Raw genomic sequence first — 389,562 nt, 5'->3', positions numbered from 1 at the left:
CTTTTGTCAGATCGTTCTTTAAAAATTCGGATATGTGATAGAAATAGACTGAACACTACTTTCACTGGTAGTGGATCAGGCTAAGGTAAAATTTGTGATGTGCTCTTAACTGAGCAGCATGCGAATTTTCGGCGAATGTCGTCTTCACAGTATAACCAGATTGCTTGGGGTTATATGGTCAAGTGAAGAAGCGCATACGGTGGATGCCTTGGCAGTCAGAGGCGATGAAAGACGTGGTAGCCTGCGATAAGCTTTGGGGAGTCGGCAAACAGACTGTGATCCAGAGATCTCTGAATGGGGGAACCCACTCAGCATAAGCTGAGTATCTTGTACTGAATACATAGGTGCAAGAGGCGAACCAGGGGAACTGAAACATCTAAGTACCCTGAGGAAAAGAAATCAACCGAGATTCCCTTAGTAGTGGCGAGCGAACGGGGACCAGCCCTTAAGTTGGTTTGAGATTAGTGGAACGCTCTGGAAAGTGCGGCCATAGTGGGTGATAGCCCCGTACACGAAAATCTCTTATCAATGAAATCGAGTAGGACGGAGCACGAGAAACTTTGTCTGAATATGGGGGGACCATCCTCCAAGGCTAAATACTACTGACTGACCGATAGTGAACTAGTACCGTGAGGGAAAGGCGAAAAGAACCCCGGAGAGGGGAGTGAAATAGATCCTGAAACCGTATGCGTACAAGCAGTGGGAGCCTACTTTGTTAGGTGACTGCGTACCTTTTGTATAATGGGTCAGCGACTTATATTCAGTGGCGAGCTTAACCGAATAGGGGAGGCGTAGCGAAAGCGAGTCTTAATAGGGCGTTTAGTCGCTGGGTATAGACCCGAAACCGGGCGATCTATCCATGGGCAGGTTGAAGGTTAGGTAACACTGACTGGAGGACCGAACCGACTACCGTTGAAAAGTTAGCGGATGACCTGTGGATCGGAGTGAAAGGCTAATCAAGCTCGGAGATAGCTGGTTCTCCTCGAAAGCTATTTAGGTAGCGCCTCATGTATCACTGTAGGGGGTAGAGCACTGTTTCGGCTAGGGGGTCATCCCGACTTACCAAACCGATGCAAACTCCGAATACCTACAAGTGCCGAGCATGGGAGACACACGGCGGGTGCTAACGTCCGTCGTGAAAAGGGAAACAACCCAGACCGTCAGCTAAGGTCCCAAAGTCATGGTTAAGTGGGAAACGATGTGGGAAGGCTTAGACAGCTAGGAGGTTGGCTTAGAAGCAGCCACCCTTTAAAGAAAGCGTAATAGCTCACTAGTCGAGTCGGCCTGCGCGGAAGATGTAACGGGGCTCAAACCATGCACCGAAGCTACGGGTATCACCTTTTGGTGATGCGGTAGAGGAGCGTTCTGTAAGCCTGTGAAGGTGAGTTGAGAAGCTTGCTGGAGGTATCAGAAGTGCGAATGCTGACATGAGTAACGACAATGGGAGTGAAAAACTCCCACGCCGAAAGACCAAGGTTTCCTGCGCAACGTTAATCGACGCAGGGTTAGTCGGTCCCTAAGGCGAGGCTGAAAAGCGTAGTCGATGGAAAACAGGTTAATATTCCTGTACTTGCAGTTATTGCGATGGAGGGACGGAGAAGGCTAGGCCAGCTTGGCGTTGGTTGTCCAAGTTTAAGGTGGTAGGCTGAAATCTTAGGCAAATCCGGGATTTCAAGGCCGAGAGCTGATGACGAGTTGCCTTTAGGCGACGAAGTGGTTGATGCCATGCTTCCAAGAAAAGCTCCTAAGCTTCAGATAACTGGGAACCGTACCCCAAACCGACACAGGTGGTTAGGTAGAGAATACCAAGGCGCTTGAGAGAACTCGGGTGAAGGAACTAGGCAAAATGGCACCGTAACTTCGGGAGAAGGTGCGCCGGCGAGGGTTAAGGACTTGCTCCGTAAGCCCATGCCGGTCGAAGATACCAGGCCGCTGCGACTGTTTATTAAAAACACAGCACTCTGCAAACACGAAAGTGGACGTATAGGGTGTGACGCCTGCCCGGTGCCGGAAGGTTAATTGATGGGGTTAGCGCAAGCGAAGCTCTTGATCGAAGCCCCGGTAAACGGCGGCCGTAACTATAACGGTCCTAAGGTAGCGAAATTCCTTGTCGGGTAAGTTCCGACCTGCACGAATGGCGTAACGATGGCGGCGCTGTCTCCACCCGAGACTCAGTGAAATTGAAATCGCTGTGAAGATGCAGTGTATCCGCGGCTAGACGGAAAGACCCCGTGAACCTTTACTATAGCTTTGCACTGGACTTTGAATTTGCTTGTGTAGGATAGGTGGGAGGCTTTGAAGTGGGGACGCCAGTTCTCATGGAGCCATCCTTGAAATACCACCCTGGCAACTTTGAGGTTCTAACTCAGGTCCGTTATCCGGATCGAGGACAGTGTATGGTGGGTAGTTTGACTGGGGCGGTCTCCTCCCAAAGAGTAACGGAGGAGTACGAAGGTGCGCTCAGACCGGTCGGAAATCGGTCGTAGAGTATAAAGGCAAAAGCGCGCTTGACTGCGAGACAAACACGTCGAGCAGGTACGAAAGTAGGTCTTAGTGATCCGGTGGTTCTGTATGGAAGGGCCATCGCTCAACGGATAAAAGGTACTCCGGGGATAACAGGCTGATACCGCCCAAGAGTTCATATCGACGGCGGTGTTTGGCACCTCGATGTCGGCTCATCACATCCTGGGGCTGAAGCCGGTCCCAAGGGNATGGCTGTTCGCCATTTAAAGTGGTACGCGAGCTGGGTTTAGAACGTCGTGAGACAGTTCGGTCCCTATCTGCCGTGGACGTTTGAGATTTGAGAGGGGCTGCTCCTAGTACGAGAGGACCGGAGTGGACGAACCTCTGGTGTTCCGGTTGTCACGCCAGTGGCATTGCCGGGTAGCTATGTTCGGAAGAGATAACCGCTGAAAGCATCTAAGCGGGAAACTTGCCTCAAGATGAGATCTCACTGGGATCTAGAATCCCCTAAAGGGCCGTCGAAGACTACGACGTTGATAGGTTGGGTGTGTAAGCGCTGTGAGGCGTTGAGCTAACCAATACTAATTGCCCGTGAGGCTTGACCATATAACACCCAAGCAATTTGCTCCTGCAGATTGCGGTGGTGAAGACGCACGAACCGAAAGTTCGAATGTACATCACAACATCACATATCCGAATTCGCTAGGCTGTCCATCTGGACGTTCTGGCAACAGAATTTCTTGACGACCATAGAGCATTGGAACCACCTGATCCCATCCCGAACTCAGTAGTGAAACGATGCATCGCCGATGGTAGTGTGGGGTCTCCCCATGTGAGAGTAGGTCATCGTCAAGATTCATTTCGCAAAACCCCTATCTGCGCGAGCAGGTAGGGGTTTTGTCTTTGCGGCTGGAAAAGAATTGTCGCCATGCTCGCCATAAGCCCGGCCATGCCCCGTGATATGGTTCCGCATCAGAACCCACTGCCTTCCAGGGAATGCTCAATGGTCAACACCACCACCCTTCAGCCCGGCTTCATGATCGTGCATGGCAACCGCCTAGACGACTTGCGCAGCTTGGTGGTGAGCTGGATGCGTCGGTACCCGTTAGCGCCGTTGGAAAACGAAATTGCCCTGGTGCAAAGCAACGGCATTGCCCAGTGGCTGAAACTGGCGCTGGCTGAAGACCCTGAAGAGGGTGACCTGGGCGGCTGTGGCATCGCGGCCGCGATCGATGTGCAACTGCCCGGCAGTTTCATGTGGCAGCTTTACCGTCGAGTGCTGGGCCGCGATGAAATCCCTGAGGTGTCCTTGCTCGATAAGGCGCCGCTGACCTGGCGCCTGATGCGCTTGCTGCCGTCGTTGATCGAGCGCGAGCACTTCGAGCCCTTGCGGCGTTTTCTTACCGACGATAGCGACCTGCGCAAGCGTTATCAGCTTGCCGAGCGCCTCGCCGACTTGTTCGACCAATACCAGGTCTACCGAGCCGACTGGCTCAAGGACTGGGCGGGCGGTGATCACGTCCTCAATACCGCTCGGGGCGAGCGTAAAGCGCTGCCCCCTGGCAATCGCTGGCAGGCCGAGCTGTGGCGCGCCCTGCTGGAAGATGTCGGCGAACAAGGCATGGCGCAGAGTCGCGCGGGCGTGCATCAGCGTTTCATCGAGCGCATCAACAGCCTGGAACAAGCCCCTGCGGGCCTGCCATCGCGGGTGATCGTGTTCGGTATCTCTTCCCTGCCGGCTCAGGCACTGGAGGCGTTGGCTGGGCTGGCCCGGTTCAGCCAAGTACTGCTTTGCGTTCACAACCCTTGCCGCCATCACTGGGCCGATATCGTCGCCGACAAAGACCTGCTGCGCCATCAGTACAAGCGCCAACAGCGCAAGCAGGGCATGCCGCTGCTGCTGGATGACCAATCCCTGCACCAGCACGCGCATCCGCTGCTGGCCGCCTGGGGCAAGCAGGGCCGTGACTACATCAACCTGCTCGACAGCTATGACGACCCGGGCAGCTACCGCGGTGTGTTCAGCGAGGGGCGCATCGACCTGTTCAGCGAGGGTTCGCCGACCACGCTGCTCAACCAGCTGCAAGATGACATCCTTGAACTGCGCCCGCTCGCCGAAACCCGTGAGCGCTGGCCGCAAGTTGACCTCGGGCAGGACCGTTCGATGCGCTTTCACGTCGCGCACAGCCCGCAGCGCGAGGTGGAGATTCTCCACGACCAGCTCCTGGCACGCTTCAGCGCCGACCCTACCCTGCGCCCGCGCGACGTGATCGTGATGCTGCCGGCAATCGACACCTACGCGCCCCATATCCGCGCCGTATTCGGGCAGCTGCAGCGTCATGACCCACGCTACATTCCGTTCACCCTCACCGATCAAGGCCAACGCGGTCGGGAGCCATTGCTGATTGCCCTGGAGCACCTGCTCAAGTTGCCGGATAGCCGTTTCGCCGTCAGCGAAGTGCTCGACCTGCTCGACGTGCCGGCGGTACGCGCTCGTTTCGCCATCCGTGAGAGTGACTTGCCCACCCTGCATCGCTGGATCGAAGGCGCCGGTATCCGTTGGGGCCTGGATGCCGAGCAGCGCGCCAGCCTGGGCTTGCCGGAAGGCTTGGAGCAGAACAGCTGGCGGTTCGGCCTGCGGCGTATGCTGCTGGGTTATGCCGTTGGCGTAGGTGAGGGCTGTGATGGCATTGAACCCTATGACGAAATCGGCGGCCTGGATGCTGCACTGATCGGCCCGCTGGTGGCCCTGCTGGATGCCCTGGATGTGGCGTGCCAGGCACTGGCCCAGCCCGCGACCGTCACCCAGTGGGGCGAACGCCTGAATGCCTTGTTGCAGGTGTTCTTCCTGGCTGAAGGTGAGCACGACGAGTTTCTGTTGATGCAGCTGCAGGACTTGCGCGATGCCTGGCTGCAAGTGTGCGAAACCGTCGGCCTGCAGGACTCGCTACCGCTGACCGTGGTCCGCGAAGCATGGTTGTCTGGCCTGGATCAGGGCAAGCTGTCCCAGCGCTTCCTCGCCGGCTCGGTAAACTTCTGCACCCTCATGCCCATGCGCGCCATCCCCTTCCGGGTGGTCTGCCTGCTGGGCATGAACGATGGTGACTACCCCCGCGCCCAGCAGCCGCTGGACTTCGACCTGATGGCCAGCGACTACCGCCCCGGTGATCGCTCGCGCCGTGAGGATGACCGTTACTTGCTGCTCGAAGCCCTGCTGTCGGCACGCGATCAGCTGTATGTCAGCTGGGTCGGGCGCAGTATCCGCGACAACAGTGAGCGCCCGGCCTCAGTGCTTATCGGCCAGTTACGCGACAATGTGGCTGCAGGTTGGCGTTTGGCCGGCACCGACGCGGGCCCAGGGTTTGGGCCGGACGAGCGGTTGCTGCATGCCTTGACGCAGGAGCACCCGCTACAGCCGTTCAGCCCGCGTTACTTCCAGAAGGGCAGCCCTTTGTTCAGCTTCGCCCATGAGTGGCAGGTGCTGCATCTGCCCGGGCAGGCGGTCGCGCAGCCCGATCCCGATCTGCCGCCCTACGTCGATGATGAAGCGCTGAGCCTGACGCAACTGCACGACTTTCTTCGCCACCCGGTGCGGCACTTCTTCAGCCAGCGTTTGAAGGTGTTCTTCGAGGCCCTGGAGGCGCCGACCCCGGATGAAGAGCCGTTCGTGCTCGATACCTTGCAACGCTATGGTGCCGCCGAAAGCCTGTTGAATGCCGCATTGGCTGACCCGGACCATGCCGAGCCTGCCTTGCAGGCGCAGGCCCGCCGCCTGCAAGCCTGTGGCCTGTTACCCCTTGCCGGTTTCGGGCAGCTCTTGCAGGCCGAGCTGATCCAGCCGCTGCCCGATCTGCTGCAACGCCATCGCCAGTTGTTGCAACGCTGGCCTCACCTGGTCGAAGGCGCATTGCCTGTTCATTTCGAACAGGGCAGGCATCGCCTCGAAGGCTGGCTGGGCCGGGTTTACCAGGCAGAAGATCAAAGCCTGCTCAGTATCACCACGGTACCGAACACCATCAGCGCCGGGCGCAACAACTACAAGTGGCACCGGCTGATCGCGCCCTGGGTCATGCACCTGGCCGCCTGTGCTGCGGGTTACCCGCTTAACAGTGCGCTGGTGGCCAGTGACCTGACCCTGCTGCTCGCGCCCTTGCCGCAAGGTGAGGCGGCGCAGCTGCTCGGCGACCTGCTGGTAGCGCGCCAGGCGGCAATGAACGCGCCACTGTCGGTGGCAGCTAAGACCGCCTTTGCCTGGCTGGGCCAGGACGATGCCGGCAAGGCGCTGGCCGCAGCGGCCCGTGCCTATGAAGGTGACGAGCGCAACAGCTTCGGCGAGCGCAGCGAAAGTATTGCCCTGGCCCGGCAGTTCCGTGATTTCGCCGCGCTTAGCGCCGACGAAACCTTTGAAGGCTGGTGCGAAACCTTGTACCGCCCATTGTTCAACGCACCCTGGCAGGCCCTGGGCAACCCGGAGAGTGGCGCATGACGCTGGACCGTCCCCTGGCACTGAGTTTTCCCCTGCATGGCAGCCAGCTGATCGAAGCGAGCGCCGGTACCGGCAAGACATTCACCATCTCGGCGCTGTACCTGCGGCTGATCCTCGGCCACGGCGGCGAACAGGCTTTCGGCCGTGAGCTGTTGCCCCCGCAGATCCTCGTGGTGACCTTTACCGACGCCGCCACCAAAGAGCTGCGCGAACGCATACGGGCCCGCCTGGCCGAAGCGGCGCGGTTCTTCCGTGGCGAGCTTGAAGCGGCCGACCCACTGCTGCATCAGTTGCGCAGCGATTACCCGCAAGAAGCTTGGCCGCGTTGCGCCAGCCGCCTGGAAATCGCCGTGCAATGGATGGACGAAGCGGCGGTGTCGACCATCCACGGTTGGTGCCAACGCATGCTTCGCGAGCACGCGTTCGACAGCGGCAGCCTGTTCACCCAGACGCTGGAGACCGATCACACCGACCTGCTTGGCCAGGTCATGCGCGATTACTGGCGGCGGTTCTGCTATGGCATGCAGGGTGAGGCGCTGGCCTGGGTGCGTGGCCACTGGGGCAGCCCCGACGCGCTGTTGCCGCGCATTCGCCCGCTGTTCGGTCGGGTACGGGCCCAGCAGCACGAGCAAGAACCCGAGGCGTTGATTGAAGACGCGCTTGCGCAACGTACCGAGCAGTTGGCCCAGCTCAAGGCGCCCTGGGCACAGTGGGCTGATGAGCTGCGGCAGATCTGCCGCGATGCCGTGGCCGCCAAGCTGGCCGACGGCCGCAAGATGCAGGCACGCTACTTCGAACCTTGGTTCGACAAGCTGAGCGCATGGGCCGCCGACGAACACATCGTCGAACTCGACCTGGGTACCGGCTTCACCCGCCTGACCCCGGCCGGCATGGCCGAGGCCTGGAAGTCAGGCGAGCCACCCGATCACCCGGGGCTGCGTGCCATGCAGACGCTGCAGCAGCAATTGCAGGCGCTGGCCAGCCCGGATGCGCGGCTGCTCGAACATGCTGCCAGCTGGGTCTCGGCGCGTTTTGAAGTGGAGAAGCGTCGGCGCGCCGAAATGGGCTTCGACGACATGCTGTTGCGCCTGCAACATGCCCTGGCCAGCGAGGCCGGCGAGCGCCTGGCCGGGTTGATTCGTGAGCAGTTCCCGGTGGCACTGATCGACGAATTCCAAGACACCGACCCGGTCCAGTACGGCATCTTCGAGCGGATCTACCAGATCACCGAAAACCGCACCGAAACCGGGCTGTTCATGATCGGCGACCCCAAGCAGGCGATCTATGCCTTCCGCGGCGCCGACATCTATACCTACCTTGCCGCCCGGCGTGCCACCACCGGGCGCCTGCACAGCCTGGACACCAACTACCGCTCGAGCCAGGCGATGGTCGCGGCGGTCAACCAGGTGTTCCTCCAGGCCGAGACGCGAAGCCAGGGGCGAGGGGCGTTCCTGTTCCGTGAAGCCGAAGACAACCCGTTGCCGTTCATCGAGGTGCGTGCCAAAGGCCGTGGCGAACAGCTGCTGGTGGATGGCGAGGTGTGTGCAGCCTTGCAATGCTGGCAACTGCAGAGCGAAGAACCGGTCTCGGGCACCCTGTACCGTCAGCAGTTGGCGGCCAGCTGCGCCAGCCATATCGTCGCCCTGCTCAACGGTGGCCAGCAGGGCACGGCGGGTTTCCGTAACGGCGAAGGCGAACTGCGCCCTTGCCTGCCATCGGATATCGCCATCCTCGTGCGCGACGGCCACGAAGCCCAGATGATCCGTGGCGAGCTGGCTGCTCGGGATGTGCGCAGCGTGTACCTGTCCGACAAGGACTCGGTGTTCGCCGCCCAGGAGGCCCATGACCTGCTGGCGTGGCTGAAGGCCTGCGCCGAACCGGACTCGGAGCGCCTGCTCAAGGCCGCCCTGGCCAGCCTCACCCTCGACCTGTCATTGGCCGCGCTGGACAAGCTGAACCAGGACGAGCGCGTGTGGGAAGACTGGGTCATGCGTTTTCGTCGCTACCGCGAGACCTGGCAGCGCCAGGGTGTGCTGCCGATGCTGCGGCACCTGCTGCATGACTTCCAGCTGCCGCGCACGCTCATCGCCCGCAGTGACGGCGAGCGCGTGCTGACCAACCTGCTGCACCTGGCCGAATTGCTGCAACAAGCGGCAGGTGAGCTGGATGGCGAGCAGGCGTTGATCCGTCACCTGGCCGAGCACCTGTCCAGCTCCGGCCAGGCCGGCGAAGAGCAGATCCTGCGGCTGGAGAGCGATGAGCAACTGGTCAAGGTGGTGACTATCCACAAGTCCAAGGGCCTGGAATACCCCTTGGTCTACCTGCCGTTCATCTGCACCAGCAAGCCGGTAGACGGTACGCGCCTGCCGTTGGCCTGGCATGACAGCCAAGGCAACGCCCACCTGACCCTTACGCCTGATCAAGAGCAGATCGCCCGGGCCGATTACGAGCGCCTGGCCGAAGACCTGCGCCTGCTCTATGTGGCTCTGACCCGCGCCCAGCATGCCTGCTGGCTTGGCGTCGCCGACCTGAAACGCGGCAACCAGAAGCACTCGCAACTGCACCGTTCGGCGCTCGGTTACCTGCTGGGCGGTGGCCTTGCCCTGCCGAGTTCCGAGCAACTGGCGGGCTGGCTGCAGGCGTTGGCATCGGCCTGCCCGTACATTGCCTGCCCGCCGCTGCCGCTGGCCGACGATCAGGGGTATCGCATGCCGCATGCCGAACGTGAGCTGCTGCCTGCGCGCAAACCCCGGCGGGCGGCCGCAGAGAACTGGTGGATCGCGTCCTACAGTGCCCTGCGCGTCGGCGAGCAGACTCTCGGCGCCGACAGCTCGCAGGCCCAGCAACTGTTGGATGACGAAGTGGTCGACGCCCAGGTACTGCGCGAGTTGCCGGCAGAAGGCGGCGATATCCACCGCTTCCCGCGGGGGCCGAACCCCGGCACCTTCCTGCACGGCCTGCTGGAGTGGGCCGGCCGTGAAGGTTTCGCCGAGGTCAGCGGCAACCTTGAACTGATCGAACGCACCGTCGGGCAGCGCTGCAATCGGCGTGACTGGACCGGCTGGATCGCGACGCTGACGCCCTGGCTGCACCAGTTGCTGAACGAACCAATGCCTGTCCTGGGCCAGGAAGTAAGCCTGACCCTTGCGCAGTTGCGTCATTACCAGATCGAAATGGAGTTCTGGTTCGCCAGCCATCAGGTCGACGCCGAACAGCTCGATCGGCTGGTGGCGCGCCACACCCACCCAGGCCATGCGCGCCCGGCGGCGCAACCGACGTTGCTCAACGGCATGTTCAAGGGGTTTATCGACCTGGCCTTCGAACTGGACGGGCGCTATTACGTGGCCGATTACAAATCCAACTGGCTGGGCCCGGACGTCCAGGCTTACGACAGCTTGGCCATGGAAAAAGCCATCCTCGAGCATCGCTACGACTTGCAGTACGTCCTGTATCTGCTGGCCCTGCACCGTCAGTTGCGCGCCCGGCTGCCTGATTACGATTACGACCGCCATGTCGGCGGCGCCCTGTTCATCTTCCTGCGTGGTGCCAGCAGCAGCGGCCATGGCGTGTACTTCGCCAAGCCGCCGCGTGTGCTGATCGAAGCACTCGATGCACTGTTCCGGGGTGAGTCTGCGCCCGAGCAGCAGGACCTGTTTGCCGGAGCCGCGCCATGAGCCGAAGCCTCACCGACCTGTTGCCCACCCCCTTGCATGCCGAGCACCTGCTGGCCCTCGCGCCGCAGCGCGACAGCGGCGACCTGCTGCTACTGCTGGACCGTTGGGTCGAGCGTGGCTGGCTGCGTGCCCTCGACCGTGCCTTCGTGTCGTTTCTCGAAGAACGTGCGCCCGGCAGCGATCCGTTGCTGTTGCTGGCGGCAGCCTTGGCAAGCCATCAGCTGGGCCATGGGCATGTCTGCCTGGACCTGCAGCAGACCCTGGCCGAGCCAGACTTCGCGCTGTCGCTGCCGCCGGAAGGTGACGCCCTGATCGGCCCCTTGCTGTTGCCTTCGCAACTGCTTGCCGGTCTGGACCTTCAGGCCTGGCGTCAGCGCATCGCGGCCAGCCCACTGGTGGCCAGTGGTGACACACCCGGCCAGCAGGCGCGGCCGCTGGTGATCAGTGGCGAGCGTCTGTACCTGCGCCGCTACTGGAGCTACGAGCGGCGCATCGACCACAACCTGCGCCAGCGCCTGAGCCAGCACGAGGCAGCGCCCAGCGACTTGCCGGCTCGCCTGGGCCAGTTGTTCGACGAAGGCGCCCTGGCTGGCCAGGTCGATTGGCAAAAGCTTGCCTGCGCCCTGGCGACCCGGGCCGGCTTCAGCATCATCACTGGCGGCCCCGGCACCGGCAAGACCACCACGGTGGTGCGGTTGCTGGCCTTGCTGCAGGCGCCGGCGGTGGAGCAGGGCAGGCCTTTGCGCATTCGCCTGGCCGCGCCGACCGGCAAGGCGGCGGCGCGCCTGACCGAGTCCATCGGCCAGCAGGTCGAGCGGCTGCAGGTCAGTACTGCCGTGCGCGGGCAGATCCCCACCGAGGTCAGCACCGTGCACCGGCTGCTGGGCAGCCGCCCAGGGTCGCGGCACTTCCGCCACCATGCGGGTAATCCGTTGCCACTGGACGTGCTGGTGGTGGACGAGGCCTCGATGATCGACCTGGAGATGATGGCCAACCTGCTCGATGCGCTGCCACCTCGCGCGCGGCTGATCTTGCTGGGTGATAAAGACCAGTTGGCCTCGGTCGAGGCGGGTGCGGTACTGGGTGACCTGTGCCGGGATGCCGAGGACGGTTGCTACTCGGCCGCGACCCAGGCGTGGCTGGAGCAGATCGGCGGCCAGTCGCTGCAGGGCAGTGGCCTGGTGGCCGGTGATGCGCAGCGCAATCCGCTGGCGCAGCAAGTGGTGATGCTGCGTTTTTCCCGGCGCTTCGGCGAGGGCAGCGGTATTGGCCAATTGGCTCGGCTGGTCAACCGTCAGGAATCGCATGCGGCGCGCAATCTGCTCGCCCTGCCACCGCCCGATGTGAATGGCCTGTCGCTTAAGAACGAACAGGACCGGGCCTTCGACCGTTTGCTGCTCGACGGCCTCAACCGCGGCGCCGAGGGCCCGCAAGGCTATCGCAGTTACCTGCGGACCCTGGGGCGTTATCGGCCGGCACCTGGCACCGCTTATGACGACCCACTGTGGGAGCAATGGGCAAGCAAGGTACTGCACGGTTTCGAGGACTTCCAGCTGCTCTGTGCGGTACGCCGGGGCGCTTGGGGGGTGGAGGGCCTCAATGAGCGGGTGGCTCGGGTGCTGCACAATGCCGGGCTGATCGACGCCCAGCAGCCCTGGTACGAGGGCCGGCCCGTGCTGGTGACGCGCAACGATTATGGCCTGGGCCTGATGAACGGTGACATCGGCATCGCCTTGCGCCTGCCGGATGAGCGGGGCGAGCCGCTGCTGCGGGTGGCCTTCCCGCGTAACGATGGCAACGGCGGAGTACGTTTTGTCTTGCCAAGCCGGCTCAACGAGGTGGAAACCGTGTTTGCCATGACCGTGCACAAGTCCCAGGGCTCGGAGTTCAGCCATACCGCGCTGGTGCTGCCGGATGCCCTCAACCCGGTGTTGACCAAGGAGCTGGTGTACACCGGCATCACCCGGGCCAAGCATTGCTTCAGCCTGATCGAGCCACGCCAGGGCATATTCGAAGAGGCGGTGTCACGCAAGGTACGGCGGATTTCCGGCTTGATGCTCGAACAGGTCTGAATCGCCCACTGCTGCCATCATTGCGGCGCGGCCTTTGTAGGAGCGGCCTTGCGTCGCGAAAGGGCTGCGCAGCAGCCCCAGGTTCTGTGTTGCAACAAGGTTCTGTGGTTGCAACAAGATCGCCGGGGCCGCTGCGCAGCCCTTTCGCGACGCAAGGCCGCTCCTACAAAAGCCACGCAAGTCAGGGTTGGCGGCCATGTGCTATCGTTGCGCCAATATCTGAAAGGACTTCGAGAGATTTCCCACATGACCGTGGCCGGGAGGCGATTGACGAGCTGTATGCTTTCGCTGTTGCTGGCCGCCCTGTCGCTACCGGCAGGCCCTGCCTGGGCGGAATCCTCAGCCACCGCTGTGCAAGCACAGCAACGCGCCAAGGCCGTCACCCAGGTGGTGTTGGGAATCTTCAGCTACGCACGCTGGCCAGCCGAACCTGCGCCGTTGCGCCTGTGCCTGGTCGGCCCTACCGAGTACGCCGACGACCTGATCAAAGGGCATGTGCAGGAATCCGGGCGGCCTTTGCAGGTGCGTCGCCTGCTGGCTGACGATGCACAAGTCGCCCAGGCCTGCGATGCCATTTACATCGGCAAGCTCGATCAAGGCCAACGCGATCGGTTGTTCCAGCGCGTCAGCGGTCACCCGGTATTGAGCATCAGCGAGGCCGACGACCCCTGTACCGTCGGCAGCTTGTTCTGCCTGCGGGTCAGCGATCAGCAGGTCGCCTTTGAAGTGAACCTCGACTCCGTGGCCCGTTCGGGCGTACGCATCCACCCCAGCGTGCTGCAATTGTCCCGGCGCCGAGGTGCGCAGCCATGAAAGCTGCCAACAAGCGCATGCGCCCGACCCTGCGTTCGGTGCTCGGCCGTGGGCACCTCAATGTTGCCCTGCTCGCCGTAGGCCTGGTCGGTGTTTCGCTGACCGTGCTGGGCGTGCTTGCCCTGCAGGTCTATGCCAACCACAACCTGCACCTGATCGCCCGCTCGATCACCTACACCGTGGAAGCCGCCGTGGTGTTCGACGACCGCGTCGCAGCCAATGAGGCGCTGGCGCTGATCGCCAGTACCGAAGAGGTGGCCGACGCCAAGGTGTTCAACAATGACGGTGAGCAACTGGCCCACTGGCAACGCAACGACAGCGGCATGCTCGCCCACCTGGAAACCCTTGTCGCTACCACGCTGCTGGACGAACCGGTCAACCTGCCGATCCATCACCAGCAGCAAAAGGTCGGGCACATCGAGCTGATTGGCCAAGGCCGCAGCCTGTTGCTGTTCCTGCTCGGCGGGTTGGGCGGGATCCTGTTGTGCATGGTGCTCAGCGCAGTCATCGCCCTGTACTTGTCGCGGCGCCTGCTCGGCGACATCGTCCGGCCATTGCGCGGCTTGGCCAGCGTTGCTCATGCCGCGCGGCGCGAACGGCGCTTCGACCGTCGCGTGCCGGAGGCGCCGATCGCCGAACTCAACGAGCTGGGTAACGACTTCAACGCCTTGCTCGATGAACTGGAGGTGTGGCACAGCCACCTGCAGAGCGAAAACCAGACCCTGGCCCACCAGGCCAGCCATGACAGCCTGACCGGCCTGCCCAACCGCGCCTTCTTCGAAGGGCGCCTCAGCCGTTGCCTGCGCAATGCTGCGCGCCAGCAGGATCACCTGGCGGTGCTGTTCCTCGACAGTGACCACTTCAAGCAGATCAATGACAGCTTGGGCCATGCCGTAGGCGACGAGGTGCTGATCAGCGTTGCCGACCGCATCCGCGCCCAACTGCGTGAGCACGACCTGGTGGCGCGCCTGGGCGGTGACGAGTTTGCGGTGTTGCTGACGCCGCTGCATTCGCGTGAAGACGCCGAGCTCATCGCCGAGAAGATCGTCGCCAGCATGAAGCTGCCGGTGCAGTTGGACAGTGGCAGCAGCATTGCCACCTCGCTGAGTGTCGGCATCGCCTATTACCCGGTCGATGGCACTGACCCTGCCAGCCTGCTCGACGCCGCCGATGCGGCAATGTACCAGGCCAAGCGAAAACGCCGTGGCCAGTGGCAAGTGGCGCAGACGGAACGGTCCGCCGCCGAAATCAAAAACAGGAGTTGAACCCGTGATTCATCGTTTGCGTTTCCCCCTTTGGGCTTTGCTGCTCACCTTGCTCGCGCTGACCGGCTGCCAGAGCACACCGCCCAAGGGCCTGACTGCCGAGCAGATCGCCGTGCTCAAGCGCGAAGGCTTTGCCCCGACGGATGAAGGCTGGGCCTTCGATCTGTCGGGCAAGGTACTGTTCGGCAGTGACCTGGACGGCCTGAATGGCCAGAGCCAGGCGATTGTCGAACGTATTGGCAAAGCACTGCTGGGGGTTGGTATCCAGGGTGTGCGGGTGGATGGGCACGCGGATGCGTCGGGCAGGGCGGCCTACAACCAGCAATTGTCCGAGCGCCGGGCGCAGAGTGTGGCCAGAACGCTGATCGGTATCGGCATGCCTGCGCAGAACATCCAGACCCGCGGCCTGGGCAGTACCCAACCCGTGGCGGACAACCGCAGCAGTGCCGGGCGCACCGAGAATCGACGGGTGTCGATTGTTGTCGCGTCGTACTGAGCGATCTCTTGCAGACCGACTCGGTCCCTGCAGGCGCAGCCCTCGCCTTGGCCCTCGAAAACCGTGCACGACTGCCACCCAAATCTTTGAGACGAAGAGGAAGGCAACAAACTGGGGCCGCGTTGCGGCCCATCGCAGGCCAAGCCAGCTCCTACCTGTACGGCGCCGTTGCTGAGGGCTGCATCATTCCTGAGCAAACCGCATCTCACGGGTTTCCCCCATCAACAACGGCGCATTCGCCTCGGTCACCCCACGGATGTAATCCCACAACAGGGTAATGCGCTTCAACTTGCGCAAATCCTCCCGGCAATACATCCAGAATTGCCGCGTCACCTCGATCTGCTCTGGTAGCACCGTGACCAATCGAGGGTCTTGCGCCGCCAGAAAACACGGCAGAATCGCCAGCCCACGCCCCTGCAATGCTGCGGTGTACTGCGCAATCACGCTGGTACTGCGCAAATGCGCGTTGGCATTGGGGATCAGGTTGGCCAGGTACAGCAGCTCGGAGCTGAACGCCAGGTCATCCACGTAGCTGATGAAGGGGTGCTTGGCCAAATCCCCCACCTGGCGGATCGGCGCGTGGTTATCCAGGTACGCCTGGGTCGCATACAGCCGCAACCGGTAGTCGCACAGCTTGCAGCACACATAAGGGCCGTGCTCGGGCCGTTCCAGGGCAATGACGATGTCCGCCTCGCGCTTGGACAGGCTGATGAAGTGCGGCAGCGGCAGGATATCCACCGAAATGGCCGGATACGCATCGACGAAGTGGCTCAGTTGCGGCGTGACGAAGAAGCTGCCGAAACCTTCGGTGCAGCCCATGCGCACATGCCCCGACAACGCCACCCCCGAGCCTGACACCTGCTCGCATGCCATGTGCAGCGTGCTCTCGATCGACTCGGCATAGCCCAGCAAACGCTGGCCTTCGGCGGTAAGCACGAAGCCGTTGGTCCGGGACTTCTCGAACAACAGCGTGCCCAGCGCCCCCTCCAGCGACGTGATGCGCCGTGACACCGTGGTGTAGTCGACGCTCAGGCGCTTGGCGGCGCTGCTGGCTTTGCGGGTGCGTGCCACTTCGAGGAAAAACTTCAGGTCGTCCCAGTTGAGCGAGCTGAGGGATGTGAGGTCTTTTTGCATGATGATCCGGTTTTTTTGTGCGTTCTTGTTGGATGTTTGCACATCTATACTCGAAACAAGCCCCAGGACGCCACCTCGCGTTTGCACGGCGCTGGCGATCTCGACCCGACAATAATTCCAAGGAGAACCCAGATGAACGCACCTCAATCCCCCGACCAGACCAAGGTCGAGCAGGTCAAGCTGCTGATCGATGGCCAGTGGGTCGAATCCAAGACCGACGAGTGGCGCGATATCGTCAACCCGGCCACCCAGCAAGTGCTGGCGCGGGTGCCGTTCGCCACCGTCGAAGAAGTCGACGCTGCCGTGGCGGCTGCCCATCGCGCCTTCAAGACCTGGCGTGACACCCCGATCGGCGCGCGCATGCGCATCATGCTCAAGCTGCAGGCGCTGATCCGCGAACATTCCAAACGCATCGCCCAGACCCTCAGCGCCGAGCAGGGCAAGACCATTGCCGATGCCGAAGGCGATATCTTCCGCGGCCTGGAAGTGGTCGAGCATGCGGCGTCCATCGGCACCTTGCAGATGGGCGAATTCGCCGAGAACGTAGCCGGCGGCGTCGACACCTACACCCTGCGCCAGCCCATCGGCGTGTGCGCGGGCATCACCCCGTTCAACTTCCCGGCCATGATCCCGCTGTGGATGTTCCCCATGGCCATCGTCTGCGGCAACACCTTCGTGCTCAAGCCTTCCGAACAGGACCCGCTGTCGACCATGATGCTGGTCGAGCTGGCGCTCGAAGCCGGCGTGCCGGCCGGTGTGCTCAACGTGGTGCACGGTGGCAAGCAGGTGGTGGATGCGATTTGCACCCATCAGGACATCAAGGCGATCTCGTTCGTCGGTTCCACCGAAGTCGGCACCCACGTCTACAACCTGGGCAGCCAGCACGGCAAGCGCGTGCAGTCGATGATGGGCGCGAAGAACCACGCCGTGGTACTGCCTGACGCCAACCGCACCCAGACCGTCAACGCCCTGGTCGGCGCGGCCTTTGGTGCTGCCGGCCAGCGTTGCATGGCCACCTCGGTGGCGGTGCTGGTGGGCAAGGCCCGCGAGTGGCTGCCGGACATCAAGGAGGCCGCGAGCAAGCTCAAGGTCAATGCAGGGTCCGAGCCGGGTACCGACGTCGGGCCGGTGGTCTCCAAGCGTGCGAAGGAGCGGGTGCTGGGCTTGATCGAAAGCGGCATCAAGGAAGGCGCCAAGCTCGAACTCGATGGCCGCGACGTCAAAGTGCCAGGCTATGAGCAAGGTAACTTCGTCGGCCCAACCCTGTTCTCCGGGGTTAAAACCGACATGCAGGTCTACACCCAGGAAATCTTCGGCCCGGTGCTGGTAACCCTGGAGGTCGATACCCTCGATGAGGCCATCGCCCTGGTCAACAGCAACCCGTTCGGCAACGGCACTGGCCTGTTCACCCAGAGCGGCGCGGCGGCGCGCAAGTTCCAGAGCGAGATCGACATCGGCCAGGTCGGCATCAACATCCCGATCCCGGTGCCGGTGCCGTACTTCAGCTTCACCGGCTCGCGCGGCTCCAAGCTCGGCGACCTCGGCCCGTACGGCAAGCAAGTGGTGCAGTTCTACACTCAGACCAAGACCGTCACCGCCCGCTGGTTCGATGACGACAGCGTCAATGACGGTGTGAACACCACCATCAGCCTGCGCTAAGGAGTTCGCCATGCGTATCGCATTCATCGGCCTGGGCAACATGGGCGCGCCCATGGCCCGCAACCTGATCAAGGCCGGGCATCAGCTGAACCTGTTCGACCTGAACAAGACCGTGTTGGCCGAGCTCGCCGAACTGGGCGGGCAGGTCAGCCCTTCACCCAAGGAAGCAGCGGCCAACAGCGAACTGGTGATCACCATGCTGCCGGCCGCAGCCCATGTGCGCAGCGTCTACCTGAACGATGACGGCGTGCTGGCCGGCGTACGCCCCGGCACACCGACTGTGGACTGCAGCACCATCGACCCGCAGACCGCCCGTGAGGTGTCCAAGGCCGCAGCGGCCAAGGGCGTCGACATGGGCGATGCACCGGTCTCCGGTGGCACCGGCGGCGCGGCGGCCGGCACCCTGACCTTCATGGTTGGTGCCAGCGCCGAGCTGTTCGCCACGCTCAAACCGGTGCTGGAGCAGATGGGCCGCAACATCGTGCATTGCGGTGAGGTGGGTACCGGGCAAATTGCCAAGATCTGCAACAACCTGCTGCTGGGCATTTCGATGATCGGCGTGTCCGAGGCCATGGCCTTGGGTAATGCACTGGGCATCGACACCCAGGTGCTGGCCGGCATCATCAACAGCTCGACCGGCCGTTGCTGGAGCTCAGACACGTACAACCCATGGCCCGGCGTGATCGAGACCGCGCCTGCTTCACGCGGGTACACCGGCGGCTTTGGCGCCGAGTTGATGCTCAAGGACCTGGGGCTGGCTACCGAGGCTGCCCGTCAGGCGCACCAGCCGGTGATTCTCGGGGCCGTGGCCCAGCAGTTGTATCAGGCGATGAGCCTGCGCGGGGAGGGTGGCAAGGACTTCTCGGCCATCGTCGAGGGGTACCGCAAAAAGGATTGACGAGCGAGGTGGACTTCATCGCGGGCCAGGCGGCCTTCCCTCTGTAACTGCGCACCAGAGGGAAGGGCACCTGCTCCGCGATTTTTTTTGCCCAGGATTTACGGATGCTGAAGGTGCCCTGCGTAAGCAGGGCTTGGCTATCAGGCGAAAACGAAGTACTTGCGCACGGTCTCGACCACTTCCCAGGTGCCTTTCATCCCGGGTTCGATCACGAACACATCACCTGCCTTCAGGTGCTTCGGCTCTTCGCCTTCCGGGGTGATGATGCAGTAGCCATCGAGGAAGTGGCAGAACTCCCACTTGTCGTAGTTGACCTCGAACTTGCCCGGGGTGCAGATCCAGGTGCCCATGATCTTGCTGCCGTCGGCCGACAGGTAGGCATTGAGGTTGACGGTGTGCGGATCGCCGCCGATGCGCTTCCACTTGGTGGCGTCCACGACCGGCGTCGGGCAGGTCTCGCGCAGGACGGTGATGAAATCGGACATGGCACAACTCCTGGTGACTGGATGAATGACCCGTCACCATAGGGCTATCGGCCGGGCCGCAGTTGCCTGGGCTCGACGTCCAGGTGCCTGACCGCGCTATATCTGGTCTTCCGAGGGTATACGCGGCACCTGTAGGCGCTGGCTTGCCTGCGATGGGCCGCATAGCGGCCCCGGCGTGTCAGAGCCGCTCATTACTCAAGCCCACCAGTACCGCACGAAGTGAAAGAACACCGGCGCCGCAAAGCACACCGAGTCCATCCGGTCGAGCATGCCGCCGTGGCCTTCGATCATGTGCCCCCAGTCCTTCACCCCACGGTCACGCTTGATCGCCGACATCACCAACCCGCCAAAGAAGCCCATGGCGTTGACGGTCAGGGCCATCAGGGCCGCCTGCCAGAAGTTGAACGGGGTGATCCAGCACAGCAGGGCGCCGATCAAAGTGGCCAGTGCCACGCCACCGACCAGGCCTTCGAGGGTTTTCGAGGGGGACAGGTTGGGCGCCACCTTGCGTTTGCCGAACAGCTTGCCGCACACGTACTGCAACACGTCGCTGATTTGCACCACCAGGATTAGCCAGGCGATCAGCAGCAGGTTGCGGCCCTCGAAACCCGGGATATCAAGCGTCATCAGCGCGGGCACGGAGGAAACGCAGTACACCGCGATCATCAGCCCCCACTGCACCTTCGATGCGCGCTCCAGGAAGCGTGTGGTATCGCCACCGAAGCTGGCCAGGATCGGCAGCAGCAGGAACAGGTACACCGGAATGAAGATGCTGAACAGGCCGTACCAGTCCATGGCAATCAGCAGGTACTGCACCGGCAGCGCCACATAGAACGCGGCGACCAGCGCCGGGTAGTCGCTGCGCCGGGTCGGGGTCAGCGTCATGAACTCGCGCAGGGCGTAGAACGACACGCCATAGAACAGCACGATCACGCCGTACTTGCCAAATACGAAGGCGATGCCGATCACCAGCACCATCACCCACCAGGCGTTGATGCGGGCATTGAGGTTGTCGATCACCGCATGCGGCGCCGGGCCGGCACGCCACTTGAGCAGGCGGCCGATCACGCTGGCGAGTAGCAGCAGGGCGCCGATGCCGGCGAACAGGGAAAGTGTGTTGTCATCCATGTCAGGCATCCTTCGGCGCCAGGTTCAGCAGGGCCTGGCTGGCCCGCTGCAGAAAGGCCTGCTTGCTTTCATCAGCGTGCAGGTTCAGGGGTTCGCCGAAGCTCAATGTGCACAGCAGCGGCAATGGCAGGGCGCGGCCCTTTGGCATGACCCGGTTGAGGTTGGCGATCCACACAGGCACCAGCTCGACCTCGGGGTTGGCTGCGGCCAGGTGGAACAGCCCGCTTCTGAACGGCATGAGCGGTTCGTCGCCAAGGTTGCGGGTGCCCTCCGGGAAGAAGATCAACGAGTCGCCTTGGGCCACCGCTTCGAGTATTGGCTGCAGGGGGCTGCCTTGGCCTTCTGTGCGCTGTCGCTCGATCAATATGCCGTTGAAGACTTTGCGGATGAGAAAATCGCGGATGCCGGGCTTTGCCCAGTAGTCGGCTCCGGCCACTGGGCGGGTGCGCTTGCGCAGGGGTTCTGGCAGCGACGCCCACAGCAGCACGAAGTCGCCGTGGCTGCTGTGGTTGGCGAAGTACAGGCGTTGCACCGGCAACGGCGTGCAGCCGAGCCACAAGGCACGGGCACCGGTGATCAGCCGGGCGGCGGAGGTGATGACGAAGGCGGTCAGGGTCGCAAGCATGGGGCGGTAGTCATCCGGTAAAAGGCAGTGTCAGCAGGGTAGCCAAGGTCAGCGACAGTTGCAGGCCCAGGCACGCGGCCTGACGGCGCAGCAGGGCCAGCGCGGCGTGGCTGCGGGCGGGCCAGTCGCGGCTGTCGGTGGCATGCGGTTTGAGGTTGAGGTCGAACAGGGCGCGGTCCAGGGCCTGGGTGTCGGCTGGCAGGTCAGGGCTGCTGGCGAGGCGGGCGAACAGCTCGGCGTCCAGCGCGACGCGGATGGCCCAGTACTTGTGCAGCACACCCAGCACCAGCAACACGGCGCACAACAGGCTGGCCAGGGCAGGCAGTTGTGCGCCCAGCAAGGGGGCCAGGCCATAGCCCAGGGCCAACAGGGTGATGCCGTCCGACAGGTGCTCCAGCTGACGGCCACGGGCCAGCAGGCTGGCGATCAGGTGCAGGCTCATCGCTGCGCGCCTAGCTGTTGCAGCACCTGCCGATGGGCGGGGTGCAAGACCACGCCAGGGCGGGCCTGGCGAACCCGCTGCTCGGCTTGCTCTGCGTCGGGGCAGCGGCCAGTGAGCAGTAGCCACGCCGCCACGGCGCTGGCGCTGCGCGAGTAACCCAAGGCGCAGCAGACCAGCAAGGGGCCTTGAGGGCGCAGTTGCTCGATGGCGGCGGCGGCGTCGTGCAGCAGGGTGCTGTCGGGGGCGATCAGGTCCAGGGTGGCGAGCGCTCGATAGCCCTGCTGCGCGAAGGGGCCAGTGCCGGCCGAACGGCGCGGCAGCTCTGCGCAAAGGTCGACGATGGCAGCGAACTGCCCACCTTCGCCACGCCCAGGTAGCCGCCCCAGGAATACACCGTCACATACCGCGTCTGGCTGCGGACGGCGCCAGGTCCATAGCCGTGAGTTGATCCACGCCCCGATCAGGTAGGGCGCCATCAGCCAGGAGGCAGCAGCCGACAAGCGCCCCTGCGTGTCTTTCTGAAAACCGCCGGCACCGAACACGCTGTAGTTCAGCGCCACCAGCAGCAGCGCGACGCCAGGCCATGCCAACCACAGCCATGCGCCACCTGCCGTGAACACCGCCAGCGCGCACAGCAACGCCCCCAAACCGTAGTAGAGCGCAAGCCGCCAACATTTACGATCGCGCGCCAGCCGCGCCTGCTGCCACGGCAACAGCCCTTGGCGCGGCCATAGCCACAGGCAGGCAAACCCCGCCAACGCGCCGGTGGGCACGTCGATGAAATGATGCTGCCAGGTGGTCAGCACCGACACGCCGATCAGCGCCATCCAGCTGTGCATGGCCCAGCGCCAGGGCTGGCGGTGCACGTGCCGGGCGAACATCGCCCAGATGATCACCAGCAAGGCGATATGCAGCGATGGCGCCTGGTTGTAAGGCTTGTCGAAGCCCATCAGCACATCGAACAACCCGCCATACAGCCCACCTATCTCGGGCCGTTCGAAGGTGAAGCGCAGCGGCCAGAGCAAGAAGCAGCTCACGCTGATCACCTGTGCCGTGAGCAACGCCAGGGCATGCCGGTCCATCTCCCGGCGGGTGCGCGGCAGCAGGAACGACAAGCCATACAGCAGGTCGATCGACCAGTACGGGATGATCGTCCACGGCCACAGCGGCATGTGCTGTTCCCAGCCGAACACCAGGCTGCCGACATCACTGCGCCCGGCGGTGTGGGTGTTCACCAGCCCATAGCTGAGGAAGAAGAACGGCCCCAGCAGCAGGAGCCAGAGCACGCCACGGCGGATCAGCCCGGGCTCACGCGGTGGGTTCATTCACGCACCCGTTGCGCCAGGCTGACGCTGAAGATGCCCCATTCGTCGATGCGCTGGGCCAGCTTGCGAAAGCCCGCCGCCTCGACCAGTTGGTCCATCTCTGCCTGGCTGCGCCGGCGCATTACCCACGCTTCGCCGCCGCGGTGGCTGGTCAGGGCGCGGGCGATCATTTCCAGTTGCGGGTGCCAGGGCTGGCCGGTGTAGACCAGGTAACCGCCCTCTTCGACGGCATCGGCCAGGCCAGCGAGAGAGTTGCCTACCTGGGTGTTGCTGGGGAACAGTTCGTACAGGCCGGATACCACCGCCAGCGTAGGGCCTGGCTGCAGCGCCGCGAGGCTGGCGCGGTCGAAGGCATCGCCCTGGACGAAGCGGGCAACCTCGGCCAGGCCTTTTTCGGCGATCAATGCGCTGCCTTGTTGCACGTTCAGCTCGCTGTAGTCGCGCAGCAGGATCGAGTCTGGCAGTTGTTCGAGGTCCTGCAGGGCTTCGAGGATGTAGCGACCATGGCCGGCGGCGATGTCGACGATATGCACCGGCCGTTGCTGCGCGCGCAGGCGGGTGATGGCCTCGCGCAGCAGCGCTTCGACGTGCACTTTGCGCTGGCGTATGCCGCGCCAGCCAATGGCGTCGAGGTAGTTGCGGTCGATCATGCGGCCCAGCGTGCCTTTGCCTGTTGCCTGGTTGCGGTAGACGTAGTCGAGGGTGCTGCCGGAGTCGAAGCCGGTGTCGAACCCCAGCTTCACGCCTTCGGCCAGCCCTTGGCCCAGGCGCAGGCCGGCGCGGGTGGCACGCCAGTAGAGGTCGCGGGGCGAGTTGTGCGGCAAGGGCGCGGCCAGGCTCTCGGCCTCTGCGCAGCTGGCGCCGACCTTGTCGGCATCGAGCAGCGAAGGGGCCTGCACAGGGCTGTCGAAGCAATGCCCGACGAAACGCTCGATACGCCTGAGTGCATGGGCGCGGTCGCGCTCACCGAGGGTGTCGTGGAAGAAGCCTGGGAGGGTGTGCATTTCCTTGCGCGCGCTGCCCAGGCGCTCGAAGAAGCGCACCTGCGGTTTGCGCTCGACCACCAGGTCGGCACCCGAGACCAGCAGCTGGGTCGGCACCTGGATCGCCTGGGCGTCCGCCACTACGCGGTCGGCCGCGTCGTACAGGCCCAACAGCATGGTCACCGAAATCGGCCGGCTGATCAGCGGGTCGGCCACATACGACATGACCCGCTCGGGGTCGTGGGTGAGCAGGCGCGGCTTGACGTAGCTGTTGACGAAGAAGTTGCCGCGCACGGCCTTGAGCAGTTTCAGGCCAGGGCGTGCGAAGGGCATGTACAGCTTGACCTTGAACGCCGGCGAGGCCAGCACCAGGCAGCGCACCTTGGGCGCGTAGTCGTGCGCCCAGGTGGCGATCAGTACGGCACCGACGCTTTGCGCCAGCACCACCATGTCCTGCTCGGCGATGCCATGCACGCTCTGCAGATGCTCGATGAAGGTCTGCACGTCGCGCACGCTGGTGGCGAACCCCGGGCTGTCGCCGCGGGCACCCGGCGACTGGCCGTGGCCGCGGGCGTCCCAGGCGAAAAAGTCGTAGCCCGGCATGTCCAGTTCGTCGGCCAGGTGGGCCATGCGCCCACCGTGTTCGTGGCCACGGTGGAACATCACCACGGCACGGCGTGGCTGGTGTTCGTTGCGGGTAGCGGGCCAATGACGGTAGTGCAGCTCGACACCGTCATGGGTGGAGAAATGCAGCGATTGCGCTTGGCGCATGGCGAGAATCCTTGTCCGGGGCGATGGGCTCAGCGGGCTTCGGCCAACCCTCGGCGAACCCGGTTGTAGAGGGTATAGAGCGAGAGCGCGAAGATGACCAGCAAGAGGCCGTTCAGCCAGTTGGCGTCGAGCAGGCCGAAGGCTACGGCGGTGCCCAGCACGCCGAAGGCAAATGCCCGGTCGCTCTTGCCCATCGGCCCGTCGTAGCGCCTGGATGCGCCTGCCAGCGGGCCCATTACCCCGGCGTATTCGCTCACCGTGGCGCTCAGTACCACCAGCACCACCAGGCTCGGCCAGACGCCGGCCAACAGGGCGAAGGGCAGGTACAGCGCGGCGTCGGCGATCACGTCGCACAGTTCGTTGAGGTAGGCGCCGAGCCTGGATTGCTGGCCGAATTCGCGCGCAAGCATGCCGTCGACGGCATTGAGGGCCATGCGCAGCAGCATCCACACCGGGATCAGGATGAACAGCCAAGTGATGTGGCTGAGGCCTGCCAGCAGCAGGCCCAGCATGACCGACACCAGGCCGGCGGCGACGGTGACCTGATTGGCGGTGACGCCGCGCTCGTGGAGGCGCTTCACGCCGGGGCGGAGCAGGGCCTGGAAGCGGGGCTTGAGCTGGTAGATCGATGGCACTGGAAACTCCTTTTCTTGGTGCAGCCTGATTGTGGGCAAAGAGCCCGCCTGGCGGCAAGCGCGGTCGCCAAATTTGCGCGCCTACAAAACCGCGCTTGGCCGGCTGGTCAAGCGCCTGACCAAACCCGCGGCATACCCCGGCAATGCGGCGAAGTCCCGTGCACACACCAGCAGCCGGCGATTGGCCCAGCCCTCGTGCAGCGCCACCCAGTGCAGCGGCAACAGCCCTTGCCAGCGCTTCACCGAAGCCAGTGGCACCACCCCCACCCCCGCGCCGCCCGCGACCATGCGCAGCACCCCATCGAAGCCATCGGCCCGCACCCGTACGCGCATACGCCTGCCCGCACGCAGTGCCTGTTCCTCCAGGTACAACGCCAAGGCGCTGTCCGCCCCCAGCCCGACATGGCCATGGGCGAGGCTGTCGATGAAGCTCGGGGCAGGGTGCGCCGCCAAGGGGTGCTCAAGGGGTGTCACCAGCACCAGTGGGTCATCGCGAAACGGCAGGGTCTGCAGATGCTCACTGGGCGCTGCGCTCGAGATGATCCCCAGGTCCGCCATGCCCTGAGTGATCGATTGCACGATGTGCAAGCTCGGCAGCTCCTGGACATCGACACTGACGGCGGGGTGGTCGGCGAGGTAGCAGGCCAGCAACTCGGGCAAGTATTCGGTCAGCGCCGCCGTGTTGCACAGCAGCCGTACCTGGCCTTGCAGGCCCTGGGCATAGTGAGCCAGGTCGAACTGCAGGCGCTCGACCTGCTGCCCGATCAGCCGGGCATGTTGCAGCAACGCTTGGCCGGCTGGGGTCGGCTGTACGCCACGGCGATTACGCGCGAGCAGCGGTGTACCCAGGGAGGCTTCCATGGCGCGAATACGGGCGCTGGCAGCGGGCAGCGACAGGTGGCTGCGGCGCGCGCCGGCAGTGATGTTGCCGCACTCCAGGGTGTGCCGGAAAAGCGCGAGGTCAATCAGGTCGAAGTGCATGTGCCTCTGTCCTGGCGATAGTCTGGCTGAGTATATGGCAGATTTTCAGCCAGCCAGCCGCACGCCATCATGGCGGCATGAATACCTTGATCGCGTTCTATCAGACCCTCGGCCCGGCATTGACGCTGCTGGTGGTGATTACCTTCCTGCTGGCAGGCACCGTCAAAGGTGTCATCGGCCTCGGGCTGCCGACCATCGCCATGGGGCTGCTGGGGCTGGCTATGCCGCCCGCGCAGGCTGCCGCCTTGTTGATCGTACCTTCGACCCTCACCAACCTCTGGCAACTGGCGGCCGGGGGCCATCTGCTGGCACTGCTGCGGCGGCTGGGGCCAATGCTGGCGATGATCTTCGTCGGCACCCTGGCCGGCAGCGCCTGGCTGGGCATCAACAGCGGCCCCTGGGCGGTGCATGCGCTTGGCGCAGCGCTGGTGGCCTATGCCGTGTATGGGCTGATTGGCCCTGGGCTGAGCGTGGCGCACAGGCGGGAGTGGTGGCTAGGGCCGATCTGCGGGCTGGTGACGGGCGTGGTAACGGCCGCTACCGGGGTGTTCGTGATGCCGGCAGTGCCGTACCTGCAAAGCCTGGGTTTGAACCGTGACGAGATGATCCAGGCGCTGGGCCTGGCGTTCACGGTCTCGACCGTGGCATTGGCCCTGGGCCTGGCCGGGCAAGATGCTTTGGGCGGCCAGGCGCTGGGTGCGTCATTGCTGATGCTGGCGCCAGCGCTGGTGGGCATGCTGGCGGGCCAGTGGTTGCGCCAGCGCATCAGCGCGGCGCTGTTCAAACGCTGCTTCTTCATCGGCCTGGCCGTGCTCGGCGGCCATTTGCTGATCAACGGTTAGCAGAGGCGGCGCTGAGCATGTCGATCAACTGGACATCGAATTCGCGCTCCAGGTAGTCCATGCGCTTTTCGAAGAACGCGGCCATGTGCGGCAGGGCCGAGTGCACATCCAGTGCCGCCTTGTCTGCCCACACCTCGTAGAACACGAACAGGCTGGGGTCGGCCTTGTCGCGCAGCATGTGGTACTCGATACAGCCCGGCTCCTGGCGGCTTGGTTCGACATAGGCGCGGAATAGGGTTTCGAAGGCTTCGGCCATTTCCGGGCGGGTCTTGGCTTTGAGGATAAAAGCGTACTGCTCGCTCATGGATCGCTACTCGCTGGTGAATGATGAAACGATTCTAAGGCAATAATGGCTTGGTCATTCGTGATTTCAAGTCAATTGTATTTTGCCTCATGCCTGCTTTTTCCCAGGCCAGCGACTCCCTAATCTGCCGGTCATCCCATTTGACTCGATCAAGGCAATCAGGCCTCGGATCGACATCGACACATCGAGGCCAGCATGAAAAAGATCCTTTTGCTCAACGGCGGTAAACAGTTCGCTCACTCCGATGGCCGCCTCAACGCGACCCTGCACGAAGCGGCGCTCGCTCATCTGGACCGTGCCGGTTTCGACGTGCGCCAGACCTTCATCGATGGTGGCTACGACGTGCAGGAGGAGGTCGAGAAGTTCCTCTGGGCGGATGTGGTGATCTACCAGATGCCCGGTTGGTGGATGGGCGCACCGTGGACGGTGAAGAAGTACATCGATGATGTCTTCACCGAAGGGCACGGCAGCCTGTACGCCAGCGACGGCCGGACCCGCTCGGATGCTTCGCAGAAGTACGGCAGCGGTGGCCTGATCCAGGGCAAGCAGTACATGCTGTCGCTGACCTGGAATGCCCCGCAGCAAGCGTTCGACAACCCTGGCGATTTCTTCGAGGGCAAGGGTGTGGACGCCGTGTACTTCCCGTTCCACAAGGCCAACCAGTTCCTCGGCATGACCGGGTTGCCGACCTTCCTGGCGGTGGATGTAATGAAGCGCCCGGATGTACCAGCGGCGTTGGCCGCTTATGAAGCGCACCTGGGCAAGGTGTTTGGCAAGGCTGCGTAAGCGCCTGTGACAGGGGCTGCACAGCAGCCACCTTGCACAGACCCGACTGACCCGCTATCTATCACCGCACACTCCAGCCAAGGCCAAGCGCGTGAAAACCCGATCCGAAGAACTCCAGGTATTCGTCGCCGTGATCGACTGCGGTTCGATCTCCGCCGCTGCCGAGCAGATGGGCCAGACCCCGTCCGCCGTCAGCCGCACCCTGTCGCGCCTGGAGGCCAAACTCGGCACCACCTTGGTCAACCGCACCACCCGGCGCATGGACCTGACCGAAGAAGGCCGTTTCTTCCTGGCGCGCTCGCGGGTGATTCTGGAACAGATGGACGAGATGGAAGAGCGCCTGTCGATGAACCGCCAGACCGCCACCGGGCGCCTGCGCATCAACGCCGCTGCGCCGTTCATGCTGCATGCCATCCTGCCCTGGATCGGCGAATTCCGCCGCCAGTACCCCGGCATCGAGCTGGAACTCAACACCGACGACCTGATCATCGACCTGCTGGAGCAAAGCACCGATGTGGCGATCCGCATCGGTGAGCTGGCCGATTCCAGCCTGCACGCCCGCAATCTGGGCTGCAGCCCGGTGCAGGTGCTGGCCAGCCCTACCTACCTGGAACGCCATGGCACGCCGCAGCACGTCGAAGACCTGGCCAACCACTGCCTGCTGGGGTTCAGCCAGCCTGAGTCGCTCAACCACTGGCCGTTGCGCCATGCCCAGGGCGACCGCTGGGCGATCCGCCCCGCGCTGATCGCCTCCAGCGGCGAGACCCTGCGCCAGTTGGCCCTGGCCGGGGAGGGCATCGTCAGCCTGTCGCACTTCATGACCCACGAAGACATCCGCAGCGGCCGCCTGCAGGTGCTGCTGGGCGATGCCAACAACGGGTACCGTCAGCCGATCCATGCGGTGTATTACCGCAACACCCAGCTGGCGCTGCGCATCCAGTGCTTCCTCGACTTCATCCAGCGCAAGCTGGCGATGTACGCCTGCTGAGTTGCCTGAACGCGACAAATCCTGCCCAAAGGCGGCGAAACTTCCTACGTTGGATTGCGCAGTCGACGCGCTTCGGCCTTACTGACTGATCAACAAAAACAACACCAAGGAAGTGTCATGCGTATTGTCCTGTTCCAGTCCATGGCCCTCGGAGCCGCTATCCTGAGCTGTTCCTCGGCCTTTGCGGCCACCCTTGAGGGTGGCGCAGTGGCCGCGCCTGATCAATATGGTGCACAGGTGGCCGCCGATATTCTGAAAAAAGGCGGCAACGCCGTGGACGCCGCCGTGGCAACGGCGTTCACCCTGGCGGTGACCTACCCTGAAGCCGGTAACATCGGCGGCGGTGGCTTCATGACCCTGTTCGTCGACGGCAAACCCTACTTCCTCGACTACCGCGAAGTGGCGCCCAAGGCCGCCAGCCGCAATATGTACCTGGACGACAAGGGCGAAGTGATCGAGAACCTGAGCCTGGTTGGCGTGCGCGCCGCCGGCGTGCCCGGCACGGTGATGGGGTTGTGGGAGGCGCACCAGAAGTTCGGCAAGCTGCCCTGGAGCGAGTTGCTGACCCCGGCCATCGGTTATGCGAAAAACGGCTTCAAGATCGCCGAAAAGCAATACCAGTACCGCAACGATGCCCAAGGCCTGTTCAAGACCGCGACCAATTTCAACGACTATTTCGGCACCATGAAGGTGGGCGAGCTGTTCAAGCAGCCCGAGATGGCCCAGACCCTCGAACGCATTGCCGACAAGGGCGTGAGCGAGTTCTACCAGGGCAAGACCGCCGACCTGCTGGTGGCGCAGATGCAGGCGGACAAAGGCCTGATCACCAAGCAAGACCTCAAGGACTACAAGGCCGTCTGGCGTGAGCCGATGGCCCTGAGCTGGCGTGGCAACGTGGTCTACACCGCGCCGCCGCCAAGCTCTGGCGGTGTGGCCCTGGCCCAGCTGCTGGGTATCAAGGAAGACCGTGCGGCGGACTTCAAAGGCGTCGCGCACAATTCTGCGCAGTACATCCACTTGCTGGCCGAGATCGAGAAGCGCGTGTTCGCCGACCGCGCCGACTACCTGGGTGACCCGGCGTTCACCAAGGTGCCGGTGGATCAATTGATTGCCAAGGATTACCTGGCCAAGCGCGCCGCGCAGGTCAACCCCAAGGCCATTTCGGCAACCGACGACGTCAAGCCGGGCCTGGAGCCGCACCAGACTACGCACTTCTCGATCGTCGACAAGCAGGGCAATGCGGTCAGCAACACCTACACCCTCAACCTCGACTACGGCAGTGGTGTAGTGGTCAAGGGCGCCGGCTTCCTGCTCAATGACGAGATGGACGACTTCAGCGCCAAGCCGGGGGCGGCCAATGCCTTTGGCGTGGTCGGCGGTGATGCCAACGCCATCGAGCCGGGCAAGCGCATGCTGTCGTCCATGAGCCCGAGCCTGATGACCCGCGATGGCAAGGTCGAGCTGGTGATCGGCACGCCGGGCGGTTCGCGGATCTTCACGTCGATCTTCCAGGTGATGAACAACCTGTACGACTACGGCATGCCGCTTGAGAAAGCGGTGGCCGCACAGCGCGTGCACCATCAGTTGCTGCCCAAGGACACCCTTTATTTCGACAGCTATGCGCCGCTGACCGGGCCGGTAGCGGACGACCTTAAGAAAATGGGTTATGTGCTGGAGGACCAGGGCTGGGAGATGGGCGATATCCAGGCGATCCGGGTGAACGGAGACAAGCTTGAGACGGCTTCTGACCCGCGTGGGCGTGGGGTGGGGATGATCGTCAAGTAATTCTGTAGACTCAGTGCTGGCCTCTTCGCGGGACAAGCCCGCTCCCACAGGATTACCGCTGCCTTCCGAGAGCGTAAACCTGTGGGAGCGGGCTTGCCCCGCGAATGCTATCTAAAGGTCAAACGCGGAACTGGCTCACCAGCATCTGCAATTGCCCACCCAACCGCGCCAGCTCAACACTGGACGCCGCCGTCTCGTCACTGGCCGCCGCGGTCTGCTCAGACACATCCCGCACATTCAGAATGCTCCGGCTGATTTCTTCCGCCACCGCGCTCTGCTCTTCCGCCGCCGCCGCAATCTGCTGGTTCATCGACTGAATGTTCGACACCGTGCCGGTGATGCTTTCCAGCGAGGCACCGGCCTTGCGTGCCAGTTCGACGCTGCTGTCGGTCAGGGTCCGGCTACCCTGCATGGCCGTGGCCACTTGCTGGGTGCCGTGCTGCAAGCTGGCGATCAGCTCTTCGATCTCTTCGGTGGACTTCTGCGTACGCTGCGCCAGGCCGCGCACTTCGTCGGCGACCACGGCAAAGCCGCGGCCCGCCTCGCCGGCACGGGCGGCTTCGATCGCGGCGTTCAGCGCCAGCAGGTTGGTCTGTTCGGCCACCGACTTGATCACGTCCATGACGCTGCCGATCTTCTGGCTTTCCTGCTGCAGCAGGCTCATGGCTTCAGTGGAGCGGTGCACTTCTGCGGCCAGGCGTTCGATCTGGCTGATTGCCTCACCGACCACACGGTCGCCGGCGCGGGCTTCGTCGTCGGCACCGGTGGCGGCATGCGAGGCCTGCTCGGCGTTGCGGGCGACTTCCTGAACGGTTGCCGCCATTTCATGCATCGCGGTGGCCACCTGGTCGGTTTCGACCTTCTGGCTGTTGGCACCTGCGCTGGTCTGTTCGGTAACGGCCGACAGCTCTTCGGCGGCGCTGGCGATCTGGGTGACGCCGTCGCGGATGCCGCTGATCAGTTCGCGCAGGGTGGTGCCCATGCGGGCGATGCCCTGTTGCAGCACGCCCAGTTCATCACGGCGGGTGACACGCAGGTCGTGAGTCAGGTCGCCGCCCGCGATGCGTTCCACCGCTTGCAAGGTTTCCTGCAGCGGGCGGGTGATCTGCCGGGTGATGAGCACCGCTGCCAGTACGCCTACCAGCAACGCCAGCAGGGTCGCGATGGCCTGCAGGCTGCGGGCCTGTGCACTCTCGATGTCGCGGCGCTCCAGCTGGATCTTGTACAGCGCGTCGCTGGTCTTGACGATGTCGGCGCCCTGGACGGTCATTTCTGCGCGTGCGCTGGTGATATCGGCGAGGGCATCGCGGAACTGACGCACGGCGTCACGGTAGGCTAGCACCGACTGTTCGAACTGTTGCAGGCGGGCATCAGCAGTGGGCAGCTGGCGCTTGAGGTTGTCGACCTCGGCCAGCGCCGCTTCGAGCTGGCGCAGCGCAGCCTGCTCGTTGGCCGCGCTGTTATCGGCAATGTAGCCGCGCACGTCGATGCGCACCTGCAGCAGTTGCTGGCGGGCCTTGCTGATCAGCTGGTACTGGGCCAGGCGCACGCTGTCACTTTCGAGGCGTGCCATGACGTCCTGGCTGAGGGCATCCATGGCCTGGTCGGCCTTGGCTGCAGAAACATTCATGGCATCGCGGGCGGCGCGGGTGGCGTTGTAGCCTGCGCGCATGGTGCCCAGCGACACCTTGTACTGGCTGATGGTCTGCCCAAGGTCGTGCAGCAGTTTGACGTTCTCCGGGCTCTTGAACGAGCCGACCAGGCGTTGCTGCTGGTTGCTGAAGGTATCCAGCTTGGCCAGGGTGTTGGCAGCCGCCGCATCGTCGCCGTTGGCAATCATGTACTGCAGGCGGGCAATGCGCAGGTCAGTCAGGTCCTTGTTGAGCTGGCTGATATCGCTCATCCAGTTGCTGCGGTCGATCAGGCTGCCGAGGCTGGTCCAGCCGGTCAGGGCCAGCAGGCCGGTGAGGATCAGCACCAGGCCGAAGCCCAGGCCGAGTTTGAGGTTGACGCTGATGTTGGCAAACCAGCTGTTCATGCACGCACTCCAGAAGTTGTTTTCGCTCTCTTGATCGTCGATCGCAAGGCGTTGTTGTTCTGGGTGCCCGCTGATTCGTGCAGGGGTTATCGGCAATGAATCTGGAAGCTGAAACGCTTTTTCAGCAGATTTGTAACCGGTCGTCCGGTTGAAGCGGGGGCTGCCAGGCAGCCCCGCAGGGTGTCACAGGTTACGTGCACTGAAGGTATCGCAGCTGTTCACTTCGCCCTCGGCAAAGCCAGCCTTGAACCAGCGCACGCGCTGCGCCGAGGTGCCGTGGGTGAAAGAGTCGGGCACCACGCGCCCCTGGCCTTTCTGCTGCAGGCGGTCGTCACCAATGGCGTTGGCCGCATTCAGTGCTTCCTCGACGTCACCTGGCTCCAGCCAGTTCAGGCGCTTTTGTGCCTGATACGCCCACACCCCGGCCAGGCAATCGGCCTGCAGTTCCTGGCGTACCAGCAAGCCGTTGTCGCCCTCCATGCGCTGCCCATTGCGACGGGCCGCATCAACCTTGGCCGACACGCCGAGCAGGGTCTGCACGTGGTGGCCGATTTCGTGGGCGATGACATAGGCCTGGGCGAAGTCGCCCGCTGCGGCGAAGCGGTTTTCCATCTCGCGGAAGAACGACATGTCCAGGTACACCCGCTGGTCGGCCGGGCAGTAGAACGGGCCCACCGCCGCCGAAGCGAAGCCGCAGGCAGAGTTGACCTGGCCGTTGAATAGCACCAGCTTGGGGTCGCGGTACTGCTTGCCGGCCTGGGAGAACAGCGCCTTCCAGGTGTCCTCGGTGTCACCCAGCACCGAGGCGACGAATTCGGCCTGCTGGTCATTGGCCGGCGGCGCCTTGGTGCCCACGCTACTGGGGGCCTGCTGTTGCTGTTGCATTTGCCCGGTGAGCTGGCCAAGGATCTGCAGCGGGTCTTGCCCGGTGAGCCAGCCAATGCCCACGATCAGCAGGATCGCCCCCAGCCCCAGGCCCTTGCCGCCGCCAAAGCGCATGCCGCCACCACCGCCACCTTCGCCTCGGGCATCGACCACGTTGTCGCTGCGTCGGCCTTTTCGCCATTCCATGAATGCTCTCCGGAGCGTGAAACAAGAAGACAAAGATTAGTTCACCTCAGCGAAAGGTGTCAGCCAAAGGTGTTAAGCCATAACCATATGGTTATGTATTGAGGGGCTGATTTCAGTATTCATCCCACGCGAGTTATCCGAAACTGCAAGTCCGCCTGCCACGTACAGGCGTTTTGATAATACCAAGAGAGGAAAACGGCATGCCCGCCCAGGACACCAGCCGCTTCGTGATCCGTGATCGCAACTGGCACCCCAAAGCCCTGACCCCCGACTACAAGACGTCCATTGCCCGCTCCCCGCGCCAGGCACTGGTCAGCATCCCGCAGTCGATCAGCGAAACCACCGGCCCGGATTTCACCCACCTGGGTTTCGGTGCCCACGACCATGACCTGCTGCTGAACTTCAACAACGGTGGCCTGCCAGTCGGTGAGCGCATCATCGTTGCCGGCCGGGTTGTCGACCAGTACGGCAAACCGGTGCCCAACACCTTGGTAGAAATGTGGCAGGCCAATGCCGGCGGCCGCTACCGGCACAAGAACGACCGCTACCTGGCCCCGCTGGACCCGAACTTCGGTGGCGTTGGCCGTTGCCTGACCGACCGCGACGGCTACTACAGCTTCCGCACCATCAAGCCCGGCCCGTACCCATGGCGCAACGGCCCGAATGACTGGCGCCCTGCGCACATTCACTTCGGCATCAGCGGCCCGTCGATCGCCACCAAGCTGATCACCCAGCTGTACTTCGAGGGCGACCCGCTGATCCCGAAGTGCCCGATCGTCAAGTCGATCGCCAACCCCGAGGCCGTACAGCAGTTGATCGCCAAGCTCGACATGAGCAACGCCAACCCGATGGACTGCCTGGCGTACCGCTTCGACATCGTGCTGCGCGGCCAGCGCAAGACCCACTTCGAAAACTGCTGAGGACCCCGCCATGCCAATCGAACTGCTGCCGGAAACCCCTTCGCAGACTGCCGGCCCCTACGTGCACATCGGCCTGGCCCTGGAAGCGGCCGGCAACCCGACCCGCGACCAGGAAATCTGGAACCGCCTGGCCAAGCCAGAAGCACCGGGTGAACACATCCTGTTGATCGGCCAGGTCTATGACGGTAACGGGCACCTGGTGCGCGATTCGTTCCTGGAGCTGTGGCAGGCCGATGCCGCCGGCCAGTACCAGGATCAATACAACCTGGAAAACGCCTTCAACAGCTTTGGCCGCACCGCCACCACCTTTGATGCCGGTGAATGGACCGTGCAAACGGTGAAGCCGGGTGTGGTGAACAATGCTGCTGGCGTGCCGATGGCGCCGCACATCAACATCAGCCTGTTTGCCCGTGGCATCAACATCCACCTGCACACGCGCCTGTATTTCGACGATGAAGCCGAAGCCAACGCCAAGTGCCCGGTGCTCAACCTGATCGAGCAGCCGCAGCGCCGTGAGACGTTGGTTGCCAAGCGTTGCGAAGTGGATGGGAAGACGGCCTATCGTTTCGATATCCGTATTCAGGGGGAAGGGGAGACGGTGTTCTTCGACTTCTGAGTGAAGCTTGGGGCCGCAAGGCGGCCCCGGCCTCTCAACCTTTGACCGGTTTCAGGTCAAAGGCATCGGCCTGATACTGGAACAACAGGCAATCGGCAGCCGCCGTGCAGCCACTTTCATGCACCAGGTCGGCGGGCAGTTTGTAGTAGGCCCCGGCCGGGTACTCGGTGCGCTTGCCATCGATCACTGCGTAGAACGTCCCGCTCAATACCACTGTCGGCAAGGTCTGGCTGTGCTGGTGCAGGCCGTTGTCGGTGCCTTTTCTGAATTTCACATAAGCCGAATACGGCCCCTTGCCGAAGATATCGCCTTCGACGTTGGCGTAGCTGACGGCGCCGCGGGTGTTGGGCACGTCCTGCCACTTCAAGCCCGCGTTGTCAGGGACCGAAACGGTTTGTTCTGCTGCATGGGCGACGATTGCCACAGCGCTGAGCGCGATGCCGGTGATGACTGCCTGCAATGATTTCATGATGAGTCCTTCGCTGAAGTAACGTGCAGCGAAGGTTAATGAATCATCAAGAGCACAAATACGGCCTAAACTCCGCAAGACTTGTGCAGATAAAGCACAAATCAGCCCTGCCACCTGGGCGTTGCGTAGTAGTGCTGCACGTAATCCAGCAGCGCACGCACCTTGGGCGCCAGGTAACGGCTCTGTGGATAAACCGCGAACAGGCTGCGCGCCGGCTGCCGCCAATGGCTCAGCACCTGCACCAGGCGCCCGTCGCGCAGCGCATCATCGACGATGAAACGGTCGAAACTGGCGATGCCCAGGGCGCCGATGGCGGCGGCGCGCACGGCCATGGGGGAGTTGGCGCTCAAGCGCCGGGGCATCAGGATTTCACGCTGCTCGCCCGCGTCGTTGGCCACCTGCAAGCGTTGCGGGTGCAGCAACTGGCTGTAGCCGAGCAACGGGTGGCCGGCCAGGTCGTCGGGTGAGGCGGGCGTACCGTGGCGTTGCAGGTAGCGCGGTGCGGCCACCAGCAGGACTTCACTGGTGGCCAGACGGCGTGCCACCAGGCTGGAGTCAGGCAGGTGGTCGGTGACCCGCAGGCACACGTCGATCTCCTCCTCCAGCAGGTCAACGAAGCGATCGCTGCAGTGCAGCTCGATCTGTAGCTGTGGATGGCGCTCGACAAAATCTGGCAACCAACGCCCCAGTTCCAGCTCGCCAAAGGCCGTGGCAACGCCCAGGCGCAAGGTGCCGGCAGGTTGTTGCTGATGCTCGGACAGTTCCAGGGTCATGGCCTGCATCTGTTCGAGGATCTGCACGCAATGGCGATAGAACAGCGCACCGGCTTCGGTCAGGTGCAGGCGGCGGGTGGTACGGGTGAGCAACTGCGTGCCGAGGTGGCGTTCGAGGTGCTTCACCTGGCGTGACAGCACGGTATGCGAGACGCCGGCCTGGTTGGCGGCGGCGCTGAAGCTGCCGAGGTCTACGACCCGGCGGAAGGTGTGCATGGCACTGAACTGGTCCATCGGCGCAACTCTCCTGGCAGTGTGCGTTGGGGCCGGCCAGGCCCCAACGCGACACGGATCAGCGCCGAACCAGCAGCACCCCGCTTTCCATGTGATGGGTATACGGGAACTGGTCGAACAGCGCGCAGCGTTCGATACGGTGGGTATCTTGCAGCTGGGCGATGTTCGCCGCCAGCGTTTCCGGGTTGCACGAGATGTACAGAATGCGCTCGAAACGCCGGGTCAGCTCGCAGGTGTCCGGGTCCATGCCAGCACGCGGCGGGTCGACGAACACGGTGCCGAACGTATAGCTTTTCAGGTCGATGCCTTCCAGCCGGCGGAACGGCCGCACCTCGTTCAGTGCCTGGGTCAGCTCTTCAGCCGACAGCCGCACCAGCCGCACGTTATCCACACCGTTCTCATCGAGGTTGCTCAGCGCTGCATTGACCGACGTCTTGCTGATCTCGGTGGCCAGCACCTGGCGCACGCGGGTGGCCAGCGGCAAGGTGAAGTTGCCATTGCCGCAGTACAGCTCCAGCAGGTCATCGTCGCGCTCGCCAATGGCGTCGTAGGCCCAGCTCAGCATCTTCTGGTTCACCGCGCCGTTGGGCTGGGTGAACGCGCCTTCTGGCTGGCGGTAGCTGAATACGCGGCCCGCCACGTCCAGTTGCTCCACCGCATAATCACGGCCGATCACCAGGCGCTTGCCCTTGGAGCGGCCGATCAGGCTCACCCCCAGGTCTTCGGCCAGTTGCCGTGCGGCCACTTCCCAGGCCTCGTCCAGCGGGCGGTGGTAGCACATCGTGACCATCGCATCGCCCGCCAGGGTGGTAAGGAACTCCACCTGGAACAGCCGGTTGCTCAGCGCCTCGCTGGCCTGCCAGGCCGCCTTGAGGCGCGGCATCAGCAGGTTGATGCGCTCGCTGGCGATGGGGAAGTCGTCGATCAGGATCGCCTTGTGCTTCTCGCCTGGGGCGAACATCGCGTAGTGGCGCTGACCGTCCTCGCGCCACAGGCGGAACTCGGCGCGCAGGCGGTAGTGCTCGCGCGGCGAATCGAAAACAGCCGGTTCCGGCGCGCCAAACGGCGCCAGCAGCTCGCGCAGCCGGGCAACCTTGGCGTCCAGCTGGGTGGCGTAGGAGGAGGGGTCGAAAGCAGCACTCATGCGTTGAACCAGCCCAGCTTGATGACGAACAGGATGGAAAGGATCACCAGGGCCGGGTTCAGGTCGCGGTGGCGGCCGGAAATCAGCTTGATGGCAGTCCAGGAAATGAAGCCGAAGGCGATGCCGTTGGCGATCGAGTAGGTCAGTGGCATGGCCAGGGCCGTCACCACCACGGGCGCGGCTTCGGTGACGTCGTCCCAGTTTATTTCCGCCAGGCCCGAAGCCATCAGTACGGCGACGAACAGCAGCGCCGGTGCCGTGGCGAAGGCCGGTACGCTACCGGCCAGCGGTGCGAAGAACAGCGCCAGCAGGAACAGCACGGCCACCACGATGGCGGTCAGGCCGGTACGCCCGCCCGCGCTCACGCCGGCAGCCGATTCGATGTAGCTGGTGGTGGTCGAGGTGCCCAGCAGCGAACCGGCCATGGCCGCGGTGCTGTCGGCGATCAGGGCGCGGCCCATCTTCGGCATGTGGCCGTCCTTGCCCATCAGGCCGGCGCGCTTGGCCACGGCGATCAGGGTGCCGGAGTTGTCGAACAGGTCGACGAACAGGAAGGCGAAGATCACGCTGATCAGGCCCACATCGAGGGCACCGGCGATGTCCAGTTGCAGGAAGGTCGGTGCCAGCGAAGGGGGCATCGACACGATGCCGCCGAACGGCGTGACGCCCATCGCTATCGACGCGACAGTGACGGCCAGGATGCCGATCAGCACCGCGCCGCGCACCTTCAGCGACTCAAGGCCGACGATCAGGAAGAAGCCCAGCGTGGCGAGGATCACCGAGGGCTGCTTGAGGTCGCCCATGCCCACCAGGGTGGCTGGGTTATCGACGACGATGCCCGCGTTATGCAGGGCAATCAGTGCCAGGAACAAACCGATGCCTGCGGCAATGGCCGAGCGCAGCGGCAGCGGGATGCTGTTCACGATCCATTCGCGGATGCGGAAGATCGACAACAGGAAGAACATCACCGCCGACAGGAACACCGCACCCAGCGCAACCTGCCAGGTATGGCCCATGTGCAGAACCACGGTATAGGTGAAGAAGGCGTTCAGGCCCATGCCCGGCGCCAGCGCGATCGGGTAGTTGGCGATCAGGCCCATGGTCGCCGAACCGATGGCCGCGGCCAGGCAGGTGGCGACGAAGATCGCACCTTTGTCCATGCCGGTCTCGCCCAGGATGCTGGGGTTGACGAACAGGATGTAGGCCATGGCCAGGAAGGTGGTGACGCCCGCAAGAATCTCGGTGCGCACATTGGTGTCGTGTGCTTTTAGTTGAAACAGCCTTTCCAGCATGCCCGCTCCCCAAGGCGCCCCCGGCGCCGTGATATATATCGACCCCATCAGCAAAGCACAGACCGTACCGGTTGCCGTGGTTTTATCTGGGGCGGAAAAAAGCCGCGCATCATACCAGCATGCTCGGCAGGGGCCTATGGCCTTCGGGGAATGGCTTTTCCATCGCCCGTGGCAGTGGGTTTAGCTGTGAAGAGGCCAGTACCGCCGAGCCATCAACCGCTGTGCAAGCGGTCGCGCTTGGCCAGGGTCGGGAACAATTTTATCCACACCCCGGTCACCACCAGCGTGCCCACGCCCCCCAGCACTACCGCCGGCACTGTGCCAAACCAGTGCGCGGTGACCCCCGATTCGAATTCACCGAGCTGGTTCGAGGCACCGATGAACAACCCGTTCACAGCGCTCACCCGCCCGCGCATCTCATCCGGCGTCTCCAGTTGCACGAACGAACTGCGAATGACCATGCTGATCATGTCCGCCGCACCGAGTACCACCAGCACCGCCAGCGAGAACCAGAACGACGTCGACAGGCCAAATGCGATGGTCGCCACGCCAAACACGCCCACGGCGGTGAACATGGTGCGGCCTACCTTGCGCTCGAACGGGAAGCGCGCCAGCCACAGCGACATCAGCAACGCCCCCACCGCCGGTGCCGAGCGCAGCAGGCCCAGGCCCCAGGGGCCGGTCAGCAGGATGTCCTTGGCGAACACCGGCAACAACGCGGTGGCACCGCCCAGCAGCACGGCGAACAGGTCCAGCGAGATGGCGCCGAGGATGTCTGGCCGGCTGCGGATGAAGCGGATGCCGGCCAGCAGCGACTCCAGGCTGGCACGGCCACGCTGGGCCACTTGCTGGCGTGCGTCCAGGCTCAATGTCAGTGCACAGGCAATGGCGTACAGCGCCACGGTCGGGCCGTACACCCAGATACTGCCGAAGGCATACAGCAACCCGCCCACCGCCGGGGCGACGATGGTGGCTGCCTGGGTCGCCGAGGCCGAGGCCGCCACCGCCCGTGGGAACAACCCCGGCGGCACCACATTGGGCAGCAGGGCCTGGGTGGCCGGCATCTCGAACGAGCGCGTGGCGCCCAGCAGGAAGGCCAGGGCGAAGATCAGCTCGCGGCTGACGTTGTCGGTGGCGCTGCCCACTACCAGCGCCAGGGCAATCAGCCCCTGCAGGCTTTGGCACAGGGCCGCGACCTTGCGCCGGTCATAGCGGTCGGCGACATGCCCGGTGTGCAGCATGAACAGCACCCGTGGGGCGAATTCGACCAGGCCGACCAGGCCCAGGTCGAGCACATTGCCGGTGAGCTGGTAGAGGTGCCAGCCAATGGCCACGGTGAGCATCTGGAAGCCGCTGGCGGTGAACACACGGGCCAGCCAGAAGGCGAGGAAGGGGCGATGATGGCGCAACAGCTGCGGTGCGGAATCGGGCATCGGAAACCTGTGGCCTCGGCGCAGTAGAGGGGCCGGCAGATTATCATCTGTTTGTAACAAGCAGTTACTGTTTGCCGTGATCGGCACTTTTTCACAGGTTCTGAAAGAGGGTGGGGCAACAGGTCACGCGGCAATCAACCACACGGCCCGGCTGGCTATTCAGGACTATGCTTGCAGTCAGTCGTTGATCTGGATCAATCGTTGTATTTGCAACGAACCGGCAACGATGTGGCCCTTGGGCCGGAATCCCTGCGATTGCACAGAACAATTCAAACTCGCCGCACTCGATACCGTGGGGGCAGTAGGCGCAAAGGCCACGAGCCCGAACGCCGGATTATCTGAAGAGGAAGCACTATGTTCGGTTTAGAGGCCCTAGATCTCGCCCGAATCCAGTTTGCGTTTACCGTGTCCTTTCACATCCTGTTCCCGGCCATCACCATTGGTCTGGCGAGCTATCTGGCGGTCCTTGAAGGCCTTTGGCTGCGGACCCACCACCAGGTCTACCGTGACCTTTACCACTTCTGGTCGAAGATCTTCGCCGTCAACTTCGGCATGGGCGTGGTCTCTGGCCTGGTCATGGCCTATCAGTTCGGCACCAACTGGAGCCGCTTCTCCGATTTTGCCGGCGCCGTCACCGGCCCCTTGCTGACCTATGAGGTGCTGACGGCGTTCTTCCTCGAGGCAGGCTTCCTGGGTGTCATGCTGTTTGGCTGGAACCGTGTGGGCCGTGGCCTGCACTTCTTCGCCACGGTCATGGTGGCGCTTGGCACGCTGGTCTCGACCTTCTGGATTCTGGCGTCCAACAGCTGGATGCAGACCCCGCAAGGCCACGAAATCATCGATGGCCGGGTCGTGCCGGTGGACTGGCTGGCAGTGATCTTCAACCCCTCGTTCCCCTACCGGTTGATGCACATGGCCACCGCCGCGTTCGTCGCCACCGCCTTCTTCGTCGGTGCATCGGCGGCCTGGCACCTGCTGCGCGGGCGTGACAACCCGGCCGTGCGCAAGATGCTGTCGATGGCCATGTGGATGGCGCTGATCGTCGCGCCGGTCCAGGCGGTGATCGGTGACTTCCACGGCCTCAACACGCTCAAGCACCAGCCCGTGAAGATCGCGGCCATCGAAGGCCATTGGGAGAACGTGCCGGGCGAGCCGACCCCGCTGATCCTGTTCGGCATCCCCGACATGAAAGCCGAGACCACGCGCTTCAAGGTCGAGATCCCAGCGCTTGGCAGCCTGATCCTGACTCACAGCCTGGACAAGCAAGTGCCGGCGATGAAGGAATTCCCGGCGGCGGACCGGCCTAACTCGACCATCGTGTTCTGGTCGTTCCGGGTCATGGTCGGGCTGGGCTTGCTGATGATCTTCGTTGGCCTGTGGAGCCTGTGGCTGCGCAAGCGCGGCACGCTCTACAGCTCCAGGCCGTTCCTGTACCTGACCTTGTGGATGGGCCCCTCTGGCCTTGTCGCCATCCTTGCGGGTTGGTTCACCACCGAAATCGGCCGCCAGCCGTGGGTGGTGTATGGCCTGATGCGCACCTCCGAAGGGGTGTCCAACCACAGTTATGCGCAGCTCGGCTTTACCCTGGTGGCGTTCGTGGTGGTGTACTTCGCGCTGTTCGGCACCGGCCTTGGCTACATGATGCGCCTGGTGCGCAAAGGGCCGCAGACGGGCGAGGGTGATGAACCCAACCCGGGTGGCCCAGGCCAGAAACGCACGCCGGCGCGGCCGTTGTCCGCCGCCGATGATGGCCATGAGGCCGACACTGCCAGCCTGAGCAAGGGGAACTGAGCCATGGGTATCGACCTTCCGCTGATCTGGGCCGTGATCATCATCTTCGGCGTCATGATGTACGTGGTGATGGATGGTTTCGACTTGGGCATCGGCATGCTCTTCCCCTTCGTCAAGGGCGAGCGTGACCGTGATGTGATGATGAACACCGTCGCCCCGGTATGGGACGGCAACGAGACCTGGCTGGTGCTGGGCGGCGCCGGGCTGTTCGGGGCCTTCCCGATGGCCTATTCGGTGGTGCTCGAAGCCTTGTACCTGCCGCTAATACTCATGCTGATCGGGCTGATCTTCCGTGGCGTGGCCTTCGAGTTCCGCTTCAAGGCCAAGGACGACAAGCGCCACATCTGGGACAAGGCGTTCATCTGGGGTTCGCTGATCGCCACCTTCTTCCAGGGGGTTGCCCTGGGCGCGTTCATCGAGGGCTTCAAGGTGGTCGACCGCCACTATGCCGGTGGCACGCTCGACTGGCTGACCCCGTTCAGCCTGTTCAGCGGCCTGGGCCTGATCGTCGCCTACACCCTGCTGGGCTGCACCTGGCTGATCATGAAGACCGAGGGGCCGCTGCAGCTGCAGATGCATGACCTGGCAAGGCCGCTGGCGCTGGTGCTGCTGGTGGTGATCGGCATCGTCAGCCTGTGGACGCCGCTCGCCTACCCGCAGATTGCCGATCGCTGGTTCAGCATGCCCAACCTGATCTGGTTCATGCCGGTGCCGATCCTGGTGCTGGTGACCTTCTACGGGTTGCTCAAGGCAGTCGCGCGCAATGCCAACTACACGCCGTTCCTGCTGACCCTGGTGCTGGTGTTCCTCGGCTATAGCGGCCTGGGTATCAGTGTGTGGCCGAACATCATCCCGCCGTCGATCTCGATCTGGGACGCAGCGGCGCCGCCGCAGAGCCAAGGGTTCATGCTGGTGGGGACGTTGTTCATCCTGCCGTTCATCCTTGGCTATACCTTCTGGAGCTACTACGTGTTCCGCGGCAAGGTGACTCACGAAGACGGCTATCACTAGGAGGGCCGCATGATGACCGGCAAGCATGGTGTAGAAGAGAAAAAGCCCTTGTGGCAGCGGCTGGGTTGGCTGGTGCTGATCTGGGCGATGAGCGTGGCGGCCCTGGGGGTGGCGGCCTGGGTAATGCGGCTGTTCATGGGGGCAGCCGGCCTGACTACCCATTAAAGGGGCTGGGGCCGCCAAGCGGCCCCAGCCACTTACTTGCGGGCCTTGAGAATCACGAACTTCGGCGTCGCCGCCACCTGTTCCACCCCTCGGAACAGCCGCGCCAGCTTGCTGTGGTAACCCAGGTGACGGTTACCGACGATATACAACGCACCGCCCACCATCAGTGCCTCCCGGGCCTGCTGGAACATGCGCCAGGCGAGGAAGTCGCCCACCACCTGTTGCTGGTGGAACGGCGGATTGCACAGCACCACGTCCAGCGACTGCTTTTCCACCCCCGCCAAACCATCGGCCGCCAGCATCAATGCCGGGCGCTCGCCCAGTGCCGCCTGCCAGTTTTCCCGCGCCGATTGCACCGCCATGTACGACTCGTCGACCAGCGTGTAATGCGCCTCGGGGTTGGCCAGTGCGCTGGCGATCGCCAGGACGCCGTTGCCGCAGCCAAGGTCGGCAACACGGGCCTGGCCCAGGTTGCGCGGCAGGTGCGGGAGAAAGGCACGGGTGCCGATATCCAGGCCATCGCGGCAGAACACGTTGGCGTGGTTGAGCAGCTCAAGGGCCGGCGTTTCGAGCTGATAGCGGCTAGGGTAGGGCGAGCGCGCGGCCGGGCGGTCGGCAACGGTGGCCGTCAGCAGTCGGGCCTTCTTTTGCGCCAGCGAGGCCTGAACCGGGCCGATGTACTTTTCCATCAGCTCACCGGCGGCACGGGGCAGGTGCTTGATCATCGCCCCGGCAATCACCTGCGCGCCGGGCGCCAGGTGGCCCTGCAGACGAATGAGTTGCTCCTCGAGCAAGGCCAGGGTCTTGGGCACGCGTACCAGCACCCGGTCGAACGGACCCTGCCACGGTTCGCTGGCCGGTACGAACGGCACGCTGTCGAACGGCTTGCCGTTGCGCGCGAGGTTTTTTTCCAAGGCCAGGTGCGCCAGGTGCGAATCGCCACTGCTGGTCACTGCAAGCTGCCCGGCCAGGCTGGCGGCCAGGGCACCGAAGCTGTCATTGAGCACCAATACCCGGCAGCTGGCGTCAGGCGCCTGCTCATGCAAGTGCGCGAGCAGGTACTCGTCAGCGGCGTCGAATGCCTGCAGAGGTTCGTTGGCCTGGTCCGGCTGGCGGATCAGGTCGAGTTCGGCGTAGGGGGTGGTCAACAAGGGCATGGCGTCTGGCTCGGGTACGAATCTGCCCGTTGCGGATCGCCACGGGCTTTGCCGCGCCATTCTACAGGGCTTTGCCGGTAGTCGCAGGGGTGGCTATCAGATCCACCCACGCAGGGCGGCTATGGCGATGGCGCCTGCCTTGTTGGAGGCGTTGGTTTTGGTGATCACGCTGCGGATATGGAAGTTGACCGTACTTTGTGACAGCGACAGGATGGAGGCAACGTCGGCGGCGGTCTTGCCTGCAGCTGACCACCTCAGCACTTCCAGCTCCCGCTCGCTCATTTTCGGCTGAGGCGGGCAGAGCGCGTCCAGGTGGTGCTCGCACAGTACCGAGTGCAGGGTGTGGCACAGCCACTGCACGCTGGCGGCTTTTTCGTAGAGTTCGTTGATTGCAATCTGGCCTGCTGGCCTGGCGACGCTGACTTGGCTTTCATTGTGCTGCAGGTCGTGCAGCGACTGTGTCCAACCATGACGCAGCCCGTGCTGGCAGGCAGCCTCGCGAAATTGCGGGGCCTCGCAATACAGTTCGTCGGTCCACAATACAGGTGTGGTCTGGCCATGGCTCAAGCGTGCGGCCGGGTCTTGCTTGTAGAAATCATCGCGCTGATAGCGCTCGATCCATTCGCTTGGGTAATTGCTGTAGAGGTAAAGCCGGGGTGTCTGCGTGGCAATCTGGATGCGAATGTTCAGCCCCAAGTGTTCCATACCCAAGTCTTGCACCAGATGCACAGCGATGTTGAACAACTTGCGCGGGCACCGCTCGCTGACAAATTGATGGAGATGCTCGGGTTTCCAGTGAGGCATCCGTAACGCTCCTATGGATGGGGCAACAGGATCCAATCCGTTTGCATACCCGCATCATTGTAGGAAAAACCTACCAAAGCGTTGGGAATTTTTTGTTATAGCGATCATGTTTGTCTGCGACATCGGCAGCATCGAGGTGGTGAGGCCTTACAAACGGGTGGTTTTTATCCAGGCCGCTTTGCGCGACACTGTGCGCACGTCAACCTTGGAGCCCGATATGACTGCCAGCGCCGAAAAGTTCACCCGCCAGACCCTGCTCGATGTTCAGCCACTGACGCCGAACCTCTTCAGCCTGCGGGTAACACGCGATTCGGGCTTTCGCTTCCGGGCCGGCCAGTTTGCTCGTCTCGGGGTGACCAAGGCCGATGGCAGTGTGGTGTGGCGCGCCTATTCCATGGTCAGCGCGCCCCATGACGAGTACCTCGACTTCTTCTCGATCGTGGTGCCCGGCGGGGAGTTCACCAGCGAGCTGAGCCGGCTGGGCGAGGGTGACAGCCTGCTGATCGATCGGCAGGCCTTTGGCTTTTTGACACTTGATCGCTTCATTGGCGGCCGCGACCTGTGGTTGCTGGCCACCGGCACCGGCATTGCACCGTTCATGTCCATCCTCCAGGACTTCGAGGCCTGGGAGCGTTTCGACAGCATCAAGCTGGTGTACTCGGTGCGCGAAGCGAAGGAGCTGGCCTACGTGAAGGAAATCGCCGAGTTGGAGCAGCGCGACTACCTGGCAGAGCACGCCGGCAAATTGCAGTTCATCCCGATAGTGACCCGTGAGCAGCATCCGGGCGCGTTGAATGCACGCATTACCACGTTGATCGAGAACGGTGAGCTGGAGAAGGCGGCGGGGCTTGCGCTGTCGCCCGAGCATTCACGCGTGATGCTCTGCGGCAACCCGGAGATGATCGATGAAACGCGCAAGGTGCTCAAGGCGCGTGATCTGCAGTTGAGCCTGAGCAAGCGGCCAGGGCAGGTGGCGGTAGAAAACTACTGGTGACACGGGGGCCGCAACGCGGCCCCGGCACCTTCAAGGCAGGCGGTTCTGGTTCTGCGTCTTGAGCAGGTCGCGGATTTCGGTCAGCAACGTCTCTTCGGCACTTGGCACGGGTGGCGCGCTCGGTGCCACGGCCTCTTCGCGCTTCAGGCGGTTGATCGCCTTCACGCCCATGAAGATGGCGAACGCAACGATCAAGAAGTCGATCACGGTCTGGATGAACTTGCCGTAGGCCAGCATTACTGCCGGAACGTCGCCTTCTGCAGCCTTCAAGGTAATGGCCAGGTCGCTGAAGTCCACGCCACCGATCAACAGGCCCAGTGGTGGCATGACTACGTCACCCACGAAGGACGAGACGATCTTGCCGAAGGCCGCGCCGATGATGATACCGACCGCCATGTCGACGACGTTGCCTTTGACCGCGAAGGCCTTGAACTCACTGATCATGCCCATGTTCGATTCCTTTGTAACAAATGGTGAGGTTAACGCAGTGTAAGCCACTAAAACGCTTCATGCGTTGTGTTCAGGGGTAGTGACTGCGGTTAGAACGAATAGTTTTGTCGCACGCCGAAGCGTTCGAGACACGTCTCGCTCGGCTATCATGGCGGTTTTTTCCAGGAGAAACCGCCCATGGCCAAGGCCAAGCGCTTGTATGGCTGCACCGAATGCGGCGCGACCTTCCCCAAATGGGCCGGCCAGTGCGGCGAATGCGGGGCCTGGAACACCCTGGTCGAAACCATGATCGAGAGCGGCGGGGCGGCGGCACCCAGCAGTGGCCGTGCCGGCTGGACCGGGCAACAGGCGCAGATCAAGACCCTGGCCGAAGTCAGCGTGGAAGAGATCCCGCGCTTCACCACCAGCAGCAGCGAACTGGACCGCGTGCTGGGTGGCGGTTTGGTCGATGGCTCGGTGGTGCTGATCGGCGGTGACCCGGGTATCGGCAAGTCGACCATTCTGTTGCAGACCCTGTGCAACATTGCCGTGCACATGCCTGCGCTGTATGTCACCGGCGAAGAGTCGCAACAGCAGGTGGCGATGCGCTCGCGCCGCCTGGGCCTGCCCCAGGACCAGCTCAAGGTGATGACCGAAACCTGTATCGAGACCATCATCGCCACGGCTCGCCAGGAAAAGCCCCGAGTCATGGTCATCGACTCGATCCAGACCATTTTCACCGAACAGCTGCAATCAGCGCCCGGTGGCGTGGCCCAGGTGCGCGAGAGCACGGCGTTGCTGGTGCGTTACGCCAAGCAGAGCGGCACGGCCATCTTCCTGGTGGGCCACGTCACCAAGGAAGGCTCGCTGGCCGGGCCGCGGGTGCTGGAGCACATGGTCGACACCGTGCTGTATTTCGAGGGCGAGTCCGATGGCCGCCTGCGCCTGCTGCGGGCGGTGAAAAACCGCTTTGGTGCGGTCAACGAACTGGGCGTGTTCGGCATGACCGACCGCGGCCTCAAGGAGGTTTCGAACCCTTCGGCGATCTTCCTCAATCGCACCCAGGAAGAGGTGCCGGGCAGTGTGGTGATGGCCACCTGGGAGGGCACTCGGCCGATGCTGGTCGAGGTGCAGGCGCTGGTCGATGACAGCCACCTGGCCAACCCGCGCCGGGTGACCCTGGGCCTGGACCAGAACCGCCTGGCCATGTTGCTGGCAGTACTGCACCGCCATGGCGGCATTCCTACCCACGACCAGGATGTGTTCCTCAACGTGGTGGGCGGTGTGAAAGTGCTGGAGACGGCTTCTGACCTGGCTTTGTTGGCGGCGGTGATGTCCAGCCTGCGCAACCGGCCGTTGGCCCATGGGTTGCTGGTGTTTGGCGAGATTGGCTTGTCGGGCGAGGTGCGGCCGGTGCCCAGTGGCCAAGAGCGGCTGAAAGAGGCGGCCAAGCATGGCTTCAAGCGGGCCATCGTGCCCAAGGGCAATGCGCCCAAGGAGCCGCCGGCAGGGTTGCAGGTGATCGCCGTGACCCGGCTGGAACAGGCTTTGGATGCCCTGTTCGAGTGATGTATTGCCTGTAAAGGCAAACAAAAAGGGGAGCCGACGATGCGCATCGGCTCCCCTTGCTTAACCGCTCAATCAGCGGTCAATGCTCGGCAACCGGGCTGCGCCTGGGCGCCTCGTTGCCATGCTCGTCCAGCTCCAGCATCGGCACTTCAATACCCTCGGCATCGAACAGCTTGCCATCCTTGAAGTAATCGCCATCGCGCAGTGCAGAAATGTCCGAATACTGGATGGTGCGTTCGTAGGCTGCGGCAAATACCGACTGCTGGTCCGAGTTGCCAGTGGTGAAGTGGTTGAAGATCAGGTTCAGCAGAATCGCCATGATCGCCGCCGAGCTGATGCCCGAGTGGAAGATGGTCTCGAACCAGTTCGGGAAGTGGTGGTAGAAGGTCGGTGCGGCAATCGGGATCATGCCGAAGCCCAGCGAAGCGGCGACGATGATCAGGTTGACGTTGTTCTTGTAGCTGACCTTGGACAGGGTACGGATACCGCTGGCTGCCACGGTGCCGAACAGCACGATCCCCGCGCCGCCCAATACCGGGGTTGGCACGGCGGCAATTACCCGGCCCATGACCGGCAGCAAGCCGAGCACCACCAGAATGACGCCACCGGTGGCCACCACGTAGCGGCTCTTGACTCCGGTCACGGCCACCAGGCCGACGTTCTGGGCGAAGGCGCTCTGGGTGAACGAGCCGAAGATCGGTGCCAGGATGCTCGACGCCATGTCGGCACGCAGGCCATTGCCCAGGCGCTTGGAGTCGACCTTGGTTTCAATGATGTCGCCCACCGCGAGAATGTCGGCCGAGGTTTCCACCAGGGTCACCATGATCACGATGCACATCGACAGGATCGCGGCGATGTGGAATTCCGGCATGCCGAAATGGAACGGCGTGGGGAAGGCGAACATCGGGCCTTGGGTGACCTTGCTGAAGTCGGTCATGCCCAGCGCCCAGGCGATCAGGGTGCCAAACACCATGGCCAGGAGAATCGACAGGCGCGAGATGGTCGCGCTGCCCAGTTTGCTCAGCAGCAGCACGATGGCGAAGGTCAGTGCCGCCAGGCCGATGTTGGCCACGCTGCCGAACTCCGGCGAAGCACTGTTGCCGCCCATCACCCAGCGTGCGGCCACCGGCATTAGGGTCAAACCGATGGTGGTGATGACGATGCCGGTTACCAGCGGTGGGAAATACTTGGTGATCCGCGAGAACACCGGCGTGATCAGGAAGCCGATGAACGAAGCCGCCATGACCGCACCCAGCACACCCGGCAGGCCACCACCGCCTTCGCTGCTGAGAATGGCGCCCATGGTTGCCACGCCGGCGAACGATACGCCCTGCACCAGCGGCAACTGGCAACCGAAGAATGGCAGGCCAAGCGTCTGCAGCAAGGTGGCCAGGCCACCGGCAAACAATGACGCGGCGATCAGCATGCCGATTTCGGCACCATTCAGGCCCGCGGCCTGCCCCAGGATCAGGGGTACCGCAACGATCCCTCCATACATGGTCAACACATGCTGCAGACCATAGGCCAGGTTGGCCCCAAGGCCGAGGTTTTCATCCTCGGGGCGCTTGGCGGGAGACGTGCTAGGGGACGTAGTCATGGAGCAGGCTCTCTGCGTTTATTGTTGTGCCGCTACTGTAGACACTTCCTACAATTGATTGCTACAAGAATTGTATACAATATTTTGATCGGAGCGCGAACAAGCCCGGCTTCAGGGTGGCCTGAATCCCAATGCAGAACGCGTACCAAGTCATGAAAGGCTGTATTAGAGGGGTGTGTACAAAGAGCTGCTACCCAGGCTTAAAGCTGTCTGGGTAGACAGGAAACGCTAGGTGGGAAGGATGTTAGCTAGCTAAGAGATCCCATTATTCGATGAGTTCTCGCAGCTCACGCATCATTTCGGTGCTGTCGGCCACGTTCAGTTCTACAAGACGGTGCAAATGGCTCATCGAATCGAGGTCGATGTAGAGGCAGACGAAGCCCAGGCGCTGTGCTTCTTCATGACGAAGCTCCACCTGCATCCGCACGTGGGTATGCGGGTCAAGATGGATGACCGCATCGAAGTCCTGTGAGAGGTCGGCATTCCACGGCTGGGGGCGCTCGACCAGCAGGCCCTTGAGCGACAGGTCAAGCAGTTTGACCGGCCAGCGGCGGTCACCCTGGCGCAGTTCGGTGGGGGCGTCGAAGTCTATGCGCTGGAAGCGTCGGCGATTGTTGGAAGAAGTGGTCATGGCGGGCCCCTCGTCAGATGTTCTGACTATAGACCAGCCATGGCCTTTTCTGCCTGAGGGCGAGCGACAAGGTACCGTCTGCGGGCGTCGCCCGGTGCCACCCTTAGTTGGAGACGAAATTCAGGTCAACCACCTGATAGAAGGCTTTATCTGTCTCGGCAATTTCCCATACCCCAAGCAGCACTTGATAACCGTCGCGCTCAGGCAACTTCAGCGTCTCTTTCCTCAGCGAAGGTCGCTCGGGACTTGGGCTTTGAGATCGAGCCATGGGTGGGTTCGATTGAGCCTGAGTCACGCGTGGATTTACTCTTATCCTGAGTCATCATCTGTCCCTGCTTGCTGGTTATCAACTGATCGACGCACGGTTCGAGCGTTTGCGCACCGTGAGTCATATCGTGGCGACTGGTTTGCCTGATCATTTAATGCGCAGTTGCCACCCTGGACAACTGGCAGAAATGACAGGTCAGCCGAAGTAACGTTGTCGCCACGGACTGCGGGTAGTTCGGGTAGCAGCGTGCTAGAGCGCGTGCTGGTCAGTGGCTGAGCGCCAAATCGGGATGGTAAAGCCGTCAAGCAGGCCCTAGACTCAAGGGGCTGTCTATTCCAACCACTTAGCTGGAAGCATGCCATGAACAACAATAACAGCCTGCTACGCCACATCCCGTGGCTGGCGTTGGCGGTCATAGGAGCCTGCGCGCTGGGTGTTGTCGCCCTGCGTCGCGGCGAGGCGATCAACGCCTTGTGGATCGTGGTCGCGGCAGTGGCCATCTACCTGGTCGCCTACCGCTACTACAGCCTGTTCATCGCCACCAAGGTGATGCAACTCGACCCGCGCCGAGCCACCCCGGCGGTGCTCAACAACGATGGCCTGGACTACGTCCCGACCAACAAGCACATCCTGTTCGGCCACCACTTCGCCGCTATTGCCGGCGCCGGCCCACTGGTGGGCCCGGTACTTGCCGCGCAAATGGGCTACCTGCCCGGCACGCTCTGGCTGATCGCCGGCGTTGTGCTGGCCGGTGCGGTGCAGGACTTCATGGTCCTGTTCATGTCTACCCGCCGCAACGGTCGCTCGCTGGGCGACATGGTGCGCGAGGAAATGGGCCGGATCCCGGGCACCATCGCCCTGTTCGGTTGCTTCCTGATCATGATCATCATCCTCGCGGTGCTGGCGCTGATCGTGGTCAAGGCCCTGGCCGAGAGCCCATGGGGCATGTTCACGGTGATGGCGACCATTCCGATCGCGATGTTCATGGGCATTTACATGCGCTATATCCGCCCGGGCCGCATCGGCGAGATTTCGGTGGTCGGCGTGGTGCTGCTGCTGGCGTCGATCTGGCTGGGCGGCGTGATCGCTGCGGACCCGGTCTGGGGCCCGGCGTTCACCTTCACCGGCGTGCAGATCACCTGGATGCTGGTGGGTTATGGCTTCGTCGCTGCCGTACTGCCGGTATGGCTGGTGCTGGCACCGCGTGACTACCTGTCGACCTTCCTCAAGATCGGCACCATTGTTGGCCTGGCCATCGGTATCCTGATCATCGCGCCAGAGCTGAAAATGCCGGCCCTGACCCAGTTCACCGACGGTACTGGGCCGGTCTGGAAGGGCACATTGTTCCCGTTCCTGTTCATCACCATCGCCTGCGGTGCGGTATCGGGCTTCCACGCGCTGATCTCCTCGGGCACCACGCCCAAGCTGCTGGATAACGAAACCAACGCCCGTTACATCGGCTACGGCGGCATGCTGATGGAGTCGTTCGTCGCCATCATGGCCATGGTCGCCGCCTCGGTGATCGAGCCTGGCGTGTACTTCGCCATGAACAGCCCGGCTGCGGTGGTTGGCGCCGACGTTGCTACGGTGGCGCAGACGGTCAGCAGTTGGGGCTTCCTGATCACCCCTGAGCAGCTCGAAGCGGTCGCCCGCGACATTGGCGAGCACACCGTGCTGGCCCGTGCCGGTGGTGCGCCAACGTTGGCGGTGGGTATCGCGCAGATCCTTCACCAGGTGCTGCCGGGTGAGAACACCATGGCCTTCTGGTACCACTTCGCGATCCTGTTCGAAGCCCTGTTCATCCTCACCGCCGTGGACGCCGGTACCCGTGCCGGGCGCTTCATGCTGCAGGACCTGCTGGGCAGCTTCGTGCCGGCGCTCAAACGCACCGAATCGTGGGGTGCCAACCTGCTCGCCACCGCTGGCTGCGTGGCAATGTGGGGTTATCTGCTGTACCAGGGCGTGATCGACCCGCTGGGTGGCATCAACACCTTGTGGCCGCTGTTTGGCATCTCCAACCAGATGCTGGCCGGTATCGCCTTGATGCTCGGTACTGTGGTGCTGATCAAGATGAAGCGTCAGCGCTACATCTGGGTCACCCTGGTGCCGGCCGTGTGGCTGCTGATCTGTACCACTGCCGCAGGCCTGATCAAGCTGTTCGACCCGAACCCGGCCGTTGGCTTCCTGGCCCTGGCCAAGAAGTACAGCACTGCGCTGGACGCCGGCCAGGTACTGGCCCCGGCCAAGGACATCGGGCAGATGCAGCACGTGATCTACAACGCCTACACCAACGCGGGCCTGACGATTCTGTTCCTGCTGGTGGTGTTCAGCATCCTGTTCTTCGCCATCAAGGTCGGCTACGCCGCCTGGGGCCGCAAGGAACGCACCGACAAGGAAACCCCGTTCCAGGCGCTGCCTGACGCGTAAACGAGAGGACTGCAGCTATGTTCAACGACCTGGGTCGACTGGGTAAGTACCTGGGGCAGGCAGCCCGCCTGATGGTCGGCATGCCCGACTACGACAACTATGTCGAACACATGCAGAACAAGCACCCGGACAAACCGGTGATGAGCTACGAGGCGTTCTTCCGTGAACGCCAGGAAGCGCGTTACGGTGGCAAGTCCGGGCCCAAGTGCTGTTGAGCCTGCAACACCTGTGAACCTGTGGGAGCCCGGGCAGCCGGGCTCCCACATTCATTTTCAGCTTCAGGAGCTTTTTGCGTGCAATCGCCTATTCCCGTCACCGTACTGACCGGCTTTCTGGGTGCCGGCAAGACCACCTTGCTCAAGCACATGCTCAAGGCCGAGCACGGCCTGAAGATCGCCGTGATCGAGAACGAGTTCAGCGAGGCCGGTATCGACAGCCAGCTGCTGGGCGACGAGCCGGTGCAGGTCATGACCCTGGCCAACGGCTGCGTGTGCTGCAGCATCCATGGCGACCTCACCCGCGCCCTGTACCTGCTGCTGGAGCGCCTGGACGCCGGCGAGATCGCCTTCGACCGCCTGGTGATCGAATGCACCGGGCTTGCCGACCCTGCACCGGTTGCGCAGACCTTTTTCATCGACGAGGACCTGCGTGATCGCTACATCCTCGACGGCATCATCACCCTGGTCGACGCCGCCCATGCCGAGCTGCACCTGACCCAGGCCATTGCCCAGGCCCAGGTCGGGTTTGCCGACCGCCTGCTGCTGAGCAAGACCGACCTGGTCGAACCTGCGGCGGTGGATGCCCTGCGCGAGCGCCTGTCGCGCATCAACGGCCGTGCCGCCATTCGTGTGGTCGAACAGGGGCGCATCGACCTGGCCGAACTACTCGATGTGCGCGGTTTCAACCTCAATAGCGACCTGGGCGCCAGCCTCAAGCCGGCCCTGCGCCCGGTGCTCAAGCCGGCCACCCCGGACCGTATCTCGACCTTGGTGTTGCGCACCGACACCCCGCTGGACATCGACCGCCTCAGCGACTTCATGAACGCGCTGCTGGAAACCCACGGCAAGCAATTGCTGCGTTACAAGGGCGTGCTGAACATTGCCGGGGACGATCGTCGCCTGGTGTTTCAGGGCGTGCTCAAGCTCTACGGCTTTGACTGGGATGCCGAATGGGCAGCAGGCGAGGCCCGCGAAAGCGTGCTGGTGTTCATTGCCGATGACCTGCCCGAGGCTACGATTCGGGCTGGGTTCGAGGCTTTGAGCAGGGCTTGAGCCGGTGAGGTGCCTGGGCCGCGAACCAGGCCGGCCATGAACTGCGGTGGCGGGTTTGCACTTCGATGCACGGGATCAGCCGCTCGGTGAGCACAGCCGTCTGCCGCACGGCCTTGGCGGTGCGGTACTTGACGCTGTGGATGCATTCGCGGTCGCCGAATTCGCAGCGGTTCAGCGAGGTACCGCCGCAGGGGCCGTTGGCCAGGCCCTTGGGGCAGGTTTCCGGGCAGATGTAGAGGGTGTCTTCGAGGCGGCAGCGGCCGCAGGTGTCGCAGCCCACCAGCGGTCGCTTCAGCGCACGCTCCACCCCGTGCAGCACGCGCGCACCGCGGGCTGTTGCCCACAACGGTTGGCGAACGGCCCAGCCGAATGCCTGGCTCAGCCAGTTGCTGCGGCTGAACAGCAAGGCATGGGACGCGTGCAGCAGGTGGTACCGCGCCTTCTCTTTGTTCGACGCGCTGACCTTCGACTCGCCCTGGCGCCAGCTCGCTGACGGCGGATGAAAGACCACGGCAGGCAGGCCGGGCACCTGCCAACTGGCCGCCCAGGCTGGCGCCCACTGTTCCAGTGAGTGGATCTGCGCTTGCCAGTGTTCGATGCGTTGTTCCAGGGCCAACAGCTGCTTGAGTTCGTGAATGCCCGACACGTGCACCCCGGCGTAGCCCATCAGTTTTACACCAATCACCTGCAGCGCCAGCCGGTCGACGCTGCGCGCCTGGGCGTGGGCCTTGGACACGGCTGCTTCCGCTTCGAGCATGTCGCGCATGGACGGCGTGACCGTCACGCCAGCCACGTGATCGAGCATTGCGGCGCGGCCATGGGTAAGGCTCATCAGGCAGGCCAGCAAGGGTTTCGGGTGCGGCTGGCGGTTCATCCAGGTTTGGGCTTCCTGGTGCTTGCTGGCATCGAAGCCCAGTTGCAGGGTCAGAAAGTCGGCGCCCGCAGCCAGTTTTTTCTCGGCCTTGAAGTACTGCGCGCCGCCTTCTTCCTCGCAGTACTTGAATGGGTTGAGCGCGGCACCGAGCAACCAGTGTGGGCAAGCCTGGCGCGCGAGCTGCAGGGCGGCCACCGATTCCAGGTAGCGCACCGGGCGCTCTGCGGGTTGATGCCCAGGCAGGCGGTCGCCAGTGAGCAGCAGCAGTTGGTCAAGCCCGTCGGCATCCATGCGTTGCAGTTGCGCCAGCAAGTGGTGCCGTTCGCGGTCCTTGCCAGAAAAGTGCGGCAGGGCAGGCACGGGTGAGCTGAAGCTGGCGAGGGCGTCCAGGGGCGACAGGTCCAGTGGGCTGCCGACGCGATCACCGATGGCCAGGGTCATCGGCCAGCCACACAGGTGCGCACGGGCCATGATCGCTTCCATGGCGGCGAAACGTTCCGCCGAGGGCTTGGGGACGAACTCCATGACGCAGACGAAGGTTTTTTCGTGCAGCGCCGTTTTTAGCAGGCTCATGGATCGGGCACCGGGTTGGGGCAGGGTGGCATTGTGCGGCAAAGGGCCGATGGGGTCATGTCCGGATGCGTAGGGTGCTGCTCTGAACGAGACATGCAGGTGGACACATCAACATGAGTAAATCTTGATTTCATATCAAATTAAATGAGTTTGTCTCAGCGCTCGTTGGTCCCGAAAATGCCCATATTCATTTAGACATTCTGAGGCACGAGACATGGCACTGGCACATTCCCTGGGCTTTCAACGCATCGGCCATGATCGCGATCTGAAAAAAGCCCAGGAAGCCTTCTTGCAAGGTGAACTCGACGAAGCCGGCCTGCGCGCTGTGGGCCGCGCGCTGCGTGCCAGCCATTGGCAGGTGCAAAAGGACGCCGGCATCGAGCTGCTGCCGGTGGGCGATTTCGCCTGGCACGACCAGGTGCTGACCCATTCGCTGACCTTCGGTGTCGTCCCGCAGCGCTTTCGCAGCCACGATGGTGCCAAGCCTACTTTGCAAACCTTGGTCGCCATGGCGCGAGGCACGACCGAGCGCAGCGACAGCGGCGGTGCCCACGCCCAGGAAATGGCCCGCTGGTTCGACAGCAACTATCACTACCGGGTACCGGAATTCACCGCCGACCAACAGTTTGCCCTGAGCTGGGAGCAGCTGTTCGAAGAGGTCGAAGAAGCCAAGGCCCTGGGCCATGCGGTCAAACCTGTGCTGATCGGCCCGCTGACCTATCTGTGGCTGGGCAAGGCCCAAGGCGCCGACGTCGACAAGTTGGAGCTGGTCGACCGGTTGTTGCCGCTGTACGACGAAATCTTCAACCGCCTGGCCGCACAGGGCGTTGAATGGGTGCAGATCGACGAGCCGATCCTGGTGCTGGATTTGCCGCAAGACTGGAAAAACGCCTACGAGCGCGTTTACAACATCCTGCAACGTGCGCCGCTGAAGAAACTGATCGCCACCTACTTTGGGGGCCTCGAAGAAAACCTGGGCCTGGCGGCGAACCTGCCCGTCGATGGCCTGCACATCGACCTGGTGCGTGCGCCAGACCAGTACCCGACCCTGCTCGACCGCCTGCCGGCTTACAAGATCCTGTCGTTGGGCCTGGTCGACGGCTCTAGTGTCTCGGCCTGCGACCTGGAAAAAGCCCTGGCTGTGTTGCAGCACGCGGCCGAACGCCTGGGTGACCGCCTGTGGGTCGCGCCGTCCTGCTCGCTGTTGCACAACCCATTGGGGCTGGCCTGTGAAGACCAGCTCGACGCCGAGCGCAAAGGCGGGTTGGCCTTCGCCGTGCAGAAGTGCCAGGAAGTGGCCGCGTTGAGCAAAGCGCTCGACGCGCCAGAGGCTGCCCGCGCGTTGCGCGCCACGGCTTGATCATCGGGCCGCTACGGGTGCTTATAATGCCGGCTCGAAATGTAATCGACAGGGAATGATGCGATGAGAGTTCTGGTAGTCGGCGCCAGCAAGGGGCTGGGCAAGGCCTTCATGGAAGGGCTGGGCAAACCGGGTGATACGCTGATCGGCGTGGCCCGCTCGCGCCCCGAGCGGGTGGTGGCCAGCAAGGATGTCGAGGTGCAGTGGATCGCGGCCGACCTCGCTCAGCCGGCCGCCGCCGTCGAGGCCATTGCCCAGGCGCTGGCGGGCGGTGGCGTGGATACCCTCATCTACAACCTCGGGCTGTGGGAAGCCGAGGCGTTTGCCGAGCACTACAGCTTTCTTGCCGACCGCGATGCCGAACTGCAAGGCATGGTCGACTGCAACATCACGGCCACCATCCTGCTGATCAAGCGCTTGCTGCCGATGCTGCTCGAAAGCGAAAAGCCACGGATCCTGCTTACCGGTTCCACCTCGGGTCTGCCGCAAAGCGGGCGCCCTGAAGTGACCTTTGCCGCGTCCAAGTTCGCCCTGCGCGGTATTGCCGAAGCCTTGCGTGAAGGGTATCGCGAGCAGGGGCTTGGTGTGACGTGCCTGAACCTGGGCTACCTGAACACCGAGGATGGCTTGGATGTGCCAGTGGCAGAAGCCGCGGCGCGCGGGGAAGGGGGGCTGATTCCGCTGCACGATGTGGTGCTGATGGTGCGCACGATGCTGGAACTGTCGGCGGCCAGTTATGTGCGTGAGCTGACACTGCCAGCGATTGCCGATGAGCGCTTCTGAGTAACCAGCCCGGCCTCTTCGCGGGTTTGTTCGCGAAGGGGCCGAGCCTGCAGGCATCAATGACGGATCAACGCTCGATCGCCAGCGCTACCCCCTGGCCACCACCAATGCACAACGTGGCGAGCCCTTTCTTGGCATCTCGCTTGATCATCTCGTGCAACAGGGTCACCAGCACCCGGCACCCCGACGCACCAATCGGGTGGCCCAGGGCAATCGCCCCGCCATTCACATTGACCCGCGCCGCATCCCATTCCAGGGCCTTGCCCACCGCCAACGCCTGTGCGGCAAAGGCCTCGTTGGCTTCGATCAGGTCCAGGTCCGCCAGCTGCCAGCCCGCCTTGTCCAGGCAGCGTTGGGTAGCCGAAACCGGGCCAATACCCATGATCGCCGGGTCCACGCCCGCACTTGCATAGGCCGCGATCTTCGCCAGCACCGGCAAGCCCAGGGCCTTGGCCTTGGCGGCACTCATCAGCAATACGGCAGCGGCGCCATCATTGAGGCTGGAAGCATTGCCGGCCGTCACGCTGCCCTCTTTCTTGAAGGCTGCGCGCAACTTGCCCAGAGACTCGGCAGTGGTACCTGGGCGGGGTTGTTCGTCGCGCTCGAAGACCGTGGGCTCGCCCTTTTTCTGCGGCATCACGATCGGCGTGATCTCGTCCCTGAATCGGCCGGCCTCGATCGCGGCCACGGCCTTGCGCTGGGACTCGGCGGCGAAGGCGTCCTGTTGTTCACGGCTGAGGCCGTACTTGTCCACCAGGTTCTCGGCGGTAATGCCCATGTGGTAGTCGTTGAAGGCGTCCCACAGGCCGTCGGTGATCATGCTGTCGACCAGTTGACCGTGGCCCATGCGCTGGCCGGTGCGGGCCGAAGGCATGACGTAGGGGGCCAGGCTCATGTTTTCCTGGCCGCCGGCAATCACCACCTCGGCGTCACCGCAACGAATAGCCTGGGCGGCCAGGTGCAGGGCCTTGAGGCCCGAGCCGCAGACCTTGTTGAGCGTCAGCGCGGGCACGCTGTAGGGCAGGCCGGCCTTGATCGCGGCCTGGCGGGCTGGGTTCTGGCCGGCGCCGGCGGTGAGTACCTGGCCGAGGATCACTTCGTCGACCAGGGCAGGGTCCAGTTGGGTCTGTTCCAGCAGGCGCTTGATCACGGCTGCGCCGAGGTCGACGGCGGGCACTGTGGCCAAGGCGCCCTGGAAGCTGCCGATGGCGGTACGGGTGGCGGCGACGATGACCACGTCGTTCATGTTGTTGTTCTCCGTGCAAGGGTGGGCGCCGCGAGGGCAGGATGTTGTCAGCATCGGCGGGTTTGGTTCATTTGTTAAGTTTGTTTTTCTTTGTGATTGTTCTGGAAAGCAAATGAATGATGCCGGCCCAGCAGGCAAGGCGCTGACCCTGGGTCTAAGCTGGATGTCGTGCTGTTTCACTCAACGCAACGGAGCTCATGGCCATGCGCATCTTGATCGCTCTTACCCTCCTGATCGGCAGCAGCACAGCATTCGCCGCCACCCAGTGCACCACTGCAGACAAAAGCACCTGGCAAGACCCGGGCAAGTTCCAGGTCCAGCTCAAGGATCAGGGCTACAAGATCAGCAAGTTCAAGGTCACTAAAGGCAACTGCTACGAAATCTATGGTTTCGACAAGGATGGCCGCAAGATCGAGATCTACCATGACCCGGTCAGCGGCAAGGCGGTCAAGACCGAGTACCACGATTGAAGGCCCGCCGCACGGTACAGCTGTGGGACCCGCTCCTGCGGCTGTGCCACCTGTCGTTGGCCACGGTGTTCTTCGCGGATTATTTTTTCAATGAAGAGGGCGACGACTGGCACCAGTGGCTGGGCTATTACGGGTTGGCGTGCGTGATGTTGCGCCTGGTCTGGGGCTTCGTCGGGCCGCAAAGCGCGCGCTGGGCCGACTTCTGGCCGACCCCGGCACGCCTGGCCGCCCACGCCCGCGCGCTGATAAGCGGGCAGCCCTACCATCGCCTGGGGCATTCGCCGATCGGCGCCCTGGTGATGCTGCTGATGCTCACCGGCATCGCGGGCCTGGGCCTGACCGGTTGGGCGTCGCAAGAGGTCGACGCCCTGTGGGGCGCCGACTGGCCGATGAGCCTGCACAGCTTTCTGGCCGACGCGGTGCTGGCGTTGGTCTGCGTGCATGTATTGGCAGCCATCGTCGAAAGCCTGCGCCTGGGCGAGAACCTGCCCTTGTCGATGATCACCGGCCGGAGACGATTACCGGAAGATCAGTGAGCGTTTTACGCTCGCGGCCACCTACACCGCCGGGCACTGATGGGTCGCGCAATAGATGCCGTCACCCCCTGCCGCAATGGCGCTCGATGCCCCGACGCTCTTCAAAATCCCACACAGTAGAGCCTGTAGGCTGGGCGGTGAAACTTACGAATTGCTTTGTGCAAGAAACAACCTAATCCGTAACAGAGGGACATATAAAATGGCAAACGAACGCACTACCTCCGTGTGGGACGCGTTGGTTGACTCGCCAGAAGACGCCGAGAACCTTCGGGTACGCGCAAAGCTAATGCGTATCCTTACCAAGACAGTTAAGTCTTGGGACCTCCCACAGAAAGATGCAGCACGTCAGCTGCACGTAACACAGCCGCGTTTGAGCGAGCTGCTGAATGGGAAAATCGACAAATTTTCCCTGGATGCTCTGGTGAACATGCTGGCCAGCGCAAATCTGGAAATTGATATCACTGTGAAGCACAAGGCGGCCTGACCAGGCGGTTGAAAGCAATAGGGCTGGCCATTTGGCTGGCCCTTTTTAGTTGTGCGCCAGGCATGGCGCGTTGCGTGTTAGTGCAACAGGACGATCCACTGGCGCAGCCGTTTCTGCAGTGGCTGAAAGCGGTACTCGGCGGCAACCTGGGTTTTGTATACCCCCAATCACCCCGTAATATGTGTCGGATAACCGGCGGGGGTAGTCTCACCCTCTGATCAATCGGAATCGCCCGTGGCGGCGCTTCCCTGGCATAAACCTGACGAGGTACAGACATTGGCCATCATTCATCCTAAGGTCCGCGGTTTCATCTGCACCACGACCCATCCGAAGGGCTGCGAGCTCAACGTCCGTGACCAGATCGAAGCCACCCGCAAGCTGGGCGTGCGCGAGGATGGCCCGAAGAAGGTCCTGGTGATTGGTGCTTCCAGCGGCTACGGCCTGGCGGCCCGCATCACCGCAGCGTTCGGCTTCAAGGCCGACACCCTGGGCGTGTTCTTCGAAAAAGCAGGTACCGAGACCAAGGCCGGTACTGCGGGCTGGTACAACTCCGCCGCCTTCGACAAGTTTGCCAAGGCCGAAGGCCTGTACAGCAAGTCGATCAACGGTGATGCGTTCTCCGATGAGGCCCGTGCCAAGGTCATCGAGCTGATCAAGAACGAAATGGGTGGCAAGGTCGACCTGGTCATCTACTCCCTGGCCTCCCCCGTGCGCAAGCTGCCGCAAACCGGTGAAGTGATTCGCTCGGCGCTCAAGCCTATCGGCCAGCCTTACAAGTCGACCGCCATCGACACCAACAAGGACACCATCATCGAGGCCAGCATCGAGCCGGCTTCCGAGCAGGAAATCGCTGACACCGTCACCGTCATGGGTGGCCAGGACTGGCAGCTGTGGATCGATGCCCTGGCCGGTGCCGACGTGCTGTCCGAAGGCGCCCGCACCGTGGCCTTCAGCTACATCGGTACCGAGATCACCTGGCCGATCTACTGGCACGGTGCCCTGGGCAAGGCCAAGCAGGACCTGGACGAAACCGCGCTGCGCCTTGACCAGAAACTGGCCGGCGAAATCAAGGGCGGCGCCAATGTGGCCGTGCTGAAGTCGGTGGTCACCCAGGCCAGCTCGGCCATTCCGGTGATGCCGTTGTACCTGTCGATGGTCTTCAAGATCATGCAGGAGAAGGGTGTTCACGAGGGTACCCAGGACCAGTTGGACCGCATGTTCCGTGATCGCCTGTACCGTGCAGACGGTGCCCCGGCCGCAGTCGACGAGAAGAGCCGCCTGCGCCTGGACGACTGGGAGCTGCGTGATGACGTGCAGGACGCCTGCAAGGCCATGTGGCCGCAAGTCACCACCGAGAACCTGTTCGAGCTGACCGACTATGCCGGTTACAAGAAGCAGTTCCTCAACCTGTTCGGCTTCGAGCGCGCTGACGTCGACTACGACGAAGACGTGGCCACCGATGTGAAGTTCGACTGCATCGAGCTGTAAGCACGGCTGAAACATGAGGGGGCTGTACCGCCCTCTTCGCCGGGCAAGCCCGCTCCCACCGGTGCTCCACAAGGCTTTGGCTCAATGGGGATCCTGTGGGAGCGGGCTTGCCCCGCGAAGAGGCCGGTACAGCCCCCGATTTTTTTGCTAGCGTTGGCGCACTACAACAGGACGCGCGCCATGAGCAGCCTCACCCAACCGGCCACCGCCTTTCGCCACACCGCAGCCGACGGCTACAGCCTCGGCGGCTTCTGCTGGCGCCACGCCCAGCCCAACCCCCTGCGCCCGCTGGTGATCATCAACGCCGCCACCTCTGTGCGTTGCCGCTATTACGCCCGCTTTGCCGACTACCTGTTCGCCCATGGCTGCGATGTGCTGACCTACGATTACCGAGGCATCGGCGAATCACGGCCGCCGTCACTGCGTGGCTTCCAGGCGTCCTGGAGCGACTGGGGCCGGCTGGACTTCGAAGCCATGCTGGCCCACGCCGCGCAGGCGTTTCCCGGGCAACCGGTGGACGTGGTGGGGCATAGCTTCGGCGGTTGCGCGGTGGGGTTGGCACCGTCTGCCGGGCAGGTCAGGCGGGTGGTGATGGTGGGTGCGCAATTCGCCTACTGGCGCGATTACGCCGCTGATCAGCGTTGGCGGCTGTTCGGTAAATGGCATCTGGTGATGCCTTTGCTGACCCGTGCGTTCGGCTACTTCCCCGGCAAGCGCCTGGGCTGGATGGAAGACACGCCGGCCGGGGTGGTGCACGACTGGACGACCCGTACGCCACGCTATGAGCACCGGCCAAGCGGGCGCCGGTTGCAGGGGGTGCCGTTTGCACAGGTGCGGGGGGCGACGCTGGCAATCAGCCTGACCGATGACCCGTTTGGCACCGTGGCGGCTACAGAGCGATTGCTAGGGTACCTGCAGGGGGCTGAGCGTCAGCACCTGCGTATTGCACCTGTGGATATCTCGGTCGAGAAAATTGGCCATTTTGCGTTTTTCCATGACCGCTTTCGGGGCAGCCTGTGGCCGATTGCCTTGGCGTGGTTGCAGCAGGGCGGCTTGCCCGAAGAGGTGCCGGGGACGGTCATCAAATAACAGGGATCGGGTAACGTTTGTAGGCGCGGCCTCGCGTCGCGAAGAGGGCCGCAAAGCGGCCCCAGCACGCTCAAGCCTTACGCGAAAGTGGCTGCCCGGTGAACTTCACCCCAGCCAGGCCATGCGCGATCAGCGCACGGATATTGCCATGGTCGCTGCCCTCAGGCGTGGCCACCACATCGCGATAATGCTCACCAAAGGCCAACAGGGCCTCTTCATCGCTCAAGCCCTCCAGCAGCGCCAGCCCCAGGGTCTTGCACGAGCCTTCGTTCTGCCCGGCGGCATTTTCCACGCCGCCGTTGTTGAAGGCCTGTGGCTGATAGCTGTAGTGGGCGGCGATGAACGCCAAGGTATCGGCAAAGACGTGTTCGCCGCTTTTCAGGCTGGCGCGCAGGGTGTTCAGATCAGTCACGAGGTTTTCCTTTTTCGAACGCCGCGTGTTGTTCGGCGCTGGCTTCTTTCTGGTATTGGGCTTTCCACTCGGCGTAGGGCATGCCGTACACCGCTTCGCGGGCGTCATCCAGGCTGACATCGACCTGGCGCTCGTCGGCAGCGGCCTTGTACCACTTGGACAGGCAGTTGCGGCAGAAGCCGGACAGGTTCATCAGGTCGATGTTCTGCACATCGGTGCGTTTTTGCAGGTGGTCGACCAGGCGCCGGAACGCGGCGGCTTCGAGTTCGAGCTGTTGTTGCGGGGTCATGGGCTTCTCTCAGGTCATGCGATTCTTCAGGTGGCGGCCACCGTTGATGACCACCTGGCTACCGGTACTGTACTGGCTTTCGAGCAGGTATTTGACCGTCTCGATCAGCGGGCCGGCGCCGGGCTCGAATTCCAGCAGGGCCTTTTTCAGGGTCTGCTGGCGGTAGGCTTCGTCACCCCCTTCCTTGAGGATCAGCAGCCCGGGCAGGATACCGTTGACGTGCACCTTGGGCGCGTACTTTTCGGCGAACGACAGCACCATGTTCTGCAGCGCGGCCTTGGTGGCGGCGTAGCCAATGTGGCTCTTGCTGCCCCGCGAAGAGGTTTCGTCGCAAATGTGGATGATGTCGGCCTTGCCCACGCTGCCTGCCTTGCCCAGCATCTCGCCGAGGGCCAGATTGAGGTGGTACGGCGCTTCGACGTGCAGGCGGAACATGGTGTCGAGGTTGGCCAGGCCATCGTCAAGCCACAGGGACGCGTTGTGGATGATCGCGCGCAAGCCGTCGTAGTGGCCTTGCAGGTAGTCGATCAGCGCCTGGCGGTCGGCAGCCTGGCACAGGTCGGCCTGGAACTGCACGATGTTGGGGTGTGCGGATTGCGGCTGCAGGCTGCGGCTGGCACTGACCACCGTATGGCCGGCTTGCGCCAGTTCGAGGGCCAGGGCCAACCCGACGCGCTGGCTGGCTCCGGTAACGAGAATTGGGCTGTTCATGTTCGGGGCGGTCAACTTGTCTGTCCTTTCGTTGCCGCCCAGCATACCCGAACTGTTTCCTTCTTGTAGACCAGCCCTCAGCGGCTGCGCAGGGCTGCAGCAGTAGCTGGGGCGGCATGCAGCCAGCCCGCCAGCAGGCGTGTGGAGAGGGGGATGAACAGGTACACCATCACAGGCGTCAGGGCCAGGGTACTGAGCATCACACGCGGCACCAGGTCCATGCCTGCCAGCCAATGCCCGAACAACAGGTTGAACAGCAACGAGACTGGGAAAAAGGCTAGCCAGATAGCGACTGCCTGCTTCCAGCGTGGCGGTTTTTGCACTCTATTGGTGCCAAACCAGTCATCGAGACCGCTTACGCGCGCTTCTTTGGGGCGTTCAAACAGCCCGTTGCCACGTTGCAGCCAGGCCCGGCGCGAGGCGGAATGTTCCCAGGCGTGCAGTGTAGGTTCGTCACTGAAGCGAAAGATGATCTGGAATTCATCGCTATCGCGAGGCGGCGCGAAGATGCCCGAACCGAGGTAGCCGGGGAAGTCGGTGGCCAGTTGCTCGCCTTCGTGGAGCCAAGCCAGCAGGGCCTGGTAACGGCCGTGGGCGGCGCGGCGCGACACCAGCAGGGTGACGGGTGGGGTAGACATCGTGTATCTCCTGGCGACGGGGCTGGCGGGTAGCTGGCCCCTTGGCGGCGTCGCCCGGGGTGGTGGGCGACACAGGCATGCATGCAAGAATCGGGCGCGAATTATCGCGATATGGCGTCATACCGCAAGAGCAAGGGGCGAACAGTTGTTAACATGCGCACTAGGCTGTTCGTAGTAACATGCGCGTTCAACTTCCGCACACGGGTACTCAGTGCAGATGAGCAAACAGGGACGTACCTCGCCGATCGACGAGGGACTGCAACACCAGGAGCTGTTCCCGATTCGTGAAGTCTCCCGCCTGACGGGCGTAAACCCAGTGACCCTGCGCGCCTGGGAGCGCCGTTATGGGCTCATTCTGCCCACCCGTACCGACAGTGGCCATCGCCTGTACTCCCAAGCCGATATCGATGATATCCGCAACATCCTCGGCTGGCTGGAGCGCGGCGTTGCAGTGAGCAAGGTGGCTAGCATCCTTGTCCGTAGCCAGGCGCTGGTGGAGGATAACGGCGATGAGCAAAGTGCCCGGCTGAGATGGCGGCAGCAGATACACGAGGCGGTTCTGCGCGTTGATGGCACGCGCCTGCACCGTCTGTTCGACAAGGCGTTCGCGAGCCATTCGCTGGATCAGGTATTCGGCGAAATCTTCATGCCGGTGTGGCACGATTTGGCGGCAGGCCAGAGCGGCTACGGCCAGCGGGCCTTCGGCCAGGCCAGTGAATGGCTGTTCTTCGATCAGTTCATGCGCAGCCGCGTATTCGTGCGCTTGCAGCTATCGCGCATGCCGCGCAGCCGCAGCGTCTTGCTGGCGCCATTGGCGGGGCCTTGTCACGAGTTGGAATTGCTGGTGACGGCCTTGTTGCTGGGGTGCGATGAGGTGGAGGTAAGTGTGTTGGCGCCAGGGCAGCCTTTGCAAGAGCTGACGCTGATTTGCGAGCGGCTCAGGCCTGATGCCTTGGTGCTGTTTTCCAATCAGGCGCCGACCGCCGAGTTGAGCAAGCGCCTTGGGCGGCTGGTGGTGGGCCTTGAGTGCCCGTTGCTGCTGGCCGGTAAAGTGGCCGAGCTCGCCCAGGACAGCCTGGCAGGCAGCCCGGTAGCGTGCCTGGGGGCACAAGGCAGCGTGATGCGCCAACGGCTGCGGCAGTTTCTGGGTGGTCAGCTCGATACCTGACTGTGCAGCTCCGGGTGAGCCTGGCGATGGGCTTGCAGGATGTATTCGCGCAGGCGCTCGATCTCTTCGGCGGGGCTGCAGCTCAAATCGTAGGCCGCAAGGTCGGGGCCAATGCGCCGACGCAGCACGCCGTGCAGCTCGATAGGCGCAATGCCGGCAGGTGCAAAGCACAATTCGAAGCGCGCAGGGGCTTGTGCCAGGTCGCGGATCTCCAGCAAAGCGCCCTTGAACGAGATTTCGCGAACCCACAGGCCGCTTTGCTGATCATGTGCATCGAGCAGTGCGCTTGGCTGGTCCATGGACAAGCGCCATGGGCGCCGCATCGGGCCGTCTTCGTAGATTTCCGGGGAGCCCAGCTGCAGGTGCAGGGCATGGAACTCGTCTTCCACCAGTTGCAGCGGAAAGCTGATCTGCTGGTTGTTGAACTGCGCCTGCAAGGTCACCTGCTCGTTGGCCACCAGGCGGGTGAGCAAGGTCTGAATCCGGCGGTCGCCATTGACCAGCAGGCTGGACATCGTGTCAGCCAGGTTGAACTGGGGCGAGTGCTGCATGTTCTGTATGAAATCCAGCTCGTCCTGGGTCAGGAGCGCATCTGCTTGCATGATCGAACTCGGCGGTGGCGATTTCTTCAACGGGATTGACCGTGCGAGGCGCGCTTGGTTCAGGAGCGTAGGTCAGATTTCTGACGAGCGTACATTTCTGCCAGTTCGCGCTCCAGTTCGACCTGGCGGCTGACCTTCCTTTTCGGCGACCACGATGCCGTCGTTGGACGCATCGACCATCGATTGCAGCAGTTGCGCGTTGATCATGTCCGGGCCATTGGGCGAGAAAAGGGGGCTGGTAGTTGGGTCGAGGCGGCCTTTTGCCAGCGTTGAATGCTAGTATCCTACGTTTTCACTCAGTTTCGGAATCCTCTTCCCGATGAAAGTCGCCATTATTTCCGGGTCGGTGTACGGCACCGCCGAAGAAGTCGCCCGCCATGCCGAATCGTTGCTCAAGGCTGCGGGCCATGAGGCTTGGCATGCCGCGCGTGCCACCCTGCAGGACGTAGAAGGTTTTGCCCCCGAGGCATTGCTGGCGGTGACTTCGACCACCGGCATGGGCGAGCTGCCGGACAACCTCATGCCGCTGTACAGCATGATTCGCGACACTTTGCCCGCCGCCTGGCGTGGTCTGCCGGGTGCGGTGATCGCATTGGGCGACTCCAGTTATGGTGATACGTACTGCGGCGGTGGCGAGCAGATGCGTGAGCTGTTCGCTGAGCTGGGGGTGCATGAAGTGCAGCCCATGCTGCGCCTGGATGCCAGTGAGACGGTGACCCCTGAAACCGATGCCGAACCGTGGTTGGCCTCGTTTGCGCAGGCCCTCAACGGCTGACCCGCTCCAACCTGCGATTCAACTGGCGCGCTCACGCAGCAACGCCAACCACGCCTGCGCTGCCCGTGACAAGTACGCCCCCCGCCGCCAGATGAACGCGATGTCCCAGCGCAGGTCCAGCGGCGCCTGCAGCGGCAAGCGCACCACCCCGGGGCGTTCCAGGGCCTTGGCCACCACCCGGGGCAGCAACACCACGCCCTGGCCCGCTGCCACCAACGCCACCAGAAAATCCGCCTGGCCACTGCGCCCGCCTTCTTTCGGGGTGAAGCCCTGTTGCTGGCAGGCCTTTAGCAACCGGTCATTGAGCACGAAGCTGCGCTGATACAGCAGAAACGGCGTATCGGCCAGTTGCCGCAGATGCACGCCATCCGCGCCCGCCAGCGCATGCCCGGCGGGCAGCAGGGCATCGAGTGGTTCGTTGCAGAAAGGCTGGTGCTCGAAGGCGCTGTCACTGGGCGTGAGGCTACCACCGAGTTCCAGCTCGCCGCTGCGTACCGCTTGCTCGACGCTACGGCTGCCGCCTTCAAGCAACTGGATGGTGATGTTCGGGTAGCGTTGCCGGTATTCGGCGAACAGGCCGGCGAACAGGGCATCGCTGCCCAGCATCGGCAAGCCCAGGCGCAGTTCGCCGCGAGCCATCTGGCCGAGGTCATCGAGTTCGCTGAGCAATGCCTGGCGCTGGCGCAGCAGTGCTTCGCCGCGCTCCAGCACGATGCGCCCGGCCGCAGTCAGGTGCAGTTGCGAGGCTTGCCGTTCAAGCAGCGGCTGGCCCACGTCCTGCTCCAGCTGAGCCACTTGCTTGCTCACCGCCGACTGGCTGATGTGCAGGGTCTGCGCCGCCTGGGTAAAGCCCCCGCGGTGGACCACTTCGATGAAGCTGCGCAGTTGTTTGAATTCCATGTTTCCAATTCCATTCTGGAATGCAGGCCAGTCTAACAATTCGCTTCTGGCCTAGGCAGGTAAATCTTAAAATGAGGGCCTGTCGAGGAAGCCCCATGAAACCTGCGTTAGTGAAAAAAGCCCTGCGCCTGCTTGTCGAGTTGGCGACCCTCTATGCCTTGTTCCTGTTCGGCGGCCAGCTGGCTGCCTGGCTGGGCTGGCCGATCCCCGCCGGGGTCATGGGGCTGGCATTGCTTCTGCTGCTGTTCGCCAGCGGCGTGGTCAAGCCGGCCACGCTGCAACTGGGCGCCGGCTGGCTGATGGCCGAGATGTTGTTGTTCTTCATTCCGGCGCTGATGAGCCTGCTCGATTACGGCACCCTGGTGCGCGAAGAAGGTTGGCGCATTCTGTTGGTGATTGCCGTGAGCACGTTGATGGTCATGGTAGTGACCGCACTCACCGTCGAACTGGTGTGCCGCTGGAGCTTGCGCCATGAGCCTTGAACCCATGCCGTTGTTCTGGCTGGCGCTGACCTTGCTGGCGTACCTGGGCAGCCGCTGGCTGTACCGGCGCAGCGGGCGCTATGTGCTGTCTCCGCTGATCCTGGTGCCCGCATTGCTGCTGGCGGTGGCCGTACCGCTGCATACCGCCTATGCCGAATACGCCCGCAACACCCATTGGCTGATGGCCGTGCTCGGCCCGGTGACCGTGGCGTTCGCCGTGCCCATATGGCAACAGCGGGCGCTGCTGGCGCGTCACTGGCCGGCGCTGATGATGGGCATGCTGGCTGGCAGCACGGCCTCGATCGCCAGCTCGTGGGGGTTGGCCCACCTGCTGGCGCTGGACAATGCAACCAGCCTGTCGCTGGTGCCGCGCTCGATCACCACGCCGTTTGCCATGCCGCTGGCCCACGATTTGGGCGGCGTGCCGGAACTGACTGCGGTGTTCGTGATGTTCACTGGGGTACTGGGCGCCCTGTTCGGCGGTGTGCTGCTGCGCTGGTTGCCGTTGCGTACCGCGCTGGCGCGGGGCGCGTTGTTCGGGGTGGGCGCGCATGGTGCCGGAGTCAGCAGGGCGCAGGAAATGGGCCGCGAAGAAGGTTCCGTGGCCGGCCTGGTCATGGTCCTGACCGGGTTGCTGAACCTGTTCGCCGCACCGCTGCTGGCCATGCTGCTCTGACCGTTCGTGCCACTGACTCGCAAGGTCATCAAGCTGGCTGGCAACGCAAGTTTCAGCCCATGGGCTGCTGGCTAGACTCAGCCTCGACATAGAGAGCACATGTAAGTGCCGAGGTAACATGCAATGACCGCAGCCTTGCCCTATTCCGTCAACACAACTCCACCGGGACCGATCTGATGCCTTTGGCCGAAATTCCATTGTGCGTCTGGCGTACCCGGGGACAGAGTTTCATCTTCCGGGGCCAGAGCATCCGCTACTGGACCGCAGGGCAAGGAGAGCCCCTGCTTCTGTTACATGGCTTCCCCACCGCCAGCTGGGACTGGCACTACCTATGGACGCCTTTGGCGCAGCGTTTTCGGCTGATTGCCTGCGACATGCTCGGCTTTGGCGATTCGGCCAAGCCGGTCAACCATGCCTACAGCCTGATGGAACAGGCAGACCTGCAACAAGCGTTGCTTGCCCATCTCAAGGTCAACCAGCCTGTGCACCTGCTGGCCCATGACTATGGCGGCAGCGTGGCCCAGGAGCTGCTGGCGCGGCACCACGAGCAGCGAGCGAACATCGCCAGTTGCGTGTTTCTCAACAGCGGGCTGTTCCCCGAGAGCTACCGGATGCTGCTGATCCAGAAGCTGTTGCTCAGCCGCCTGGGCTGGCTGGTGGGGCGCTCGTTCGGGCGGGACGACCTGGTGCGCAACGTGTCGCAGGTCTATGGCCCCTGCACCCACCCGAGTGAAAGCGCGCTGGATGATTGCTGGAGCCTGATCGCCGCCAACCGGGGCACGCGTATCTTGCACAAGCTGGTCGGCTACTTGCCGGAGCGCACCGTGCATCGCGAGCGTTGGGTGGGTGCGTTGCAACGCGAGGGGGTGCCACTGCGTTTCATCAACGGTGTGGTCGACCCGGTGTCTGGCGGGCGCATGGTCGAGCGCTACCGGCAACTGGTGCCGAAGCCGGATACCGTGCTGCTGCAGGGCATCGGGCATTACCCGCATACCGAAGCGCCGGTGCAGGTGCTGCGCCATTACCTGGCCTTTCGTGAGCAACCGCTGAGTTTCTTGCAGCAGAAGGTGGCGTGGTCTTGAGGGGGGGCTTGCCCCTCCCAGCCCTCAGGCGATCACCCAAAAAAAAAAGCCGCTGCAATCGCAGCGGCCAATCGAGACGTTAGATCAAGGAGCTTCAAAATCTACGTCGGTGAACCTCGCAGGCCTGAAAGGCGGGGGGGTAGTGCCCTTCATGCCGGCCAGTGAGTCAAGAATAAGCGCTTGATCCCGTGGGAAAAATAGCCGCCTATGACATTCACCTTTACGTTTCGGGCAATAGTGCCCCCTTCGCTCAACCCGCAGGCGCATACCCCATCCGCCAACTGGTATCCCGCGCAGCCGCCAACAATCGCTGCGCCGCAGGGCCATGTTCGTCAGCATGGAATATCGACGTCGGCCCCACCACGGTCATCACCGCAGCGATCTGCCCCATGGCATTGAACACCGGTGCCGACAGCGCATCCACACCCGGCATCAGCAGGCCATGCACATGGTGCAGGCCACGCGCGCGAATGCCTTCCAACAAGGCTGCGTAGTCACAGGCTTGATGCTGCAGCGCAGTCAGCTCCCGGTCGCGCAAGTCGATGGTTTCGCGTTCTGGCAGATAGGCGGCGAACACCAGCCCGGTGGACGAGCTGAGCAGCGGCAGCACAGAGCCTATCTGGGTCACCACCGTGATCGCGCGCACCGCCGGTTCAATGCTGACCACCGTCGCGCCCTGGTTGCCCCATACGGCAATAAAGCAGCTTTCGTTGAGCTCATCGCGCAACTGCGACAGCGGCAGCGCCGCGATCTTCAGCACATCGATGCTGGCCAACGCCGCCAACCCCACGCGCAACGCTTCACGCCCCAGGCCATAGTGGTTGGTGGCCGCATCCTGTTCGGCGAAACCGCTGGCGATGAGCGCCTGCAGGTAGCGATGCACCTTGCTCGCCGGCATCTGCACATGCTCTGCCAGGCGTGACAGCGACGTGGAGGGGGCGAGTTCGGCGAGTGCCTTGAGAATATCGGTGCCGACTTCCGCCGAGCGGACCTTCTGCTTGCCGTTATCAGTGGGTGAGCTGGCTTTGGCCATGGGCATGGGCTTCCGGATTCGTCGAGTGGCGCCTTTATAGCTTGACGCCTTGTCCGTAGCAAATTACGTTATTCGTAATCTGATTACGATAAAAACAATGCAGACGTGCTGCCACCCCAGTGCCTGACCCCGGAAACCGCCGGGCCAGGTCAGCAGCCAGCTGCCAGCAACGGCTCTGCCAGAGCCCGGAGGCATCGATGAACCGCGACACGTCCCCCGACCTTCACTACCTGAGCGGCTTCGGCAACGAGTTTGCCAGCGAAGCACTGCCTGGCGCCTTGCCGGTCGGGCAGAACTCGCCGCAAAAAGCCCCCTATGGGTTGTATGCCGAACTGCTTTCGGGCACGGCCTTCACCATGAGCCGCAGTGAGTTGCGTCGCACCTGGCTGTATCGCATCCGCCCGTCTGCATTGCACCCCCGTTTCGAACGCCTGGCGCGCCAGCCACTGGCTGGGCCGCTGGGTGCGGTCACGCCCAACCGCCTGCGCTGGAACCCGCAACCGATCCCGGCCGAACCCACCGACTTCATCGAAGGCTGGGTGCCGATGGTGGCCAATGCGCCAGCGGACAAGCCGGCGGGTGTGAGCATTTACATCTACAGCGCCAACCGCTCCATGGAGCGCGTGTTCTTCAATGCCGACGGCGAACTGCTGCTGGTGCCGGAACAGGGCCGCCTGCGGATCGCCACCGAGCTTGGGATCATGGACGTCGAGCCTTTGGAAATCGCGGTGATCCCGCGGGGTATGAAGTTTCGCATCGAACTGCTCGATGGCCAGGCTCGTGGCTACCTTGCCGAAAACCATGGCGCGCCGCTGCGTATACCGGACCTCGGGCCGATCGGCAGCAATGGCCTGGCCAACCCGCGTGACTTCCTCACCCCGGTGGCGCACTACGAAGAGGCCGAAGGCCCCGTGCAACTGGTGCAGAAGTTTCTTGGCGAACACTGGGCCTGCGAGCTGCAGCATTCGCCGCTGGACGTGGTCGCCTGGCACGGCAGCAACGTGCCCTACAAATACGACCTGCGCCGCTTCAACACCATTGGCACGGTCAGCTTCGACCACCCCGACCCGTCCATCTTCACGGTGCTGACCTCGCCCACCAGCGTGCATGGCCTTGCCAACATGGACTTCGTGATCTTCCCGCCGCGCTGGATGGTGGCCGAGAACACCTTCCGTCCACCCTGGTTCCACCGCAACCTGATGAACGAGTTCATGGGCCTGATCCAGGGTGCCTACGATGCCAAGGCCGAGGGCTTCCTGCCTGGCGGCGCCTCGCTGCACGGGGTCATGAGCGCCCACGGCCCGGACGCCGATACCTGCGACAAGGCCATCGCCGCCGACCTTGCGCCGCACAAGATCGACAACACCATGGCCTTCATGTTCGAGACCAGCCAAGTGCTGCGTCCGAGCCGCCATGCACTCGAATGCCCGCAATTGCAGGCCGACTACGATAGTTGCTGGGCCACCTTGCCGAGCACCTTCAACCCGAACCGGAGATAACCCATGAACCAGACCGCCATTACCCGTAGCTGGGTCGAGCATGCCAACGGGCACAGCGATTTCCCGCTGCAGAACCTGCCGTTGGGCATCTTCAGTCGGCCGGGTGAAGCGCTGCGCTGCGGCGTGGCCATCGGCGATGCCATTCTTGACCTCGAGGCAGTACTTGCCGCGGGGCTGTTCGAAGGTGAAGCCAAGGCGGCGGCAGAAGCCACCCGCGGCGGTGCGCTGAACGCCTTCTTTGCCCTCGGCCGTGGCGCCCGTGTGGCCCTGCGCGAGCGCTTGCTGGTACTGCTCGGCGAACACAGCGAACACCAGTCGGCGCTCAACGCCGCGCTGTACCCGGCCGCTGATTGCCAACTGCATGTACCGGCCCGCATCGGCGACTACACCGATTTCTATGTCGGCATCGAACACGCCAAAAACGTGGGCAAGCTGTTCCGCCCGGACAACCCGCTGCTGCCCAACTACAAGCACGTGCCAATCGGTTATCACGGCCGTGCGTCGACCATCCGTCCGTCCGGTACCGATGTGCGCCGCCCCAAAGGCCAGACCTTGCCGGCCGGGCACAGCGAGCCGAGCTTCGGCCCCTGCGCACGCCTGGACTACGAGCTGGAGCTGGGTATCTGGATCGGCCAGGGCAACGACATGGGCCAGTCGATCCCGGTGGGTGATGCCGCCGAGCATGTGGCCGGCTTCTGCCTGCTCAACGACTGGTCGGCGCGTGATATCCAGGCCTGGGAATACCAGCCACTGGGGCCGTTCCTGTCCAAGAGTTTCATTACCAGCGTTTCGCCCTGGGTGGTGACCGCCGAAGCCCTCGAGCCGTTCCGCACGGCACAACCGGCGCGCCCGCAAGGCGATCCGCAGCCGTTGTCCTACCTGATGGACGCGCGTGACCAGGCTAATGGCGCATTTGATATCGAGCTTGAAGTGCTGCTGCTCACCGAGCGCATGCGCGAGCAAGGCCTTGCCGCTCACCGCCTGACCCTGAGCAACACCCGCAGCATGTACTGGACCGTGGCGCAGATGGTGGCCCACCACAGCGTCAACGGTTGCCAGCTGCAACCGGGCGACCTGTTCGGGTCGGGCACGCTGTCGGGCGCAACGCCGGGCTCCTTTGGCAGCCTGCTGGAGATCACCGAGGGCGGCAAGCTGCCGGTGGAACTGGCCAGCGGCGAGGTGCGCAAGTTCCTCGAAGACGGCGACGAGATCATCCTGCGCGCCCGGTGCACGCGTGATGGCGTGGCCAGCATTGGTTTCGGCGAATGCCGCGGCACTGTCATCGCGGCCAACTGAGGGGGCAGGGGTATGGAGCTGTACACCTACTACCGTTCCACCTCGTCCTATCGGGTACGCATCGCGCTGGCGCTCAAGGGGCTGGATTACCAGTCACTGCCGGTCAACCTGCTCAAGGGCGAGCAGCGCGATGCGGGCTATGTCGCGGTGAACCCGCAGGGCCGAGTGCCGGCCCTGCGCACCGACAGCGGTGCGCTGTTGGTGCAGTCACCGGCGATCATCGAATACCTGGAAGAGGTTTATCCACAGCCTGCGCTGCTGCCGGACACGGCCGAAGCGCGGGCCAAGGTGCGCGGCGTGGCGGCGATCATCGGTTGCGACATTCACCCGCTGCACAACGTCAGCGTGCTCAACCTGCTGCGCCAGGCCGGCCAGGACGAGGCTCAGGTCAACCAGTGGATCGCGCACTGGATCAGCCAAGGGCTGTCGGCGGTCGAGCAACTGATCGGCGAGCACGGCTTCTGCTTTGGCGCTGAGCCGGGGTTGGCGGATGTCTACCTCCTGCCGCAGCTGTACGCTGCCGAGCGCTTCAACATTGACCTCAGCGGCTACCCGCGGCTGCGTTGCGTTGCGGCACTGGCTGCCCAGCACCCGGCGTTCGCCAAGGCGCACCCCTCGCAGCAGTCCGATACCCCGGTTCAGTGAATGGAATGGGTCGGCGCCGGGAGTTTGCCGATACGTTCGGACAGCTTCAGGCGTTGCACCGGGTCGTCCGTCAGTAGCAGGGCATGCTCCAGGTCGAAGCGCTCGGCCTGCGGGCAATCCAGGGACTGGTACAGCGAAGCGCGGGTGGTGTAGTCGCTGACTTGCACCGGGCCTAGTTGCATGACCCGCTCGGCATCGATCAGCGCGGCCAGGTGGTTGTCGTTGCTGATGTGCAACTGGCGCAGGTTGCGTGACAGGCGTTGCAGCATCTGCCGTGGGCTGGCCGTGCGCATGTGCTCTGCGTTCAGCGGCACGTGCGGGCCGAACTGGCGGGCAAGCAGGTCACGGCAATCGCTTGGGTACAGGCGCCTGCCACCGCAGGGGTCAAGCAGGTGGTCGGCGCCGGGCACGCGCAGCAGGAAGTGGCCGGGGAAGCCCACGCCTTCCAGCGGGATGGACAGGCGCCCCGCCAGCTCCAGCGCCAGAATGGCCAGGGTCAACGGTTGGCCACGGCGGCGTTGCAAGACGTTGTTCAGCAACGCCGCTTGGGGCCGCAATGGGTGATATTCGTCTTGCTGAAAACCCAATGCATTGAGTTGGCGCAGCAGCGGCTGGGCCAGTTCGCACAGGGGCAGCATCGGCAGGTTGGCGTTGATCTCGCGGTGCAGGTCGTGCAGCAGGGCGAGGCTGTGCGCGGGCTCGACAGCAGCGTCGTGCTCGGCGGCAATCCACAATGCGGCTTCCAGCAGGGCGACAGGCTCGCGTTCCAGGCAGGCCAGGCAGGCTTGACGTGGCTTCATGGGGGGATCTCCACACACGTTTAACTATTAGCCGTGGCGCGCTGTTTCGTCCAGTGGTCTGACCAAGGCTCTACCCTCGCGGGCGTGCCTATACTGCTAGGAGCACCTCGTTGGGGAGCCCGCCGATGTTCGCACTCATGCAAAGTACCCGTACCCAATCGTTGCACTTGTTCATCGACCCGCCCACGGGGCTCAAGGCCGTGGTGGTTATCCACAGCGAGCAACTGGGCCCCGCCATGGGCGGGTGTCGCTACCTGCCTTACGCCGATGACGAGAGCGCCATGACCGACGCGATCCGCCTGGCCCAGGGCATGAGCTACAAGGCCGCGCTGGCGGGGTTGCCGCTGGGGGGGGGCAAGGCGGTGATCATGCGCAACCCCCATGTCGAAAACCGCGCAGCGCTGTTCGAGGCGTTCGGCCGTTTCGTCGACACCCTGCAGGGGCGTTTCATTACCGCCGTAGACAGCGGTACCTCAACCGTGGACATGGACTGCATCGCCCAGAGTACGCCGCATGTGACCAGCACCACAGCCTCGGGTGACCCTTCACCGCATGCCGCCATGGGGGTGTTCGCGGGTATTCGCGCCACGTCCTATGCCCGCCTGGGCAGCTACAACCTGGAAGGCTTGCGCGTTGCGGTGCAAGGCTTGGGCAACGTTGGCTATGCCTTGGCCGAGCAGTTGCACGCGGCGGGTGCGGAGCTGCTGGTGAGTGACCTGGACCCTGGACGTGTGCGACTGGCGGTCGAGCAGTTCAATGCGCACCCGGTGACCAACGATGCCTTGATCAGCACCCCCTGCGATATCTTCGCCCCTTGTGGCGTGGGGCCGGTGCTCAACGGGCAGAGCGTGATGCAACTGCGTTGCGCGGCGGTGGCGGGGGCGGCGAACAATCAGCTGACTACCCTGCAGGTGGCCGACCAGTTGGAGTCGCGCGGCATCTTGTATGCGCCTGACTATGTCATCAATGCCGGTGGGCTGATCTATGTGGCATTGACCCATCGGGGTGAGGACCTGAGCACCATCACAGCGCACCTGGCGCGTATTCCCACGCGGCTGACCGAAGTGTTTGGCCATGCCCAGGCGGAGAAACGTTCGCCGGCGCGGGTGGCACAGATGCTGGCGGAGCGGTTGCTCTACGGTTGAGTGCGGCGTTGTTGCCTGTGGGAGCGGTTAAACCTGCTCCCCCAAATGCCGCGCGATACTATTCGGCTGCTTGGCCATCGAGCAGCTCGGCCAAAGCGTCTGGCTGGCTCTTGAACGCCCGGGCGAACACATCGCGGTTCTTGGCCATGTAGATACCGGCTTCTTCGACCTGCTGCTCGGTCAGCGATGGCACTGCCTTGTGCAGCACTTCGGCCAGGCGCTCGGCCAGTTCGAGCATCTTGTCGTGACGATCTGCTTCGGCCTTATCCATGAACAAGCGCTCCGGGTCGCGGCTGCTGCGGTACACCACTTCGACGGCCATTCATCACCTCTATGCCTTTTTGCTGGTTGGGTTGCGTTTTACTGTATCTATATACAGTAATGGCATCGGGCATCGTTGCGCAACCAGAATCTTGCGCAAAAGCGTAGCCCACAGGTGCCTTGCGGCAATCGGTCGCCTTCCAAAGCGGGGGGCCTGGCCCTTTAACTGCAAGGCACAAGCGTCACAGAGGTGGCGCATCATCCTTCATGGCGTATCGGGGAATGGGACAATCGTGAACATCAAATGGGCTGAAAAGCTGCGCAAGGGCCTGCACGGCTCGGCCGACTCACTGGGCAACCTGTGCGTCGAGGCATTCCATTATCTGGCGCTGTTCGGCATTGGTGCCATCACTGCCTACGCGGCGGTGGTGACGTTTCTGGACATGCTCGGCAAGGGCGGGGTCAGTGTCGATGACATCTTGCTGCTGTTCATCTACCTGGAGCTGGGGGCGATGGTGGGGATCTACTTCAAGACCAACCACATGCCCATCCGCTTCCTGCTGTACGTGGCGATCACTGCGCTAACGCGCCTGCTGATCGGCGATGTCTCGCATCACAAGGCGCCGGATGAGGGCCTGCTGTACCTGTGCGGTGGCATCCTGCTGCTGGCGTTCTCGATCCTGGTGGTGCGCTACGCCTCGTACCGCTATCCCTCGACCAAGGTGCTGGATGCCAACGGCAAGGAAGTGGAGGAGGGCAAGTAAAACCCCTGGCCAAACCCTAGTTGGCCACGAAGTGACGCGGCGCGTGTTGCGCATCACGGGTCAGCGCGGCAAGCACCTGCATGGGGTTCTGGCCGAGTTCTATGGCCAGGCCCAGGCGGATGCTGTCGATGACCCGCTGCAGGCGCACCGGGTCGTTGCGCTGGGCCTGGCTGATCAGGCGCTTGGCGACCACGCCGGCGTCGTCGGACAGGGTCAGCATGATGCTGCCATCGAGGTTGGCGATGCTCAGGTTGACCCGGTACTCGGGGGCGAAGGCGGCGCTGATGAGTTCGAATGGGTTGTTCATGGTCATGCTTCTGCAGCAAATGGATTGCACAGGTTGACCGGACAAAAACCTCGTTGGTTCAGCGCCGTTGATCGGCAGAAACGAAAACGCCCGGCTCTAGGCCGGGCGTTTTGTTGTAACCATCAGGCGTCTGGGTCACTCAGTTCCAGCACACCGCGCTTGCTGCGCAGCTTGCCGTAGAAGTGTTCCAGCGCATGGTTGAGCTTGGTGGCGGCACCATCGACCGCCTGGTCCAGCGAGGTGGCGGTGTGGGTCACGGAAATCGGCTGGTGGCCTTTCGGGCGAGCCTCCATTTGGCAACGTTTGTCATGCGGTCCGGGCTTGGCGCCGTTCTCGTCGCGCAGGTGGACCTCGATGCGGGTGAGGTCGTCCTCGTAACGTTCGAGTGAGCTTTCCAGCGTACTGCGGACCCACTCGTCGAGCCGGGCGTTACCTTCGATATGGTTGCTGCTGTTGACCTGGATTTGCATGATTCAATCCTTATTCAGCTTGCTCGCATGGAGGCGTGCCTAGGCCCTTGAGACCCTTGGAATTTCTGCGCCTCTTGACTCTAAGGTCAGGCAACCGAGGCATGATTTCAAGCCCTTTTTGAAAATAAATTTCTTGTTGCAAATGCACGTTGAGGGCCGCGCAACCTCCTGCGCAACAGGCAATGCTTTGCTTATGAGAATTGAAATCATTACTATTGCAGCCCCGAAAATGCCCGGACCTCCGCCATGAAGAGCAAAGCCGCCGGCCTCCCACTCAGCTACCGCCTGGCCGTGGCTTCACGTTGCCTGGCCGCGTTGTTGGGCGGTTATCTGCTGGCGTCCATGGCCAGTGTCTGCATCGCGTTGCTGGCGCCCCTGTCACGGGTAGACGCGACGCTCATCGGCTTGCTGCTGTCGTTCGTCTTCTACCTGCTGGCCTTCATCTGGTGCTTTGCTTGCCGCAGCGCCTGGCGTGCCTGGCTGGGCGTGCTGTTGCCCAGCCTGCTGATGGCCATGGCCAGCGGGATTGCCTACTGGATGAAAACCCCATGAAAGAAGGCTTCCGCCAGGCCATGGCCTGGCTGCACACCTGGACCGGCCTGATCTTCGGCTGGCTGCTGTTTGCCATCTTCCTCACCGGCACGCTGTCCTACTTCAAGGAAGAGATCAACCACTGGTCCCAGCCCGAAGTGCGCCGCCATGCGCTCGACCCGGTCAACAGCCTAGGCCTGGCCCAGCGCTACCTGGAGGCCAATGCCGCGCACGCCGGCAGTTGGATGATCCGTTTGCCTAATGCCCGCGAGGCTGCGCTGAGCGTGAGCTGGCGTGACCCCGAGGCCGGGCGGCGCGGCTTTGTCAGCAAAAGCCTCGACGCGCAGACCGGCCAGCCGGTCGAGGCCCGCGACAGCCGCGGCGGCGAGTTCTTCTACCGTTTCCACTTCCAGCTCGAGATGCCGTATCCGTTTGGCCGTTGGCTGTCGACCTTCTGTGCCTTCATCATGCTGGTAGGCCTGGTCACCGGGATCATCACCCACAAGAAGATCTTCAAGGAGTTCTTCACCTTCCGCCCTGGCAAGGGCCAGCGCTCGTGGCTGGACGGGCACAACGCAATCGGTGTGCTGGTGCTGCCGTTCCACCTGATGATCAGCTACAGCAGCCTGGTGCTGTTCATGTACATGGTGATGCCTGCCGGCATTCTGGCCAGCTACAGCGGCAACACCGGCGATTACTTCAACGAGCTGTTCGGCCGTGACGATCCACCCAAGGCGGCCAACGTCGCGACGCCGCTGGTGCCGTTGCCGACGCTGTACGCCAAGGTTCAGGAACAAGTGCCAGGTGCGCGTATCGGCTACATCCAGCTGCACAACCCCGGCGACAGCAATGCCCAGGTCACCTTCACCCAGGCCTCCGCCGACAACATCGCCTACAAGCGCAGCGCCAAGTGGACCTTCGACGGCACCAACGGCGCGCTGCTGAGCCAAGGTGCGCCGGAGAGCGGCGCGATGGCGACGGCCTTCAGCTTCGCCGGCCTGCACATGGGCAATTTCGCGGGTCCCTGGCTGCGCTGGCTGTACTTCGTGTTCGGTGTGGCCGGCACGGCGGTGATCGGCACAGGCCTGGTGATGTGGCTGGGCAAGCGTCAGCTCAAGCATGCCAAGAGCGAGCACATGCCAAGCGAGTTGCGCCTGGTCGAGGTGCTCAACATTGCCAGCATGAGCGGCCTGCTGCTGGCGGTGGCGGGGTTCTTCTGGGCCAACCGGCTGGTTCCTGTGGCGTTGGAAGGCCGCGCCGACTGGGAGGTCAACGCCTTCTTCCTGGCCTGGCTGCTGTCGCTGGTGCATGCCGTGTTGCGTCCCGGGCGTCGCGCCTGGGGTGAGCAACTGGCGCTGGGCGCGCTGGCGTTCGCCTTGCTACCACTGGTCAATGGCCTGACCACCGGCCAGGGCCTGGATCATTCGCTGCAGGTTGGCGACTGGGCCATGGCCGGGTTCGATCTCACGGCATTGGCCGTCGGCCTGTTCCTGGCCTGGGCGGCCAGCAAGATGCTGCGCGCCCCCAAACCTGTGGCCAAGCGCGCCTCGCGCGCGGCAAAAAAACCGACTGCTGACGTGGTCGAGGTAGGCTGATGCTAGGTATTGCGCTGATCGGCTTCGCAGGCTTCGCTGCCCTGTGCCTGGCCATGGAAAAACACTTCAGCGACCTGCTTGGGTGCAAGCCGCGCCCGCAACAGGTGCGCTTGCTGCGCGTCGCTGGCTGGCTGCTGCTGATGCTGTCGCTGGTACTCAGCGTGCACCTGCGGGGCTGGGGCCATGGCCTGGTGGAGTGGATCGCGGTGTTGATGGCGGGGGTGACCCTCTGGGTGTTCGTCCTGCCGTACCAGCCACGTCTGTTGCTGGGCCTGGCCGCCGCCAGCCTGGTGCTGGGCCCGCTGCTGGCTGTGCTGGCGGGGTGACCGCTTGAGCCAGCCGCAAGACATGCGCGAACCTGACGCCGACAGCGCCAGCGGGCGTGCGCGTTTCGTTCAGGTGTTCCTGGCGCAGCGGGCGCGCATGGAAGCGTTGGTCAACCGCCGCGTCGGCTGCCGGGCCACGGCATCGGACCTGGTGCAGGAGTTGTTCCTGCGTTTCTGGCGCCGCCCCGAGGTCAAGGTCGAGGCACTGGACACCTACCTGCTGCGCTGTGCCGGCAACCTCGCCATCGACCACTTGCGCAGTGAAAGCAGCCGCGAGCGCGTGGCAGAAGCCACCCACGCCGTGGATGAGCAAGCCAGCGCCGCGGAGCCTGAGCAAGCCTTGGAGGTCGATCACGACCTGCAACGCATCGAAGCCGCATTGCGTGCCTTGCCCGCGCGTACGCGTCAGATCTTTCTGCTCAACCGCATCCACGGCTGCACGTACAGCGAGATTGCCACGGCCATGCAACTGTCCCAGAGCGCTGTGGAAAAGCATATGATGCGCGCCCTCGAAGCGTGCAAGGCGAGTATCGCCGAGCCCGCGTCCACCATGCGCAGGCCAGGGAGCGCCCGTCGATGAGCCGTCCGAATTCGATCACTGCCGCGCAGTCACAAGCCGCCCTGCAGTGGCTGATCCGCATCAACGAGCAGCCTGAGCAAGCCCAGGGCGCAGCGTTCAAACGTTGGTTACTGGCCGACCCGGGGCATCGCGAAGCCTATGCCCAGGCCAAGGCGCTGTGGCAGATGAGCGCGGTGCCGGCGGCGCGGTTGGCCGATGAAGAGCGCGAAGGCCTGCAGCAGTACCTGGATGCCATCGCCCGGCCACCTGCCCAAGGCCGTTGGCGGCAACGTGTCTCCGCCTTGGCGGCGGCAGCCTGCCTGGTGCTGGCGGTCGGCGTTGTGGGCGGTTGGCACCCCGGCTTCTGGTTGCAGGACCTGCAGGCCGACTACAGCAGCACAGGGCACGTCCGCCAGCTGACCCTGGCCGACAAATCGCAAGTGACACTGGACGCGGGCAGCGCCATTTCGGTCGACTTTGCGCACGGCGAGCGGCGAGTACGGCTGCTGCGCGGGGCGGCGTTCTTTCAGGTCACCCACACGGGTGAGCCGTTTCTGGTAGCCGCCGCGGGCGGCGAGGTGCGGGTGCTGGGCACCCAGTTCGAGGTGCGTGAGCACGGTGATGGCGCGCAAGTCACGGTGCGCAGTGGGCGTGTGGCGGTGACGCCGGTGCAAGGCGAGGTTGCCCGAGAACTGACGGCCAATCAGCAACTGGCCTACGTTGGCGGCCGGGCGGGCAGCACCCAGAGCGTGGACAGCGAGAGCCGCCTGGCTTGGCGCCAGGGCTGGCTGAATTACTATCAGGTGCCGCTGGCGCAGGTGGTCGAAGACCTTGGGCGCTATTACCCGGGGCGCATCCTGTTGCTTGATGGAGCGTTGGGGCAGCGCAAGGTCAGTGGCAGTTTCCCGGTGCAGGAGCCTTTGGCGGCGCTCGACTCGCTCGGCAAGGTGATGGGCTTTTCGCGGCAGACCGTATTGGGGCGTTTGACCCTTGTCCGCTAGGCACCGGTCGCGCAAAAATTTTTCAGATAACGGATGAGGTAACAGGGCGTGGCATCCGTGTAATGAGTGGAAGTGCGATTCATTCGCAGTCAATACCCACTTACAGGTCAGCGTCCATGAAGTTCACCCCGCGTTGCGTCCCCCTCTGGCTCGGTCTTGCAGTGTTCCCGGTCATCGCCATCGCACCGCTGGCCAGGGCCGCCGAGCAGATGCAGGCGTACACCTTCGCCCAACCGAGCCAGCCCCTGGCCCCGGCGCTCAATGCTTTCAGCCGTGCCACCGGCCAGAGCGTGGTCTACACCCTCGAGCTTCCAGGCGTGCAAGCACCCGCCCTCAACGGTACGTTCAGCGCCGAGCAGGCGCTGCAGCAATTGCTGGGCACCTCCGGCCTGGCCTGGCGCCGCGTCGATGCGCGCACCCTGACCCTTGAAGCCGTGGGCACCGATGGGGCACTGAACCTGCAGGCCACCACTGTGACCTCGCAAATGGACGCTTACAGCTACCAGCCCCCGGCCAGTGCCTCGATCATGCGTGGCCAAGGCCCGAACCAGGACATCCCCCAGGCGATCAACGTAGTCCCGGCCCAGGTCATCCGTGACCAGGCCCCACGTAACCTCGATGACGCCTTGACCCATGTCAGCGGCATTACCCAGGGCAATAACTTCGGCGGCACCTCCGACACCGTGATGAAGCGCGGCTTCGGTGACAACCGCGACGGTTCGATCATGCGTGACGGCATGCCCATCGTGCAGGGCCGCAGCCTCAACGCCAATACCGAGCGGGTCGAGGTGCTCAAGGGGCCGGCCTCGTTGCTGTATGGCATCCAGGACCCGGGCGGGGTCATCAACGTGGTCAGCAAGCGCCCGCAACTGCAGCAGTACAACGCCCTGACCGTGCGCGGCTCGACCTATGGCAGCGGCAAGAACGGCAGCGGCGGCGGCTTCGACAGCACCGGGGCACTGGGCGACAGCCCGTTCGCCTACCGGCTGATCGTCGATCATGAGGATGAAGATTACTGGCGCAACTTCGGCGTGCACCGTGAATCGCTGGTGGCGCCGTCGCTGGCCTGGCTGGGCGAGGACACCCAGGTGGTGCTGGCCTACGAGCACCGCGAGTTTCGCTACCCGTTCGACCGCGGCACGGCATTTGGCAGCAACGGCCACCCGTTGGACATACCGGCCACGCGTCGCCTGGACGAGCCGTTCAACGACATGCAAGGGCGCTCCGACCTGTACCGCCTGGAGGTCGACCATCAACTGGCCGATGACTGGAAGCTGCACTTCGGCTACAGCTTCAACCGCGAAACCTACGATGCCAGCCAGGTCCGTGTGACCGGTGTAAACGAGGCCAAGGGCACGCTGACGCGCAGCATCGATGGCACCCACAACGCCATGAGCCGCGACCAGTTCGCCACCGTCAGCCTGGCGGGCAACGTCGAGCTGGGCGGCCTGCAGCATGACCTGCTGCTCGGTATCGATCACGAAGACCGCAAGGTGTTTCGTGGCGACCTGATTCGCCAGACCGCGCAGTCCAGCTTCAGCTATGTGAACCCGGTGTATGGCCAGGAAGTGGAGGGCAGCAGCGTGCGCGCCAGCGACAGCGACCAGACCGACAAACTGCGCACCGATGCCCTGTTCATGCAGGACGCGGTGCACCTGGACGACCACTGGATTGTGGTGGCCGGCGCGCGCTTCCAGCAGTTCGACCAGTACGCCGGGCGCGGCCGCCCGTTCAAGGCCAATACCGACACCAGCGGCCAGGCCTGGGTGCCGCATGCCGGCATCGTCTACAAGGTCGATGACCAGCTGTCGTTCTATGGCAGTTACAGCGAGTCGTTCAAGCCCAACTCCAGCATTGCGCCGCTGACCGGCGGCGTGGTGCTGGACGCCTCGGTGGCGCCGGAGGAGGGCAAGTCGTGGGAGCTGGGCGCCAAGCTCGACATGCCGGGCAGCCTGACCGGTACCCTGGCGCTGTTCGACATCACCAAGCGCAACGTGCTGGTGGCCAATTTCGACAGCGGCACCGGCGAGACGGTCTACAGCAATGCCGGTGAGGTCAATTCACGCGGTGTCGAGCTGGACCTGACCGGGCAGCTCAGCGAACGCTGGAGCCTGATCGGCAGCTATGCCTTTACCGATGCCAAGGTGACCAAAGACCCTGACCTTGAAGGCAACCGCCTGCAGAACGTGGCCAGGCACAGCGGCTCGTTGTCGGCGGTGTATGACTTTGGCAGCCTGTTCGGCGCTGACCGCCTGCGCTTGGGTGCCGGGGCCCGTTATGTTGGCGAGCGTGCGGGGAATGCGACCAACACCTTCGACCTGCCGAGCTATACCGTGGCCGATGCCTTTGCCACGTATGAGACCAAGCTCGACGAACACAACGTGCGCCTGCAACTGAATGTGAAGAACCTGTTCGACAAGGTGTACTACAGCTCGGCGGTGAACCAGTACTTCGTGGCGGTGGGGGATGCGCGGCAGGTGAGCCTTTCCAGCACCTTGGAATTCTGAAGGGCTGCGCAGCGGCCCCATCAAAGGGTGAAGGCTGCACGATAGGCGCCGGGTGTCGCCCCGAGTGCCTGACGAAACCGGTTGCTGAAATGGCTGGCACTGGCAAACCCGCACAGCAACGCAACCTCGCCCAGTGGCAACTGGCCCAGGCGCAGCAACTGGCAAGCCCGATGCAGCCGCCGAGCCAGCAGGTACTGGTGCGGCGGCAAGCCGAAACTGCTGCGGAACATCCGCGCAAAGTGGTACTCGGACAAATTGCAGCGCACCGCCAGCTCGCCGAGGGTGATGGGCTGGTCCAGGTGCGCCTCGATGTATTCGACCAACTGTCGACGCAGGCTCGGCGCCAGCCCACCTTTCAACCGCAAGCCCTCACGTAGCCCAACCTGGCTGAGCACCGCGTGGTCGACGATCTCGTGCGCCAGGCTGCTGGCCAGCAAGCGCTCGCCGGGTTCATCCCAGTCCAGGCTGATTAATTGGTGAAAGCGCAGCGCCTGCTGCGGGTCGTCGAGAAACGTCGCCTCCTGCAACTGCATCTCGCGCGGTTCGCGGTCCAGCAGGCGCACACAGCCGAGGGCGAACTGTGCCTCGCTGATGTACAGGTGGGCCAGGCGGATCTCGCCATTGACCACCCAGTTCGACTCGTGGCCGGCCGGCATGACGCACAGCTTGTTCGGCGCGCCCTTGTCGGCCGGGCGCTGGCGGCGAAACGTGCCGGTGCCATCGGCGATGTAGCACGACAGTGTGTGATGGCTTGGCGCCTGGTAGTCGCGGGCATCGTCGCGGTTTCGCCACAGTGCCGCAGCCAGGCCGTCTCCCAGGTGCGCGCTCAGCTCCAGACGGGCATGGGGCGAGGCGTGCATGGCGTTGAACACTTGCAACTGGGACAGTGGGGTCATGGGCGATTCCTCTGAGCGCCATCGTACTGCGAGTTGGCCGCGCAGGCAGCTAGCTGCAGTACAAAAGCGCAAGTTTGTGCAAGCGCGAAGGGGCCAGCAGGGCGAACACTGAGGGCCTCGGCGAGGGTTGCGCCCTCGATTCGCGGGGCAAGCCCGCTCCCACGGATGCGCCGCAGGTTTCGAGGCTGGGCGGTACCAGTGGGAGCGGGCTTGCCCCGCGAAGCGCCGGGCACCGATCTCGAAAGGCCCAAGGAACCACCGCCATGAACCTGTCCCTGTACTTGCTCACCGTCCTGATCTGGGGCACCACGTGGATCGCCCTGAAACTGCAACTGGGCGTGGTCGCCATCCCCGTATCGATCGTCTACCGCTTCGCCTTGGCCGGGCTGATCCTGTTCGCCATCCTGCTGCTCACCCGCCGCCTGCAACCGATGAGCCGCCGCGGCCACCTCATTTGCCTGGCGCAGGGCTTGTGCCTGTTCTGCGTCAACTTCATGTGCTTTCTCACCGCCAGCCAGTGGATCGCCAGCGGCCTGATCGCCGTGGTGTTCTCTACCGCGACCTTGTGGAACGCACTCAATGCGCGGGTGTTCTTCGGCCAGAAGATCGCCGCCAATGTGCTGGGCGGCGGCGCTTTGGGGCTGCTGGGCCTGGGCCTGCTGTTCTGGCCCGAACTCGGCCACCATGCGGCCAGTCGTGAAACCTTGTACGGCCTCGGCCTGGCGCTGCTCGGCACGCTGTGCTTCTCGGCTGGCAACATGCTGTCGAGCATGCAGCAGAAGGCCGGGCTCAAACCCATGACCACCAATGCCTGGGGCATGGTCTATGGCGCGGCGATGCTGACCGTGTATTGCCTGTTCAACGGCATCCCTTTCGCCATGGAATGGAACACCCGCTACATCGGCTCGTTGATGTACCTGGTAATCCCGGGTTCGGTGATCGGCTTCACCGCCTACCTGACCCTGGTCGGGCGCATGGGGCCGGAGCGGGCAGCCTATTGCACGGTGCTGTTCCCGTTGGTGGCGTTGAACGTGTCGGCGTTTGCCGAAGGGTACCAATGGACGGCCCCAGCGTTGCTGGGGCTCGTCGCGGTAATGGCGGGTAACGTGCTGGTGTTTCGCAAGCCTTCGCTCAAGCCAGCTGCCGTGTTGGCACGCTAGGTGGAAACCTCAGCCCTTCCACACCTGCGGGTTAACCAGGTCGCGCGGCCGCTCGCCCAGCAGCGCCGCACGCAGGTTGTCCATTGCCCGGTTGGCCATGGCCTCACGGGTTTCGGCGGTGGCCGATCCGATGTGCGGCAGGGTCAGGGCATTGGGCAGCTTGAACAGCGGCGACTCGCTCAGCGGCTCTTTTTCGTACACATCCAGGCCGGCGCCGCGAATAGTGCCGTTTTGTAGTGCCTCGACCAGCGCCGCTTCATCGACCACCGGGCCGCGGGCAATGTTGATCAGGAAGGCACTTGGCTTCATCAGCTTCAGCTCACGGGCCCCGATCAGCTTGCGGGTTGCCTCGGACAACGGCACCACGATGCAGACGAAATCGGCTTCGGCCAGCAGTTGTTCCAGGCTGCGCAACTGCGCACCCAGCTCTTGCTCCAGCGCGGTCTTGCGGCTGTTGCCGGCATAGATCACCGGCATGTTGAAACCGAACCGCCCGCGACGGGCAATGGCGGCGCCGATGTTGCCCATGCCGACGATACCCAAGGTTTTGCCATGCACATCGCTGCCGAAGTGGGCCGGGCCGACGGTGGCCTGCCACTGGCCGGCCTTGGTCCAGGCATCGAGCTCGGCCGTGCGCCGGGCGCAGCCCATGATCAGCGAGAAGCCGAGGTCCGCGGTGCTTTCGGTCAGCACGTCGGGGGTGTTGGTCAGGGCGATGCCGCGTTCGTTGAAGTAGTCGACGTCATAGTTGTCGTAGCCGACCGAGACGCTGGACACCACCTCAAGCTTGGCCGCGCCCTCAAGCTGCGCACGGCCAAGCTTGCGGCCGACGCCGATCAGCCCGTGGGCCTCGGGCAGGGCTTCGTTGAACTGGGCGCTGATGTCGCCGAGCTTGGGGTTCGGCAGGATTACGTTGAAGTCTTGCTGCAGGCGCTCGGCCATGGCCGGGGTGATACGGCTGAAGGCCAGGACGGTCTTTTTCATCGGGCAACTTCCACAAGAAAAGCTACAAGCTACAAGCTTCAAGCCACAAGAAAAAGCCGCGCTTGCGACGATCTGCTTTTTCTTGCGGCTTGAAGCTTATGGCTTGCAGCTGCTTTCAGTTGGCGATCAGCACCTGATGGGTTTTCAGGTCTGCCTCATGGGCTGCAAGAATTTCCGGCAGCGAGTTGCGCAGGTACTCGACCCAGGTCTTGATCTTGGCATCCAGGTACTGGCGCGACGGGTAGATGGCGTACAGGTTCAGCTCCTGCAACCGGTACTCGGGCAGCACCCGTACCAGGCTGCCATCACGCAGGCCCTCGATGGCCGAATAGATCGGCAGCACGCCCACCCCCATGCCGCTGCGGATTGCGGTTTTCATGGCGTCTGCCGTGTTCACCTGGAACGGCGAGGTGCTGATGTTGACCATTTCCTGGCCTTCCGGGCCGTCGAACAGCCACTTTTCCAGCGGAATCACTGGGCTGACCATGCGCAGGCAGGCGTGCTTGAGCAGGTCGGCAGGCTTGTGCGCGATGCCGTTGCGCGCGATGTAGGCGGGCGAGGCGCAGACGATGCTGTAGGTGATGCCCAGGCGCTGCGACACGAAGCCCGAGTCCGGCAGCTCGGTGGCCAGCACAATGGATACGTCGTAGCCTTCGTCGAGCAGGTCCGGCACGCGGTTGGCCATGGTCAGGTCGAAGGTCACGTCCGGGTGCGATTCGCGATAGCGGGCGATGGCATCGACCACGAAGTGCTGGCCGACCCCCGTCATCGAGTGAACCTTCAACTGCCCGGCCGGGCGGGCATGGGCGTCGCTGGCCTCGGCTTCGGCTTCTTCAACGTAGGTAAGAATCTGTTCGCAGCGCATCAGGTAGCGCTTGCCAGCCTCGGTCAACGCGATGCGGCGGGTGGTGCGGTTGAGCAGCCGTGTTTGCAGATGGGCTTCCAGATTGGAGACCGCCCGCGACACGTTCGCGGTGGTCGTATCCAGCTGCGCCGCCGCAGCCGTGAAGCTGCCAAGTTGGGCTACGCAACTGAAAGCACGCATATTTTGCAGGGTGTCCATGGGTCGCTCTCAAGGTAGAGGACAAAATTGTGTCACGAAGTAACGACGAAGTTATTAAAAGTTACCTTCGACCAAAGGCTGATTATCGCGCGTTTGGTAACAAAGATTCGCAGGAATATGCGCTTATCGCCAGTCCTGCGGCCCCCTAGAATTGCTCGGCCCCTCCACCTCTTCCTCGGGAAATCGCAGCTGTGCCGCGTCGCATCATCAGAACGCTTCAAGTGTTCAGTGCCTGTGCCCTTAGCCTCACCTTGAGCGGCTGTATCGGAACCTGGGGCATCGCCCCGCAAAGCAAGACGTTGCACGCCAACACCCTGACGACCGACGCGGCGATACGCGAAGCCGCCACTGACGCGCACTGGCCCGACCAGCAGTGGTGGCAGGCCTACCGCGACCCGCAGCTGAACCGCTGGGTTGCACTGGCCGTCGAAGGCAGCCCCAACCTGGCCATGGCCATGGCGCGGGTGCGCGAGGCCAAGGCCATGGCCGGTGTGGTCGAGTCGGCGGAAAAACTGCAGGCCAACGGCCAGGCGTCACTCAAGCGCCACAATTGGCCTGAGGACCAGTTCTACGGCCCTGGCGCGCTGTCGGGCGCCAATACCTGGGACAACAACGCCGCCCTCGGTTTCAGCTATGCCCTCGACCTCTGGGGCCGCGAACGCAATGCCAGTGAACAGGCCGTCGACCAGGCGCACATGAGCGTGGCCGAGGCCCGCCAGGCGCAGCTCGAACTGCAGAGCAACGTGGTGCGTGCCTACATTCAACTGAGCCTGCATTTTGCCCAGCGCGATATCGTCAAGGCCGAGCTCGAGCAGCAAGAGCAGATTCTGGCCCTGGCCAAGCGCCGGCTGGACGCGGGCATCGGTACCCATTTCGAAGTCAGCCAGGCGCAAGCGCCGCTGCCGGAAACCCATCGCCACCTCGACAGCCTCAACGAAGACATCGCCCTGACCCGCAACCAGCTGGCCGCCTTGGCCGGCAAGGGGCCGGGCGACGGCGCGCAGATCGAGCGCCCGAGCCTGACCCTCGGCGACCCGCTGAAGCTGCCCTCGGCACTGCCCGCCGAACTGGTGGGCCAGCGCCCGGACGTGGTGGCCAGCCGTTGGCAGGTGGCCGCGCAAGCCCGCGGCATCGACGTGGCGCATGCCGGCTTCTTCCCCAATGTCGACCTGGTCGGCAGCCTGGGCTTCATGGCCACCGGCGGCGGCCCGCTGGAGTTTCTCACCGGGCGCAAGTTCAACTACAACGTCGGCCCGGCCATCAGCCTGCCGATCTTCGACGGTGGCCGCCTGCGCTCGCAGCTGGGCGTCGCTTCGGCGGGCTACGACATGGCCGTGGCGCGTTACAACCAGACCGTGATCGGAGCGCTGAAAAACATTTCCGACCAGCTGATCCGCCGTGAGTCGATGAAAGAACAGTCGCACTTCGCCGCCGAATCGGTCGCCGCCGCGCAGAAGACCTACGACATCGCCATGGTCGCCTTCCAGCGTGGCCTGACCGACTACCTGAATGTGCTCAACGCGCAAACCTTGCTGTTCCGTCAGCAGCAGGTGCAGCAGCAGGTGCAGGCCGCCCGCCTGGTCGCCCATGCCGAGCTGGTCACAGCCCTGGGTGGCGGCCTGCAAGCGGGCCAGGACGTGCCGCAGCCAGGGCGCCAGGCTGCGCCGAAAACCCCGGCCACCCTGGCCGTTTTCGACAAGCAGCCGGATAACGCCAAATGAGCACTTCCAGTCTGCCCGTGCGCTGGCTGCAGAGCCTGGAGTGGCGCCGGGGCTTCTTTGCCTGGGCGCGCACCGATGGTGTGACCTGGGTCTACATCTTCAAGGTGCTGGCTGCCGCCTTCATCACCCTGTGGCTGGCCATGCGCCTGGAACTGCCGCAGCCGCGCACGGCGATGATCACCGTGTTCATCGTCATGCAGCCGCAAAGCGGGCACGTGTTCGCCAAGAGCTTCTACCGGGTGCTCGGCACCCTGGCAGGTTCGGCGATGATGGTTGCGCTGATCGCCATCTTCCCGCAGAACACCGAGCTGTTCCTGCCCAGCCTGGCCCTGTGGGTCGGCCTGTGCTCGGCGGGCGCCATGCGCTACCGCACCTTCCGTGCCTATGGTTTCGTGCTGGCCGGCTACACCGCAGCGATGATCGGCTTGCCGGTACTGCAACACCCCGACCAGGCCTTCATGGCTGCTGTGTGGCGGGTGCTGGAGATCGCCCTGGGAATTCTCGTTTCAACCTTTGTCAGCGCCGCGATTTTGCCGCAGTCGGCCAGCGCGGCCATGCGCAACGCCCTGTACCAGCGCTTCGGCGTGTTTGCCGGGGTGGTGGTCGAAGCCTTGCGTGGCGACAGCCAGCGTGACCGTTTCGAAACCAGCAACGTGCGCTTCGTTGCCGAGGCCGTGGGCCTGGAGAGCCTGCGTAACGTCACCGCCTTCGAAGACCCGCACATGCGCAGGCGCTCTGGCCGGCTGGTGCGCATGAACAGCGAATTCATGGCCATCACCACGCGCTTCAACGCCCTGCACCGGTTGCTCGAACGCCTGCGCGCACGTGGCCCATTGCAGATCGTCAGCGCCATCGAGCCCGGCCTGAACACCTTGGTCGCGTTGCTTGAACCCTACGTGGGCCGCGCCTTGACCGACTCGGACGCGCTGCGCCTGACGTTGGAGCTGGCCGCCTATAAAGAGGGCCTGCAAGCCCAGGTGCGTGGGCTGCGCACCGAGTACCAGCAGACCGACCCCAGCGAGTCCGACCTGCTCGACTTCCATACCGCTTTCGAGCTGCTCTACCGCTTCGTCGACGAGATGTACAGCTATGCCGAGACCCATGCCTCGCTGGCCGCGCACACGCATCAGCGCGAGCAGTGGGACGAGCCCTATGTGGCGCAGACCAGCTGGCTGGTGTCACTGGCGGCCGGTGTGCGCGCTTCGGCGGTGCTGTTGCTGTTGGGCAGCTACTGGTTGCTCAGCGACTGGCCCAGCGGGGGCATGATGACGCTGATCGCCACGGTCACCGTGGGCCTGTCGGCGGCTTCGCCGAACCCCAAGCGCATGTCGTTTCAGATGGCCTGCGGCACGGCGATCGGGGCCTTTGTCGGCTTCTTCGAGACGTTCTTCGTATTCCCCTGGATCGACGGCTTCCCGCTGCTGTGCATGGTCCTGGCGCCGGTCTTCGTGCTTGGGGCGTTCCTCTCGTCGCGGCCTGCCTATGCCGGTTACGGCATCGGTTTGCTGGTGTTTTTCGCCATCGGTTCGGTGCCGAACAACCTGACCGTCTACGACCCCTACACCTTCATCAACGATTACATCGGCATGGTCATCGGCATGTTCGTCTGCGCCGCAGCCGGGGCGATCATCCTGCCGCCCAACAGCCGCTGGCTGTGGAGCCGGCTGGAGCAGGAGCTGCGCGAGCAGGTGCTGTTCGCCATCAGCGGCCGCTTGCGAGGCCTGGGCTCGGCCTTCGAGAGCCGCACCCGCGACCTGCTGCACCAGGCCTATGGCCTGGCGGCCGGCAAACCGCAGGTGCAGAGCGAGCTGATGGGCTGGATGTTCACCGTGCTGGAGGTCGGCCACGCCATCATCGAACTGCGCAAGGAGCAGGCCCGCGCGCCGATCCATCCGGCGTATGCCGAATCCCAGCCGTGGCGTCAGGCCATTCGCGTCATGGGCCGGGCGCTGGCGCGCTTGTTCCTGCAGCCCAGCGCCAGCAACCACGAGCGCGCCCTGGTGGCGGTGGACCATGCCATCAGCCGCGTGCAAGCCACCGATGAGCCGTTCGCCCGGCACTTCGACACCTCGGTGCTGCGCCGCGCGCAAAGCTACCTGCACTTCATCCGTTCTTCCCTGCTGGACCCTCAGTCGCCGCTGGCACCGGCGAAAGGATTGCACAATGCCCCGTGAAATCATGCCCCGTGAGATCGCCTTCCATGGCGTGTACATGCCCACCATGACCCTGATGTTCCTGTTCGCCCTGGGCCTGGCCTGGGGCCTGGACCGCTTCATCGCCAGCCATGACGGCTACCGCTTCTTCTGGCACCCGGCGCTGCTGCGCCTGAGCCTGTTCGTCTGCCTTTTCGGCGCCCTGGCGCTGTCTGTCTACTGGTGAGAAACCTTCGATGAAAAAGTTCTTCAGCCTGATCGCCACCCTGCTGGTGCTGGTGGCTGCCGTGGCGATCGGCCGCCAGTTGTGGCTGCACTACATGACCACGCCATGGACCCGCGACGGCCGTGTGCGTGCCGACATCATCAACGTCGCCGCCGACGTGCCGGGCTATGTGGTAGGTGTGCCGGTCAAGGACAACCAGCGGGTGAAGAAGGGCGACCTGCTGATCCAGATCGACCCTGAGCACTATCAGCTGGCCGTCGACCAGGCCAAGGCCCTGGTCGCCTCGCGCAAGGCCACCTGGGAGATGCGCAAGGTCAACGCCAAGCGCCGGGCCGACATGGACAACCTGGTGATCTCCAAGGAAAACCGCGACGACGCCAGCAACATCGCCAACTCGGCCCAGGCGGATTATCAACAGGCCCTGGCCGAGCTGGCGGCGGCCGAGCTGAACCTCAAGCGCACGCATATCGTGGCCACGGTGGATGGCTACGTGACCAACCTGAACATTCACAAGGGCGACTATGCGCGCACCGGTGAGGCGGTGATGGCGGTGGTCGATGAGCACTCATTCTGGGTCTACGGCTTTTTCGAAGAGACCAAGCTGCCGCATGTAAAGGTAGGTGATCGGGCCGAGTTGCAGATGATGAGCGGCGAGCGCATCACCGGGCATGTGGAGAGCATCGCGCGCGGTATTTATGATCGCGACAACCCGCAGAGCCGCGAGCTGATTGCTGACGTGAACCCCACCTTCAACTGGGTGCGGCTGGCGCAGCGGGTGCCTGTGCGGATTCACATTGATGAAGTGCCAGAAGGGTTTTTGCTGGCGGCGGGGACGACCTGTACGGTGGTGGTGAAGCCGGGGGAGGAGTGAGGTGTTTGCCCCAGTGTTCGCCGCAACCCTTCTGGCGCCCATGAGATCGAGCGCCGCGCGGGCGGCGCTCGATCTCATGGGCGCTGCAAAACTCAAGGCGAACCCTCGCAGGCTCACCCCCAATCTCTACCCCGCAACCCCCACCAATACCGGCACCTCGACCCGGTCAATCACCTTCGCGCTGATCGACGGATCCAGCAACCGCCCCAATCGCGACAAATGCCGGTGCCCCATGATGATCAACTCGCACCCCAGCTCCTGCGCCTGGCCAACGATAACCTCCACCGGCTGCCCGGCCACCATGGCCCCTTGGCTGGCAAAACCCGCCTTTTGCAACACACGCACGGCATCCGCCACGGCGCTTTCGCCCAAGTGCTGCTCCTCGCAGGCAGCCGGGTATTCCTCCAGTTCCTCGGCGGTATAGGGCGCAGGTTGGTCGTGCACGGTAAAGGTGGTGTCGATGGCCAACAGCACGTGCAGTTCATGTTCGTCAGGGCGGCAGTAGCGGCGGGCGAGGGTGAGCAGGGCGGCAGCAGCAGGGGAGGCATCGATGGCAATCAAGACGGTGCTGGGCATGGGGATCCTTGGCTGAGGCTGAGTGATGTGCTGGCAGGTCCGGCCCTTTCGCGGGGCAAGCCCGCTCCCACTGGACTCCCAAAATGCCCAAACGCTGTGGAGTAAACTGTGGGAGCGGGCTTGCCCCGCGAAAGGGCCGGACCTGCCAATAACCCATTTATGGCCGAACATGCCCAGCAAATAAATGCCCCACCACGCAAGAGCGCATTGCGTCTGATGCAATCAACCAACCTGCTACCATCGCCTTTCCCACAGCTGTAACGGAAAACGGCCATGCAACTCCCGGACATGAACCTGCTCGTCGCCCTCGACGCCTTGCTTGACGAAGGCAGTGTGGTGGGCGCGGCGCAGCGCATGAACCTGAGCCCGGCGGCCATGAGCCGCACCTTGGGGCGCATTCGCGATGCCCTGGGTGACCCGATTCTGGTACGCGCCGGCCGTGGCCTGGTGCCCACCCCCCGTGCGCTGGCCTTGCGCGAGCAGGTGCATGGCCTGGTGGAGCAGGCTGGGCAGGTGTTTCGCAGCCGTGACGATGTTGACCTGGTGAACCTTGACCGTGCCTTCAACATCCGCACCAACGACCTGTTCATTGCCCTGTACGGTGCCCAGTTGCTGCGCATGATGCTGGCCCAGGCGCCGCGCACGGTGCTGCGTTTCGTGCCGGAGGGCAGTGGCGACGATGATGCGGTGCTGCGCAACGGGCACATCGACCTGATCATCAGCTCGGCCATCGAACTGGGCCCGGAAATCAAAGTGCAGAGCCTGTTCAACACCTACTTCGTGGGCCTGGCGCGTGTGGGGCACCCGATCTTCGACGCCCCGATCACTCCTGAGCGTTTTGCCGCCTACCCGCAGATCAGTGTGTCGCGCCGCGGCCGGGCCAATGGGCCGATCGATGAGGCGTTGGCCCAGCACAAGGTGGAGCGGCGCGTGGCGCTGATCACCACCAGCTTCCACTCGGCGATGTTCTCGTTGCCGGATTCGGACCTGATCCTGCCGATACCGGCCAATATCCTCAACAGCGTGCAGCGCTTGAAGCTGCCCTTGCGCTCGTTCGAGATCCCGGTGCCGCTGGCAAAAGTCAATGTAATGCAGGCCTGGCACCCGCGGTTCGACAACGACCCAGCGCATCGGTGGCTGCGCCAGACCTTGAGGGCGTGTGGCCGGTTGGACCCGTGAGCGCACCATCAATTGCGTCTGACGCAATATAGAGCTGCCAACAAGTCAGTTTTCGTCAGCATTCGATCTTCTTAGACTTGCTCCAGCCCTAAAATTGTTGCTGGAGATGTATCCCATGAGTTCCCTGACCGCGCCTTCTGCTGCGTTGGCCGCCGCCCCTGCGCCGGCCGCCCCTGCGCAGTCGGCGTTCGGCCTGCAGGTGGTGGTGGGGCTGTTCGGCGTGTTGCTGGCGGTGTTGTGCGCCGGCCTCAACGAGGCAGTGACCAAGATTTCCCTCAACGACATCCGTGGCGCCATGGGCATCGGTGCCGACGAGGGCGCCTGGCTGTTGGCCGTGTACAGCGCGGCTTCGGTGTCGGCGATGGCCTTCGCACCCTGGCTCGCCACGACCTTTTCGCTGCGCCGCTTCACCCTGTCTGCCGTCGGCCTGTTCGCCGTGCTGGGCCTGCTGCAACCCTTCGCCCCCAACCTGCACAGCCTGATGCTGCTGCGGGTGCTGCAGGGTTTCGCCTCTGGCGCCTTGCCGCCGATGCTGATGAGCGTCGCGCTGCGCTTTCTGCCACCGGGCATCAAGGTCTATGGCCTGGCCTGCTATGCCCTGACCGCCACCTTCGGGCCGAACCTCGGCACGCCGCTGGCAGGCCTGTGGACCGAGTATGTCGGCTGGCAGTGGGCGTTCTGGCAGATCATCCTGCCGTCGCTGCTGGCCATGGCTTGTGTCGGCTGGGGCCTGCCGCAAGACCCACTGCGCCTCGAACGCTTCAAGCAGCTCGACTGGCGTGGCGTGCTGCTTGGCCTGCCGGCCATCAGTTGCATCGTCCTCGGCTTGTCGCTGGGTGACCGCTGGGGCTGGTTCGACTCGCCGCTGATCTGCTGGCTGCTGGGGGGCGGCCTGCTGTTGCTGGTGCTGTTCATGTACAACGAATGGTCCGAGCCGCTGCCGTTCTTCCAGCTGCGCATGCTCTCGCGGCGCAACCTGAGTTTTGCCTTGTTGACCCTGGCCGGCGTGTTGGTTGTGTTGTCTGGCGTGGGCACCATCCCGTCAGCCTACCTGGCGCAGATCCAGGGCTACCGCCCGGCGCAGACCAGCCCGCTGATGATGCTGGTGGCCATGCCGCAACTCATCGCCCTGCCGCTCACGGCAGCGCTGTGCAACCTGCGCGTGGTGGATTGCCGCTGGGTGCTGGCGATCGGGCTTGGCATGCTGGCGGTGTCGTGCGTGGGCTGCAGCCTGTTGACCTCCGAATGGATTCGCGGCGATTTCTACCCCTTCTACCTGCTGCAGGTGTTTGGCCAGCCGATGGCGGTGTTGCCGTTGCTGATGCTTTCCACCAATGGCATGACCCCGCAGGAGGGCCCGTTCGCCTCGGCCTGGTTCAACACGGTCAAAGGGCTGTCGGCGGTGATTGCCGGTGGCCTGCTGGATGCCCTGGGCACCGTGCGCCGGCATTTTCATTCCAACCACCTGGTCGACAGCCTGGGCAACGCGCCGTTGATCGATGGCAGCGCCACCGGCCTTGCCCGACGCATTCATGAACAGGCCCAGGTACTGACCTCGGCCGACCAGTACCTGGTGATGGCCTGCATCGCCGTCGCTTTGATCTGCCTGATCCCCTTCGTGCCTACCCGGATCTTCCCGCCGCGTGCGGTGGCTTGAGCCCGTGAATGAATTCGAGAACTTGAGATGACCAACAACCGCAAGACAATCATCATCGGCTCGGTGCTCGCCGTGGCCGTGCTGGCCGGCATCGTCGGCCCCTGGATGTTTGGCAGTGACCACCGCCAGCGCACCAACGACGCCTACGTGATCGCCGACTACACCGTGGTCGCGCCCAAAGTCGCAGGCTTTATCAAAGAGGTGCTGGTCGAGGACAACCAGCAGGTCAAGGCCGGCCAGTTGCTGGCGACCATCGATGCCCGCGACTACCAGGCCGCGCTCGACGCTGCCCAGGCGCAATTGCTGGTGGCCAAGGCGCAGAGCGCCGACGCCCGCGCCACGCTGGAGCGCCAGGCGGCACTGATCGCCCAGGCCGAGGCCGCGGTAAAAGCGGCTCAGGCCGAAACCGCCTTCGCCGATCATGAAGTCAACCGCTACAGCCGCCTGGCCGAGCAGGGCGCCGGTACCGTGCAGAACGCGCAGCAAGCGCGCAGTGGGGTCGACCAGGCCCGCGCGCGCCTGGCCAATACCCAGGCGGCCTTGCTGGCGACACGCAAACAGGTGGATATCCTCACCGCCCAGGTGGCCAGTGCCGATGGCCAGCTCAAGCGTGCTGAAGCCGGGCTGGAAAAGGCCCAGCTGGACCTGTCCTACACGCGCATCACCGCACCGGTGGACGGCATGGTCGGTGAGCGTGCCTTGCGCGTGGGCGCCTATGTCAACCCGGGTGCTCGCCTGTTGTCGGTGGTGCCGTTGCAGCAGGCCTATGTGGTCGGCAACTTCCAGGAAACCCAGCTGACCCACGTGCAGCCTGGCCAACCGGTGAGCATCACGGTCGACACCTTCTCTGGCGAGCAACTCAAGGGCCATGTCGAGAGTATTGCGCCGGCCACCGGGGTCACCTTTGCCGCCGTCAAACCCGACAATGCCACCGGTAACTTCACCAAGGTGGTGCAGCGCATTCCGGTGAAGATCGTCTTCGATGACGGCCAGGCGCTGCTTGCACGGCTGCGCGTGGGCATGTCGGTGGAAGCCACCATCGATACCCGTGGCGACAAGCTCGAGGGCAAAGAGGTGAGCGCGCGATGAAGCCAGCATTACGCTTGAGCCCGTTGTTGCTGGCTGTGCTCATGGCCGGCTGCACCCTGGGGCCGGACTTCCAGCGCCCCGCCAGCCAGGCCCCGCAACAGTGGGCGGCGCTGCAAGGCGAGGCCGCAGCAAGCCAGCCGCAAGCCGAGCCGCTGGAGCTGCGCTGGTGGGAAACCTTTCACGATGCCCGCCTCAGCGCGCTGATCCAGCAGGTCTCCGAACGCAACCTGGACCTGCAGATGGCCAGTGCACGCCTGCTGCAAAGCCGCGCCCTGCGCAGTACGGTGGCGGCGGACGAAGCGCCTTCGGTGGATGTGAACGCGGGCTACAGCCGTGCTCGCAACAGCGCCGAAGGGCTGAGCGACCCCTCTGGCCATGCCGGTAAGTCTGCCTTCAACCTGTGGCAGGGTGACCTGGTCGCGGGTTGGGAGCTGGACCTCTGGGGCCGCGTGCGGCGCCAGGTCGAGGCTGCCGATGCGACGGTCGAAGTGGCCGAGAACGACCGCCGTGGCGTGCTGCTGGCGCTGCTGTCGGAAACCGCCGGCAACTACATTCAATTGCGTGCGGTACAGCACACGCTCGATGTCACCCGTGACAACCTGAAGGTGGCGCAGCACAGCTTGAAGCTGTCTGAAAACCGCCAGGCCGAAGGTGTCGCCACCCGCCTCGACGTGGCCCAAGCCAGTGCCCAGGTCGCTTCGATCGAAGCCCGCCTGCCCAGCCTGGAGGCCCGCCGCGACGACCTGATCAACGCCCTCAGCCTGCTCGCGGCCGAACCGCCACGCAGCCTGCAGGCGCAGCTGCTTGAAGGCGGTGAACTGCCCGCGCCGCAACAGCAGTTCGCCATCGGCTTGCCGTCCGAGTTGGCTGAGCGCCGCCCGGACATTCGCCAGGCCGAGGCGCGGTTGCACGCGGCAACCGCCAGCATCGGCGTGGCCAAGGCCGACTTCTACCCGAGCATTCGGCTGTCGGGCAGCATGGGGTTCCAGGCCATGCAGCTGTCCGACTTCGGCGGCTGGGACTCGCGCCGCTTCGCCTTCGGCCCGCAACTGTCGTTGCCGATCTTCGAAGGGGGGCGGCTCAAAGGCACGCTGGAGTTGCGCGAGGCGCAGCAGCAGGAAGCGGCGCTCAACTACCGCAAGGTGGTGCTCGGTGCCTGGCACGAGATCGACGATGTGCTGCGCCTGTACAACGCCAGCCAGTTGCGCCGCGACCACCTGGCCGAGGCGGTGCGGCAGAACCGCATCGCCCTGGAGACTGCCCAGCGCCAGTATGTGGAAGGGGCGGTGGACTTTCTCAATGTGCTGACGGTACAGGGTGCGTTGCTGGCCAGCGAAGAGCAGTGGATCGACAGTTCGGCAGCGGTTTCCCAGGCCTTGGTGGGGTTGTACAAGGCGCTGGGCGGGGGCTGGCAGGCGTTTGATACTCAGCCGTCGAAAAAGGTATGACGGTTGCGCTGGCTGTGCTGGCCAAACATCAAAGCGGACGCAGCAGCCCGAACCGCTTGCGCAACACCCAGCCCAGCAGCCGCCGCGGCAACAGCCTGGCGATCAGCGGCAACGCTGTGCTGCCATTGCCCAACCTCACCACCGCAGGCACCGCCGTTTTGCGCGTAGCCGCCAGCACCCCTTGGGCAAACACCGCTGCCGGCGTCGGCCGGTCCTGCGACGCCCGGGCGCGTGCCTGGACGTACTCGCGCAGCGGCCACCACGGTGAATCCGCCGCCAGTACCTGCTCGGCCTGGCGCTGGGCATTGCTGGCGAACTGCGAGGCGATCGCCCCCGGTTGCACTTCCATCACCCGAATGCCAAACGGCGCCAGCTCCAGGCGCAGGGCATCGCTCAGGGCGTTGACCGCGGCCTTGGAGGCGCAATAGGCACCGGCGAACGGCGTGACCAGCACCCCGGAAACGCTGCCGATGTTCACCACCAGCCCGCGTGCGCGACGCAGCAGCGGGAACAGCGCGCGGGTCACGCCGACCACGGCGAATACGTTGGTTTCGAATTGCTGGCGCATGGCGTCTACGCCGCCGTCGAGCAGCGGGCCCATGGCGCCGTAGCCGGCGTTGTTGATCAGGATGTCGAGGCTGGCGTGGCGCGCTTGCAGCTCATCGGCCAGTTGCGTCAGGGCATCGCTGTCATTGACGTCCAGTTGCCGGGCGGTGAAGCCGGCAGCGGACAACTGCTCGACGTCTTCAGGCTTGCGGGCGGTGGCCCAGACCTCGTGGCCGGCATCGCGGAAGGCGTTGGCCAGGGCGCGGCCGATGCCGCTGGAACAACCGGTGATCAGGACGGTGGGCATGGGGAGGGCCTTGGGTCTGGGAATTGTGTGTGGCCTGCGCCGGCCTCTTCGCGAGGCAGCAATGCGTCAATTGGCAAATGTACCTTGCAGACGCTCGGCACGAAACTCCAGCGTCTGTGCCCGGTAGCCGGAACGCAGAGGCGGTACCGGCAGGCAATCGTTCCATTCGGCACCCGGTTGCAGCTCACCCGGCCCGCGATAACGCGGCGCGCTGTAGGTGTTTTCGGCAAGGTTGACGGTATCGCCCGGCGCATACGCGCCCACGCGCCATCGCAGCTCGGTGAGCGGGACTTTGTTGCCGTTTTTCATGTGCACGTGCAGCGCGCGGTCGGCGGGGCACTTGTCAGGGGCGTAGCTCAGGCGCAGGTCCAGGCGTGCCAGTTGCGTGGCTTCGCGGGTGTCTTGCCAGGCGACGAACAGGGCGACCAGGCCCAGGCCGCAGACAGCGGCCAGGGATATCGGCAGGGCTTTGGCCGGGTAGCGCAGCAGCAGCACCAGCCAGGTGAGGATGAGGAAGGCACCGATGATCATGGGGCTTGCAGACCTTGGTTGCGCGGGGTCTGACCATCGTAGCTTGAAATGGGGGAGGGCTCAAAAGCGGGAGGGCTTTGCCCTCCTTTCGCGACACAAGGCCGCTCCTACCGGATCGTGTGATCTTTGCAGGTGCGGCCCCGGGGTTTCACTTACTGCGCGATGGTTTTCACCGAAACACCACGCTCGACCGGCGTCGAGGTGCGCCCGTAGACGTCCTCGAAGCGCTCGATATCATCCTCGCCCAGGTAGCTGCCAGACTGCACTTCGATGATCTCCAGTGGGATCTTGCCTGGGTTGCGCAGGCGGTGGATCGAGGCGATCGGGATGTAGGTCGACTGGTTCTCGGTCAGCAGGAACACGTTCTCGTCGCACGTCACTTCGGCAGTGCCGGACACCACGATCCAGTGCTCGGCGCGGTGGTGGTGCATCTGCAGCGACAGGCTGGCGCCCGGCTTGACGGTGATGTGCTTGACCTGGAAGCGGCCGCCCATGTCCACCGAGTCGTACGAGCCCCATGGGCGGTACACTTCTAGGTGGTTCTGAGTCTCGCTGCGGCCCTGCTCGTCCAGGGTCTTGACCATCTGCTTGACGCCTTGGACCTTGTCCTTGTGGGCAATCATCATGGCGTCCTTGGTCTCGACCACGACGATGTTCTCGAGGCCGATCACCGACACCAGCTTGCCATTGCCATGGATCATGCAGTTGCGGCTGTCCTGCACCACCACATCGCCTTTGGTGACGTTGCCGTTGTCGTCCTTGTCGTGCACTTCCCACAGCGACGACCAGCAGCCCACGTCGCTCCAGCCGGCCGACATCGGCACCACGCAGGCACGCTGGGTCTTCTCCATCACCGCATAGTCGATGGAGTTGTCCGGGCAGCAGGCGAAGGTGGCTTCGTCGATGCTCAACACATCGTCTTCTTCCTGGCTGCGTTCCAAGGCCAGCACACAGGTGTCGTAGATGTCGGCGTCGTGCTTTTTCAGCTCTTCGAGGAAACGGCTGGCGCGGAACAGGAACATGCCGCTGTTCCAGAAGTAGCCACCGGCCTTGACGAACTCGGCGGCGCGTTTTTCATCGGGTTTTTCGACGAACTGCGCAACCCGCGCCACGCCTTCTGGCAGCAGTGCGTCCTGGCTGGAGCGGATGTAGCCATAGCCGGTCTCAGGCTTGGTCGCCGGCACGCCGAACAGCACCATCTCGCCACGCTCGGCGGCCACGGTGGCCAGGGCCAGGGCGCGCTGCAGGGCTTTCTGATCGTCGATCACGTGGTCGGCAGGCAGCACCAGCATCAAGTCGTCGCGGCCTTCGCTGACCAGCTTCATCGCGGTCATCGCCACGGCGGGCGCCGTGTTGCGGCCGAACGGCTCCATCAGGATGGCCTGGGTTTCAAGTTTCAACGCGCCGAGCTGCTCCTGGACGATGAACTTGTGGTCCTTGTTGCAGACCACGATCGGCGCATCCATGCCTTCGAACACCAGGCGCTGGATGGTTTGCTGGAACAGCGTGTGTTCACCGGTCAGGGCCAGGAACTGCTTGGGGAACTGCTTGCGCGACAGAGGCCACAGACGCGAACCGCTACCACCAGAAAGAATTACCGGGATCATGATGTTTCTCCAATAAGGTCGTTAACGAGGCAGGGGATCAGTGGGTGGACACTGGGCGGGTGACCCAGACCGGCGACAGGCTGCTGCCCGAGCCGGTGACGTACAGCACGGCAGCTTCGCCGCGCTCCAGGGCGACGGGTTTGACGTCGCTGACTTTCTTGTCACCTGCATACAGGGCGAGGTTGACCTTGACCGGGTTGATCTCACGCTCGCCACGGCCTTTGGCTGCTACCGGGGTGACCACTTCGGTCTTGCCATCGGCGGTCTTCAGGGTCAGCGACTGGTCGCTGAGGTTCTGTACGCGTACCAGGGCTTTCTGCTTGTTCTTGAACGGTGGCTCTTCGATCAGTTGCGGGTTGCCGCTGCCGCTGTTGACCAGGGTGTAGTACTTGTCCGAGGCCAGTTTGACCGGGACGCTCTTGCCGCCGACCTGGGCTGTGTAGTCGCCACCGGGCAGGAAGCTGAAGTCGCTGCTGGCCTGGGCGCCGACTTGTTTGATCTGGGTATTGCCGACCGAGGCGGCGGCCGGGGCGCTGGCAGCGTTGTACAGGCGCACGAAGGTCGAGCCTTTCGGCGCGGTCGGGCCATACAGCGCGGCATCGGCGCCGGCGAAGGCCTGCATCGAAGCAAGGGAAAGGCCGGCCGCGAGGGTGAGGGCTTTGGCAATGGAAGTTTTGGTAGTCATGTGCGTGTTCCTCTCTATCGATCAGTGGTTCGTCCGGGTGGACGACAGGGCCAGGTTTTCTTCGGATTTACGGGTGTTTTTCAGTTGCGCGATCCACTGCGGATCAAAGCTGCTGAGGTCGTTTTTCATGGGCAGATAACGTTCGGGGAATTCCCACACCACCACTTGTGGCGCGGCATTTTTGAAAGCATCGCTTTGCAGGTACTTGAGCATCGGCAGCAGCGGGCCATGGCCGTCTTCGGCGTAGTTGGCGACGTCGCTGTGCAGGGCTTGCTGCAGGGCACCGAGGAAGTTCCAGTGCGGGTTGGCGCTGTAGCTGGTGCCTACCAGTGCGACCGGAATCTGGCTGTCGGCGAACAGCGCATCGCCCGCCTCGCCTTCGGTTTCGGCTGGGCGTGTTGTGCGTTGCTGCAGGTTGTCCGGCGCCGGCAACAGGTTGCTGAACAGCGGGTCGAGTGGCAGGAAGTTGGTCAGGTCGCCCTTGTACGGCGCGGTACTGCCGGCTTCGGTGATGAAGGCCTGGGGGTCACCATTGAGCAAGCTCTGGCGGCTGACCGCTTCGGCCAGCGCCTGTGCGGCGACTTCGGCGCCCATCGGCGTCCAGTGGGTGTCGGTGCGCAGGAATACCTGGCCACGGGCCTTGGCCTGCTCCAGGGGCGCCATCAGGTCCGGGGCGAACACGTTGGCCTGGCGGGCCTGGGCATGAAACTGGTTGTACAGGTCGTCATGCAGGCTGGCTGGCAGCTCCTTGCCCACATACTCCGAGTAGACCCGCGCCTTGGCCGGCACGATCGCCAGCACCAGCTGGCTGCCATGCTGCTGCAGGGTGTCGCGCACGCCACGGATAAGCGCCAGGTTTTCCTGCATCAGTTGCTCGGCACCGGCGGTGGGTTTGAACTCTTCATCGCTGAACAGCCATTGGTCGCGGCCCAGCACCACGCCTGGGCGCCCTTCGTTGAACAGCTTGAAGTCCAGTGCCGCCCAGAGGTTGGTGCCCAGGCGCTTGATCGGGAACTGCTCGTCGTAGTGGGTCTCGGCGGCCTTGGCCAGCTTGCCGTTGAGCAAGGTCATCTGGGCGGTGCGCTGGAAGCTGTCCAGGCCGCCAGTGGACCAGGCGCCCATGCCGACCAGCAGGCCGAGGAACGACAGCGAATAGGTAATGCGTAATGTCCGGGTCATGGTCATCAACCTCAGAACTGGAAGTAAAGGAACGGCGAGTAGCTCTGCGCCGAAAGCTTGAGGATCGAGGCCACGAACAGCAGCAGGATCAGGACGCGGGTCATCACCCGGGTCCAGTCCAGGCCAATCGAGCCGTCGGCGTTGATCTGCACCGGGGTCGCCTGCGGCGTCGGCTTGGCGTTGCGGTAGAAGTCGCGCAGGCCGAAGTACGCCAAGGTGAGGTAGGCGATGATCAGGGTGGCTACTTGCAACCCGGTGAGCTGGGCGCGGTTGAGCTCCGACAGCTGCCATTCACCAAAGCTGAACATGGCGCCGTACATGCGGCCGGCCACGTGCAGGTTCTCGGCCCGGAAGATCACCCAGCCAACCACCACCAGCAGGAAGGTGAACGCCCACTTGACCGGGTTGAAGCGCTGCGGGTTGGTGTCGAGGCCCAGCGCCCGCTCGATGGCCAGCCACATGCCGTGCCAGGCGCCCCAGATGATGTAGGTGAAGTTGGCGCCGTGCCACAGCCCGCCCAGCAGCATGGTCAGGAACAGGTTGCGGTAGGTATTGAAGGTGCCTTTGCGGTTGCCGCCCAGGGTGATGTACAGGTAGTCGCGCAGCCAGGTCGACAGGCTGATGTGCCAGCGGCGCCAGAACTCGGTGATCGACTGGCTGATGTACGGCTGCTTGAAGTTCTCCATGAAGCGGAAGCCCATCATCAGGCCCAGGCCGATGGCCATGTCGCTGTAGCCAGAGAAGTCGAAGTAGAGCTGCGCGGTATAGGCCAGGGCGCCCAGCCAGGCGTCGCCGGTGGTCGGGTTCTGCAGGGCGAAGCAATGGTCGGCGACCACTGCCAGGGTGTCGGCGATGAACACTTTCTTGATGAAGCCCTGCATGAAGCGGGTGCAGCCTTCGGAGAACTTGTCCAGGGTGTGGGTACGGTTGTTGAACTGGTCGACCAGGTCCTTGAAGCGCAGCACGGGGCCGGCGATCAGGTGCGGGAAGATCGCCACGAACGCTGCGAAGTCGATCAGGTTGCGGGTGGCCGGGGTGTCGCCGCGGTACACGTCGATGATGTAGCTGATCGACTCGAAGATGTAGAACGAGATACCGATCGGCAGCAGCACGTGGGTGAGGATGAACGGCTCCAGGCCAAACGAGCTGACGATCGCGTTGAGGCTGTCGACGCCGAAGTTGGCGTACTTGAAATAGCCGAGGATCGCCAGGTCGACGCCCACGCCCAGCAGCAGCCAGCGCTGCGCCGGCTTGGTGCGTACGCCTGCTGCGCCGACTTTAAGGCCGATCCAGTAGTTCCACAGGGTCACGCCGGCGAACAGGGCGAGGAAGTCCACGCGCCACCAGGCATAGAAGATGTAGCTGGCGACCAGCAACAGCAAGTTGCGATAGCGTTGCCCGCTCAAGTAGTACAGGCCGAGGAAGATCGGCAAGAACAGGAACAGGAACACGTTGGACGAGAAGACCATCCCGGTTCTCCTAATTTGTTCACAGCATCCAGGGCAAAGCGCCCCCCAAACCCCCCAGTTCATGACTGGAGAGCAACTCATTTCCTGTGGGAGCGGGCTTGTCCCGCGAAGAGGCCCGAAAGGGCAAAGGCGTTGTCGCTGCTGACGCCTTCGCGGGGCAAGCCCGCTCCCACACAGATCACCCCCGACAGGGGTGTTACTTCTTCGAAGCCGCGCTCGGGTCATAGACCCGGGTCAGGTTGCCGCCCAGCCTGAAGCTGTCGAATGGCTGCATGCCGTGCTTGCGCTCAAGCGTGTCGCCCACGCACTGGTACAGCGCGCACCAGGGCTCGAGCCAGGCGTACTTGCTGTCGACCTTGAGGTCTTTCATGTCCTGTTTTTCACCTGCGCGCTCTGCGAAATGGCGCGGGTCGCGGGCGCCGGCCAGCACGCCTTCGCCCAGGCGCTGCAGGGCGAAGTTGTTCTCGCTGCGCAGGTCCACACCGTTGGCCTTGGCGAAGCTTGCGATCATCGCCAGCGGCGGCAGGGCGTAGTTGTGGTAGGCCAGGGCGCGCTGCTTGCGCTTGACTTCATTGGGCAAGAAGCCCTGGTCGTCGATCTGGTTGGCGCCGACCTTGTATTCCTTCACGGCCCAGTCGAACAGGTCGCGGCGGTCGGTGGCCACGGCGGTGGCCATCACCGACCAGGCGGCCCAGTAGCTGTGGTTGTTGATCTTCTCCAGCGGCAGGTCGCTCCAGTCACGCACGGTCTGTTCGGCCAGGCGGGCGAACCAGCGCTCGATCTGCTCGGCTTCGGTCTGGTGCGCGGCCAGGGGCTGAGAATTGGAGAACTTCAGGCGCAGCCATGAGCCGCTCATGCTGCCCAGCGCCCATTTGCGCATCGACTTGCCGGTGTGGTTGTAGTCGGTGGACAGCAGCGCATCGGCGCGTGCCCAGGCCCCCAGCCAGGTCAGGGTGCAGTCGAGCTGCGCCGGGCGGCCATCACGCATGTACTGGTTGACCATCTTGGCGACGCCGCGCTCAAGCGTGGTGATGTCTTTGGTGGAATCGCGGAAGGCCTGTTCCGAGTCCAGGTTCAGGGTCGCCCGTGCCTTGTCCGAGCCTTCGTACTTGCTGCGAAACTGCAGCGCGCCGGTGTAAGGCTTGGGCGCCGCTTCGCAGCGGAACTTGCCGTCGCTGGTCTTGAGCTTTTCGATCCCCTCGTAGTAGCCCTGAGGGGGCACCAGCGCGGCATGCGCGGCGCCGCCGACCAGGGCCAGGGCGAGCAGGGCGGGGCTGAAGATGTGCTTGAACGTGGTCATGGTCGCCTCACTGGCCGGCTTGCGCGGTGTGCGCAGGCACGGCGAAGTTGTTGCGTTTGCAGAGTTTGGCCTCGACCTTCTGGGTGCCGTTTTCCGGCCCCTGGATCTCGAAGGCCAGCAGGTTCTGGTTGGCCCAGTCCTCGTCCTCGCGCATCTGGAAGACGAAGCGGCCGTCGGTTTCGGAGGTTTCCGGCTTCTCCAGCTTGATGTCCTCGTGGCGGCCATTGAGGTACCAGAGGGTCGCTTGCAGCACCTTGACCGAAGGGTCTTCGAACTTGACGTCCATCTGCAGGTTGCGGTTGATCAGGTCTTTGATCACGCCGCCCTTGCCGTTGACCATCAGCTCGTTCTTGCCAGGCTTGAGTGTGCTGCTGGCGCTCATCAGGGCCGGGCGCGCGTCGCAACCGTCGTCGAGCAGGCCGAGGATCTGCCGCCAGATGGTTTCCTGGTCCAGGCGATACAGCGGCGAGAATTCCCAGATGAGGATCTTCGGTGGGTTGTTCTGGAATTCCTCGCTGCCCAGGTACTGGATCATCGAACCTTCCAGGCCACCGCCAGGGAAGGCGACGTTGAGCACGTCGGCGCCGATGTACTGCTCGAGGAAGCCCGAGAAGTTGTAGTTCTTGCCGCTGTGGCTGGTACCGACCAGGGTGATCTGCGCATTGCCGCCGTCGCCGAACAGGTCGTCGCCGCCGCTGGCGCCTTTCGGCTCGGTGGCGAACTGGTCCATGTACTGCACGGCGTAGCTGGTGCCGCAGAGCTGGCCGGCGACGTTGTGCAGGGTGCCGGTCTTGCCCATGCGCCCAGATTTGTGGGTTTCGAATTCCTTGCGCGGGATGCCTTCAAAAGCCGGCATGTGGTGCACGGTATCGGCCACGATCTTGGCGGCGCGCTCGGCGCCATATGGCGTCCAGTGCTGGTCGCCGCGGAAGTAGAAGTCCTTGCCCTGGTCGGCGGCGGCCAGTTGCTCGTTGGTCAGCGGCGACAGGTCGGGGACGTTGTAGCCCATGCCGGCGAAGCGCTTGAGCATGGCTTGGTAGTTGCTCAGGGCCTTCTGGTAGTCGAAGGCGGCCTTTTCTTCGGGCTTGAGCATGTTGCGGTTCACCAGGCCACGGGTCGGCTGGTAGACCACGACCAGTTCCACGCCACGTTTCTTGAACGCGTCGTGCACCTGCTGCAGGCGTTTGTAGCCGGCGGGCGTGGTGGTGAACTCGGTGCGCAGGTCTTCGCGGGTGCGGAACAGCCAGTCGCCCTGGGCCTGCACCAGCGTGGTGAAGTTCTGCTGGTAGCGGGTGGTGTAGCGGCTGGCGTCGTGCGCCTCGGGGCACAGCTGGCAGCAGGGTTCGGCGCTGAACGTCGGGGCTTTCACCTCGTCGGCGCGCACGCCCTGGCTGATCGCCAGGAGGGCGGCGGACAGGCCCAGCAGTTTCATCAGGTGTGGAGTCATGGTCTGGGCTTCCTTAATCGATCATTTCGGTCTGGCGTTCGACCGGGTCGATCAGCACAGCCTTTTGCTGGCGCACCAGCAGGTCGAGAATTTCGTCCTGGCGCTCGCCGAGGATGCCGTTGAGGCTGATGCCGTTGGCCTTGCGCGGCGCGAGCATGGAAACCTTGTACAGCTCGACCGACAGCGGCGAGTCGATCGACAGCGGCCCGGAGCCGTTGGCCGCCAGTTCACCGCCGACCACGATCAGCGACACCTTGGTGTCGAACGGGTCGAGGGCGATGTCGCGGTCGGTGTCGGAGAGGTCCTTGATGTGCCCGTACACACCGACCAGGCCGTTGGCCATGGCAACGTTTTCGTACAGGCGGATGTTCACGCTGTTGCGCACGCGGATGCCGTGGCGGCGGTTGTTGATCAGCTTGTTGCCCCAGATCAGGTTGTCGCCGCTTTCGTACAAGGTGATGCCGTCGGTGTGGTTGCGGTAGATCTCGTTGTAGGCGATCAGGTTGTTGACGCTGTTACGGTCGATCACCACGCCCGAGAGCTTGTTGTCGTAGCTCTTGTTGTTGATGATCCAGCTGTCGTTGACCTCACGCGAGACGATGATGCCGTGCTTCTTCTTGGTGCCGTACACGGTGTTGCCGGCGATGATCAGGCGGTGCGAACGGTCGTGCGGGTCGATGCCGTAGACGATGTTGTCGCGGTAGGTGTTGTCCTTGACCACAAAGTCCTGGGTCTCGTAGCAGTAGAAGCCGTACCACATGTCGCTGAACTCCGAGCCGATGATCCAGCCGGTAGGTTCGGCGCGGCCCATCTGCTTGGACATGTTCGGCGTGTACTGCGAGATGCTCACACCGTAGGACTTGGACTTGGCGTAGCCGAAGCTGGCCATTTTGGTATTGACGATGTAGGTCTCGGTACCGCCCCACGACAACAGGAACGGGCGGAACTCCTTGGGCGAGCGGAAGGTGGCCGGGCCGTTGTCCTTCTCGCGCCAGCCGGTGACCTGGGTGTCGGTGACGAACAGCTTGCCGTCGTTGACCAGGAACGCGCCGCCTTCCTGGGAAAGGCGCAGTTGCTTGACCTTGCCGTCGATCTCTAGGATGCCCTTGTGCCCCACCACGATCGGCAGGCGCGACAGGTACACGCCCGGCTCGACTTCGCGCAGGTACTGCTTGGGTACCTGCTTGCTCAACTCGACCAGGTCGACATGGCCGTCGTCGACGAAAATCGCCTGCGGGATGCCATGCTGACGCTGCACCCACTCGGCGGCCTTGTTGTCACCGCCGATGAATTCCTTGAGCGACACTTCTTGCAGCATGCGGCGCACGCTGACCTTGCCCTTGTGGCTGCGGTCGATCTTTTTCTGCACGGCCTCGGCGGTGAAGCCGGTGAGGTCGGGCAGCTTGGGCGGGTCCATGTGCAGCGGTTCGACCGGTGCGGCAGAGATGGTGTAGGTCTTGGCCTGCTGCAGTTCCTTGGCGACTGCCGTGGGTTCTGCGGCGACGGCAAGGCCTGAGGCCAGCAGCAAGGCGCTGGCCAACAGGCTGTGACGTAGGTGCGGGTGAAGGGTCATGGCAACAAATCCTCTACCGGCCTCAGAAGCGCCAGATCACGTCGACGAAGGCACGGTGCATGTACGAGTCCGCTTCCTTGCCATAGGCATCGCCCGGCTTGAATACACCGGCACGCAAGCGCACCAGGGCGGACGGTTCGTCAATGGCCTGGCTCATTGAAGCGGGCAGCAGGCCCTGCTTGAAGTACTTGGTCACGACCACGTCCATTTCCTGGCCGAGGTCTTTCTCGCCGTTGACCAGCGGGCGGCTGACGCCGTTGTCGTTGACCGCAGCATTGATGCCGCTGGAGCCAATGTTCTGCTGGCCATCGACGCGCCAGAACTTGTGGTAGATGAAGCTGGCGTCGTAGTCATCGCGCAGCTGCCAGGAGGCAAACAAAGTGGCTGCTTGCAGGTTGCCCAGCTCGCCGCGGAAGGCTTCGCCGAAGCGGTGCACGCGCGAGCGGGTACCGGTGAAGTTGGAGCGGTTGCTCTCAAGGCCGGTCTGCTCGAAGTTGTTCGAACCGTCGTCGCCACCGCCGCCGCTGCCACGGGCATAGGCCGCGCCGACTTGCCAGTTGGGGTCCAGGCGCAGGCGGATGCCGAGGTCGGTGGCCCAGGCGTTGACGTCGCCGCTCTGCTTGCCGTTAGCCACCTGCTCGTCGCCTACGGCCTGGCTGCTCAGGGTGTCGCGATCACCGGTCAGCCAGGTCAGGCTGCCCCAGTAGTTGACGGTGTGATCGTTGCGCCAGTTGTAGGCGTCGCTGTTGGCCTCAAGGCCCAGCCAGGTGAGGTCGCCGGTGCGGGTCTTGTCCAGCGCATCGACCGTCTCGCCGGGGTTTTTCAGGCTGCCGCTGTCGTGGGTGTGGTGGGCGCGTACGCCAACCCAATGGCCAGGCGTCCACTGCGTGGCGACGTTGCCATAGATGTGCGTGCGGTCCTTGTCTTCCGGGGCCAGCTCGGTGAGGTCGGTGCGGTATTCGCTGAAGCGCTGGGCCACGCCCAGGTCAGCCTTGAGCAAGGTGGTGTCGAAGGACCAGTTCAGCGCTTCGATGTTGGTGTCGCGCCACATGCCGTCGTCGCTGCGCAGGCGCTGGCGGCCGAAGCGCAGCTGCTCGCCCGGGTAGGCGGTGAGGCCGCTGTAGCCGACCCAGAACTCGCGCATGGCCAGGTAGTTTTTGTCTGGCTTGCGGCTGTCGTCGCCGGTGTCGGTGGTGGTGCCGTCATCGTTCTGGCGCAGGGTGTCGGTTTCGATGGTGTCGGTGGCGGCAACGGCCTGGCCCATGGCATAGGCGCTCCAGTTGCCACGCTCGCCGTACACCCATGGGCGCAGGTCGAGGCCCAGGCCGTTGACGTCGCCACCAGGGCGGGTGCCCAGGTCGCGGTCATCTTCCGATTGACCGGTGATTTTCACGTCCAGGCCGAAGTTTTTCTCAGCGGTCATGTCGGCCAGGGTCGGGCAGGACCACAGCAGGGCGAAGCTCAGGCCAATGCCGGCTTTCACGAAGGGATTGAGCGTCATAGCGAGTCCTCACCGTCTACTTCTTTTTCGTCGTCTTGCAAGGCTTCGAGGGCCAGGGTGCTGTTGGCGCCTTGGCTCATGCTGCCGCGTGCCTGCTTCTCCTGCGCCAACAGGCGCTGGGCCTGGCTGCGCTGGTCAGGCGAGAGTTGCTGGTCGAGTTGCTGCAGCAGCTCGCTGGACTGTGGCGTCGGGTTTAGCTGCGACAGCTGGGCGAACACCCAGGCGTTGGTCGGCTCGCTGCGGATGCCATGGCCTTCGCTGAACAGCTGGGCCAAGGCATAGTCGGCGCTGTTCTGGCCGCCACGGGCGGCAGTCAGCAGGTGGTCGACGGCTTTCTGCGGCTCGACATTGCCCAGGTAGCCGCGGCGGTACAGCTGGCCCAGGTAGTAATGGGCGCTGATTTCGCCGGCGTCGGCAGCGGCCTGCAGGTGCTGTTCGGCCTTTGCTGCATCGGCCGGCAGTGTCTTGCCTTCGTAATAGAGGCGGCCCAGCAACAGTTCGGCGCGCGGCTGTTCGGCTTCGCGGCCTTTGTCGATGTAGGCCATGAGCTGGTCGGTATCGCCCAGTTCGGGGAAGTCGTAGACCAGTTGCGCCAGGCTGACCCACGAGGCCGGGTTGGCCGGGGCCACATGTTCGAGCAGGTCCTTGGCGGTCTTTTCGTCGGTCTGGCCGAGGCTGCGGTCGGCCAGCATGCGGGCGACGCTGTCGACCCGGGTGGCCGGGACGGCGCCACGGGCATAGGCGGACTTCAGCTGGCCCAGCAGTGCGGCTTGCTGGTCGGCCTGGCCGCGCTTCTGGTACACGGTGGCCAGTTCGACGTAGCAGATGTCGGTGGTGTTCAGGGCGGCCTTGCAGATGCGTTCGACCTCGCCCAGGTGCTGGTCGTAGGTGCCCTGGGTGCGATACAGCAGCACCTGGGCCAGGCCCGCCTCGGGGTTGCCGGCCGCGCGCCACTGGTCGATCTGCTGCTGCGCGTTGACGTTGGGGAAGCTCTGCGGGTATTGCAGGTAAAGCATCGCCAGCGGGATCAGGGTGTTGTTTTCACCCTGTTGGGCGGCGTGCTTGAGCAGGCTTTCGGCCTCTTCGCGTTCTGCCTGGGTGCTGTCGGGCTTGGCCACCAGCAGGCGGCCAAGGCGCGCCTGGGCCCGTGGCGAGGTGGCGGCCGCAGCGCGGTAGGTGGCCTCGGCTTGCTGGATTTGCGCCGGGTCACGGGTGGCCACCTTGATGTCGGCCAGGCCCACTTGCGCGTCGCTGTAGCCCAGGTCGGCCAGGGCCTTGTAGTTGCGTTCAGCCAGGGCGGTGTCGCCGCGCTTGAGGGCTTCGTTGGCCAGACGCTGGTCGGGCAGGCCGGCACAGCCGGCCAGGGCGATGGCCGCGGCCAGGGCACAGAGGCCCAGGCTTGCGCTTTTCTTATGGGGAATCATCGCTGGATCCTCTTACAGCCCACGGGCCGCGGCTTTGTCGATCAGCCAGTTGAGCGACGGGCCACGGTCGCTGCTGACCGAGGCCGGGCGCCCGGCCAGTTCGGCCGGCAGGCCGCTGTCAGGCTTGATCTGCACGCGGATGTCGGCGGCCAGGTTCTCGTTGTCGAGGCTGGCGCTGCTGACGATCTGGCCAGTGCGCACTTCGTCTTCGCCGGCCACCTGGAAGTTGACCCGGGTACCTGGCTTGACCTCGTCGAACTGGCGGTAGCTGAAGCGGGCCTCGACCATCGGGTTGCTGGTGCGAGGGATCAACTGGAAGATCGGCTGGCCCTTGGCGGCGTACTGGCCGTCGTCCACCAGTTGCCGGGCAACCACGCAATCGCAGGGGCTGGTGAGGGTGCCGGAGAGTTGCTTGCCGAACAGCTCCTCGACCTTGGCCGGCTCCAGTTGCGAGTCGTCCAGGTGGCCCTTGAGCATGTCCAGCATGCTGGTGCTGAAGCTTGCCAACGGCGCGCCCTTGACCACCAGGCCACCGCTTTCGACCAGGCTGTTCACGGTGCCGTCGCGGGGCATGGTGACGCTGGTGGTGGGCACCGCGACCACGCCGGCTTCGGCGTGGCTGACGAAGTACATGCCGTACAGCGACTTGGCCACGAAGCCGAAGGCGGCCACACCGACCACGAACACACCCAGGGTCACGCCGACCGCCTTGAGGCGACCGAAGGCGGTCAGGCCGCTGCCGCCATCCTTCTGTTTGCGCGCCTTGGTGAAGTTGTCGCGCTGCAGCGTGCTGAGCACATCGCCGATGCTGATCAGTTCGCCCGACAGATGGCTGGTGATGATGTGGCGCAGGGTGGCGATGTCGCGCGGTTCGAGGTTCTGGAACTGCGCGCCGGTACGGCCATTGCTCGGGTTGAAGGAGCGCACCTGGAACTCGATGTCGATCGACAGGCCCAGGTTGTCGACCACGAACTGCAGACGCCCGCGCAGCACATCACCCACCGACAGTGGCTGTTTGCTGTGGAAGCTCAGGCCACCGGCGGACAGGTCATCGACCTTCACTTCGTGGGTTTGGCGCTGGGTATCCAGGAAGCGCAGCTTGGCTGGAATGCGCACCCGGGCGTGTTGGCGCTGGGCTTCGGACTCATGCACGACGTTGACGTTCACGGCGGTATTCATGGTGGTTTGTTCCTGTTAGATCCGATCCGGTTGGGCTCACACGACCATGAACAGCACAGCAACGAAGATGCTGGCCGCCGAGAAGGTCATGGTCCGCGAGGACCAGGTGTTGAACCATTGTTGAAAGCTGGCGAGGTCACGCTTGAGGGCAGTGGGCTGGCGAGTCCAGGACTGCTTGTCGAGGCGGAAGAACACGTAGATCTTCATCATCGCGCCGACGATCTGGTTGTAATAAAGAATCAGCGGATAGGCCGGCCCGACCTTGTGCCCCGAGCACAGCAGCATCACGGTCAGGATCAGGCGGGTGATGCCGATCCACAGCAGGTACACCAGCAAGAAGCCGAGGCCGAACTTGAGGCTGGCGATCACCGCCACGGTCAGGCCCAGCAGGCTGGTCCACATCGACACGCGCTGGTCGAACAGGACGATGCTGGTGAACAGCCCCAGGCGCTGCAGGCCCAGGCCCAGCGCGCGCGAGTTCTGCCGCAGGTTGTTGCCGTACCAGCGGTACATCAGCTTGCGGCTGGCCTTGAGGAAGCTTTTTTCCGGCGGGTGCTCGACCGTGTTGATCGCGGCATCCGGCACGTAGAAGGTGTCGTAGCCAAGGCGCATCAGGCTGAACCAGCTGGACTTGTCATCACCGGTGAGGAACTTGAAGCGGCCCAGGCGCCAGTGCATCAGCGAGTCGCTTTCGACGTCGGCGATGAACTCGGGGTTGGTCACCACGCTTGCGCGGAACATCGACATGCGCCCGGTCATGGTCAGCACGCGCTTGGACAGGGCCATCGAGCACATGTTGATGTGGCGCTGGGCGAAGCGCAGCTTGTGCCACTCGCTCATGATGTAGCCGCCGCGCACTTCGCAGAATTCGTTGGTGGTCAGGCCACCGACATTGGGGTAGAGCTTGAACCAGGGCACGGTCTTGCATACCACGCCATCGGCCAGCACGGTGTCGCCATCGATCACGGCCACCACGGCGTTTTCGTCCGGGAGCATCCGCGAGATGGCGCGAAAACCATAGGCCAGGCCGTCACGCTTGCCGGTGCCGGCGATGCGCACGATGTCCAGCTTGACGTGCTCTGGCGGGTTGTATTTGGCCCATAGGCTTTTCACCAGCAGTTCGTCCGACATCTCCACCAGCGAGCAGACCACGGTGGTGGGGAAGCCGCAGTTGATGGCTTCGCGGATCACCGAGCTGTACACCTGTGCGGTGGTCAGCGCATCGATACGAAAACTGGTGACCATCAGGTACACATGGGACGGGTCCGCGGCCTTGCCCAGTTTCTGCACCTTGCGGCGCAGGTACGGGTAGACGGCGTAGAGGAAGATCATGCCGCGGATGAAATGGGTGGCGCCCATGGAGTAGCGCCAGATGCCGACTGCGCCGACCAGGAAGATGAAGTGCTTCGACTGCGAGTCGAAGATATCGGCGGGCAGGGCCAGGGCGATCAGCATGAGCAGGCTCATGTAGAGCAGCCATCCGGCGCACTGCAACAGCACTGTCTGGAGCCTTTGCATGTTCAGCATCCGTCGCGAAATCAGGGAAGGAAGGGCAGCGCTTGGTGGGTAAGGAGTACCCGCGCTGCCCGGCCAGGGGTGTTACCAGCAGATGCCTTCGGTACGGCTGGTGCTGCACGTGGCGTTGTTCATGAAGCCGACCAGGTCAATCACCTGCTTGCCAGCGGGTGCTTGCTGGGCCAGGGCGCGGAACTGCTCGTCACGGTTGCCCAGGACGATGATGTCGGCGTTGTCGATGACCTGCTGGAAGTCGGCGTTGAGCAGCTTTGATACGTGGGGGATCTTCGACTCGATGTAGTCTTTGTTGGCGCCGTGGACACGGGCGTACTGGACGTTCTCGTCGTAGATGTCCAGCTGGTAGCCCTTGCCGATCAGGCGCTCGGCCAGTTCCACCAGCGGGCTTTCGCGCAGGTCGTCGGTGCCGGCCTTGAAGCTCAGGCCGAGCAGGGCGACCTTGCGCTTGTCGTGGGCTTCGATCAGCTCGAAGGCGTTTTGCACTTGCGACTCGTTGCTGAGCATCAGCGAATCGAGCAGTGGCGCTCGCACGTCGAGGCTGGCGGCGCGGTAGGTGAGGGCGCGCACGTCCTTGGGCAGGCACGAGCCGCCGAAGGCAAAGCCTGGGCGCATGTAGTACTGGGACAGGTTCAGCACCTTGTCCTGGCAGACCACGTCCATCACGTCGCGGCCATCGACACCTACGGCCTTGGCGATGTTGCCGATTTCGTTGGCGAAGGTGACCTTGGTGGCGTGCCACACGTTGCAGGTGTACTTGATCATCTCGGCCACTTCGATCGGCTTGCGGATGACCGGTGCGTCGAGCTCTTCGTACAGGCTTTGCAGTACGTCGCCGCTGGCGCTGTCCAGTTCGCCGATGACGGTCATCGGTGGCTGGTCGTAGTCTTTGATCGCGGTGCTCTCGCGGAGGAACTCAGGGTTTACCGCAACGCCGAAGTCGACCCCGGCTTTTTTGCCCGAGCAATCTTCCAGAATCGGGATCACCACATTCTTGACGGTACCTGGCAGCACGGTGCTGCGTACCACGATGGTGTGGCGGCGGGTTGTGTCACGCAATACGTAGCCGATTTCGCGGCACACCGATTCGATGTACTCAAGGCCCAGGTCGCCGTTCTTCTTGCTCGGCGTACCGACGCAGATCATCGACACATCGCTGGCGCGGATGGCCTCGGCGAAGTCGGTGGTGCCGCGCAGGCGGCCATTGGCGATGCCTTGTTGCAGCAGTGCTTCCAGGCCAGGTTCGACGATGGGCGACTTGCCCTGGTTGATCAGGTCGATCTTGGTGCTGGACACGTCCACGCCAATCACTTCATGGCCTCGCGCCGTCAGGCAGCCTGCACAGACCGCACCTACATAACCCAAACCAAAGATGCTGATACGCATCGCTATCACCTCATGTGTGTTTATCACGCCAGCTCTTCAGGAAGAGCCGGGCCAGGTTGATCAACATCAGTTTCCGGGCGCACGGGTCCATGGCGAATGCACACTTCGCCGAGCGCAGGCAAAATTAATCCGGAGCGCGAAAAGTTATGCGCTCAAACTTGGCAGTCAAAAGCCATTATTAAAAAACGTGCCTTGGTCTTAAGCCGTCTTTATTGCAATGCGCTACTTGGCGCACTGCTGTGCTTGTTTTTTCAAGTGGATAAATCCTTTGAAATCAACCACTAGGACGAATTGTAAGGGCGCGTCTCTCCTGCTTGGACAGGGCTGTCGGGGGGAGCCCGTTATTCCTGTCGAAGTTGCCGGGGCCGGTAGTGGATACCTGCCGTTGTCATCTGTAAGTCATTTCTCACAGCCCGTAGGCAGGAAAATCGTTACGGCACTATGAGCGATTGGGCGTAGCAGAAGTTCCTGGGTGGATTCTGCACCGATGAAAGATTTCTAAATAATTCTTCAGTGGCAAATAGTTTCATTCTGATAGCACCGGGCAGTTTCGTCCCGGTATATAAAGGGCGAGACTGAGGGGGGATGTTTTTATGCCAGTATCGAAAAATATTTTTCAAAATTCGTCAAAAAAGGTACGAACGGTCTTATGGCGTTTGGCGATAAAGGTCGGTTCGTTGGTTTTTTGGCGTCATAAACATGGCTTGGTGGCGATATGAAGCCTGCCCTGTTGCAGGGCTGGGGAGGGGGGTTGCAGCTGGCCTCATCGCGAACAAGCCCGCGAAGAGGCCCTCATCAAATCACTCGGCAGGGTGGTCGCGCAGGAACACCAGGTGATCAGGCTTGGACTGCTCGGCACTGTAGTAGTAGCCCTGCACATCAAATGCTTTGAGCTGCTCCGGGTCGTTGATGCGCTGCTCGATCACGAAGCGGCTCATCATGCCCCGGGCTTTCTTGGCATAGAAACTGATGATCTTGTACTGGCCGTTCTTGAAGTCCTTGAAGTCGACGTTGATCACCCGGGCCTTCAAGGCGCTGCGTTTCACCGCACTGAAGTACTCGTTACTGGCCAGGTTCAGCAGCACGTCGTCACCCTGGTCGGCCAGGGCCTGGTTCAGCCATTCGCTGATGCGCGTGCCCCAGAAGGCATACAGGTCCTTGCCGCGGGCGTTGGCCAGCTTGGTGCCCATTTCCAGCCGATAAGGCTGCATCAGGTCGAGCGGGCGGAGCAGGCCATACAGGCCAGAGAGCATGCGCAGGTGGCCCTGGGCATAGCTGAAGTCATCTTCGCCAAGGCTTTGCGCATCGAGGCCGGTGTACACATCGCCTTTGAACGCCAGCAGCGCCTGCTTGGCGTTGGCCGGGGTGAAGTCTGGGGTCCAACTGCCGAAGCGGGCGGCATTGAGGCCGGCGAGCTTGTCGGACAGGTGCATCAGTTCGCTGATCTGGGCGGGCGACAGCTCGCGCAGTTGCACGATCAGTTCCTGGGAGTCGTCCAGGTACTGGGGCAGGGTGAAACGTTCGGTCACCGGCGGGGTGTCGTAATCGAGGGTCTTGGCGGGGGAAATCACCGTCAGCATCGGGTCGGCTCCTGGAATCGTTGGCGCGATTCTACGGGCTGGGGCAGGCAAGTCCAAACTATGCCGACGATAGTCACAGACCATCGGCATGCCAGGCGCTATAGTGCGCGTTTTGCTGTTGCGGAGCTTCCCACCGTGCGCATTGCATCGGCCCTGCTGGCCGCGCTGTTGAGCCTGGCCGTGCAGGCCGCCCCTTCGCCCCAGGTGAGCCTGGACCGCAGCCTGTGGCCCGAGCAGCTGGACAGCCCGGCGCTGTTCGATGTCGCGTCGCGCGCGGAGATCCTGTCGTTCGCCCAGGTGCTGCACGAGAGCGAGCTGCTCGACGATGGCGCACTGGCGGCGCGGTTGGGCCTGCGGCAGGTCAACCTGCAGAAGGTACGCCTCGTGCGGGCGCGCATGTGGCAGCGCTTGTGGCAGGGTTATCAACAGGCCCAGCGCAGCTGCGCGCAAGATGCCTCGTTCTGCTACCCGGTTACTTCGATGGCAGAATTGCGCACCCAGGCGGCCACGTTTGCCGCTGATGTCGGCACGTTCTACACCGGTTGGGTCGAGCCTAGCCACCAGTTCCATGTCCGTTACCTGGACGAGCAGCTGCGCAAGGCAGCGCTGCTGGGGCAAACCAGCAGCGAGGTCGAGCGCCTGTCCAGCCGTGAACGCAATGGCGATGAGCTCAACGATCGCATGTTCTTGCTGACCTTCGTCGGCGGCCCCGGCCCTGATGGGGGTAATACCGACACGCTTGCCGCCTACCTGCGCAGGCAGAAGCTCGAGGGCACGTTCTTTGTGCTTGGCAACCGCCTGCAGCAGCGCCGCGATGCCGGTGCGGCGAATGCACTGCGCCAGCTCTATCGTGGGCAATGCGTGGGTATCCAGGGCTGGGAATATCGCTCCCATGCGCAGTGGACGGCTTGGCAGGACTCGCTGCGGCGCAGCCAGGCACGGGTGCAGGCTGACCTGCCCGAGCAGTACGTGCCGCTGTTCCGCCCGCCTTATGGCCAGCGCCGGGCCGATGGCGAAGCCTTCATGGCCAGCCAGCAGTTGCGCGTGTCGTTATGGGATATCGATGCCCAGGATGATGGCGCGCTGAGCGCTGAGGCTTCGGCGCAACGGGTGCTGTCCTTGATGCTGCTGTGGCGCAAGGGCGTGATCCAGTTCCATGACAGCCTGCCCAAAGCCCAGCCGGCGGTGCAATGGTTGCTGCAAAATACCGCACAGAGCGGCATCGGTTGGGAGGACTGCCACGCCTACGGCCAGGCTCGACAGGGGGACTAATATTTGACTGTAGACCCGCCTTGCCCCCTCGCCAACCCCTGATTGTCATTCGGAAAAATAAACTTCACCGACACGTAAAAATACTTTTTCTAGTCATGGTTTATGCGGTATGAAGAAACCAGACAGCCGATCCCTGCAGCACAGGTGGCGTCATCCACCGTGTCAGGTTCGCTTCCCGCCCGTAGCAACGCGGATACGGGAAGACCGGCAGTCACTCTGCGGCGCAGCAGACCGCGCCGTGTGGCTTCGACATAAGGTGACCGAGTATGGATGACCAAGGACGCAACCCTTCCTCCAGCAAGCCAATCCTGTATGTGCTCGATACCAACGTCCTGATTCACGACCCCAACGCATTGCTCAACTTCGAGGAGCACCACGTCGCCCTGCCGATGACGGTGCTGGAGGAACTCGACAAGCTCAAGACCGGCAAGCAGACCATCGCCGCCGAATGTCGCCAGGCCATCCGCCTGATCGACCAGACCCTGGGTGACGCCTCGCCCAGCGATGTCGAACAGGGGGTACCGATCCAGCGTGGCAAGAGTGGGCCCAAAGGCTTCTTGTCGATCCTGATGAGCCCGCGCAACGAACCGAACCGGCTGCTGCCGGAAAACCTCAACGACAACATCATCATCAACCAGTTGCTGGAACTGCGGGCCAAGCGCACCGACCTTGACGTGGTGCTGGTCACCAAAGACATCAACATGCGCCTGAAGGCGCGCGCCTGTGGCATCGCGGCCGAGGACTACAGCACCGACCAGCTGGTCGATGACGTGTCGCTGTTGTCCAAGGGCTATCACTCGGTCACCGGCTCGTTCTGGGACCGGGTCAGCAAGGTCGACACCCGTCAGGAGCGGGGCCGCACCTGGCATCGGGTACAGCTGATCGACAACCTGCCGGCCGTGCACGTCAACGAATTCATCATCGATGAGCAAGGTTTCGTCGGCTGGATCAAGGGCATCCGCAGCGATGAACTGCTGCTGCTCGACCTGCATCAGGAACCCCTGTTGCACCAGGAAGCCTGGGGCCTGAAACCGCGAGACATCCATCAGAGCCTGGCGCTGTTCGCCCTGCTCGACCCGGATATCCACCTGGTCAACCTGACCGGCGCCGCCGGCTCCGGCAAAACCATCCTGGCCCTGGCGGCGGCCATTGAACAGACCATGGTCAGCAAGCGCTACCGGCGCATCATCGCCACCCGCAGCGTGCAGGGGCTGGACCAGGAGATCGGCTTCTTGCCGGGCACCGAAGCGGAGAAGATGGAGCCTTGGCTGGGCGCCATCACCGATAACCTCGAAGCCTTGCACATGGATGACGAGAGCACCCACGGCAGCGTCGAGTACATCCTTGAACGGGTGCCACTGCAGTTCAAGTCGCTGAACTACATTCGCGGTCGCAGCTTCCAGCAGAGCCTGATCCTGATCGATGAATGCCAGAACCTCACGCCGCACCAGATGAAAACCATCATCACCCGTGCCGGCTCGGGTTCCAAGGTGGTCTGCCTGGGCAACCTGGCGCAGATCGACACCCCCTACCTGTCCGCGACCAGCTCGGGCCTGACCTACCTGACCGAGCGCTTCAAGGACTTCCCCCATGGCGTGCACATCACCCTGCAGGGTGTGCCGCGGTCGGTGCTGGCCGAGTACGCCGAGTCGCATCTGTAACCCTTCGAGCCGGGCGGCGAGCCGCCCGGCCTCTTCGCGGGGCCTTCACTGATCTGGAATCGAGTGGTGAACCTGTGGAAGCGGGCTTGCCCCGCGAAGAGGCCACCACTGACAGTACATTCCGCTGCTCAAACCTGACCCACGGGTTTACACTCTTTGTTCCCTTCACAGGAGCAGAGCAGTGCTGACACATCTTGATTCCCAGGGGCGGGCCAACATGGTCGACGTCACTGAAAAGGCCGTGACCGAGCGAGAGGCCATTGCCGAGGCGCGGGTGCGCATGTTGCCGCAGACCTTGCAGATGATCGTCGATGGCGAGCACCCCAAGGGCGATGTGTTCGCCGTGGCGCGTATCGCCGGCATCCAGGCGGCGAAGAAGACCAGCGACCTGATTCCGCTGTGCCATCCGCTGATGCTGACCAGCGTCAAGGTCGAGCTCAGCGCCGAAGGCCAGGACGCGGTGCGTATCGTTGCCCGCTGCAAGCTGGCCGGGCAGACCGGTGTCGAGATGGAAGCACTGACCGCTGCCAGCGTTGCCGCGCTGACGATCTACGACATGTGCAAGGCCGTGGACAAAGGCATGGTGATCGAGCAGGTGCGCCTGCTGGAAAAACTCGGCGGCAAGAGCGGCCACTACAAGGTGGGCGCATGATCAAGGTCAAGGTGATGTATTTCGCCCGTTACCGGGAGTTGCTCGGGCTCGACGCCGAGCGCCTGGAAGGCGACTTCGCGGTAGTCGACGATGTGCGCAAGGCGCTGGTGGCCAAAGGCGAGCAGTATGCGTTGCTGGCTGAGCAGAACCTGATGTGCGCGCGCAACGAAGAGCTGTGCAAACTTGATGAGCCGCTGGCGGAGGGCGATGAAGTGGCGTTCTTCCCGCCAGTGACCGGAGGCTGAACATGACGGTGCGAGTGCAGCCAGAAGCGTTTGACCCAGGTTTCGAGGTCAATGCCATGCATGCCGCGAATGTCGGTGTTGGCGCGGTGGTGGGGTTCGTCGGCTATGTGCGGGACTTCAACGATGGTCGGGACGTGGCGGGGATGTTCCTGGAACACTATCCGGGGATGACCGAGAAGGCCTTGGCCAAGATCGTGGTCGAAGCCGAGCAGCGCTGGCCGTTGCTCAAGGTCGACGTGTTGCACCGCATTGGTGCGCTTGAGCCCGGTGAGCCGATCGTTTTCGTCGGCGTGGCCAGTGCCCATCGGCAGGCGGCGTTCGATGCCTGCAACTTCATCATGGACTACCTGAAGACCCGGGCGCCGTTCTGGAAGAAGGAAAACACCCAGGAAGGACCGCGCTGGGTGGAAGGCAAGCAGAGTGACCAGGAAGCGGCGGGGCGCTGGTAGGCAAGGTTGCGCCGATTCCCTGTAGGAGCGGCCTTGTGTCGCGATAGGGCCGCGCAGCGGCCCCAGCAATCTCTGCATCAAAGCTGAAATTTTGGGGCCGCTGCGCGGCCCTATCCCGACACAAGGCCGCTCCTACAGGGGCGGCGTCAGCATTCGGGCAATCAGTGGTGCTTGCGTGGTACCGGCGTCAACAGCTCATCAGGCGGCATCTCGCACTTGATCTTGCGCCCCAGCAGTTCTTCGATCGCTGGCAACTGGTAGGAATCGTCCTCGCCGGCAAAGCTGATCGACACACCACTGGTCCCGGCACGGCCAGTACGGCCGATGCGGTGCACGTAGTCATCGGCATCTTCGGGCAGGGTGAAGTTGATCACGTGGCTGATGCCATCGATGTGAATACCACGGCCCGCCACGTCAGTGGCCACCAGCACGGTAATCCGGCCTTCGCGGAAGCTTTCCAGGGTGCGAATGCGCTTGTGCTGTGGCACATCGCCTGACAGTTGCGCAGCGTTGATGCCATCGCGCACCAGCTTTTCTTCGATGCGCCGCACCTCGTCCTTGCGGTTGGCAAACACCATCACCCGTTCCCACTTGTTCTGGGTCACCAGGTTGTACAGCAGCTTGTACTTGTCGCTGCCAGCCACCGCGTACACGTGCTGCTCGACGGTTTCGCTGGCCACGTTTTCCGGTTCGATCTCGACGATGGCCGGGTCGGTGGTCCACTGTTTGGCCAGGTTCATCACGTCTTCGGTGAAGGTGGCGGAGAACAGCAGGGTCTGGCGTTCGCTTTTCGGCGGGGTCTGGCGAATGATCTGGCGCACCTGCGGGATAAAGCCCATGTCGAGCATGCGGTCGGCTTCGTCCAGTACCATCACCTCGACCATGTCCAGGTGCACTTCACCGCGCTGATTGAAGTCCAGCAGGCGGCCCGGGGTGGCAACCAGAATGTCGCAATGGCGTGCTTCCAGGGCCTTGAGCTGCTTGTCGAAGTCCATGCCGCCGACAAAACTCATGACGTTCAGGCCGGTGTATTTGGTCAGGGCTGCGGCGTCCTTGGCAATCTGCACCACCAGTTCGCGGGTCGGCGCGATGATCAGCGCGCGCGGTTCGCCCATGTAGCGTTCCTTGGGCGGCGGCGTCTGCTGCAGCTGGGAAATGATCGAGATCAAAAACGCTGCGGTCTTGCCGGTGCCGGTCTGGGCGCGGCCGATCGCGTCCTGGCCACGCAGGGTGTAACCCAATACCTGCGCCTGGATCGGCGTGCAGTAGGGGAAGCCCAGGTCGTGGATCGCGTGCATCACTTCGTTGGACAGCTTGAAGTCGTGGAAGCGGGTTTTACCTTCCTGCGGCTCGACCACGAAGTCTTCCAGCTTCCACAGGCTGGCCTGTGGCTTTGGCTTGGGCTTGCGTTCGCGACGCGGTTTGTCCTTGGCCGGGTTGTCGACAGCGGCAGGCGCTTGGGCCTGTTGGCTGGTGTCGGCGCGTTGTGGGGCCGGCTGGGGCGCTGGCTGAGGCTGGGGCTGAGCCACAGCAGCGGGCGCAGGCTCGGGCGTTTTCACGCTGGCAGCGGGATCGACGGCCTGGGGCGCGGCGTCTCCTTTGCCGAATATTTTTTTGAGTGCCTTGAGCACGATCGTCTCATCAACTGGTTAAGGAATGTACGCCGGGCAGTGTAAAGCAAGAACCCGACGCGGCGTAGCGGAATACACCCACAACTACAGGCGATCAGGCTTATTGCAGCTGCTTGCTCAACCAGTCATGGATGTCGCCCAGCTCTTCGACCACCACTTCGTGTTCCATCGGGTACTCGTGCCAGCGGGCGGCGACACCCCAGGTATTAAGGTACTCGAACGCGGTGCGGCCCATCGAGGGGATCACCACTGGGTCATGCACACCATGCAGGCACAGGGCCGGGGTGCGTTGCTGGCAGGCGCTCAGTTCATGGGCGTCGGAGAAGGTCGGGGCATAGGTAGACAGGGCGATCACGCCGCCCAGGGCTTCCTGCCACTTTATATAGGCCGTGTGCAGCACCACCGCGCCGCCCTGGGAGAAGCCGGCCAGGAAAATCCGCGCCAGGTTGATGCCCTTGGCCTGTTCTGCCTTGATCAGGGCGATGACCTGCTCGGCCGATTCCTCCAGCTGCGCCTCGTCGATGGCGCGTGCAGGGGTCATGGCCTTGATGTCGTACCAGCTGGGCATGGCATAGCCGCCGTTGATGGTCACGGGGCGGGTGGGGGCCTGGGGCATGATGAAGCGGGTGCTGAGCAGTCGTTCCTGCATGAATTCGGCAACCGGTAGGAAGTCGTAACGGTCGGCGCCCAGGCCGTGCAACCAGATCACACAGGCGTCGGCGGTTTTCTGCGGTTCGAGAATCAGCGGGTTGGTCATGACTGCTCCGAAAATGTGCGGGTCTTGTTATGGCGTGCTTAAAAAGAAGGCGCTGCAAATGATTGTCGGAAAAATAATGTCGCAACGATACAACTTTGCCTACTTGACGTGCGCTTAAACGCTTTAGCCGCCAACTGTGGTACGCCCTTTGCTACGAATCATACGATGCAAGGGTCAGGCCGTGACGGTAACACCCTTTGCAAGCGAAGGCTGTCATAGAACAGCCCATTGCGCCAATTGACCCAATAACAAGCCAACACGGGTCGGATACGCCTCAAAAGGGTGCGGTGCAATTCCGGCTCGGTACAACAAGAGCGATTTGGAGGTTGTGAATGAAGATGTTGAAAACCACCCTGGCAGTCCTGACCGCTGCCGCTGCGCTGGGCGCCGTGACTACCGCCCAGGCCGGCGCCACGCTTGATGCGGTAAAGAAGAAGGGCTTCGTCCAGTGTGGCGTGAGCGACGGTCTTCCAGGCTTCTCGGTACCTGATGCGCAAGGCAAGATCGTCGGTATCGACGCCGATGTCTGCCGCGCCGTGGCCGCCGCCGTGTTCGGCGATGCGACCAAGGTCAAGTTCAGCCAGCTCAACGCCAAGGAACGCTTCACCGCACTGCAGTCCGGCGAAGTCGACGTGCTGTCGCGCAACACCACCTGGACCAGCTCGCGCGATGCCGGCATGGGCCTGGTGTTTGCCGGTGTCACCTACTATGACGGCGTCGGTTTCCTGGTCAACAAGAAGCTGGGTGTATCCAGCGCCAAGGAGCTCGACGGCGCGACCATCTGCATCCAGGCCGGTACCACCACCGAACTGAACGTGTCCGACTACTTCCGCGCCAATAACCTCAAGTACACCCCGATCACCTTCGATACCTCCGACGAAAGCGCCAAGTCGCTGGAGTCGGGCCGTTGCGACGTGCTGACCTCGGACAAGTCGCAGCTGTTCGCCCAGCGCTCCAAGCTGGCCGCGCCGGCCGACTACGTGGTGCTGCCGGAAACCATCTCCAAGGAACCGCTGGGCCCGGTGGTGCGCAAGGGCGACGAAGAGTGGTTCAGCATCGTCAAGTGGACCCTGTTCGCCATGATCAATGCCGAAGAGGCTGGTATCACTTCGAAAACCGTCGAAGCCGAGGCCAAGTCCACCAAGAACCCGGACAACGCCCGCCTGCTCGGCGCTGACGGCGAGTACGGCAAAGACCTCAAGCTGCCCAAAGACTGGGTAGTCCAGATCGTCAAGCAAGTCGGCAACTATGGCGAAGTGTTCGAGAAGAACCTGGGCCAGAGCACCGACCTGAAGATCGACCGTGGCATGAACGCCCTGTGGAACAACGGCGGCATCCAGTACGCGCCACCTGTGCGCTGATGGTTGCACCCTGCGGCGGCATTCCGCCGTCGCAGGCTGTTCGAATCCCTACTTTCCGGGGCACTTCATGCAAAATCGAATCGGCGCACAAAAGGGGCTATCCCTGAGTGATCCACGTGTGCGCGCGTGGCTGTTCCAGATCCTCACGATCCTGTTCGTGGTGGGCCTGGGCTGGTACCTGTTTCACAACACGCAAACCAACCTGCAGCACCGGGGCATTACCTCCGGCTTCGACTTCCTCGACCGCAGTGCCGGCTTCGGCATCGCCCAGCACCTGATCCCTTATGTGGAATCCGACAGCTACGCGCGGGTGTTCGTCATCGGCCTGCTCAACACCCTGCTGGTCACCTTCATCGGCGTCATCCTGGCGACGATCCTGGGGTTCATCATCGGCGTGGCGCGGCTGTCACCCAACTGGATGATCAACAAGCTGGCGACCGTGTATGTGGAGACCTTCCGCAACATTCCGCCGTTGTTGCAGATCCTGTTCTGGTACTTCGCGGTGTTTCTGACCCTGCCAGGACCGCGGGGCAGCATCAACCTCGACGACATGTTCTTCATCAGCAACCGCGGGCTGAACATGCCCGGTGCCTCGATGGCCGAGGGCTTCTGGCCGTTTACCGTTGCCTTGGGGCTGGCGATCGTGGCCACGGTGGCGATGGTGCGCTATGCCAACAAACGCTTCAACGAGACCGGCAAGCCGTTCCACAAGTTCTGGGCAGGGCTGGCGCTGCTGGTCGTCATCCCCGGTCTGTGCGTATTGCTGTTCGGCAGCCCGGTGCACTGGGAAGTGCCGCAGCTCAAGGGTTTCAACTTCGTTGGCGGCTGGGTGCTGATTCCCGAACTGCTGGCCCTGACCCTGGCGCTGACCATCTATACCGCGGCGTTCATCGCCGAAATCGTGCGCTCGGGCATCCGTTCGGTCAGCCATGGCCAGACCGAAGCTGCGCGTTCGCTTGGCCTGCGCGAGGGCCCGACCCTGCGCAAGGTGATCATCCCCCAGGCACTGCGGGTGATCATTCCGCCACTGACCAGCCAGTACCTGAACCTGGCGAAGAACTCGTCGCTGGCGGCCGGTATCGGCTACCCGGAGATGGTCTCGCTGTTCGCCGGTACCGTGCTTAATCAGACCGGCCAGGCCATCGAGGTGATTGCCATCACCATGAGTGTCTATCTCGCCATCAGCATCAGCATTTCGCTGCTGATGAACTGGTACAACAAGCGCATTGCGCTGATCGAGCGGTGAGGATACGCCCGTGAATGCTCATGTTTTCAAACCTGACATGCCGCCACCGGTAAAAACCGTCGGCGTGCTCGCATGGATGCGGGCCAACCTGTTCTCCAGCTGGCTCAACACCCTGCTGACGTTGTTCGCCGTGTACCTGGTGTGGCTGATCGTGCCGCCGCTGGTGCAGTGGGCGTTGATCGACGCCAACTGGGTCGGCACCACCCGCGCCGATTGCACCAAGGAGGGCGCCTGCTGGGTGTTCATCCAGCAGCGCTTCGGCCAGTTCATGTACGGCTACTACCCGGCGGAACTGCGCTGGCGCGTAGACCTGACCGTGTGGCTGGCGGTACTTGGCGCCGCGCCGCTGTTCATCAAGCGCTTCCCGCGCAAGGCCGTGTATGGCCTGGGCTTCCTGGTGCTGTACCCGGTCCTTGCCTACACGCTGCTGCATGGCGGCTACCTGGGCCTGGAAAGCGTGCCGACCAGCCAGTGGGGCGGGCTGATGCTGACCTTGGTGATCGCCACGGTGGGTATCGTCGGTGCGTTGCCGCTGGGCATTTTGCTGGCATTGGGGCGGCGCTCCAGGATGCCGGCGGTGAAGGTGGTGTGCGTGACCTTCATCGAGTTCTGGCGTGGCGTACCGTTGATCACCGTGCTGTTCATGTCGTCGGTGATGCTGCCGCTGTTCCTGCCTGAGGGCATGAGCTTCGACAAGCTGCTGCGGGCGATGATCGGCGTGATCCTGTTCCAGTCGGCGTACATCGCCGAGGTGGTGCGTGGCGGCCTGCAGGCCATCCCCAAGGGGCAATACGAAGCGGCTGCGGCCATGGGCCTGGGCTACTGGCGTGCGATGGGGCTGGTGATTTTGCCCCAGGCGCTGAAGCTGGTGATCCCCGGCATCGTCAACACCTTCATCGCCCTGTTCAAGGACACCAGCCTGGTGATCATCATCGGCCTGTTCGACCTGCTCAACAGCGTCAAGCAGGCCGCAGCCGACCCGGCCTGGCTGGGCATGGCGACCGAGGGTTATGTGTTTGCCGCCCTGGTGTTCTGGATTTTCTGTTTCGGTATGTCCCGCTACTCCATGCATCTGGAGCGCAAGCTGGACACTGGCCACAAGCGTTAGGAGTTTCGAAATGAGTGAAGCGATCAAGCAGCCTGCTGGCCCCGAAGGCATCATCCAGATGCAGGGTGTGAACAAATGGTACGGCCAGTTCCACGTGCTCAAGGACATCAACCTGAATGTGCGCCAAGGCGAGCGCATCGTTCTGTGCGGGCCGTCCGGGTCGGGCAAGTCGACGACCATTCGTTGCCTCAACCGCCTGGAGGAACATCAGCAGGGGCGCATCGTCGTCGATGGCGTCGAGCTGACCAACGACCTCAAGCAGATCGAGGCGATCCGCCGTGAGGTGGGCATGGTGTTCCAGCACTTCAACCTGTTCCCGCACCTGAGCATCCTGGAGAACTGCACGCTGGCGCCGATGTGGGTGCGCAAGATGCCACGGCGCAAGGCCGAGGAAATCGCCATGCATTATCTGGAGCGGGTGCGTATTCCGGAGCAGGCGCACAAGTACCCGGGGCAGTTGTCTGGCGGGCAGCAGCAGCGCGTGGCGATTGCCCGGGCGCTGTGCATGAAGCCGAAGATCATGCTGTTCGACGAGCCGACTTCGGCGCTGGACCCGGAGATGGTCAAGGAAGTGCTCGATACCATGGTGGGCCTGGCCGAGGATGGCATGACCATGCTGTGCGTGACCCACGAGATGGGCTTTGCCCGCACCGTGGCGAACCGGGTGATCTTCATGGACAAGGGGGAAATCGTGGAGCAGGCGGCCCCGGATGAGTTCTTCGACCGGCCGCGCAGTGACCGGACCAAGTTGTTCCTGAGCCAGATCCTGCATTGATGAAACCAGGGGGCCGCCCCACCGGGGCGGCTCCATGCAGCTTTACTTCTCTTCCGGATTGGCAGCCGGCGCAGGCGGCGGCCGCAGCCCCACCTCGGCAATCAGCTTCAGTTGCTGCCCGTTGCGCATCACCTCGATGGTGATCTTCTCATTGGGCTTGATCCGCGCCACCTGGTTCATCGACTTGCGCCCGTCACCGGCCGGCTCGCCGTTGATGCTCATGATCACGTCACCCAACTGCAAACCGGCTTTTTGCGCCGGCCCTTCGCGGAAGATCCCCGCCACGACAATACCCGGCCGGTCCTGCATGCCGAACGATTCGGCCAGCTCCTGGCTCAGCGGCTGCACTTCGATGCCCAGCCAGCCACGAATCACCTGGCCGTGCTCGACGATCGACTTCATCACCTCCAATGCTAGTTTCACCGGGATGGCGAAGCCGATGCCCTGGGAGCCACCGGACTTGGAGAAAATGGCCGTGTTGATGCCGATCAGGTTGCCGTTGGCATCGACCAGTGCGCCACCGGAGTTGCCGGGGTTGATCGCCGCGTCGGTCTGGATGAAGTCTTCGTAGTTGTTCAGGCCCAGCTGGTTGCGGCCGGTGGCGCTGATGATACCCATGGTCACGGTCTGGCCGACGCCAAAGGGGTTGCCGATGGCCAGCGACACGTCGCCGATGTGGATGTTGTCGGAGCGGCCGATAGTGATGGCCGGCAGGCTTTTGAGGTCGATCTTCAGCACCGCAAGGTCGGTTTCCGGGTCGCTGCCGATCACCCGGGCCAAGGTCTCGCGGCCATCCTTGAGCGCCACCACGATCTGGTCGGCGCCACTGGTGACGTGGTTGTTGGTCAGCAGGTAGCCCTCGGGGCTCATGATCACCGCCGAACCCAGGCTCGATTCCCAGCGCTTCTGCTTGGGCAGGTTGTCGCCGAAGAAACGGCGGAACTGCGGGTCTTCGAACAGCGGGTGGGCGCTCTTGTTCACCACCTTGGTGGTGTACAGGTTGACCACCGCCGGCGCGGCCAGGGTCACGGCGTCGGCGTACGACACCGGGCCCTGCATGATCCGCGAGGTCTGCGGTGCCTGCTGCAGGTTGACGTCCTGGCTTGGCAGGCCGACCCATTGCGGGAAGCGCTGGATGATCAGCATGGCGATCAGCACACCGGTGAGCAGGGGCCAGCCAAAGTAACGCAGAGCCTTGAACATGAACGAATCCTGGGAGTAGGGCGGGAGCCAAGTAGCCGCGCCACGGGGCGCGAGCGCGCGCGATCATACACCTGAAACCGCTGATCGGCGATGGCTTGTCTGGCCCGCCCTCATGCGGCTGCCGCCGGTTTCCCCAAGGCCGGCGACGGCTCATAATGGCGGCCAGTATACGGGTGTTGAACCCGGCAAAAACGCAGATTTCGAGGAGATTTTCATGGCCGTCGCTCTGAACACCCTGGTCGAGGAAGCCGAGCGCTACCTGGGCAGCGCGAAGATCCAGGATTATTGCCCCAACGGGCTGCAGGTCGAGGGCCGCCCGCAGGTCAGCCGCATCGTCAGCGGCGTCACAGCCAGCCAGGCGTTGCTGGATGCCGCCGTCGAGGCCGAGGCTGACTTGGTGCTGGTTCACCATGGTTACTTCTGGAAGGGCGAGAACCCTTGCATCACGGGTATCAAGCAGCGGCGCCTGAAGACCCTGCTCAAGCACGACATCAGCCTGCTGGCGTTTCACCTGCCGCTGGACGTGCACCCGGAGGTGGGCAACAACGTGCAGTTGGCGCGCCAGCTGGACATTACCGTGGAGGGGCCACTGGACCCTGAAAACCCAAAAGTGGTCGGGTTGGTCGGTTCGCTGGCCGAACCGATCACGGCGCGCGATTTTGCCCAACGGGTGCAAGAGGTGATGGGGCGCGAGCCGTTGCTGGTCGAAGGCGAGCAGATGATTCGCCGGGTCGGTTGGTGCACGGGGGGCGGGCAGGGCTATATCGATACCGCGATTGCCGCTGGTGTCGACCTGTTCATCAGTGGCGAAGCGTCGGAGCAGACCTACCACAGTGCCCGCGAAAACGGCATCAGCTTCATTGCCGCCGGGCACCATGCCACCGAGCGCTATGGCGTACAGGCACTGGGCGATTACCTGGCACGGCGGTTTGCCGTAGAACACCGGTTCATCGATTGCCCCAACCCTATCTAAGCGGTCTTGCCCGCGAAGGGCCGCAAAGCGGCCCCATTTCCCCCAAACCCCCAGTCATATCGTTAGATTGTTTCGATCTAGCCCGCCTCCTAAATAGAAGCAGCCGCTGTGATAAAGTGGCTCGCTCGAACACGGCCCGCAGGCCGTCCATAAGATCGTTTTTCGTGAGTAGCCATGGTCGACAAACTGACGCACTTGAAACAGCTGGAGGCGGAGAGCATCCACATCATCCGCGAGGTGGCCGCCGAGTTCGACAACCCGGTGATGCTGTACTCGATCGGCAAGGATTCCGCCGTGATGCTGCACCTGGCGCGCAAGGCCTTCTTCCCGGGCAAGCTGCCGTTCCCGGTGATGCACGTCGACACCCAGTGGAAATTCCAGGAGATGTACAGCTTCCGCGACAAGATGGTCGAGGAAATGGGCCTGGAACTGATCACCCACGTCAACCCCGAGGGTGTGGCGCAGGGCATCAACCCCTTCACCCATGGCAGCTCCAAGCACACCGACATCATGAAAACCCAGGGCCTCAAGCAGGCGCTGGACAAGCATGGTTTCGACGCCGCCTTCGGTGGTGCCCGCCGTGACGAAGAAAAGTCCCGGGCCAAGGAGCGCGTCTACTCGTTCCGTGACAGCAAGCACCGCTGGGACCCGAAAAACCAGCGCCCCGAGCTGTGGAACGTGTACAACGGCAAGGTCAACAAGGGCGAGTCGATCCGCGTCTTCCCGCTGTCGAACTGGACCGAGCTGGACATCTGGCAGTACATCTACCTCGAAGGCATCCCGATCGTGCCGCTGTACTTCGCCGCCGAGCGTGAAGTGATCGAGAAGAATGGCACCCTGATCATGATCGACGACGAGCGCATTCTCGAGCACCTCTCCGAGGAAGAGAAAGCCCGCATCGTCAAGAAGAAGGTGCGTTTCCGTACCCTCGGTTGCTACCCGTTGACGGGCGCTGTCGAGTCGGAAGCCGAGACCCTGACGGACATCATTCAGGAAATGCTCCTGACCCGTACGTCCGAACGCCAGGGCCGTGTCATCGACCACGATGGCGCCGGCTCCATGGAAGACAAGAAACGCCAAGGCTATTTCTAAGCTTCAAGTTACAAGCGGCAAGCTGCAAGACAGAAGCAGAACGAGTAGCTTCTGATTTTTGTGGACTGCCGCCTGCACTGCGGGCGCACAGGGAGTGTCTGCAGTGGATTTTGAGAAGTTGCTGGTTTGGCAGAGAAGTAAAAATTTAGCCGTTGTGATGTATCAGGCATTTGCCGACTGCCGGGATTTTGGATTCAGATCTCACATCACCCGTGCAGCGGTTTCAGTCCCTTCCAACATTGCCGAAGGGATGGAGCGCAGAGGGCCGCGGGAGAAGACGTGGTTCCTAAGCGTGGCGAAGGCGTCCTGCGCAGAGTTGCGGGCTCAACTGATAATTGCCGGTGAAATGGGTTACTTGCCTTCTGAATTGGCCAACGACTGGATTACTGAAACCCGTGAGCTCTCCAGAATGCTTGCAGGGTTGATCAACAAAATTTCTAACTAGCTGTACGCCGACAAGCTTGCTGCTTGAAGCTTACAGCTTGGAGCTTGAATGCAATGAGTCACCAATCTGATCTGATCAGCGAGGACATCCTCGCCTACCTGGCCCAGCACGAGCGCAAGGAACTGCTGCGTTTCCTGACCTGCGGCAACGTCGACGACGGCAAGAGCACCCTGATCGGGCGCCTGCTGCACGACTCGAAGATGATCTACGAGGACCACCTCGAAGCCATCACCCGTGATTCGAAGAAGTCCGGCACCACCGGCGAAGAAGTCGACCTGGCGCTGCTGGTCGACGGCCTGCAGGCCGAGCGCGAGCAGGGCATCACCATCGATGTCGCCTACCGCTACTTCTCCACCGCCAAGCGCAAGTTCATCATTGCCGACACCCCGGGCCACGAGCAGTACACCCGTAACATGGCCACCGGTGCGTCCACCTGTGACCTGGCGATCATCCTGGTCGATGCCCGCTATGGCGTGCAGACCCAGACCCGTCGCCACAGCTACATCGCCTCGTTGCTGGGCATCAAGCACATCGTCGTCGCGGTCAACAAGATGGACCTCAAAGGTTTCGACGAGGGCGTCTTCGAAGAAATCAAGGCCGACTACCTGAAGTTCGCCGATGCCATCAACCTGACGCCGAGCAGCCTGCACTTCGTGCCGATGTCGGCGCTCAAGGGCGACAACGTGGTCAACCGCAGCGAGCGTTCGCCGTGGTACACCGGCCCTGCGCTGATGGAAATCCTCGAGACCGTGGAAGTGGCGGCCGACCGCAACTTCACCGACTTGCGCTTCCCGGTGCAGTACGTCAACCGCCCTAACCTGAACTTCCGCGGTTTCGCCGGCACCCTCGCCAGCGGCGTGGTGCACAAGGGTGATGAAATTGTCGTGCTGCCGTCGGGCAAGAGCAGCCGGGTCAAGTCCATCGTCACCTACGAAGGTGAGCTGGAAAACGCCGGCCCAGGCCAGGCCGTGACCCTGACCATGGAAGACGAGATCGACATCTCCCGTGGCGACCTGCTGGTGCATGCCGACAATGTGCCGCCGGTAACCGACCAATTTGACGCGATGCTGGTGTGGATGGCTGAAGAGCCGATGCTCCCGGGCAAGAAATACGACATCAAGCGCGCCACCAGCTATGTGCCGGGCTCGATCGCCAGCATCACCCACAAGGTCGATGTGAACACCCTCGAAAAAGATGCTGCCAGTGCGCTGCAACTGAACGAGATCGGTCGGGTCAAGGTGTCCCTGGACAGCGCCATCGCGCTGGACGGCTATGACAGCAACCGCACCACCGGTGCGTTCATCGTCATCGACCGCCTGACCAACGGCACCGTCGGCGCCGGCATGATCATCGCGCCGCCAGTACTGCCACACGGCAGCACCGGCCAGCACGGCAAGCAGGCCCACGTTTCCACCGAAGAGCGCGCCCTGCGCTTCGGCCAGCAGCCAGCCACCGTGCTGTTCAGCGGCTTGTCCGGCGCTGGCAAGAGCACCTTGGCTTATGCCGTGGAGCGCAAGCTGTTCGACATGGGCCGTGCTGTTTACGTGCTCGATGGCCAGAACCTGCGCCACGACCTGAACAAGGGCCTGCCACAGGACCGCGCCGGCCGTACCGAAAACTGGCGCCGTGCCGCCCATGTAGCGCGCCAGTTCAACGAAGCCGGCATGCTGACCCTGGCTGCGTTCGTTGCCCCGGATGCCGAAGGCCGCGAACAGGCCAAGGCGCTGATCGGCAAGGAGCGCCTGGTGACCGTTTACGTCCAGGCCTCGCCTATCGCCTGCCGCGAGCGCGACCCGCAGGGCCTGTATGCGGCCGGTGGCGACAACATCCCGGGCGAGAGCTTCCCGTTCGATGTACCGCTGGATGCTGACCTGGTGATTGATACCCAGGCTACCAGCGTCGATGAAGGCGTGAAGCAGGTGCTGGATGTGCTGCGTCAGCGCGGCGCGATCTAAGCGCTGAAGCTGCATGAAAAAACCCGCTTCGGCGGGTTTTTTTATGGCTGTGATTAAAGCACACGCACGGCGATCAGTTAGCGACTTGACGGATAGACAAGTTGACAAGTTGATAGCTCTTCAAGGGCCGGTCTAGTCTGTTGGCACAGGGGACAACCACACATGAAGTACTCCATCCGGAAATCGGTCGTATCGAAGCTGCGAAGGCCGCATTGCGTGAGCGCTTTGAGGAGCACCTTGCTCGTGCTTCGGAAGCGGTGGTGCTGAAAGCTGTGGCCCTTACGGACGAAAAAGCATTCGCGGCGCTTGCCAAGGTAGAGGTTGAGACTAAACGCAGTATCGCAACGCGCAACCAGGAAGCCGTGTCCAGGATGAACGCGCGTGCGTTCGAGCGGGTCGACGGTCGTTGCGAGTTACTGGACGCCAAGGCGGCCTGCGAAATACTGGGCATTACAAAGCAGGCACTGAGCCAGAAGACAAAAGCTGGAAACCTGCTTGCGTACACAAATTCCGATAACCGCAGAAAATTCTACCCAACGTTTCAGTTTGCCAATAACAAGCCACGGGCAGTTGTTGCAAGGCTGATCAAAGCGCTAGAGGTAGACCCTGCCGACCTTGAAGCCATGAATTTTCTGGTTCAGCACCTGGTCGGCAAAATGGATTACTCAGACCCAGGGGAGCCAAGCAATGAAGTGCCACGGTTCGAATTGTTGGATGACAGTGTGGCCCTGAGGATCATCACGCGTGACTATGTGAATGCCTTGACGGCGGGGCAGTGAAAGCCGGGGCTGTCTACAAGGCTTCTTGTACGTTTACTCCAGCACTACACCTAGGCTGTCCAGGAATTCAACGGCCGTTTCACCGTTAGACAGCAGCGCCTGCATGAGAGGTTGATAGCTCAGTGCTTCCACCTGGGTTGAGCGACCTGTGTTCAAGACGAGATTGCACCCCTGCATGGAGCCGGTGACGATATAGACCGCTGACTGATAAAGCAGCCCATCAACCCCGCTTTGGTACATGCATGCCTGGCTGTTTTTTCGGTTTTTATCCTAGCGCAACTTTTTCCATTGGTGATCTGCGAGTGTTTTAGCCGCTTTTCTGTTGAGCTGTAGGAGATTTCTGTAATCGTAAATGTTAGGGGTCATTTATACGCTTCATATGCCGTTTGGGGGGCAAGAGGGTGAAGGCCAAAGTTAATCTGGCGGAATGCTTGTTGGTCGGCGACATAGGCAGTGCGTGGCCACCTGCTGAGCTTCGTCTATAATGGGTTATAAGAAGTAACACCCCGCAGGAGTAGGGTATTATATTCACGCTGCTTTAAATCCTGGTTTATCGTTGGCGGCGCGCCACTCTTTTAGGGTGCGTGCTCCAAGTCATCATCCTGACTGTTTTTCTTTTTATGTTGTTCATCCATCGAAAGTGCTCTTGGTAATCCATCTGGCGCTCGCAACCCTGCTTGTACGGGTCCATATCGCATTTGAAATGGATGTCTTGTTTGTCAGGGAATAATATAGGCATCTCGTGGGTGCATCCGTTAAGAACAATTAGAATCATGATGGCTAGCTTTTTCATGGCGTATATTTGCGTGCGCGAAAGTTGTTATTTTGGTAGGGAAATTAAGTGTTTCAGTATGGGCTGGTCTTTTTGGGTCCTCGTGGATGTCTTTCTGAGCTTGAATTATGGCTGGTTTTTCAAGATTGATCTGGGCTAATAGGTGAAGGGGATTTCGCTTTAGTTTGTAGGGATTTTTTCCAGCTTTAGTGGGGGAGCAGTTCTACGTGTTATTGTGCTCGTTATATAGCCATCATGGTCGTGGATCGCTTAATAAGCGGGCCATGTGTGTCAATAGACCTGAGGTGTGTAATGGGAAGAGGTAAGTATCGAAAAATAAGCTATCAGCCGTTCCTTGGTTCGGGTGGGGTATTGCTCCCTCCTAATCAAGCCATGCAGGCGGGACAGTTTATAAAGTCAGAGAACGGACGGTTTATTCTTCGTCTCAGAAGTGACGGAAATCTGGTCTTGGAAGATGGGGGACCGTAATCTGGATCGCAGACGAGAGTCAGCCGTATAGCTCCACATTCCGGCAGTGAGCGCGCGAGCCACTCCAGTTCGTTGTCAGTAATTCCGGTTTTTTATATGATCCTGTCCGAGAGCGGATATGGTCCGCTCAGTCCACAGAGACACTGGATAAATCCTACTGGGAAAATAACTATCTCGCGTTGACTGATACGGGAAATATTTTTGATTTTTGATGGCCGCAATGGGGAGGTGAGATGGGCGCGCCATGGGTATGTACCGGGACGGCTGCCTCGAAGGGTCAAAATATACCCAGAGGTTTATCCTCCCATCCCTTCACCTCTCATCAAGATTCCACATGACTATCCTTGATATATAGTCGCGCTTCGAGGGATTTAGGCCTCCAAGCTCAATAAGCTTGGAGGTATAATTTTTCGTGGTGCTGAGAACAATGTGGCCGTTTTTATTTTAGGGTATAGAGTGTGTCTGCAAACCGACCGCAGCGGTTGGAGGTGAGGTAAATAAGCTCGATTTTTAATGGGGTGATACGGAAGTTCACTGGCTAAGATGCTTGTTGTTCGGTAAAGCAGGCGCTACCTAAAAACCGAAGGCAGGAACTTTGTCGCCTTCGCCCGATCTTCTTACGAGCAATACGCAATCCTTGTTATTTGGATGAGCAACGGCCTAGTCCAACTTATATGTGTTTTTCTGAGACTGGAATTACCCGCCTTTCCTTCACCGCTTTATAAGAAAAACTCGAATAAATCTCCTTCACCCCCGGCAACCGCTGCAGCACTTCCCGGGTAAATTCCCCAAACGACTCAAGGTCCCGCGCCAGTATTTCCAGCAGGAAGTCATACCGTCCCGAAATGTTATGGCACGCCACAATCTCTGGTATCTCCATCAACCGTTTTTCAAACGCCAGCGCCATGTCCTTGGTATGCGAATCCATCATGATGCTGACAAAGGCGGTCACCCCAAACCCCAGCGACTTGGGGGAAAGAATGGCCTGATACCCGGTGATGTAACCGTTATCTTCCAGCAGCTTGACCCGCCGCCAACAGGGCGAGGTGGTCAGCGCCACCTGGTCGGCAAGTTCGGAAACGGTTAGGCGGGCGTTGTCCTGCAGGGCGGCAAGCAGGGCGCGGTCGGTGCGGTCGAGGCTCGAAGGCATGTTTTGCCCTCCTGATCGGATAATTGTTGTTTTTGTTCCAAAAAGTGCGCGTTTGCGTGGGCAATTTTGGAAAAATTCAGGCAGCTCGGTGGCATAAGCTTATAACAAACCACAAGAGGCTGTTGCCATGCGCGACTCCCATAACAACACCGGTTTTTCCACGCGGGCCATCCACCATGGCTATGACCCGCAGTCACACGGTGGCGCATTGGTGCCGCCGGTGTACCAGACCGCCACCTATGCCTTCCCCACCGTCGAATACGGCGCTGCCTGCTTTGCCGGGGAAGAGGCGGGGCACTTCTACAGCCGCATCTCCAACCCGACGCTGGCTTTGCTGGAACAGCGCATGGCATCACTGGAGGGGGGCGAGGCGGGGCTGGCGTTGGCGTCGGGCATGGGGGCCATCACTTCGACGATATGGACCCTGCTACGGCCGGGCGATGAGCTGATCGTCGGGCGTACGCTGTATGGCTGTACGTTCGCCTTCTTGCACCATGGCATCGGCGAGTTCGGGGTGAAGATCCATCACGTCGACCTCAACGATATCAAGGCACTCAAGGCGGCAATTACCAGCAAAACACGGATGATCTACTTCGAAACCCCGGCCAACCCCAACATGCAACTGGTCGATATCGCAGCGGTGGCCGATGCTGCGCGCGGGCATGACTTGCATATCGTGGTCGACAACACTTACTGCACCCCTTATTTGCAGCGGCCGCTGGAAATGGGCGCCGACCTGGTGGTGCATTCGGCGACCAAGTACCTGAGCGGCCATGGGGATATCACGGCCGGCCTGGTGGTCGGGCGCAAGGCACTGATCGACCGGATACGCCTGGAAGGGCTGAAAGACATGACCGGTGCAGTGCTGTCGCCGCACGATGCGTCGCTGTTGATGCGCGGGATCAAGACCCTGGCCCTGCGCATGGACCGCCATTGCGCCAACGCCCAGCAAGTGGCGGAGTTTATCGCGAGCCAGCCGCAGGTCGAGCTTATTCACTACCCAGGGCTGCCATCGTTTGCCCAGCACGCGCTGGCCCAGCGCCAGATGCGCCTGCCGGGCGGCATGATTGCGTTCGAGCTCAAGGGCGGGATCGAAGCGGGGCGGCGGTTCATGAATGCCTTGCAGCTGTTCGCGCGGGCGGTGAGCCTGGGCGATGCCGAGTCGTTGGCACAGCACCCGGCGAGCATGACCCATTCCAGCTATACGCCGAAGGAGCGTGCGCACCATGGCATTTCGGAAGGGTTGGTGCGGTTGTCGGTAGGGTTGGAGGATATAGAAGACCTGATCGCTGATGTCGAGCAGGCGCTTCGTGTCTGTACCCAGGCGGCATGAGGGCGGCGGAAGCTGTGCCCTGTGCCTTGGTCTTTAGCTCAAGAGCATCCTCACTGCGTTGGTCATCTGGCCAGCGCATCTTTGAAGGAGTATCTCCATGAAGACAACAGTGCACTACAGGCTGGACATTCGCCGTGGCGGTGGTGACGACGATGAGGACGGTCAGCCGTGGCGCAAGCCTTGAGCAGAAATGAAAAAACCTGCCTCGGCAAAATGCTGTTCACTTAGGGCTGCTGCGCAGCCCATCGCGGCACAAGGCCGCTCCTACAGCGTCCGCGTAAGCCAATATTCACGGGGCTCACGCGGATACTGTAGGCGCGGCCTTGTGCCGCGAAAGGGCCGCAGAGCGGCCCCCGGCGAACTTAAGTGAACAGCATTACTGCCTCGTCAGGTTTTTTCATCGTTGTTCCAAAAAATGGATACAAGAAAAAGGCCTCTCGCGAGGCCTTGTTTCATTTCAGCGCATCAACGCTTGAGCCCGTAGCTCTCATCGAGCATGCCCGGCGAGTTCGGCGTTTTTGGCGCGTAGTCGCGTGGCACTTCGGCCGTGTCCTTCGGCGGGGTAAGCCGGTCACGAGGGCCCTGGGCCGCTTCGGAGTGCAGGGCGGCCAGCAGGCGTTGGCGGGTCACGTCGTCGAGGGCCAGGGTGTTGGCGCCATCGGCCAGGTGATCCTGGACATCCTGGTAGCTCTGGGTCAGTTTCTTGACCAGTACGGCGGTGCTGTTGAAGTGGGTGACCACTTCGTTCTGGTAGCTGTCGAAACGCTGCTGGATGTCGTCCAGCTGACGTTGCGTGCTGCTAGGCGCGGCATTGGGCAGCAGGCGGGCCACGACGAAACCAACCACCACGCCGATGACCAGGGCCAGGGTCGGCAACAACCAAACAAGGAGCGAGAGTTCCACGAGTCCTTCCTCTATAAACGGCTTTGCTTTACGTTAACGGCTCAGACCTGCGCTGTATACCGCGAGCGATCGCAAATCAGAACAGAATTCCTCACCTAGACGAATCGACCCTTCCCGAGGTCACGGAGTAGTGCCTTGCTTGTCCGCGAAACCCCTTTGTTCATCGACGGCCCTTGCGGCCAGTTGGAAGCCTTGTACCTGGATGTGGCCGACGCCCGCGGCGCGGTGCTGATCTGCCACCCCAACCCGGTCCAGGGCGGCACCATGCTCAACAAGGTGGTTTCAACCCTGCAACGCACGGCGCGTGACGCCGGTTACGTGACCCTGCGCTTCAACTACCGTGGCGTGGGTCAGAGTGCCGGCAGCCACGACATGGGCGCTGGCGAGGTGGCCGACGCCGAGGCTGCCGCGGCTTGGCTGCAGGCCAAGCACCCAGGGCTGCCCATGGTGCTGATGGGCTTCTCGTTCGGTGGCTTTGTCGCCACCGGCCTGGCAGGGCGCCTGGAAAGCGCAGGCGTTGAGCTGCAGCATCTGTTCATGATCGCCCCGGCGGTGATGCGCCTGACGAGTGAATACCCGCTGCCGCAGCGCTGCCCGATCACGCTGGTACAGCCTGACAGCGACGAAGTCGTCGATCCGCAGTTGGTTTACGAATGGTCTGACGCCCTGTCGCGCCCCCACGAGCTGCTGAAAGTGGCAGAATGCGGACACTTCTTCCATGGCAAGCTGACCGATCTGAAGGATCTGCTGCTGCCGCGCCTTTCGAATTGAGCCAAGCCTGAATAAGCGAACACCCATGACCACGCGCATCCTTACCGGTATCACCACCACCGGCACCCCGCATCTGGGCAATTACGCCGGCGCCATCCGCCCGGCGATCCGCGCCAGCCAGCAACCCGGTGCCGATTCGTTCTACTTCCTGGCCGACTACCACGCCCTCATCAAGTGCGACGACCCGCAGCGCATCCAGCGCTCGCGCCTGGAAATCGCCGCGACCTGGCTGGCCGGTGGCCTCGATCCGGACAAGGTGACCTTCTACCGCCAGTCCGATATCCCCGAAATCCCCGAGTTGACCTGGCTGCTGACCTGCGTCGCGGCCAAGGGCCTGCTCAACCGGGCGCATGCCTACAAGGCCTCGGTGGACAAGAACCTGGAAACCGGCGAAGACCCGGATGCTGGCGTGACCATGGGCCTGTACAGCTACCCGGTGCTGATGGCCGCCGACATCCTGATGTTCAACGCCCACAAGGTGCCGGTTGGCCGTGACCAGATACAGCACGTGGAAATGGCGCGTGACATCGGCCAGCGCTTCAACCACCTGTTCGGCCAGGGCAAAGACTTCTTCGCCCTGCCTGAGGCGGTGATCGAGGAGAGCGTGGCGACCCTGCCGGGCCTGGATGGTCGCAAGATGTCCAAGAGCTACGACAACACCATCCCGTTGTTCACCAGCGCCAAGGACATGAAAGACGCCATCTCGCGCATCGTCACCGACTCGCGTGCACCTGGTGAAGCGAAAGACCCGGACAACGCCCACCTGTTCACCTTGTTCCAGGCGTTCTCGACGCCGGCACAATGCGCCGAGTTCCGCGAAGCGCTGCTGCAGGGCCTGGGTTGGGGTGAAGCCAAGCAGCGCCTGTTCCAGCTGCTGGACGGGCAACTGGCCGAGAAGCGTGATCACTACCACCAACTGATTTCGCGCCCCTCGGACCTGGAAGACATCCTCCTGGCCGGCGCCGCCAAGGCCCGCAAGACCGCCACGCCGTTCCTCGAGCAACTGCGCGAGGCCGTTGGCCTGCGCTCGTTCCGCAGCAGCGTGCAGGCCGGCACCGAAGTCAAGAAAAAGGCAGCCAAGAGCGCGCGCTTCGTCAGCTTCCGCGATGAGGACGGCAGCTTCCGCTTCCGCCTGCTGGCCGCCGATGGCGAGCAACTGCTGTTGTCGCGCAGCTTCGCCGACGGCAAGAGTGCGGGCGCTGTGAGCAAGCAGTTGCAGCAAGGCGGCGAGGCCGATGTGCGTGTCGAAGGCCTGGGCTTCAGCCTGTGGCTGAACGGCGAGCAGGTTGCCGACGGGCCGCAGTTCGCAAGCGCCGAAGCCCGTGATGCTGCCGTTCAAAGCCTGCACGAGGCGCTGGCGCCGCAGCAGGACTGAAGCTATCCACTGTAGGAGCGGTTGAGCATGCGGCCTGAGAGACAATGGCCGTATGTATGATTGCCATCAAGCGGGTCTGTCGCTACAGTGACGGCCCGTTTTTTGTTGCCTCGCTAACGAAATCATGACGCCCCTAGAACGATATCAAGCAGATCTGAAACGTCCCGACTTCTTCCATGATGCGGCGCAGGAGACTGCGGTGCGTCACCTGCAGCGCCTCTACGACGACCTGGTCCAGGCGCAGAACAACAAGCCGGGCATGTTCGGCAAGTTGTTCGGCAAGAAGGAGCAGACGCCGGTCAAGGGCCTGTACTTCTGGGGCGGCGTGGGCCGTGGCAAGACCTACCTGGTCGACACCTTCTACGAGGCGCTGCCGTTCAAGCAGAAGATGCGCACGCACTTCCACCGCTTCATGAAGCGTGTGCACGAGGAGATGAAAACCCTCAAGGGCGAGAAGAACCCGCTGACCCTCATTGCCAAGCGCTTCAGCGACGAAGCCAGGGTGATCTGCTTCGACGAATTCTTCGTCTCCGACATTACCGATGCGATGATCCTCGGCACCCTGATGGAAGAGCTGTTCAAGAACGGCGTGTCCTTGGTGGCGACCTCCAACATCGTGCCGGACGGCCTGTACAAGGACGGCCTGCAGCGTGCGCGCTTCCTGCCGGCCATCGCCATGATCAAGCAGTACACCGACGTGGTGAACGTCGACAGCGGCGTCGACTACCGCCTGCGTCACCTGGAGCAGGCCGAACTGTTCCACTTCCCGCTCGATGACGCCGCGCACCAGAGCATGCGTGCAAGCTTCAAGGCGTTGACGCCGGAGTGCACCCAGGCCGTCGAGAACGACGTGCTGATGATCGAGAACCGCCCGATCAATGCCCTGCGCACCTGCGACGACGTCGCCTGGTTCGACTTCCGTGCCCTGTGCGACGGGCCGCGCAGCCAGAACGACTACATCGAGCTGGGCAAGATCTTCCATGCCGTTCTGCTGAGCAATGTCGAGCAGATGGGCGTTGCCACCGATGACATCGCCCGTCGGTTCATCAACATGGTCGACGAATTCTACGACCGTAACGTCAAGCTGATCATCTCGGCCGAGGTGGAGCTGAAGGACCTGTACACCGGTGGCCGGCTGAGCTTCGAGTTCCAGCGTACCTTGAGCCGGTTGCTGGAAATGCAGTCACACGAGTTCCTGTCGCGCGCGCACAAGCCCTAAAGGCAGCGGCAAGCTTCGAGGTTCAAGCGGCAAGAAAAAGCCAGGGCAAACCGCATGTTGCTCTGGCTTTTTCTTGCCGCTTGCAGCTTGTAGCTTGCCGCTCAGGAAGCCTTTCAGGCTTCCTGCATGAACTGCTGCCGGTACTGGTTCGGCGACAGTTCGGTATGCTGGCGGAACAAGCGGGCAAAGAAGCTGGCATCGTCGTAGCCGACCTCGTAGCTGATGGTCTTGATGCTCTTGCGCGTGCTCGACAACAACCCCTTGGCCGTCTCGATGCGTAACCGTTGCAGGTAATGCAGCGGCTTGTCGCCCGTCGCACCCTGGAAGCGGCGCATGAAGTTGCGAATGCTCATGCCATGGTTGCGGGCAACGTCTTCGAAGCGGAACTTGTCGGCGAAGTGCTCTTCCAGCCAATGCTGGATCTGCAGGATGATCAGGTCCTGGTGCAGCTTCTGCCCACCAAAGCCCATGCGCCCCGGGGTGTAGTTGCGCTGCACTTCGTAGAGGATATCGCGGGCCACGGCACGGGCCACGTTGGCCCCGCAGAAGCGCTCGATCAGATAGATGTACAGGTCGCAGGCCGAGGTGGCACCGCCGGCGCAGTAGATGTTGTCGGCATCCGTCAGGTGCTTGTCCTGGTTCAGCCGTATGTTCGGAAAGCGCTCGGCGAAGTTGGCGAAAAAGCGCCAGTAGGTTGTCGCTTCCTTGCCATCGAGCAGGCCGGATTCGGCCAACCAGAATACACCGCTGGCTTCGGCGCATAGCACGGCGCCGCGGGCATGTTGTTCGCGCAACCACGGCAATACCTGTGGATAACGCTGCATGAGGTTGTCGAAATCGTCCCAGAACGCCGGGAGGATGATGATATCGGCATCGTTCAGGCCGCCGTCGACCGGCAGTTGGACATTGCTGAAGCTGTCCACGGGCTGGCCGTCCGGGCTCACCAGGCCAATTTCGAACATGGGCTGCAAGCCCAGGCCCAGCTGCTTGCTGTAACGCAGGCTGGCGAGGTGGAAGAAATCCTTGGCTTGCATCAAGGTCGAAGCGAACACCTTGTCAATGGCCAGGATGCTGACGCGCCGCAGTGAAGCGGTGGGTTGGGTAAACATCATTTGTCATTGTTCTTATAGGGTAGAGTGGTCAATCACCGGCTGAATCGTCTTATGTTTTTTGTCCAGCTGCAAGCTTCAAGCGACAAGCTCCAAGAAAAACAGGCCAGTACACACCCGCTCTGTCTTGCAGCTTGAAGCTCGCTGCTTGTCGCTTTGATCAAGGCGCCGGGTTGGGCTGGTCCTGATGAATCGCTTCGATCGCCGCCAGCAGTTCATCGCCCAGGTTCAGTTCCAGGCTCTTGAGGTTGCTCTGCAACTGCACCAGGTCGGTCGCGCCGATGATATTGCTGGTCACGAAGGGTTGCCGTGTGACGAAGGCCAAGGCCATCTGCGCCGGGTCCAGGCCATGCGCCTGGGCCAGTTGCACATAGCGGCTGCAGGCCGCCACGGTCTGTGGGTTGGAGTAGCGGGCGAAGCGGCTGAACAGGGTCAGGCGGCCGTTCTCTGGCCTGGCCCCGTTCTCGTACTTGCCCGAGAGCATGCCGAATGCCAGCGGCGAGTAGGCCAGCAGCCCGCACTGCTCGCGGATCGCGATTTCCGCAAGGCCGACCTCGAAGCTGCGGTTGAGCAGGTTGTACGGGTTCTGGATCGACACCGCGCGCGGCCAGCCGCGGGTTTCTGCCAGGTGCAGAAACTTCATGGTGCCCCACGGCGTTTCGTTGGACAGCCCGATGTGGCGGATCTTGCCCGCGCGCACCTGCTCGTCGAGCACTTCGAGGGTTTCTTCCAGTGGGGTGAACAGGTCTGTGCTCAGGTGCTGGTAGCCCAGCTTGCCGAAGAAGTTGGTGCTGCGCTCGGGCCAGTGCAACTGGTACAGGTCGATGCGGTCGGTCTGCAGGCGCTTGAGACTCTCGTCCAGTGCCGCAACGATGTGCTGGCGGTTGTGCTTGAGTTGGCCATCGCGGATGTGGCTGATGCCGTTGCCGGGCCCGGCGACCTTACTGGCCAGGATCCAGTCGTCGCGATCGCCATGCTGGCGGAACCAGTTGCCGATGATGCGCTCGGTGGCGGCGTAGGTCTCGGGGCGGGGCGGCACCGGGTACATCTCGGCGGTGTCGATGAAGTTGACCCCGGCGGCCTTGGCCATGGCGATCTGCTCAAAGGCCTGGTCCTGAACGTTCTGCTCACCCCAGGTCATGGTGCCCAGGCACAGGGCGCTGACGTTGAGATCGGTACGACCGAGCTGGCGGTATTCCATCGGGAAGTCTCTCCTTGGCAAAGAAGCCCATAAAAGCAGGTTGAAATTTTTCGCGCAATCTGGATAATTCGGACCCTCTCCGTGTGGAGGGAGTGATGCACCACCACGCAGGAAGAACCCCGTCGAACATGGGCGTGCCCGACCCGAGCCCCCAAAAGCGTCTGTGTTCGGCTGCGCGCTTGCCCTTGGCAAGCTGTGCACTATCCAGTAAGATTCGCCGTCTATTTTTCGCTGGGCGGCCTCTGAGGCTTTAGAGAATGAAAACTTTTACTGCTAAACCGGAAACAGTAAAGCGCGAGTGGTTCGTAGTCGACGCCGCTGGCCAGACCCTGGGTCGTCTGGCTACCGAAATCGCTAGCCGTCTGCGTGGCAAACACAAACCAGAATACACCCCTCACGTTGACACCGGCGACTACATCGTCGTCATCAACGCCGAGCAAATCCGTGTGACTGGCGCCAAGTCTTCCGACAAAATGTACTACTCCCACTCCGGCTTCCCAGGCGGTATCAAGGAAATCAACTTCGAGAAGTTGATCGCCAAGGCCCCTGAGCGTGTTATCGAAACCGCGGTCAAAGGCATGCTGCCGAAGAACCCGCTGGGTCGCGACATGTACCGTAAGCTGAAAGTGTACGCGGGTGCTGCTCACCCACACACTGCTCAGCAGCCTCAAGAACTGAAGATCTAACGGGATAGTTCATTATGTCGGCGACTCAAAATTACGGCACTGGCCGTCGCAAGACCGCAACCGCTCGCGTTTTCCTGCGTCCGGGTACTGGTAACATCTCCATCAACAACCGTTCTCTGGACGTGTTCTTCGGCCGCGAAACCGCTCGCATGGTTGTTCGCCAGCCGCTGGAACTGACCGAGACTGTTGAGAAGTTCGACATCTACGTCACCGTTGCTGGTGGTGGTGTCAGCGGTCAAGCCGGTGCGATCCGTCACGGTATCACCCGCGCTCTGATGCAATACGACGAAACCCTGCGTGCCGCTCTGCGTCGTGCTGGCTACGTCACCCGCGACGCTCGTGAAGTTGAGCGTAAGAAAGTGGGTCTGCGTAAAGCGCGTAAGCGTCCTCAGTACTCCAAGCGTTAATACCGCTTCGGCAGTCGAAAAAGCCCGGTTCCTTTGGAACCGGGCTTTTTTTATGTCTTGAACTAACCTGTCAGCATGTCCGTGACGGCTTACCGCATAGACGCAGATCAAGCAAAGCGAGGGTTGTAGCCCGTAAGTGGGTAATCACCTTGTCAGTGTGTGGATTTGTTTCTTACCATGGCGGCCAATTTTTAGTGCCACAGACATTACCTAAGTACAGGCCTGATTCAACAGGCCAAGCAAGCTGATGGGAGAGGACTGAATGAGTAATGACGGCGTCAACGCAGGCCGGCGCCGCTTCCTCGTAGCCGCGACCTCTGTGGTCGGGGCAGCGGGGGCAGTGGGGGCTGCGGTACCGTTCGTGGGGTCATGGTTTCCCAGTGCCAAGGCGAAAGCCGCAGGTGCACCGGTGAAGGTCAATATTGCCAAGGTCGAGGCCGGGCAGCAGATGGTGGCCGAGTGGCGTGGCCAGCCTGTGTTCATCGTACGGCGAACGGAAGAGATTCTCGGGAACCTCAAGAAAATCACCGCAGACCTGTCCGACCCCGAGTCGAAGGCCTCGGTGCAGCCGACCTACGTCGACCCGCAGGTTCGCTCGATCAAACCGGAAATACTCATTCTCGTCGGCCTGTGTACCCACCTGGGTTGCTCGCCGACGTTCCGCCCGGAAGTGGCGCCCGCCGACCTCGGTCCGAAATGGGTGGGTGGCTATTTCTGCCCTTGCCACGGTTCACACTACGACCTGGCTGGCCGTGTCTACAAGTCGCAGCCGGCGCCTCTCAACCTGCCAGTGCCCCCGCACTCTTATGAGTCGGACGACATCATTGTCATCGGCGTCGATCAGGAGAACGCATGATGAGCAAGTTCATGGACTGGATTGATGCGCGCTTCCCCGCCACCAAGATGTGGGAAGACCACCTGAGCAAGTATTACGCGCCCAAGAACTTCAACTTCCTGTATTTCTTCGGCTCCCTGGCGTTGCTGGTGCTGGTCAATCAGATCGTGACCGGTGTGTGGCTGACCATGAGCTTCACGCCCTCGGCGGAAGAGGCCTTCGCCTCGGTCGAGTACATCATGCGTGACGTCGAATATGGCTGGATCCTGCGCTACCTGCACTCCACCGGTGCTTCGGCGTTCTTCATCGTGGTCTACCTGCACATGTTCCGCGGCCTGCTCTATGGCTCCTATCAGAAGCCGCGTGAGCTGGTCTGGCTGTTCGGCATGCTGATCTACCTGGCGCTGATGGCAGAGGCCTTCATGGGTTATCTGCTGCCGTGGGGGCAGATGTCGTACTGGGGTGCCCAGGTGATCATCTCGCTGTTCGGCGCCATCCCGGTGATCGGCGATGACCTCACCCAGTGGATTCGCGGTGACTACCTGATCTCCGGCATCACCCTGAACCGCTTCTTCGCCCTGCATGTGGTTGCCCTGCCGATCGTCATCCTTGGCCTGGTGGTGCTGCACATCCTGGCCTTGCACGAAGTGGGTTCGAACAACCCCGATGGCGTCGACATCAAGAAGAAAAAGGACGAAAACGGTATTCCGCTGGACGGTATCCCGTTCCACCCGTACTACACCGTCAAGGACATTGTCGGCGTGGTGGTGTTCCTCTTCGTGTTCTGTGCCGTGGTGTTCTTCTTCCCGGAAATGGGCGGTTACTTCCTGGAAAAACCGAACTTCGAGCAGGCGAACGCGTTCAAGACGCCGGAGCACATCGCACCGGTGTGGTACTTCACGCCGTTCTACGCGATCTTGCGTGCGGTGCCTGACAAACTGATGGGCGTAATCGCCATGGGGGCCGCGATCGCCGTGTTGTTCGTGCTGCCTTGGCTCGACCGCAGCCCGGTGCGCTCCATGCGCTACAAGGGCTGGATCAGCAAGCTCTTCCTGCTGGTGTTCTGCGTGTCCTTCGTCATCCTCGGTGTGCTGGGCGTGCTGGCGCCGACGCCTGGCCGCACCTTGCTGTCGCAGGTGTGCACGGTGTTGTACTTCGCCTACTTCCTGCTGATGCCGTTCTACACAAGGCTCGAGAAGACCAAACCGGTTCCGGAAAGGGTGACTGGCTGATGAAAAAGTTGATTGCAGTATTTTTGCTGGCCGTGATGCCTGCCTTTTCCTTCGCCGCAGAACATGGCCTGGAGCTGGACAAGGTCGACATCGACCTGACCGACAAGGCAGCCATGCAGGATGGCGCGCGAACCTTTGCCAACTATTGCATGGGTTGCCACAGTGCCAAGTTCCAGCGCTACGAGCGGGTGGCCGACGACCTGGGTATCCCGCACGAGCTGATGCTCGAGAATCTGGTCTTCACCGGTGCCAAGATCGGCGACCACATGCAGATCGGCATGCGCCCCAACGACGCCAAGACCTGGTTCGGCGCTGCGCCGCCCGACCTGACCCTGGTTGCCCGGGTGCGTGGCACAGACTGGCTGTACACTTACCTGCGCAGCTTCTATGAGGACCCGTCGCGCCCTTATGGGGTGAACAACAAGGTGTTCCCTAACGTTGGCATGCCCAACGTGCTGGTTGGTCTACAGGGCAACCAGGTGGTTGGCTGCAAGCAGGTACAGAGCGTAGTCGATGGCAAGAAGCAGTTTGACCCGCTGACGGGCAGCCCGCTGACCCATGAAGCGTGTGACCAGCTGACCATCACGCCGAATTCCGGTACCCTGACGACCGAGCAGTTCGACGAGAAGGTCAAGAACCTGGTGACCTTCCTGGCCTATTCGGCCAACCCGGTCAAACTGGAAAGCCAGCGCATCGGTACCTACGTGTTGCTGTACCTGGCTTTCTTCTTCGTATTCGCCTATTTGCTCAAGCGTGAATACTGGAAGGACGTGCACTGATCACGCAGTAATTTCTGGTAGTTGAACGCGCCCGGGGGGCTCTGGCAGGTTTGCCAGGGTGCCCCGGGCGCGTTTTCATTTTGAGTGTTACGAGCATCCCGTACGAGGAGGCGCTACATGGGCGCAACCAACAGGTTAGCCTGCTATTCCGACCCCACTGATCACTATTCTCATCGGGTACGCCTCGTGCTTGCCGAGAAAGGCATCAGTGTGCAGATCATCGACGTCGACCCTGGCCGCCTGCCGCCCAAGCTGGTCGAGGTTAACCCCTATGCGAGCGTGCCGACCCTGGTCGACCGCGACCTGGCGTTGTATGAGTCGACCGTGGTGATGGAGTACCTCGAAGAGCGTTATCCGCATCCGCCCTTGATGCCGGTGTACCCTGTGGCGCGTGGCAACAGCCGCCTGCTCATGCATCGCATCCAGCGTGACTGGTGTGCCCTGGCCGATACGGTGCTCGACGTGCGCAACAGCGATGCTGCCCACGCCGAAGCGCGCAAGGCGTTGCGTGAGAGTCTGACGGGGGTGTCGCCGCTGTTCGGTGAGTTCGCCTGCTTCATGAGTGATGAGCAAAGCCTGGTCGACTGTTGTCTATTGCCCATACTCTGGCGTTTGCCGGTAATGGGTATCGAATTGCCGCGGCAAGCCAAGCCGCTGCTGGATTACATGGAGCGACAGTTCGCCCGCGAGCCTTTCCTGGCGAGCCTGTCCTCCGTTGAACGTGAAATGCGCAAGCTTTAAGGAGCTGTTGATGAACTCCAGTCGCCCCTATCTGGTTCGAGCACTGTATGAGTGGATCGTCGACAACGATTGCACGCCCCATATGCTGGTCAATGCCGAGTATCCGGCAGTCCAGGTGCCTCAAGGTTTTGCCAGTGATGGTCAGATTGTCCTGAATATCTCGCCCAGTGCCGTGCGCAGCCTGCACATGGATAACGAGGCAGTGAGCTTCGAGGGCCGCTTCGGTGGTGTTGCCCACACGCTGTACGTGCCGATTGGCGCGATCCTCGGTATCTACGCCCGTGAGAACGGCCAGGGCATGGTCTTCGAGCTGGAGCCGTCGCTGATGGAAGGCGAGGAGCTTGAAGACGACGATGTCGAGCCGGATGATGATGGCCCGCCAGAAGGCGGTGGCCAGCCGCCGCGCCCGACGGGGCGGCCAAGCCTGAAAGTGGTCAAGTAACAAAAAAGGCGATCCAACCGGATCGCCTTTTTATTTGCAGCGCGCCTGCGATTACAGGTCGCTGATGGTGCGTACCTGGTCTTTGTTGATGCGGGTGCGCTTGCCGTCGAGTTGCTGGAATTCGTAGAAACCGGAGTCCTTTTCGAACTTCGGAGCGTCGACAGCCTGCATTTCACGGCCGTCGTTGAGGGTGATCAGGCTTGGGGTGGAGCAGCCAGCCAGGGTGGCGAAGGTGCCAAGCAGCAGGGCGGGCAGCAAAAGCTTTTTCATGCGGTGTTTCCTGGGTATCTGGAAGGATTGGAGCAACGTTGCTGCCTGTGCCGGCCCTTCGCGGGTCAACCGCGAAGAGGTCGGTTCAGGCAGCCCGTCAATCAGTCGATGTACTCGAACAGTTTGACGATCTTCTGCACGCCCGACACGCTCTGTACCACGCCGGTGGCAGCATTGGCCTCCTGTTGGGTCACCAGGCCGAGCAGGTAGACGATACCGTTCTCGGTAATCACCTTGATGCGCGAGCTTGGCACGGCGTTGTCAGTCAGCATCTGCGTCTTGATCTTGGTGGTGAGCCAGGCGTCGTTGTTGCGCGCCAGGATGGAGGAGGGCTGCATCACCTGCAGTTCGTTGTGCACCTTCTTCACGCGCTGCACCTGGCCAGCCGTTTGCTCGGCCAGGCTCTTGAGCTCGGCGCGAGGGGTCTGGCCGGCAAGCAGGACGATGCCGTTGTAGCTGCTGACAACGATGTGCGAGCCCTTGTCGAGGTCTGGGCTGGCTTTGGAAATATTGACCGCAGCCTTGGTTTCGATCAGCGAGTCATCGATCTTGCTGCCGATGGTGCGCGTGCCGCGATCGTCCTCGATGGGCGAGTTACGGGTCGAGGTCAGCACCGAGCTGCAGCCGGTGACGCTCAGGCACAGGGTCAGGGCCATCAGGCCGAGGCGCATAGGGGTCATTCTTCACTCCCGAACAATTGGCTGTCGATCAGATCGCACAGGCAGTGGATCGCCAGCAGGTGGACTTCCTGGATACGTGCGGTGACCGTCGAAGGCACGCGGATTTCCACGTCCTCGGGCAGCAGCAGCGAAGCCATGCCGCCGCCGTCACGCCCGGTCAATGCTACGACAATCATTTCGCGATCATGTGCGGCCTGGATCGCTTGAATCACGTTGGCCGAGTTGCCGCTGGTGGAAATCGCCAGCAGTACATCGCCGGGCTGGCCCAGGGCGCGGATCTGCTTGGAAAAGACTTCGTTGTAGCTGTAGTCATTGGCGATCGAGGTCAGCGTCGAGCTGTCGGTGGTCAGTGCTATGGCCGGCAGGCTCGGGCGCTCGCGCTCGAAGCGGTTGAGCAGCTCCGACGAGAAGTGCTGGGCATCGCCGGCCGAGCCGCCGTTGCCGCAAGCGAGCATCTTGCCCTCGTTGAGAAGCGCATTGACCATGACCAGGCTGGCCTGCTCGATGTGCGGTGCCAGGATGTCCATTGCCTGTTGCTTGGTATCGATGCTGGCCTGGAACAGCCGGCGAATTCGGGATTGCATGTCCATCTGGTGACCTTAAGTGGGGCGGTGGCCGGCGCGGCGCGCAACAAAGACCAGCCCGCGAAACATAGAGCAAAAAATACGAAGTGGGTTCAGCATTCGAAGGCGTTTTTCAGCCATTGAAGCGGTCTGCCTGCATGGTGACTGCCCTGCAGGGCGACAACGTCGAAGCGGCAGGGTTGTGCGGCCCAGCGCGGCTCCTTTTGCAGGAAAAGGCTGGCAGCCAGCACCAGCCGTTTCTGCTTGCGCCCGTCGATACTGCCGAGGGCGCCACCGAAGCTCGCGTGCAACCGGTAGCGGACTTCGACGAATACTACTGTATCGGCGTCGAGCATGACCAGATCAAGCTCACCGCCTTTGCATCGCCAATTGCGCGTCAGCAGCCTGAGGCCTTGCCCTTGAAGGAACTCAAGGGCTTGGTTTTCGGCTGCCTGACCGGCCTGGGAGGGCGATGCGTCTGGCATCAACGGGCGGTGTCTGGCAGGCGCTTGACCTGGCCGCCAGAGAACTCGGCCCAAGGCAGCTGGCGCTCGATACGCTGGTTGGCGTTCATGCTGAGGCTGCCCGAAAGCCCTTGTACGCGGTTGTCCGGCAGGGCTTTCAGTTGGCCCAGGCGCGGTGCCAGGCTGTAGGCATCCACGCCCATGGCGTACAGGCGGCCGAGGCTGCCGGCGGCTTGCGGCCATTGCTGCACCACCTGCTGGCGCAGGCTGTTGCTGGTGTCGAGCAGCCACGGTGTTTCGCAGAAGCGGATGCCGTTCATGTCGTTGTACTGGTTGACGTCACCGCTGGCGCTGTACAGGTTCGAGGTGGCATAGACCGGTACGTCGCCGGCGTACTGGAAGTTCAGGGTCGGCTTGATCTGCTGGGCCTGTTGCGGCGTCGAGGCGAGGAAGATGAAGTCGATGTCCTGACGGCGCGATGGCTGTGCGGCGATGTTGCCGCCCACGGTGCTCTGCAGGCTCTTGGCGCGGCCTTCGCTCTGGCGCAGCTGGAACAGGTCGGCAATCTGCTGGGCCAGGGCGACGGGCTGCGCGATGCGTTCGGCGGCGAGCAGGGTGCCGCCGTTGCTTTCCCAGTCTTTGCGGAAGGCGGCGAGCACACGGTCACCCCACTCGCCGCTGGGTACCAGCGCGACGGCGCGGACCATGCCGTCGGCGCGGGCGCGACGTGCGACTTCGCGCGCTTCATCCTCGGCAGCGAGGCCGAACTGGAAGAGCTGCGGCGGGGCTGTCTGGCCGGCGTCTGCGTAGTTCAGGGCAAGCGTGGTGATTGGCAGTTGCGCATTGGCAGCGAGCTTTTTCACCAGGGGTTTTTCCAGTGGGCCGACTACCAGTTGCACGCCATCGGCCTGGGCCTGGCGGTAGAAGTCGTCAACCGAGGTGATGCGGGAGCTGTCGTATACCTGCACGGCGGGGGCCGGCTGGCCAGACTGCTGAGCCTGGAAGTGGGCGGCCATGAAGCCATCACGCAGTGCGCGTGCGACGCCTGCCAATGGGCCTTCCTGGGGCAGCAGCAGGGCAATCTTGGTCAATGGCTGGCTGGCCAGCTCCTTGAGCTTGGCCAGCGCCACCGGCAGTTGCTGGGCGGCAGGGTGGTCCGGGTGCTGCTGGCGCCAGGTGTCGATGGCGGCTTGCTGTTGCTCCAGGGTGCCGGCGGTTTTCACGGCCAGGGCCAGGCTGGTCCAGCCGGCGAGTACCGGGTCGTTGACTGGCTGCTGCAGCTGTTCTGACGGCAGCGCGGCGACCAGCGCCCAGATCGAGTCGTTGTTGGCGCTGGCGGCCTGGCCGCTGAGCAGTGGGGCAAGCAACACGCGCTGCTGGGCTGCGGCCAGGGCCTGGCCGTCGGCTTCGAGGGCGGCGGCGTGGACGCTGTAGGTGCGTACCTGCTGTTCTGCCGGCAGCTCGGCGACACGTTGCAGGCTAGGGTGCGAGAGGGCGGTGAGGGCCGCCTTGGGCTGGTTGCGGCTCATGGCCAGCTCGGCGCCAAGGGTGCTGGCGAACACTTGCTGTGCGGGCTTGAGCGTGTCCATCGGGACCTGCTCGAGAATGCGTGCGGCGCGCGGGTAGTCCTTCTGCTTGTACGCCAGGTCTGCGGCGCTCAGGCGCAGCAGGGCGGCATCTTCCGCAGACTTGCTGGAGGCGGCCTTTTCGAGCAGTTGCTCGATGCTGGCGTCCGGGGTGCGTGGCAGCTCGCCCAGGCTGGATGAGGGCGAGCTGGCGCAGGCTGCCAGCAGGGTAGCGAGGCAGAGGGCTGAGAGCAGCCGCAGGCAAGCGATCATGTAAAGGTCCTGTTACTCGATCAAGTTGGCCGGCAATTGTACCCAAGCACTGGCCGGGGCGCGATCTTGCTGATGCTGATCCTTCACTATAGGTCGCTGGCCGATGAACGCCTGCGAAGTTCTTTGCGCCCTGTTACGGGCGGTCGGGCTACAATGGCGCCTTTGATCCGAAAGACAGGTGTGCGCAGTGACTGATGTGGCAGGGGCTTCGAAATCCACCGTGGGTACGCTGTATGTGGTCGCAACGCCCATCGGCAACCTCGACGACATGAGCGCCAGGGCGCTGAAGGTGCTGGCGGATGTCGCCCTGATCGCGGCCGAGGACACGCGCCACTCGATCCGTCTGCTGCAGCATTTCGGTATCGACACGCCGCTGGCGGCGTGCCATGAGCACAACGAGCGCGACGAGGGCGGTCGGTTCCTGACCCGGTTGTTGGCCGGCGACAATGTCGCGCTGGTTTCCGACGCCGGCACACCGTTGATTTCCGACCCTGGCTACCACCTGGTGCGTCAGGCGCGGGCGGCGGGGGTGAGTGTGGTGCCGGTACCGGGTGCATGCGCGCTGATTGCCGCGCTGTCGGCGGCGGGCCTGCCCTCTGACCGTTTCATCTTCGAAGGCTTTTTGCCAGCCAAGACGGCGGGGCGCCGTGCGCGGCTGGAGCAGGTCAAGGAAGAGCCACGCACGCTGATCTTCTACGAGGCCCCTCACCGTATCCTCGAGTGCCTGGAGGACATGGAGGCGGTGTTCGGTGGCGAACGCCCGGCGTTGCTGGCGCGCGAGCTGACCAAAACCTTCGAGACCCTCAAGGGCTTGCCGTTGGCCGAGCTGCGGGCGTTTGTCGCGGGCGACAGCAATCAGCAGCGTGGCGAGTGCGTGGTGTTGGTCGGTGGCTGGAGCGCGCCCGAGGGCGAGCAGGCGATCAGTACCGAAGCGCAGCGGGTACTGGACTTGCTGTTGGCAGAGTTGCCGCTCAAACGGGCGGCGGCACTTGCGGCGGAAATTACCGGTGTACGCAAGAACCTGTTGTATCAACTTGCCCTGGAAAAGCAGAAAGCAGAGTAGTGGCCATTTGATATAGTTTGCGGTATCGCTTGTTCTTGACCGCGTGTACCGTTAATCTTGTCGGCGGAGAGTCGATCGGACAGTCGCTGCCTGTTTTTGTTCCGCAGCTTTTGTTGCGAAACAGCAGGGGGAGGAAAGTCCGGGCTCCATAGGGCAGAGTGCCAGGTAACGCCTGGGAGGCGCGAGCCTACGGAAAGTGCCACAGAAAATAACCGCCTAAGCACTTCGGTGCCGGTAAGGGTGAAAAGGTGCGGTAAGAGCGCACCGCACGGCTGGCAACAGTTCGTGGCTAGGTAAACCCCACTCGGAGCAAGACCAAATAGGGTTCCATTAGGCGTGGCCCGCGTCGGAACCGGGTAGGTTGCTAGAGGCGTCCAGTGATGGCCGTCGTAGAGGAATGACTGTCCTCGACAAAACCCGGCTTACAGATCGACTCTCCACCTCTCCCTCCCTGCTTGAATCGATAGCAGGCGCACTCTGGTAATACCGAAAAAATCTTACTCTTAATAAATCACTTTAACTTCGAACTCCATTCGCTTGCGTGGGTTTGATTTTTCTCGTGTTTTTTTCCTCCCTGAAGTCCTTCCACATTCCTTTATCGCGCTAAATCTCGGTCCTGTAAGGCTTTTCCTTATGAACGTGCCTTGACGGTGCGGCGGGCGGATTCCTATAGTGTGCGCAAGTGGCAGAAAGTGGGATGAAGTGGGTTTTCTGGCACAAAAAAGCTACCATTGTGGGGAATCGCAGCCGTGTTCCGCGGAGCCAACGCCGTCAGCCTCGATGCCAAAGGCCGTCTCGCCATGCCGAGCCGGTACCGCGACGAGCTCGATTCGCGCTGCAATGGCCAGCTGATCGTGACCATCGACGCTGTAGACCCCTGCTTGTGTGTTTACCCCCTCGATGAGTGGGAACAGATAGAAGCCAAGTTGCGTGCCTTGCCGTCATTGCGTGAGGAAAACCGCCGCCTGCAGCGTTTGCTGATCGGCAATGCGGTTGACCTGGAGCTCGATGGCAGTGGGCGCTTCCTGGTTCCGCCCCGTCTGCGTGAGTACGCCAAGCTCGACAAGAAGGCGATGCTGGTGGGGCAACTGAACAAATTCCAGCTGTGGGATGAAGATGCCTGGAACACGGTTTCGGCAGCCGACCTTGCAGCTATTCAACAACCGGGCGCCATGCCCGACGAATTGCGTGACCTGATCCTGTGACCATAGATAGCGGCTTCAACCACATTACCGTCCTGCTCGACGAAGCTGTCGAGGCATTGGCCTTGCGCGCCGACGGTTGCTATCTGGACGGTACCTTCGGCCGGGGCGGACACAGCCGTCTGATTCTCAGCAAGCTTGGGCCGCAAGGGCGGCTGCTGGGCTTCGACAAAGACCCACAAGCGATTGCCACAGGGCAAGCGCTGGCGGCCGAAGACGGCCGCTTTGTCATTGTGCAGCGCAGCTTTGCCGAGCTCGGCGCGGAAGTGGCTGAGCGCGGCATGGCCGGCAAGGTCAGCGGTGTGCTGCTCGACCTGGGGGTATCTTCGCCGCAGTTGGATGACCCAGAGCGTGGCTTCAGCTTCCTCAATGACGGCCCGCTGGACATGCGCATGAACCCCGGTATCGGGGTCAGCGCCGCCGAGTTCATCGCCAGCGCGCCGGTCGAGGAAATCGCCCGCGTGTTCAAGGAATACGGCGAGGAGCGTTTTTCCGGGCGTATGGCGCGTGCCGTGGTGGAACGTCGCGAAAAGCAGCCGTTCACCCGTACCGCCGACCTTGCCGAAGTGCTCAAGGTCGCCAACCCGGCCTGGGAGAAGGGCAAGAACCCCGCCACCCGCGCCTTCCAGGGCCTGCGCATCCACGTCAACAACGAACTGGGTGACCTCGAAACCGGCCTTGACGCGGCGCTCGAGTCGCTGGAAGTTGGCGGCCGCCTGGTCGTCATCAGCTTCCACTCGCTCGAAGACCGCATCGTCAAGCTGTTCATGCGCAAGCTGGTCAAGGGCGAGGCAGACAACCTGCCGCGCAACCTGCCGGTACAGCACAAGGCCTTCGAACCCAAGATCAAGCTCATCGGCAAGGCGCAATTCGCTTCCGAGGCCGAGCTCAAGGCCAACCCGCGGTCGCGCAGCGCCGTGATGCGGGTGGCGGAGAAACTGCGGTGAGCAGGCTGTTTGCCAAGCCATTGCCAGGCGGAAGCTTCCTGATGCTTCTGCTGTTCGTCGGTGTTCTGGTTTCGGCCATCGCCGTGTCTTACAGCGCCCACTGGAACCGTCAGTTGCTCAACACCCTGTACGGCGAGTTGAGCGAGCGCGACAAGGCGCAGGCCGAGTGGGGGCGTCTGATCCTTGAGCAGAGCACCTGGACGGCGTCCAGCCGCATCGAGAGCCTGGCGTCCGAGCAGCTGAAAATGCGCGTGCCCGCAGCCGACGAAGTGCGGATGGTGGCGCCATGATGAAGCTCGAAGGCGCACTCTACCCCTGGCGCTTCCGGGTGGTGATCGGCTTGCTGGCGTTGATGGTCGGTGCCATCTGCTGGCGCATCATCGATCTGCAGGTGGTCGACCGTGACTTCCTCAAGGGGCAGGGCGATGCGCGCAGCCTGCGCCATATTCCCATCCCGGCGCACCGTGGCCTGATCACTGACCGCAACGGTGAGCCGCTGGCGGTCAGCACTCCGGTTACCACCTTGTGGGCCAACCCCAAGGAAATGCAGGCGTCCAAAGAACGCTGGCCGCAACTGGCAGCCGCCCTTGGGCAGAACCCCCAGCAACTGACCGAGCGCCTGACCCAGCAGGCCAGCAAAGAATTCATCTACCTGGTCCGCGGCCTGACTCCGGAGCAGGGCCAGCATGTGCTCGACCTGAAAGTGCCGGGTGTCTATGGCCTGGAAGAGTTCCGCCGCTTCTATCCCGCCGGTGATGTCACCGCGCACATGGTCGGCTTCACCGACCTCGATGACCACGGGCGTGAAGGGGTAGAGCTGGCCTATGACGAATGGCTGGCCGGCGTGCCCGGCAAGCGACAGGTGATCAAGGACCGGCGTGGCCGGCTGATCAAGGACATTCAGGTAACCAAAAACGCCAAGGCCGGTAAGACCTTGGCGTTGTCGATAGACCTGCGCCTGCAATACCTGGCCACCCGTGAGCTGCGCAACGCCATCGCCGAACAGGAAGCCAAGGCCGGCAGCCTGGTGATCATGGACGTCAAAACTGGCGAAGTGCTGGCCATGGTCAACCAGCCGACCTACAACCCGAACAACCGCCGCAGCATGTTCCCTGCCGCGATGCGCAACCGGGCGATCATTGACGTGTTCGAACCCGGCTCGACCGTGAAGCCGATTTCCATGAGTGCGGCGCTGCAGAGCGGGCGCTGGAAGATCACCGACAAGGTCGAGGTCTACCCGGGCAGCCTGCAGATCGGTCGCTACACGATCAAGGACGTTTCCCGCAGCGAGGGCCCGATCCTCGACCTGACCGGCATCCTGATCAACTCCAGTAACGTCGGCATGAGCAAGATCGCCTTCGATATCGGCGGCGAGGCCATCTACCGGGTCATGTCCCAGGTCGGCCTGGGGCAATACACTGGCCTGGGCTTCCCGGGCGAGCGGGTGGGCAACCTGCCTAACCACCGTGAGTGGCGCAAGGCCGAGACCGCGACCCTGTCCTACGGCTATGGCGTGTCGGTTACTGCGTTGCAATTGGTGCATGCCTACGCGGCGCTGGCCAACGACGGCAAGATGGTGCCGCTGTCGATCCTCAAGGTGGACAAGGCACCCGAGGCCGTTCAGGCGATTCCGAAAGAAACTGCCGAAACCGTCCAGGGCATGCTGCAGCAAGTGATCGAGGCGCCGCGCGGGGTGTTCCGTGCCCAGGTGCCGTTCTATCACGTGGGTGGCAAGTCGGGTACGGCGCGTAAGGCGACCGTTGGCTCCAAGGGCTACACCGAGAACGCCTACCGCTCGCTGTTCGCAGGCTTCGGCCCGATGAGCGACCCGCGTTACGCGATCGTCGTGGTCATCGACGAACCGAGCAAGGGCGGCTACTTCGGTGGCCTGGTATCGGCGCCTGTGTTCAGCAAGGTCATGTCGGGCACCTTGCGTTTGATGAACGTGCCGCCAGACAACCTGCCGCCGCCAGCAACCGCACAACCACAAGTCAATGCAGCAGACGCCAAGGGAGGGCGTGGATGATGACAATGCCACTGAGCAAGCTTTTCGCCCACGCCAGCCGCGATCCGCTGATCCGCGAGCTGACCCTGGATAGCCGTGCCGTGCGCCCGGGTGATCTGTTCCTGGCTGTGCCGGGTGCCAAGGTCGATGGCCGTGACCATATCGCCGACGCACTGGCCCGTGGCGCCGCCGCGGTTGCCTATGAAGAGCAGGGCGCGACCGTGTTGCCGCTCACCGAGATGCCGCTGATTCCGGTCAAGGGGCTGATCGCCCAGCTGTCGGATATCGCCGGTCGCTTCTATGGCGAGCCAAGCCGTCAGTTGAACCTGGTCGGGGTGACCGGCACCAACGGCAAGACCAGTGTCACGCAACTGGTGGCCCAGGCGCTTGATGTGCTGGGCCAGCGTTGCGGCCTGATCGGCACGTTGGGTACCGGTTTCTATGGTGAGCTGCAGAGCGGCCGCCTGACCACGCCAGACCCGATCGCGGTGCAGTCGACGCTGTACGACCTGAAAAAGGGCGGCGCCAAGGCCGTGGCGATGGAGGTGTCCTCGCATGCCTTGGAGCAGGGGCGTGTCGCTGCGCTGGAGTTCGATATCGCGGTAATGACCAACCTGTCCCGCGATCACCTGGATTACCACGGCAGCATGGAGGCCTATGAGGCCGCCAAGGCCAAGCTGTTCGCCTGGCGCAGCCTGCGTTGCCAGGTGGTCAACCTGGATGACGACTTTGGTCGCCGCCTGGCGGCGGCCTATGCCCGTCGTCCGAGTACCGATCATATCGAGACCCGGCTGCTCAGCTATAGCCTGGAGAATCCGGAGGCTTCGTTGTATTGCCGTGAAGCCACGTTCGATGACGATGGCGTGCGCGCAATCCTCGTGAGCGCCCAGGGTGAGCGCACCTTGCGCAGCCAACTGCTTGGCCGTTTCAACCTGAGCAACATGCTCGCGGCAGTGGCAACGCTGCTGGCACTGGATTATTCGCTGGACGAAATCCTCAAGGTCACTCCCCAGTTGCAAGGGCCGGTTGGCCGCATGCAGCGCCTGGGCGGCGGCGACAAACCGCTGGTGGTGGTCGACTACGCCCACACGCCGGATGCCTTGGAAAAAGTACTCGAGGCCCTGCGCCCGCACGCACACGGCAAGTTGCTGTGCCTGTTCGGCTGCGGTGGCGACCGTGACCGTGGCAAGCGCCCGCTGATGGCTGAAGTGGCCGAGCGCCTGGCTGACCGCGTGCTGGTCACCGATGACAACCCGCGCAGCGAAGACCCGCTGCGGATCTTCGACGATATCCGCCCTGGCTTTGCCAAGCCGGAGCACGTCGAGTTCGTCGCTGGCCGCGGCGAAGCCATTGCCCACTTGATCGCCACTGCCGCCGCCGATGACGTCATCGTCCTGGCCGGCAAGGGCCATGAGGATTACCAGGAGATCCGTGGCGAGCGCCACGATTTCTCCGATCTGGTCGAAGCCGAGAAGGCACTTGCAGCCTGGGAGGCTCCACATGCTTAAGCCCATGACACTCAGTCAGCTGACCACGGCAATGAGTGCTCGCGTGGTGGGTGCCGACGCCAGCTTCGGCGGCGTCAGCATCGACAGCCGCAGCGTCAGTGCCGGGCAACTGTTCGTCGCCCTGACAGGCCCGCGTTTCGATGGCCACGATTACCTGGCCGATGTAAAGGAAAAAGGTGCCGTAGCGGCGCTGGTCGAGCGTGAAGTGGCCGATGTCGACCTGCCGCAGCTGGTGGTCAAGGACTGCCGTGTCGCGCTGGGGCAACTGGGTGCCTTGAATCGCGCCGCGTTCGACAAGCCGGTCGTGGCCATCACCGGTTCCAGCGGCAAGACCACGGTCAAGGAGATGCTGGCCAGCATCCTGCGTACCCGTGGCCTGGTGCATGCCACCCGTGGCAACCTGAACAATGACCTCGGTGCCCCGTTGACCCTGCTGGAAATCGCCCCGGAGCACAGCGCTGCGGTGATCGAGCTGGGCGCTTCGCGCATTGGCGAGATCCGCTACACCGTCGGCCTGACCCAGCCGCACGTGGTGGTCATCAATAACGCCGGTACTGCCCATGTCGGCGAGTTCGGCGGCCCGGAGAAAATCGTCGAGGCCAAGGGCGAGATCCTCGAAGGCCTGGGCGAGGGCGGCACGGCCATCCTCAATCTGGACGACAAGGCTTTTGCCATCTGGAAGGCGCGTGCCGGTGCGCACAGGGTCATCAGTTTCGCCCGCAACGATGGCCGCGCCGACTTCTACGCCACTGGCATCGATCGCGATGCGCGTGGCTGCCCGTCCTTCACGCTGCATGGCGCCGGGGACTCGGTTGCGGTGCAACTCAACGTACTGGGCGAGCACAACGTCAGCAACGCACTGGCCGCCGCGGCGGCTGCCCACGCCGTCGGTCTGAGCCTGAGCGGCATTGCCGCTGGCCTGAATGCCGTGCAACCGGTCAAGGGCCGCACCGTGGCGCAGATCGCGCCGAACGGTGTGCGGGTAATCGACGACAGTTACAACGCAAATCCCACCTCGATGTGCGCGGCCATTGATATACTCGCCGGCTTTTCCGGACGCACCGTCCTGGTGCTTGGGGATATCGGCGAATTGGGTCAATGGGCGGAGGAAGGCCACCGTCAGGTGGGTGACTATGCGCGTGGCAAGGTCGATGCCCTGTACGCTGTGGGTTCCAACATGACACACGCGGTCAAGGCGTTCGGCGCCAATGGCCGTCATTTCGCTACTCAAGCTGAGCTGATCGACGCGGTTCGCGCCGAAAATGCCAGTGACACCACTATCTTGATCAAGGGCTCGCGCAGCGCTGCGATGGAAAACGTCGTGGCGGCATTGTGCGGTGCCAGCGGGGAGAAACATTAATGCTGCTGCTGTTGGCTGAGTATCTGCAACAGTTCCATAAAGGCTTCGCGGTCTTCCAGTACCTGTCCCTGCGCGGGATTCTCGGTGTACTGACTGCGTTGTCGCTGGCGCTGTGGCTGGGCCCGTGGATGATCCGTACCCTGCAGATTCGCCAGATCGGTCAAGCCGTCCGTAATGACGGCCCGCAATCGCACCTGTCCAAATCCGGCACCCCGACCATGGGCGGCGCGCTGATCCTGTCGGCCATCGCGATCAGCACCCTGCTGTGGGCCGACCTGTCCAACCGCTACGTGTGGGTCGTGCTGATCGTCACCCTGGCGTTTGGCGCCATCGGTTGGGTCGACGACTACCGCAAGGTGATCGAGAAGAACTCCCGTGGCTTGCCTAGCCGCTGGAAGTACTTCTGGCAGTCGGTGTTCGGCCTGGCTGCGGCGATCTTCCTTTACAAGACCGCCCCGACCAGCGTCGAGACCACGCTGATCGTGCCGTTCATCAAGGATGTCACCATTCCGCTGGGCATCGGCTTCGTCGTCCTGACCTACTTCGTGATCGTCGGTTCGAGCAACGCGGTCAACCTCACCGACGGCCTCGACGGCCTGGCCATCATGCCAACGGTCATGGTGGGCGGTGCCCTGGGTATCTTCTGCTACCTGTCGGGCAACGTGAAGTTCGCCGAATACCTGCTGATCCCGTATGTGCCGGGTTCGGGCGAGCTGATCGTGTTCTGCGGCGCGCTGATCGGTGCGGGCCTGGGCTTCCTGTGGTTCAACACTTACCCGGCCCAGGTCTTCATGGGCGACGTCGGTGCCCTGGCGCTGGGCGCCGCACTGGGCACCATCGCGGTGATCGTCCGCCAGGAAATCGTACTGTTCATCATGGGTGGCGTATTCGTCATGGAAACCCTGTCGGTGGTGATCCAGGTCGCCTCCTTCAAGTTGACCGGCAAGCGCGTGTTCCGCATGGCGCCGATTCACCACCACTTTGAACTCAAGGGCTGGCCTGAGCCACGGGTGATCGTCCGTTTCTGGATCATCACCGTGATTCTGGTGCTGGTCGGCCTTGCAACCCTGAAACTGAGGTAGATGAGCGTGTCACTGATCGCTTCCGACCAATTCCGCATCGTTGTCGGCCTCGGCAAGAGCGGCATGTCCCTGGTTCGCTTCCTGGCGAGCCGGGGCATTGCCTTTGCGGTCGCCGACACCCGCGAGCAACCGCCGGAACTGGACACCCTGCGCCGTGATTACCCGCAGGTGGAAGTGCGCTGTGGCGAGCTGGACGTGGACTTCCTCTGCCGCGCCAACGAACTGTACGTGAGCCCGGGCCTGGCGTTGTCCACCCCGGCGCTGCAGCAGGCCGCGGCGCGCGGTGTGGCCCTGTCGGGTGACATCGAGCTGTTCGCCCGCCATGCCAAGGCGCCGATCATCGCCATCAGCGGCTCCAACGCCAAAAGCACCGTCACCACCCTGGTCGGTGAAATGGCTGCCAAGGCGGGCAAGCGCGTGGCCGTGGGCGGCAACCTCGGTACGCCGGCCCTCGACTTGCTCGGGGATGAGGTGGAGCTGTATGTGCTGGAGCTGTCCAGCTTCCAGCTGGAAACCACTGACCAGCTCAATGCCGAAGTGGCCACCGTGCTGAACGTCAGCGAAGACCACATGGATCGCTACAGCGGCCTGCCGGCCTATCACCTGGCCAAGCACCGGATCTTCCGGGGCGCCCACCAGGTGGTGGTGAACCGCCAGGACGCCCTGAGCCGGCCATTGCCGGTGGAAGGCCGGCCGTGCTGGAGCTTTGGTCTGAACCCGCCCGACTTCAAGGCGTTTGGCCTGCGCGAGGTCGATGGCGAGAAGTACCTGGCCTTCGAATTCCAGAACCTGATGCCGGTTCGCGAACTGAAAGTGCGTGGCGCGCACAACCAGAGCAACGCCCTCGCGGCCCTGGCCCTCGGCCATGCGGCCGGCTTGCCGTTTGCGCCGATGCTCGAAGCCCTGCGTGAATTTGGCGGCCTGGCCCATCGTTGCCAGTGGGTTCGCGAGCGCAATGGCGTCAACTGGTACGACGATTCCAAGGCCACCAACGTGGGGGCCGCGCTGGCCGCCATCGAAGGCCTGGGCGCGGACATCACTGGCAAGCTGGTGCTGATTGCCGGCGGCGACGGCAAAGGTGCCGATTTCGCAGCGCTGCGTGCACCGGTGGCGCGCTTCTGCCGTGCAGTGGTGCTGCTGGGCCGTGATGCCGAGCGCCTGGCCGAAACACTGGGTGAAGGTGTGCAGCAGGTCCGGGTCAAGACCCTGGATGAGGCCGTCGAGCAGTGCGCCGCCTTGGCTCAGCCGGGCGATGCGGTGCTGTTGTCGCCAGCCTGCGCCAGCCTCGACATGTTCAAGAACTTTGAAGAGCGCGGGCGGCTGTTCGCCCAAGCGGCGGGAGGGCTGGCATGATCCTGGGCATCTTCAAGCCGTACCCGTCGCCGCTGATCAGCGGCCGTGGCATCGACCTCGACTTCGCGATGCTCGCCGGTTGCCTGGCATTGCTGGGCCTGGGCCTGGTGATGATCACCTCGGCCTCTTCGGAAGTGGCTGCGGTGCAGTCGGGCAACCCGCTTTACCACATGTTCCGCCACCTGGTGTACGTGGCCATCGGCCTGTTCGCCTGCGGCGCCACCATGCTGGTACCGATCGCCACCTGGCAGCGCATGGGCTTCATGATGCTGCTGGGCGCCTTCGGCTTGCTGGTGCTGGTGCTGGTGCCCGGCATCGGCCGCGAAGTGAACGGCTCCATGCGCTGGATCGGCTTCAGCTTCTTCAACGTCCAGCCTTCGGAAATTGCCAAGGTCTTCGTGGTCATCTACCTGGCCGGCTACCTGGTGCGCCGGCAGACCGAGGTGCGCGAGAGCTGGATGGGCTTCTTCAAACCGTTCATCGTGCTGCTGCCAATGGCCGGCCTGCTGCTGATGGAGCCAGACTTCGGCGCCACCGTGGTGATGATGGGCGCTGCGGCGGCCATGCTGTTCCTCGGCGGTGTGGGGTTGTTCCGGTTCAGCCTGATGGTGGTGCTGGCGGTGGTCGCGGTGTTTGTTCTGGTGCAGGCGCAGCCGTATCGAATGGCGCGCCTGATCACCTTTACCGACCCCTGGTCCGACCAGTTCGGTTCGGGCTACCAGCTGACCCAGGCGCTGATTGCCTTTGGTCGCGGCGAGTGGCTGGGCGTTGGCCTGGGCAACAGCGTGCAGAAGCAGTTCTACCTGCCCGAGGCGCACACCGACTTCGTGTTCTCGGTGCTGGCCGAAGAGCTCGGCGTGGTCGGCTCGCTGGTCACCATCGCGCTGTTCGTCTTCGTCACCGTGCGCGCTCTTTACATCGGCCTGTGGGCCGAAAAAGCCAAGCAGTTCTTTGCCGCCTACATGGCGTTCGGCTTGGCCTTCCTGTGGATCGGCCAGTTCCTGATCAACATCGGGGTGAACGTCGGCCTGCTGCCGACCAAGGGCCTGACCTTGCCGTTCCTCAGCTACGGGGGCAGCTCGCTGGTGATCTGCTGTGCCTGCGTGGGGTTGCTGCTGCGTATCGAGTGGGAGAGCCGCACGCACCTGGGCAGCGAGGAACACGAATTCAACGAAAGCGATTTTGCCGAGGAGACCAGTCATGGCCGCTGACGGCAAGAACGTACTGATCATGGCAGGCGGCACCGGGGGCCACGTGTTCCCGGCCCTGGCCTGCGCTCGCGAGTTCCAGGCACGCGGTTACAGCGTGCACTGGCTGGGCACGCCGAAAGGCATCGAGAACGAACTGGTGCCCCAGGCTGGTCTGCCGTTGCACCTGATCCAGGTCAGCGGCCTGCGCGGCAAGGGCAAGCTGTCGTTGCTCAAGGCGCCGTTCACCCTGGTCAAGGCCGTGCTGCAGGCACGGCGCATCATTCGTCAGCTCAAGCCGGTGTGTGTGCTGGGCTTCGGCGGCTATGTGACCGGGCCCGGCGGTGTGGCCGCGCGGCTGTGCGGTGTGCCGCTGGTGATCCACGAGCAGAACGCCCGTGCGGGTACCGCCAATCGGCTGCTGGTGCCACTCTCGGCGCGGGTCTGCGAAGCTTTCCCGGGCACGTTCCAGGCCAATGACAAGCTGCGTACCACCGGCAATCCGGTACGCACAGAGTTGTTCATGGATGCACAACGTGCGCCCCTTTCCGAGCGCCGTGCTCGCCTGTTGGTAATGGGCGGCAGCCTGGGTGCGGAACCATTGAACAAATTGTTGCCTAAGGCCCTGTCCGAAGTGTCTGCGGCGCTGCGGCCAGAGGTGTTCCACCAGGCTGGCAAGCAACACGCGCCGATCACCGCCGAGCGTTATCACGAGGTCGGCGTCGAGGCTCAGGTAGAGCCTTTCATCACGGACATGGCCCAAGCCTATGGCTGGGCCGACATGGTGGTATGCCGGGCCGGTGCCCTGACCGTCAGCGAACTCGCGGCGGCGGGCCTGCCTTCGATGCTGGTGCCGTTGCCCCATGCGATCGACGACCACCAGACCTACAACGCCCAATATCTGGCTCGGGAGGGCGCGGCCTTCCTGATGCCACAAGCGACAACTGGCGCAGCGCAGCTCGCTGAACGCCTGAACGAGGTGCTGATGCAACCCGAGAAACTCAACACCATGGCTGGCACCGCACGGCGCCTGGCCAAACCTGCTGCAACCAGCACCGTGGTCGATATCTGCCTGGAGGTGGCCCATGGTTGAAAGCCAGAAAGCCATTCCCCAGCCGAAGATGGGCCGTATCCGCCGTATTCACTTCGTCGGTATCGGCGGCGTCGGTATGTGCGGCATCGCCGAAGTGCTGCTGAACCTGGGCTATGAAGTGTCCGGCTCCGACCTCAAGGCGTCGCCGGTCACCGAGCGCCTGGAGTCGTTTGGCGCCGAGATCTTCGTCGGCCACCGTGCCGAGAACGCAGTCGCCGCCGATGTGCTGGTAGTGTCCAGCGCGATCAACCCGGCCAACCCGGAAGTCGCCACCGCCCTCGAGCGGCGTATTCCGGTGGTGCCGCGTGCCGAGATGCTTGCCGAGCTGATGCGCTACCGCCACGGCGTGGCGGTCGCCGGTACCCACGGCAAGACCACCACCACCAGCCTGCTGGCCTCGGTGTTCGCCGCCGGTGGCCTGGACCCGACCTTCGTCATCGGTGGGCGCCTGACTGCGGCCGGTACCAACGCTCAACTGGGCACCAGCCGCTACCTGATCGCCGAAGCGGACGAGAGCGACGCCAGCTTCCTGCACCTGCAGCCGATGGTCGCCGTGGTCACCAACATCGACGCCGACCACATGGCGACCTACGAAGGCGACTTCAACAAACTGAAGAAAACCTTCGTCGAGTTCCTGCACAACCTGCCGTTCTACGGTTTGGCGGTGATGTGCCTGGACGACCCGGTGGTGCGCGAGATCCTGCCGCAGGTCAAACGCCCGACGGTCACCTACGGCTTCAGCGAAGAGGCGGATATCCGCGCCATCAACGTGCGCCAGCAGGGCATGCAGACGCATTTTACCGTGCTGCGCCGTGACTGCGAGCCGCTGGAGGTGTCGGTGAACATGCCCGGCAACCACAATGTGCTCAATGCCCTGGCAACCATTGCCATCGCCACGGACGAAGGCATCAGCGACGAGGCCATCGTCCAGGGGCTGTCCGGCTTCCAGGGTGTCGGCCGACGCTTCCAGGTCTACGGCGAGCTGCCGGTAGACGGTGGCAGCGTGATGCTGGTCGACGACTACGGCCACCACCCGACCGAAGTCGCCGCAGTCATCAAGGCCGTGCGCGGTGGCTGGCCGAGCCGTCGCCTGGTCATCGTCTACCAGCCGCACCGTTACAGCCGCACCCGCGACCTCTACGACGACTTCGTGCAGGTACTGGGCGACGCCAACGTGTTGCTGTTGATGGAGGTCTACCCGGCCGGCGAAGAACCGATCCCCGGGGCGGACAGCCGTCAGCTGTGCCACAGCATCCGTCAGCGCGGCAAGCTGGACCCGATCTACATCGAGCGTGGCGCCGAGCTCGCCCCGCTGGTGCAGCCACTGCTGCGCGCGGGCGACATCCTGCTTTGCCAGGGCGCCGGTGATGTCGGTGGCCTTGCCCCGCAATTGATGAAAAGCCCGCTGTTCGCTGGCGCCAAGCAGGAGAAGTCGAAATGACCAGCGCCTACGACACACTGCACTCGACCCTGGACGTCAAGGCGTTCGGCCGCGTCGCCGTGCTCTACGGCGGCAAGAGCGCCGAGCGTGAAGTCTCGCTCAAGTCCGGCGCCGCCGTGATCGAAGCCTTGACCAGCGCCGGTGTCGACGTGGTCGCCATCGATGTGGGCGACGACCTGCTCGACCGCCTGCAACACGAGAAGATCGACCGCGCGTTCATCATCCTCCACGGCCGTGGCGGTGAGGACGGCAGCATGCAGGGCCTGCTCGAGTGCCTGGGCATCCCTTACACCGGCAGCGGCATCCTCGCTTCGGCCCTGGCCATGGACAAGCTGCGCACCAAGCAGGTGTGGCAGAGCCTGGGTATTCCGACCCCGCGCCACGCGGTTTTGGCCAGCGAAAGCGATTGTGTGGTGGCCAGTACGGAACTGGGCTTCCCGCTTATCGTCAAACCTGCCCATGAAGGCTCTAGCATCGGCATGGCCAAGGTGAACAGCGAGCAGGAATTGATCGCCGCCTGGCAGGACGCCGCCAAATACGATTCCCAGGTTCTGGTCGAGCAGTGGATCCACGGCCCGGAGTTCACCATTGCGGTGCTGCGTGGCCAGGTGCTGCCGCCGATCGCCCTGGGTACGCCGCACGTGTTCTACGACTACGACGCCAAGTACATCGCCAATGACACCCAGTACCGCATTCCGTGCGGCCTGGACAGTGTCAAGGAACAGGAACTGATCGACCTGACCGCGCGCGCCTGCGATGCCATCGGCATCGAAGGCTGGGGGCGGTTGGACGTGATGCAGGACGAGCAGGGCCGGTTCTGGCTGCTCGAAGTCAACACCGCACCCGGCATGACTGATCATAGCCTGGTGCCCATGGCGGCCCGCGCGGCCGGCCTGGACTTCCAGCAACTGGTGCTGGCGATCCTGGCTGCCAGCGTCGAGACGCGAGGTTAACAGCCATGCAAGGCGCGATGTTACGTCATCAGCAACCCGCCACCGGCCGTAGCAAGCCGGTGCCGCGCGGTGCCAGCCGAATGGTGGCCAACGAGCCCATGTCGGCGCGCCTGCCCAAGGCCAACTTCAGTGGACTCAAGCGCCTGCTCTGGCCGGTGCTGCTGGTCGCGGCAGGCTTCGGCGCCTATGAAGGCGCCATTCGCCTGATGCCTTATGCCGACCGGCCGATCACCCGGATCGCCGTGCAGGGCGACCTCAGCTACATCAGCCAGCAGGCGGTGCAGCAGCGTATCGCCCCGTTCATGGCGGCGAGCTTCTTCAGCGTCGACCTGCCGGCGATGCGTGCGGAGCTCGAGCAGATGCCGTGGATCGCCCATGCCGAGGTCCGGCGCGTGTGGCCGGACGAGGTGGTGATCCGCCTGGAAGAACAGCTGCCAGTGGCGCGCTGGGGTGACGAGGCCTTGCTCAACAACCAGGGCCAGGCCTTCACCCCGCGCGAACTGGCCAACTATGAGCACCTGCCGCAGCTGTTCGGGCCGCAGCGTGCTCAGCAGCAAGTCATGCAGCAGTATCAGGTTTTGAGCCAGATGCTGCGCCCCATGGGCTTTTCCATCGCTCGCCTGGAGCTTCGCGAGCGCGGCAGCTGGTTCCTGACTACCGGTGCGGGCAGCACCGGCCCAGGCATCGAACTGCTACTGGGGCGCGACCATCTGGTGGAGAAGATGCGCCGTTTCATTGCCATTTACGACAAGACGCTTAAAGAGCAGATCACCAACATCGCCCGCATCGATCTGCGATACGCCAACGGACTTGCCGTTGGTTGGCGGGAACCGATTGCACCGACGACGGCCCAACCCGCCGTTGCGAAGAATTAGAGAGAGGCAGGACCATGGCAAACGCGCATAGCGGCAAAATGATCGTCGGGCTGGACATTGGCACCTCCAAGGTGGTGGCGCTGGTGGGCGAAGTGGGCGAAGACGGCACCCTGGAGATTGTCGGGATCGGCACCCATCCGTCCCGCGGCCTGAAAAAAGGCGTGGTGGTGAACATCGAGTCGACCGTGCAGTCGATCCAGCGCGCGGTGGAAGAAGCGCAGCTGATGGCCGGCTGCCGTATCCACTCGGCGTTCGTCGGCGTAGCAGGCAACCACATTCGCAGCCTGAACTCCCACGGCATTGTCGCCATCCGCGACCGTGAGGTCAGTGTTGCCGACCTCGAGCGCGTGCTCGACGCTGCCCAGGCCGTGGCCATTCCAGCTGACCAGCGCGTACTGCACACCCTGCCGCAGGACTACGTCATCGACAACCAGGAAGGCGTGCGCGAGCCACTGGGCATGTCCGGCGTGCGCCTGGAAGCCAAGGTCCACGTGGTCACCTGTGCGGTCAACGCGGCGCAGAACATCGAGAAGTGTGTGCGCCGTTGCGGCCTGGAAATCGACGACATCATCCTCGAGCAACTGGCGTCGGCCTACTCGGTACTGACCGACGACGAAAAAGAGCTCGGCGTGTGCCTGGTGGACATCGGCGGTGGCACCACCGATATCGCCATCTTCACCGAAGGTGCGATCCGTCACACCGCAGTCATCCCGATTGCCGGCGACCAGGTCACTAACGACATCGCCATGGCCCTGCGTACACCGACCCAGTACGCCGAGGAAATCAAGATCCGCTACGCCTGCGCCCTGGCCAAGCTTGCCGGCGCCGGCGAAACCATCAAGGTGCCGAGCGTGGGTGACCGGCCACCGCGCGAGCTGTCGCGCCAGGCCCTGGCCGAGGTGGTGGAGCCGCGTTACGACGAGCTCTTCACCCTGATCCAGGCCGAACTGCGCCGCAGCGGCTACGAGGATTTGGTGCCGGCCGGCATCGTCCTCACCGGCGGCACCGCGAAAATGGAAGGCGCCGTGGAACTGGCCGAAGAAATCTTCCACATGCCGGTACGCCTGGGCGTACCGCATAGCGTTCGGGGGCTGAGCGACGTGGTACGCAACCCGATCTATTCCACCGGCGTGGGCCTGCTCACCTACGGCCTGCTCAAGCAGTCCGAGGACTTGATCCTGACCGGTAACAGCAACAGCAGCAGCAACAGCTATGGCGATGAACCGAAGGCTCCAGTGCTTGAGCGATTCAAGCGCTGGGTCCAGGGCAATTTCTAAGTTTCAAAGCAGTAGTGGTAGGCGCGACAACTAGAGAACTGTAAGGAGAGGGAAAATGTTCGAGCTCGTAGACAACGTCCCGCAAAGTCCGGTCATCAAGGTGATCGGCGTAGGTGGTGGTGGTGGCAACGCCGTCAACCACATGGTCAAGAGCAGCATCGAAGGCGTGGAATTCATCTGCGCCAACACCGATGCCCAGGCGCTGAAAAGCATTGGCGCGCGCACCATCCTGCAATTGGGCACTGGCGTGACCAAAGGCCTGGGTGCGGGTGCCAATCCGGAAGTCGGCCGTCAGGCCGCGCTGGAAGACCGTGAGCGCATTGCCGAGGTGCTGCAGGGCACCAACATGGTGTTCATCACCACCGGCATGGGTGGCGGTACCGGTACCGGTGCAGCCCCGATCATCGCCGAAGTGGCGAAGGAAATGGGCATCCTCACCGTTGCCGTGGTGACCCGTCCGTTCCCGTTCGAAGGCCGCAAACGTATGCAGATCGCCGATGAAGGCATCCGCATGCTGGCCGAGAGCGTCGACTCGCTGATCACCATCCCCAACGAGAAGCTGCTGACCATCCTGGGCAAGGATGCCAGCCTGCTGTCCGCCTTCGCCAAGGCTGACGACGTACTGGCCGGTGCCGTGCGCGGTATTTCCGACATCATCAAGCGCCCTGGCATGATCAACGTCGACTTCGCCGACGTGCGCACCGTGATGGGCGAGATGGGCATGGCCATGATGGGTACTGGCTGCGCCAGCGGCCCGAACCGTGCGCGTGAAGCGACCGAGGCGGCGATCCGCAACCCGTTGCTGGAAGACGTCAACCTGCAGGGCGCCCGTGGCATCCTGGTGAACATCACCGCCGGCCCTGACCTGTCGCTGGGTGAGTACTCCGACGTGGGTAGCATCATCGAAGCCTTCGCCTCCGACCACGCGATGGTCAAGGTTGGCACCGTGATCGATCCGGACATGCGCGATGAGCTGCACGTGACCGTGGTCGCCACTGGCCTGGGCGCGCGCATCGAGAAGCCGGTCAAGGTAGTGGACAACACCCTGCAGACCGCTCAGCAGGCGTACGAAGCGTCTAACCCGGCACCGGTTCGCCAGGAGCAGCCTGCGGTCAACTACCGTGACCTGGAGCGCCCGACTGTCATGCGCAACCAGGCCCATGCAGGTGCCGCTGCGGCAGCTAAACTGAACCCTCAGGATGACCTGGACTACCTCGATATCCCGGCTTTCCTGCGTCGTCAGGCTGATTAATGGAATTTATCAGGGGTATAAAGGTGATTGGTATTCAGCAAAGGTTGGGTCTGTTATCATCCTCAGCCTTTGTTGATACCTGTTCGCAATTTGCGCTGAAGCGGCCAATGCCATGATTAAACAACGCACCCTGAAGAATACCATCCGTGCCACAGGTGTCGGCCTGCACTCCGGGGAGAAGGTATACCTGACCCTGAAGCCTGCACCTGTTGACACCGGCATCGTCTTCCGCCGCGCCGATCTCGACCCTGTGGTCGAAATCCCGGCGCGCGCGGCCAACGTCGGCGAGACAACCATGTCGACGACGCTGGTCAACGGTGACGTCAAGGTCGATACGGTCGAGCACCTGCTCTCTGCCATGGCGGGCCTGGGCATCGATAACGCCTACGTCGAGCTCTCCGCCTCGGAAGTGCCGATCATGGATGGCAGCGCCGGACCCTTTGTATTCCTGATTCAGTCTGCCGGCCTGGAAGAACAGGACGCACCCAAACAGTTCATCCGCATCCTGCGCGAAGTGACAGTGGAGGAGGGCGACAAGCGCGCCACCTTCCTGCCTTTCGAAGGGTTCAAGGTGAGCTTCGAGATCGACTTCGATCACCCGGTCGTCAGCGGCCGGACCCAGAGCGCCAGTGTGGATTTCTCCAGCACGTCGTTCGTGAAAGAAGTCAGCCGTGCCCGCACCTTCGGTTTCATGCGGGACATCGAGTACCTGCGCAAGCATAACCTTGCGTTGGGCGGCAGTGTCGAAAACGCCATCGTGGTAGATGAGACTGGCGTGTTGAACGAAGACGGCCTTCGTTATGAAGACGAATTCGTCAAGCACAAGATTCTCGACGCCATTGGCGACCTCTACCTGCTGGGCAACAGCCTGATTGGCGAGTTCAAGGGCTACAAGTCCGGGCACGCGCTGAACAACCAGCTGCTGCGCAAGCTCATTGCTGAAACCGATGCCTGGGAAGTGGTCACTTTCGAAGATGCCAGCACGGCACCGATCTCGTACATGCGTCCTGTTGCGGCCGTGTAAGTTCGAACACTCTCTAGTTCATTAAGGCCACCTTCGGGTGGCCTTTTTTATACCTGCTTTACAGGCGCTGCAGCGTGAAAAAGTCGAGGAAAGAGTAATCGCTGTACGTTAGTTCGATACGGGAAACCGCTTGGCTTTCGTTCTCCGCTTGGTATTCAACCCATTGATCGCGCCCTGCGCTTGCATAAATTGTTCTGCTGTCCAGCGTGGCGCCCGACTGGTCCAGGTACTGGACCGTTGCGTCTTTTTGAAGCCAGGTCCAGGCGAAACGGATTGAGGTGAACTCACCTGGCAGATCAATGCTTAGGTTCTGGCGCATGTCTTTGCCGATGCTCAAGCCCAGCGCTTGTTTTTCGCGCATGCCAGGTTCGTCGGAATTGTATCTGTAGATGCCCGCCGGCCCTGAACTGTTGGGTTGCAATGTGACGAGCATGGTCTTGAGTGCCAACTGCCCGCCGGGTTGAATCAATTGTTGCGGCAGGTCGTTGAAGTCTTCCTCGAACCGGGAGGGGTAGATGCGAATGTCATCGATGGCCAGGTTGCCCCTGGCATGCGAAGGGTCGCCAATTCGCTCCCTTACTTCAAGCTTCAGCGTCTCGACGGCTTGGGACGCCTTGAAACGCCAGTGCAGCGTAATCCACTCGGAAGTAGTGACTTCGATGGGGGCAGCGATCTGCTCATCACCCAGTTTCCAGGTGAGCACAGGCACAGCCTGGTTTGCCCATTGCTGCCGTGTGCGCAGGGAGAGGCAATATTCACGGTCGGGTTCCAGCCCTTGCAGTTCTTTGAATAGAACGGGGCCGTGTGGAAAAGAAATAGCGGGGGCAAAGGCTACGAAGTGGTTGCCATCTTCTTCTTGGTAAATACCGAGGGTGGCGCCGTTGGAGTCCGCTTTCCAGTCACCCCAGGGGTCGGTTGAGGGTGACTCGAACGTGGCAAGGTGAAAATAGTCTGCATTCATGCTGGTCTCTCCTGGGGGGTGATCAGGCGAGCGTATTGCACCCCGTGGAGACGGCAAACTGGCAAAAATATCAGGTGCGCGAAGGTGCTTTGCTAGGTCCATGCGACGCCAGGCGCTCTAGCGCGGCGCGCAGCTTGGGGTCGGTAATCCCCTCGGCGGTATCGCGAAGGCTTTCGGCGGCATTGCTCGACAGCTCGGTGGCATGCCCGCCACGCTTGGTGGGCACCAGCGGCGGTTGCACCTTGTACAGGATGCGCCGCAGGTTGCCGAACGCTTCCATGGCTTGCAACTCCCGCATCAGGCGTTTCTGCTGATAGCGCAGGCGGGTGGCCCAATGGCCGTCCGTCACCACCAGCAACAAGGTACCGTCACGCCAGGAGGCAACGTGGCAATGCTCGCGGGCGGCCGGCTGCAGCTGGCTTTCCAGCAGGCGCTGCAGGTGTTCCAGGCGTTCGGCCTGGTTCAACAGCAGGCGCAGCGGACGGACCTGGCGCAACAGTGCCGAGGGAAGCTGGGCGGGGGAGGGTTTATAGGCCATGCGGGTACGTATGAAGTTACAAGATCGGCAGTCTAACAGATGCGGGGTTATCGATTGCCTGCGCTGGCCGCTTCGCCGATAAACACCGGATACGAGCTATTCTCGATACGTTTCATCTTTCTCAGCCTTGAACTCAGGGAAAATGCCCCTATCTAAGAAACGCCCCTGCCAAAACGCTGTACCAGCATCGTGGAAATCCACCACTTTCCTCACCATCGTTTCCGGGTAGAATGCTCGTTCGCATGCGGCCTTAGGGCTGCACGGGCGACTCATGGGGCCGCCCTCCATCCCTACGTGTGGAAGATCCTGCCGATATGTTTGCGCCTTTGTTAAAGAAACTTTTTGGAAGCAAGAATGAGCGTGAAGTCAAACGCATGCTCAAGACGGTGACTATCGTCAATGCCTTCGAAGAGAAGATGGTGGCCCTCTCCGATGAGCAACTGCGGGGCAAGACCGCAGAGTTCAAGGAACGCTTGGCCAAAGGCGAGACACTGGACCAACTGCTGCCCGAAGCCTTCGCCGTGGCCCGTGAGGCCGGCAAGCGTGTGATGGGCATGCGCCACTTCGACGTGCAGCTGATCGGCGGCATGACCCTGCACGAGGGCATGATCGCAGAAATGCGCACCGGTGAAGGCAAGACCTTGGTCGGTACCTTGGCCGTCTACCTCAACGCATTGTCCGGCAAGGGCGTGCACGTGGTGACCGTCAACGACTACCTGGCCCGCCGTGACGCCAACTGGATGCGCCCCTTGTACGAGTTCCTCGGTCTGTCCGTGGGCATCGTCTCGGCTTTCCAGCCGCCGGAAGAAAAGCGCGCTGCCTACGCCTCCGACATCACCTACGGCACCAACAACGAATTCGGTTTCGACTACCTGCGCGACAACATGGCGTTCAGCCAGGAAGAGAAGTTCCAGCGTGAACTCAACTTCTCGGTCATCGATGAAGTCGACTCGATCCTCATCGACGAAGCCCGTACCCCGCTGATCATTTCCGGGCAGGCCGAAGACAGCTCCAAGCTGTACATCGAGATCAACCGTCTGATCCCGCGTCTGACCCAGCACATCGAGGAAGTCGAGGGCCAGGTCACCCAGGAAGGCCACTTCTCCATCGACGAGAAGAGCCGCCAGGTCGAGCTCAACGAAGCGGGTCACCAGTTCATCGAAGAGATGCTCACCCAGGCCGGCCTGCTGGCCGAGGGCGAGAGCCTATACTCGGCACACAACCTGGGCCTGCTGACCCACGTCTACGCTGGCCTGCGCGCGCACAAGCTGTTCCACCGCAACGTCGAATACATCGTCCAGGACGGCCAGGTCCTGCTGATCGACGAGCACACCGGCCGTACCATGCCCGGTCGTCGTCTGTCCGAAGGCCTGCACCAGGCCATCGAAGCGAAAGAGAACCTGAACATTCAGGCCGAGAGCCAGACCCTGGCTTCGACCACCTTCCAGAACTACTTCCGCCTCTACACCAAGCTGTCCGGCATGACCGGTACCGCCGACACCGAAGCGTTCGAGTTCCAGTCGATCTACGGCCTCAACGTGATGGTGATCCCGCCGAACAAGCCGCTGGCGCGCAAGGACTTCAACGACCTGGTGTACCTGACCGCCGACGAGAAATACGCCGCGATCATCGCCGACATCAAAGAAAGCATGACCCTGGGTCGCCCGGTGCTGGTGGGTACCGCGACCATTGAAACTTCCGAGCACATGTCGAACCTGCTGCTCAAGGAAGGTATCGAGCACAAGGTACTGAACGCCAAGTACCACGAGAAGGAAGCCGAGATCATCGCCCAGGCGGGTGCTCCGGGCGCGTTGACCATCGCCACCAACATGGCTGGCCGTGGTACCGACATCCTGCTGGGCGGTAACTGGGAAGCCGAAGTGGCTGCCTTGGACAGCCCGACCGCCGAACAGATCGCGCAGATCAAGGCCGACTGGCAGAAGCGCCACCAGCAGGTCATCGAGTCGGGTGGCCTGCATGTGATTGCCTCCGAGCGTCACGAGTCGCGCCGTATCGACAACCAGCTGCGTGGCCGTTCCGGCCGTCAGGGTGACCCGGGTTCCAGCCGCTTCTACCTGTCGCTCGAAGACAGCCTGATGCGTATCTTCGCCTCCGATCGGGTGAAGAACTTCATGAAGGCACTGGGCATGCAGTCCGGCGAGGCGATCGAGCACCGCATGGTCACCAACGCCATCGAGAAAGCCCAGCGCAAGGTCGAAGGCCGCAACTTCGACATCCGCAAGCAGCTGCTCGAATACGACGACGTGGCCAACGAGCAGCGCAAGGTGATCTACCACATGCGCAACAGCTTGCTGGCGGCCGAGAACATTGGCGATACCATCGCCGAATTCCGCAAGGAAGTGCTGGACGCTACCATCAGCCAGCACATCCCGCCGCAATCGCTGCCCGAGCAGTGGGACGTGGCCGGCCTGGAAGCCTCGCTGGCGAGCGATTTCGCCATGAAGCTGCCGATCCAGCAATGGCTCGACGAGGACGATCACCTCTACGAAGAGACCCTGCGCGAGAAGCTGCTGAGCGAGATCACCAGCGCCTACACCGAGAAGGAAGACCAGGCCGGCATCGACGCCCTGCGTACCTTCGAGAAGCAGATTCTGCTGCGTGTGCTGGACGACCTGTGGAAAGACCACCTGTCGACCATGGACCACCTGCGCCACGGCATTCACCTGCGCGGTTATGCGCAGAAGAACCCGAAGCAGGAGTACAAGCGCGAGTCGTTCACGCTGTTCCAGGAGCTGCTCGAGTCGATCAAGCGCGACACCATCCGCGTGCTGTCGCACGTTCAGGTGCGCCGCGAAGACCCGATCGAAGAAGAAGCCCGCCTGCGCCGCGAGGCCGAAGAACTGGCCAGCCGCATGCAGTTCCAGCATGCCCCTGCGCCAGGCCTTGAAAGCGAGCAGCTGAGTGAAGAGGGCGCCGAAGTGGCCGTGGCCACGGCACCGGTGCGCAACGACCAGAAGCTGGGCCGCAACGAGCCATGCTGGTGCGGTTCGGGCAAGAAGTTCAAGCATTGCCATGGGCAGATCGAGTGATCTGATCTGACTCTTGTAAAAGCCTGGGGCCGCTTTGCGGCCCTTTCGCGACACAAGGCCGCTCCTACAGGTACCGCGCTCGTCTACGGATTGGCGCGGCCTCTGTAGGAGCGGCCTTGTGTCGCGATGGGGCGCAAAGCGCCCGTTTTTCGACATTAACCGTTTTATCTAGGAGCGCTCTAATGGCTGTTGGTCTTGGTCCTTTGCCCACCCTGCACCCGGTTCCGGGTTTTGAACTCGGCATCGCTTCTGCCGGCATCAAGCGCCCTGGGCGCAAGGATGTGGTGGTCATGCGCTGTGCCGAAGGCTCCAGCGTCGCTGGCGTGTTCACCCTCAACGCCTTTTGCGCCGCTCCGGTTATCCTCTCCAAGCAGCGCGTTCAGGGCACTGTGCGTTACCTGCTGACCAACACCGGCAACGCCAACGCCGGTACCGGTGCACCTGGCCTGGCCGCTGCCGAGCGCACCTGCGCCAAGCTCGCCGAGCTGACCGGCGTGCCGGCCGAGTCGGTACTGCCATTTTCCACCGGTGTGATCGGCGAGCCGCTACCAGTCGAGAAGATCGAAGGCGCCCTGCAGGCCGCCCTGGACGACCTGTCGGAAAACAACTGGGCTGAAGCCGCCACCGGCATCATGACCACCGACACCCTGCCCAAGGGTGCCAGCCGCCAGTTCCAGCACGATGGCGTGACCGTCACCGTTACCGGCATCAGCAAAGGCGCCGGCATGATCCGCCCGAACATGGCCACCATGCTCGGCTACATCGCCACCGACGCCAAGGTCGCACCCCAAGTGCTCAAGGACCTGATGCTCGATGGCGCCAACAAGTCGTTCAACCGCATCACCATCGATGGCGACACCTCGACCAACGACTGCTGCATGCTGATCGCCACCGGCAAGGCCAACCTGCCGGAAGTCACCGAAGCCAGCGGTGCGCTGTTCGAAGCCCTGAAAAAGGCCGTATTCGAAGTGTGCATGGACGTGGCCCAGGCCATCGTCCGTGACGGCGAAGGCGCCACCAAGTTCGTCACCGTGCAGGTCAACGGCGGGGGTAACCATCAGGAATGCCTGGACGTCGGTTACGCCGTGGCTCACTCGCCGCTGATCAAGACCGCGCTGTTCGCCTCCGACCCCAACTGGGGCCGCATCCTGGCGGCCGTTGGCCGTGCCGGCGTGCCGGCGCTGGATGTCAGCCTGATCGACGTCTACCTGGACAACGTCTGCATCGCCAGCCAGGGCGGCCGTAGCCCTAGCTATACCGAGGCACAGGGTTCGGCGGTAATGGCCCAGGAAGAGATCACCATCCGCATCGAGCTGGGCCGCGGTGCGTGTAGCGAAACCATCTGGACCACCGACCTGTCCCACGAGTACGTGAAGATCAACGCCGAATACCGCACCTGATGCATGTGGGGCCGCATGCGGCCCCATAACCCCAGACAAATGGAGCCGAACCATGAGCTACCACCTGATCATCGGCGACAAGTTGCATTCCTCCTGGTCGCTACGCGGCGCCCTGGCCCTTGAGCTGGCTGGCGTTGCCTACGAAGAAACCCTGATCAAACTCAACCAGCCCGACACCCGCCAACGCCTGCTCGCTTACTCGGCCACCGGCAAGGTGCCATTGCTCAAGACCGAGCACGGTGTGATCGCCGACTCGCTGGCTATCGCCGAATACCTCAACGAACGCCACCCAGAGGCCCAGCTGTGGCCTGCCGATGTCGCTGCCCGTGCTCAGGCCCGTTCGGCCTGCGCGCAGATGCACAGTGGCTTCTTCGCCCTGCGCGGGGCGATGCCGTTCGACCTGGCCCGTGATGAAGCCCTGGAGAACGTGCCGCTGGACGTGCAGGTCGATATCGACCGTATCGTCGCGCTGTGGTCCGAGTGCCGCTTGGTTGCCAAAGACAGTGGGCCGTTCCTGTTCGGCAAGCCGACCTTGGCCGACGCCTACTTCGCCCCGGTGGCTGTGCGCTTGCGCACCTACCGCGTTGAGGTGCCTGCAGAGGCGGCAACGTACATCGAGACCATTTACCAGTGGCCGGCCTTCAAGGCTTGGCAACAGGCTGGCCTGGCGGAGCGCGCAGGGTGAAACGTATTCATGTAGTGGCCGCAGTGATCCGCGGCGCCGATGGCCGCATTCTTATCGCGCGACGAGCTGATACCCAGCACCAGGGCGGCCTTTGGGAATTCCCGGGCGGCAAGGTGGAAGAGGGCGAGAGCGTCGAAGCGGCGCTGGCCCGCGAGCTTCGTGAGGAGCTGGGTATCGAAGTGACCCGTTCACGGGCGCTGATCAAGGTCAGCCACGATTACCCGGACAAGCAGGTGTTGCTGGATGTTCGCGAGGTCGAGGCATTCACCGGCGAGCCCCATGGTGCCGAGGGCCAGCCGTTGGCCTGGGTAACACCCCGCGAACTGCCGCAGTACGACTTCCCCGAGGCCAACAAGCCGATTGTCGCCGCCGCGCGCCTGCCGGACCAGTATCTGATCACCCCCGATGGCCTTGAAGTGCCTGAGATGCTCAAGGGCATCCAGAAGGCGGTCGCCAGCGGCATACGCCTGATTCAGTTGCGCGCGCCGGACATGTACGACCCCAAGTACCGCGACGTGGCGGTGGATGCGGTTGGCTTGTGTGGCGGCAAGGCCCAACTGATGCTCAAGGGGCCGCTGGAGTGGCTGGGCGATTTCCCGTCTGCGGGTTGGCACCTGACGGCCGCACAGCTGCGCAAGTATGCGGCCAAGGGGCGGCCATTCCCTGAGCACCGTTGGTTGGCGGCGTCCTGCCACAGTGCAGAAGAGCTGGCCCTGGCGGAACAGATGGGGGTCGACTTCGTCACCCTGTCACCGGTGCAGGCGACGCAGACGCACCCTGAGGCCGTGCCGCTGGGCTGGGATGAGGCGCAACGGTTGATTGCGGGCTTCAGCCGGCCGGTGTTCTTGCTGGGTGGTGTCGGGCCGGGTGAGCGTGAGCGCGCTTGGGAATTCGGCGCGCAAGGCGTTGCCGGGATTCGGGCGTTCTGGCCTGAGATTTGAGTCGCCAGTACTGGGGCCGCTTTGCGGCCCATTCGCGGGGCAAGCCCGCTCCCACACGAGGATCGCGCAGTACCTGTGGGAGTGGGCTTGCCCTGCCCTGGCGCTCTCAGCCTTGAGGCTTTTCTGCGGGTTGCCACAGCACCTCGGCAACCCCCTGCCGGCGGCCAATGATCCGCGCTGCCACGAACAATAGATCCGACAGCCGATTGATATACGCCAACCCCACCCCCTCCAGTGGTTCCACTGCGTTCAACTGCTGGCAGCGGCGCTCTGCGCTGCGCGCCAGGCAACGGCACACATGCGCCTGCGCCACCAAGGCCGAGCCACTGGGCAGGATGAAGTTCTTCAGCGGCCCCAGCTCCTCGTTCCATACATCGATTGCCGCTTCCAGCCGCTGCACTTCGGCCAGGTTCAAGGCTTGGTAACTGGGCATCGCCAGTTCGCCACCGAGGTCGAACAAGCGGTGCTGACAAGGCGCCAGTACCTCGCTGACCTCAGCCAGCCCTTGCTCATTTAGCCCTGCCAGCAGCAGCCCCAGCTGGCTGTTGAGGCTGTCCACCTCGCCAATCGCTTCAATGCGTGGGTGGTCCTTGGGCACCCGACGGCCGTCGCCCAGGCCGGTTTCGCCCTGGTCGCCAGTGCGGGTGTAGATCTTCGACAGGCGGTAGCCCATGTCATGCCTCCGTGGTGTTCGGTGCCGTCGCTGCCGGCTGGCCGAGGGGCAGGCGCAGGGTGAAGCACGTGCCCTGGCCGGGCGTGGACTGCACCTCCATCTGCCCCTTGTGGTTGTTGGTGATGATGAAATACGAGACCGAAAGGCCCAGGCCGGTGCCCTGGCCGATCTCCTTGGTGGTGAAAAACGGCTCGAAGGTGCGCTTGCGCACGGCTTCGGGCATGCCCACGCCGTTGTCCTCGACTTGGATTTCGGCCCAGGGCGGGTTGAGCCGGGTGCGCAGGGTGATGCGCCCAGGCTCGCTGGGTTGCGGGCGCAGGTGAATGGCCTGGGCAGCGTTTTTCAGCAGGTTGAGCAGCACCTGTTCCAGCTCGTTGGCGGTGCACGGCACCGGCCCGAGGTGTGGGTCGAACTGGCGCACGATGGCCTGGCCCTTGAAGTCGAAACCGATGGCCAGGTCGAAGTCGTTGCTGGCGATCTCCAAGGCCTGGTCGATCAGTGCCGGCAGGTCGCAAGGTGCCAGCTGGCGATTGCTGCGGCGGCTGAAACTGAGCATGTGGGTGACGATCTTGGCGGCCCGCGCACCGGCCTGCTGAATCCCGTCGAGCAGCTGCGGTACTTCGCGGCTGTCCAGGTAGCGGTTGACGGTGGGCAGGTCGATGCCCAGCTCTTCGGCCTGCTCCTGGTTGCGCGGTAACTCCGGTGACAGGCGCCGACGGATATTCTGCACATTATGCAAAATGGCCCCCAGCGGGTTGTTGATCTCGTGGGCCATGCCGGCGGCCAAGCCACCTACCGAGAGCATTTTCTCTGACTGCACCATCATCTCTTCCAGGGACAGGCGCTGGGTGATGTCGTCGATCCGGATCACCACCCCGCGGCCGCCACCGCCCATCAGTGGATAGAAGGTCAGGGCGTAGTGGCGCAGTTCATCGCCCTTGGGCCAGGTGACGCGCTCGATTTTCGCCACCCGGTGTTTTTCCACGGTTTCCTTGAGCTGCGGCAAGAACGGCTTGAGCGGCTCGAAGGCGATGAAGATCGGCTGGTTCAGGGCCTCGTCCAGCGGCGTCCCGGAGAGCACGGTCGCCTCGTGGTTCCACTGGGTGACGTAGAGCTGCTCGTCGAGGGCGATCAGGGCCGAGGGCATGGAGTCGATGATGCTGTTGAGGTAATTCTGAAAGCCTGTGAGCTTTTTCTCGATCTTGCTGCGCACCTGGACTTCCAGCTCCAGCTTGCGGTTGGTGTGACGCGTTTCTTCGGCCAGGCCCTGGGCTTGGTCATAGGCGGTCTGGAATTCATCGCGGGTGCGCTTGAGCTGCTGCTCGCGGGCTTCGATGCGCGAGAGCATGGTATTGAACGCCTCGGCCAGGCTGCCGATTTCGTCGTCGTTGCCGCGCCGGGCACGCAGGGCGTAGCTCTCTTCGCGGGTGACCTGGCGGCTGAGTTCTTCGAGCTGGTTGATCGGCTGGGTGATCAAGCGCTTGATTTGCCGGGCCACGACGATCCACAGCAGGATACTGAACACCAGGATGCCCAGGCTGGCGCTGAGCGTGCCGGTGTAGAAGGCGGTGGGCAGTTCGCTGCTGGCCACCAGTAGCAGGTGTGCGGGTGGGTTGGCGTCGCGCGGGATACGTATCAGCTGCGTGCTGCGAAACTCCATCAGGCGCCAGCCGTCGATGTCGCGAAAGCGCCTGGGCAGTGCCAACGGTTCGCCGTGCTGGAGTTGTGCCAGCATGCGGCCATCGCCGCCGTACACCGCCGCCGCGCGTAATGGCGTGTAGCTGTCCAGCTCTTTGAGCAGGGCGCTGGCGGTTTCCGGGGTGTCGCCTGCCCGGGTCGCCAGCTGTGGGTTGGACACCAGCCGGCCGATGGTCTGCAGGGCCTGCGGCGCCATGCTTTCCTGGGTGATCCAGTAGGCGGCGCTGATGAAGGTCAGGTTGGCCACCAGCAGAATGGTCACCAACAGCACCAGCAGGGCCGCCAGCAGCTTTTGCCCGACCGGGAGGTTTTCCAGGCGTTGGCGCAGGGTCATGGGCAAGGCAATGTCCGTCTCCGGTTGAAAGGGCCAGCGTCAGGCGCTGGGTAAGCCACGTGCCTGCAGGTTATCGACCAGGCGCCGGTGCAGGCGTTCCAGCTGCGGTAGCTGCAGGCCATGGCGATCGGCAGCGCGGCAGGCGTGGCCGAGCAGGTAATGGACCTCGGTTCGCCGCCCGGCTCGCACGTCCTGATACATGGAAGAGTAGTTGGCGGCGGTGGCGAGGATCACCCGTTGCACTTCTTCGTCCAGGTCCTCGGCAGCCTGGGGTTGGCCACAGCGACGCAGCAGTTCGGCCAGCTCGTCGCACAGGGCAGTCACTTCGCCCAGGTGCTCCAGCAGGCCGCCGTTGCGGCACTCGTGCAGCACCGTCAGCGGGTTGATCGCGCAATTGAGCGCCAGCTTGCGCCACAGGCGGGTGAGGATATCCACGGTCCATTCGGCCGGGATGCCGGCGTCGTGCAGGTCATCGAACCATTCCGGGAGCGCCGGCGTCAGCGGGTCACCCAGCCAGTTGAAGCCATGGCCGGCGAAGCGCACTTGCCAGTCGTCCTCGCGAAAAGCCCCTTCGGTACTGGAGGCGAAGATGCAACGGGCATGGGGGACCTGGTCGGCGACTTCGTCCTGGCTGCCGAGGCCGTTCTGCAGCAGCACCAGCTCGGCGCCGTCGGCCAGCCTGGGGGCCAGGCGCGCGATGGCCGGTGCGGCGTCATACGCCTTGCAGGCCACCAGCAGCCGGTGGATCGGGCCGTCGCCCTCGGCGGTTTCGGCGGGGATCGCGTAGTGGTTGGCGGTGTCCTGTTCGTGCAACGTCAGGCCGCCTACCTGCTGATAGGCCTGCAGTCGTTGCGCGTCGCGCAGGATCAAGCGTACCGCCTTGCCCGCGCGCGCCAGGCGGCAAGCCCAGAGGCTGCCCAGGCTACCCGCGCCGAGAATATGCCAGGTGCTGCTCATATGCGTTTCGCAACCCGTTATAATGAGTCCGCATTTTAACCGTCTAACTCAGCGTGCTCCATCTTCAGGCCGAGCGCGCTTTTATTTTTGGAGAAAAACCATGCCTTCGTTCGACGTGGTATCGGAACTGGACAAGCACGAAGTGCAGAACGCTGTAGACAACGCCGTCAAGGAACTCGACCGCCGTTATGACCTCAAGGGCAAGGGCAACTTCGAGTTCAAGGACAAGGACCAGACCGTGCTGCTGACCGCCGAAGCCGAATTCCAGCTCGAGGCGATGATCGAGATCCTGCGCGGTGCGCTGGTCAAGCGCAAGATCGACGTCAAATGCCTGGAAACCAAGGACGCCTACCCGTCCGGCAAGGAAATGAAACAGGAAGCCAAATTCCGCGAGGGCATCGACAAGGAGCTGGCGAAGAAGATCGTCGCTCACATCAAGGATGCCAAGCTCAAGGTTCAGGCCGCCATCCAGGGTGAGCAGGTGCGTGTCACCGGCAAGAAGCGTGACGACCTGCAAGAGGCGATCGCCGCCCTGCGCGCCAAGGAATTCGACATGCCGCTGCAGTTCAACAACTTCCGCGATTGATCGGGGCGTTGCCAGGAACCTCGATGGCGCAATGATGTCCATGGGGGCCGTGGCCGCGGAAATGCCCGCGGCCAGTTTTACCGTGCACATGCCGTTCGGCATCAGGAGATGAACATGGATTTGAACGCTGAAGTCGATCAGCTGGTCCGCCAATCGCAGACCTGGATCCCCTTGATCATGGAATACGGCAGCCGGGTGTGCCTGGCGTTGCTGACCCTGGCCATCGGCTGGTGGATCGTCAACAAGCTCAGCGCGCGCCTGGGCAAGCTGGTCGGCCTGCGCAACGCCGACCTGGCGCTGCAGGGGTTCATCAGCACCCTGGCCAATATCATCCTGAAGATTCTGCTGTTCGTCAGCGTGGCGTCGATGATCGGCATCGAGACCACCTCCTTCGTCGCCGCTATCGGTGCCGCGGGCCTGGCCATCGGCCTGGCCTTGCAGGGCAGCCTGGCGAATTTCGCCGGTGGCGTGCTGATCTTGATGTTCCGCCCGTTCCGCATTGGTGACTGGATCGAGGCGCAGGGTGTCAGTGGCACCGTGGACAGCATTCAGATCTTCCACACCGTGCTGCGCACGGGTGACAACAAGACGGTGATCATGCCCAACGGCAGCTTGTCCAACGGCATCATCACCAACACCAACCGCCAGCCGACCCGCAAGGTGGTATTCGACGTGGGCGTGGATTACGACGCCGACCTGCAAAAGGCGCGTAATGTGCTGCTGGAACTGGCCCAGGACCCACGTGTGCTGGCCGACCCGGCGCCGCAGGCAGTGATTTCGACGCTGGGCGACAGCTCGATCACCGTGTCGCTGCGCATCTGGACCAAGACCTCGGACTACTGGGATGTGATGTTCATGCTCAACGAGCATGCCCGTGACCGGTTGAAGGCCGAGGGTATCGACATTCCGTTTCCGCAGCGGGTGATTCGTGTGGTGCAGGAGACGGCCACGCAGTAAGCAACGCTTCAAGGCTGGGGCGTGCAGCGGCCCCAGCTTTTTCCGCGCCTATTACACTTGTTCACAGCCAAGCCCTGCCATTTCTGGCATACAGGCTGACCCCACCTGTTCCCGCTGAAATTCACCATGAAACCACTGCTGTACATCACCCCCCTCCGAGCCCTGTTGTTCGGCCTGACCCTGGCCCTGTTCGAGTTGCTCACCTACCTGGCCAGCGATGCTGTGATGCCGGCCATGCCCGTGGTGGTCGGCGACCTCGATGCCAGCCCCGAATACATCCCCCACGCCCTGAACCTGTACCTGCTCGGTGGCGTGGTGCTGCAGTGGTTGATTGGCCCCCTGGCCGACCGCTACGGCCGCCGCCCGCTGCTGTTGGGCGGTTGCGTGTTCTTCGGCGTGGCGTGCCTGGCGACGTTCTGGGTGCACGATATTGGCCTGTTCAACCTGCTGCGCCTGTTGCAGGGCATTGGCCTGGGCTTTGTCGTCACGGTCAGCTACCCGGCCTTGAACGAGGCGTTCAGCGAAGCCGACGCAGTACGCATGATGGCCTTGCTGGCCAACATTGCCCTGCTGTCGCCGCTGCTCGGCCCCCTGGTGGGCACCTTGCTGCTGCAATGGCTGGACTGGCGCTGGCTGTTCGTGGCCTTTGCCATCGGTGCGGTGCTGGCCTGGGTGCTGTTGTACCGGTTGATGCCGGAAACACTGGGCGTGGAGCGGCGCGACGGTTCGCGGCTGCCCTTTACGCCGATCCATTTGCTGCCGTTGTTGTCTGGCTACGGCCAGCTGCTGGCCAACCGTCGCTTTGTCGCCGGTAGCGCCGCCCTGGGCTTGGTCGGCCTGCCCTTGATTGGCTGGATCGGCCTGTCGCCGGTGCTGCTCATCCATGACGAAGGGTTGAGCACGATGGAATATGCGCTATGGCAGCTGCCGGTGTTTGGCGGGCTGATTCTCGGCAACCTGATCATCAACCGTATTGCCGACCGTTACTCGCTGCCAGCCCTGGTGCGTGGCGCATTGTGGCCCTACCTGGCGGGCCTGTCGCTGATGGTGCTGGCGACTTGGTACTGGCCAAGCGTGACCAGCGTGGTGGCCGGCATGTCGCTGTATGCCCTGGGGCTGGGGGTGGCCAACGCCGTGCTGTACCGCATGACACTGTTCGCCAGCGATCAGAGCAAAGGGCTGGTCTCGGCCATGCTGGGGATGATCACCATTGCCTTGCTGGGCCTGGGCGGGGCAGTCATGGCGATGATCGGGGCGGGTGCCAGTTTGCTGCACTTTGCCTTGGCGGCCAGTGTGGCGGGGGCGCTGGCGCTCTGGCCGTTGTGGTTCGTTGTGGGTGGGCGGTCTGGGGAAGGCGCCGTAGCCCAGTAGCATTCGTCGCCTGTACCGCCTCTGCGGGCGCGGGTTCACCCGCGAAGAGGCCGGTACAGGCGGCGAGGTACCCTCAGGGCCGTTCGGCCGCTGGGTTCTCCTCGGGCACCGGTTTGCCGGGCCCGGCTTCCTGACGCCACTGCAGGGCGATCAGAATCAGCGTCGGCACGCCCAGCAGGGCAGTGATCAGGAAGAAGTCGTGGTAACCGAACTTCTCCACCATGACCCCCGAGTAGCCGCCGATCAGCCGTGGCAGCAACAGCATGATCGAGCTGAGCAGCGCGTACTGGGTGGCCGAAAACTTCAGGTTGGTCAGGCTAGACAGGTAGGCGACGAACGCCGAGGTGGCCATGCCGGAGCTGAAGTTGTCCAGCGAGATGGTGACCACCAGCATGTCCAGGTTCGGGCCCATGTCGGCCAGCATCAGGAACAGAATGTTGGTCGCCGCCGAGGCCACGCCACCGATGAACAGGATCGGCATGATGCCGAAACGCACGATCAGCAGGCCGCCGACACCGGCACCGACCAAGGTCATGATCAGGCCGAAGATCTTGCTGACGCTGGCGATCTGGTCCTTGGTGAAGCCCATGTCGATATAGAACACGTTGGCCATCACGCCCATGACCGTGTCCGACATGCGATAGGTGGCGATCAGCCCCAGCAGCAGCAGGGCCTGCCAGCGGTAGCGGGCAATGAAGTCGTTGACCGGGGTCAGCACCGGGGCAAGGCCGCGACGGCCCATGGTCGACAGGCACGCCCAGGTCAGCAGCACGTACAGAATCAGGCGCAGGAAGGCGCGGTCTTCCAGCAGCAGGTCCAGTGGGGTGGCGTCACCGAAGATCACGCTGGCCCAGTCGGTATTGAACAGTTGGGTGAAGCTGGCAGGCACCGACACCAACAGCAAGATCAGCACGAATACCGACGCCAGCTGGTGGACCAGGCCATAACGCGCCGCCGACAGCTGGGTACGCAGCGGCACCGAGGGTTCACGCATGACCAGGGTGGTGAACAGCGCGGGCAGCATCAGCAGGGCGAACATGATGTAGGTGCCGGCCCAGGCCTTGTGCAGGTAGCTGAACCCGGTGGAGCCGAACCATTCGGCGAAGAACAGCGCGCCTGCCGTGGCCAGCAGGGCCGCTACCCGGTAGCCGGCCATGTAGCTGGCGGCGAGGGCGGCCTGACGCTGGTCATCGGCAATTTCCAGGCGATAGGCATCGACGGCGATGTCCTGGGTAGCCGAGGCAAACGCCACGAGAACGGCCATGGCAATCAGCCATGACAGGTGTTGCTGCGGGTCGCACAGGCTCATGCCGACCAACCCGACCACCACCAGCGCCTGGGACAGCAGCAGCCATGAGCGGCGGCGCCCCAGGCCACCAAGCAGTGGCAGGCGCCATTGATCGAGCAGCGGCGACCAGACCCATTTGAAGGCATAGGCCAGGCCGATCAGGCTCGCGTAACCAATGGTCTCACGGGCCACACCGGCTTCGCGCAGCCATACCGAAAGGGTCGAGAACACCAGCATGTAGGGCAGGCCGGCGGCAAAGCCGAGCAGCAGCAGTACCAGGGTTGACGGGCTGGCATAGGCAGCAAGCGCAGCGCGCCAGGTTTTACGGGGCATGGGCCAACATCTGCCTCAAGTTTTCGAAAACAAAGCGCGCACTCTAACCGCTGTGCTCCATCGGGCGCCAGCCATGGCGCGTCATATCCACACGATTATTGGTTACATTCACGCCTTCTGCGCGCAACCGCGCCCGTTGTTCGTCGCCTGACGGCGTGCCCAATGCCAGGCTCAGGCGCCCGCCCGCACCGAGTACCCGGTGCCAGGGCAGGCGGGTATCGCCTGGCAGTTGCCCGAGGGTGCGCCCAACCCAACGTGCCGCGCGGCCAAGGCCGGCCAGCTCGGCAAGCTGGCCGTAGCTGACCACCTTGCCCGCGGGCACTTGCCCGAGCACCGAATACAGCGCCGTTCGTCGGGCTTGTGGTGTTTCCAGTGTATGCCCGTATGCCTCAGACATCAGTGACCCCGTGGCTTGTGGATGAAACCGGACCAGCGGCGAGGCAAATGCGAGTTGAACTCAACGGCATGTGCTCGGTCTTTCCTTGCTCTGGTTGTCCGTATCTGGATAATGCCCGGCTTTTTCGACGAATCGAACCCGTAGTCCGCCTATGTATTCTAGATCCCTGTTGTGCCTGTTAGCTGCCTCCCTGTGCACCGCGCCCGCGTTTGCCGACACCGTGTGGATGAAGAACGGTGACCGCCTGAGCGGCAAGATCAAAGTCTTCGATGGCGGCAAGCTGCTGCTGGAGACCCCCTATGGCGGGTCTATCGCGCTGGACTGGAAAGAAGTCCAGACCCTGGAAAGCGACCAGGAAATGCTGGTCAAGCAGGATGCCTACAGCGGTGAGCGGGCCAAGTCGTTGAAAGCGGCCGAAGCCGGCAAGGTCACCCTGGCCAACGGCGAGGCGCCCAAGACCGTCGACCTGGCCAGCATCGAGCAGATCATGAAGCCCAAGCCGGTGGTCGAGGACCTGGTCTGGAAAGGCAACGTCGACGTCGCCCTGGACTACAAGCGTGCCGAGAATGACACCGACGACTACGACGTCAGCTTCAAGACCACCGCCCGCCATGGCCGCTGGCGCCACAACGCCGAGGGCGAGTACAACCGCGAGACCAAGGACGACGTCACCACCACCGACAACTGGAGTGCCGAGTACGCCCTTGACCGCTTCATTACCGAGAAGTGGTTCTGGCAGGGCCGCATGGAGTACAAGCGCGACCGCATCGAGGACCTGGCCCGCCAGCGCACCGTGGGTACCGGCCCGGGCTACCAGTTCTGGGACGACGAGCTGGGCGCGTTCTCGCTGGGTTCGCTGATCAACCGTACCGACTTCGAATACCAGGACGGCGCCAAGGACAACTTCTATGCCGCGGCGGTCAAGTGGGACTACACCCGCTACCTGATCGGCAAGAATGTGCAGCTGTTCACCAATGGCGAAGTCGCCAAGCCGCTGGGCAGCGTGGCCAACTACTCGCTGGATGCCGAAATCGGCTTGCGCTACAAGGTCACCGAATGGGCCTCGCTCAACCTCAAGGCAGAGAAGGACATCATCAGCGGTACACGTGACAGTGACCTGGACAAAACCCGTTACACCGCAGGCTTTGGCGTGACCTGGTAAAGACGCGATCCGTGTAGGCGTCAGCGGCTCCTGTGGCGGCGGCGGGTGATAATGCTTATCTTGTCACCCATCCAGTCCGCTGCCAGGAGCGCCCTTCGTGAGTACCAATGCCATCCGCCCCGCCCGGGAACTGCTGCTCAAGGAATACCGCGGCGTGCTCTCGACCCACTCCAAGTCCATGCCCGGCTTCCCGTTCGGCTCGGTCGTGCCGTATTGCCTGGATGCACAGGGCAACCCGCTAATCCTTATCAGCCGCATTGCCCAACACACCCACAACCTGCAAAAAGACCCCAAGTGCTCGCTGCTGGTTGGTGAACGCGAAGCAGAGGATGTTCAGGCAGTCGGCCGCCTGACGGTCATGGCCGAGGCGCACAAGCTGGTGGACGAAGCTGCCATCGAAGCCGCCGCCGAGCGCTACTACCGCTACTTCCCCGACGCCGGCAACTACCACAAGGCCCACGACTTCGACTTCTGGGTGTTGCAGCCGGTGCGTCACCGCTACATCGGTGGTTTTGGCGCCATCCACTGGCTTGACCAGGTGACCTTGGCCAACCCATTCGCCGGCAAGGCCGAAGCGAGCATGATCGAGCATATGAACAGCGATCACGCCAAGGCCATTGCCCACTACGTCCAACTGACCGAGCTGCCACGCTCTGTGCCTGCGCACATGGTCGGTATCGACAGCGAGGGCATGCACCTGCGCATTGGCCAGGCGGTCCATTGGCTGGCGTTCCCGAGCCCATGCAATACGCCGACACAAGTGCGCGAAGCCCTGGTTTTGCTGGCGCACGCCGACCAGTGGCCGGTTGCGGCTGAAGTCGAGGGTTGAAATTGGAAGCTTGCGCATCCATCTGAGGTCTTATTGGGAGGTTCTCTTCCGTCGAGGAATCTTTGATGCGTGCTTTTCTACTGCTGTTTTTGCTGTTTCCTGTGCTGGAGCTGTTCGTCTTCGTCAAGGTCAGCGCGGCGATCGGGTTTTTCCCCGCACTGCTGCTGATCATCGCCGGTTCCGCGCTGGGTGTGCTGGTTATGCGGGTGGCCGGGCTGGCCACCGCACTGCGTGCCCGTGAAAGCCTGCAGCGCGGCGAACTGCCCGCTGAGGACATGTTCCAGGGGTTGATGATGGCGGTGGGTGGCGGCCTGCTGTTGCTGCCGGGCTTCATCAGTGACGTGCTGGGCCTGATTTGCCTGTTGCCATTCACCCGTCACCTGGCCGCGCGCAAGATGCGCCAGCGTGCCGAGGAGCAGGCCCTGCGCCAGCGGGCGTTTCAGGACGATCCGTTCCAGGCGCAGCCGCCTCGTGACGCCGGCCACCGGCCGAATGTGATCGAGGGCGAATACGAGCGTCGCGACAAGTAAGCTGCCGGGGCCGCTTCGCGGCCCCTGTTGTTTTCACGTTATGCCTTTGATGAAAATTTTTACGTATCAAGCCTTGTAATTGCATATGGCGGCCTCATGTATGGGTCACCGCAAGGTTTCTGGTGGCAACACCAGACATGACTCAGGTGGTCCGCCCTGCGCGGGCCACCCCCGGCAACGCCGGACCGCATCAACCCGCCGGTGTCGATACCGGCCGATGAAAACCACAATTTGGGAGAGATCGACAATGAAGCTTCGTCCTCTGCATGACCGCGTAGTCATCCGTCGCAGCGAAGAAGAATCGAAAACCGCTGGCGGTATCGTCCTGCCGGGTTCGGCCGCTGAAAAACCTAACCGCGGCGAAATTGTTGCCGTCGGCACCGGTCGCATCCTGGAAAATGGCGAAGTGCGTGCGCTGGCCGTGAAAGTGGGTGACAAAGTGGTTTTCGGCCCTTACTCGGGCAGCAACACCGTGAAAGTCGATGGCGAAGACCTGCTGGTAATGGCCGAGAACGAGATTCTCGCCGTTATCGAAGGCTGATTTCCCCGACTTCCCGTTATTCCAAAGCATTTCAAGGATTAAACGATCATGGCTGCTAAAGACGTAAAATTCGGCGATTCCGCCCGTAAGAAAATGCTGGTTGGTGTCAACGTTCTGGCTGACGCGGTAAAAGCGACCCTGGGCCCGAAAGGCCGCAACGTGGTCCTGGCCAAGAGCTTCGGCGCACCGACCATCACCAAGGACGGCGTTTCCGTTGCCAAAGAGATCGAGCTGAAAGACGCGTTCGAGAACATGGGCGCCCAGCTGGTCAAGGAAGTCGCTTCCAAGGCCAACGATGCAGCCGGTGACGGCACCACCACCGCTACCGTTCTGGCTCAGTCCATCGTCAACGAAGGCCTGAAAGCCGTCGCTGCCGGCATGAACCCGATGGACCTGAAGCGCGGTATCGACAAGGCTACCGCCGCTGTCGTCGCCGAGCTGAAAAACCTGTCCAAGCCATGCGCCGACTCCAAGGCCATCGCTCAGGTAGGCACCATCTCCGCCAACTCCGACAGCTCCATCGGTGAAATCATCGCCGAAGCCATGGAAAAAGTCGGTAAAGAAGGCGTGATCACCGTTGAAGAAGGCTCGGGCCTGGAAAACGAACTGTCTGTCGTTGAAGGCATGCAGTTCGACCGTGGCTACCTGTCGCCGTACTTCGTCAACAAGCCGGACACCATGGTTGCCGAGCTGGAAGGCCCGCTGCTGCTGCTGGTCGACAAGAAGATCTCCAACATCCGCGAGCTGCTGCCAGTACTGGAAGCCGTTGCCAAAGCCGGCCGTCCGCTGCTGATCGTTGCAGAAGACGTTGAAGGCGAAGCGCTGGCTACCCTGGTAGTCAACAACATGCGCGGCATCGTCAAGGTTGCTGCGGTCAAGGCACCGGGCTTCGGCGACCGTCGCAAGGCCATGCTGCAGGACATCGCTGTCCTGACCGGCGGCCAGGTCATCTCCGAAGAAATCGGCCTGTCCCTGGAAACCGCTACCCTGGAGCACCTGGGTAACGCCAAGCGCGTCATCCTGTCCAAGGAAAACACCACCATCATCGACGGCGCTGGCGCCGACACCGAGATCGAAGCACGCGTCAAGCAGATCCGTGCCCAGATCGAAGAGACTTCCTCGGACTACGACCGTGAGAAGCTGCAAGAGCGTCTGGCCAAACTGGCTGGCGGTGTTGCCGTGATCAAGGTCGGTGCTGGCACCGAAGTCGAGATGAAAGAGAAGAAAGCACGCGTTGAAGACGCCCTGCACGCTACCCGTGCAGCCGTTGAAGAAGGCGTGGTGCCTGGCGGTGGTGTTGCCCTGGTGCGTGCTCTGAACGCTATCGTTGACCTCAAAGGTGACAACGAAGACCAGAACGTCGGTATCGCACTGCTGCGTCGCGCTGTTGAGTCGCCGCTGCGTCAGATCACTGCCAACGCCGGCGACGAGCCAAGCGTTGTGGCCGACAAGGTCAAGCAGGGTTCGGGCAACTTCGGTTACAACGCTGCTACCGGTGAGTACGGCGACATGATCGAGATGGGCATCCTGGACCCAGCCAAGGTCACCCGTTCGGCACTGCAAGCTGCTGCTTCGATTGGCGGTCTGATGATCACCACCGAAGCCATGATTGCTGATGCTCCGAGCGACGCTCCAGCTGGCGGCGGTATGCCAGACATGGGCGGCATGGGTGGCATGGGCGGCATGATGTAAGCCAGCCTTACCCCCTAGCAGCATGAAAAAGCCCCGGCTCGCGAGAGCCGGGGCTTTTTCGTTCTTCTGCGGCCCCTCACTCAGGCAACGCGGCGCTCAGCGGCAGGCGCCTCGACCATGCCCCGCCGATACAGAACCAGGTAGTACGAGCCCAACCCGATCAACCAGCAGAACACCGCGGTCCACACGTTGTGCGACAGAAAGTGGGCGCCCTGCATCATCCGCCCAACCGACAACACTGAACCGGCCACCACTGCTACCACCAATGCCACCCGGGCCAGGCGCGGGCGACGGTCGCGCAGCGCGAAGAACAGCGCAAACAGGCAAAAACCGGTCGCGGCATGCCCGCCTGGCCAGCACAGCCCTGGCTTGTCGGTAGCGGGCCGCGCCTCCAGCAGCTTGCTGTAGGTTTCCTTGCCGCCAAACTGGCTCAGGCTCCACGGGCACTGTACCTGGGTGACCTTTTTAAGCGGTGTGACGAACGCTGTGGACAAACTCAACGCCAGCACCAGGCAGCCCAGTTCTCGGCGCCAGCCAAACAAGCGTTTCCAGAAGAAACTCAGGGCAAATGTCAGCAACGCCAGCAAGCCCAGCAGGATCACCGCCTGCTTGACCCCGTCATGCAGCACGTTCTCCAGCCAGTAGCTGTGGCGCCCGATGAATTGCCCGGCGGCCGGGTCGAAGAACAGGTTGGCCACGTCCATGTCGACCGAGGTCAGCTCAAGCAGGACCAAGGCCACTGCCGTCACCAGCGGGATGCCCAGGTACACCCAGAGGTTGATCGGGCGAGGGCGGCTACGTTCGTGCATGACGACTCCAGGGCGCAAAAAAGATCGGGCATTATCGAGTGGCCGCTATCCTGTGTCCGTGAAGGATCAGTGAAAAAACTGTCAACGGCGGCGAATTTCGCCTGGGGGTGGCACAGTGCAGGCATTGGCCTTAAGCTGCGCCTGCCGCGCACCACAGCGAAGCGCCGCACAGGAGACCCCGATGCGCATTCTATTGGTTGAAGACAACCGCGATATCCTTGCCAACCTGGCTGATTACCTGGGCATGAAAGGCTACACCGTCGACTGCGCCCAGGACGGCCTGTCAGGTTTGCACCTGGCGGCCACCGAGCATTACGACCTGATCGTGCTCGACATCATGCTGCCCGGCATCGATGGCTACACCCTGTGCAAGCGCCTGCGCGAAGACGCCCGGCGTGACACCCCGGTGATCATGCTCACCGCCCGCGATCAACTGGACGACCGCCTGCAAGGCTTCCGCTCCGGGGCCGACGATTACCTGCTCAAGCCCTTTGCCCTGTCGGAGCTGGCCGCCCGCATCGAAGCGGTGCTGCGCCGCGCCCAGGGCGGAGGCCGCCGCACCTTGCAGGTCGCCGACCTCAGCTACGACCTCGACACCCTCGAAGTCACGCGTCAGGGGCGCCTGCTCAAGCTCAACCCGGTCGGCCTCAAGCTGCTTGCCGTGCTGATGCAGAAAAGCCCGCACGTGCTGCGTCGCGAGGTACTGGAAGAAGCCCTGTGGGGCGACGACTGCCCAGACAGCGACAGCCTGCGCAGCCATGTGCACCAGTTGCGCCAGGTGATCGACAAACCGTTCGAAAAACCGCTGCTGCATACCGTCCATGGCGTCGGCTATCGCCTCGCCGAGGGCCGCGATGGAGTTTAAGCAAAGCCTTGCCCAGCGCATCATCATCGCCTTTGCGTTGATGAGCGCGCTGGTCGCCGGGGCCTTCGCCTTCGGCATCGTCGCCACCGTGCATCTGGTTGAAGAGCGGCTGATTTCCACGGTGCTGGGGGGCGACCTGCAGCGCCTGTTGCGCATGGACAGTGTGAGCGACTGGAGCCATCGACCGCGCCCTGACCAGCTGTTCTATTTCAGCGGCGGGCGTGATGATTTCGAGTTGCCCAAAGACTTGCGTCATCTCGACAGCGGCTTCCATGAGGTGTTTCGCGATCAGCTGTCGTACCACGCGATGGTCGAGATCGTCGACGGTCGCCGTTATGTGTTATTGCAGGATCAGAGCGATTTCGAAGAGCGCGAGCGCGTGCTGTTTGCTGTGGTGGTCGTGGGCTTTCTGCTCAGCCTGGTGCTGGCCGTCATCCTTGGCTGGCTGGTGGCGCGCAGGGTGATGGCGCCGGTGATCCGCCTGGCGCGTCAGGTACGCCATCGTGACCAGCTGCTCGGCCTGGCGCCGCCCTTGGCGCCCGATTATGCGGCAGACGAAGTCGGCCAGTTGGCCGTTGCCTTCGACGACACGCTGGGCCGTCTGCGCGATGCCTTGACCCGCGAGCGGCTGTTCACCAGCGACGTCAGCCACGAACTGCGCACGCCGTTGATGGTGCTGGCCACGTCGTGCGAACTGCTGATGGAAAACCAGACACTGGACCCGCGTGCGCGCAGCCAGGTCGAGCGGGTCGCCCGGGCTACCGAGGAGATGCGCGAACTGGTCAAGACCTTCCTGATGCTGGCCCGTGCCCAGCGCGACGAGGGCGCCGTGGCCTCGAAGGCAACCCTGCGCGAGGTGGCCGACGAACTCACCGGCGTGTGGCGCGATACCATCGAGCAGAAAGGGCTCACCCTCTATTTCGATGGTCGAGTCAGCGCCAGCCCGGTGCTGTACAACGCCACCTTCCTGCAGTCGGTGATGGGCAACCTGCTGCGTAACGCCGCGCACTACACCGACAGCGGTTACATTCGCCTGAGCCTTGAAGCCAATGGGTTCAGCGTGGAAGACAGTGGTGTAGGCATTCCGGAAGAGCAGCGCGAGGCGATGTTCAAACCCTTCGTGCGCGGCGCCGAACGGCGGGGCGAAGGGCTGGGCTTGGGCCTGTCACTGGTGCAGCGCATCTGTGACGACCAGGGCTGGCGGGTCACCCTGACATCGACCTTGCCGCACGGCTGCCGCTTCCAGGTGGACCTCAGCAAAAGTGTGGAGGTGGGTGACCCTTCGTCGCTCATTGGGTAATGTTTGGTAATACCTCCCGAAAGGACTAACACTTTTTTCACATTGGCATAACCTGATTCCAACGCTTGCTTTCCTAAAGTGGGCGTACTGGAGTCAGGAGATGCCCAATGCGTAGCCCCATCAAGCTTGAATTTTCCGAAAAATACGACCAAGAACACGCGCGCGAATATTTTCTCAAGCATCAGGATGGCCTGGCACGTCGCCTTTCCCACAAACGTGACGAGCAGTTGGCGCGTCGCGCCCTGGCCTTGGCCGGTGAGCCGGGCCTGGTGCTGGACCTGCCCTGCGGTGCGGGGCGCTTCTGGCCGCTGCTGGCGGAAAAACCCAACCGGGTGATCATCGGTGCCGACAACTCCGAGGCGATGATCGAGACAGCCTGTGCCGCGCAACCGCCAGAGGTAGTCGCACGGGTACGGCCCTTGCAGACGTCAGCGTTCGCCATCGACCTGCCGGACAATTCGGTCGACAGCATTTTTTGCATGCGGTTGTTCCACCACATTGGCGAAGCCGCCCACAGAAAGACGATTCTTTCGGAATTTCAACGGGTTAGCCGTGATAGTGTGATCCTGTCGCTGTGGGTTGATGGCAACTTCAAGGCTTGGCGCCGGAAAAAGCTCGAGCAGCGCCGTAGCGCCAAGACTGAGCAGGACAATTACCAGAACCGTTTCGTGTTACCAGCGGATACGGTCGAAGAAGAATTCAAGGCAGCCGGCTTCAGAATTCAGGAACGCTTGGACTTCCTGCCGTTCTATGCCATGTGGCGAGTCTATGTATTGCGCAAGGGGTAGTGTTTGATGGCTGTAGCCCGGAACGGGGAATCGCGGTTCGATTTTTACTGGCGCCAGCAGGGTGAGTGGGTCGAGGAACCCAACCAGCGGCGGGGTGGCGAGAGTGGCGTGCAGCGCCTCAACGACGCCAGCGGCAAACTGCTGTATGCCAAGCGCCAGGTCGGGCACATCTACCGCAGCTTGCTGCACCCTTTTGGCCGGCCGACCGTATTGCGTGAACTCGATGCGCTCAACAGCTTCGAGCAATTGGGTGTGCGTGTACCGCGCATCGTCTTTTGTGGTGCCGAGCGCGATGCCGATCATCAATGGCGGGCGCTGCTGGTCAGCGAAGCGCTGGATGGCTTTATTGAACTCGACACCTGGCATGCCGAGGGTGCCCGCGAGCGTTATCCGCAGGTGGTGCATGAGCGCATGCTCAAGGACCTGGCCGATAACCTGGCGCGCATGCACCTGGGGCATTGGCAACACGGCTGCCTGTATGGCAAGCATGTCTTCATCAAGGTCATCGGCGAGGGCGAACAGGCGCGGGTCGAAGTCGCCCTGCTGGACCTGGAGAAGTGCCGGCGGCGTATCAGCTGCCAGCGTGCGGCCGGTAACGACCTGCGTCAGCTGCGCCGCCACTCGTCGTTGAATGATGCGGAATGGAAAACATTGCTCTACTTTTACCAGATGGCGTTTGGCAGCGTTGTCAAAGGGTTAGAGCAATGAAACTAGAAATCGCTCGAGCTTTGTTCCTGGTCGCCGGGTTGGCCGTGACCACCGTGGCGGTGGCCGCCTGGGAAGAGCCGAAGCCGATGGTGTTCAGCAAGGCCGAGATGGCGGACCAGTGCGCATTGCCGCGGGTGGCAAAGCAGCAAGCGCAGGCCAAGCCAGATCAGGACCTGTTGCTGTTCCTGTTCGGCTTGCGTCAGGGGTTGCGGCCGTTCGGCTGAACCCTGGTTGAGTGTAAAAAGCCAGAGGCCCCGTATCGCGGGGCCTCTGGCTTTTTTGTGGGGCCGCTTCAGGCGATCGATGTTTCCTTGGCTTGCGTCTTGTGTGCCAGCAAGGTGTAGATGCAAGGCAGCACAAACAAGGTAAACAGCGTCCCGATCGACATCCCGGTCGCAATCACCGTCCCAATATCGAACCGGCTCACCGCCCCCGCACCGGTTGCCAGGATCAACGGCACCATGCCGAACACCATTGCCGCGGTGGTCATCAGCACCGGCCGCAGGCGAATGGCTGCCGCTTCCTCGATCGCCTCGCGCACGCTCAAGCCTTTTTCTTCGCGCAACTGGTTGGCGAACTCGACGATCAGAATACCGTGCTTGCTGATCAGCCCGATCAGGGTCACCAACCCCACCTGGGTGTAGATGTTCATGCTGGAGATACCTAGGAACAGCGGCAGCAGCGCACCGCAGATCGACAACGGCACCGTCACCAGAATCACCAAGGGGTCACGGAAGCTCTCGAATTGCGCGGCCAGCACCAGGAAGATGATCGCCAGCGCCAGGCCGAAGGTCACCCACAGGGCGCTGCCTTCCTGGACGTATTGGCGTGCCACCCCGGCATAATCGAAGGCAAAACCTTCCGGGGCCTCTTCGCGGGCGATGGCCTGCACGGTCTGCAGGGCCTCGCCCAGGCTGACCATGGGCACGCCCTGGATGATCGCCGAGTTCAACTGCTGAAACTGGTTGAGCTGGCGCGGGCGGGCGCGGTCGCTGAGGGTAATCAGGGTCGACAGGGGCAGCAACTGGCCCTGGTCATTCTTCACGTAGTAGTTGTTCAGCCAGCCGGGGTTGTCGCGGTACGGCCGCTCGACCTGGGCAATCACCTTGTAGCTGCGGCCCTCCAGGGTGAAACGGTTGATTTCCGCCTCGCCCAGCAAGGTCGCCAGCGTGCCGCCCAGGGTGTCCATCGAAACCCCCATCTGCGCCGCTTTGGCGCGGTCGATATCGACCACCACCTCAGGTTTGTCGAAGGCCAAGTCGATGTCGAGGAAGGCGAACTTGCCTGACGCTTGGGCGCGCGCCTTGATGCGCTGGGCCACTTCCAGCAGTGCCGGATAATCCCCGGCGGTGTTGATCACGAACTGGAACGGCAGGCCCTCACCGGTGCCGGGCAGCGACGGCAGGTTGAAGCCGAAGATCTGCAGGCCGCCGATTTCCTCAAGCTTGGCCTGCACCAGCGGCAGCAGCTCCATCTGCGTACGTTCGCGCTCGTTCCACGGCTTGAGCAGGAAGCCGCCGATGCCGCTCTGCACACCGTTGAAGCCGTTGATCTGAAACGACGAGTAGTACTCGGGGAAGGCTTTGAACAGCGGCGTGAACTGGTCTGTGTAGGCATTGAGGTAGTCGAGGTTGGCCGGTTGCGGCGAGCTGCTGATCATGAAGATCACCCCTTGGTCCTCGTTGGGCGCCAGCTCGTTCTGGGTGAACTTGAGCAGTACCGGGATCAGGCACAGGATGATCACCGCGAACACCAGCACCACCGGCCGGCTGTTCAGGGTGGCGTGCAGCAGGCGCTGGTAGCGCACCTTGAGGCGCTCGAACAGCCGGTCGAGGCGGTGGGCAAGGCCTGTGGCGTTCTGTTCCGGGCGCAGCAGCAGCGCGCACATCATGGGTGAAAGGGTCAGCGCGACGATGCCGGAGATGATCACTGCACCGGCCAGGGTCAGCGCGAATTCCTTGAACAGCGCTCCTGTAAGCCCGGTCAAAAAGCCGATAGGGGCATACACCGCCGCCAGGGTGATGGTCATCGAGACCACCGGCATGGCGATTTCCCGGGCACCTTCGAGCGCCGCATCGAACGGCGATTTGCCTTCTTCCATGTGCCGGTGGATGTTTTCCACCACGACGATGGCGTCGTCCACCACCAGGCCGATCGCCAGCACCATCGCCAACAGGGTCAACAGGTTGAGCGAGTAGCCCATCATCTGCATGAAGAACAGCACGCCGATCATCGACAACGGGATGGTCACCACCGGGATCAGCACCGAGCGCAGGGCACCGAGGAACAGGAACACCACGACGATGACAATCAGCACCGCCTCGCCGAGGGTCTTGATCACTTCGTCGATGGAGGCCTGGATGAACAGCGTGGCATCGTAGGCAATCGACACCTTCAGCGCCGCGGGCAGCTGGCTCTCAAGCTCCGGCATGATGCGCCGGACTTCCTTGATCACTTCCAGCGGGTTGGCGGCCGGTGTGGCCTTGATGCCGATGTACACCGAGGGGATGCCGTCGAACGAGCTGACCGTGTCGTAGTTTTCTGCGCCCATCTCGACCCGTGCCACATCACCCAGCAACACCCGGCTGTCGCCACTGGTCTTGACCGGCAGGGCGGCGAACGCCTCGGCAGACTTGAGCTCGGTGCTGGCATTGATGCTGGTGACCACGTACTCGCCTTTCACCTCGCCGGCAGCGGAGAGGAAGTTGTAGCGGCGCACGGCGCTGGTCACGTCGGTTGCCGAGAGGCCGAAGCCGGCCAGCTTCACCGGGTCGATCCAGATGCGCATGGCGAACACCTGGTTGCCGAGAATCTCGGCCTCGGCCATGCCCGGCAGGGTGGCAAGCTTGGGCTGGATCACCCGTGACAGGTAGTCGGTGATCTGCGGGTTGCTCATTTCCTTGCTGTAGAAGCTGATGTACATCAGCGCCGAGGCATCGGCGGCCTCCTTGCTCAGCACCGGGTCTTCGGAGTCTTGCGGCAGCTTGTTGCGCACCTCGTTGGCCTTGGCCAGCAGTTCGGTGAACAAACGGTCACTGTCGGCGCCGATGCGCGCATAGATAGAGATGATCGAGAAGTTCTGCCGGCTCACCGAGGTCATGTAGTCGATGCCTTCGGCGCTGGCCAGGCTTTGCTGCAGGGGCTGGGTGATATAGCCCTGGATGGTTTCGGCGTTGGCACCCGGGTAGGCGGTGGTCACCGTGATCAGGGCGTTCTCCATCTGCGGGTACTGGCGGATCTGCAGTTTGCTCCAGGCCTGAAAGCCCAGCAGCAAGATCAGCAGGCTGACGACGCTGGCCAGGACCGGGCGGCGGATGAACGGGTCGGTGAACGCCATGCCTGCCTCCTGTCAGTCGTTGTGCGGGGTGCCGTGATCAGGCGTGAGCGCCTTGTCCTGGCCGATGCGGATCGCCGCGCCCGGGGTCAGTTTCAGCTGCCCGGCGGTGATCACCTGCTCGCCAGCCTTCAGGCCCTTGCTGACCACCACCACGCCGTCGCGGCGCTCGCCGGTCTGCACGGTGCGTTGTTCGGCGCTGAGCCGGGGTTGGCCATCGTCGGTTTTCTCCGGGGTGCCGTCCTCGCCTTGCTTGGGCGTGGCGACATACACCGAGTTGCCATACAGGGTGTAGGTGATGGCGCTTTCTGGTACTACCACGCGTGGCTGCGGGTCGGGCAACAGGATCAGCAAGTTGGCAAACATGCCCGGCAGCAGCTTGCCGTCGGGGTTGGCCAGGGTGGCGCGGGCCAGCAGGTTGCGGGTGGTTTCCTCGACCTTGGGGTTGATGGCGCTGAGGCTGGCGGGGAAGGTCTGGCCGGGGTAGGCCGCCACCTGCAGCAGTACCTGCTGGCCCAGGCTCAGGTGCGGCAGGGCCTGTTCGGGCACGTTGAAGTCGACGTAGAGGCTGGACAGGTCTTGCAGGGTGGCGATCACCGTGCCGGCTGCCAGGTAGTCGCCGACATCGACCTGGCGGATGCCGATGGTGCCGCTGAAGGGGGCACTGATGCTTTTCTTGGTCTTCGAGGCCTTGAGCTGATCGACCACTGCCTGATTACGCCGGTACTGGGCGGTGAGGCGATCGTACTCGCCACGGGAAATGGCCGAGTCGACCACCAGCTGGCTGCCCCGGCCGAAATCGACCTTGGCCAGGCCCAGGTCGGCCTGGGCGGTGCCGAGCAGGGCGGTTTCCTGGTCGTCGTTGAGTTGCAGCAGCAGTTGTCCGGCCTTGACCTTCTGGCCGGAGTCGAAGTGCAGGCTTTTGACGATGCCTTCGACTTCAAGGCTCAGCTCGACGCCTTGCAATGCCTTGAGGCTGCCGACGGCGGGCAGGCGCTCTTGCCACTGGCGTTCTTCTGCCAGCGCCGCTGCCACGGTGATGGGCGGTTTGGGGGCAGTGAACACCTGGATCTGCTGGTAGATCGAGTAGGCCTTGTAGCCCCCCAAGGCCAACACGATCAGCAGAACGACGGCCAACATGATGAGCATGCGGCGGCGCAGCATAGGTCCGGTTCCTTGGATACGTGGTTGTTATTCGTTTTGACACGACAACGGGCGACCCTGCCCACGTGTGGATGGGGCAAGTATTGACTGTTTTTGGCAGGATGGGGGATGTATTCGCACCGCCTCTGTGTAGGAGCGGCCTTGCGTCGCGAAAGGGCTGCGCAGCAGCCCCAGGATCTGAGCGTACAGGCAAAAATTGCTGGGGCCGCTGCGCAGCCCTTTCCGACCGGTCCGGCGCCCCGGCAAGGCCGCTCCTACACGGGTGAACCTCAGGCCAGGTGCAGGTGGTTGTCCCAGAACCCGGAAGGCAGCTGCATCGGTTGCCCGATCAGCTCGGCCTTGCGGCAATCGTAAAAGCGGCAACGCCCCTGCCCGGAGGTCACGACAAAGCCATCTTTCACCGCACCCACCCCAGCGCAATCGGGCATTGGTGCATCCAGCTTCACCGCGCCACTGTCCAGGTCCCAGACGAACAAGCGGTTGGCCCGCGGCGCCGTCAGCGCCACCAGTCGCAAGTCGCTGTGAATGGCAACGCTGGCGGTGTACTGGGCCATGGCCTGCAACTGCCGCTCCGGCACCGGGAAAGCCTTGAACGGCTCGCCCGGGCGCTTGATGGCCAGCAGCTCGGCCGTCTCATCGGCGTCGCCCATGAACTGCTGGCAGGCGGCGATGGTGCCGTCGTCGCCAATAGCCAGGTGACGCACGCTGTTCATCTGCTGGGCGAGGGTTTCCTTGCTCAGCAGGGTGCCGTCGCGCTGCATCAGCACCAGGCTCGGTTGCATGGCGTCGAGATTCATTTCCACGCGGCTTTCGGCCTCGGTGCGGATGCCGCCGTTGGCCACCACCAGTGTCTCGCCGTCTGGTAGCCAGGCGACTTCATGCGGGCCGATACCGTGGGTCGAGAGCTCGCCACTGTGCACCAGGCGTTCGCCCTCGAAACGGTAGACGCCGAGCACGCCGCGCCCAGGGTCGCGGGTATCGTTCTCGGTGGTGTACAGCCACTCGCCATCCTTGTGGATGACCGCGTGGCCATAGAAGTGGCGGTTGGGCTGCGAGGTCACGGTTTGCAGCAGACGCCCGTCGCGCAGGTCGACCAGGTAGCTTTCGGTACCCGGGCGACGGGCGACGAACAGGGCGATGGGCAGCTCGGGGTGGTTGATGATGGCGTGGCAACGCTGGGCAACCTGTGTGCTGAACACCTGGGTGCCGTCCAGGCGAAACCCGACGGCATAATGCTTGCCATCGCCGTCGTCACGCGCCGAGAGCAGCAGAGGTTCGCCGCCTTTGTTGCGCAACAGGCTCCAGCCGCCCAGGGTCAGGGCGCTGAGCAATACACTACCGAGTTTGAGGGCCTGGCGTCGCAGCATGATCAGTCACCGTCGTTGGCATTGAAGCCCAGCTGGATATTCAACGCCTTGGCCAGCTCGCCTTCGTGCAGGCGGTGGACGACGTTGAGGCTGTCGTAGATCTGGTTGAGGGTCTGCTTGCCGGCGTCATCGGCCAGCAGCTCGCCGAGGGTCTTCTGGTTGTTGGCCAGCAGTTTGATGGACGTAGCGTAAGCCTCGTCGATCTTGCCCGCCAAGGCCTTCTGGTCGCTGCCCAGCAGCCCGCGCAAGCCCTGGTTGTCGACCCCGACCCAGACCGCCTGGGCAGCCTTCAGGCTGGCCTCCAGGCTTTTGAGCGAAGAATGGCTGCGCCAGGCTTCGGCCTGCAGCGGCTGGACGATGCCCTTGCTCTGCCGGCCCATGGGGGCGCCGAGCTTTTTCTTCAGGGTATCCAGGGCGGTGACCTGTGCGCGCAGCAGATCGGCGATGGCCTCGTGGGAGTCGGCGTAGCGCTGGTTGGGGAACTTGGTCATCTGCGAGAGCATGCCGTCGGTGCTGTTCCAGCCCTTGAGGATCTCTTCGGCCAGGGCCTTCTGGTGGTCGGCGATGGCCACCAGCAATGGACAGTAGCGGGCCTTCTGTTCAGGCGTGGCAACATCCGGCTTGCTGTCGAAGAGGATGTACTCGTAGGCCGACAGGCCGCGTACCACGACGCTGGCCTTGCCCAGGGTAGCGGCATCGACGGGCTTGTCGGCGTTGACCAGTTGCTCGACCTGGCGGCCGACCAGGTTCTTCTTGTCGGGCCAGAACTGCACCTGCCAAGGACGGTTGCCTTCGGCCAGTGGGCCGACCAGCAAGGGTTGCAGCTCGGCCCAGGCCTTTTGCGCCGTAAGGAAGTCGGCGCGGGCGGTGTCCAGGCTGGCCTTGCCTTCGCAATAGGCCAAGGCGCTGACAGCCAGCTGGCGGTCGGCTTCGACCCAGCGGCTGTAGGTGGGCAGGATCACCTGCTTGGCGATGGCGGCGGAGGTCACCGCTTGCGGGTCCTGCGGCGAGCAGGCGCCGAGGGCGAGTGCGGCGAGGCTGGTGAACAACAGTTTAGGTCGGAACATGCCCGGCTCCTTGCGCGTTTAAAGTGAATTCAGGAAAGCCAGCAACGCGGCGCGCTGCTCGGCATTGAAGGTGAGTACGAAGTTGCGCGCCGCTTGCGCTTCGCCACCGTGCCAGAGCACGGCTTCGAGCAGGTTGCGGGCGCGGCCGTCGTGCAGGAACTGGCTGTGGCCACTGACCGTTTCGCTCAGGCCTATGCCCCACAGTGGCGGGGTGCGCCAGTCCTGGCCATTGGCGGCGAATTCGGTGCGTTCATCGGCCAGGCCCGGCCCCATGTCATGCAACAGCAGGTCACTGTAGGGGCGGATCACCTGGCCGGCCAGCTCAGGCTCTGCAGCGTTTGCGGCGGTGGTGAATTGCGGGGTATGGCAGCCTTGGCAACCGGCCTGGAAGAACAGGTTCTTGCCTGCCAGCACCTGCGGCGAAGCCACGTCGCGACGGGCAGGCACTGCCAGGTTGCGGGTGTAGAAGGTCACCAGGCGCAGGATGTTGTCGCTGACTTCCTTTTCGCCGCCGATGCCATCGCCGTTGGGGGCGGCCAGGCAGTCGACTTGCGCCGCGGTGCAGTCGTCCTTGGGTTGCAGGGTGGTGGTCAGGCCCATGTCGCCGGCAAACGCATGGACGTTCTGCTGGTTGACGCTGGGTTGCCCGGCTTTCCAGCCGAAGCGGCCAACCACGGTTTTGCCCTGGGCGTCGTCCCAGACCCGGTTGGCACGGCCACGGATACCGTCGCGGTTGCGGTCGTCCGGGTCTTCGTTGGCCAGGATATCGGCTTCGGGGATGGCTTCGAGCAGGCCAAGGCCGATCATCGGCGGCGCCACGCGGGCCGAGAAACGGGTGTCGGGGTGCATCGCGCCGTAGCCAAGCTGGGTGATCTGCAGGCTTGGGCGGCGCAGCTCGACCTGATGGCCGTCCTTGAAGGTGACGGGCTGGTTGGCGTAGGTCACCCGCACCTTGCCCTCCGGCGCCACCCCGGGAATGGCCATGTCCTGCAGCTGGGTGCCGTACACCGGCTCGGGGACCACGCCCAGGCGTTCGATCACCTTGGCCAGGTAAGGCTGGTCGGGGATCGACAGGCGCACCAGCATCGACACCGCGTTGCTGTCATCGAGCGCTGGCGGGTGGCCACGGCCATCGCGTACGTGGCAGTTCTGGCAGGCATTGGTGTTGAACAGCGGGCCGAGCCCATCGCGCGCGGTGGTGGTGGACGGGGCGATCACCCACGGGTTGCGAAAGAAGCTGTTGCCGACGGCAAAGTCCAGGCGCCGCTCGGGCGAGAGGTTGGCCGAAGGCAGGGAGTAGGCATTGCGATCACTGCGCTGGACCGTCGCCTTGCCACCCGACAGCGCTTCGCCGGGCTCGGCCTGGGTGAAACGCGGGGCGTCATCACAGGCACCGAGGGCAAAGGCCAGCAGCAGAGGAGAGAGTCGGAACAGCGACGAGGACATCTAGAACCCTGGGCGTGAGCGAAAAACCGGCGTGCAAGCTTAGCAAAGTGGGGATGTTTGAATAAGAGCAATTTGCAATTGCTGGATGAAATCAGTGTCAGGGAGGACAAAACAAAAAAGGCGACCCGAGGGCCGCCTTCTTCAGAACCGCTACAGCAGGGATCAGAATTCGTGATCGGCCGTGTCCGGGTTCAGGTTGGTAATGCCCAGCTTGCCTGCGGCTTGCTCGATCGCACCGGTCTGCTTGACCAGGGAGGCGATGGCATCACGCACGATCTGGTTGCCGGCCGCATTGTCGGCGGCGATCAGCTGGTCGTAGTGCTCGCCCTTCAGGGCGTGGTCGACGATCACCTGGATCTTCGCTTCGGTGGCTTCCAGGTCGGCCTTCAGGGTGGCGTCGGTGGCCGGGTCAACCTTGGCCACCAGCGACGACAGGCTCGGGCCGGTCACCTTGCTGCCATCCGGGCGGGTGTACTCGCCCAGGTAGACGTTGCGGATGCCCTTGGCGTCGTAGAAGTGCGAGTAGTGGGTGTTGTCGCTGAAGCAGTCGTGCTCGTCTTCAGGCGAGTTGGCTTCCAGCGAGACCTTCATGCGCTCGCCCGCCAGTTCGCCCAGCGAGAGGCTGCCCATGCCGAACAGCATCTTGCGCAGGCCGTCGTTGACTGACTCGGCTTCCAGCTTGGCGCGGTAGTTGTCGGCGACGTTCGGTGCCCAGTTGCCGACCATCTCTTCGAGGTCCTTGACCAGCAGGTCGGTGACCGCTTTCAGGTAGGCACGACGGCGGTCGTTGTGGCCGCCGGTGGCGCCGTTGCCTTCCAGGTAGTCGGAGGCTGGGCGGTTGCCGGCGCCCGGGCCGGTGCCGTTCAGGTCCTGGCCCCAGAGCAGGAATTCGATGGCGTGGTAGCCGGTGGCGACGTTGGCTTCGGAGCCGCCCAGCTCGTTCAGGCTGGCCAGCTTCTCTGGGGTGATGTCCTTGACGTCGACCTTCTCTTCGCCGACCTGGATCTCCGTGTTGGCGATGATGTTGGCGCTGGCGGCCGGGTTGCCCAGGGCGTGCTCGTAGCTCTTGTCGACGTAGTCGATCAGGCCTTCGTCCAGCGGCCATGCGTTAACTTGGCCTTCCCAGTCATCGATGATGGTGTTGCCGAAGCGGAAGGCCTCGCTCTGCAGGTACGGCACACGCGAGGCGAACCAGGCTTCCTTGGCGGCCTTCAGGGTTTCGTCGTTGGGCTGAGCAAGGAACGCGTCGACAGCGGTCTGCAGGGCCTTGGCGGTGCTCAGCGAGTCGCTGTACACGGCGTAGACCAGTTCGGCGTAGTGCTTGACCACCGCCTTGCCAGCCACTTCATCGACAGCCCCAGGCGCCGCAGCGGGGGTGCTGGCGGCAGCAGGTGCCTGGGCTTGCGGAGCGGCAGCCTTGTCATCTTTTTCGCCGCAACCGGCGAGAGCGATGGCGATGGCCAGCAGACTGGCGGAGGCCAGAGGCATTCGAATCATTGTTGGTTTCCCTGCGTCGTGTGGTTGGACCGTGCGGCGTGGCACGCGAAACCGCAACATCATGCGAAAGATTTGCATTTGCTGTAAAGGGGCGAACGCGCAATTCATGTAAATGCCGGTCACGGCCTGTAACCGGGGGCGCCAGCGCTAGAACATCGAGACCTGGTTGCGTTGGGCCTGCTTGAGGAAGTTGGTCAGCTCGCGGGCCGACAGGGGCTTGCTGTAGTGGTAGCCCTGACCCTCGTGGCAACCCTGGGCGATGATGTAGGTCTCCTGCTCGGCGGTTTCCACGCCTTCGGCGATGACCTGCATGCCCAGGCTCTTGCCCAGCTGGATGATGGCACGGACGATGGTGGCGTCGTCATCGTCGTCGAGCAGGTCCTGGACGAAGCTCTTGTCGATCTTGATCTTGTCCAGCGGCAACGACTTCAGGTAGCTGAGCGAGGAGTAGCCGGTGCCGAAGTCGTCAATGGCGATCAGCGCCCCGGAGCGGCGCAGGCTGAGCAGGTGCTGGGCGGCGGTGCTGATGTCTTCCATCAGGCCGGTCTCGGTGACTTCCAGCTCCAGGCTGCGCGGTGGCAGGCGATAGGCTTGCAGCAGGTTGTTGACCACCCGCGGCAGCTCGCTGTGGTGCAGTTGCACGGTCGACAGGTTGACCGCCATGCGCAGGTCGCTGAAGCCCAGGTCGTGCCATTCGCGCAGCTGCCGGCACGCCTGGTCGAGCACCCATTCGCCGATGGTGATGATGTTGCCGTTCTGCTCGGCCAGCGGGATGAACTGGTCGGGCGGGACCATGCCCAGCTCCGGGTGCTGCCAGCGCAGCAGGGCCTCGACGCCGACCACGCGGTGGTCGCGGTAGCTGATCTGCGGCTGGTACACCAGGTACAGCTGATTGCGCGGCAGCGCTTCGCGCAGGTCTTTTTCCAGCTCGCGGCGGCGGCGCATCTCGCTGTCGACGCTGGCGATGTAGAACTGGTAGCGGTTGCGCGAGCGGGCTTTGGCCAGGGTCATGGTCTGTTCGGCTTTCTGCAGCAACTTCTCGGTACTGTCGCCGTCTTCAGGGAACAGGGTGATGCCGATGGTGGCGCGCAGGCGGATCTGATGGTGGTCGAGGTCGAACGGCACTTCCAGGTCGTCGAGGATGCTCTGGGCCAGTTCGGCCGCTTCATAAGGTTGCTCGATATTGGCCTGGACCAGGGCGAACTGGTCGCCCCCCAGCCGCGCCAGCGCCCCCAGGCGGCCACTGTGGGCCCGCAGGCGGTCGGCGAGGGCCAGCAGCAACTGGTCACCGACCTGGTAGCTGAACTGCTCGTTGATGCCCTTGAAGTCGTCCAGGCCCACGCACAGCACCGCCACGCGATGCTGCAGGCGGCCGCCATCGACGAGGATCTTGTCCAGTTGCTGCTGCAGTTGTTGGCGATTGGGCAGGCCGGTGAGGAAGTCGTACTGGGCCATGCGTTGCAGGCTGTTCTCGGCTTCATGGCGCAGGTGGGTGTTGCGCTCGATGGACGCCAGCAATTGGTTGGCGGTGTTGACCCAGAGCCCCAGTTCGTTTTTCTCGTGGCCCTTGAGCAGGGGAATCTGGTGTTGGCTGGGGCGGTCGGGGTTGATCTGGGTCAGGTGCTCGATGATCTTCGACAGCGGCTTGGTCAACAGCCAGTGGTAGACCAGGTACAGCACCAGGCCCATGGCCAGGGCACGCAGCACGCCGGAGATGAAGATGATCACTGCATTGATCAGGAAGTCTTCGCCATAGGACGAGGTGTCGAGGGTGATGCTCAGGTCGCCGTAGTATTCGCTGTAGGGGCCGCGGCCGACCAGTTGGGTGGTGTAGGTGCGTTCCTGGCCGAGAATCAGGTCGGTCAGCCAGCGCATGGACATGTCCTGCAGCGGGCGGGACTTTTCTGCCAGCATGGTTTCGTTGGGGTGGCCGATGGATGCCATGCGTACCGATTCGTCCTGGAACAGGCCTTCCATGACCTGCATGCCCATCTCCCGGTCAAGGCTGTACACCGCCTGGGTCGAAGGGTCGCGGAACATGTCGAGGATGCGCTGGGCATCGCTGTTGACAGCCTGGCGGGTCTTGTAGGTGTCATAGACGATTTGCGCACAACTGAGCACGACGCCCACTGCGAGCGCCGACAGCAGCACGACCCTGAGCAACTTGACCGACAAGCTGTTCCGCAATTCCAGCTTCAATGGGGTTTCCTTAATCCATGCGCATGGCATCATTTTGCCATCAATGAAACCAATACACTATCGGCCGGTGTGCCACGGACACAGCGCGAGGAGCGGGGTTGTCCTTGGCAGTATATCGGTCGCCTGGCCCTGCAACTTGAGTGCGCTGTATCAACTTTCCAGAGGTTTGATGTTAGCGCGCAATCCTGGCTGAGCAAGAGGCCATGACCTGCGCATAAAAAAACCCGGCACCAGGGCCGGGTTCTTCGTTCAAGGCTGAATAAGCATCAGGCCTTGAAGGTGTTGCCTTCGAACTGTTCGGCAACGAATGCCCAGTTGACCAGGTTCCAGAACGCCTCGACGTACTTCGGACGTACGTTACGGTAGTCGATGTAGTAGGCGTGTTCCCAGACGTCGCAGGTCAGCAGCGGGGTGTCGCCGTTGGTCAGCGGGTTGCCGGCGCCGATGGTGCTGGCCAGGGCCAGGGAACCGTCAGCTTTCTTCACCAGCCAGCCCCAGCCGGAACCGAAGGTGCCAACCGAAGTCTTGGTGAACTCTTCCTTGAACTTGTCGAAGGAACCGAAGGCGGTGTTGATGGCTTCGGCCAGGGCTCCGGTCGGTTGACCACCGGCATTCGGGGCCAGGCAGTTCCAGTAGAAGGTGTGGTTCCAGACTTGAGCGGCGTTGTTGAAGATGCCACCCGAAGAGGTCTTGACGATCTCTTCCAGGGTCTTGCCTTCGAATTCGGTGCCTGGGACCAGGTTGTTCAGGTTCACGACATAGGTGTTGTGGTGCTTGTCGTGGTGATACTCCAGGGTTTCCTTGGAGATGTGCGGCTGCAGGGCATCGTGGGCGTACGGCAGCGGCGGCAATTCAAAAGCCATGGTGGATCTCCTGATTCAGGTCTATTTGCGGTTTGCGCAAGGCCGATCACGGGCGGCCCGATAAGCGTCGGCGAGTTTGTACTCTTTGCGACGCAAGGGCTGGATCATAGCACCGGGCCCGGCGCATAACCACGCAACAAACATAGGGAATAGAGGTTCCAGAGCGGTTGGGCGCTGCCGACCAATGGTGTTCGCCGCAGCCCTCGCATCGCTTGTGAGAACGAGCGCCGCCCGCGCGGCGCATCGCGAGCCAGCTCGCTCCTACATTTGTTTCGGGCCAGTGAGGCCTGTGGCATTTGCGCGCGACCGCCTTGTTTGTCCGACGCGAGATTGAGACGGGCACCACGGGGCCGCGCGCCATGCCTCAGGAATAATTGGCCCGAAACAAATGTAGGAGCGGCCTTGCGTCGCGATGCGCCGCGCGGGCGGCGCACGATCTCACAAGCGACAAACCTGCTGTGACAAGCTCCCCAAAACTCAACTAAAGATCAACTGCGCCGCCACCGCGAACATCATCACCGCCACCATCAGGTCGAGCATCCGCCAGGTCGCTGGCCGTGCCAGCCACGGTGCCAGCCAGGCCGCGCCGATCGCCAGGCTCGAGAACCACAGCAACGACGCACTGGCCGCCCCTGCCACGTAGGCCCCAGGCACCGTCTGCTGGGCACCGAGCGAGCCGATCAACAGCACCGTGTCGAGGTACACATGGGGGTTGAGCAAGGTCACCGCCAGGGCACTGAGCAGCACCGCGCGGCGCGAACGCACGCCCTGGCCTTGCTGATGCTGCAGGCTCTGCTTGGAACAGGCGCTGCGCAAGGCCTTGGCGCCATACCACAAGAGGAACAGCGCGCCGCCCCAGCGAGCGATGGCCAGCAGTGTCGGGTTGTGCGCCAGTACCGTGGCCAGGCCGAATACCCCGGCAGCCACCAGCAGGGCGTCGCAGACGATGCACAGGGCGGCCACTGGCAAGTGATGCTCGCGGCGCAGGCTCTGGGCGAGGACGAAGGCGTTCTGCGCGCCAATGGCCATGATCAGGCCGAAGGCCACCAGCATGCCGTTCAAATAACTTTGCCACATGGCGGGATACTCCACTGACGCCACGGGACACGGGCGTTGTTCAACGAAAGAAGATGCTGGCCATTGTGGATAAAGCCGCTGTATAAGAAAAACAAATAAAGCTGATCCGGCATTAGGGAAATCGATGTTCGACTACAAGCTGCTAGCCGCCCTTGCGGCGGTGATCGAGCAAGGCGGCTTCGAGCGCGCGGCGCAGGTGCTGGGGCTGTCGCAATCGGCGATTTCCCAGCGCATCAAGCTGCTTGAAGCACGGGTCGGCCAGCCGGTGCTGGTGCGTGCCACGCCACCTAGCCCGACCGAGGTCGGGCGCCAGTTGCTCAACCATGTGCAGCAGGTGCGCCTGCTCGAACGCGACTTGCAACGCCAGGTGCCGGCGCTGGACGAGGAGGGCATGCCCGAGCGTTTGCGCATTGCCCTGAACGCCGACAGCCTGGCCACCTGGTGGGCGGGCGCGGTAGGCGCGTTTTGCGCTGAGCACAACCTGCTCACCGACCTGGTGGTAGAAGATCAGGAAGTGGGCCTTAAACGCATGCGGGCGGGCGAAGTGGCGGCCTGCCTGTGTGGCAGCGAACGGCCGGTGGCCGGCGCGCGCAGCCTGCCTTTGGGCGCGATGCGTTATCGCGCGTTGGCCAGCCCGGTGTTCATGGCGCGGCACTTCCCGCAGGGTTTCGAGGGCAGGCGCCTGGCCCGCACGCCGGCGATCGTGTATGGCCCGGACGACTTTCTGCAACACCGCTACCTGGCATCGCTGGGTATCGAAGGCGGTTTCCTGCATCACCTGTGCCCGTCGTCCGAAGGTTTTCTGCGCATGACCGAAGCGGGGCTTGGCTGGGGGCTGGTGCCTGAGTTGCAGGCACGCGAACAACTGTCCAGCGGGCAATTGGTGGAAATATGCGCCGATACTCCCATCGATGTGCCGCTGTACTGGCATCATTGGCGCAATGGCGGGCACTTGCTCGCGCAACTGACCGATCACCTGCGGCACACGGCACGGCAATGGCTGGTGCCGTTGTAGCCACGGCTGGCGTCAGTTGCATCTGAAATCTGGCAAGGCGGAGTCTTACATGCGAATTCTGGTCACTGGCGCGAGCGGCTTCATCGGCGGGCGCTTTGCGCGCCTGGCCCTGGAGCAGGGCCTGGACGTGCGGGTCAGCGGCCGACGTGCCGAAGGTGTCGAGCACCTGGTCAAGCGCGGTGCGCAGTTCATCCCTGGCGACCTGGGTGATGCCGAACTGGCCCGGCGCCTGTGCCAGGGCGTCGAAGCGGTGGTGCATTGCGCGGGTGCAGTGGGTAACTGGGGGCGCTTCCAGGACTTTCACCAGGGCAACGTGGTGGTCACCGAAAACGTGGTCGAAGGTTGCCTGAAGGAGCATGTGCGGCGCCTGGTGCACCTGTCGTCGCCGTCGATCTACTTCAATGGCCGCTCGCGCCTGGACATCCGTGAAGACCAGGTGCCGCGGCGCTTTCATGATCACTACGCACTGACCAAGCACCTGGCCGAGCAGAAGGTGTTCGGTGCCCAGGAGTTTGGCCTGGAGGTGCTGGCGCTGCGCCCGCGCTTTGTCACCGGTGCCGGCGATGCCAGCATCTTCCCGCGGCTGATGCAGATGCAGCGCAAGGGCCGTGTGGCAATCATCGGCAATGGCCTGAACAAGGTCGATTTCACCAGCGTGCACAACCTCAACGAAGCATTGCTCAGTGCCTTGTTCGCCGACGACCGCGCGCTGGGCCAGGCCTACAACATCAGCAATGGGCAGCCATTGCCACTGTGGGATGTGGTCAATTACGTGATGCGCCAGATGCAACTGCCGCAGGTTACCCGTTACCGCTCCTATGGCCTGGCCTACAGCCTGGCCGCGTTGAACGAGGCGGCCTGCATGCTGTGGCCGGGGCGCCCGCAGCCGACCTTGTCGCGCCTGGGCATGCAGGTGATGAGCCGTGATTTCACCCTGGACATCAGCCGCGCCCGGCAATACCTGGACTACCAGCCCAAGGTCAGCCTGTGGACGGCACTGGACGAGTTCTGCGCCTGGTGGAAGCACCAGCCCGAAGGCCTGAAGTTCGGCTGAGGCTGATGATGGTCATCAACGTGCCGCGCTTGCAGTTTATACTCGTGCCTCTTTGCGACTACTGCGGTTGAATGTATCCATGCGTAACCATGCTCACGACGATTACGATGATGTGCCTACCCTGAGGGCCGGCACCCCCGACGATGACGAACTGATGCCAGCGCACGTGGTGCGCAATCGCCAGAAAGCCGAGCGTGGGGCCAGCACCGCGCCTCTGTGGGCGCTGCTGGGGGCGTCGTTCATCGCCTTGGTGGGGTTGGGCTGGTGGAGCTTTCAGCAGATATCGCTGATGGAGCAGCAACTGGTCGCGACCCAGGAAAGCTTTGCCCGCATCAGCGAAGAGGCGGCCGGGCGGCTGCAGGCCATCAGCGGCAAAGTGGCGGCCAGCGAATCGACGGTCACGACCGGCAGCGAGGCCTTGAAACTGCAGATCCGTCAGTTGCAGCAAGGGGTGGCCGGGCAGACCGGTGACCTGGGCAAGCGCCTGGAGCAGGTGCTGGCCGATACCCGTGAACAGCAAAAAGCCGTGACTGAGCTGCAGACCCAGTTGCAGGCGCAGTTGAAGCTGGTGAATGGCGAACTGGCTGCGCTGAAGTCCAGCCAGGTCGATGGCGGCAAGCTGGATGCCCAGTTCAAGACCTTGACCACGGATGTGGCCGCCTTGAAAGCGGCGCAGGTGGATGGCGGCAAGCTGGATACTCAGCTCAAGAGCCTGGGCAGCGATGTGGCGGCGCTGAAGAAGCAGGGCAACCCGAGTGCGGCGATCCAGAACCTGGAGCAGGACATGCTGGTGTTGAAGAGTCAGATCGACAATCGCCCGGCTGCTGCGCCGTCATCGAGCGGTGCTTCGGTGCAGGAGTTCGATGCGTTCCGTGGGCAGATGACCCGCAGCCTGAATACGTTGCAAAGCCAGGTCCAGAACCTGCAACAGCAGATCAACGCGCGGCCTTGAGCCTAACCGCCGGGGCAACGCGCCCCGGCGGCCGATCCGCTTACAAGCGCGGGTAATCGATGTACCCCACCGGCCCCTTGCCGTAGAACGTTTCCGGGTGTGCCGGGTTCAAGGGGGCATCTGCCGCCAGGCGCGCCGGCAGGTCTGGGTTGGCGATGAATGGCACGCCGAACGCCACGGCGTCGGCTTTGCCGCTGGCCAACGCGGCATTGGCACTGGCCTTGTCAAAACGCTCGTTGACGATGTAGGGGCCGCCGAACGCTTGCTTGATCAGTGGGCCGATGCTGTCGTCGGCGTCTTTCTCCCGCGAGCAGATGAAGGCGATGCCGCGCTTGCCCAGTTCACGGGCGACGTAGGTGAAGGTCTCGGCCCGGTCGGCGTCGCCCATGTCGTGTGAGTCGGCACGCGGCGCCAGGTGCACGCCCACGCGGTTTGCCCCCCACACTTCAATGGCGGCGTCGGTCACCTCAAGCAGCAAACGTGCGCGGTTTTCCAGCGAACCACCGTAGCGGTCGGTGCGCTGGTTGGTGCTGCTTTGCAGGAACTGGTCGAGCAGGTAGCCATTGGCGCCATGCACCTCGACACCATCGAAACCGGCGGCCTTGGCATTTTCGGCGCCGCTGCGGTATGCCTCGACAATGTCGACGATCTCTTCGGTTTCCAGTGCGCGCGGTGTGGGGTAGTCGGTGAGCGGACGCACCAGGCTGAGATGGCCCTTGGGCTTGATTGCGCTGGGTGCCACGGGCAGCTCGCCGTTCAGGTAGCTGGGGTGGGAAATGCGGCCGACATGCCACAGTTGCAGGAATATGCGCCCGCCGGCGCCATGCACGGCCTTGGTGACGTTGTTCCAGCCGCGCACCTGTTCATCGTTCCAGATGCCTGGGGTGTCGGGGTAGCCGACCCCCATCGGCGTGACCGAAGTCGCTTCGCTGAGGATCAGCCCGGCGCTGGCGCGCTGCACGTAGTATTCGGCCATCAATGCGTTTGGCACCCGGCCTTCATCGGCGCGGCAGCGGGTCAGCGGGGCCATGATGATGCGGTTGGGCAGTTGCAGGTCGCCCAGCGTGATCGGGTCGAAGAGCGTAGTCATGCGGTTTCCTTTTCAGAGCGCTCGGCTCAACTGGGCGAGGAAGGCCTGAACGGTCTCCTCATTGCGTTTGAAGAAGTGCCATTGGCCGATCTTCTGGCTGTTGATCAGGCCGGCGCGCTGCAAGATGGCCAGGTGCGCAGAGACGGTCGACTGCGACAGGCCGCAGCGTTGGTCGATCTGCCCGGCACAGACGCCGTGTTCGGTGCTGTGGTGCTGGTCAGGAAACTGCGTTGCCGGGTCCTTCAGCCAGTCGAGGATTTGTCGCCGTACCGGGTGGGCCAGGGCTTTTATTATTTCGTCCAGATCGAGGGGCATGGGGTGGGGCTCGTGGTGAAGCGGTAAATCGCGGTAGGGCGAAATTTAAATCGGTATTTCGCGATATACAAATATGAAGTCGTTCTGAGCTGAGCACCAATCGCTATATCGTGTGATGACGATATAGGCCTGGGCGGTGCTAGACTTGCGCCATGAACTACCTCGCACACCTGCACCTGGGCGGCCCTGCGCCGCAGCAATTGCTCGGCAGCCTGTATGGCGATTTCGTCAAGGGCACGCTGGAGGGGCGCTTTCCGCCGGCACTGGAAGCGGCGATCCGCCTGCACCGGCACATCGACAGTTATACCGACCGCCATCCCGTGGTACTGGCAGCGTTGGCACGTTTCCCCGCACAGCGACGGCGCTTTGCCGGCATTGTCCTCGATGTGTTTTTCGACCACTGCCTGGCGCAGCATTGGGCGGATTATGCCGAGCAGCCGTTGGCGCAGTTCACCGGCAATTTTTATCGGGTGCTGCTGGCTGAGCCTGAGTTGCCGGGGCGCCTGGCGCGCATTGCGCCGTTCATGGCGGCGGATGACTGGCTGGGGGCGTATGGCGATTTTGCGACGCTGGAGCAGGTGTTCAACGGCATTGCGCGGCGGCTGTCGCGGCCGGCGGGGATGAGCGGGGTGATGCCGGAGCTGGAGCGCTTGTATGAGCCGTTGCTGGCGGACTTTCGTGAGTTCTATCCACAGTTGCAGGCGTTTGCGGCGGTGGGGCGGGTGTCGGGCAGTTAGTCATGTATTGCCTGCCCCGGCCTCTTCGCGGGTACAGGCAGCCCAAGCCAATCAGGCAGCCCGCGCCTGCCGCTGTGGCACCCTCACTGCCTCTTCAACCCCGAACAACGCCCCATGAATGGCCTGCTGCGCCTGCAAGGCCAGTACCGCTCGCTCTTTCTGCGCGCTGGCAATCGGTTGCAGCAGGTGAATGCACACCTCGCCACGCGGCTGGGCAAACAGACGCAGCAGGTGTGACACCAGGTCATCATCGCCAATGAAAGGCGCAATCGGGTCGATCACGCCATCGCGCAAGTACTGGATCGCCACGGGTTGAACGGCCACGCCCTGGTCGATGGCGCCTGCCAGTAGCCGGCCGTGGAACGTTCGCAGGCCATGGCCGTTGGTGGTAGTACCCTCCGGGAAGATCAACAGTGGCCGGGCTTCGCCCAGTTGCGTGCTGATCTGCTCGCGCAGACGCTGGCTGTCGCCACCGCCGCGGCGGATGAACAGCGTGCCGGCTTTCTCTGCCAGCCAGCCGGCCACCGGCCAGTGACGGACTTCGGCCTTGGACAGGAAAGACAGCGGCTGCAGCATGCCGAGCAGTGGGATGTCGGCCCAGGAGACGTGGTTGCTGACCCACAACATCGGCCGCTGCGGCAGCTGGCCGATTACCCGCACCTTGAACGGCAAGGCGGCCACCAGGCGCTTCATGAACAGGCAGCTCCAACGTTGCCGGCGCTCGATGGAGGCTTTGAGGCCCAGGCGTTCGCCAAGTGCGATCACGCTGGCCATCAGCATGCCGAGCAGCAGGACCAGAAGCAGCCGTGTCAGGCGGGCCAGTACCCGCAGCTGGGGCATCAGACCGCCGCCTTGAAGTGGCGGGCGTAGCGCGGGCAGAGGTCGTCGCGCTTGAGCAGGATGAACACGTCGGCAACCTGGAAGTCTTCGTCCCAGCACGGCTCGCCGCAGATCTTCGCACCCAGGCGCATGTAGGCCTTGAGCAGCGGTGGCATTTCGGCGATGACGTTGTTGGGCAGGGCCAGGCTTGGCAGAGGTTTTTTCGGCTCGGCACGTAGGTGCTCGGTGCACAGGTAACGCTCGCGCAGGCGCTGCATGACCGCATGGGCCTGCACGCCACCGTCCTGCATGGGGATGCTGGCGCAGCCCATCAGGTAGCAGTAGCGCCCTTCGTTGAGTACTTCGGCGAGCTCGCCCCAGAGCACGGCGATGGTGCCGCCGTTGCGGTAGTCGGCGGCCACGCAGGTGCGCCCCAGCTCCAGGATCGGCCCTTGCAACTGCACCAGGCCGTGCAGGCTGAACTCTTCTTCGCTGTAGAAACGGCCCAGGCTGCTGGCCGCCTGGTGGTCGAGCAACCGGGTGGTGGCTACCAGCTCGCCGGTGCTCAGGTCGCGCACACCGATATGGCGGCAGTGCGGGTCGTAGTCGTCCATGTCCAGGCCGTGTTCGGCACCTTTGAGCTTGGCCTTGAATTCTGCACTGAACACGTTGTAGCGCAGGGCCTGGGCTTCCTGCAGGGCCGTGGCGCCGACCAGGCGTTCGGCTTGCAGACGGCGTGCAGTGCTGGTGTCGCCAGCGTGAGCGATCCGAGTCATTACGAGTCTCCATAAGCCAGCCATGAAGGGTTGCGGCCGGTCGGCTTTGTTGTGCAAAGTCAGCCTAGGTAGACGGGGTGTCACCCCTGTGAATCTTTGGTGATGCTTGCGTGACACCCTCCCACACGCCCCAGCAAGGAGCATCCTGCGATGGCTTGGCTACAACGACTCAACGACCCGCTGCGCCTCCCTATGGCCGGCACCCTGGGTGAAACCTACGCCGCGCTGCTCGAGCGCCTTGGCCAGGTAGCCCCGTTCGAACTGGCGGTGCTTGGCGGGCGCGCCATGCCCACGCCGGGCCTGGCGTTTCTGGTCGGCTACCAGGCCGCCTTGCGGGTGCTCTGGCCCAGTGCGCCACCCAGCCTCGGCGCACTGTGCGCGACCGAACGGCGCAGCGTGCGGCCGGCAGACATGCGCACCCGTCTCGACGGTTTGCGCCTTGGCGGCAGCAAGGATTTCGTCACCGCCGGCCTTGAGGCGGAGTGGCTGCTGGTGGCCGCGCGCAGCGAAGCGCCAGGCGAGGCAGTGCGGCTGAACCTGGCGGTGGTGTACCCGGGGGAGCCGGGCGTGACGCTGGAAGCGTTGCCGACCTTGCCGCTGATGCCCGAAGTCGGCCATGGCCGCCTGCACCTGGAGCAGGCGGCTTGCGAGTTGCTGGCAGGCGATGGCTGGGATGCTTACGTCAAACCGTTCCGCTCGCTGGAGGACCTGTACGTGCTCGCCGCGTTGACGGCCTGGCTGTATGGCGTCGGCCAGGAATGTGCGTGGCCGCAGGCGTTGCGTCTGCGTTTGCTGAGCGTGCTGGCCGGCTGTGCCGAGGGTAGCCGCCAGTGTGCCGACAGTGTCGGTTGCCATTTGCTGCTGGCGGGGTTGTTTGGCCAGTTCCAGGCGCTGCGCGCCGACATCGATGAGGCGTTGCTGGCGGGGCCTGCGCAGTGGGCGCAGCTCTGGCAGCGTGATCAGGGGGTGTTGGCGTTGGCGGCGGCGGCGCGGGATAAGCGTTTGGCCAAGGCCTGGGCGGCTGCGGGATTGTCATGAAGGGCAGGCAGACTCGGTGAACCATTGAATGCTGGGGCCGCAAAGCGGCCCCATGGCGCCGAGGCCCAAGTGCTCGATACCCTGAAAGCCCTACTGGCAACCCTCAGCCTGGCAGTGGCCCCAGCCTGGGCCGAAGACTGGCCGGCCCCCGACTGGCAAACCGACCCCACCCCCATCGACTGGCAAGCCGTCGACGCCTATGCCTTCCCCCCTGACGGCAGCCTGCGCACCGACGCCCTGCTGATCATCCGCGACGGCCGCATCCTGCATGAACGCTACGCCGCGCCCACCACCGCCAGCACCGCGCACCTTACCTGGTCGGTGAGCAAGAGCGTGCTGGCCACGCTACTGGGCGTGGCCCAAGGCGAAGGGCGTTTCCAGCTGCAGGACCCGGTAGCCCGCTTCTACCCCCCGATGCAGGCACACCCACAGGTGCGCCTGGGAGACCTGCTGCACTGGGCCAGCGGCCTGGCCTGGCAGGAAGACTACGAATACGCACCATTGCACTCCTCGGTGGTGGCCATGCTCTACACCCGTGGTCGTGAGGACATGGCGGCCTATACCGCAGCGCGGCCTGCGGCGCAGCTACCGGGGCAGCGCTTTCTCTACTCCAGCGGCGACAGCAACCTGTTGGCAGCGGCCCTGCGCGGCATGCTCGATGCCGGGGAGTATGCCGACTACCCGTGGCAGGCGCTGTTCACGCCGCTGGGCATCAACAGCGCGGTGTGGGAACGCGATGGCGCGGGGAGCTATGTCGGGTCTTCGTACCTGTACCTCACTGCCCGTGACCTGGCGCGCATCGGCCTGCTGATGCAGCGCGACGGGCGCTGGCGCGAGCGCCAACTGGTGCCTGCGACATGGGTGGCGTTCAACCGCACGCCGTTTGCCCTGGCCGAGGCTGTACCCGGCGAGGCCAACCCAGGCGGCCACTGGTGGCTCAACACCGCGTCGCCAGGCGGGGCTCGTCCCTGGCCGCATGCGCCGGCTGACACCTACGCCGCGCTCGGTCATTGGGGCCAGGCGCTGTACGTGTTGCCGACGCAGAAGCTGGTGATCGTTCGCTATGCCGATGACCGAGGCGACAGTTACCAGCATGACCAACTGCTCGAACGGGTACTGGCGGCGCTGGCCGGGGAGGGCGCATGAGGCGGGTGCTGCTGGTGCTGTTGGCGCTGCTTGGCGTGTCGTTGGGATGGAGCGGTTGGCAGGCACGTCAGGCGTTGGCGGACTTCCCGGGCATTCTTTCGGCCTACTCGGCCAAGGAGTACTGCTCATGCCGCTTCGTCATGGGGTTTGACCCGGCGTATTGCCGGGGGTACGTGAAGCAATGGCTGCCCCTTGGCCTGCTGGCGGAAAACAGTGCGCAGCGCCTGGTCACGGCCGAGGGCCTGGGCCGGCGTAACCAGGCCGCATGGCAGGGCGCACGCGTGGGCTGCCGCTTGCTGCCATGATGGCGGGCGGGTAAGGTTGCGGTCTTGTTTCACGAGATCTGTCATGTTCAAGTTGCCCCGCCTCCTGCCCGCCTTGTTGCTGGCTCTATGCCTGCCCGCCCACGCCAACTGGCACCTCGATGGCGAGTCATCGCGCCTGTCGTTCATTACCGGCAAGAACGGTGATACCGCCGAAGTCCATCGCTTCCTGGTGCTGCATGGCACGGTAGACCGCAAGGGCGCGGCCGGCCTGCGCATCGAGATGGACTCGGTGAGCAGCGGTATCCCCTTGCGCGACGAACGCATGCGCGACGGTCTGTTCGAGGTCGAGCGTTTTGCCGAGGCGACGGTGAAGGCGCAACTGGACCTGCGCCCGATCAACGACCTGGCCAGCGGTGCGCAAATCGAACTGCGCCTGCCGCTGACCGTTACCCTGCATGGCCAATCCCACCGCTACAACGCCTTGCTGCTGGCCACGCGGCTGGACGAGCGGCGCTTCCAGGTGGTGACCCTGGAGCCCCTGGTACTGCGCGCCGAGGATTTTGGCCTGATGCCGGGGCTGGAGAGCCTGCGCAAGTTTGCCGGGCTCAAGTCCATCAACCCATCGGTACCGGTCAATGCGGTGCTGATCTTCACCGCCCGCTGACATGCCGGGGCCGGTCTTCCCCTGGCGGGATGGCAACCAGTTCGAACTGCTGATCGACGGCCCCGAATTCTTCCCTCGCATGCTTGAGGCGATCACGCGCGCCGAGTTCCAGGTCGACCTCGAACTGTATCTGGTCGAGGCTGGCGCCTGCGCCGAAGCGGTCGTCGCAGCGCTGGAACACGCCGCCCGGCGCGGTGTGCGGGTGCGCTGCCTGTTCGATGACTATGGCTCGCTGGCCTTCAACAGTGCCCTGCGCCAGCGGCTGCTGGAAGCAGGCGTGTACCTGCGCTGGTACAACCGCCTGCGCTGGAAGCGTGGCTTGCGCAACCTGTATCGCGATCACCGCAAGCTGCTACTGGTGGACGAGCGCTGGGCAGTGGTGGGGGGCACGGGCGTCACCGACGAGTTCTGGACGCCGGCCAGCGCTACCAGCGAATGGCACGAGGTAATGGTGCAGATGCAGGGGCCGGTGGTCAGCGACTGGCAGTTGTTGTTCGACCGCCAATGGCACGCCAACAACCGGCGCACCGCCTGGCGCCCAGCCGAAGGTTTCGGCCTGCCGCGCCTGCCCAAGGTGCCTGCGCAGGGGCAAGGCATGGGCCGGGTAGCGTATGCCGACGCCCGTCAGCATCAGGACATCCTGCATTCGCTGGTGCGCGCGCTCAACAGCGGCAAGCAGCGGGTGTGGCTGGCGACGCCTTATTTCTTGCCGACCTGGAGTGTGCGCCGCTCGTTGCGCCGCGCGGCCAGCAAGGGCCTGGACGTGCGCCTGCTGCTGACCGGGCCGCGCACCGATCACCCCTCGGTGCGCTATGCCGGGCATCGTTACTACCCGCGCCTGCTGCGCGCCGGGGTGAGGATTTTCGAGTACCAGCCGTGTTTTCTGCACTTGAAGATGGCCGTGGTGGACGACTGGGTGAGCGTTGGTTCGTGCAACTTCGACCACTGGAACCTGCGTTTCAACCTCGAGGCCAATGTCGAGGCCCTGGACCCGCCGCTGACCGCTGCCGTGGTGGCCAGTTTCGAGCGTGACTTCGCCTTGAGCGAAGAGGTCGACCTCGACCACTGGAACGCCAGGCCGCTGTGGCGACGGGTGAAGCAGCGGGTATGGGGTTGGCTCGACCGTCTGGTGGTCAACCTGCTCGACCGGCGTGACTGAGAGCGACTATCGTGCAGTGACTGTTCACAAGCAATGGAAGGAGTGGATGCGATGACGGCGAAGAAAATTCTCATGCTGGTTGGCGACTACGTCGAGGATTACGAAGCGATGGTGCCGTTCCAGGCCCTGAGCATGGTTGGTCATACGGTGCACGCTGTCTGCCCCGAGAAGCTTGCGGGCCAGACCGTGCGCACCGCGATCCATGATTTCGAGGGTGAGCAGACGTACAGCGAAAAGCCGGGGCACAACTTTGCCCTGAACTATGACTTTGTGCGGGTGCGTGCCGAAAGCTATGACGCCTTGCTGATCCCCGGTGGCCGTGCCCCGGAATACTTGCGCCTGGATGAGCGGGTGCTGGAGCTGGTCAAGGCGTTCGACCAGGCAGGCAAACCGATTGCGGCGGTGTGCCATGGCGCGCAGTTGCTGGCAGCGGCGGGTGTGCTGGAAGGGCGCGAATGCAGTGCCTACCCTGCCTGTGCGCCGGAGGTGCGTTTGGCGGGCGGGACGTTCATTGATATCGCGGTGGACCAGGCGCATGTGGAAGGCAACCTGGTGACCGCGCCGGCATGGCCTGCGCACCCGGCCTGGCTGGCGGCTTTCCTCAAGGTGCTGGGTACACGTATCGCCTGATCTACACGGCCGCTCCTACAAAAGCGTAAGCAGATTCAGCCGACCTGCTCGACCCAGTCATTGAGGTTGTAATAGTTGGTCACCCGGGCAATCTTGCCGCAGTGGATATAGAAGAACGCCCCCGCCGACAGCACATAGGTCTGCCCGTTGGCCGCGGGCAGGCCTTCGTCATCGGCGATGTACTCGCCATGCACGGTGAACTCCGCGGCTGCGCGGCTGCCGTCGGCATTCTGCATGACCACGATATCGGCCAGGCGCTCGCGGTAGCAGCGGTTCATCTTGTCCATGAACGCGGCAAACCTGGCCTTGCCCATCTGCCGCTCGCCCTGGTTGATGTCGTGGATCACATCTTCGTTCAGCAGTGCGAGAAAGCCGGGCATGTCACCGGCATTGAAGGCGGCGTAGTAGGCATTTACCAGTTCGGTAGCGGTCATGGAACAATTCCTGTCGTGTTGGGAAAAGGCGGTGCGTTGACTTGGATGATAGGGTTTCCCCTCAAGCCCGGCTTAGCCGAGCGCGTCATCCACATCGACAAAACGACCGCCAAGCATGGAAATCCGCCTGTTGCACGGCGCCGCTATCGCGCCTTACATCGATGACCTCGCTCGCCTGCGCTTGACCGTGTTCCGCGAGTTTCCCTACCTGTACGACGGTACGCCGGAGTACGAGGCCGATTACTTATCTACCTATGCCCGCTCCGGGCGCAGCCTGGTGGTACTGGCGCTGGACGCCGGCCGGGTGGTGGGTGCCGCCACCAGCCTGCCGCTGGTGGACGTTGCCGCCGAGTTCCAGCAGCCGTTCCTGGCCCAGGGGCGTGACCCTGCCAGCGTGTACTACTTCGGTGAGTCGGTGGTGCTGCCGGAGTACCGTGGCCAAGGGCTGGGGGTGCGTTTTTTCATCGAGCGCGAGTCCTACGCCCACAAACTCGCCGAGTTCGATTATTGCGCCTTCTGTGCCGTGGAACGGCCGGGCGTGCACCCGCTGCGCCCGGCGCACTACAAGCCCTTGCAGGGGTTCTGGCGCAATCGTGGGTTCCTGCACGACCCCTCGTTGCGCACCCACTATGCCTGGCGCGACCTGGATGAACAGGAATCGTCTGAAAAGATCATGTCGTTCTGGCTCAAGGAACTGCCGATATGACCCGCCTCGCGGCCTGCCAGTATGCCATCGAGCTGCACAAGACCTGGGATGCCTACGTCGATCATCTGCAGGGTCTGTGCGCCGAAGCGGCCGAGGCCGGCGCTCAGCTGCTGCTGTTGCCGGAATACGCGGGCCTGGTACTCAGCGGGCTGTTACCTGTGCAGCAGCGGGGTGATTTGAAGGCTTCTATCGCCGGTATCCAGCCCTTGATCGAACCTTGGAAAGCGCTGTGCGAGCGCATTGCTCGCCGCTGGGGCATCTACCTGCAGCCCGGCAGCCTGCCGGTGCAGGACAGCGATGGCCGTTATCGCAACCGTGCCTGGCTGTTTGGCCCCGAGGGTGAACTGGGGCATCAGGACAAGCTGATGATGACGCGCTTCGAGCGGGAACAATGGGACATTGCCCCGGGCGATGGCCTGAAGGTGTTCGATACCCAGCTGGGGCGGCTGGGCATTCTGATCTGCTACGACAACGAATTCCCGATGCTGGCACGGCGCCTGGCAGAAGGGGGCGCCGACCTGATTCTGGCACCGAGCTGCACCGATACCGAAGCCGGTTACCACCGGGTGCGCATTGGTGCCCAGGCGCGGGCCCTGGAGAACCAGATTGCCGTGTTGCAGAGCCCCACGGTGGGGTTGGCCGCGTGGTCGCAGGCGCTGGATGAGAACATTGGGCGGGCCGGGTTGTTTGTGCCGCCGGACCATGGCATGCCGAAGGACGGAGTGGTGGCCCTGAGTACCGAGCTTGACCCGGCCGGCAGCCAGTGGCTGATCTGTGACGTGGACCTGGCGGCGGTGCGGCGGGTAAGGGAGCAGGGGCAGGTGTTTACCCGGCGCGACTGGCCAGAGCAGTTCGAGCGCAGCCTGTAAATGAAAACGCCCGGCAGATGCCGGGCGTTTTCGATCAGGCCGGAGGGTGAATCACTTCACTTCAACCGCCAGGCTTTCGGCAATCTTGCTCTGCCACAGCGCGGGGCCGGTGATGTGCACCGACTCACCGTTGCTGTCCACCGCGACAGTGACCGGCATGTCCTTCACTTCGAACTCGTAGATCGCTTCCATGCCCAGCTCGGCGAACGCCAGGACCTTGGACTTGCGGATCGCCTGAGCCACCAGGTAGGCGGCGCCGCCGACGGCCATCAGGTACACGGCCTTGTTGTCCTTGATCGCTTCGATAGCGGTCGGGCCACGCTCGGACTTGCCGATCATGCCCAGCAGGCCAGTCTGCTCGAGGATCTGGCGGGTGAACTTGTCCATGCGGGTAGCAGTGGTCGGGCCGGCTGGGCCTACCACTTCGTCACCGACCGGGTCGACCGGGCCGACGTAGTAGATGAAGCGGCCTTTCAGGTCGACCGGCAGTTCTTCGCCACGGTTGAGCATCTCGACCATGCGCTTGTGCGCGGCGTCGCGGCCGGTGAGCATCTTGCCGTTGAGCAGGATGGTCTCGCCTGGCTTCCAGCTGGCGACTTCTTCCGGGGTGATCGAGTCGAGGTCGACGCGACGGGCGCTTGGGCCGGCTTCCCAGACGATTTCCGGGTAGGCGTCCAGCGATGGCGCTTCCAGCTCGGCCGGGCCGCTGCCGTCGAGCACGAAGTGCGCGTGACGGGTGGCGGCGCAGTTCGGGATCATGCACACCGGCAGGGAGGCGGCGTGGGTCGGGTAGTCCATGATCTTGACGTCGAGCACGGTGGTCAGGCCGCCCAGGCCCTGGGCGCCGATGCCCAGCTGGTTGACCTTGTCGAACAGCTCCAGGCGGATCTCTTCGATGCGGTTCTGCGGGCCACGGGCTTTGAGTTCATGAATGTCGATGGACTCCATCAACACTTCCTTGGCCATGACCGCAGCTTTTTCGGCGGTGCCGCCGATGCCGATGCCGAGCATGCCAGGTGGGCACCAGCCGGCGCCCATGGTCGGGACGGTCTTCAGCACCCAGTCGACGATCGAGTCGGACGGGTTGAGCATGGCCATCTTCGACTTGTTTTCCGAGCCGCCGCCTTTGGCTGCGACATCGACTTCGACCTTGTCGCCAGGGACGATCGAGTAGTGGATGACGGCCGGGGTGTTGTCCTTGGTGTTCTTGCGGGCACCGGCCGGGTCGGCCAGGATCGAGGCGCGCAGGACGTTCTCAGGCAGGTTGTAGGCGCGACGCACACCTTCGTTGATCATGTCGTCGACGCTCAGGGTGGCGCCGTCCCAGCGCACGTCCATGCCCACACGCACGAACACGGTGACGATACCGGTGTCCTGGCAGATCGGGCGGTGGCCGGTGGCGCACATGCGCGAGTTGATCAGGATCTGGGCGATGGAGTCGCGCGCGGCAGGCGACTCTTCACGCAGGTAGGCCTCGTGCATCGCCTGGATGAAATCGACGGGGTGGTAGTACGAAATGAATTGCAGGGCGTCGGCGACGCTCTGAATCAGGTCGTCTTGCTTGATCACGGTCATGCAGCGCGCTCCTCTTAAAGACGGGAACATTCGTAAAGGCTTTCCGACACTGCACACCTGTGTGTCGAAACGCCTGGCAAGGCGTCGGCAGGTCAGGCCGACGTAAAAAGGCGCGGCAGTATAGCGCGCCTCACCGTGCGAAACACCTGCGCGTGGTCTGGACCATGGTCGGCAGTGCGGCGGGCATCCTTTTTGCTGCCGATAGCGGCTTGCCTTAGAGTGGCGATGTAGACCAAGGAAGTAATGACCATGCCTGAACTCTGTGTGGGCGAGCGCCGCTGGACGGTGCCCACCGGCAGTAACCTGCTCGATGCCTTGAACGAGGCAGGCTTGAATGTGCCCTACAGCTGCCGTGCGGGCAGTTGCCACGCCTGCCTGGTGCATTGCCTGGATGGGCAACCGGTGGATGCGCTGCCCGAGGCGTTGGCGCTGGACAAGCACGCACAGGGCTGGCGCCTGGCCTGCCAGTGCCGGGTGGTGGACGACCTGCGCGTGGCGGTGTACGACCCGCAGCTCGAAGGGGTGCCCGCAACGGTGTGTGAACTGGACTGGTTTGGCGATGTGTTGCGCTTGCGCCTGCGGCCGGAGCGGGCGCTGCGGTATCAGGCCGGCCAGCATCTGGTGCTGTGGAACGGTGCGGTCGCGCGACCGTATTCCTTGGCAAGCCTGCCGGGTGAAGACGCCTTGCTGGAGTTTCATGTCGATTGCCAGCGGCCAGGGGCTTTCTGTGACCAGGCCCGGGCCTTGCGGGTTGGCGATGAACTGCTTCTGGGCGAGCTGAGGGGCGGGGCGTTGCATTATGACCCGGACTGGCAGGACCGTGCGCTGTGGTTGCTGGCGGCCGGGACGGGGCTTGCGCCATTGTGGGGCATCTTGCGCGAGGCGCTGCGCCAGGGGCATCGGGGTGAGATCAGGGTGCTGCATGTGGCGCGTGAGCACGCCGGGCATTATCTGGCTGAGCCGTTGCTGGCAATGGACGGGGTGCGTGTCGAGCAGGTGCTGGCGGAGCAGTTGGATGAAGCGCTGGCGGCGTTGCGGCCGTCATCACGGCAGACCATCGCGCTGCTGTGTGGCTCGCCGGGGAGTGTCGAGCGGTTTGCGCGGCGGCTGTTTATTGCGGGGGTGCCGAGGAACCAGGTGTTTGCCGATGTGTTTGTCGAGCATGCCTGAGGAATGTTGCGCGCCTATGCCGACCCTTTCGCGGGGCAAGCCCGCTCCCACAGGGACCTGACTGCGCCTGAGTTCAGAAGGGTAACTGTGGGAGCGGGCTTGCCCCGCGAAGGGGCCGCAGAGCGGCCCCCCTGGAAAGGCTATCAGCCGACCAGCGGATCACCGACATGCAGGATCTTCATGCCGTTGGTGCCACCGATGGTGTGGTAGCTGTCGCCCTTGGTCAGGATCACCCAGTCACCCTGTTGCACCAGGCCACGCTTGAGCAGTTCGTCGACCGCCGCTTGGCTCACCTTGTCGGCCGGCAGCGAAGCCGGGTCGAAGGCGATCGGGTAGACACCACGGAACATCGAGGCGCGAGCCTGGGTAGCGCGGTGCGGCGACAGGGCGAAGATTGGCACGTGCGAACGCAGGCGCGACATGATCAGCGGGGTGTAGCCACTTTCGGTGAGGGCGATGATCGCCTTGACGCCCGGGAAGTGGTTGGCGGTGTACATGGCCGCCAGGGCGATGCTTTCGTCGCAACGCTCGAAGGTGGTGTGCAGGCGGTGGCTGGATTTCTGGTTGGTCGGGTGCTTTTCGGCACCTTGGCAAATCCGCGCCATGGCCTGTACGGCTTCGATCGGGTAGGAACCGGCAGCACTTTCGGCCGACAGCATCACCGCATCGGTGTTGTCGAGCACGGCGTTGGCCACGTCGGACACTTCAGCGCGGGTCGGCATCGGGTTCTGGATCATCGACTCCATCATCTGGGTCGCCACGATCACCGCCTTGTTGTTGCGGCGGGCGTGCTGGATGATCTTTTTCTGGATGCCGATCAGCTCGGCGTCGCCGATTTCCACACCCAGGTCGCCACGGGCAACCATCACTGCGTCGGAGGCGGCGATCAGCTTGTCGAGGGTCTCGTCGTCGGCAACGGCTTCGGCACGCTCGATCTTGGCCACCAGCCAGGCGCTGCCGCCGGACTCGTCACGCAGCTTGCGGGCATATTCCATGTCGCTGGCGTCACGCGGGAACGATACGGCCAGGTAGTCCAGGTCCATTTCCGCGGCCAGCTTGATGTCGGCCTTGTCTTTTTCGGTCAGGGCCGGCGCGGTCAGGCCGCCACCTTTGCGGTTGATGCCTTTGTGGTCCGACAGCGGGCCACCGATGATCACCACGCAGTGCAGTGCATCAGCGGTAGCGGTCTCGACGCGCATGACCACACGGCCATCGTCGAGCAGCAGTTCGTCACCAACGCCGCAGTCCTTGACCAGGTCGGGGTAGTCGATACCGACGATGTCCTGGTTGCCTTCGGTCAGCGGGTGGGCGGTGGAGAAGGTGAACGTGTCACCGATCTTCAATTCGATGCGCTTGTTGCTGAACTTGGCGATGCGGATCTTCGGACCTTGCAGGTCGCCCAGCAAAGCGACATGGCGGCCGTTCTTGGCGGCGATGTCACGGATCAGGCGGGCGCGCGCTTTGTGCTCGTCCGGGGTGCCGTGGGAGAAGTTCAGACGTGCCACGTCCAGGCCGGCAAGGATCAGTTGTTCGATCACTTCCGGCGAGTTGCTGGCGGGGCCAAGGGTGGCGACGATTTTGGTACGGCGGATGGTCATGCACAGACTCCTATAGTGAAGCGCAGCGAAAGGCTACTCCTGAATCGCGCTGTAGTCATTGTTCCGTTGCACTACCTGCGAGCGAGGCAGGGTGGCGTTTGAACGGTCAGGCCATCCTTGCAAAAGGGTGTGAAGATTTATCGGCAAAGGCCGATACACTGGCATCAAAGGAGACCCCCCATGCGAGCCCTGATCGTTTTAGCCTTGGCGGCCAGCGCCGTCGGCTGCACCCGCTGGTCCATGGACCACCACTTGAACAACGCCTACCGTGCCTATGACCGCGGCGATTGCCAGCGGGTCATGCTGGAGCTGTCGCAGGTTGACCGCACCAGCCGCGCACGACCGTTCGTCCACCCGGAGGTGTCGCTGCTGCGCGGCCAGTGCCTGGAGCGCCAGAAGCTGTTCGTGGATGCAGCGCAGACCTACGAGTACCTGATCCAGCAGTACCCCGGCAACGAATACGCGTACCGTGCCCAGGCTCGCCTGCAAACACTGGAGCAGCTTGGCCATTACCGCGGTGCCGAAGCGGCCGTGGCCAACCCGGTGAAGGTCACCCCTTGGCGTTAATGCCAAGGTGTGATTTATTTCACGGGATTTACCGTGCGCGCTGCGCTAATCTGTAACTCAGTTGTTACAACAACCGCCAGTACCTCGCATTCCTGGCACCGGGTACGGACTGCACTTGTGATCATGTTCAACAAGCGGCATATCGAACGCCATCAGTTGCCCTGCGTTCTCAAGGTCTTCAACCGTTTTACCGATCAGGCGATCGGCCAGCTGGGTAATGCCTCCGAAGATGGGCTGATGCTGATCAGCCAACTGCCGGTACTGGTCGGGCCAGACTACGAACTGCAACTGCGCTTGCCGCTGGCCGGTGGCGGGTATCAGTTCATCAACCTCACCGCCAGTTGCCTGTGGTGCCGCGAAGACCAGACGCCCGGCAACTACGATTCCGGCTTCATGTTGCTGCAGGCGCCCCGCGAGTACGATGAATTCGTCCGCTCGTTGCGCGACTATTTCAGTTTCCGCCCCGCCAACGCATCCGCCTGACTCCCCCTGAGCCTTGGCGCGCGAGAATCGCGCTAGAATCGGGTCGACCTTGATACAGGACGACCCCGTGAGCTCCAGCATTTTCTGGCACGACTACGAAACCACTGGCATCAACCCGCGCTGCGACCGGCCACTGCAGGTGGCCGGTGTACGCACCGATTTCGACCTCAACGAGATCGAAGAACCGATCAGCCTCTTTTGCAACCCCTCCGACGACATCCTGCCGCACCCGGCCGCCTGCCTGGTAACCGGTATCACCCCGCAGCAACTGCAAGCCCAGGGGCTGTGCGAAGCCGAGTTCATGACCCGCGTGCACGAGCAACTGGCGCGCCCTGGCACCTGTGGTGCCGGCTACAACACCTTGCGTTTCGACGATGAGGTGACGCGTTACAGCCTGTACCGCAACTTTTTTGACCCTTACGCCCGTGAATGGCAGGGCGGCAACAGCCGCTGGGACCTGATCGACATCGTGCGCACGGCCTATGCACTGCGCCCTGAAGGCATCGAGTGGCCGCAGCAGGATGGCCGCACCAGCCTGCGCCTTGAACTGCTCAGCAAAGCCAATGGCATCGACCATGGCCATGCCCACGAAGCACTTTCCGACGTGCGGGCCACCATTGCCCTGGCGCGCTTGATTCGGCAAAAACAACCGAAGTTGTATGAGTGGCTGTTTCAGTTGCGCAGCAAACATAAAGTGATGGAGCAGATTCGTTTGTTGCAGCCACTGGTCCATATCTCTGGGCGATTTTCGGCGGCGCGTAATTACCTGGGGGTGGTCCTGCCGCTGGCGTGGCACCCGCGCAATCGCAATGCCCTGATTGTCTGCGACCTGCATCAGGAAACCCTACCGTTAATACGGGAAAGTGCCGAAGTTCTTCGCCAGCGCTTGTATACCCGGCATGAAGATCTGGCAGAAGGTGAATTACCCGTTCCGCTTAAATTGGTGCAAATCAACCGTTGCCCGGTGCTGGCACCGCTCTCGGTATTGCGCCCGGCCGATCAACAGCGCCTGGGTGTGGACTTGACGTTGTTACAATGGCGCGGCGAGCAATTGGCCAATCAACAGGCGGACTGGCAAGACAAGCTGGCGCACATTTATGGCAATGATGATTTCGCCCCGAGTGAAGACCCTGAACAACAGTTGTATGACGGTTTTCTAGGGGACCGCGACCGCCGTTTGTGCGAGCAAGTTCGCACGCTGGAACCTGCGCAGTTGGGCCAAGGGCACTGGATGTTCGATGACCCGCGCATGCCTGAACTGTTGTTCCGTTATCGGGCACGCAACTTCCCTGACACCTTGAATAGCGAAGAGCGCCAGCGCTGGTATGCATTCTGTCAGCACCGTCTGAGCGACCCCCAGTGGGGCGCGCCGAATACCCTGGGTGATTTCGAGCAGGCGCGCCAGCGTGCCTGGGAAAGCGCCGACGAGGCGGGCCGCCGGGTATTGGACGCCTGGCAGGAACACGCCAGTAAACTGAAGACACAATTTGCAATTGCGCGCTGAGTGGACAAACAAAAACGCCGGCATCGAGCCGGCGTTTTTGTTGCGTCAAGCAATGTGAGCGTGCGGACTATCAGTCCAGCAGGGTCGCCCAGCTTTCAACCACGTCACCACCCCACTTGGCTTTCCATTCTTTCAGGGTCTTGTGGTTGCCGCCTTTGGTTTCGATCACTTCACCATTGTGCGGGTTCTTGTATTGCTTGACCTTGCGCGCACGCTTAGTGGCGGTGACCTTGACCGCGCCACGTGGCGCCTTGCTCAGTTTCGACTCTGGGTCGAGCAGGGCAATCACATCACGCAGCGACTTGGAGTACTCGCCCATCAGCGTGCGCAGTTTGCCTTCGAACTCCAGCTCTTGCTTCAGCTTGTCATCCTGGGACAGGTTGGCCAGGCGGGCCTGAAGTTCCTTGATGGCTTCTTCGGTGGCGCGGTACTCGTTAATCAGGGACATGGAGTGTTCCTTTAATACGTGTTCAGAAATGTGTGGGCCAATAATAGACAGGCCATACTCGCAAGTAAACATGGAATTGGGCAATTAACTGTTAATTAAGCTGTGACAACATTTCTCCACGTGAACAAAAATTTACATAAGCCCCTGCATTTTGTCATGGCGATGCGCGGCGGCTTGCCGTGTGTGTGGGCAGGTGCGCACAAGACGCGCCGTGCAATCCATACTGCGTTTTTTCTGGCGGGCCGCTAGAATGAGCGCCTTTGCGAAGTTCTGGAGTCTCATTCATGCGCACCTATCGTCTGGTGATCGCCTGCCCCGACCGTGTTGGCATCGTGGCGAAAGTCAGTAATTTCCTGGCCTTGTACAATGGCTGGATCAACGAAGCCAGCCACCACTCCGATGAACAGAGTGGTTGGTTCTTCATGCGTCATGAAATCCGTGCCGAATCCCTGCCATTCGGTATCGAGGCATTCCGCGAGGCGTTTGCGCCGATCGCCGAAGAGTTCTCCATGACCTGGCGGGTGACCGACTCGGCGCAGAAAAAGCGCGTGGTGCTGATGGCCAGCCGCGAATCCCATTGCCTGGCCGATCTGCTGCACCGCTGGCACACCGACGAGCTGGATTGCGATATCCCGTGCGTGGTGTCCAACCACAATGACCTGCGCAGCATGGTCGAGTGGCACGGCATTCCGTTCTTCCATGTGCCGGTCGACCCCAAGGACAAGGCGCCAGCTTTCGCCGAAGTGTCGCGCCTGGTTCAGGAGCACGCTGCCGATGTGGTGGTGCTGGCCCGCTACATGCAAATCCTGCCACCGCAGCTATGCCAGGACTACGCTGAAAAAGTGATCAACATCCACCACAGCTTCCTGCCGTCGTTCGTCGGTGCCAAGCCCTACCATCAAGCGGCCCTGCGCGGCGTGAAGCTGATCGGTGCAACTTGCCACTACGTGACCGAAGAGCTGGATGCCGGCCCGATCATCGAACAGGACGTGGTCCGTGTCAGCCATGCCGACAGCATCGAAGACATGGTGCGCTTCGGCCGTGATGTCGAGAAGATGGTGCTGGCCCGCGGCCTGCGTTATCACTTGGAAGACCGCGTGCTGGTGCATGGCAACAAGACGGTGGTGTTCGACTGACAGCGACACGGGGCTGCGTAGCAGCCCCGGCAATCCCTGAGTGAAACGCCATGGCCGACCCCCGCGACAAAGCCACCGCCTCACCCCCGCCAACCCTCGGCGAGGGCTGCCTGGCCCGCTATGACCCCGAGGCCCTGAGCGACGCCGACGGCACCGACTTCCCCGGTGCTGCCGAGCTCTGGCGCCAGCTCAACCCGCCTGACGCCGCCAGCGTTCCAGCAACGGACGCGCCAGCAGGCAGACAAACACCGGCCCCCCCGCCAGCAGATAAAAGTAGTAAGTGACCGCACGCCAGATCACGATCGCCGCAGCCGCTGTCGAACTGCCCACCAAGGGCGTCAGCAGGCTTGCCGAGGTCAGCTCGGCAGCCCCCGCGCCGCCTGGCAGCAGGCTGAACTGGCCAGCACTGAGCGAGAGCATCTGTACCAGAAAGCTGGGGATCCACGACAGTTCCACGCCCAAACCCTTGAGCACCAGGTACAGCACGCTGTAGCGCAGGCCCCAATGCACGCAGGTCAGCGTGAACACCAGCGCCAGGGTGCGTTTGGGCAGGCGCCAGGTCTGGGCCAGGGCGTCGATGAAGTGCAGCAGCTTGCGCGCCCAGCGGCGTTTACGGCATTCGGACATGCCCAGGCGGCGCAACAGGCGCCCATTGAAGCGCATCATGGCGCGCCGGTAGCGCAGCAGCCCCAGCACCACGACCAACGCCGAGCACAGCAGCAGCGCGCTGCCCAGCAACATGCTTTGCTGGCTGTGCCCCAGGCTGTGAAACAACGCATAGCCGGCAATCGCCAGCATCGCGCAGAAGAAGAACAGCAGGTCGTTCAGCTGGTCCATGGCGAACACCGCGCCGCTGCGCGCCGGGCCGATGCGGTCCCGCGCCAGCAGGGCCATCAGGGTCAGCGGGCCGCCGCTGCCGCCCGGGGTGGTGCAGATGGCGAACTCGGTGGCCATGACCACGCCGAGGCTGCGCAGGTACTTGAGCTGAGCACCTTGCTGGCCGAGCAGCAGGCGCAGGCGCAGGGCATTTATCACCCAGCACAGCAGGATCATGCCCAGCAGCGTCAGCAACAGGCCGGGGTCGAAGCGTTGAAGCCTGGGCAGCAATTCGCTACCGCCCAGCACTATCGGCACCAGCACGGCGCCCAGCAGTGCCAGGCCCAGCCAGCCCAGGCGGTTCATGCGCTGGCCTGGCCGTCCAGCCAGGCGGACTTGGTCAACGGCACACGGCCCTGTGCCAACAGTGCGCGCAAGGTGCGTAGCCAGTATTCGCGCGACGCCTTGTGGCGCATGTCCACCGGGTGCAGGCCCAGGCGCACGGTGCCGGCTTCACGCCAACGCCGGCATTGCCAGTCGCAAAGCATCTTCGATAGCCCTCGACGCCAAGCACTGCGGGCGCTCCAGACCAGCCCGGGGGCTTCGATGGCGGTGAAGTCCGGCAGGCGGTACAGGTGCTGCGGTGTGCTGGTATAGCGCAGCGGCAGCTGGCGCAATGCCTGGCGCGTGCCTTCGCTCATCAGCCAGGCCGGGGCGACGAAGCCGGCAACCGGCCAGCCTTGCCGGTCGAAAACTGCCAGCCCTTGCTCCAGGCGCTGCAGGGCCTGCTGCTGATCAAGCCCATAGAACTCGCCCTCGTGGGTATAGATGCGGCGCATGAAGAACGCGCCGGGGCTGCGCGGTGGCGTGCCGTCGTCGGCATGGTAGAAACCATGCAGCGCCAGCTCGTCACCCAGCGCCAGGCGCCGTTCGAGCAGGCGGCAGAAGGTTGGCGAGCGGTGCAGGGGGTTGCGGTGGTGAAAGTCCGGCACCACCAGCCAAGTCATGGGCACACCGCCCATCTCATCGATGGCCTGGACGAAGGGTTGGTAGTCGGGCCAGGTCTCGGGGGCGATGTCGTGCAGCACCAGCATTAGGCTGCGGGGGGCGCTGGCGTTTTCAGCCATGGGCGCGCACCAGCGGTTGGTGGCCGAGCACCGCCTGGTAATGCTGCAGCAAGCCGGCCACCACGTTGTCCCATGAATAATGCTGCTCGACATGGCGGCGGGCCTGGCTGCCGAGCGTGCGCACGCCCTCTTCGAACACCTGGCGCACGGCCTGCGCCATGGCTGTGCCGTCGTTGGCCTGGCACAGCCGCCCGCACTGTTCGTTGACGATTTCGCCAAAGGCGCCGGCGCGCACCGCCACCACCGGCGTGGCGCTGGCCATGGCTTCGAGAATGACCAGGCCGAAGGTTTCCTGGTCGCCGGCATGCACCAGCAGGTCGGCACTGGCCATCAGCCTGGCGACCTCTTGCGGTGGGCAGAAGTGGTCGATCACACTGACGTTATCCGGCACATTGACCGGCATGTTGGAGCCGACCAGCAGCAGGTGATAAGGGCGGCCAAGGCGCTGCATGCAGTCGAGCAGCACCGGCAGGTTCTTCTCCCGCGAGCCACGGCCGGCGTAGATCAACAGGCGGCTGGTGTCGGCAATCCCCAGTTCGGCGCGCAGGTGCGGGTCGCGGTGCTCGGGGTTGAAGGTGGCCAGGTCCACACCCAGGCGTTGCACGTGCACGTCACGGATGCCCAGGCGGCGCAGTTTGTCGGCCATCACCTGGCTGGGCGCCAGCACCCGGTCGAAGTTGCCGTACAGCTTGCTGACATAGGCCTCGACATTGGGCGTGAACCAGTTGCCCATGCGGTTGCTGACCAGCAGCGGCAAGTCGGAGTGGTAGAAACCGATCACCGGTACGTCGAGTTGGCGGCGTGCCTCCAGGGCAGCCCAGGCGGTCAGGTAAGGATCGCCGACTTCGATCAGGTCGGGTTTGAGGTTACGCAGCACATTGCACCAGGGCGCCAGACGCACCGGGAAGCGATAGCCGTTGCCGAAGGGCAGGGGCGGCGCGGGCACCTGGTAGATGCCATCGGCGTGTTGCGCGCTGGCGCCGGGGATCAACAGGCTGTGGCGCACGCCTTGCAGGGCATCGAGGCGGCGGTGTTTGGCATCAAGATAGGTACGTACGCCGCCGCTGGCGGGGGCATAGAACATGGTGATGTCGGCGATGTGCACGATCAGCATCCCTCCGGGATCGTCTTCGGGTCTGTCATCCGGCCGTAATGGGCCGGCGATGACACGCCTAAAGGTTGACCTTTCAGAAGGATAGTTTGTTCGATCGAGGTTGGCTGGGGGTGAACCCACTCCCATCAGGTTGCAGTGGGAGCGGGTTCACTCGCGAATCAGGCGGGTCAGATGCGGAAGCTGCCAACCAGGTGTTTCAGGCGCGAAGCCTGTTGCTCCAGGTCCGAACAGGCGCGCAGGGTGGCCTGCAGGTTCTCCACGCCCTCCTGGTTGAGCATGTTGATCTCGTTGATGTCCATGTTGATCGCCTCGACCACGGCGGTCTGTTCTTCGGTGGCGGTGGCCACCGACTGGTTCATGCCGTCGATCTCGCCGATGCGCACGGTCACGCTGTCCAGGCGTTCGCCGGCCTGGTTGGCGATCTGCACGCTGTCCTGGCTATGGCGCTGGCTCTGGCCCATGGTGTCGACCGACTCGCGGGCACCAACCTGCAACTCTTCGATCATGGTCTGCACCTGCTGCGCCGACTCCTGGGTGCGGTGCGCGAGGTTGCGCACTTCGTCGGCGACCACGGCAAAGCCACGCCCGGCTTCACCGGCGCGGGCGGCTTCGATCGCCGCGTTCAAGGCCAGCAGGTTGGTCTGCTGGGAGATGCTGGTGATGACTTCGAGAATCTGGCCGATGTTGACGGTCTTGCTGTTGAGCGTCTCGATGTGCGCACTGGAGGTGACGATCAGGTCGGACAGCCGGTTCATCGCCGCAATGTTGCGTTCCACCACTTGCTGGCCTTCTTCGGCCAGCAAGCGGGCGGAGCTGGCATGTTGCGAAGCCTGGGCGGCGTTACCGGCGATTTCCTGGGCGGCGGCGCCCAGTTCGTTGATGGCGGCGGCGACGCTGTTGGTGCGGTTGGATTGCTCGTCGGAGTTGGTCATCGACGAGTTCGAGGCGCTGATCACGCGCAGGGCCACTTCATTGACCTGTTCGGTGGCCGACGACACTTCGCGGATCGAGCCGTGGATGCGCTCAACAAAGCGGTTGAAAGCGGTGCCCAGGATGCCGAACTCGTCGTGGTTGTGGATGCGCAGGCGTTTGGTCAGGTCACCTTCGCCTTCGGCGATGTCTTCCATGGCGCGGGTCATGGTCAGCAGCGGTTGCATCAGCACGCGAATCAGCAGGCCGAGCAGGCCGATGATGATGACCACCGCAACCAGCGTGGCGATCACCGCCGAGGTGCGGAAGGTGCTGAGCATGGAGAAGGCTTTGTCCTTGTCCACCGACAGGCCGATGTACCAGTTGGCCGACGGCAGGCCTTTGATCGGGGTGAAGGTCAGCAGGCGGGTCTGGCCCTGGGCCTGGACTTCTGTCAGCTCACCGGACAGCGTCGGTGTGTGCTGCGGGAACAGGTCCGACAGCGATTTCATCACCAGGTCCTTGTCCGGGTGAACCAGGATCTTGCCTTGGTCGTTGACCAGGAACGCGTAGCCCATGCCGCCGAAGTTCAGCGAGTTGATGATCTCGACCAGGCCATCGAGGGCCAGGTCGCCACCGACCACGCCCACGCTGTTGGAGACTTTGCTGAGGATGCCAATGACCATCTTGTTGGTGGTCATGTCGATGTACGGCTCGGTCAGGGTTGCACCGGAGGCGTTCATGCCGTCCTTGTACCAGGGGCGAGTACGTGGGTCGTAGCCGTCGGGCATCTTCGCGTCCGGGCGCACGCTGAAACCACCGTCGACCTTGCCCAGGTACACCGTGAGGAAGCTGGTGATCAGGGCATTTTGCCCCATCAGGGTTTCGGCGTCGTTGGGGGCCTGGGCAATGTTCTGTGCCAGGTTCTCTACCAGCTTGATACGGCCTTCGAACAGGTTGCGAATATTGGTCGAAGTGGACTCGCCCATTTCAGCCAGATAGTTCTCCAGGTCCTCCCTGATCGCATTACGCTGGAGATAATCGTTGTAGAGGGTGAAGAGGCTGAAGGCGAGCATCACGATCAGTGACGCGGCCACGAGAATCTTGTGGCTGAAACGAAGGCTTTTGTTCATGGTGTAATCGGTTCCGCTAAGGTTTTATCGGGCGTTCGCACGAATACATCTGCAAGACAGTGCAACATCCCGGGAAGTCCTAGTTGGGTTGTTACTGTGTTCTAGGCGAATATCACCCCGAGGTATCGGCCGATACGCGGCAAAGCTTGAGAAGAGGATGAAAGAAGATGTCAGATCCTTCGCAAATTGTTGTAGGAGCGGGCCTTGATGGCCAGCCTGTCCATCAAGCCATGCGCCTCGCCAACCGCCACGGCTTGGTCGCTGGGGCCACCGGCACCGGCAAGACCGTCACCTTGCAGCACCTTGCCGAAGTGTTCAGTGATGCCGGCGTGGCGGTGTTCGCGGCCGACGTCAAAGGCGACCTGTGTGGCCTGGGCGCGGCGGGCGCGCCGCAGGGCAAGGTGGCCGAGCGCATTGCCGGCATGCCGTGGTTGGGGCATGCACCGCAGGCTTACCCGGTGAGCTTGTGGGATATCGCCGGGGAGTCCGGCCACCCGTTGCGCACCACCCTCAGCGAAATGGGGCCGCTGCTGCTGGGCAACCTGCTTGAGCTGACCGACAGCCAGCAGGCGGCCTTGTATGCAGCGTTCAAGGTGGCGGACCGAGAAGGCTTGCTGTTGCTCGACCTCAAGGACCTCAAGGCGCTGCTTGCGCACCTGAAGGACAACCCGCAGATGCTGGGTGAAGACAGCGCGTTGATGACCAGCGCGTCCACCCAGGCCTTGCTGCGTCGCCTGGCGACCCTGGAACAGCAAGGCGCCGAGGCGCTGTTCGGTGAGCCTGCGTTGCAGCTCGAAGACTTGTTGCGCCCTGGCAGCGACGGCCGTGGGCGTATCCACTTGCTCGATGCCAGCCGGCTGGTGCATGAGGCACCGAAGGTGTATGCCACTTTCCTGCTGTGGCTGTTGGCGGAGTTGTTCGAACAGTTGCCCGAGCGCGGCGATGCCGACAAGCCGGTATTGGCGCTGTTCTTCGATGAAGCGCACTTGTTGTTCAATGGCACGCCCAAGGCGTTGCAGGACCGCCTGGAGCAGGTGGTCAGGCTGATTCGCTCCAAGGGCGTGGGCGTCTACTTCGTCACTCAGTCGCCGGGCGACCTGCCCGATGCGGTGCTGGCCCAGTTGGGCCTGCGTATCCAGCATGGGTTGCGTGCATTCACCGCCAAAGAGCAGAAGTCGCTGCGGGCCGTGGCCGATGGCTTTCGCCCCAACCCCGCGTTCGACAGCCTGGCGGTGCTGACCGAGCTGGGTATCGGTGAGGCCTTGGTGGGTACGCTGGAGGATAAGGGCACGCCCGCGATGGTGCAGCGGGTGCTGATCGCACCGCCGCAATCGCGCATTGGGCCACTGAGTGCCGCTGAGCGCAGTGCATTGATTGCTTCGTCGCCGCTGGTTGGGCGCTATGACAAGCCGGTTGACCGTGAGTCGGCCTACGAAATGCTCACCCAGCGCAAAGGCGAGCCTGTGGAGCCTGCACCCGTGCCTAAGGCCGATGAGGAGAGCTTTGCCGACAAGGCCGGTGACTTCTTGCAGAGTGCGGCAGGGCAGGCGATCAAGTCTGCGGTGCGCCAAGCGGCCAATCAGTTGGGGCGGCAGTTGGTGCGCGGGTTGATGGGGTCGTTGCTGGGTGGCAAGAAGCGCTAGTGAGGCGCATGAAAAAGGCGCCCGAAGGCGCCTTTTTCTACAGCGGTACCGCTCAGCCGATCGCCTTGGACGCCAGCCAGAACAGGCCAGCTGCCAAGCCCATCGAGGCTGGCAGGGTCAGTACCCAGGCCAGCAGGATGGTCTTCACGGTGCCGCCTTGCAGGCCGCTCTTGTTGGCGACCATGGTGCCGGCGACGCCGGATGACAACACATGGGTGGTCGATACCGGCAGGCTGAACACGTTGGCCATGCCGATGGCGCAGGCTGCGGTGATCTGCGCCGACATGCCCTGGGCATAGGTCATGCCCTGCTTGCCGATTTTCTCGCCAACCGTCAGTACCACGCGCTTCCAGCCGACCATGGTGCCCAGGCCCAGAGCCAGGGCAACGGCCACGATCACCCAGAACGGTGCATATTCAGTGGTGGCGGTGAGGTCTTTGCGCAGCTTCTCCAGGTCGGCCTTTTCACGGGCATCCAGGCCTGGCAGCTTGCCGACCTTTTTCGCTGTGTCATCCAGGCAGAGCAGGTAGCGGCGCACTTCAACGCGCTTGTCGGCTTCCAGGGTGTGGTAGTCGGTCACACCCTTGAGCGAAGCCTGCAGGGCCGCGATGGTCGGCTCGGTCTGCTGCGGGTTGCAGCTGAACTGCTCTGGCAGGTCGGTCGACTTGGCCTTGCCCAGTGCCAGGAACTCACCCAGGGTGGCGGCGTTGCGCTCGTAGAACTGGCTCATGTGCAAGGTGGCGTCGCGGGTGCGCTCGATCTGATAAGTGGTGCTGTTCAGGTCGAGTACAAACTTGGCCGGTACGATACCGATCAGCACCAGCATGATCAGGCCGATACCTTTCTGACCATCGTTGGAGCCGTGCACGAAGCTCACGCCCATGGCCGAAATCACCAGTACCAGGCGGTTCCAGAAGGGAGGGTGCTTCTTGTCGTCGAGCTTGCGACGCTGTTCGGGCGTCTTGTGCATCTTCGACAGCGGGCGCCACCATTTCAGGCCGAGCAGCACCAGCGCCGCGACGGCAAAGCCGGCCATTGGCGAGACCACCAGCGACATGGCGATGTCGATCGCCTTCTGCCAGTTGACGCCATCGCCCAGCGGGATGTCGTTGATCAGGGCATTGGCCAGGCCAACACCGAGGATCGAGCCGATCAGGGTGTGCGAGCTGGACGCAGGGATACCGAAGTACCAGGTGCCCAGGTTCCAGGTGATGGCCGCAGCCAGCAGCGAGAAGACCATGGCCAGGCCGTGTCCGGTGTTCACATTGATCAGCAGCTCTACCGGCAACAGGTGAACGATGGCATAGGCCACCCCGACACCACCGAGCAGAACGCCAAGGAAGTTGAACACGCCGGAGAAGAACACGGCGAGGTGCGGCGGCATGGCTTTGGTATAGATGACGGTAGCTACCGCGTTGGCGGTGTCATGAAAGCCATTGATGAACTCGAAGGCGAGTACGAAGGTCAAGGCGAGCAGCAGGCTCACCAACACCCAGGCATCCAGTCCGCTGAATAAATCGATCATGAAGGTTGTCTGGCGGTCATAGGGGGGCGCGATTATGCCAGAAAACCTTGGCAATCGATGCACCTGCGACAGACCGATGGCAGGTATCCAGGTGCGACCAGCAAGCGCAATACCGCGCTATCTGGCAAAGAACTGTCCGATAAAAAACGAGAAATATCACTAAAATCGGCAAATATCTGGAAAACGTACGACGTGGCATTCATTCAAACGGTCGTATGAAATTTGTGTAATTCCATTTCATCTACGACCTCTGGGTAAAGATCGACCGCGCCCGGGCTTGCCGGGCGACGACGCGGATGGCGTGAACCTGGCGCTCAGGGCTTGTCGCTGCGCAGGTCCTTTTCCATTTTTTCCAGTTCCTGGTTGAACGCCTGGTCGCGCACGCTGGCACGCTTGCGCCACGGTTTGCGCTCCGGGTCCGGTTGAGCGGCGTACGTGGTGACTTCACCACCGTAAACATCCTTGTAACGTTCAGCCTGGCGCTCGAGCTCTGCGCGCAGTTCATCTTTCGTCACAGTAGTACCTGAGTAAGTTGAGTTAAGACTGTTGTTGTTTGCTGTACAGCGTACCCCTGTGCATACAAAGACGGCACATGGAAAGCTGCGGGGATGCCATACAGGGCCTGCACACACATGGGTTGAAGCGAAGTGCTGATTACAGCGGTGTGTTCCATTACCCCAGCATCGGGCATTCAACCAAATTGATTATAGCAACCGACCCTTCTTCGAACAGGGGTATTTATGCGGGCCTGACAATGCCGGTCGAAGTTGTCGGTTTCATTCGGCAATGTCTTACGACGTGCGTATAACTTTGAAGGGCGGCAAGGGCAAAAGTTCGTTGCCACGCACACGCGAGGAGGGGAAGTAAAAACGGCCTCGCACAGGGCGAGGCCGTTGCCTGGGACTTCTACGGTGGGTACCTGACCAGTCTCTCCAAAGAAGCCACAAGTGGCAGGAGAAAGGTATAAGCAAAAGTGTCAGCGGTCAATTGCGATTATCGGCCGTTCGTTCGATAATCGCACGAACCAGCGATTTTTTTGAGGTGAGCGATGAGCGACGAAACACCGGCCAACGAATCTGCCAACCCAGAGTCGGCACGCCCTGCCGCCCCCGCACTGGCGCCGCCGATCGTGGCATCGCCGGCCAAGCGTATTCAGGCGTTTACCGGCGACCCGGACTTCATGACCTCGCTCGCCCGGGGGCTGGCGGTGATTCAGGCGTTCCAGGAGCGCAAGCGCCACCTGACCATCGCCCAGATCAGCCACCGCACCGAGATTCCTCGTGCGGCGGTACGCCGCTGCCTGCACACGCTGATCAAGCTGGGGTATGCGACGACCGACGGGCGCACCTATTCGCTGTTGCCCAAGGTGCTGACATTGGGCCATGCGTACCTTTCGTCGACGCCCTTGGCGATTTCCGCCCAGCCGTACCTGGACCGCATCAGTGACCAACTGCACGAGGCGGCCAACATGGCCACTCTTGAAGGCGACGACATCCTTTATATAGCCCGCTCGGCAACCGTGGAGCGGCTGATCTCGGTCGACCTGTCGGTAGGCGGGCGATTACCGGCGTATTGCACGTCGATGGGGCGTATCCTGCTGGCGGCGATGGATGACACCAGCCTGCGCGAGTACCTGGACCGGGCTGATCTCAAGGCGCGCACCAGCCGCACTTTGAATGATGCCGAATCGTTGTTTGCCTGCATCCAGCAAGTGCGTGCCCAGGGCTGGTGCGTAGTGGACCAGGAGCTGGAACAAGGGCTACGCTCCATTGCCGTGCCGATCTATGACGCGTCGGGGCAGGTGCTGGCAGCATTGAATGTCAGTACCCATGTCGGGCGGGTAACGCGTAGCGAGCTGGAACAGCGCTTCTTGCCGATCCTGTTGGCGGCCAGTCGGGATCTTTGCCACCAGTTGTTTGGTTGACGCGCGCAGGGGGCAACCCCCTGCATGCCCCATTATCGAACACGCCCGCCGTTTCCTGTTCGATAAACGCACAATGTCGCTCCCAGCGAATTGCGTCCGCCCCGTCTGCTGATTAATGTCTCTCGCAACGGTCGGCTGTGCCGACCGAACAAGAAAAACTCGAGAGGCACACACCATGACTGCTGTCCCATCGCTGCTGCGGCCGCACCCGCACGCAGTACTGTTGTATCCAGGCTGAAGCAGGCCACCATCATCCTATTACCCAACCCTGTACTTGCGCCCTGAGTGCAGTGGCATGGCTGTGCCCTAATTCTGGATAACAACAATGAACCAACCACACACCAACGTCGGCAGTTGCCTCGACGTTCAGTCGTTCATCAACGATCAGCCGCTGTCCCGCTATCAATGGCGGGTGGTGTTGCTGTGCTTTCTGATTGTCTTCCTCGATGGCCTGGATACGGCCGCCATGGGCTTCATCGCCCCGGCCCTGTCGCAGGAGTGGGGTATCGACCGCGCCAGCCTCGGCCCGGTCATGAGTGCCGCGTTGATCGGCATGGTGTTCGGTGCCTTGGGCTCTGGGCCGCTGGCCGACCGTTTCGGGCGCAAGGGCGTGCTGGTTGGCGCGGTGCTGGTGTTCGGCGGCTTCAGCCTGGCCTCAGCCTACGCGACCAATGTCGATCAGTTGCTGATCCTGCGCTTCTTGACCGGGCTCGGGCTGGGCGCGGGTATGCCCAATGCCACCACGCTGCTTTCCGAGTACACCCCTGAGCGCCTCAAGTCGCTGCTGGTGACCAGCATGTTCTGTGGTTTCAACCTGGGCATGGCTGGTGGTGGCTTCATTTCCGCGAAGATGATCCCGGCCTACGGTTGGCACAGCCTGCTGGTGATCGGTGGCGTGCTGCCGCTGCTGCTGGCGGTGGTGCTGATGGTCTGGCTGCCGGAGTCGGCGCGGTTCCTGGTGGTGCGTAACCGCGGCACGGACAAGGTGCGCAAGACCCTCGCGCCGATTGCGCCGCAGGTGGTGGCCCAGGCGGCCAGCTTCAGCGTGCCGGAGCAGAAGGCGGTGGCTGCGCGCAGCGTGTTTGCGGTGATCTTCTCCGGTACCTACGGGCTGGGCACCATGCTGTTGTGGCTGACCTATTTCATGGGCTTGGTGATTGTCTACCTGCTGACCAGCTGGCTGCCGACGCTGATGCGTGACAGTGGTGCCAGCATGGAAGAGGCGGCCTTCATCGGCGCGTTGTTCCAGTTCGGTGGCGTGCTGAGTGCGGTGGGCGTGGGCTGGGCCATGGACCGCTTCAACCCGCACAAGGTCATCGGCATTTTCTACCTGCTGGCCGGGGTATTCGCCTACGCCGTTGGGCAGAGCCTGGGCAACATCACCTTGCTCGCCACCTTGGTGCTGATCGCAGGCATGTGCGTCAACGGCGCCCAGTCGGCGATGCCGTCGTTGGCAGCACGCTTTTACCCAACCCAAGGGCGTGCCACGGGCGTCTCGTGGATGCTGGGCATCGGCCGCTTTGGCGCAATTCTCGGCGCCTGGAGTGGGGCGACGCTGCTGGGCCTGGGCTGGAACTTCGAGCAGGTGCTGACGGCATTGCTGGTGCCGGCTGCATTGGCAACGGTGGGGGTGATTGTGAAAGGGATGGTCAGCCACGCGGACGCGACCTGAGCAGCGCTGGAAAGTGGAGGGTCAGGGTGACAAATAGTTCGATAATCGCACGGATAGTCGATTATCGGATTGTCACCGACCTGCCAGCCTCCTTAATCTGAACTCACTGATGCACCCTGACCAGGAGTCTCCAAAATCATGCGTGACGTATTTATCTGTGATGCCATCCGCACCCCGATCGGGCGCTTCGGCGGCGCCCTGGCCGGCGTGCGCGCCGATGACCTGGCGGCTGTGCCGCTGAAGGCGCTGATCGAGCGCAACCCGTCGGTGCAGTGGGACCAAGTCGACGAAGTGTTCTTCGGTTGCGCCAACCAGGCTGGCGAAGATAACCGCAACGTGGCGCGCATGGCGCTGCTGTTGGCAGGCCTGCCCGAGAGCATCCCAGGCGTGACCCTCAACCGCCTGTGCGCATCGGGCATGGATGCCATCGGCACGGCGTTCCGCGCCATCGCCAGTGGCGAAATGGAGCTGGCCATCGCCGGTGGTGTCGAGTCGATGTCGCGTGCGCCTTTTGTCATGGGCAAGGCCGAGAGCGGTTACTCGCGCAACATGAAGCTTGAGGACACCACCATTGGCTGGCGCTTCATCAACCCGTTGATGAAAAGCCAGTATGGCGTGGACTCGATGCCGGAAACTGCCGACAACGTTGCCGACGATTACCAGGTCTCCCGCGCTGACCAGGATGCCTTTGCCGTGCGCAGCCAGCAGAAGGCCGCAGCGGCCCAGGCAGCTGGGTTCTTTGCCGAAGAGATCGTGCCGGTGCGCATTGCCCACAAGAAGGGCGAGACCGTGGTCGAGCGCGACGAGCACCTGCGCCCGGAAACAACCCTTGAAGCCTTGACCAAGCTCAAACCGGTCAATGGCCCGGACAAGACGGTCACCGCTGGCAACGCGTCGGGCGTCAACGATGGCGCGGCGGCGTTGATTCTGGCCTCGGCCGAGGCGGTAAAAAAACATGGCCTGACCCCACGCGCCCGGGTACTGGGCATGGCCAGCGCCGGTGTGGCGCCACGGGTGATGGGCATCGGCCCGGTACCGGCGGTGCGCAAGCTGACCGAGCGCCTGGGCGTGGCGGTGGCTGATTTCGATGTGATCGAGCTCAACGAGGCGTTTGCCAGCCAGGGCCTGGCGGTGCTGCGCGAGCTGGGTGTGGCGGACGATGCGCCGCAGGTGAACCCTAATGGCGGCGCGATTGCCCTAGGCCACCCGCTGGGCATGAGCGGTGCGCGTTTGGTGCTGACGGCGCTGCATCAGTTGGAGAAGAGTGGCGGACGTAAAGGCCTGGCCACCATGTGCGTGGGCGTGGGCCAAGGTTTGGCGCTGGCTATCGAACGAGTTTGACCACTACCGGCCTCTTCGTGGGGCAAGTCGGATCGCCGCACCGCTGCCCCCACGGCGGACCACGCATTCTCTGTGGGAGCGGCGGTGCAGCGATTCGATTTGCCCCGCGAAGAGGCCGGTACTGTAAGACACAAGGCCAATTGCCAGCCTGCGAGCGGAACGAGTGTGTTACTAGGTATGTCTAGACTTACCTAGGACCCTCCAGGAGTAAAACCACCATGACCTCAACCTATTACACCGGCGAAGAGCGCAGCAAGCGCATCTTCGCTATCGTCGGTGCCTCTTCGGGCAACCTGGTGGAATGGTTCGACTTCTACGTCTACGCCTTCTGCGCGATCTACTTCGCCCCGGCCTTCTTCCCCTCCGACGACCCCACCGTACAGTTGCTCAACACCGCCGGCGTGTTTGCCGCGGGCTTCCTGATGCGCCCCATCGGTGGCTGGATCTTCGGCCGCCTGGCCGACCGCCATGGCCGCAAGAACTCGCTGATGATCTCGGTGCTGATGATGTGCGCCGGGTCCTTGATGATCGCCTGCCTGCCCACCTACGCCAGCATTGGTACCTGGGCACCCGCGCTGCTGTTGCTCGCCCGCCTGATCCAGGGCCTTTCGGTGGGTGGCGAGTACGGCACCACCGCCACTTACATGAGCGAAGTGGCGCTGCGCGGCCAGCGCGGCTTCTTCGCCTCGTTCCAGTACGTGACCTTGATCGGCGGCCAGTTGCTGGCCGTGCTGGTGGTGGTGATCCTGCAGCAACTGCTGACAGAGGACGAGTTGCGTGCCTGGGGCTGGCGCATTCCGTTCGTGGTCGGCGCCGTGGCCGCACTGATCTCGCTGATGCTGCGCCGCTCGCTGCACGAAACCAGCAATGCCGAAACCCGCAATGACAAAGATGCCGGTTCGATCAGCGGGCTGTTCCGCAACCACACCGCAGCGTTCATCACCGTGCTGGGTTACACCGCGGGCGGGTCGCTGATTTTCTACACTTTCACCACCTACATGCAGAAGTACCTGGTCAATACGGCCGGCATGAACGCCAAGAACGCCAGCTACGTGATGACCGGCGCGCTGTTCCTGTTCATGATCCTGCAGCCGTTCTTCGGCATGTTGTCCGACCGGATTGGCCGGCGTAATTCCATGCTGCTGTTTGGCGCCTTGGGCACGCTGTTCACCGTGCCCCTGCTGATGGCGCTGAAGACCGTGACCAGCCCGTTCCTGGCCTTCGTGCTGATCAGCCTGGCCTTGTGTATCGTCAGTTTCTACACCTCGATCAGCGGCCTGGTAAAAGCGGAGATGTTCCCGCCGCAGGTGCGCGCGCTGGGTGTCGGCCTGGCCTATGCAGTGGCCAACGCGATGTTCGGGGGGTCAGCCGAATACGTGGCGCTGGGCCTGAAGACGCTGGGCATGGAAAACACCTTTTACTGGTACGTGACGGGCATGATGGCGATAGCCTTCCTGTTCAGCCTGCGCCTGCCGAAGCAGGCCGCGTACCTGCACCATGACGATTAAGGACCTGCAATGACGTACCGTGCGGACAACCAGCTGTTCGATGCCTACTTCACCGCGCCGGCCATGCGCGAGATCTTCTCCGACCGCGGCCGCCTGCAGGGCATGCTCGATTTCGAGGCTGCCCTGGCCCGCGCCGAAGCGGCCGCCGGGCTGGTGCCGCACAGCGCGGTGGCGGCCATCGAGGCCGCCTGCAAGGCCGAGCGCTACGACACCCGCGCCCTGGCTGATGCCATCGCCAGCGCTGGCAACTCGGCCATCCCACTGGTGAAGGCGCTGGGCAAGGTGATCGCCAGCGGCGTACCCGAGGCCGAGCGCTATGTGCACCTGGGCGCCACCAGCCAGGACGCCATGGACACCGGGCTGGTACTGCAACTGCGCGATGCCCTCGACCTCATCGAAGCGGACCTTGGCCAACTGGCCGAGACCTTGTCGCGCCAGGCCTTGCAGCATGCCGATACGCCCCTGGTGGGGCGCACCTGGCTGCAGCACGCCACGCCGGTCACCCTGGGCATGAAGCTGGCCAGTGTGCTGGGCGCGCTGACCCGCCATCGCCAACGCCTGCAGGAGCTGCGCCCGCGCCTGCTGTGCCTGCAGTTTGGCGGTGCTTCGGGCAGCCTGGCGGCATTGGGCAGCAAGGCCATGCCGGTAGCCGAGGGCTTGGCCGAGCAGCTCAAGCTGCACTTGCCTGAGCAGCCTTGGCACACCCAGCGCGACCGCCTGGTGGAATTTGCCTCGGTATTGGGCCTGATCGCCGGCAGCCTGGGCAAATTCGGCCGCGATATCAGCCTGCTGATGCAGACCGAGACGGGCGAGGTGTTCGAGCCTTCCGCGCCGGGCAAAGGTGGCTCGTCAACCATGCCGCACAAGCGCAACCCGGTGGGCGCCGCCGTGCTGATCGGTGCCGCCACCCGTGTGCCTGGCCTGGTGTCGACGCTGTTTGCCGCCATGCCTCAAGAACATGAACGCAGCCTCGGCCTGTGGCATGCCGAATGGGAAACCCTGCCGGATATCTGCTGCCTGGTGTCCGGCGCCCTGCGCCAGGCCCAGGTGATCGCCGAAGGCATGCAGGTGGACGCCGAGCGCATGCGCCGCAACCTCGACCTGACCCAGGGCCTGGTGCTGGCCGAAGCCGTCAGCATCGTCCTGGCCCAGCGCCTGGGCCGTGACCGCGCCCACCATCTGCTCGAGCAGTGCTGCCAGCGTGCCGTCGCCGAGCAGCGCCACCTGCGCGCGGTGCTTGGTGACGAGCCGCACGTCAGCGCCGAACTGTCGGCGGAAGAACTCGATCGTTTGCTCGACCCTGCCCATTACCTCGGCCAGGCCCGCGTCTGGGTGGCGCGCGCCGTGGCTGAACATCAACGTTTCACTGCCTGAAGGAGACTGCTGTGGCGCATTTGCAACTGGCCGATGGCGTACTGAACTATCAAATCGATGGCCCGGCGGATGCTCCGGTGCTGGTGTTGTCCAATTCCTTGGGTACCGATCTGGGTATGTGGGACACGCAGATTCCGCTGTGGAGCGAGCACTTGCGCGTGTTGCGTTATGACACCCGCGGCCATGGCGCCTCGCTGGTCACCGCAGGCCCTTACAGCATCGAGCAATTGGGCCGCGATGTGCTTGCCCTGCTCGATGGCCTGGACATCCAGAAAGCGCACTTCGTCGGGCTGTCGATGGGCGGCCTGATCGGCCAGTGGCTGGGGATCAACGCAGGCGAGCGCCTGCACAGCCTTACCCTGTGCAACACCGCGGCCAAGATCGGCAGTGACGAGGTCTGGAACCCGCGCATCGACACCGTGCTCAAGGGCGGCCAGCAGGCCATGGTTGCCCTGCGCGATGCCTCCATTGCGCGCTGGTTTACCCCAGGCTTCGCCCAGACGCAGCCCGAGCAGGCCCAGCGTATCTGCCAGATGCTGGCGCAGACCACGCCTGAGGGCTATGCAGCCAACTGCGCTGCGGTGCGCGACGCCGACTACCGCGAGCACGTGCAGCGTATCCAGGTGCCGACCTTGATCGTTGCCGGTACCGAAGACGTGGTGACCACCCCTGAGCATGGCCGCTTCATGCAGGCTGCCATCCAGGGCGCCGACTATGTCGACTTCCCGGCTGCGCACCTGTCCAACGTCGAGATTGGCGAGCGCTTCAGCCGCCGAGTGCTCGACTTCCTGCTGGCTCACTGAGGATAACGCCATGGATGAGAAACAACGCTACGACGCAGGCATGCAGGTGCGCCGCGCGGTGCTTGGCGATGCGCACGTGGACCGCAGCCTGGAGAAGCTCAACGACTTCAATGGCGAGTTCCAGGAGATGATCCCCCGCCATGCCTGGGGTGATATCTGGACTCGCCCCGGCCTGCCGCGTCACACCCGCAGCCTGATCACCATCGCCATGCTGATCGGCATGAACCGCAACGACGAGCTCAAGCTGCACCTGCGGGCCGCTGCCAACAACGGCGTGACCCGTGACGAGATCAAGGAAGTGCTGATGCAGAGCGCGATCTACTGCGGCATCCCGGCGGCCAATGCCACCTTCCACCTGGCGGAATCGGTGTGGGATGAGCTGGGCGTCGAGTCACGCTCTTAAGCCTCACGGGCTCTTGGTAGGAGCGGCCTTGCGTCGCGAAAGGGGCGCGCAGCGGCCCCGGATATGTGCGGCGACGCTGAAATCGAGGGGCCGCTGCGCAGCCCTTTCGCGACGCAAGGCCGCTCCTACGACGACCGCAGGGCCACTGGGCCGGCATTGGCCTCTACGGCTTGCTTGAGCGCTGGGCACAACCCCAGCATGAATGCCGCTTCCGCCACCACGAACAGGGGCCCGATGATCAGCCCGCTGATATCGTCGACGAACGCCGGCTTGCGGCCTTCGTAATAGTGGCCGACGAACTGGATGATCCAGCCCACCACGAACGCCCCCAGCCCCGCACCGAGCCACAGCCCGGTGCTTTGTACCGCCAGTACCTGGCCAAGCCACAGGCACAGACCCAGCAGCAGCCCCATGACCAGCCCGAAGCGCAGGTCCAGGCGCAGGTAGAACCACACCGAAACCGCCGCCGCGAGCAGGGCAGGGGATAGCCAGATACCGGCAACGTCCCAGCCTGGGCGCGACAGCAGGATGGTCACGGCCAGCACGATCAGTGGGATGCCGACGAAATGAGTAGCGATGTTGCGTGGGTCGCGGTGGTAGTTGGCGTATTGGCTCAGGTGTTCGACGAGGTTTTTCATTGTTGTGCCTCCCTGGTTTGCCGGTACAGGCCCCCATATAGCTCAGGATAGCCCGCACGCACCATCTTCATCATTTCAGCGAATGGCGGCACTGCGCAGGGGCGCATCCAGCCCCACCAGCGTCTCGATCATGGCCCGCGCCGCCGGCGACAAGCGATAGCCGCTGCGGCTGACCACGCCACAGCGCACGCTGAGCACTTCCAGTGCCGGCGGCAGGTTGCGCCAGTGCAGGCGCACCAGGCGCCCGGCGGCCAGGTCTTCGGCAACGGCTTCCTCGCTGGCGGTGCCGATTGCATCACTGGCCTGCACCACGCTGCGCAACACCGCCAGGTGCTCGGTCTGCAGGTGTGGGGTGAAGTCGCTGCGCCCGCTCAGGTTGGCCAGGCGCTTGCGTACGCCAGGTGCAAGCAGGGCGCTGGCCAGCGGGTAGGTGAACAGGTCGTTGGTCGACAGGCTGTCCTTGGCCAGCAAGGGGTGGCCGGGGCGGCAGAAAAACAGGCCGGGCCGTGGCGACAGTGGCTCGGTATGGAAGTTGGGGTCGGCCTCGAAGGGGCGGATGTCGTCGACGAAAAACTCGATCTGCTCACGGCGCAGTGCCTGGCCAAGGCGTTCGGCATTGTCCACCAGCAACGCGGTGCGGATCCCCGGGTGGCTGTCGATGAAGTGGCGCAAGGCTTCGGGGACCAGGCGCACGGCCAGGGCCGGGCCGCTGCCAAAGTGCAACTCTCCGGCATCGAGCTTGGTCATCTGCAGCACTTCGTTGCTCAGTTGCGCGGCACCTTGTACCAGGCGGCGGGCGTGCTGCAGTACCACCAAGCCTTCAGGGGTGGGCGGCAGCGCTTTGCTGGCACGGTCGACCAAGGGGCAGCCGAAGGTTTGTTCCAGGCCCTGGATGGCGCGGCTGAAGGCAGGCTGGGTGATGCCCATGGCCTCGGCGGCGCGGACGAAACTGCGGTACTCGGTGAGTGCAATGAAATAGCGCAGTTGACGAAGGTCCATGGTGAGGCTCTAGGGCGGGGAACAGACGTCGATTTAAGCGGTTACCGCATATGTCGTCAAAGATGGTTTATTTCGTTAGTTATTCTTTTTTGTTATTTAAACCCTCGTCACGGGTTTGACTGCGACGAGGGTGGCCAGATCACAGCAGATTCAACGGGTAACTCACAATCAGTCGGTTCTCATCGAACGCATTGGTGCTGAAATCCCGGCGCATGGTGGAGTTGCGCCATTTCACCGACAGGTCCTTGAACGACCCCGACTGCACCACGTAGGCCAACTCGGTCTCCCGTGCCCATTCCTTGCCATCGTCGACGCCACCCGCCGTCACGTTGTCACCCTTGATATAGCGGTTCATCAAGGTCAGCCCCGGTACCCCGACGGTGGCGAAGTTGAAGTCATGGCGCACCTGCCAGGAACGCTCCTTGGCATTGTCGAAGCTGGCGTTGTAGCTGTCGTTGGCCAAGGTGCCGCCGCTGGTGCCGTTGACCCGCAGCCAGGCGTCATCGCCACTGACCTTTTGCAGGCCGACGTAGAAGGTATGGCCTTGGTAGCGTGCCGAAAGCAGTGCCGAGGCGGTGCGGTTATCCAGTTCCCCAGCGCGCTCGGCGCCGTCTTCCTTGCCGATGAAGTAGCCGAGGTTGGCGCCCAGGGTCCAGTCGCCCAGTGGCTGGCTGTGTACCAGGTTGAGGTACTGCTGGCGGTAGATGTCCTTGAGTTGGGCATCCCACAGCCCAATCATCGTGCGCTTGTCGTTGAAGGTGTATTCACCGCCGCCGAAGTTGAAGCGGTCCGAGGTGAAGGCTGCACGGCCATTGAGCGACATGTCTTCCATGCTGGCGTCGTTGCGTGGGCTGTTGCCGCGGAACTGGCCGGCGTACAGGGTCAGGCCGTCGATTTCCTTGGAGGTGAGCTGGCCGCCGCGGAAGGTCTGTGGCAGCGAGCGGCCATCGTCCGAACGCAGGATCGGCAGCACTGGCATCCATTCGCCGACCTTCAGTTCGGTCTGCGAGAGCTTGGCTTTCAGGGCCACGCCCAGGCGGCCGAAATCGTCTGCGGGACGGCCGTCATCGTGCACCGGCAACAGGTGGGTGTTGGTGGTGCCTCTGCCGCCATCGAGCTTGACCGAGTACATGCCCAACACATCCACGCCGAAACCCACGGTGCCCTGGGTGAAGCCGGAGCGGGCATCGAGGATGAAGCTCTGGGTCCATTCCTCGGCCTTGCTCTGGGGGTGGGCTGGGTCGACGAAGTTGCGGTTGATGTAGAAGTTGCGCAGGTTGAGGGTGGCCTTGGCGTCTTCCATGAAGCCGCCGTCCGCAGCAAACGCGGGGAGGGTGCAGGACATGGCCAACAGGCCGGGCAGCAGCTGGCGTGCGGTATGCGAAGTGCTCATCTGTCGTGGATCTCTTGTTTTTATGGGCGAGCCGTTGCGCTGCAGGATGCGGCCTGCAGGTGCGGGTCTTTGATGAACGTGGGCAACGTTGCGTGAGCGGATGGTGCGGGGAAGGGAAGGGGCGAGGCAATTCGTCGCAGACGGTATGGGGCGATAATCGAACGGAATGTTCCAGGTGGTTAATTGTTTGCCTGCCCAGGCAAGCGACAACAAAAAGCCCACCGCGAGGGTGGGCTTGATGTTGCTACCAGGGCATTCAGCCTTTCGGTGTTGCCACCGAAGCCTGCTGATTGGCCTGCCCGGTCTGCTCGTACCAGCCGCCGCCGAGCGCCTTGTACAGGTTGACCTCGCTGGTCAGCTGCGACAGGCGATCACCGATCAGTGCCTGCTGGGCGCTGAACAGGTTACGTTGGGCGTCGAGGAAGGTCAGGTTGCTGTCGATACCGATACGGTAGCGACGCTCGGCCAGGCGGTAGTAGTCCTGGTTGGCCTGCACCAGGTCACGCTGGGCCTGCAACTGCTCTTCGAAGGTCTTGCGCGCCGCCAGGCCATCGGAGACTTCCTGGAAGGCGGTCTGGATGGTCTTCTCGTACTTGGCGACGTTGATGTCCTTCTGGATCTTCGAGTAGTCCAGGCTGGCCTTCAGGCTGCCGGCGTTGAAGATCGGCAGGTTGATCTGCGGCTGGAACAACCAGGTGCCCGAACCGCCTTTGAACAGGCCGTCCATGTCGGTACTCAAGGTGCCGGCGTTGGCGGTCAGGCTGATGCTCGGGAAGAACGCTGCACGGGCCGCGCCGATGTTGGCGTTGGCGGCCTTGAGCAGGTGCTCGGCTTCCTGGATGTCCGGGCGACGCTGAAGGATGTCCGACGGCAGGCCGGCCGGTACTTCGGCCAGCTGGTCGGCGTTCAGCTCCAGCGGCTGGGGCAGGTTGGCCGGTACGCCGGTACCCAGCAGCACAGTCAGGCTGTTGAGGTCCTGGGCAACCAGGCGCTGGTACTGCGAGTACTTGACCCGCGCGCCTTCCACGGCGGTGCGTGCCTGGCTGAGGTCGAGCGCCGAGGCGACACCGACTTCATTGCTGCGACGGGTCAGGTTGTAGCTTTCCTGGTAGGTCTTCAGGGTGTCTTCGGTCAGCTTGAACAACGCCTGATCCGCCTGCCAGGTGTAGTAGGCGTTGGCCACGCTGGCCACCAGGGCGATCTGCGTGGAGCGCCGTGCCTGTTCACTGGACAGGTAGGTTTCCAGCGCTTGCTCGCTAAGGCTGCGCACACGGCCGAAAAGGTCCAGCTCATAGGCACTGACGCCGAGAGTGGCCGAGTACTGGCTGGTGATACCGGCTTGGCCGGTCTGCGACATGTCTGCCGGTACCCGCTGGCGGCTGCCGCTGCCAGTGGCCGAAACCGCCGGGAACAGGTCGGCCCGCTGGATGCGGTACTGCGCGCGGTAGGCGTCGATGTTCAGCGCCGCGACACGCAGGTCGCGGTTGTTCACCAGCGAGGTCTGAATCAGCTGCTGCAGCGCCGGGTCGTGGAAGAACTGGCGCCAGCCCTGTTCGGCGGCAGCAACGTCTGCCGATTGGGTCGGCGAATACGCAGGGCCTTGCGGCCACTGCGCTGCCACCGGCGCTTCCGGGGTCTGGTAATCAGGGATCAGCGAGCAACCGCCAAGAATGAAAGCGGTTACCGCCAGGGACAACAAAGACTTGGTCATTGCCCAGCCTCATAACGTGGAGTTTCAGGGGTGTCGTCTTTTTTCGGCTCTTTGCTGCCGAACATCGACGACACTGCGACGAAGAATAGCGGTACCCAGAAGATTGCCAGCACGGTCGCACTGATCATGCCGCCGATCACGCCGGTGCCGATCGCATGCTGGCTGCCGGCGCCTGCGCCGCTGGCGATGGTCAACGGTACCACGCCGAGGATGAACGCCAGCGAGGTCATGATGATCGGGCGCAGACGCATGCGGCACGCCTCGATCGCAGCGTCGTACAGGCTGCGGCCCTGCTCGTGCAGCTCTTTGGCGAACTCGACGATCAGGATCGCGTTCTTCGCCGCCAGGCCGATGGTGGTCAACAGGCCGACCAGGAAGTACACGTCGTTGGACAAACCGCGCAGGCTGGCGGCGATCAGGGCACCGATGATACCCAGCGGTACCACCAGCACGACCGCGATCGGGATCGACCAGCTTTCGTACAACGCTGCCAGGCACAGGAACACGAACAGAATCGAGAGGGCGAACAGTGCCGGCATCTGCGAGCCGGAGAGTTTTTCCTCATAGGACATGCCCGTCCAGGAGAAGCCGATACCGTCCGGCAGCTCGCCAGCGATGCGTTCCACTTCAGCCATGGCCTCACCGGTACTGTAGCCCGGCGCTGGCGCACCAAGGATTTCCATCGCCTCGACGCCGTTGTAACGGGACAGCTTCGGCGAGCCGTAGGTCCATTCGCCCTTGGCGAAGGAAGAGAACGGCACCATCTCGCCCTTACCGTTGCGTACGTACCACTTCTGCAGGTCTTCCGGGCTCATCCGGGCATTGGGTTCACCCTGGATGTACACCTTCTTGACCCGGCCACGGTCGATGAAGTCGTTGACGTAGCTGGCACCCAAGGCAATCGACAGGGTGTTGTTGATGTCGGCGATGGTCACGCCCAGGGCGCTGGCACGTTCGTCATCAATGGTCAGCTGGTACTGCGGTTCATCGTTCAGGCCGTTAGGGCGCACGGCACTGAGTATCTTGCTCTGTGCAGCCTTGGCCAGGAACTGGTTGCGTGCTTCCATGAGTTTTGCATGGCCGACGCCGCCGCGGTCCTGGAGGAACACGTCGAAGCCGGTGGCGTTACCCAGTTCGAGTACCGCAGGCGGGGCGAATGCGAACACCATCGCATCGCGGAAGGTGAAGAAGTGCTGCTGCGCACGCTGGGCCAGGGCGAACACACTGTTCTCCTGGGAGCGCTCGCCCCACGGCTTGAGCATGATGAACGCCATGCCCGAGCTTTGGCCGCGGCCGGCAAAGTTGAAGCCGTTGACGGTGAACACCGACGAAACGGTATCGGCTTCGTCCTTGAGCAGGTATTCACGCATCTGGTCGACCACCACCTGGGTGCGTTCAGCACTGGAGCCTGCCGGGGTCTGCACCTGGGCAAACAACACGCCTTGGTCTTCTTCAGGCAGGAACGCCGTCGGGATGCGGGTGAACAGCCAGATCATGCCAACCACGATCAGTGCATAGCCCAGCAGGAAGGGCACCTTGTTGCGCAGGATGGTGCCCACGCTGCGCTCGTAGCCGTTTACGCTGCGGTCGAAGTTGCGGTTGAACCAGCCGAAGAAACCACCTTTGGCTGTGTGGTGCTCGCCCTTCTTCAGCGGCTTGAGCATGGTTGCGCACAGTGCCGGGGTAAAGACCAGCGCCACCAGCACCGACAGGCCCATGGCCGAGACGATGGTGATGGAGAACTGGCGGTAGATCACCCCAGTGGAACCGCCGAAGAAGGCCATGGGCAGCAGTACCGCCGACAGCACCAGGGCGATACCCACCAGGGCACCCTGGATCTGCTCCATGGAACGCTTGGTGGCTTCCTTGGGTGGCAAGCCCTCCTCGGACATCACCCGCTCGACGTTCTCCACCACGACGATGGCGTCGTCCACCAGCAAGCCGATGGCCAGGACCATGGCGAACATGGTCAGGGTGTTGATGCTGAAGCCCGCAGCGGCAAGGATGCCGAAGGTACCCAGCAACACCACCGGTACGGTCATGGTGGTGATGATGGTAGCGCGGAAGTTCTGCAGGAACAGGTACATCACCAGGAACACCAGGACCACGGCTTCGATCAGGGTGTGGATCACCCCACTGATCGATTCGGTGACCACTGGCGTGGTGTCGTACGGGAACACGGCCTTCACGCCCGGCGGGAAGAACGGCTCGAGGTCGCTGATGGTCTGGCGCAGCGCCTTGGCAGTGTCCAGGGCGTTGGCGCCGGTGGCCAGCTTGACCGCCAGGCCCGAAGCCGGTTTGCCGTTGAACTGGGCACTGACCGCGTAGTTCTCGCCGCCCAGGCCAACCTCGGCGACATCACCCAGGCGTACCTGGGAACCGTCGTTGTTGACCTTGAGCAGGATCTTTTCGAACTGCTCGGCGGTCTGCAGACGGGTCTTGCCGATGATGGTGGCGTTCAGCTGGGTACCCGGCAGGGCAGGCAAGCCGCCGAGCTGGCCGGACGATACCTGCACGTTCTGCGCAGCGACCGCAGTCTTCACGTCGACCGGGGTCAGCTGGAACTTGTTCAGCTTGGCCGGATCGAGCCAGATACGCATGGCGTACTGGGCACCGAACACCTGGAAGTCACCCACGCCGGCGGTCCGCGAAACCGGGTCCTGCATGTTCGAGACGATGTAGTTGGCCAAGTCGTCCTTGGTCATGCTGCCATCTTCGGACACCAGGCCGATCACCAACAGGAAGTTTTTCACTGCCTTGGTGACACGGATACCCTGTTGCTGCACTTCCTGCGGCAACAGCGGGGTGGCCAGGTTCAGCTTGTTCTGAACCTGAACCTGCGCGGTGTCGGCGTTGGTGCCTTGCTCGAAGGTAGCGGTGATGGTCATGCTGCCGTCGGAGTTACTTTCCGAAGACACATAACGCAGGTTGTCGATACCGTTGAGCTGCTGCTCGATGACCTGCACCACGGTGTCCTGCACCGTCTGCGCCGAGGCGCCCGGGTAGGTCACGGCGATGGCGATGGCCGGTGGCGCGATGCTTGGGTACTGGTTGATCGGCAACTTCAGGATCGACAGGGCCCCGACCAGCATGATCACCAAGGCGATCACCCAGGCGAAGATCGGGCGATCGATAAAGAACTTCGACATGGTTTACTCCGCTTTGGCGTCTGCTTTCGCCGCGTTGGCCTGATCAGGGCTGGCCGGCTTGTTGACGTTGGTGGCTTCGCTGACCTTGACCTCGACGCCCGGACGCACGTATTGCAGCCCTTCGGTGATCAGGCGATCGCCCGGGTTCAGGCCTTCCTCGATCAGCCAGTCACTGCCCAGGGTACGGCTGGCCTTGAGCTGGCGCAGTTCGACCTTGTTTTCCTGGTTGACTACCAGTGCGGTCGGCGCGCCCTTGAGGTCGCGGGTCACGCCCTGCTGTGGGGCCAGGATGGCGTTGGCGTTGACCCCGGCGCGCAGGCGGGCATGCACGAACATGCCTGGCAGCAGGGTGTGGTCTGGGTTCGGGAAGATCGCACGCAGGGTCACCGAGCCTGTGGTCTCGTCGACCGAGACTTCGGAGAACTCCAGGCGGCCTTGCTGCTTGAACAGGCTGCCGTCTTCGAGCACCAGTTGCACCGAGGCGGCGTTTTCGCCGGCCTTTTGCAACTGGCCGCTTTCCAGGTCACGGCGCAGCTTGAGCAGCTCGGCGGTGGACTGGGTGACGTCGACGTAGACCGGGTCGAGTTGCTGGATGGTGGCCATGGCGTTGGTCTGACCATTGCTCACCAGCGCGCCTTCGGTAAACGCGGAACGGCCGATACGGCCGCTGATCGGTGCCAGGACTTTGGTGTAGCGCAGGTCGATCTGGGCACTCTTAAGTGCAGCCTCTGCCTGCAATCGTTTGGCATTGGCGTCGTCGTATTCCTGCTTGGACACAGCCTGTTCATCGATCAGCTGCTTGTAGCGCTCGGCCAGCGAGCGGGTGGCCTGCAGGTTGGCCTGGGCATTGGCCAGGTTGGCCTCGTAGACGGCAGGGTCGATCTGGTACAGCTGCTGGCCTTCCTTGACGTCGCTGCCTTCCTTGAAGAGACGCTTGAGAATGATGCCATTGACCTGTGGTCGCACTTCGGCAACCCGGTAGGCACTGGTGCGCCCCGGCAATTCCGAGGTCAGGGTGAAGGCTTGCGGCTGAATGGTCACGACGCCGACCTGAGGAGCCTGCGCGGCAGGCGCTGCTTCTTCTTTCTTGCAGCCACTGAGCAGAGTTGCCAGGGCGACGGCGGAAACCAGAGCGGTAACGGCTGGCTTGAATTGCATGAGGATCCTCGGGGCGCTGGAGCAGGAGACGCTCAAGAGTAATGGAAGAGTCTGATTCAGAAAAATGCTATCCGGTGGATAAATAGCTTGCTAAGGAATATACCTACATTCATGGTTGTTTGTAAATACCGCTGCGCAGTACTTGGTGACTGCCGCAGCCCTTGATTAGCCCATTCGGGAGACGCCCTGCAGAGGCGACCCCGGCGGTTTCCCCGAGCGCGCCGTGCGCTCGGGCCCAGATGAGGTTGTACTGCCATGGTCCGTAGAACCAAAGAAGAAGCCCAGGAAACCCGCGCCCAGATCATCGAGGCGGCGGAGAAGGCCTTCTACAAGCGCGGGGTTGCGCGAACCACCTTGGCCGACATCGCCGAACTGGCGGGCGTCACCCGAGGTGCGATCTACTGGCACTTCAACAACAAGGCCGAACTGGTGCAGGCGTTGCTCGACAGCCTGCATGAAGCCCATGACCACCTTGCACGCGCGAGTGAAAGCGAGGACGAACTGGACCCGCTGGGTTGCATGCGCAAGCTGCTGCTGCAAGTGTTCAACGAGCTGGTGCTCGATGCCCGAACCCGGCGTATCAATGAAATTCTGCATCACAAGTGCGAGTTCACCGATGACATGTGTGAAATTCGCCAGCAGCGCCAGAGCACGGTGCTGGATTGCCACAAGGGCATTGCCCTGGCGCTTGCCAATGCCGCGCGCCGGGGCCAGTTGCCTGTCGAGCTGGATGTCGAGCGCGCGGCGGTGGCCATGTTTGCCTATGTCGATGGCCTGATCGGGCGCTGGTTATTGCTGCCGGACAGTTTCGACCTGCTGCGTGATGTCGAAAAATGGGTCGACACCGGGCTGGATATGCTGCGCTTGAGCCCAGCGCTGCGCAAATGACACTTTGTTAAGGATTGTGAGGGAGTGTTGCCCCATTGTATTAACGGGGCATTAAAGGCGGGGTCGCTTGCGGCCCTGCTTTATTAGTGCCCGCGCAATTGCCGGTCCGGCAACGCCAGCGCCGCCACCAACCCCAGCAGTGCAACCACACCACTGCCCATCAACAAATGCTTGAACGTCTCCAGTAACCTTGCCTGGGTCAGTGGGTCGGCCTCGCCTGCCTTCAGGCTGCCCAGCAAGGGGTTGCCCAGCAGCTCGAACCCACCCTGGTGCAGCAACGCCAGCAGCAGGCTGGACATGCACGCCACCCCCATGGCCCCCCCAAGCGAGCGGAACAGGTTGGTGGTGCTGGTGGCCACGCCAATGTCCTTGCTGGCCACCGCGCTTTGCGTGCCCACCAGCGACGTCGGAAACTGCAGCCCGCAGGCAATGCCGGTCAGCAACATGAACACGGCGCTGAGCAGCGACGACTGCGGCGGTGTCATGGCCATGGCGAAGATGGCCACCGGCATCAGCAGCGCGCCGGTGAGTATCTGCGGTTTGTAGCGCCCGGTGAGGCTGGTCATGCGGCCGCCGGTGAAGGCCCCCATCGGCAGGCCCATGGCCAGTGGCAGCAGGTGCAATGCCGCGCTGTCGGCACCTGCACCGGTGATGCCCTGGTAGCGCAAGGGCATGAGCATGGTCAGGGAAATCGACTGGAAACTGGCGAAAAATATCACCCCCCAGCACAGCACGGCGACGCGGTTGCCGAACAGGTCGAGGGGCAGCAGCGGCTCCGGGCAGCGCCGTTCATGGCCAATGAAAAGCGCCAGGCCAAGCACCGCGCAGGCGAACAGCGCCAGTACGGATGGCGCTGCCCAGGCGTGGCCCTGGCCGACCAGGGTAATGCCCAGCAGCAGGCTACCCAGGCCAACAATCAGCAACACGGCGCCGAGGTAATCGACCTGGGCCTCGCGGCGCTTGACCGGCATGTCGCGCAGTGCCCGATGGATCGCCCACAACGCGACCATTCCCAGTGGCAGGTTGATCCAGAACACCCAGCGCCAGGACAGGTACTCGGTCAGCCAGCCGCCGAGCACCGGCCCGGCGACGCTGGCCACTGCGTACATGCTGCTGAAATAGCCCTGGTAACGGCCACGTTCGCGCGGTGGCACGAAGTCGCCGATGATCGCCTGGCTGACCGACACCATGCCCCCAGCACCGACCCCTTGCAGCACACGGGCCAGCACCAGTTGCTGCATGTCCTGGGCGAGGGCGCAGGCAATCGACGCCAGGGTGAACAGCGTGATGCCGGTAAGGATCATCCGCCGCCGGCCATACAGGTCACCCAGTTTGCCGTAGATCGGCACCGCCACCGTCATCGCTACCATGTACCCGGAGATCACCCAGGCCAGCAGGCCGACATCGTTGAATTGTGCGGAAATGGCCGGCAGCGAGACGGCGACAATGGTCTGGTCCAACGCGCCGAGGAAGATGGCCAGCATCAGAGCGGTGAGCACGTTGCGCAAGACGGTCGGGGGCAGGGCGGCAGTCACGAAATTACCTTAGGCATGGCAATGAGGCCGATGAAGTGTAACCTGACTTAGGTAGCTTCCTATGTACTATCTGCATCCCCTATGCAAGATCGGCATTGGCGCATTCATCCAGTGAGGCATGGCCGCGTGATATCGTGGCTGGACCGCAGGGGCTGTGATCCGTGGCCTGCACCAGCTTGGTGCAGCTAATTGCCGCAGGGTTTTCGTGTCGCTGTATCCCATACCTTTTATTCCTCTGCCTGCATGTCGAGCATGACCGCCCGGTGGGCGACGGTTGGAACAGGTCAGGTAGACCCGATTCAGGGGTTGGTAGCAACCGTTCAATTTCACGTTATTGCGGAGTGATCATGCCCAGGGCTTCCCACCAAGATTTGCGTTTTGCCTTCCGCGAGCTGCTCGCTTCAGGTTCCTGTTACCACACAGCGTCCGTGTTCGACCCGATGTCGGCGCGCATTGCCGCTGACCTGGGTTTCGAAGTCGGTATTCTTGGTGGTTCGGTGGCTTCGCTGCAGGTGCTGGCCGCACCGGATTTTGCCTTGATCACGCTCAGCGAGTTCGTCGAACAGGCCACACGCATTGGCCGTGTGGCGCAACTGCCGGTGCTGGCCGATGCCGACCACGGCTACGGCAACGCGCTGAATGTCATGCGCACGGTCATCGAACTGGAGCGTGCCGGCGTTGCGGCACTGACCATCGAAGATACGCTGCTGCCGGCCCAGTTCGGGCGCAAGTCCACCGATTTGATTCCAGTCGATGAAGGCGTCGGCAAGATTCGCGCGGCGCTTGAAGCACGGGTCGATTCGTCGCTGTCGATCATCGCCCGCACCAACGCCGGCGTGCTGAGCACCGAAGAAATCATCGTGCGCACCCAGAGCTATCAGAAAGCCGGTGCCGACGGGATCTGCATGGTGGGGGTGAAGGATTTCGAGCAGCTCGAGCAGATTGCCGAGCACCTGACCGTGCCGTTGATGCTGGTGACCTACGCCAACCCCAACCTGCGTGATGACGAACGCCTGGCACGCCTGGGCGTGCGCATCGTGGTCGATGGCCATGCGGCGTACTTTGCTGCCATCAAGGCCACCTACGACTGCCTGCGCCTGCAGCGCGGCCAGCAGAACAGGTCCGAGAACCTCAACGCCACCGAACTCTCGCACACCTACACCCAGCCCGAGGATTACATCCGCTGGGCCAAGGAATACATGAGCGTCGAGGAGTGACCGGCAGGGCGCCGTCAGCTCAACGGACGGCGCTCAAGGTTGCGCTTTGCGGCACGCAGTGCGCGTGCTGACAATTGGCTGCCGAGCTGGGTTGGTCGCGGAGCAGTTCGACCCGCCAGCAGGCTGAGCCGTAAAGCCCGGCAACGGCAAACAGCGCCATCACCACTGCGAACCTTCTTGTCTTGATGCCCATGGTGCTCACCTCCTGTTACCGCGCCAGGTGATACCGGTAAGCGTAGGCCAATTCGCGGCGCCATGGGCTTACATCAGGTGCTTGTCCCATTCCGGCTCGTCCCGGAACCGCTGTGCGAGAAAGTCCAGCATGCTGCGCAAGGTCGCCGGCATGTGCTTGCGCGAGGTATACACCGCATTCAGGTTGAGCTCGCGCGGCCGTGCCTCGGGCAGCAGGCGCACCAGTGCGCCCGAGCGCAGCGCAGCGGCAGCCTGGTAGGTTGGCAGCATGGCAATGCCCGCACCGGCCAGTGCCGCCTTTTGCAACGTCATGGCCTCATTGGCACTGATGTTGCCCTCGACCGGGACGGCAATGGCGTGGCCCTGCACCTCGAAATGCCAGAGGCTGTGGCCGAAGTAGGCATGGGTCAGGCAATTGTGCCCGCTCAGTTCCTCAACCCGCTGCGGCGTCCCATGTTCGCGCAGGTAGCCCGGTGCCGCGCACACCACCGAGCGGCACACGGTCAGGCGCCGGGCGATCAGGTTCGGGTCCAGGTCGTTGCTGGTGCGGATGGCCAGGTCGATGCGCTCATCCACCAGGTTGACCGTGCGATCGAGCATCTGCAGTTCAACCTTCACCCCGGGATAGCGCCGAACATACGCGGCCACGGCATCCACCAGTTGCGCTTGGCCGAATGACGTACTGACGCTGATGCGCAGCGCGCCGCGGGGCGCGTCGTCCGGTTGGCGTACGGCAACCTGCAGGTCGCCGGCAAGTTCCAGCAGTTGGCGGCAGCGGGGCAGTGTCTCCTGGCCAGCGGCGGTCAGGCTCAGCTTGCGCGTGGTGCGCTGCATCAGCCGCGCTCCGACCCACTCCTCGAGTTCTGCCAGGTAGCGTGAAACCACTGGCCGCGACAGCTGCAGGTGATCCGCTGCCGCAGACTGGCTGCCCAGGTCGACAACAGTGACAAAAACGCGCATGGCGTTGAGACGGTCCATGATTTGCCCGATTTTAGAAACAAACTATGTTCGAGCATCGCATTTTTTGTCATGGATTTGGCAACTAAGCTGTTGACCATTCTTCTACAGACGGACCGTTGCGATGTCGCTATTCACTCCCTTGCGTGGCCTGTTATTGGCCTGTGTTGCGTTGACCGGCCCGGCCCTGGCTGCCGAGCCGCTGCAGCTGGAGGTCTACAACCCTGGGCACGAGGCCATTTTCCCAGTCAGTTCGGTGATTGTCAGCGGCGCCCACGATGCCATCCTGGTCGACGCCCAGTTCGGCAAGGCGCAGGCTGAACAGGTGGTCGAGCGGTTGCGTGCCGGCGGCAAGCGGCTGACCACCATCTACATCAGCCATGGCGACCCGGACTACTACTTCGGCCTCGACACGCTGACCCAGGCGTTCCCCGCCGCCAAGGTGGTCGCCTCGGCGCCCACGGTTGCGCACATTCGCCAGACCATGGACGCAAAGCTGGCCTACTGGGGCCCGCAAATGGGCGCTGACAAACCGGCGCGGCTGGTCGTGCCACAGGTCCTGGCGGGCGATCGCCTGACCCTGGAAGGCCAGACGCTCGAGGTGGTCGGCCTGGACGGGCCGCAGCCTGATCGCAGTTTTGTCTGGATTCCGTCGATCAAGGCAGTCGTCGGCGGCGTGGTGGTTGCGGAGCATATCCACGTGTGGATGGCCGATACCCAGTCGGCCCAGTCGCATGCCGACTGGCTGGGCACGCTCAAGCACATCGAGCAGCTGGCGCCGCGCACCGTTGTGCCCGGCCATTACCTGGGCCAGAGCAGCCGTTCGCTCGCCGCTGTGCGCTTCACGGCCAATTATGTTGAGGCGTTCGATGCCGAAGCCGCCAAGACGAAAGATGCCGCTACGTTGATCGCGGCGATGAAAAAACGCTACCCGGGCCTGGCTGACGAGAGCTCGCTGGAGCTCGGTGCCAAGGTCGCCAAGGGCGAGATGAAGTGGTAATTCCGTTCAATTGATGGAGTGTTTCCCATGAGCAAGATCGCAATCATTGGTGCCACCGGCCGAGCCGGCAGCCAGTTGCTGGAAGAAGCCCTGCGCCGTGGCCACAGTGTCGTGGCCATTGCTCGCGACCCGTCGCGGCTGCAGGGGCGTGATGGGGTGACGGTCAAGGCGCTGGACGTCAAGGACAGTGCGGCGCTACAAGCGGCTGTCGCCGGTGTGGACGCGGTGTTGAGCGCTGCGCACTTTGCAACTATCGACGCGCACGCGATCATCGAGCCGGTCAAGCGCGCCGGGGTCAGGCGCCTGCTGGTGGTGGGCGGGGCCGGCAGCCTGCTGCTGCCTTCCGGGCACAGGGTGATCGACAGCCCGGACTTCCCCGAGGCCTACAAAGCCGAGGCGAGTGCCGGCGTGCGTTTTCTCGAGGTGCTGCGCCAGGAGCAGAATCTGGACTGGACGTTCCTGTCGCCGTCGGCGGAGTTTGTCGAGGGCGAGCGGAGCGGGCACTACACGCTGGGCAAGGATCATCTGCTGATCGGTGCCGACGGCAAGAGCTGGATCACCTTTGCCGACTATGCGATTGCCATGCTCGATGAGCTGGAAAAGCCGGCGCATTCGCGGGCGCGGTTTACCGTCGGGTACTGAGCCACAGCACGGCCTCGTGTAGGAGCGGCCTTGCGTCGCGAAAGGGTCGCGGAGCGGCCCCTACGTTCTTACAGGCGCCCAAAAACCCAGGGCCGCTCCGCGACCCTTTCGCGACGCAAGGCCGCTCCTACAAGGGATCGCGGTTGGCGCGCGCCTGCAGCCAGTCCATCAGCTCGACCAGGCCGGCGGGCAGGTGCTTGGCCTGGCTGACCAGGTAATAGCCTTTGCCGGTCGTCACCTTCAAGCCAAAAGGCATGCACAGCCGTCCGCCGTGCAGGTCATCGCCGATCAGCGACCAATCGCCAATGGCCACCCCGGTGCCCTGCGATGCCATGGCCATTGCCATGTCCAAGGTCTCGAAGTGCTGTTTCGGCCCTTGAGCAGCAAACGTCGCGCCAGCTGCCTGCAGCCATAGCCGCCAGTCGTGCTCGTCACGCGAGGGGTGCAGGAGCATGTGGCGCATCAGGTCGTCGATCTGCGCCAGCGGCAAGGCGCCTTCCAGCAGTGAAGGCGCGCAGACAGGTGTCAGCTGCTCGTCGAACAATTTGCGAACCTGCAGGCCATGGTTCGGCAGGCTGCCGTACACCACCGCCGCATCGAAGCCTTCGCGGCGGAAGTCCACGCCATGCTGCACCGTGGTGGTCAGCTCTACCGGTACGTCGGGGCGCAGCGCCTGCCATTCCATCAGGCGTGGCAGCAGCCAACGCATGACGCAGGTCGGCGCCTTGAGCTGCAAGGTGGCGCGATGCCCACCCACTTCACGCACGCCTTGTTCGACCAGCGCAAACACCTGCTGCACCCGCGGCAACCAGTCCTGGCCTTCACGCGTCAGGCTCAGGCCGCGGGCCTGGCGCTGGAACAGGGCGTAACCGAGGTGCGCTTCTAGTGCGCCGATCTGCCGGCTGACGGCGCCTTGAGTGATGTGCAACTGCTGCCCCGCACGGGTGAAGTTGCAGTGCTGGGCTGTGACCAGGAAGGTGTACAGGGCGGGCAGGGGCGGTAGCCGTTTCATTGCATTAAGCCATGACGTGGAGACATGGCTAGTATGTGTTTTTTTGCATTGTGGCGATAGCGTTGGCTTGGGTCCAATACGGGCAGATTCCAACAAGACTCAAGGTAAAAACACATGGCAACCTGCGGCGAAGTATTGGTCAAACTCCTTGAAGGCTATGGTGTGGACCATGTCTTCGGCATTCCAGGCGTGCATACCGTCGAGCTCTATCGCGGCCTGGCGGCTTCTTCCATTCGTCATATCACCCCGCGCCACGAGCAAGGCGCCGGGTTCATGGCCGACGGATATGCCCGGACCCGGGGCAAACCAGGGGTGTGCTTCATCATCACCGGCCCTGGGATGACCAACATCACCACCGCCATGGGCCAGGCCTATGCCGATTCGATCCCGATGCTGGTGATTTCCAGCGTGCAATCGCGCGATCAACTGGGCGGCGGCCGCGGCAAGCTGCACGAGTTGCCGAACCAGGCTGCATTGGTGTCGGGCGTGGCAGCCTTCTCGCAGACCCTGATGAGCGCCAACGACCTGCCACAGGTACTGGCCCGCGCCTTTGCCGTGTTCGAGGGCGCCCGCCCGCGCCCTGTGCATATCGAGATCCCACTGGACGTGCTGGTCGAGCCAGCCGATCACTTGCTGCCAGGCCGCCCGGTGCGCAGCAGCCGCGCAGGTGCCGCCCCCCAGGCCGTAGCGTTGATGGCCGAGCGCCTGGCCAAGGCCAAGCGCCCGCTGATTCTGGCGGGTGGTGGTGCGTTGAGCGCTGGCGCCCCCTTGGCCCGCCTGGCAGAGCTGCTGCAGGCACCGGTAGCATTGACGATCAATGCCAAGGGGTTGCTGGCGTCCGATCACCCGTTGCAAATCGGCTCCACCCAGTCGCTGCCGGCCACGCGGGCGCTGGTGGCCGAGGCGGACGTGGTGCTGGCCATCGGTACCGAACTTGCCGAAACCGACTATGACGTGACCTTCAAGGGCGGCTTCGAGATCCCGGGCAGTCTGCTGCGGATCGACATCGACCCGGACCAGACAGTGCGCAACTACCTGCCCGAGCTGGCGTTGGTCGCCGATGCCGAACTGGCTGCCGAGGCGCTGTGCGCGGCCTTGCAGGGGCAGCCGCTGCCAGCGCGTGACGGTGGCTGGGGGCAGCCGCGCGTGCAGCAGCTGCGCCAGGCCCTGGCGAGCGGCTGGGACCAGCCGACCCTGAGCCAGACCCGCCTGCTGAGCAGTATCCTCGAGCGCCTGCCCAACGCCATTCTGGTCGGCGATTCGACCCAGCCGGTGTACTCCGGCAACCTCACGCTGGACATGGACCAGCCGCGCCGTTGGTTCAATGCCTCGACCGGTTACGGCACACTGGGCTATGCATTGCCAGCGGCGATGGGCGCCTGGCTGGGCAGCGCCGCGCAAATCGCCGAGCGTGCGCCGTCGGTTTGCCTGATCGGCGATGGTGGCTTGCAGTTCACCCTGCCGGAGCTGGCCAGTGCGGTGGAGGCCCAGGTACCGCTGATCGTGCTGTTGTGGAACAACCAAGGGTACGAGGAAATCAAGAAGTACATGGTCAATCGCGACATCGAACCGGTCGGCGTGGATATCCATACCCCAGACTTCATCGGCGTGGCACGGGCCTTGGGCGCCGAAGCGGAGCATGTGGTTGATGTCGCGCAGTTACAGGCGGCGTTGGGGCGTGCGGTGGAGCGCAAGGGGCCGACCTTGATTCAGGTTGACCAGAATCAGTGGCAGGCGGCGGTGGTCGCGTAAAAAGCTGCCGGCCTGTACCGACCCCTTCGCCGGTACAGGCCGTGCACAACTACCCGGCCGGGGCCCGCAACCGTGCCACATCGCGAATCGGCGGCGCGCCGTACAGCCTGCTGTATTCGCGGCTGAACTGCGACGGGCTTTCATACCCGACCCGATAGCCCGCCACTGCGGCTTCAAGCCCGTCATTGAGCATCAACCGCCGTGCCTCTTGCAGGCGCAATTGCTTTTGGTACTGCAGTGGGCTCATGGACGTCACGGCCTTGAACCGATGGTGCAAGGTCGAGGTGCTGAGGTTGACCTCCCGGGCCAGGTCCTCGATGCGCAACGGCTGCTGGAAGTTCTGGTTGAGCCAGGTAATGGCCTGGCAGACTCGGTGGGTCTGGCTGTTGGCCAAGGCGATCTCATACAGCCGATAGCCCTGCGGGCCACGCAGCAGGCGGTAGAGAATTTCTCGGCGGAACAGCGGCGCCAGCATGGCAATGTCCCGTGGCGAATCCAGCAGGCGGATCAGCCGCAGCAGCGCGTCAAGCAACTGTGCGTCGGTCCTCTCCACATACAGCCCACGGCCGGACGGCAGGTTGGGCACCAACATCGGCCCACTTTCGGCGATCAGTTGGCTGATTTCGGCTGGGTCAAGATCCAGTCGCAAGCCCAGGCTGGGGTTTTCGGGGCTGGCATCGAGTTTGGCCGCGCTGATCGGCAAGGTCACCGACACCACCATGTAGTGCAGCGGGTCATAGGCGTACTGCTCGTCACCGAGGAACAGGCTTTTGCTGCCCTGTGCCAGGATGCACAACGCCGGCAACGCCAAGGTAGGCATGGCGCGGATGTTTTCCGTGTAGCGCACCAGATACAGGTCGTCGATGGCCGACACCGTGCCTTGGGGCTCGCCGGCATGGCGGCGGATCAGCTCGGCCAGCTCCTGGCGTTGCACTTCCAGGGACGGCTCGATGGGCGTGGCGGTGGTCATGATGGTTTCCTCTACTGACTGACGCAGCATAGGTTTGGGCAATGGCGGGCGCTAGTCGAAAGCTGCACGGCGATTGCCTGATCCTGCCGTGCTGCAGGATCAGGCAATCGCCGTGCAGTAATAGCCTAACGCGTCGCGCGCGCCAGCCTCTAACCTTGGCAGCCTGGTTTTTCGTCCGCCTGCTTCAAGGAGATCGTGCAATGACCCAACGACAACCGGTCACCCACTTGGCTTTCATTCGTGCCAGCAGCGGACGTTCGGCAGAGCTGGGCGCGCGCCTGCGCGATCTGCTCGAGCCTTCTTTGCGTACACCGGGTTGCCTTAGCTTCACGGTCCAGCGCTCGCAGGCCGACGCCGACCTTTGGCTGCTCAGCGGCAGCTGGCGCGACCAGCAGGCGATGAGCGGCTACTTCGCGTCACCGACCCTGGAGGTGTTCGGTGAGCTGGTGCAGGCTCAGGTGGTCAGCAGCCTGGATTTGCATACCTTCGATTGATCGCTGGTGTGTGCAGGTTAGAATGCCGCCCTCGATCAATGGCGCGGAGCGCAGCATGGCACGTAGAGAATTCCCGCAGTTCGAAGCGGTTTCGGCGATGGTCCCGGTGGAAGGGGGTGGCTACAACGCGGCCATTGCGGTGAAAGCGCTTGGCATGGGCGGCGCCCCGCGCTTTCACAAGGTACTGGACGGCCAGGTGTTCAAGGGCGCCATGGCGGCCGACGAGGCCGCCTGCGCCGAACTCGAACGCCTGCAGGGCGTCAGTGATGAGGGCGAGCTGATCTGGTGATCAGTTGCCCGCCTGCGGCCTGGCCATCTTGAACAGGTTGCCCAGTTCGAAGTAATCCGCCGGGCCGCCACCACGCAAGATCGGCTCGGCGGCAGCGGTATCGTAGATGCCGTCCTTGAGCAGGTGCTCGGCAATGTGCACCGCCACCACTTCACCCAGGATCAGCCAGCTGGGCACCAGCGCCTGGTCCGCCCGCTGCAGCTGGACGATCTGGCTGACCTTGCACTCGAACGCCACCGGCGTTTCGCCTACGCGGGGCACCTGCACCACACGCGACGGTGCTGGCGTCAGGCCGCTCAACGCGAACTCATCGATGTCTGCCGCTACCGCCGCACAGCTCTGGTTCATCGCCTCGGCCAAAGGCCGGGTCGCCAGGTTCCAGACAAACTCGCCGGTCTGCTCGATGTTGTTCAGGCTGTCTTTGCGCCCGACACTACAGAAACCGATGATCGGCGGGATGTAGTTGAAGGCGTTGAAAAAACTGTAGGGCGCCAGGTTCAGGCGGCCTTCGCGGTCGTGGGACGAGATCCAGCCAATGGGGCGGGGGCCGACGATGGCGTTGAAGGGGTCGTGGGGCAGGCCGTGGCCTTTGGCAGGTTCGTAGTAATACATCGGTGCTGGGCTTGCTTGCCCTACCTCTTGGGGACGAAGGCCTCTAGTGTGCCAAGCCTGTGCCCGCCTGAAAATGATCAAGCCCGGCCGAAGCCGGGCTGGGTACGCGCATCAGGGGTCAGCTGATGCGGTGAGCGTTGGTGCGATCGAAGCCGTCTTCGGCGAAGCGCTGGCCGCCGGTGCGGTCGAAGCCATCTTCAGCGAAGCGTTGGGCGCCAGTGCGGTCGTAGCCGTCCTCGGCGAAGCGTTGGCCGCCGGTGCGGTCGAAGCCGTCTTCGGCGTAAGTGGCGGCTTGGGTTTGCACCGCTGCGAAGGTATGGGCATTGGTACGATCGAAGCCGTCTTCGGCGAAGGCGCCAGCAGCGAAAACCGAAAGGGCCAGGGTGAGGATCAGTTTGTTTTTCATGGTCGTTGCTCCAGGGTGGCGAGGGGTTGTTGTTTCTATGGGTTTAATCCTACGCTTATAAAATTGATTAAAAAGCGCAAAAAATAGCGTCTAAATATCGTTTTAATCGATTGGTTAGCCCATGCTGACGGTGAATCAGGCAGTGGGCCTGAGGTGTATTGTCTGGGCGCGGATCATCGCTTCGTCAGCCCTTGCAGAATGACGGCGTGAAATTAATGGGGCGTTAAGATCGAAAATCAGTCTTTATGGCCACCTATTACCAGCGGCGTGAACCCCGTCAGGCGCTTGGGATGTCCTGAGTATTGATGCGATAACGTGTGCTGCGCCCTCCACCTGGCAGGCGGGTCAGGCAAGCCTTGTCGAGCAGGTCGGTGAGGTGACGGGTTGCGGTGGCCTTGGAGACTTTCGCCACGGCCTGGTACTGCGCGGCATTGATACCGTCTTCGAAGCCGCGTGGGCCTCCGTCGAGCAGCCTGTTAAGTACCTTGACCTGTTCGGGCAACAGGCCGTCCGCGCGGTGTGTTTGCCAGAACCTGGCTTTGCTGAGTATCCGGTCGATATTCAGCAAAGCCTGTTCGAGACTGCGTAGCAGGGTTTCGAGAAACCAGGTCAGCCAGCGGGTGATATCAAGGTCGCCTTTCTGACTGCTCTCCAATATCTGGTAATAGCCAGTCCGGTCTTCGAGGATGCTTGCAGACATGGCATAGAAACGAATCGCCTGCCGCTCTGCCTGAGCCAGCGCCAAGTCGGTGATGGCCCGGGTCAGGCGGCCATTGCCATCGTCGAAAGGGTGCAGCGTGACGAACCAGAAATGCGCGATGCCTGCACGTAACAGCGGGTCCAGGTTGGTTGCTTGGCGGCTGCTGGCAAACCAGTCGAGAAAAGCATCGACCTGTCCTTCCAGGCTATCACGGGGCGGTGCCTGGAAATGTACCGTGGGCTTGTCGAGGCGTCCTGAAATCACCTGCATCGGTGCCTCGGCACGCAGCTGGCCCACCCGTATCGCTTTGCTCAGGCTTTCTTCCACCGCAGGGAACAACCAGTGATGCCAGGTGAACAGACGCTGCAAGGTCAGCGGCTGGTCGTACCCTTGCGTCGCATCCAGCATCAGTTGCGCGAGCCCTTCGCTGCGGACAGTGGTCGGGCCTTGTTCATGGATGCCCAAGCGTCGTGCGAGCGAGGAGCGCACGGAACCCACGTTCAACTGTTCACCCTCGATCGCCGACGAAGTGACAATGTTCTGCAGGAGGGTATCCAGGATGTTCTGGCACTCACTGAGCGCGTCGATGGAGCCGATCTTGCCCAGTAAGCGTCCTTGCCTGTCGACGCAACCGCGTAGCAAGGCCCCGATTGGCTCGCTTTGCCATTGGAAATGGGGCCAGTCGGGTTGCTGCCAGATCCACATTGGGCTGTTCATGATCGTTTCACTCCACCCGTGAGCCGAATGAGCTGTCTATTCGGCTCATTATGTGAGCCGAATAATAGCGCTATTCGGCTCACGTACGGTGACCCACCGCAAAAAAGGGGCGCCCCCATGAAGGAGCGCCCCTGTTCAAGACCCGCGGACCTGAATCAGTCAGTGGTGATCCGCGAATGCTGCTTGGTGTCTTTCATGGTGGCATACACCAGCAGCGAGCAGGCGATGCAGCCGGTGACGTACCAGTAGAAGCCGGTTTCCATGCCGTTGCTCTTGAACCACAGGGCCACGTATTCGGCGGTGCCGCCGAAGATCGATACGGTCAGGGCGTACGGCAGGCCAACGCCCAGGGCGCGGATCTCGGTCGGGAACAACTCGGCTTTGACCACTGCATTGATCGAGGTGTAGCCGCTGACGATGATCAGCGCAGCCATGATCAGGAAGAACGCGCCCCACCAGCTTTGCACGGTGTGCAGGGTGCTGAGGATCGGCACGGTGAACAGGGTGCCGAGCACACCGAAGGCGATCAGGATCGGGCGTCGGCCGATCTTGTCGGACAAGCCGCCGACCAGCGGTTGCAGGCACATGAACAGGAACAGCGTGGCGGCCGAGATGGTGGTCGAGTCGGTGATGCTCATGCCCACCGTGTTGACCAGGTACTTCTGCATGTAAGTGGTGTAGGTGTAGAAGGCCAGAGTGCCGCCCATGGTCAGGCCGACCACGGTCATCAGCTCTTTGGGATGACGCATCAGGGTGCGCATCAGGCTTTCCTTGGCCTTCTCCTTCTTGGTGAAGGAGGTGGTCTCTTCCATGCCGCGACGCAGGTACAGCGCAACCACCGCGCACAGCGCGCCGATCACGAAGGGCACACGCCAGCCCCAGGCATACAGCTGCTCGGTAGTCAGCGTCTGCTGCAGGATGATCAGCACCGCCAGGGCGATGAGCTGGCCAGAGATCAGGGTCACGTACTGGAAGCTGGAGAAGAAGCCACGGCGTTCCTTGCTGGCCATCTCGCTGAGGTAGGTGGCCGAGGTGCCGTACTCACCGCCCACCGACAGGCCCTGCAGCAAGCGCGCAAGCACCAGCAGAATTGGGGCGGCGACGCCGATGGTTTCATAGCCAGGGGTCAGGGCAATGACCAGGGAGCCTGCGCACATCAGCAGCACCGAGGCCATCAGTGCGGCCTTGCGGCCTTTGCGGTCGGCGTACAGGCCCATCAGCCAGCCACCGATCGGGCGCATGAGGAAGCCCACGGCGAAGATCGCGGCGGTGTTGAGCAGTTGTGCAGTGGTGTCGCCGGCAGGGAAGAACGCTTTGGCGAAGTACAGCGAGAATGCGGCGTAGACGTACCAGTCGTACCATTCGACCATGTTGCCGATGGACCCGCTGAAGATCGACTTCAGGCGGCTGGCGGTGGTTTTTTCTGCGGTCGGCGCAATGGCCGCCCCGGTGGGCAGGGAGGTGGCGTTATCCATCAGGGATACCTTCTCGTTGTTTTTGTGGAGCGCGCCGGAGCGCTGCTTGCCACGGTGATTGCAGAAGGTGTGCCAAATGGGTGCGAAGTGATTCATTTGCGGGCACGCATGGCACCCAGCCCGCCTACCAAGGCCTGGCAAGGCGCCCGTGCAGGAGCGGCCTTGCGTCGCGAAGGGCTGCAGCGCAGCCCCAAACGAGCCGCCATAAGCAAATATCCGCTTACCCCGCTCATCAGATAAGCGGAAAACCGCCTACCGCTCGATATAATCCTCCCGCACCAGCCCATGCCGCTGCATCTTCTCGTTCAACGTCCGCCGCGGCAGTTGCAAAGCCTCCATCACCCCCTTGATCTCGCCCTTGCTCTGGCGCAACGCCGCCCGCAAACACTGCGCTTCGAACGCTTCCATCTGCTCGCCCAGCGACTGCCCGGCCGGCACCACTTCACTGTTCGGCGAACCCAGCCCCAGCGCGTGCCGCTCTGCCGCGTTGGCCAACTCGCGCACATTGCCCGGCCAGTCATGGCACAGCAGCTGCGCCAGCTGGCTGGCGCTGAGCACCGGCGCTGTTCGGCCCAGCTTCTCAGCGGCAGCACGGGCAAAGTGCTCGAACAGCAACGGGATGTCTTCACGCCGCTCACGCAACGGCGCCAGCCGCAGCTCGGCGACGTTCAGGCGGTAGGCGAGGTCTTCACGAAAGCGCCCGGCACGGGCTTCTTCCAGCAGGTCGGGTTTGGTCGCGGCGATGATGCGCAAGTCGACGCTGATGCTCTGGTTGGCGCCCAGCCGTTCGAGCTTCTGTTCCTGGATCACGCGCAACAGTTTTGCCTGCTGGGCCAGGGGCATGCTCTCGATCTCATCGAGGAACACCGTGCCACCATTGGCATATTCCAACTTGCCGATCCGTTTACCCTGGGCGCCCGTGAAGGCACCGCTCTCATGGCCGAACAGCTCGGCCTCGAACAGCGATTCGGGGATTGCCGCGCAGTTGAGGGCAACGAAGGGCTTAGCCGCCCGCGGGCCGAAATCGTGCAGGCAGCGGGCCACGCGCTCCTTGCCACTGCCCGTTTCGCCGCGGATCAGCACATTGACCGGCAAGCCGGCCAGGTCCAGTACCTGCCGACGCAGTTGCTGCAGGCCTTGGGACATGCCCAGCAGGGTGCCTTCGAGGCGCGACTTGAAGTCTGCCTGTTCGTGCAGCCGGCGGTTTTCCAGCACCAGCTGGCGTTTTTCCAGGGCTCGGCGCAGGCTGCCCAGCAGGTGTTGCGGGGTGAAGGGCTTTTCGAGGAAGTCGTAGGCACCGTTGCGCATGGCCTCCACCGCCATCGGTACGTCCCCGTGGCCGGTCAGCAGGATCACCGGCAGGTCGGGGTCAGCCATTTGCAGGCGTTCGAGCAACTGCAGGCCATCGATGCCCGGCATGCGCACATCGCTGATGATCACCCCGGCAAAGTGCTCTGGCAGTTGCGCCAGGCACGCTTCGGCGTGGGCGAACAGTTGCACGCTGAAGCCGGACAGGCTCAGCCATTGCTCGACGGCGGTACGGATACTGGCTTCATCGTCGACAACGATCACTGAATTCAACATACAGGCTCCAGGTCGCGGGGCAGGGTAAGGCTCAGGCGTGCGCCGCCAGGCAGGTTTTCGGCCTGCAGCTGGCCGCCCGCCTCATGCACGATGCCATAGGAAATGGCCAGGCCCAGGCCTAGCCCTTCACCCACCGGCTTGGTGGTGAAAAACGGGTCGAAGACCTTGGCCAGGTGCTCATCATCAATACCGCCCCCAGAATCGAGCACGCTCAGGCGCCACTGGTCGTTATCCAGCTCGATGCGGACCTCCAGGCGCTTGTAGCGTTTGTCGGCCATGGCGTCGAGGGCATTGCGCAGCAGGTTGATCAGCACTTGCTCCAGGCGGATCGCATCACCGCGGACCCAGGCGGGGCGCGCCAGGTACAGCGCCACCTCGACGCCTTCGGTGCGGATGCGCGTGTCCAGCAGGTGCAGTGCCTGGTCGACCACAGAGGCCAGGTCCAGCCGCTCGCGCAGCCCGACCGGGCTGTTGCGGGCAAAGGTTTTCAGGTGGCTGGTGAGCGCGGCCATGCGCGTGAGCATCTGCTCCAGCGGCTCCAGGGCTTGGCGGGCCTCGCCGTAGCGGCCATGGTCGAGCAGCAGGCGCAGGGTCTCCAGTTGCATGCGTTGGGTGGTCAGGGGCTGATTGATCTCGTGGGCCATGGCGGCTGACATCTGCCCCAGTGCAGCCAGCTTGGCCGATTGCACCAGGCCTTCCTGTGCGGTTCGCAGCTCACGGGTGCGCTCCTCGACCTGGCGTTTGAGGGCTTCGCGGCTGCGCTGGCGCAAGCGTGCCAGGCGCAGCCGCTGGCTGACGAACAGCGCCGCGAAGACCAGGCTCAGCCACACGGCGGCGGCCCCCAGGGCGGCATTGCGGCCGTCGGCCGCGACCTGCGGTTTGCGCAGCAGGTGCAAGGTCCAGTCCTCACCGTGCAACGGCAGGCTTTCCCACAGGTATTCGGCGACCCCCTGCGGGCCATGCACGCGGCTCAGGTGGCTGTTGTCGGCAAACTGGGTCAGCACCTGGTGCTGCAAAGGCACCAGAGGCTGTTTGTCGTATTGCCGAGTCTCGGCCAGTTCGGCACGGTCAGCGCCGCTGAGCGGCTGCAGCTCGCGGTAGCGCCAACCGTCCTGGTTGGCAATGAAGGTGATACCGCGGGCATCACTGACCAACAGAATATCGCTGCCTTGGCGCCATTCGCGTTCCAGCTCGGGGAACTCGAGCTTGACTACCATGGCACCGAGGAAGCGGCCTTGCTCGTCGGTTACCGCGCTGGCGAGGAAATAGCCTGGCACGCCGCTGGTCACACCGACGGCGTAGAAACGCCCGCTGCCCTGGCTGCGGGTCTGCTTGAAGTAGGGGCGAAAGCCGTAGTTGGAGCCGACGTAGCTGCTCGGCAGTCGCCAGTTGCTGGCCGCGATGGCCAACCCGGTGTGGTCGAGCAGTTCGAGGGTGGACGAGTTGGCGGCACCGTTGATGCGTTCGAGCTTACGGTTCAGGGCGTCCTGTACCGGCTCGCTGACCGGGCCGCGCAACGCTTCGATCAGCTCCGGGTCGAGCGCCAGCACCGCCGGCAGGGCGCGGTAGCGTTCGATCAGGGTGTGCAGTGCGTTGGCATAGAGGCCGAGCTGCTGGCTGGCGCGCTGGGCGTCGTCCTCCATGGCCTGGCGCTTGGCCTGGTGCATGGCCCAGCCCGCGCTGAGGGCGGTGCCGAGCAATATGAACAGGATGATCAGCCCCAGACGCAGGGCGCGAAAGGAAAAAGCCATGGGGCAGATCCGCATGAAAGGGATAGCAGGGCCGGCCTGTTCGCGGGTAAACCCGCGAAGGGCCGGTACTGTTCACAGGCGTGTCACAGCAACTCGAAACTCTGCTGTTGCACCGACTCGGAATCCAACCCTACCTGAACGTTGAACTCGCCAGGTTCGGCAACCCGCTGCAGTTGGCTATTGTAGAACTTCAGGTCTTCTTCGCTGATGCGGAAGGTCAATGTCCGTGACTCGCCGGCCTTGAGCGGCAGTTTCTGGAAGTTCTTCAGCTCCTTGACCGGGCGGCTCATGGACGCCGAAACGTCCTGCAGATACAGCTGCACCACGGTTTCGCCGTCGCGTTTGCCGGTGTTCTTCACCGTGACCTTGGCCTCCAGCGTATCGCCACGCTTGAGGTCCTTGGCCGACAGGGTCAGGCCCGACAGTTCGAAGCTGCTGTAGCTCAAACCATAACCAAACGGATACAACGGGCCGTTGGGCTCTTCGAAGTACTGCGAGGTGTAGTTGCCAGGCTTGCCGGGGGTGAACGGCCGGCCAATGCGTGTGTGGTTGTAGTACATCGGAATCTGCCCGACCGAACGCGGGAAGGTGATGGCCAGTTTGCCGGACGGGTTGTAATCGCCGAACAGCACGTCGGCGATGGCATTGCCGCCCTCGGTGCCGCTGAACCAGGTTTCGAGCAGGGCGTCGGCCTGCTCACGCTCCCAGGCGATCGACAGCGGCCGGCCATTCATCAGCACCAGTACCAGCGGTTTGCCGGTGGCTTTCAGGGCCTTGATCAGCTCGCGCTGGCTGGCCGGGATCTCCAGGGTGGTGCGGCTCGACGACTCGTGGGACATGCCGCGCGACTCGCCGACCACTGCCACTACCACGTCGGCCTGCTGGGCCGCCTTGACTGCTTCATCGATCAGCACGGCGGCTGGGCGCAGGTCATCGACGATTTCCGGGGCATCGAAGTTGAGGAAGTTCAGATAGTCGAAGATCGCCTTGTCGCCGGTGATGTTGGAGCCTTTGGCGTAGACCAGCTTGGCCTTGCCATCCACGGCGCGGCGCAGGCCTTCGCGCACGGTCACCGAATGCACCGGTTTGCCGTCGGCGGCCCAGCTGCCCATCATGTCGATCGGTGCATCGGCCAGCGGGCCGACCAGGGCGATCGTGCCGGCCTTCTTCAGGGGCAGGGTCTGGTTGCGGTTTTCCAGCAGGACCAGGCTGCGGCGGGCCACGTCACGCGCGGCGTCGCGGTGCAGGCGGTCGTTGCCGTAGTAGTCCTTGAGGTCGGTTTCGGCCTTGCCGATTCGCACGTACGGGTCTTTGAACAGGCCCATGTCGTACTTGGCGCCCAGCACTTCGCGCACCGCCTGGTCCAGCTCGCCCTGGGTCACTTCGCCGGCCTTCAGCAGCCCTGGCAGCTCTTCGCCGTACAGGGTGTCGTTCATGCTCATGTCGATGCCGGCCTTGATCGCAAGCTTCGCGGCTTCTCGGCCGTCGCGGGCGACGCCGTGGCGAATCAGCTCCTGGATGGCGCCGTGGTCGCTGATGGTCACGCCCTTGAAGCCCCACTCCTTGCGCAGCAGGTCGTTCATCAACCAGGTATTGGAGGTGGCTGGCACGCCATTGATCGAGTTGAGCGCCACCATCACTCCGCCCGCACCTGCGTCGAGCGCGGCGCGGTAGGGCGGCAGGTAGTCGTTGTACATTTTCGGCAGGCTCATATCGACCGTGTTGTAGTCGCGGCCGCCTTCCACCGCGCCGTACAGGGCGAAGTGCTTGACGATGGCCATGATGCTGTCGGGGTTGGCCGGGCTGCTGCCCTGGAACGAGCGGACCATCACCTGGCCGATTCTGGAGGTCAGGTAGGTGTCTTCACCGAAACCTTCACTGGTGCGGCCCCAGCGCGGGTCGCGGGCGATATCGACCATCGGGGCGAAGGTCATGTCCAGGGCGTCGGCCGCGGCTTCGATGGCTGCGGTGCGGCCGACCTTGGCAATGGCGTCCATGTCCCAGGTGGCGGCCATGCCCAGGCCGATCGGGAAAATGGTGCGTTCGCCGTGCACGGTGTCGTAGGCGAAGAACATCGGAATCTTCAGACGGCTGCGCATGGCCGCGTCCTGCATCGGCCGGTTCTCGGGCGCGGTGCGCGAGTTGAAGGTACCGCCGATACGCCCTGCGGCGATTTCCTCGCGGATCTTCTCGTGCGGCATCTCCGGGCCGATGCTGATCAGGCGCAACTGGCCGATCTTCTCGGCCTCGGTCATCTGGCTGATCAGGTGATTGATGAACGCCTGCTTGTCTTGCAGGGGCGGGGCGGTTTGGGCGGCGAGGGCCGCCTGACTGGCAAGGCCCATGGCCAGGCCCAGCAAAGACAGTTTCATCATGGATTCCGTTGTGGGGCCTCTACCGTATCCACAGTGATACGCGCGCGGCCGAAGTTATCAGGCGACTATTGTTGTACAGTTCGGGGGCAATGCTGCCAGCGGCGGATTATGCCTGAATATATCGGCTGCCGATGGCGCCCTGCGTGCCTGGACAACAACAATAAGATCGATCGAGAGACCGCTGGCATGACCCCTTTCAACGAATACGATCAACGCCAGATCGCCGAAGCCATTGCCCGCGCCGAACGGCGCACCGATGCCGAACTGGTCACGGTGCTGGCCAGGCGTGCCGACGATTACGCCTACCTGCCGCTGTTCTGGGCTGCCGTGCTGGCCTTGGCCGTGCCTGGCCTGCTGCAGTTAGTGCTTGGCTGGCCCGGTATGCGTGGCCTGCTGGTGGCCAATGTGCTGGTGTTCATCGGTTTGTGCCTGCTGTTGCGCAACCCGCGCCTGGCCGGCTGGTTGATCCCCCGTGCCTTGCGCCGCTGGCGTGCGTCGAGCCTGGCCCGTCAGCAGTTTCGCGAGCAGAACCTGCAGCGCACCACGGCTGCCACGGGGGTGCTGATTTTCGTCAGCGAGGCGGAGCGGCATGTGGAGATCCTGGTCGACCAAGGGGTCGAGCGTTACCTCGATGCCAGCGCCCGCGCGGCCATCGTCGGCCGTTTTGCCGAACAGGTCCGCCAGGGTCGGACCGTGCAGGGGTTTGTCGAATGCATCGAGGCCTGTGGCGAGGCACTCAGCCAGCATGTACCCCCCACCCATACGCGCAACGAGCTGCCTAATCGCCTGGTCATTCTGGACTGAACGCGGCTGGCGAGTGAGGGGGCGGCAAGCTCGCCGCCACACCTGTAGAATACGGGGCATTGCGCAACGCGCCCCCTGCTACCCGAGGCACCGTTTTTCATGTCCGCCAGTTCTTCTGCTTCAACCGCGCCAGATGCGCGTGCCCAGTTCCTCGCGCTGTTGAGCACCGCCCTGCACGGCAATACCTTGGTCAAACTGGTGCTGGCGCGCCACGTCGGTGCCGACTCGACCTTGCAGCGGATCATCGCCAAACCGTTGCAGGTCAAGGGCCAGCCCTGCCTGTCGCTGGTGTATCGCCACCAGACCCGGGACATCACCCGCAACCTGCCGCTGGAGCAGGCCGAAGTGCTGGTGGCTGAATTGCTGCCTGAGAGTTTTCGCAATGCCCACCTGTTCGATGCCGACGGCGAAGTGCAGTTGACGTTCAGCAAGAAGGGCAAGCCCATGCTCCAGCGCCACGGCGCCCAGGCCCCGCGTGAAGCGGCAGCGAGCAGTGCCCATGACCGCGAGAAGAAGCGCTACCTGGAATTGTCGCGGCCATTCCTGCGTGACCTGGGTGTGACCGATGCACAAGGGGCGTTGATCCCGTCGATGTCGCGCAAGTGGAAGCAGATCAACAAGTTCATCGAGGTGTTCGAGCACGCCCTGGCCAGCGCGCCGGTGCCAGCCGAACAGGCCCTGCGGGTGGCCGACTTCGGCTCGGGCAAGGGCTACCTGACCTTTGCCATGCACGACTACTTGCGCAATACCCTGGGCCGCGAAGCCCAGGTGACGGGTGTCGAGCTGCGCCAGGAAATGGTCGACCTGTGCAACGCCGCCGCTGCGCGGCTTGAGCACCCTGGCCTTGAGTTCCAGTGCGGTGATGTGCGCAGCGTGGTGCCCGAAGCGATCGAGGTGATGATCGCCTTGCACGCCTGCGACATCGCCACCGACTACGCCATCCACACCGGCATCCGTTGCAACGCCGCGATCATCATGTGTTCGCCGTGCTGTCACAAACAGATCCGCCCGCAGTTGCACAGCCCGGGGTTGCTGCAGCCGATGCTGCAGTACGGCCTGCACCTGGGGCAGCAGGCCGAGATGCTCACCGACAGCCTGCGCGCGCTGTACCTGGAAGCCTGTGGTTATGAGACCAAGGTGTTCGAGTTCATCTCGCTGGAGCACACCAACAAGAACAAGATGATTCTGGCGGTCAAGCGCAGGCAGGCGGTGGATAACGGGGCGCTGCTGGAGAAGATTGCGCAGCTCAAGGCGTTTTATGGGGTGCAGGAGCATTGCCTGGAGACACTGTTGCGCGGGGATGGGTTGATTGCGGGTTGAGGGGTGGGGTTTTGCGCGCATGCCTTGATTGATGCAGTGCCTGTGAGATCGAGCGCCGCCGGGCATGCCTTGGGAGGTTTAGCGCCTATGAGATCGAGCGCCGCCGGGCATGCCTTGGGAGGTTCAGCGCCTATAAGATCGAGCGCCGCCCGCGCGGCGCATCGCGACGCAAGGCCGCTCCTACATCTGTTTCGGGCCAATTATTCCTGAGGGATTGGCGCGCGGCCCCTTGGTGCCCGCCTCAATATCGCGTCGTACAAACAAGGCGGTCGCGCGCAAATGCCACTGGCCTCACTGGCCCGAAACAAATGTAGGAGCGGCCTTGCGTCGCGATGCGCCGCGCGGGCGGCGCTCGGTCTCAAAGGCGCTAAAAATGTGATGGCGAACAAACACCCGCCTCAACGGCGAGCAGTCGGCACCTCGATCGCCAGTTCCGCCAACCCCAACGGATGCGTGCTCGCATCGAAAAAGTGCAGCGCAGTCGCCGGCAGATCCCCGAACCGATCAATGTAGTGCTGCTGCTGATTGATCACCGAAGCCTCCCCCAACGGCCGGATGGCAATCGACAAATGGCGGGGGCGAGCTTGGCGAACAGCCTCGACCAAGTGCTGGTCACTGTTGTCCAGATGCTGCCCGAACAGGCACAGCCCCTGGCTTTCCTGCGCGAGTTGCCCCAGGCACCAGTTCAGGTAGTCCGAGTGACGAATAGCGCGAAGCTTCTCGTCGCTGCGGTCTTCGTTGACGAACAACGGCACTTCACCCGGAATGTTCACGGCAAAGCCATCGAGCAGTTCGGCGCTTTCGGCGCTGCGCTGGCGGGTAGTGCCATCCGGCAGCTTCAGCAGGTGCAGGCCGCCATGCAGGTGCAGTACGCGGGTGCCTTCGCTGCGGGTGCGGCGTACGTCGAAAAAACCCTGCTCATCGAACAGCTCGGCAAAACCTTGCGGGGCGTGCTGCACGGCCCATGGCAGGATCAGGTCGTAGTTGCTGGTGTAGATGTTGCGATAGCCGCGCAGGGCCTGGTTCAGCGTGGCCAGCGTGGTGGCCGGCATCAGCGGCCAGGGCAGGTGCAGCGTGCGCACAGCATGGATCAGCGCTTCCTTGATCGAGTAATAGCGGTTCAGCGGCGCGGTGGAGTTGATGGCCAGGGCGGCATTGGCCCGTACGGTGGTGTTCAGCGCGCTGAGCACCGGCTCGAACAGTTCCGTGGAAAGCGACTTGAACAGGGCCTGGTCACTGATCGCCAAACCCTTCTTACGGCCCGCACGTTGCGCTTCTTCGAACAGCGAGAAATAGCCAAACGGCTTCCACAGTGCGCGGCTGGCGCCGTTGCCCAGCAGCAGGGCGTCGCAAGGGTGGCGTTGGTCGAGTGCTGGCCAGGTGGCGAGGTGAGTGTCAGGTGCGGGCATGCGGGGTCCGTTGGGCGGCGCGGGAAACGGGGGCGACTTTAACATGCCAGGCAAGCCCCTGGTGATTGAGGCTGGCGATGGCCAGAAGGTTTGCATGATAATGATATTGATTCATATTAACGCCGTGGCGTTCAATGACCTCCTTCCTTTATTCAGCCGCTGGCGCACGGCTCCTGTTGCGCCATACCCGGTAAGCGCGGATCCCGGCCCGTACCGAGCCGAACAGCAGTTTGTCCTCCATCTCCCGGGCCATCCCTGAGCGCACCAGCATGCGCAGGAAGGTGCCACGGGCGCGGGCGATGGCGAAGAAGATGCCTTGGGCGGCCAGGGTGTCGCGCACCTCGCGCAGTGCGGCGATGCCGCTGACGTCGATGCTGGTCACCGCTTCGGCATCGAACAGCACGGCCTTGGGCTGGGCCTGGCTCTGCACGGCTTCCAGCAGGCGCATCTTGAAGTAGTCGGCGTTGAAGAACAGGATCGCGTCGTCGAAGCGGTACACCACCAGGCCCGGCACGGTGCGGGCGTCCTTGAACTTGCGGATGTCGACCTGGCCCTCGGTGCCTGGCAGCCAGCCCAGCACCGCGTCGGTGGGTTGGTAGATGCTGTACAGCAAGCGCAGGATCGCCAGGGTCACGGCAAATACGATACCCGGCAGCACGCCCAGGCCCAGTACGCCAACCGTGGTCAGCAGGCACAGCCAGAACTCGAAGCGGCTCAGGCGCCTTATGGTCTTCAGCGACTTGATGTCGATCAGCCCCCAGCCTGCCATCAGCAGCACGGCGCCCAGCGCCGCCTGGGGGATCCAGGCCATGGGGGCGGTGAAAAACAGCAAAATCAGGGCGATCACCAGCGCGGCGATGATCCCCACCAGTTGGCTCTTGCCGCCGACCATGTCGTTGACTGCGGTGCGTGAATCGGCGCCACTGATGGCAAACCCTTGGGACATCCCCGCAGCCAGGTTGCTTACGCCCAGCGCCACGAACTCATGGTTGGCATTGATGGCATAGCCATGGCGTGCAGCAAAGCTGCGGGCGGTGAGCATCGCGCTGCAGAAACTGACGGTGGCGATACCCAAGGCATCGCGCAACAGGCTCTTCATTTCTGCCAGGTTGCTTTGCGGCCAGGCCAGTTGCGGCATGCCGGCCGGTACCGGGCCGAGGATGGCGACACCCAAGCGGTCCAGGCCGAACAGGCCGACCAGTACGGTGAACAGTGCCACGGCCACCAGCGCCGCAGGCAGCCGTGGGTAGCGCTGTGGCAACCAGATCAGCAGGGCCAGCGCGCACAGGCCGATGGCCAGGGTAGGCAGGTGAATCTCGCCCAGGCGCTGCAGGAAGTTGACCAGGCTGAGGATGAACCCATCGCCCTCGATCTTGAACCCCACCACCTTGGACAACTGCTCGGCGATCAGGCTCAGGCCGATGCCGTTGAGGTAGCCGATCAGGATCGGCCGCGAGAAGAAACTGGCGATGAAGCCCGCTCGGGCCAGCCCCGCCGCGATCAGCATCACGCCAACCAGCACGGTGACGATCACCGACAGTTCGGCGATGCGCTGTGGGTCGCCCAGTGCCAGGGGCGCCACGGCGCCGGCGATCATTGCGCAAGTGGCGGCGTCCGGGCCGACCATCAGCTGGCGCGAACTGCCGATCAGGGCGTACACCATCATGGGCAGTACGCACGCATACAGGCCATATTGCGGTGGCAGGCCGACGATCTGGGCGTAGGCGATGGCGATGGGGATCTGGATGGCGGCAACCGACAACCCGGCCTGCAGGTCAGCGTGGAACCACGCGCGGCGGTAGTGCAGCAGGTTGGCGAGGCCAGGTAGCCAGCGGGACAGAAACATGCGGGGTCCTTTCTGAATGTTTCACGAATCCCTGACGCATATGCGCTTCAAGCCGTTTCGCTTGCAAGCGGATTCGTCGGTCGCGCATTCAAGCGGATCGGCAACAAAGTGGCCATGGGCCAGGTCAAGGAAAGGGCTTGGAGATGGAAAGGCGGGGACCAGAAACGAAAAAAGGAGCCAAGGCTCCTTTAAACAGCGATGACGTTGCTGGAACGTCATGCGGGAATGCGTGGTGGAGCGGGTAGAGGGAATCGAACCCTCAACTAAAGCTTGGGAAGCTTTCGTTTTGCCACTAAACTATACCCGCGTCTGCGTTCGACTTTTTACCAGAACCCTTCACGAATTAGAAGCCCAAGTTATAAAAAAGCTTGTCGGCGGCCCATAGCCTGCGGGTAATCACTACAGGACGCCGATGCGCTCAGATGGCCAGTGCATGCTGCCCCTGTACGTGCTGGTAGCGTTGACGTGGCTCACGCTCGGTTGGCTTGAGGAAGCCGAGCAGTACGCTGCGGGTGTCTTCGCAGGCTGCCTTGGTCTCCATGTCGAGGAAGTGCCCGGCATCGCGGATGACACTGAAGTGGCTCTTGCCTACATGGCGGCCAAACTCACGGGCATCTTCGGCCGTGGTGTATTCGTCACGTTCGCCGTTGATGAACAGCACCGGGATGTCGATGTTGCGCGCCCTGCTCAATGCCCGTTCCAGGTCATGTTGCAGCACCTCGTTGATGTGAAAGTGCATCTGCGCGTACTCGTGGCTGTCCAGGCTGCTGACGTGGCGGTAGTTGAAGCGCTTGAACAGTGACGGCAGGTGCTTGCCGATGGTGTCGTTGACCAGGTTGCCGACCTGGTAGCGATCACAGGCGGCCAAGTACTGGCAGCCACGGTCCAGGTAGTCGCGCATCGGTTCATTGATCACCGGCGAGAACGAACTCACCACGGCCTTCTTCACCCGCCGCGGCTGGTGCGCCAGCGCCAGCAGCGTGCTTGCACCGCCCCACGAGAACGACATCACGTGGTCGGCCTGGAAGTGCTCGATCAGCTCAAGAAGGATATGCGCCTCGGCCTCCTTGGTAATCAGCCGCTCCTGGCGGTTGTGCGGCTTGGACTTGCCGGCGTACGGCTGGTCGAACAGCACGACGTTGAATTGCGGGTGCAGGTTACGCACCGTCTGGGCGAACGAGGCCGTAGTGGCCAGCGAGCCGTTGATCAAAATGATCGTCTTCTCGGCTGCATCCGCGCGATGGAACTCCGTGTAAACCCGATACTGACCTTGGATATCAAGTACAGCAATTTCTGGCCTCATGTCATCGACTCCTGGCGCAAAAAGGGTATTCGCGTCACCTAGGGTGCACGTTCTTTATGACAGGTAGGCATTTGCCTTGAAGAGTAACGGGGGGCCCAGTGTCGATCCTTGGCACACGTGTCGACGGTATTGTTTTTGGCGGGCAATTTGCCGTGCCCCAAGGCATCTAGGCCTTGGGTGGCCGGCAAAAAGTGTCTTCGGCTGCGGGCGTGACTCACGAGTCACATGCAGACTGACGATTTGGATTCAAGCAGTGGCCTGGGAATCCTGCAAGTGCCGTTCGGGTAAAAATGTGACCTGAACCGCTGGGCGGTCGTATTGGACCAGGCAGAGGCCTAGACGCCGGCAACTTCCTCGTCGGTCAACGCCCTGTAGGCGCCTGGCGCCAACCCTGGGTCCAGGCGAATCGCGCCCATGCTCTCACGGTGCAACCCCACCACCTTGTTGTCGAAATGGCCGAACATGCGTTTGACCTGATGGTACCGCCCCTCGACGATCGCCAGCCGGGCCCGGCGCGGGCCGAGGATGTCGAGCTGGGCGGGCAGGGTGGTGAGGTTTTCGAATGCAAAGTACAGGCCTTGCTGGAACGTGGCGGCATAGTGCGGGCCAATGTCGTCCTCGGTCTCGACCAGGTAATGCTTGGGCAGCTTGGTGGTTGGCTGGGTCAGGCGCCGTGACCATTGGCCGTCGTTGGTCAGGATCAGCAGGCCGGTGGTGTTGAAGTCCAGGCGCCCGGCAATGTGCAGGTCCTCGCGCATCTCGGCGGGCAGTAGCTCAAGCACCGTGCGGTGCTGCGGGTCGAGCGTGGCACTGACGTACCCGGCTGGCTTGTTGAGCATCAGGTAGCGCGCCGGCCGCCCGGCCTGCAGCAGTTGCTCATCCACTTCGACGCGGCTGAACTCACGCACCGGGGTCAACGGGTCGGCCGCGACGATGCCATCGACCCGCACACGGCGCTGCACCAGCAGCAGGCGAACTTGCTGGCGGTTGTAACAGGGCAGGTTGGCAAGGAAACGGTCAAGGCGCATGGCGAACAGGGCAGAAGAAGCGGGCGCGCAGTCTAGCGCTTTGTGCCGGGCGCTGCTGCCTGCAGTTGCGTTTCGACTGCTGCACAGCGTGGGCACAGGCAGGCCTTGTCCCTTAATTCGGCGGGCAGGGCCTGGAGCACGGCGGGGTCGATGGTCACGCTGTAGCACCAACAGGCCTGGGTGGCGCTGCGGGGGTCGGCGAGGCTGCACTGGTTGAGGGCGCCGCAGGCGGGGCAGTGCTGGCTGTCATTCATGGCTGGGTCCGGGGGCTTCACTGCAGACGCGGTTGCGGCCGGCCTGCTTGGCACGATAGAGCGCGCGGTCGGCGCGGGTCAGCAGGGCATGCAAGGTATCACCCGGCTGCAGGCTGCTAAGGCCGATGCTGGTGGTCAGGCGCAAGGGTTGGTCGTCATAGCTGAAGGTCAGTTGCTCGGTGCGGCGACGGATTTTCTCCGCCACTTCGATGGCTTGCCGGCCTTGTGCTTCACGCAGCAGCACGATGAACTCCTCACCGCCCCACCGGCACAGTATATCCGACTGGCGCAGGCTGCCCTGCAGCACATTGGCGAACTGGCGCAGCACTTCGTCGCCTGCCAGGTGGCCGTGGGTGTCGTTGAGGGCCTTGAAGTGGTCAAGGTCGATCAACAGCGCCACCAGTGGGCCGCTGTCACGCTGGGCTTCATGCAAGGCCTGGGCGGCCAGCAGGTCGAAGCTGCGCCGGTTGGGCAGGCCGGTAAGGCTGTCGAGGGTGGCCAGCGCCTCGGTGCTGGCCTGGTGGCGCTTGACCATGGCATGCACCAGCGCCAGCACCACCAGGGTGATCATCGCGCAGATCGCCAGGTTCAGGTACAGCGAGTGGCGGATGCGGTCCAGAGCACCGGTCTCGCGCTTGTCCACCAGCAGGTACCAGTCCAGCTCGGGAAGGTGGCGCACATTCAGGAAGTGGCTGTGGTTGTCGCTGTCGCGGTATTCGTGGCTGCCTTCACCGGGTATCGGTTGCTGGGCCAGCAGGTCGCTCAGTTCGGGGTTGTCGCTCAGCGGCTGGCCGACCCGCAGGCCATGCGGGCCACCGTCGGAGCCGGTCAGCAGGACCTTGCCCTTGGCGTCGGTGAACAGCACCGAGCGCTGGTAGCGCCGCTGGTACTGGTCGATCAGCTTGACCACCGACGACACGCTCAGGCCTACGCCGGCGGCGCCGATAAAGCGCTGTTGGTAATCCAGCACCTGGTAGTTGATGAATACCGTCAGGCTGTCCTGGTTGGCCATGTCCAGGTCGACGTTGATCTCGTAGGGTGCCTTGAGGTCGCGCAGGCGGAAGTACCAGGCATCGCGCCAGCTGCCTGGCTTGATCTGCTTGAGCACACCCTTGGCCTGATAGTAGGTGAGGCTGCGTTCAGAGACGAAAAACGAGGTGAAGGTGTCCTGCTTGCCCATGATCTCGCCCAGGTAGCGGGTGATGCGCTGGGTGTCCTGCTCACCGGACAGCACCCAGTCCCGCAGGAAGGTGTCCTGGGCCATCATCGAGGCGATCAGCACGGGGCGGATCAGGTCTTTCTGGATTTCCGAATAGACCGTGTCGGAGGTCAGTGGCAGTTCGGTATTGACGATGCCATCGCGGATGGCGCTGCGCGAGGCGAAGTAGCTGAGCAGTGAGGTGGCGAGGAAGCCGCTGGCCAGCAACATCAGCAGGGTAATGATCAGCGAGCGCTGCGAAAACAGAGCGGAACGTACAGGCATGATCTTCCCGTGATGTGTGCCAAGGCGCTCATTCTAGTGAGATGGCCGGCAAATGACTGCAAGTTTTTGCAGGGTTATCCGAGCTGTTTCAAATTATTGCAAAAATGGCACTGCACCCGGGTCTGGCGGTCTTATTCAGTATCGATGAACGCCTTACGCATCGATGCTCGCCAGCGCCGCTGTGCGGGCACTCCAGCGGTCCAGGAGGCCGCCATGTCCTATCGAATTCTGTTGATCGCCCTGCTGGGTCTGATGACGTCCGCCTGCGCCCCTTACTACGGTGGCGGGGGCTACTACCGTTCCGATTACTACACCAGCGACCGCTACGTGTCGCCGGGGTATTACCGCCACGACCGCTACTATGTGGCGCCGCAACCGCGCTACTACTACCAGCCAGCACCGCGCTACTACCGCCCGGCGCCGGTGCCGCAATACAGGCCACACCCCCAGCCAGGGATGAACCAGTGGCACGGTAACCCGCGGTATGACTATGGCAATCGCCAGCGCTATGACTATGGGCGCGACCGCGATCGTCACGACTATCGCGATGGCAGCCAGCGTTACCAGAACGATCGCTGGCACTCCAATGGGCGTGGGGATCGTGACCGCAGGCCGGAGGGCGGCCGGGGGCAGGGCCGCAACTGGCAGCGGTGATGCAATGGGGGGCGCTTTGCGCCCCTTTCCACGACCCGGTCATACCTGATCAGCGAGATCCGCCAACGGGTGGCGCCCTTCCCAGACCTTGGCAAAGTGCGCCTCGACCACCGCCGCCGGTACCTGGGCTACATCCGGCCAGTGCCAGCGCGGCTGATTGTCTTTGTCCAGCAGGCGTGCGCGCACCCCTTCGCTGAAGTCCGGGTGTCGGCAGCAGTTCAGGCTCATGCTGTATTCCATCTGGAAGACCTGCGCCAGCGACAGGTGCCGCGCCCGGCGAATCTGTTCCCAGACCAGGTGCGCCGTCAGCGGGCAGCCTTCGTGCAGCCGTTTGCCGGCTTCGGCCAGCAGCGGGTCATCATGGTATTTCAGGCCCTCCAGTGCCCGCCACGCGGCGGCTGGGTCGGCAACGTCGAGCAACCGATTGATCTCGTCGCGGCGGGGCAGCCACTGCGCTTCGGGCAGCTCGGCGCAGGCGCGGTGCTGTTCGGCCTTGAGCAGGCTGTTCAATTGCAGGGCGGTCTGTTCCTGCCAGTTCAGTTGCAGCAACTCTTCGATCAACGCCTCTTGCTGGTACTCACCCAGGAACCGGTCGGCCAGGCCCAGGTCGAGGGCATCATGGGCGTTGATCGGGGCGCCGGTGAGCCCCAGAAACAACCCGAGCTTGCCTGGCAGGCGGGCCAGGAACCAACTGGCGCCGACGTCGGGGTACAAACCAATGCTGATCTCTGGCATGGCCAGGCGGCTACTGGGGGTGACGATGCGCACGCTGGCGCCTTGCAACAAGCCCATGCCCCCGCCCAGCACATGCCCATGCCCCCAGCACAGCAAGGGTTTGGGGTACGTGTGCAGGGCGAAATCGAGGCGGTATTCTGCGGCGAAGAAGGCGGCGGCCAACGGCGGCACGCTGCCCGGGTGTGCCCGGCAGGCCTGGGCCAGCGCACGCACATCGCCCCCCGCGCAGAACGCCTTGGTGCCGTTGCCGCGCAACAGCACGCAGACGATTTCGGGGTCGCGGGCCCAGGCGTGCAGTTGTTCGCCGAGCACTTCGATCATCCGCAGGTTCAGCGCATTCAGCGCTTTGGGTGCATCCAGGGTGGCGATGCCGATGCCGGCGCCATCGGCACCGGTCAGTACCTCGCAATGAATGGACATGGACTACCTCTCGCAGGTCATGGCTCAAGTATGGCCTGCCTGGGCGATCATGCCGGTCGTCGGTCGGATCGTTTGACAAGCGGGAGTGGCTTACCTAGTGTCGCGCCATTGTTTACGGATGGCCCCATGACTGACGACGATCGCATCAAACTCGAACCCAGCTGGAAAGCCGCATTGCGCGACGAATTCGACCAGCCCTACATGCATCAGCTGCGTGAATTCCTGCGTCAGGAGCACGCGGCCGGCAAGGAAATCTACCCACCGGGCCCGCTGATCTTCAATGCGCTCAATTCGACGCCGCTGCCGCAGGTCAAGGTGGTGATCCTCGGCCAGGACCCTTATCACGGCCCCGGGCAGGCCCATGGCCTGTGCTTCTCGGTGCAGCCCGGCATTGCCACGCCGCCGTCGCTGGTTAATATCTACAAGGAGCTGCAACGCGACCTGAACATCCCGATCGCCAGCCACGGCTATTTGCAGAGCTGGGCCGAGCAGGGCGTGCTGCTGCTCAACACGACCATGACCGTGGAGCGTGCCAATGCGGCTTCGCATGCCAAGAAAGGCTGGGAGTTCTTTACCGACCGCGTCATACAGGTGGTCAGCGAGCAGTGCCCGAACGTGGTGTTCCTGCTGTGGGGCGCGCATGCCCAGGGCAAGCAGAAGCTGATCGACGGCACCAAGCACCTGGTGCTCAAGTCGGTGCATCCGTCGCCGTTGTCGGCGTACCGTGGGTTCCTCGGCTGCGGGCATTTCAGCCGGGCCAATGGCTTCCTTGAACAGCGCGGGTTGGCACCGATCAACTGGGCCTTGCCGCCGCTGTGACAGACCGCATCACCTCCCTCGCGGGTTGATGCGTATTTCAGCTTTGCCCAGCATTCCAGAGCCGGAACAACGGCTCTGCCAGAAACAGCACGAACAGCAAGCGCATCACCTGCAACGCCGTCACCAGCGGCACCGACAACTGCAGGGTTTCGGCTGTCAGGCTCATCTCGGCAATCCCGCCCGGCATCATCCCCAGCGTCAACGAGCGCAGGTCCAGTGCGGTCATCACGCTCAATGCCCAGGCGGCACTGGCGGCGATCAGCATGCACAAGGCCGTGGCCACCAGGGTACGCCCCAGGAACGACGGTGCCCGGCGGAAGAACGCACGGTTGAAGTGACATGCCAGCCCGCTGCCGATCAACCACTGGCCGACTTGGCTGGCACCCTCGGGCAGGGCGATCTGCAGGTTGCCGGCAAGGCTTACCGTGGCCGCCACCAGCAAGGGGCCGAACAGCCAGGGGTTGGGCTGGCGCAGGCGTTGCCAGAGCAGCGCCACGGCAATGCCCAGCGGTGCGATCAACGCCAGCCAGCCCCAGCTGACGCTGCCCGCGTGGTTCAGCGCCACCCCGTCACCCAGCAGCAACTTGAACAGCGCGGGCACGCACAGCACCACTGCCAGCACCCGCAAGCTCTGCGCTGCGGCGACCTGGCTGAGCACTGCGCCGTTGCGCGCCCCCAGGTTGACCATCTCCCCCGACCCACCCGGCATGCTGGCGAAGAAGGCGGTCGCGCGGTCCTCGCCGGTGCGGCGCAGCAACCACACGCTGATGACGCTGGACAGGGTAGTGAACAGCGCGCCAAAGAAGATCAGCGCAAAGTGGCTGGCCACCTGCTCGATAACCGCCGGGGTGAAGTGCAGGCCGATGCCGATGCCGATGATCCATTGCCCGCATTTGCGGCCATGGGGGATTTCCGAAAGTTGCCAGGGCGTCAGGCAGCGCACCAGGATGATCGCCAGCAACGAGCCGACCATCCAGGGCAAAGGCCAGCCGACCCGGCTGGCGAGATACCCGCCAGCAAGGCCGACCAGCCCGGTAGCCCAGTACAGCGGCAACGACCGATCAGGCATCAGCCATGGCCCGGCGTTGCTGGCTGCGCTTGCGCCAGATACGCAGCAGCGGCAGGCAGAGCATGCAGCCCACCAATACCCAGACACCCAGGCTGATCGGGCTCGACCAGAGGATGCCCAGCTCACCGTTGGAGATCGACAGCGCACGTCGCAGGTTCTGTTCCATCAGCCCGCCGAGGATGAAACCGAGCAGGATCGGCGACAGCGGGAAGTCCAGCTTACGCAGGATATAGCCCATGATGCCGATGCCGACCATCAGGAACAGGTCGAAGGTGGTGGCATGCACGGCGTACACGCCGATCGCGGTGATGATCGCGATGACCGGCACCAGCGCCCAGTTCGGTACCGCAAGGATGCGGGTGAAGATGCGGATCATCGGGATGTTGAGGATCACCAGCATGATGTTGGCGATGAACAACGAGGCGATCAGGCCCCAGACGATGTCGGGCTGCTGCTCGAACAGCAGTGGGCCGGGGGTGATGTTGTACAGGGTCAGTGCACCGATCATCACTGCCGTGGTACCTGAGCCTGGCACACCCAGGGTCAGCATCGGTACCAGGGCGCCGCAGCAGGACGCACCGATGGCGGTTTCCGGGGCGGCCAGGCCGCGGGCATCGCCCTTGCCGAACGTGCCGCTTTCGCCGGCGATACGCTTCTCGGTCATGTAGGCCACGGCACTGGCCAGGGTGGCGCCAGCGCCCGGCAGCACGCCCATGATGAAGCCGAGCAGGCCGCAGCGGATGTTGATTACGAACACCGAGGCGGCTTCCTTGAAGTTGAACAGCATGCGCCCGGTGGCCTTGACTGCCTGGTGGCCATGGTGGGTCTTTTCCAGCAGCAGGAGGATTTCGCTGACCGAGAACAGCCCCAGCACCAGCACCACGAACTGGATGCCGTCTGCCAGGTGCACGCTGTCACCGGTGAAGCGGTACACGCCGCTGTTGGCATCGATGCCGACTGCCGACAGGAACAGGCCGATCAGTGCGGCGATGAAGGTTTTCAATGGCTTGTCGCCGGCCATGCCGCCCAGGGCGACGATGGCGAACACCATCAGCACGAAGTACTCCGCCGGGCCGAAGGCGATGGCCCATTTCGCCAACAGCGGGGCGAACAGCACCATGCCGCAGGTGGCGATGAAGGCGCCGATGAACGAACTCCAGGCAGACAGCGACAGCGCCACGCCGGCCAGGCCCTGACGGGCCATCGGGTAGCCGTCGAGGGTGGTCATCACGGTCGAAGCTTCGCCCGGGATGTTCAGCAGGATCGAGCTGATGCGCCCGCCGTATTCACAGCCCAGGTAAACCGCGGCCAGCAGGATCAGTGCCGACTCAGGGGGCAGGCCCAGGGCAAAAGCGATGGGGATCAGCAGCGCCACGCCGTTGATCGGGCCCAGGCCCGGCAACAGTCCGACCACGGTGCCGATCAGGGTGCCACAGAGGGCGGTGACCAGGTTGTACGGGCTCAGGGCGACGCCAAAGCCCTGGCCCAGATAGCTCAAGGTATCCATGTGTCAGTTCTCCAGTACGCTCAGCAGGCCAAGGGGCAGGGGCACGTCCATGACGCGGTCGAACAGCCAGTAGAGGAACAGGCTCATGCCGACCACTACGATGGCGCTGTGCAACCAGCGCCCGCCGTACAGCCGGGCCATCGGCAGGCCGACCAGGATCGCGCTGAGGATGAAGCCCAGGGCTTCGAAGGTGGCAGCGAAGACGACCAGCAGGCCGACACAGGCGGCGATCTTGATCAGGGTTTCGCGGTCCAGTTCGGGTTCGTCGTCCTTGCGCACGATCGGCGTGGGGCGGATCACCAGGTACAGCAGGCCCAGGCCCATCAGGCCGAGCATCAACAGCGGGTAGGCGCGCGGGCCAACCGGCTCGTAGGAAAACGCAGCCTGGTACGGCCAGGCCATCACGGCCAGGGCGGCGCAGACGGCCAGCAAGGCCAGGGCGAAGAGACGTTGCAGGATCATCGGGGAATCCTCGTTTTTATTGTGAACAGCGCGGCCCTCGTGGGATCGGGCTTGCCCCGCGAACACCGGCAAAGCCGGTGCCATGCATCGCGGTGCTGGCTTCGCGGGGCAAGCCCGCTCCCACAAGGGCGGTGACAGGTCGTTAGGCCTTACTGGATCAGGCCGAATTCCTTGGCCAGTGCCTTGTAGTCAGCCACCTGCTTCTTCACATAGCCGTCCAGCTCTTCACCGGTCATGGCGAACGGGAACAGCTCGCGCTGGTCACGCAACGTGGCGAAGTCTTCGGAGGCCAGCATCTTGTCGAACGAGGCTTTCCACCAGGCGTAATCTTCGTCGCTCACCTTCGGCCCGAGGTAGAAGCCGCGTACTACCGGCCAGACGATGTCGTAGCCCTGCTCCTTGGCGGTGGGGATGTCTTTCATCTCCGGCTCGTCCAGGCGGTTCTCGGAGAACACCGCGAGGATGCGCATGTTGCCGCTCTGGATGTGCGGCATGGAGTCGGAGATGTCGGTGGAGCCCACCTGGATATGCCCGCCCAGCAGCGCGGTGGCAATTTCGCCGCCGCCTTCCAGGGCCACGTAGCGCAGGTCACGCGGGTTGATACCGGCGGCCTTGGCGATCAGTGCGGTCTGCATCCAGTCCTGGCTGCCGACGGTGCCGCCAGAGCCGATCACCACCTTGCCCGGGTCTTTTTTCAGCGCGGCGACCAGGTCGTCGAGGGTCTTGTAGGGCGAATCGCTTTTCACGGCGATGGCCCCGTAGCTGGTGCCGACCGCTGCCAGCCATTTCACCGCGCTCTCGTCGAAGCGGCCGAACTTGCCCTGGGCCAGGTTCAACAGCGAGCCGCTCGACCAGGCCACCAGGGTGCCGGCATCACCTGGGCGCTGGGCCACCACGGCGTTGTAGGCCACAGCCCCGACACCGCCGGGCATGTAGGTGACGCGCATGGGCTTGCTGAGGATTTTCTCCTGCACCAGCGCGCTTTGCACCAGCTTGCAGGTCAGGTCGAAGCCACCACCCGGCGAGGCGGGGGCGATGCATTCGGGGCGTTTCGGTTCGGCGGCGAGGGCATTGCCGGCCAGCAGCAGGCAGCCGGTAGCGAGGACGAGGCGGCGCAGTGAAAAGGTCATCGTCAATCTCCGTGAGCGTTGTTGTTATTGGGTTACCACAGGGCCACGCTGTAGCTCACCAGCAGCCGCACTTCGTCGGCGTCGCGAGCAAAATTCGAGCGGAAGGTGGCATTGCGCAAGCGCACGGCGACGTTTTTCAACGGGCCGCTTTGTACCACGTACTTGAACTCGGTGTTGCGCTCCCACTCCTTGCCCTCGCTGCCATCGGCGCGGCTGACGTTGTCGCCGCTGATGTAACGGGTCATGAAGGTCAGGCCGGGGATGCCCAGGGCGGCGAAGTTGTAGTCGTAGCGCATCTGCCAGGAATGCTCGTCGGCCCCGGCGAAATCGTTGATCTGCACGAAGTTGACCAGGTACGGGTCGGCGCCGTCGATGTAGGGGAAGGCGCTGTCACCGGACAGGTGCTGGTAGGCGGCGCTGACCTTGTGCCCGCCCAGGGCGTAGCTGAGCATGCCGTTGACGGTGGTGTTGTCGATATTGCCGGCCTTGGCCTGGCCTTGGTCATCACTCACCGCCAGGCGCAGGTCGGCGCCGAAGGTACCTGGGCCCCACGGCTGGGTGGCGACCATGCCCAGGAAGTGCTGGCGGTAGATGTCGTCGAGCTGGGCGAAGTGGTAGCTACCAGTAATGCGATCGGTGAACTGGTAATCCAGGCCTGCAAGGTCCAGGTTGTCGGCCGAGAAGGTGCCACCGAAGCGGCCGTTCTTGTTGTTGAGCGCCAGGTCTTCCCAGTTGGTGTCGTTGCGGTCCTTGGCCTTTTCCAGGCGCCCACCGGTGAAGGTCAGGTGGCTGATTTCTTTCGAGGTGAGCAGGCCGCCTTCGAAGGTTTGCGGCAGAATGCGCCCGTCGTTGGGCTGCAGGGTTGGCAGTTCCGGGATCAGCGTGCCGACTTTCAGTTCGGTCTTGGACACCTTGATCTTGCCGGTCAGGCCGAGCTTGGAGTACTCGTCGGCAGCCTTGCCGTCGTCATGGGTCGGCAGCAGGCCGGTGTCGGTGCGGTCGGGGCTGGAGTCGAGCTTGATGCCGAGCATGCCCAGCGCATCCAGGCCAAAGCCCACGGTGCCATCGGTGTAGCCGGACTCGAAGTTGAGGATGAAGCCCTGGGCCCATTCGTCGCGCTTGGATTGCTGCGCGCTGGTGCCGTCGCGAAAGTCGCGGTTGAAGTACATGTTGCGGGTTTCGAAGGTCGCCGTGCTGTCTTCGAAGAAGGCCGCCTGGCTCAGCGGTGCGACACCGGCAAGGGCAACGGCGCTGGCGATGGCGATGGCGGAGGGGCGTGCGGCAAAGGAACGGGTAGGCGCGAACGCCTGCGGCTGCGATGACAGCATCGAGATGGCTCCGTTTATTGTTCTTATTGGTTGCACCTTGCTGGTGCTTTTTTCGGCGCGCGGGGCGACCGTAGTGCGATGCTAGGTCGCCAACCTTTCGCTAACCTTTCAACGAGAAAGGTTTGTTACAAGGGGCTTCACAGGCGGGTCTACAGCGGTACACTCCGCGCCACCGCCCCACCCGAGCAGGGAGAAACCGATGCGTGTGCTGTTGGTCGAAGACCACCTGCAACTGGCCGAAAGCGTGGCCCAGGCCTTGAAAAGCCACGGCTTGACCGTGGATGTACTGCATGACGGCGTGGCTGCCGACCTGGCCCTGGCCAGTGAGGAATATGCGGTTGCCGTGCTTGATGTCGGCTTGCCGCGCATGGATGGCTTCGAGGTGCTGGCGCGCCTGCGCGGGCGCGGCAAGACCCTGCCGGTGCTGATGCTGACCGCGCGCAGTGACGTCAAGGACCGGGTTCACGGGCTGAACCTGGGCGCTGACGATTACCTCGCCAAGCCCTTCGAACTGACCGAGCTGGAAGCACGGGTCAAGGCCTTGCTGCGCCGTAGCGTGCTCGGTGGCGAGCGCCAGCAGCGCTGCGGGCCGTTGGTGTACGACCTGGACACCCGGCGCTTCAGCCTCGGCGAAGACAACCTGACCCTGACCTCACGTGAGCAGAGCGTGCTTGAAGCGCTGATCGCACGCCCAGGCCGGGTCATGAGCAAGGAGCAACTGGCCGCCCAGGTGTTTGGCCTGGACGAGGAGGCCAGCCCCGATGCCATCGAAATCTATATCCACCGCCTGCGCAAGAAACTCGACGGCCACCCGGTGGCCATCGTGACCTTCCGTGGCCTGGGCTACCTGCTCGAGCATCGCGATGCGTGACAACGGCAGCCTGCGTGGGCGGCTGCTGGGCAACCTGGCACTGCTGCTGGTGGTGCTGATGCTGGCCAGCGGCCTGAGCGCCTACTGGAACGGCCGCGAAGCCGCCGACACGGCGTACGACCGGACCTTGCTGGCCTCGGCGCGGACCATCGCCGCAGGCTTGTCGCAACGCGATGGCTCGTTGAGCGCGGATGTGCCCTACGTGGCCCTGGACACGTTCGCGTACGACAGTGCCGGGCGCATCTACTACCAGGTACTGGACATCAAGCAGCGGTTGATTTCCGGCTACGAGAATTTGCCAGCACCGCCGCCGGGCACGCCGCGCACGGATGACTACCCGGCGCTGGCGCGTTTCTACAATGCGACCTACCTCGGCCAGGACGTGCGTGTGGTCAGCCTGCTCAAGCCGGTCAGCGAGCCGAACATGAACGGCATGGCGGAAATTCGCGTGGCCGAGACCGAGGAGGCGCGCGTGCGCATGGCGCGGGGGTTGATGGCTGACACCCTGCTGCGCCTGGGCATGCTGGCGCTGGGCGCCTTGGTGATGGTGTGGTTTGCCATCAGTGCGGCGCTACGCCCGCTGGAGCGCCTGCGCACCGCCGTGGAAGAGCGTCAGCCCGACGACCTGCGGGCCTTGCCTGTGGTCCAGGTGCAGCGCGAACTTGGCCCGCTGGTGCGTGCCTTGAACCATTTCACCGAGCGCTTGCGCGGCCAGTTCGAACGTCAGGCGCAGTTCATCGCCGACGCCGCCCACGAATTGCGTACCCCCCTGGCGGCGCTCAAGGCACGGGTCGAGTTGGGCTTGCGCGCGTCCGAGCCCGAGCAGTGGCGCCAGACCCTGGAGTCCGCAGCCCAGGGCACCGACCGCCTGACGCACCTGGCCAACCAGTTGTTGTCTCTGGCGCGGGTCGAGAATGGTGCCAGGGCGATTGCCGAAGGTGGCGCGCAGCGCCTGGACCTTAGCCAACTGGCCCGCGAACTGGGCATGGCCATGGCGCCGCTGGCCCACAAACGCGGGGTGGCGCTGGCCCTGGAGGCCGAGGCGCCGGTCTGGCTCAAGGGCGAGCCGACCTTGCTCAACGAGCTGTTGAGCAACCTGGTGGATAACGCCCTGGCGCATACCCCGGCCGGTGGCAACGTGATCTTGCGGGTGGTGGCGCCGGCGGTGCTGGAAGTCGAGGATGATGGCCCGGGTATTCCCGAGGAGGAGCGCGAACGGGTGTTCGAGCGCTTCTACCGCCGCAGTGCCCAGGGCAGTGGGCTTGGGCTGGCCATTGTCGGCGAGATCTGCCGCGCGCACTTGGCGCAGATCAGCCTGCACGATGGGCAAAAGGGCGGCTTGCGGGTGCGCGTGAGCTTTATCGCCGATTGAGTCTGCAACCGCTGGGCCTCAAGGAGGCCCCGGCGCCATCAGCGCAACAGGCTCCGCGCCTCAAGCAACTCTTCCACCTCAAGCTCGGTGCCGAACGGCAGCCCCAGGTGGCGGTACGCCGGCAGTGCCGCCAACGGCCGGCTGCGCCCCCGCTGGCTGATGCAACGGGCGATCTGCACGACGTCGATGTAATCGACCTTGTCGGTCTGCCGGTCAAGGTCCTGAACCTGGCTTGGCAGGTTGACCAACTGCTCGGGAAACTCCCATGCCTTGAGGATCTTGTCGCCCAGCGCCGGCTGGATCTGCTCGATCACGTAATGCAGGCAGACCGGGTCGGAGAGCAGCTCGTTGTGTTCCTCGGCGTAAATCAGTACCGGCAGCGCACCGATCTGGTTGACCAGCCCGCCGAGGGTGGCCTGGTCTGGTTTCAGGTGGGTGTAGCGGCGGCTTATTTCATAGCTGATACCTGCAACTTCCAGGCTGCTTGCCCAGATATCGCGCAGTTTTTGCTCAACGGCTGGCGAGCGGGCATGGAAGATCTGCTCGATCACCAGGCCGATGGCCAGGTTGCAGCTGTAGTTGATGCCCAGGCGGGTGATTGCAGTGTGCAGGTCGGTGACCTCTACCGCGGCACGCAGCAGTGGGCTGTTGACCACTTTGATCAGCCGCGCCGAGAGGGCTGCGTCGCGGCCGATCACCTTGCTCAAGGCCGACACACTGATCTCGCTGTCCTCGGCCGCCTCGCGGATGCTCAAGGCAACCTCGGGGAGGGTGGGCAGGACCAGGTCATCCTTTTCGATGGCCTCAAGCAGTTGTGCTTGAACCATCTCGGCCAGCTTGTTCATGGACTTCTCTACCGCAGTGGTGGTGCGGCCCCGTCACGCGGACGGGGCAGGCTGGTCAGCGCTGGATTTCCCGGTCGCGGTCCAGTTCGTAGGGCAGGCTCAGCACGTGCAGGCGTGGCCCTTCCAGGCTGCCCAGGTGCAGGTTGTCATCGTTCACCGCATCGGCGCTGAGCACCGCGAGCAACTCACAACCTACACCGGTGCTGGCAGCAATCACCACTTCACCGACCGACGAGCCATGGGTTGGCGAGAAGATCTCGGCACCGGGCGCGGGGATGGCCTGCTGGTCGAGCGCCAGGCGGTACTGACGGCGCTTGAGCTTGCCCAGGTACTGCATGCGGGCGACGATTTCCTGGCCGGTGTAGCAGCCCTTCTTGAAGCTGACACCGTCGACGGCCTGCAGGTTGATCATCTGCGGGATGAACAGTTCACGGGTAGGGCCCATGACCTGGCCGATGCCGGCGCGAACCTGGCCCAGCAGCCAATCATTGAGGCTGCCTTCGGGCAAGCTGGCGGCAAGTGTTGCGGACACTGCGCTGGATTGCTCGGCCGGTGCCCACAGTTCAACCCGGCCCGCCGACACGGCAATGGCGATCAGGCCCGCGTGGCGCACGGTTGCGCCCGCCTCGGTGGGTGGCGTCACACCCAGTGCCAGCAGCGCTGCATCGCCGCCCTGCAGGCCAAAGCGTGCCCAGGCGGCGCTTTCGTCGCTGAGGGTGGCTTTGGAGAACACGGCATACTTCTTCAGGTCGGCCAACTGCGCGTCGAGCAGTTCGCTGGCCATGGCCAGCAGGTAGCCGTTGCCTTCCGGCACGATGCGAAAACTCGACTGCATGCGCCCCTTGACCATGCAGCGGGCGCCGAGGCTGGCATGTTCCTGGCTGAGGTAGTTGATGTTGCAGGTCAGCTGGCCCTGCAGGAACTTGCCTGCGTCGGAGCCGCGGACGGCGAGGATGCCCTCGTGGGACAGAGGGCTGAAGAAAGCGGAATCGGCCATGGGTCATCGCGGTGGCTTAAAGACTGGCGGCCATCATAGAACGCCAGTAACAAAATAGGTAGGTGACTAGACCAACGCCCTGTGCCGCTTCGCTCGCCTGGCTGTATACTGGCGGGCCATTCGAGGAGGGCCCCATGGTCGAACAAACTGAACTCAACCGGCTTTTCTGGCACAGCCGTCGCGGCATGCTGGAACTGGACGTACTGCTGGTGCCTTTCACCCAGGAAGTCTACGCCACCCTCAACGAAGCCGACCGTGAGCTCTATGTGCGCCTGTTGAGCTGCGAGGATCAGGACATGTTCGGCTGGTTCATGGAGCGCACCGAGTCTGAAGACCCGGAGTTGCAGCGCATGGTCCGCATCATCCTGGACCGTGTCCAGCCCAAGTGAGTTTTTCCAGAGCCGTTGGCAGGGCTCGCGCCTGCTGCTGACGGCCTACCTGAGTTGCCAGGTGCTGGCGCTGCTTACCGTGTGGGTGAGTGCGTTGCCCTGGTGGCTGTCCCTTGCTGTTGCTGCCGCCTGCATTGCCCACGCCAGTTGGGCCATCCCCCGACGTATTCTGTTGACGCATGATCATGCCGTTGTGGGCGTGCGCCGTGATGCGCGTGGCTGGCAGGTACTGAGCCGTGCCCGAGGCTGGCAGCCGGTGCGCTTGTGCCGCGATAGCGTGGCGGTGCCGGGGCTGGTGGTGCTGCGCTTTGTGCGGGAGGGGGGCTGGTTGGGGGAAAGTCAATGCATACCGCCGGATGCGCTGGGGGCTGATGAGCACCGGCGGTTGCGGGTACGGCTGAGATTCAGCCGGCGCAGGTGGGGGCAGGCAAGCCAGGTATAGATCGAAACGACGCAGGCCTTTTCGCAGGGTTACCCGCGAAAAGGCCGGCATGGTTTTCAGAACGGGCTGAGGATGGTGTCCTTCGCCTCGTCCAGCATCCCTGGATAATCCAGCGTGTAATGCAAACCACGGCTTTCCTTGCGCTGCATCGCCGAACGAATCATCAGCTCCGCCACCTGGGCCAGGTTGCGCAACTCGATCAGGTCGCGGCTGACCTTGTAGTTGCTGTAGAACTCGTCGATTTCATCAAGCAGCAGGCGGACGCGGTGTTCGGCACGCTGCAGGCGTTTGCTGGTGCGCACGATGCCGACATAGTCCCACATGAAGCGGCGCAGCTCGTCCCAGTTGTGCGCGATGATCACGTCCTCGTCCGAGTCGGTGACCTGGCTTGCATCCCAGCCGGGCAGGGCTTTGGGCATTTCGATCTGGTCCAGGTGCGCCTGGATGTCTGCGGCAGCCGCGCGGCCGTAGACGAAGCACTCGAGCAGCGAATTGCTGGCCATCCGGTTGGCGCCATGCAAACCGGTGAAGCTGGTCTCGCCGATGGCATACAGCCCCGGCACGTCGGTATGGCCGCGGTCGTCGACCACCACCCCGCCGCACGTATAGTGGGCCGCCGGTACCACAGGGATCGGCTGGCGGGTGATGTCGATGCCGAACGTCAGGCAGCGCTCGTACACGGTGGGGAAGTGGCCCTTGATGAACTCGGCCGGCTTGTGGGTGATGTCCAGGTACACGCAGTCCACGCCCAGGCGCTTCATCTCGTGGTCGATGGCGCGGGCCACGATGTCGCGAGGGGCCAGTTCTTCGCGTGGGTCGAAACGCGGCATGAACCGCTCGCCGTTGGGCAGGCGCAACAGGGCGCCTTCGCCGCGCAGGGCTTCGGTGACCAAAAAACTCTTGGCCTGGGGGTGGTACAGGCAGGTCGGGTGGAACTGGTTGAATTCAAGGTTGGCCACCCGGCAGCCGGCCCGCCAGGCCATGGCGATACCGTCACCGCAGGCGCCGTCCGGGTTGCTGGTATACAGGTAGACCTTGGCCGCGCCACCGGTGGCCAGCACGGTGAAGCGCGCACCAAAGGTGTCCACTTCGCCGCTGTTGCGGTTAAGCACATACGCACCCAGGCAGCGCTCGCCGGGCAGGCCCAGGCGGCGCTCGGTAATCAGGTCGACCGCCACGCGCTGCTCCAGCAACTCGATATTCGGGCGTTTTCGGGCCTGGGCCAGCAGGGTGGTGAAGATCGCGGCGCCGGTGGCATCGGCGGCGTGGATGATGCGCCGATGACTGTGGCCGCCTTCGCGGGTCAGGTGGAACTCGAAGCCCCCATCGTCGACGCCGTGCTGCTCGTCCCGGGTAAAGGGCACGCCTTGCTCGATCAGCCATTGGATGGCTTCGCGGCTGTGCTCGACGGTGAAGCGCACAGCGTCTTCATGGCACAGACCGCCGCCGGCATTGAGGGTATCCTCGACATGCGACTGGACGGTGTCGGTGTCGTCCAGCACCGCGGCGACGCCACCTTGGGCCCAGAACGTCGAGCCATTTGACAGGTCGCCCTTGCTGAGCACGGCGACGCGCAGGTGGCTGGGAAGGTTCAGTGCCAGGCTGAGACCGGCGGCACCGCTGCCGATCACCAGGACATCATGTTGGAATTGTTGGCTCATGTCGGGACACTAGTAATCTACGGAAGGGGCGCGGCACAATAGTCACGCGCCGATGGCATTGTGAAACTATCGTTAAACCAGGCCGGGTTGCCTTTATAGCAGCCCCGGGTGGCCAATTTCCATGCCACTTGCCAGCTTGCGGTAACCTTTGTGGGAACTTTCCGGCATGGCCGGAAATCCTATGAAGGCTGCCCGCACGCCACATATTGCCGCGGCGACGCAGGGCGGCAGCTCTATTCGGGCTGACACCTGCGTATTCGAAACCTGATTATCGACGTTGCCGGCCGTGTCCGCGCCGCGTCTTCCGTGCGAGCCGACCAAGGGCTGCAGGAAACTTGCTTGGAGGGGAGAACTTTTGCGCAAAGCCCGAGTCTATGTTTGCAAGCCTGAACGATGGCTGTTGCAACGCTCCTTCGAGTTCACTGAGGAGTGTTCATGCTAACCCAGGAAGAGGATCAGCAGCTTGTCGAGCGCGTACAGCGTGGAGACAGGCGAGCGTTCGATCTGTTGGTGCTGAAGTATCAGCACAAGATTCTCGGGTTGATCGTGCGGTTCGTTCACGATACCCACGAGGCCCAGGATGTAGCGCAGGAAGCCTTTATCAAGGCCTACCGTGCGCTTGGCAATTTCCGCGGAGACAGTGCGTTTTATACCTGGCTGTACCGCATCGCCATCAACACGGCGAAGAACTACCTGGTGTCCCGTGGAAGACGGCCACCAGACAGCGATGTCAGCTCCGAGGATGCGGAGTTTTACGACGGCGATCATGGTCTCAAGGATCTCGAGTCCCCAGAGCGCTCGTTGTTGCGGGATGAAATCGAAGGCACTGTCCATCGCACCATCCAGCAGCTGCCCGAAGACCTGCGCACGGCCTTGACCCTGCGTGAGTTCGACGGACTGAGTTACGAAGACATTGCCAGTGTCATGCAATGTCCGGTGGGTACCGTGCGCTCTCGAATCTTCCGCGCTCGGGAGGCCATAGATAAAGCCCTGCAGCCGTTGTTGCAGGAAACCTGAGACAGCGGCTACAGCCAAGAGAGGAACCGCCATGAGTCGTGAAGCGTTGCAGGAATCGCTGTCCGCGGTAATGGATAACGAAGCGGACGAACTGGAATTACGTCGGGTACTGAGTGCCGTCGACGATGCCGAAACCCGTGCCACCTGGTCGCGTTACCAGGTAGCCCGCGCAGCGATGCACAAGGAACTGCTGCTGCCAAACCTCGATATCGCCTCGGCGGTGTCTGCAGCATTGGCCGACGAAGCGGTACCGGCCAAGGTCAAGAAAGGCCCATTGCGCAGCATCGGCCGGTTGGCAGTTGCTGCCTCGGTGACGATCGCAGTGCTGGCGGGTGTACGCATGTACAACCAGGATGAGATCACCGGTGCCGAGCTGGCTTCCCAGCAACCTGCACAGCAGGGGCTGAGCGTGCCACAAACTCAGGGCCCGGCTGTATTGGCAGGCTATAGTGAAAGCAGTGAGCAACCGACCGGGCCGATGGCCAACGGTGTGCTGCAGAACCAGGCTGGCTGGGATCAGCGTCTGCCAGGCTACCTGCGCCAGCATGCCCAGGAATCTGCGCTCAAGGGCAATGAAACGGCTCTGCCTTATGCCCGCGCCGCCAGCCTGGATAACCCCGTTAAGTAAGGAGGATCATGCGCGCGCTACCTCTCTTGTCGCTGCTGATAGGCAGTTGCATGACGGTGCCAGCGTTGGCGGCCAACTCTTCGCCCGAGGCGAGTGAGTGGCTGAACAAGCTGGCACAGGCCGAGCAAAAGCAGAGCTACCAAGGCTCTTTCATCTACGAACGCAACGGCAGCTTTTCTTCCCACGATATCTGGCACAAGGTTCAGGACGGCAAGGTCAGCGAGCGGCTTCTGCAGCTCGACGGCGCCGCCCAGGAAATCGTGCGCGTGGACGGCAAGGTGGCGTGCGTCAGTGGTGCCTTGGTCAGCGGCGTGAAGACGCCGCCCGATGCCGCGCCGCGTGTGCTCGATCCACTCAAGTTGATGGGCTGGTACGACCTGAGCTTGGCGGGCAAGTCTCGTGTCGCCGGGCGCGATGCGGTGATCGTTACGCTCACCCCGCGCGACCAGCACCGTTACGCTTTCGAATTGCATCTGGACCGCCGTACCGGTTTGCCGCTGCGCTCGTTGATGCTCAACGACAAAGGGCAGTTGCTCGAGCGCTTCCAGATGACCCGCCTGGATACCGATGACCTGCCTACCGACGAAGACTTGCGCGCCAGTGCCGCCTGCAAGCCGGTGGAGCATCGCGCCACTACGACGCAAGAAGCGGTCTCTGGCTGGCGTTCGGACTGGCTGCCGCCGGGTTTCGAGTTGGTCAACAGCTCGGTACGCCGCGACGCGGCTCGCAACAGCTCGGTCACCAGCTTGATGTATGACGATGGCCTGGCTCGCGTATCGGTATTCGTCGAACCGGTCAACGACAACTCAGGCATCGACACGCGCGTTCAGTTGGGCCCGACCGTAGCGGTATCGCGCCGTCTCAATACCCCAAAAGGCAAGGTCCTGGTCACCGTGGTCGGTGAAATACCCTTGGGTACCGCAGAGCGCATTGCGCTGTCGATGCGGGCTCAGGATGCCCAGGCGCGGCAATGATGGCGTGCTTTTTCAGGCGGGTTACGGCGTGAGAGACCTGCCTCTGAAATGAAATTTAAGCATTGTCATTTGCATTCTTTCGGTAAATTTTCTATAGGTCAGGCTTCTTGGAGCCTGGCCTTTCCTGCTTGTGCAGGGGTCTTACGCTAACCACGCTCGTTGTGACGGGAGCCGTATGTCAATAACACGCTTGAAACCCTACCTATCGATGTTCGCCGCCGTGCTGATGCTCGGCCAGGTGCTCACCGCCCAGGCCGAGGAAGCCCTGCCGGACTTCACCACGCTGGTCGAGCAAGCCTCGCCGGCCGTGGTCAATATCAGTACCAAGCAGAAGCTGCCGGACCGCCGCATCGCCGCAGGGCAGATGCCGGACCTCGAAGGCTTGCCGCCGATGTTTCGTGAGTTCTTCGAGCGCAACATGCCGCAGCAACCCCGCTCGCCGCGTGGTGATCGCCAGCGCGAAGCGCAGTCGCTGGGCTCGGGCTTCATCATTTCCAGCGATGGCTACGTACTGACCAACAACCATGTGGTGGCCGATGCCGACGAGATCATCGTCCGCCTGTCGGACCGCAGCGAACTGCAGGCCAAGCTGGTCGGCACCGACCCGCGCACCGACGTGGCGCTGCTCAAGGTCGAAGGCAAGAACCTGCCGACCGTCAAGCTGGGTGACTCCGAGAAGCTCAAGGTAGGCGAGTGGGTACTGGCCATCGGTTCGCCGTTTGGCTTCGACCACTCGGTGACCAAAGGCATCGTCAGCGCCAAGGGGCGTACGTTGCCAAACGATACCTATGTGCCGTTCATCCAGACTGACGTGGCCATCAACCCGGGTAACTCCGGTGGCCCGCTGTTCAACATGAATGGCGAGGTCGTGGGTATCAACTCGCAGATCTTCACCCGCTCTGGCGGTTTCATGGGCCTGTCGTTTGCTATCCCGATCGATGTGGCCATCGACGTGTCCAACCAGCTGAAAAAAGACGGCAAGGTCAGCCGTGGCTGGCTGGGCGTGGTCATTCAGGAGGTCAACAAGGACCTGGCTGAATCCTTTGGCCTCGACAAGCCGGCCGGTGCCCTGGTAGCCCAGGTGCTGGAAGACGGCCCGGCAGCCAAGGGTGGCCTGCAGGTGGGTGATGTGATTCTGAGCATGAACGGCCAGCCGATCGTCATGTCGGCCGACCTGCCGCACCTGGTCGGCAGCCTCAAGGATGGTGACAAGGCCAAGCTCGAGATTATCCGTAACGGCAAGCGTCAGAACCTGGACGTCAGCGTCGGCGCACTGCCGGACGATGACGCCGACATCGGTACAGGCGCTGAAGGCAGTGCCGAGCGCAGCAGCAACCGTCTGGGTGTTTCCGTTGCCGATCTGAGCGCCGAGCAGAAGAAAGCTCTGGAACTCAAGGGCGGCGTGGTGATCAAGGAAGTTCAGGATGGCCCGGCAGCGTTGATCGGCCTGCGCCCGGGTGACGTCATCAGCCACCTGAACAACCAGGCAATCGGCTCGGCCAAGGAATTCACCGAGATTGCCAAGGACCTGCCGAAGAACCGTTCGGTGTCCATGCGCGTGCTGCGTCAGGGGCGTGCAAGCTTCATTACCTTCAAGCTGGCTGAATAAGCTGGTCATCGGGTAGGAAAAGGGCAGCCATGGCTGCCCTTTTTCATGAAAATAGACATCGGTCATGTGCTGTACCTACCGCCGGCAAGCCGGCCTTCACCGGTACTACGCCGGTTTCAGGCGTGTTGCTGTCGCTATGGGTGCCGGCTTGCCGGCGACAGGGCCCATACAGACAGCCGATCAGGAATCTCCCATATCCCTGCTGCTTGAGGTACAATTCCCGGCTATTTTTCGGCGGGCGTCCCGGCTCGCAGCCTTTTCGAGTGTTGACCCGTGAGTGATTTGAGTCATATCCGCAATTTCTCCATCATCGCCCACATCGACCATGGCAAGTCGACGCTGGCCGACCGTTTCATTCAGATGTGCGGTGGCCTGTCTGCGCGCGAAATGGAAGCTCAAGTCCTTGACTCCATGGACCTGGAGCGCGAACGCGGGATCACCATCAAGGCCCACAGCGTCACGCTTCACTACAAGGCGCAAGACGGCAAGACCTACCAGCTGAACTTCATCGACACCCCCGGCCACGTCGACTTCACCTATGAAGTCTCGCGCTCGCTGGCCGCCTGTGAAGGCGCGCTGCTGGTGGTGGACGCCGGCCAGGGCGTCGAAGCCCAGTCCGTGGCCAACTGCTACACCGCCATCGAGCAAGGCCTCGAGGTCATGCCGGTGTTGAACAAGATGGACCTGCCCCAGGCTGACCCGGACCGCGTCAAGGACGAGATCGAGAAGATCATCGGCATCGACGCTACCGACGCCGTGGCCTGCAGTGCCAAGAGCGGCATGGGCGTCGACGAGGTGCTCGAGCGCCTGGTGCACACCATCCCCGCGCCTGTTGGCGAGATCGACGCGCCGCTGCAGGCGCTGATCATCGACTCCTGGTTCGACAACTACCTGGGCGTGGTCTCGCTTGTGCGCGTGCGCCAGGGCCGGGTCAAGAAGGGCGACAAGATCCTGGTCAAGTCCACCGGCAAGGTGCACCTGGTCGACAGCGTCGGCGTCTTTACCCCGAAACACACCCAGACCGCCGACCTCAAGGCCGGTGAAGTGGGCTTCATCATCGCCAGCATCAAAGACATTCACGGTGCACCGGTCGGTGACACCCTGACCCTGTCCTCGACCCCGGAAGTCGAAGTGCTCGCAGGCTTCAAGAAGATCCAGCCACAGGTCTATGCCGGCCTGTTCCCGGTCAGCTCCGAGGATTTCGAAGACTTCCGTGACGCCCTGCAAAAGCTGACCCTCAACGATTCGTCGTTGCAGTACATGCCGGAAAGCTCCGACGCCCTGGGCTTCGGTTTCCGCTGCGGCTTCCTGGGCATGCTGCACATGGAGATCATCCAGGAGCGCCTGGAGCGCGAGTACGACCTGGACCTGATCACCACCGCTCCTAGCGTGATCTACGAGCTCGAACTCAAGACCGGCGAAACCATCATCGTCGACAACCCGTCGAAGCTGCCGGACGTCTCGGCTGTCACCGACTTCCGCGAGCCGATCGTCACCGCGACCATCCTGGTGCCGCAGGAGCACCTGGGCAACGTCATCACCCTGTGCATCGAGAAGCGTGGCGTACAGCGCGACATGCAGTTCCTTGGCAGCCAGGTGCAGGTGCGTTACGACATGCCGATGAACGAGGTGGTGCTGGACTTCTTCGACCGCCTCAAGTCGACCAGTCGCGGATACGCTTCGCTGGACTATCATTTCGATCGCTACCAGTCGGCCAACCTGGTCAAGCTGGATGTACTGATCAACGGCGACAAGGTCGATGCCCTGGCCCTGATCGTGCACCGCGACAACGCGGCCTACAAAGGCCGTGCGTTGACCGAGAAGATGAAGGAACTGATCCCTCGGCAGATGTTCGATGTGGCGATCCAGGCAGCCATTGGCGGCCAGATCATCGCGCGGACAACCGTCAAGGCGCTCAGAAAGAACGTACTGGCCAAGTGCTACGGTGGTGACGTCAGCCGTAAGAAGAAACTGCTGGAGAAGCAGAAGGCCGGTAAGAAACGCATGAAGCAGGTTGGTAACGTGGAAATTCCACAAGAAGCCTTCCTCGCCGTGCTCAGGTTGGATAGCTAGGTCCTATGTCGCTAAATTTCCCGCTGTTGCTAGTCATCGCCGTAGCCGTCTGCGGCCTGTTGGGCTTGATCGACCTGCTGTTCCTGGCCCCGCGCCGGCGAACGGCAATCGCCAACTATCAGGGTAGCGTCAGCCAGCCCGAGATGGCGGTGGTCGAGCGCCTGAACAAGGAGCCGCTGCTGGTCGAGTACGGCAAGTCGTTCTTCCCGGTGCTGTTCATCGTGCTGGTGCTGCGCTCGTTTCTGGTCGAGCCGTTCCAGATCCCTTCGGGGTCGATGAAACCGACCCTGGAAGTGGGCGACTTCATCCTGGTGAACAAGTTCTCCTATGGCATTCGCCTGCCGGTGATCGACAAGAAGGTCATCGAGGTGGGTGACCCGCAACGCGGTGATGTGATGGTGTTCCGCTACCCGAGCGACCCGAACGTCAACTACATCAAGCGTGTGGTCGGCCTGCCGGGCGACCAGATCCGCTACACCAATGACAAGCGGTTGTACGTCAATGGTCAGCCGATTGCCGAGCAACTGGTGGGCACCGAGCCAGGCACCTTGGGCAGCGCCGAGCTGTACAAGGAGAAGCTGGGCGAGGCCGAGCACCTGATCCGCAAGGAGATGAGCCGTTATCGCATGCCGCCGGACCAGCAATGGACCGTACCGGCCGGCCACTACTTCATGATGGGCGACAACCGCGACAACTCCAACGATAGCCGCTACTGGGATGATCCGAACATTCCCAAGGAACTGCACGGCATGGTTCCGGACCGGAACATTGTCGGCAAGGCCTTCGCGGTCTGGATGAGCTGGCCAGAGCCCAAGCTCAGCCACCTGCCTAACCTGTCGCGGGTCGGCCTGATCCATTGATACCCTTCGGCGCTGTCCAGCAGACAGCGCCGAATGCATTTCTGACATAGGCTGTGTTCTCAGGGATCGAGAGATGCGTCGCGTGCAGCGGCGGACCACAGCCAAACAGTCTTTCAGGATGTTGATTTGAACAACGCGTTGAACAACCAACGGGTGGCCGCATGACTGCTTCCCTTGCCACTCTGGAGCGAAAGCTCGGATACACTTTCAAGGATCAGGACCAGATGCTTCTGGCCCTGACCCATCGCAGCTACGCCGGGCGCAATAACGAGCGCCTGGAGTTTCTTGGCGACGCCATTCTCAACTTCGTGGCGGGCGAGGCGCTGTTCGAGCGCTTTCCGCAGGCCCGCGAAGGCCAGCTGTCGCGCTTGCGTGCCCGCCTGGTCAAGGGTGAAACCCTGGCCCGTCTGGCCCGGGGTTTTGACTTGGGTGAATACCTGCGTCTGGGTTCTGGTGAGCTTAAAAGCGGCGGTTTCCGCCGTGAATCGATCCTGGCCGATGCCCTGGAGGCGCTGATTGGCGCCATCTACCTGGACGCGGACATGCAGACCGCTCGCGAGCGTGTGCTGGCCTGGCTGGCCGATGAGTTCGAAAGCCTGACCCTGGTCGACACCAACAAGGACCCCAAGACCCGCCTGCAAGAGTTTCTGCAGTCGCGCAGCTGTGAGCTGCCGCGTTACGAGGTGGTGGACATCCAAGGCGAACCGCACTGCCGCACCTTCTTCGTCGAATGCGAAGTGGTTCTGCTGAACAACAAGAGCCGTGGTCAGGGTGTAAGCCGGCGTATCGCCGAGCAAGTCGCCGCCGCGGCTGCATTGATCGCCTTGGGCGTGGAGAATGGCAATGACTGATAACAATCCGACCCGCTGCGGCTACGTGGCCATTGTCGGCCGCCCCAACGTGGGCAAGTCGACCTTGCTCAACCACATCCTCGGCCAGAAGCTGGCGATCACTTCGCGCAAGCCACAGACCACCCGCCACAACATGCTCGGCATCAAGACCGAAGGTGATGTGCAGGCGATCTACGTCGATACGCCGGGTATGCACAAGGCCAACGACAAGGCCCTGAACCGTTACATGAACCGTAACGCTTCGGCTGCCTTGAAAGACGTCGATGTGGTGATCTTCGTGGTCGACCGCACCCGCTGGACCGACGAGGACCAGTTGGTGCTCGAGCGCGTGCAGTACGTCAGTGGCCCGGTCATCCTGGCGGTCAACAAGACCGATCGTCTGGAAGAAAAAGCCGATCTGATCCCGCACCTGCAATGGCTCCAGGAGCAACTGCCGAACGCGGAAGTGGTGCCGATCTCCGCCCAGCAGGGGCATAACCTCGAGGCACTGGAAGGGCTGATCGCCAAGCACCTGCCAGAGAACGAGCATTTCTTCCCGGAAGACCAGATTACCGACCGCAGCAGCCGTTTCCTGGCGGCCGAGCTGGTGCGCGAGAAGATCATGCGTCAGTTGGGTGCGGAGCTGCCGTACCAGATCACCGTAGAGATCGAAGAGTTCAAGCAGCAGGGGCATGTGTTGCACATCCATGCGCTGATCCTGGTCGAACGTGATGGCCAGAAGAAGATCATCATCGGTGACAAGGGCGAGCGTATCAAACGCATTGGTTCCGATGCGCGCAAAGATATGGAAGTGCTGTTCGACGCCAAGGTCATGCTCAACCTCTGGGTCAAGGTCAAGGGCGGCTGGTCCGACGATGAGCGCGCCCTGCGCTCGCTGGGCTACGGCGACCTGTAACCCCTCCAGCGGCCCGGATCTCTCCGGGCCGCTCTGCTTTCGGGCCACTCCCCATGGAACAACCAGTCGGCCAGCCGGCCTATGTGCTGCACAGTCGTGCCTACAAGGAAACCAGCGCACTGGTGGACTTCCTCACGCCGCAAGGTCGAGTGCGGGCCGTGCTGCGCCGGGCGCGCGGCAAAGGGGGCAGCCTGGTACGGCCGTTCGTGCCGCTGGAGGTGGAGCTGCGCGGGCGCGGTGAGCTGAAGAATGTCGGCCGCCTGGATGCCCTCGGTATCGCCGCCTGGCTGCATGGCGATGCACTGTTCAGCGGGCTGTACCTCAACGAGCTGCTCATGCGTTTGCTCCCGGCCGAAGCCCCACACCCGGCGCTGTTCGAACACTACACCCTGACCTTGCAGGCCTTGGCCGCCGGGCGCCCACTGGAGCCGCTGCTGCGTTCCTTCGAATGGCGCCTGCTGGACGAACTCGGCTATGCGTTTTCGTTGCAGCATGACGTCAACGGGACGCCGATCGATGCCGCTGGCCGTTATCGTTTGCGCGTGGATGCCGGGCTTGAGCGGGTCGAGTTAGTGCAGCCAGGCCTGTTCCAGGGTACCGAGCTGCTGGCCCTGGCTGAAGCAGACTGGGAAGCCCCAGGTGCCTTGCTTGCTGCCAAACGGCTGATGCGCCAGGCACTGGCTGTTCACCTGGGCCCTAAACCCCTAGTCAGTCGGGAACTGTTTCGCAAGCGCTGATCCCGTCGTATGCTGTGTGGCTAAATCTTCAGGAGAGCCTTTCGTGACTCACAGCAACCGCATGCTTCTCGGCGTAAACATCGACCACGTGGCGACGCTGCGCCAGGCCCGGGGCACGCGTTACCCTGACCCGGTCAAGGCTGCCCTGGACGCCGAAGAGGCGGGTGCCGACGGCATCACCGTGCACCTGCGCGAAGACCGCCGGCACATTCAGGAACGCGACGTGGTGGTGCTCAAGGATGTGCTGCAGACGCGCATGAACTTCGAGATGGGCGTTACCGAAGAGATGATGGCATTCGCCGAGAAGATTCGCCCGGCACACATCTGCCTGGTGCCCGAGACCCGTCAGGAGCTGACCACCGAAGGCGGCCTGGACGTGGCGGGGCAGGAGGCGCGGATCAAGGCTGCCGTCGAGCGCCTGGCGCGCACCGGTGCCGAAGTGTCGCTGTTCATCGACGCCGACGAGCGCCAGATCGAAGCTTCGCGCCGCGTGGGCGCCCCGGCCATCGAACTGCATACTGGCCGTTACGCCGATGCCCAGACGCCGACCGAAGTGGCCGAAGAGCTCAAGCGCATCGCTGACGGTGTGGCCTTTGGCGTGGCCCAGGGGCTGATCGTCAATGCCGGCCACGGCCTGCATTATCACAACGTCGAGGCGGTTGCGGCGATCAAGGGCATCAATGAGCTGAACATCGGCCATGCGTTGGTGGCCCATGCGCTGTTCGTCGGCTTCAAGGCGGCGGTGGCGGAGATGAAGGCGTTGATCGTGGCGGCGTCGCGCTGATCATAGGGCCTTTGTACGCGCGGTCTTGCGTCCCTTTCGTGACGCAAGGCCGCTCCTGCACGCGGCGACATTGCCAGAGCCATCGCTAACCCGGAAATATCAGACTAAACCGGGTCGGCCCTGCCGGGCTGCTCATGACCTCAATCCGCCCCCCATGCAATTGCATGATCGATTTCACAATTGCCAGCCCCAGGCCAGTGCCACCCTCCAGCCGTGAGCGCCCAGCGCCCACGCGGTAAAAACGCTCGAACAACTGCGGCTGATGCTCTGCGGCAATGCCCACCCCCTGGTTCTCAACCCATACCCTGACATCGCCACCCTGGCGCTCGATACCCAGGTCTATGGGTTTGCCTGGCGGCGCATGCCGAAGGGCATTGCTCAACAGGTTCGACAAGGCACGCTGGAACATCAACCGATCACCCGATGCCGTGCCCCAACCGCGAATGCGCAGTTCGATATCCTTGAACTCGGCGCTTATGGCGAACAGCTCGACCACCTGTGCCGTCTCATCGGCCAGTGCCAGGGGCTTTAGCGCCACCTGGGCCTGCGGCTGGCTGACCTGGGCGAGAAACAGCATGTCGTTGATGATGCGGTTGAGGCGGGTCAGCTCTTCGATACTGTCTTCCAGCACTTCCCGGTAATTGGCATTGTCGCGCTCACGGCTCAGGGTAACCTGAGCCTTGCCCATCAGGTTGCTCAACGGCGTGCGCAGCTCATGGGCCAAGTCGTCGGAAAATTGCGACAGCTGGCTCACGCCCTGGTCGAGGCGGTCGAGCATCACGTTGATGCTTGTGGCCAACGCTGCCAACTCCTGCGGCAGGCCGGTAGCGGGCAAGCGGTGTTGCAGGTCCTGGGCCGATACCTGCCCGGCAATGCGCCGGAAGTGCTGCAGGGGGGCCAGCCCGCGCTGCACCAGCCACCATGCCGCAGCGCCGATCAATATCAGCAGCAGAGGCAAGACCAACACGGTCGAACGCAGGTAAGCCTGAAGCAGTGCATTGTCGTCGGCGCGGTCGAGCGACATCAGCACCCGTACCGGGGTGTCGTCGCGCAAGCGCATCTGGCGTGTCGCAGTCAGCAACTGCTTGCCCTGGCTGTCGCGCCATTCGTGGAACGCCAGGCGCGCACCGGTCTGCAGTTCGCCCACGCGCGACTCCAGCGCCGGCCCCAGGCTGAGCAGATGCGGGTGGCGGCCTTCGAGGGCCAGCACGCTGAGGCTGAGGTTGTCGTGCCCCATCACCAGGTCAAGCAGAGGGTGGGCGCGGCTGCCCAGGTCTTCGCTGCGCAGGTCGACCCGCAGGTTGTGCTCGACCTGCAGCATCTTGCGCGCCAGGTCCTTGCGCGCGCGGCTGTCCAGTTCGTGGTCCAGGGCAACTACGGCCAGGCAGGCCAACAGCAGCACCAGCACCGCCCCCATCAGCGTGACGCCCAAGCCCAGGCGCAGCGACAGGCTGGCGTTGTTCAAAACCGTGCCTCGAGTACATAGCCGACGCCGCGCAAGGTGTGGATCAGCTTGTCATCGAAGGGGTCGTCGATCTTCGCCCGCAGGCGGCGGATCGAGACCTCGACCACATTGGTGTCACAGTCGAAGTTCATGTCCCACACCAACGAGATGATTTGCGTGCGTGACAGCACCTCGCCGGTCTGGCGCATCAGCAGGTGCAGCAAGGCGAACTCCTTGGCGGTCAGGTCGATGCGTTGCCCTGCGCGGTAAGCACGATGGCGGCCAGGGTCCAGCTCCAGGTCGGCCACGCGCAGGGTGCTGGGCTGCAGTTGCTGGTCGTTGCGGCGCAGCAGGCTACGGATTCGCGCCAGCAGCTCGGGAAACTCGAACGGCTTGAGCAAGTAGTCGTCGGCGCCCAGGTCCAGCCCTTTGACCCGGTCGGCCAGTCGGCCGTGGGCGGTCAGCATCATGATGCGCGTGGCGGATTCGGCGCGCAGTCGCTGCAGTACTGTCCAGCCATCGAGCTCGGGCAAATTGACGTCGAGGATGACCAGGTCATAGGCCTGCTGGCGGGCCAGGTGCAGGCCGTCGGTGCCGGTATGGGCGCAGTCGACCACGTAGCCGTTCTCGCGCAGGCCTTGCAGCAGGTAATCGGCGGTACGCAGCTCGTCCTCGATGATCAGTAGGCGCATAAGGGGGCTCGCAGAGGTGAAAAGGGGGCGATTCTCGACCCTGTAGTGACATCAGGGTCAAGCGGCAGGATGTTACGGCATGAGAGGGGAAGATTTGCCTGGATAACGGATTTGTAATCCGCGCGTCATGCCGCTGCCTGGCAGGGGGGCACCCGGCCACATTGCAGGACTGTAATGCCCGCCTCACCTTGGCGTTAGCTACGCCTCGCTAGGATGGCCCCATCTGAACGGTTATCACGAGGCAAGCACGATGAACCTGATCAAATACCTGCTGCTGGCAACCCTGGCCTTTGGCAGCGTCAGCGCCTATGCCGAAGGTGGCGCCGAGCGGTCCCGGCAGTTCTGGGAAGCCTTCCGTCAGGACCAGCAGCGCCTGCACGGTGATAAGCAACAGGCCGTGGTGGAACGGGAGCGCACAGCGCAGCAGAAGGCCCGCGAGGTGGCCAAGGACTGACTTTACCCACCTGCGGCGCCATCGCTCCTCGTCGCAGGGTTGTTCGGGCGCCCGTTGGGCGCCTTTTTTATTTGCGCGCTACCAGTGTCGCCCGGCGCGGTGCTGGCAGGCCTTCGATGGTGCGGCTGTGGTCGTTCGGGTCGAGGAAGTCGCTCAGCGACTGGTAGCGCATCCAATCGGTACTGCGCTGTTCGTCTATGCTGGTGACGCTGACGTCAACGCAGCGCACATCACTGAACCCGGCACGGCGCAACCAGCGCTCCAGGGCCGGCACCGAGGGCAGGTACCAGACGTTGCGCATCTGCGCGTAGCGGTCTTCTGGGACCAGAACCTGTTGCTCATCGCCTTCGACCACCAGCGTCTCCAGCACCAGTTCACCCCCTTTGACCAGGCAGTCCTTGAGCGCCAGCAAGTGCTCGATAGGGGAGCGGCGGTGGTAGAAAACGCCCATGGAAAACACGGTGTCGAAACCTTCCAGATTGGCGGGTAGCTCTTCCAGGGCGAACGGCAAATGCCAGGCTGGCAGATCGGGCAAATACTGCTGCACCGCCTGGAACTGGCAGAAGAACAGCCAGTTGGGGTCGACCCCAACCACCATGTCGGCACCGGCGCCGAGCATGCGCCACTGGTAATAACCATTGCCGCAACCGACATCGAGTACGCGCTTGCCCTTGAGGTCCAGGTGCGGGCTGACCCGCGACCATTTCCAGTCCGAACGCCATTCGGTGTCCACATGCACGCCGAACAGATCGAACGGCCCTTTGCGCCAGGGCGACAGGCCCATCAGCGCCTCACGCATCCGCGCGCGGGTGGCATCGTCGCAGTCGCAGTCCAGGCGCAGCCCGTTGACCAGGTCGATTTCGCTCGGTTGCACGGCGGGCAGGGCGTCGAGCGCGCCGCGCCAGCGGTCGAGGTCGCCGTGGCCTTTTTCCAGTTTGGCTTCCAGCTGTGCTTGCAGGCCTTGCGACCAGGAAGCCAGGGGCGTACCCGCCAGGCGGCGGACAAGGGGGGATAGATCGATCATGGCAGGGCTATCAGCGAGGCGAAATTAAGGCATTGGAACCACGGCACCACTTTCGAGAACCCGGCAGCGCGCAGGCGCGCCTTGTGGGTCTCCAGGGTGTCTGGCTTCATCACGTTTTCGATGGCGCTGCGCTTCTGGGCAATTTCCAGTTCGCTGTAGCCGTTGGCCCGTTTGAAGTCCAGGTGCAGTTCATTGAGCAGGGTCTGTTCGTCGTCGTCGGCGAAGTGCAGCTTTTCCGAGAGGATCAACGCGCCACCCGGCAACAGCGCCTGCCGAATACGGCCAAGCAGTTCGAGGCGCTGATCGGGGGCGATGAACTGCAGGGTGAAGTTCATCGCCACCACCGAGGCCGGCTCGAAGGGCAGGGCGAGGATGTCGGCTTCCAGCACGTTCACTGGCAGCAACTCCTGGAACATCGAGTCCTGGGCCGTGAGGTACTGGCGGCAGCGTTCGACCATGGCCGCAGAGTTGTCGACGGCGATTACCCGGCAACCATCATTGCGCACATGACGGCGCAGTGACTGAGTGACGGCGCCCAGCGAAGCACCCAGGTCATACAGCGTGCTGTTCGGCTGAGCGAAGCGTGCGGCCAGCACGCCGAGGTTCTCGACGATGGTCGGGTAGCCCGGCACCGAACGCTTGATCATGTCTGGGAATACGCGCACCACGTCTTCGTTGAAGGCGAAATCGGGTACCTGCTCCAGGGGGTGGGCGAAGAGGCGGTCGGGGGATCGATTCACAGCGGGCTCAAGGCAAAGGCAAACGGTGTCGCATTTTAGCCAAAAGCCAAGGTGCTGACCACGGCTGTCTGTCCTACAAGGCCTGCTCGCTAATTCATACCGCCGGTGTGGATATCCAACCATTCAAGCGTACTCGGTCTTTGGCGTAACTTTGAGGTGCAGATAAAATTAACTTAAGCGGGATGTTGTCATGGAAACATTATCGAATGAAACCCAAACCGCCGGAGGTAAACCCATTGATGAATTGGACGCAAAAAGCCAGGCGACCATTTTGCCGGAGCAATACTTTACGTTTCTGGCGGGAAAGGTGGGGAGTCATTCTCAGGGGGCCGGCCTGCTGACATCTGAAAACCTGCAAGTCATTAAACGCTATGCGCGTACCGTGCGCACGTTATCCCGGCGTGAGGAAGATATCAGCGAAGAAGTCGACTATGAGGCATTGGGTATCGAGGTCAAAAGAATTTTTAATCTGAACACGTTGTTGCATCGGCACGTGGACGAATGGGACAAACTTGAACGGCAGGTCAAAGAGCTGGGGCCGGAAATCGAGATGTTCGCCGACTCCATGATAAGCCGTGGCGCCGCATTGATCACAAGTATCGAGAAAACACCCGCTTTCAAGCGCATTGCCAGTGAAAAAGAAGCGCAAGGCAGCAATATATACACCTCCGAACTCACTGCCGAGGAGCGTAACCAAGTCCTGGCGGTCATAGAGAGGCGCTTGGGGGCGCTAATCGATGAGATCAGACAGACCCAGCAGCGTATTGGGGATGTTGATGCACGGGCGAGCTGGTTCCATAAGGAAATCGAACTCGAAATCAAACCGCAGCTGGTACGTGTCATCAAGAACATTGACGACAAGCTCAGTAACTCCAATATCAATGCGATGGTTGCCACACGCGACGAGTTGGATAGGGAAATCGAACGGTTAGGAAAGCAGTACAGTACCGAAGTCGGATACGCCTTTACCGGTTTGTTAGCGGGGCCGTTTGGCCTGATTATTACGGGAGGAATATTCGGTTCCCGGGCGGAAGACACGAGAAAGAGAAAAAATATTTTGATTAAGCAACGGGATGATCTGGCTGAGCGTTTGTCCAGTGTAGCGCCGATCATCAAGAGTTTTGAGCGCGTCAATAGTACGATCAGGGACCTGATGTTCAGAACGACCGATCTAATAAGTGCGACCCAGCGCTTGGCGGATATTTGGCTTTACTTGAACAAATTCGCGACGTCTTCGCTGGAAGAGTCAAAAAACTTGTCGACGAGCGCTGACCTGGAGGAGTTCGTGCAGGACTTTGCAGATGTCATCAGGCCTTGGGAAAGTATTGGTAATATTTGTCGCGTGTTGACGGAGCTGTTTAACAAAATCTCAAAGGAGGATAAATGAAATGTCAAATCAAACAGCCATTGCCGTGGGCAGTGCAGTGCCGGATTTCGTTGAGCTGAATCAACTGAGATACAAGGCGTTCGAGCTGTGCGATGAGTGGCAGGAGGAAGTGCTGCCGGGTGTCCAGGATCTTTGCCGGCAGTTGAAGGTTGTCATGCTCGATACCGATCGATCACTTCGGGATGCCGTGCTCAGTGGTACGGTGCTACTGGGCAATAAAGTATTCGCTCACTCCTCCGGCAAGGCGGTTGCAACGAGCAAGATCGCTGAAGTTTCCGAGAAGCAGGCAGCCCTGTGCAGCGGGCTGGCACAGAGAACCTTGCGCCTTGAACTGTTTTCATTGTCAGCAATTGACCAGCAAGTGCTACGCCTGGAGAAGTCAGTTGCCGAGCTCGAGCGGGGCATGCCCGACGAATTGCGAGTACAGGCGTTGGAGACCCAGCACGCGGACATCGTCGAAGCCATCGAGGCGTTCAATACTCCTACTGTCACCAAAGCCTTCAAGGGCCTGATCCCCAGTGAAGAGGACATTGATGCCGCTTCTGCGCTGTTCAAGGATCCGAGTGTCGACCCGAAGCTGTTGAAGTTTCTATCTCGTAAGTTGCAATCCCATCTGGACGCGCTCGAGGGCGCACAGACGTTCCATGAGTTGACCCAGGTACGCAAGCGGCTCTACGAGAAACTTCAGGAAGCCAGGCAGCTACGCGCTGACGCGCAAATGCGTAAAGACAAAACCCTGCGCGAACTGGGGGCGACCCGGGCATTGGCCGGTGTCGGTGCGATCAAGGATCAGTGGTTGCAATTGGTGCGCAAGGTCGAGGAGTACTGGCAATACTGCTCAAGCTTGCTCGCGGCAGGCATGGACAGCGACAAGGCGCTGATTGCGCTGGAGGACCTGTACCACTACCTGCAAGCGGTACAAAAGGCCTTCGAGCGCGCGTAGGCCGGTCACTGAACGGTGATTGCACAATCGAAGGTTTGCACGGGCCGCACTTCAGGGGCCCACGGCTGCTGATAGACCAATACCAAATGCCCTTCCCCAGCAGCGCGGGCTTCGAAGCGCCAGGAGGAAATGCCCGCGCTGCCAACGATACCGGCATCCTCGGGGGCGCTGTAAACCTCGGGGCCGAGGCTACGCAGTACATTCGAGGCGGGGTTCTGCACCAACCAGCGGTATCCGGTGGTGGGGTTGCTGGGCAGGGTCAGGGTCAGCGCCTGACCGACCTGCAGCCGCTTGGGGCATTCGCTTTCAGCGTCGAGTTGGACGGATTGCCTGGGCTGCTGGGCGCAGGCAGTCAGCAGGGCGAGGCTCAGGGGAACGAGCAGACGTGGGGCGGCCATGTTGGCTCCGAAGGCTGGCGATGGCCTGAGGATAACCGAACCACATGCAGATTTGTGCTACCTACCGGTATAGGCCGCTTCGCGGTTCGCGCCGCGAAGAGGCCTGCACAGAATCAAAACAGCACTTTCGCCACGTCGGCAAAGCGCTTGGCGAAATGCACCGTCAAGCCTTCGCGCAGGTAGTCGGGCAGTTCCTCGAAGTCGCCGCGGTTGGCCTCAGGCAGGATCAGCTCGAAGATCTTCTGTCGCTTGGCGGCAATCACCTTCTCACGCACACCGCCAATCGGCAGCACCTGGCCAGTGAGGGTCAGTTCACCGGTCATCGCTACGCCTTTTTTCGGCGCTTGGTCGCGTGCCAACGACAACAAGGCGCTGGCCATGGTAACCCCGGCGCTCGGGCCATCCTTGGGCGTGGCGCCCTCGGGCACGTGCAGGTGGATGAAGGCTTCGTTGAAATAGCCTGGGTCGCCACCAAACTGCTTGAGGTTGGAGCTGACGTAGCTGTAGGCGATTTCGGCGGACTCCTTCATCACATCACCCAGTTTGCCGGTCAATTTGAAACCGCGGTTGAGGGTGTGAATGCGGGTGGCTTCGATCGGCAGCGTGGCGCCGCCCATGCTGGTCCAGGCCAGGCCGGTGATCACGCCCTTGCCGGCCAGTACCTGTTCGCTGCGGAACACCGGCATGCCGAGCGCGGCCTCCAGGTCCTTGCTGCCAATCTTGAGTTTGGCATCGGGGTTTTCCAGCAACTTGACCACGGCCTTGCGCACCAGTTTGCCCAGTTGTTTTTCCAGCTGCCGCACGCCGGCCTCGCGGGCATAACCCTCGATCACGGTGCGCAGGGCACTGTCGCTGATGCTCAGGCTGGTCTTGGCCACGCCGGCCTTGTCCAGCTGCTTGGGCCACAGGTGGCGCTTGGCGATGGCCAGTTTTTCTTCGGTGATGTAGCCGGAGAGGCGGATTACTTCCATGCGGTCGAGCAAGGGCCCGGGGATCGAGTCGAGGGTGTTGGCGGTGCAGACGAACAGCACCTTGGACAGGTCCAGGCGCAGGTCGAGGTAGTGGTCGAGGAAGTCGACGTTCTGCTCGGGGTCGAGGGTTTCGAGCAGCGCCGAAGCCGGGTCGCCCTGGTAGCTCTGGCCCATCTTGTCGATCTCGTCGAGCATGATGACCGGGTTCATCACTTCTACATCTTTCAGTGCCTGCACCAGCTTGCCCGGTTGGGCGCCGATGTAGGTGCGGCGGTGGCCCTTGATTTCCGCTTCGTCGCGCATGCCACCGACACTGAAGCGGTAGAACGGCCGGCCGAGCGATTCGGCGATGGACTTGCCGATGCTGGTCTTGCCCACACCGGGCGGTCCCACCAGCAGCACGATCGAGCCGCTGATCTCGCCTTTCCAGGCACCCACGGCGAGGAATTCGAGAATGCGTTCCTTGATGTCGTCAAGGCCTGCGTGGTGTTGGTCGAGCACCTTGCGGGCGTGCTTGAGGTCGAGCTTGTCCTTGCCGTAAACGCCCCACGGCAGGGCGGTGGCCCAGTCGAGGTAGTTGCGGGTCACGGCGTATTCCGGCGAGCCGGTCTCGAGGATCGACAGCTTGCCAATCTCTTCGTCAATGCGCTTCTGGGCTTGCGCGGGCAAGGTCTTGCCTTCCAGGCGTTGCTCGAACTGTTCGAGGTCGGCGCTGCGGTCGTCTTTGGTCAGGCCCAGCTCTTGCTGGATGACCTTGAGCTGCTCCTTGAGGAAGAACTCGCGCTGGTGTTCGCCGATCTGGCGATTGACCTCGGCCGAGATCTCGTTCTGCAGGCGCGCCACCTCGACCTCTTTGCGCAGCATCGGCAGTACCTTTTCCATGCGCTTGAGCATGGGTACGCAGTCGAGTACTTCCTGCAGCTGGGTGCCGGTGGCCGAGGTCAGGGCCGCGGCAAAGTCGGTCAGCGGCGAAGGGTCATTGGGGCTGAAGCGGTTGAGGTAGTTCTTCAGCTCTTCGCTATAAAGCGGGTTCAGCGGCAGCAGCTCTTTGATCGCATTGATCAGCGCCATGCCGTAGGCCTTGACCTCATCGGTAGGCTCGGCGGGTTGGCGCGGGTATTCCACCTCGACCAGGTAGGGCGGGCGATGGTGCTTGAGCCAGGTGCGGATGCGTACGCGGGTCAGGCCCTGGGCGACGAACTGCAGTTTGCCGTTTTCACGGCTGGCATGATGCACCTTGACCAAGGTGCCGTACTCCGGCAGCGCCGAGGTGTCGAAATGGCGGTGGTCTTCGGGCGGCGTGTCCATGAAGAACAGCGCCAGGCAGTGGTCCGGCGTCTTGGCCACCAGGTCGAGGGTCTCGGCCCAGGGCTCTTCGTTGACGATCACCGGCAACACTTGGGCGGGGAAGAACGGGCGGTTGTGGATCGGGATCACGTAGACCTTGTCCGGCAGCTGTTGGCCAGGCAGTGCGAGGGCGTGGCCGGGTACGGCCTGGGTGTCGGTATGCTCGACTTCGCTGTGTTCGTCGGGGTGTTCCGGGAAATCCTGCTGGTCGTTCATGGTGCACCTGCGTGAATGACTATGGTGCTTAGATGGGGCGCGGGGGGATGGGTTTCAAGCTTCGCGTTAGAAGCTGCAAGCTCCAAAAAAAAACGGGGCCATGCAGGCCCCGCTTTCTCTTGTGGCTTGTAGCTTGCCGCTAGAAGCTTAGTCGGCGAGTTTGTAAGCGATGATGTAATCACCCATCTTGGTGCCCAGCGAGCCGTGGCCACCAGCGGTCACCAGCACATACTGCTTGCCGTCTTTGCCGCTGTAAGTCATCGGCGTGGCCTGGCCACCGGCCGGCAGGCGGGCTTTCCACAGTTCCTTGCCGTTGTTGGTGTCGTAGGCACGCAGGTACTGGTCCAGGGTGCCGCTGAGGAAGCCGACGCCGCCAGCGGTGACGATCGAACCACCCATGCTCGGTACACCCACCGGCAGGCCGATCGGCACCGGGGTGCTGTCACGGGTGGTGCCGTTCTTGTGCTTCCACACGACCTTGTTGGTGAACAGGTCGATGGCCGCGACATAGCCCCAGGCCGGTGCCTGGCACGGTACGCCCAGCGGCGACATGAAGGGGTGCATGGTCACGGCATACGGTGCGCCGGTGTTCGGCTGCACGCCGCTGGTTTCGCTCTCGCGCTTGCTGCCGGCGGCCACTTGCTCGCGTGGCACCATCTTCGACACGAACGCCATGTAGTTGGGCGAGGTGAACAGCAACTGGCGCACAGGGTCGACCGACACGCTGCCCCAGTTGAACACGCCGACGTTGCCCGGATAGATCAGCGACCCCTGCTCGGACGGCGGGGTGTACTGGCCTTCGTAACGCAGTTCGCGGAACTGGATGCGGCACAGCATCTGGTCGAACGGCGTGGCACCCCACATGGCCTGTTCGGTCAGCTCAGGGCCGAGCAGGTTGAGGTCGGAGCGGGCCTGGGTTGGCGAGGTGTGGTCGCCTTTCACCGCGCCTTGTGGCGTCGGGATTTCGCGGATCGGCACGATCGGTGTGCCGTCGCGGCGGTCCAGCACATACAGGCTGCCCTGTTTGGTCGGCACGATGATCGCCGGTTTCACGCCGTCGGCGGTCTTGAGGTGGACCAGGGTCGGCTGGCTGCCGACGTCCATGTCCCACAAGTCGTGGTGGGTGAACTGGTAGTTCCAGCGGGCCTTGCCGGTGGCCAGGTCGAGGGCGACCACGCCGGCGCTGTACTTTTCGGCGCCCGGGGTGCGGTCGGCGCCCCACTGGTCTGGGGTCTGGTTGCCCAGCGGCAGGTAGATCATGCCCAGGTTTTCATCGACGCTGGCGATCGACCACATGTTGGCCGAGTTGCGGCTGTAGGTTTTGCCGGGTGCCAGTGGCTTGGTGTCGTCCGGGTTGTTGCTGTCCCAGTTCCACACCAGGTGGCCGTCGTGCACATCATAGGCGCGGATGACGCCGGACGGCTCGTTGGTCGACTCGTTGTCGGTAACATGGCCGCCGATGATCACCAGATCACGAGTAATCGCCGCAGGCGAAGTGGAGTAGTAGCCGCCAGCGGTGAACGGGCCGATACCGGTGGTCAGGTCGATCACGCCTTGGTTGGCGAAGCCTTCGCAGACCTTGCCGTTGTCGGCGTTGATGGCGATCAGGCGGGCGTCGGCGGTGGGCAGGTACAGGCGGCGCGGGCAGGCCTGGGCGACGGCCTGGCCGGCGTCGGTGATTTTCGGTGCCGGGCTGCCGTCACGGCTGACGTAGTTGTTCTCGTCATAGTACGAAACGCCACGGCAGGTCATGTGGGCGAAGCCCTTGAAGGTGCCGACCGGGCTCTTGACCTGAGGGTCGTAGCGCCAGATCTCCGCGCCGGTGTCCGGGTCCAGGGCCAGCAGCTTGCTGTGCGCGGTGCAGGCGTAGAGCATGCCGTTGACCTTCAACGGGGTGTTCTGGTTGGTCAGCTCCACCGGGTCGTTGTCGGTCGGCAGGTCGCCGGTACGGATGCGCCAGGCTTCTTCCAGGCGGTAGGCGTTCTGCGGGGTGATCTGGCGCAGTGGCGAGTAGCGGTCGCCATGCTCGGTGCGGCCGTAGGCCTGCCATTCGCCGTCGGGCATGGCGGGCGCGGCACTGGCCATCTCGCTGCTCTCGCGGCCGATTTCGCCGAACACTTCACCGGGGTGGGTGAACTGGCTACCCAGGGCACAGGCGCCAGAGGCCAGCACTGCAACGCCGAGCAGCGCGGTGTTGGCCTTGGCTGCCGGGCCAATCAGCGGGCGACGCGCCCATGGCAGCAGCAGAACCACGCCGATGGCGAACCAGATGGCCAGGCGCGGTACCAATTGCCACCAGTCAAGGCCCACTTCCAGCAATGCCCAGGCCGTGCTGCCGAGCAGCACCAGGCCATACAGCCCAAGGGCGATGCGGCGCTGGGCTAGCAGCAGGATGCCGGACAAGGCAAAGCCGATGCCTGCGATCAGGTAGTACAGCGATCCGCCCAGCTGGCTCAGCTTGATACCGCCAGCCAGCAGGGCCAGGCCCATCAGCAGCAGCAGCACGCCCAGAAGGCGCGGTAGCCAGCGGGTTCCATTCTTGGCACCTTCAGTGCTCATCGTAGGTTCTCCGTTAGGTCAAAAAGTGGGTTCAGAAACTGCTCTGGATTTTCAGGCCGCCGATCAGGGCGCCGTCCACCTGCGACACCCCGCCCGGATGGCGGATGTACTGCAGGTTGGGGCGCACCGTGAGCCAGTCGGCCAGGTGAATGCCGTAGTACAGCTCGGCGCTGTACTCGGTGTCCTGCACAGGCAGGAAACCAGGGTTGTCGTAGTCGTCGAGGCCGGCGGCCTGGTTGGCCAGGCGGGCGTTCTTGCGATAGGCCGGGTTGACGTGCACGCGGGCAAGGGCGAAGCCGATGTCGTCCTTGGCGCGGGCATCGAAAGGCCCTTTGTATACCAGTCCTGCCTGAACATAGTTGTCGATGGCATTGGTCTTCTTGTCGTGCAAAGTGGCGTTGGCGAACAGGCTCAGGCCGCGCGACTGATCGGACGCCAGCGAGGTGACCTGCTGCTGGGCGCCGAGCCACATGCCGTGCTTGCTCGAACGGCTGCGGTAGGCGGCGCCACTGAGGGCGGCCGGCTGGCCGTTGCTGTCGTCGAGCACATCCTGTGCCTTGGCATTACTGTAGTAGTAGCCGGCGCGATATTCCCCTTTCAGGCCATTGACCCGTGGGCTCCACACCAGTTCGATCGGCATGATCGCGCCCTGGGTGCCGCTGCCGCTGAGCTTGAAACCGTTGCCCGATTCCAGGTTGGAGGGGTTCTGCTCGTACACGCCGACCTGGGCATACAGGGTGTCGGCCAGGTTGTAGCGCACGCGCAGGGCCCACTGGCTGACCGGCCAGTTGTACCAGATGCCGCCGACCCAGTTGCCCACCTGTGAGCCGCAGAAGGCCAGGTTCTGGAAGTCGCAGGGGACGCTGTTGAAGTCTTCACCTTCACCGAAGCGGCCGAATTTGACGTCCAGCGCGCCGTCGAAATACTTCTGTTTCACCCACAGCTGCGTGAGCCGCCAGGTTTCACCACGGCCCCAGACTTCCTGGGCGGAAGTGAAGCCGCCGACGCGTGGGTCGTTGATACGGTCGTTGCTGATGTTGTCGCCGTGGCGCTCGGTGAGGGTCAGTTGGAACTCGGTGTCGTTCCAGCCGAAAATTTTCTGCAGGTCCAGGTGGCTGCCGAAGGTGAACTGGTCGCTGTAGCGCGCGGTGCGATCGTGGTCGTAACCACCGTGCAGGTTGCTGCCCATCTCGCCGGTGTAGCCGAGGGTGAAGTCGTAACCTTTTGCCTGCAATTCACTGCGGGTACCGCCCCAGTCGCCCAGCATCCAGGGGGAATCGCTGGCGAACATCTCGCTGGCGCTGGTGGGGGCGGCAAGTGTGGTCAAGGCGAGGCCGATGAAACAGTTTTTGGGCAACAGAAACATGAGATAGCGCTATCTTTTGATTATTGAACAAACGGCAAGGGCATCGAAGGGCGAGCCCGTCAATGGAAATGGCAACAAGGTGGATTCGATGAAGCGATTCAGCTTGCGGCGGGGAGGATATAGGGGAAGTTGTAAGAAAAAAAGACAAATTGTCGCAGTTGATTGTTGTTGAACTTGTAACAGTGTCCCAGGCGGTACTGACGTTTGCCCACCCTGTGGGACCGGTTGACCCGCGAAGGGGCGCACAGCGCCCCCCCGGGGACTTCAAAACGACGTACGCAACCCGACTTGCACACTGCGCCCAGGCGCTGGCGCGATGTCCCGTAGAATCGAACTGGCATAACGTACCGTCTGGTCTGTCAGGTTTTCACCCCGCACAAACGCCAACCACTGGCTTTGCCCGATGTCGAAGCGGTAGCCCACGCTGGCGCCCAGCGTGGTATAGCCATCGGTGCTTGTCTCATTGCCCGGCTTGCGATGTTGCGACGAGGCGTGCTGCACATCGACCCGCGCCTGCCAACGATCCAGCTCCCAGACCAGCCCGCTGTTCAACCGCAGCGGTGCGATACGCGGCAGTGGCTCGCCACTGTCGAGGTTCTTGGCCCGGGTGTAGTCGCCGGACAGTTCCAGCGCGAAGCTGCCGTAACGGTTCTGCACCAGTTGCCAGCGGTCTTGCGCTTCGATGCCATAGAAGCGCGCGCGTACGCCCTGATACTGGTATTCCGGGAAGCCGCCGTGGTCGTGGTCATGATCGTGATCATGGTCATCTTCGCCATGGTCGTGGTCATGGCCTTCACGCAGGTTGCCCGTGCCGATCAGGCCAATGTAATTGCGAAAGTGGCTGTAGAACACGCCGACACTGCCCTTGTGGGTGCCATTGTCGAAGCGCAGGGCCAGGTCGGCGGAAATGGCCTTTTCCTTGTTCAGGCTGGCATCGCCCACCTCAAAGGCCCCCGTGGCCACATGCGCACCGTTGGCATACAACTCATAGAAGGTGGGGGCGCGTTCGGTGTAGGCCAGGTTGGCGGCCAACGACCATATGGGGTCGAGTTGATACACCGCCCCCGATGACAGGCTGAAAGCATTGAAACTGCTGGCGCTGTCAGCGGCGGAAAAGGTTTCGTTGCCCTTGGCATCTGGGTCGACCCGGGTGTGTTCCAGACGCGCGCCCAGGCTCAGGTTCAGGCGCTCGGTGGCCTGCCATTGTTCGAGCATGAACAGCGCCAGGCTGTCGGTATCGGTCTGCGGCACAAAAGCCTCCTCGCCGAGTGCCGAGAACTCGTTGCGGCTGACCTGGGCGCCGATCACCCCTTCAACGGGCCCGAGCGGCTGATGGCGTGCCTCGATGCGCGCCTCGTAACCCTTGTTCTTGAAGGTGGTGTGCACCTCGCCTTGTTCGATCTCGCGGTGTTCGTAGTCGGTATAACCGGCATCGACCTTGACCGAGCTGAACGGGCCGTCCAGGTCACGCAGTTCGGAGGCGAACCCGTAGTGATCCTGTTGCATGTCCAGGCGTACGCCAGGCTCGGCCACCGAGCCGTAGTTGCTGTCATAGCGGCTGTATGACAAGCCGGCATAACCGTGATCCCAGTGGTAGGCGCCGCCGATCGCTCCGCCATCCTGGCGCCCGTCGCTGTTCTGCAGGCGGTGCTTGCTGCCCGGCTCGTCGGCATCCCGTACTTTAGAGCTGCGGGCGTAGCCGGGGATGCGCAGGTCGTTGAACTGGCGGCTGTTGGCGTCCAGGTGCAGGGCGAAGGCGCCGTTGCCGGCCTCCAGTTTGCCGGCGCTGCTGCGGGTGGTGTCGGCACCGCCATAACGCAGCTCGCCAGCGCCGTGGATGCCTTCGATGGGGGCATCGGGGATGCGGTTGTCGAACGTATTGACCACCCCGCCGATCGCATTGCCGCCATACAGCAGGGCGGCGGGGCCGCGGACGATTTCGACGCGCTCCACGGTCACCGGGTCGAGCGGCACGGCGTGGTCGTAGGACAGCGACGACGCATCCAGGGCGCCGACGCCGTTGCGCAGAATGCGAATGCGGTCGCCGTCCAGGCCGCGGATCATCGGGCGGCTGGCGCCTGGACCGAACCAGGTAGAGGCGACACCGGACTGTTTGTTCAGGGTTTCACCGAGGCTGCCTTGTTGCTGCAGCAGCAGGTCGTCGCCTTCGAGCACTGTACTTGGGGCGGCCAGCTGGCGGTTGCCCAACGGGTTGGCGGTGATCACCTGGGGTTCGAGTTCAACGGCCTGGCTGGGGGATGAGGCCAGCCAGAGCGCGACGGCGAGGGGGGAGAGGCGGAGCGGGATGTACAGCATGGGGATGGGGCGTTCCTTGGCAGAGGCGGTTGTAATGTAACTGTATAACATTGCTATTTCATCACAAGGGTTTTGCCTCTGGCCAGCGGTTTTTCAAGCGGCTTGAGGTTGCCCGGCCACTACACTCGTGTAAGGTGCGCACCTTTCCCACGCTGGAGCACTGGCATGAGCATGGCCCAACACAACGCGCTGCACGGCAAGACCCTGGAGCAGATCCTCACCGAGCTGGTGGCTCACTACCAATGGCAGGGCCTTGCCGAGCGCGTCGACGTGCGCTGCTTCAAGAGCAACCCGACCATCAAGTCGAGCCTGACTTTTCTGCGCAAGACCCCTTGGGCGCGGGAGAAGGTCGAGCAGCTGTACGTGAAGCTGCAGCGCAACGCCTGAGATGCGGCGCCACCCGTGGCTGTGCCTGGCCGCCGTGCTCGGCTGGTTCGGCCTGGCCGTGCAGGTCTACCTGGTATTGCTGGCGCGCTGGCAGGAGCAGGCCAGCCTGATTGGCGGCCTGGTCAACGTGTTCGGCTACTTCACCGTGTTGACCAACACCCTGGTGGCGACGGTGCTGAGTTATGCGGCATTCGGCCGGGAGGGTCGCGCCAGGCGCTTCTTTCTACTGCCGTCGGTGAGTTCTGCTGTAGCGGCCAGTATCGTGCTGGTGGCGCTGGCCTACAGCGTGCTGTTGCGCCACCTGTGGCAGCCCGAGGGCTGGCAGTGGCTGGCGGACGAGTTGCTGCACGATGTGATGCCCGCGCTGTTCGTGGTGTACTGGTGGTTTGCCGTGCCCAAGGGCAGGTTGCGGCTGTGGCACCTGGCGGCCTGGGCGCTGTACCCGGCGCTGTATTTTGCCTATGCACTGTGGCGGGGGAGTGAGATTGGCGTGTATGCCTACCCGTTCATCGACGTGGCGAGCCTCGGGTATGGGCGGGTGATGCTCAATGCGCTGGGGGTGTTGGCGGGGTTCTGGGCGATTGGCCTGGTGCTGCTTGGCCTGGACCGGTGGCGCGGCCGCTCTGTCATGGAACAACCGCTAAATCATTGATTTAGCGGGGTTCTGGTGACTGTCAGGTTGTTTGTACCCGGGCCCATCACGCGTCGTCCGCAGTACCGTCGGCGCGCCAGTAGGCAGCCGCTTTCAGCGCATCTTCCTGCACGCCTTTCTCCAGCAACAAGGCCTTGGCCTGGCGGGTCAGGGCTTTTTCCAGGGCTACCCAACCGTACAGCCTGCCTTGCGGCAAGGTCAGGTTCTTCAGCAGCGCCAGCAGGTCTTCTTCCTGGCGCCGTACCCAGATCACGTCCACTTGTGCCTTGCTCGGCAGCGGCTGGCGCTCCTGTTCGTCTTCGATCTGGATCACCGCCAGCACCTGGCGGCCCGCAGGCAGTTCTTCCAGGCGCCGCCCGATTGCAGGAATCGCGGTTTCGTCACCGATCAGCAAGTAGCTGTCGAAGATGTCCGGTACCACCATCGAGGCCCGTGGGCCGGCGATGTTCAGGTACTGGCCCGGTGTAGCCTGGGCGGCCCAGGTGGAGGCAGGGCCATCACCGTGCAGAACGAAGTCAAGGTCCAGCTCATGGCCGACCAGGTCGATACGCCGTGGGGTGTATTCACGCATGGTGGGGCGTGCGCCACCTTCACGACCCAGATTGCGCGCTTCGATCGCTTGCTGTTGCTCCGGCGTTTCGGCAAACAGCAGCTTCACATGGTCGTCAGTGCCGACGCTGGTAAAGCCTTCCAGTTCCGCACCCCCCAGGGTGATACGGCGCATGCGCGGGGTCAGGTCGGTGACGCGCAGCACCTCGAGGCGGCGTTGGCGTATCTCGTGGTTGACGCGGTGAATGGTGTCACTCATGGGGTGTTCTCCGAAACAGGGTTGGCCGGCCCGGAGGCGATGGCCTTGGCAGTGGTGTTGAGCAGGTCGCGGACGCGCTCGATTTCTTCGGGTGTCCAGCGCCCGCTGTGCATGTGCAGGGCATGGCGCAGGTTGCCGACCGCCTCGTGGATCTCGGGTGGGCGGTCGTGGCCGCGCAGGGCGCGCTTGCTGACTTCGATGCGCATGCGCACGCCGTCAAGGGCCACAGCTTGTTCGGCCAGGGCGTTGCGGCCGGCATCGGTGATGACATAGAGGCGTTTGCTGCCCTGGGGCTGGCCGCTGATCAGCTCGGCTTCCTCAAGGAAGTTGAGGGTCGGGTAGATGACGCCGGGGCTTGGACTGTAGCTGCCGTCGAACTGGTTCTCGATCTGGCGGATCAGGTCGTAACCGTGGCCAGGTTGCTCAGCCAGCAAGGCCAGCATCAGCAGCTTGAGGTCGCCGGGGGCGAATACGCGTGGGCCGCGTTCGCCGCGGCCGGGGCGTCGCTCGAAAGGGTCGTGGGGTGAATGTTCGCGCATGATCATGGGCTCCGTCTTGTGCGATATATCTTAAGATATTACTCAAGATATATCTAAAGACAAGCCCTAGATGCAGATGATTATCAACTAAATAGTTGATGGGTTATTCCCATGCATGGCTACCTGGGGCGCTTTGCACTCATTCGGGTTGCCCGGTTGCAGGTATGGCATGAGGATCGGTGCCATGCCCTTGAGCACCTGCACCGGCAATGCCGAGGTAAATTTGAAGGCTTCCGCCGTGCGCCCCGGTACGAATGCGGTCAATGTGCCGAAGTGGTTATCGCCCAGGAAGAACACGAACGTGGCAGTGCGGTTCAGCGAACGCGAGCCGATCAAGCGGCCGCCAGCGCCGAAGCTTTCGATGCGGTTGTCGCCGGTCCCGGTCTTGCCGCCCATCACCAGCGGCGTGCCGTCTTGCAGCTTGAAACTGCCGGAAATACGCCGCGCGGTACCCGCGTCTACCACTTGCGACATGGCCCCTTTGAGCGCACGAGCAACCTCCACCGGCAAGATCCGTTGGCCGCGGTCCGGGTCACTCACCAGCTTGGTCTCGTAGGGCGTGTTATCGGCGAAGTGCAGGGTATCGATGCGCAACGTGGGCAGGCGCACGCCGTCGTTCTGGATGATGCCGACCAGCTCGGAGAGGGCGGCCGGGCGGTCGCCCGAGCTGCCGATGGCGGTGGCCAGTGACGGCACCAGATGGTCGAACGGATAGCCCACGCGCTTCCAGCGTTGGTGGATGTCGAGGAACGCTTCGATCTCGACCATGGTGCGGATGCGGCTGTCGCGGGCGCCCTGGTGACGGCTCTTGAACAACCAGCCGTACACCTCCTGGCGTTCGAAGCGGCTGGCATTGACCATTTCGGTCAGCGTCGAGCTTGGGTGTTTGAGCAGGTAGCCGAGCAGCCACAGGTCGAGGGGGTGGACCTTGGCGATGTAACCCTGGTCGGGCAAGTCGTACTTGCCTGGGCCGTAGGCGTCGTACATCTCCGACAGGCGACCGTCGGTCAGCTTGCCCAGGGCGATCTTGTCGTCCTTGCTGTGGGCGCGCACAAACGCATTGAAGGTTTCCTGGCCGGCTTCGGGGAACAGGTAACGGTGCACTGCCGCCAGGCGCTGTGGGGTCACGCGCATGCTGTCGAGGAAGGTGTCCAGGCGCTGCTGCGAGGTCTTGCGCTGGTACTTCTTCCAGAACCGCATCAGGTAGTTGGTGCCTTCCTTGTCGGCAAAGCGGGCCAGGTATTCCTGGCGGCGTGGGTCGGCGTCGTCCTTGAGCAGCGGTACCCGGTTGAACGGCTGCTGGTAGGTCACATAACGCACCACGTCGCGCATCAGCCGGATGAACGGCAGGTTGATCGACTCGCGCAGGGCAATCTTCAGGGTCGGGTTGCGGCCGTTGTCTTCCTTGCGGAAGTTGTTGAACACGTGCATGCCCCCCCCGGTGAAGAAGGCTTCGCCGGTATTGGCCGAATACTTGCGTTCCAGGGCGGCGTCGAGCATCGCATCGAGGTTCTGGTTTTTGCTGTTTTGCATCAGCCATTCCAGCGACCACTGGGTGAGGCGGTCCAGTTCGGCCACCTCGACCTTTTTCAGCTCGGCAGCAGGTTTGCCGGCGTACTTGTCGTGCAACTCCGCAATGATCTCAAGGTAGGTGGTGAGCACCCGCAGCTTGGCGGTAGAACCCAACTCCAGCTTGCTGCCTTCGTTGATGTCGAAGGGCTGGTCGGTGCTGTCCGTCTGCACCCGCACCCGCGAGCCGTCTTCGGTGCGCTCGAACAGCGTGAAGCTGTAGCGCACCTGGTCGGTGGTCTTGGCGGTCAGCAGGCGCTCGCCGATCAGCCCGATCTGTGCCGCAAACTCGGGGTCGGAGAGGTTTTTCAGGTACTGGCTTACTTGCATCTGCAGGTCGGCCTGCAAGGTGCTGGTGGCCGACAGGTCGAGGCGGTCGAGGTCGTACAGCGGGCGGTTGAGCATGGCCGCCAGGCGATTACGGGCCAGGCTGATGCCTTTGTTGGTGATGATCGGAACGATGGTCGGTTGCGCCACCCAGTCGCGATACACCGCCTTGCTGGCCAGCGCCGCGTCGGCCAGCGGCTGGTCGATGACTTGGTTGGCGGCGAGTACGCGAACATGCGAGTCGGTGAGTTCGGCCAGTTCGACCCGGCCTTTGGACAGGTAATGCGAGGGGCGGCGCTGGGCGATCATCAACGACAGCACCTGGCGCAGGGCCAGGCCACGCGCGGCCAGGCTTTCAGGGTCCTGGGCGGTCGAGGTCAGGGCCTGGTTGACCTGGTCGAAATCGGCGCCGTACCACACCCGCAGGCCCTCAGCCATGCCATGCACTTCGCCGTGGCCCGGCACAGCCGAAAGCGGCACGCTGTTGAGGTAGTCGCGCACGATGCGCTGGCGCGCCTCGGTGGTGTCCGGGCCGCCTTGATAGGCACGCACGCTGGCAGAAATCATCTGGCGAATCTTCTCGGCGCCAGAAACGGTCAGGCCGTCCGGTGAGTGGCGGTACTTCTCAAGCTGCGTCGCCAGGGTACTGCCGCCAGCCGACTGGCCGGGCAGGGCAAAGTACTTGGCCACTTGGCTGTAGGCCGCCTTGGCGAAGCGCGGCCAGTCGACCGCAGGGTTGTTGCGCGGGTCCTTGCTGTCGAGCAGGTCGCGGTTTTCGATGAACAACAGGCTGTTGACGATCACCGGCGGGATCGCCGCAAAGTCCGGGTACAGGTGTTGCGGGTAGTTGTACTGGTAGAGCGTGTCGCCACGGCAGTCGGTGATCGACAGGCCGGCCTGGATCTTCTCGATATAGGGGGCGAACAGGCCGTGATCGACGTAGTCCATCAACGCTGGCGAGAATTTCACCTGTTCGCTGATCAGGTAGTCGCGCTTGAGCAACCGCGGCAGGAATTCGCCTAGCGCGCTGTAGCCCAGGCGTTTGTCGAAGGGGCCTTCACCGGGGTAGACGATGGCATCGCTGGGCCCTGGCTGCAGCGAATAGGTCAGGGTGGTGGCCAGTTTGCTGAATTCCCGCGATTGCAGGTTGGAGGTGCGGAATTCGTCATAGGCGGCAAAGCCGAGGGCGATGATGGCCACCAGCAGGATGAGGATGATCAGCCGCCACCAGAGCCGACGCTGACGTGGGGACTTTACAGGTGGCATCTCGGCCGGAGGGGTTGCGGGTGCTTCCGTTCTGGTTGGTTCCGATTGCCACAGTGCGCCCATAGTCTTCAATCCGGCCAGGTATTTTCGTCTTGCTTGTCTGAAGCTTAGACGTTGACCGGGTTAGGTGAAAAATTTGTAAGAGGGCGAGAAAAGTGGCGTAGGGATATGCGGCTTTGGTGTGGGTTTCGGGGTGAGGCGATGTTGTTAAGGTGGCTACAGGATTTTTACGGCGGCTTCGCAGCCCTTGTCGCGCCTCAAGGCCGCGCCCACAGGGGCGAGATTTCTCGCCGAATTTCCCCGTTTATACAGTGAAAATCCCTACAGGGAGCTTCCTATACTGCTCGCCCCCTTCGCCCTGCCGGACGCTCTACGCCGGCACACGGGCCGGCCCACGAGGCCAGCCCGGCAAGTCTACGTCCCGCCTATCGGCGCGGCCGGTGCTGCACGAAGGTCAAATCCAATAACAAAATGAGGTTGTATTGCTATGCCCGTCGGCAACCACCCTGCCCACGCCGAGACCGCTCAGGGCGGCCCTCTGAAGCGTGAACTTGGCGAACGGCACATCCGTCTGATGGCGCTGGGCGCCTGTATCGGTGTCGGTCTTTTCCTCGGTTCGGCCAAAGCCATCGAAATGGCCGGCCCAGCCATCATGCTGTCCTACATCATTGGTGGCCTGGCCATCCTGGTGATCATGCGTGCCCTCGGCGAGATGGCCGTGCACAACCCCGTTGCCGGCTCGTTCAGCCGCTATGCCCAGGATTACCTCGGCCCGTTGGCGGGCTTTCTCACCGGCTGGAACTATTGGTTCCTGTGGCTGGTGACCTGCGTGGCGGAAATCACCGCCGTAGCCATCTACATGGGCATCTGGTTCCCCGACGTCCCCCGCTGGATCTGGGCCTTGGCGGCGCTGGGCAGCATGGGCGCGGTCAACCTGGTGGCGGTCAAGGCGTTCGGTGAGTTCGAGTTCTGGTTTGCCCTGATCAAGATCGTCACCATCATTGCCATGGTCCTGGGCGGTATCGGCATCATTGCCTTCGGCTTGGGCAACGACGGCGTGGCCATGGGTATCTCCAACCTGTGGAGCAATGGCGGTTTCATGCCCAACGGCGTGACCGGCGTGCTGATGTCGCTGCAGATGGTGATGTTCGCCTACCTGGGCGTGGAAATGATCGGCCTGACCGCCGGCGAAGCACGCAACCCGCAAAAAACCATTCCGCAGGCTATCGGTTCGGTGTTCTGGCGCATCCTGCTGTTCTACGTAGGGGCGTTGTTCGTGATCCTGTCGATCTACCCGTGGAACGAGATCGGCAGCCAGGGCAGCCCGTTCGTCATGACCTTCGAACGCCTTGGTATCAAGACCGCTGCCGGCATCATCAACTTCGTGGTCATCACTGCAGCACTGTCGTCGTGCAACGGCGGTATCTTCAGCACCGGTCGCATGCTCTACAGCCTGGCGCAGAATGGCCAGGCCCCGGCCACCTTTGCCCGCACCTCGAAAAACGGCGTGCCGCGCAATGCGCTGCTGCTGTCGATCGGCGCGCTGCTGCTGGGCGTACTGGCCAACTACCTGGTGCCGGAAAAGGTCTTTGTCTGGGTGACGTCGATCGCCACCTTCGGCGCGATCTGGACTTGGGTGATGATCCTGCTGGCGCAGCTGAAGTTCCGCGCCGGGCTCACCACTGCCGAGCGCAAGGCGCTGAAATACCGCATGTGGCTGTGGCCACTGAGCTCCTACCTGGCACTGGCCTTCCTGGTGCTGGTGGTAGGGCTGATGGCGTACTTCGAAGACACCCGCGTGGCGCTGTACATCGGCCCGGCGTTCCTGGTGTTGCTGACCGCCTTGTACTACACCTTCCGCCTGGCGCCGAAACAGCCGCAGGGCATCGTCAGCCCAGCGTCCTGACGAGGCCGGGGGCCGCCTTCGGGCGGCCCTTTCAGCTACAGCCCTTCTGGGTCATTGCTCGTCAACTGGCATTTTTGTCAGTAGAACGCCCTAGGTTTATTGCCTAACGTGGCGTTCAGGCCAGGCCAGGAAGGGCATCTGTGACCATGCGATGCAGAGCACCCGCGTTTTTCAAGTACGTGATCGTCGGTATCTTCAATACCGCCATCCACGTGGCAGTGTTCACTGCGATGCAACTGTTTGCCGGTACTGACCAGGCGATCAGTAACCTCACTGCCTTCTTCACAGCGTTGTCGTTCTCTTTTCTGGCCAACTCCCGATATACCTTCAAGGTGCGTATTTCGCTCTTGCGGTATCTGGTGTTCGTGGCGGGTATGGGCAGCCTCAGCCTGACGCTGGGGGCTATCGCTGACAATCAGCAGTGGCGGCCGGTTGTCACTGTCGCGTTGTACTCAGCCATGAGTCTGCTGCTGGGTTTCCTGTTGTCGCGGTGGATCTTCACGGAGCAGCGCAAATGGTTATTTCGCTGATCGTCCCGATATTCGATGAAGAACTGGCAATTCGCCCATTCTATGACGCGGTTCGCCGTGCGCTGCACGGGGAACCGGCAAGGGTCGAGGTGATCTTCGTCAATGATGGCAGCCAGGACGGCAGTGAACAGCAGGTTCGTCAGCTGATTGCGGGTGACCCGGATGTCATGCTGGTCGACCTCTCACGTAACTTTGGCAAGGAAGCGGCACTCCTCGCTGGGCTGGAAATGGCCCGTGGCGATGCAGTTATCCCTATCGATGTCGACCTGCAGGATCCGGTAGAGGTCATACCCCTGTTGATCGAGCAGTGGCGAGCCGGTTTTGAAGTGGTGCTTGCCAAGCGCCGGGACCGTTCCAGTGACTGCTACTTGAAGCGATTAACGGCCGGAGGCTTCTACTTTTTGCTCAAGCGGATATCGCAGATACACATTGAAGAGAATGTCGGTGACTTCCGGCTGCTCGACCGCAAAGTCGTGGACGTGATCAAGTCGATGCCTGAACAACAGCTGTTCATGAAAGGCATGCTGTCCTGGGCGGGGTTTAGCACCACGGTGGTTGAATATGAGCGCGCTGCACGGGCTCAGGGCGGTAGCCGTTTCAACGCCTGGAAGTTATGGAATCTGGCATTGGACGGCATCACCTCGTTCAGCACTGTACCGTTGCGGCTGTGGACCTATGTGGGCGGGACTATCGCCTTCACAGCGTTGGTTTACGCAGCGGTGCTGGTCGCTGACAAGCTGATCTTTGGCAACCCTGTCCCAGGCTATCCCTCGCTGATGACGGCCATCTTGTTTCTCGGTGGCGTGCAGTTGATCGGGATCGGAGTCTTGGGTGAATACATTGGCCGTATCTACATGGAATCCAAGCATCGCCCTCGTTATGTCGTCAGGGGCAAGGTCGGGTGTGACCCGGCGCAATCAGGGCGGGCGTTGATCAAGGAGAGATAATGGCCGTTTCGCTACGCTGGCAAGAGACCCGTGCAAAAGCTTGCGTGGTCGTGGCAATTTTGCTGATGAGTGCTGCCTTGCGCTTTCATCAGGTAACGACGCGCACTATCTGGCTGGATGAGGCATTCAGTGTCTTACTCAGCCGCCTGTCGCCTGAGCAGATACTGTTTCATACCGCCCGGGACGTCCATCCGCCCCTGTATTACTTGGTTCTGCATTACTGGATGCAGTGGTTTGGCAGTGATGCGCTGGCGGTTCGTAGTTTGAGCGTTGGCGCGGGCGTCGCTTCGGTAGGCATGGGTATGTTGCTGACAAGGCACCTGGCGTCTTGGCGTGCCGCAATGATTGCTGGCCTCTTGTTGGCATTCTTTCCCATGGCCATACGTTTTAGCCAGGAAGCCCGAATGTACGCGTTGCTGAGTCTGCTGCTGTTGTCGGCGATCTACATGCTTTGGCAGTGGGTATCCAGGCAAAAAAACCTCTACCTGGTTGCCTACAGCCTACTCATGGTCGCCGCGTTGTACACCCACTACTTTGCAGCCTTGTGCGCATTGGCCAATTGGCTCTACCTGTCAGTGACTACGGATTCACATGGCAAGCGTCTTGTATTGGCTCGTGCCTGGTGGGTGGGGCATGTGGGAATCGCCGTGGCCTATCTGCCTTGGCTGCCCATCTTGTATCGTCAACTGCATCACCGTGAGTTGGTGGCCTGGATTGTTCACTATCCGGCTTCCCTCTTGAGCATGCCGCGATCGTTCTGGAATGCATTTACCCAATGTGAGGAGGCTGCCTATGCAGACGTCTTGTCTGTGTTGCTGTCCATTTTTCTTGTGTTTGCTTCGCTACGGGTATTGCGCCATGTCTCGACGCGTGGGCAGCCAAATGTATTGCTATTGAGTTATTGCTTTGTTCCCATCCTTGTCGTCTGGCTGATCTCCTATGCCATGCCGTTATTCATCAACCGTTATCTGCTTTTCTCCCTCATGGGGCTGCCGTTGCTGGTAGCGGTCGCCGCTGATACGTGGCCGAGGCGAACGTTACTGGCATCGGTTGCTGGCTGTCTGTTCATCGAACTTGCAGGGCTGGCCTATGCCTACAATTACCAGGCGAAGCCGGGTGGTGATCTGGGTACGGTGATGGCACATGTTAATAAGTACTGGCGCTCAGGGGATGCTTTGTTAGGCGATCGCAAAAGGCACTACCTCTCGATCGAGTACTACAATGCCACGGGACGCCCGGCATTTCTCTATACCCAGATTGAACCTGATGCGACCGGTAAGGCGGCAACCACCTACGGTACCTTGACGTTGTTTTATCAACGCTCAGATGAGCTTTACGTAACAACGCCACAGAGACTGGCGAACCACTTCAAACGCCTCTGGCTGGTGACTGAACCTTCGTCTGCTTACACGCCGCGTATGCCCGTCGACGGGTGGGTGAAAGTTGATGAAATCGTCGAGGGCTCGTTCAAGGCATTGTTGTTTGCAGTGCCTGAACAAGCCAATCGCTGAACCGTGAGCCGCCTCAGGCCGCTTGTGGCTCGAAACTGTCGGCCCGCGCCATCTGCCACATCCGCGAATAGAACTGCCCATCCACCTCACCGGTCAGCAACTCCCCTGGTTTGAGGAACACATGCATCTGCGAGAACAGCTTGATCTCGGTGGCCGATACCCGTCGCACCAAGTGCTTGGCTTCCAGCTGTGCCGGGTGTTCCAGGCCGGCCGCAGCGAGCATTTCGGCCAGGGCGCGCAGGGTGTTGTGGTGGAAGTTCAATACCCGCTGGGCCTTGTCCGGCACCACCAGTGCGCGCTGGCGCAACGGGTCCTGAGTGGCCACACCGGTCGGGCACTTGTTGGTATGGCAGCTCTGCGACTGGATGCAACCAATCGCGAACATGAAACCACGCGCTGCGTTGGCCCAGTCGGCGCCGATGGCCAATACGCTGGCGATGTCGAAAGCACTGACGATCTTGCCACTGGCACCGAGCTTGATCTTGTCGCGCAGGTTCAGGCCGACCAAGGTGTTATGCACGAACAGCAAGCCTTCGCGCAGCGGCACGCCGATATGGTCGGTGAACTCCACTGGCGCCGCGCCAGTGCCCCCTTCCTTGCCGTCGACGACGATGAAATCGGGGAGGATGCCAGTTTCCAGCATGGCCTTGGCGATGCCCATGAACTCCCATGGGTGGCCCAGGCAGAACTTGAAGCCCACCGGCTTGCCGCCGGACAGCTCGCGCAACTGGGCAATGAACTGCATCATTTCAATCGGCGTCGAGAAGGCGCTGTGGCGCGACGGCGAAATGCAGTCCTCGCCCATGAGGATGCCGCGGGTTTCGGCAATTTCCTGGGTCACCTTGTGCTTGGGCAGGATGCCGCCGTGGCCGGGCTTGGCGCCTTGGCTCATCTTGATTTCGATCATCCGTACCTGGGGGGTACGTGCCTGGGCGGCGAAGCGTTCCGGGTCGAACCGCCCGTCTGCGGTACGGCAGCCAAAGTAGCCGCTGCCCAGCTCCCACACCAGGTCGCCACCGTGTTCGCGGTGGTAGGGGCTGATGCTGCCTTCGCCGGTGTCGTGGGCGAAGTTGCCCAGCTTGGCGCCTTCGTTCAGGGCGCGGATGGCGTTGGCGCTGAGTGAACCGAAACTCATCGCCGAAATGTTGAAGATCGACGCCGAATACGGCTGGCTGCACTGCGGCCCGCCGACGACGATGCGAAAACCCGCAGGGTCGGTCAGCGGTGCCGGGCGCATGGAGTGGCCGATGAATTCGAAGCCGGACTGGTAGACGTCGATCAGGGTGCCGAAGGGTTTGTCCGAGGCTTCGTTCTTGGCCCGGGCATACACCAGCGAGCGCTGAGCGCGGGAGAAGGGCAGGGCGTCGCTGTCGGCTTCGAGCAGGTACTGGCGGATTTCCGGGCGAATGCCCTCGACCAGGTAGCGGATGTTGCCGAGGATCGGGTAGTTGCGGCGTACTGCGTGGCGCTTTTGCAGCAGGTCGAACACGCCGATCAGGCTGAGTACGGCAGTGGTCAGGGTGAAGGGCCACAACCACTCGTGGTGGGTGAAGGGCAGGCTCGCCAGGGTGAACAGTACACAGGCGGCGAAGAAGGCGTAGCGGCTGAGAAGTGACAGGCTCATACGGGGTCCTTGCGATGGCGCGGTCAGGCTCAGGGGCCTGGGGCAAACCCCGACCATAGCCCGGTTGGGCGGTAGTGAAAATGAAAATCGGGGTATCGAAAATCATTCGCACAACGGGCTGGGTGCTCAGTCGTGCTGCTTGAGTAACAGCCGGTGGCGCCAGGCTTGCTGTTCTTCCAACGACGCGTCGATGAGGAATTGGTATCGCCCGGCAACCCGCATCGCTACGGGTACCCCATCGCGGTACAGCAAGCGATTGCCGCTCACGGCCGGTACCTTGGCCCCCGGCAGTAGCGAGCCCACCAGGTTCAGCGGGTCGCTGGCACTGACCATCACCAGGGCGCCCTCCGGCTCACGCCGTCGCACTTGCCGCAACAGGCCTACCGCCTCCGGCAAGGCGAACTGCTCGCCGGCCAACCCGGCGATAAACCGCCCGCCACGAATTTCGCCGCGGGCTTCCAGCCGGTGATAACAGCGCAGCAACGCTCGCCACGGGGGCAGCACATCGCTCTCGCGTTCCAGCAGGCGCCAGCAGATCACCCCGTAGCGACGCAGCAGGGTGCGGGCAATGTGTTCCAGGCGCTGGTCTTCGTTCAGGCTGGCGGTACCGCGCCGCAACAACGCCCAGCGCCCGGCGTGGGCCATGCTGTTCGAAAACGGCGCATGGCCGCGGCGGCTGTGGCGTGGCGCGCGTTTGGCCGCTGGTGTGATCAGGCTGCGCAGGCCGGTGAAGCTGTCGGCGCCGGCCAGGCCTGAGCCCACCAGCTCCTGCAGTGCCGTTTCCAGCTCACTGGGCAACAGGTGCGCCTCTTTGGCCAGTTCATCGAAGAACAGCGCACCTTCCGTTTTCAGCGCTTCATGCACACGTTGCGCGCGCGGGCCTAGCGCCTCGGGGGAAGGGGCTGGCGCGAGGCTGCGCCAGGTATTGAGCTGGTCCCGGGGCAACAACACCAGCGGGGTGCTGGCCAATGTGCTGCTCGACTGCGTCGCTGCCAGGCGGCTCCAGGCGAACTGCCCGCTGCGGCACGCGTCGTCGAGCCAGTGCGGGCTGTAGTCCTTGATCCGCGCAGGCAACAGCTCGGCTTCCCAGGCACCCGCAGCACTCGGAAACCCCTGCAGTTGGCCCAGTACCTCGGCCACCGCCTGCGGCCCGCGCAGGCGTTCGTCTGCGGCCAGGTGCTGCCAATCGAACAGAAAGCGCATGAAGTCCTGCAGGCTGACCGGTTCTATCTCCCGGCGCAGGCGTTTGACCGTGTAGCGGTGGATGCGCGCCAGCAAGTGGCGCTCGCACCACTGCAGGTCGTGTGCACCTGGGCTGAAATGGCCGCGCAGCACATAGCCTTCGCTTTCCAGGCGAGCCAGGGCCTGCTCGATGTCCGGCAGGGGTTTGCCCAGGGGGGTGGCGATCTGCGCCAAGGTCTGCGGGCCGTAACCTCCCAGGCGGGCGCGCAGCAGCTCGCTCAGCGCAGTGTCGGGGTCGATGGCCTGATCAAAGCCGGGCAGCAGGTTCAAGGCCGGCTCTGTGGCTGCACCTGGATACAGCGCCTGCAGCAGGTTCAGGCGCTCACGGGGCAGCCAGAGCTGTTGATCGGGCAGGTGCAAGGCTCGGCCTGCCTTGGCCAGTTGCCGAAGCAACAGGGCCCAACTGGCGTTGGCCTGGGCTTCATGCTGGGTGATGGCGCCCAGGCTCATCAACGCCTCGTGCATCTCATCGGCGTTGACCGGTTGCGGCCAGGCCTCGTCTTCCACGGCGCGGATGGCGTCGGCGTCCAGCGCGCCCAGATCATCGCCACTGCGCACGTCGCTCCAGCGTCGGTTGAGTACCGCCTGGGTTCGGCGTTCTTCCAGCGGTGCATCGTCCAGAAACGCGTAGGGCCTGGCGTTGAGGATAGCCGAGGCCAGCGGTGACGGTGCCGGCAGGTCGCGGCTGATCATTCGCACCTCGCCGCTCTCCATACGCCGCAGCAGGGCCAGCCAGCCTTCGCTGTCCATGGCCTCGTGCAGGCAGTCGTCGAGGGTCTGCTCGACCAGCGGATGATCGGGGATCTGCCGTTCGCCGACGATGTTTTCCAGGCAGGCGATCTGGTCGGGGAACACCGACGCAATCAGGTCTTCGCTTTTCATCCGCTGGATCTGCGGCGCCACCTTGCGCCCACCGACGAAGCGCGGCAAGGCCATGGCCACGGCAGCGTTCCAGCGCCAGCGCACACCGAACAGCGGCGCGTCGAGCAGGGCCTGGATGAGGACCTGTTCGGCATTGCGGCTGGTCAGGTAGCGCCACACCTCGTCCAGGGCGAAACTGTGGCTGGTGGACAACGACAGCACGATGGCATCTTCGCTGGCCGCCGCTTGCAGCTCGAAATTGAACGTGCGGCAGAAGCGCTTGCGCAGGGCCAGGCCCCAGGCGCGGTTGATACGGCTGCCATAGGGCGAGTGGATGATCAGTTGGGTGCCGCCGGACTCGTCGAAGAAGCGCTCCATGATCAGCGTCTGTTGCGAGGGCAGGGCGCCCAGTACTTCCCGCGTGCGCCCCAGGTAATCGAGCAACTGGCTGGCGCTGTCTTCGCCCAGTTCGAAGCTGCGCTGCAGCCACTGCACCACCGCCGCGCTATCTGCACCCGGCAACCCCAGCCGCTCGTCGATGCGTGCCTGCAAGCGGGCGACCGCCGCTGACAGCTCATCGCTGCGCCCTGGTGCTTCACCCAGCCAGAACGGAATGGTCGGCGGCAGGCCATGGGCGTCCTCGACCCGCACGCGGCCAGGTTCGACCCGCAGGATCCGGTACGAGGCATTGCCCAACTGGAAAATATCGCCGGCAATGCTTTCTACCGCGAAGTCTTCGTTGACGCTGCCGATGCTCAGCGCCTGGGGTTCGAGCAGCACGGCGTAGTCGGCGGTCTCGGGGATGGTGCCGCCACTGGTCAAGGCCGTCAGCTGGCTGCCGCGACGGCCGCGCAAGGTGCCGCTCACCGCGTCGCGGTGCAGGTAGGCGCTGCGGATGCCTTGGCGGCCGTTGTAGCCCTCGGCAAGCATGCTCAGCAGCGCCTGGTAGTGCTGCACGTCGAGTTCGGCGTAGGGCGTTGCCTGGCGCAGGCAGTCGAACAGCGCCTGCTCCTGCCACGGCTGGTTGCTGGCTTCGGCGACGATTTGCTGGGCCAATACATCCAGCGGGGCCTTGGCGATGTGCAGTTGGTCGAGCTCGCCTCGGCGCACACAGTCGAGCAGGGCCGTGCATTCGATCAGGTCGTCCCGCGAGGTAGGGAACAGCCGGCCTTTGGGAATGCCCTCGACCTGGTGGCCCGAGCGGCCGACACGTTGCAAAAAGGCCGCGATCGAACCTGGCGAGGCGATCTGGCAGACCAGGTCGACATCGCCGATATCGATGCCCAGCTCCAGCGAAGCCGTGGCCACCAACACCTGCAACTGGCCCTGCTTCAGGCGCTGTTCGGCGTCCAGGCGCAGCTCCTTGGCCAGGCTACCGTGGTGCGCGGCCACGGCTTCTTTGCCCAGGCGGTCGCTGAGGTGGCGGGTCAGGCGTTCGGCCAGGCGCCGGGTGTTGACGAATACCAACGTCGTGCGGTGTTCGCGGGCCAGGGTTGCCAGGCGGTCGTAGACCAGGTTCCACACGTCGGTGGCCATCACCGCACCCAGGGGCACGGGTGGTACTTCCAGGGCCAGGTCGCGCGTGCGTGCGTGGCCGATATCGACGATCGCACAGGGGCGCTGATGACCCACCAGAAACTGCGCCACGCGCGCCACCGGCCGCTGGGTGGCGGACAGGCCGATGCGCCGCAAGGGCCGTTCGGCGAGGGCTTGCAGGCGCTCAAGGGTCAGCGCCAGATGGGCGCCGCGTTTGTTGCCGGCCAGGGCGTGAATCTCATCGACGATCACCGTGTGCACATTGGCAAGGCCGGCACGGCCCGAGGCCGAGCCCATCAGCACATAGAGTGACTCCGGCGTGGTCACCAGGATGTGCGGGGCGAGCTTGCGCATGGCTGCACGTTCTTTCTGCGGTGTGTCGCCAGTGCGCACGGCGGTGGTGATACGGGGCGCTTCAAGGCCCTGGTCTTCGAGCGCCTGGCTGATGCCTTCGAGCGGGGCCTGCAGGTTCAGGCGAATATCGTTGGACAGGGCCTTGAGCGGCGAGACGTAGACCACCTGCGTCTGTGCGGGCAGTTCGCCGCCGTGTTCAAGGCCTTGGCGGAACAGCTCATCGAGCACCGCGAGGAAGGCGCTCAAGGTCTTGCCCGAACCGGTCGGCGCGGCCAGCAGCATCGACTGACCGGCGTGAATCAATGGCCAGGCACGGGCCTGGGCGTCGGTGACCGTGGCGAAATGGCGACGGAACCAGGTGCCGACGGCGGGGTGGAACAGTGCGAGCACCGGGTGCTGTTGGGCGGGCAGGTTCATGTGTTGGTTATGGAGGGTCGGCGGCGGGTTGGCAAGGGGCCGTTCGTCTGTGCATGGGGGAGGCTACCTGTGCTTGTCTGGCCATGAGCCCCATGGGATGCTCTCTGGCTTTGCCTGTGAGCCCATCCCATGACCAAGACCATCCGCATTGCCGCCGCCCTGCTGATCGACCCCCAGGGCCGCACCCTGCTGGTCCGCAAACGCGGCACCCGGGCCTTCATGCAGCCTGGGGGCAAGATCGATGCAGGGGAGACAGCGGTGGCCGCACTGGTGCGCGAACTGCACGAGGAATTGGGCCTGCGCATCGACCCTGCACAGGCCATCCTCCTGGGCCGCTTCAGCGCCCCGGCGGCCAACGAGCCAGGTCATGAGGTACAGGCCGAGCTGTTTCGGGTCGACAGCGCCGAGGCCGTGGTGCCAGCGGCGGAAATCGAAGAAGTGGTCTGGCTGGCCGCCGACCAGGCGCCCACTCTTGAGCTGGCGCCATTGACCCGCGACTTGATCCTGCCGCTCTACCGCAAAGCGGTCAGCGTACCGCGCTGACCCCGTCGAGGGTGGCGAACGAGGTGTCCTTGGCGGTCAACAGGAAGTCGCGCATGTACGGTGCGTCGAGCATGTCGGTGCGCACGGCCGCATAAAGCGTGGCGAACAGGCCCTTTTCGCCCAGGCGCTTGCCCTTCACATAGCCGCGCGAGCTGTACTCGTGCAGCGCCCAGTGCGGCATGCCGCACACCCCACGGCCGCTGGCAACCAGTTGCATCATCATCACGGTCAGCTCGGAGGTACGCACGGCGGCCGGTTCGATGTCGGCCGGCTCCAGGAAGCGGGTGAAGATGTCCAGGCGGTCGCGTTCCACCGGGTAGGTGATCAAGGTCTGGTCGAGCAGGTCCTGCGGCACGATGTAAGGCTTGCTGGCCAGCGGATGCTGGTTGGCGACGGCAATCATGGCTTCGTAGGTGAACAGTGGTACGTAGGTGATACCGGCCAGGTCCAGCGGGTCGGAGGTGACCACCAGGTCCAGGTCACCCCGGGCCAGGGCTGGCAGCGGGGCGAAGGCGAACCCTGAGGCCAGGTCCAGCTCCACTTCCGGCCAGGCATCGCGGAACTGGTCGATGGTCGGCATCAGCCATTGGAAGCAGCTATGGCATTCGATGGCCATGTGCAGGCGCCCGGCGGTGCCGCCGGCCAGGCGGGCGATGTCACGTTCGGCGCCGCGCAGCAGCGGCAAGGTGGCATCGGCCAGTTGCAGCAGGCGCAGCCCGGCGCTGGTAAAGCGGATCGGCTTGGTCTTGCGCACGAACAGCGGCAGGCCAAGGCGCTCTTCGAGCTCCTTGAACTGGTGCGACAGGGCTGACTGCGTCAGGTGCAGGCGCTCGGCGGCCTCCACCAGGCTGTCGGACTCGCGCAGGGCATGAAGGGTTTTCAGGTGGCGAATTTCAAGCACAACGACTTTCCATTGGGAATACGGGAGGCAACGGGGTAGTCGTTGAGTCTGGCTCAAGTTGGCCTGGCTGTCATCAGGGTTTACGTGTGTTGCCACGCTGACCGCCTGGCGAGGTTCACGAAATTGTCATTGAACTGTGGCAGCGCGCTTGAATGATTTTCATCAGACTCGCGTTCTACTGGGGATCTGCATTCTGGTGTTTCTTTCATGCGGGCTTTTCTGCTGTTTTTGTTCTTTCTTGTCAGCGTGCCGGCTAGCTTCGCCGAGCAGCGCTGCGACGTTCACGTGGCGGCTCAGCGGGCGGAGCTGGGTAACCTGAGCCTGGTCTACCAGAGCGTGGGTGCGCCTCGAGACCCGGCACTGCTGCTGGTCATGGGCCTGGGCGGGCAACTGATCCACTGGCCGGACGACGTGGTCGAAGCCTTGTGCCGCCAGGGTTTTCGGGTCATTCGCTATGACAACCGCGATGTCGGCCTGTCACGCTGGAACCAACTGCCCCCTTCGGCCAATCTGACTGTCGAGCTGCTGCGCTACAAGCTGGGTTTGCCAGTCGCCGCGCCGTATACGCTGACCGACATGGCCGGGGATGGGCTGCGCCTGATGGACTCACTGGGCATAGACCAATTCCATGTGCTGGGTGTCAGCATGGGGGGGATGATCGCGCAGCACCTGGCGGCGATGGCGCCGGAGCGGGTGCGCAGCTTGACGCTGGTGATGTCCAGCTCGGGGGCCGCAGGGTTGCCCGCGCCAGATCCGGCCCTGGTGCAGTTGCTGGCCCGGCGCAGTGCGCCGAACCGCGAGGTGGCCATCGAACAGCAGGCTGATTTGCTGGCAGCACTGGGCAGCCCCGAGGTGCACGATGACCGTGCGGTGCTGATGCAGCAGGCGGCCGTGGCCTATGACCGGGCGTTCAACCCTGAGGGCGCCAAGCGCCAGATCATGGCGATCCTTGCCGAACCGAGCCGGGTAGCGCTGCTCAATCAGTTGCGCGTGCCGACCCTTGTGGTGCACGGCACGGCCGACCCCTTGTTGCCGGTGATGCATGGGGTGCACCTGGCAGCGCATATCCAGGGCAGCCAGTTGCGCTTGATACCGGGGTTGGCGCACCGCTTCCAGGAGCCGTTCAAGGCGCCGTTGCTGGGGGCGGTGCTGCCTTACCTGCAGTCACACCGGCAGGACGCGACGCATATCGCAGGCCTTTGAGAGCGGTTTTGTCCGCGAAGAGGGCGATGCCGATCTTTCAGCCCAGCCCGTACTTTTTCACTTTGTCGAACAGCGTGGTCTTGGCCATGCCCAGTTCCTGGCTGGCCTGGCTGAGGTTGCCGCCGGTGCGCTGCAGGGCATCGCTGAGCAGGTTGCGCTCGAAGGCCTCCACGGCCTCGGAAAAGCCCAGGCCCTGGCTGGCGCCACCACTCGGGCCTTTCTTGAACGCCGGCAGGCCCAAGGCATAACGCTCGGCCACGTTGCGCAGTTCGCGCACGTTGCCGGGCCAGTCATGGGCCATCAGCCGCGACAGGGTCTGGCTGTCCAAGGTCGGCGTTTCGCGGTCGAAGCGCAGGGCCGATTGCTGCAGGAAGTGTTCGAACAGTTGCAGGATGTCTTCGCGGCGTTCGCGCAGTGGCGGTAGTTCCAGCGTCACCACGTTCAGCCGGTAGTACAGGTCGCTGCGAAACTGCCCGTTCTGGCCCATGGCATCGAGGTCGGCCTTGGTCGCGGCAATCACCCGGCAATCCACCGCAATGCTCTGGTTCGAGCCCAGCCGTTCCAGGGTGCGCTCCTGCAACACCCGCAGCAGTTTGATCTGCAGGTTGATCGGCATGCTTTCGACTTCGTCGAGGAACAGCGTGCCGCCGTTGGCGTGTTCGATCTTGCCGATTCGGCGTTTGCCCGCACCGGTGAAGGCGTTGGCTTCGTGGCCGAAGATCTCGCTTTCGAACAGGTTCTCGGGCAGGCCCCCGCAGTTCAGGGCCACGAAAGGCTGGCCCTGGCGGCGGCTGAAGTCGTGCAGGCAGCGGGCGACCAGTTCCTTGCCGGTGCCGGTCTCGCCTTCGATCAGCACGTTGGCCGAGGTGTCGGCCACATTGGCGATCAACTCGCGCAGTTGCTCCATGGCGGCCGAGCGGCCAATGATGCGACCCTCCAGGCTGCTCTGTTCGGCCAATTGGCGGCGCAGGGCCACCACTTCGCGGGAAAGGCCGCGATGTTCGAGGGCGCGGCGCACCACATCGACCAGGCGCTCAGGCGAGAAGGGTTTCTCCATGAAGTCATAGGCGCCATTGCGCATGGCGCCGACCGCCATGTCGATGTCGCCATGGCCGGTGATCAGCACCACGGGCAGGCTGCGGTCGCGGGCTTTGAGGCGGTTGAGCAGTTCGAGGCCGTCGATGCCCGGCAAGCGGATATCGCTGACGACGATGCCGGCGAAGTCGTCGCTGATGCGTTCCAGGGCCTGTTCGGCGCTGCCGACCCCTTCACAGGCGATGTCTTCCAGCGCCAGCGCCTGCTGGCAGCCGAGCAGCACATGCGGGTCGTCTTCGACGATCAGGACGGTAAGAGGCGCTTGGTTCATGGGTGCTCCGCCGGTTCGCTAGGGGGGGATACCAGAGGCAGGGCCAGGACAAAGGCCGTGCCGCCACTGGCGGGGTGCTCGACGTTCAGGCTGCCCTTGGCGGCGGCGGCAAGGCTCGCCGACAAGGTCAGGCCCAGGCCCAGGCCATGTTCGCCGGGTTTGGTGGTGAAGAAGGGTTCGAACAGGTGCTTGCGCGCCTCGGCGTCGATGCCATGGCCATTGTCGCGCACGCGCAGGCGATATTTGTCGCCCTGCAGCTCGCCTTCCAGCCACAGCTCTGGCAAGGGCTGGGTGGCCATGGCGTCGAGGGCATTGCCGATCAGGTTGACCAGGATCTGCTCCAGGCGGGTCTGGTCAATGGCCAGTTGCTGGTCTTCGAACTGATGGTGCAACTGCAAGTGGCAGCCACTGATACGGTTGGCCAGCACCTGCAATGAGGCGTCCACTGCCTTGGCCAGCGACGCCTGGCCACTGTCGTCGCCACGACGGGCGAACGAACGCAGGCTGGCGGTGATACGGCCCATGCGATCGATCAGGTCGTTCATGGTGCGCAGGTTGGTGCTGGCCGTTTCCAGTGCGCCGCGTTCGAGGAAGCGCACGGTGTTGCCCGACAAGGTGCGCAACGCGGCCAAGGGCTGGTTGAGTTCGTGGGCGATGCTGGTGGACATCTGCCCGATGGCGGCCAGCTTGCCTGCCTGGACCAGCTCGTCCTGGGCGTGGCGCAGGGTTTGCTCGGCATGCCGGCGCTCGCGGATCTGCCCCTTGAGCCGTTCATTGCTGGCGCGCAGGTCGGCGGTGCGCTCGGTGATACGCCGTTCGAGCTGGCTGTTGGCTTCCTGCAGTGCCTCGCGGGCGGCCAGGCGGGTGGCGATGACCTTGCGCCGTTCATTCCAGGCGATACCCAGAATCGCCAGCAGGGCGAATGCCACCCCAACCAGGATGCCCTGCACCATGGATTCACGGCGCAAGTCCTGCAGCGGGGTCAGCAGGGTGAAGTGCCACGGGGTATCCACCAGGCGCCGGGTTTGTGCCAGGTAGGCCACTTCATGGGCTTTGCCCTGAACCGTTTCGCTGTTGGCCGGGAAGGTCAGCTTCTCGACGCCATCGGCCAGGGTTTCCCGCGCCAATGGTTGCAGCTCGTTCAACGGCCACCAGTAATACTGCAGGCTGCGCGCCAGGCGCTCCTTGATTTGCGGGGTCAGCGGGCGCACCGATTTCAGGCGCCGGGCCGGGTCGCTGGAGAGGATGATGATGCCGTTTTCGTCACTGACGAAAGCCTCCAGGCGGGCCCGTTGCCAGCGCTCCTCAAGGGTGTCCAGGCGCACCTTGATCACCGCCACGCCAATGATCTTGCCGTGTTCTTCCAGCCCGTGGGCCAGGTAGTAGCCAGCCTCGCCGGTGGTGCTGCCGATGCCGTAGAAGCGCCCGGGTTCGCCGCGCACGGCCGTCTGGAAATAGGCTCGGAACGACAGGTCTTCACCGAGGAACGAATCGGCATCGCGCCAGTTGCTGGTGGCCTGCACCCGGCCATTGGTGTCGAGGACGAAGATCGCCCGGCTGCGGCTGCGCCGATTCAAACCTTCGAGGTATTCGTTGACGGCCTGGCGGGAGCCGCCGTCAGGGTCGGTGAGCAGGTGCGAGACGCTGTCTTCAAGCTCCAGCAAGCTGGGCAGGTAGGTGTACTTGCTGATCTCGCTTTCGACCGTGCGCGCGTGCAGCTCCAGCTGACGCTCGCCGTTTTCGCTAAGGCTGCGGATACCGTTGCTCTCGCTGACCAGGTAACCGGCCAGCCCCAAGCCGACCATCAGCAGGATGATCAAAGGCGGCAACAGCAATTGGCGGATCAGGCGGGAATTCACGGCAGGCTTGGCAGGGAGCAGTAGCGAAGGGTCGCATTTCATCACAGTGGCCTTGTCACGACCAGCATCCGCTGCCCGGAGGGGGCGAGCAGCGGAGCTGGAGGCCGACTTAGTGTTGCAGGATCTTGCTCAGGAAGTGCTGGGTGCGTTGGTCGCGGGCGCTCTGGTCACCGAAGAACTCCTCTTTGGTGCAGTCTTCGATGATGCTGCCCTTGTCCATGAAGATGACCCGATTGGCGACCTTGCGGGCAAAGCCCATCTCGTGGGTCACGCACATCATGGTCATGCCTTCGTGGGCCAGTTGCACCATCACATCCAGCACCTCGCTGACCATTTCCGGGTCCAGTGCCGAGGTCGGTTCGTCGAACAGCATGACGATCGGGTCCATCGCCAGGGCGCGGGCGATCGCCACACGCTGCTGCTGGCCGCCGGAGAGCTGGCCGGGGTGCTTCTTGGCATGGGCGCTGAGGCCGACGCGTTCGAGCAGGGCCAGGCCCTTCTTGGTGGCTTCCACCTCGCTGCGGCCAAGTACCTTGCGCTGGGCGATGGTCAGGTTCTCGGTGATGGTCAGGTGCGGGAACAGCTCGAAGTGCTGGAACACCATGCCGACCCGCGAACGCAGCTTGGGCAGGTTGGTCTTCGGGTCGGCAATCGAGGTGCCATCGACCACCACGTCGCCTTTCTGGAACGGTTCCAGGGCGTTGACACACTTGATCAGGGTGGACTTGCCCGAGCCCGACGGGCCGCACACTACCACTACTTCACCTTTCTTGACGTCGGTGCTGCAGTCGGTCAGTACCTGGAAGTCGCCGTACCACTTGTTGACGTTCTTGATGGAAATCATACGGTGATCCTTTTTTGCAGGCGCTTGACCAGCCACGAAGCGGAGAAGCTGATGATGAAGTAGACAACCCCGGCGAAGATCAGGAACTCATGGGAGCGCCCGATGATGTCGCCGTTGGAGCGTGCCGAGTTGAGGAAGTCGACCAGGCCCACGGTATACACCAGCGAGGTGTCCTGGAACAGGATGATGCTCTGCTGCAGCAGCAGCGGGGTCATCTTGCGGAAGGCCTGGGGCAGGATGATCAGGCGCATGGTCTGGGCGTAATTCATGCCCAGTGCTTGAGCGGCACCCATCTGCCCTTTGGAAATCGACTGCACGCCGGCGCGGACGATTTCGCAGAAGTACGCCGCCTCGAACATCATGAACGCGACGACGCAGGAGGTGAACGCACCGACGGGGGTATCTTCGCCGGTGATCCAGCGCAGCACGAACGGCACCGCCAGGTAGAACCAGGTGATCACCAGCAGCAGCGGGATCGAGCGGAAGTAGTTGACGTAGGCACCCGCCACACGCGACAGCAGCTTGCTCGACGACAGGCGCATCAATGCCAGCAGGGTGCCGAGCGCGATGCCGCCGACCACGCCCATGACCATCAATTGCAGGGTCATGACCATGCCGCCCCACAGGGCAGGCAGGGCCGGGATGATTTCGCTGAAATCCATGTCCATTTACTTGCCCCCCACGGAAATCAGGCCAGGCACGGCAACTTTCTTCTCGACCAGGCGCATGAGCAGCATCAGGCCCATGTTCAGGGTGAAGTAGATCAGCGTGGCCAGGGTGAATGCCTCGAACAGGTTGGCGGAAAATTCCGCCGTCTGTTTGGTCTGTGCCAGCAGCTCCATCAGGCCGATCAGCGAGGCCACCGAGGAGTTCTTGAACACGTTGAGAAACTCGGAGGTGAGCGGCGGAATGATGATCCGGTACGCTTGCGGCAGCAGCACGTTGGTGTAGATCTGCGGCAGGCTGAAACCCATGGCACGGGCGGCGGCCTCTTGGCCGCGGGGCAGCGCCTGGATACCGGTCCGCACCTGTTCGCAGACTCGCGCGGCGGTGAACAGGCCCAGGCAGACAACCACGCTGATCAGCGCCGAGGTGGTCGGGTTGAGGTCCTGCTTGAACCATTCCTGCAGGCCCTCGGGCAGCAGGTCCGGTACCAGGAAGTACCAGATGAACAATTGCACCAGCAGCGGTACGTTACGGAACAGCTCCACGTAGGCGGTGGCGATGCCCGATACAAGGCGGTTAGGCACGGTACGCATGACGCCGAGTACCGACCCCAGCAGCAGTGCGATGATCCAGGCGGTGATGGCGATGGCGATGGTCCAGCCCAGGCCGGTGATGTACCAGTCCAGATAGGTTTCGCTGCCCACGCCGGTGGACTTGAAGAACACGCCCCAGTCCCAGTTGTAATTCATCGGGATTTCCCCTCAGACGGTTGTTTCACGGGCACCTTCGAGCATCCGGGGGCGCTCGGCGCCCTCGGATGAAAGGTTAGACACTAATGAGTGGCCTGCAGAATAGATTCGTGCGCTTGCGCACCAGGCCACTATCTGAGGATCAGGACTTCTTCTCGTCCGCGGCCTTGTCGGTCGGCTCGGCGATCAGTTTCTTCAGTTCGTCGCTCATCTGGAACTGCAGGTTCAGGCCTTTTGGCGGGATCGGTTGCATGAACCACTTGTCGTAGCTCTTGTTGACTTCACCCGATTTGAAGTAGCCCACGATGGCGTCGTCGACCGCTTTCTTGAACGCAGCGTCTTCCTTGCGCACCATGCAGCCGTAGATTTCGTACGACTGTGGAGTACCGGTGATGACCCAATCTGCAGGTTTACGCGCCTTGGCCATTTCACCGGCCAGCAGGGCGTCGTCCATCATGAAGGCCACGGCGCGGCCGCTTTCGAGCATGTTGAAGGCTTCACCGTGGTCCTTGGCGGAAATCACGTTCATCTTCATCTGCTTGTCGGCGTTCATCGCCTTGAGGATGCGCTCGGAGGTGGTACCGGCGGTGGTCACCACGTTCTTGCCGGCCAGGTCCGGGAAGTCTTTATAGGATGGCTGACCGTCCTTGACCTTGGTCAGCAGACGGGTACCGACTTCAAAGATGCCGACCGAGAAACCGACCTGCTGCTGGCGCTCGACGTTGTTGGTGGTGGAGCCGCATTCCAGGTCGACGGTGCCGTTCTGCACCAGAGGAATACGGGTCTGGGAGGTGACGAGGTTGTACTTGACCTTGATGTCGGTGCCCAGCTGCTTCTTCAGCGCTTCGACCACAGCGAGCTGGATGTCGTGGGAGTAGCCGACGGGCGTGGTGCTGCCTGCCAGGTAGGAAAATGGAATGGATGAGTCACGGTGCCCCAGTGTGATGGTGCCCGAGTCCTTGATCTTCTTCAGGGTGCCGGTCAGCTCCTCGGCCATGACAGGCGAAGCGATGACTGCAGCCGCGATGGCGGCGCCCAGCAATTGACGAACGATACGCATCAAATTTTCCTCGACGTGTTTGTTTTTTTTATGGAGCCGTTGGCGGACTCTTTCGTTCAACGAATACAGCATGAAGCGGTGCATTCGGCTTCCAAGTGTAGAGCATGACTCGTGCCAAACTCTGTGAATGATCATAACCCCCCGAAAAGCCTGGGCATCAGCCCTATCTCAAGGTTTTTCTGGATTAACCCATAGTCGGAACGCCGAATGCGTGGGTTTTTTTCGTTCGGCAATCCGAACGGGGGCATCAGCTTTAAGTAACACACCGGCATGAAACGCAAATGTTGAGCTGGCTGCCTCATCATCAGGAGCGCATGCCGTGTCCGTCATTCCGATCCCCTCCGATTCCGTCGATGCCTTCATTGCCCGCCAGCTTGCCGATTGGCTGAGAACTGCCAATGTCGATCTTCTTCTGACCTTGCACAGGGCGCTGCGCCAGCAGCAGGCCGCTGCGGAAAATGTCAAAAACAGGTTGGCAGGCATTCCCAGCCTGGAGGCTTTTGCCACGCCCCTGCTCGAAAAGGCATTGCGCGCCAAGGGCCTGGACGATGTCGATGTGCGAAGCATGCAGGTCTACATCGAGGACGATGTGCCTCTGCCCAGCGCAGCACCACGCCTGCATACACCGTGGAGGACACTCCACAGCGTGCAACCGTTGCTGACGGCTGCGTTGCATAATTTTCACGAGGACGAGACCTTGCCGTCACTCCATCGACGTGCCTACCTGCAGGACGGCCGTGGGGAGAAGCTTTCGCTGAAGTTCGAAGCGTTTGCCCGCTGTTGCAGGGAACTGGACATTGGCGGCCAGTATCAGAACATGCTCCGCTCGCAACTTTTTCCCACAAGCAGGCCCCCGGCACCCGAGGGTTTTGCCCGTGTCGCTGTAGAGCGCATGTTCGAAGAAAACCTGCGTGCCCAGCTGGACGTTGCAGTGCGTATTGCAAGGATCAAGTCCGAGCTGGACGAAGTCGACTACTTGCGCTTGTTGCCGGTGTTCGCAAGCAACCCCATCGTGCCGGCGACCCCGGGTGTTGTCACGCCCCGCCAGTTATATCTGCTGGGCAAGCGTATCCATGGTCTTGTCACCCTGGAGCTACGCGAGCGTGCTGAAGGGCCGCTGGTGGGGATCATCAGTTGGATACCGCGGGATCCGTATCGGCCGGTGACCAGGCACGCCTCCTGGGAGACCTTGTACCAGTCATTGGCCAAACGGTTGCGTGCGCCTCATTACCGATCCTTTTTCAGACGCTTCATCAGTGAACGCGACCGGCCCAGCTTCACGGCCACCCTGGAGCGCCTGATCGAAGCCAGCAGCGTGCAAGCGCCAGCTGTTCTGGATGGGCGCAATTTCGCCATCGATACGCCCTTGTTCGCCTATCTGCGTGGCTTGCAGGTCGACAAGATGCTTGATGATGCAAGAATCCTGGCAGTGCCCACCGCAGACGAAACCGCCATCGAGCGCCATCAGCGGCTGGAAGCGCTCAAGAGTGCGGGGCTCGATGTGCTCAACCTGGCTGCGCTGTTCATTCCGGTATTGGGGGAGGTGATGTTTGCCGTGGCTGCGGTGGACGTGGTCAGCGAAGTCTACAAAAGCTATGCCGATTGGCGGATAGGGGACCGCCAAGGGGCACTGGATCACCTGTTTGGCGTGGCAGAGAACCTTGCTGTCGGTGCCGCGGTGGGCGTCGGGGTAGTGGGTGTGGGCCGGGTGCTGGAACGGGTGCCGTTTGTCGATGCGCTCACGCCCCTGCACGAAGGCGAGGGCCGCTGCAGGTTGGCGGACCGGCCGCTCTCGCCCCATCACCTCGATGGCGGTGGCCCGCTGATGCGCAGATTTGGCGGGGACTTCGCGCAAGCCTCTGACCAGACTGCCGAAACGCTGCTTCGGGTAACCGGGCTCGGACACAATCAGTTGCGCCATCTGCACCTGCAAGAGGCGCCAGCCCCAGCGCGGCTGCTTGATGCCCATGCACGCCACGAGTGCCATGTACTTGAGCCGCACCTGCGTGGCGCCGCTTTCGAGCGCGAACTGGCTATTCGCCAGGCTGTACCCTCTGCTGCTGGCGCAATACTGATGAGGGTATTTCCGGGCTTGTCCGTGCGTTGCGCCGAAGAAATTCTCGAGCTGGCAAACGGTGAGCAAATCAAGGCGCTGCTGGCCAGTGGTCGTGTGCCATTGGCAATGGCCGAGCGTGCACGCTGGTTCTTGCGGGAAAGTCGGCTGGACCGCGCACTGATGGGGTTCGAGCATGAAGGTGAGATCAATTTCGATACCCAGCGCTTGGCCTTTGAGCTGATCAATGAACTGGCGCCTTGGCCGCCGTCGGTGCGCATTGAACTGCGCCTTGGGGAAGCGGGCGGTCGCTTGCTGGCGTCGAAGGGCGCTAACGACGCGTCGCAAGTCAGACGCATCATCCAGACCGAGCAGGGTTATTACTTGAGTGATGCCACCCCAGCAGGGTCAGCTACGGGCTTGTTGCCGTGTTTGCTGCACACCCTGGAGGACGATCAGAAAGTGGCGCTTGGCGGCCCCGAGTTGATGGCCCCTGAACTCGGCCAAAGGCTCTCCCGACAAGCCAGCGTCGATCGCGAAAAAGCCGCAAAAATGATGGGCTTGCCGCCTATCGCTGAACGCTATCGACCGCCGCAGCGCATAGCAGACGGCCGAATTGGCTATGCACTGAGTGGCGGCGGCGAGAGCAGCCGTCAGGCGATCCGGCGCGGCTTACATGAAATTTTCCCTACCCTGACCGATGCTCAATTGGACGCTTACCTGCTCGACCTGATGCAACGCAGGGTCGGCCTTTGGGACCATCTCAGCAGCCTTCAGCAGCGGCTGGAAAGCCTGCGCGGTGCACTTGACGCCTGGCAGCGGCAGCGGGTGAGCTTCATGGATGGGCTCAGGCGGCGACGCGTGGCCAACCAGATTCGTCGTGCCTGGCGGCGCAAGACGGTCGGCCTTGCCGGTGATGACTTTGTCCTGCATATCGATGGCGAACAGGTGGGCAGCTTGCCGGCCTTGCCGGCAGGCATCGAGTTTGGCCATGTGCGACGCTTGACGTTACGCAACATGAGCCTTGAGCAGGTCGATGAGGATTTCCTGGGCAGGTTCACCCACCTGCGCGAACTGGACCTGCGGGACAATCAGTTGAGCACCTTGCCACTTGGCCTGGAACGTTTAACCGAGCTGCGTACGCTGCGACTGTCGGGTAACTGGATTACCGTCGATGGGGCGGGCAGTCAAAGGCTGGCAAGCCTTGCGATGCTCCAGCAACTTGATCTGAACTATAACCCCTTGGGCCAGGCGCCAGACCTTTCAGGGTTGCGTAACTTGCGCGAAGTGTCGCTGCGCGGAACCGGGCTGCAAGAATTGCCAGATGACGGCCAGATGCCTTGGAGGGGGTTAGTGGATGTTCGCGAGAATCAGATTCGTCAGTTGAACGGGCAGTTGCGCAGCTTGAGCGATCGACTGCAACGGTTGGCACTGCATGACAACCCTCTGGACGAAGCGGGCGAGGAGCTGATTGCCCACAGTCACACGGTTGCGACCCTCCACCGGCGTAGCTCTTATCAACACGCCATCGCCGACAGTACGCTGCTGGATCGATGGATGGAGGGTACCGACGAAGCCGTACGCACCCAGCGCACGCAGATCTGGACGAGTTTGTCTCAGGAGACACAGTCGGTAGATCTGTTTCGTTTTCTGGCAGATTTCGCAAGTTCTGATGACTTCCTCGATCACCCGCGCTACTACCGCGCCAGGGTGTGGCGGATACTCGAGCTTTGCGCGGACAACACTGACGTGCGTGAAGCGGTGTTCTGGCAGACGCAAGGACGCAGGACCTGTGAGGACCGGCTGTTACTGATCCTCAGCCAACTGGAAGTCAGAACCCATATTGCCTTGCACGCGGCCGGTGAGGGGGGCGCGCGGGCCGAGGCGACCTTGCTGAGGCTCGGGCGCTCGCTTTATCGCCTGGACGAAGTGGACAGTATTGCCGCTCGGCATATCCAGGAAATGCGCCAGGACCCTTTTGCCGCGGTGGATGACATCGAAGTTTACCTTGCCTACCGGGTTCACCTGGCTGACAGGCTCGATCTACCGGCCCAACCGCGGCATATGAATTACCTTGAGCACAGCGGTGTGACCCGTACGCGGATCATGCGTGCGGGTGCTAGTGTGCTGGCCGGTGAAAATACCGACGTGCTGAGCCAGTCACTGGCGCAACGAGAGTTCTGGCAAGGCTATGTGCGCAATCGCTACCCTGAGCGCTTCGAAGCCTTGGCCGCACCGTTTCATGAACAGCTGGAGGCTTATGAGCTTCAGGCTGGCGACTCGGGCGAGCAGCAGTACCTTGAGCGCGCTGCGGCATTGATGGAAACGCTAAATGGCGAAGAGCGTGCCCTTTACCTGCAGTTGGCAAAGGAGGCGTACGGTCGGGAGTTCTGAGTGCGGGCGACCGTCAGGCGGTCGCCGCGCAGGGTTCAGGCGGCGTTGCTGCGTGCGTCGCCCTGAGCAAGGTAATCAGCCAGTGCGCGCTGTTCGCTGTCGCTGGTGAACAGGCCCAGTTTGGTTCTGCGCCAGAGGATATCCTGAGTGCTGACAGCCCATTCGGTTTCGCGCAGGTAATCGACTTCCCGGGTGAACAGGCCACCACCAATCGCCTGGCCCAGATCGTCCGGGCCGTTCACACCTTCCAGCAACTGCCAGGTGCGGCTGCCGTAGGTCACTGCCCAGCGCTTGGCGATATCCGGCGCGAGCCATTGGTGCTGCGTGAGCAGGTCGTCGACCAGGGCCTGAGGCGTGCTCATGCCTTCACCACCGGGCAGGGCAGAGTGGGCTGTCCAGCTCTGGCTCATCTGGCTGAAAAACGGCTTGAGTTCTGCCATGGCCGACTCGGCCAGCTTGCGGTACGTGGTCAGTTTGCCGCCAAACACCGACAGCAAAGGCGCCTCGCCTTGAGCGGCGGAAAGCGCGAGGGTGTAATCACGGGTGACGGCGGACGGGTTATCCGATTCGTCGTTGCACAGCGGGCGCACGCCGGAGTAGGTGTGCAGGATATCGCTGCGGCTCAGTTGATGATTGAAGTGCGCGTTGACCACCTTCAGCAGATAGTCGGTTTCCTGCTCGGTGATCGCCACCTTGGCCGGGTCGCCGCTGTACTCGCGGTCGGTGGTGCCGATCAAGGTGAAACGGTCCAGATAGGGGATGCAGAAGACGATACGTTGGTCTTCGTTCTGCAGGATGTAGGCGTGATCCCCTTCGTACAGGCGCGGCACGATCAGGTGGCTGCCCTGGATCAGGCGAACGCCGTACGGCGCATCGAGCTTGAGGTCATCCTTGATGAAGCTGGCGACCCAAGGGCCGGCGGCGTTGACCAATGCCCGGGCGCGAATGCTGTGCACGCTGCCATCGGCTTGCTGCAACTCCACGTGCCACAGGCCGTCGACGCGTTCGGCGCGCAGGCAACGGGTACGGGTATGGATGTGTGCACCGTTTTCGCGTGCGGCCATGGCGTTGAGCACCACCAGGCGTGCGTCGTCAACGGCGCAGTCGGCGTATTCGAAGCCACGGGTGATCGCCGGTTTGAGCGGGTAGCCCGGGCCGAAGCGCAGGCTGCGCGAGGCGCCCAGGCGCTTGCGCTTGCCCAGGTGATCGTAGAGGAACAGGCCGGCACGGATCATCCAGGCCGGGCGCAAGTGCGGGCGGTGTGGCAACACGAAGCGCATGGGCTTGACGATATGCGGCGCCTTGGCCAGCAGCACTTCACGCTCGGCCAGTGCTTCGCGGACCAGCCGGAACTCGTAGTGCTCCAGGTAACGAAGGCCGCCATGGATCAGCTTGCTGCTGGCGGAGGAGGTGTGCTGGGCCAGGTCGTCCTTTTCGCAGAGGAAGACCTTGAGGCCACGCCCGGCGGCGTCGGCAGCGATGCCCACGCCATTGATGCCACCGCCGATCACGGCGAGGTCATAGCAGTCGGCGAGGGGGGGCTGGGACGAAACGGGCTGGGACACGGGCAAGGCCTCCTGGGGCTGTTCACATCGAATATGAACATTAATGTTCGTTTCCGAAAATATTAGCGCAATGGAAAGGCAGTATCCAGTCGTGGGTTATAGAAAAAACTGATTGAATGAGAAGGAAATGAACAAATTCGAAAATCGCGGGGGTGTTGGCGGGGTGTTCTGGAAGGGTGTGGGGTTGCAAGTGCTTGTCACAACATCTTTGGCGCCTGTGAGATCGAGCGCCGCCCGCGCGGCGCTTCGCGGCGCAAGGCCGCTCCCACATTTGTTTCGGGCCAGTGAGGCCTGTGGCATTTGCGCGCGCCCCCTTGTTTGTACGACGCGATATCGAGGCGGGCTCCAAAGGGGTCGCGCCAATACCTCAGGAATAATTGGCCGAAAACAAATGGGGGAGCGGCCTTGTGCCGCGAAGCGCCGCGCGGGCGGCGCTCGATTTTGACGCCCCTGCAAAACTCAAGACAGGCGACTTTCAGCCCTCACTCTATTCCCAGCCAGGCCTTCGAAGTCCCAGGGCTCAAACCACCTCAAGGCGAATCTTGTACTGATTGAGCAACTGGTTCAGGGCCGCCGTGGGCGTCTGGTCGGTCACCAGGCAATCGACCAGGTTGATCGACCCCAGGCGAACCATGGCATTGCGCCCGAACTTGCTGGAGTCGGCAGCCAGAATAACCTGCCGGGCATTGGCAATGATTGCCTGGGAAACCCGAACTTCCTGGTAGTCGAAGTCGAGCAGGCTGCCATCCTCATCGATGCCGCTGATCCCGACCAGGGCGAAGTCGACCTTGAACTGGCTGATGAAATCGACACTGGCCTGGCCCACCACCCCACCATCACGCCGCACCGTGCCACCGGCCACCAACACTTCGAAATCGTCCTTGGCAGCCAGAATCGAGGCCACGTGCAGGTTGTTGGTAATCACCTTCAGGTGGCTATGGTTCAGCAACGCACGGGCAATCGATTCGGTGGTGGTACCGATGTTGATGAACAGCGAGGCATGGTCGGGAATCTGCTGGGCAACGGCATCGGCGATACGCTGCTTTTCATCGCGCATCTGGTCGGCACGCATGGCGTAGGCGGTGTTTTCGATGCTCGAATCGTAGGCGGCGCCACCGTGGTAGCGGCGCAGCAGGTTGAGCTCGGCGAGCTGGTTGATGTCGCGCCGGATGGTTTGCGGGGTGACGACGAACAGCTGTGCCATTTCTTCGATGCTGACGTAGCCGCGTTCGCGTACCAGCTCGAGGATTTGTTGTTGGCGGGGGGGCAGATTCATGGGCGGTCCTTTTGGGCAGCCGGACAAATTCTGCAATGATGCCGTAGGAAGGGGATGACGGCCAGCGGACGTTGGTGTCGGCGTCATCGCAGGCAAGCCCGCGATGACGCCGCACGCTTCAACGCCGATTCAAACCGCGTGGTCTTCCCAGTCGCGGGTACGATCGACCGCCTTCTTCCACCCGGCGTACAGCTTCTCTTTTTGCGTCTCATCCAGTTGTGGGCTGAACTCGCGCTCGATGATCGCTTTGTCGCGCAACTCGTCCAGGCTGCTCCAGAAACCACAGGCAAGGCCCGCCAGGTAGGCGGCGCCAAGGGCTGTGGTTTCACGCATTTTCGGGCGCTCCACGCAAGTGCCGAGGATGTCGGCCTGGAACTGCATAAGGAAGTTGTTGGCTACCGCGCCGCCGTCGACGCGCAGTTCGGACAGGCGTTGGCCGCAATCCTGTTGCATGGCGTCAAGCACGTCACGGGTCTGGTAGGCGATCGATTCCAATGCAGCACGGATGATATGGTCGACCTTCACCCCACGCGTCAGGCCGAACAGGGCACCACGGGCATAGGGGTCCCAGTAGGGGGCGCCCAGGCCGGTGAAGGCGGGCACCAAGTACACACCGTTGCTGTCCTTGACCTTGCTGGCGAAGTACTCGGTGTCGAGGGCATCGTTGACGATCTTCAGTTCGTCGCGCAGCCACTGCACGGTGGAGCCACCGTTGAACACGGCGCCTTCCAGTGCGTAGGCCACTTCGCCGCGGGGGCCGCAGGCGATGGTGGTGAGCAAGCCGTGGGACGACGTGACGGCCTTGTCGCCGGTGTTCATCAGCAGGAAGCAGCCGGTGCCGTAGGTGTTCTTGGCCTGACCGGGCTCAACGCACATCTGGCCGAACAGCGCGGACTGCTGGTCGCCGGCGATACCGGCGATGGCGATGCCGCTCTTGGTGTGGCCGTAGACTTCGGAAGAGGGGCGTACCTGGGGCAGCATCTGGCGTGGAATGCCAAGAATTTCCAGCAGCTTGTCGTCCCATTCCAGGCTGTGGATGTTGAACATCAGCGTACGGGAGGCGTTGGTGTAGTCGGTGACATGCACCTTGCCGCCCGAGAACTTCCAGATCAGCCAGGTATCGATGGTGCCGAACAGCAGTTCGCCGCGTTCGGCGCGTTCACGGGCACCTTCGACATTGTCGAGGATCCACTTAAGTTTGGTGCCGGAGAAGTAGGGGTCGGTGACCAGGCCCGTGGTCTCGCGGATGTAGTCTTCGTGGCCATCACGCTTGAGCTGCGCGCAGATTTCGGTGCTGCGGCGGCACTGCCAGACAATGGCGTTGTAAACCGGGCGGCCGGTTTCCTTGTCCCACACCACCGTGGTTTCGCGCTGGTTGGTGATGCCGAGTGCAGCGACCTGGGCGTGGCTGATGCCGGCCTGAGCCAGGGCTTCGACCATGGTGGCGCTCTGGGTGGCGAAGATCTCCATCGGATCGTGTTCGACCCAGCCAGCCTGCGGGTAGTGCTGGACGAATTCGCGCTGGGAGGTGCCGACCACATTGGCGTCGCGGTCGAAAATGATCGCTCGCGAGCTGGTGGTGCCCTGGTCCAGGGCGATGATGTAGTGCTTATCCAGGGTGTCTGTCATGGTCGTTGGCCTTGCAAAATGAGGAAGTCAGGGCTTGGGCGTGAGGCCGCATCAGTTGACTTGAGTATCGCCCTGGCGATTGTCGTTTGTCTCAGGGTTCGCGGTGGGCGCCACCGGCAGGTTGCGGGCGATCAGGCCGCGATACGCGGCGGCGCCCAGGCATGCGCCGAGGATCGGTGCGAACACCGGAACCAGGAAATAGGGAATATCTCGTCCGCCAGTGAAGGCGATTTCGCCCCAACCGGCCAGGAAGGTCATCAGTTTTGGTCCGAAATCGCGGGCTGGGTTCATCGCGAAGCCGGTCAGCGGCCCCATGGCGCTGCCGATCACGGCAATCAGCAGGCCGATCAGCAGCGGCGCGACGGCGCCACGTGGCAGGCCATTGTTGTCGTCGGTCAGGGCCATGATCACGGCCATGAGGATGGCCGTGATGACGACTTCCACCAGGAATGCCTGGCCGGTCGAAAGTGAGGGGTGCGGGTAGGTAGAGAACACCGAGGCCAGTTCGAGGCTTTCGGTACTGCCTCGCAACATGGCATGGGCTTGTTCGAAATCGAAGAACAGATTGCTGTACAAGGTGTAGACCAGCGCTGCGCCGCAGAAGGCGCCACAGACCTGGGCGAGCATGTAGAACGGCAGCTTGCGCTTGTCGAAACCGGCGAACAGGGTGAGGGCGATGCTCACGGCCGGGTTCAGGTGCGCACCTGAAACGCCCGCAGTGAAGTAGATAGCCATGCTGACGCCGACGCCCCAGATGATGCTGATTTCCCACAGGCCGAAGCTGGCACCCGCGACTTTGAGCGCGGCCACGCAGCCGGTGCCGAAGAAGATCAGCAGCGCAGTGCCGAGGAACTCGGCCAGGCACTGGCTGGACAGAGTGGGTTCGCGTAGAGCAGTCGTCATGTATGACCTCGTTTTTTTTGTTGTGAGGCGCGTGGCGCTCGACAGCAAAGCCCGGTGTCGATCCCCATTGACCCCAGGCAGAAGTTGGAAATGCACCTTAAAAGTGCACCATTTATTCAGAAACGAAAAAATATAGACAAGAAACGCTTATGTCAAAGGTCGAAAGTGAACGGTCAGTCACGATCTGGACGTTGTTAGGGCGCGCGAAACCGCACGCTAGAGAGGCGCGTAAGCTGTGTATTGGCTGTGATGTGGGATATGTCCTAAAGTAGCCGCCGACTTGTACTCGACCGGAGCTGCGCATGACCCCCGCCCTAGACGTGTTGAAAAAAGCCCGCGCTGAACATCGCGTGCACAGTTATGAGCACGATCCGAAGTCGGCGTCGTATGGGTTGGAGGCAGCGGAAAAGCTCGGGCTAGAGCCGCAGCAGGTGTTCAAGACCTTGTTGGCGAGCAGTGAGAAAGGCGAATTGCTGGTGGCCGTGGTACCGGTGGTGGGCACCCTGGACCTCAAGGCACTGGCCCATGCGGCCGGTGTGAAGAAGTGCGAGATGGCCGACCCGGCGGCGGCTCAGCGCGCCACGGGATACTTGGTGGGCGGTATCAGCCCGTTGGGCCAGAAGAAGCGCCTGCGCACTTTTATCGACGAGTCGGCGCAACACTTTGCAACTATCCATGTCAGCGCCGGGCGGCGCGGGCTGGAGGTGGAGTTGGCGGCTGCGGTGCTGGCTGAACATACTCAGGGCACGTTTGCCGGTATCGGCCGGGGCTGAAATGGCTGGGGCCGCTGCGCAGCAGCCCCGGCAATCGTGAATCAGGTCGCCGAACTGTACCGACGAACGCCGTTCTCCTGCCGCGGCAACTGCGCCGCGACACTGCCCGGCACCGGGAACAGCACCAGGTGATCGGCGGCCACGGCAATCCCGACTTCCTCACCGACCTGATGATCGACATGGCTGGGGAAGATCGCCTCCAGCTGGCTACCGGTAACCAGTTGCAGTCGATACAGCGTCGACGCACCCAGGAAGCTCTTGCCTACGATGCTCGCCCGCAGCGGGCTGTCTGGCGCATGCACGATGTCGTCAGGGCGCAGCAGCACATCTACCGAACTCCCCGGCGCCATGATGTACGCACGGTTGCCGCGCAGCTCACCGAGTTCGGTATTGACCGCCTCATGGCTGCTCATCTGGCCACGGATGAAATAGCCCTGACCAATGAAGCTGGCCACGAACGGCGTCTGCGGCTCGTGGTAGAGGTTGTAAGGGGTGTCCCACTGCTCCAGGCGACCTTCCTTGAACACACCCACGTGATCGCTGACGGCAAACGCCTCTTCCTGGTCATGGGTCACCAGAATGGCGCTGGTGCCACGGCTCTTGAGGATGTCGCGCACTTCATGGCTCAAGCGCCGGCGCAGTTCCACGTCGAGGTTGGAGAACGGCTCGTCGAGCAGCAGCAACTGAGGCTCCGGGGCCAGCGCGCGGGCCAGCGCGACCCGTTGCTGTTGCCCACCGGACAGCTCATGCGGATAGCGGCCGCCCAGCCCACCGAGCTTGACCAGCTCGAGCATCTCTTCGACGACCTGCGCCTGGCGCGGGTGCTTGGCAATGCCGAAGGCGATGTTCTGGGCCACGGTCAGGTGCGGGAACAGGGCGTAGTCCTGGAACACCATGCCGATGCGGCGCTTTTCTGGGGCCAGGGTGAAGCCTGGCCGGGAGATGACCTCGCCCGCCAGCTGGATCTCGCCTTCATGGATAGGTTCGAAACCGGCGATGGCGCGCAGGGTGGTGGTCTTGCCGCAACCGGATGAACCCAGCAGGCAACCAATGTCGCCTGCGTTCAGGTGCAGGTTGAGGTTCTGGACGATGCGCTGGTCGCCATAGCCGCAGGCGAGGTTGCGCAGGTTGAGCAGTAGGGGTTGACTCATGCGTGGTGGTAAGCCGGTTCTACAAGGAATTCGAGAAGGGCCTTCTGTGCATGCAGGCGGTTTTCAGCCTGGTCCCAGGCGACCGAACGAGGGTCGTCGAGCAGGTCATGGCTGATTTCCTCGCCACGGTGGGCTGGCAGGCAGTGCATGAACAGGGCGTCGGGTGCCGCCAGGTCGAGCAGTTCGCGGGTGACCTGGTAAGGCGCGAAGTGCGCCAGGCGCCGTGCAGTTTCCTCCTCCTGGCCCATGGAAGTCCAGACATCGGTGGTCACCAGGTGCGCGCCACGCACGGCTTCCTTGGGGTCGCGGATGATTTGCACGCGATCACCGCCTAATGCCATGAAGCGTGGATCCGGCTCGTAACCTTCCGGGCAGGCGATGCGCAGCTGGAAATCGAACTGACGGGCGGCTTCGATATAGGAGTTGCACATGTTGAAGCCATCACCGATCCACGCCACGGTCTTGCCTTGGATCGAGCCGCGGTGTTCGAGGAACGTCTGCATGTCGGCCAGCAGCTGGCACGGGTGCGACTCGTCGGACAGGGCATTGATCACCGGCACGCTCGACTTCGCCGCGAACTCGGTGAGGGTGCTGTGGGCGTGGGTACGGATCATCACCACGTCGAGCATGCTCGACAGGACGATAGCGCTGTCACCGATCGGTTCGCCACGGCCCAGCTGGGTATCGCGAGGCGACAGGAAGATGGCCTGGCCGCCCAGCTGGATCATGCCGGCCTCGAACGACACGCGGGTACGGGTCGATGACTTTTCGAAGATCATCCCCAGCACACGGCTTTTGAGGGGCTCGAACAGCACGCTTCGCTTGCGCAGGTCCTTCAGCTCGATGCCGCGGCGGATCACCCCGAGCAATTCGTCGGTGGTGAAGTCCAGCAGGGAGAGAAAGTGCCTAGCGCTCATGATTGACTACCTTATCTGCAACGGTATGCAGGTCGACCGTATGGTTTTTTTTGACAACGGGAGTGACCTGCGGCGTAAGCCGCACGGGGCGGACGAAATAGGGAAAGGCGCAATACTATAATTAAATGTCGCCTGAAACCAAGAGGGGAAACAGCGGCTCTGTTGCAAGGGGTGTCGTTACCCATTGAGCGTGCGCTGTTTTTTATTTGCTACAGAGGTTGTACACGGCTTGCCCGCGATTTGGCAAATGCGTGTCGCGAATCGTTTGCCTGATGTCGGGCAATTCATGGCACGAAGCGCGCTGGCGAGGGCGTTCGGCTGGGCGCATAGTCGCCATCAGACCCATCATCAGGCAGAGGCGGCCATGACCAAGACCCTGCATCACCGTGCCTGTCACCTGTGCGAAGCGATCTGCGGGCTGAACATCGAAGTCAGCCATGAGGACGACGGGCAGGCGCGGATCACCTCGATCAAAGGCGACCCGGACGACCCGTTCAGCCGCGGCCACATCTGCCCCAAGGCAGTGGCCCTGCAAGATATCCAGAACGATCCCGACCGCCTGCGTCAGCCCCACCGTCGGATTGGCGAGCGCTGGCAGGCGGTCAGCTGGGACGAGGCTTTCGCCCTGGCGGCCGACAAGCTCTGGAGCATCCAGCAGGCGCATGGTCGCAACGCGGTGGCGGTGTATCAAGGCAACCCGAGCGTGCACAACTATGGGCTGATGACCCACAGCAACTATTTCCTCGGTTTGTTGAAGACCCGCAATCGGTTTTCAGCCACCTCGGTGGACCAGTTGCCCCAGCACCTGACCAGCCACCTGATGTACGGCCACGGTCTGTTGTTGCCGATACCGGACATCGACCACACCGACTTCATGCTGATTCTGGGAGGCAACCCGCTGGCGTCCAATGGCAGCATCATGACCGTGCCTGATGTGGAAAAGCGCCTGAAGGCGCTGCGTATGCGGGGCGGGCAGTTGGTGGTGGTGGACCCACGGCGCAGCGAAACAGCGGCCATGGCTGACCGGCACCTGTTCATTCTTCCCGGCGGCGATGCTGCATTGCTCAGTGGCCTGCTCAATACCTTGTTCGACGAAGGCCTGACCCGTGGATCACACTTGCCGATCAATGGCCTGGATCAGGTGCGCAGTGCACTCGCCCTGTTCACCGCCGACGCCATGAGCCCGTTGTGCGGCATCGCTGCCGCCGATATCCGTCAGCTGGCGCGTGATTTTGCGGCAGCCGACAAGGCGGTCTGCTATGGCCGCATGGGCGTCTCGACCCAGGCCTTCGGCACCCTGTGCCATTGGCTGGTGCAATTGATCAACCTGGTAACCGGCAACCTGGATCGGGTGGGTGGCGCCTTGTGTACCGAGCCTGCGGTGGACCTGGTGGCGAGTACCTCGGGCGGGCACTTCAATGCCTGGCAAAGCCGGGTTTCGGGGCTGCCGGAGTACGCTGGCGAGCTGCCGGTCGCCGCCTTGGCCGAAGAAATCCTCACGCCCGGTGACGGGCAGGTGCGGGCCTTGGTGACGGTGGCGGGCAACCCTGTGCTGTCCACGCCCAACGGTCGGCAACTGGACGGGGCGCTGGCGGGGCTCGAGTTCATGCTCAGCATCGACCTGTACATCAATGAAAGCACGCGCCATGCCGACCTGATCCTGCCGTCCACGTCGGCACTTGAGAACGATCACTACGACAGCACCTTCAACCTGCTGGCGGTGCGCAATGTGACCCGTTTCAACCGCGCGATCCTGGCCAAGCCCGAAGGCGCGCTGCATGACTGGGAGATCTTTGTCGGCCTGGCCAAGGCCTTGGCCGAACGGGCCGCCCTTGAACTCAAGCCAACCCAGGCGCCGGCGCAGATGATCGATTGGGCCTTGCGCAAAGGGCGCTACGGCGAAGGCTCGGCCTGGAAGCTCTCGCTGGAAGCACTCGATCGGCACCCCCACGGGCTCGACCTGGGCCCGCTAGGCGCCAATCTGCAGGCCCGCCTGAACACTGCCAGCCAGGCCATCGAGGCGGCACCGCAGGTGTTGCTGGATGACTTGGCCAGGCTTGCGCGGCAGGCGCCGATGGCTGCTGGCGCGCTGTTGCTGATCGGCCGCCGCCACGTGCGCAGCAACAACTCGTGGATGCACAACTTCCACCGGCTGGTCAAAGGCAAGCCGCGTCATCAGCTGTTGATGCACCCTGAGGATTTGCAGCAGCGGCAGTTGCACGATGGCCAGCGCGTGCGCATACGCTCACGTACCGGCACCCTCGAAGTCGAGGTGCAGGCGTGCACGGACATGATGCCAGGCGTGGTCAGCCTGCCGCACGGCTATGGCCATGGGCGCCAGGGCGTGCAATTGCGGATAGCCCACGGGCAGCCCGGGGTCAGTGCCAACGACCTGACCGATGAGCGCTTGCGCGATCAGGTGTCGGGCAATGCCGCCCTCAATGGCGTACCTGTGCACGTGGAGGCCGCCTGAGCAATGGCAAGGCCGCGCACTGCGCTCGGCTTTCCGATACAATGCGTCACCGTGCCGACCATCGAGTCGGAAAGTTCAGACGAGGTGTTCCATGGATATCATCGAAACGATCAAAGAGCAGATTGCCAACAACACCATTCTGCTTTACATGAAAGGCTCGCCGAATGCCCCGCAGTGCGGGTTCTCGGCCAAGGCATCGCAAGCTGTGATGGGTTGTGGCGAGAAGTTCGCCTACGTCGACATCCTGCAGAACCCGGAAATCCGTGCCAACCTGCCCAAGTACGCCAACTGGCCAACCTTCCCGCAGCTGTGGGTAGCGGGCGAGCTGGTCGGCGGTAGCGACATCATGCTCGAAATGTTCGAGAAGGGTGAGCTGCAGGCCCTGATCAAGGACGCTGCTGCCAAGGCAAAGGCTGCTGAAGCCTGATCTTCGCGCAGACATAAAAAAACCCGCTCATGGCGGGTTTTTTTATGGGCGGCGATTTTACTCTTCGCCCATCTGCGATTGCAGGTAGTTCTCGATGCTGATCTTGTCGATCAGGCTCAGCTGGGTTTCCAGCCAGTCGATGTGCTCTTCCTCGGACTCGAGGATGTCTTCGAGCATTTCACGCGAGCCGAAGTCGCCGACGGTTTCGCAGTGAGCGATGGCGGCTTTCAGGTCGATCAGGCCTTTCTGCTCGATCTTCAGGTCGCACTCGAGCATTTCTTTGGTGTGCTCGCCGATCAGCAGCTTGCCCAGGTCCTGCACGTTGGGGATGCCTTCGAGGAAGAGAATACGCTTGATCAGTTTGTCAGCGTGCTTCATCTCATCGATGGATTCTTTGTACTCGTGCTTGCCGAGTTTGTTCAGGCCCCAATCTTCGTACATGCGTGCGTGCAGGAAGTACTGGTTGATCGCGACCAGCTCGTTTCCGAGGATCTTGTTGAGATGCTGGATGACGCTTACGTCGCCTTTCATGACGGGTTCCTGCCCTGTAGAAGTGTGCCAATACAGGGAAGTTTGAGCCCGATACTTAGGGCTGTCAAACCTAAGTTATTGAATAATAAGTGAAAATGAATAGGAATAAGAATGTTTGTGAAGCGCGTTGGAGTGCTAAGTTATTGAATTTCGGGCATAAAAAAACCGGACACAAGGTCCGGTTCTTCAAAATGAGTGGTTTCAGGCAGCGGTAAATTCTACCGGATAGGGCAGGGTGGCCTGGCTGACCTGAAGCTCGGTCAGGGTCTCGCGGACCACTTGCTTGGCAAGGCAGGCGCATTTGCCACATTGGCTGGCGACATTGGTCGCGGCTCGAACTTCCTTGTAGCTGCAGCATCCTTCAAAGATCGCATCGCGGATCTGTCCGTCGGTCACGCCGACACAAAGACACACATACATAAAGTCGGACCATCGCTGGTTGAGTCGATGGTTGGAGCTTAATCGTAATGAGAATGCTTGTCAAAAGACTTTCTGAGAGGGCCGTGCTTGAGCGACCGGTGGTTGGATTCGGTCTGTCATGAGAAGCCGTGTATGATGGTCGGCCTTTGTTGGATGTCGGGCAAGCCCGTCTGGCCCGGCAAACGGTTTTTCACCCTCATCAGGAGATAACAATGAGCGTACTCGTTGGTAAACAAGCCCCCGATTTCACCGTTCCGGCTGTGCTGGGCAACGGCGAAATCGTCGACAGCTTCAACCTGGCCTCGGCCATCAAGGGCAAGTACGGCCTGGTGTTCTTCTACCCGCTGGACTTCACCTTCGTCTGCCCGTCCGAGCTGATTGCCCTGGACAACCGCATCCCTGACTTCCAGGCCCGCAACGTGGAAGTGATCGGCGTTTCGATCGACTCGCACTTCACCCACAACGCCTGGCGTAACACCCCGGTCAACAACGGCGGTATCGGCCAGGTCAAGTACACCTTGGCTGCCGACATCACCCATGAAATCTGCAAGGCCTACGACGTTGAGTCCGAAGGCGGCGTGGCCTTCCGTGGCGCCTTCCTGATCGACACCAACGGTGTGGTCCGTTCGCAGATCGTCAACGACCTGCCACTGGGCCGTAACATGGACGAGCTGCTGCGTCTGGTCGATGCCCTGCAGTTCCACGAAGAGCACGGCGAAGTCTGCCCTGCCAACTGGAAAAAAGGCGACAAAGGCATGAACGCTTCGCCAGAAGGCGTTGCTGCTTACCTGAGCGAGAACGCTGGCAAGCTGTAATTGCCGCGCGCATAAAAAAACCGGCCTTCGTGGCCGGTTTTTTTTGTTTCAAGTTTCTAGCTGCAAGCTGCAAGCTGCAAGCTTCAAGAAAAACCGAGCGTGTGCTGTCTGCCCTTTCTTGCTGCTTGAAGCTTGTGGCTGCTTAGTCGTTGAAATCGCGCCAGCCGCCCATTTCTTTCCAGCGGTTGACGATGCCGCAGAACAGCTCGGCCGTCTTCTCGGTGTCGTAACGCGCCGAATGCGCTTCACGCCCATCAAAGTCGATGTCGGCGCTCTGGCAGGCCCGCGCCAGCACGGTCTGGCCATACGCCAGGCCGGCGAGGGTGGCGGTATCGAAGCTGGAAAACGGGTGGAAGGGGTTGCGCTTGAGGTCATTGCGGTTGACCGCAGCGTTAAGGAAGCCCAAGTCGAAGCTGCTGTTGTGGCCGACCAGGATGGCCCGCTTGCAGCCGTTGGCCTTGAGCGCCTTGCGCACGCCTCGGAAGATATCGGTCAACGCGCTTTCTTCACTCACTGCCATGCGCAGCGGGTGGTCCAGCTTGATGCCGGTGAACTCCAGCGCGGCCGCCTCGATATTGGCCCCTTCGAACGGCTCAACCCGGTGGAAGTAGGTGTGTTCGGGGAACAGGAAGCCCTTCTCGTCCATGCCGATGGTGACGGCGGCGATTTCCAGCAGGGCGTCGGTGGCACTATTGAAGCCGCCGGTCTCGACATCCACCACCACCGGCAAGTAGCCACGGAAGCGCTCTGCCATCGGGTGGCGCGAGCCACCCCCGGCCTGGCTGTCCTGATCGTCTTCGTAGAGGTCTTCGCTCACGCGTTTTCCTCCAGCAGGCGCCAGCGCAGCTTCTCGCCAGCGCGCAGCGGTATCACCGTCTGCTCGCCGAACGGCAGGCTTTCTGGTGCGGTCCACTCTTCACGGACCAGGGTGATGGTGTCGGTGTTCGCCGGCAGGCCATAGAATGCCGGGCCGTGCAGGCTGGCAAAGCCTTCCAGCTTGTCCAGCGCATTGCGCTGCTCGAACGCTTCGGCGTACATCTCGATGGCCGCATAAGCGGTGTAGCAACCGGCGCAACCGCAGGCGGCTTCCTTGGCGTGACGGGCGTGAGGGGCCGAGTCAGTGCCGAGGAAGAATTTCGGGTTGCCACTGGTGGCCGCGTCCAGCAGCGCCACCTGGTGGGTGTTGCGCTTGAGGATCGGCAGGCAGTAGAAGTGCGGGCGGATGCCGCCCACCAGCATGTGGTTGCGGTTGTACAACAGGTGCTGGGCGGTAATGGTCGCGCCGACGTTGGCCGGCGCTTCGCTGACGAACTGCGCGGCATCGCTGGTGGTGATGTGCTCGAACACCACCTTGAGCGTCGGGAAGCGTTCGACCACGCGACGCATGTGTTCGTCGATGAAGCGCTTTTCGCGATCGAAGACATCGATCTCGCTACGCGTCACTTCACCGTGCACCAACAGTGGCATGCCGACTTCGGCCAGCGCTTCGATGGCGGGGAAGATGTTGTCGATGCTGGTCACGCCTGAATCGGAGTTTGTCGTGGCGCCGGCCGGGTACAGCTTGGCGGCATACACGATACCGCTGGCCTTGGCCGCGCGGATGTCCTCGGGGCTGGTGCGGTCGGTGAGGTAAAGCACCATCAGCGGTTCGAAGCGGCTGCCGGCCGGACGCGCATTGAGGATGCGCTCACGGTAGGCACCGGCTTCGACGGCATTGCGCACCGGCGGTACGAGGTTGGGCATGATGATGGCACGGGCGAAGGTACGCGCCACATCACCAACGGTATGGGGCAGGACGGCACCATCGCGCAGATGGATGTGCCAGTCGTCGGGACGCAGGAGGGTCAGGCGATCGGACATTGGGGATTCCAGGCGGGTCGAACTCAAGGCCCAATGCTACCGGAAAACCCTGGCCCGAGCACGGCTATCAAGTTTTTCGGACGGCGTCCGATACCCTGCAGGTAAGCCGTCAGAATTTGTGGAGCCGCCCGTGCGCCAGCGTTACCTAGCCATGTTCACCCTGTTCGCCAGCCTGCCGGCCGGTGCACTGACTTTCCAGACGCGCATGGAGAACATTGCCTGGCAAGTCGAGGGCGACCAGTTCGAGTGCCGTCTGATCCAGCCGATCGACGGTTTTGGCAGTGGCGAATTCGTGCGCCGGGCAGGTGAGCAGCCGGTGTTCCAACTGCGCTCGCACAGCAATGTGCTGGGGGCCGGGCCTGCCACACTGCTGGCGGCGGCGGCGCCCTGGCAGCCTGGGCGCGGTGACATCAACCTGGGCACCGTGCGCATGGCGCGCACGGGCGTGCTGTTCAGCTCGTCCCAGGGTCAGGCCAGCCGCCTGATCAATGGTCTGCTCGATGGGCGCAGCACGGTGGTACGCAACTACACCGGCGAAGCGGGCCGGGCCATGGAAGTGCGGGTGTTGCCGGTCAGTTTCGCCAAGGCCTATGGCGACTACCAGGTGTGTGCCAGCAAGTTGCTGGCGATGAACTATGACCAGGTTCGCCAGACTCAGGTGGGTTTCCCTGGCGGTGGCATCGAACTTGACGATTCGGCCAAGGCACGGCTGGATGTGGTTCTTGACTATATCAAGGCCGACCCGACGGTTAATCACATCGAGCTCAACGGCCATTCCGACAACAGCGGCAACCGCCTGACCAACCGTGATTTATCCCGGCGCAGGGCGATGACGGTGGCGGACTATTTCAAAGCCCATGGCGTGCCGGAGGCGCAGATCACCGTGCGCTTCCACGGCGAGCGGTATCCGCTGGCGAAGAACAACAGTGCTGCCAACCGGGCGCGCAATCGACGGGTGAATATCGAACTGGATCGGGTTGCAGTCGCTGAGACACCCGTCGAGAAGCCGGTGGAAAAACCTGTACAGCTGCCTGCTGCTGCCAGTCCGCCTATTGCCGCGCCGGCGTCCCCCGCACCGGGTGCGAAAGTGCCCTGAAAGTGAGATGGGCGGCGCGCCCCCTCGCAGCCGTCCCATAGCGCCCGACAGACGTCGCGCCATCGACAATTACTGTCGCTTTGTCGTCAGAAGCTGTCGCCCCACTGTAAATTTTTCCATAACGCCGTTAGAATCGACCCCTTTCCGTACAACCCCGTGGAGTGATGGCATGGCGGACGTAAATAAGGTCGTACTGGCGTATTCCGGCGGCCTTGATACTTCGGTGATTCTCAAGTGGCTGCAGGATACCTACAACTGCGAAGTGGTGACCTTCACCGCTGACCTGGGTCAGGGCGAAGAGGTCGAGCCGGCCCGTGCCAAGGCACAGGCAATGGGTGTGAAAGAGATCTACATCGACGACCTGCGCGAAGAATTCGTGCGTGACTTCGTGTTCCCGATGTTCCGCGCCAACACCGTCTACGAAGGCGAGTACCTGCTGGGTACCTCCATCGCCCGTCCGCTGATCGCCAAGCGCCTGATCGAAATCGCCAACGAAACCGGTGCTGACGCCATTTCCCATGGTGCAACCGGTAAAGGCAATGACCAGGTTCGTTTCGAGCTGGGTGCCTATGCGCTCAAGCCGGGCGTCAAGGTCATCGCCCCTTGGCGTGAGTGGGACCTGCTGTCCCGCGAGAAGCTGATGGACTACGCCGAGAAGCATGGCATCCCGATCGAGCGTCACGGCAAGAAGAAGTCGCCGTACTCGATGGACGCCAACCTGCTGCACATCTCCTACGAAGGCGGTGTCCTGGAAGATACCTGGACCGAGCACGAGGAAGACATGTGGCGCTGGAGCGTCTCTCCGGAGAACGCCCCGGACCAGGCTACTTATATCGAGCTGACTTACCTCAACGGTGACATCGTCGCCATCGATGGTGTCGAGAAGTCCCCGGCCACCGTTCTGGCCGACCTGAACCGCATCGGTGGTGCCAACGGCATCGGCCGTCTGGACATCGTCGAGAACCGTTACGTCGGCATGAAGTCTCGTGGCTGCTACGAAACCCCTGGCGGCACCATCATGCTGCGCGCCCACCGTGCGATCGAGTCGATCACCCTGGACCGTGAAGTCGCTCACTTGAAAGATGAGCTGATGCCGAAGTATGCCAGCCTGATCTACACCGGTTACTGGTGGAGCCCGGAGCGTGTGATGCTGCAGCAGATGATCGACGCGTCGCAGGTCAACGTGAATGGCGTGGTACGCCTGAAGCTGTACAAAGGCAATGTCACCGTGGTTGGCCGCAAGTCGGACGACTCGCTGTTCGATGCCAACATTGCGACCTTCGAGGAAGATGGCGGCGCCTACAACCAGGCGGACGCTGCCGGCTTCATCAAGCTCAATGCGCTGCGTATGCGCATTGCCGCCAACAAGGGCCGTTCGTTGCTCTGAGTACTGGCACGCATCGCACGAACCCCGGCTCAGGCCGGGGTTTTTTTTTGCGTCGACATCCAGCGGGTCGTCATCCCCTGAGATTGGCGGCATCTTGCTCGAGGGTGCAGACCGACAGCCTTGCGCATTGGTTTTTCTCGAGATTACAGAAGCGCCAGCGGTGCGCGGGTTCAGGCGATTGCGCGAGGGCAAGGCGGACTTGCTGTTCCAGCATGGGCTGGGCATCTGGGCCGGAGAAGATAACGGTAATAGGCTCGGGTACTTCCGTGACCGTCGCGGTGGGGCTGTCGCTGGTTGTTTTGCTTGATACAGGATTATAAAACGACTTGTAATTGAAGTTTAACGTCAAAAAGAACAGCGCTGTAAGGAAAAACGGAAAGCCCACCAGGAACCATGTATAGAGGCTCTGGCTGGATTCGCTGAGGAACGGCAGTGTCGCAAGGGCGGATGCTTCGATAATCCCCGCGAAGATGGCAATGATCGTCAGCGGGGCGACAGGTTGTGCTTCGGGCATGAGGGCTGTCTCCTGCGGTTTTGTTCATCATTACCCTACGCGGGCGCTCAACTAAAGATTGGATTGTTTCCCGGTTGAGAATTGTCTTTGAATACCTGTTAAGCCTGGTTTTTTCAGCGCCTGTGAAGTGGAATAATCTGCACGCGAAGGTTCGTTTTCAGCTGGTCATGTCGATTGGAGCGATGATAGGTTTTAATTGCGGATCATTAAGTTTCACGGTTGGCTCTGCACATGCTTTTGTAGGAAATTTCTGCAAGTGTTGTAAGTTTTCTCTATTCATGAGTTTCACTGGCAAATCGTTGCACCCTGAAGCGTTCTGTCGGTTATCGTGGCGTGCCACAGCAAAAATCAATAATGAATGGATATCGCATGAATAAAGTCCTTATCGTGGATGATCATCCGGTTATACGCCTGGCCGTGCGCATGCTGATGGAGCGGCACGGGTACGACGTCGTTGCGGAAACCGATAACGGCGTGGCCGCCTTGCAACTGACGCGTGAACACCTACCGGATATCGTGGTGCTCGATATCGGTATTCCAAAACTCGATGGCCTTGAAGTCATCGCCCGCATGGCAGCCTTCAGCCCAGGCAGCAAAGTGTTGGTGCTGACCTCGCAGGTGCCTGGTAACTTCTCGATGCGTTGCATGCAGGCGGGGGCGGCGGGGTATGTGTGCAAACAACAGGAGTTGACCGAGCTGCTAAGCGCCATCAAGGCCGTGCTGTCAGGCTACAGCTACTTCCCCAACCAGGCCTTGCATGCGTCACGGGGCAGGGGCAGTGGTGGCAGCGAGACGGATATGGTCAACCGCCTCTCGGCCCGGGAAATGACCGTTTTACAGCAGCTGTCGCGCGGGCGATCCAACAAGGAAATTGCCGACAGCATGTTCCTCAGCAACAAGACCGTCAGCACTTACAAGTCACGCTTGCTGCTCAAGCTGAACGCCAGGTCGTTGGTAGACCTGATCGAACTGGCTCAGCGCCACGGGCTTAACTGACCGCCAGCATGCAAAGCCTCCCTGAGGGAGGCTTTGCAAAAAAAGCTACAGATCGTAGTCGAAATCGGCCAGTTGTTTCTGCAGGCGCCGCTCTTCCAGCAGGTTGTCGATCGTGCGGCGTTTGCTCAGGTTGGTCTTTGCAGTTTCTACCTGCGGCTCCGCTTCATCATCCACGGCAACAAAATCATCTTCGATTGACAGGTCGTCTTTATCGGCACTCATGAGTCGCTCCAAGCCAAGGGGCCATTGGCCGTCCTTATAACCAGAAAGCTGACGCTGGTAAAAAAGATTTTTTCAATCGTGCCGGGTGGTTTTTCGCTATCGGCTCAATCGTCAGACGTCTTCTGCTTGTATTCGCAGAGGTCTTCGATCCGACAGCTCCCGCACCTGGGCTTGCGTGCCTGGCATACGTAGCGCCCATGCAGGATGAGCCAGTGGTGGGCATCGAGCAGGTAGTCCTTGGGTACAAACTTGACCAGCTTCTTCTCGACCTCAAGCACCGTTTTGCCGGGTGCAATGCCGGTGCGATTACTGACCCTGAAAATGTGCGTGTCCACCGCCATGGTTGGCTGCCGGAACGCCGTGTTGAGTACCACGTTGGCAGTCTTGCGCCCAACGCCAGGCAGCGCTTCAAGGGCTTCCCGGGTTTCTGGCACCTGGCTGTCATGGCGCTCGATCAGCAGTCGGCAGGCCTCGATCACGTTCTTGGCTTTGCTGTTATAGAGCCCGATGGTCTTGATGTATGCGCTCAGCCCTTCGACGCCCAGGGCGTAGATCGCTTCCGGCGTATTGGCCACGGGGAACAGGCGAGCGGTGGCCTTGTTCACGCCTACGTCAGTGGATTGCGCTGAAAGCGTGACGGCGACGAGCAGTTCGAACGGTGTGGTATAGGCCAGTTCCGTTTTCGGGTCGGGGTTGTCTTCGTGCAGCCTGCGAAAGATCTCCAGGCGTTTTGCGGCATTCATGGAATCAGCGCTTTCCTTGACGACGTGGGTGGGCGGTGCCCGGACGCAGGTGATTGTACAAGGCCAACAGCAGTCCGAGCAGTAGCAGCGCGCCAGGGGCGAGGCTGGCAAGGTGCAGGCCCAGCCCTTCGGCCAGCCATTGGCGGCAGGCGCCGAGCAGCAGGCAGGCGGCCAGCAGGCCAGCCAGATTCAACAACAGTGAGCGCCAACGCCCTTCATGTGGCAGCAGATAGTCTGCTACCAGGCACGGCAGGCACAGTAGCGCAGGGTACGGGCCCAGCAGCAGTGCTACCGGCAGCAGCCAGGCCCACAGGGCCAATTGCAGGCAACTGGCCAGGGCCGCCAATAACAGCAGGCTTGCCAGCATGTGTGCGGCGCCTTTCAGGCGGTTGCGCAACGGCACCAGCACTACTTGATGCAGGCCGATCATCATCACCGCGCACGCACCTAGGGCTGCGGCCAAGAGCAACGTTTGCGTGGCTCCCAGAAGAGGGGCAAGGCTGGCGGCCAGCAAGTAGCCCTTATTCATCGGCAGGGTCCCCAAGGAGGTCGTGGCGATGTTCATCGAAATAGACCAGGGCATCTTGCAATGCCTCGATAACTGCCCGCGAGGTCACTGTTGCGCCTGCGAGTTGGTCGAAATCGCCCTGGTCACGCTTCAATGCCCAGTGATCACTCAGGCGGCGATTGGCAAATTGCTTCAGCCAGTTCACTTGCGGGTCGGCAAGGCGACCACCGAGCCCGGGGCTTTCCTGCTGTTCGACCACCTGGCTACCGATCAGTCGCCCATCAGGGGCGATGGCGATGCTTAGCACCACTGGCCCGGCATAGCCTTGGGCCTGGGTCACCAGGACGATGGCCGCAGGCTTACCCGCCAGCGTAGCCCGGTAGGCCGCCACGATGCGACTGTGCGGGCGATGCGAGGCAGGCCTTGGCAGTGGGGTATCCAACGGCAGGTTGTCGTAACTGCCCTCCGGCAGGACGGCGAGCCTCTGACGGCTCTGCAGCTGCTTTTCGGCTTGGCTGACGGCGGGGAGGGTCCACTCGCGCCAGATCAGCGCGGTCGACAATGCCAGTACCGCAGTCACCAGCAGCAACCCTGCCGTGCGCATATGGGGGCTCACCGGGCAGCCTGCTGGCGGCGCAAGGCAAGCCGTTCAAGGCTGGGGACCGCAAGGTTCATCAGCAGAATGGCGAACGCCGTGCCGTCGGGGTAACTGCCCCAGGTGCGGATCAGGTAGATCAACAGGCCCACAGCAAAGCCGAACACCAGCTTGGCCCAATCGCTCCTGGGGCCGGAGACAGGCTCGGTGGCGATGAAAAAAGCGGCGAGCATGGTCGAGCCAGAAAACAGGTGCAGCAAGGGGGAGCCATTGGAGTCCGAGCCTGAGCCGTTCCAGGCCAGCAGGCTGAACAGCGACAACCCCGCCAGCAAACCTGCTGGCGCATGCCAGCTAAACACCTTGCGCTGCAAGAGAAACAGCCCACCCAGCAAAAACGCCAGGTTGGCCCATTCCGCGCCGCGCCCGCCGATATTGCCGAAGCCCGGGTGGGTGGCGAACAATTCATCAACGGTCAGGCTGCGGTTATGGCGCAGGCCATCGAGTAGGGTCGGCTGGGCCCAGGCATCGATGTGCTCGGCGCCGCCAAATACCTGCTGCAGGGTCTCGAACAAGCCAGCCGGCTGACCTGGCCAATGGTTCATCTGTGAGGGAAAGCTCAGCAACACGAAGGCATAGCCCAGCATGGCCGGGTTGAACAGGTTGCGGCCGACCCCGCCAAAGGCCTGTTTACCGATGCCGATAGCCGTGCCAGCGGCGATCATGGGCAGCCACCAAGGGGCCAGGGTGGGCAACGCCGCCGTCAGTAGCACGGCGGTCACCAGTGCACTGCCGTCGGTCAGTGCCAGGCTGACGGGCTCGCCACGCAGCTTCAATATCAGTGTTTCACAGAGCAGCGCTGCACTGGCGCATAGCAGCAGGTTGCACAGCAGCCCCCAGCCCTGCTGCCACAGTAGTGTCAGCAAACCGGGGAGGCAGGCCAGTAGCACCAGGGCCATGCTCGTGCGCAGGCGGGGGTCGGGCTTCATTGCGCAAAGAGTCCGTTGAAGCCGGAAAACGCCATGGCCATCACTCCGGCGCCAAGCAGCTCTATGGGCAGGCCGCGCAGGGCGACTGGGATGTCGGCCTGGGCGCTGCGCTGGCGCAAGTCGGCGAAAAGAACCAGAGCAAGCCACAAGCCTGCGCCTGCCAGCAGGCCTTTGGTCAGTGTTGCCGACCAGGCATTGCCGTCACCTGCCCCTTGCAGCGCCAGGCCCAGCACGCTGGCGTTGCACAGCAGCAGTGTGGGCAGGTCAGCCACCGGCCAAGCAGGGCGCAGCCTTGCCAGTGCCCAGGGGATGCCGAAGGCCAGAAGCGCCAGCCAGGGCAGCAACAGGAACAGGCTCAGTTCGTGGAGTTGCCAAGGGTCGAGCACCAGCCACCTCAGCAGGTGGGCGCCAATCAGCCCCAGCACGATGGCCAAGGCGCAGGCCAGCCCGAGCACATGCAAGCGCAGCCGGGAAGTCGGCTGTTGCGCCAAGCACAGATGATTGACCAGCGTGGCGCTGACCAGAACCAGAATGTAGTCACTCATGAACTGACGATAGCCGGGAATCACAGCGATTGTCCGGCATTCAGCGGGGGATGGAACTGCCCCGGCACTGAGGCCGGGGCAGGGGGCTTACTTGATGCGCTGGCCTGGTTTGGCGCCGCTGTCGGGGCTGAGCAGGTAGATCTCTTCACCGCCAGGGCCGGCAGCCATGACCATGCCTTCGGACACGCCAAAGCGCATCTTGCGAGGCTTTAGGTTGGCTACCATCATGGTCAGGCGGCCTTCCAGCTTGGAGGGGTCGGGGTAGGCCGACTTGATACCGGAGAACACGTTGCGGCGTTCGTCACCGATGTCCAGTGTCAGTTGCAGCAACTTGTCGGCACCTGCGACGGCCTCGGCCTTGACGATCAGGGCCACGCGCAAGTCGACGGCGGCAAAGGTGTCGAACTCGATTTCCGCCGACAGCGGCTCCTTGGTCAGCTCGCCATTGCCGGCCGGGGCCTGGGCCTGGCCGGCAGCAGCCAGCAAGTCTTCCTTGCTCGCGGCGACCATGGCTTCGACCTTGGCCGGTTCGATGCGGCTCATCAGTGCCTTGAAAGCGTTCAGGCGGTGGTTTTCCAGGCGCGACTGGTGGTCGTTCCAGGTCAGCGGCGCGACATTGAGGAAGGCCTCGGCGTCGGCAGCCAGTAACGGCAGTACCGGTTTGAGGAAGATCACCAACTGGCGGAACAGGTTTACGCCCTGAGCGCAGATGGCTTGCACCTCGTCCTGCTTGCCTTCCTGCTTGGCCAGCGACCAAGGGGCCTTTTCGGCGATCCAGGCGTTGGCGCGGTCGGCCAGGGCCATGATTTCGCGCATCGCACGGGCGAAGTCGCGGCTCTCGTAGGCCTCGGCAATGGACGGTGCGGCGGCCAGGAAGGCCTCGGTCAGCTCAGGTGCGGCATCGCCGGCCACCATCACACCTTCGTTGCCTTTGTGAATGAAGC

The 389,562-nt window shown here is 62.9% G+C and carries 352 protein-coding genes, 1 tRNA gene, 2 rRNA genes, 1 other RNA gene and 3 pseudogenes (1 of these 359 only partly in view); 186 read left to right on the top strand and 173 right to left on the bottom strand.

Features of this window, described 5'->3' with window-relative positions; all coding sequences use genetic code 11:
- The first annotated feature begins 176 nt into the window (after nucleotides 1-176).
- The 8 genes from PC358_RS24155 (at nucleotide 177) to yfiB (ending at nucleotide 15,269) form a co-directional block, all read left to right on the top strand.
- Nucleotides 177-3,069 (top strand): 23S ribosomal RNA (locus tag PC358_RS24155).
- Between the two features lie 133 nt (nucleotides 3,070-3,202).
- Nucleotides 3,203-3,318 (top strand): 5S ribosomal RNA (rrf, locus tag PC358_RS24150).
- Between the two features lie 148 nt (nucleotides 3,319-3,466).
- Entirely contained in the window at nucleotides 3,467-6,949 is a 3,483-nt protein-coding gene (gene recC / locus PC358_RS24145; RefSeq protein ID WP_033702987.1) for an exodeoxyribonuclease V subunit gamma, read from the top strand.
- Complete coding sequence (recB, locus tag PC358_RS24140) at nucleotides 6,946-10,623, top strand: exodeoxyribonuclease V subunit beta (protein ID WP_033702986.1); 3,678 nt, start codon at nucleotides 6,946-6,948, stop codon at nucleotides 10,621-10,623. Before recC ends, recB begins: the two co-directional genes overlap by 4 nt.
- A complete protein-coding gene (gene recD, locus PC358_RS24135; RefSeq protein ID WP_033702984.1) occupies nucleotides 10,620-12,695 on the top strand; it encodes an exodeoxyribonuclease V subunit alpha in 2,076 nt (691 codons plus the stop codon). Before recB ends, recD begins: the two co-directional genes overlap by 4 nt.
- 246 nt (nucleotides 12,696-12,941) lie before the next feature.
- Nucleotides 12,942-13,508, top strand: coding sequence for a regulatory sequestration protein YfiR (gene yfiR / locus PC358_RS24130; protein ID WP_033702982.1), 567 nt, complete (start codon nucleotides 12,942-12,944; stop codon nucleotides 13,506-13,508).
- Nucleotides 13,505-14,773 carry a diguanylate cyclase DgcN/YfiN gene (dgcN, locus tag PC358_RS24125; protein ID WP_033702981.1) on the top strand — a complete coding sequence of 423 codons (1,269 nt, stop codon included), beginning with the start codon at nucleotides 13,505-13,507 and terminating at the stop codon, nucleotides 14,771-14,773. The genes yfiR and dgcN overlap by 4 nt, the downstream gene beginning before the upstream one ends.
- Nucleotides 14,774-14,777: 4 nt before the next feature.
- Nucleotides 14,778-15,269: an outer membrane lipoprotein YfiB gene (yfiB, locus tag PC358_RS24120; RefSeq protein WP_033702980.1), complete on the top strand. Its 492-nt coding sequence runs from the start codon at nucleotides 14,778-14,780 to the stop codon at nucleotides 15,267-15,269.
- A 183-nt stretch (nucleotides 15,270-15,452) separates the two neighbouring features.
- Here the strand turns inward: yfiB and PC358_RS24115 are convergent, their stop codons facing one another.
- Nucleotides 15,453-16,403: a LysR family transcriptional regulator gene (locus PC358_RS24115; RefSeq protein ID WP_033702979.1), complete on the bottom strand. Its 951-nt coding sequence runs from the start codon at nucleotides 16,401-16,403 to the stop codon at nucleotides 15,453-15,455.
- Between the two features lie 132 nt (nucleotides 16,404-16,535).
- On the opposite strand from PC358_RS24115, the gene PC358_RS24110 reads away from it, so the two are divergent.
- Nucleotides 16,536-18,062: a CoA-acylating methylmalonate-semialdehyde dehydrogenase gene (locus PC358_RS24110; RefSeq protein WP_033702978.1), complete on the top strand. Its 1,527-nt coding sequence runs from the start codon at nucleotides 16,536-16,538 to the stop codon at nucleotides 18,060-18,062.
- A gap of 10 nt (nucleotides 18,063-18,072) precedes the next feature.
- Nucleotides 18,073-18,960 carry a 3-hydroxyisobutyrate dehydrogenase gene (gene mmsB / locus PC358_RS24105; RefSeq protein WP_033702977.1) on the top strand — a complete coding sequence of 296 codons (888 nt, stop codon included), beginning with the start codon at nucleotides 18,073-18,075 and terminating at the stop codon, nucleotides 18,958-18,960.
- A 140-nt stretch (nucleotides 18,961-19,100) separates the two neighbouring features.
- On the opposite strand, the gene PC358_RS24100 is transcribed toward mmsB, so the two are convergent.
- The 8 genes from PC358_RS24100 to PC358_RS24065 all read right to left on the bottom strand — a co-directional run bounded on the left by PC358_RS24100 (nucleotide 19,101) and on the right by PC358_RS24065 (nucleotide 26,335).
- Nucleotides 19,101-19,445: a cupin domain-containing protein gene (locus PC358_RS24100; RefSeq protein WP_003251579.1), complete on the bottom strand. Its 345-nt coding sequence runs from the start codon at nucleotides 19,443-19,445 to the stop codon at nucleotides 19,101-19,103.
- 195 nt (nucleotides 19,446-19,640) lie between these two features.
- Nucleotides 19,641-20,573, bottom strand: a complete 933-nt coding sequence (locus PC358_RS24095; RefSeq protein WP_033702976.1) for a phosphatidate cytidylyltransferase — start codon at nucleotides 20,571-20,573, stop codon at nucleotides 19,641-19,643.
- A 1-nt stretch (nucleotide 20,574) separates the two neighbouring features.
- The gene (locus tag PC358_RS24090) at nucleotides 20,575-21,198 is read right to left on the bottom strand and encodes a lysophospholipid acyltransferase family protein (RefSeq protein ID WP_033702968.1); all 624 of its coding nucleotides are present in this window, start codon (nucleotides 21,196-21,198) and stop codon (nucleotides 20,575-20,577) included.
- Between the two features lie 10 nt (nucleotides 21,199-21,208).
- A complete protein-coding gene (locus PC358_RS24085) occupies nucleotides 21,209-21,640 on the bottom strand; it encodes a hypothetical protein (protein ID WP_033702966.1) in 432 nt (143 codons plus the stop codon).
- The gene (locus PC358_RS24080) at nucleotides 21,637-22,965 is read right to left on the bottom strand and encodes a phosphatase PAP2/dual specificity phosphatase family protein (RefSeq protein ID WP_033702965.1); all 1,329 of its coding nucleotides are present in this window, start codon (nucleotides 22,963-22,965) and stop codon (nucleotides 21,637-21,639) included. The genes PC358_RS24085 and PC358_RS24080 overlap by 4 nt, the downstream gene beginning before the upstream one ends.
- A complete protein-coding gene (locus PC358_RS24075) occupies nucleotides 22,962-24,719 on the bottom strand; it encodes a bifunctional alpha/beta hydrolase/class I SAM-dependent methyltransferase (RefSeq protein ID WP_033702964.1) in 1,758 nt (585 codons plus the stop codon). The genes PC358_RS24080 and PC358_RS24075 overlap by 4 nt, the downstream gene beginning before the upstream one ends.
- Before the next feature lie 29 nt (nucleotides 24,720-24,748).
- A complete protein-coding gene (locus PC358_RS24070) occupies nucleotides 24,749-25,354 on the bottom strand; it encodes a CDP-alcohol phosphatidyltransferase family protein (RefSeq protein WP_033702963.1) in 606 nt (201 codons plus the stop codon).
- 81 nt (nucleotides 25,355-25,435) lie between these two features.
- Complete coding sequence (locus tag PC358_RS24065) at nucleotides 25,436-26,335, bottom strand: LysR family transcriptional regulator (protein ID WP_033702962.1); 900 nt, start codon at nucleotides 26,333-26,335, stop codon at nucleotides 25,436-25,438.
- A 77-nt stretch (nucleotides 26,336-26,412) separates the two neighbouring features.
- Between PC358_RS24065 and PC358_RS24060 the strand changes: the two genes are divergently transcribed.
- Entirely contained in the window at nucleotides 26,413-27,177 is a 765-nt protein-coding gene (locus PC358_RS24060; protein WP_033702961.1) for a sulfite exporter TauE/SafE family protein, read from the top strand.
- Here the strand turns inward: PC358_RS24060 and PC358_RS24055 are convergent.
- Nucleotides 27,167-27,481: a putative quinol monooxygenase gene (locus PC358_RS24055; RefSeq protein WP_033702960.1), complete on the bottom strand. Its 315-nt coding sequence runs from the start codon at nucleotides 27,479-27,481 to the stop codon at nucleotides 27,167-27,169. The two genes, PC358_RS24060 and PC358_RS24055, sit on opposite strands and share 11 nt — an antisense overlap.
- A gap of 195 nt (nucleotides 27,482-27,676) precedes the next feature.
- Here PC358_RS24055 and mdaB point away from each other — a divergent pair, with 195 nt between their 5' ends.
- From mdaB to ggt, 3 genes are all read left to right on the top strand, one after another.
- A complete protein-coding gene (gene mdaB, locus PC358_RS24050) occupies nucleotides 27,677-28,267 on the top strand; it encodes an NADPH:quinone oxidoreductase MdaB (RefSeq protein WP_033702959.1) in 591 nt (196 codons plus the stop codon).
- A gap of 91 nt (nucleotides 28,268-28,358) precedes the next feature.
- The gene (locus PC358_RS24045; RefSeq protein WP_033702958.1) at nucleotides 28,359-29,255 is read left to right on the top strand and encodes a LysR family transcriptional regulator; all 897 of its coding nucleotides are present in this window, start codon (nucleotides 28,359-28,361) and stop codon (nucleotides 29,253-29,255) included.
- Between the two features lie 117 nt (nucleotides 29,256-29,372).
- Entirely contained in the window at nucleotides 29,373-31,040 is a 1,668-nt protein-coding gene (gene ggt / locus PC358_RS24040) for a gamma-glutamyltransferase (protein WP_033702957.1), read from the top strand.
- Between the two features lie 118 nt (nucleotides 31,041-31,158).
- Here the strand turns inward: ggt and PC358_RS24035 are convergent, their stop codons facing one another.
- A complete protein-coding gene (locus PC358_RS24035) occupies nucleotides 31,159-33,078 on the bottom strand; it encodes a methyl-accepting chemotaxis protein (protein WP_033702955.1) in 1,920 nt (639 codons plus the stop codon).
- Nucleotides 33,079-33,261: 183 nt separating this feature from the next.
- Entirely contained in the window at nucleotides 33,262-34,149 is an 888-nt protein-coding gene (ypfJ, locus tag PC358_RS24030; protein ID WP_033702954.1) for a KPN_02809 family neutral zinc metallopeptidase, read from the bottom strand.
- Between the two features lie 200 nt (nucleotides 34,150-34,349).
- Between ypfJ and pcaH the strand changes: the two genes are divergently transcribed.
- On the top strand, nucleotides 34,350-35,069 hold the full coding sequence (gene pcaH / locus PC358_RS24025; RefSeq protein ID WP_033702953.1) for a protocatechuate 3,4-dioxygenase subunit beta: 720 nt from the start codon (nucleotides 34,350-34,352) through the stop codon (nucleotides 35,067-35,069).
- Between the two features lie 10 nt (nucleotides 35,070-35,079).
- The gene (pcaG, locus tag PC358_RS24020; protein WP_033702952.1) at nucleotides 35,080-35,685 is read left to right on the top strand and encodes a protocatechuate 3,4-dioxygenase subunit alpha; all 606 of its coding nucleotides are present in this window, start codon (nucleotides 35,080-35,082) and stop codon (nucleotides 35,683-35,685) included.
- 34 nt (nucleotides 35,686-35,719) lie between these two features.
- Here the strand turns inward: pcaG and PC358_RS24015 are convergent, their stop codons facing one another.
- From PC358_RS24015 to PC358_RS23995, 5 genes are all read right to left on the bottom strand, one after another.
- Nucleotides 35,720-36,154 carry a cupin domain-containing protein gene (locus PC358_RS24015; RefSeq protein ID WP_033702951.1) on the bottom strand — a complete coding sequence of 145 codons (435 nt, stop codon included), beginning with the start codon at nucleotides 36,152-36,154 and terminating at the stop codon, nucleotides 35,720-35,722.
- Nucleotides 36,155-36,255: 101 nt separating this feature from the next.
- The gene (locus tag PC358_RS24010) at nucleotides 36,256-37,161 is read right to left on the bottom strand and encodes a LysR family transcriptional regulator (RefSeq protein ID WP_033702950.1); all 906 of its coding nucleotides are present in this window, start codon (nucleotides 37,159-37,161) and stop codon (nucleotides 36,256-36,258) included.
- Nucleotides 37,162-37,219: 58 nt separating this feature from the next.
- Nucleotides 37,220-38,305, bottom strand: a complete 1,086-nt coding sequence (trmA, locus tag PC358_RS24005) for a tRNA (uridine(54)-C5)-methyltransferase TrmA (RefSeq protein ID WP_033702949.1) — start codon at nucleotides 38,303-38,305, stop codon at nucleotides 37,220-37,222.
- Nucleotides 38,302-39,597, bottom strand: coding sequence for an NCS2 family permease (locus tag PC358_RS24000; RefSeq protein ID WP_033702948.1), 1,296 nt, complete (start codon nucleotides 39,595-39,597; stop codon nucleotides 38,302-38,304). Before PC358_RS24000 ends, trmA begins: the two co-directional genes overlap by 4 nt.
- A 212-nt stretch (nucleotides 39,598-39,809) precedes the next feature.
- On the bottom strand, nucleotides 39,810-41,030 hold the full coding sequence (locus PC358_RS23995; RefSeq protein WP_033702946.1) for an MFS transporter: 1,221 nt from the start codon (nucleotides 41,028-41,030) through the stop codon (nucleotides 39,810-39,812).
- Between the two features lie 354 nt (nucleotides 41,031-41,384).
- Here PC358_RS23995 and PC358_RS23990 point away from each other — a divergent pair, with 354 nt between their 5' ends.
- From PC358_RS23990 to PC358_RS23980, 3 genes are read left to right on the top strand one after another with little or no spacing between them, the layout of a single operon-like run.
- Complete coding sequence (locus PC358_RS23990; RefSeq protein WP_033702945.1) at nucleotides 41,385-42,821, top strand: cytochrome ubiquinol oxidase subunit I; 1,437 nt, start codon at nucleotides 41,385-41,387, stop codon at nucleotides 42,819-42,821.
- Between the two features lie 3 nt (nucleotides 42,822-42,824).
- Entirely contained in the window at nucleotides 42,825-43,832 is a 1,008-nt protein-coding gene (cydB, locus tag PC358_RS23985; protein ID WP_033702944.1) for a cytochrome d ubiquinol oxidase subunit II, read from the top strand.
- 9 nt (nucleotides 43,833-43,841) lie between these two features.
- Nucleotides 43,842-43,997, top strand: coding sequence for a DUF2474 domain-containing protein (locus tag PC358_RS23980; protein ID WP_033702943.1), 156 nt, complete (start codon nucleotides 43,842-43,844; stop codon nucleotides 43,995-43,997).
- Between the two features lie 32 nt (nucleotides 43,998-44,029).
- Here the strand turns inward: PC358_RS23980 and PC358_RS23975 are convergent, their stop codons facing one another.
- Entirely contained in the window at nucleotides 44,030-45,154 is a 1,125-nt protein-coding gene (locus PC358_RS23975; protein WP_033702942.1) for a methyltransferase, read from the bottom strand.
- A 96-nt stretch (nucleotides 45,155-45,250) separates the two neighbouring features.
- A complete protein-coding gene (locus tag PC358_RS23970; RefSeq protein WP_033702941.1) occupies nucleotides 45,251-45,958 on the bottom strand; it encodes an autoinducer binding domain-containing protein in 708 nt (235 codons plus the stop codon).
- A gap of 217 nt (nucleotides 45,959-46,175) precedes the next feature.
- Between PC358_RS23970 and PC358_RS23965 the strand changes: the two genes are divergently transcribed.
- Nucleotides 46,176-46,952 (top strand): ferredoxin--NADP reductase, encoded by a 777-nt coding sequence (locus tag PC358_RS23965; RefSeq protein ID WP_033703015.1) that lies wholly within the window; start codon nucleotides 46,176-46,178, stop codon nucleotides 46,950-46,952.
- 30 nt (nucleotides 46,953-46,982) lie between these two features.
- On the opposite strand, the gene mscL is transcribed toward PC358_RS23965, so the two are convergent.
- Nucleotides 46,983-47,402 (bottom strand): large-conductance mechanosensitive channel protein MscL, encoded by a 420-nt coding sequence (mscL, locus tag PC358_RS23960; RefSeq protein ID WP_033702940.1) that lies wholly within the window; start codon nucleotides 47,400-47,402, stop codon nucleotides 46,983-46,985.
- A 177-nt stretch (nucleotides 47,403-47,579) separates the two neighbouring features.
- On the opposite strand from mscL, the gene radA reads away from it, so the two are divergent.
- A complete protein-coding gene (gene radA / locus PC358_RS23955) occupies nucleotides 47,580-48,950 on the top strand; it encodes a DNA repair protein RadA (protein WP_033702939.1) in 1,371 nt (456 codons plus the stop codon).
- 79 nt (nucleotides 48,951-49,029) lie between these two features.
- Here radA and PC358_RS23950 read toward each other — a convergent pair whose 3' ends face one another.
- The 3 genes from PC358_RS23950 to PC358_RS27430 all read right to left on the bottom strand — a co-directional run bounded on the left by PC358_RS23950 (nucleotide 49,030) and on the right by PC358_RS27430 (nucleotide 51,446).
- A complete protein-coding gene (locus PC358_RS23950; RefSeq protein ID WP_033702938.1) occupies nucleotides 49,030-50,547 on the bottom strand; it encodes a nucleobase:cation symporter-2 family protein in 1,518 nt (505 codons plus the stop codon).
- Between the two features lie 265 nt (nucleotides 50,548-50,812).
- Entirely contained in the window at nucleotides 50,813-51,178 is a 366-nt protein-coding gene (locus PC358_RS23945; protein WP_033702937.1) for a PilZ domain-containing protein, read from the bottom strand.
- A 103-nt stretch (nucleotides 51,179-51,281) separates the two neighbouring features.
- Nucleotides 51,282-51,446 (bottom strand): lytic polysaccharide monooxygenase, encoded by a 165-nt coding sequence (locus PC358_RS27430; protein WP_081874771.1) that lies wholly within the window; start codon nucleotides 51,444-51,446, stop codon nucleotides 51,282-51,284.
- A gap of 360 nt (nucleotides 51,447-51,806) precedes the next feature.
- Here PC358_RS27430 and PC358_RS23935 point away from each other — a divergent pair, with 360 nt between their 5' ends.
- The 3 genes from PC358_RS23935 (at nucleotide 51,807) to yjiA (ending at nucleotide 55,144) form a co-directional block, all read left to right on the top strand.
- The gene (locus PC358_RS23935; protein WP_033702935.1) at nucleotides 51,807-53,873 is read left to right on the top strand and encodes a carbon starvation CstA family protein; all 2,067 of its coding nucleotides are present in this window, start codon (nucleotides 51,807-51,809) and stop codon (nucleotides 53,871-53,873) included.
- 17 nt (nucleotides 53,874-53,890) lie between these two features.
- A complete protein-coding gene (locus PC358_RS23930) occupies nucleotides 53,891-54,088 on the top strand; it encodes a YbdD/YjiX family protein (RefSeq protein ID WP_027595234.1) in 198 nt (65 codons plus the stop codon).
- A 78-nt stretch (nucleotides 54,089-54,166) separates the two neighbouring features.
- Nucleotides 54,167-55,144 (top strand): GTPase, encoded by a 978-nt coding sequence (yjiA, locus tag PC358_RS23925; RefSeq protein ID WP_033702933.1) that lies wholly within the window; start codon nucleotides 54,167-54,169, stop codon nucleotides 55,142-55,144.
- Here yjiA and PC358_RS23920 read toward each other — a convergent pair.
- Nucleotides 55,104-56,591, bottom strand: a complete 1,488-nt coding sequence (locus PC358_RS23920) for a methylenetetrahydrofolate reductase C-terminal domain-containing protein (protein ID WP_033702932.1) — start codon at nucleotides 56,589-56,591, stop codon at nucleotides 55,104-55,106. The two genes, yjiA and PC358_RS23920, sit on opposite strands and share 41 nt — an antisense overlap.
- 214 nt (nucleotides 56,592-56,805) lie before the next feature.
- On the opposite strand from PC358_RS23920, the pseudogene PC358_RS23915 reads away from it, so the two are divergent.
- Nucleotides 56,806-57,942 (top strand): annotated as a pseudogene (locus tag PC358_RS23915) (5-methyltetrahydropteroyltriglutamate--homocysteine S-methyltransferase); the annotation flags it as partial.
- A gap of 72 nt (nucleotides 57,943-58,014) precedes the next feature.
- Nucleotides 58,015-58,734, top strand: a complete 720-nt coding sequence (locus tag PC358_RS23910; protein ID WP_033702930.1) for an SDR family NAD(P)-dependent oxidoreductase — start codon at nucleotides 58,015-58,017, stop codon at nucleotides 58,732-58,734.
- A gap of 67 nt (nucleotides 58,735-58,801) precedes the next feature.
- On the opposite strand, the gene PC358_RS23905 is transcribed toward PC358_RS23910, so the two are convergent.
- A complete protein-coding gene (locus PC358_RS23905; RefSeq protein WP_033702929.1) occupies nucleotides 58,802-59,980 on the bottom strand; it encodes an acetyl-CoA C-acetyltransferase in 1,179 nt (392 codons plus the stop codon).
- 203 nt (nucleotides 59,981-60,183) lie between these two features.
- Between PC358_RS23905 and PC358_RS23900 the strand changes: the two genes are divergently transcribed.
- From PC358_RS23900 to PC358_RS23880, 5 genes are all read left to right on the top strand, one after another.
- Nucleotides 60,184-60,450 carry a PepSY domain-containing protein gene (locus PC358_RS23900; RefSeq protein WP_033703013.1) on the top strand — a complete coding sequence of 89 codons (267 nt, stop codon included), beginning with the start codon at nucleotides 60,184-60,186 and terminating at the stop codon, nucleotides 60,448-60,450.
- Nucleotides 60,447-60,986 carry a cytochrome b/b6 domain-containing protein gene (locus PC358_RS23895; protein WP_033702928.1) on the top strand — a complete coding sequence of 180 codons (540 nt, stop codon included), beginning with the start codon at nucleotides 60,447-60,449 and terminating at the stop codon, nucleotides 60,984-60,986. The genes PC358_RS23900 and PC358_RS23895 overlap by 4 nt, the downstream gene beginning before the upstream one ends.
- A gap of 199 nt (nucleotides 60,987-61,185) precedes the next feature.
- Nucleotides 61,186-61,470, top strand: coding sequence for a helix-turn-helix domain-containing protein (locus PC358_RS23890; RefSeq protein ID WP_033702926.1), 285 nt, complete (start codon nucleotides 61,186-61,188; stop codon nucleotides 61,468-61,470).
- A gap of 276 nt (nucleotides 61,471-61,746) precedes the next feature.
- Entirely contained in the window at nucleotides 61,747-62,958 is a 1,212-nt protein-coding gene (gene fabV, locus PC358_RS23885) for an enoyl-ACP reductase FabV (RefSeq protein WP_033702924.1), read from the top strand.
- A gap of 180 nt (nucleotides 62,959-63,138) precedes the next feature.
- Nucleotides 63,139-64,047, top strand: a complete 909-nt coding sequence (locus PC358_RS23880) for an alpha/beta hydrolase family protein (RefSeq protein ID WP_033702923.1) — start codon at nucleotides 63,139-63,141, stop codon at nucleotides 64,045-64,047.
- Nucleotides 64,048-64,117: 70 nt separating this feature from the next.
- On the opposite strand, the gene PC358_RS23875 is transcribed toward PC358_RS23880, so the two are convergent.
- From PC358_RS23875 to PC358_RS23860, 4 genes are read right to left on the bottom strand one after another with little or no spacing between them, the layout of a single operon-like run.
- Nucleotides 64,118-64,459, bottom strand: a complete 342-nt coding sequence (locus PC358_RS23875) for a HopJ type III effector protein (RefSeq protein WP_033702922.1) — start codon at nucleotides 64,457-64,459, stop codon at nucleotides 64,118-64,120.
- Entirely contained in the window at nucleotides 64,452-64,748 is a 297-nt protein-coding gene (locus tag PC358_RS23870; protein ID WP_033702921.1) for a DUF1244 domain-containing protein, read from the bottom strand. Before PC358_RS23870 ends, PC358_RS23875 begins: the two co-directional genes overlap by 8 nt.
- A gap of 9 nt (nucleotides 64,749-64,757) precedes the next feature.
- The gene (gene folM / locus PC358_RS23865) at nucleotides 64,758-65,504 is read right to left on the bottom strand and encodes a dihydromonapterin reductase (RefSeq protein WP_050506172.1); all 747 of its coding nucleotides are present in this window, start codon (nucleotides 65,502-65,504) and stop codon (nucleotides 64,758-64,760) included.
- Between the two features lie 32 nt (nucleotides 65,505-65,536).
- Nucleotides 65,537-66,097, bottom strand: coding sequence for a putative antibiotic biosynthesis monooxygenase (locus PC358_RS23860; protein WP_033702920.1), 561 nt, complete (start codon nucleotides 66,095-66,097; stop codon nucleotides 65,537-65,539).
- Nucleotides 66,098-66,314: 217 nt separating this feature from the next.
- Here PC358_RS23860 and PC358_RS23855 point away from each other — a divergent pair, with 217 nt between their 5' ends.
- Nucleotides 66,315-67,265: a MerR family transcriptional regulator gene (locus PC358_RS23855; protein WP_033702919.1), complete on the top strand. Its 951-nt coding sequence runs from the start codon at nucleotides 66,315-66,317 to the stop codon at nucleotides 67,263-67,265.
- Here PC358_RS23855 and PC358_RS23850 read toward each other — a convergent pair.
- Together PC358_RS23850 and PC358_RS28305 are read right to left on the bottom strand one after the other, a co-directional pair.
- The gene (locus PC358_RS23850; protein WP_033702918.1) at nucleotides 67,250-67,867 is read right to left on the bottom strand and encodes a hypothetical protein; all 618 of its coding nucleotides are present in this window, start codon (nucleotides 67,865-67,867) and stop codon (nucleotides 67,250-67,252) included. The genes PC358_RS23855 and PC358_RS23850 overlap by 16 nt on opposite strands.
- 72 nt (nucleotides 67,868-67,939) lie before the next feature.
- Nucleotides 67,940-68,074 carry a hypothetical protein gene (locus PC358_RS28305; RefSeq protein ID WP_256577296.1) on the bottom strand — a complete coding sequence of 45 codons (135 nt, stop codon included), beginning with the start codon at nucleotides 68,072-68,074 and terminating at the stop codon, nucleotides 67,940-67,942.
- A gap of 112 nt (nucleotides 68,075-68,186) precedes the next feature.
- On the opposite strand from PC358_RS28305, the gene PC358_RS23845 reads away from it, so the two are divergent.
- Nucleotides 68,187-68,642, top strand: a complete 456-nt coding sequence (locus tag PC358_RS23845) for a flavodoxin (RefSeq protein WP_033702917.1) — start codon at nucleotides 68,187-68,189, stop codon at nucleotides 68,640-68,642.
- An 18-nt stretch (nucleotides 68,643-68,660) separates the two neighbouring features.
- Here PC358_RS23845 and PC358_RS23840 read toward each other — a convergent pair whose 3' ends face one another.
- Complete coding sequence (locus PC358_RS23840; protein WP_033702916.1) at nucleotides 68,661-69,542, bottom strand: LysR family transcriptional regulator; 882 nt, start codon at nucleotides 69,540-69,542, stop codon at nucleotides 68,661-68,663.
- A gap of 95 nt (nucleotides 69,543-69,637) precedes the next feature.
- Here PC358_RS23840 and PC358_RS23835 point away from each other — a divergent pair, with 95 nt between their 5' ends.
- The 3 genes from PC358_RS23835 (at nucleotide 69,638) to PC358_RS23825 (ending at nucleotide 71,782) form a co-directional block, all read left to right on the top strand.
- Nucleotides 69,638-70,024 carry a CidA/LrgA family protein gene (locus PC358_RS23835; protein ID WP_033702915.1) on the top strand — a complete coding sequence of 129 codons (387 nt, stop codon included), beginning with the start codon at nucleotides 69,638-69,640 and terminating at the stop codon, nucleotides 70,022-70,024.
- On the top strand, nucleotides 70,014-70,700 hold the full coding sequence (locus tag PC358_RS23830) for an LrgB family protein (RefSeq protein ID WP_033702914.1): 687 nt from the start codon (nucleotides 70,014-70,016) through the stop codon (nucleotides 70,698-70,700). The genes PC358_RS23835 and PC358_RS23830 overlap by 11 nt, the downstream gene beginning before the upstream one ends.
- A 176-nt stretch (nucleotides 70,701-70,876) precedes the next feature.
- Nucleotides 70,877-71,782 carry an alpha/beta fold hydrolase gene (locus tag PC358_RS23825; protein ID WP_033702913.1) on the top strand — a complete coding sequence of 302 codons (906 nt, stop codon included), beginning with the start codon at nucleotides 70,877-70,879 and terminating at the stop codon, nucleotides 71,780-71,782.
- A gap of 250 nt (nucleotides 71,783-72,032) precedes the next feature.
- Here PC358_RS23825 and PC358_RS23820 read toward each other — a convergent pair whose 3' ends face one another.
- Nucleotides 72,033-72,815: an IclR family transcriptional regulator gene (locus PC358_RS23820; protein ID WP_033702912.1), complete on the bottom strand. Its 783-nt coding sequence runs from the start codon at nucleotides 72,813-72,815 to the stop codon at nucleotides 72,033-72,035.
- 197 nt (nucleotides 72,816-73,012) lie between these two features.
- Between PC358_RS23820 and hmgA the strand changes: the two genes are divergently transcribed.
- The 3 genes from hmgA to maiA are packed head-to-tail and all read left to right on the top strand — an operon-like array spanning nucleotide 73,013 to nucleotide 76,255.
- Nucleotides 73,013-74,314 (top strand): homogentisate 1,2-dioxygenase, encoded by a 1,302-nt coding sequence (gene hmgA, locus PC358_RS23815; protein WP_033702911.1) that lies wholly within the window; start codon nucleotides 73,013-73,015, stop codon nucleotides 74,312-74,314.
- A 3-nt stretch (nucleotides 74,315-74,317) separates the two neighbouring features.
- Nucleotides 74,318-75,610: a fumarylacetoacetase gene (fahA, locus tag PC358_RS23810; protein WP_033702910.1), complete on the top strand. Its 1,293-nt coding sequence runs from the start codon at nucleotides 74,318-74,320 to the stop codon at nucleotides 75,608-75,610.
- A 12-nt stretch (nucleotides 75,611-75,622) separates the two neighbouring features.
- Complete coding sequence (maiA, locus tag PC358_RS23805; RefSeq protein ID WP_033702909.1) at nucleotides 75,623-76,255, top strand: maleylacetoacetate isomerase; 633 nt, start codon at nucleotides 75,623-75,625, stop codon at nucleotides 76,253-76,255.
- Here the strand turns inward: maiA and PC358_RS23800 are convergent.
- On the bottom strand, nucleotides 76,249-77,055 hold the full coding sequence (locus PC358_RS23800; protein ID WP_033702908.1) for a SirB1 family protein: 807 nt from the start codon (nucleotides 77,053-77,055) through the stop codon (nucleotides 76,249-76,251). The two genes, maiA and PC358_RS23800, sit on opposite strands and share 7 nt — an antisense overlap.
- 125 nt (nucleotides 77,056-77,180) lie before the next feature.
- On the opposite strand from PC358_RS23800, the gene PC358_RS23795 reads away from it, so the two are divergent.
- The gene (locus PC358_RS23795) at nucleotides 77,181-78,200 is read left to right on the top strand and encodes a Leu/Phe/Val dehydrogenase (RefSeq protein ID WP_033702907.1); all 1,020 of its coding nucleotides are present in this window, start codon (nucleotides 77,181-77,183) and stop codon (nucleotides 78,198-78,200) included.
- 58 nt (nucleotides 78,201-78,258) lie between these two features.
- On the opposite strand, the gene PC358_RS23790 is transcribed toward PC358_RS23795, so the two are convergent.
- Nucleotides 78,259-78,522 carry a YebG family protein gene (locus PC358_RS23790; protein ID WP_033702906.1) on the bottom strand — a complete coding sequence of 88 codons (264 nt, stop codon included), beginning with the start codon at nucleotides 78,520-78,522 and terminating at the stop codon, nucleotides 78,259-78,261.
- Nucleotides 78,523-78,754: 232 nt separating this feature from the next.
- Between PC358_RS23790 and PC358_RS23785 the strand changes: the two genes are divergently transcribed.
- Nucleotides 78,755-79,225, top strand: a complete 471-nt coding sequence (locus PC358_RS23785) for a phosphate-starvation-inducible protein PsiE (protein WP_012274137.1) — start codon at nucleotides 78,755-78,757, stop codon at nucleotides 79,223-79,225.
- A 16-nt stretch (nucleotides 79,226-79,241) separates the two neighbouring features.
- Here PC358_RS23785 and PC358_RS23780 read toward each other — a convergent pair whose 3' ends face one another.
- A complete protein-coding gene (locus tag PC358_RS23780) occupies nucleotides 79,242-79,532 on the bottom strand; it encodes a DUF3509 domain-containing protein (RefSeq protein ID WP_033702905.1) in 291 nt (96 codons plus the stop codon).
- A 122-nt stretch (nucleotides 79,533-79,654) separates the two neighbouring features.
- Nucleotides 79,655-80,002: an HPF/RaiA family ribosome-associated protein gene (locus tag PC358_RS23775; RefSeq protein WP_027595269.1), complete on the bottom strand. Its 348-nt coding sequence runs from the start codon at nucleotides 80,000-80,002 to the stop codon at nucleotides 79,655-79,657.
- Between the two features lie 246 nt (nucleotides 80,003-80,248).
- Between PC358_RS23775 and PC358_RS23770 the strand changes: the two genes are divergently transcribed.
- From PC358_RS23770 to PC358_RS23745, 6 genes are all read left to right on the top strand, one after another.
- Nucleotides 80,249-80,554 carry a DUF3649 domain-containing protein gene (locus PC358_RS23770; protein ID WP_033702904.1) on the top strand — a complete coding sequence of 102 codons (306 nt, stop codon included), beginning with the start codon at nucleotides 80,249-80,251 and terminating at the stop codon, nucleotides 80,552-80,554.
- On the top strand, nucleotides 80,551-82,128 hold the full coding sequence (locus PC358_RS23765) for a PepSY-associated TM helix domain-containing protein (RefSeq protein ID WP_033702903.1): 1,578 nt from the start codon (nucleotides 80,551-80,553) through the stop codon (nucleotides 82,126-82,128). Before PC358_RS23770 ends, PC358_RS23765 begins: the two co-directional genes overlap by 4 nt.
- Nucleotides 82,128-82,454, top strand: coding sequence for a DUF3325 domain-containing protein (locus tag PC358_RS23760; protein ID WP_033702902.1), 327 nt, complete (start codon nucleotides 82,128-82,130; stop codon nucleotides 82,452-82,454). The genes PC358_RS23765 and PC358_RS23760 overlap by 1 nt, the downstream gene beginning before the upstream one ends.
- Nucleotides 82,455-82,476: 22 nt before the next feature.
- Entirely contained in the window at nucleotides 82,477-83,034 is a 558-nt protein-coding gene (locus PC358_RS23755; RefSeq protein ID WP_371856414.1) for an RNA polymerase sigma factor, read from the top strand.
- A complete protein-coding gene (locus tag PC358_RS23750; RefSeq protein WP_033702900.1) occupies nucleotides 83,031-84,014 on the top strand; it encodes a FecR family protein in 984 nt (327 codons plus the stop codon). The genes PC358_RS23755 and PC358_RS23750 overlap by 4 nt, the downstream gene beginning before the upstream one ends.
- A 116-nt stretch (nucleotides 84,015-84,130) precedes the next feature.
- Nucleotides 84,131-86,521 (top strand): TonB-dependent siderophore receptor, encoded by a 2,391-nt coding sequence (locus tag PC358_RS23745; protein ID WP_033702899.1) that lies wholly within the window; start codon nucleotides 84,131-84,133, stop codon nucleotides 86,519-86,521.
- A 20-nt stretch (nucleotides 86,522-86,541) separates the two neighbouring features.
- On the opposite strand, the gene PC358_RS23740 is transcribed toward PC358_RS23745, so the two are convergent.
- On the bottom strand, nucleotides 86,542-87,417 hold the full coding sequence (locus PC358_RS23740; protein WP_033702898.1) for a helix-turn-helix domain-containing protein: 876 nt from the start codon (nucleotides 87,415-87,417) through the stop codon (nucleotides 86,542-86,544).
- Between the two features lie 263 nt (nucleotides 87,418-87,680).
- On the opposite strand from PC358_RS23740, the gene PC358_RS23735 reads away from it, so the two are divergent.
- Nucleotides 87,681-88,577 (top strand): DMT family transporter, encoded by an 897-nt coding sequence (locus tag PC358_RS23735; RefSeq protein WP_033702897.1) that lies wholly within the window; start codon nucleotides 87,681-87,683, stop codon nucleotides 88,575-88,577.
- Nucleotides 88,578-88,586: 9 nt separating this feature from the next.
- On the opposite strand, the gene PC358_RS23730 is transcribed toward PC358_RS23735, so the two are convergent.
- A complete protein-coding gene (locus PC358_RS23730) occupies nucleotides 88,587-89,561 on the bottom strand; it encodes a 2-hydroxyacid dehydrogenase (RefSeq protein WP_033702896.1) in 975 nt (324 codons plus the stop codon).
- A 115-nt stretch (nucleotides 89,562-89,676) separates the two neighbouring features.
- Nucleotides 89,677-90,624 (bottom strand): LysR family transcriptional regulator, encoded by a 948-nt coding sequence (locus tag PC358_RS23725; protein WP_033702895.1) that lies wholly within the window; start codon nucleotides 90,622-90,624, stop codon nucleotides 89,677-89,679.
- 191 nt (nucleotides 90,625-90,815) lie between these two features.
- Between PC358_RS23725 and PC358_RS23720 the strand changes: the two genes are divergently transcribed.
- Genes PC358_RS23720 through PC358_RS23705 form a run of 4 tightly spaced genes read left to right on the top strand, consistent with a single transcriptional unit; the run spans nucleotide 90,816 to nucleotide 95,595 of the window.
- Nucleotides 90,816-92,345 carry an efflux transporter outer membrane subunit gene (locus PC358_RS23720; protein WP_033702894.1) on the top strand — a complete coding sequence of 510 codons (1,530 nt, stop codon included), beginning with the start codon at nucleotides 90,816-90,818 and terminating at the stop codon, nucleotides 92,343-92,345.
- Nucleotides 92,342-94,519, top strand: coding sequence for an FUSC family protein (locus PC358_RS23715; RefSeq protein WP_033702893.1), 2,178 nt, complete (start codon nucleotides 92,342-92,344; stop codon nucleotides 94,517-94,519). Before PC358_RS23720 ends, PC358_RS23715 begins: the two co-directional genes overlap by 4 nt.
- Before the next feature lie 4 nt (nucleotides 94,520-94,523).
- Entirely contained in the window at nucleotides 94,524-94,724 is a 201-nt protein-coding gene (locus tag PC358_RS23710; protein ID WP_027595286.1) for a DUF1656 domain-containing protein, read from the top strand.
- 10 nt (nucleotides 94,725-94,734) lie between these two features.
- Nucleotides 94,735-95,595 carry an efflux RND transporter periplasmic adaptor subunit gene (locus tag PC358_RS23705; protein ID WP_033702892.1) on the top strand — a complete coding sequence of 287 codons (861 nt, stop codon included), beginning with the start codon at nucleotides 94,735-94,737 and terminating at the stop codon, nucleotides 95,593-95,595.
- A gap of 126 nt (nucleotides 95,596-95,721) precedes the next feature.
- Here the strand turns inward: PC358_RS23705 and PC358_RS23700 are convergent, their stop codons facing one another.
- Nucleotides 95,722-96,171: a universal stress protein gene (locus PC358_RS23700; RefSeq protein WP_033702891.1), complete on the bottom strand. Its 450-nt coding sequence runs from the start codon at nucleotides 96,169-96,171 to the stop codon at nucleotides 95,722-95,724.
- Between the two features lie 273 nt (nucleotides 96,172-96,444).
- On the opposite strand from PC358_RS23700, the gene PC358_RS23695 reads away from it, so the two are divergent.
- The 4 genes from PC358_RS23695 (at nucleotide 96,445) to PC358_RS23680 (ending at nucleotide 101,544) form a co-directional block, all read left to right on the top strand.
- Nucleotides 96,445-97,350 (top strand): LysR family transcriptional regulator, encoded by a 906-nt coding sequence (locus PC358_RS23695; protein ID WP_033702890.1) that lies wholly within the window; start codon nucleotides 96,445-96,447, stop codon nucleotides 97,348-97,350.
- A 115-nt stretch (nucleotides 97,351-97,465) separates the two neighbouring features.
- A complete protein-coding gene (locus tag PC358_RS23690) occupies nucleotides 97,466-99,007 on the top strand; it encodes an MFS transporter (protein WP_033702889.1) in 1,542 nt (513 codons plus the stop codon).
- A gap of 27 nt (nucleotides 99,008-99,034) precedes the next feature.
- Nucleotides 99,035-100,096: an HlyD family secretion protein gene (locus PC358_RS23685; protein WP_033702888.1), complete on the top strand. Its 1,062-nt coding sequence runs from the start codon at nucleotides 99,035-99,037 to the stop codon at nucleotides 100,094-100,096.
- Nucleotides 100,093-101,544, top strand: coding sequence for an efflux transporter outer membrane subunit (locus tag PC358_RS23680; RefSeq protein ID WP_033702887.1), 1,452 nt, complete (start codon nucleotides 100,093-100,095; stop codon nucleotides 101,542-101,544). Before PC358_RS23685 ends, PC358_RS23680 begins: the two co-directional genes overlap by 4 nt.
- Before the next feature lie 28 nt (nucleotides 101,545-101,572).
- Here PC358_RS23680 and PC358_RS23675 read toward each other — a convergent pair whose 3' ends face one another.
- The 15 genes from PC358_RS23675 to yaaA all read right to left on the bottom strand — a co-directional run bounded on the left by PC358_RS23675 (nucleotide 101,573) and on the right by yaaA (nucleotide 120,788).
- Nucleotides 101,573-102,397, bottom strand: coding sequence for an SDR family oxidoreductase (locus PC358_RS23675; protein ID WP_033702886.1), 825 nt, complete (start codon nucleotides 102,395-102,397; stop codon nucleotides 101,573-101,575).
- A gap of 66 nt (nucleotides 102,398-102,463) precedes the next feature.
- Nucleotides 102,464-102,928 (bottom strand): hypothetical protein, encoded by a 465-nt coding sequence (locus PC358_RS23670; RefSeq protein WP_033702885.1) that lies wholly within the window; start codon nucleotides 102,926-102,928, stop codon nucleotides 102,464-102,466.
- Nucleotides 102,929-103,080: 152 nt separating this feature from the next.
- On the bottom strand, nucleotides 103,081-104,535 hold the full coding sequence (locus tag PC358_RS23665; protein ID WP_033702884.1) for a mannose-1-phosphate guanylyltransferase/mannose-6-phosphate isomerase: 1,455 nt from the start codon (nucleotides 104,533-104,535) through the stop codon (nucleotides 103,081-103,083).
- A 37-nt stretch (nucleotides 104,536-104,572) separates the two neighbouring features.
- The gene (locus PC358_RS23660) at nucleotides 104,573-105,220 is read right to left on the bottom strand and encodes an alginate O-acetyltransferase AlgF (protein WP_033702883.1); all 648 of its coding nucleotides are present in this window, start codon (nucleotides 105,218-105,220) and stop codon (nucleotides 104,573-104,575) included.
- Between the two features lie 21 nt (nucleotides 105,221-105,241).
- A complete protein-coding gene (locus PC358_RS23655; RefSeq protein ID WP_033702882.1) occupies nucleotides 105,242-106,399 on the bottom strand; it encodes an alginate O-acetyltransferase in 1,158 nt (385 codons plus the stop codon).
- Between the two features lie 11 nt (nucleotides 106,400-106,410).
- On the bottom strand, nucleotides 106,411-107,868 hold the full coding sequence (locus PC358_RS23650; RefSeq protein WP_033702881.1) for an MBOAT family O-acyltransferase: 1,458 nt from the start codon (nucleotides 107,866-107,868) through the stop codon (nucleotides 106,411-106,413).
- A 196-nt stretch (nucleotides 107,869-108,064) separates the two neighbouring features.
- Nucleotides 108,065-109,168: a mannuronate-specific alginate lyase gene (locus PC358_RS23645; RefSeq protein ID WP_033702880.1), complete on the bottom strand. Its 1,104-nt coding sequence runs from the start codon at nucleotides 109,166-109,168 to the stop codon at nucleotides 108,065-108,067.
- Between the two features lie 7 nt (nucleotides 109,169-109,175).
- Nucleotides 109,176-110,615 carry an alginate O-acetyltransferase gene (locus tag PC358_RS23640; protein ID WP_033702878.1) on the bottom strand — a complete coding sequence of 480 codons (1,440 nt, stop codon included), beginning with the start codon at nucleotides 110,613-110,615 and terminating at the stop codon, nucleotides 109,176-109,178.
- A 13-nt stretch (nucleotides 110,616-110,628) separates the two neighbouring features.
- A complete protein-coding gene (gene algG, locus PC358_RS23635) occupies nucleotides 110,629-112,188 on the bottom strand; it encodes a mannuronan 5-epimerase AlgG (RefSeq protein WP_033702877.1) in 1,560 nt (519 codons plus the stop codon).
- A 22-nt stretch (nucleotides 112,189-112,210) separates the two neighbouring features.
- A complete protein-coding gene (locus tag PC358_RS23630) occupies nucleotides 112,211-113,689 on the bottom strand; it encodes an alginate export family protein (RefSeq protein ID WP_033702876.1) in 1,479 nt (492 codons plus the stop codon).
- Nucleotides 113,686-115,113 carry an alginate biosynthesis TPR repeat lipoprotein AlgK gene (gene algK / locus PC358_RS23625; RefSeq protein WP_033702875.1) on the bottom strand — a complete coding sequence of 476 codons (1,428 nt, stop codon included), beginning with the start codon at nucleotides 115,111-115,113 and terminating at the stop codon, nucleotides 113,686-113,688. Before algK ends, PC358_RS23630 begins: the two co-directional genes overlap by 4 nt.
- Nucleotides 115,114-115,125: 12 nt before the next feature.
- The gene (locus PC358_RS23620; protein ID WP_033702874.1) at nucleotides 115,126-116,292 is read right to left on the bottom strand and encodes an alginate biosynthesis protein Alg44; all 1,167 of its coding nucleotides are present in this window, start codon (nucleotides 116,290-116,292) and stop codon (nucleotides 115,126-115,128) included.
- 36 nt (nucleotides 116,293-116,328) lie between these two features.
- Nucleotides 116,329-117,810, bottom strand: coding sequence for a glycosyltransferase family 2 protein (locus PC358_RS23615; RefSeq protein WP_177326484.1), 1,482 nt, complete (start codon nucleotides 117,808-117,810; stop codon nucleotides 116,329-116,331).
- A gap of 81 nt (nucleotides 117,811-117,891) precedes the next feature.
- Nucleotides 117,892-119,208: a nucleotide sugar dehydrogenase gene (locus PC358_RS23610; protein ID WP_033702872.1), complete on the bottom strand. Its 1,317-nt coding sequence runs from the start codon at nucleotides 119,206-119,208 to the stop codon at nucleotides 117,892-117,894.
- Between the two features lie 800 nt (nucleotides 119,209-120,008).
- Nucleotides 120,009-120,788 carry a peroxide stress protein YaaA gene (gene yaaA / locus PC358_RS23605; protein ID WP_033702871.1) on the bottom strand — a complete coding sequence of 260 codons (780 nt, stop codon included), beginning with the start codon at nucleotides 120,786-120,788 and terminating at the stop codon, nucleotides 120,009-120,011.
- A 135-nt stretch (nucleotides 120,789-120,923) separates the two neighbouring features.
- Here yaaA and PC358_RS23600 point away from each other — a divergent pair, with 135 nt between their 5' ends.
- The 5 genes from PC358_RS23600 (at nucleotide 120,924) to moaE (ending at nucleotide 125,067) form a co-directional block, all read left to right on the top strand.
- Entirely contained in the window at nucleotides 120,924-122,060 is a 1,137-nt protein-coding gene (locus PC358_RS23600; protein WP_033702870.1) for a polysaccharide deacetylase family protein, read from the top strand.
- A 266-nt stretch (nucleotides 122,061-122,326) separates the two neighbouring features.
- Nucleotides 122,327-123,721, top strand: a complete 1,395-nt coding sequence (locus tag PC358_RS23595) for a PhoH family protein (RefSeq protein WP_033702869.1) — start codon at nucleotides 122,327-122,329, stop codon at nucleotides 123,719-123,721.
- A 181-nt stretch (nucleotides 123,722-123,902) separates the two neighbouring features.
- Complete coding sequence (gene moaC / locus PC358_RS23590; protein WP_033702868.1) at nucleotides 123,903-124,373, top strand: cyclic pyranopterin monophosphate synthase MoaC; 471 nt, start codon at nucleotides 123,903-123,905, stop codon at nucleotides 124,371-124,373.
- On the top strand, nucleotides 124,373-124,618 hold the full coding sequence (gene moaD, locus PC358_RS23585) for a molybdopterin converting factor subunit 1 (protein WP_033703011.1): 246 nt from the start codon (nucleotides 124,373-124,375) through the stop codon (nucleotides 124,616-124,618). Before moaC ends, moaD begins: the two co-directional genes overlap by 1 nt.
- A gap of 2 nt (nucleotides 124,619-124,620) precedes the next feature.
- A complete protein-coding gene (gene moaE / locus PC358_RS23580) occupies nucleotides 124,621-125,067 on the top strand; it encodes a molybdopterin synthase catalytic subunit MoaE (RefSeq protein WP_033702867.1) in 447 nt (148 codons plus the stop codon).
- Nucleotides 125,068-125,228: 161 nt separating this feature from the next.
- Here the strand turns inward: moaE and rhlB are convergent, their stop codons facing one another.
- Together rhlB and PC358_RS23570 are read right to left on the bottom strand one after the other, a co-directional pair.
- Nucleotides 125,229-126,698, bottom strand: a complete 1,470-nt coding sequence (rhlB, locus tag PC358_RS23575; protein ID WP_033702866.1) for an ATP-dependent RNA helicase RhlB — start codon at nucleotides 126,696-126,698, stop codon at nucleotides 125,229-125,231.
- Between the two features lie 100 nt (nucleotides 126,699-126,798).
- Complete coding sequence (locus tag PC358_RS23570; RefSeq protein WP_033702865.1) at nucleotides 126,799-127,455, bottom strand: alpha/beta hydrolase; 657 nt, start codon at nucleotides 127,453-127,455, stop codon at nucleotides 126,799-126,801.
- Nucleotides 127,456-127,787: 332 nt separating this feature from the next.
- Between PC358_RS23570 and PC358_RS23565 the strand changes: the two genes are divergently transcribed.
- The 4 genes from PC358_RS23565 (at nucleotide 127,788) to PC358_RS23550 (ending at nucleotide 131,945) form a co-directional block, all read left to right on the top strand.
- Nucleotides 127,788-128,816, top strand: a complete 1,029-nt coding sequence (locus tag PC358_RS23565) for an amino acid ABC transporter substrate-binding protein (protein WP_033702864.1) — start codon at nucleotides 127,788-127,790, stop codon at nucleotides 128,814-128,816.
- 67 nt (nucleotides 128,817-128,883) lie between these two features.
- Entirely contained in the window at nucleotides 128,884-130,062 is a 1,179-nt protein-coding gene (locus PC358_RS23560) for an amino acid ABC transporter permease (RefSeq protein WP_033702863.1), read from the top strand.
- A 10-nt stretch (nucleotides 130,063-130,072) separates the two neighbouring features.
- Nucleotides 130,073-131,170, top strand: a complete 1,098-nt coding sequence (locus PC358_RS23555) for an amino acid ABC transporter permease (RefSeq protein ID WP_033702862.1) — start codon at nucleotides 130,073-130,075, stop codon at nucleotides 131,168-131,170.
- Nucleotides 131,171-131,180: 10 nt separating this feature from the next.
- Entirely contained in the window at nucleotides 131,181-131,945 is a 765-nt protein-coding gene (locus tag PC358_RS23550; RefSeq protein ID WP_033702861.1) for an amino acid ABC transporter ATP-binding protein, read from the top strand.
- A gap of 42 nt (nucleotides 131,946-131,987) precedes the next feature.
- Here PC358_RS23550 and algW read toward each other — a convergent pair whose 3' ends face one another.
- The gene (gene algW / locus PC358_RS23545) at nucleotides 131,988-133,148 is read right to left on the bottom strand and encodes a Do family serine endopeptidase AlgW (RefSeq protein ID WP_033702860.1); all 1,161 of its coding nucleotides are present in this window, start codon (nucleotides 133,146-133,148) and stop codon (nucleotides 131,988-131,990) included.
- Between the two features lie 214 nt (nucleotides 133,149-133,362).
- On the opposite strand from algW, the gene PC358_RS23540 reads away from it, so the two are divergent.
- From PC358_RS23540 to PC358_RS23520, 5 genes are all read left to right on the top strand, one after another.
- Entirely contained in the window at nucleotides 133,363-134,121 is a 759-nt protein-coding gene (locus tag PC358_RS23540) for a Nif3-like dinuclear metal center hexameric protein (RefSeq protein WP_033702859.1), read from the top strand.
- Nucleotides 134,122-134,295: 174 nt separating this feature from the next.
- On the top strand, nucleotides 134,296-135,213 hold the full coding sequence (cysD, locus tag PC358_RS23535; protein ID WP_003251799.1) for a sulfate adenylyltransferase subunit CysD: 918 nt from the start codon (nucleotides 134,296-134,298) through the stop codon (nucleotides 135,211-135,213).
- 103 nt (nucleotides 135,214-135,316) lie between these two features.
- Entirely contained in the window at nucleotides 135,317-135,658 is a 342-nt protein-coding gene (locus PC358_RS23530) for a four helix bundle protein (RefSeq protein ID WP_033702858.1), read from the top strand.
- A gap of 53 nt (nucleotides 135,659-135,711) precedes the next feature.
- Nucleotides 135,712-137,613, top strand: coding sequence for a sulfate adenylyltransferase subunit CysN (gene cysN, locus PC358_RS23525; protein WP_033702857.1), 1,902 nt, complete (start codon nucleotides 135,712-135,714; stop codon nucleotides 137,611-137,613).
- Nucleotides 137,614-137,753: 140 nt separating this feature from the next.
- A complete protein-coding gene (locus PC358_RS23520) occupies nucleotides 137,754-138,392 on the top strand; it encodes a hypothetical protein (RefSeq protein ID WP_209435451.1) in 639 nt (212 codons plus the stop codon).
- Between the two features lie 1,931 nt (nucleotides 138,393-140,323).
- Here PC358_RS23520 and PC358_RS23505 read toward each other — a convergent pair.
- Nucleotides 140,324-140,803, bottom strand: coding sequence for an Lrp/AsnC family transcriptional regulator (locus PC358_RS23505; protein ID WP_027595326.1), 480 nt, complete (start codon nucleotides 140,801-140,803; stop codon nucleotides 140,324-140,326).
- Between the two features lie 127 nt (nucleotides 140,804-140,930).
- On the opposite strand from PC358_RS23505, the gene PC358_RS23500 reads away from it, so the two are divergent.
- On the top strand, nucleotides 140,931-142,136 hold the full coding sequence (locus PC358_RS23500; RefSeq protein WP_033702855.1) for a methionine gamma-lyase: 1,206 nt from the start codon (nucleotides 140,931-140,933) through the stop codon (nucleotides 142,134-142,136).
- A gap of 465 nt (nucleotides 142,137-142,601) precedes the next feature.
- Here the strand turns inward: PC358_RS23500 and PC358_RS23495 are convergent, their stop codons facing one another.
- Entirely contained in the window at nucleotides 142,602-143,039 is a 438-nt protein-coding gene (locus PC358_RS23495; RefSeq protein ID WP_027593992.1) for a Z-ring associated ZapG family protein, read from the bottom strand.
- A gap of 135 nt (nucleotides 143,040-143,174) precedes the next feature.
- On the opposite strand from PC358_RS23495, the gene PC358_RS23490 reads away from it, so the two are divergent.
- From PC358_RS23490 to zapE, 3 genes are all read left to right on the top strand, one after another.
- Nucleotides 143,175-143,810: an alpha/beta hydrolase gene (locus tag PC358_RS23490; protein ID WP_033702854.1), complete on the top strand. Its 636-nt coding sequence runs from the start codon at nucleotides 143,175-143,177 to the stop codon at nucleotides 143,808-143,810.
- 25 nt (nucleotides 143,811-143,835) lie between these two features.
- A complete protein-coding gene (locus tag PC358_RS23485; protein WP_033702853.1) occupies nucleotides 143,836-145,185 on the top strand; it encodes a tryptophan--tRNA ligase in 1,350 nt (449 codons plus the stop codon).
- Nucleotides 145,186-145,309: 124 nt separating this feature from the next.
- The gene (zapE, locus tag PC358_RS23480; RefSeq protein WP_033702852.1) at nucleotides 145,310-146,404 is read left to right on the top strand and encodes a cell division protein ZapE; all 1,095 of its coding nucleotides are present in this window, start codon (nucleotides 145,310-145,312) and stop codon (nucleotides 146,402-146,404) included.
- A 113-nt stretch (nucleotides 146,405-146,517) separates the two neighbouring features.
- Here the strand turns inward: zapE and PC358_RS23475 are convergent, their stop codons facing one another.
- The gene (locus PC358_RS23475) at nucleotides 146,518-147,438 is read right to left on the bottom strand and encodes a GlxA family transcriptional regulator (RefSeq protein WP_077068765.1); all 921 of its coding nucleotides are present in this window, start codon (nucleotides 147,436-147,438) and stop codon (nucleotides 146,518-146,520) included.
- Nucleotides 147,439-147,673: 235 nt separating this feature from the next.
- Entirely contained in the window at nucleotides 147,674-148,714 is a 1,041-nt protein-coding gene (locus tag PC358_RS23470) for an NADP(H)-dependent aldo-keto reductase (RefSeq protein ID WP_033702851.1), read from the bottom strand.
- Nucleotides 148,715-148,971: 257 nt separating this feature from the next.
- On the opposite strand from PC358_RS23470, the gene rplM reads away from it, so the two are divergent.
- The 7 genes from rplM to PC358_RS23435 all read left to right on the top strand — a co-directional run bounded on the left by rplM (nucleotide 148,972) and on the right by PC358_RS23435 (nucleotide 153,836).
- Complete coding sequence (gene rplM / locus PC358_RS23465; protein ID WP_008097538.1) at nucleotides 148,972-149,400, top strand: 50S ribosomal protein L13; 429 nt, start codon at nucleotides 148,972-148,974, stop codon at nucleotides 149,398-149,400.
- Nucleotides 149,401-149,414: 14 nt separating this feature from the next.
- On the top strand, nucleotides 149,415-149,807 hold the full coding sequence (gene rpsI, locus PC358_RS23460) for a 30S ribosomal protein S9 (RefSeq protein ID WP_033702850.1): 393 nt from the start codon (nucleotides 149,415-149,417) through the stop codon (nucleotides 149,805-149,807).
- Between the two features lie 262 nt (nucleotides 149,808-150,069).
- Nucleotides 150,070-150,663, top strand: a complete 594-nt coding sequence (gene petA, locus PC358_RS23455) for a ubiquinol-cytochrome c reductase iron-sulfur subunit (protein WP_027593998.1) — start codon at nucleotides 150,070-150,072, stop codon at nucleotides 150,661-150,663.
- Entirely contained in the window at nucleotides 150,663-151,874 is a 1,212-nt protein-coding gene (locus PC358_RS23450; RefSeq protein WP_033702849.1) for a cytochrome b, read from the top strand. The genes petA and PC358_RS23450 overlap by 1 nt, the downstream gene beginning before the upstream one ends.
- Complete coding sequence (locus tag PC358_RS23445) at nucleotides 151,874-152,653, top strand: cytochrome c1 (RefSeq protein ID WP_033702848.1); 780 nt, start codon at nucleotides 151,874-151,876, stop codon at nucleotides 152,651-152,653. Before PC358_RS23450 ends, PC358_RS23445 begins: the two co-directional genes overlap by 1 nt.
- Nucleotides 152,654-152,770: 117 nt before the next feature.
- Nucleotides 152,771-153,394 (top strand): glutathione S-transferase N-terminal domain-containing protein, encoded by a 624-nt coding sequence (locus PC358_RS23440; protein WP_033702847.1) that lies wholly within the window; start codon nucleotides 152,771-152,773, stop codon nucleotides 153,392-153,394.
- 10 nt (nucleotides 153,395-153,404) lie between these two features.
- Nucleotides 153,405-153,836: a ClpXP protease specificity-enhancing factor gene (locus PC358_RS23435; protein WP_033702846.1), complete on the top strand. Its 432-nt coding sequence runs from the start codon at nucleotides 153,405-153,407 to the stop codon at nucleotides 153,834-153,836.
- 51 nt (nucleotides 153,837-153,887) lie between these two features.
- On the opposite strand, the gene PC358_RS23430 is transcribed toward PC358_RS23435, so the two are convergent.
- The 5 genes from PC358_RS23430 to PC358_RS23410 all read right to left on the bottom strand — a co-directional run bounded on the left by PC358_RS23430 (nucleotide 153,888) and on the right by PC358_RS23410 (nucleotide 157,651).
- Nucleotides 153,888-154,106 carry a YgdI/YgdR family lipoprotein gene (locus tag PC358_RS23430; RefSeq protein WP_033702845.1) on the bottom strand — a complete coding sequence of 73 codons (219 nt, stop codon included), beginning with the start codon at nucleotides 154,104-154,106 and terminating at the stop codon, nucleotides 153,888-153,890.
- Between the two features lie 101 nt (nucleotides 154,107-154,207).
- Nucleotides 154,208-154,786, bottom strand: coding sequence for a BON domain-containing protein (locus tag PC358_RS23425; RefSeq protein WP_033702844.1), 579 nt, complete (start codon nucleotides 154,784-154,786; stop codon nucleotides 154,208-154,210).
- Nucleotides 154,783-155,376, bottom strand: a complete 594-nt coding sequence (locus PC358_RS23420; RefSeq protein WP_012274070.1) for a phosphoheptose isomerase — start codon at nucleotides 155,374-155,376, stop codon at nucleotides 154,783-154,785. Before PC358_RS23420 ends, PC358_RS23425 begins: the two co-directional genes overlap by 4 nt.
- A gap of 86 nt (nucleotides 155,377-155,462) precedes the next feature.
- Complete coding sequence (locus PC358_RS23415) at nucleotides 155,463-155,834, bottom strand: YraN family protein (RefSeq protein ID WP_033702843.1); 372 nt, start codon at nucleotides 155,832-155,834, stop codon at nucleotides 155,463-155,465.
- Nucleotides 155,834-157,651, bottom strand: a complete 1,818-nt coding sequence (locus tag PC358_RS23410) for a penicillin-binding protein activator (protein WP_033702842.1) — start codon at nucleotides 157,649-157,651, stop codon at nucleotides 155,834-155,836. The genes PC358_RS23415 and PC358_RS23410 overlap by 1 nt, the downstream gene beginning before the upstream one ends.
- Nucleotides 157,652-157,838: 187 nt before the next feature.
- Between PC358_RS23410 and rsmI the strand changes: the two genes are divergently transcribed.
- From rsmI to lpxC, 18 genes are all read left to right on the top strand, one after another.
- Nucleotides 157,839-158,714: a 16S rRNA (cytidine(1402)-2'-O)-methyltransferase gene (rsmI, locus tag PC358_RS23405; protein ID WP_033702841.1), complete on the top strand. Its 876-nt coding sequence runs from the start codon at nucleotides 157,839-157,841 to the stop codon at nucleotides 158,712-158,714.
- A gap of 67 nt (nucleotides 158,715-158,781) precedes the next feature.
- An RNA gene (gene rnpB, locus PC358_RS26685) (RNase P RNA component class A) lies at nucleotides 158,782-159,155 on the top strand.
- Between the two features lie 308 nt (nucleotides 159,156-159,463).
- Complete coding sequence (gene mraZ / locus PC358_RS23400; RefSeq protein WP_019439042.1) at nucleotides 159,464-159,919, top strand: division/cell wall cluster transcriptional repressor MraZ; 456 nt, start codon at nucleotides 159,464-159,466, stop codon at nucleotides 159,917-159,919.
- Complete coding sequence (gene rsmH, locus PC358_RS23395) at nucleotides 159,916-160,863, top strand: 16S rRNA (cytosine(1402)-N(4))-methyltransferase RsmH (RefSeq protein WP_033702840.1); 948 nt, start codon at nucleotides 159,916-159,918, stop codon at nucleotides 160,861-160,863. The genes mraZ and rsmH overlap by 4 nt, the downstream gene beginning before the upstream one ends.
- A complete protein-coding gene (gene ftsL, locus PC358_RS23390; RefSeq protein WP_033702839.1) occupies nucleotides 160,860-161,153 on the top strand; it encodes a cell division protein FtsL in 294 nt (97 codons plus the stop codon). The genes rsmH and ftsL overlap by 4 nt, the downstream gene beginning before the upstream one ends.
- Entirely contained in the window at nucleotides 161,153-162,889 is a 1,737-nt protein-coding gene (locus tag PC358_RS23385; RefSeq protein ID WP_162181164.1) for a peptidoglycan D,D-transpeptidase FtsI family protein, read from the top strand. Before ftsL ends, PC358_RS23385 begins: the two co-directional genes overlap by 1 nt.
- Nucleotides 162,886-164,376, top strand: coding sequence for a UDP-N-acetylmuramoyl-L-alanyl-D-glutamate--2,6-diaminopimelate ligase (locus tag PC358_RS23380; RefSeq protein ID WP_077068749.1), 1,491 nt, complete (start codon nucleotides 162,886-162,888; stop codon nucleotides 164,374-164,376). Before PC358_RS23385 ends, PC358_RS23380 begins: the two co-directional genes overlap by 4 nt.
- On the top strand, nucleotides 164,369-165,736 hold the full coding sequence (locus tag PC358_RS23375) for a UDP-N-acetylmuramoyl-tripeptide--D-alanyl-D-alanine ligase (RefSeq protein WP_033702837.1): 1,368 nt from the start codon (nucleotides 164,369-164,371) through the stop codon (nucleotides 165,734-165,736). The genes PC358_RS23380 and PC358_RS23375 overlap by 8 nt, the downstream gene beginning before the upstream one ends.
- Nucleotides 165,736-166,818 (top strand): phospho-N-acetylmuramoyl-pentapeptide-transferase, encoded by a 1,083-nt coding sequence (gene mraY / locus PC358_RS23370; RefSeq protein WP_033702836.1) that lies wholly within the window; start codon nucleotides 165,736-165,738, stop codon nucleotides 166,816-166,818. Before PC358_RS23375 ends, mraY begins: the two co-directional genes overlap by 1 nt.
- A 6-nt stretch (nucleotides 166,819-166,824) precedes the next feature.
- The gene (gene murD, locus PC358_RS23365; RefSeq protein WP_033703003.1) at nucleotides 166,825-168,171 is read left to right on the top strand and encodes a UDP-N-acetylmuramoyl-L-alanine--D-glutamate ligase; all 1,347 of its coding nucleotides are present in this window, start codon (nucleotides 166,825-166,827) and stop codon (nucleotides 168,169-168,171) included.
- On the top strand, nucleotides 168,168-169,382 hold the full coding sequence (gene ftsW / locus PC358_RS23360) for a putative lipid II flippase FtsW (protein WP_033702835.1): 1,215 nt from the start codon (nucleotides 168,168-168,170) through the stop codon (nucleotides 169,380-169,382). The genes murD and ftsW overlap by 4 nt, the downstream gene beginning before the upstream one ends.
- Entirely contained in the window at nucleotides 169,372-170,451 is a 1,080-nt protein-coding gene (murG, locus tag PC358_RS23355; protein ID WP_033702834.1) for an undecaprenyldiphospho-muramoylpentapeptide beta-N-acetylglucosaminyltransferase, read from the top strand. The genes ftsW and murG overlap by 11 nt, the downstream gene beginning before the upstream one ends.
- A complete protein-coding gene (gene murC / locus PC358_RS23350; RefSeq protein WP_033702833.1) occupies nucleotides 170,444-171,892 on the top strand; it encodes a UDP-N-acetylmuramate--L-alanine ligase in 1,449 nt (482 codons plus the stop codon). Before murG ends, murC begins: the two co-directional genes overlap by 8 nt.
- The gene (locus tag PC358_RS23345) at nucleotides 171,889-172,845 is read left to right on the top strand and encodes a D-alanine--D-alanine ligase (RefSeq protein ID WP_033702832.1); all 957 of its coding nucleotides are present in this window, start codon (nucleotides 171,889-171,891) and stop codon (nucleotides 172,843-172,845) included. The genes murC and PC358_RS23345 overlap by 4 nt, the downstream gene beginning before the upstream one ends.
- Nucleotides 172,846-172,850: 5 nt before the next feature.
- Entirely contained in the window at nucleotides 172,851-173,720 is an 870-nt protein-coding gene (locus tag PC358_RS23340; RefSeq protein WP_033702831.1) for a cell division protein FtsQ/DivIB, read from the top strand.
- 14 nt (nucleotides 173,721-173,734) lie between these two features.
- Nucleotides 173,735-174,997 (top strand): cell division protein FtsA, encoded by a 1,263-nt coding sequence (gene ftsA, locus PC358_RS23335; protein ID WP_033702830.1) that lies wholly within the window; start codon nucleotides 173,735-173,737, stop codon nucleotides 174,995-174,997.
- Between the two features lie 55 nt (nucleotides 174,998-175,052).
- Entirely contained in the window at nucleotides 175,053-176,249 is a 1,197-nt protein-coding gene (ftsZ, locus tag PC358_RS23330; RefSeq protein WP_016488958.1) for a cell division protein FtsZ, read from the top strand.
- Nucleotides 176,250-176,361: 112 nt separating this feature from the next.
- On the top strand, nucleotides 176,362-177,273 hold the full coding sequence (gene lpxC / locus PC358_RS23325; RefSeq protein ID WP_033702829.1) for a UDP-3-O-acyl-N-acetylglucosamine deacetylase: 912 nt from the start codon (nucleotides 176,362-176,364) through the stop codon (nucleotides 177,271-177,273).
- A gap of 58 nt (nucleotides 177,274-177,331) precedes the next feature.
- Here the strand turns inward: lpxC and PC358_RS23320 are convergent, their stop codons facing one another.
- Together PC358_RS23320 and PC358_RS23315 are read right to left on the bottom strand one after the other, a co-directional pair.
- Nucleotides 177,332-178,234: a hypothetical protein gene (locus PC358_RS23320; protein ID WP_033702828.1), complete on the bottom strand. Its 903-nt coding sequence runs from the start codon at nucleotides 178,232-178,234 to the stop codon at nucleotides 177,332-177,334.
- Between the two features lie 70 nt (nucleotides 178,235-178,304).
- Nucleotides 178,305-178,772: a DUF721 domain-containing protein gene (locus PC358_RS23315; RefSeq protein ID WP_033702827.1), complete on the bottom strand. Its 468-nt coding sequence runs from the start codon at nucleotides 178,770-178,772 to the stop codon at nucleotides 178,305-178,307.
- 314 nt (nucleotides 178,773-179,086) lie between these two features.
- Between PC358_RS23315 and secA the strand changes: the two genes are divergently transcribed.
- From secA to PC358_RS23290, 4 genes are all read left to right on the top strand, one after another.
- Nucleotides 179,087-181,822 carry a preprotein translocase subunit SecA gene (gene secA / locus PC358_RS23305; protein WP_033702825.1) on the top strand — a complete coding sequence of 912 codons (2,736 nt, stop codon included), beginning with the start codon at nucleotides 179,087-179,089 and terminating at the stop codon, nucleotides 181,820-181,822.
- Nucleotides 181,823-182,004: 182 nt separating this feature from the next.
- A complete protein-coding gene (gene argJ, locus PC358_RS23300; RefSeq protein ID WP_033702824.1) occupies nucleotides 182,005-183,222 on the top strand; it encodes a bifunctional glutamate N-acetyltransferase/amino-acid acetyltransferase ArgJ in 1,218 nt (405 codons plus the stop codon).
- 52 nt (nucleotides 183,223-183,274) lie between these two features.
- Complete coding sequence (locus PC358_RS23295; protein WP_033702823.1) at nucleotides 183,275-183,907, top strand: glutathione S-transferase family protein; 633 nt, start codon at nucleotides 183,275-183,277, stop codon at nucleotides 183,905-183,907.
- Nucleotides 183,904-184,848, top strand: a complete 945-nt coding sequence (locus PC358_RS23290) for a Nudix family hydrolase (RefSeq protein ID WP_033702822.1) — start codon at nucleotides 183,904-183,906, stop codon at nucleotides 184,846-184,848. The genes PC358_RS23295 and PC358_RS23290 overlap by 4 nt, the downstream gene beginning before the upstream one ends.
- A gap of 106 nt (nucleotides 184,849-184,954) precedes the next feature.
- Here the strand turns inward: PC358_RS23290 and PC358_RS23285 are convergent, their stop codons facing one another.
- From PC358_RS23285 to PC358_RS23275, 3 genes are read right to left on the bottom strand one after another with little or no spacing between them, the layout of a single operon-like run.
- A complete protein-coding gene (locus PC358_RS23285; protein ID WP_033702821.1) occupies nucleotides 184,955-185,521 on the bottom strand; it encodes a cob(I)yrinic acid a,c-diamide adenosyltransferase in 567 nt (188 codons plus the stop codon).
- A 1-nt stretch (nucleotide 185,522) separates the two neighbouring features.
- The gene (locus PC358_RS23280) at nucleotides 185,523-187,553 is read right to left on the bottom strand and encodes a sensor histidine kinase (RefSeq protein ID WP_033702820.1); all 2,031 of its coding nucleotides are present in this window, start codon (nucleotides 187,551-187,553) and stop codon (nucleotides 185,523-185,525) included.
- A gap of 39 nt (nucleotides 187,554-187,592) precedes the next feature.
- Nucleotides 187,593-188,510, bottom strand: a complete 918-nt coding sequence (locus tag PC358_RS23275) for a putative 2-dehydropantoate 2-reductase (RefSeq protein WP_033702819.1) — start codon at nucleotides 188,508-188,510, stop codon at nucleotides 187,593-187,595.
- Between the two features lie 100 nt (nucleotides 188,511-188,610).
- On the opposite strand from PC358_RS23275, the gene PC358_RS23270 reads away from it, so the two are divergent.
- From PC358_RS23270 to PC358_RS23260, 3 genes are all read left to right on the top strand, one after another.
- Nucleotides 188,611-189,096: a YajQ family cyclic di-GMP-binding protein gene (locus PC358_RS23270; RefSeq protein ID WP_033702818.1), complete on the top strand. Its 486-nt coding sequence runs from the start codon at nucleotides 188,611-188,613 to the stop codon at nucleotides 189,094-189,096.
- Nucleotides 189,097-189,210: 114 nt separating this feature from the next.
- On the top strand, nucleotides 189,211-190,053 hold the full coding sequence (locus PC358_RS23265; protein WP_033702817.1) for a mechanosensitive ion channel family protein: 843 nt from the start codon (nucleotides 189,211-189,213) through the stop codon (nucleotides 190,051-190,053).
- Between the two features lie 126 nt (nucleotides 190,054-190,179).
- The gene (locus tag PC358_RS23260; protein WP_033702816.1) at nucleotides 190,180-191,424 is read left to right on the top strand and encodes an MFS transporter; all 1,245 of its coding nucleotides are present in this window, start codon (nucleotides 190,180-190,182) and stop codon (nucleotides 191,422-191,424) included.
- A gap of 73 nt (nucleotides 191,425-191,497) precedes the next feature.
- Here PC358_RS23260 and PC358_RS23255 read toward each other — a convergent pair whose 3' ends face one another.
- Nucleotides 191,498-193,045: an AmpG family muropeptide MFS transporter gene (locus tag PC358_RS23255; protein WP_033702815.1), complete on the bottom strand. Its 1,548-nt coding sequence runs from the start codon at nucleotides 193,043-193,045 to the stop codon at nucleotides 191,498-191,500.
- 43 nt (nucleotides 193,046-193,088) lie between these two features.
- Nucleotides 193,089-193,442 carry an MGMT family protein gene (locus PC358_RS23250; RefSeq protein WP_033702814.1) on the bottom strand — a complete coding sequence of 118 codons (354 nt, stop codon included), beginning with the start codon at nucleotides 193,440-193,442 and terminating at the stop codon, nucleotides 193,089-193,091.
- 151 nt (nucleotides 193,443-193,593) lie between these two features.
- Between PC358_RS23250 and PC358_RS23245 the strand changes: the two genes are divergently transcribed.
- The 5 genes from PC358_RS23245 to groL all read left to right on the top strand — a co-directional run bounded on the left by PC358_RS23245 (nucleotide 193,594) and on the right by groL (nucleotide 198,196).
- Nucleotides 193,594-194,604 carry a DUF481 domain-containing protein gene (locus tag PC358_RS23245; RefSeq protein WP_033702813.1) on the top strand — a complete coding sequence of 337 codons (1,011 nt, stop codon included), beginning with the start codon at nucleotides 193,594-193,596 and terminating at the stop codon, nucleotides 194,602-194,604.
- 97 nt (nucleotides 194,605-194,701) lie between these two features.
- Nucleotides 194,702-195,433: a HugZ family pyridoxamine 5'-phosphate oxidase gene (locus tag PC358_RS23240; RefSeq protein WP_033702812.1), complete on the top strand. Its 732-nt coding sequence runs from the start codon at nucleotides 194,702-194,704 to the stop codon at nucleotides 195,431-195,433.
- A 65-nt stretch (nucleotides 195,434-195,498) separates the two neighbouring features.
- Nucleotides 195,499-195,963, top strand: a complete 465-nt coding sequence (locus tag PC358_RS23235; protein ID WP_033702811.1) for an FxsA family protein — start codon at nucleotides 195,499-195,501, stop codon at nucleotides 195,961-195,963.
- A 247-nt stretch (nucleotides 195,964-196,210) separates the two neighbouring features.
- On the top strand, nucleotides 196,211-196,504 hold the full coding sequence (locus tag PC358_RS23230; protein WP_033702810.1) for a co-chaperone GroES: 294 nt from the start codon (nucleotides 196,211-196,213) through the stop codon (nucleotides 196,502-196,504).
- 48 nt (nucleotides 196,505-196,552) lie between these two features.
- The gene (gene groL, locus PC358_RS23225; protein WP_033702809.1) at nucleotides 196,553-198,196 is read left to right on the top strand and encodes a chaperonin GroEL; all 1,644 of its coding nucleotides are present in this window, start codon (nucleotides 196,553-196,555) and stop codon (nucleotides 198,194-198,196) included.
- An 80-nt stretch (nucleotides 198,197-198,276) separates the two neighbouring features.
- On the opposite strand, the gene PC358_RS23220 is transcribed toward groL, so the two are convergent.
- Nucleotides 198,277-199,005, bottom strand: a complete 729-nt coding sequence (locus PC358_RS23220; RefSeq protein ID WP_033702808.1) for a phosphatase PAP2 family protein — start codon at nucleotides 199,003-199,005, stop codon at nucleotides 198,277-198,279.
- A 181-nt stretch (nucleotides 199,006-199,186) separates the two neighbouring features.
- Between PC358_RS23220 and colR the strand changes: the two genes are divergently transcribed.
- The 5 genes from colR (at nucleotide 199,187) to PC358_RS23195 (ending at nucleotide 202,890) form a co-directional block, all read left to right on the top strand.
- Nucleotides 199,187-199,870: a two-component system response regulator ColR gene (gene colR, locus PC358_RS23215; RefSeq protein ID WP_003255215.1), complete on the top strand. Its 684-nt coding sequence runs from the start codon at nucleotides 199,187-199,189 to the stop codon at nucleotides 199,868-199,870.
- Nucleotides 199,860-201,170: a sensor histidine kinase gene (locus PC358_RS23210; RefSeq protein WP_033702807.1), complete on the top strand. Its 1,311-nt coding sequence runs from the start codon at nucleotides 199,860-199,862 to the stop codon at nucleotides 201,168-201,170. The genes colR and PC358_RS23210 overlap by 11 nt, the downstream gene beginning before the upstream one ends.
- Before the next feature lie 107 nt (nucleotides 201,171-201,277).
- On the top strand, nucleotides 201,278-201,958 hold the full coding sequence (locus PC358_RS23205; protein ID WP_033702806.1) for a class I SAM-dependent methyltransferase: 681 nt from the start codon (nucleotides 201,278-201,280) through the stop codon (nucleotides 201,956-201,958).
- Between the two features lie 6 nt (nucleotides 201,959-201,964).
- Nucleotides 201,965-202,666 (top strand): lipopolysaccharide kinase InaA family protein, encoded by a 702-nt coding sequence (locus PC358_RS23200; protein WP_033702805.1) that lies wholly within the window; start codon nucleotides 201,965-201,967, stop codon nucleotides 202,664-202,666.
- On the top strand, nucleotides 202,663-202,890 hold the full coding sequence (locus PC358_RS23195) for a hypothetical protein (protein ID WP_033702804.1): 228 nt from the start codon (nucleotides 202,663-202,665) through the stop codon (nucleotides 202,888-202,890). The genes PC358_RS23200 and PC358_RS23195 overlap by 4 nt, the downstream gene beginning before the upstream one ends.
- Nucleotides 202,891-202,958: 68 nt before the next feature.
- Here PC358_RS23195 and PC358_RS23190 read toward each other — a convergent pair whose 3' ends face one another.
- The 9 genes from PC358_RS23190 to PC358_RS23150 all read right to left on the bottom strand — a co-directional run bounded on the left by PC358_RS23190 (nucleotide 202,959) and on the right by PC358_RS23150 (nucleotide 216,680).
- Nucleotides 202,959-206,003 (bottom strand): multidrug efflux RND transporter permease subunit, encoded by a 3,045-nt coding sequence (locus PC358_RS23190; protein WP_033702803.1) that lies wholly within the window; start codon nucleotides 206,001-206,003, stop codon nucleotides 202,959-202,961.
- Nucleotides 206,004-206,015: 12 nt separating this feature from the next.
- Complete coding sequence (locus tag PC358_RS23185; protein ID WP_033702802.1) at nucleotides 206,016-207,164, bottom strand: efflux RND transporter periplasmic adaptor subunit; 1,149 nt, start codon at nucleotides 207,162-207,164, stop codon at nucleotides 206,016-206,018.
- Between the two features lie 269 nt (nucleotides 207,165-207,433).
- Entirely contained in the window at nucleotides 207,434-208,531 is a 1,098-nt protein-coding gene (locus PC358_RS23180) for a DUF1513 domain-containing protein (protein WP_033702801.1), read from the bottom strand.
- A gap of 2 nt (nucleotides 208,532-208,533) precedes the next feature.
- Nucleotides 208,534-209,598, bottom strand: coding sequence for an imelysin family protein (locus tag PC358_RS23175; protein WP_033702800.1), 1,065 nt, complete (start codon nucleotides 209,596-209,598; stop codon nucleotides 208,534-208,536).
- 18 nt (nucleotides 209,599-209,616) lie between these two features.
- The gene (locus PC358_RS23170; RefSeq protein ID WP_033702799.1) at nucleotides 209,617-211,044 is read right to left on the bottom strand and encodes a di-heme oxidoreductase family protein; all 1,428 of its coding nucleotides are present in this window, start codon (nucleotides 211,042-211,044) and stop codon (nucleotides 209,617-209,619) included.
- 162 nt (nucleotides 211,045-211,206) lie between these two features.
- Nucleotides 211,207-212,541, bottom strand: coding sequence for an imelysin family protein (locus PC358_RS23165; protein ID WP_033702798.1), 1,335 nt, complete (start codon nucleotides 212,539-212,541; stop codon nucleotides 211,207-211,209).
- A gap of 147 nt (nucleotides 212,542-212,688) precedes the next feature.
- Nucleotides 212,689-214,740 carry a putative bifunctional diguanylate cyclase/phosphodiesterase gene (locus PC358_RS23160; protein ID WP_033702797.1) on the bottom strand — a complete coding sequence of 684 codons (2,052 nt, stop codon included), beginning with the start codon at nucleotides 214,738-214,740 and terminating at the stop codon, nucleotides 212,689-212,691.
- A gap of 266 nt (nucleotides 214,741-215,006) precedes the next feature.
- Entirely contained in the window at nucleotides 215,007-215,603 is a 597-nt protein-coding gene (locus PC358_RS23155) for a superoxide dismutase (protein WP_033702796.1), read from the bottom strand.
- Between the two features lie 477 nt (nucleotides 215,604-216,080).
- Complete coding sequence (locus PC358_RS23150) at nucleotides 216,081-216,680, bottom strand: LysE/ArgO family amino acid transporter (protein ID WP_033702795.1); 600 nt, start codon at nucleotides 216,678-216,680, stop codon at nucleotides 216,081-216,083.
- 124 nt (nucleotides 216,681-216,804) lie between these two features.
- On the opposite strand from PC358_RS23150, the gene PC358_RS23145 reads away from it, so the two are divergent.
- From PC358_RS23145 to PC358_RS23135, 3 genes are all read left to right on the top strand, one after another.
- Nucleotides 216,805-217,695, top strand: a complete 891-nt coding sequence (locus PC358_RS23145) for a LysR family transcriptional regulator ArgP (protein ID WP_033702794.1) — start codon at nucleotides 216,805-216,807, stop codon at nucleotides 217,693-217,695.
- A gap of 49 nt (nucleotides 217,696-217,744) precedes the next feature.
- Complete coding sequence (locus PC358_RS23140) at nucleotides 217,745-218,749, top strand: NAD-dependent epimerase/dehydratase family protein (protein ID WP_033702793.1); 1,005 nt, start codon at nucleotides 217,745-217,747, stop codon at nucleotides 218,747-218,749.
- A 79-nt stretch (nucleotides 218,750-218,828) separates the two neighbouring features.
- Nucleotides 218,829-219,701, top strand: coding sequence for a hypothetical protein (locus PC358_RS23135; protein ID WP_033702792.1), 873 nt, complete (start codon nucleotides 218,829-218,831; stop codon nucleotides 219,699-219,701).
- 40 nt (nucleotides 219,702-219,741) lie between these two features.
- Here PC358_RS23135 and PC358_RS23130 read toward each other — a convergent pair whose 3' ends face one another.
- Both PC358_RS23130 and PC358_RS23125 read right to left on the bottom strand, forming a co-directional pair.
- Complete coding sequence (locus PC358_RS23130) at nucleotides 219,742-220,791, bottom strand: alkene reductase (RefSeq protein ID WP_033702791.1); 1,050 nt, start codon at nucleotides 220,789-220,791, stop codon at nucleotides 219,742-219,744.
- Between the two features lie 12 nt (nucleotides 220,792-220,803).
- Entirely contained in the window at nucleotides 220,804-221,106 is a 303-nt protein-coding gene (locus PC358_RS23125; RefSeq protein WP_033702790.1) for an ArsR/SmtB family transcription factor, read from the bottom strand.
- A gap of 152 nt (nucleotides 221,107-221,258) precedes the next feature.
- On the opposite strand from PC358_RS23125, the gene PC358_RS23120 reads away from it, so the two are divergent.
- Nucleotides 221,259-221,843: an acyl carrier protein phosphodiesterase gene (locus PC358_RS23120; RefSeq protein ID WP_033702789.1), complete on the top strand. Its 585-nt coding sequence runs from the start codon at nucleotides 221,259-221,261 to the stop codon at nucleotides 221,841-221,843.
- 51 nt (nucleotides 221,844-221,894) lie between these two features.
- On the opposite strand, the gene PC358_RS23115 is transcribed toward PC358_RS23120, so the two are convergent.
- Both PC358_RS23115 and olsB read right to left on the bottom strand, forming a co-directional pair.
- Complete coding sequence (locus tag PC358_RS23115; protein WP_033702788.1) at nucleotides 221,895-222,683, bottom strand: lysophospholipid acyltransferase family protein; 789 nt, start codon at nucleotides 222,681-222,683, stop codon at nucleotides 221,895-221,897.
- Nucleotides 222,683-223,438 carry an L-ornithine N(alpha)-acyltransferase gene (gene olsB / locus PC358_RS23110; protein WP_033702787.1) on the bottom strand — a complete coding sequence of 252 codons (756 nt, stop codon included), beginning with the start codon at nucleotides 223,436-223,438 and terminating at the stop codon, nucleotides 222,683-222,685. Before olsB ends, PC358_RS23115 begins: the two co-directional genes overlap by 1 nt.
- A 150-nt stretch (nucleotides 223,439-223,588) precedes the next feature.
- On the opposite strand from olsB, the gene PC358_RS23105 reads away from it, so the two are divergent.
- The 6 genes from PC358_RS23105 (at nucleotide 223,589) to PC358_RS23080 (ending at nucleotide 228,341) form a co-directional block, all read left to right on the top strand.
- Entirely contained in the window at nucleotides 223,589-224,476 is an 888-nt protein-coding gene (locus tag PC358_RS23105; RefSeq protein ID WP_033702786.1) for an acyl-CoA dehydrogenase middle domain-containing protein, read from the top strand.
- Between the two features lie 81 nt (nucleotides 224,477-224,557).
- The gene (locus tag PC358_RS23100; RefSeq protein ID WP_033703001.1) at nucleotides 224,558-225,622 is read left to right on the top strand and encodes a serine hydrolase domain-containing protein; all 1,065 of its coding nucleotides are present in this window, start codon (nucleotides 224,558-224,560) and stop codon (nucleotides 225,620-225,622) included.
- On the top strand, nucleotides 225,619-225,927 hold the full coding sequence (locus PC358_RS23095) for a hypothetical protein (protein WP_033702785.1): 309 nt from the start codon (nucleotides 225,619-225,621) through the stop codon (nucleotides 225,925-225,927). The genes PC358_RS23100 and PC358_RS23095 overlap by 4 nt, the downstream gene beginning before the upstream one ends.
- 43 nt (nucleotides 225,928-225,970) lie before the next feature.
- The gene (locus PC358_RS23090) at nucleotides 225,971-226,552 is read left to right on the top strand and encodes a YceI family protein (protein WP_033702784.1); all 582 of its coding nucleotides are present in this window, start codon (nucleotides 225,971-225,973) and stop codon (nucleotides 226,550-226,552) included.
- A 1-nt stretch (nucleotide 226,553) separates the two neighbouring features.
- The gene (locus PC358_RS23085) at nucleotides 226,554-227,711 is read left to right on the top strand and encodes a phospholipase D-like domain-containing protein (RefSeq protein ID WP_033702783.1); all 1,158 of its coding nucleotides are present in this window, start codon (nucleotides 226,554-226,556) and stop codon (nucleotides 227,709-227,711) included.
- Nucleotides 227,712-227,762: 51 nt separating this feature from the next.
- Entirely contained in the window at nucleotides 227,763-228,341 is a 579-nt protein-coding gene (locus tag PC358_RS23080; RefSeq protein ID WP_033702782.1) for a DJ-1/PfpI family protein, read from the top strand.
- Between the two features lie 35 nt (nucleotides 228,342-228,376).
- Here PC358_RS23080 and PC358_RS23075 read toward each other — a convergent pair whose 3' ends face one another.
- Entirely contained in the window at nucleotides 228,377-228,775 is a 399-nt protein-coding gene (locus tag PC358_RS23075; protein ID WP_033702781.1) for a nuclear transport factor 2 family protein, read from the bottom strand.
- A gap of 115 nt (nucleotides 228,776-228,890) precedes the next feature.
- Here PC358_RS23075 and PC358_RS23070 point away from each other — a divergent pair, with 115 nt between their 5' ends.
- Both PC358_RS23070 and PC358_RS23065 read left to right on the top strand, forming a co-directional pair.
- A complete protein-coding gene (locus tag PC358_RS23070; protein ID WP_033702780.1) occupies nucleotides 228,891-229,481 on the top strand; it encodes a GNAT family N-acetyltransferase in 591 nt (196 codons plus the stop codon).
- Nucleotides 229,478-230,350, top strand: coding sequence for a carbon-nitrogen hydrolase family protein (locus PC358_RS23065; RefSeq protein ID WP_033702779.1), 873 nt, complete (start codon nucleotides 229,478-229,480; stop codon nucleotides 230,348-230,350). Before PC358_RS23070 ends, PC358_RS23065 begins: the two co-directional genes overlap by 4 nt.
- A gap of 51 nt (nucleotides 230,351-230,401) precedes the next feature.
- Here PC358_RS23065 and PC358_RS23060 read toward each other — a convergent pair whose 3' ends face one another.
- Nucleotides 230,402-231,925 carry a fumarate hydratase gene (locus tag PC358_RS23060; RefSeq protein ID WP_033702778.1) on the bottom strand — a complete coding sequence of 508 codons (1,524 nt, stop codon included), beginning with the start codon at nucleotides 231,923-231,925 and terminating at the stop codon, nucleotides 230,402-230,404.
- A gap of 249 nt (nucleotides 231,926-232,174) precedes the next feature.
- On the opposite strand from PC358_RS23060, the gene PC358_RS23055 reads away from it, so the two are divergent.
- On the top strand, nucleotides 232,175-233,095 hold the full coding sequence (locus PC358_RS23055) for an iron-sulfur-binding ferredoxin reductase (protein ID WP_033702777.1): 921 nt from the start codon (nucleotides 232,175-232,177) through the stop codon (nucleotides 233,093-233,095).
- Nucleotides 233,096-233,238: 143 nt separating this feature from the next.
- On the opposite strand, the gene pyk is transcribed toward PC358_RS23055, so the two are convergent.
- On the bottom strand, nucleotides 233,239-234,693 hold the full coding sequence (gene pyk / locus PC358_RS23050; protein ID WP_033702776.1) for a pyruvate kinase: 1,455 nt from the start codon (nucleotides 234,691-234,693) through the stop codon (nucleotides 233,239-233,241).
- A 180-nt stretch (nucleotides 234,694-234,873) separates the two neighbouring features.
- Here pyk and PC358_RS23045 point away from each other — a divergent pair, with 180 nt between their 5' ends.
- The 3 genes from PC358_RS23045 (at nucleotide 234,874) to sbcB (ending at nucleotide 237,247) form a co-directional block, all read left to right on the top strand.
- Complete coding sequence (locus tag PC358_RS23045; protein ID WP_033702775.1) at nucleotides 234,874-235,260, top strand: tol-pal system YbgF family protein; 387 nt, start codon at nucleotides 234,874-234,876, stop codon at nucleotides 235,258-235,260.
- A gap of 123 nt (nucleotides 235,261-235,383) precedes the next feature.
- A complete protein-coding gene (locus tag PC358_RS23040; RefSeq protein ID WP_033702999.1) occupies nucleotides 235,384-235,743 on the top strand; it encodes a PilZ domain-containing protein in 360 nt (119 codons plus the stop codon).
- Between the two features lie 67 nt (nucleotides 235,744-235,810).
- Nucleotides 235,811-237,247, top strand: a complete 1,437-nt coding sequence (sbcB, locus tag PC358_RS23035) for an exodeoxyribonuclease I (protein ID WP_033702774.1) — start codon at nucleotides 235,811-235,813, stop codon at nucleotides 237,245-237,247.
- A gap of 70 nt (nucleotides 237,248-237,317) precedes the next feature.
- On the opposite strand, the gene mvaT is transcribed toward sbcB, so the two are convergent.
- Complete coding sequence (gene mvaT / locus PC358_RS23030; protein ID WP_033702773.1) at nucleotides 237,318-237,695, bottom strand: histone-like nucleoid-structuring protein MvaT; 378 nt, start codon at nucleotides 237,693-237,695, stop codon at nucleotides 237,318-237,320.
- A gap of 284 nt (nucleotides 237,696-237,979) precedes the next feature.
- Here mvaT and purU point away from each other — a divergent pair, with 284 nt between their 5' ends.
- Together purU and PC358_RS28185 are read left to right on the top strand one after the other, a co-directional pair.
- A complete protein-coding gene (gene purU / locus PC358_RS23025) occupies nucleotides 237,980-238,831 on the top strand; it encodes a formyltetrahydrofolate deformylase (protein WP_033702772.1) in 852 nt (283 codons plus the stop codon).
- Between the two features lie 50 nt (nucleotides 238,832-238,881).
- Nucleotides 238,882-239,115, top strand: coding sequence for a hypothetical protein (locus tag PC358_RS28185; RefSeq protein WP_077068743.1), 234 nt, complete (start codon nucleotides 238,882-238,884; stop codon nucleotides 239,113-239,115).
- Here PC358_RS28185 and PC358_RS23020 read toward each other — a convergent pair.
- From PC358_RS23020 to PC358_RS28495, 5 genes and pseudogenes are all read right to left on the bottom strand, one after another.
- A complete protein-coding gene (locus PC358_RS23020) occupies nucleotides 239,021-240,013 on the bottom strand; it encodes a glucosaminyl phosphatidylglycerol flippase (protein ID WP_033702771.1) in 993 nt (330 codons plus the stop codon). The genes PC358_RS28185 and PC358_RS23020 overlap by 95 nt on opposite strands.
- Entirely contained in the window at nucleotides 240,010-240,774 is a 765-nt protein-coding gene (locus tag PC358_RS23015) for an N-acetylglucosaminyl phosphatidylglycerol deacetylase (protein ID WP_033702770.1), read from the bottom strand. The genes PC358_RS23020 and PC358_RS23015 overlap by 4 nt, the downstream gene beginning before the upstream one ends.
- The gene (locus PC358_RS23010; protein ID WP_033702769.1) at nucleotides 240,767-241,888 is read right to left on the bottom strand and encodes an N-acetylglucosaminyl phosphatidylglycerol synthase; all 1,122 of its coding nucleotides are present in this window, start codon (nucleotides 241,886-241,888) and stop codon (nucleotides 240,767-240,769) included. Before PC358_RS23010 ends, PC358_RS23015 begins: the two co-directional genes overlap by 8 nt.
- Before the next feature lie 167 nt (nucleotides 241,889-242,055).
- Nucleotides 242,056-242,652 (bottom strand): annotated as a pseudogene (locus PC358_RS28500) (methyl-accepting chemotaxis protein); the annotation flags it as partial.
- Between the two features lie 261 nt (nucleotides 242,653-242,913).
- A pseudogene (locus PC358_RS28495) lies at nucleotides 242,914-243,786 on the bottom strand (HAMP domain-containing protein); the annotation flags it as partial.
- A gap of 311 nt (nucleotides 243,787-244,097) precedes the next feature.
- Between PC358_RS28495 and PC358_RS23000 the strand changes: the two are divergent.
- The gene (locus tag PC358_RS23000; protein WP_033702767.1) at nucleotides 244,098-245,573 is read left to right on the top strand and encodes a helicase HerA-like domain-containing protein; all 1,476 of its coding nucleotides are present in this window, start codon (nucleotides 244,098-244,100) and stop codon (nucleotides 245,571-245,573) included.
- 52 nt (nucleotides 245,574-245,625) lie between these two features.
- On the opposite strand, the gene PC358_RS22995 is transcribed toward PC358_RS23000, so the two are convergent.
- Both PC358_RS22995 and PC358_RS22990 read right to left on the bottom strand, forming a co-directional pair.
- Nucleotides 245,626-247,098 (bottom strand): inorganic phosphate transporter, encoded by a 1,473-nt coding sequence (locus PC358_RS22995; RefSeq protein ID WP_033702766.1) that lies wholly within the window; start codon nucleotides 247,096-247,098, stop codon nucleotides 245,626-245,628.
- Between the two features lie 314 nt (nucleotides 247,099-247,412).
- Nucleotides 247,413-247,613: a hypothetical protein gene (locus PC358_RS22990; RefSeq protein ID WP_033702765.1), complete on the bottom strand. Its 201-nt coding sequence runs from the start codon at nucleotides 247,611-247,613 to the stop codon at nucleotides 247,413-247,415.
- Between the two features lie 533 nt (nucleotides 247,614-248,146).
- Here PC358_RS22990 and pcaR point away from each other — a divergent pair.
- The 7 genes from pcaR (at nucleotide 248,147) to pcaC (ending at nucleotide 256,123) form a co-directional block, all read left to right on the top strand.
- On the top strand, nucleotides 248,147-249,022 hold the full coding sequence (pcaR, locus tag PC358_RS22985) for a pca regulon transcriptional regulator PcaR (RefSeq protein WP_050506164.1): 876 nt from the start codon (nucleotides 248,147-248,149) through the stop codon (nucleotides 249,020-249,022).
- Between the two features lie 325 nt (nucleotides 249,023-249,347).
- The gene (pcaK, locus tag PC358_RS22980; RefSeq protein ID WP_033702764.1) at nucleotides 249,348-250,694 is read left to right on the top strand and encodes a 4-hydroxybenzoate transporter PcaK; all 1,347 of its coding nucleotides are present in this window, start codon (nucleotides 249,348-249,350) and stop codon (nucleotides 250,692-250,694) included.
- Nucleotides 250,695-250,829: 135 nt separating this feature from the next.
- Entirely contained in the window at nucleotides 250,830-252,035 is a 1,206-nt protein-coding gene (pcaF, locus tag PC358_RS22975; RefSeq protein ID WP_177326516.1) for a 3-oxoadipyl-CoA thiolase, read from the top strand.
- Nucleotides 252,036-252,253: 218 nt separating this feature from the next.
- Nucleotides 252,254-253,543 (top strand): MFS family transporter, encoded by a 1,290-nt coding sequence (locus tag PC358_RS22970; protein WP_033702762.1) that lies wholly within the window; start codon nucleotides 252,254-252,256, stop codon nucleotides 253,541-253,543.
- A gap of 9 nt (nucleotides 253,544-253,552) precedes the next feature.
- Nucleotides 253,553-254,917: a 3-carboxy-cis,cis-muconate cycloisomerase gene (locus PC358_RS22965; RefSeq protein WP_033702761.1), complete on the top strand. Its 1,365-nt coding sequence runs from the start codon at nucleotides 253,553-253,555 to the stop codon at nucleotides 254,915-254,917.
- Between the two features lie 11 nt (nucleotides 254,918-254,928).
- Nucleotides 254,929-255,720: a 3-oxoadipate enol-lactonase gene (gene pcaD / locus PC358_RS22960; RefSeq protein ID WP_033702760.1), complete on the top strand. Its 792-nt coding sequence runs from the start codon at nucleotides 254,929-254,931 to the stop codon at nucleotides 255,718-255,720.
- Nucleotides 255,721-255,730: 10 nt separating this feature from the next.
- Nucleotides 255,731-256,123, top strand: coding sequence for a 4-carboxymuconolactone decarboxylase (pcaC, locus tag PC358_RS22955; protein WP_033702759.1), 393 nt, complete (start codon nucleotides 255,731-255,733; stop codon nucleotides 256,121-256,123).
- 125 nt (nucleotides 256,124-256,248) lie between these two features.
- Here the strand turns inward: pcaC and PC358_RS22950 are convergent, their stop codons facing one another.
- The 6 genes from PC358_RS22950 to ttgA form a co-directional block, all read right to left on the bottom strand.
- A complete protein-coding gene (locus PC358_RS22950) occupies nucleotides 256,249-256,761 on the bottom strand; it encodes an Mpo1 family 2-hydroxy fatty acid dioxygenase (protein WP_033702758.1) in 513 nt (170 codons plus the stop codon).
- A gap of 75 nt (nucleotides 256,762-256,836) precedes the next feature.
- Nucleotides 256,837-257,760 (bottom strand): LysR family transcriptional regulator, encoded by a 924-nt coding sequence (locus PC358_RS22945; protein ID WP_033702757.1) that lies wholly within the window; start codon nucleotides 257,758-257,760, stop codon nucleotides 256,837-256,839.
- 139 nt (nucleotides 257,761-257,899) lie between these two features.
- Entirely contained in the window at nucleotides 257,900-259,153 is a 1,254-nt protein-coding gene (locus PC358_RS22940; protein ID WP_033702756.1) for an OprD family porin, read from the bottom strand.
- A gap of 256 nt (nucleotides 259,154-259,409) precedes the next feature.
- On the bottom strand, nucleotides 259,410-260,864 hold the full coding sequence (locus PC358_RS22935) for an AdeC/AdeK/OprM family multidrug efflux complex outer membrane factor (protein ID WP_033702755.1): 1,455 nt from the start codon (nucleotides 260,862-260,864) through the stop codon (nucleotides 259,410-259,412).
- Complete coding sequence (ttgB, locus tag PC358_RS22930; RefSeq protein WP_033702754.1) at nucleotides 260,861-264,013, bottom strand: multidrug efflux RND transporter permease subunit TtgB; 3,153 nt, start codon at nucleotides 264,011-264,013, stop codon at nucleotides 260,861-260,863. The genes PC358_RS22935 and ttgB overlap by 4 nt, the downstream gene beginning before the upstream one ends.
- Nucleotides 264,014-264,016: 3 nt before the next feature.
- Nucleotides 264,017-265,171 (bottom strand): toluene efflux RND transporter periplasmic adaptor subunit TtgA, encoded by a 1,155-nt coding sequence (ttgA, locus tag PC358_RS22925; RefSeq protein WP_033702753.1) that lies wholly within the window; start codon nucleotides 265,169-265,171, stop codon nucleotides 264,017-264,019.
- Nucleotides 265,172-265,426: 255 nt separating this feature from the next.
- Between ttgA and ttgR the strand changes: the two genes are divergently transcribed.
- On the top strand, nucleotides 265,427-266,059 hold the full coding sequence (ttgR, locus tag PC358_RS22920; protein WP_033702752.1) for an efflux transport transcriptional regulator TtgR: 633 nt from the start codon (nucleotides 265,427-265,429) through the stop codon (nucleotides 266,057-266,059).
- 83 nt (nucleotides 266,060-266,142) lie between these two features.
- Here ttgR and PC358_RS22915 read toward each other — a convergent pair whose 3' ends face one another.
- On the bottom strand, nucleotides 266,143-267,594 hold the full coding sequence (locus PC358_RS22915; protein WP_033702751.1) for an MDR family MFS transporter: 1,452 nt from the start codon (nucleotides 267,592-267,594) through the stop codon (nucleotides 266,143-266,145).
- A gap of 347 nt (nucleotides 267,595-267,941) precedes the next feature.
- On the opposite strand from PC358_RS22915, the gene PC358_RS22910 reads away from it, so the two are divergent.
- Entirely contained in the window at nucleotides 267,942-268,811 is an 870-nt protein-coding gene (locus PC358_RS22910) for an isocitrate lyase/PEP mutase family protein (RefSeq protein ID WP_033702750.1), read from the top strand.
- A 19-nt stretch (nucleotides 268,812-268,830) separates the two neighbouring features.
- On the opposite strand, the gene PC358_RS27960 is transcribed toward PC358_RS22910, so the two are convergent.
- Both PC358_RS27960 and PC358_RS22905 read right to left on the bottom strand, forming a co-directional pair.
- On the bottom strand, nucleotides 268,831-269,004 hold the full coding sequence (locus tag PC358_RS27960; protein ID WP_167334470.1) for a hypothetical protein: 174 nt from the start codon (nucleotides 269,002-269,004) through the stop codon (nucleotides 268,831-268,833).
- A 68-nt stretch (nucleotides 269,005-269,072) separates the two neighbouring features.
- Nucleotides 269,073-269,981, bottom strand: coding sequence for a LysR family transcriptional regulator (locus PC358_RS22905; protein ID WP_033702749.1), 909 nt, complete (start codon nucleotides 269,979-269,981; stop codon nucleotides 269,073-269,075).
- A gap of 103 nt (nucleotides 269,982-270,084) precedes the next feature.
- Between PC358_RS22905 and PC358_RS22900 the strand changes: the two genes are divergently transcribed.
- Nucleotides 270,085-270,960, top strand: coding sequence for an MBL fold metallo-hydrolase (locus PC358_RS22900; RefSeq protein ID WP_033702748.1), 876 nt, complete (start codon nucleotides 270,085-270,087; stop codon nucleotides 270,958-270,960).
- 27 nt (nucleotides 270,961-270,987) lie between these two features.
- Nucleotides 270,988-271,602 carry an NAD(P)-dependent oxidoreductase gene (locus PC358_RS22895; RefSeq protein ID WP_033702747.1) on the top strand — a complete coding sequence of 205 codons (615 nt, stop codon included), beginning with the start codon at nucleotides 270,988-270,990 and terminating at the stop codon, nucleotides 271,600-271,602.
- Nucleotides 271,603-271,729: 127 nt separating this feature from the next.
- On the opposite strand, the gene PC358_RS22890 is transcribed toward PC358_RS22895, so the two are convergent.
- Nucleotides 271,730-272,614 carry a LysR substrate-binding domain-containing protein gene (locus tag PC358_RS22890; RefSeq protein WP_033702746.1) on the bottom strand — a complete coding sequence of 295 codons (885 nt, stop codon included), beginning with the start codon at nucleotides 272,612-272,614 and terminating at the stop codon, nucleotides 271,730-271,732.
- A 114-nt stretch (nucleotides 272,615-272,728) separates the two neighbouring features.
- Between PC358_RS22890 and PC358_RS22885 the strand changes: the two genes are divergently transcribed.
- Nucleotides 272,729-274,366 carry a 5-guanidino-2-oxopentanoate decarboxylase gene (locus tag PC358_RS22885; protein WP_033702745.1) on the top strand — a complete coding sequence of 546 codons (1,638 nt, stop codon included), beginning with the start codon at nucleotides 272,729-272,731 and terminating at the stop codon, nucleotides 274,364-274,366.
- Between the two features lie 49 nt (nucleotides 274,367-274,415).
- On the opposite strand, the gene PC358_RS22880 is transcribed toward PC358_RS22885, so the two are convergent.
- Nucleotides 274,416-275,336, bottom strand: a complete 921-nt coding sequence (locus PC358_RS22880) for an AraC family transcriptional regulator (protein WP_033702744.1) — start codon at nucleotides 275,334-275,336, stop codon at nucleotides 274,416-274,418.
- Nucleotides 275,337-275,536: 200 nt separating this feature from the next.
- On the opposite strand from PC358_RS22880, the gene PC358_RS22875 reads away from it, so the two are divergent.
- Nucleotides 275,537-275,830, top strand: coding sequence for a putative quinol monooxygenase (locus PC358_RS22875; RefSeq protein ID WP_033702743.1), 294 nt, complete (start codon nucleotides 275,537-275,539; stop codon nucleotides 275,828-275,830).
- Between the two features lie 22 nt (nucleotides 275,831-275,852).
- Nucleotides 275,853-276,119: a hypothetical protein gene (locus PC358_RS22870; RefSeq protein ID WP_033702742.1), complete on the top strand. Its 267-nt coding sequence runs from the start codon at nucleotides 275,853-275,855 to the stop codon at nucleotides 276,117-276,119.
- Here PC358_RS22870 and PC358_RS22865 read toward each other — a convergent pair whose 3' ends face one another.
- The 7 genes from PC358_RS22865 to bglX all read right to left on the bottom strand — a co-directional run bounded on the left by PC358_RS22865 (nucleotide 276,120) and on the right by bglX (nucleotide 285,739).
- Nucleotides 276,120-276,731, bottom strand: a complete 612-nt coding sequence (locus tag PC358_RS22865) for a flavin reductase family protein (RefSeq protein WP_033702741.1) — start codon at nucleotides 276,729-276,731, stop codon at nucleotides 276,120-276,122.
- Between the two features lie 118 nt (nucleotides 276,732-276,849).
- A complete protein-coding gene (locus PC358_RS22860; protein ID WP_033702740.1) occupies nucleotides 276,850-277,137 on the bottom strand; it encodes a hypothetical protein in 288 nt (95 codons plus the stop codon).
- 277 nt (nucleotides 277,138-277,414) lie between these two features.
- Nucleotides 277,415-278,554, bottom strand: a complete 1,140-nt coding sequence (locus PC358_RS22855) for a Fic family protein (RefSeq protein ID WP_033702739.1) — start codon at nucleotides 278,552-278,554, stop codon at nucleotides 277,415-277,417.
- 155 nt (nucleotides 278,555-278,709) lie between these two features.
- On the bottom strand, nucleotides 278,710-280,029 hold the full coding sequence (locus PC358_RS22850; RefSeq protein ID WP_033702996.1) for an MFS transporter: 1,320 nt from the start codon (nucleotides 280,027-280,029) through the stop codon (nucleotides 278,710-278,712).
- Between the two features lie 252 nt (nucleotides 280,030-280,281).
- Complete coding sequence (locus tag PC358_RS22845) at nucleotides 280,282-281,613, bottom strand: sigma-54-dependent transcriptional regulator (protein ID WP_033702738.1); 1,332 nt, start codon at nucleotides 281,611-281,613, stop codon at nucleotides 280,282-280,284.
- On the bottom strand, nucleotides 281,607-283,364 hold the full coding sequence (locus PC358_RS22840; protein WP_033702737.1) for a sensor histidine kinase: 1,758 nt from the start codon (nucleotides 283,362-283,364) through the stop codon (nucleotides 281,607-281,609). Before PC358_RS22840 ends, PC358_RS22845 begins: the two co-directional genes overlap by 7 nt.
- An 83-nt stretch (nucleotides 283,365-283,447) precedes the next feature.
- Nucleotides 283,448-285,739 carry a beta-glucosidase BglX gene (gene bglX, locus PC358_RS22835; RefSeq protein WP_033702736.1) on the bottom strand — a complete coding sequence of 764 codons (2,292 nt, stop codon included), beginning with the start codon at nucleotides 285,737-285,739 and terminating at the stop codon, nucleotides 283,448-283,450.
- A 186-nt stretch (nucleotides 285,740-285,925) separates the two neighbouring features.
- Here bglX and PC358_RS22830 point away from each other — a divergent pair, with 186 nt between their 5' ends.
- Together PC358_RS22830 and PC358_RS22825 are read left to right on the top strand one after the other, a co-directional pair.
- Entirely contained in the window at nucleotides 285,926-286,543 is a 618-nt protein-coding gene (locus PC358_RS22830; RefSeq protein ID WP_033702995.1) for a TPM domain-containing protein, read from the top strand.
- Nucleotides 286,544-286,642: 99 nt separating this feature from the next.
- Nucleotides 286,643-287,863, top strand: a complete 1,221-nt coding sequence (locus PC358_RS22825) for a class I SAM-dependent methyltransferase (RefSeq protein WP_033702735.1) — start codon at nucleotides 286,643-286,645, stop codon at nucleotides 287,861-287,863.
- A gap of 398 nt (nucleotides 287,864-288,261) precedes the next feature.
- Here the strand turns inward: PC358_RS22825 and PC358_RS22820 are convergent, their stop codons facing one another.
- From PC358_RS22820 to PC358_RS22790, 7 genes are all read right to left on the bottom strand, one after another.
- The gene (locus tag PC358_RS22820) at nucleotides 288,262-289,272 is read right to left on the bottom strand and encodes a DUF4917 family protein (RefSeq protein ID WP_033702734.1); all 1,011 of its coding nucleotides are present in this window, start codon (nucleotides 289,270-289,272) and stop codon (nucleotides 288,262-288,264) included.
- Between the two features lie 148 nt (nucleotides 289,273-289,420).
- Complete coding sequence (locus PC358_RS22815; RefSeq protein WP_033702733.1) at nucleotides 289,421-291,118, bottom strand: SulP family inorganic anion transporter; 1,698 nt, start codon at nucleotides 291,116-291,118, stop codon at nucleotides 289,421-289,423.
- A gap of 233 nt (nucleotides 291,119-291,351) precedes the next feature.
- Nucleotides 291,352-291,425: transfer RNA gene (locus tag PC358_RS22810), tRNA-Gly, on the bottom strand.
- A gap of 111 nt (nucleotides 291,426-291,536) precedes the next feature.
- Nucleotides 291,537-292,421 (bottom strand): alpha/beta fold hydrolase, encoded by an 885-nt coding sequence (locus PC358_RS22805; protein WP_033702732.1) that lies wholly within the window; start codon nucleotides 292,419-292,421, stop codon nucleotides 291,537-291,539.
- Between the two features lie 335 nt (nucleotides 292,422-292,756).
- Complete coding sequence (locus PC358_RS22800) at nucleotides 292,757-293,449, bottom strand: pseudouridine synthase (RefSeq protein WP_033702731.1); 693 nt, start codon at nucleotides 293,447-293,449, stop codon at nucleotides 292,757-292,759.
- Nucleotides 293,450-293,481: 32 nt separating this feature from the next.
- Nucleotides 293,482-293,703 carry a cysteine-rich CWC family protein gene (locus tag PC358_RS22795; RefSeq protein ID WP_033702730.1) on the bottom strand — a complete coding sequence of 74 codons (222 nt, stop codon included), beginning with the start codon at nucleotides 293,701-293,703 and terminating at the stop codon, nucleotides 293,482-293,484.
- On the bottom strand, nucleotides 293,696-295,186 hold the full coding sequence (locus tag PC358_RS22790) for a sensor domain-containing diguanylate cyclase (RefSeq protein WP_033702729.1): 1,491 nt from the start codon (nucleotides 295,184-295,186) through the stop codon (nucleotides 293,696-293,698). Before PC358_RS22790 ends, PC358_RS22795 begins: the two co-directional genes overlap by 8 nt.
- 213 nt (nucleotides 295,187-295,399) lie before the next feature.
- Here PC358_RS22790 and PC358_RS22785 point away from each other — a divergent pair, with 213 nt between their 5' ends.
- Complete coding sequence (locus PC358_RS22785) at nucleotides 295,400-295,840, top strand: hypothetical protein (protein WP_033702728.1); 441 nt, start codon at nucleotides 295,400-295,402, stop codon at nucleotides 295,838-295,840.
- Between the two features lie 39 nt (nucleotides 295,841-295,879).
- Here PC358_RS22785 and PC358_RS22780 read toward each other — a convergent pair whose 3' ends face one another.
- Nucleotides 295,880-296,995: an enoyl-CoA hydratase/isomerase family protein gene (locus PC358_RS22780; RefSeq protein ID WP_033702727.1), complete on the bottom strand. Its 1,116-nt coding sequence runs from the start codon at nucleotides 296,993-296,995 to the stop codon at nucleotides 295,880-295,882.
- A gap of 126 nt (nucleotides 296,996-297,121) precedes the next feature.
- On the opposite strand from PC358_RS22780, the gene ung reads away from it, so the two are divergent.
- Nucleotides 297,122-297,814 (top strand): uracil-DNA glycosylase, encoded by a 693-nt coding sequence (ung, locus tag PC358_RS22775; protein WP_033702726.1) that lies wholly within the window; start codon nucleotides 297,122-297,124, stop codon nucleotides 297,812-297,814.
- 37 nt (nucleotides 297,815-297,851) lie between these two features.
- Here the strand turns inward: ung and PC358_RS22770 are convergent, their stop codons facing one another.
- From PC358_RS22770 to PC358_RS22750, 5 genes are all read right to left on the bottom strand, one after another.
- The gene (locus PC358_RS22770) at nucleotides 297,852-298,883 is read right to left on the bottom strand and encodes an AbrB family transcriptional regulator (protein ID WP_033702725.1); all 1,032 of its coding nucleotides are present in this window, start codon (nucleotides 298,881-298,883) and stop codon (nucleotides 297,852-297,854) included.
- Complete coding sequence (locus tag PC358_RS22765; protein ID WP_033702724.1) at nucleotides 298,876-300,390, bottom strand: tripartite tricarboxylate transporter permease; 1,515 nt, start codon at nucleotides 300,388-300,390, stop codon at nucleotides 298,876-298,878. The genes PC358_RS22770 and PC358_RS22765 overlap by 8 nt, the downstream gene beginning before the upstream one ends.
- Before the next feature lie 3 nt (nucleotides 300,391-300,393).
- Nucleotides 300,394-300,852: a tripartite tricarboxylate transporter TctB family protein gene (locus PC358_RS22760; RefSeq protein WP_033702723.1), complete on the bottom strand. Its 459-nt coding sequence runs from the start codon at nucleotides 300,850-300,852 to the stop codon at nucleotides 300,394-300,396.
- 149 nt (nucleotides 300,853-301,001) lie between these two features.
- Nucleotides 301,002-301,982 carry a Bug family tripartite tricarboxylate transporter substrate binding protein gene (locus PC358_RS22755; protein WP_033702722.1) on the bottom strand — a complete coding sequence of 327 codons (981 nt, stop codon included), beginning with the start codon at nucleotides 301,980-301,982 and terminating at the stop codon, nucleotides 301,002-301,004.
- A 32-nt stretch (nucleotides 301,983-302,014) separates the two neighbouring features.
- The gene (locus PC358_RS22750; protein ID WP_033702721.1) at nucleotides 302,015-303,310 is read right to left on the bottom strand and encodes an OprD family porin; all 1,296 of its coding nucleotides are present in this window, start codon (nucleotides 303,308-303,310) and stop codon (nucleotides 302,015-302,017) included.
- Between the two features lie 199 nt (nucleotides 303,311-303,509).
- Here PC358_RS22750 and PC358_RS22745 point away from each other — a divergent pair, with 199 nt between their 5' ends.
- Together PC358_RS22745 and PC358_RS22740 are read left to right on the top strand one after the other, a co-directional pair.
- On the top strand, nucleotides 303,510-304,181 hold the full coding sequence (locus PC358_RS22745) for a response regulator (RefSeq protein WP_027594137.1): 672 nt from the start codon (nucleotides 303,510-303,512) through the stop codon (nucleotides 304,179-304,181).
- On the top strand, nucleotides 304,174-305,553 hold the full coding sequence (locus tag PC358_RS22740) for a sensor histidine kinase (RefSeq protein ID WP_033702720.1): 1,380 nt from the start codon (nucleotides 304,174-304,176) through the stop codon (nucleotides 305,551-305,553). Before PC358_RS22745 ends, PC358_RS22740 begins: the two co-directional genes overlap by 8 nt.
- A 38-nt stretch (nucleotides 305,554-305,591) precedes the next feature.
- On the opposite strand, the gene PC358_RS22735 is transcribed toward PC358_RS22740, so the two are convergent.
- Nucleotides 305,592-306,398 carry an HDOD domain-containing protein gene (locus PC358_RS22735; protein WP_033702719.1) on the bottom strand — a complete coding sequence of 269 codons (807 nt, stop codon included), beginning with the start codon at nucleotides 306,396-306,398 and terminating at the stop codon, nucleotides 305,592-305,594.
- Nucleotides 306,399-306,453: 55 nt separating this feature from the next.
- Nucleotides 306,454-307,395: a CAF17-like 4Fe-4S cluster assembly/insertion protein YgfZ gene (gene ygfZ, locus PC358_RS22730; RefSeq protein WP_033702718.1), complete on the bottom strand. Its 942-nt coding sequence runs from the start codon at nucleotides 307,393-307,395 to the stop codon at nucleotides 306,454-306,456.
- Nucleotides 307,396-307,529: 134 nt separating this feature from the next.
- Between ygfZ and PC358_RS22725 the strand changes: the two genes are divergently transcribed.
- A complete protein-coding gene (locus tag PC358_RS22725) occupies nucleotides 307,530-307,784 on the top strand; it encodes an FAD assembly factor SdhE (protein ID WP_027594141.1) in 255 nt (84 codons plus the stop codon).
- Complete coding sequence (locus tag PC358_RS22720; RefSeq protein ID WP_033702717.1) at nucleotides 307,768-308,226, top strand: protein YgfX; 459 nt, start codon at nucleotides 307,768-307,770, stop codon at nucleotides 308,224-308,226. The genes PC358_RS22725 and PC358_RS22720 overlap by 17 nt, the downstream gene beginning before the upstream one ends.
- A 56-nt stretch (nucleotides 308,227-308,282) precedes the next feature.
- On the opposite strand, the gene nadB is transcribed toward PC358_RS22720, so the two are convergent.
- Nucleotides 308,283-309,887 (bottom strand): L-aspartate oxidase, encoded by a 1,605-nt coding sequence (gene nadB / locus PC358_RS22715; protein ID WP_033702716.1) that lies wholly within the window; start codon nucleotides 309,885-309,887, stop codon nucleotides 308,283-308,285.
- Nucleotides 309,888-310,322: 435 nt separating this feature from the next.
- Here nadB and rpoE point away from each other — a divergent pair, with 435 nt between their 5' ends.
- The 10 genes from rpoE (at nucleotide 310,323) to pdxJ (ending at nucleotide 320,315) form a co-directional block, all read left to right on the top strand.
- Entirely contained in the window at nucleotides 310,323-310,904 is a 582-nt protein-coding gene (gene rpoE, locus PC358_RS22710; RefSeq protein ID WP_003252049.1) for an RNA polymerase sigma factor RpoE/AlgU, read from the top strand.
- A 31-nt stretch (nucleotides 310,905-310,935) separates the two neighbouring features.
- The gene (locus PC358_RS22705; RefSeq protein ID WP_033702715.1) at nucleotides 310,936-311,532 is read left to right on the top strand and encodes a sigma-E factor negative regulatory protein; all 597 of its coding nucleotides are present in this window, start codon (nucleotides 310,936-310,938) and stop codon (nucleotides 311,530-311,532) included.
- A gap of 8 nt (nucleotides 311,533-311,540) precedes the next feature.
- Entirely contained in the window at nucleotides 311,541-312,506 is a 966-nt protein-coding gene (locus tag PC358_RS22700; protein ID WP_033702714.1) for a MucB/RseB C-terminal domain-containing protein, read from the top strand.
- Between the two features lie 208 nt (nucleotides 312,507-312,714).
- A complete protein-coding gene (locus tag PC358_RS22695; RefSeq protein WP_371856416.1) occupies nucleotides 312,715-314,115 on the top strand; it encodes a DegQ family serine endoprotease in 1,401 nt (466 codons plus the stop codon).
- Between the two features lie 273 nt (nucleotides 314,116-314,388).
- Nucleotides 314,389-316,188 (top strand): translation elongation factor 4, encoded by a 1,800-nt coding sequence (gene lepA / locus PC358_RS22690; protein WP_033702712.1) that lies wholly within the window; start codon nucleotides 314,389-314,391, stop codon nucleotides 316,186-316,188.
- A gap of 5 nt (nucleotides 316,189-316,193) precedes the next feature.
- On the top strand, nucleotides 316,194-317,048 hold the full coding sequence (gene lepB / locus PC358_RS22685) for a signal peptidase I (RefSeq protein ID WP_033702711.1): 855 nt from the start codon (nucleotides 316,194-316,196) through the stop codon (nucleotides 317,046-317,048).
- A 161-nt stretch (nucleotides 317,049-317,209) separates the two neighbouring features.
- Nucleotides 317,210-317,899: a ribonuclease III gene (gene rnc / locus PC358_RS22680; RefSeq protein ID WP_033702710.1), complete on the top strand. Its 690-nt coding sequence runs from the start codon at nucleotides 317,210-317,212 to the stop codon at nucleotides 317,897-317,899.
- A complete protein-coding gene (gene era / locus PC358_RS22675; RefSeq protein WP_027594149.1) occupies nucleotides 317,892-318,794 on the top strand; it encodes a GTPase Era in 903 nt (300 codons plus the stop codon). The genes rnc and era overlap by 8 nt, the downstream gene beginning before the upstream one ends.
- A gap of 53 nt (nucleotides 318,795-318,847) precedes the next feature.
- The gene (recO, locus tag PC358_RS22670; protein WP_033702709.1) at nucleotides 318,848-319,531 is read left to right on the top strand and encodes a DNA repair protein RecO; all 684 of its coding nucleotides are present in this window, start codon (nucleotides 318,848-318,850) and stop codon (nucleotides 319,529-319,531) included.
- 61 nt (nucleotides 319,532-319,592) lie between these two features.
- The gene (gene pdxJ, locus PC358_RS22665) at nucleotides 319,593-320,315 is read left to right on the top strand and encodes a pyridoxine 5'-phosphate synthase (RefSeq protein ID WP_156310258.1); all 723 of its coding nucleotides are present in this window, start codon (nucleotides 319,593-319,595) and stop codon (nucleotides 320,313-320,315) included.
- An 85-nt stretch (nucleotides 320,316-320,400) separates the two neighbouring features.
- Here pdxJ and PC358_RS22660 read toward each other — a convergent pair whose 3' ends face one another.
- Nucleotides 320,401-321,780 (bottom strand): heavy metal sensor histidine kinase, encoded by a 1,380-nt coding sequence (locus tag PC358_RS22660; protein WP_033702707.1) that lies wholly within the window; start codon nucleotides 321,778-321,780, stop codon nucleotides 320,401-320,403.
- Nucleotides 321,777-322,451: a heavy metal response regulator transcription factor gene (locus PC358_RS22655; RefSeq protein WP_033702706.1), complete on the bottom strand. Its 675-nt coding sequence runs from the start codon at nucleotides 322,449-322,451 to the stop codon at nucleotides 321,777-321,779. Before PC358_RS22655 ends, PC358_RS22660 begins: the two co-directional genes overlap by 4 nt.
- 250 nt (nucleotides 322,452-322,701) lie before the next feature.
- Between PC358_RS22655 and PC358_RS22650 the strand changes: the two genes are divergently transcribed.
- A complete protein-coding gene (locus PC358_RS22650; RefSeq protein ID WP_033702705.1) occupies nucleotides 322,702-322,905 on the top strand; it encodes a hypothetical protein in 204 nt (67 codons plus the stop codon).
- 67 nt (nucleotides 322,906-322,972) lie between these two features.
- On the opposite strand, the gene cmoB is transcribed toward PC358_RS22650, so the two are convergent.
- Entirely contained in the window at nucleotides 322,973-323,929 is a 957-nt protein-coding gene (gene cmoB / locus PC358_RS22645; RefSeq protein WP_033702704.1) for a tRNA 5-methoxyuridine(34)/uridine 5-oxyacetic acid(34) synthase CmoB, read from the bottom strand.
- On the bottom strand, nucleotides 323,926-324,669 hold the full coding sequence (cmoA, locus tag PC358_RS22640) for a carboxy-S-adenosyl-L-methionine synthase CmoA (RefSeq protein ID WP_033702703.1): 744 nt from the start codon (nucleotides 324,667-324,669) through the stop codon (nucleotides 323,926-323,928). The genes cmoB and cmoA overlap by 4 nt, the downstream gene beginning before the upstream one ends.
- A gap of 190 nt (nucleotides 324,670-324,859) precedes the next feature.
- Here cmoA and PC358_RS22635 point away from each other — a divergent pair, with 190 nt between their 5' ends.
- Nucleotides 324,860-326,056, top strand: a complete 1,197-nt coding sequence (locus PC358_RS22635; protein WP_050506157.1) for an alpha-xenorhabdolysin family binary toxin subunit A — start codon at nucleotides 324,860-324,862, stop codon at nucleotides 326,054-326,056.
- 1 nt (nucleotide 326,057) lies between these two features.
- Nucleotides 326,058-326,999, top strand: a complete 942-nt coding sequence (locus PC358_RS22630) for an alpha-xenorhabdolysin family binary toxin subunit B (RefSeq protein WP_033702702.1) — start codon at nucleotides 326,058-326,060, stop codon at nucleotides 326,997-326,999.
- 5 nt (nucleotides 327,000-327,004) lie between these two features.
- Here the strand turns inward: PC358_RS22630 and PC358_RS22625 are convergent, their stop codons facing one another.
- The 5 genes from PC358_RS22625 to PC358_RS22605 form a co-directional block, all read right to left on the bottom strand.
- Entirely contained in the window at nucleotides 327,005-327,397 is a 393-nt protein-coding gene (locus PC358_RS22625; protein WP_033702701.1) for a protease inhibitor I42 family protein, read from the bottom strand.
- A gap of 113 nt (nucleotides 327,398-327,510) precedes the next feature.
- The gene (gene lon / locus PC358_RS22620; RefSeq protein WP_033702700.1) at nucleotides 327,511-329,931 is read right to left on the bottom strand and encodes an endopeptidase La; all 2,421 of its coding nucleotides are present in this window, start codon (nucleotides 329,929-329,931) and stop codon (nucleotides 327,511-327,513) included.
- Nucleotides 329,932-330,078: 147 nt separating this feature from the next.
- Nucleotides 330,079-332,490, bottom strand: a complete 2,412-nt coding sequence (locus tag PC358_RS22615) for a glucose/quinate/shikimate family membrane-bound PQQ-dependent dehydrogenase (RefSeq protein ID WP_033702699.1) — start codon at nucleotides 332,488-332,490, stop codon at nucleotides 330,079-330,081.
- 31 nt (nucleotides 332,491-332,521) lie between these two features.
- Nucleotides 332,522-333,856 carry a carbohydrate porin gene (locus PC358_RS22610; protein WP_033702698.1) on the bottom strand — a complete coding sequence of 445 codons (1,335 nt, stop codon included), beginning with the start codon at nucleotides 333,854-333,856 and terminating at the stop codon, nucleotides 332,522-332,524.
- A 264-nt stretch (nucleotides 333,857-334,120) separates the two neighbouring features.
- Nucleotides 334,121-336,172, bottom strand: coding sequence for a TonB-dependent receptor (locus tag PC358_RS22605; RefSeq protein ID WP_033702697.1), 2,052 nt, complete (start codon nucleotides 336,170-336,172; stop codon nucleotides 334,121-334,123).
- 165 nt (nucleotides 336,173-336,337) lie between these two features.
- Here PC358_RS22605 and PC358_RS22600 point away from each other — a divergent pair, with 165 nt between their 5' ends.
- Nucleotides 336,338-336,559: a VF530 family protein gene (locus tag PC358_RS22600; protein WP_033702696.1), complete on the top strand. Its 222-nt coding sequence runs from the start codon at nucleotides 336,338-336,340 to the stop codon at nucleotides 336,557-336,559.
- A gap of 1 nt (nucleotide 336,560) precedes the next feature.
- Nucleotides 336,561-337,211 (top strand): Pr6Pr family membrane protein, encoded by a 651-nt coding sequence (locus tag PC358_RS22595; RefSeq protein WP_033702695.1) that lies wholly within the window; start codon nucleotides 336,561-336,563, stop codon nucleotides 337,209-337,211.
- 46 nt (nucleotides 337,212-337,257) lie between these two features.
- On the opposite strand, the gene PC358_RS22590 is transcribed toward PC358_RS22595, so the two are convergent.
- From PC358_RS22590 to PC358_RS22580, 3 genes are all read right to left on the bottom strand, one after another.
- Entirely contained in the window at nucleotides 337,258-338,019 is a 762-nt protein-coding gene (locus PC358_RS22590; RefSeq protein ID WP_033702694.1) for a siderophore-interacting protein, read from the bottom strand.
- Complete coding sequence (locus tag PC358_RS22585) at nucleotides 338,016-338,558, bottom strand: PadR family transcriptional regulator (protein ID WP_095064248.1); 543 nt, start codon at nucleotides 338,556-338,558, stop codon at nucleotides 338,016-338,018. Before PC358_RS22585 ends, PC358_RS22590 begins: the two co-directional genes overlap by 4 nt.
- Nucleotides 338,559-338,645: 87 nt before the next feature.
- Entirely contained in the window at nucleotides 338,646-341,783 is a 3,138-nt protein-coding gene (locus PC358_RS22580) for a biosynthetic peptidoglycan transglycosylase (protein WP_033702693.1), read from the bottom strand.
- A 424-nt stretch (nucleotides 341,784-342,207) separates the two neighbouring features.
- Between PC358_RS22580 and PC358_RS22575 the strand changes: the two genes are divergently transcribed.
- From PC358_RS22575 to PC358_RS22560, 4 genes are all read left to right on the top strand, one after another.
- A complete protein-coding gene (locus PC358_RS22575) occupies nucleotides 342,208-343,626 on the top strand; it encodes an amino acid permease (RefSeq protein WP_033702692.1) in 1,419 nt (472 codons plus the stop codon).
- Nucleotides 343,627-343,772: 146 nt separating this feature from the next.
- The gene (locus PC358_RS22570) at nucleotides 343,773-344,156 is read left to right on the top strand and encodes a GtrA family protein (RefSeq protein ID WP_033702993.1); all 384 of its coding nucleotides are present in this window, start codon (nucleotides 343,773-343,775) and stop codon (nucleotides 344,154-344,156) included.
- Nucleotides 344,141-345,103: a glycosyltransferase family 2 protein gene (locus tag PC358_RS22565; protein ID WP_033702691.1), complete on the top strand. Its 963-nt coding sequence runs from the start codon at nucleotides 344,141-344,143 to the stop codon at nucleotides 345,101-345,103. The genes PC358_RS22570 and PC358_RS22565 overlap by 16 nt, the downstream gene beginning before the upstream one ends.
- Entirely contained in the window at nucleotides 345,103-346,614 is a 1,512-nt protein-coding gene (locus PC358_RS22560) for a glycosyltransferase family 39 protein (RefSeq protein WP_050506156.1), read from the top strand. Before PC358_RS22565 ends, PC358_RS22560 begins: the two co-directional genes overlap by 1 nt.
- A 13-nt stretch (nucleotides 346,615-346,627) precedes the next feature.
- Here the strand turns inward: PC358_RS22560 and PC358_RS22555 are convergent, their stop codons facing one another.
- Complete coding sequence (locus PC358_RS22555) at nucleotides 346,628-348,238, bottom strand: FMN-binding glutamate synthase family protein (protein WP_033702690.1); 1,611 nt, start codon at nucleotides 348,236-348,238, stop codon at nucleotides 346,628-346,630.
- Nucleotides 348,239-348,364: 126 nt separating this feature from the next.
- On the bottom strand, nucleotides 348,365-352,648 hold the full coding sequence (locus tag PC358_RS22550; protein WP_033702689.1) for a DEAD/DEAH box helicase: 4,284 nt from the start codon (nucleotides 352,646-352,648) through the stop codon (nucleotides 348,365-348,367).
- Nucleotides 352,649-352,777: 129 nt separating this feature from the next.
- Here PC358_RS22550 and PC358_RS22545 point away from each other — a divergent pair, with 129 nt between their 5' ends.
- A complete protein-coding gene (locus tag PC358_RS22545) occupies nucleotides 352,778-353,191 on the top strand; it encodes an NUDIX hydrolase (RefSeq protein WP_033702688.1) in 414 nt (137 codons plus the stop codon).
- On the opposite strand, the gene metR is transcribed toward PC358_RS22545, so the two are convergent.
- On the bottom strand, nucleotides 353,175-354,092 hold the full coding sequence (metR, locus tag PC358_RS22540) for a transcriptional regulator MetR (protein WP_033702687.1): 918 nt from the start codon (nucleotides 354,090-354,092) through the stop codon (nucleotides 353,175-353,177). The genes PC358_RS22545 and metR overlap by 17 nt on opposite strands.
- A 207-nt stretch (nucleotides 354,093-354,299) precedes the next feature.
- On the opposite strand from metR, the gene PC358_RS22535 reads away from it, so the two are divergent.
- Entirely contained in the window at nucleotides 354,300-355,295 is a 996-nt protein-coding gene (locus PC358_RS22535; protein ID WP_033702686.1) for an alpha/beta fold hydrolase, read from the top strand.
- A 37-nt stretch (nucleotides 355,296-355,332) separates the two neighbouring features.
- On the opposite strand, the gene aauR is transcribed toward PC358_RS22535, so the two are convergent.
- From aauR to PC358_RS22505, 6 genes are all read right to left on the bottom strand, one after another.
- The gene (gene aauR, locus PC358_RS22530; protein ID WP_033702685.1) at nucleotides 355,333-356,661 is read right to left on the bottom strand and encodes a two-component response regulator AauR; all 1,329 of its coding nucleotides are present in this window, start codon (nucleotides 356,659-356,661) and stop codon (nucleotides 355,333-355,335) included.
- The gene (gene aauS, locus PC358_RS22525; RefSeq protein ID WP_033702684.1) at nucleotides 356,658-358,562 is read right to left on the bottom strand and encodes a two-component sensor histidine kinase AauS; all 1,905 of its coding nucleotides are present in this window, start codon (nucleotides 358,560-358,562) and stop codon (nucleotides 356,658-356,660) included. Before aauS ends, aauR begins: the two co-directional genes overlap by 4 nt.
- A gap of 67 nt (nucleotides 358,563-358,629) precedes the next feature.
- Entirely contained in the window at nucleotides 358,630-359,364 is a 735-nt protein-coding gene (locus PC358_RS22520) for an amino acid ABC transporter ATP-binding protein (RefSeq protein WP_033702683.1), read from the bottom strand.
- Nucleotides 359,361-360,032 (bottom strand): amino acid ABC transporter permease, encoded by a 672-nt coding sequence (locus PC358_RS22515; RefSeq protein WP_033702682.1) that lies wholly within the window; start codon nucleotides 360,030-360,032, stop codon nucleotides 359,361-359,363. The genes PC358_RS22520 and PC358_RS22515 overlap by 4 nt, the downstream gene beginning before the upstream one ends.
- Nucleotides 360,033-360,779, bottom strand: a complete 747-nt coding sequence (locus PC358_RS22510; protein ID WP_033702681.1) for an amino acid ABC transporter permease — start codon at nucleotides 360,777-360,779, stop codon at nucleotides 360,033-360,035.
- Between the two features lie 142 nt (nucleotides 360,780-360,921).
- Nucleotides 360,922-361,839, bottom strand: a complete 918-nt coding sequence (locus PC358_RS22505; RefSeq protein WP_033702990.1) for a glutamate/aspartate ABC transporter substrate-binding protein — start codon at nucleotides 361,837-361,839, stop codon at nucleotides 360,922-360,924.
- Between the two features lie 319 nt (nucleotides 361,840-362,158).
- On the opposite strand from PC358_RS22505, the gene PC358_RS22500 reads away from it, so the two are divergent.
- The gene (locus PC358_RS22500; RefSeq protein ID WP_033702680.1) at nucleotides 362,159-366,286 is read left to right on the top strand and encodes an NEL-type E3 ubiquitin ligase domain-containing protein; all 4,128 of its coding nucleotides are present in this window, start codon (nucleotides 362,159-362,161) and stop codon (nucleotides 366,284-366,286) included.
- Between the two features lie 35 nt (nucleotides 366,287-366,321).
- Here PC358_RS22500 and glpD read toward each other — a convergent pair whose 3' ends face one another.
- From glpD to PC358_RS22480, 4 genes are all read right to left on the bottom strand, one after another.
- Entirely contained in the window at nucleotides 366,322-367,851 is a 1,530-nt protein-coding gene (gene glpD, locus PC358_RS22495; RefSeq protein ID WP_033702679.1) for a glycerol-3-phosphate dehydrogenase, read from the bottom strand.
- A gap of 520 nt (nucleotides 367,852-368,371) precedes the next feature.
- Nucleotides 368,372-369,127, bottom strand: coding sequence for a DNA-binding transcriptional repressor GlpR (glpR, locus tag PC358_RS22490; RefSeq protein WP_033702678.1), 756 nt, complete (start codon nucleotides 369,125-369,127; stop codon nucleotides 368,372-368,374).
- 129 nt (nucleotides 369,128-369,256) lie between these two features.
- On the bottom strand, nucleotides 369,257-370,756 hold the full coding sequence (glpK, locus tag PC358_RS22485; protein WP_033702677.1) for a glycerol kinase GlpK: 1,500 nt from the start codon (nucleotides 370,754-370,756) through the stop codon (nucleotides 369,257-369,259).
- A 51-nt stretch (nucleotides 370,757-370,807) separates the two neighbouring features.
- Complete coding sequence (locus tag PC358_RS22480) at nucleotides 370,808-371,659, bottom strand: MIP/aquaporin family protein (protein WP_033702676.1); 852 nt, start codon at nucleotides 371,657-371,659, stop codon at nucleotides 370,808-370,810.
- A 302-nt stretch (nucleotides 371,660-371,961) separates the two neighbouring features.
- On the opposite strand from PC358_RS22480, the gene ybaK reads away from it, so the two are divergent.
- Nucleotides 371,962-372,432, top strand: a complete 471-nt coding sequence (gene ybaK, locus PC358_RS22475; protein ID WP_033702675.1) for a Cys-tRNA(Pro) deacylase — start codon at nucleotides 371,962-371,964, stop codon at nucleotides 372,430-372,432.
- A 41-nt stretch (nucleotides 372,433-372,473) separates the two neighbouring features.
- Here ybaK and PC358_RS22470 read toward each other — a convergent pair whose 3' ends face one another.
- Together PC358_RS22470 and argF are read right to left on the bottom strand one after the other, a co-directional pair.
- Entirely contained in the window at nucleotides 372,474-373,583 is a 1,110-nt protein-coding gene (locus tag PC358_RS22470; RefSeq protein WP_033702674.1) for an ABC transporter ATP-binding protein, read from the bottom strand.
- Nucleotides 373,580-374,500: an ornithine carbamoyltransferase gene (argF, locus tag PC358_RS22465; RefSeq protein ID WP_033702673.1), complete on the bottom strand. Its 921-nt coding sequence runs from the start codon at nucleotides 374,498-374,500 to the stop codon at nucleotides 373,580-373,582. The genes PC358_RS22470 and argF overlap by 4 nt, the downstream gene beginning before the upstream one ends.
- A gap of 364 nt (nucleotides 374,501-374,864) precedes the next feature.
- On the opposite strand from argF, the gene PC358_RS22460 reads away from it, so the two are divergent.
- Both PC358_RS22460 and grxD read left to right on the top strand, forming a co-directional pair.
- Entirely contained in the window at nucleotides 374,865-376,973 is a 2,109-nt protein-coding gene (locus tag PC358_RS22460) for a molybdopterin oxidoreductase family protein (protein ID WP_033702672.1), read from the top strand.
- 91 nt (nucleotides 376,974-377,064) lie between these two features.
- Nucleotides 377,065-377,400: a Grx4 family monothiol glutaredoxin gene (grxD, locus tag PC358_RS22455; protein ID WP_033702671.1), complete on the top strand. Its 336-nt coding sequence runs from the start codon at nucleotides 377,065-377,067 to the stop codon at nucleotides 377,398-377,400.
- A gap of 57 nt (nucleotides 377,401-377,457) precedes the next feature.
- Here the strand turns inward: grxD and bfr are convergent, their stop codons facing one another.
- Together bfr and PC358_RS22445 are read right to left on the bottom strand one after the other, a co-directional pair.
- On the bottom strand, nucleotides 377,458-377,931 hold the full coding sequence (gene bfr, locus PC358_RS22450; protein ID WP_027594191.1) for a bacterioferritin: 474 nt from the start codon (nucleotides 377,929-377,931) through the stop codon (nucleotides 377,458-377,460).
- Nucleotides 377,932-378,132: 201 nt separating this feature from the next.
- Nucleotides 378,133-378,351 (bottom strand): bacterioferritin-associated ferredoxin, encoded by a 219-nt coding sequence (locus tag PC358_RS22445; RefSeq protein ID WP_033702670.1) that lies wholly within the window; start codon nucleotides 378,349-378,351, stop codon nucleotides 378,133-378,135.
- A gap of 212 nt (nucleotides 378,352-378,563) precedes the next feature.
- Here PC358_RS22445 and PC358_RS22440 point away from each other — a divergent pair, with 212 nt between their 5' ends.
- Nucleotides 378,564-379,166 (top strand): peroxiredoxin, encoded by a 603-nt coding sequence (locus PC358_RS22440; protein WP_033702669.1) that lies wholly within the window; start codon nucleotides 378,564-378,566, stop codon nucleotides 379,164-379,166.
- Between the two features lie 142 nt (nucleotides 379,167-379,308).
- Here PC358_RS22440 and rnt read toward each other — a convergent pair whose 3' ends face one another.
- Together rnt and pyrC are read right to left on the bottom strand one after the other, a co-directional pair.
- Entirely contained in the window at nucleotides 379,309-379,920 is a 612-nt protein-coding gene (rnt, locus tag PC358_RS22435) for a ribonuclease T (protein ID WP_371097688.1), read from the bottom strand.
- Between the two features lie 59 nt (nucleotides 379,921-379,979).
- On the bottom strand, nucleotides 379,980-381,026 hold the full coding sequence (gene pyrC / locus PC358_RS22430; RefSeq protein WP_033702667.1) for a dihydroorotase: 1,047 nt from the start codon (nucleotides 381,024-381,026) through the stop codon (nucleotides 379,980-379,982).
- A gap of 130 nt (nucleotides 381,027-381,156) precedes the next feature.
- On the opposite strand from pyrC, the gene PC358_RS22425 reads away from it, so the two are divergent.
- Together PC358_RS22425 and PC358_RS22420 are read left to right on the top strand one after the other, a co-directional pair.
- Nucleotides 381,157-382,122: a flagellar protein MotY gene (locus tag PC358_RS22425; RefSeq protein WP_033702666.1), complete on the top strand. Its 966-nt coding sequence runs from the start codon at nucleotides 381,157-381,159 to the stop codon at nucleotides 382,120-382,122.
- A 169-nt stretch (nucleotides 382,123-382,291) separates the two neighbouring features.
- Nucleotides 382,292-383,509: an argininosuccinate synthase gene (locus PC358_RS22420; RefSeq protein ID WP_033702665.1), complete on the top strand. Its 1,218-nt coding sequence runs from the start codon at nucleotides 382,292-382,294 to the stop codon at nucleotides 383,507-383,509.
- Nucleotides 383,510-383,579: 70 nt separating this feature from the next.
- On the opposite strand, the gene PC358_RS22415 is transcribed toward PC358_RS22420, so the two are convergent.
- Nucleotides 383,580-384,023, bottom strand: coding sequence for a hypothetical protein (locus PC358_RS22415; RefSeq protein WP_033702664.1), 444 nt, complete (start codon nucleotides 384,021-384,023; stop codon nucleotides 383,580-383,582).
- 369 nt (nucleotides 384,024-384,392) lie between these two features.
- Here PC358_RS22415 and PC358_RS22410 point away from each other — a divergent pair, with 369 nt between their 5' ends.
- The gene (locus PC358_RS22410; RefSeq protein ID WP_033702663.1) at nucleotides 384,393-385,019 is read left to right on the top strand and encodes a response regulator transcription factor; all 627 of its coding nucleotides are present in this window, start codon (nucleotides 384,393-384,395) and stop codon (nucleotides 385,017-385,019) included.
- A gap of 45 nt (nucleotides 385,020-385,064) precedes the next feature.
- Here the strand turns inward: PC358_RS22410 and PC358_RS27955 are convergent, their stop codons facing one another.
- The 7 genes from PC358_RS27955 to metG all read right to left on the bottom strand — a co-directional run.
- Complete coding sequence (locus PC358_RS27955; RefSeq protein ID WP_033702662.1) at nucleotides 385,065-385,241, bottom strand: PA3496 family putative envelope integrity protein; 177 nt, start codon at nucleotides 385,239-385,241, stop codon at nucleotides 385,065-385,067.
- Between the two features lie 104 nt (nucleotides 385,242-385,345).
- Entirely contained in the window at nucleotides 385,346-385,984 is a 639-nt protein-coding gene (gene nth / locus PC358_RS22400) for an endonuclease III (protein WP_033702661.1), read from the bottom strand.
- Between the two features lie 4 nt (nucleotides 385,985-385,988).
- Nucleotides 385,989-386,513 (bottom strand): Rnf-Nqr domain containing protein, encoded by a 525-nt coding sequence (locus tag PC358_RS22395; RefSeq protein ID WP_033702660.1) that lies wholly within the window; start codon nucleotides 386,511-386,513, stop codon nucleotides 385,989-385,991.
- Nucleotides 386,506-387,096, bottom strand: coding sequence for an RnfABCDGE type electron transport complex subunit G (locus tag PC358_RS22390; protein WP_033702659.1), 591 nt, complete (start codon nucleotides 387,094-387,096; stop codon nucleotides 386,506-386,508). Before PC358_RS22390 ends, PC358_RS22395 begins: the two co-directional genes overlap by 8 nt.
- An 8-nt stretch (nucleotides 387,097-387,104) precedes the next feature.
- Nucleotides 387,105-388,073, bottom strand: coding sequence for an RnfABCDGE type electron transport complex subunit D (locus tag PC358_RS22385; protein ID WP_033702658.1), 969 nt, complete (start codon nucleotides 388,071-388,073; stop codon nucleotides 387,105-387,107).
- Nucleotides 388,070-388,618, bottom strand: a complete 549-nt coding sequence (locus PC358_RS22380; protein WP_033702989.1) for an Rnf-Nqr domain containing protein — start codon at nucleotides 388,616-388,618, stop codon at nucleotides 388,070-388,072. The genes PC358_RS22385 and PC358_RS22380 overlap by 4 nt, the downstream gene beginning before the upstream one ends.
- 87 nt (nucleotides 388,619-388,705) lie before the next feature.
- Nucleotides 388,706-389,562: the 3' portion of a methionine--tRNA ligase gene (gene metG / locus PC358_RS22375; RefSeq protein ID WP_033702657.1), read on the bottom strand. Its footprint extends 1,189 nt past the window's final position; only the last 857 of its 2,046 coding nucleotides appear in the window; its start codon lies off the right edge, out of view — the gene reads right to left on this strand; it ends in the stop codon at nucleotides 388,706-388,708.

This window comes from Pseudomonas capeferrum (genome assembly GCF_000731675.1).
In the GTDB taxonomy this organism is placed as follows: Bacteria; Pseudomonadota; Gammaproteobacteria; order Pseudomonadales; family Pseudomonadaceae; genus Aquipseudomonas; species Aquipseudomonas capeferrum.
This window is presented reverse-complemented; position numbering and strand designations above follow the sequence as displayed.

Bases quoted from the DNA above. Each gene is read 5' to 3' on its own strand.
- recC (WP_033702987.1), top strand. From the start codon at position 3,467: ATGGTCAACACCACCACCCTTCAGCCCGGCTTCATGATCGTGCATGGC.
- recB (WP_033702986.1), top strand. From the start codon at position 6,946: ATGACGCTGGACCGTCCCCTGGCACTGAGTTTTCCCCTGCATGGCAGC.
- recD (WP_033702984.1), top strand. From the start codon at position 10,620: ATGAGCCGAAGCCTCACCGACCTGTTGCCCACCCCCTTGCATGCCGAG.
- yfiR (WP_033702982.1), top strand. From the start codon at position 12,942: ATGACCGTGGCCGGGAGGCGATTGACGAGCTGTATGCTTTCGCTGTTG.
- dgcN (WP_033702981.1), top strand. From the start codon at position 13,505: ATGAAAGCTGCCAACAAGCGCATGCGCCCGACCCTGCGTTCGGTGCTC.
- PC358_RS24115 (WP_033702979.1), bottom strand. From the start codon at position 16,403: ATGCAAAAAGACCTCACATCCCTCAGCTCGCTCAACTGGGACGACCTG.
- PC358_RS24110 (WP_033702978.1), top strand. From the start codon at position 16,536: ATGAACGCACCTCAATCCCCCGACCAGACCAAGGTCGAGCAGGTCAAG.
- mmsB (WP_033702977.1), top strand. From the start codon at position 18,073: ATGCGTATCGCATTCATCGGCCTGGGCAACATGGGCGCGCCCATGGCC.
- PC358_RS24100 (WP_003251579.1), bottom strand. From the start codon at position 19,445: ATGTCCGATTTCATCACCGTCCTGCGCGAGACCTGCCCGACGCCGGTC.
- PC358_RS24095 (WP_033702976.1), bottom strand. From the start codon at position 20,573: ATGGATGACAACACACTTTCCCTGTTCGCCGGCATCGGCGCCCTGCTG.
- PC358_RS24090 (WP_033702968.1), bottom strand. From the start codon at position 21,198: ATGCTTGCGACCCTGACCGCCTTCGTCATCACCTCCGCCGCCCGGCTG.
- PC358_RS24085 (WP_033702966.1), bottom strand. From the start codon at position 21,640: ATGAGCCTGCACCTGATCGCCAGCCTGCTGGCCCGTGGCCGTCAGCTG.
- PC358_RS24080 (WP_033702965.1), bottom strand. From the start codon at position 22,965: ATGAACCCACCGCGTGAGCCCGGGCTGATCCGCCGTGGCGTGCTCTGG.
- PC358_RS24075 (WP_033702964.1), bottom strand. From the start codon at position 24,719: ATGCGCCAAGCGCAATCGCTGCATTTCTCCACCCATGACGGTGTCGAG.
- PC358_RS24065 (WP_033702962.1), bottom strand. From the start codon at position 26,335: ATGCACTTCGACCTGATTGACCTCGCGCTTTTCCGGCACACCCTGGAG.
- PC358_RS24060 (WP_033702961.1), top strand. From the start codon at position 26,413: ATGAATACCTTGATCGCGTTCTATCAGACCCTCGGCCCGGCATTGACG.
- PC358_RS24055 (WP_033702960.1), bottom strand. From the start codon at position 27,481: ATGAGCGAGCAGTACGCTTTTATCCTCAAAGCCAAGACCCGCCCGGAA.
- mdaB (WP_033702959.1), top strand. From the start codon at position 27,677: ATGAAAAAGATCCTTTTGCTCAACGGCGGTAAACAGTTCGCTCACTCC.
- ggt (WP_033702957.1), top strand. From the start codon at position 29,373: ATGCGTATTGTCCTGTTCCAGTCCATGGCCCTCGGAGCCGCTATCCTG.
- PC358_RS24035 (WP_033702955.1), bottom strand. From the start codon at position 33,078: ATGAACAGCTGGTTTGCCAACATCAGCGTCAACCTCAAACTCGGCCTG.
- ypfJ (WP_033702954.1), bottom strand. From the start codon at position 34,149: ATGGAATGGCGAAAAGGCCGACGCAGCGACAACGTGGTCGATGCCCGA.
- pcaH (WP_033702953.1), top strand. From the start codon at position 34,350: ATGCCCGCCCAGGACACCAGCCGCTTCGTGATCCGTGATCGCAACTGG.
- pcaG (WP_033702952.1), top strand. From the start codon at position 35,080: ATGCCAATCGAACTGCTGCCGGAAACCCCTTCGCAGACTGCCGGCCCC.
- PC358_RS24015 (WP_033702951.1), bottom strand. From the start codon at position 36,154: ATGAAATCATTGCAGGCAGTCATCACCGGCATCGCGCTCAGCGCTGTG.
- PC358_RS24010 (WP_033702950.1), bottom strand. From the start codon at position 37,161: ATGGACCAGTTCAGTGCCATGCACACCTTCCGCCGGGTCGTAGACCTC.
- trmA (WP_033702949.1), bottom strand. From the start codon at position 38,305: ATGAGTGCTGCTTTCGACCCCTCCTCCTACGCCACCCAGCTGGACGCC.
- PC358_RS24000 (WP_033702948.1), bottom strand. From the start codon at position 39,597: ATGCTGGAAAGGCTGTTTCAACTAAAAGCACACGACACCAATGTGCGC.
- PC358_RS23995 (WP_033702946.1), bottom strand. From the start codon at position 41,030: ATGCCCGATTCCGCACCGCAGCTGTTGCGCCATCATCGCCCCTTCCTC.
- PC358_RS23990 (WP_033702945.1), top strand. From the start codon at position 41,385: ATGTTCGGTTTAGAGGCCCTAGATCTCGCCCGAATCCAGTTTGCGTTT.
- cydB (WP_033702944.1), top strand. From the start codon at position 42,825: ATGGGTATCGACCTTCCGCTGATCTGGGCCGTGATCATCATCTTCGGC.
- PC358_RS23980 (WP_033702943.1), top strand. From the start codon at position 43,842: ATGATGACCGGCAAGCATGGTGTAGAAGAGAAAAAGCCCTTGTGGCAG.
- PC358_RS23975 (WP_033702942.1), bottom strand. From the start codon at position 45,154: ATGCCCTTGTTGACCACCCCCTACGCCGAACTCGACCTGATCCGCCAG.
- PC358_RS23970 (WP_033702941.1), bottom strand. From the start codon at position 45,958: ATGCCTCACTGGAAACCCGAGCATCTCCATCAATTTGTCAGCGAGCGG.
- PC358_RS23965 (WP_033703015.1), top strand. From the start codon at position 46,176: ATGACTGCCAGCGCCGAAAAGTTCACCCGCCAGACCCTGCTCGATGTT.
- mscL (WP_033702940.1), bottom strand. From the start codon at position 47,402: ATGGGCATGATCAGTGAGTTCAAGGCCTTCGCGGTCAAAGGCAACGTC.
- radA (WP_033702939.1), top strand. From the start codon at position 47,580: ATGGCCAAGGCCAAGCGCTTGTATGGCTGCACCGAATGCGGCGCGACC.
- PC358_RS23950 (WP_033702938.1), bottom strand. From the start codon at position 50,547: ATGACTACGTCCCCTAGCACGTCTCCCGCCAAGCGCCCCGAGGATGAA.
- PC358_RS23945 (WP_033702937.1), bottom strand. From the start codon at position 51,178: ATGACCACTTCTTCCAACAATCGCCGACGCTTCCAGCGCATAGACTTC.
- PC358_RS27430 (WP_081874771.1), bottom strand. From the start codon at position 51,446: ATGGCTCGATCTCAAAGCCCAAGTCCCGAGCGACCTTCGCTGAGGAAA.
- PC358_RS23935 (WP_033702935.1), top strand. From the start codon at position 51,807: ATGAACAACAATAACAGCCTGCTACGCCACATCCCGTGGCTGGCGTTG.
- PC358_RS23930 (WP_027595234.1), top strand. From the start codon at position 53,891: ATGTTCAACGACCTGGGTCGACTGGGTAAGTACCTGGGGCAGGCAGCC.
- PC358_RS23920 (WP_033702932.1), bottom strand. From the start codon at position 56,591: ATGAGCCTGCTAAAAACGGCGCTGCACGAAAAAACCTTCGTCTGCGTC.
- PC358_RS23910 (WP_033702930.1), top strand. From the start codon at position 58,015: ATGAGAGTTCTGGTAGTCGGCGCCAGCAAGGGGCTGGGCAAGGCCTTC.
- PC358_RS23905 (WP_033702929.1), bottom strand. From the start codon at position 59,980: ATGAACGACGTGGTCATCGTCGCCGCCACCCGTACCGCCATCGGCAGC.
- PC358_RS23900 (WP_033703013.1), top strand. From the start codon at position 60,184: ATGCGCATCTTGATCGCTCTTACCCTCCTGATCGGCAGCAGCACAGCA.
- PC358_RS23890 (WP_033702926.1), top strand. From the start codon at position 61,186: ATGGCAAACGAACGCACTACCTCCGTGTGGGACGCGTTGGTTGACTCG.
- PC358_RS23880 (WP_033702923.1), top strand. From the start codon at position 63,139: ATGAGCAGCCTCACCCAACCGGCCACCGCCTTTCGCCACACCGCAGCC.
- PC358_RS23870 (WP_033702921.1), bottom strand. From the start codon at position 64,748: ATGACCCCGCAACAACAGCTCGAACTCGAAGCCGCCGCGTTCCGGCGC.
- folM (WP_050506172.1), bottom strand. From the start codon at position 65,504: ATGCTGGGCGGCAACGAAAGGACAGACAAGTTGACCGCCCCGAACATG.
- PC358_RS23860 (WP_033702920.1), bottom strand. From the start codon at position 66,097: ATGTCTACCCCACCCGTCACCCTGCTGGTGTCGCGCCGCGCCGCCCAC.
- PC358_RS23855 (WP_033702919.1), top strand. From the start codon at position 66,315: ATGAGCAAACAGGGACGTACCTCGCCGATCGACGAGGGACTGCAACAC.
- PC358_RS23850 (WP_033702918.1), bottom strand. From the start codon at position 67,867: ATGCAAGCAGATGCGCTCCTGACCCAGGACGAGCTGGATTTCATACAG.
- PC358_RS28305 (WP_256577296.1), bottom strand. From the start codon at position 68,074: ATGATCAACGCGCAACTGCTGCAATCGATGGTCGATGCGTCCAACGAC.
- PC358_RS23845 (WP_033702917.1), top strand. From the start codon at position 68,187: ATGAAAGTCGCCATTATTTCCGGGTCGGTGTACGGCACCGCCGAAGAA.
- PC358_RS23840 (WP_033702916.1), bottom strand. From the start codon at position 69,542: ATGGAATTCAAACAACTGCGCAGCTTCATCGAAGTGGTCCACCGCGGG.
- PC358_RS23835 (WP_033702915.1), top strand. From the start codon at position 69,638: ATGAAACCTGCGTTAGTGAAAAAAGCCCTGCGCCTGCTTGTCGAGTTG.
- PC358_RS23830 (WP_033702914.1), top strand. From the start codon at position 70,014: ATGAGCCTTGAACCCATGCCGTTGTTCTGGCTGGCGCTGACCTTGCTG.
- PC358_RS23825 (WP_033702913.1), top strand. From the start codon at position 70,877: ATGCCTTTGGCCGAAATTCCATTGTGCGTCTGGCGTACCCGGGGACAG.
- PC358_RS23820 (WP_033702912.1), bottom strand. From the start codon at position 72,815: ATGGCCAAAGCCAGCTCACCCACTGATAACGGCAAGCAGAAGGTCCGC.
- hmgA (WP_033702911.1), top strand. From the start codon at position 73,013: ATGAACCGCGACACGTCCCCCGACCTTCACTACCTGAGCGGCTTCGGC.
- fahA (WP_033702910.1), top strand. From the start codon at position 74,318: ATGAACCAGACCGCCATTACCCGTAGCTGGGTCGAGCATGCCAACGGG.
- maiA (WP_033702909.1), top strand. From the start codon at position 75,623: ATGGAGCTGTACACCTACTACCGTTCCACCTCGTCCTATCGGGTACGC.
- PC358_RS23800 (WP_033702908.1), bottom strand. From the start codon at position 77,055: ATGAAGCCACGTCAAGCCTGCCTGGCCTGCCTGGAACGCGAGCCTGTC.
- PC358_RS23795 (WP_033702907.1), top strand. From the start codon at position 77,181: ATGTTCGCACTCATGCAAAGTACCCGTACCCAATCGTTGCACTTGTTC.
- PC358_RS23790 (WP_033702906.1), bottom strand. From the start codon at position 78,522: ATGGCCGTCGAAGTGGTGTACCGCAGCAGCCGCGACCCGGAGCGCTTG.
- PC358_RS23780 (WP_033702905.1), bottom strand. From the start codon at position 79,532: ATGAACAACCCATTCGAACTCATCAGCGCCGCCTTCGCCCCCGAGTAC.
- PC358_RS23775 (WP_027595269.1), bottom strand. From the start codon at position 80,002: ATGCAAATCCAGGTCAACAGCAGCAACCATATCGAAGGTAACGCCCGG.
- PC358_RS23770 (WP_033702904.1), top strand. From the start codon at position 80,249: ATGAAGAGCAAAGCCGCCGGCCTCCCACTCAGCTACCGCCTGGCCGTG.
- PC358_RS23765 (WP_033702903.1), top strand. From the start codon at position 80,551: ATGAAAGAAGGCTTCCGCCAGGCCATGGCCTGGCTGCACACCTGGACC.
- PC358_RS23760 (WP_033702902.1), top strand. From the start codon at position 82,128: ATGCTAGGTATTGCGCTGATCGGCTTCGCAGGCTTCGCTGCCCTGTGC.
- PC358_RS23755 (WP_371856414.1), top strand. From the start codon at position 82,477: ATGCGCGAACCTGACGCCGACAGCGCCAGCGGGCGTGCGCGTTTCGTT.
- PC358_RS23750 (WP_033702900.1), top strand. From the start codon at position 83,031: ATGAGCCGTCCGAATTCGATCACTGCCGCGCAGTCACAAGCCGCCCTG.
- PC358_RS23745 (WP_033702899.1), top strand. From the start codon at position 84,131: ATGAAGTTCACCCCGCGTTGCGTCCCCCTCTGGCTCGGTCTTGCAGTG.
- PC358_RS23740 (WP_033702898.1), bottom strand. From the start codon at position 87,417: ATGACCCCACTGTCCCAGTTGCAAGTGTTCAACGCCATGCACGCCTCG.
- PC358_RS23735 (WP_033702897.1), top strand. From the start codon at position 87,681: ATGAACCTGTCCCTGTACTTGCTCACCGTCCTGATCTGGGGCACCACG.
- PC358_RS23730 (WP_033702896.1), bottom strand. From the start codon at position 89,561: ATGAAAAAGACCGTCCTGGCCTTCAGCCGTATCACCCCGGCCATGGCC.
- PC358_RS23725 (WP_033702895.1), bottom strand. From the start codon at position 90,624: ATGGACACCCTGCAAAATATGCGTGCTTTCAGTTGCGTAGCCCAACTT.
- PC358_RS23715 (WP_033702893.1), top strand. From the start codon at position 92,342: ATGAGCACTTCCAGTCTGCCCGTGCGCTGGCTGCAGAGCCTGGAGTGG.
- PC358_RS23710 (WP_027595286.1), top strand. From the start codon at position 94,524: ATGCCCCGTGAGATCGCCTTCCATGGCGTGTACATGCCCACCATGACC.
- PC358_RS23705 (WP_033702892.1), top strand. From the start codon at position 94,735: ATGAAAAAGTTCTTCAGCCTGATCGCCACCCTGCTGGTGCTGGTGGCT.
- PC358_RS23700 (WP_033702891.1), bottom strand. From the start codon at position 96,171: ATGCCCAGCACCGTCTTGATTGCCATCGATGCCTCCCCTGCTGCTGCC.
- PC358_RS23695 (WP_033702890.1), top strand. From the start codon at position 96,445: ATGCAACTCCCGGACATGAACCTGCTCGTCGCCCTCGACGCCTTGCTT.
- PC358_RS23690 (WP_033702889.1), top strand. From the start codon at position 97,466: ATGAGTTCCCTGACCGCGCCTTCTGCTGCGTTGGCCGCCGCCCCTGCG.
- PC358_RS23685 (WP_033702888.1), top strand. From the start codon at position 99,035: ATGACCAACAACCGCAAGACAATCATCATCGGCTCGGTGCTCGCCGTG.
- PC358_RS23680 (WP_033702887.1), top strand. From the start codon at position 100,093: ATGAAGCCAGCATTACGCTTGAGCCCGTTGTTGCTGGCTGTGCTCATG.
- PC358_RS23675 (WP_033702886.1), bottom strand. From the start codon at position 102,397: ATGCCCACCGTCCTGATCACCGGTTGTTCCAGCGGCATCGGCCGCGCC.
- PC358_RS23670 (WP_033702885.1), bottom strand. From the start codon at position 102,928: ATGATCATCGGTGCCTTCCTCATCCTCACCTGGCTGGTGCTGCTGCTG.
- PC358_RS23665 (WP_033702884.1), bottom strand. From the start codon at position 104,535: ATGATCCCGGTAATTCTTTCTGGTGGTAGCGGTTCGCGTCTGTGGCCT.
- PC358_RS23660 (WP_033702883.1), bottom strand. From the start codon at position 105,220: ATGACTACCAAAACTTCCATTGCCAAAGCCCTCACCCTCGCGGCCGGC.
- PC358_RS23655 (WP_033702882.1), bottom strand. From the start codon at position 106,399: ATGACCCGGACATTACGCATTACCTATTCGCTGTCGTTCCTCGGCCTG.
- PC358_RS23650 (WP_033702881.1), bottom strand. From the start codon at position 107,868: ATGGTCTTCTCGTCCAACGTGTTCCTGTTCCTGTTCTTGCCGATCTTC.
- PC358_RS23645 (WP_033702880.1), bottom strand. From the start codon at position 109,168: ATGACCACGTTCAAGCACATCTTCAGCCCCGCCCTGCTCGCCCTGGCC.
- PC358_RS23640 (WP_033702878.1), bottom strand. From the start codon at position 110,615: ATGACTCCACACCTGATGAAACTGCTGGGCCTGTCCGCCGCCCTCCTG.
- algG (WP_033702877.1), bottom strand. From the start codon at position 112,188: ATGACCCTTCACCCGCACCTACGTCACAGCCTGTTGGCCAGCGCCTTG.
- PC358_RS23630 (WP_033702876.1), bottom strand. From the start codon at position 113,689: ATGACGCTCAATCCCTTCGTGAAAGCCGGCATTGGCCTGAGCTTCGCC.
- algK (WP_033702875.1), bottom strand. From the start codon at position 115,113: ATGATTCCCCATAAGAAAAGCGCAAGCCTGGGCCTCTGTGCCCTGGCC.
- PC358_RS23620 (WP_033702874.1), bottom strand. From the start codon at position 116,292: ATGAATACCGCCGTGAACGTCAACGTCGTGCATGAGTCCGAAGCCCAG.
- PC358_RS23615 (WP_177326484.1), bottom strand. From the start codon at position 117,810: ATGCAAAGGCTCCAGACAGTGCTGTTGCAGTGCGCCGGATGGCTGCTC.
- PC358_RS23610 (WP_033702872.1), bottom strand. From the start codon at position 119,208: ATGCGTATCAGCATCTTTGGTTTGGGTTATGTAGGTGCGGTCTGTGCA.
- yaaA (WP_033702871.1), bottom strand. From the start codon at position 120,788: ATGCTGACGGTGATTTCCCCCGCCAAGACCCTCGATTACGACACCCCG.
- PC358_RS23595 (WP_033702869.1), top strand. From the start codon at position 122,327: ATGGATGACCAAGGACGCAACCCTTCCTCCAGCAAGCCAATCCTGTAT.
- moaE (WP_033702867.1), top strand. From the start codon at position 124,621: ATGACGGTGCGAGTGCAGCCAGAAGCGTTTGACCCAGGTTTCGAGGTC.
- PC358_RS23570 (WP_033702865.1), bottom strand. From the start codon at position 127,455: ATGACCAACCCGCTGATTCTCGAACCGCAGAAAACCGCCGACGCCTGT.
- PC358_RS23565 (WP_033702864.1), top strand. From the start codon at position 127,788: ATGAAGATGTTGAAAACCACCCTGGCAGTCCTGACCGCTGCCGCTGCG.
- PC358_RS23560 (WP_033702863.1), top strand. From the start codon at position 128,884: ATGCAAAATCGAATCGGCGCACAAAAGGGGCTATCCCTGAGTGATCCA.
- PC358_RS23550 (WP_033702861.1), top strand. From the start codon at position 131,181: ATGAGTGAAGCGATCAAGCAGCCTGCTGGCCCCGAAGGCATCATCCAG.
- algW (WP_033702860.1), bottom strand. From the start codon at position 133,148: ATGTTCAAGGCTCTGCGTTACTTTGGCTGGCCCCTGCTCACCGGTGTG.
- PC358_RS23540 (WP_033702859.1), top strand. From the start codon at position 133,363: ATGGCCGTCGCTCTGAACACCCTGGTCGAGGAAGCCGAGCGCTACCTG.
- cysD (WP_003251799.1), top strand. From the start codon at position 134,296: ATGGTCGACAAACTGACGCACTTGAAACAGCTGGAGGCGGAGAGCATC.
- cysN (WP_033702857.1), top strand. From the start codon at position 135,712: ATGAGTCACCAATCTGATCTGATCAGCGAGGACATCCTCGCCTACCTG.
- PC358_RS23505 (WP_027595326.1), bottom strand. From the start codon at position 140,803: ATGCCTTCGAGCCTCGACCGCACCGACCGCGCCCTGCTTGCCGCCCTG.
- PC358_RS23500 (WP_033702855.1), top strand. From the start codon at position 140,931: ATGCGCGACTCCCATAACAACACCGGTTTTTCCACGCGGGCCATCCAC.
- PC358_RS23485 (WP_033702853.1), top strand. From the start codon at position 143,836: ATGACCACGCGCATCCTTACCGGTATCACCACCACCGGCACCCCGCAT.
- zapE (WP_033702852.1), top strand. From the start codon at position 145,310: ATGACGCCCCTAGAACGATATCAAGCAGATCTGAAACGTCCCGACTTC.
- PC358_RS23475 (WP_077068765.1), bottom strand. From the start codon at position 147,438: ATGCAAGCCAAGGATTTCTTCCACCTCGCCAGCCTGCGTTACAGCAAG.
- PC358_RS23470 (WP_033702851.1), bottom strand. From the start codon at position 148,714: ATGGAATACCGCCAGCTCGGTCGTACCGATCTCAACGTCAGCGCCCTG.
- rplM (WP_008097538.1), top strand. From the start codon at position 148,972: ATGAAAACTTTTACTGCTAAACCGGAAACAGTAAAGCGCGAGTGGTTC.
- rpsI (WP_033702850.1), top strand. From the start codon at position 149,415: ATGTCGGCGACTCAAAATTACGGCACTGGCCGTCGCAAGACCGCAACC.
- petA (WP_027593998.1), top strand. From the start codon at position 150,070: ATGAGTAATGACGGCGTCAACGCAGGCCGGCGCCGCTTCCTCGTAGCC.
- PC358_RS23450 (WP_033702849.1), top strand. From the start codon at position 150,663: ATGAGCAAGTTCATGGACTGGATTGATGCGCGCTTCCCCGCCACCAAG.
- PC358_RS23445 (WP_033702848.1), top strand. From the start codon at position 151,874: ATGAAAAAGTTGATTGCAGTATTTTTGCTGGCCGTGATGCCTGCCTTT.
- PC358_RS23440 (WP_033702847.1), top strand. From the start codon at position 152,771: ATGGGCGCAACCAACAGGTTAGCCTGCTATTCCGACCCCACTGATCAC.
- PC358_RS23435 (WP_033702846.1), top strand. From the start codon at position 153,405: ATGAACTCCAGTCGCCCCTATCTGGTTCGAGCACTGTATGAGTGGATC.
- PC358_RS23430 (WP_033702845.1), bottom strand. From the start codon at position 154,106: ATGAAAAAGCTTTTGCTGCCCGCCCTGCTGCTTGGCACCTTCGCCACC.
- PC358_RS23425 (WP_033702844.1), bottom strand. From the start codon at position 154,786: ATGACCCCTATGCGCCTCGGCCTGATGGCCCTGACCCTGTGCCTGAGC.
- PC358_RS23420 (WP_012274070.1), bottom strand. From the start codon at position 155,376: ATGGACATGCAATCCCGAATTCGCCGGCTGTTCCAGGCCAGCATCGAT.
- PC358_RS23415 (WP_033702843.1), bottom strand. From the start codon at position 155,834: ATGCCAGACGCATCGCCCTCCCAGGCCGGTCAGGCAGCCGAAAACCAA.
- PC358_RS23410 (WP_033702842.1), bottom strand. From the start codon at position 157,651: ATGATCGCTTGCCTGCGGCTGCTCTCAGCCCTCTGCCTCGCTACCCTG.
- PC358_RS23385 (WP_162181164.1), top strand. From the start codon at position 161,153: ATGAAGCTCGAAGGCGCACTCTACCCCTGGCGCTTCCGGGTGGTGATC.
- PC358_RS23380 (WP_077068749.1), top strand. From the start codon at position 162,886: ATGATGACAATGCCACTGAGCAAGCTTTTCGCCCACGCCAGCCGCGAT.
- PC358_RS23375 (WP_033702837.1), top strand. From the start codon at position 164,369: ATGCTTAAGCCCATGACACTCAGTCAGCTGACCACGGCAATGAGTGCT.
- mraY (WP_033702836.1), top strand. From the start codon at position 165,736: ATGCTGCTGCTGTTGGCTGAGTATCTGCAACAGTTCCATAAAGGCTTC.
- ftsW (WP_033702835.1), top strand. From the start codon at position 168,168: ATGATCCTGGGCATCTTCAAGCCGTACCCGTCGCCGCTGATCAGCGGC.
- murG (WP_033702834.1), top strand. From the start codon at position 169,372: ATGGCCGCTGACGGCAAGAACGTACTGATCATGGCAGGCGGCACCGGG.
- murC (WP_033702833.1), top strand. From the start codon at position 170,444: ATGGTTGAAAGCCAGAAAGCCATTCCCCAGCCGAAGATGGGCCGTATC.
- PC358_RS23345 (WP_033702832.1), top strand. From the start codon at position 171,889: ATGACCAGCGCCTACGACACACTGCACTCGACCCTGGACGTCAAGGCG.
- PC358_RS23340 (WP_033702831.1), top strand. From the start codon at position 172,851: ATGCAAGGCGCGATGTTACGTCATCAGCAACCCGCCACCGGCCGTAGC.
- ftsA (WP_033702830.1), top strand. From the start codon at position 173,735: ATGGCAAACGCGCATAGCGGCAAAATGATCGTCGGGCTGGACATTGGC.
- ftsZ (WP_016488958.1), top strand. From the start codon at position 175,053: ATGTTCGAGCTCGTAGACAACGTCCCGCAAAGTCCGGTCATCAAGGTG.
- lpxC (WP_033702829.1), top strand. From the start codon at position 176,362: ATGATTAAACAACGCACCCTGAAGAATACCATCCGTGCCACAGGTGTC.
- PC358_RS23320 (WP_033702828.1), bottom strand. From the start codon at position 178,234: ATGAATGCAGACTATTTTCACCTTGCCACGTTCGAGTCACCCTCAACC.
- PC358_RS23315 (WP_033702827.1), bottom strand. From the start codon at position 178,772: ATGGCCTATAAACCCTCCCCCGCCCAGCTTCCCTCGGCACTGTTGCGC.
- secA (WP_033702825.1), top strand. From the start codon at position 179,087: ATGTTTGCGCCTTTGTTAAAGAAACTTTTTGGAAGCAAGAATGAGCGT.
- argJ (WP_033702824.1), top strand. From the start codon at position 182,005: ATGGCTGTTGGTCTTGGTCCTTTGCCCACCCTGCACCCGGTTCCGGGT.
- PC358_RS23295 (WP_033702823.1), top strand. From the start codon at position 183,275: ATGAGCTACCACCTGATCATCGGCGACAAGTTGCATTCCTCCTGGTCG.
- PC358_RS23285 (WP_033702821.1), bottom strand. From the start codon at position 185,521: ATGGGCTACCGCCTGTCGAAGATCTACACCCGCACTGGCGACCAGGGC.
- PC358_RS23280 (WP_033702820.1), bottom strand. From the start codon at position 187,553: ATGACCCTGCGCCAACGCCTGGAAAACCTCCCGGTCGGGCAAAAGCTG.
- PC358_RS23275 (WP_033702819.1), bottom strand. From the start codon at position 188,510: ATGAGCAGCACCTGGCATATTCTCGGCGCGGGTAGCCTGGGCAGCCTC.
- PC358_RS23270 (WP_033702818.1), top strand. From the start codon at position 188,611: ATGCCTTCGTTCGACGTGGTATCGGAACTGGACAAGCACGAAGTGCAG.
- PC358_RS23265 (WP_033702817.1), top strand. From the start codon at position 189,211: ATGGATTTGAACGCTGAAGTCGATCAGCTGGTCCGCCAATCGCAGACC.
- PC358_RS23260 (WP_033702816.1), top strand. From the start codon at position 190,180: ATGAAACCACTGCTGTACATCACCCCCCTCCGAGCCCTGTTGTTCGGC.
- PC358_RS23255 (WP_033702815.1), bottom strand. From the start codon at position 193,045: ATGCCCCGTAAAACCTGGCGCGCTGCGCTTGCTGCCTATGCCAGCCCG.
- PC358_RS23250 (WP_033702814.1), bottom strand. From the start codon at position 193,442: ATGTCTGAGGCATACGGGCATACACTGGAAACACCACAAGCCCGACGA.
- PC358_RS23245 (WP_033702813.1), top strand. From the start codon at position 193,594: ATGTATTCTAGATCCCTGTTGTGCCTGTTAGCTGCCTCCCTGTGCACC.
- PC358_RS23235 (WP_033702811.1), top strand. From the start codon at position 195,499: ATGCGTGCTTTTCTACTGCTGTTTTTGCTGTTTCCTGTGCTGGAGCTG.
- PC358_RS23230 (WP_033702810.1), top strand. From the start codon at position 196,211: ATGAAGCTTCGTCCTCTGCATGACCGCGTAGTCATCCGTCGCAGCGAA.
- groL (WP_033702809.1), top strand. From the start codon at position 196,553: ATGGCTGCTAAAGACGTAAAATTCGGCGATTCCGCCCGTAAGAAAATG.
- PC358_RS23220 (WP_033702808.1), bottom strand. From the start codon at position 199,005: ATGCACGAACGTAGCCGCCCTCGCCCGATCAACCTCTGGGTGTACCTG.
- colR (WP_003255215.1), top strand. From the start codon at position 199,187: ATGCGCATTCTATTGGTTGAAGACAACCGCGATATCCTTGCCAACCTG.
- PC358_RS23210 (WP_033702807.1), top strand. From the start codon at position 199,860: ATGGAGTTTAAGCAAAGCCTTGCCCAGCGCATCATCATCGCCTTTGCG.
- PC358_RS23205 (WP_033702806.1), top strand. From the start codon at position 201,278: ATGCGTAGCCCCATCAAGCTTGAATTTTCCGAAAAATACGACCAAGAA.
- PC358_RS23200 (WP_033702805.1), top strand. From the start codon at position 201,965: ATGGCTGTAGCCCGGAACGGGGAATCGCGGTTCGATTTTTACTGGCGC.
- PC358_RS23195 (WP_033702804.1), top strand. From the start codon at position 202,663: ATGAAACTAGAAATCGCTCGAGCTTTGTTCCTGGTCGCCGGGTTGGCC.
- PC358_RS23190 (WP_033702803.1), bottom strand. From the start codon at position 206,003: ATGGCGTTCACCGACCCGTTCATCCGCCGCCCGGTCCTGGCCAGCGTC.
- PC358_RS23185 (WP_033702802.1), bottom strand. From the start codon at position 207,164: ATGCTGCGCCGCCGCATGCTCATCATGTTGGCCGTCGTTCTGCTGATC.
- PC358_RS23180 (WP_033702801.1), bottom strand. From the start codon at position 208,531: ATGCTGCGACGCCAGGCCCTCAAACTCGGTAGTGTATTGCTCAGCGCC.
- PC358_RS23175 (WP_033702800.1), bottom strand. From the start codon at position 209,598: ATGTTCCGACCTAAACTGTTGTTCACCAGCCTCGCCGCACTCGCCCTC.
- PC358_RS23170 (WP_033702799.1), bottom strand. From the start codon at position 211,044: ATGTCCTCGTCGCTGTTCCGACTCTCTCCTCTGCTGCTGGCCTTTGCC.
- PC358_RS23165 (WP_033702798.1), bottom strand. From the start codon at position 212,541: ATGATTCGAATGCCTCTGGCCTCCGCCAGTCTGCTGGCCATCGCCATC.
- PC358_RS23155 (WP_033702796.1), bottom strand. From the start codon at position 215,603: ATGGCTTTTGAATTGCCGCCGCTGCCGTACGCCCACGATGCCCTGCAG.
- PC358_RS23150 (WP_033702795.1), bottom strand. From the start codon at position 216,680: ATGTGGCAAAGTTATTTGAACGGCATGCTGGTGGCCTTCGGCCTGATC.
- PC358_RS23145 (WP_033702794.1), top strand. From the start codon at position 216,805: ATGTTCGACTACAAGCTGCTAGCCGCCCTTGCGGCGGTGATCGAGCAA.
- PC358_RS23140 (WP_033702793.1), top strand. From the start codon at position 217,745: ATGCGAATTCTGGTCACTGGCGCGAGCGGCTTCATCGGCGGGCGCTTT.
- PC358_RS23135 (WP_033702792.1), top strand. From the start codon at position 218,829: ATGCGTAACCATGCTCACGACGATTACGATGATGTGCCTACCCTGAGG.
- PC358_RS23130 (WP_033702791.1), bottom strand. From the start codon at position 220,791: ATGACTACGCTCTTCGACCCGATCACGCTGGGCGACCTGCAACTGCCC.
- PC358_RS23125 (WP_033702790.1), bottom strand. From the start codon at position 221,106: ATGCCCCTCGATCTGGACGAAATAATAAAAGCCCTGGCCCACCCGGTA.
- PC358_RS23120 (WP_033702789.1), top strand. From the start codon at position 221,259: ATGAACTACCTCGCACACCTGCACCTGGGCGGCCCTGCGCCGCAGCAA.
- PC358_RS23115 (WP_033702788.1), bottom strand. From the start codon at position 222,683: ATGCCCCAGCTGCGGGTACTGGCCCGCCTGACACGGCTGCTTCTGGTC.
- olsB (WP_033702787.1), bottom strand. From the start codon at position 223,438: ATGACTCGGATCGCTCACGCTGGCGACACCAGCACTGCACGCCGTCTG.
- PC358_RS23105 (WP_033702786.1), top strand. From the start codon at position 223,589: ATGGCTTGGCTACAACGACTCAACGACCCGCTGCGCCTCCCTATGGCC.
- PC358_RS23095 (WP_033702785.1), top strand. From the start codon at position 225,619: ATGAGGCGGGTGCTGCTGGTGCTGTTGGCGCTGCTTGGCGTGTCGTTG.
- PC358_RS23090 (WP_033702784.1), top strand. From the start codon at position 225,971: ATGTTCAAGTTGCCCCGCCTCCTGCCCGCCTTGTTGCTGGCTCTATGC.
- PC358_RS23085 (WP_033702783.1), top strand. From the start codon at position 226,554: ATGCCGGGGCCGGTCTTCCCCTGGCGGGATGGCAACCAGTTCGAACTG.
- PC358_RS23080 (WP_033702782.1), top strand. From the start codon at position 227,763: ATGACGGCGAAGAAAATTCTCATGCTGGTTGGCGACTACGTCGAGGAT.
- PC358_RS23075 (WP_033702781.1), bottom strand. From the start codon at position 228,775: ATGACCGCTACCGAACTGGTAAATGCCTACTACGCCGCCTTCAATGCC.
- PC358_RS23070 (WP_033702780.1), top strand. From the start codon at position 228,891: ATGGAAATCCGCCTGTTGCACGGCGCCGCTATCGCGCCTTACATCGAT.
- PC358_RS23065 (WP_033702779.1), top strand. From the start codon at position 229,478: ATGACCCGCCTCGCGGCCTGCCAGTATGCCATCGAGCTGCACAAGACC.
- PC358_RS23060 (WP_033702778.1), bottom strand. From the start codon at position 231,925: ATGACCGTGATCAAGCAAGACGACCTGATTCAGAGCGTCGCCGACGCC.
- PC358_RS23055 (WP_033702777.1), top strand. From the start codon at position 232,175: ATGCCTGAACTCTGTGTGGGCGAGCGCCGCTGGACGGTGCCCACCGGC.
- pyk (WP_033702776.1), bottom strand. From the start codon at position 234,693: ATGACCATCCGCCGTACCAAAATCGTCGCCACCCTTGGCCCCGCCAGC.
- PC358_RS23045 (WP_033702775.1), top strand. From the start codon at position 234,874: ATGCGAGCCCTGATCGTTTTAGCCTTGGCGGCCAGCGCCGTCGGCTGC.
- PC358_RS23040 (WP_033702999.1), top strand. From the start codon at position 235,384: ATGTTCAACAAGCGGCATATCGAACGCCATCAGTTGCCCTGCGTTCTC.
- mvaT (WP_033702773.1), bottom strand. From the start codon at position 237,695: ATGTCCCTGATTAACGAGTACCGCGCCACCGAAGAAGCCATCAAGGAA.
- purU (WP_033702772.1), top strand. From the start codon at position 237,980: ATGCGCACCTATCGTCTGGTGATCGCCTGCCCCGACCGTGTTGGCATC.
- PC358_RS28185 (WP_077068743.1), top strand. From the start codon at position 238,882: ATGGCCGACCCCCGCGACAAAGCCACCGCCTCACCCCCGCCAACCCTC.
- PC358_RS23020 (WP_033702771.1), bottom strand. From the start codon at position 240,013: ATGAACCGCCTGGGCTGGCTGGGCCTGGCACTGCTGGGCGCCGTGCTG.
- PC358_RS23015 (WP_033702770.1), bottom strand. From the start codon at position 240,774: ATGGCTGAAAACGCCAGCGCCCCCCGCAGCCTAATGCTGGTGCTGCAC.
- PC358_RS23010 (WP_033702769.1), bottom strand. From the start codon at position 241,888: ATGCTGATCGTGCACATCGCCGACATCACCATGTTCTATGCCCCCGCC.
- PC358_RS23000 (WP_033702767.1), top strand. From the start codon at position 244,098: ATGTCAGATCCTTCGCAAATTGTTGTAGGAGCGGGCCTTGATGGCCAG.
- PC358_RS22995 (WP_033702766.1), bottom strand. From the start codon at position 247,098: ATGATCGATTTATTCAGCGGACTGGATGCCTGGGTGTTGGTGAGCCTG.
- pcaR (WP_050506164.1), top strand. From the start codon at position 248,147: ATGAGCGACGAAACACCGGCCAACGAATCTGCCAACCCAGAGTCGGCA.
- pcaK (WP_033702764.1), top strand. From the start codon at position 249,348: ATGAACCAACCACACACCAACGTCGGCAGTTGCCTCGACGTTCAGTCG.
- PC358_RS22970 (WP_033702762.1), top strand. From the start codon at position 252,254: ATGACCTCAACCTATTACACCGGCGAAGAGCGCAGCAAGCGCATCTTC.
- PC358_RS22965 (WP_033702761.1), top strand. From the start codon at position 253,553: ATGACGTACCGTGCGGACAACCAGCTGTTCGATGCCTACTTCACCGCG.
- pcaC (WP_033702759.1), top strand. From the start codon at position 255,731: ATGGATGAGAAACAACGCTACGACGCAGGCATGCAGGTGCGCCGCGCG.
- PC358_RS22950 (WP_033702758.1), bottom strand. From the start codon at position 256,761: ATGAAAAACCTCGTCGAACACCTGAGCCAATACGCCAACTACCACCGC.
- PC358_RS22945 (WP_033702757.1), bottom strand. From the start codon at position 257,760: ATGGACCTTCGTCAACTGCGCTATTTCATTGCACTCACCGAGTACCGC.
- PC358_RS22940 (WP_033702756.1), bottom strand. From the start codon at position 259,153: ATGAGCACTTCGCATACCGCACGCCAGCTGCTGCCCGGCCTGTTGGCC.
- PC358_RS22935 (WP_033702755.1), bottom strand. From the start codon at position 260,864: ATGACCAAGTCTTTGTTGTCCCTGGCGGTAACCGCTTTCATTCTTGGC.
- ttgB (WP_033702754.1), bottom strand. From the start codon at position 264,013: ATGTCGAAGTTCTTTATCGATCGCCCGATCTTCGCCTGGGTGATCGCC.
- ttgA (WP_033702753.1), bottom strand. From the start codon at position 265,171: ATGCAATTCAAGCCAGCCGTTACCGCTCTGGTTTCCGCCGTCGCCCTG.
- ttgR (WP_033702752.1), top strand. From the start codon at position 265,427: ATGGTCCGTAGAACCAAAGAAGAAGCCCAGGAAACCCGCGCCCAGATC.
- PC358_RS22910 (WP_033702750.1), top strand. From the start codon at position 267,942: ATGCCCAGGGCTTCCCACCAAGATTTGCGTTTTGCCTTCCGCGAGCTG.
- PC358_RS27960 (WP_167334470.1), bottom strand. From the start codon at position 269,004: ATGGGCATCAAGACAAGAAGGTTCGCAGTGGTGATGGCGCTGTTTGCC.
- PC358_RS22905 (WP_033702749.1), bottom strand. From the start codon at position 269,981: ATGGACCGTCTCAACGCCATGCGCGTTTTTGTCACTGTTGTCGACCTG.
- PC358_RS22900 (WP_033702748.1), top strand. From the start codon at position 270,085: ATGTCGCTATTCACTCCCTTGCGTGGCCTGTTATTGGCCTGTGTTGCG.
- PC358_RS22895 (WP_033702747.1), top strand. From the start codon at position 270,988: ATGAGCAAGATCGCAATCATTGGTGCCACCGGCCGAGCCGGCAGCCAG.
- PC358_RS22890 (WP_033702746.1), bottom strand. From the start codon at position 272,614: ATGAAACGGCTACCGCCCCTGCCCGCCCTGTACACCTTCCTGGTCACA.
- PC358_RS22885 (WP_033702745.1), top strand. From the start codon at position 272,729: ATGGCAACCTGCGGCGAAGTATTGGTCAAACTCCTTGAAGGCTATGGT.
- PC358_RS22880 (WP_033702744.1), bottom strand. From the start codon at position 275,336: ATGACCACCGCCACGCCCATCGAGCCGTCCCTGGAAGTGCAACGCCAG.
- PC358_RS22875 (WP_033702743.1), top strand. From the start codon at position 275,537: ATGACCCAACGACAACCGGTCACCCACTTGGCTTTCATTCGTGCCAGC.
- PC358_RS22870 (WP_033702742.1), top strand. From the start codon at position 275,853: ATGCCGCCCTCGATCAATGGCGCGGAGCGCAGCATGGCACGTAGAGAA.
- PC358_RS22865 (WP_033702741.1), bottom strand. From the start codon at position 276,731: ATGTATTACTACGAACCTGCCAAAGGCCACGGCCTGCCCCACGACCCC.
- PC358_RS22860 (WP_033702740.1), bottom strand. From the start codon at position 277,137: ATGAAAAACAAACTGATCCTCACCCTGGCCCTTTCGGTTTTCGCTGCT.
- PC358_RS22855 (WP_033702739.1), bottom strand. From the start codon at position 278,554: ATGAACAGCCCAATGTGGATCTGGCAGCAACCCGACTGGCCCCATTTC.
- PC358_RS22850 (WP_033702996.1), bottom strand. From the start codon at position 280,029: ATGGATAACGCCACCTCCCTGCCCACCGGGGCGGCCATTGCGCCGACC.
- PC358_RS22845 (WP_033702738.1), bottom strand. From the start codon at position 281,613: ATGTTGAATTCAGTGATCGTTGTCGACGATGAAGCCAGTATCCGTACC.
- PC358_RS22840 (WP_033702737.1), bottom strand. From the start codon at position 283,364: ATGGCTTTTTCCTTTCGCGCCCTGCGTCTGGGGCTGATCATCCTGTTC.
- bglX (WP_033702736.1), bottom strand. From the start codon at position 285,739: ATGATGAAACTGTCTTTGCTGGGCCTGGCCATGGGCCTTGCCAGTCAG.
- PC358_RS22830 (WP_033702995.1), top strand. From the start codon at position 285,926: ATGACCCCTTTCAACGAATACGATCAACGCCAGATCGCCGAAGCCATT.
- PC358_RS22825 (WP_033702735.1), top strand. From the start codon at position 286,643: ATGTCCGCCAGTTCTTCTGCTTCAACCGCGCCAGATGCGCGTGCCCAG.
- PC358_RS22820 (WP_033702734.1), bottom strand. From the start codon at position 289,272: ATGCCCGCACCTGACACTCACCTCGCCACCTGGCCAGCACTCGACCAA.
- PC358_RS22815 (WP_033702733.1), bottom strand. From the start codon at position 291,118: ATGTTTCTGTCCCGCTGGCTACCTGGCCTCGCCAACCTGCTGCACTAC.
- PC358_RS22805 (WP_033702732.1), bottom strand. From the start codon at position 292,421: ATGAGGCCAGAAATTGCTGTACTTGATATCCAAGGTCAGTATCGGGTT.
- PC358_RS22800 (WP_033702731.1), bottom strand. From the start codon at position 293,449: ATGCGCCTTGACCGTTTCCTTGCCAACCTGCCCTGTTACAACCGCCAG.
- PC358_RS22795 (WP_033702730.1), bottom strand. From the start codon at position 293,703: ATGAATGACAGCCAGCACTGCCCCGCCTGCGGCGCCCTCAACCAGTGC.
- PC358_RS22790 (WP_033702729.1), bottom strand. From the start codon at position 295,186: ATGCCTGTACGTTCCGCTCTGTTTTCGCAGCGCTCGCTGATCATTACC.
- PC358_RS22785 (WP_033702728.1), top strand. From the start codon at position 295,400: ATGTCCTATCGAATTCTGTTGATCGCCCTGCTGGGTCTGATGACGTCC.
- PC358_RS22780 (WP_033702727.1), bottom strand. From the start codon at position 296,995: ATGTCCATTCATTGCGAGGTACTGACCGGTGCCGATGGCGCCGGCATC.
- ung (WP_033702726.1), top strand. From the start codon at position 297,122: ATGACTGACGACGATCGCATCAAACTCGAACCCAGCTGGAAAGCCGCA.
- PC358_RS22770 (WP_033702725.1), bottom strand. From the start codon at position 298,883: ATGCCTGATCGGTCGTTGCCGCTGTACTGGGCTACCGGGCTGGTCGGC.
- PC358_RS22765 (WP_033702724.1), bottom strand. From the start codon at position 300,390: ATGGATACCTTGAGCTATCTGGGCCAGGGCTTTGGCGTCGCCCTGAGC.
- PC358_RS22760 (WP_033702723.1), bottom strand. From the start codon at position 300,852: ATGATCCTGCAACGTCTCTTCGCCCTGGCCTTGCTGGCCGTCTGCGCC.
- PC358_RS22755 (WP_033702722.1), bottom strand. From the start codon at position 301,982: ATGACCTTTTCACTGCGCCGCCTCGTCCTCGCTACCGGCTGCCTGCTG.
- PC358_RS22750 (WP_033702721.1), bottom strand. From the start codon at position 303,310: ATGCTGTCATCGCAGCCGCAGGCGTTCGCGCCTACCCGTTCCTTTGCC.
- PC358_RS22745 (WP_027594137.1), top strand. From the start codon at position 303,510: ATGCGTGTGCTGTTGGTCGAAGACCACCTGCAACTGGCCGAAAGCGTG.
- PC358_RS22740 (WP_033702720.1), top strand. From the start codon at position 304,174: ATGCGTGACAACGGCAGCCTGCGTGGGCGGCTGCTGGGCAACCTGGCA.
- PC358_RS22735 (WP_033702719.1), bottom strand. From the start codon at position 306,398: ATGAACAAGCTGGCCGAGATGGTTCAAGCACAACTGCTTGAGGCCATC.
- ygfZ (WP_033702718.1), bottom strand. From the start codon at position 307,395: ATGGCCGATTCCGCTTTCTTCAGCCCTCTGTCCCACGAGGGCATCCTC.
- PC358_RS22725 (WP_027594141.1), top strand. From the start codon at position 307,530: ATGGTCGAACAAACTGAACTCAACCGGCTTTTCTGGCACAGCCGTCGC.
- nadB (WP_033702716.1), bottom strand. From the start codon at position 309,887: ATGAGCCAACAATTCCAACATGATGTCCTGGTGATCGGCAGCGGTGCC.
- rpoE (WP_003252049.1), top strand. From the start codon at position 310,323: ATGCTAACCCAGGAAGAGGATCAGCAGCTTGTCGAGCGCGTACAGCGT.
- PC358_RS22705 (WP_033702715.1), top strand. From the start codon at position 310,936: ATGAGTCGTGAAGCGTTGCAGGAATCGCTGTCCGCGGTAATGGATAAC.
- PC358_RS22700 (WP_033702714.1), top strand. From the start codon at position 311,541: ATGCGCGCGCTACCTCTCTTGTCGCTGCTGATAGGCAGTTGCATGACG.
- PC358_RS22695 (WP_371856416.1), top strand. From the start codon at position 312,715: ATGTTCGCCGCCGTGCTGATGCTCGGCCAGGTGCTCACCGCCCAGGCC.
- lepB (WP_033702711.1), top strand. From the start codon at position 316,194: ATGTCGCTAAATTTCCCGCTGTTGCTAGTCATCGCCGTAGCCGTCTGC.
- rnc (WP_033702710.1), top strand. From the start codon at position 317,210: ATGACTGCTTCCCTTGCCACTCTGGAGCGAAAGCTCGGATACACTTTC.
- era (WP_027594149.1), top strand. From the start codon at position 317,892: ATGACTGATAACAATCCGACCCGCTGCGGCTACGTGGCCATTGTCGGC.
- recO (WP_033702709.1), top strand. From the start codon at position 318,848: ATGGAACAACCAGTCGGCCAGCCGGCCTATGTGCTGCACAGTCGTGCC.
- pdxJ (WP_156310258.1), top strand. From the start codon at position 319,593: ATGCTTCTCGGCGTAAACATCGACCACGTGGCGACGCTGCGCCAGGCC.
- PC358_RS22655 (WP_033702706.1), bottom strand. From the start codon at position 322,451: ATGCGCCTACTGATCATCGAGGACGAGCTGCGTACCGCCGATTACCTG.
- PC358_RS22650 (WP_033702705.1), top strand. From the start codon at position 322,702: ATGAACCTGATCAAATACCTGCTGCTGGCAACCCTGGCCTTTGGCAGC.
- cmoB (WP_033702704.1), bottom strand. From the start codon at position 323,929: ATGATCGATCTATCCCCCCTTGTCCGCCGCCTGGCGGGTACGCCCCTG.
- PC358_RS22635 (WP_050506157.1), top strand. From the start codon at position 324,860: ATGGAAACATTATCGAATGAAACCCAAACCGCCGGAGGTAAACCCATT.
- PC358_RS22630 (WP_033702702.1), top strand. From the start codon at position 326,058: ATGTCAAATCAAACAGCCATTGCCGTGGGCAGTGCAGTGCCGGATTTC.
- PC358_RS22625 (WP_033702701.1), bottom strand. From the start codon at position 327,397: ATGGCCGCCCCACGTCTGCTCGTTCCCCTGAGCCTCGCCCTGCTGACT.
- lon (WP_033702700.1), bottom strand. From the start codon at position 329,931: ATGAACGACCAGCAGGATTTCCCGGAACACCCCGACGAACACAGCGAA.
- PC358_RS22615 (WP_033702699.1), bottom strand. From the start codon at position 332,490: ATGAGCACTGAAGGTGCCAAGAATGGAACCCGCTGGCTACCGCGCCTT.
- PC358_RS22610 (WP_033702698.1), bottom strand. From the start codon at position 333,856: ATGTTTCTGTTGCCCAAAAACTGTTTCATCGGCCTCGCCTTGACCACA.
- PC358_RS22605 (WP_033702697.1), bottom strand. From the start codon at position 336,172: ATGCTGTACATCCCGCTCCGCCTCTCCCCCCTCGCCGTCGCGCTCTGG.
- PC358_RS22600 (WP_033702696.1), top strand. From the start codon at position 336,338: ATGAGCATGGCCCAACACAACGCGCTGCACGGCAAGACCCTGGAGCAG.
- PC358_RS22595 (WP_033702695.1), top strand. From the start codon at position 336,561: ATGCGGCGCCACCCGTGGCTGTGCCTGGCCGCCGTGCTCGGCTGGTTC.
- PC358_RS22590 (WP_033702694.1), bottom strand. From the start codon at position 338,019: ATGAGTGACACCATTCACCGCGTCAACCACGAGATACGCCAACGCCGC.
- PC358_RS22585 (WP_095064248.1), bottom strand. From the start codon at position 338,558: ATGCGCGAACATTCACCCCACGACCCTTTCGAGCGACGCCCCGGCCGC.
- PC358_RS22580 (WP_033702693.1), bottom strand. From the start codon at position 341,783: ATGGGCGCACTGTGGCAATCGGAACCAACCAGAACGGAAGCACCCGCA.
- PC358_RS22575 (WP_033702692.1), top strand. From the start codon at position 342,208: ATGCCCGTCGGCAACCACCCTGCCCACGCCGAGACCGCTCAGGGCGGC.
- PC358_RS22570 (WP_033702993.1), top strand. From the start codon at position 343,773: ATGCGATGCAGAGCACCCGCGTTTTTCAAGTACGTGATCGTCGGTATC.
- PC358_RS22565 (WP_033702691.1), top strand. From the start codon at position 344,141: ATGGTTATTTCGCTGATCGTCCCGATATTCGATGAAGAACTGGCAATT.
- PC358_RS22560 (WP_050506156.1), top strand. From the start codon at position 345,103: ATGGCCGTTTCGCTACGCTGGCAAGAGACCCGTGCAAAAGCTTGCGTG.
- PC358_RS22555 (WP_033702690.1), bottom strand. From the start codon at position 348,238: ATGAGCCTGTCACTTCTCAGCCGCTACGCCTTCTTCGCCGCCTGTGTA.
- PC358_RS22550 (WP_033702689.1), bottom strand. From the start codon at position 352,648: ATGAACCTGCCCGCCCAACAGCACCCGGTGCTCGCACTGTTCCACCCC.
- PC358_RS22545 (WP_033702688.1), top strand. From the start codon at position 352,778: ATGACCAAGACCATCCGCATTGCCGCCGCCCTGCTGATCGACCCCCAG.
- PC358_RS22535 (WP_033702686.1), top strand. From the start codon at position 354,300: ATGCGGGCTTTTCTGCTGTTTTTGTTCTTTCTTGTCAGCGTGCCGGCT.
- aauR (WP_033702685.1), bottom strand. From the start codon at position 356,661: ATGAACCAAGCGCCTCTTACCGTCCTGATCGTCGAAGACGACCCGCAT.
- aauS (WP_033702684.1), bottom strand. From the start codon at position 358,562: ATGAAATGCGACCCTTCGCTACTGCTCCCTGCCAAGCCTGCCGTGAAT.
- PC358_RS22520 (WP_033702683.1), bottom strand. From the start codon at position 359,364: ATGATTTCCATCAAGAACGTCAACAAGTGGTACGGCGACTTCCAGGTA.
- PC358_RS22515 (WP_033702682.1), bottom strand. From the start codon at position 360,032: ATGGACATGGATTTCAGCGAAATCATCCCGGCCCTGCCTGCCCTGTGG.
- PC358_RS22510 (WP_033702681.1), bottom strand. From the start codon at position 360,779: ATGAATTACAACTGGGACTGGGGCGTGTTCTTCAAGTCCACCGGCGTG.
- PC358_RS22505 (WP_033702990.1), bottom strand. From the start codon at position 361,839: ATGCGTATCGTTCGTCAATTGCTGGGCGCCGCCATCGCGGCTGCAGTC.
- glpR (WP_033702678.1), bottom strand. From the start codon at position 369,127: ATGAATCTGCCCCCCCGCCAACAACAAATCCTCGAGCTGGTACGCGAA.
- glpK (WP_033702677.1), bottom strand. From the start codon at position 370,756: ATGACAGACACCCTGGATAAGCACTACATCATCGCCCTGGACCAGGGC.
- PC358_RS22480 (WP_033702676.1), bottom strand. From the start codon at position 371,659: ATGACGACTGCTCTACGCGAACCCACTCTGTCCAGCCAGTGCCTGGCC.
- ybaK (WP_033702675.1), top strand. From the start codon at position 371,962: ATGACCCCCGCCCTAGACGTGTTGAAAAAAGCCCGCGCTGAACATCGC.
- PC358_RS22470 (WP_033702674.1), bottom strand. From the start codon at position 373,583: ATGAGTCAACCCCTACTGCTCAACCTGCGCAACCTCGCCTGCGGCTAT.
- argF (WP_033702673.1), bottom strand. From the start codon at position 374,500: ATGAGCGCTAGGCACTTTCTCTCCCTGCTGGACTTCACCACCGACGAA.
- PC358_RS22460 (WP_033702672.1), top strand. From the start codon at position 374,865: ATGACCAAGACCCTGCATCACCGTGCCTGTCACCTGTGCGAAGCGATC.
- grxD (WP_033702671.1), top strand. From the start codon at position 377,065: ATGGATATCATCGAAACGATCAAAGAGCAGATTGCCAACAACACCATT.
- bfr (WP_027594191.1), bottom strand. From the start codon at position 377,931: ATGAAAGGCGACGTAAGCGTCATCCAGCATCTCAACAAGATCCTCGGA.
- PC358_RS22445 (WP_033702670.1), bottom strand. From the start codon at position 378,351: ATGTATGTGTGTCTTTGTGTCGGCGTGACCGACGGACAGATCCGCGAT.
- PC358_RS22440 (WP_033702669.1), top strand. From the start codon at position 378,564: ATGAGCGTACTCGTTGGTAAACAAGCCCCCGATTTCACCGTTCCGGCT.
- rnt (WP_371097688.1), bottom strand. From the start codon at position 379,920: ATGGCAGAGCGCTTCCGTGGCTACTTGCCGGTGGTGGTGGATGTCGAG.
- pyrC (WP_033702667.1), bottom strand. From the start codon at position 381,026: ATGTCCGATCGCCTGACCCTCCTGCGTCCCGACGACTGGCACATCCAT.
- PC358_RS22420 (WP_033702665.1), top strand. From the start codon at position 382,292: ATGGCGGACGTAAATAAGGTCGTACTGGCGTATTCCGGCGGCCTTGAT.
- PC358_RS22415 (WP_033702664.1), bottom strand. From the start codon at position 384,023: ATGCCCGAAGCACAACCTGTCGCCCCGCTGACGATCATTGCCATCTTC.
- PC358_RS22410 (WP_033702663.1), top strand. From the start codon at position 384,393: ATGAATAAAGTCCTTATCGTGGATGATCATCCGGTTATACGCCTGGCC.
- PC358_RS27955 (WP_033702662.1), bottom strand. From the start codon at position 385,241: ATGAGTGCCGATAAAGACGACCTGTCAATCGAAGATGATTTTGTTGCC.
- nth (WP_033702661.1), bottom strand. From the start codon at position 385,984: ATGAATGCCGCAAAACGCCTGGAGATCTTTCGCAGGCTGCACGAAGAC.
- PC358_RS22395 (WP_033702660.1), bottom strand. From the start codon at position 386,513: ATGAATAAGGGCTACTTGCTGGCCGCCAGCCTTGCCCCTCTTCTGGGA.
- PC358_RS22390 (WP_033702659.1), bottom strand. From the start codon at position 387,096: ATGCGCACGGCAGGGTTGCTGCTGGTGACTGCGGTACTGGCATTGTCG.
- PC358_RS22385 (WP_033702658.1), bottom strand. From the start codon at position 388,073: ATGAAGCCCGACCCCCGCCTGCGCACGAGCATGGCCCTGGTGCTACTG.
- PC358_RS22380 (WP_033702989.1), bottom strand. From the start codon at position 388,618: ATGAGTGACTACATTCTGGTTCTGGTCAGCGCCACGCTGGTCAATCAT.